General features: G+C 62.5%; 417 protein-coding genes, 11 tRNA genes, 3 rRNA genes, 1 other RNA gene, 2 pseudogenes and 1 riboswitch (2 of these 435 cut by a window edge). Of the genes and pseudogenes, 239 read left to right on the top strand and 195 right to left on the bottom strand.

Features of this window, described 5'->3' with window-relative positions:
* On the top strand, positions 1–371 hold the 3' end of the coding sequence (locus AOT96_RS30175) for an alpha/beta fold hydrolase (protein WP_047270171.1). The gene continues 475 nt to the left of window position 1, outside the view; only the last 371 of its 846 coding nucleotides appear in the window; its start codon lies beyond the left edge, outside the window; it ends in the stop codon at positions 369–371.
* 73 nt (positions 372–444) lie between these two features.
* Here the strand turns inward: AOT96_RS30175 and AOT96_RS30170 are convergent, their stop codons facing one another.
* From AOT96_RS30170 to AOT96_RS30160, 3 genes are read right to left on the bottom strand one after another with little or no spacing between them, the layout of a single operon-like run.
* Complete coding sequence (locus tag AOT96_RS30170; protein WP_020908307.1) at positions 445–1,584, bottom strand: sulfotransferase family protein; 1,140 nt, start codon at positions 1,582–1,584, stop codon at positions 445–447.
* Between the two features lie 7 nt (positions 1,585–1,591).
* The gene (locus AOT96_RS30165; RefSeq protein WP_007726165.1) at positions 1,592–2,374 is read right to left on the bottom strand and encodes an SDR family oxidoreductase; all 783 of its coding nucleotides are present in this window, start codon (positions 2,372–2,374) and stop codon (positions 1,592–1,594) included.
* A gap of 2 nt (positions 2,375–2,376) precedes the next feature.
* The gene (locus AOT96_RS30160; RefSeq protein ID WP_065352720.1) at positions 2,377–3,543 is read right to left on the bottom strand and encodes a hypothetical protein; all 1,167 of its coding nucleotides are present in this window, start codon (positions 3,541–3,543) and stop codon (positions 2,377–2,379) included.
* A 116-nt stretch (positions 3,544–3,659) separates the two neighbouring features.
* Between AOT96_RS30160 and AOT96_RS30155 the strand changes: the two genes are divergently transcribed.
* From AOT96_RS30155 to AOT96_RS30135, 5 genes are all read left to right on the top strand, one after another.
* Positions 3,660–4,595: a helix-turn-helix domain-containing protein gene (locus AOT96_RS30155; RefSeq protein ID WP_065352719.1), complete on the top strand. Its 936-nt coding sequence runs from the start codon at positions 3,660–3,662 to the stop codon at positions 4,593–4,595.
* A 143-nt stretch (positions 4,596–4,738) separates the two neighbouring features.
* On the top strand, positions 4,739–5,665 hold the full coding sequence (gene cysD / locus AOT96_RS30150) for a sulfate adenylyltransferase subunit CysD (RefSeq protein ID WP_065352718.1): 927 nt from the start codon (positions 4,739–4,741) through the stop codon (positions 5,663–5,665).
* Positions 5,665–7,509, top strand: a complete 1,845-nt coding sequence (cysC, locus tag AOT96_RS30145) for an adenylyl-sulfate kinase (RefSeq protein ID WP_065352717.1) — start codon at positions 5,665–5,667, stop codon at positions 7,507–7,509. The genes cysD (AOT96_RS30150) and cysC overlap by 1 nt, the downstream gene beginning before the upstream one ends.
* Complete coding sequence (locus tag AOT96_RS30140) at positions 7,506–8,660, top strand: 3'(2'),5'-bisphosphate nucleotidase CysQ (RefSeq protein ID WP_042445533.1); 1,155 nt, start codon at positions 7,506–7,508, stop codon at positions 8,658–8,660. Before cysC ends, AOT96_RS30140 begins: the two co-directional genes overlap by 4 nt.
* Positions 8,657–9,028: a limonene-1,2-epoxide hydrolase family protein gene (locus tag AOT96_RS30135; RefSeq protein WP_065352716.1), complete on the top strand. Its 372-nt coding sequence runs from the start codon at positions 8,657–8,659 to the stop codon at positions 9,026–9,028. The genes AOT96_RS30140 and AOT96_RS30135 overlap by 4 nt, the downstream gene beginning before the upstream one ends.
* Positions 9,029–9,037: 9 nt before the next feature.
* Here the strand turns inward: AOT96_RS30135 and AOT96_RS30130 are convergent, their stop codons facing one another.
* Both AOT96_RS30130 and AOT96_RS30125 read right to left on the bottom strand, forming a co-directional pair.
* A complete protein-coding gene (locus AOT96_RS30130; RefSeq protein WP_042445537.1) occupies positions 9,038–10,189 on the bottom strand; it encodes a N(5)-(carboxyethyl)ornithine synthase in 1,152 nt (383 codons plus the stop codon).
* Between the two features lie 233 nt (positions 10,190–10,422).
* On the bottom strand, positions 10,423–10,800 hold the full coding sequence (locus AOT96_RS30125) for a MarR family winged helix-turn-helix transcriptional regulator (protein WP_003941367.1): 378 nt from the start codon (positions 10,798–10,800) through the stop codon (positions 10,423–10,425).
* 85 nt (positions 10,801–10,885) lie between these two features.
* Between AOT96_RS30125 and AOT96_RS30120 the strand changes: the two genes are divergently transcribed.
* On the top strand, positions 10,886–12,415 hold the full coding sequence (locus AOT96_RS30120; protein ID WP_065352715.1) for an MFS transporter: 1,530 nt from the start codon (positions 10,886–10,888) through the stop codon (positions 12,413–12,415).
* Between the two features lie 73 nt (positions 12,416–12,488).
* Here the strand turns inward: AOT96_RS30120 and AOT96_RS30115 are convergent, their stop codons facing one another.
* The 4 genes from AOT96_RS30115 to AOT96_RS30100 all read right to left on the bottom strand — a co-directional run bounded on the left by AOT96_RS30115 (position 12,489) and on the right by AOT96_RS30100 (position 16,917).
* The gene (locus AOT96_RS30115) at positions 12,489–14,366 is read right to left on the bottom strand and encodes an FAD-dependent monooxygenase (protein ID WP_065352977.1); all 1,878 of its coding nucleotides are present in this window, start codon (positions 14,364–14,366) and stop codon (positions 12,489–12,491) included.
* A 2-nt stretch (positions 14,367–14,368) separates the two neighbouring features.
* Complete coding sequence (locus AOT96_RS30110) at positions 14,369–15,697, bottom strand: MFS transporter (RefSeq protein WP_065352714.1); 1,329 nt, start codon at positions 15,695–15,697, stop codon at positions 14,369–14,371.
* Positions 15,698–15,825: 128 nt separating this feature from the next.
* On the bottom strand, positions 15,826–16,752 hold the full coding sequence (locus AOT96_RS30105) for a LysR substrate-binding domain-containing protein (RefSeq protein WP_030537328.1): 927 nt from the start codon (positions 16,750–16,752) through the stop codon (positions 15,826–15,828).
* 89 nt (positions 16,753–16,841) lie between these two features.
* A tRNA-Arg gene (locus AOT96_RS30100) sits at positions 16,842–16,917 on the bottom strand.
* Positions 16,918–17,160: 243 nt separating this feature from the next.
* Here AOT96_RS30100 and AOT96_RS30095 point away from each other — a divergent pair.
* Entirely contained in the window at positions 17,161–19,530 is a 2,370-nt protein-coding gene (locus tag AOT96_RS30095) for a phosphoketolase family protein (RefSeq protein ID WP_065352713.1), read from the top strand.
* A 55-nt stretch (positions 19,531–19,585) separates the two neighbouring features.
* On the opposite strand, the gene AOT96_RS30090 is transcribed toward AOT96_RS30095, so the two are convergent.
* Entirely contained in the window at positions 19,586–20,305 is a 720-nt protein-coding gene (locus AOT96_RS30090) for a DUF305 domain-containing protein (RefSeq protein WP_047270160.1), read from the bottom strand.
* Positions 20,298–21,125 carry a DUF3105 domain-containing protein gene (locus tag AOT96_RS30085; RefSeq protein WP_065352712.1) on the bottom strand — a complete coding sequence of 276 codons (828 nt, stop codon included), beginning with the start codon at positions 21,123–21,125 and terminating at the stop codon, positions 20,298–20,300. The genes AOT96_RS30090 and AOT96_RS30085 overlap by 8 nt, the downstream gene beginning before the upstream one ends.
* Before the next feature lie 216 nt (positions 21,126–21,341).
* Between AOT96_RS30085 and argS the strand changes: the two genes are divergently transcribed.
* The 22 genes from argS to AOT96_RS29975 all read left to right on the top strand — a co-directional run bounded on the left by argS (position 21,342) and on the right by AOT96_RS29975 (position 44,677).
* The gene (gene argS / locus AOT96_RS30080) at positions 21,342–22,994 is read left to right on the top strand and encodes an arginine--tRNA ligase (RefSeq protein WP_003941360.1); all 1,653 of its coding nucleotides are present in this window, start codon (positions 21,342–21,344) and stop codon (positions 22,992–22,994) included.
* Positions 22,991–24,412 (top strand): diaminopimelate decarboxylase, encoded by a 1,422-nt coding sequence (gene lysA / locus AOT96_RS30075; protein ID WP_003941384.1) that lies wholly within the window; start codon positions 22,991–22,993, stop codon positions 24,410–24,412. The genes argS and lysA (AOT96_RS30075) overlap by 4 nt, the downstream gene beginning before the upstream one ends.
* Positions 24,409–25,722, top strand: a complete 1,314-nt coding sequence (locus AOT96_RS30070; RefSeq protein ID WP_007726192.1) for a homoserine dehydrogenase — start codon at positions 24,409–24,411, stop codon at positions 25,720–25,722. The genes lysA (AOT96_RS30075) and AOT96_RS30070 overlap by 4 nt, the downstream gene beginning before the upstream one ends.
* Complete coding sequence (thrC, locus tag AOT96_RS30065; RefSeq protein WP_003941280.1) at positions 25,719–26,801, top strand: threonine synthase; 1,083 nt, start codon at positions 25,719–25,721, stop codon at positions 26,799–26,801. The genes AOT96_RS30070 and thrC overlap by 4 nt, the downstream gene beginning before the upstream one ends.
* Positions 26,802–26,845: 44 nt before the next feature.
* Positions 26,846–27,790, top strand: coding sequence for a homoserine kinase (gene thrB / locus AOT96_RS30060; protein WP_007726194.1), 945 nt, complete (start codon positions 26,846–26,848; stop codon positions 27,788–27,790).
* 503 nt (positions 27,791–28,293) lie between these two features.
* A complete protein-coding gene (rho, locus tag AOT96_RS30055) occupies positions 28,294–30,432 on the top strand; it encodes a transcription termination factor Rho (protein WP_065352711.1) in 2,139 nt (712 codons plus the stop codon).
* A gap of 226 nt (positions 30,433–30,658) precedes the next feature.
* The gene (gene rpmE / locus AOT96_RS30050; protein WP_003941310.1) at positions 30,659–30,895 is read left to right on the top strand and encodes a 50S ribosomal protein L31; all 237 of its coding nucleotides are present in this window, start codon (positions 30,659–30,661) and stop codon (positions 30,893–30,895) included.
* Positions 30,896–31,041: 146 nt separating this feature from the next.
* Positions 31,042–32,121, top strand: a complete 1,080-nt coding sequence (gene prfA, locus AOT96_RS30045; protein WP_003941341.1) for a peptide chain release factor 1 — start codon at positions 31,042–31,044, stop codon at positions 32,119–32,121.
* Between the two features lie 77 nt (positions 32,122–32,198).
* A complete protein-coding gene (gene prmC, locus AOT96_RS30040) occupies positions 32,199–33,131 on the top strand; it encodes a peptide chain release factor N(5)-glutamine methyltransferase (RefSeq protein ID WP_030537333.1) in 933 nt (310 codons plus the stop codon).
* Entirely contained in the window at positions 33,128–33,790 is a 663-nt protein-coding gene (locus AOT96_RS30035; protein WP_003941345.1) for an L-threonylcarbamoyladenylate synthase, read from the top strand. The genes prmC and AOT96_RS30035 overlap by 4 nt, the downstream gene beginning before the upstream one ends.
* A 2-nt stretch (positions 33,791–33,792) precedes the next feature.
* Positions 33,793–35,118 carry a serine hydroxymethyltransferase gene (gene glyA / locus AOT96_RS30030; RefSeq protein ID WP_065352710.1) on the top strand — a complete coding sequence of 442 codons (1,326 nt, stop codon included), beginning with the start codon at positions 33,793–33,795 and terminating at the stop codon, positions 35,116–35,118.
* Positions 35,115–36,302, top strand: coding sequence for a glycosyltransferase family 4 protein (locus AOT96_RS30025; protein ID WP_080726516.1), 1,188 nt, complete (start codon positions 35,115–35,117; stop codon positions 36,300–36,302). Before glyA ends, AOT96_RS30025 begins: the two co-directional genes overlap by 4 nt.
* Before the next feature lie 32 nt (positions 36,303–36,334).
* On the top strand, positions 36,335–36,805 hold the full coding sequence (locus AOT96_RS30020; RefSeq protein ID WP_019749175.1) for a glycine zipper family protein: 471 nt from the start codon (positions 36,335–36,337) through the stop codon (positions 36,803–36,805).
* 280 nt (positions 36,806–37,085) lie between these two features.
* Entirely contained in the window at positions 37,086–37,913 is an 828-nt protein-coding gene (gene atpB / locus AOT96_RS30015; RefSeq protein WP_003941403.1) for a F0F1 ATP synthase subunit A, read from the top strand.
* A gap of 83 nt (positions 37,914–37,996) precedes the next feature.
* The gene (locus tag AOT96_RS30010; RefSeq protein WP_003941327.1) at positions 37,997–38,239 is read left to right on the top strand and encodes an ATP synthase F0 subunit C; all 243 of its coding nucleotides are present in this window, start codon (positions 37,997–37,999) and stop codon (positions 38,237–38,239) included.
* A gap of 7 nt (positions 38,240–38,246) precedes the next feature.
* Positions 38,247–38,807 (top strand): F0F1 ATP synthase subunit B, encoded by a 561-nt coding sequence (locus AOT96_RS30005; protein ID WP_003941337.1) that lies wholly within the window; start codon positions 38,247–38,249, stop codon positions 38,805–38,807.
* Between the two features lie 5 nt (positions 38,808–38,812).
* Positions 38,813–39,637: a F0F1 ATP synthase subunit delta gene (locus tag AOT96_RS30000; protein WP_003941304.1), complete on the top strand. Its 825-nt coding sequence runs from the start codon at positions 38,813–38,815 to the stop codon at positions 39,635–39,637.
* Positions 39,638–39,699: 62 nt separating this feature from the next.
* On the top strand, positions 39,700–41,343 hold the full coding sequence (gene atpA, locus AOT96_RS29995; RefSeq protein WP_007726218.1) for a F0F1 ATP synthase subunit alpha: 1,644 nt from the start codon (positions 39,700–39,702) through the stop codon (positions 41,341–41,343).
* Between the two features lie 48 nt (positions 41,344–41,391).
* Positions 41,392–42,375 carry a F0F1 ATP synthase subunit gamma gene (locus AOT96_RS29990; protein WP_003941320.1) on the top strand — a complete coding sequence of 328 codons (984 nt, stop codon included), beginning with the start codon at positions 41,392–41,394 and terminating at the stop codon, positions 42,373–42,375.
* A 3-nt stretch (positions 42,376–42,378) separates the two neighbouring features.
* A complete protein-coding gene (gene atpD, locus AOT96_RS29985) occupies positions 42,379–43,830 on the top strand; it encodes a F0F1 ATP synthase subunit beta (protein ID WP_003941349.1) in 1,452 nt (483 codons plus the stop codon).
* A 6-nt stretch (positions 43,831–43,836) separates the two neighbouring features.
* Positions 43,837–44,205 carry a F0F1 ATP synthase subunit epsilon gene (locus tag AOT96_RS29980; RefSeq protein WP_003941287.1) on the top strand — a complete coding sequence of 123 codons (369 nt, stop codon included), beginning with the start codon at positions 43,837–43,839 and terminating at the stop codon, positions 44,203–44,205.
* 49 nt (positions 44,206–44,254) lie between these two features.
* A complete protein-coding gene (locus AOT96_RS29975) occupies positions 44,255–44,677 on the top strand; it encodes a DUF2550 domain-containing protein (RefSeq protein ID WP_029255703.1) in 423 nt (140 codons plus the stop codon).
* Between the two features lie 10 nt (positions 44,678–44,687).
* Here AOT96_RS29975 and AOT96_RS29970 read toward each other — a convergent pair whose 3' ends face one another.
* Positions 44,688–45,260 (bottom strand): cob(I)yrinic acid a,c-diamide adenosyltransferase, encoded by a 573-nt coding sequence (locus tag AOT96_RS29970; RefSeq protein ID WP_003941362.1) that lies wholly within the window; start codon positions 45,258–45,260, stop codon positions 44,688–44,690.
* A 54-nt stretch (positions 45,261–45,314) separates the two neighbouring features.
* Here AOT96_RS29970 and murA point away from each other — a divergent pair, with 54 nt between their 5' ends.
* The 4 genes from murA (at position 45,315) to rrf (ending at position 52,464) form a co-directional block, all read left to right on the top strand.
* A complete protein-coding gene (gene murA, locus AOT96_RS29965) occupies positions 45,315–46,574 on the top strand; it encodes a UDP-N-acetylglucosamine 1-carboxyvinyltransferase (protein ID WP_007726224.1) in 1,260 nt (419 codons plus the stop codon).
* A 623-nt stretch (positions 46,575–47,197) separates the two neighbouring features.
* A 16S ribosomal RNA gene (locus tag AOT96_RS29960) occupies positions 47,198–48,715 on the top strand.
* Positions 48,716–49,061: 346 nt separating this feature from the next.
* Positions 49,062–52,196: ribosomal RNA gene (locus AOT96_RS29955) — 23S ribosomal RNA — on the top strand.
* A gap of 151 nt (positions 52,197–52,347) precedes the next feature.
* Positions 52,348–52,464 (top strand): 5S ribosomal RNA (gene rrf, locus AOT96_RS29950).
* The 16S, 23S and 5S rRNA genes sit together here, the layout of an rRNA operon.
* A gap of 259 nt (positions 52,465–52,723) precedes the next feature.
* Here the strand turns inward: rrf and AOT96_RS29945 are convergent.
* Complete coding sequence (locus tag AOT96_RS29945; protein ID WP_065352709.1) at positions 52,724–53,350, bottom strand: dihydrofolate reductase family protein; 627 nt, start codon at positions 53,348–53,350, stop codon at positions 52,724–52,726.
* Between the two features lie 142 nt (positions 53,351–53,492).
* Positions 53,493–55,085 carry an adenylate/guanylate cyclase domain-containing protein gene (locus AOT96_RS29940; protein WP_065352708.1) on the bottom strand — a complete coding sequence of 531 codons (1,593 nt, stop codon included), beginning with the start codon at positions 55,083–55,085 and terminating at the stop codon, positions 53,493–53,495.
* A 42-nt stretch (positions 55,086–55,127) separates the two neighbouring features.
* Between AOT96_RS29940 and nucS the strand changes: the two genes are divergently transcribed.
* Positions 55,128–55,802, top strand: a complete 675-nt coding sequence (nucS, locus tag AOT96_RS29935) for an endonuclease NucS (protein WP_007733244.1) — start codon at positions 55,128–55,130, stop codon at positions 55,800–55,802.
* A 19-nt stretch (positions 55,803–55,821) separates the two neighbouring features.
* Positions 55,822–56,166, top strand: a complete 345-nt coding sequence (locus AOT96_RS29930) for a hypothetical protein (protein WP_054828484.1) — start codon at positions 55,822–55,824, stop codon at positions 56,164–56,166.
* Positions 56,167–56,173: 7 nt separating this feature from the next.
* Here the strand turns inward: AOT96_RS29930 and AOT96_RS29925 are convergent, their stop codons facing one another.
* Both AOT96_RS29925 and mce read right to left on the bottom strand, forming a co-directional pair.
* Positions 56,174–57,232: a hypothetical protein gene (locus tag AOT96_RS29925; protein WP_042452411.1), complete on the bottom strand. Its 1,059-nt coding sequence runs from the start codon at positions 57,230–57,232 to the stop codon at positions 56,174–56,176.
* 40 nt (positions 57,233–57,272) lie between these two features.
* On the bottom strand, positions 57,273–57,746 hold the full coding sequence (gene mce, locus AOT96_RS29920; protein ID WP_007733251.1) for a methylmalonyl-CoA epimerase: 474 nt from the start codon (positions 57,744–57,746) through the stop codon (positions 57,273–57,275).
* 107 nt (positions 57,747–57,853) lie between these two features.
* Between mce and AOT96_RS29915 the strand changes: the two genes are divergently transcribed.
* The 3 genes from AOT96_RS29915 to AOT96_RS29905 all read left to right on the top strand — a co-directional run bounded on the left by AOT96_RS29915 (position 57,854) and on the right by AOT96_RS29905 (position 60,512).
* Positions 57,854–59,047, top strand: a complete 1,194-nt coding sequence (locus AOT96_RS29915) for an acetyl-CoA C-acetyltransferase (protein ID WP_065352707.1) — start codon at positions 57,854–57,856, stop codon at positions 59,045–59,047.
* A gap of 100 nt (positions 59,048–59,147) precedes the next feature.
* Positions 59,148–59,510, top strand: coding sequence for a DUF3817 domain-containing protein (locus tag AOT96_RS29910; RefSeq protein WP_003945330.1), 363 nt, complete (start codon positions 59,148–59,150; stop codon positions 59,508–59,510).
* 105 nt (positions 59,511–59,615) lie between these two features.
* Positions 59,616–60,512 carry a co-chaperone YbbN gene (locus AOT96_RS29905; RefSeq protein WP_065352706.1) on the top strand — a complete coding sequence of 299 codons (897 nt, stop codon included), beginning with the start codon at positions 59,616–59,618 and terminating at the stop codon, positions 60,510–60,512.
* Between the two features lie 18 nt (positions 60,513–60,530).
* On the opposite strand, the gene AOT96_RS29900 is transcribed toward AOT96_RS29905, so the two are convergent.
* The 3 genes from AOT96_RS29900 to AOT96_RS29890 are packed head-to-tail and all read right to left on the bottom strand — an operon-like array spanning position 60,531 to position 66,204.
* Complete coding sequence (locus AOT96_RS29900) at positions 60,531–61,979, bottom strand: neutral zinc metallopeptidase (protein WP_003945377.1); 1,449 nt, start codon at positions 61,977–61,979, stop codon at positions 60,531–60,533.
* Positions 61,979–64,180 carry a 1,4-alpha-glucan branching protein GlgB gene (gene glgB / locus AOT96_RS29895; RefSeq protein ID WP_003945366.1) on the bottom strand — a complete coding sequence of 734 codons (2,202 nt, stop codon included), beginning with the start codon at positions 64,178–64,180 and terminating at the stop codon, positions 61,979–61,981. The genes AOT96_RS29900 and glgB overlap by 1 nt, the downstream gene beginning before the upstream one ends.
* Positions 64,180–66,204: an alpha-1,4-glucan--maltose-1-phosphate maltosyltransferase gene (locus tag AOT96_RS29890; protein ID WP_030537901.1), complete on the bottom strand. Its 2,025-nt coding sequence runs from the start codon at positions 66,202–66,204 to the stop codon at positions 64,180–64,182. Before AOT96_RS29890 ends, glgB begins: the two co-directional genes overlap by 1 nt.
* Before the next feature lie 176 nt (positions 66,205–66,380).
* Here AOT96_RS29890 and glgP point away from each other — a divergent pair, with 176 nt between their 5' ends.
* On the top strand, positions 66,381–68,981 hold the full coding sequence (glgP, locus tag AOT96_RS29885; RefSeq protein WP_065352705.1) for an alpha-glucan family phosphorylase: 2,601 nt from the start codon (positions 66,381–66,383) through the stop codon (positions 68,979–68,981).
* A 68-nt stretch (positions 68,982–69,049) separates the two neighbouring features.
* On the opposite strand, the gene AOT96_RS29880 is transcribed toward glgP, so the two are convergent.
* Genes AOT96_RS29880 through AOT96_RS29870 form a run of 3 tightly spaced genes read right to left on the bottom strand, consistent with a single transcriptional unit; the run spans position 69,050 to position 73,017 of the window.
* Positions 69,050–71,098 carry an ATP-dependent DNA helicase gene (locus AOT96_RS29880; RefSeq protein ID WP_058038870.1) on the bottom strand — a complete coding sequence of 683 codons (2,049 nt, stop codon included), beginning with the start codon at positions 71,096–71,098 and terminating at the stop codon, positions 69,050–69,052.
* A 9-nt stretch (positions 71,099–71,107) separates the two neighbouring features.
* A complete protein-coding gene (locus tag AOT96_RS29875) occupies positions 71,108–71,755 on the bottom strand; it encodes a nicotinamidase (protein ID WP_042446164.1) in 648 nt (215 codons plus the stop codon).
* Positions 71,752–73,017 (bottom strand): nicotinate phosphoribosyltransferase, encoded by a 1,266-nt coding sequence (locus AOT96_RS29870; protein ID WP_371736655.1) that lies wholly within the window; start codon positions 73,015–73,017, stop codon positions 71,752–71,754. The genes AOT96_RS29875 and AOT96_RS29870 overlap by 4 nt, the downstream gene beginning before the upstream one ends.
* A gap of 196 nt (positions 73,018–73,213) precedes the next feature.
* Between AOT96_RS29870 and clpS the strand changes: the two genes are divergently transcribed.
* The 7 genes from clpS to rdgB all read left to right on the top strand — a co-directional run bounded on the left by clpS (position 73,214) and on the right by rdgB (position 78,294).
* Positions 73,214–73,525, top strand: a complete 312-nt coding sequence (clpS, locus tag AOT96_RS35455; RefSeq protein WP_037132099.1) for an ATP-dependent Clp protease adapter ClpS — start codon at positions 73,214–73,216, stop codon at positions 73,523–73,525.
* A gap of 56 nt (positions 73,526–73,581) precedes the next feature.
* Positions 73,582–74,172, top strand: a complete 591-nt coding sequence (aosR, locus tag AOT96_RS29860) for an oxidative stress transcriptional regulator AosR (protein ID WP_003945318.1) — start codon at positions 73,582–73,584, stop codon at positions 74,170–74,172.
* Entirely contained in the window at positions 74,169–75,236 is a 1,068-nt protein-coding gene (locus AOT96_RS29855; RefSeq protein WP_007733272.1) for a P1 family peptidase, read from the top strand. Before aosR ends, AOT96_RS29855 begins: the two co-directional genes overlap by 4 nt.
* Positions 75,237–75,328: 92 nt before the next feature.
* A complete protein-coding gene (locus tag AOT96_RS29850; protein WP_007733273.1) occupies positions 75,329–75,988 on the top strand; it encodes a rhomboid family intramembrane serine protease in 660 nt (219 codons plus the stop codon).
* Between the two features lie 97 nt (positions 75,989–76,085).
* Positions 76,086–76,844 carry a cyclic nucleotide-degrading phosphodiesterase gene (locus tag AOT96_RS29845; RefSeq protein ID WP_007733274.1) on the top strand — a complete coding sequence of 253 codons (759 nt, stop codon included), beginning with the start codon at positions 76,086–76,088 and terminating at the stop codon, positions 76,842–76,844.
* 52 nt (positions 76,845–76,896) lie between these two features.
* Positions 76,897–77,682, top strand: a complete 786-nt coding sequence (gene rph, locus AOT96_RS29840) for a ribonuclease PH (protein WP_003945332.1) — start codon at positions 76,897–76,899, stop codon at positions 77,680–77,682.
* 3 nt (positions 77,683–77,685) lie between these two features.
* Positions 77,686–78,294 carry an RdgB/HAM1 family non-canonical purine NTP pyrophosphatase gene (gene rdgB / locus AOT96_RS29835; protein ID WP_019749148.1) on the top strand — a complete coding sequence of 203 codons (609 nt, stop codon included), beginning with the start codon at positions 77,686–77,688 and terminating at the stop codon, positions 78,292–78,294.
* Between the two features lie 62 nt (positions 78,295–78,356).
* Here rdgB and AOT96_RS29830 read toward each other — a convergent pair whose 3' ends face one another.
* Positions 78,357–78,737, bottom strand: a complete 381-nt coding sequence (locus AOT96_RS29830) for a DUF3817 domain-containing protein (protein ID WP_003945334.1) — start codon at positions 78,735–78,737, stop codon at positions 78,357–78,359.
* Positions 78,734–79,141, bottom strand: coding sequence for a hypothetical protein (locus AOT96_RS29825; RefSeq protein ID WP_020970031.1), 408 nt, complete (start codon positions 79,139–79,141; stop codon positions 78,734–78,736). Before AOT96_RS29825 ends, AOT96_RS29830 begins: the two co-directional genes overlap by 4 nt.
* A 258-nt stretch (positions 79,142–79,399) precedes the next feature.
* Here AOT96_RS29825 and AOT96_RS29820 point away from each other — a divergent pair, with 258 nt between their 5' ends.
* Positions 79,400–80,119, top strand: coding sequence for an aspartate/glutamate racemase family protein (locus AOT96_RS29820; RefSeq protein WP_065352704.1), 720 nt, complete (start codon positions 79,400–79,402; stop codon positions 80,117–80,119).
* A gap of 59 nt (positions 80,120–80,178) precedes the next feature.
* On the opposite strand, the gene AOT96_RS29815 is transcribed toward AOT96_RS29820, so the two are convergent.
* Together AOT96_RS29815 and AOT96_RS29810 are read right to left on the bottom strand one after the other, a co-directional pair.
* A tRNA-Leu gene (locus tag AOT96_RS29815) sits at positions 80,179–80,260 on the bottom strand.
* A 73-nt stretch (positions 80,261–80,333) separates the two neighbouring features.
* On the bottom strand, positions 80,334–81,050 hold the full coding sequence (locus AOT96_RS29810) for a hypothetical protein (RefSeq protein WP_065352976.1): 717 nt from the start codon (positions 81,048–81,050) through the stop codon (positions 80,334–80,336).
* 420 nt (positions 81,051–81,470) lie between these two features.
* Between AOT96_RS29810 and AOT96_RS29805 the strand changes: the two genes are divergently transcribed.
* Complete coding sequence (locus AOT96_RS29805) at positions 81,471–90,782, top strand: type I polyketide synthase (RefSeq protein ID WP_065352703.1); 9,312 nt, start codon at positions 81,471–81,473, stop codon at positions 90,780–90,782.
* 10 nt (positions 90,783–90,792) lie between these two features.
* Positions 90,793–91,191, top strand: a complete 399-nt coding sequence (gene acpS / locus AOT96_RS29800) for a holo-ACP synthase AcpS (RefSeq protein WP_003945362.1) — start codon at positions 90,793–90,795, stop codon at positions 91,189–91,191.
* 58 nt (positions 91,192–91,249) lie between these two features.
* On the opposite strand, the gene AOT96_RS29795 is transcribed toward acpS, so the two are convergent.
* Complete coding sequence (locus AOT96_RS29795; protein ID WP_003945379.1) at positions 91,250–91,951, bottom strand: TetR family transcriptional regulator; 702 nt, start codon at positions 91,949–91,951, stop codon at positions 91,250–91,252.
* A 290-nt stretch (positions 91,952–92,241) separates the two neighbouring features.
* On the opposite strand from AOT96_RS29795, the gene AOT96_RS29790 reads away from it, so the two are divergent.
* Complete coding sequence (locus AOT96_RS29790) at positions 92,242–93,591, top strand: dipeptidase (RefSeq protein ID WP_047270271.1); 1,350 nt, start codon at positions 92,242–92,244, stop codon at positions 93,589–93,591.
* Here AOT96_RS29790 and bcp read toward each other — a convergent pair.
* A complete protein-coding gene (gene bcp, locus AOT96_RS29785; RefSeq protein WP_065352702.1) occupies positions 93,588–94,061 on the bottom strand; it encodes a thioredoxin-dependent thiol peroxidase in 474 nt (157 codons plus the stop codon). The genes AOT96_RS29790 and bcp overlap by 4 nt on opposite strands.
* A gap of 145 nt (positions 94,062–94,206) precedes the next feature.
* On the opposite strand from bcp, the gene AOT96_RS29780 reads away from it, so the two are divergent.
* Positions 94,207–94,428 carry a DUF3618 domain-containing protein gene (locus tag AOT96_RS29780; protein ID WP_007733292.1) on the top strand — a complete coding sequence of 74 codons (222 nt, stop codon included), beginning with the start codon at positions 94,207–94,209 and terminating at the stop codon, positions 94,426–94,428.
* Positions 94,429–94,494: 66 nt separating this feature from the next.
* Here AOT96_RS29780 and AOT96_RS29775 read toward each other — a convergent pair.
* The 3 genes from AOT96_RS29775 to AOT96_RS29765 all read right to left on the bottom strand — a co-directional run bounded on the left by AOT96_RS29775 (position 94,495) and on the right by AOT96_RS29765 (position 96,275).
* Positions 94,495–94,567, bottom strand: a tRNA-Lys gene (locus AOT96_RS29775).
* Positions 94,568–94,660: 93 nt separating this feature from the next.
* Positions 94,661–96,091, bottom strand: a complete 1,431-nt coding sequence (locus tag AOT96_RS29770; protein ID WP_065352701.1) for an amidase — start codon at positions 96,089–96,091, stop codon at positions 94,661–94,663.
* A 111-nt stretch (positions 96,092–96,202) separates the two neighbouring features.
* A tRNA-Lys gene (locus tag AOT96_RS29765) sits at positions 96,203–96,275 on the bottom strand.
* Positions 96,276–96,643: 368 nt separating this feature from the next.
* On the opposite strand from AOT96_RS29765, the gene AOT96_RS29760 reads away from it, so the two are divergent.
* The gene (locus tag AOT96_RS29760) at positions 96,644–97,813 is read left to right on the top strand and encodes a L,D-transpeptidase (RefSeq protein WP_125052658.1); all 1,170 of its coding nucleotides are present in this window, start codon (positions 96,644–96,646) and stop codon (positions 97,811–97,813) included.
* A 133-nt stretch (positions 97,814–97,946) separates the two neighbouring features.
* On the opposite strand, the gene AOT96_RS29755 is transcribed toward AOT96_RS29760, so the two are convergent.
* A complete protein-coding gene (locus tag AOT96_RS29755) occupies positions 97,947–98,909 on the bottom strand; it encodes an oxidoreductase (RefSeq protein ID WP_039973324.1) in 963 nt (320 codons plus the stop codon).
* Positions 98,910–98,964: 55 nt separating this feature from the next.
* On the opposite strand from AOT96_RS29755, the gene AOT96_RS29750 reads away from it, so the two are divergent.
* Positions 98,965–99,375, top strand: a complete 411-nt coding sequence (locus AOT96_RS29750) for a MerR family transcriptional regulator (protein WP_065352700.1) — start codon at positions 98,965–98,967, stop codon at positions 99,373–99,375.
* Positions 99,376–99,667: 292 nt separating this feature from the next.
* On the opposite strand, the gene AOT96_RS29745 is transcribed toward AOT96_RS29750, so the two are convergent.
* Positions 99,668–99,740: transfer RNA gene (locus AOT96_RS29745), tRNA-His, on the bottom strand.
* Between the two features lie 84 nt (positions 99,741–99,824).
* Complete coding sequence (gene orn, locus AOT96_RS29740; protein WP_024487359.1) at positions 99,825–100,424, bottom strand: oligoribonuclease; 600 nt, start codon at positions 100,422–100,424, stop codon at positions 99,825–99,827.
* A gap of 120 nt (positions 100,425–100,544) precedes the next feature.
* Here orn and AOT96_RS29735 point away from each other — a divergent pair, with 120 nt between their 5' ends.
* Positions 100,545–102,284, top strand: a complete 1,740-nt coding sequence (locus AOT96_RS29735) for a helicase HerA-like domain-containing protein (protein ID WP_058227152.1) — start codon at positions 100,545–100,547, stop codon at positions 102,282–102,284.
* A 19-nt stretch (positions 102,285–102,303) separates the two neighbouring features.
* Here AOT96_RS29735 and lysA (AOT96_RS29730) read toward each other — a convergent pair whose 3' ends face one another.
* The 5 genes from lysA (AOT96_RS29730) to AOT96_RS29710 form a co-directional block, all read right to left on the bottom strand.
* Positions 102,304–103,647: a diaminopimelate decarboxylase gene (gene lysA / locus AOT96_RS29730; RefSeq protein WP_047270266.1), complete on the bottom strand. Its 1,344-nt coding sequence runs from the start codon at positions 103,645–103,647 to the stop codon at positions 102,304–102,306.
* A 135-nt stretch (positions 103,648–103,782) separates the two neighbouring features.
* Positions 103,783–104,220, bottom strand: coding sequence for a hypothetical protein (locus AOT96_RS29725; RefSeq protein ID WP_007733324.1), 438 nt, complete (start codon positions 104,218–104,220; stop codon positions 103,783–103,785).
* A 172-nt stretch (positions 104,221–104,392) separates the two neighbouring features.
* Entirely contained in the window at positions 104,393–105,196 is an 804-nt protein-coding gene (cmrA, locus tag AOT96_RS29720; protein WP_007733327.1) for a mycolate reductase, read from the bottom strand.
* A gap of 19 nt (positions 105,197–105,215) precedes the next feature.
* On the bottom strand, positions 105,216–107,246 hold the full coding sequence (locus AOT96_RS29715) for an NADPH-dependent 2,4-dienoyl-CoA reductase (protein ID WP_007733329.1): 2,031 nt from the start codon (positions 107,244–107,246) through the stop codon (positions 105,216–105,218).
* Positions 107,243–107,857: a PadR family transcriptional regulator gene (locus AOT96_RS29710; RefSeq protein WP_042923881.1), complete on the bottom strand. Its 615-nt coding sequence runs from the start codon at positions 107,855–107,857 to the stop codon at positions 107,243–107,245. Before AOT96_RS29710 ends, AOT96_RS29715 begins: the two co-directional genes overlap by 4 nt.
* A gap of 128 nt (positions 107,858–107,985) precedes the next feature.
* Here AOT96_RS29710 and AOT96_RS29705 point away from each other — a divergent pair, with 128 nt between their 5' ends.
* Complete coding sequence (locus tag AOT96_RS29705) at positions 107,986–109,347, top strand: MFS transporter (protein ID WP_007733331.1); 1,362 nt, start codon at positions 107,986–107,988, stop codon at positions 109,345–109,347.
* On the opposite strand, the gene AOT96_RS29700 is transcribed toward AOT96_RS29705, so the two are convergent.
* From AOT96_RS29700 to AOT96_RS29690, 3 genes are all read right to left on the bottom strand, one after another.
* A complete protein-coding gene (locus tag AOT96_RS29700) occupies positions 109,337–110,158 on the bottom strand; it encodes an acyl-CoA thioesterase (protein ID WP_065352699.1) in 822 nt (273 codons plus the stop codon). The genes AOT96_RS29705 and AOT96_RS29700 overlap by 11 nt on opposite strands.
* A gap of 75 nt (positions 110,159–110,233) precedes the next feature.
* Positions 110,234–111,073 carry an alpha/beta fold hydrolase gene (locus AOT96_RS29695; protein ID WP_003945355.1) on the bottom strand — a complete coding sequence of 280 codons (840 nt, stop codon included), beginning with the start codon at positions 111,071–111,073 and terminating at the stop codon, positions 110,234–110,236.
* A gap of 35 nt (positions 111,074–111,108) precedes the next feature.
* Complete coding sequence (locus AOT96_RS29690; RefSeq protein ID WP_007733333.1) at positions 111,109–111,804, bottom strand: TetR family transcriptional regulator; 696 nt, start codon at positions 111,802–111,804, stop codon at positions 111,109–111,111.
* Positions 111,805–111,972: 168 nt separating this feature from the next.
* Between AOT96_RS29690 and AOT96_RS29685 the strand changes: the two genes are divergently transcribed.
* Genes AOT96_RS29685 through AOT96_RS29675 form a run of 3 tightly spaced genes read left to right on the top strand, consistent with a single transcriptional unit; the run spans position 111,973 to position 114,573 of the window.
* Positions 111,973–113,106 carry a ferredoxin reductase gene (locus AOT96_RS29685; RefSeq protein WP_050656813.1) on the top strand — a complete coding sequence of 378 codons (1,134 nt, stop codon included), beginning with the start codon at positions 111,973–111,975 and terminating at the stop codon, positions 113,104–113,106.
* A 35-nt stretch (positions 113,107–113,141) separates the two neighbouring features.
* The gene (locus AOT96_RS29680) at positions 113,142–114,314 is read left to right on the top strand and encodes a fatty acid desaturase family protein (protein WP_003945297.1); all 1,173 of its coding nucleotides are present in this window, start codon (positions 113,142–113,144) and stop codon (positions 114,312–114,314) included.
* A 13-nt stretch (positions 114,315–114,327) separates the two neighbouring features.
* Positions 114,328–114,573, top strand: coding sequence for a hypothetical protein (locus tag AOT96_RS29675; RefSeq protein ID WP_003945295.1), 246 nt, complete (start codon positions 114,328–114,330; stop codon positions 114,571–114,573).
* 154 nt (positions 114,574–114,727) lie between these two features.
* On the opposite strand, the gene AOT96_RS35865 is transcribed toward AOT96_RS29675, so the two are convergent.
* The 4 genes from AOT96_RS35865 to gdhA all read right to left on the bottom strand — a co-directional run bounded on the left by AOT96_RS35865 (position 114,728) and on the right by gdhA (position 118,724).
* Entirely contained in the window at positions 114,728–114,895 is a 168-nt protein-coding gene (locus AOT96_RS35865) for a hypothetical protein (protein ID WP_003945367.1), read from the bottom strand.
* A gap of 243 nt (positions 114,896–115,138) precedes the next feature.
* Positions 115,139–115,282 (bottom strand): hypothetical protein, encoded by a 144-nt coding sequence (locus AOT96_RS35860; protein WP_003945326.1) that lies wholly within the window; start codon positions 115,280–115,282, stop codon positions 115,139–115,141.
* A 354-nt stretch (positions 115,283–115,636) separates the two neighbouring features.
* The gene (locus AOT96_RS29670; RefSeq protein ID WP_003945374.1) at positions 115,637–116,896 is read right to left on the bottom strand and encodes a PucR family transcriptional regulator; all 1,260 of its coding nucleotides are present in this window, start codon (positions 116,894–116,896) and stop codon (positions 115,637–115,639) included.
* Positions 116,897–117,380: 484 nt separating this feature from the next.
* On the bottom strand, positions 117,381–118,724 hold the full coding sequence (gdhA, locus tag AOT96_RS29665) for an NADP-specific glutamate dehydrogenase (RefSeq protein WP_003945368.1): 1,344 nt from the start codon (positions 118,722–118,724) through the stop codon (positions 117,381–117,383).
* Positions 118,725–118,992: 268 nt separating this feature from the next.
* On the opposite strand from gdhA, the gene AOT96_RS29660 reads away from it, so the two are divergent.
* Positions 118,993–120,327 (top strand): DUF4185 domain-containing protein, encoded by a 1,335-nt coding sequence (locus tag AOT96_RS29660; protein WP_065352698.1) that lies wholly within the window; start codon positions 118,993–118,995, stop codon positions 120,325–120,327.
* An 83-nt stretch (positions 120,328–120,410) separates the two neighbouring features.
* On the opposite strand, the gene AOT96_RS29655 is transcribed toward AOT96_RS29660, so the two are convergent.
* Positions 120,411–122,588 (bottom strand): glutamine synthetase III family protein, encoded by a 2,178-nt coding sequence (locus AOT96_RS29655; RefSeq protein ID WP_003945365.1) that lies wholly within the window; start codon positions 122,586–122,588, stop codon positions 120,411–120,413.
* A gap of 225 nt (positions 122,589–122,813) precedes the next feature.
* Between AOT96_RS29655 and AOT96_RS29650 the strand changes: the two genes are divergently transcribed.
* Entirely contained in the window at positions 122,814–123,083 is a 270-nt protein-coding gene (locus AOT96_RS29650) for a putative quinol monooxygenase (protein WP_231917368.1), read from the top strand.
* 211 nt (positions 123,084–123,294) lie between these two features.
* On the opposite strand, the gene AOT96_RS35855 is transcribed toward AOT96_RS29650, so the two are convergent.
* From AOT96_RS35855 to AOT96_RS29625, 6 genes are all read right to left on the bottom strand, one after another.
* The gene (locus tag AOT96_RS35855) at positions 123,295–123,447 is read right to left on the bottom strand and encodes a hypothetical protein (protein ID WP_003945315.1); all 153 of its coding nucleotides are present in this window, start codon (positions 123,445–123,447) and stop codon (positions 123,295–123,297) included.
* On the bottom strand, positions 123,448–124,263 hold the full coding sequence (locus AOT96_RS29645) for a class E sortase (RefSeq protein ID WP_042923869.1): 816 nt from the start codon (positions 124,261–124,263) through the stop codon (positions 123,448–123,450). It lies immediately after the preceding gene.
* Between the two features lie 66 nt (positions 124,264–124,329).
* Positions 124,330–124,473: a hypothetical protein gene (locus tag AOT96_RS35850; RefSeq protein WP_003945342.1), complete on the bottom strand. Its 144-nt coding sequence runs from the start codon at positions 124,471–124,473 to the stop codon at positions 124,330–124,332.
* Positions 124,474–124,600: 127 nt separating this feature from the next.
* Positions 124,601–129,205 carry a DUF5979 domain-containing protein gene (locus tag AOT96_RS29640; RefSeq protein WP_065352697.1) on the bottom strand — a complete coding sequence of 1,535 codons (4,605 nt, stop codon included), beginning with the start codon at positions 129,203–129,205 and terminating at the stop codon, positions 124,601–124,603.
* A gap of 1,725 nt (positions 129,206–130,930) precedes the next feature.
* A complete protein-coding gene (locus tag AOT96_RS35845) occupies positions 130,931–131,089 on the bottom strand; it encodes a hypothetical protein (RefSeq protein WP_003945304.1) in 159 nt (52 codons plus the stop codon).
* A gap of 118 nt (positions 131,090–131,207) precedes the next feature.
* Positions 131,208–131,283: transfer RNA gene (locus AOT96_RS29625), tRNA-Arg, on the bottom strand.
* 97 nt (positions 131,284–131,380) lie between these two features.
* Between AOT96_RS29625 and AOT96_RS29620 the strand changes: the two genes are divergently transcribed.
* A complete protein-coding gene (locus AOT96_RS29620) occupies positions 131,381–133,516 on the top strand; it encodes a cytochrome c oxidase assembly protein (RefSeq protein ID WP_065352696.1) in 2,136 nt (711 codons plus the stop codon).
* 182 nt (positions 133,517–133,698) lie between these two features.
* Positions 133,699–134,112 (top strand): single-stranded DNA-binding protein, encoded by a 414-nt coding sequence (ssb, locus tag AOT96_RS29615; protein ID WP_007733347.1) that lies wholly within the window; start codon positions 133,699–133,701, stop codon positions 134,110–134,112.
* Positions 134,113–134,116: 4 nt separating this feature from the next.
* On the opposite strand, the gene AOT96_RS29610 is transcribed toward ssb, so the two are convergent.
* Entirely contained in the window at positions 134,117–134,575 is a 459-nt protein-coding gene (locus AOT96_RS29610; RefSeq protein WP_054781492.1) for a MarR family winged helix-turn-helix transcriptional regulator, read from the bottom strand.
* Positions 134,576–134,681: 106 nt separating this feature from the next.
* Between AOT96_RS29610 and AOT96_RS29605 the strand changes: the two genes are divergently transcribed.
* On the top strand, positions 134,682–136,499 hold the full coding sequence (locus tag AOT96_RS29605) for an ABC transporter ATP-binding protein (RefSeq protein ID WP_007733348.1): 1,818 nt from the start codon (positions 134,682–134,684) through the stop codon (positions 136,497–136,499).
* A 118-nt stretch (positions 136,500–136,617) separates the two neighbouring features.
* Here the strand turns inward: AOT96_RS29605 and AOT96_RS29600 are convergent, their stop codons facing one another.
* The 10 genes from AOT96_RS29600 to AOT96_RS29555 all read right to left on the bottom strand — a co-directional run bounded on the left by AOT96_RS29600 (position 136,618) and on the right by AOT96_RS29555 (position 145,952).
* Entirely contained in the window at positions 136,618–138,306 is a 1,689-nt protein-coding gene (locus tag AOT96_RS29600; protein WP_042446106.1) for an FAD-dependent oxidoreductase, read from the bottom strand.
* A 147-nt stretch (positions 138,307–138,453) separates the two neighbouring features.
* A complete protein-coding gene (locus tag AOT96_RS29595; protein WP_065352695.1) occupies positions 138,454–139,653 on the bottom strand; it encodes an acyl-CoA dehydrogenase family protein in 1,200 nt (399 codons plus the stop codon).
* A gap of 25 nt (positions 139,654–139,678) precedes the next feature.
* Positions 139,679–140,659, bottom strand: a complete 981-nt coding sequence (locus tag AOT96_RS29590) for an NADPH:quinone oxidoreductase family protein (protein WP_065352975.1) — start codon at positions 140,657–140,659, stop codon at positions 139,679–139,681.
* Complete coding sequence (locus AOT96_RS29585; protein ID WP_030537578.1) at positions 140,656–141,078, bottom strand: MaoC/PaaZ C-terminal domain-containing protein; 423 nt, start codon at positions 141,076–141,078, stop codon at positions 140,656–140,658. The genes AOT96_RS29590 and AOT96_RS29585 overlap by 4 nt, the downstream gene beginning before the upstream one ends.
* Complete coding sequence (locus AOT96_RS29580) at positions 141,075–141,524, bottom strand: FAS1-like dehydratase domain-containing protein (protein WP_003945322.1); 450 nt, start codon at positions 141,522–141,524, stop codon at positions 141,075–141,077. Before AOT96_RS29580 ends, AOT96_RS29585 begins: the two co-directional genes overlap by 4 nt.
* Positions 141,525–141,551: 27 nt before the next feature.
* The gene (locus AOT96_RS29575; RefSeq protein ID WP_202426741.1) at positions 141,552–142,337 is read right to left on the bottom strand and encodes an SDR family oxidoreductase; all 786 of its coding nucleotides are present in this window, start codon (positions 142,335–142,337) and stop codon (positions 141,552–141,554) included.
* Complete coding sequence (locus AOT96_RS29570) at positions 142,330–143,205, bottom strand: SDR family NAD(P)-dependent oxidoreductase (RefSeq protein ID WP_047270853.1); 876 nt, start codon at positions 143,203–143,205, stop codon at positions 142,330–142,332. Before AOT96_RS29570 ends, AOT96_RS29575 begins: the two co-directional genes overlap by 8 nt.
* Before the next feature lies 1 nt (position 143,206).
* Complete coding sequence (locus AOT96_RS29565; protein ID WP_047270852.1) at positions 143,207–144,337, bottom strand: NAD(P)H-dependent flavin oxidoreductase; 1,131 nt, start codon at positions 144,335–144,337, stop codon at positions 143,207–143,209.
* Positions 144,334–145,092 carry a CoA-transferase subunit beta gene (locus tag AOT96_RS29560; protein ID WP_030537574.1) on the bottom strand — a complete coding sequence of 253 codons (759 nt, stop codon included), beginning with the start codon at positions 145,090–145,092 and terminating at the stop codon, positions 144,334–144,336. Before AOT96_RS29560 ends, AOT96_RS29565 begins: the two co-directional genes overlap by 4 nt.
* Positions 145,089–145,952 carry a CoA transferase subunit A gene (locus AOT96_RS29555; RefSeq protein ID WP_007733364.1) on the bottom strand — a complete coding sequence of 288 codons (864 nt, stop codon included), beginning with the start codon at positions 145,950–145,952 and terminating at the stop codon, positions 145,089–145,091. The genes AOT96_RS29560 and AOT96_RS29555 overlap by 4 nt, the downstream gene beginning before the upstream one ends.
* A 160-nt stretch (positions 145,953–146,112) precedes the next feature.
* Here AOT96_RS29555 and AOT96_RS29550 point away from each other — a divergent pair, with 160 nt between their 5' ends.
* The 11 genes from AOT96_RS29550 to AOT96_RS29505 all read left to right on the top strand — a co-directional run bounded on the left by AOT96_RS29550 (position 146,113) and on the right by AOT96_RS29505 (position 159,381).
* Positions 146,113–146,745 (top strand): TetR/AcrR family transcriptional regulator, encoded by a 633-nt coding sequence (locus AOT96_RS29550; RefSeq protein WP_030537573.1) that lies wholly within the window; start codon positions 146,113–146,115, stop codon positions 146,743–146,745.
* The gene (locus AOT96_RS29545; RefSeq protein WP_007733366.1) at positions 146,742–147,788 is read left to right on the top strand and encodes a phosphotransferase family protein; all 1,047 of its coding nucleotides are present in this window, start codon (positions 146,742–146,744) and stop codon (positions 147,786–147,788) included. Before AOT96_RS29550 ends, AOT96_RS29545 begins: the two co-directional genes overlap by 4 nt.
* A gap of 317 nt (positions 147,789–148,105) precedes the next feature.
* A complete protein-coding gene (locus AOT96_RS29540) occupies positions 148,106–148,900 on the top strand; it encodes an IclR family transcriptional regulator (protein ID WP_065352694.1) in 795 nt (264 codons plus the stop codon).
* Between the two features lie 6 nt (positions 148,901–148,906).
* Positions 148,907–149,311 carry a TetR family transcriptional regulator gene (locus AOT96_RS36470; RefSeq protein WP_230691720.1) on the top strand — a complete coding sequence of 135 codons (405 nt, stop codon included), beginning with the start codon at positions 148,907–148,909 and terminating at the stop codon, positions 149,309–149,311.
* The gene (locus tag AOT96_RS36135) at positions 149,308–149,763 is read left to right on the top strand and encodes a hypothetical protein (protein WP_231917366.1); all 456 of its coding nucleotides are present in this window, start codon (positions 149,308–149,310) and stop codon (positions 149,761–149,763) included. The genes AOT96_RS36470 and AOT96_RS36135 overlap by 4 nt, the downstream gene beginning before the upstream one ends.
* Positions 149,764–149,890: 127 nt before the next feature.
* Entirely contained in the window at positions 149,891–151,069 is a 1,179-nt protein-coding gene (locus AOT96_RS29530; RefSeq protein WP_065352693.1) for an acyl-CoA dehydrogenase family protein, read from the top strand.
* A gap of 166 nt (positions 151,070–151,235) precedes the next feature.
* Positions 151,236–152,915, top strand: a complete 1,680-nt coding sequence (ettA, locus tag AOT96_RS29525; protein WP_007730925.1) for an energy-dependent translational throttle protein EttA — start codon at positions 151,236–151,238, stop codon at positions 152,913–152,915.
* 4 nt (positions 152,916–152,919) lie between these two features.
* Entirely contained in the window at positions 152,920–153,339 is a 420-nt protein-coding gene (locus AOT96_RS29520; RefSeq protein WP_003944475.1) for an acyl-CoA thioesterase, read from the top strand.
* A gap of 99 nt (positions 153,340–153,438) precedes the next feature.
* Positions 153,439–158,286, top strand: a complete 4,848-nt coding sequence (locus tag AOT96_RS29515) for an NAD-glutamate dehydrogenase (protein ID WP_065352692.1) — start codon at positions 153,439–153,441, stop codon at positions 158,284–158,286.
* Between the two features lie 41 nt (positions 158,287–158,327).
* Entirely contained in the window at positions 158,328–158,702 is a 375-nt protein-coding gene (locus tag AOT96_RS29510) for an acyl-CoA thioesterase (RefSeq protein WP_042450296.1), read from the top strand.
* On the top strand, positions 158,695–159,381 hold the full coding sequence (locus AOT96_RS29505; RefSeq protein WP_030536651.1) for a hypothetical protein: 687 nt from the start codon (positions 158,695–158,697) through the stop codon (positions 159,379–159,381). The genes AOT96_RS29510 and AOT96_RS29505 overlap by 8 nt, the downstream gene beginning before the upstream one ends.
* 29 nt (positions 159,382–159,410) lie before the next feature.
* On the opposite strand, the gene AOT96_RS29500 is transcribed toward AOT96_RS29505, so the two are convergent.
* Complete coding sequence (locus AOT96_RS29500; RefSeq protein WP_065352691.1) at positions 159,411–161,009, bottom strand: glycoside hydrolase family 13 protein; 1,599 nt, start codon at positions 161,007–161,009, stop codon at positions 159,411–159,413.
* A 170-nt stretch (positions 161,010–161,179) separates the two neighbouring features.
* On the opposite strand from AOT96_RS29500, the gene AOT96_RS29495 reads away from it, so the two are divergent.
* On the top strand, positions 161,180–161,608 hold the full coding sequence (locus AOT96_RS29495) for a cupin domain-containing protein (protein ID WP_228401110.1): 429 nt from the start codon (positions 161,180–161,182) through the stop codon (positions 161,606–161,608).
* A gap of 4 nt (positions 161,609–161,612) precedes the next feature.
* Here AOT96_RS29495 and AOT96_RS29490 read toward each other — a convergent pair whose 3' ends face one another.
* Positions 161,613–162,020, bottom strand: a complete 408-nt coding sequence (locus AOT96_RS29490; RefSeq protein ID WP_003944464.1) for a globin — start codon at positions 162,018–162,020, stop codon at positions 161,613–161,615.
* A gap of 182 nt (positions 162,021–162,202) precedes the next feature.
* Between AOT96_RS29490 and AOT96_RS29485 the strand changes: the two genes are divergently transcribed.
* The 3 genes from AOT96_RS29485 (at position 162,203) to AOT96_RS29475 (ending at position 163,749) form a co-directional block, all read left to right on the top strand.
* Positions 162,203–162,901 carry an HNH endonuclease gene (locus tag AOT96_RS29485; RefSeq protein ID WP_003944465.1) on the top strand — a complete coding sequence of 233 codons (699 nt, stop codon included), beginning with the start codon at positions 162,203–162,205 and terminating at the stop codon, positions 162,899–162,901.
* A 118-nt stretch (positions 162,902–163,019) separates the two neighbouring features.
* Positions 163,020–163,283, top strand: a complete 264-nt coding sequence (gene ctaJ, locus AOT96_RS29480; protein ID WP_007730943.1) for an aa3-type cytochrome oxidase subunit CtaJ — start codon at positions 163,020–163,022, stop codon at positions 163,281–163,283.
* On the top strand, positions 163,270–163,749 hold the full coding sequence (locus AOT96_RS29475) for a DUF5130 domain-containing protein (RefSeq protein WP_003944512.1): 480 nt from the start codon (positions 163,270–163,272) through the stop codon (positions 163,747–163,749). The genes ctaJ and AOT96_RS29475 overlap by 14 nt, the downstream gene beginning before the upstream one ends.
* Before the next feature lie 68 nt (positions 163,750–163,817).
* On the opposite strand, the gene pepN is transcribed toward AOT96_RS29475, so the two are convergent.
* Complete coding sequence (gene pepN, locus AOT96_RS29470) at positions 163,818–166,397, bottom strand: aminopeptidase N (protein WP_065352690.1); 2,580 nt, start codon at positions 166,395–166,397, stop codon at positions 163,818–163,820.
* Positions 166,398–166,462: 65 nt separating this feature from the next.
* The gene (locus tag AOT96_RS29465; RefSeq protein WP_065352689.1) at positions 166,463–167,698 is read right to left on the bottom strand and encodes an NAD(P)/FAD-dependent oxidoreductase; all 1,236 of its coding nucleotides are present in this window, start codon (positions 167,696–167,698) and stop codon (positions 166,463–166,465) included.
* A 166-nt stretch (positions 167,699–167,864) separates the two neighbouring features.
* Here AOT96_RS29465 and AOT96_RS29460 point away from each other — a divergent pair, with 166 nt between their 5' ends.
* On the top strand, positions 167,865–168,488 hold the full coding sequence (locus AOT96_RS29460; protein WP_042923843.1) for a mycothiol-dependent nitroreductase Rv2466c family protein: 624 nt from the start codon (positions 167,865–167,867) through the stop codon (positions 168,486–168,488).
* On the opposite strand, the gene AOT96_RS29455 is transcribed toward AOT96_RS29460, so the two are convergent.
* On the bottom strand, positions 168,476–169,354 hold the full coding sequence (locus AOT96_RS29455) for a M48 family metallopeptidase (protein WP_065352688.1): 879 nt from the start codon (positions 169,352–169,354) through the stop codon (positions 168,476–168,478). The genes AOT96_RS29460 and AOT96_RS29455 overlap by 13 nt on opposite strands.
* 100 nt (positions 169,355–169,454) lie before the next feature.
* Between AOT96_RS29455 and AOT96_RS29450 the strand changes: the two genes are divergently transcribed.
* Both AOT96_RS29450 and AOT96_RS29445 read left to right on the top strand, forming a co-directional pair.
* Positions 169,455–169,928, top strand: coding sequence for a ribose-5-phosphate isomerase (locus tag AOT96_RS29450; protein WP_003944571.1), 474 nt, complete (start codon positions 169,455–169,457; stop codon positions 169,926–169,928).
* Between the two features lie 15 nt (positions 169,929–169,943).
* On the top strand, positions 169,944–170,741 hold the full coding sequence (locus tag AOT96_RS29445) for an Fpg/Nei family DNA glycosylase (protein ID WP_003944531.1): 798 nt from the start codon (positions 169,944–169,946) through the stop codon (positions 170,739–170,741).
* On the opposite strand, the gene AOT96_RS29440 is transcribed toward AOT96_RS29445, so the two are convergent.
* Entirely contained in the window at positions 170,738–171,508 is a 771-nt protein-coding gene (locus tag AOT96_RS29440; RefSeq protein ID WP_065352974.1) for a hypothetical protein, read from the bottom strand. The two genes, AOT96_RS29445 and AOT96_RS29440, sit on opposite strands and share 4 nt — an antisense overlap.
* Positions 171,509–171,700: 192 nt before the next feature.
* A tRNA-Gly gene (locus AOT96_RS29435) sits at positions 171,701–171,774 on the bottom strand.
* A 396-nt stretch (positions 171,775–172,170) separates the two neighbouring features.
* On the opposite strand from AOT96_RS29435, the gene AOT96_RS29430 reads away from it, so the two are divergent.
* The 5 genes from AOT96_RS29430 (at position 172,171) to clpX (ending at position 176,861) form a co-directional block, all read left to right on the top strand.
* Positions 172,171–172,244 (top strand) — tRNA-Pro (locus AOT96_RS29430).
* A gap of 115 nt (positions 172,245–172,359) precedes the next feature.
* The gene (gene tig / locus AOT96_RS29425) at positions 172,360–173,733 is read left to right on the top strand and encodes a trigger factor (RefSeq protein WP_007730958.1); all 1,374 of its coding nucleotides are present in this window, start codon (positions 172,360–172,362) and stop codon (positions 173,731–173,733) included.
* 216 nt (positions 173,734–173,949) lie between these two features.
* Positions 173,950–174,537 carry an ATP-dependent Clp protease proteolytic subunit gene (locus AOT96_RS29420; protein WP_007730960.1) on the top strand — a complete coding sequence of 196 codons (588 nt, stop codon included), beginning with the start codon at positions 173,950–173,952 and terminating at the stop codon, positions 174,535–174,537.
* 48 nt (positions 174,538–174,585) lie between these two features.
* Complete coding sequence (locus tag AOT96_RS29415) at positions 174,586–175,248, top strand: ATP-dependent Clp protease proteolytic subunit (RefSeq protein WP_003944539.1); 663 nt, start codon at positions 174,586–174,588, stop codon at positions 175,246–175,248.
* Positions 175,249–175,580: 332 nt separating this feature from the next.
* Positions 175,581–176,861 (top strand): ATP-dependent Clp protease ATP-binding subunit ClpX, encoded by a 1,281-nt coding sequence (clpX, locus tag AOT96_RS29410; protein ID WP_003944582.1) that lies wholly within the window; start codon positions 175,581–175,583, stop codon positions 176,859–176,861.
* Positions 176,862–176,961: 100 nt separating this feature from the next.
* Here the strand turns inward: clpX and AOT96_RS29405 are convergent, their stop codons facing one another.
* The 3 genes from AOT96_RS29405 to AOT96_RS29395 form a co-directional block, all read right to left on the bottom strand.
* Positions 176,962–178,299: an MFS transporter gene (locus tag AOT96_RS29405; RefSeq protein ID WP_003944496.1), complete on the bottom strand. Its 1,338-nt coding sequence runs from the start codon at positions 178,297–178,299 to the stop codon at positions 176,962–176,964.
* A gap of 190 nt (positions 178,300–178,489) precedes the next feature.
* Entirely contained in the window at positions 178,490–180,712 is a 2,223-nt protein-coding gene (locus AOT96_RS29400; RefSeq protein WP_065352973.1) for a glycoside hydrolase family 3 C-terminal domain-containing protein, read from the bottom strand.
* A 71-nt stretch (positions 180,713–180,783) separates the two neighbouring features.
* Positions 180,784–181,458 carry a TetR family transcriptional regulator gene (locus tag AOT96_RS29395; RefSeq protein ID WP_019749082.1) on the bottom strand — a complete coding sequence of 225 codons (675 nt, stop codon included), beginning with the start codon at positions 181,456–181,458 and terminating at the stop codon, positions 180,784–180,786.
* Positions 181,459–181,585: 127 nt separating this feature from the next.
* Here AOT96_RS29395 and aroQ point away from each other — a divergent pair, with 127 nt between their 5' ends.
* The 3 genes from aroQ to AOT96_RS29380 are packed head-to-tail and all read left to right on the top strand — an operon-like array spanning position 181,586 to position 184,823.
* Complete coding sequence (aroQ, locus tag AOT96_RS29390; RefSeq protein ID WP_065352687.1) at positions 181,586–182,035, top strand: type II 3-dehydroquinate dehydratase; 450 nt, start codon at positions 181,586–181,588, stop codon at positions 182,033–182,035.
* Positions 182,035–182,913 (top strand): shikimate dehydrogenase, encoded by an 879-nt coding sequence (locus AOT96_RS29385; RefSeq protein WP_065352686.1) that lies wholly within the window; start codon positions 182,035–182,037, stop codon positions 182,911–182,913. The genes aroQ and AOT96_RS29385 overlap by 1 nt, the downstream gene beginning before the upstream one ends.
* Positions 182,910–184,823, top strand: coding sequence for a sugar phosphate isomerase/epimerase and 4-hydroxyphenylpyruvate domain-containing protein (locus tag AOT96_RS29380; protein ID WP_065352685.1), 1,914 nt, complete (start codon positions 182,910–182,912; stop codon positions 184,821–184,823). The genes AOT96_RS29385 and AOT96_RS29380 overlap by 4 nt, the downstream gene beginning before the upstream one ends.
* Here AOT96_RS29380 and fdhD read toward each other — a convergent pair.
* Complete coding sequence (gene fdhD / locus AOT96_RS29375) at positions 184,774–185,643, bottom strand: formate dehydrogenase accessory sulfurtransferase FdhD (RefSeq protein ID WP_003944453.1); 870 nt, start codon at positions 185,641–185,643, stop codon at positions 184,774–184,776. The two genes, AOT96_RS29380 and fdhD, sit on opposite strands and share 50 nt — an antisense overlap.
* Before the next feature lies 1 nt (position 185,644).
* Positions 185,645–187,954, bottom strand: coding sequence for an FdhF/YdeP family oxidoreductase (locus AOT96_RS29370; RefSeq protein WP_197523622.1), 2,310 nt, complete (start codon positions 187,952–187,954; stop codon positions 185,645–185,647).
* Between the two features lie 121 nt (positions 187,955–188,075).
* Between AOT96_RS29370 and AOT96_RS29365 the strand changes: the two genes are divergently transcribed.
* The 3 genes from AOT96_RS29365 to AOT96_RS29355 all read left to right on the top strand — a co-directional run bounded on the left by AOT96_RS29365 (position 188,076) and on the right by AOT96_RS29355 (position 191,807).
* Entirely contained in the window at positions 188,076–189,083 is a 1,008-nt protein-coding gene (locus AOT96_RS29365) for an iron-siderophore ABC transporter substrate-binding protein (protein WP_030536639.1), read from the top strand.
* Between the two features lie 63 nt (positions 189,084–189,146).
* Positions 189,147–189,761, top strand: a complete 615-nt coding sequence (locus tag AOT96_RS29360; RefSeq protein ID WP_030536638.1) for a GNAT family N-acetyltransferase — start codon at positions 189,147–189,149, stop codon at positions 189,759–189,761.
* 12 nt (positions 189,762–189,773) lie between these two features.
* Positions 189,774–191,807: a S9 family peptidase gene (locus AOT96_RS29355; protein WP_030536637.1), complete on the top strand. Its 2,034-nt coding sequence runs from the start codon at positions 189,774–189,776 to the stop codon at positions 191,805–191,807.
* Between the two features lie 71 nt (positions 191,808–191,878).
* Here AOT96_RS29355 and AOT96_RS29350 read toward each other — a convergent pair whose 3' ends face one another.
* Positions 191,879–192,580, bottom strand: a complete 702-nt coding sequence (locus AOT96_RS29350) for a hypothetical protein (RefSeq protein ID WP_019749074.1) — start codon at positions 192,578–192,580, stop codon at positions 191,879–191,881.
* A gap of 172 nt (positions 192,581–192,752) precedes the next feature.
* On the opposite strand from AOT96_RS29350, the gene AOT96_RS29345 reads away from it, so the two are divergent.
* From AOT96_RS29345 to proB, 9 genes are all read left to right on the top strand, one after another.
* Positions 192,753–195,434: a valine--tRNA ligase gene (locus AOT96_RS29345; RefSeq protein ID WP_064074827.1), complete on the top strand. Its 2,682-nt coding sequence runs from the start codon at positions 192,753–192,755 to the stop codon at positions 195,432–195,434.
* Positions 195,431–196,870, top strand: coding sequence for a bifunctional tetrahydrofolate synthase/dihydrofolate synthase (gene folC, locus AOT96_RS29340; RefSeq protein ID WP_065352683.1), 1,440 nt, complete (start codon positions 195,431–195,433; stop codon positions 196,868–196,870). Before AOT96_RS29345 ends, folC begins: the two co-directional genes overlap by 4 nt.
* Entirely contained in the window at positions 196,867–197,307 is a 441-nt protein-coding gene (locus AOT96_RS29335; RefSeq protein WP_003944448.1) for a DUF4233 domain-containing protein, read from the top strand. Before folC ends, AOT96_RS29335 begins: the two co-directional genes overlap by 4 nt.
* An 18-nt stretch (positions 197,308–197,325) precedes the next feature.
* A complete protein-coding gene (ndk, locus tag AOT96_RS29330) occupies positions 197,326–197,745 on the top strand; it encodes a nucleoside-diphosphate kinase (RefSeq protein ID WP_003944527.1) in 420 nt (139 codons plus the stop codon).
* 448 nt (positions 197,746–198,193) lie between these two features.
* A complete protein-coding gene (locus tag AOT96_RS29325) occupies positions 198,194–201,439 on the top strand; it encodes a translation initiation factor IF-2 N-terminal domain-containing protein (protein WP_065352682.1) in 3,246 nt (1,081 codons plus the stop codon).
* A gap of 319 nt (positions 201,440–201,758) precedes the next feature.
* Positions 201,759–202,070, top strand: a complete 312-nt coding sequence (rplU, locus tag AOT96_RS29320) for a 50S ribosomal protein L21 (RefSeq protein ID WP_003944533.1) — start codon at positions 201,759–201,761, stop codon at positions 202,068–202,070.
* A gap of 42 nt (positions 202,071–202,112) precedes the next feature.
* Positions 202,113–202,382 carry a 50S ribosomal protein L27 gene (gene rpmA / locus AOT96_RS29315; RefSeq protein WP_003944532.1) on the top strand — a complete coding sequence of 90 codons (270 nt, stop codon included), beginning with the start codon at positions 202,113–202,115 and terminating at the stop codon, positions 202,380–202,382.
* 230 nt (positions 202,383–202,612) lie between these two features.
* Positions 202,613–204,064: a GTPase ObgE gene (gene obgE / locus AOT96_RS29310; protein WP_003944579.1), complete on the top strand. Its 1,452-nt coding sequence runs from the start codon at positions 202,613–202,615 to the stop codon at positions 204,062–204,064.
* A 44-nt stretch (positions 204,065–204,108) separates the two neighbouring features.
* Entirely contained in the window at positions 204,109–205,212 is a 1,104-nt protein-coding gene (gene proB, locus AOT96_RS29305) for a glutamate 5-kinase (protein WP_003944552.1), read from the top strand.
* On the opposite strand, the gene AOT96_RS29300 is transcribed toward proB, so the two are convergent.
* A complete protein-coding gene (locus AOT96_RS29300) occupies positions 205,185–206,042 on the bottom strand; it encodes an NAD-dependent protein deacetylase (protein WP_042450219.1) in 858 nt (285 codons plus the stop codon). The genes proB and AOT96_RS29300 overlap by 28 nt on opposite strands.
* Positions 206,043–206,092: 50 nt before the next feature.
* On the opposite strand from AOT96_RS29300, the gene AOT96_RS29295 reads away from it, so the two are divergent.
* The gene (locus AOT96_RS29295; RefSeq protein ID WP_081305478.1) at positions 206,093–206,614 is read left to right on the top strand and encodes a VOC family protein; all 522 of its coding nucleotides are present in this window, start codon (positions 206,093–206,095) and stop codon (positions 206,612–206,614) included.
* Between the two features lie 44 nt (positions 206,615–206,658).
* On the opposite strand, the gene AOT96_RS29290 is transcribed toward AOT96_RS29295, so the two are convergent.
* The 9 genes from AOT96_RS29290 to AOT96_RS29250 all read right to left on the bottom strand — a co-directional run bounded on the left by AOT96_RS29290 (position 206,659) and on the right by AOT96_RS29250 (position 216,683).
* Positions 206,659–207,591, bottom strand: coding sequence for a D-isomer specific 2-hydroxyacid dehydrogenase family protein (locus AOT96_RS29290; RefSeq protein WP_050654639.1), 933 nt, complete (start codon positions 207,589–207,591; stop codon positions 206,659–206,661).
* A gap of 9 nt (positions 207,592–207,600) precedes the next feature.
* Positions 207,601–207,999, bottom strand: coding sequence for an ectoine synthase (locus tag AOT96_RS29285; protein ID WP_003944463.1), 399 nt, complete (start codon positions 207,997–207,999; stop codon positions 207,601–207,603).
* A gap of 15 nt (positions 208,000–208,014) precedes the next feature.
* Positions 208,015–209,277 carry a diaminobutyrate--2-oxoglutarate transaminase gene (ectB, locus tag AOT96_RS29280; RefSeq protein WP_007731008.1) on the bottom strand — a complete coding sequence of 421 codons (1,263 nt, stop codon included), beginning with the start codon at positions 209,275–209,277 and terminating at the stop codon, positions 208,015–208,017.
* A 48-nt stretch (positions 209,278–209,325) separates the two neighbouring features.
* Complete coding sequence (gene ectA / locus AOT96_RS29275; RefSeq protein WP_003944572.1) at positions 209,326–209,841, bottom strand: diaminobutyrate acetyltransferase; 516 nt, start codon at positions 209,839–209,841, stop codon at positions 209,326–209,328.
* A gap of 160 nt (positions 209,842–210,001) precedes the next feature.
* Positions 210,002–212,101: a RecQ family ATP-dependent DNA helicase gene (locus tag AOT96_RS29270; protein WP_030536630.1), complete on the bottom strand. Its 2,100-nt coding sequence runs from the start codon at positions 212,099–212,101 to the stop codon at positions 210,002–210,004.
* A 39-nt stretch (positions 212,102–212,140) separates the two neighbouring features.
* Positions 212,141–212,962, bottom strand: a complete 822-nt coding sequence (locus tag AOT96_RS29265; RefSeq protein WP_050654640.1) for a MerR family transcriptional regulator — start codon at positions 212,960–212,962, stop codon at positions 212,141–212,143.
* 53 nt (positions 212,963–213,015) lie between these two features.
* The gene (locus AOT96_RS29260) at positions 213,016–213,897 is read right to left on the bottom strand and encodes a ribokinase (RefSeq protein WP_042450215.1); all 882 of its coding nucleotides are present in this window, start codon (positions 213,895–213,897) and stop codon (positions 213,016–213,018) included.
* Positions 213,894–215,336: an MFS transporter gene (locus AOT96_RS29255; protein WP_003944479.1), complete on the bottom strand. Its 1,443-nt coding sequence runs from the start codon at positions 215,334–215,336 to the stop codon at positions 213,894–213,896. Before AOT96_RS29255 ends, AOT96_RS29260 begins: the two co-directional genes overlap by 4 nt.
* Before the next feature lie 243 nt (positions 215,337–215,579).
* Positions 215,580–216,683: an NADH:flavin oxidoreductase/NADH oxidase gene (locus AOT96_RS29250; RefSeq protein WP_042924054.1), complete on the bottom strand. Its 1,104-nt coding sequence runs from the start codon at positions 216,681–216,683 to the stop codon at positions 215,580–215,582.
* 218 nt (positions 216,684–216,901) lie between these two features.
* Here AOT96_RS29250 and AOT96_RS29245 point away from each other — a divergent pair, with 218 nt between their 5' ends.
* From AOT96_RS29245 to AOT96_RS29195, 11 genes are all read left to right on the top strand, one after another.
* A complete protein-coding gene (locus tag AOT96_RS29245) occupies positions 216,902–218,188 on the top strand; it encodes a glutamate-5-semialdehyde dehydrogenase (protein ID WP_007731018.1) in 1,287 nt (428 codons plus the stop codon).
* Positions 218,189–218,228: 40 nt separating this feature from the next.
* Entirely contained in the window at positions 218,229–219,140 is a 912-nt protein-coding gene (locus AOT96_RS29240; protein ID WP_065352681.1) for an AAA family ATPase, read from the top strand.
* Between the two features lie 8 nt (positions 219,141–219,148).
* Entirely contained in the window at positions 219,149–220,612 is a 1,464-nt protein-coding gene (locus tag AOT96_RS29235) for a vWA domain-containing protein (RefSeq protein WP_065352680.1), read from the top strand.
* A 63-nt stretch (positions 220,613–220,675) separates the two neighbouring features.
* Entirely contained in the window at positions 220,676–221,347 is a 672-nt protein-coding gene (nadD, locus tag AOT96_RS29230) for a nicotinate-nucleotide adenylyltransferase (RefSeq protein WP_007731022.1), read from the top strand.
* A 46-nt stretch (positions 221,348–221,393) separates the two neighbouring features.
* On the top strand, positions 221,394–221,840 hold the full coding sequence (gene rsfS / locus AOT96_RS29225) for a ribosome silencing factor (RefSeq protein WP_003944502.1): 447 nt from the start codon (positions 221,394–221,396) through the stop codon (positions 221,838–221,840).
* Entirely contained in the window at positions 221,837–222,511 is a 675-nt protein-coding gene (locus AOT96_RS29220; protein ID WP_050654641.1) for a histidine phosphatase family protein, read from the top strand. Before rsfS ends, AOT96_RS29220 begins: the two co-directional genes overlap by 4 nt.
* Entirely contained in the window at positions 222,498–223,280 is a 783-nt protein-coding gene (gene octT, locus AOT96_RS29215) for a diglucosylglycerate octanoyltransferase (RefSeq protein WP_050654642.1), read from the top strand. The genes AOT96_RS29220 and octT overlap by 14 nt, the downstream gene beginning before the upstream one ends.
* Positions 223,281–223,284: 4 nt before the next feature.
* A complete protein-coding gene (locus tag AOT96_RS29210) occupies positions 223,285–224,127 on the top strand; it encodes a DegV family protein (protein ID WP_050654643.1) in 843 nt (280 codons plus the stop codon).
* A gap of 81 nt (positions 224,128–224,208) precedes the next feature.
* On the top strand, positions 224,209–225,087 hold the full coding sequence (locus AOT96_RS29205; RefSeq protein ID WP_050654644.1) for a ComEA family DNA-binding protein: 879 nt from the start codon (positions 224,209–224,211) through the stop codon (positions 225,085–225,087).
* Positions 225,084–225,878, top strand: coding sequence for a ComEC/Rec2 family competence protein (locus AOT96_RS29200; RefSeq protein WP_065352679.1), 795 nt, complete (start codon positions 225,084–225,086; stop codon positions 225,876–225,878). Before AOT96_RS29205 ends, AOT96_RS29200 begins: the two co-directional genes overlap by 4 nt.
* Positions 225,871–227,433 (top strand): recombinase family protein, encoded by a 1,563-nt coding sequence (locus AOT96_RS29195; protein ID WP_197523621.1) that lies wholly within the window; start codon positions 225,871–225,873, stop codon positions 227,431–227,433. The genes AOT96_RS29200 and AOT96_RS29195 overlap by 8 nt, the downstream gene beginning before the upstream one ends.
* Positions 227,434–228,116: 683 nt before the next feature.
* Here the strand turns inward: AOT96_RS29195 and AOT96_RS29185 are convergent.
* A complete protein-coding gene (locus AOT96_RS29185) occupies positions 228,117–228,932 on the bottom strand; it encodes a hypothetical protein (RefSeq protein ID WP_065352676.1) in 816 nt (271 codons plus the stop codon).
* A 226-nt stretch (positions 228,933–229,158) separates the two neighbouring features.
* Here AOT96_RS29185 and AOT96_RS29180 point away from each other — a divergent pair.
* Positions 229,159–230,323, top strand: a pseudogene (locus AOT96_RS29180) (IS30 family transposase).
* A gap of 51 nt (positions 230,324–230,374) precedes the next feature.
* On the opposite strand, the gene AOT96_RS29175 reads toward AOT96_RS29180, so the two are convergent.
* Positions 230,375–230,695, bottom strand: a complete 321-nt coding sequence (locus AOT96_RS29175; protein ID WP_065352675.1) for a hypothetical protein — start codon at positions 230,693–230,695, stop codon at positions 230,375–230,377.
* A 571-nt stretch (positions 230,696–231,266) separates the two neighbouring features.
* Positions 231,267–231,785, bottom strand: a complete 519-nt coding sequence (locus tag AOT96_RS29170) for a hypothetical protein (RefSeq protein ID WP_156778997.1) — start codon at positions 231,783–231,785, stop codon at positions 231,267–231,269.
* Between the two features lie 852 nt (positions 231,786–232,637).
* Between AOT96_RS29170 and AOT96_RS29160 the strand changes: the two genes are divergently transcribed.
* The gene (locus AOT96_RS29160) at positions 232,638–234,065 is read left to right on the top strand and encodes a pentapeptide repeat-containing protein (RefSeq protein WP_065352672.1); all 1,428 of its coding nucleotides are present in this window, start codon (positions 232,638–232,640) and stop codon (positions 234,063–234,065) included.
* Positions 234,066–234,590: 525 nt separating this feature from the next.
* Here the strand turns inward: AOT96_RS29160 and AOT96_RS29155 are convergent.
* From AOT96_RS29155 to AOT96_RS29145, 3 genes are read right to left on the bottom strand one after another with little or no spacing between them, the layout of a single operon-like run.
* Complete coding sequence (locus AOT96_RS29155) at positions 234,591–237,725, bottom strand: type I restriction endonuclease subunit R (protein WP_065352671.1); 3,135 nt, start codon at positions 237,723–237,725, stop codon at positions 234,591–234,593.
* A complete protein-coding gene (locus tag AOT96_RS29150; RefSeq protein ID WP_065352670.1) occupies positions 237,725–239,008 on the bottom strand; it encodes a restriction endonuclease subunit S in 1,284 nt (427 codons plus the stop codon). The genes AOT96_RS29155 and AOT96_RS29150 overlap by 1 nt, the downstream gene beginning before the upstream one ends.
* On the bottom strand, positions 239,005–240,750 hold the full coding sequence (locus AOT96_RS29145) for a type I restriction-modification system subunit M (RefSeq protein WP_065352669.1): 1,746 nt from the start codon (positions 240,748–240,750) through the stop codon (positions 239,005–239,007). The genes AOT96_RS29150 and AOT96_RS29145 overlap by 4 nt, the downstream gene beginning before the upstream one ends.
* A gap of 421 nt (positions 240,751–241,171) precedes the next feature.
* Between AOT96_RS29145 and AOT96_RS35445 the strand changes: the two genes are divergently transcribed.
* Positions 241,172–241,318 (top strand): hypothetical protein, encoded by a 147-nt coding sequence (locus AOT96_RS35445; protein ID WP_156778996.1) that lies wholly within the window; start codon positions 241,172–241,174, stop codon positions 241,316–241,318.
* Between the two features lie 61 nt (positions 241,319–241,379).
* Here AOT96_RS35445 and AOT96_RS29140 read toward each other — a convergent pair whose 3' ends face one another.
* Positions 241,380–242,192, bottom strand: coding sequence for a TIGR02391 family protein (locus AOT96_RS29140; protein ID WP_065352668.1), 813 nt, complete (start codon positions 242,190–242,192; stop codon positions 241,380–241,382).
* Positions 242,193–242,631: 439 nt separating this feature from the next.
* Here AOT96_RS29140 and AOT96_RS29135 point away from each other — a divergent pair, with 439 nt between their 5' ends.
* The 3 genes from AOT96_RS29135 to AOT96_RS29125 all read left to right on the top strand — a co-directional run bounded on the left by AOT96_RS29135 (position 242,632) and on the right by AOT96_RS29125 (position 245,122).
* On the top strand, positions 242,632–243,159 hold the full coding sequence (locus AOT96_RS29135; RefSeq protein ID WP_083197688.1) for a DUF6932 family protein: 528 nt from the start codon (positions 242,632–242,634) through the stop codon (positions 243,157–243,159).
* A complete protein-coding gene (locus AOT96_RS29130) occupies positions 243,146–244,138 on the top strand; it encodes a hypothetical protein (protein ID WP_065352667.1) in 993 nt (330 codons plus the stop codon). Before AOT96_RS29135 ends, AOT96_RS29130 begins: the two co-directional genes overlap by 14 nt.
* A 297-nt stretch (positions 244,139–244,435) precedes the next feature.
* A complete protein-coding gene (locus tag AOT96_RS29125) occupies positions 244,436–245,122 on the top strand; it encodes a recombinase family protein (protein WP_083197687.1) in 687 nt (228 codons plus the stop codon).
* Positions 245,123–245,537: 415 nt separating this feature from the next.
* Here AOT96_RS29125 and AOT96_RS29120 read toward each other — a convergent pair whose 3' ends face one another.
* The 6 genes from AOT96_RS29120 to AOT96_RS29095 form a co-directional block, all read right to left on the bottom strand.
* Positions 245,538–245,897: a hypothetical protein gene (locus AOT96_RS29120; RefSeq protein WP_065352666.1), complete on the bottom strand. Its 360-nt coding sequence runs from the start codon at positions 245,895–245,897 to the stop codon at positions 245,538–245,540.
* 83 nt (positions 245,898–245,980) lie between these two features.
* Positions 245,981–246,805, bottom strand: a complete 825-nt coding sequence (locus AOT96_RS29115; RefSeq protein WP_065352665.1) for a hypothetical protein — start codon at positions 246,803–246,805, stop codon at positions 245,981–245,983.
* Positions 246,798–247,457, bottom strand: a complete 660-nt coding sequence (locus AOT96_RS29110) for a hypothetical protein (protein ID WP_083197686.1) — start codon at positions 247,455–247,457, stop codon at positions 246,798–246,800. Before AOT96_RS29110 ends, AOT96_RS29115 begins: the two co-directional genes overlap by 8 nt.
* Positions 247,454–248,164 (bottom strand): hypothetical protein, encoded by a 711-nt coding sequence (locus AOT96_RS29105; RefSeq protein ID WP_065352664.1) that lies wholly within the window; start codon positions 248,162–248,164, stop codon positions 247,454–247,456. Before AOT96_RS29105 ends, AOT96_RS29110 begins: the two co-directional genes overlap by 4 nt.
* Positions 248,164–248,343 carry a hypothetical protein gene (locus AOT96_RS29100; protein WP_065352663.1) on the bottom strand — a complete coding sequence of 60 codons (180 nt, stop codon included), beginning with the start codon at positions 248,341–248,343 and terminating at the stop codon, positions 248,164–248,166. The genes AOT96_RS29105 and AOT96_RS29100 overlap by 1 nt, the downstream gene beginning before the upstream one ends.
* A complete protein-coding gene (locus AOT96_RS29095) occupies positions 248,340–248,504 on the bottom strand; it encodes a hypothetical protein (protein ID WP_156778995.1) in 165 nt (54 codons plus the stop codon). Before AOT96_RS29095 ends, AOT96_RS29100 begins: the two co-directional genes overlap by 4 nt.
* Positions 248,505–248,774: 270 nt before the next feature.
* Between AOT96_RS29095 and AOT96_RS29090 the strand changes: the two genes are divergently transcribed.
* Positions 248,775–250,598: a TraM recognition domain-containing protein gene (locus tag AOT96_RS29090; protein WP_065352661.1), complete on the top strand. Its 1,824-nt coding sequence runs from the start codon at positions 248,775–248,777 to the stop codon at positions 250,596–250,598.
* A 56-nt stretch (positions 250,599–250,654) separates the two neighbouring features.
* Here the strand turns inward: AOT96_RS29090 and AOT96_RS29085 are convergent, their stop codons facing one another.
* From AOT96_RS29085 to AOT96_RS29050, 7 genes are all read right to left on the bottom strand, one after another.
* Positions 250,655–251,158: a hypothetical protein gene (locus AOT96_RS29085; protein WP_065352660.1), complete on the bottom strand. Its 504-nt coding sequence runs from the start codon at positions 251,156–251,158 to the stop codon at positions 250,655–250,657.
* A gap of 27 nt (positions 251,159–251,185) precedes the next feature.
* Complete coding sequence (locus AOT96_RS29080; RefSeq protein ID WP_156778994.1) at positions 251,186–251,335, bottom strand: hypothetical protein; 150 nt, start codon at positions 251,333–251,335, stop codon at positions 251,186–251,188.
* Positions 251,336–251,405: 70 nt separating this feature from the next.
* A complete protein-coding gene (locus tag AOT96_RS29075) occupies positions 251,406–251,816 on the bottom strand; it encodes a hypothetical protein (RefSeq protein WP_065352658.1) in 411 nt (136 codons plus the stop codon).
* Entirely contained in the window at positions 251,800–253,566 is a 1,767-nt protein-coding gene (locus AOT96_RS29070) for a hypothetical protein (protein ID WP_156778993.1), read from the bottom strand. Before AOT96_RS29070 ends, AOT96_RS29075 begins: the two co-directional genes overlap by 17 nt.
* A gap of 14 nt (positions 253,567–253,580) precedes the next feature.
* The gene (locus AOT96_RS29065; protein ID WP_156778992.1) at positions 253,581–254,198 is read right to left on the bottom strand and encodes a hypothetical protein; all 618 of its coding nucleotides are present in this window, start codon (positions 254,196–254,198) and stop codon (positions 253,581–253,583) included.
* A 1,869-nt stretch (positions 254,199–256,067) separates the two neighbouring features.
* Positions 256,068–257,192 (bottom strand): hypothetical protein, encoded by a 1,125-nt coding sequence (locus AOT96_RS29055; protein WP_335739925.1) that lies wholly within the window; start codon positions 257,190–257,192, stop codon positions 256,068–256,070.
* A 202-nt stretch (positions 257,193–257,394) separates the two neighbouring features.
* Complete coding sequence (locus AOT96_RS29050; protein ID WP_065352654.1) at positions 257,395–257,949, bottom strand: hypothetical protein; 555 nt, start codon at positions 257,947–257,949, stop codon at positions 257,395–257,397.
* A gap of 516 nt (positions 257,950–258,465) precedes the next feature.
* Here AOT96_RS29050 and AOT96_RS29045 point away from each other — a divergent pair.
* Positions 258,466–258,774 (top strand): hypothetical protein, encoded by a 309-nt coding sequence (locus AOT96_RS29045; RefSeq protein ID WP_065352653.1) that lies wholly within the window; start codon positions 258,466–258,468, stop codon positions 258,772–258,774.
* A gap of 277 nt (positions 258,775–259,051) precedes the next feature.
* Here the strand turns inward: AOT96_RS29045 and AOT96_RS34925 are convergent, their stop codons facing one another.
* Positions 259,052–259,249, bottom strand: coding sequence for a hypothetical protein (locus AOT96_RS34925; RefSeq protein ID WP_197523619.1), 198 nt, complete (start codon positions 259,247–259,249; stop codon positions 259,052–259,054).
* A 65-nt stretch (positions 259,250–259,314) separates the two neighbouring features.
* Here AOT96_RS34925 and AOT96_RS36290 point away from each other — a divergent pair, with 65 nt between their 5' ends.
* Together AOT96_RS36290 and AOT96_RS36285 are read left to right on the top strand one after the other, a co-directional pair.
* Positions 259,315–259,707 (top strand): DUF6461 domain-containing protein, encoded by a 393-nt coding sequence (locus AOT96_RS36290; RefSeq protein WP_156778991.1) that lies wholly within the window; start codon positions 259,315–259,317, stop codon positions 259,705–259,707.
* Positions 259,644–259,877, top strand: coding sequence for a DUF6461 domain-containing protein (locus AOT96_RS36285; RefSeq protein ID WP_250637213.1), 234 nt, complete (start codon positions 259,644–259,646; stop codon positions 259,875–259,877). Before AOT96_RS36290 ends, AOT96_RS36285 begins: the two co-directional genes overlap by 64 nt.
* A gap of 48 nt (positions 259,878–259,925) precedes the next feature.
* Here AOT96_RS36285 and AOT96_RS29025 read toward each other — a convergent pair whose 3' ends face one another.
* The 7 genes from AOT96_RS29025 to AOT96_RS29000 all read right to left on the bottom strand — a co-directional run bounded on the left by AOT96_RS29025 (position 259,926) and on the right by AOT96_RS29000 (position 266,729).
* Complete coding sequence (locus tag AOT96_RS29025; protein ID WP_231917365.1) at positions 259,926–260,663, bottom strand: Fic family protein; 738 nt, start codon at positions 260,661–260,663, stop codon at positions 259,926–259,928.
* Between the two features lie 29 nt (positions 260,664–260,692).
* Complete coding sequence (locus AOT96_RS29020; protein WP_065352650.1) at positions 260,693–261,094, bottom strand: XRE family transcriptional regulator; 402 nt, start codon at positions 261,092–261,094, stop codon at positions 260,693–260,695.
* A 28-nt stretch (positions 261,095–261,122) separates the two neighbouring features.
* Positions 261,123–261,389 carry a hypothetical protein gene (locus AOT96_RS29015; RefSeq protein WP_065352649.1) on the bottom strand — a complete coding sequence of 89 codons (267 nt, stop codon included), beginning with the start codon at positions 261,387–261,389 and terminating at the stop codon, positions 261,123–261,125.
* A 357-nt stretch (positions 261,390–261,746) separates the two neighbouring features.
* Positions 261,747–261,851: a hypothetical protein gene (locus AOT96_RS36125; RefSeq protein WP_335739924.1), complete on the bottom strand. Its 105-nt coding sequence runs from the start codon at positions 261,849–261,851 to the stop codon at positions 261,747–261,749.
* A gap of 104 nt (positions 261,852–261,955) precedes the next feature.
* Positions 261,956–262,384 (bottom strand): ParB family protein, encoded by a 429-nt coding sequence (locus tag AOT96_RS29010; RefSeq protein ID WP_442978595.1) that lies wholly within the window; start codon positions 262,382–262,384, stop codon positions 261,956–261,958.
* The gene (locus tag AOT96_RS29005) at positions 262,384–264,207 is read right to left on the bottom strand and encodes a DNA polymerase (protein ID WP_065352648.1); all 1,824 of its coding nucleotides are present in this window, start codon (positions 264,205–264,207) and stop codon (positions 262,384–262,386) included. The genes AOT96_RS29010 and AOT96_RS29005 overlap by 1 nt, the downstream gene beginning before the upstream one ends.
* A complete protein-coding gene (locus AOT96_RS29000; protein WP_065352647.1) occupies positions 264,207–266,729 on the bottom strand; it encodes a hypothetical protein in 2,523 nt (840 codons plus the stop codon). Before AOT96_RS29000 ends, AOT96_RS29005 begins: the two co-directional genes overlap by 1 nt.
* A 1,582-nt stretch (positions 266,730–268,311) precedes the next feature.
* On the opposite strand from AOT96_RS29000, the gene AOT96_RS28990 reads away from it, so the two are divergent.
* From AOT96_RS28990 to holA, 9 genes and pseudogenes are all read left to right on the top strand, one after another.
* Positions 268,312–268,734 (top strand): hypothetical protein, encoded by a 423-nt coding sequence (locus AOT96_RS28990; protein WP_065352645.1) that lies wholly within the window; start codon positions 268,312–268,314, stop codon positions 268,732–268,734.
* A 4-nt stretch (positions 268,735–268,738) separates the two neighbouring features.
* The gene (locus AOT96_RS28985) at positions 268,739–269,407 is read left to right on the top strand and encodes an HsdM family class I SAM-dependent methyltransferase (RefSeq protein ID WP_197523618.1); all 669 of its coding nucleotides are present in this window, start codon (positions 268,739–268,741) and stop codon (positions 269,405–269,407) included.
* Between the two features lie 263 nt (positions 269,408–269,670).
* Positions 269,671–271,272, top strand: a complete 1,602-nt coding sequence (locus tag AOT96_RS28980) for a hypothetical protein (protein WP_231917364.1) — start codon at positions 269,671–269,673, stop codon at positions 271,270–271,272.
* Between the two features lie 149 nt (positions 271,273–271,421).
* Positions 271,422–272,285 carry a hypothetical protein gene (locus AOT96_RS28975; protein WP_065352643.1) on the top strand — a complete coding sequence of 288 codons (864 nt, stop codon included), beginning with the start codon at positions 271,422–271,424 and terminating at the stop codon, positions 272,283–272,285.
* A gap of 674 nt (positions 272,286–272,959) precedes the next feature.
* On the top strand, positions 272,960–273,085 hold the full coding sequence (locus AOT96_RS36390) for a hypothetical protein (RefSeq protein ID WP_257784560.1): 126 nt from the start codon (positions 272,960–272,962) through the stop codon (positions 273,083–273,085).
* A 109-nt stretch (positions 273,086–273,194) separates the two neighbouring features.
* A complete protein-coding gene (locus AOT96_RS28970; protein ID WP_065352642.1) occupies positions 273,195–275,036 on the top strand; it encodes an AAA family ATPase in 1,842 nt (613 codons plus the stop codon).
* A gap of 2 nt (positions 275,037–275,038) precedes the next feature.
* A complete protein-coding gene (locus tag AOT96_RS28965; protein WP_065352641.1) occupies positions 275,039–276,343 on the top strand; it encodes a 5-methylcytosine restriction system specificity protein McrC in 1,305 nt (434 codons plus the stop codon).
* 457 nt (positions 276,344–276,800) lie between these two features.
* Positions 276,801–278,399 (top strand): annotated as a pseudogene (locus AOT96_RS28960) (ComEC/Rec2 family competence protein); the annotation flags it as partial.
* The gene (gene holA / locus AOT96_RS28955; protein ID WP_065352640.1) at positions 278,396–279,373 is read left to right on the top strand and encodes a DNA polymerase III subunit delta; all 978 of its coding nucleotides are present in this window, start codon (positions 278,396–278,398) and stop codon (positions 279,371–279,373) included. The pseudogene AOT96_RS28960 and the gene holA, both read left to right, overlap by 4 nt.
* A gap of 672 nt (positions 279,374–280,045) precedes the next feature.
* Here holA and rpsT read toward each other — a convergent pair.
* Positions 280,046–280,306, bottom strand: a complete 261-nt coding sequence (gene rpsT, locus AOT96_RS28950; RefSeq protein ID WP_003944567.1) for a 30S ribosomal protein S20 — start codon at positions 280,304–280,306, stop codon at positions 280,046–280,048.
* 197 nt (positions 280,307–280,503) lie between these two features.
* Between rpsT and AOT96_RS28945 the strand changes: the two genes are divergently transcribed.
* From AOT96_RS28945 to AOT96_RS28930, 4 genes are read left to right on the top strand one after another with little or no spacing between them, the layout of a single operon-like run.
* Positions 280,504–282,129, top strand: a complete 1,626-nt coding sequence (locus tag AOT96_RS28945) for a circularly permuted type 2 ATP-grasp protein (RefSeq protein WP_003944471.1) — start codon at positions 280,504–280,506, stop codon at positions 282,127–282,129.
* A gap of 56 nt (positions 282,130–282,185) precedes the next feature.
* Positions 282,186–283,157 (top strand): alpha-E domain-containing protein, encoded by a 972-nt coding sequence (locus tag AOT96_RS28940; protein WP_003944483.1) that lies wholly within the window; start codon positions 282,186–282,188, stop codon positions 283,155–283,157.
* A gap of 8 nt (positions 283,158–283,165) precedes the next feature.
* Positions 283,166–283,996, top strand: a complete 831-nt coding sequence (locus AOT96_RS28935; RefSeq protein ID WP_007731033.1) for a transglutaminase family protein — start codon at positions 283,166–283,168, stop codon at positions 283,994–283,996.
* Positions 283,997–284,055: 59 nt separating this feature from the next.
* On the top strand, positions 284,056–284,829 hold the full coding sequence (locus AOT96_RS28930) for an aquaporin (RefSeq protein WP_003944482.1): 774 nt from the start codon (positions 284,056–284,058) through the stop codon (positions 284,827–284,829).
* Between the two features lie 30 nt (positions 284,830–284,859).
* On the opposite strand, the gene AOT96_RS28925 is transcribed toward AOT96_RS28930, so the two are convergent.
* Complete coding sequence (locus tag AOT96_RS28925) at positions 284,860–285,393, bottom strand: type II toxin-antitoxin system PemK/MazF family toxin (RefSeq protein WP_050654647.1); 534 nt, start codon at positions 285,391–285,393, stop codon at positions 284,860–284,862.
* Positions 285,394–285,465: 72 nt separating this feature from the next.
* Between AOT96_RS28925 and lepA the strand changes: the two genes are divergently transcribed.
* The 3 genes from lepA (at position 285,466) to AOT96_RS28910 (ending at position 289,355) form a co-directional block, all read left to right on the top strand.
* Positions 285,466–287,358 carry a translation elongation factor 4 gene (gene lepA / locus AOT96_RS28920; protein WP_003944564.1) on the top strand — a complete coding sequence of 631 codons (1,893 nt, stop codon included), beginning with the start codon at positions 285,466–285,468 and terminating at the stop codon, positions 287,356–287,358.
* A gap of 6 nt (positions 287,359–287,364) precedes the next feature.
* The gene (locus AOT96_RS28915) at positions 287,365–288,294 is read left to right on the top strand and encodes an NAD(P)H-dependent flavin oxidoreductase (RefSeq protein ID WP_030536619.1); all 930 of its coding nucleotides are present in this window, start codon (positions 287,365–287,367) and stop codon (positions 288,292–288,294) included.
* Between the two features lie 80 nt (positions 288,295–288,374).
* On the top strand, positions 288,375–289,355 hold the full coding sequence (locus tag AOT96_RS28910; RefSeq protein WP_231917467.1) for an ABC transporter substrate-binding protein: 981 nt from the start codon (positions 288,375–288,377) through the stop codon (positions 289,353–289,355).
* Between the two features lie 57 nt (positions 289,356–289,412).
* Here the strand turns inward: AOT96_RS28910 and AOT96_RS28905 are convergent, their stop codons facing one another.
* A complete protein-coding gene (locus AOT96_RS28905; protein WP_003944557.1) occupies positions 289,413–291,371 on the bottom strand; it encodes a glycoside hydrolase family 15 protein in 1,959 nt (652 codons plus the stop codon).
* Positions 291,372–291,453: 82 nt separating this feature from the next.
* Between AOT96_RS28905 and AOT96_RS28900 the strand changes: the two genes are divergently transcribed.
* The 6 genes from AOT96_RS28900 (at position 291,454) to AOT96_RS28880 (ending at position 295,806) form a co-directional block, all read left to right on the top strand.
* Entirely contained in the window at positions 291,454–291,660 is a 207-nt protein-coding gene (locus tag AOT96_RS28900; protein WP_003944489.1) for a hypothetical protein, read from the top strand.
* A gap of 123 nt (positions 291,661–291,783) precedes the next feature.
* Positions 291,784–291,873 (top strand): Ms4533A family Cys-rich leader peptide, encoded by a 90-nt coding sequence (locus tag AOT96_RS36465; RefSeq protein WP_309599318.1) that lies wholly within the window; start codon positions 291,784–291,786, stop codon positions 291,871–291,873.
* A gap of 196 nt (positions 291,874–292,069) precedes the next feature.
* A complete protein-coding gene (locus tag AOT96_RS28895) occupies positions 292,070–293,101 on the top strand; it encodes a sulfate ABC transporter substrate-binding protein (protein WP_003944569.1) in 1,032 nt (343 codons plus the stop codon).
* Between the two features lie 7 nt (positions 293,102–293,108).
* Positions 293,109–293,957 (top strand): sulfate ABC transporter permease subunit CysT, encoded by an 849-nt coding sequence (cysT, locus tag AOT96_RS28890; protein ID WP_030536617.1) that lies wholly within the window; start codon positions 293,109–293,111, stop codon positions 293,955–293,957.
* A complete protein-coding gene (gene cysW, locus AOT96_RS28885) occupies positions 293,954–294,760 on the top strand; it encodes a sulfate ABC transporter permease subunit CysW (protein ID WP_003944503.1) in 807 nt (268 codons plus the stop codon). Before cysT ends, cysW begins: the two co-directional genes overlap by 4 nt.
* On the top strand, positions 294,757–295,806 hold the full coding sequence (locus AOT96_RS28880) for a sulfate/molybdate ABC transporter ATP-binding protein (RefSeq protein WP_065352638.1): 1,050 nt from the start codon (positions 294,757–294,759) through the stop codon (positions 295,804–295,806). Before cysW ends, AOT96_RS28880 begins: the two co-directional genes overlap by 4 nt.
* A gap of 125 nt (positions 295,807–295,931) precedes the next feature.
* On the opposite strand, the gene AOT96_RS28875 is transcribed toward AOT96_RS28880, so the two are convergent.
* The 7 genes from AOT96_RS28875 to AOT96_RS28845 all read right to left on the bottom strand — a co-directional run bounded on the left by AOT96_RS28875 (position 295,932) and on the right by AOT96_RS28845 (position 303,170).
* Entirely contained in the window at positions 295,932–296,828 is an 897-nt protein-coding gene (locus AOT96_RS28875; protein ID WP_003944544.1) for a universal stress protein, read from the bottom strand.
* 55 nt (positions 296,829–296,883) lie between these two features.
* Complete coding sequence (locus tag AOT96_RS28870; protein ID WP_042450193.1) at positions 296,884–297,660, bottom strand: DUF998 domain-containing protein; 777 nt, start codon at positions 297,658–297,660, stop codon at positions 296,884–296,886.
* Positions 297,661–297,754: 94 nt separating this feature from the next.
* On the bottom strand, positions 297,755–298,510 hold the full coding sequence (locus AOT96_RS28865) for a sirohydrochlorin chelatase (RefSeq protein ID WP_007731050.1): 756 nt from the start codon (positions 298,508–298,510) through the stop codon (positions 297,755–297,757).
* A 4-nt stretch (positions 298,511–298,514) separates the two neighbouring features.
* Positions 298,515–299,801, bottom strand: coding sequence for a sulfate adenylyltransferase subunit 1 (locus tag AOT96_RS28860; RefSeq protein ID WP_020969973.1), 1,287 nt, complete (start codon positions 299,799–299,801; stop codon positions 298,515–298,517).
* A complete protein-coding gene (gene cysD / locus AOT96_RS28855; protein WP_007731054.1) occupies positions 299,801–300,736 on the bottom strand; it encodes a sulfate adenylyltransferase subunit CysD in 936 nt (311 codons plus the stop codon). Before cysD (AOT96_RS28855) ends, AOT96_RS28860 begins: the two co-directional genes overlap by 1 nt.
* Complete coding sequence (locus AOT96_RS28850) at positions 300,733–301,446, bottom strand: phosphoadenylyl-sulfate reductase (protein WP_003944488.1); 714 nt, start codon at positions 301,444–301,446, stop codon at positions 300,733–300,735. Before AOT96_RS28850 ends, cysD (AOT96_RS28855) begins: the two co-directional genes overlap by 4 nt.
* A complete protein-coding gene (locus AOT96_RS28845) occupies positions 301,443–303,170 on the bottom strand; it encodes a nitrite/sulfite reductase (protein ID WP_063316224.1) in 1,728 nt (575 codons plus the stop codon). Before AOT96_RS28845 ends, AOT96_RS28850 begins: the two co-directional genes overlap by 4 nt.
* A gap of 502 nt (positions 303,171–303,672) precedes the next feature.
* Between AOT96_RS28845 and hemW the strand changes: the two genes are divergently transcribed.
* Together hemW and AOT96_RS28830 are read left to right on the top strand one after the other, a co-directional pair.
* Positions 303,673–304,899 (top strand): radical SAM family heme chaperone HemW, encoded by a 1,227-nt coding sequence (gene hemW, locus AOT96_RS28835; RefSeq protein ID WP_042450186.1) that lies wholly within the window; start codon positions 303,673–303,675, stop codon positions 304,897–304,899.
* A gap of 35 nt (positions 304,900–304,934) precedes the next feature.
* Positions 304,935–305,555 (top strand): CG0192-related protein, encoded by a 621-nt coding sequence (locus tag AOT96_RS28830; RefSeq protein ID WP_065352966.1) that lies wholly within the window; start codon positions 304,935–304,937, stop codon positions 305,553–305,555.
* Positions 305,556–305,558: 3 nt separating this feature from the next.
* Here the strand turns inward: AOT96_RS28830 and AOT96_RS28825 are convergent, their stop codons facing one another.
* Complete coding sequence (locus AOT96_RS28825; RefSeq protein ID WP_003944521.1) at positions 305,559–305,882, bottom strand: type II toxin-antitoxin system VapB family antitoxin; 324 nt, start codon at positions 305,880–305,882, stop codon at positions 305,559–305,561.
* 157 nt (positions 305,883–306,039) lie between these two features.
* Here AOT96_RS28825 and hrcA point away from each other — a divergent pair, with 157 nt between their 5' ends.
* The 5 genes from hrcA to AOT96_RS28800 all read left to right on the top strand — a co-directional run bounded on the left by hrcA (position 306,040) and on the right by AOT96_RS28800 (position 311,232).
* Positions 306,040–307,083: a heat-inducible transcriptional repressor HrcA gene (gene hrcA / locus AOT96_RS28820; RefSeq protein ID WP_003944583.1), complete on the top strand. Its 1,044-nt coding sequence runs from the start codon at positions 306,040–306,042 to the stop codon at positions 307,081–307,083.
* Positions 307,084–307,163: 80 nt separating this feature from the next.
* Positions 307,164–308,315, top strand: coding sequence for a molecular chaperone DnaJ (gene dnaJ / locus AOT96_RS28815; protein WP_003944460.1), 1,152 nt, complete (start codon positions 307,164–307,166; stop codon positions 308,313–308,315).
* Positions 308,316–308,317: 2 nt separating this feature from the next.
* Positions 308,318–309,079 (top strand): 16S rRNA (uracil(1498)-N(3))-methyltransferase, encoded by a 762-nt coding sequence (locus AOT96_RS28810; protein WP_003944495.1) that lies wholly within the window; start codon positions 308,318–308,320, stop codon positions 309,077–309,079.
* Positions 309,080–309,202: 123 nt separating this feature from the next.
* The gene (locus AOT96_RS28805; RefSeq protein ID WP_003944568.1) at positions 309,203–310,441 is read left to right on the top strand and encodes a L,D-transpeptidase; all 1,239 of its coding nucleotides are present in this window, start codon (positions 309,203–309,205) and stop codon (positions 310,439–310,441) included.
* A gap of 14 nt (positions 310,442–310,455) precedes the next feature.
* Complete coding sequence (locus AOT96_RS28800) at positions 310,456–311,232, top strand: alpha/beta hydrolase family protein (protein WP_065352637.1); 777 nt, start codon at positions 310,456–310,458, stop codon at positions 311,230–311,232.
* Here AOT96_RS28800 and AOT96_RS28795 read toward each other — a convergent pair.
* Positions 311,224–312,828, bottom strand: a complete 1,605-nt coding sequence (locus AOT96_RS28795) for an MFS transporter (protein WP_065352636.1) — start codon at positions 312,826–312,828, stop codon at positions 311,224–311,226. The two genes, AOT96_RS28800 and AOT96_RS28795, sit on opposite strands and share 9 nt — an antisense overlap.
* 128 nt (positions 312,829–312,956) lie before the next feature.
* Between AOT96_RS28795 and AOT96_RS28790 the strand changes: the two genes are divergently transcribed.
* From AOT96_RS28790 to era, 5 genes are all read left to right on the top strand, one after another.
* Positions 312,957–313,652: a TetR/AcrR family transcriptional regulator gene (locus AOT96_RS28790; RefSeq protein ID WP_007731067.1), complete on the top strand. Its 696-nt coding sequence runs from the start codon at positions 312,957–312,959 to the stop codon at positions 313,650–313,652.
* Positions 313,653–313,764: 112 nt separating this feature from the next.
* The gene (locus tag AOT96_RS28785) at positions 313,765–314,853 is read left to right on the top strand and encodes a PhoH family protein (RefSeq protein WP_054826182.1); all 1,089 of its coding nucleotides are present in this window, start codon (positions 313,765–313,767) and stop codon (positions 314,851–314,853) included.
* A gap of 48 nt (positions 314,854–314,901) precedes the next feature.
* The gene (gene ybeY, locus AOT96_RS28780) at positions 314,902–315,444 is read left to right on the top strand and encodes an rRNA maturation RNase YbeY (RefSeq protein ID WP_003944525.1); all 543 of its coding nucleotides are present in this window, start codon (positions 314,902–314,904) and stop codon (positions 315,442–315,444) included.
* 21 nt (positions 315,445–315,465) lie between these two features.
* Positions 315,466–316,770 carry a hemolysin family protein gene (locus AOT96_RS28775; protein WP_003944509.1) on the top strand — a complete coding sequence of 435 codons (1,305 nt, stop codon included), beginning with the start codon at positions 315,466–315,468 and terminating at the stop codon, positions 316,768–316,770.
* Between the two features lie 24 nt (positions 316,771–316,794).
* Positions 316,795–317,712 carry a GTPase Era gene (gene era / locus AOT96_RS28770; protein WP_003944451.1) on the top strand — a complete coding sequence of 306 codons (918 nt, stop codon included), beginning with the start codon at positions 316,795–316,797 and terminating at the stop codon, positions 317,710–317,712.
* Here era and AOT96_RS28765 read toward each other — a convergent pair.
* Together AOT96_RS28765 and AOT96_RS28760 are read right to left on the bottom strand one after the other, a co-directional pair.
* Positions 317,709–318,260 carry a TetR/AcrR family transcriptional regulator gene (locus AOT96_RS28765; RefSeq protein WP_030536607.1) on the bottom strand — a complete coding sequence of 184 codons (552 nt, stop codon included), beginning with the start codon at positions 318,258–318,260 and terminating at the stop codon, positions 317,709–317,711. The genes era and AOT96_RS28765 overlap by 4 nt on opposite strands.
* A gap of 4 nt (positions 318,261–318,264) precedes the next feature.
* Complete coding sequence (locus AOT96_RS28760; protein WP_065352635.1) at positions 318,265–319,683, bottom strand: amidase; 1,419 nt, start codon at positions 319,681–319,683, stop codon at positions 318,265–318,267.
* A gap of 329 nt (positions 319,684–320,012) precedes the next feature.
* Between AOT96_RS28760 and kdpF the strand changes: the two genes are divergently transcribed.
* Genes kdpF through AOT96_RS28730 form a run of 6 tightly spaced genes read left to right on the top strand, consistent with a single transcriptional unit; the run spans position 320,013 to position 327,780 of the window.
* A complete protein-coding gene (gene kdpF, locus AOT96_RS28755; protein ID WP_007731078.1) occupies positions 320,013–320,111 on the top strand; it encodes a K(+)-transporting ATPase subunit F in 99 nt (32 codons plus the stop codon).
* Positions 320,111–321,796 carry a potassium-transporting ATPase subunit KdpA gene (gene kdpA / locus AOT96_RS28750; RefSeq protein WP_003944472.1) on the top strand — a complete coding sequence of 562 codons (1,686 nt, stop codon included), beginning with the start codon at positions 320,111–320,113 and terminating at the stop codon, positions 321,794–321,796. Before kdpF ends, kdpA begins: the two co-directional genes overlap by 1 nt.
* On the top strand, positions 321,793–323,898 hold the full coding sequence (gene kdpB, locus AOT96_RS28745) for a potassium-transporting ATPase subunit KdpB (protein WP_065352634.1): 2,106 nt from the start codon (positions 321,793–321,795) through the stop codon (positions 323,896–323,898). Before kdpA ends, kdpB begins: the two co-directional genes overlap by 4 nt.
* Before the next feature lie 6 nt (positions 323,899–323,904).
* Entirely contained in the window at positions 323,905–324,555 is a 651-nt protein-coding gene (locus AOT96_RS28740) for a potassium-transporting ATPase subunit C (RefSeq protein WP_065352633.1), read from the top strand.
* Between the two features lie 7 nt (positions 324,556–324,562).
* A complete protein-coding gene (locus AOT96_RS28735) occupies positions 324,563–327,103 on the top strand; it encodes a sensor histidine kinase (RefSeq protein ID WP_058039501.1) in 2,541 nt (846 codons plus the stop codon).
* Entirely contained in the window at positions 327,100–327,780 is a 681-nt protein-coding gene (locus AOT96_RS28730) for a response regulator (protein ID WP_003944545.1), read from the top strand. The genes AOT96_RS28735 and AOT96_RS28730 overlap by 4 nt, the downstream gene beginning before the upstream one ends.
* A gap of 9 nt (positions 327,781–327,789) precedes the next feature.
* On the opposite strand, the gene AOT96_RS28725 is transcribed toward AOT96_RS28730, so the two are convergent.
* Both AOT96_RS28725 and AOT96_RS28720 read right to left on the bottom strand, forming a co-directional pair.
* Positions 327,790–328,770, bottom strand: a complete 981-nt coding sequence (locus tag AOT96_RS28725) for a zinc-binding alcohol dehydrogenase family protein (RefSeq protein ID WP_065352632.1) — start codon at positions 328,768–328,770, stop codon at positions 327,790–327,792.
* On the bottom strand, positions 328,767–329,228 hold the full coding sequence (locus AOT96_RS28720) for a MarR family winged helix-turn-helix transcriptional regulator (RefSeq protein WP_030536603.1): 462 nt from the start codon (positions 329,226–329,228) through the stop codon (positions 328,767–328,769). The genes AOT96_RS28725 and AOT96_RS28720 overlap by 4 nt, the downstream gene beginning before the upstream one ends.
* Before the next feature lie 121 nt (positions 329,229–329,349).
* Between AOT96_RS28720 and dinB the strand changes: the two genes are divergently transcribed.
* A complete protein-coding gene (dinB, locus tag AOT96_RS28715; RefSeq protein ID WP_083197682.1) occupies positions 329,350–330,648 on the top strand; it encodes a DNA polymerase IV in 1,299 nt (432 codons plus the stop codon).
* Here dinB and AOT96_RS28710 read toward each other — a convergent pair.
* Together AOT96_RS28710 and AOT96_RS28705 are read right to left on the bottom strand one after the other, a co-directional pair.
* Positions 330,645–331,925 (bottom strand): LLM class flavin-dependent oxidoreductase, encoded by a 1,281-nt coding sequence (locus AOT96_RS28710; RefSeq protein ID WP_007731085.1) that lies wholly within the window; start codon positions 331,923–331,925, stop codon positions 330,645–330,647. The genes dinB and AOT96_RS28710 overlap by 4 nt on opposite strands.
* Positions 331,925–332,689 (bottom strand): 3-oxoacyl-ACP reductase, encoded by a 765-nt coding sequence (locus tag AOT96_RS28705; protein WP_046379952.1) that lies wholly within the window; start codon positions 332,687–332,689, stop codon positions 331,925–331,927. Before AOT96_RS28705 ends, AOT96_RS28710 begins: the two co-directional genes overlap by 1 nt.
* Before the next feature lie 17 nt (positions 332,690–332,706).
* Positions 332,707–332,800: riboswitch (TPP riboswitch) on the bottom strand.
* A 138-nt stretch (positions 332,801–332,938) separates the two neighbouring features.
* Here AOT96_RS28705 and AOT96_RS28700 point away from each other — a divergent pair.
* On the top strand, positions 332,939–333,379 hold the full coding sequence (locus tag AOT96_RS28700; RefSeq protein ID WP_003944516.1) for a DoxX family protein: 441 nt from the start codon (positions 332,939–332,941) through the stop codon (positions 333,377–333,379).
* A 103-nt stretch (positions 333,380–333,482) separates the two neighbouring features.
* Entirely contained in the window at positions 333,483–334,472 is a 990-nt protein-coding gene (locus tag AOT96_RS28695) for an AurF N-oxygenase family protein (protein WP_050654659.1), read from the top strand.
* Here the strand turns inward: AOT96_RS28695 and AOT96_RS28690 are convergent.
* A complete protein-coding gene (locus AOT96_RS28690) occupies positions 334,469–335,218 on the bottom strand; it encodes a TetR/AcrR family transcriptional regulator (protein WP_065352631.1) in 750 nt (249 codons plus the stop codon). The genes AOT96_RS28695 and AOT96_RS28690 overlap by 4 nt on opposite strands.
* 96 nt (positions 335,219–335,314) lie before the next feature.
* On the opposite strand from AOT96_RS28690, the gene recO reads away from it, so the two are divergent.
* From recO to AOT96_RS28675, 3 genes are read left to right on the top strand one after another with little or no spacing between them, the layout of a single operon-like run.
* Entirely contained in the window at positions 335,315–336,130 is an 816-nt protein-coding gene (recO, locus tag AOT96_RS28685; RefSeq protein WP_029255636.1) for a DNA repair protein RecO, read from the top strand.
* The gene (locus tag AOT96_RS28680) at positions 336,087–336,905 is read left to right on the top strand and encodes an isoprenyl transferase (RefSeq protein ID WP_003944543.1); all 819 of its coding nucleotides are present in this window, start codon (positions 336,087–336,089) and stop codon (positions 336,903–336,905) included. The genes recO and AOT96_RS28680 overlap by 44 nt, the downstream gene beginning before the upstream one ends.
* Positions 336,902–337,324, top strand: coding sequence for a YbjN domain-containing protein (locus tag AOT96_RS28675; RefSeq protein ID WP_019749000.1), 423 nt, complete (start codon positions 336,902–336,904; stop codon positions 337,322–337,324). The genes AOT96_RS28680 and AOT96_RS28675 overlap by 4 nt, the downstream gene beginning before the upstream one ends.
* A gap of 5 nt (positions 337,325–337,329) precedes the next feature.
* Here AOT96_RS28675 and AOT96_RS28670 read toward each other — a convergent pair whose 3' ends face one another.
* Positions 337,330–337,761 (bottom strand): Fur family transcriptional regulator, encoded by a 432-nt coding sequence (locus AOT96_RS28670; protein WP_003944514.1) that lies wholly within the window; start codon positions 337,759–337,761, stop codon positions 337,330–337,332.
* An 11-nt stretch (positions 337,762–337,772) separates the two neighbouring features.
* Positions 337,773–338,156: an ArsR/SmtB family transcription factor gene (locus tag AOT96_RS28665; protein ID WP_003944457.1), complete on the bottom strand. Its 384-nt coding sequence runs from the start codon at positions 338,154–338,156 to the stop codon at positions 337,773–337,775.
* A 198-nt stretch (positions 338,157–338,354) separates the two neighbouring features.
* Here AOT96_RS28665 and AOT96_RS28660 point away from each other — a divergent pair, with 198 nt between their 5' ends.
* Together AOT96_RS28660 and AOT96_RS28655 are read left to right on the top strand one after the other, a co-directional pair.
* Positions 338,355–339,746, top strand: a complete 1,392-nt coding sequence (locus AOT96_RS28660) for a glycine--tRNA ligase (protein ID WP_003944491.1) — start codon at positions 338,355–338,357, stop codon at positions 339,744–339,746.
* Between the two features lie 94 nt (positions 339,747–339,840).
* Entirely contained in the window at positions 339,841–340,422 is a 582-nt protein-coding gene (locus tag AOT96_RS28655) for a dihydrofolate reductase family protein (protein WP_007731101.1), read from the top strand.
* Here AOT96_RS28655 and AOT96_RS28650 read toward each other — a convergent pair.
* A complete protein-coding gene (locus AOT96_RS28650; RefSeq protein WP_007731102.1) occupies positions 340,397–340,888 on the bottom strand; it encodes a MepB family protein in 492 nt (163 codons plus the stop codon). The two genes, AOT96_RS28655 and AOT96_RS28650, sit on opposite strands and share 26 nt — an antisense overlap.
* Before the next feature lie 48 nt (positions 340,889–340,936).
* Entirely contained in the window at positions 340,937–341,302 is a 366-nt protein-coding gene (locus AOT96_RS28645) for a nuclear transport factor 2 family protein (RefSeq protein WP_054781579.1), read from the bottom strand.
* Positions 341,303–341,440: 138 nt separating this feature from the next.
* On the opposite strand from AOT96_RS28645, the gene AOT96_RS28640 reads away from it, so the two are divergent.
* A complete protein-coding gene (locus AOT96_RS28640) occupies positions 341,441–342,247 on the top strand; it encodes a helix-turn-helix domain-containing protein (RefSeq protein WP_047270801.1) in 807 nt (268 codons plus the stop codon).
* Here the strand turns inward: AOT96_RS28640 and AOT96_RS28635 are convergent.
* Positions 342,222–342,959, bottom strand: a complete 738-nt coding sequence (locus tag AOT96_RS28635; protein ID WP_003944487.1) for a polyprenol monophosphomannose synthase — start codon at positions 342,957–342,959, stop codon at positions 342,222–342,224. The two genes, AOT96_RS28640 and AOT96_RS28635, sit on opposite strands and share 26 nt — an antisense overlap.
* A gap of 99 nt (positions 342,960–343,058) precedes the next feature.
* Positions 343,059–345,125 (bottom strand): TPM domain-containing protein, encoded by a 2,067-nt coding sequence (locus tag AOT96_RS28630; protein ID WP_065352630.1) that lies wholly within the window; start codon positions 345,123–345,125, stop codon positions 343,059–343,061.
* Between the two features lie 69 nt (positions 345,126–345,194).
* Between AOT96_RS28630 and AOT96_RS28625 the strand changes: the two genes are divergently transcribed.
* Together AOT96_RS28625 and AOT96_RS28620 are read left to right on the top strand one after the other, a co-directional pair.
* On the top strand, positions 345,195–345,884 hold the full coding sequence (locus AOT96_RS28625; protein ID WP_007731109.1) for a YdcF family protein: 690 nt from the start codon (positions 345,195–345,197) through the stop codon (positions 345,882–345,884).
* Positions 345,885–345,889: 5 nt separating this feature from the next.
* A complete protein-coding gene (locus tag AOT96_RS28620; protein WP_007731110.1) occupies positions 345,890–347,188 on the top strand; it encodes a deoxyguanosinetriphosphate triphosphohydrolase in 1,299 nt (432 codons plus the stop codon).
* 13 nt (positions 347,189–347,201) lie between these two features.
* On the opposite strand, the gene AOT96_RS28615 is transcribed toward AOT96_RS28620, so the two are convergent.
* Positions 347,202–348,752, bottom strand: coding sequence for a serine/threonine-protein kinase (locus AOT96_RS28615; protein WP_030536591.1), 1,551 nt, complete (start codon positions 348,750–348,752; stop codon positions 347,202–347,204).
* Between the two features lie 72 nt (positions 348,753–348,824).
* On the opposite strand from AOT96_RS28615, the gene dnaG reads away from it, so the two are divergent.
* Positions 348,825–350,744: a DNA primase gene (gene dnaG, locus AOT96_RS28610; protein WP_030536590.1), complete on the top strand. Its 1,920-nt coding sequence runs from the start codon at positions 348,825–348,827 to the stop codon at positions 350,742–350,744.
* Position 350,745: 1 nt separating this feature from the next.
* Here the strand turns inward: dnaG and AOT96_RS28605 are convergent, their stop codons facing one another.
* Positions 350,746–350,997 carry a hypothetical protein gene (locus AOT96_RS28605; RefSeq protein WP_003941570.1) on the bottom strand — a complete coding sequence of 84 codons (252 nt, stop codon included), beginning with the start codon at positions 350,995–350,997 and terminating at the stop codon, positions 350,746–350,748.
* Between the two features lie 136 nt (positions 350,998–351,133).
* On the opposite strand from AOT96_RS28605, the gene AOT96_RS28600 reads away from it, so the two are divergent.
* Positions 351,134–351,206, top strand: a tRNA-Asn gene (locus tag AOT96_RS28600).
* Positions 351,207–351,278: 72 nt separating this feature from the next.
* Here AOT96_RS28600 and AOT96_RS28595 read toward each other — a convergent pair.
* The gene (locus AOT96_RS28595) at positions 351,279–351,902 is read right to left on the bottom strand and encodes an HAD-IA family hydrolase (RefSeq protein WP_223304513.1); all 624 of its coding nucleotides are present in this window, start codon (positions 351,900–351,902) and stop codon (positions 351,279–351,281) included.
* A gap of 131 nt (positions 351,903–352,033) precedes the next feature.
* Entirely contained in the window at positions 352,034–352,231 is a 198-nt protein-coding gene (locus tag AOT96_RS36115; RefSeq protein WP_003941659.1) for a hypothetical protein, read from the bottom strand.
* A 177-nt stretch (positions 352,232–352,408) separates the two neighbouring features.
* Between AOT96_RS36115 and AOT96_RS28585 the strand changes: the two genes are divergently transcribed.
* Positions 352,409–352,482, top strand: a tRNA-Ile gene (locus AOT96_RS28585).
* A gap of 44 nt (positions 352,483–352,526) precedes the next feature.
* On the opposite strand, the gene AOT96_RS28580 is transcribed toward AOT96_RS28585, so the two are convergent.
* Together AOT96_RS28580 and AOT96_RS28575 are read right to left on the bottom strand one after the other, a co-directional pair.
* A complete protein-coding gene (locus AOT96_RS28580; protein ID WP_065352629.1) occupies positions 352,527–353,699 on the bottom strand; it encodes a site-specific integrase in 1,173 nt (390 codons plus the stop codon).
* Complete coding sequence (locus tag AOT96_RS28575; protein WP_065352628.1) at positions 353,689–354,435, bottom strand: helix-turn-helix domain-containing protein; 747 nt, start codon at positions 354,433–354,435, stop codon at positions 353,689–353,691. The genes AOT96_RS28580 and AOT96_RS28575 overlap by 11 nt, the downstream gene beginning before the upstream one ends.
* 119 nt (positions 354,436–354,554) lie before the next feature.
* Between AOT96_RS28575 and AOT96_RS28570 the strand changes: the two genes are divergently transcribed.
* The 11 genes from AOT96_RS28570 to AOT96_RS35430 all read left to right on the top strand — a co-directional run bounded on the left by AOT96_RS28570 (position 354,555) and on the right by AOT96_RS35430 (position 361,559).
* A complete protein-coding gene (locus tag AOT96_RS28570; RefSeq protein ID WP_065352964.1) occupies positions 354,555–354,755 on the top strand; it encodes a helix-turn-helix transcriptional regulator in 201 nt (66 codons plus the stop codon).
* A 99-nt stretch (positions 354,756–354,854) separates the two neighbouring features.
* Positions 354,855–355,376: a hypothetical protein gene (locus AOT96_RS28565; RefSeq protein ID WP_156778990.1), complete on the top strand. Its 522-nt coding sequence runs from the start codon at positions 354,855–354,857 to the stop codon at positions 355,374–355,376.
* Positions 355,377–355,472: 96 nt separating this feature from the next.
* Positions 355,473–356,213 carry a bifunctional DNA primase/polymerase gene (locus AOT96_RS28560; protein WP_083197680.1) on the top strand — a complete coding sequence of 247 codons (741 nt, stop codon included), beginning with the start codon at positions 355,473–355,475 and terminating at the stop codon, positions 356,211–356,213.
* Complete coding sequence (locus tag AOT96_RS28555) at positions 356,210–358,006, top strand: DUF3631 domain-containing protein (RefSeq protein ID WP_197523617.1); 1,797 nt, start codon at positions 356,210–356,212, stop codon at positions 358,004–358,006. The genes AOT96_RS28560 and AOT96_RS28555 overlap by 4 nt, the downstream gene beginning before the upstream one ends.
* A complete protein-coding gene (locus AOT96_RS35440) occupies positions 358,003–358,215 on the top strand; it encodes a hypothetical protein (protein ID WP_156778989.1) in 213 nt (70 codons plus the stop codon). Before AOT96_RS28555 ends, AOT96_RS35440 begins: the two co-directional genes overlap by 4 nt.
* Positions 358,216–358,240: 25 nt before the next feature.
* Positions 358,241–358,570 (top strand): hypothetical protein, encoded by a 330-nt coding sequence (locus AOT96_RS28550; protein ID WP_065352625.1) that lies wholly within the window; start codon positions 358,241–358,243, stop codon positions 358,568–358,570.
* A 46-nt stretch (positions 358,571–358,616) separates the two neighbouring features.
* Positions 358,617–359,111 carry a hypothetical protein gene (locus tag AOT96_RS28545; protein ID WP_156778988.1) on the top strand — a complete coding sequence of 165 codons (495 nt, stop codon included), beginning with the start codon at positions 358,617–358,619 and terminating at the stop codon, positions 359,109–359,111.
* Positions 359,112–359,114: 3 nt separating this feature from the next.
* Positions 359,115–359,402, top strand: coding sequence for a hypothetical protein (locus AOT96_RS28540; protein ID WP_065352623.1), 288 nt, complete (start codon positions 359,115–359,117; stop codon positions 359,400–359,402).
* Positions 359,403–359,442: 40 nt separating this feature from the next.
* Complete coding sequence (locus AOT96_RS35435; RefSeq protein ID WP_156778987.1) at positions 359,443–359,988, top strand: hypothetical protein; 546 nt, start codon at positions 359,443–359,445, stop codon at positions 359,986–359,988.
* Positions 359,989–360,134: 146 nt separating this feature from the next.
* The gene (locus tag AOT96_RS28530) at positions 360,135–360,974 is read left to right on the top strand and encodes a phage major capsid protein (protein ID WP_065352621.1); all 840 of its coding nucleotides are present in this window, start codon (positions 360,135–360,137) and stop codon (positions 360,972–360,974) included.
* 321 nt (positions 360,975–361,295) lie between these two features.
* Positions 361,296–361,559 (top strand): hypothetical protein, encoded by a 264-nt coding sequence (locus AOT96_RS35430; RefSeq protein WP_156778986.1) that lies wholly within the window; start codon positions 361,296–361,298, stop codon positions 361,557–361,559.
* Positions 361,560–362,323: 764 nt separating this feature from the next.
* On the opposite strand, the gene AOT96_RS28525 is transcribed toward AOT96_RS35430, so the two are convergent.
* Both AOT96_RS28525 and AOT96_RS35840 read right to left on the bottom strand, forming a co-directional pair.
* Positions 362,324–363,286, bottom strand: coding sequence for an HTTM domain-containing protein (locus AOT96_RS28525; protein WP_065352620.1), 963 nt, complete (start codon positions 363,284–363,286; stop codon positions 362,324–362,326).
* Positions 363,283–363,774, bottom strand: coding sequence for a hypothetical protein (locus AOT96_RS35840; RefSeq protein WP_020969946.1), 492 nt, complete (start codon positions 363,772–363,774; stop codon positions 363,283–363,285). Before AOT96_RS35840 ends, AOT96_RS28525 begins: the two co-directional genes overlap by 4 nt.
* Positions 363,775–364,140: 366 nt before the next feature.
* Here AOT96_RS35840 and AOT96_RS35835 point away from each other — a divergent pair, with 366 nt between their 5' ends.
* The 3 genes from AOT96_RS35835 (at position 364,141) to AOT96_RS28500 (ending at position 367,059) form a co-directional block, all read left to right on the top strand.
* Positions 364,141–364,857 (top strand): SGNH/GDSL hydrolase family protein, encoded by a 717-nt coding sequence (locus AOT96_RS35835; RefSeq protein WP_024487644.1) that lies wholly within the window; start codon positions 364,141–364,143, stop codon positions 364,855–364,857.
* A 158-nt stretch (positions 364,858–365,015) separates the two neighbouring features.
* On the top strand, positions 365,016–365,168 hold the full coding sequence (locus AOT96_RS35425; protein WP_155277928.1) for a hypothetical protein: 153 nt from the start codon (positions 365,016–365,018) through the stop codon (positions 365,166–365,168).
* Between the two features lie 1,372 nt (positions 365,169–366,540).
* Positions 366,541–367,059, top strand: a complete 519-nt coding sequence (locus tag AOT96_RS28500; RefSeq protein ID WP_030536585.1) for a DinB family protein — start codon at positions 366,541–366,543, stop codon at positions 367,057–367,059.
* Here the strand turns inward: AOT96_RS28500 and AOT96_RS28495 are convergent, their stop codons facing one another.
* Positions 367,060–368,532, bottom strand: a complete 1,473-nt coding sequence (locus AOT96_RS28495) for a mannitol dehydrogenase family protein (RefSeq protein ID WP_065352619.1) — start codon at positions 368,530–368,532, stop codon at positions 367,060–367,062.
* A 7-nt stretch (positions 368,533–368,539) separates the two neighbouring features.
* Positions 368,540–369,550 carry an NAD(P)-dependent alcohol dehydrogenase gene (locus AOT96_RS28490; RefSeq protein WP_065352962.1) on the bottom strand — a complete coding sequence of 337 codons (1,011 nt, stop codon included), beginning with the start codon at positions 369,548–369,550 and terminating at the stop codon, positions 368,540–368,542.
* Positions 369,551–369,689: 139 nt separating this feature from the next.
* Here AOT96_RS28490 and AOT96_RS28485 point away from each other — a divergent pair, with 139 nt between their 5' ends.
* The 13 genes from AOT96_RS28485 (at position 369,690) to AOT96_RS28425 (ending at position 384,566) form a co-directional block, all read left to right on the top strand.
* Positions 369,690–370,688: a sugar-binding transcriptional regulator gene (locus AOT96_RS28485; protein WP_054827191.1), complete on the top strand. Its 999-nt coding sequence runs from the start codon at positions 369,690–369,692 to the stop codon at positions 370,686–370,688.
* Between the two features lie 63 nt (positions 370,689–370,751).
* Complete coding sequence (locus AOT96_RS28480; protein WP_030536581.1) at positions 370,752–372,104, top strand: ABC transporter substrate-binding protein; 1,353 nt, start codon at positions 370,752–370,754, stop codon at positions 372,102–372,104.
* On the top strand, positions 372,101–373,051 hold the full coding sequence (locus tag AOT96_RS28475) for a carbohydrate ABC transporter permease (RefSeq protein WP_019748978.1): 951 nt from the start codon (positions 372,101–372,103) through the stop codon (positions 373,049–373,051). Before AOT96_RS28480 ends, AOT96_RS28475 begins: the two co-directional genes overlap by 4 nt.
* Positions 373,051–373,917, top strand: a complete 867-nt coding sequence (locus tag AOT96_RS28470; RefSeq protein WP_065352961.1) for a carbohydrate ABC transporter permease — start codon at positions 373,051–373,053, stop codon at positions 373,915–373,917. The genes AOT96_RS28475 and AOT96_RS28470 overlap by 1 nt, the downstream gene beginning before the upstream one ends.
* Before the next feature lie 27 nt (positions 373,918–373,944).
* The gene (locus AOT96_RS28465; protein WP_065352618.1) at positions 373,945–375,039 is read left to right on the top strand and encodes an ABC transporter ATP-binding protein; all 1,095 of its coding nucleotides are present in this window, start codon (positions 373,945–373,947) and stop codon (positions 375,037–375,039) included.
* Between the two features lie 95 nt (positions 375,040–375,134).
* On the top strand, positions 375,135–376,052 hold the full coding sequence (locus AOT96_RS28460; RefSeq protein ID WP_065352617.1) for a carbohydrate kinase family protein: 918 nt from the start codon (positions 375,135–375,137) through the stop codon (positions 376,050–376,052).
* A gap of 95 nt (positions 376,053–376,147) precedes the next feature.
* Complete coding sequence (locus AOT96_RS28455) at positions 376,148–378,364, top strand: MMPL family transporter (RefSeq protein ID WP_065352616.1); 2,217 nt, start codon at positions 376,148–376,150, stop codon at positions 378,362–378,364.
* Between the two features lie 18 nt (positions 378,365–378,382).
* Positions 378,383–379,585 carry a sensor histidine kinase gene (locus tag AOT96_RS28450; protein ID WP_065352615.1) on the top strand — a complete coding sequence of 401 codons (1,203 nt, stop codon included), beginning with the start codon at positions 378,383–378,385 and terminating at the stop codon, positions 379,583–379,585.
* On the top strand, positions 379,582–380,256 hold the full coding sequence (locus AOT96_RS28445; RefSeq protein ID WP_042450142.1) for a response regulator transcription factor: 675 nt from the start codon (positions 379,582–379,584) through the stop codon (positions 380,254–380,256). The genes AOT96_RS28450 and AOT96_RS28445 overlap by 4 nt, the downstream gene beginning before the upstream one ends.
* Before the next feature lie 63 nt (positions 380,257–380,319).
* Complete coding sequence (locus AOT96_RS28440; protein WP_065352614.1) at positions 380,320–381,618, top strand: HNH endonuclease signature motif containing protein; 1,299 nt, start codon at positions 380,320–380,322, stop codon at positions 381,616–381,618.
* 306 nt (positions 381,619–381,924) lie between these two features.
* Entirely contained in the window at positions 381,925–383,052 is a 1,128-nt protein-coding gene (locus tag AOT96_RS28435) for an NDMA-dependent alcohol dehydrogenase (protein ID WP_003941638.1), read from the top strand.
* A 36-nt stretch (positions 383,053–383,088) separates the two neighbouring features.
* On the top strand, positions 383,089–383,928 hold the full coding sequence (locus AOT96_RS28430; RefSeq protein WP_065352613.1) for a serine hydrolase domain-containing protein: 840 nt from the start codon (positions 383,089–383,091) through the stop codon (positions 383,926–383,928).
* A 128-nt stretch (positions 383,929–384,056) separates the two neighbouring features.
* Positions 384,057–384,566, top strand: coding sequence for a DUF3145 domain-containing protein (locus tag AOT96_RS28425; RefSeq protein WP_042445731.1), 510 nt, complete (start codon positions 384,057–384,059; stop codon positions 384,564–384,566).
* Positions 384,567–384,676: 110 nt separating this feature from the next.
* On the opposite strand, the gene AOT96_RS28420 is transcribed toward AOT96_RS28425, so the two are convergent.
* The 6 genes from AOT96_RS28420 to aceE all read right to left on the bottom strand — a co-directional run bounded on the left by AOT96_RS28420 (position 384,677) and on the right by aceE (position 393,156).
* Entirely contained in the window at positions 384,677–386,110 is a 1,434-nt protein-coding gene (locus AOT96_RS28420) for an acyl-CoA carboxylase subunit beta (protein WP_003941597.1), read from the bottom strand.
* A 108-nt stretch (positions 386,111–386,218) separates the two neighbouring features.
* Positions 386,219–387,469, bottom strand: coding sequence for a KasA/KasB family beta-ketoacyl-ACP synthase (locus AOT96_RS28415; RefSeq protein WP_003941591.1), 1,251 nt, complete (start codon positions 387,467–387,469; stop codon positions 386,219–386,221).
* 7 nt (positions 387,470–387,476) lie between these two features.
* Complete coding sequence (gene acpM / locus AOT96_RS28410) at positions 387,477–387,752, bottom strand: meromycolate extension acyl carrier protein AcpM (protein ID WP_003941649.1); 276 nt, start codon at positions 387,750–387,752, stop codon at positions 387,477–387,479.
* 84 nt (positions 387,753–387,836) lie between these two features.
* Positions 387,837–388,745 (bottom strand): ACP S-malonyltransferase, encoded by a 909-nt coding sequence (locus AOT96_RS28405; protein WP_007735477.1) that lies wholly within the window; start codon positions 388,743–388,745, stop codon positions 387,837–387,839.
* Positions 388,746–388,872: 127 nt separating this feature from the next.
* On the bottom strand, positions 388,873–390,201 hold the full coding sequence (locus AOT96_RS28400; protein WP_003941635.1) for a PucR family transcriptional regulator: 1,329 nt from the start codon (positions 390,199–390,201) through the stop codon (positions 388,873–388,875).
* 99 nt (positions 390,202–390,300) lie between these two features.
* Positions 390,301–393,156, bottom strand: a complete 2,856-nt coding sequence (aceE, locus tag AOT96_RS28395; RefSeq protein WP_042445740.1) for a pyruvate dehydrogenase (acetyl-transferring), homodimeric type — start codon at positions 393,154–393,156, stop codon at positions 390,301–390,303.
* Positions 393,157–393,536: 380 nt separating this feature from the next.
* Here aceE and AOT96_RS28385 point away from each other — a divergent pair, with 380 nt between their 5' ends.
* The 6 genes from AOT96_RS28385 to AOT96_RS28360 all read left to right on the top strand — a co-directional run bounded on the left by AOT96_RS28385 (position 393,537) and on the right by AOT96_RS28360 (position 396,559).
* Positions 393,537–393,950: a hypothetical protein gene (locus AOT96_RS28385; RefSeq protein ID WP_230793127.1), complete on the top strand. Its 414-nt coding sequence runs from the start codon at positions 393,537–393,539 to the stop codon at positions 393,948–393,950.
* 177 nt (positions 393,951–394,127) lie between these two features.
* Positions 394,128–394,553: a DUF3052 domain-containing protein gene (locus AOT96_RS28380; protein WP_003941575.1), complete on the top strand. Its 426-nt coding sequence runs from the start codon at positions 394,128–394,130 to the stop codon at positions 394,551–394,553.
* 35 nt (positions 394,554–394,588) lie between these two features.
* Positions 394,589–395,053, top strand: coding sequence for a peroxiredoxin (locus AOT96_RS28375; protein ID WP_003941619.1), 465 nt, complete (start codon positions 394,589–394,591; stop codon positions 395,051–395,053).
* A gap of 32 nt (positions 395,054–395,085) precedes the next feature.
* Positions 395,086–395,157: transfer RNA gene (locus tag AOT96_RS28370), tRNA-Val, on the top strand.
* A gap of 92 nt (positions 395,158–395,249) precedes the next feature.
* Complete coding sequence (locus tag AOT96_RS28365) at positions 395,250–395,474, top strand: hypothetical protein (protein ID WP_050656439.1); 225 nt, start codon at positions 395,250–395,252, stop codon at positions 395,472–395,474.
* 65 nt (positions 395,475–395,539) lie between these two features.
* Complete coding sequence (locus AOT96_RS28360) at positions 395,540–396,559, top strand: cobalamin biosynthesis protein (protein ID WP_065352960.1); 1,020 nt, start codon at positions 395,540–395,542, stop codon at positions 396,557–396,559.
* Here AOT96_RS28360 and AOT96_RS28355 read toward each other — a convergent pair.
* Genes AOT96_RS28355 through AOT96_RS28345 form a run of 3 tightly spaced genes read right to left on the bottom strand, consistent with a single transcriptional unit; the run spans position 396,500 to position 398,660 of the window.
* The gene (locus AOT96_RS28355) at positions 396,500–397,438 is read right to left on the bottom strand and encodes an SURF1 family cytochrome oxidase biogenesis protein (protein WP_064113239.1); all 939 of its coding nucleotides are present in this window, start codon (positions 397,436–397,438) and stop codon (positions 396,500–396,502) included. The genes AOT96_RS28360 and AOT96_RS28355 overlap by 60 nt on opposite strands.
* A gap of 48 nt (positions 397,439–397,486) precedes the next feature.
* A complete protein-coding gene (locus AOT96_RS28350) occupies positions 397,487–397,978 on the bottom strand; it encodes a low molecular weight protein-tyrosine-phosphatase (RefSeq protein ID WP_007735468.1) in 492 nt (163 codons plus the stop codon).
* A complete protein-coding gene (locus AOT96_RS28345) occupies positions 397,965–398,660 on the bottom strand; it encodes an HAD hydrolase-like protein (RefSeq protein ID WP_007735467.1) in 696 nt (231 codons plus the stop codon). The genes AOT96_RS28350 and AOT96_RS28345 overlap by 14 nt, the downstream gene beginning before the upstream one ends.
* A 56-nt stretch (positions 398,661–398,716) precedes the next feature.
* Between AOT96_RS28345 and cobC the strand changes: the two genes are divergently transcribed.
* From cobC to AOT96_RS28325, 4 genes are all read left to right on the top strand, one after another.
* Positions 398,717–399,751, top strand: a complete 1,035-nt coding sequence (cobC, locus tag AOT96_RS28340) for an Rv2231c family pyridoxal phosphate-dependent protein CobC (RefSeq protein WP_065352612.1) — start codon at positions 398,717–398,719, stop codon at positions 399,749–399,751.
* Positions 399,748–400,881 carry a Nif3-like dinuclear metal center hexameric protein gene (locus tag AOT96_RS28335; RefSeq protein WP_007735465.1) on the top strand — a complete coding sequence of 378 codons (1,134 nt, stop codon included), beginning with the start codon at positions 399,748–399,750 and terminating at the stop codon, positions 400,879–400,881. Before cobC ends, AOT96_RS28335 begins: the two co-directional genes overlap by 4 nt.
* Before the next feature lie 108 nt (positions 400,882–400,989).
* Positions 400,990–401,727 (top strand): zinc ribbon domain-containing protein, encoded by a 738-nt coding sequence (locus tag AOT96_RS28330; protein ID WP_007735462.1) that lies wholly within the window; start codon positions 400,990–400,992, stop codon positions 401,725–401,727.
* A complete protein-coding gene (locus AOT96_RS28325) occupies positions 401,724–402,839 on the top strand; it encodes a bifunctional RNase H/acid phosphatase (RefSeq protein ID WP_007735460.1) in 1,116 nt (371 codons plus the stop codon). Before AOT96_RS28330 ends, AOT96_RS28325 begins: the two co-directional genes overlap by 4 nt.
* 29 nt (positions 402,840–402,868) lie before the next feature.
* Here the strand turns inward: AOT96_RS28325 and AOT96_RS28320 are convergent, their stop codons facing one another.
* Both AOT96_RS28320 and AOT96_RS28315 read right to left on the bottom strand, forming a co-directional pair.
* On the bottom strand, positions 402,869–404,104 hold the full coding sequence (locus tag AOT96_RS28320) for an SLC13 family permease (RefSeq protein ID WP_007735459.1): 1,236 nt from the start codon (positions 404,102–404,104) through the stop codon (positions 402,869–402,871).
* Between the two features lie 28 nt (positions 404,105–404,132).
* Entirely contained in the window at positions 404,133–404,660 is a 528-nt protein-coding gene (locus AOT96_RS28315) for a DUF1697 domain-containing protein (protein ID WP_007735458.1), read from the bottom strand.
* Between the two features lie 54 nt (positions 404,661–404,714).
* Between AOT96_RS28315 and rnpB the strand changes: the two genes are divergently transcribed.
* The 3 genes from rnpB to AOT96_RS28300 all read left to right on the top strand — a co-directional run bounded on the left by rnpB (position 404,715) and on the right by AOT96_RS28300 (position 407,153).
* An RNA gene (rnpB, locus tag AOT96_RS28310) (RNase P RNA component class A) lies at positions 404,715–405,129 on the top strand.
* Positions 405,130–405,449: 320 nt separating this feature from the next.
* Entirely contained in the window at positions 405,450–405,635 is a 186-nt protein-coding gene (locus AOT96_RS28305; RefSeq protein ID WP_007735457.1) for a hypothetical protein, read from the top strand.
* Between the two features lie 108 nt (positions 405,636–405,743).
* Positions 405,744–407,153 carry an RNB domain-containing ribonuclease gene (locus tag AOT96_RS28300; RefSeq protein WP_007735456.1) on the top strand — a complete coding sequence of 470 codons (1,410 nt, stop codon included), beginning with the start codon at positions 405,744–405,746 and terminating at the stop codon, positions 407,151–407,153.
* 4 nt (positions 407,154–407,157) lie between these two features.
* On the opposite strand, the gene pip is transcribed toward AOT96_RS28300, so the two are convergent.
* From pip to panB, 3 genes are read right to left on the bottom strand one after another with little or no spacing between them, the layout of a single operon-like run.
* A complete protein-coding gene (gene pip / locus AOT96_RS28295) occupies positions 407,158–408,141 on the bottom strand; it encodes a prolyl aminopeptidase (RefSeq protein WP_047270817.1) in 984 nt (327 codons plus the stop codon).
* Entirely contained in the window at positions 408,141–408,578 is a 438-nt protein-coding gene (locus AOT96_RS28290) for a hypothetical protein (protein WP_065352959.1), read from the bottom strand. Before AOT96_RS28290 ends, pip begins: the two co-directional genes overlap by 1 nt.
* Before the next feature lie 51 nt (positions 408,579–408,629).
* Positions 408,630–409,481 (bottom strand): 3-methyl-2-oxobutanoate hydroxymethyltransferase, encoded by an 852-nt coding sequence (gene panB, locus AOT96_RS28285; RefSeq protein ID WP_003941624.1) that lies wholly within the window; start codon positions 409,479–409,481, stop codon positions 408,630–408,632.
* Positions 409,482–409,688: 207 nt separating this feature from the next.
* On the opposite strand from panB, the gene AOT96_RS28280 reads away from it, so the two are divergent.
* From AOT96_RS28280 to AOT96_RS28270, 3 genes are all read left to right on the top strand, one after another.
* Entirely contained in the window at positions 409,689–411,260 is a 1,572-nt protein-coding gene (locus AOT96_RS28280) for an alpha/beta hydrolase (protein WP_065352611.1), read from the top strand.
* A gap of 107 nt (positions 411,261–411,367) precedes the next feature.
* Complete coding sequence (locus tag AOT96_RS28275) at positions 411,368–412,708, top strand: glutamine synthetase family protein (RefSeq protein WP_003941637.1); 1,341 nt, start codon at positions 411,368–411,370, stop codon at positions 412,706–412,708.
* The gene (locus tag AOT96_RS28270; RefSeq protein ID WP_065352610.1) at positions 412,705–415,719 is read left to right on the top strand and encodes a bifunctional [glutamine synthetase] adenylyltransferase/[glutamine synthetase]-adenylyl-L-tyrosine phosphorylase; all 3,015 of its coding nucleotides are present in this window, start codon (positions 412,705–412,707) and stop codon (positions 415,717–415,719) included. The genes AOT96_RS28275 and AOT96_RS28270 overlap by 4 nt, the downstream gene beginning before the upstream one ends.
* 9 nt (positions 415,720–415,728) lie before the next feature.
* On the opposite strand, the gene AOT96_RS28265 is transcribed toward AOT96_RS28270, so the two are convergent.
* A complete protein-coding gene (locus AOT96_RS28265; RefSeq protein ID WP_065352609.1) occupies positions 415,729–416,589 on the bottom strand; it encodes a spermidine synthase in 861 nt (286 codons plus the stop codon).
* A 166-nt stretch (positions 416,590–416,755) separates the two neighbouring features.
* Between AOT96_RS28265 and AOT96_RS28260 the strand changes: the two genes are divergently transcribed.
* From AOT96_RS28260 to AOT96_RS28245, 4 genes are all read left to right on the top strand, one after another.
* Positions 416,756–417,883, top strand: a complete 1,128-nt coding sequence (locus tag AOT96_RS28260) for an NDMA-dependent alcohol dehydrogenase (RefSeq protein WP_003941634.1) — start codon at positions 416,756–416,758, stop codon at positions 417,881–417,883.
* 188 nt (positions 417,884–418,071) lie between these two features.
* Positions 418,072–418,893: an alpha/beta fold hydrolase gene (locus AOT96_RS28255; RefSeq protein ID WP_065352608.1), complete on the top strand. Its 822-nt coding sequence runs from the start codon at positions 418,072–418,074 to the stop codon at positions 418,891–418,893.
* A gap of 59 nt (positions 418,894–418,952) precedes the next feature.
* The gene (locus AOT96_RS28250; protein ID WP_065352607.1) at positions 418,953–419,984 is read left to right on the top strand and encodes a cupin domain-containing protein; all 1,032 of its coding nucleotides are present in this window, start codon (positions 418,953–418,955) and stop codon (positions 419,982–419,984) included.
* 18 nt (positions 419,985–420,002) lie between these two features.
* On the top strand, positions 420,003–420,524 hold the full coding sequence (locus tag AOT96_RS28245) for a hypothetical protein (protein ID WP_065352606.1): 522 nt from the start codon (positions 420,003–420,005) through the stop codon (positions 420,522–420,524).
* Positions 420,525–420,572: 48 nt separating this feature from the next.
* Here the strand turns inward: AOT96_RS28245 and AOT96_RS28240 are convergent, their stop codons facing one another.
* A complete protein-coding gene (locus tag AOT96_RS28240) occupies positions 420,573–421,259 on the bottom strand; it encodes a GntR family transcriptional regulator (RefSeq protein ID WP_003941581.1) in 687 nt (228 codons plus the stop codon).
* 128 nt (positions 421,260–421,387) lie between these two features.
* Between AOT96_RS28240 and AOT96_RS28235 the strand changes: the two genes are divergently transcribed.
* The 3 genes from AOT96_RS28235 to AOT96_RS28225 are packed head-to-tail and all read left to right on the top strand — an operon-like array spanning position 421,388 to position 424,306.
* A complete protein-coding gene (locus AOT96_RS28235; protein ID WP_081305479.1) occupies positions 421,388–422,308 on the top strand; it encodes a sulfurtransferase in 921 nt (306 codons plus the stop codon).
* A gap of 43 nt (positions 422,309–422,351) precedes the next feature.
* On the top strand, positions 422,352–423,197 hold the full coding sequence (gene thiM, locus AOT96_RS28230; protein WP_042445779.1) for a hydroxyethylthiazole kinase: 846 nt from the start codon (positions 422,352–422,354) through the stop codon (positions 423,195–423,197).
* A complete protein-coding gene (locus AOT96_RS28225; RefSeq protein ID WP_042445783.1) occupies positions 423,197–424,306 on the top strand; it encodes an LLM class flavin-dependent oxidoreductase in 1,110 nt (369 codons plus the stop codon). The genes thiM and AOT96_RS28225 overlap by 1 nt, the downstream gene beginning before the upstream one ends.
* On the opposite strand, the gene AOT96_RS28220 is transcribed toward AOT96_RS28225, so the two are convergent.
* Complete coding sequence (locus AOT96_RS28220) at positions 424,299–424,649, bottom strand: inorganic pyrophosphatase (RefSeq protein WP_042445785.1); 351 nt, start codon at positions 424,647–424,649, stop codon at positions 424,299–424,301. The genes AOT96_RS28225 and AOT96_RS28220 overlap by 8 nt on opposite strands.
* Positions 424,650–424,651: 2 nt before the next feature.
* Positions 424,652–425,431, bottom strand: coding sequence for a helix-turn-helix domain-containing protein (locus AOT96_RS28215; RefSeq protein ID WP_223304497.1), 780 nt, complete (start codon positions 425,429–425,431; stop codon positions 424,652–424,654).
* A 56-nt stretch (positions 425,432–425,487) separates the two neighbouring features.
* On the opposite strand from AOT96_RS28215, the gene AOT96_RS28210 reads away from it, so the two are divergent.
* Positions 425,488–425,880, top strand: a complete 393-nt coding sequence (locus AOT96_RS28210) for a VOC family protein (protein ID WP_003941628.1) — start codon at positions 425,488–425,490, stop codon at positions 425,878–425,880.
* Positions 425,881–425,952: 72 nt separating this feature from the next.
* On the opposite strand, the gene AOT96_RS28205 is transcribed toward AOT96_RS28210, so the two are convergent.
* From AOT96_RS28205 to AOT96_RS28185, 5 genes are all read right to left on the bottom strand, one after another.
* Positions 425,953–426,996 carry an alpha/beta hydrolase gene (locus AOT96_RS28205; protein WP_172827113.1) on the bottom strand — a complete coding sequence of 348 codons (1,044 nt, stop codon included), beginning with the start codon at positions 426,994–426,996 and terminating at the stop codon, positions 425,953–425,955.
* Positions 426,997–427,147: 151 nt separating this feature from the next.
* The gene (locus AOT96_RS28200) at positions 427,148–427,486 is read right to left on the bottom strand and encodes a DUF3349 domain-containing protein (protein WP_042445790.1); all 339 of its coding nucleotides are present in this window, start codon (positions 427,484–427,486) and stop codon (positions 427,148–427,150) included.
* Between the two features lie 11 nt (positions 427,487–427,497).
* Positions 427,498–427,824: a DUF3349 domain-containing protein gene (locus AOT96_RS28195; protein WP_003941653.1), complete on the bottom strand. Its 327-nt coding sequence runs from the start codon at positions 427,822–427,824 to the stop codon at positions 427,498–427,500.
* A gap of 34 nt (positions 427,825–427,858) precedes the next feature.
* Entirely contained in the window at positions 427,859–428,140 is a 282-nt protein-coding gene (locus tag AOT96_RS28190) for a hypothetical protein (RefSeq protein WP_003941641.1), read from the bottom strand.
* Between the two features lie 14 nt (positions 428,141–428,154).
* Positions 428,155–429,342, bottom strand: coding sequence for an inorganic phosphate transporter (locus tag AOT96_RS28185; protein WP_003941590.1), 1,188 nt, complete (start codon positions 429,340–429,342; stop codon positions 428,155–428,157).
* Between the two features lie 187 nt (positions 429,343–429,529).
* Here AOT96_RS28185 and AOT96_RS28180 point away from each other — a divergent pair, with 187 nt between their 5' ends.
* Positions 429,530–429,925 (top strand): PPOX class F420-dependent oxidoreductase, encoded by a 396-nt coding sequence (locus tag AOT96_RS28180; protein WP_042445944.1) that lies wholly within the window; start codon positions 429,530–429,532, stop codon positions 429,923–429,925.
* A 96-nt stretch (positions 429,926–430,021) separates the two neighbouring features.
* Positions 430,022–430,480, top strand: coding sequence for a DUF5994 family protein (locus AOT96_RS28175; protein ID WP_003941615.1), 459 nt, complete (start codon positions 430,022–430,024; stop codon positions 430,478–430,480).
* A 680-nt stretch (positions 430,481–431,160) separates the two neighbouring features.
* Here AOT96_RS28175 and AOT96_RS28165 read toward each other — a convergent pair.
* Positions 431,161–432,102: an alpha/beta fold hydrolase gene (locus AOT96_RS28165; RefSeq protein ID WP_042445952.1), complete on the bottom strand. Its 942-nt coding sequence runs from the start codon at positions 432,100–432,102 to the stop codon at positions 431,161–431,163.
* A gap of 110 nt (positions 432,103–432,212) precedes the next feature.
* Here AOT96_RS28165 and AOT96_RS28160 point away from each other — a divergent pair, with 110 nt between their 5' ends.
* Complete coding sequence (locus AOT96_RS28160; protein ID WP_007735427.1) at positions 432,213–433,178, top strand: helix-turn-helix transcriptional regulator; 966 nt, start codon at positions 432,213–432,215, stop codon at positions 433,176–433,178.
* Positions 433,179–433,299: 121 nt separating this feature from the next.
* Entirely contained in the window at positions 433,300–433,920 is a 621-nt protein-coding gene (locus tag AOT96_RS28155) for a YdeI/OmpD-associated family protein (RefSeq protein WP_042445829.1), read from the top strand.
* Between the two features lie 414 nt (positions 433,921–434,334).
* Here the strand turns inward: AOT96_RS28155 and AOT96_RS28150 are convergent, their stop codons facing one another.
* The 11 genes from AOT96_RS28150 to AOT96_RS36110 form a co-directional block, all read right to left on the bottom strand.
* A complete protein-coding gene (locus tag AOT96_RS28150) occupies positions 434,335–434,529 on the bottom strand; it encodes a hypothetical protein (RefSeq protein ID WP_065352605.1) in 195 nt (64 codons plus the stop codon).
* Positions 434,526–434,717, bottom strand: a complete 192-nt coding sequence (locus tag AOT96_RS34900; RefSeq protein ID WP_083197677.1) for a hypothetical protein — start codon at positions 434,715–434,717, stop codon at positions 434,526–434,528. Before AOT96_RS34900 ends, AOT96_RS28150 begins: the two co-directional genes overlap by 4 nt.
* A 52-nt stretch (positions 434,718–434,769) precedes the next feature.
* Positions 434,770–434,961: a helix-turn-helix domain-containing protein gene (locus AOT96_RS34895; RefSeq protein WP_054187651.1), complete on the bottom strand. Its 192-nt coding sequence runs from the start codon at positions 434,959–434,961 to the stop codon at positions 434,770–434,772.
* Between the two features lie 375 nt (positions 434,962–435,336).
* Positions 435,337–436,212, bottom strand: coding sequence for a hypothetical protein (locus AOT96_RS28140; protein ID WP_065352603.1), 876 nt, complete (start codon positions 436,210–436,212; stop codon positions 435,337–435,339).
* Positions 436,213–436,357: 145 nt separating this feature from the next.
* Positions 436,358–436,519 (bottom strand): hypothetical protein, encoded by a 162-nt coding sequence (locus AOT96_RS35420; protein WP_156778985.1) that lies wholly within the window; start codon positions 436,517–436,519, stop codon positions 436,358–436,360.
* A 20-nt stretch (positions 436,520–436,539) separates the two neighbouring features.
* Positions 436,540–441,330 (bottom strand): transglycosylase SLT domain-containing protein, encoded by a 4,791-nt coding sequence (locus tag AOT96_RS28135; RefSeq protein ID WP_065352602.1) that lies wholly within the window; start codon positions 441,328–441,330, stop codon positions 436,540–436,542.
* Positions 441,331–441,737: 407 nt separating this feature from the next.
* Positions 441,738–442,022, bottom strand: a complete 285-nt coding sequence (locus AOT96_RS28125) for a hypothetical protein (RefSeq protein WP_065352600.1) — start codon at positions 442,020–442,022, stop codon at positions 441,738–441,740.
* Positions 442,023–442,302: 280 nt separating this feature from the next.
* Entirely contained in the window at positions 442,303–443,661 is a 1,359-nt protein-coding gene (locus tag AOT96_RS28120; protein ID WP_156778984.1) for a DUF3631 domain-containing protein, read from the bottom strand.
* Positions 443,658–443,948, bottom strand: a complete 291-nt coding sequence (locus tag AOT96_RS28115) for a hypothetical protein (RefSeq protein WP_065352598.1) — start codon at positions 443,946–443,948, stop codon at positions 443,658–443,660. Before AOT96_RS28115 ends, AOT96_RS28120 begins: the two co-directional genes overlap by 4 nt.
* A 143-nt stretch (positions 443,949–444,091) precedes the next feature.
* Positions 444,092–444,604: a hypothetical protein gene (locus tag AOT96_RS28110; RefSeq protein WP_156778983.1), complete on the bottom strand. Its 513-nt coding sequence runs from the start codon at positions 444,602–444,604 to the stop codon at positions 444,092–444,094.
* A 107-nt stretch (positions 444,605–444,711) separates the two neighbouring features.
* Complete coding sequence (locus tag AOT96_RS36110) at positions 444,712–444,939, bottom strand: helix-turn-helix transcriptional regulator (protein WP_231917363.1); 228 nt, start codon at positions 444,937–444,939, stop codon at positions 444,712–444,714.
* 88 nt (positions 444,940–445,027) lie between these two features.
* Here AOT96_RS36110 and AOT96_RS28100 point away from each other — a divergent pair, with 88 nt between their 5' ends.
* Together AOT96_RS28100 and AOT96_RS28095 are read left to right on the top strand one after the other, a co-directional pair.
* On the top strand, positions 445,028–445,639 hold the full coding sequence (locus AOT96_RS28100; protein ID WP_065352595.1) for a helix-turn-helix domain-containing protein: 612 nt from the start codon (positions 445,028–445,030) through the stop codon (positions 445,637–445,639).
* Positions 445,626–446,801 (top strand): tyrosine-type recombinase/integrase, encoded by a 1,176-nt coding sequence (locus AOT96_RS28095; RefSeq protein ID WP_065352594.1) that lies wholly within the window; start codon positions 445,626–445,628, stop codon positions 446,799–446,801. The genes AOT96_RS28100 and AOT96_RS28095 overlap by 14 nt, the downstream gene beginning before the upstream one ends.
* Positions 446,802–446,839: 38 nt before the next feature.
* On the opposite strand, the gene glnA is transcribed toward AOT96_RS28095, so the two are convergent.
* Entirely contained in the window at positions 446,840–448,276 is a 1,437-nt protein-coding gene (gene glnA / locus AOT96_RS28090) for a type I glutamate--ammonia ligase (RefSeq protein WP_065352593.1), read from the bottom strand.
* 213 nt (positions 448,277–448,489) lie between these two features.
* Between glnA and AOT96_RS28085 the strand changes: the two genes are divergently transcribed.
* Positions 448,490–448,963, top strand: a complete 474-nt coding sequence (locus AOT96_RS28085) for an RDD family protein (RefSeq protein ID WP_003941579.1) — start codon at positions 448,490–448,492, stop codon at positions 448,961–448,963.
* A 73-nt stretch (positions 448,964–449,036) separates the two neighbouring features.
* On the opposite strand, the gene AOT96_RS28080 is transcribed toward AOT96_RS28085, so the two are convergent.
* The 5 genes from AOT96_RS28080 to sucB all read right to left on the bottom strand — a co-directional run bounded on the left by AOT96_RS28080 (position 449,037) and on the right by sucB (position 454,493).
* Complete coding sequence (locus AOT96_RS28080; RefSeq protein ID WP_003941625.1) at positions 449,037–449,792, bottom strand: DUF4191 domain-containing protein; 756 nt, start codon at positions 449,790–449,792, stop codon at positions 449,037–449,039.
* Between the two features lie 76 nt (positions 449,793–449,868).
* Positions 449,869–450,879, bottom strand: a complete 1,011-nt coding sequence (lipA, locus tag AOT96_RS28075) for a lipoyl synthase (RefSeq protein WP_065352592.1) — start codon at positions 450,877–450,879, stop codon at positions 449,869–449,871.
* A gap of 51 nt (positions 450,880–450,930) precedes the next feature.
* Positions 450,931–451,692 (bottom strand): lipoyl(octanoyl) transferase LipB, encoded by a 762-nt coding sequence (gene lipB / locus AOT96_RS28070; RefSeq protein WP_003941602.1) that lies wholly within the window; start codon positions 451,690–451,692, stop codon positions 450,931–450,933.
* A 29-nt stretch (positions 451,693–451,721) separates the two neighbouring features.
* Entirely contained in the window at positions 451,722–452,609 is an 888-nt protein-coding gene (locus AOT96_RS28065) for a TIGR01777 family oxidoreductase (protein ID WP_007730042.1), read from the bottom strand.
* A gap of 120 nt (positions 452,610–452,729) precedes the next feature.
* Positions 452,730–454,493 carry a 2-oxoglutarate dehydrogenase, E2 component, dihydrolipoamide succinyltransferase gene (gene sucB, locus AOT96_RS28060; protein ID WP_065352957.1) on the bottom strand — a complete coding sequence of 588 codons (1,764 nt, stop codon included), beginning with the start codon at positions 454,491–454,493 and terminating at the stop codon, positions 452,730–452,732.
* A gap of 364 nt (positions 454,494–454,857) precedes the next feature.
* Here sucB and AOT96_RS28055 point away from each other — a divergent pair, with 364 nt between their 5' ends.
* Positions 454,858–455,208 (top strand): hypothetical protein, encoded by a 351-nt coding sequence (locus AOT96_RS28055; protein WP_003941713.1) that lies wholly within the window; start codon positions 454,858–454,860, stop codon positions 455,206–455,208.
* A gap of 55 nt (positions 455,209–455,263) precedes the next feature.
* Here the strand turns inward: AOT96_RS28055 and AOT96_RS28050 are convergent, their stop codons facing one another.
* Positions 455,264–456,781 carry a leucyl aminopeptidase gene (locus AOT96_RS28050; RefSeq protein ID WP_019748919.1) on the bottom strand — a complete coding sequence of 506 codons (1,518 nt, stop codon included), beginning with the start codon at positions 456,779–456,781 and terminating at the stop codon, positions 455,264–455,266.
* 158 nt (positions 456,782–456,939) lie between these two features.
* On the opposite strand from AOT96_RS28050, the gene gcvT reads away from it, so the two are divergent.
* Positions 456,940–458,040 (top strand): glycine cleavage system aminomethyltransferase GcvT, encoded by a 1,101-nt coding sequence (gcvT, locus tag AOT96_RS28045; protein WP_003941726.1) that lies wholly within the window; start codon positions 456,940–456,942, stop codon positions 458,038–458,040.
* Between the two features lie 32 nt (positions 458,041–458,072).
* Entirely contained in the window at positions 458,073–459,176 is a 1,104-nt protein-coding gene (locus tag AOT96_RS28040) for a branched-chain amino acid aminotransferase (protein WP_003941766.1), read from the top strand.
* Here the strand turns inward: AOT96_RS28040 and AOT96_RS28035 are convergent.
* The 3 genes from AOT96_RS28035 to AOT96_RS28025 all read right to left on the bottom strand — a co-directional run.
* On the bottom strand, positions 459,170–459,991 hold the full coding sequence (locus AOT96_RS28035) for a dienelactone hydrolase family protein (RefSeq protein WP_082661511.1): 822 nt from the start codon (positions 459,989–459,991) through the stop codon (positions 459,170–459,172). The genes AOT96_RS28040 and AOT96_RS28035 overlap by 7 nt on opposite strands.
* Before the next feature lie 123 nt (positions 459,992–460,114).
* Positions 460,115–461,089: a GlxA family transcriptional regulator gene (locus AOT96_RS28030; protein WP_064113258.1), complete on the bottom strand. Its 975-nt coding sequence runs from the start codon at positions 461,087–461,089 to the stop codon at positions 460,115–460,117.
* A gap of 9 nt (positions 461,090–461,098) precedes the next feature.
* On the bottom strand, positions 461,099–461,373 hold the 3' portion of the coding sequence (locus AOT96_RS28025; protein WP_083197676.1) for an adenosylcobinamide-GDP ribazoletransferase. 493 nt of this gene lie beyond the right edge of the window; the window shows 275 of its 768 coding nt (coding positions 494–768); the start codon falls outside the window, past its right edge; the stop codon is at positions 461,099–461,101.

Genomic DNA, 461,373 nt, shown 5'->3' with positions numbered 1-461,373 from the left:
TCGTTCCCGAGAAAGTTCTGTCCTCCACGTCGGCGGGTGAGAAGTTCCTGATCTCGAGCGGACAGACGCCGGAGAACGCACGGCGCGATCTGAATGCCATGCTGGCTCCCGGCCGCCTGCGCGGTGGTCTGAACTGGTATCGCGCGATGTGGATGACCAAGCCGAACCCCGCAACTGCCAGGGTCACCGTGCCGACCCTGCACGTCTGGAGTGACGGCGACGCCGCCATCGGGCCCAAGGGTTCTGCGCTCACCCCCGCGTTTGTCGACGGTCCGTACCGGTTCGAAGTTCTCAGCGGCGTGAGCCACTGGATTCCGGACGAGGCGCCGGTCGAGTTGGACCGACTGCTGGGTGAGCATCTCAGCAGCTGACCGCGTTTTGATCACTGAAGCCCCGCCGATCGGCGGGGCTTCAGTTGTCAGCAAGGTCGTCGGCCAGCGGTGGTCAGCGAGTTCCGAATCGCTCTTCCACCTGCTCCTTCGTCAGGCCGAATTCCTCGAGCGTGTACTTGTGCGACGGTTTGCGAGCACCCGAACGGCTTTCCTCGTGCATGGCCTCCATCGACTGCTGCGCAGTAGATGTCAACGGGATGTCGAAGTGCGTGTAGATGTTCTCGACGGTTCCCAGCGGATCGGTGACGAAGTCCTGATAGTCGACGTCGATGAACTGTGCGGGATTGTGGTGTGCGCGTGCACTGTCGAACTGCTCGAGCCCCCTGGCCCACAATTCGAGCTGACTTTCGCCGATCACCTTGTCGGTGAACGTGTTCGACCAACCCTCTGTCGCCTGGGCGGCCAGGCTGCACACCGACGGAATGATCGTCGTAGGGGAGCGGTGAGTCTGAATGACGAGAGCGTCGGGGTACGCCTCCATCAATTCGTCGAGCGCGAACAGGTGGCTCGGGTTCTTGAGGACCCACCGTCGATCCTGATCGGGCAGACCTATCAGCTGCAGGTTCTTCTTGTGTCGTGCATAGGCGTTCGACCACTCCTGGTCCTTCAGCCATGCGGAGTACGTGGGTAGATTCGCCAGGCACTCGTACGACACGGACTTGAACGTCTGACGCAAGAGTTGCCAACATTCTTCGACTTCGCTGGCCGACATGTAGTGCACGCCCATGAATTCGGGATGCTCGACGTGGTGTTGACCGAATGTCTCCTCGATCTTGGCGAAGACCGGGTTCGATTCCCACGTATCGCGAGGCGGGCGAGGCTGAGGGAACTCGGTCAGCCACATCTCGAGGCCCTGGTGAGCCGGGTCGACCGTGAGGAGGCGGTGCAGGGCAGTGGTGCCGGTGCGCGGCAATCCGGTGACGAAGATCGGCCGCTCGATCTTGACGTCGGCGTGCTCCGGATGCTCCTTCCATGCGGATTCACTGAGCAGACGTGCCACCAGGGCGCCGCGAAGGAATACCCGAGAGATCTTGCTGCCGAACGGCGTCAGATCCTCGTCGCGGTCGTAGGACTCGAGCAGGACCGACAGAGCTTCGGTGTAATCGTCGACGCCGAAGTCCGTCAGTCCGGTCATCCGCGTCGCCGAGGCGTGGAGATCCTCGACGGTGCCGACGTGAGTGCGTTCAGTCATGGTGCTCCTAGTGATGGAATTCGCCGCAGTTGACGTCGATGCATTGGCCGGTGATCGCGCTGGCCATCGGAGACGCCAGGAAGATCGCCGCGTCGGATACTTCATCCGTCGTCGGCAGGCGCTTGAGGTCGGTGTTCGACGCAGTGTGCTCGTAGATCTGCTCGACGGTCATGCCGAACTTCTCCGCCTGGTGCGCGAAGTATCCCTTGAGGGTGTCTCCCCAGATATAGCCGGGTGCAATCGAATTGACACGAATTCCCTGCGGGCCGAGTTCGGTGGCCAGGGACTGCGACATGGCGAGCAGGGCCGACTTCGCCATCTTGTAGCTGCCGTAACGCTCTTGCGAATGCCGCAACACCATCGAATTGATGTTCACCACGGAGCCGTCCGACTCGGCAAGTGCCGGCGTGAACAGCTGAGTCAGGCGCAACGCACCCAGTACGGTCAGTTCGATGCTGTCGCGGATGTGCTGGTAATCGGTGCGAGCCAACGGTTTCATCGACGGAATCGAGAATGCATTGTTGATCAGAGTGTCCACTTTGCCGTAGGCGGCAATGGACTCGGCCACCAGATTCTCGGCGGAAGCCTGGTCGGTGATGTCGGTGGCAACGGTGACGGCGCGCCCACCGGCATCGACTATTTCCTTCGCAACGTCGTCGAGTCGCGATTGCGTACGTGCTGCGAGAACAAGACTCGCGCCGGCCGACGCACATCGAAGGGCCAGAGCGCGGCCGAGTGCCGGGCCGACTCCGGAGATGACTACTACACGGTCTTCGAGCAAGGCGGTCATGATTACCCCAGCATTCGGTTGTCGATGGCGGCCTGGCGCTGGGCAATGCGCGCTGCCCAGTCCTCGGCGGTGATGGCGTTGGTGTCGAAATGCGGCAGGTGCTTCGCAATATCTGCGACGGCGACGATTTCGACGGTGGGACCGTCCTGCGGCGTCAGCTCGCGGGACACGCGCTGCCAACGGAACTGCAGAATGCCGCGCGGATGTCCGACGGTTTCGATCCAGTTGGTGACACCGGGGTTCTTCTCGCTGATCACCATTCGGACCATCCCGTCCGGATCGACCTGTGCCTGGCCGTTGTTGAGGGAGGTCTGATGATTGACGTAGTCCAGTGAGATGTACCAGAGGCTCCCGAGTTGGAAGCCGAGATACGGTGCGTCGGAGGCGGGAACGGTGATGATCATCGCCTGCTCGTCGGTGAGTTCGTAATGTCCCACCGACGAGTACTGCGTTGCCAGCCCGCCCGGTGTCAGGCGTGGTTCGGTCATGGTGTTGACCGTGAGCTTGAGGTAGAACCACTCCGGGAACTGGAGCCACGTCTTGACCCGCGTGACCAGTGCCTTCCCAGCCCGGGCGTAACGCTTCTCGGTCTCTTCGGCGGTGAGAGGTGGCGGCGCTATCCCGATCGAATCGGTGCGCTCGATGCGGATCACACCGCGCTGCTGACTCCAGTCGCTGTAGACCTCGCGAACGACCAGCTGCGAGGATCCGGGCGCCAGGGTGTAGTAGTTGGCTCGGCCGTCGGCAGGGCCGGGGCCGAACCAAGCGACGAAGTTACCGTCGTCGTCTATCTCCAGCTCGCGGTCGTCGAAGGCGATTTCGCTGCCGGGAACGTTCGAGTTGGTGTAGTTCCCACTCAACACCTGGAAGCTGAGATCGGCTGTGGTGCCGCGCTTTCCGGTGACCTTGTATTCCTTGTCGTCGTTGATTCGGGCGCCGAAGTACAGAGTGTCGGGGTTGTCGAGGCCCATCTTGGTGAATGGTCCGGTGCCCTGGATGAAACTCGGATGGGTCTTTTCGCCGGCCCAGGCGGCATGCGTCGTCGCGATGATTCCGCCGGCCAGATATTGGTATCCCTCCAGTAGATCCTGTTCGGATCTGATGTGCGGCGCAGTCTCGATCAATTTCTCGGCTTCGGCGATCGCCTCGGCAAACGGGTCCGTCAGCACGCTGGCTCCTCACAGTTCCGACTATGTCGCCGGTCCAGAGCGTCGTGGTACAAATATGTACCTATTTGGTAGATGTTGGGTATTTCGACAATAGAACGCGTTCTAGGGAGTGGTCAATGGGTGGACCGGAGAAGATGCCTGAAGAGGGACGCCCGAGGGGGAGACAATCGCCTCCCACCGAACGGGTGGTTCAGGTACTCGACTACCTCGTCGGTCGCCCTGATCAGCGGTTCGGGCTGTCGGAACTGGCCCGCGCGCTCGAGATCAGCAAGCCCACCTGCTTGGGAATCCTCACGGCGCTGGCTGATCGTGGATACCTGACTCGGGACGAGGTGTCGAAGACCTATGGGCTCGGTCCGGCCTTGATCGCAGCCGGACGTGCAGCTCAGCGGGGATTTGCCGTCGGACCCATTGCCCGCACCCATCTGGAGAAAGTGAGCACGGAGTTCGGGACGACGTGCACGGCATCCGGTGTGATCGGTGATCAGATCAGCGTTCTCGAAGTGACCGGACCGATCGGCGCGCGTCGCGCTGCCAAGGTCGGTCAGGTGTACCCGTTCGCTCCGCCGGTCGGGCTGATGTACGTCCTCTGGGGTTCGGATCACGACATGGATAGTTGGCTGGGCAAGGAACCCAGTTTGCCGGTGCGCTTGGATCGCGAGCGTCTGTGGAACGTGGTCCGGGAGTGTCGCGCCGCGGGGTACCTGGTCGAGAGTCTGGATCCGGTCGGGCAGCGCCTCCACACGCTGATGGCGGGCGTTGCGACGCACGATCTTCCGCCGGAGGTGCGTGAACTGCTCGGTGAGATGGTGTCGAGCCTGGGCGAGAGGGTGTATCTCGGGCGCGACATCAGCTCTGACGACGAGCATCCCGTCAGTCTCATCGCGGCCCCGACCTACGACGCCGAGGGGCATCAGGCCCTTGTGCTGACACTTTATGTGGGTGGGGCGATCACGGGCGCCGAGATCGAGCGCCGCGCCGCGGTGCTGGTTGCGGCGGCGGATGCGGTGACGGCGGAAGTTGGTGGCAGGAGTCCGGTTCGCGGTCTGTGACGTCTTATTGCCGGTCATTGACCTTTGGGTAGAACGAGTTCTATTCTGTGATTGCGTTCAATTTAGAACCAGTCCGGTACATAAATGTACCGATGCGGAAATGGTGTTCCGCACGGAGTACGTGATGCTCAGGAGCGAAAGACATGGCAACACTCCAGACCCCGCCCGCCTACGAGTTGTCGCATCTGCGAGCACTCGAAGCGGAGGCGGTCCATATTTTCCGCGAAGTCGCAGCGACTTTCGAAAAGCCGGTCCTCCTGTTCTCCGGAGGTAAGGATTCCGTCGTGATGCTGCACGTAGCGGCCAAGGCATTCTGGCCTGCCCCACTGCCGTTCGCTGTGATGCACGTCGACACCGGTCACAATTTCGACGAGGTGATCGAATTCCGCGACCAGACGGTCGATCGCTTCAACCTGCGTCTTGTCGTCTCCAGCGTGCAGGACGACATCGACGCCGGACGCGTCATCGAGGACACCGGAGTCGGTTCCAGTCGCAATCGCCTGCAGACGCACGCGTTGCTGCGCGGAATTCGCGACAACAAGTTCGACGCCGTGTTCGGTGGTGCTCGCCGAGACGAGGAGAAGGCGCGCGCCAAAGAGAGGGTGTTCAGCTTCCGGGACGAGTTCGGGCAATGGGATCCGAAGGTGCAGCGACCTGAACTGTGGAACCTGTACAACGGCAAACACCGTAAGGGCGAACATATTCGGATCTTCCCGCTCTCCAACTGGACAGAGCTCGACATCTGGCAGTACATCGAGAGCGAGCAGATCGACCTCCCCGGCGTCTACTACGCCCATCGTCGCGAGGTGGTTCCACGCGACGGAATGTTGTTGGCACGCACCCGTTTCCTCGAGCTTCGCGCCGGCGAAGAGTCCTACGAGGCGTTGGTGCGCTTCCGTACGGTCGGCGACGCAACGTGTACCGGATGTGTCGAATCGTCGGCCGAAACAACGGGCGCTGTCGTGGAAGAAGTTGCGGCGAGCCGTATCACGGAGCGTGGCGCAACCAGGGCTGATGACCGGATTTCCGAAGCTGGCATGGAAGATCGTAAGAAAGAGGGGTACTTCTGATGCCGCAACTGCTGAGAGTCGCTACAGCGGGCAGTGTCGACGACGGAAAATCGACACTCATCGGCCGGTTGCTCTACGACTCCAAGTCGATCTTCGAGGACCAACTCGAGGCCGTGGAACGGAGCAGTCGAGAACGCGGCGACGAGTACGCCAACCTCGCGCTACTGACCGACGGATTGCGCGCCGAGCGTGAACAGGGCATCACGATCGACGTGGCCCACCGGTATTTCGCGACCCCTCATCGGAAGTTCATCATTGCGGACACTCCCGGGCACGAGCAGTACACCCGCAACATGGTGACCGGCGCGTCGACGGCCGATCTTGCCCTGATCCTGGTGGATGCTCGCAAAGGGGTGCTCGAACAGACGCGGCGGCACGCCTTCTTGTCCACTCTCCTGGGGATACCGCACCTCGTGCTGTGTGTGAACAAAATGGACCTCGTGGGCTGGTCTCAGGAACGGTTCGAGGAGATCAAGGAAGAATTCCGACAGTTCGCGATCAAACTGGACGTCCACGACCTGACGTTCATTCCGGTCTCGGCGCTGTTGGGGGACAACATCGTTGCCCGGACCGAGAACATGTCCTGGTACGACGGGCCTTCTCTGCTGCACCATCTCGAGCAGGTGCACATCGCGTCGGACCGCAACTTGATCGACGCTCGGTTTCCGGTGCAGTACGTGATCCGTCCGCAGAAGCAGACCGACGCCGACCTCCACGATTTCCGTGGATACGCCGGAACGGTGGCCAGTGGCGTCTTCAAGCCCGGCGACGAAATCGTGGCTTTGCCTTCAGGATTCACCTCGAAGGTGAAGGCAGTCCACGGGCCGGGCGGTGACGTGATCGACGAAGCGTTTGCGCCCTCGGCCGTATGCATCGAGCTGACCGACGATCTCGACGTCAGCCGCGGGGACCAATTGTGTCGACTCAACAACCGGCCGCAGGTCGGGCAGGAAATCGATGCGATGGTCTGTTGGTTGACCGAACAGACAACTCTGTCGGAGAACAATCGCTACTCGTTGCTGCACACCACGCGCTCCACGAAAGCGCAGATCGTCAAGCTCGACTACCGGCTGGACGTCAATTCGCTGCACCGCGACGAGAAGGCAGAATCTCTGTCCCTCAACGAGATCGGCCGCATCTCGATCAAGACGCAGCAGCCGTTGATGTTCGATCCCTACCGCCGCAACCGCGTGACGGGCAGCTTCATTCTCGTGGACGAGACCACGGGCAATACCGTCGCCGCCGGAATGATCAATGGTCCGACACTCAAGGAATCGCGCGTCGTCTGGCACAGTTCGGAGGTTTCTCGCGAGGAACGTGCGACTGCCGGCGCCACCGTCTGGCTCACCGGTCTCTCGGCCTCGGGTAAGTCGACGATCGCGGTGGAACTGGAGCGGCGGTTGGTGGCCGCGGGTATCCCGGCGTACCGCCTCGACGGCGACAACCTCCGGCACGGATTGAACGCGGATCTGGGATTCAGTGCCGATGACCGCGCCGAGAACGTCCGCCGAGTCGGCTCGGTGGCGCAGTTGTTCGCTGATTCAGGTGCAGTGGCAGTGGCCTGCCTGATAAGCCCGTACCGCGAAGATCGTGATCGAGTGCGGGCGGCGCACGAGGCCGCCGGGCTGAAGTTCGTCGAGGTCTACGTCGACACCCCGATCGAGCAATGTGAAGCCCGAGACCCCAAGGGCATGTACGCCAAGGCCAGGGCCGGGGAAATCACGGGATTCACCGGAGTCGACGATCCCTACGAAGCTCCGAAAAGTCCCGAGCTGGTGATCAGACCCGAAGACGGAACGCCTACCGAACTTGCGCTGCGAATTATGGAAGTGTTGGACCGGTGAGCGAATCCACACACAGCAGAATCGCCGACGAGGCACTCGCGGCGGAATTGGCGCAGGCCGCCGGTGCGATCCTCCTGGGGATCCGAGCCGAGGGTCTGGGTGTCGACGACGGTCGTGAACTGGGTCGCCGGGGCGACAAGGCCGCCGATTCCTACATCCTCGACCGGTTGGCTGCCGAGCGGCCGGGCGATGCCGTGCTCTCTGAGGAATCTGCCGACGATCGCAGTCGTCTGGATGCAGCTCGGGTCTGGATCATCGATCCGCTGGACGGCTCCAAGGAATACGGCTTGCCGAATCATGCGGATTGGGCAGTGCACGTGGCGCTTTGGGAGCGCGGTAGCGGAATTACCGCAGCCGCGGTTGCTCAGCCGGCGCTCGGAGCGGTGTACTCCAGTGGCGACGAGGCAGCTTCGGTTGCCGCCAACTCGCCGCTCCGCGTAGTAGTCAGCGGATCGCGACCACCCGCATTCACCGAAGCGGTGGCAGCCGAACTCGGCGCCGACGTGGTGCACATGGGATCGGCCGGCGCCAAGGCGATGGCGGTGGTGCGCGGCGAGGTCGACGCGTACCTGCACGCCGGTGGGCAGTGGGAATGGGATTCGGCTGCACCCGTCGGCGTCGCACAGGCGGCGGGACTGCATTGCAGCCGCATCGACGGTTCGCCGCTGCTCTACAACGAATCTCATCCGTACCTGCCGGATCTCGTGATCTGCCGACCTGAGTTGTCGGAGTCGATCCTGGGCGCAATTGCCAAGCACTCCACGGAGTCTGCGGTCAGCGGACGCGTCGCCATGGCGCGTGAATACGTGAACGCATTGCTCACTCATGACGCAACGAAGGTCCGCTTCGCCGCCGACGCCTGGCGGGTCGAGAACGGTCAGCGAACCGGTGACAGCGGCGCATTCATCAGCAACGAGCTCGAACAAGGCCAGCAATATCGCGGAATCGTGGCGATACGTGAACTCGCGCTGCGTGAGTGGGGCGAGAGCGTCGTAGCCCGGTATCTGCTCGACCTCGGAACACCTGGCCAGGCACCGGCCGTCACGGTTTTCGTGACCGAGTACTTCGGGATACCGGCAGGTGAGATCGAAAGCATCATGGCAATCATCGAACCCCACGGAGACGATTCGAAAGAGGCTGGCACACAATGACACCGGACAAGCTGGTCACCGAATTCTGCGCACTGTGGGCAAATGCCGATGTCGCGAAAATCGTCGAGTACTTCACCGATGACGTCGTTTATCACAACATCCCGCTGGAGCCCGTGGTCGGTCGCGAGGCCGTCCGGGCGTTCATCGAGCAGTTTGTCGGTGCCTTCGGTAACATCGACTTTCAGATCAAGCGTCAGGTCGCGGACGGCAACACCGTCATGAACGAGCGCGTCGACGTCTTCACCATCAACGGCGCCGACGTAGCGCTCCCGGTCATGGGGGTGTTCGAAGTCGAGGACGGAAAGATCAAAGCCTGGCGCGACTATTTCGACATGGCACCGATCAATGCGGCAGCCGGCCAGGCCTGATCGGGGCGCCTACTCCGCGATGAAAGCGTGCGGGTAGTCCGACGAGCGGTGCTGGAAACGTGTGATGGCGGGATTCACGATGACGCCGTCTCGGATTTCGATGGCCCGATCGACTGTCTCGTCTGCCTTCCAGGCCGTCTCTCCTGCCATCACAGTGGGCAGGTAGGGAAGAAGTGATTCGCTGATCTCCCACGACGCGGAGTTCCACAGGTACGACGGGCTGTGATCGACGCCGTAGTAAGTGATGTTGTCGCCGACGATGAAGGTCGGATCCGCGAACGAGGTGGGACGCGCCCAGCTGAACCCCATGCCTTCGTCGCACGAGACGTCGACGATGAGGCTGCCGGGTTGGAAGTCCATGAGATCTTCCTCGGTCAGGAACGTCAGTGGGGCGTCCGTGTTCTGCAGTACGCAGTTGACGACGATGTCGTGCTCGGCCAAGAAACCGGGCACCGGCACGCTGTGGTTGTCGAGCATGACGTGGCTGCCACGGACGTCACCGTTGTTGTTGTCGAACGAGACCATGCGCGCCGAGTGGATGGGGGAGCTGACGGCGGTGACTCCACGCTGGGTGAGGACGTCCACTTCGTGGATACCGTGCGCCTTGAGTGCTGTGACCGCGCCGCGTGCAGTGGCTCCGAAACCGATCACGGCAGCGGTGAGACGCCGGCCGTAGTCACCGGTGGAACCGATCAACTGCAGGGCGTGCAGTACCGAGCAATAACCGGCGAGCTCGTTGTTCTTGTGGAACACATGCAGATTGAACGATCCGTCGCTGTGCCAGAAGTTCATGGCCTCGAAGGCGATGAGAGTCAGTTTCTTGTCGATCGCGATCTGTGTCAGTTCGGTGTCCTGGACACAGTGCGGCCAGCCCCAGAGAACCTGACCTGACCGTAGTTCGGCGAGGTCACGCACCAACGGCTTCGGTAGCAGAACCACATCGGTTTCCGCCAAAATCTGCTTGCGCGTGCGGATTCCGGCAACGAGGCGCGAGAGGTAGTCGTCGGAGTAGCCGAAGGGGTGACCGTAGCCTTCTTCGAGGTAGATCCGAGAACGTAGTTCGGCATCGATGCGATCGAAATGCGCAGGATGGATCGGCAACCGGCGTTCTGCCGGTTTGCTCGACTGTCCGATGACTCCAAGGGTGCGTGCGTTGTTCAATTGTGTATCTCTCGATAGGAGCAGGTAGAGATGTCAGGCAGGAGCCTGAGGGACTAGCAGAAGCCGCAGGAACGCTGGCAGATTGCCTCGGCCAGGACCGCGTGAAAGCGTGCTGGCTGCGCTGCTGTCGATCGCCGACGGCAACAGAAAGGCGCGTCGGTATGTGCTCAGTCTAGTCCGGAACGGCCCTCACCCGGTGGCCGGGCGCTGTGTTGTGCTCCGCTGACGTGTGGCTACTGCTCGCGCAGGCGTGAATCCAGTACGGCCAGTTGAATTTTGCTGGCGTCCGCGTGTACCTGACGTCCTTTGTCGGTGACGTCGACGAAGACTCCGCGCCGGTCGGCCTCGCACAGTGCTCGCTGAACCAGTCCGGCCTTCTCGAGACGGGCCACGCTACGGGAGAGCGCGCTGGGACTCAGGTACATCTCCGAGGCAAGCTCCTGCATGCGTGGACGTTCGCACGTGGCGTCCATGAGTCGGTCGAGAGCCTCGAAGTCGCTCATGCTCAGCCCATGCGCCGACTGCATCTGGCGATCGAGTTCGCACGCGATGTCGTTGTAGCTGGTCGACAGCGAGCGCCAGGTGTTGCGCAATTCGGATTCCGACGTCACGACCGCATTCTAGTTGAAGACTCGATTACGTGCAATTGCATTAAATGCTTGTGCATTATGTGCATGTGCATCTATTCTCGCTGACGTGACTTGCACAGACTCGACACTCAAACCATTCGATTCGCCGGACGCCCCGGTTTCTACGGAATCCTCGGATCCGGCCACAGGGGAGGGCTGGTCCCTCAAGCTGTGGGGCATCCTCGCGGTGCTCTGCCTCGTGTTGTTCCTCGACGGTCTCGATGTGTCGATGGTGGGCGTCGCGCTTCCGTCCATCGGCAATGAACTGGGCCTGTCCACTACCTCGCTGCAGTGGATCATCAACGGCTACGTCCTCGGATTCGGCGGCCTGTTGCTACTCGGTGGACGTACCGCCGATCTTCTCGGGCGCAGGAAGGTCTTCCTGATCGCACTGACCGTGTTCGCAATCGCCTCGCTGGTCGGTGGCCTTGTCGACAACGGAACACTGCTGATCGCATCACGATTCGTGAAGGGATTGGCTGCGGCCTTCACCGCTCCGACCGCAATGTCCATTCTCACCACGACGTTCAAGGAAGGTCCGGCCCGTAACCGTGCGCTGTCGGTGTTCTCCGTGTTCGGCGCCAGTGGTTACTCGTCCGGTCTGATCCTCGGTGGGCTGTTGACCAGTGCCGGTTGGCGATTCACGTTCCTGATGCCGGTTCCGTTTGCCGTCCTCGCGCTGATCGGTGGGTACTTCCTCATTCCGCGGGACCGTCCCGCAGATACCGGGGGACACGACCTCGTCGGCGCCGTCACCCTGGTGACGGGAATGCTTCTCACGGTGTACACGATGGTTTCGGCTCCGACCCGTGGATGGGCACACCCGATGACGCTGGGTTCGTTCGCTGTCGCAGCCGTGCTTCTGGCGACGTTCTTCTTCGTGGAGAAGAAGGTGGCGCATCCGCTTGTGCGACTTGGGCTTCTGCGCGTCGGCACCATCGTTCGTGCAAATCTGGCCATCATCGCGCTCTTCGGTTCCTACCTGAGCTTCCAGTTCATGATGACGATCTTCCTGCAGTCGGCCCTCGGCTGGTCGCCCCTGAAGATGGCGATGGCACTGCTGCCCGCGGGCATCATCGTCGCATTCGGATCGCCGTTCGTCGGACGGCTGGTCGACCTGTACGGCAGTGCCAAGCTCATCATCGCGGCACTGACCTCGCTCAGCGTCGGGTACCTCTGGTTCCTCTTCGCGGGCAGCGATTCACCGTCGTACGTCGTGGCGATTCTGCCGAGCGTCATCCTGCTCGGACTCGGATTCGCGCTGGGGTACACCTCGATCATGGCCCAGGCCACCTCGGGTGTCGACGACTCGGAGCAGGGTTTGGCGTCCGGGCTGGTGAACACCTCCGCTCAGGTCGGTGCGGCGCTCGTGCTCGCTCTGACCACTGCCCTCGTGACCGCTGGATCGCACACCGCGTCCGGCGCCGGTACCGCCGGATTCGAGCAGTTCCATCCCGGACTGATCCTGGTTACCGGAGTCGCGCTGGTGGGGTTGGCGATCACCGTCTCGCCGCTGTTACGTGGAAGGTCGCAGCGGGGAAGATCCGTGCGTGAAAGGCGCGCTGAGGAAGAAAAGGAATTGGCCGAGGTCAACTGAATACTTGCTTCATCCGCGAATGCGCTCGGCCGCGTAGGAGACAATCCTGCGCGGCCGAGTTGCTGTGTCTGAACTATCGGGTGGCAGATTTCAGGGCAGCGTCTTTCAGTGCTACGTCGAAGCTCGTCGACGTAGCTTGCGAACCGAGAATCAAGGCAAGGCGCACCAACATGGCTTCGCGGTCGGACGGATCAGCCTGATCGAGTGCGTTCGACAGTGCCAACCAGACGTGCTCGCGATGGCCCTCGTCGTCGACCACCGCAGTTGTCGCCGACTGTGCCGTATCGAAGTGCGTCGGCGCAGTGCCGGCGGTGAGGTGTTTGGCCACGTCGTTCAATTGCGTGGGATCGCTGATGCGGCACAGCGCCAGTCCGTCGGGCCGAATCACGAAGATCTCGCCGACACGTGCGCCGAGGGCAGATGCGAGATTGCCTTCGGCATCGGGAACCGTGGAGTCGGTAGTTCCCACGGTGATCACGCGTACGGTTTCCGGTGCAAGGGCCTGAGCAAGGATTTCGGCTTGCGTGTCGAGTTCGGATACCAGCTCAGCTGACAGTCCGAAAGCCAGCAGGCCGAATCCAGTACCGCGCAGACTGTTCAAGGAGGTAGATGAACCGTCCGCCGAGACCTGGACGACCCTGTCTTCCAACGGATCGCCGGGTAGTACGCCCTCGGCGCCCGCAGCTGTGGGCCACGTCAGCGGGGAGAGCCGGGCGTGCGTCGCACTCGACTGGCGCGGGTTGATGAGGTGCGCGAATTCGCTTCGCTTGGTGGCGATTTCGAGTACGGCATCGCGGGTGGTCCGGTAGCCGTGACTTCCCGGCGACATGATGAGCGTCGACTTGCCTGCGTTGTCGACGTTCTGCTGCCACGCGCTGCGACGTTCCTTCGAATACGCGTCGAGGATGGTGGAATCGGCAGCTCCGTTGATGACGGCGGCTAGTTGCCACACCAAGGTCTCGGCGTCTTCCATGCCCGAGTTCAGGCCGCGAACACCGAAGATCGGAACGAGATGCGCGGCGTCGCCGGCAAAAAGCACACGGCCGTGAGTGAAATCTTCCAGAGCGAGTGCGTGGGCGCGGTAGAAGCCGAACCATTCCAGGGTCCAGGGGATGTCGCTCTGGAGCCATTCGAGGTGACGCGTGATGCGGTCACGGATGCGATCTTCTTGCATCTCCGCTTCCGGATCGTCCGAGGCGTCGAGCTGGTAGTCGATGCGCCAGATGTCCCGTGGTTGGCGATGCATGATGATCGTGGACCCCGGGTTGCTGGGTGCGTCGAACCACACCAGACGCTCGGCCGGGAGTTCCGATTCCCAATGAATGTCGGCAATGACGTAGTTGCCCTCGTAGCTGTTGCCCTGCAAGCGGATTCCGCTGAGTTCGCGCATCTTGCTGCGTCCACCATCGGCGGCAACGACCCACGCCGCGCGCAGTTCGCGGGTTCCGAACGCGGTGTCGACGGTCAGAGTCACCTCGTCGTCACCGACGGAGATGCCGGCGATCGACGACGACCAGTGGAAGTTCACCAGTGGGTAAGCGAGCAGCTTGTCGGTCATGATCTGCTCGAACTCGGATTGCGAGACGTTGACCATGGGTCCACGCGCGTCGTGCTCGGCGGATGCCATGCGGAACTGCAGTACTTCCTGATCGCGGTAGTAACTCCGACCACCCACCCACGGCAGAACGATGTCTTCGAGCTCGGCACCGAAGCCGAGGCGTTCGGCAACTTCGAGGCTGTGGCGTGACACGCAGATCGCGCGACTGCCGAACGAGACCTGATCGGCTGCTTCGAGAATCGTGACGGCAATGCCGCGCTGCGCCAAGCCCATGGCTACGCCCATGCCGACGGGGCCGGCTCCGACGATCACGACGGGAAGTGCGTCGGCCGAAGGCGCCAGGGAGGCGAAGTCCTCGGGTGCGTACTTCTTCGGATGAAAGTAGGTCGACATGGTCACGAGGCTTTCTGTGCGGCAGTGTTTTTCGGGATCAATTGAGGTTCCGGGAGCAGCAGGATGGAAACCAGGCTGATCACGGCAATGATCACGAAGTAGGCGGTGATGGCGAACGAGGTATCGAAGGCGGCGTAGAGCGCGGTGGCGATCATCGGGGCCAGACCGCCGCCGAGGATTGCGCCGATCTGGTAGCCGAGTGACGCTCCGCTGTAGCGGATGTGTGCGGGAAACAATTCGGCGAACAGTGCCGCTTGTGGGCCGGCGCAGCAGCCGAGCGTGAAGCCGAGGGCGATCATCGATACGAGCATCACCGGAACGATCGCTGTGTCGATCAGCGGAAAGAACACCGCTGCCGCCACTACCAGGGTGATCGAACTGCGGATGTAGACGGTCCGGCGTCTGAGAGTGTCCGACTTGTGAGCGCTGAAAGCCATTCCCGCCATCCAGAACGGGCAGGATGCGATGAGAAGAAAGAGCATCGTGGTCTTGCTGAAGCCAAGTTCGGTCTCGCCGTACTTGAGGACGTAAACCATGTACGCGTACGCGATTCCGTTGGTGGCGATGAAGGTGCCACCGGCGAGGAGCACAGTCTTCCAGTGTCTGGTGAGAACCTCGAGAATCGGCATGGACTCCGCCGGTGCCTCGGACTTCGAAGCGGTGAACTCGTCACTTTCCTCGAGGCCGAGACGGATCCACATCGCAACGCCCACCAGAACTGCGCTGAGCAGGAACGGGATTCGCCATCCCCAGGAGTTGAATGCATCGTCGTCCATGAAGGCGGCGAGGGGGAGATAGACGAGATTGGCCACCAGTACGCCTGCGGGAACACCGATTTGTGGTGCGCTGCCGTACAGCCCCTTCCTGCCCTCCGGTGCGTTTTCGGTGGCGACCAGAACTGCGCCGCCCCACTCGCCGCCGACACCGAGTCCCTGAACGAATCGCAAGGTCACCAGGAGTATGGGGGCAAAGACGCCGATAGCGGCGTAGTTGGGTAGCAGCCCGATGGCAACGGTGGCGCAGCCCATCAGCATCAACGAGGTGACCAACATGGATTTGCGTCCGATGCGGTCGCCGAAGTGGCCCATCACGATTCCGCCGATGGGACGCGCGACGAATCCGACGGCGAGGGTGGCGAAGGCGGCGAGGGTGCCGGCCAGATCGGACGTGCCGGGGAAGAACTGCTTGCCGAGCACGAGTGCGGCGGCGGTGCCGTAGATGAAGAAGTCGTACCACTCGATGGCGGTGCCGACAAAGCTGCCGAGGGCGGCCTTACGCGCCTTGACCGTCGCGGCGGCGCGCGTTGCGGTCGGTGAGGCGATGGAGGTCATGAAGTGCCTTTCGAGATGAATGTGGCTTGAAGAAACAATGACGTGCGCCACAACAATTGAAAAGCGAAAGAATTGGAGGTTCTTGCACGGAAAATACGTGGAACCAGCTCCGCTGCCTGGTAGCGGGACTATTGGGCAGGTTCTGAGGGTGAAACGAATTCTATGAAAGCGCGTGCGACGCGGCTGAGGCGAGTGTTCTGGTGCCAAGCGAGAACTACGTGCACCGACGGCACGGCGGGGGAAGCGATGGTCTTGACGACCACCTCGAGCCCCTCGTACGTGACGTCGATCTTGGGCCGCTGGAGTAGCAGCGTCCAGCCGAGGCCACGGCCGACAAATGCTCGCGCCGTCTCGAAGTTCGCAGTTCTGTAGGCAACCTTCGGGGCGAATCCGCCTGCGCGACAGACGTCGAGCGCGTGTTTGGTGCTCGGCGGCGCGTCGAGGAGAACCATCGGGTGTTCCGCGAGGTCCGGAAGATGGATCGGTCGCTCGGACCGCGCGAGTGGGTGTTCTGCACCCAGGACGATCAAGGGTTCGCGGATGGCCAACGGAACTGTGCGCAATTGTGGAGACAGGTCCAGGTCGTAAGCGATTGCGAGGTCCAACTCGCCGTTCTCGAGATGTGTCTGGAGCCGATTCTGAGTGTCCTCGCGGAACTCCACCTGCGCGTCAGGATTCTCACGGGTGAACCCGGCGATCATCGACGGCAATACCGTCGGCCCCAGAGCGGGATAACAGCCGATCGCGATGGGCCCCGACACGCTTCCGCCGGTTCCGAGCGCATCGGATTCGAGTTCCCCGGCTTGCTGAAGTAGCGCCCGGGCGCGCACCAGAACGGATTCGCCGGTGCGGGTCAGTTGAATGCCGAATGAGCGACGGCGAACGCACAGTTGAACTTTGAGCGCGCGTTCGAGTTCGGTGAGCGCCGCGGACAGGGCGGAAGGAGAGAGGTGCAGGCGCTCGGCCGCGGCACTGATCGTTCCGGTCTCGGCTACCGCGACAAACGCGGCCAGCTGACGCATCGTGTACGTGGGAGCAGGATCGATGCGAGGCATGAGATCGACAGTAGTCGGGTAGATTGCCCTGAATATTTTGGTGTGGCACCGTGAAGAGGTCGACGATCAATCGCTGACCTGCGTCTTCGTGGTGCCCCCGGCAGGATTCGAACCTGCGACCTTTCGCTCCGGAGGCGAACGCTCTATCCCCTGAGCTACGGGGGCGCACCGAACTTTCGGTGTGCCGATTGGGCTGCGTTAGCGTAGCGCATCACGGGGGGACAAGACCAAACCGGCACCCGTCTCGGCATGGCGTCCTCGCGGGAGGTAGTCGAGGATGCGGCCGGGGACCATGGTCGTCGAATCATCTGTACCGACTGACTCGGATGCTTTTTACGCCTAGGCTCGGCTCTGAGCACAGGCTCGGGCGGACTGCTCGGGCACCCTCGTGAGGTACGGGAGTCGTTGATGACCGATCACCACTATTCCGAAGACCAGCTCGCGCTCGACCTGAAGTGGTGGGCAGCGGCCAACTACCTGACCGTCGCGCAGATCTATCTGAAGGACAACACGCTTCTGCGGGAACCGTTGCGTGCCGAGCACATCAAGCCCCGACTGCTCGGGCACTGGGGGACCAGCCCCGGCTTGTCGATGATCTACACGCTCCTCAATCGGCACATCGTCGCCACCGGCGCAGACTGGCTTTACGTGACCGGTCCCGGGCACGGCGGTCCGGCGCTGGTCGCGTCGACGTATCTCGAGGGAACGTACTCGGAGATCTATCCGGAAGTCTCGGACGACGCCGAGGGCATCCACCGGATGTGTCGGCGATTCTCCGCTCCCGGCGGAGTGCCCAGCCATGTGAGTGTGCAGACACCCGGAAGCATCCACGAAGGCGGCGAGCTCGGCTACGCCCTTGCCCATGCGGCCGGCGCTGCCTTCGATCATCCGAACCTCGTGGTGGCCTGTGTGATCGGCGACGGCGAAGCGGAGACCGGGCCGTTGTCCGGTTCGTGGAAGCTCCCGGCGTTCCTGAATCCACGACGCGACGGCGCGGTACTGCCGATCCTGCACGTGAACGGTGCCAAGATCGCCGGGCCGACGGTCTACGGACGCAGCAGCGACGAAGACATCCAGGCCTATCTTGGTGGACAGGGGTGGGCGCCGATCGTCGTCTCCGGTGACGACCCCGACGCGGTGTTTCCTCAGCTGTATCAAGCGATCTCGCAGGCGCACGAGAAGATCCGCGAGATGCAGGGTGCCGCACGCCGCGGAGAGGAGTGGACGGGTTCGTGGCCGGCAATCGTGTTGCGGACGCCGAAAGGATGGACCGGTCCACACACCGTCGACGGAATCTTGGTCGAGGGCACACATCGTGCGCACCAGGTGCCGTTGTCCGGCGTGCGAAGCAACGAATCACATCTGCGGCAACTCGAAGAGTGGATGCGGTCGTACCGTCCGGACGAGTTGTTCGACGCCAACGGATCACTCGTCGCGGAACTGGCGGCGCTGTCGCCGACGGGGGACAAGCGCATGGGGAGCACTCCCTACGCGAACGGTGGACGACTTCGCGTCGATCTCCCGATGCCGCCGCTCGAAAAGTACGCGCTTCCCATCCAATCCCCGGGTTCGACCTTCCACGAGACGACGCGAGTGCTCGGCGAGCTTCTGCGCGACATCTACGCCGCCACGGAAACCGAGGACAGCGGCGGGATCTTCCGACTCTTCTGTCCGGACGAGACGTCGAGCAATCGCCTCGGCGCCGTATTCGAGACAACCGATCGCTGCTGGCAACTGCCGATCACCGACTACGACGACGGGCTGTCCGCGGACGGTCGTGTCATGGAGGTCCTCAGCGAGCACCTCTGCGAGGGATGGCTCGAGGGCTATCTGCTGTCGGGCCGACACGGGATGTTCGCGAGCTACGAAGCATTTGCGATGGTGAGCGTGTCGATGCTCATCCAGCACGCCAAGTGGCTCCAACATGCCGTCGACCTGCCGTGGCGGGCGTCCGTCGCTTCGCTCAACGTGCTGTTGACCAGTACGTGCTGGCGCAACGACCACAACGGATTCAGTCATCAGGGCCCCGGCATGATCGACGCCGTTATTCCCTTGGCACCCAGTGTGATCCGCGTGTGGCTGCCACCGGATTCCAACACCTTGCTCTCGATCTCGGACCACTGCCTGCGTAGTACCGACCACGTCAACCTGATAGTCGTGGACAAGCAACCGCACCTGCAGTATCTCACGCTCGAGCAAGCGCACGAGCACTGCGCGGCGGGCGCTTCGGTCTGGGAATGGGCCGGAACCGAGGCTCGCGGACAGGAACCGGACGTGGTCCTGGCCGCCGCGGGAGATGTGCCGACGCAGGAGATCCTGGCTGCTGCACAGTTGCTGCGCGATCACACACCCGAACTGATCACCCGCGTCGTCAACGTCGTCGATCTGATGGCCTTGCTGACGCCAACCGAGCATCCCCACGGATTCGGGGAGCGGGTCTTCCTCGATCTGTTCACCGCGCAGACCGACGTCGTGTTCGCATTCCACGGATACTCGCGTGCCGTGCACGAACTGATTCACGGGCGTCCGAGTCCCGAGCGCTTCCACGTTCGCGGATTCAGTGAACAGGGAACAACCACAACACCGTTCAACATGGTTGTCCTCAACAAGATGAGCCGCTACCACCTGGTGATCGAGGCGCTACGACGCTCCAAGCGTCGGCCGGCCGGGGCGTCCGAGTTGGCGGAGTTCTGCCGCACACAACTCGAAAAGCACTCGCGTTACATCGTCGAGCACCTCGAAGACATGCCGGAAGTAGAAAACTGGACCTGGTCCTGAAATTCAGGACCAGGCCCAGTTGGGTCTGAACATTCTCGGCTCAGTTCAGTTCTGCTCAGTTCATGGGCAGTGGCATTGCGCCGCGAGCTGCCAACATGTCGGTCATCAGCTTGGACTCGCTCTGCTGCGTGTTGACCATCGTCTGCGCCAGGCTGCGCACCGGCCCCTCGGTGGCGTCGGCTGCTGCGTACTCCATCATCGGAAGCCCACCTTCGTGGTGACGAAGCATCAGCTGCAGGAACAAGGTGTCGAGTTGCAGACCTTCCGCTGCGCGGAGAGCCGCAAGGTCCTCGGGGGACGCCATGCCGGGCATGGTGTCGACCGGCCCGGAATGACTCATGTCCATCGTGGCCGAAGTCCCGTGCGATCCATGGCCGGAGCCCGAATCCGACGACATCCACTCCATGTACGGGCCCACCTTGGACAGCGGCTGATCCCACATGGTCAGCCACGCCTGCATCTGACCGAGCTGGTTCTGCTGCGTGGTCAAGATGTCGAACGCCAGCGTGCGTACGTCGTTGTCCGTGGACTTCGTCAGGGCGATGGACGCCATGTCGACGGCCTGGCTGTGATGCACGCTCATGTCCTGCGCGAAGCCCACGTCCACCGAATCCGAAGCCGGAACGGTCAGTGACGACTTCGCATCGGGTCCGAGGAGGTTGGTCAGTGCGCCGAGCGCAAAACCGACGGCGATCGCGCCGATCAGACCGATGATCAGCAGTGCGGTGCGCTGACTCGGCTTCGAAGACTGATCGGTGTTCGTCGAACTATCCACCGGCGGGAATCTGTTCGTCGGTGGCCGGGGTAGCGCCCGTGCCGTCCATCTGGATGGCGTCGGCGCCCGGAGGTGTCGGATCGAACGGCGACGTCGACGGAGTGAACAGCGGGTTGGTGCAGCTCGCGCCGACCTCGGGGTAGACGTTCGGGTTCTGGTTCAGCGCAGTGATGAACTGATCGATGCGATCGTCGTCGGCCTTGTCGATCTCGAGGCGATGGCCCCACGACTGCAGAGAAATGGGGCTGCTCTGACCGGGGTACGGCGACATCAGCATGTAGGACTTGCCGTTCACGCGTCCGGCGAGACTGTCGATCTGGTCCTGGTCGACGAGATCGGGGTTGTACGTGATCCAGATGGCGCCGTGCTCGAGCGAGTGGACGGCGTTCTCGGTGCGAATCGGGTCGGCGTACACGGTTCCGGTGCAGTTAGCCCAGGTGGCGTCGTGCGGGCCACCGAACGGCGGGGTCTGGTCGTACGCCACGCGCTGAGTGGAATCGACGTGCTGGCCGGCCAGGTACTCGATCTTGAGGACGCCGTCGATCTTGTCGGACGGATCCTTGTTCTCGGAGCTGTACTTGTACGGCTCGAGGGCCTGCCGCTCCTCGACCTTGGGCCACAGATTGATACCGAGCACGGCGATGAGTGCGAGCACAGCCACACCGGCGCCGATCGACAGCCAGGGGATCTGGCGGGGAGCGGGGACGCCGCCCTTGCCCTTCTTGGCCGGCCGACTGTTCTTGTTGGCGGCCTTGATGGCCTTGGCTGATTTGGCCCCGGAGTTCTTGTTGGGACCGCGACTATCGGAACCGCTTGGCATCGATTGGGCTCTTTCGGTGTGTGGGCTTGAGGTGTGGCGCGCCCGCGCATGAAGGTACGCGGTGGTAGCTCGGGCATTACCACTGTACTTTCCGAGTCTGAGGGCAAACTTTGAGAGTGGCGTGCGACACGCCACAGCGGCCCCGCGCACGTTCACGGAGAGCGAGGCATGAGGCGAGTCTCCACTTCCGGTGTGCAGGCAATAGGATGAATACCTGTGACTCCAGCTGACCTTGCCGAACTGCTCCGCGGAACCGCAGCGAGCGTCCTTGCCGATCGTGGCCTCGACGTATCCGTGCTACCCGAAACCCTCACCGTCGAGCGACCACGCAACCCCGAGCACGGCGATTACGCCACCAACATTGCCATGCAGGTAGCCAAGAAGGTCGGCACGAATCCCCGCGAGCTGGCGGGCTGGATCGCCGAAGCCCTCACCGCTGCCGACGGAATCGAATCCGCCGAGATCGCCGGGCCCGGCTTCCTCAACATTCGGTTGGACAAGGACGCCCAGGGCGCGATCGTCGTGTCGGTTCTCGAAGCCGGTGCGTCGTACGGCTCGGGTGACTCCCTCGCCGGCAAGAAGATCAACCTCGAATTCGTCTCCGCCAACCCCACCGGACCGATTCACCTCGGTGGAACCCGTTGGGCCGCAGTCGGAGACGCGCTCGGACGCATTCTGTCCGCGCAGGGTGGTTTGGTAACACGTGAGTACTACTTCAACGATCACGGTGCCCAGATCGACCGCTTCTCGCGTTCGCTGATCGCTGCAGCGAAGGGTGAACCTGCTCCCGAAGACGGTTACGCCGGTGCATACATCGCCGACATCGCCGCCTCGGTTCTGAAGCAGCGTCCCGACGTCATGGATCTGCCTGCCGACGAGCAGCAGGAAACCTTCCGCGCCATCGGCGTCGAATTGATGTTCACGCACATCAAGCAGACCCTGCACGACTTCGGCGTCGACTTCGACGTCTACTTCCACGAGAACTCGCTCTTCGAATCCGGTGCGGTCGAGAAGGCCGTCGAATCCCTCAAGGGTTCGGGCAACCTCTTCCACGAAGACGGTGCGTGGTGGCTCAAGAGCACCGACTACGGCGACGACAAGGACCGCGTCGTCATCAAGAGCGATGGCAACGCCGCCTACATCGCCGGTGACATCGCCTACTTCCAGAACAAGCGCGCACGTGGGTTCGACCTCTGTATCTACATGCTCGGCGCCGACCATCACGGTTATATCGGCCGTCTCAAGGCTGCCGCTGCCGCATTCGGCGACGATCCGGACACCGTCGAGGTGCTGATCGGCCAGATGGTCAACCTCGTCAAGGACGGCACTGCCGTCAAGATGAGCAAGCGTGCAGGCACCGTCATCACCCTCGACGACCTGGTCGAGGCAATCGGCGTCGACGCCTCGCGTTACGTCATGATCCGCTCGTCGGTCGACTCGAGCATCGACATCGACCTCGACCTGTGGACCAAGACCAGCAGCGAGAACCCCGTCTACTACGTGCAGTACGCGCACGCACGCCTCTCGGCGATCGCTCGCAACGCCGCAGACCTCGGTCTGTCCGCCGACGCGAGCAACCTCGCCCTGCTCACCGTCGAGCAGGAGGGTGACCTCATCCGCACGATCGGCGAGTACCCACGCGTCGTGTCGAGCGCTGCGAATCTGCGTGAGCCGCACCGTATTGCCCGCTACCTCGAAGAACTCGCGGGTGCGTACCACCGCTTCTACGGCGCGTGCCGCATCCTTCCGCAAGGCGACGAAGACGCCACCGACGTGCACCGCGCGCGTCTGGCTCTCTGCGCCGCCACCCGACAGGTCCTGGCCAACGGTCTCGAACTGCTCGGCGTCACCGCACCGGAGCAAATGTGAACGCGCACCCCGCCGGCCCCAAGCATGCCGAGCAGTTGCAGGCCCCCGGCTTGCCCGACCGTCCGACCAGCCCCGAAGCCTTCGGCGAACTCTCACCGCAGGTGTGGCCGCGCAACGCTTCTCGCGGCGACGACGGTGAAGTGACCCTCGCGGGTGTCAAGGTCGGTGAACTTGCCGAGAAGTACGGCACTCCGTTGTTCGTCATCGACGAGGACGACTTCCGTTCACGCTGCCGTGACATGGCCCGCGCCTTCGGCCCGGATGCCAAGGTGCACTACGCATCCAAGGCATTCCTCTGTGGCGAGATCGCACGCTGGGTCGCCGACGAAGGCCTCTCGCTCGACGTCTGCTCCGGCGGCGAACTGGCGATCGCGTTGCACGCGGACTTCCCGGCCGAGCGAATTGCCATGCACGGCAACAACAAGTCAGTCGCCGAACTGGCCGCTGGCGTCGCCGCGGGCGTCGGACACGTCGTGCTCGACTCGTCGATCGAGATCGACCGACTCGATCGTGTCGCCGGTGAGGCCGGTGTCGTTCAGGACGTGTTGATCCGACTGACCGTCGGCGTCGAAGCGCATACCCATGAATTCATCTCCACCGCACACGAGGACCAGAAGTTCGGTTTCTCGCTGGCCGGGGGAGCGGCAATCGACGCGGTCCGTCGCGTCTTCGCTGCCGACAACTTGCGCCTGGTCGGCCTGCACAGCCACATCGGTTCGCAGATCTTCGACGTCGACGGTTTCGAGGTGGCAGCGCACCGCGTGATCGGTTTGCTCCGCGACGTCGTCACCGAGTTCGGCGTCGAGAAGACCAAGCAGATTTCGATCATCGACCTCGGCGGCGGAATGGGGATCTCGTACATTCCGTCCGACGACCCGCCGCCCGTCGACGAACTGGCAGCAAAGCTCGGCCACATCGTGCGCAACGAGTCCGCACTGGCCGGATTGCCGGAGCCGACGCTTGCCGTCGAACCCGGCCGCGCCATCGCCGGACCTGGCACGGTGACGCTCTACGAGGTCGGCACCATCAAGGACGTCACGGTGGGTAGCTCGCTGACACGCCGCTACATCAGCGTCGACGGCGGGATGAGCGACAACATCCGCACGTCCCTCTACGGTGCGGAGTACGAAGCCAAGTTGGTTTCGCGAACTTCCGAGGCTGATCCCGTCGTTGCACGTATCGTCGGTAAGCACTGCGAGTCCGGTGACGTGGTCATTCGGGACACCTGGATGCCCGAGGACGTCGGGCCCGGTGATTTACTAGCGGTAGCAGCGACCGGTGCATACTGCTATTCGATGTCGAGCAGGTACAACCTGCTCACCCGCCCAGCCGTGGTGGCGGTGCGTGACGGAGTCTCACGCGTGATTCTGCGGAGGGAAACAGTGGAAGATCTGCTCAGCTTGGAGGTATCGCAGTGACGAGCGAATCGGCGCATCGCGCTATCGGTGTGGCCGTTCTCGGCCTCGGCAACGTCGGGAGCGAGGTCGTCCGGATCATTCGTGAGCAGGCCGAGGAACTCGAAGCTCGCGTCGGCGCCCCGTTGGAACTGCGGGGGGTTGCCGTCCGCCGTATCGGCTCGGACCGCGGAATTCCCGAGGAACTGCAGACGACGGACGCCGAGTCCCTGGTCGGTCGTGACGACGTCGACATCGTGGTCGAGGTGATCGGTGGAATCGAGCTCCCTCGCAAGCTGATTCTCTCTTCCCTCAACTCCGGCAAGTCGGTCGTAACCGCCAACAAGGCGCTGCTCGCGGACCACACCGGTGAATTGGCGGAGGCTGCAGAGGCCAACTCTGTCGACCTGTACTTCGAGGCCGCTGTTGCCGGTGCGATCCCCGTGATCCGCCCGCTCACACAGTCGTTGGCCGGAGACCGTGTCAACAAGGTCGCCGGAATCGTGAACGGCACCACCAACTTCATCCTTTCGGCGATGGACGAGACCGGCGCCGACTACGAAGAGACCTTGGCCGAAGCCGGACGACTCGGATACGCGGAAGCCGACCCGACCGCGGACGTCGAAGGCTACGACGCCGCGGCGAAGGCAGCGATCCTCGCGTCGATCGCGTTCCACACCCGCGTCACTGCCGCGGACGTGTACCGCGAAGGAATCTCCACGATCACCTCCGCCGACCTGGCTTCGGCGAAGGCACTCGACTGCACGATCAAGTTGCTCTCGATCTGCGAGCGCATCGTCACGCCCAAGGGCAAGGAGCGGATTTCCGCTCGCGTGTACCCGGCGCTGGTTCCGCTCAGCCATCCGCTGGCCTCGGTCAACGGCGCGTTCAACGCCGTTGTCGTGGAAGCAGAGAACGCCGGCCGGCTCATGTTCTACGGCCAGGGCGCAGGCGGCGCCCCCACCGCTTCCGCGGTGATGGGTGACCTGGTGATGGCTGCGCGCAACAAGGTTCACGGCGGCCGCGGCCCCCGCGAGTCCAAGTACGCCAAGCTCAAGGTCGCCCCGATGGGCGACATCCTCACGCGCTACTACGTGAACATGGAGGTCGCGGACAAGGAAGGTGTGCTGTCCGCAGTCGCCGCCGAGTTCGCCAAGCACGGCGTGAGCATCTCCGTCGTCCGCCAGGAGGGCGCCGGCGCCGGCGCGCGTCTGGTGGTCGTCACTCATGTAGCAACCGACGCGGCTCTCTCCGAGACCGTGGCGGCCCTCAACGAACTCGAATTCGTCACCGCTGTGACCAGCGTGCTGCGACTGGAAGGCACTGAACAATGACCGGCATCGTCAACCCCGTCCACAAGGCATGGCCGGGTCTCATCGAGGCATACCGGGACCGTCTCGCGATCGGTGACAACTGGAAGACCGTCACTCTGCGCGAAGGCGGCACCCCGCTCCTGCCGGCCGGCCACCTCTCCGAGATCACCGGCTGCGACGTCTACCTCAAGGTCGAGGGTCTCAACCCCACCGGTTCCTTCAAGGACCGCGGCATGACGATGGCCGTCACCGACGCCTTGGCCCGTGGCCAGCGTGCAGTTCTGTGCGCGTCCACCGGCAACACCTCCGCCTCGGCCGCTGCGTATGCAGCCAAGGCCGGCATGACCTGCGCCGTGCTCATCCCGCAGGGCAAGATCGCCATGGGCAAGCTTGCGCAGGCAGTCATGCACGGCGCCAAGATCATTCAGGTCCAGGGCAACTTCGACGACTGCCTCGAGCTGGCACGCAAGACCACGGCCGAATTCCCCACCATCGGTCTCGTCAACTCGGTTAACCCGGTGCGCATCGAAGGCCAGAAGACCGCGGCATTCGAGATCATGGATGTCCTGGGCAAGGCTCCCGACGTGCACGCACTCCCGGTCGGAAACGCCGGTAACATCACCGCGTACTGGCGCGGATACTCCGAGTACTACGCGGACGGTCTGACCACGGTCAAGCCCCGCATGCTCGGTGTCCAGGCAGCCGGAGCGGCTCCGCTGGTCAACGGTGCACCCGTCAAGGATCCCGAAACCATCGCCACCGCAATCCGAATCGGTTCTCCCGCGTCCTGGAACGGCGCTGTCGCCGCGAAGGAAGAGTCGAACGGTGCATTCCGTGCCGCCACCGACGAGAAGATCCTCGAGGCTTACCGTCTGATCGCCGCCACCGAGGGCGTCTTCGTCGAACCGGCGTCGGCAGCCAGCGTCGCCGGCCTGCTCGCCGCACGTGCAGAGGGCTGGCTCGAGCCGGGCCTGACCGTCGTGTGCACGGTGACCGGTAACGGTCTCAAGGATCCTGACACGGCTTTGAAGGGTATGCCGAACGTCGAGCCGATCGGTGTCGATCCCGTTGCCGTCGCGGCTGCCCTCGAGCTTGCATAGTGTCCGTGGATTCATCGACCACTCCGCGGAATCCGGTGTCTGACATGACTATAACCCTGCCTATCGGCCTTTCGGTGACTGCTCGCGTCCCGGCCTCGAGTGCGAACTTGGGGCCGGGGTTCGACACCCTCGGCCTGGCGTTGGGGTTGTACGACGAAATCGTGGTCACCACAACGGATTCAGGCCTTCAGATTCGCGTCGAAGGTGAAGGCGCTGCCGACGTGCCCTGGGGTCCTTCGCATCTCGTGGTCCGCGCCATCGAGCGTGGTCTCGAGGCGGCCGGAGTGTGGGCCAGTGGCCTGGACGTGTTGTGCCGCAACGCGATTCCACATTCGCGCGGGTTGGGATCCTCGGCTTCCGCGGCTGTCGGTGGATTGGCAGCAGCCAACGGTCTGGCGCGCGCTCTCGATGCCGAGATCGGCTTGACGGAAGAGCAGTTGGTTCAACTCTCGTCCGAGTTCGAAGGTCACCCGGACAACGCGTCTGCCAGTGTTCTCGGTGGCGCAGTCGTCTCGTGGAGTTGCCCACCGGCCGTCGAAGGCGACGAGCCGATCTACTCCGCGGCCAAACTCGACGTCCATCCCGACATCCGTGCTGTGGCACTGGTTCCCGAGGAGCGGTCGTCCACCGCACACACTCGCGGGCTCCTGCCCGAATTGGTTCCGCACCAGGATGCCTCGTTCAACGCGAGCCGCAGCGCGCTCGCCGTCGTTGCGCTCACTGCTCGGCCCGATCTGTTGATGGCGGCCACCGAGGATCGCCTGCATCAGGCACAGCGCGCACCCGCGCTTCCGCTCACGACGCGATGGATCGGGATCCTGCGCGAGGCGGGTATTGCTGCGACCGTTTCGGGAGCCGGCCCCACCGTGTTGGCGCTCAGCACAGAACCTTTCCCCGTCGAACTCGCGGAAGCGGCGCGGGCAGACGGACTACGTGTGCTCGAATTGGACATCGCCGACGGCGTCGAAGTATCCACGACGACGGTCTGATCCCTGCCTTGGTCCTGGTGATCGCCCACTACCGATCGGTAGTGAACTGACACACCCAGTCGTCCAAATTCTTGCCGGACTCAGGTTTGGGCGCTATCCTGGGCTATGTCCGTACATCGTGCGCGTCAGTCGCCGGTGCATCACCAGGGGGCAAAACTCCTTCCCAATCGGGGTCCACAGTCCTTGGCATGATTCTCGCAGGCATGATCCTCACGCTTGTACCTTCTCCGAAGGTTTGAATCCTCCGCGGATCGAACACTCAGAGGTTCCATCACTCTGGGGTTCAACACACGGGGGAGTGAATCGTCGACGAAGGCGCGTTGGGCAGGTTTGCGAGCGCATGAAAAGTTTGAGGCGAGAGTTTCCGACAATCATGTGACGGCGGACAAGCCGGCAGTTCTGGACAGCAACCACGTACGGCACCACCGAGTTCGGTATTCAATCGAACTGCGGGACGAACCCTCGACTTTGCGCAGTGCGAGTGAGGGAAGGAAAGGACCTCCGTGACCGATACGGACCTCATCGCCACTTCTGCACCCGCCGGGTCGGAATCAGGCGACAATTCTCAGGCGTCATCTTCAGCATCGAACGGTGCGGTGGCGACCTCCACGAAGCGTGCCGAAACGCGCCGTGGTGCCGGACTCTCCGGCATGGTGCTCACCGAACTCCGCACTCTTGCGGGTGAACTGGGCATCAAAGGCACTTCCGGCATGCGCAAGGGTGACCTGATCGCAGCCATCAAGGAGCGCCAGGGCGGCAGCGCGAAGGCTGCACCCGCACAGAGTGAACTCACTCTCGACGACGCATCCGTTGCGCGCACTCGTGCCAAGAGCACTCGCGCCGCACGCACCGAAACCCCCGCAGCCGAAACAGCTCCGGCAGCCGAGTCGGCTCCTGCCGAGGCCGCGCCTGCGCGTACGGAATCCGCCGAGGATTCCGATCAGAGCGCACCCCGTCGCGGACGTCAGCGTCGTGGCGCCGCTCGTCGTGCAGGTTCACCCGACCAGGGCGAACTGAGCATCGAGCAGGAAGCGCCTTCGGCGAAGTCCGACGCGGACACCGCGAAGGCCGCCGATTCTTCGAAGGTCGCCGAGACCGCCAAGGCCGAGGCTCCGGCCGAGCGTCCTGCGCGCACCGAGGGCAAGTCCGACGCTGATCAGGCTCCCGCCGAGCAGGGCAACGAGCGTCCCCGCCGCGAGCGCAACCGCGACAACCAGGGCCAGCGCGACAACCAGGGCCAGCGCGAGAACCAGGGCAACCGGGGCAACCAGGATCGCCAGGACCGCCAGGACCGCCAGGACCGCGGCAATCAGAACAACGCCGGCCAGAACAACGCCGGTCCTCGCACGGACAACCGCAACAACGGGCCGGACGACGACGAAGAGGGTGGACGCGGACGCCGCGGACGCCGTTTCCGCGAGCGCCGTGGCCGTGGTCGTGACCGCGGTGAGGGTGGCGCACCCAACGATTCACGCGAGACCGAGATTCGTGAGGACGACGTCCTTCAGCCGGTCGCCGGCATCCTCGACGTCCTCGACAATTACGCCTTCGTGCGTACGTCCGGGTACCTCGCCGGTCCCAACGACGTCTACGTCTCCATGAACCTGATCCGCAAGAACGGCCTTCGCCGTGGCGACGCCATCACCGGTGCCGTCCGCGTCTCGCGTGACGGTGAGCAGGGCAGCCAGCGCCAGAAGTTCAACCCGCTGGTTCGCATCGACACGGTCAACGGCGGCGACGTCGAGGCCGCGAAGAAGCGCCCCGAGTTCAACAAGCTCACGCCGCTGTACCCGAACCAGCGTCTGCGCCTCGAGACCGAGCAGCACATTCTCACCACGCGTGTCATCGACCTGGTGATGCCCATCGGTAAGGGCCAGCGCGCCCTCATCGTGAGCCCGCCCAAGGCAGGTAAGACCAGCGTGTTGCAGGCGATCGCGAATGCCGTCGCCACCAACAATCCTGAGTGCTACCTGATGGTCATCCTCGTGGACGAGCGTCCCGAGGAAGTGACCGACATGCAGCGCAGCGTGAAGGGTGAGGTCATTTCCTCCACCTTCGACCGCCCGCCGGGAGATCACACCGCAGTTGCCGAGCTGGCAATCGAGCGTGCGAAGCGCCTGGTCGAGATGGGTAAGGACGTCGTCGTACTGCTCGACTCCATCACGCGTCTGGGTCGTGCGTACAACAACTCCTCGCCGGCGTCGGGACGCATCCTCTCCGGTGGTGTCGACTCGACGGCGCTCTACCCGCCGAAGCGTTTCCTCGGTGCTGCCCGCAACATCGAGAACGGTGGATCGCTCACCATCATCGCTACCGCAATGGTCGAGACCGGATCCACCGGCGACACCGTGATCTTCGAAGAGTTCAAGGGCACCGGCAACGCCGAGCTCAAGCTCGATCGCAAGATCGCCGAACGCCGCGTGTTCCCGGCCGTGGACGTCAACCCGTCCAGCACGCGTAAGGACGAGTTGCTCCTGAGCCCGGACGAAGCTGCGGTGCTGCACAAGCTCCGTCGCGTCCTGTCCGGTCTGGACTCGCATCAGGCCATCGATCTGCTGATCGATCGACTGAAGAAGAGCAAGAACAACCTCGAGTTCCTGATGCAGGTTTCCAAGACCGCACCGGGTGCGATCGACGACTGATCGATTCGACGTCAAAAGGCCCACAACCAGCTGGTTGTGGGCCTTTTGCGTGGGCGGAACAAAACCGAGCGACAGTGCGTTGACAACTTCGTACAGCCACCCCGAGGCGTGCGAGACGCGGATTATCCGGTGAGGTACCGCATCTGGCATACTGAACGGCCGAGTCCGGTTCCGGTTCACGATGTCGATTGGCGACGTCGACCCGGCGACCATTGAAAGGGACACCATGAAGGCAGGAATCCACCCAACCTACGTAGCGACCACCGTCGTCTGCGGTTGCGGTAACACGTTCGAGACCCACAGCACCAAGGAGTCCGGACGCATCAACGTCGAGGTTTGCTCGCAGTGCCACCCGTTCTACACGGGCAAGCAGAAGATTCTCGACACCGGTGGACGCGTCGCTCGCTTCGAGGCTCGCTACGGCAAGCGCGCAGACAGCAAGGTCCCGGCCACCGAGTCCTAGCTGTTCCGCCGACGCCCGATCTGCCATGCGCAGATCGGGCGTCGGCTTTTTTGTGCCTGCACTCGGTTTGCGCGTTTCCCGGGTCCCGGCGTCGAAATACCTTCAAGCGCGCACCGTAGGAATCGAAACTCAGAGCGGAGCGAACCATGGCAGGCGCAACCCAGCCCTCGGCCATCGACGACATCTTGGCGGAGCACGCCGGTCTCGAAGCACAGATGTCCGATCCGGCGCTGCACAACGACCCTGCCGCTGCCAGGCGCGTCGGTAAGCGGTTCTCCGAGCTCTCGCCGATCATGTCGACGTACAACAAGCTCACCGCTGCGCAGGACGATCTGGAAGCCGCGCGCGAACTAGCCGCCGACGATTCCAGCTTCGCCGCCGAGATCCCCGATCTCGAAGCCGAGGTCGCGCAGCTCGAGCAGACGCTTACCGATCAGTTGGCGCCGCGTGATCCGCATGACGGCGACGACATCGTCCTCGAAGTGAAGTCCGGTGAGGGCGGCGAAGAATCCGCGCTCTTCGCCTCGGACCTGGCCCGCATGTACGTCCGCTACGCGGAACGGCATGGCTGGCGCGTCGAGATTCTCGACGCGACGGTCTCCGATCTCGGCGGATACAAGGAAGCCACGCTGTCGATCAAGAGCAAGTCGGACACCCCGGACGGAGTGTGGGCGCGGCTGAAGTTCGAGGGCGGCGTTCACCGCGTCCAGCGAGTGCCTGTCACCGAATCCCAGGGACGCGTTCACACTTCGGCTGCCGGCGTTCTGGTCTACCCGGAGCCCGAAGAGGTCGAGCAGGTCCAGATCGACGAAAGTGACCTGCGTATCGACGTCTACCGTTCGTCCGGCAAGGGCGGTCAGGGCGTCAACACGACCGACTCTGCTGTCCGAATCACGCACCTTCCGACCGGCATCGTCGTCACCTGCCAGAACGAGCGTTCGCAGCTCCAGAACAAGGCGCGCGCCATGCAGGTCCTTGCAGCCCGTTTGCAGGTAGTCGCCGAGGAAGCCGCGGACGCTGAAGCGTCGGCAGGTCGCCAGAGTCAGGTTCGGACGGTGGACCGTTCGGAGCGCATCCGCACCTACAACTTCCCCGAGAACCGCATCACCGATCACCGCATCGGATTCAAGTCGCACAACCTCGACGCGGTGCTCGACGGTGAGCTCGACGCACTTCTCGATGCATTGGGCAAGGCGGACCGAGAGGCGCGTCTCGCGGCCGAGTAGATGCAGACCATGACTGACCTCCATCCCGCCGGGAACTCGGTGAACCGCGTGTCGGTCGAGCGTGGCAGGCTGTACCCGTGAGTCGACTTCCACTTCGTTTGGCGCTGATCGAAGCTGCAAAACAGCTCGACGCCGCAGGTGTGCCCAGCCCACGCACCGACGCCGAGTTGTTGGCATCCCACCTGCTCGGGGTCGAACGCACGCGTCTCGGACTGATTCCGTTGGTCGATCCCGAGGTCATCGCGGCGTTCGACGAGTTGGTTGCCCAACGGGTGAAGCGGATTCCGTTGCAGCACATCATCGGAGTCGCGTCGATGGGCAACATCGACGTCGCTGTCGGGCCGGGTGTCTTCATTCCGCGGCCGGAAACCGAACTGCTCATGGGTTGGGCACTCTCGTTTCTCGAAGGTTGCGGAAGCAAGCCGCCGGTAGTTCTGGACCTGTGTACGGGATCGGGTGTACTCGCGCTGTCCATCGCCGAGGCCCGTCCGGACGCCGTCGTTCACGCCGTGGAGAAGGAGCCCGCCGCCCTGGCGTGGGCGCGTCGTAATGCTGCCGACCGCGAGGCCGCCGGTGATACACCGATCCATCTGCATCAGGGTGATGTCACCGATCGGAACCTGTTGCCAGGGCTCGAGGGCGGCGTCGATCTGGTCGTGTCCAATCCGCCGTACATCCCCGAAGGCGCGCAATTGCAGCCTGAGGTCATGGATTACGACCCACACACCGCACTGTTCGGCGGTACCGACGGTCTGTCCGTCATCAAACCCATGATCAGCAACATCGCACGGTGGCTTCGAATCGGCGGCGCGGCAGGCATCGAGCACGACGACACCAACGGGGACGGCGTCGCTGCGCTGTTCTCGGCGCGCCGGGTATTCGGCGAGGTCGCGCAGCATCCAGATCTTGCCGGTCGTCCGCGATTCGTCGTCGCCAGACGTGTCGCCACCGACGTCGAAGCACAGCGGAATCGAACGCCCGAAGCGCAGAGTGAAAGGATGGCTGAGTGAGCACCGTGTACGACTGCAGTCAGACAGATTCCCGAACCGCAGGCTTGGCCGCCGCGAAGAACGCGCTCAAGGCCGGCCGACTCGTAGTTCTCCCTACCGACACCCTTTACGGACTCGCCGCCGACGCGTTCGACAGCGAAGCTGTCACGAGTCTGTTGCGCGCCAAGGGACGCGGGCGAGACATGCCCGTCCCGGTTCTGGTCGGATCGTGGAACACCATCGACGGGCTCGTCTACAGCGTGCGCCCGCAGGCACGGGATCTGATCCGCGCATTCTGGCCCGGCGGACTGAGCCTGGTCGTCGAGCAGGCGCCTTCACTTGCCTGGGACCTCGGTGATACCCGCGGAACCGTCATGCTCCGCATGCCCTTGCATCCGGTTGCCCTCGAACTGTTGCGCGATGTCGGACCGCTTGCCGTCTCGAGCGCCAACATTTCGGGGCGTCCGCCGGCAACTACCGTCGAGGAAGCCCGAGATCAGCTCGGCGGATCTGCCAGCGTGTATCTCGACGGGGGCAAGGCCGAACACGCCGTTGCTTCCACGATCGTCGACCTGACCGGCAATTCACCGCGTATCTTGCGAGTGGGTGCCGTCTCGGCAGAATCCATCGCCGAGGTATTGGGCACCAGTCCGGAAAGTCTCGTAGAGGGAGTTTCGTAACGATGGTCGGCGCCGGCGGCGAGCGCGCGGGGGAATCCACGTATTGGGGACCGGATTTCGGTGAGCTTGCCACGGCAGACCCCGAGATCGCGGCTGTTGCGCTGGCCGAACTCGAGCGTCAGCGCGACGGACTTCAACTCATCGCGAGCGAGAACTTCACCAGCCCCTCGGTACTGGCTGCCTTGGGTTCGACCCTGAGCAACAAGTACGCCGAGGGCTATCCGGGTCGGCGTTACTACGGCGGGTGCGAGTACGTCGACGTAGCCGAGAATCTGGCGATCGATCGGGCAAAGGCGCTGTTCGGCGCCGAGCACGTCAACGTCCAACCGCATTCGGGGGCCACTGCGAATCTCGCGGTGTACGCCGCATTCGCCAAGCCCGGCGACACCGTATTGGCGATGAGTCTGCCGCACGGTGGGCATCTGACTCACGGGTCTCGCGTCAGCTTTTCTGGGCAGTGGTTCACCACCGTTCCCTATCACGTCGATTCGGCCACCGAATTGATCGACTACGACGAGGTTCGCACCCTGGCTCTGGCGCACAAGCCGAAAATCATCGTCGCCGGCGCGACCGCGTACTCCCGCACCATCGACTTCGCAGCCTTCCGCTCGATCGCAGACGAGGTCGGTGCGATCCTGTGGGTCGACGCCGCCCACTTCATCGGACTCGTGGCAGGCCGGGCGATACCGTCGTGCGTTCCGTACGCCGACGTCGTCTCCGCGACGACGCACAAAGTCCTCAGAGGCCCGCGCGGCGGAATGATCCTGTGCCGCAGCGAGCACGCCTCGGCCGTAGATCGCGCGGTGTTCCCTTTCATTCAAGGCGGCCCGATGATGCATGCGATCGCTGCGAAGGCGGTTGCCTTCAAGGAAGCGTCGACGCCGGAATATCGTTGGTATGCACAGGAAGTGGTTGCCAACGCATCGGCACTCGCGCTGTCGTTGGAAGCTCGCGGTCTGCGCACCGTGTCCGGTGGAACCGACACACATCTGGCGCTTCTCGACCTGCGCGCAAGCGGCGTCGCCGGAGTCGACGCCGAGCGTAGGTGCGGACTGGCTTCGATCACGCTCAACAAGAACACGATTCCGTTCGATCCGCAGTCGCCCGCCGTCACGTCCGGAATCCGCGTCGGGTCCGCGGCCGTGACGACACAGGGATTCAACAGGTCCGACATGAGCGTCGTGGGGGAGTTGATCGCACGAGCAGTTGTCGCGGATCCAGCCACCACGGCAGGGGAGGCCGAGTTGGCATCAGTTGCCGACGGCGTTCGCGAACTGGTCCGGGCAAAGCCTGCCTATGCCCGCCAGACGGGTGATCTCGAGCAGTGATCACTTCCTACGAGGCGACCACGTATCTGGCACAGGGCGGCGGGGGAGCGGGTGTTCCCATCCGTGAACTTTTGCTCGTGCTGTGTACGGCGGCAGTGGTGACCTACCTGGCGACTGGCGCTGTCCGGTTGTTGGCGCTGCGGTTCGGCGCTGTCGCGATTCCTCGTGATCGGGACGTTCACGTCGAGCCGATTCCGCGCCTCGGTGGCGTCGGAATGTATATCGGCATGGCTGTCGGTCTGCTGTTTGCGCAGCAATTACCCGCGCTCACAAGAGGTTTCGGCTTCGGCAGTCCTGACGTACACGCTGCGCTCGTAGCTGGCGCCGTCATCGTCCTCGTGGGTGTGATCGACGACAGGTGGGGCCTCGACGCCCTCACCAAATTTGTCGGTCAGGTGACTGCTGCCGGCGTTCTCGTGGTGATGGGCGTCAGCTGGTTCATCATCTACAACCCGTTCGGCGGTGACGGTGGGTCCACCATCATCCTCGATCAGATTCAATCCGGACTGTTCACCGTTGCTGTTGCCGTCGCGACCATCAACGCCATGAATTTTGTCGACGGTCTCGACGGATTGGCCGCCGGGTTGGGTCTGATTGCGGCGCTCGCCATCCTCATCTTCTCGATCGGTCTTCTCCACGATCAGGGCGGCGACGCGAGTGTCTACCCGCCGGCGATGATCGCGGCGGCGTTGGCAGGCGCTTGTCTCGGTTTTCTTCCACACAACTTCAATCCAGCGCGCATTTTCATGGGCGATTCCGGGTCGATGTTGATCGGTCTCATGCTGGCCGCGATCTCCACCAGTGCATCCGGTCGTATTCCGCTCACTGCCTACGGAACCCGCGACCTCGTCGGCCTCCTCGCGCCGTTGTTGCTGGTCGGGGCTGTGATGTTCATCCCGATGCTGGACATGCTCCTGGCCGTGATCCGCCGGACGAAAGCGGGCGTCAGTCCGTTCAGTCCGGACAAGATGCACCTGCATCATCGCCTCTTGCAGATCGGACACACGCACCGACGAGTTGTGCTGGTCATCTACCTGTGGGTCAGCGTCCTGGCGTTCGGTGCCGTCGGATCCTCGCTGCTCAATCGTCAGCTGGTTGTTGTACTCGTCGCGGCCGGTTTGGTTCTTGCGTTGTTCTTCACTGCGGTGCCTTCCCTGATCGATCGCAAGCAGCAGCGTCGCTAGCCAAGTTTTCCGATCCATTACCCTTGGGCATCGTGACGAACACGCCGCAGCCTGTACCTGCCTCGCAACCCATCCCTGATTCGACCGCCGCCATGAAGTCGGCCGTGAAGTGGGGTGTGATGGGGCTGATCGCGCTGGCCGTGGTCGGCGCGCTCCTGGGCGGGCTCTTCGCCGGTAAGGAAGGCGTCTACGGCGCTCTGATCGGCGCAGCCGTCGGCGGCGGGTTCATCTTGTTCACGGCGTTGGGCGTGCTGCTCACAGCGAAGCTGCCTGCGCTCACGGCCGGTGCCGTTCTGCTCGGTACCTGGCTGCTGAAGATGATTCTCGCGATGGTGGTTCTCTTTGTCCTCTCGGACATGGATTTCTACAACAAGACCGCCCTCGTCCTGGTCATCATCATGTCGCTGGTCGTGGTGCTCGGTGCGGAGACTTACGGCGTCCTGGGAACCAAAACTCCGTACGTCGATCCCACTCCCAGCAGCAACGTCGACGACGACGAGTAGTACTACAAGAGGTAACTAATCGGACTTCCAGGTACCCCATCTACACAATGTCGTAGATGACTTGATAAGGTTCGGTTCAAGCGAGAGCAATGGTGGGCCGAGTAACACTCAGCCGACGATGCCATGTGCTCGCAGGTGGTCGAAATTCTGACCACTGAGTCGACGAGAGTCGCCGACACCGACAGACGCCAGGCCCCTCTAGGGTTCTCCAGCTGCTGACGAATGCGCGAGTCGAACTTGTCGACTTGTAGATCGTCAATGTCCGATCGAACCGCAGTCAATGATGGCTGCGGACCGACTACGGGAGAGAACGCTGAGCGTCACCACCCTGGCCGCGGATGAATTCCATGCGCCGTCACTAGACGATTTTTTCCCGCCCTCCGTGTTGATTCACGCGGGCCCCTTCGAGCTCGACCGTCTGATGCTGATTCGTCTGCTGATGTCGGTGCTGGTCGCAGCCTTCTTCGTGATCGCAATGCGCAGCCCTCGACTGGTTCCCCGTGGACTGCAGAACGCAGCTGAGCTTGCGCTCGACTTCGTTCGTATCAACATCGCCGAGGAGATCCTGGGCAAGGAACAGGGCAAGCGCTTCCTGCCGGTCATCACGACGATCTTCTTCATCGTGGTCGCCAGCAACCTGGCCAGCGTCATTCCCTTCCTGAACATCTCGCCGAACGCACGAATCGGTATGCCGCTGGTACTCGCAGCGCTCGCCTACATCGTGTTCAACTACGTGGGAATCAAGAAGTACGGCTTCTTCAAGTACGTCAAGAGCAGCATCGTCGTTCCCGGCGTCCCGCTGCCCCTGCACTTCCTGTTGGTGCCCATCGAGTTCATCTCGACCTTCATCCTGCGCCCGTTCACGCTGATGGTTCGTCTCATGGCCAACATGTTGGCCGGCCACATCCTGCTGGTGCTGTTCTTCAGCGCGACGAACTACTTCTTCTTCGTGTCCGGCGGATTCCAGGCGATCTTCGGTGTTCCGTCGATCATTGCCGGTATCGCATTCACGTTCTTCGAGCTGCTGGTCATCTTCCTGCAGGCTTACGTGTTCGCGCTGCTGACCGCGGTGTACATCGATCTGGCGCTCCACGCCGACGAGCACTGACCTTTTACCTCCTCACCAGCTACACCAAGAACTGAGCCTCTTGCCGAATCCGGCGGAGGTCAACAGAAAGGGAATGGAACACCATGAGCATCGCTTACCTCGCTCAGGAAGTTGTCGAGACCAAGTCGCGCGGCTACGGAGCCATCGGCTACGGCCTCGCAGCAATCGGCCCCGGCATCGGCGTGGGCATCGTTGTGGGCAAGGCAATCGAAGGCATGGTCCGCCAGCCCGAGATGGCCGGCCAGGTTCGTACCACCATGTTCCTCGGTATTGCATTCACCGAGGCCCTCGCGCTGATCGGCCTCGTCGCCGGCTTCATCTTCTAAGACCGACATGGCAGCCACCATCGCAATTCTCGCGGCGGAGGGGACGACTGAACACAATCCCCTCATCCCCGAGACATACGACATCGTGTGGTCCGCGGTCGCGCTCGTAGTAGTTGGTTTCGTCTTCTGGAAGCTCGTTCTTCCGAAGTTCCAGAAGGTCTTGGCCGAACGCACCGAGCAGATCGAGGGCGGCATCAAGAAAGCCGAAGACGCACAGGCGGAGGCAGCAGCAGCGCTCGAGCAGTACCGCGCGCAGCTCGCCGAAGCTCGTACCGAGGCAGCGCAGATCCGTGAGGAAGCGCGTACCCAGGGTCAGCAGATCATCGCTGACATGAAGGTTCAGGCGCAGGACGAGAGCGACCGCATCGTGGCCGCAGGCCACAGCCAGCTCGTCGCCCAGCGTCAGCAGATTGTCGCTGAGCTCCGCTCGGATCTCGGCAAGACCGCTGTAGACCTGGCCGAGAAGGTCATCGGGGAGTCCCTCGCCGACGACGTGAAGCGCGCCGGAACGGTTGATCGTTTCCTCAACGAGCTCGACACCGTCAGCGCTGATTCAGCCAGGAAGTGAGCAACATGTACGCAGCGAGCCGTGAAGCCTTGGCGCAGACTCGTTCTGCGCTGAGCAGTGCCCTGGGCGCCGTCTCTGCAGGAGCCGCAACTGCTGCTTCTGCTCAGGCTGGGTCCGAGCTCTTCTCGGTGGTCGAGGTACTCGACGGCCAGCGCGCTCTTCGCAGCGCGCTGGCTGACGCTTCGGCACCGGCCGCTGGTCGCCAGGCTTTGGCAGAGCAGTTGTTCTCCGGAAAGGTCGGCGCCGAGGCGCTCGCCACCGTGAAGGCAGCTGCAGGCCAGGACTGGTCTGCGGCCCGCGACTTGGTCAACTCGCTCGAACTGCTCGGACGCGAAGCTCTGCTCCGCGCCGCAGCCGATCAGAGCCAGTTGGACACCGTTGAGGACGAGCTCTTCCGTCTCGGTCGCATCGTGGCAGGGGATCCCAGCCTGGAGCAGACGCTCTCGGATCTGTCGGTTCCCGCAGCCCGCAAGCGTGAGTTCCTCTCCCGCTTGCTCTACGGCAAGGTCACCGCGGTCACCGAGGCACTCGCCGGACAGGCCGTCGGCCGGTTGAAGTCTGCACCCGCAGACACTTTCGATCAGCTGTCGAATCTTGCCGCAGCGCAGCGCGATACCACCGTTGCTCACGTTCGCAGCGCCTCGGCGTTGAGCTCGGAGCAGTCGGATCGCTTGGCGAGCACTCTTACCCGCACCTACGGGAAGCCGGTAGCAGTGCACGTCGAGGTCGATCCAGAACTCCTCAGCGGCTTGGTCGTCCGGGTGGGCGACGAGGTTATCGACGGCAGCGCAGCGGGTCGACTCGCAGCACTGCGGAAGAACCTCAAGTAGTCCTTCAGCCGAACACATACTCCAGATCTTTTCGAAGACCAGACACCGAGAGCAGGAAAAACATGGCGGAGCTGACGATCTCCTCCGACGAGATCCGTAGCGCGATCGACAACTACACCGCGAGCTACTCCCCGGAGGCCTCCCGTGAGGAGGTCGGCACAGTGACCGACACCAGTGACGGCATTGCGCACGTCTCTGGCCTGCCTTCGGCTATGTCCAACGAGCTGTTGGAGTTCCCCGGTGGAATCGTCGGCGTCGCGCTCAACCTGGATGCCACCGAAATCGGTGCCGTCATCCTTGGCGATTACCAGAACATTCAAGAAGGCCAGGAAGTAAAGCGCACGGGCGACGTTCTGTCGGTTCCCGTCGGCGATGCTTTCCTCGGCCGCGTCATCGACCCGCTGGGTGCGCCCATCGACGGCCTCGGCGAGATCGAGAGCACCGAGAACCGTGCACTCGAGCTCCAGGCCGCTTCGGTGCTCGAGCGCCAGCCGGTCGAAGAGCCGCTCCAGACCGGTATCAAGGCTATCGACGCCATGACCCCGATCGGCCGCGGCCAGCGCCAGCTCATCATCGGCGACCGCAAGACCGGCAAGACCGCGGTCTGCATCGACGCCATCCTGAACCAGAAGGCCAACTGGGATTCCGGCGATGTCAACAAGCAGGTGCGCTGCATCTACGTTGCCATCGGTCAGAAGGGTTCCACCATCGCGGGCGTCAAGGCTGCCCTCGAGGAGAAGGGCGCGATGGAATACACCACCATCGTTGCTGCTCCGGCATCTGATTCCGCAGGCTTCAAGTGGCTCGCACCGTACACCGGCTCGGCCATCGGCCAGCACTGGATGTACCAGGGCAAGCACGTTCTGGTCGTGTTCGACGACCTGACCAAGCAGGCAGAGGCGTACCGCGCCATCTCGCTGCTGCTGCGTCGCCCGCCGGGACGCGAGGCTTACCCCGGTGACGTCTTCTACTTGCACTCCCGTCTGCTGGAGCGTTCGGCGAAGCTGTCCGACGCACTCGGCGGTGGCTCGCTGACGGCTCTGCCGATCATCGAGACCAAGGCGAACGACGTCTCGGCTTACATCCCGACCAACGTCATCTCCATCACCGACGGTCAGGTGTTCCTCGAGTCCGACCTGTTCAACAAGGGCGTTCGCCCCGCGATCAACGTCGGTATCTCGGTCTCCCGCGTCGGTGGCGCTGCACAGACCAAGGGCATGAAGAAGGTTTCCGGTTCGCTGCGTCTGGAACTGGCTCAGTTCCGTGAGCTCGAAGCGTTCTCCGCCTTCGCTTCCGACCTCGACGCTGCCTCCAAGGCTCAGCTCGAGCGCGGCGCCCGTCTGGTCGAGCTGCTCAAGCAGGATCAGTACAGCCCGATCCCCGTCGAGGACCAGATCGTCTCGATCTACCTGGCCGGCGAAGGCATCTTCGACAGCGTTCCGATCGGCGACGTCCGTCGCTTCGAGAAGGAACTGCTCGAAGACCTCAAGCACTCGGCTGCTGGCGTCTACTCCAGCATCAACGGCGGTAAGGCACTCGATGCCGACAACGCTGCTGAGCTGATCGCCGCGACGAACAAGTTCAAGGAAGGCTTCATCGCATCCGACGGAAGCCGGGTCGTGAACGAAGCCGAGGCTGACGCTTTGGGCGCCGACGAGGTCGCGAACGAGCAGATCAACGTCAAGCGCAAGACCGTCAGCAAGTGACGTACGCGCCCATGACACTGCGAATTCCGAAGGGAGAGTGATTGATCGATGGCGAGCATTCTCGAATTGCGGTCTCGTATCAAGTCGGTCAACTCGACCAAGAAGATCACCAAGGCACAGGAACTGATCGCGACTTCGCGTATCACCAAGGCTCAGATTCGCGTCGCCGCGTCCAAGCCGTATGCCGAGGAGATCACGAAGGTACTCACCGAATTGGCGAGTGCGTCTGCTTCGCTCGATCACCCGTTGCTCAACGAGCGTCCGGAGCCCAAGCGGGCAGCGGTCCTCGTTGTCACCAGTGACCGCGGCATGTGTGGTGGCTACAACTCCAACGTCCTCAAGCAGGCAGAAGAGCTCATGGCTCTCCTCCGCAGCGAGGGCAAGGAGCCGGTCGTGTACGTGCTCGGTTCCAAGGGGCTCGGCTACTACACGTTCCGCGGCCGCGACATCGGTGCTGCGTGGACGGGCTTCTCGCAGGATCCGGGTTACTCGGATGCAGCGAAGGCCAGCCGCCACCTGGTGGAGCTGTTCATGGCTGGTTCGGGTAACCAGGTTGCCGCTCCGAACGGTGAAGGCACGATCGAGGGCGTCGACGAACTCCATATCGTCTACACCCGCTTCGTGTCGATGCTGACGCAGACTCCCGAGGTTCGCCGTATGGCTCCTCTCGAGGTCTTCGTGTCGGAAGAGCGCATCGAACTCGGTGACGACATGCTGACCAACGGCCACGACGACGACCATGACAATGGCCCCGTCGCGGACTTCAGCTTCGAGCCCGAGCCCGAGAAGCTTCTCGGCGCTCTTCTCCCGAAGTACGTCAGCACTCGTATCTTCTCGTCGCTTCTCGATGCTGCGGCATCGGAGTCGGCAGCCCGTCGTACTGCCATGAAGGCCGCGACGGACAACGCAAACGAACTGGTGAACACGTTGAGCCGTCAGGCCAACCAGGCTCGCCAGGCCCAGATCACCCAGGAAATCAGCGAGATCGTCGGCGGCGCCAACGCGCTCGCCTCGAGCGCAGGAAGTGACTAGCACATGACCGCAGCAGTAACCGAAAACAACGGGGCAGGTTCGGCTTCGGCCGTAGCCGGCCGCGTCGTGCGGGTCATCGGTCCCGTCGTGGACGTTGAATTCCCGCGTGGCGCTGTTCCTGAACTGTTCAACGCCCTGAACGCCGAGATCACGCTTCCCTCGGTCGCCAAGACGCTGACGCTCGAGGTTGCACAGCACCTCGGTGACAACCTGGTCCGCACCGTCTCCATGCAGCCCACCGACGGCCTCGTCCGCGGCACTGCAGTGACCGACTCGGGCAAGCCGATCTCGGTTCCCGTCGGTGACGTCGTCAAGGGCCACGTGTTCAACGCCCTGGGCGATTGCCTCGACACCCCCGGCCTCGGCCGCGACGGCGAGCAGTGGGGCATCCACCGCAAGCCACCAGCCTTCGATCAGCTCGAAGGTAAGACCGAGATCCTCGAGACCGGCATCAAGGTCATCGACCTTCTCACCCCGTACGTCAAGGGTGGAAAGATCGGCCTGTTCGGTGGCGCCGGCGTCGGCAAGACCGTTCTGATCCAGGAAATGATCACGCGTATCGCTCGCGAGTTCTCGGGCACCTCGGTGTTCGCAGGCGTCGGTGAGCGTACCCGTGAGGGCACCGACCTCCACCTGGAAATGGAAGAGATGGGCGTCCTCCAGGACACCGCCCTTGTCTTCGGCCAGATGGACGAGCCGCCCGGAACGCGTATGCGCGTCGCCCTGTCCGCACTGACGATGGCGGAGTACTTCCGCGACGTCCAGGGCCAGGACGTTCTGCTGTTCATCGACAACATCTTCCGCTTCACGCAGGCAGGCTCCGAGGTTTCCACCCTCCTCGGCCGTATGCCTTCGGCAGTGGGCTACCAGCCCACGCTGGCGGACGAGATGGGTGAGCTCCAGGAGCGCATCACCTCGACTCGCGGTCGCTCGATCACCTCGCTGCAGGCTATTTACGTGCCCGCCGACGACTACACCGACCCCGCGCCGGCTACGACGTTCGCGCACCTCGATGCCACCACCGAGCTTTCGCGCCCGATTTCGCAGATGGGTATCTACCCCGCTGTGGATCCGCTGAGCTCGACCTCCCGCATCCTGGAGCCCGGCATCGTCGGTGCCGAGCACTTCCGCGTTGCCAACGAGGTCAAGCGCATCCTGCAGAAGTACAAGGAACTGCAGGACATCATCGCCATCCTCGGTATGGACGAGCTTCAGGAAGAGGACAAGGTCCTCGTCGGCCGTGCCCGTCGTATCCAGAAGTTCCTCGGCCAGAACTTCATCGTTGCCGAGAAGTTCACCGGTGAGCCCGGCTCCGTCGTGCCGCTCCGCGACACGATCGAAGCCTTCGACCGCGTCTGCAAGGGCGAGTTCGATCACCTGCCCGAGCAGGCATTCAACAGCTGCGGTGGACTCGACGACGTCGAGGCTGCAGCCAAGAAGATGGCCGGGAAGTAGTCCACGATGGCTGAGATGACCGTAGAACTCGTTGCCGTCGAGCAGCGCTTGTGGTCTGGTTCGGCGACGCTGGTCAGCGCTCAGACCACCGAGGGTGAAATCGGAATCATGCCTGGGCATGAGCCGGTCCTCGGCCAGCTGATCGAGGGCGGAACCGTGTCGATCACCTCGGTCGACGGCGAGCGTATCGTTGCTGCGGTACACGGAGGATTTCTCTCCGTCACTGCGACGACGGTGACGATCCTTGCCGAGTCCGCGGACATGGCACAGGACATCGACGTCGAGGCAGCCAAGGCTGTCTTGGCCGAGAACTCGGGCGACCTCGAAGCGATTGCGGTCGCCAAGGGTCAGCTCCGGGCCGTCGAGCGCGCGTAAGTTACTCGAGTAAAGCCGCGACGGGAGCCGACGAACAGTGACATTCGGAATGACTGTGTTGATCATTCTGGTTGTGCTGCTCGCGGTTCTCGTCGCGGCTTTTCTGTATCGTCTGCTGGTTCTGCGTCGCGGCGGTACCGCTGCACTGCTTCGTGTTCTGCCATCCCCGGGGGACAGCGGGTGGCGTCACGGAATCATTCGCTACGGCGAAAGCACCTTTGTCTTTTTCAAACTGTCGAGTCTGCGGCCGGGCCCGGACTCCAGGATTGATCGTCAAGGAATCGAGGTCGAGAGCCGTCGCTCTCCCTCGGGTACCGAATTCGACATCATGAGCGACGACATCGTCGTGGTCAAGGTCAACGACGGCTCGTCGGCCTACGAAATCGCTTTGGATAGTGGAGCATTGACAGCGTTCCTGTCCTGGGTGGAATCGCGGCCGGACGGGCGCGCCCGTAGGCGACGCACCGCCTGACCTGTTCCGCTCAAGCCCCGGCGCCGGGCTTCCAGAGCACATCGCCTTCAGGATTTGCCACTCTTCCCATGATGAAGAGCAGATCCGACAATCTGTTGAGGTATTTCGCGGGGAGCACGCTCGTGTCCTCCGGGTTCGCATCGATGGCGGACCAAGCCGCACGCTCCGCACGCCGCGAGACGGTTCTTGCTACGTGAAGCAGGGCTCCCAAGGCGGTTCCGCCCGGCAGAATGAACGAATTCAACGGTGCCAGTTGCTCATTGAGTTCATCGCACCATCCTTCGAGTCGATCGATGTAGGACTGAGTCACTCGTAGCGGCGGGTACTTCGGGTTCTCGACCACGGGGGTGGACAAGTCGGCCCCTGCGTCGAAAAGGTCGTTCTGGATCTGGCGCAGCATTGCGAGGAGATTCTCCGGGGGAGTGCCGAGGGCAACGGCCACACCGATCGCTGCATTGGTCTCGTCGCAATCTGCGTAGGCGATCAGACGCGGATCGTTCTTGGACACGCGGGAAAAATCGCTGAGGCCCGTGGTCCCGTCGTCGCCGGTCCGGGTGTAGATCTTCGTCAGGTGAACAGACATAGGGCTACGGTACCGGCGCGGTGCCGACGAGGTTGTGGCTCTAGGCTGTGAACCGTGAGTGAGCACTTTCTTGTGACCGGGGGTAACCGCCTCGAAGGTGAAGTACTGGTGGGAGGGGCCAAGAACAGTGTGCTGAAGCTGATGGCCGCGGCGCTGTTGGCCGAAGGCACCACTGTCGTGACCAACTGCCCGGACATTCTCGACGTACCGCTGATGGCGGACGTTCTGCGAGGTCTGGGCTGCGAAGTCGAACTCGAAGATTCCGAAGTGCGGATCACGACGCCGGCCGAGCCGAAGTATCACGCTGACTTCGATGCGGTGAAACAGTTCCGAGCGTCAGTGTGTGTTCTCGGTCCGCTGGTCGCGCGTTGTAGACGCGCTGTTGTTGCCTTGCCTGGCGGTGACGCCATCGGTTCGAGGCCCCTCGACATGCACCAATCCGGGCTCCGCCTGTTGGGTGCGCGCAGCGAGATCGAACACGGATGTGTAGTGGCCGAGGCAGACGACCTGCATGGAGCGAACATCCGCCTGGTCTTCCCGTCTGTGGGTGCAACCGAGAACATCTTGATGGCAGCGGTCCTCGCCCGTGGTGAGACAGTGATCGACAACGCTGCACGTGAGCCCGAGATCGTGGATCTGTGCAACATGCTCAACGAGATGGGCGCCAAGGTATCTGGCGGCGGAAGTTCGACGCTCACCATTCAAGGCGTCCGCAAGTTGGAACCGACTACGCACCGTGTCATCGGCGATCGGATCGTCGCTGCAACGTGGGGTGTCGCGGCATCCATGACCAGGGGTGACGTCCGCGTTCGTGGGGTGAACCACAAGCATCTCGGACTGGTCCTCGACAAGCTTCGGACGGCCGGCGCGGAGGTGACTCCCGAGGTTGACGGTTTCCGCGTCATTCAGCGTGAACGGCCTAAAGCGGTCAATTTCGCAACATTGCCGTACCCCGGATTCCCGACCGACCTGCAGCCGATGGCAATCGGTTTGGCTGCGGTTGCCGAAGGCACGTCGATGATCACCGAGAACGTATTCGAATCGCGTTTCCGATTTGTCGAGGAAATGATCCGACTCGGCGCCGACGCTCGTACTGACGGTCACCATGCGGTGATCCGCGGAGTTCCGGTGTTGTCGAGTGCACCGGTGTGGTCTTCGGACATTCGGGCAGGCGCCGGGCTCGTGCTTGCGGGGTTGGTTGCGGACGGAACCACCGAAGTTCACGACATCTTCCACATCGACCGTGGGTACCCGCGATTCGTCGAGAATCTCCGTGGACTCGGGGGAGTGATCGAGCGGGTGGGCTCCGACTAGGTATCGGTGCTCGGCGTCACACTCGGGTCTATTCGCGATTGGCAGATAGGCGCAACAGTCTGACCTGGCCTTAGCCGGCCAATCGCTGTAGTGACCAGGCGATTTGTGAATTGATTGAAGGTTCGCGTAACTTATTCCAAGTCAGAGCGACACGGACACCGACTCCCGCCTTTACGGCGAGTGACACGAGGTTGTACGAAGTGCCTGACCAAAATCTGAAGTAGTTTCCATCGTGTATGGTTGTGCTTCACCTCCAGTTCTTCCCCGAATGTTCAGCGGTTTGCGCCGATGATCATGATGGGATAGGCTGGAAAAGTTGCCCCGGAGCGGCGGCCATAGGGTCGTGGTGATGGTGTGTGCGTGTTCTTTGAGAACTCAACAGTGTGTCGATGAATGTCAGTGCCAAAATTTTTTTTGGTACTTCACATCCGCGAATGGTCAACCGCCTCTTGGGGTTTGGTTGGTTTGTGTGTGGTGTGAGTATTTTTCGTCGGTGATTGTTCATTCTTCTGTCTGAATGGTTGCCGACACATTTTTTGCTAGTTGAGTTTTTTTGCTAGTGGTTTGACTCTTTTTGTCTATGACTGATTAGCCGGCCTTCGGGTTGGTGATATCTAGAGTCTTCAACGGAGAGTTTGATCCTGGCTCAGGACGAACGCTGGCGGCGTGCTTAACACATGCAAGTCGAGCGGTAAGGCCTTTCGGGGTACACGAGCGGCGAACGGGTGAGTAACACGTGGGTGATCTGCCCTGCACTTCGGGATAAGCCTGGGAAACTGGGTCTAATACCGGATATGACCTCCTATCGCATGGTGGGTGGTGGAAAGATTTATCGGTGCAGGATGGGCCCGCGGCCTATCAGCTTGTTGGTGGGGTAATGGCCTACCAAGGCGACGACGGGTAGCCGACCTGAGAGGGTGACCGGCCACACTGGGACTGAGACACGGCCCAGACTCCTACGGGAGGCAGCAGTGGGGAATATTGCACAATGGGCGAAAGCCTGATGCAGCGACGCCGCGTGAGGGATGACGGCCTTCGGGTTGTAAACCTCTTTCAGCAGGGACGAAGCGCAAGTGACGGTACCTGCAGAAGAAGCACCGGCTAACTACGTGCCAGCAGCCGCGGTAATACGTAGGGTGCAAGCGTTGTCCGGAATTACTGGGCGTAAAGAGTTCGTAGGCGGTTTGTCGCGTCGTTTGTGAAAACCAGCAGCTCAACTGCTGGCTTGCAGGCGATACGGGCAGACTTGAGTACTGCAGGGGAGACTGGAATTCCTGGTGTAGCGGTGAAATGCGCAGATATCAGGAGGAACACCGGTGGCGAAGGCGGGTCTCTGGGCAGTAACTGACGCTGAGGAACGAAAGCGTGGGTAGCGAACAGGATTAGATACCCTGGTAGTCCACGCCGTAAACGGTGGGCGCTAGGTGTGGGTTCCTTCCACGGAATCCGTGCCGTAGCTAACGCATTAAGCGCCCCGCCTGGGGAGTACGGCCGCAAGGCTAAAACTCAAAGGAATTGACGGGGGCCCGCACAAGCGGCGGAGCATGTGGATTAATTCGATGCAACGCGAAGAACCTTACCTGGGTTTGACATATACCGGAAAGCTGCAGAGATGTGGCCCCCCTTGTGGTCGGTATACAGGTGGTGCATGGCTGTCGTCAGCTCGTGTCGTGAGATGTTGGGTTAAGTCCCGCAACGAGCGCAACCCCTATCTTATGTTGCCAGCACGTTATGGTGGGGACTCGTAAGAGACTGCCGGGGTCAACTCGGAGGAAGGTGGGGACGACGTCAAGTCATCATGCCCCTTATGTCCAGGGCTTCACACATGCTACAATGGCCAGTACAGAGGGCTGCGAGACCGTGAGGTGGAGCGAATCCCTTAAAGCTGGTCTCAGTTCGGATCGGGGTCTGCAACTCGACCCCGTGAAGTCGGAGTCGCTAGTAATCGCAGATCAGCAACGCTGCGGTGAATACGTTCCCGGGCCTTGTACACACCGCCCGTCACGTCATGAAAGTCGGTAACACCCGAAGCCGGTGGCTTAACCCCTTGTGGGAGGGAGCCGTCGAAGGTGGGATCGGCGATTGGGACGAAGTCGTAACAAGGTAGCCGTACCGGAAGGTGCGGCTGGATCACCTCCTTTCTAAGGAGCTTCTCCAATGTCAGGGTTCACACAGGTGAATTACTGGTTGGCAGAGACCGTTTCGGACACGATGTTGTCCGGCGGTTGCTCATGGGTGGATCGCTGACAAACTTGATCGTCGTACGGTTTCTCCTCTGTGGGAAACCGACGAACAATATATCGGCATACTGTTGGGTCCTGAGAGAACACGCGAGTGTTTCCTCGAAGGAAGTAACGACAACACTGGAATGTGGGTCATACCGCGGAGTTGCATTGATTTCGGTCAGTGTTTTCTTCGGCTGGTGCTCACGGGAGTTCTGGGGTTGTGTGTTGTTTGAGAACTGCACAGTGGACGCGAGCATCTTTGTTGTAAGTAATGAAGAGCGTACGGTGGATGCCTTGGCACCAGGAGCCGATGAAGGACGTAGGAGGCTGCGATAAGCCTCGGGGAGCTGTCAACCGAGCTGTGATCCGAGGATGTCCGAATGGGGAAACCCAGCACGAGTGATGTCGTGTTACCCGCGCCTGAATATATAGGGCGTGTGGAGGGAACGTGGGGAAGTGAAACATCTCAGTACCCACAGGAAGAGAAAACAACCGTGATTCCGTGAGTAGTGGCGAGCGAAAGCGGAAGAGGCTAAACCATGGGTGTGTGATAGCCGGCAGGCGTTGCATTCGTGGGGTTGTGGGGTTCATTTTGTCTGTTCTGCCGAGCAGGCCAACAGTAAGAAATCACAGGGTTAGTGGAAGTGGTCTGGAACGGCCTGTCGTAGAGGGTGAGAATCCCGTACACGAAAACTTTGTGACTGTTGTAATGGAAACCCAAGTAGCACCGGGCCCGTGAAATCTGGTGTGAATCTGTCGGGACCACCCGATAAGCCTGAATACTCCCTGGTGACCGATAGCGGACTAGTACCGTGAGGGAAAGGTGAAAAGTACCCCGGGAGGGGAGTGAAATAGTACCTGAAACCGTGCGCTTACAATCCGTCAGAGCCTTCGAGCAGTTTACTGCTGGGGGTGATGGCGTGCCTTTTGAAGAATGAGCCTGCGAGTTAGTGGCATGTCGCGAGGTTAACCCGTGTGGGGTAGCCGTAGCGAAAGCGAGTCCGAATAGGGCGATCGTAGTGGCATGCTCTAGACCCGAAGCGGAGTGATCTACCCATGGCCAGGTTGAAGCGACGGTAAGACGTCGTGGAGGACCGAACCCACTTAGGTTGAAAACTGAGGGGATGAGTTGTGGGTAGGGGTGAAAGGCCAATCAAACTCCGTGATAGCTGGTTCTCCCCGAAATGCATTTAGGTGCAGCGTCGCGTGTTTCTCACCGGAGGTAGAGCTACTGGATGGTCTAGGGGGCCCACAAGCTTACCGAAATCAGCCAAACTCCGAATGCCGGTGAGTGAGAGCGCGGCAGTGAGACTGCGGGCGATAAGGTTCGTAGTCGAGAGGGAAACAGCCCAGATCGCCAGCTAAGGTCCCTAAGCGTGTACTAAGTGGAAAAGGATGTGGGGTCGCGAAGACAACCAGGAGGTTGGCTTAGAAGCAGCCACCCTTGAAAGAGTGCGTAATAGCTCACTGGTCAAGTGATCCTGCGCCGACAATGTAGCGGGGCTCAAGTACACCACCGAAGCTGCGGCATTCACGCAATAGCCCCCAGTTGATCCAAGGATTTTCTGGCAGGTGTGTGGATGGGTAGGGGAGCGTCGTGTGGCCATGGAAGCGGCAGGGTGACCTAGCCGTGGAGGCCACACGAGTGAGAATGCAGGCATGAGTAGCGAAAGACGAGTGAGAAACTCGTCCGCCGAATGACCAAGGGTTCCTGGGCCAGGTTAATCCGCCCAGGGTGAGTCGGGACCTAAGACGAGGCCGACAGGCGTAGCCGATGGACAACGGGTTGATATTCCCGTACCCGTGTGAACGCGCCCATGGTGAATCAGTGATACTAACCATCCTGAAGCCACGAGAAGACCTTCGGGTCTCGAGTTGGTGGATGCATGGGACCTGATCTGGTAGTAGCCAAGCGATGGGGTGACGCAGGAAGGTAGCTGAGCCAGTCAGTGGTAATACTGGTGTAAGCGTGTAGGGCGTGACCTAGGCAAATCCGGGTCGCACATAGCCTGAGACGTGATGCGTAGCCGATTGAGGCGAATTCAGTGATCCTATGCTGCCGAGAAAAGCCTCTAGCGAGCTTTCACACGGCCCGTACCCCAAACCGACACAGGTGGTCAGGTAGAGAATACTAAGGCGATCGAGATAACTATGGTTAAGGAACTCGGCAAAATGCCCCCGTAACTTCGGGAGAAGGGGGGCCCTGTCTGGTGACGACATTTACTGTCTGAGCTGGGTGGGGCCGCAGAGACCAGTGAGAAGCGACTGTTTACTAAAAACACAGGTCCGTGCGAAGTCGTAAGACGATGTATACGGACTGACGCCTGCCCGGTGCTGGAAGGTTAAGAGGACCGGTTAGTTCCTTCGGGAGCGAAGCTGAGAATTTAAGCCCCAGTAAACGGCGGTGGTAACTATAACCATCCTAAGGTAGCGAAATTCCTTGTCGGGTAAGTTCCGACCTGCACGAATGGCGTAACGACTTCTCAGCTGTCTCAACCGTAGACTCGGCGAAATTGCATTACGAGTAAAGATGCTCGTTACGCGCGGCAGGACGAAAAGACCCCGGGACCTTCACTACAGCTTGGTATTGGTGTTCGGTTCGGTTTGTGTAGGATAGGTGGGAGACTGTGAAACGGTGACGCCAGTTATCGTGGAGTCGTTGTTGAAATACCACTCTGATCGAATTGGACCTCTAACCTCGGACCATGATCTGGTTCAGGGACAGTGCCTGGTGGGTAGTTTAACTGGGGCGGTTGCCTCCCAAAATGTAACGGAGGCGCCCAAAGGTTCCCTCAGCCTGGTTGGCAATCAGGTGTCGAGTGCAAGTGCACAAGGGAGCTTGACTGTGAGACTGACAGGTCGAGCAGGGACGAAAGTCGGGACTAGTGATCCGGCACCGGCAAGTGGAAGCGGTGTCGCTCAACGGATAAAAGGTACCCCGGGGATAACAGGCTGATCTTCCCCAAGAGTCCATATCGACGGGATGGTTTGGCACCTCGATGTCGGCTCGTCGCATCCTGGGGCTGGAGTAGGTCCCAAGGGTTGGGCTGTTCGCCCATTAAAGCGGCACGCGAGCTGGGTTTAGAACGTCGTGAGACAGTTCGGTCTCTATCCGCCGCGCGCGTTAGAAACTTGAGGAAGGCTGTCCCTAGTACGAGAGGACCGGGACGGACGAACCTCTGGTGTGCCAGTTGTTCCGCCAGGAGCACCGCTGGTTAGCTACGTTCGGAAGGGATAACCGCTGAAAGCATCTAAGCGGGAAGCCTGTTCCAAGATGAGGTTTCTCACCCCCTCGAGGGGGTAAGGCCCCCGGCAGACCACCGGGTTGATAGGCCAGAACTGGAAGTGCAGTAATGCATGCAGGTGACTGGTACTAATAGGCCGAGGACTTACCACAAAGAAGCTACGCGTCCACTGTGCGGTATCTGAAACAACACACAGATACTGATGAGAACATGTTTTCTCCATCCCCCAACACCAGAAACTGGTGTTGACGGGTGGTGAAACCAGGTGATCAGAAGAAGGTTACTGTGACAGTTTCATAGAGTTACGGCGGTCATAGCGAAGGGGAAACGCCCGGTCCCATTCCGAACCCGGAAGCTAAGCCCTTCAGCGCCGATGGTACTGCACTCGACAGGGTGTGGGAGAGTAGGACACCGCCGAACACACATTAGAGAAGCCCCCCAACCAGTACTGGTTGGGGGGCTTTCTCGTACCCAAAACACCCCCGACTTCGAGCGAACGGTACGTTCGTCGCCTCAGATCGACCGAACGCACCGTTCGCACCATCAAGGGGCGGGAGCACCCCCGCCGGCACCCCCGCATCGAGTGAACGACACTCTCACCCTCTTCAACGAGATGAACGGTACGTTCACACCATCAGGGGCGGGAACACGACTGAGGACGACAGGCGCTTTGCCCGGATCAGTCGATGCCGTCGGCGGTGGCAGTCGCATACTTCGGCCGGCCAGCCGGCAGATACCTCTGAATCGTCACGCCCTTTGATGTGGCTCGCGATTCGGCCAGCTGGAGTGCGATGTCCGGTCCGGTGTCGGGAAACAGTCGCGTGCCCTGGCCTACCACCACCGGAACGATCAGCAGGATCATCTCGTCGACAAGATCGTTCGCGAAAAGCCAGCGGCACAGGGCGCCACTGCCGTGCACCTGAAGCTCACCGCCGGGTCTGGCTGTCAGTTCGCCGAGAGCGATGGCGGTGTCACCTGAAAGGGCTGTCGTGTTCTTCCATTCCGGATCGGTGAGCGTCGTCGACGCAAGGTACTTGGGCCGCGAATTCAGTGCGCTTGCAATGGGGTTGACGTCGGGATTCTCGAACGCGCCCCAATAGCCGGCGAAGATCTCGTACGTGTGTCGCCCGAACAGGAACGCGTCAGCTCGCTGGTAGACCTGGACGAGATAGTCCATGGCTTCGGTGTCCACCAATGGCGCGGACCAGCCGCCCCGCTCGAATCCGCCACGGCGATCTTCGTCCGGCCCACCGAGTCCTTGCATCACCCCGTCGAGAGTGACGATGGTAAAGGTCGTCAGTTTCATAGTCGTACCCATCTCCCAGGCGTCGTCGGATTTTCGCTGTGCCGATATAGACCGTCGAGAAGCGGGAAAGTCATCGAGCGAACGTGGCGTTGATCGCCTTGGATCGACCGAACGTGCCGTTCGCTCAGGGGGGGAGGTGGGGTCAGGGCTGAACGGGCACGGAGTCTGACGGGCTGGTCTCGGACTCCAGGGCGTCGCACGGAATCGCGAGCTCGGTCTGTTCGAGGCGGCCGCGAAGGGTGATGCTCTCGGTGATCGACCACTGTGCAGCCTCGGCACTGTCAGCGGCAGCCACAGCCCGACCGGATGCGGCGACGTTACCCGGAACCGTCTTGGCGACCTCGGACAGTCGCGCCGCTTCGTTGACGGGATCACCGATGACGGTGTACTCGAATCTCTCTCGCGCACCGACGTTCCCGGCTACGGCAACACCTGCGGCGACGCCGATTCCCGCGCTCACTTCCGGTACCTCGGCACGCAGGCGCTGCTGAATCTTGCGGGCAGCGGCGAGTGCGCTGCCGGCGTGATCGTCGAGTGTCGTCGGCGCTCCGAAGATCGCCAGCGCTGCGTCGCCCTCGAACTTGTTCACGAATCCGCCGTGCGCGTCGACCTCGTCGACTATGACGTCGAAGAAACGGTTGAGTAGAGCGACCACCGCCGTAGGGGAGTTGGTGGCCGCGATGGTGGTCGATCCGATGACGTCGACGAAGAGTACGGCAACGTCACGTTCTTCACCGCCGAGTTCCGGGTTTCGGCGAACCGCGTTTGCGGCAACCTCGTGTCCGACGTGACGCCCGAAGAGGTCGCGTATTCGCTCTCGCTCGCGCAGACCCTCGGCCATGCGATTGAAGCCGGCCTGCAGTAGTCCCAGTTCCGTTCCGTCGTACACGACGACGGACGCGGTGAGGTCGCCACGGGTGACTTGTTCCATTCCTCGTCGCACGGACCGAATGGGGGCCGCGGCGGACCGAATGTTGATGTATGTCAGCCCGAGTCCGACGCACAGAGTGATCCCGCCGATGACGAGGATGGCGATCGCGAGGGCTTGCCACGATGCAGGCCGGATGAAGCTGAAGACCGCCACGAGCATCAAGCCGGTGACGGGGACTCCGCTTCCGAGCAGCCAGACGAGGATTGTCCGGCCGGTCAGTCCGAGAACGGCAGCCTTGCGGGGTGCTCCGGATTCGAGTGCACGCGCAGCAATCGGGCGGAGTGCGAACTCGCTGAGCAGGTAGCAGAAAGCGCACGTGGTGATACCGCTGAAAGCCACGGTGAACAGAACTTTCGGAATAGTGTCGGGGTCGACGATTCCGTACATGGTCGTGAAGGTGATGAGCGCGGCCGTCCACAGGACGGCTTGCACTCGGGTCAGTCGCCACGGCCCGCGCAGCGCCGCGCGTTGATTCTGCTCTGTCGGTGGGTGATCCTCGGTGGCCCATCGAAGATCCCGCATCAGCCGTTTGGTGCCCCACAGAAGTCCGATGAGAAAGACACACCCGATGAAGACGGGCACGGCAATGAAGTTGATCCATGCGAATTCGGGGTGGATGATCTCGGGTCCGGGAACCACGAATCCGATGAGCACGATCGCCAGTACCGCTCCGATCAGGTTTGTGACCAGGAGGGGCGCGGTGAGTAGTGCCTGGACGCGGATTCGGCGGCGCCTGGGGCTTTCGTCGGTGGATCCGAGCAGCCACGACCCCAGGGGCGCACTCGGGACACGGCTTCGCTGCATAGTGTGTCGAGAGTAGTCGTAATGATCGCTTAGGGTGGTCCGGTGCGCCTAGTTATTGCTCGTTGCCGTGTCGACTATGTGGGACGCCTGACCTCCCACCTCCCTACCGCAAGACGACTGCTGTTGGTCAAAGCCGACGGCTCGGTCAGTATCCATGCCGACGATCGGGCGTACAAGCCGCTCAACTGGATGAGTCCGCCGTGCTGGTTGGTCGAGACCACCGGGGACGGCGACGACATCCTGTGGGTCGTCACCAACAAGGCGGGCGAGGAACTGCGGATCACTCTCGAAGAGGTCGAGCACGATTCGTCGTATGAACTTGGTCTCGATCCGGGATTGATCAAGGACGGTGTCGAGGCACACCTTCAAGAACTTCTGGCGGAGCATGTCGAGACACTCGGCCCCGGCTACACGTTGGTGCGGCGTGAGTACATGACGGCCATCGGGCCGGTCGATCTTCTGGTCCGAGACGCGGACGGTGCATCGGTGGCGGTGGAGATCAAGCGTCGCGGTGAGATCGACGGCGTCGAGCAGTTGACGCGCTACCTCGAATTGCTCAACCGCGATCCGCTGCTCGCGCCGGTCACGGGAGTTTTTGCAGCGCAACAGATCAAGCCGCAGGCAAAGACTTTGGCCAACGACCGTGGGATCCGTTGCCTGGTCCTTGACTACGAGGCCTTGCGGGGCACCGAAAGCACCGAGTTCCGCCTCTTCTGACGCTGTTTAGACTCGAACCATGCCGCGCCGCAAACCTTCGCCGAAGCAAACCCGTCGAACGGATACTCGGCGTGCTCGGGATTCGAGCGCGGAGTCGGCGTCACCAAGCGGCGTGTTGTTCGGCGGAGCGCTGGTCCGGGAGGAACCCGGGCCGGGCGGTGAAATGTACATGGTCAGGCCGATACCCGGCTCCAACGCGACGAAGTTCTATCGATGCCCCGGTTGTGATCACGACATCAGACCCGGCGTCGCTCACGTGGTGACGTGGCCTTCGGAACCGGGCGGCGCGAACGAGCGTCGACACTGGCACACCGGATGCTGGTCAGGCCGCGGTACGCGCAGCCTGACCAGACGGTGGTCCTGAGCGTCGATCAGTTCCTGGACTGGGCTCGCTGCTCGACGGCGCGGGTGTCGATCTCGGCGGTGTTCGTCTCGTCCGAGTCCTCGAGAACGTCGTCTTCGTCGATACTCGGTTCTGATTTGACCTTATCTGAGTCGACCGGATCTGCGTCGGCCTTCTTGTCTTCGATCTCGAGATCTTCCTCGGCTTCGACGATGACCGGAGCGGGCGGTGCATCGAGGAGTTCGCTCTCCCGGTTGACCGATGCGAGCATAGCCGGAACCGAATCGAGTTGTCCGCGAATACCCAAGAGCTGAGCCAGGATTCGGCCTCGGAGAACGCGCAGTTCTTCGGTGAGTTCCTTCGCGTGAGCGATCTTGCGCTCTGACTGATCAGTGGCGGCCTGCAGCCTGCGCTGGGCCTCGTGCGACGCATCGGCGAGTCGACGCTCGGCCTCTGCTTTGCTCGACGACTCCAGCTCGTTGACGGCGGCGACGACCTTGGCGCGGCGCTCCGACATCGAGATGTCGAAGTCTTCGCGGATCTGAGTGCGCTTGGCCTCGGACTCGGCAGCCAGTCGATCCCGCTCGGCCTGCGCGGCTTCGACGATCCGGGCGGCTTCGGTACGGGCCTGCGCCATGGTCTGCTCGTGCATGGTTTCCATCGCGTTGCGACGGTCCTCGAGTTCGGCGATCAGCGACTCGTAGTGACCACGAAGGCGGGCGCCGTCCTGTTCGGCGATGGAGGTCATCTCGGCTGCGTCGGCCTCGGCCTTCGCGCGCACCTCCGAGGCCTCGTCGGAGGCAAGGCGCAGCATGCGGCTGATGCGATCGCTCATGCCCTCCGCAGTGGTGGGCGGTACCGAGAGGCGGTCGACGTCCTTGCGGAGGTCGTCGATGTCGTCGCGTGCATCGTCGAGCTGCTTGGCGAGGTCACGGGCCTGCGCAGCGGCAGCATCACGATCAGCCGCGGTAACTCGCAGCTCCGCGTCGAATCGCTCGAAGTAGTTGCGTACCTCGTCGCGGTCGTATCCCTTCCGTGCGATCTGGAACGGAAGTTGGATCGAACCGCGGTCCTGCTCGTATGCCATGGCGACAATCTACCTGGCATACGAGCTGGAGTCGGGTCTGCTAGTGGCTCGCGTCGGGTTCGACCAGTTCCACCAGGACGCCGCCGGCGTCCTTCGGGTGGATGAAGTTGATGCGCGAGTTGGCCGTACCGCGTCGGGGAGCGTCGTACAGCAACCGAACCCCGCGGTCGCGAAGCTCGGCGGAGATGGCGTCGATGTCGGTGACCCGGTAGGCGAGCTGCTGGAGGCCGGGGCCGCTTCGGTCGATGAACTTGGCGATGGTCGAGTTCTCGTCCAGAGGCGCGAGCAGCTGAACGGCAGTGGATCCGGCGGGGGAGCCGACGACGGAGAGCATGGCCTCACGCACGCCCTGCGATTCGTTGATTTCCTCGTGGGTCGACACCATGCCCAGGTGCTGCGTGTACCACTCGATTGCCACGTCGAGATCGGGCACCGCGATTCCGACGTGATCGATCGCGACGACGAGGTCGGACGACAAAGGTGCGAGTGCAGAACTGGGGGAGGTCTGTGTCATACCTTTCACGGTAGCGCTACCGTTTGAGGAGTACACGTCGGGATGTGACTTGGCTCTTAGGCCGCACGGAACCGACGACTATCTCTCTTTTGCAGCCGGAGGAAATCGTGACCAGTTCTGTGATTGTTGCGGGAGCTCGTACCCCGATGGGTCGACTCCTCGGATCGTTGAAAGACCTCTCCGGGTCCGACCTCGGCGGCATCGCCATCAAAGGCGCCCTCGACAAGTCCTCAGTCGCACCCGAACAGGTCGACTACGTCATCATGGGACAGGTCCTCACCGCCGGCGCCGGCCAGATGCCCGCCCGCCAAGCCGCCGTCGCCGCCGGCATCCCCATGAACGTCCCCGCCCTGAGCATCAACAAAGTGTGCCTCTCCGGCATCGACGCCATCGCCCTCGCCGACCAACTCATCCGCGCCGGCGAATTCGACATCGTCGTCGCCGGCGGGCAGGAATCGATGTCCCGCGCACCCCACATGCTCGAAAAAAGCCGCGAAGGCTTCAAATACGGCGACGTCACCCTCCGCGACCACATGGCCTACGACGGCCTCCACGACATCTTCACCGACCAGGCCATGGGCCTGCTCACCGAACAAGTCAACCAACAAGAAACCACCCACATCACCCGCGCCGAGCAGGACGCCTTCGCCGCCGCCTCACACCAGAACGCGGCCCGCGCCTGGAAAGACGGCCTCTTCGACAACGAAGTCGTCCCCGTCTCCATCCCCCAACGCAAGGGCGAGCCCATCGTCTTCGCCCAGGACGAAGGCATCCGCGCCGACACCACCACCGAATCCCTCGGCAAACTGCGTCCCGCGTTCAGCAAGGACGGCACCATCACCGCCGGCTCCGCCTCCCCGATCTCCGACGGCGCCGCCGCCGTGATCGTGATGAGCAAAACCAAAGCCGAAGAACTCGGCCTGACCTGGATCGCGGAAATCGGCGCCCACGGCGTCGTCGCCGGACCCGACTCCACCCTCCAGTCCCAACCCGCCCGGGCCATCGCCAAAGCCTGCGCGAAGGAAGGCATCGACCCCACCGACCTCGACCTCGTCGAAATCAACGAAGCATTCGCCGCCGTCGGGATCGCCTCCACCCGCGAACTCGGCCTCGACCCCGCCAAGGTCAACGTCAACGGCGGCGCCATCGCCGTCGGCCACCCCCTCGGCATGTCCGGCGCCCGCATCGCCCTGCACCTCGCCCTCGAACTGCAACGCCGCGGCGGCGGCATCGGCGCAGCCGCACTCTGCGGCGGCGGCGGACAAGGCGACGCACTCATCATCCGCGTCCCCAAGGCCTGAGTGTCTAAATACACCTGAACCAGCGCTCTCGCTCTGCGACGCCCCGTGGTTTTCCTCACACAACTACGGGGCGTCGTAGTTGTTCGGGCACAATGGCCTCATGGCGAACATCTTTGACGTATCCACTCCCGCGAAACGCTTCCGTCTGGTGGCGTGGTGGGAAGCTGTGACCTGGGCGGCCTTGCTGGTTGCCATGTTCTTCAAGTGGGTCCTCGGACACGAAGAAGCGATTCGCATCCCCGGAATGGTCCACGGAACCGCCGGCTTCCTGGTGTTCATCGTTGTTGCACTCCTGACCGCGTGGTCGCTCAAGTGGGACGTCAAGACCACGATCCTTGCGCTGATCTCGAGCGTTCCGCCCTTCGGCACCGTCATCTTCGAACGCTGGGCAGTGCGAAACGGCAAGCTCGGTGAGCTGTCCACGGAGTTCGAGGCGTCCAAGGGCAACGCGGCGCTCGTCTGAGTGCTGCATCCCTCTACGTAGCTTCTCGCAACTCGTGACAAACTGGGAGCCGTGACTCGACCAGGTTCCAGGCCCCCCGCGCGTTCGTCCGCAGTTGCTGCCGCCATGAGCGGCGCAGTCGACTTGTCCGCCTTCAAAGAGCGGGCCACGGCCCCACCACCGCCGCGTAACACCAGCGGCGACGGGGCCGTTTCTGCTGTCTCCGGGGCAGTGATCGAGGTGACCGAGGAGAACTTCGAAAGCGAAGTCCTGCTGAAGTCGAGCCAGGTGCCGGTGATCGTCAACATCGGTGGCCGCGCATACGAGCCCTCGGTCGTATTCACCGAAGTTCTCGAATCATTTGCAGCGCGAGCCGGCGGCAAGTGGATTCTTGCCAACGTCGACGTCGACGTGAGCCCTCGTATCGCGCAGGCATTCGGTGTCCAGTCGGTTCCGACGGTTGTTGCTGTCGCGGCTGGTCAGCCGTTGGCCGATTTTCAGGGCGCTCAGCCAGAGGCGCAGCTCAGCCAGTGGTTCGACGCAGTCCTCCAAGCTGTCGAGGGCAAGTTGAGTGGGCCGGTCTCCGACGCGGACGAACCGGTGGAGGCGGTCGAGGATCCTCGCTTCGTGGCCGCTGAAACCGCGCTGGACGAGGGCGATCTCGACGCCGCCATCGCTGCGTACCAGGAAATTCTCGACGCCGAACCCAACAATGCGGAGGCCAAGAGCGCTGTCCGCCAGGTGAAGTTCATGGCTCGGGTTCAGGGTGTCGATCCCGAGTCGATTGCGGCCGCGGATGCTGATCCGTCCGATCTCGAACTGCAGTTCGCTGCGGCCGACCTGGAAATGTTCGCCCAGCAACCCGAGGCGTCGTTCGCCCGCTTGATCTCGGTGGTCTCGCGAACTGCCGGCGACGACAAGGCAGCCGCTCGGACGCGCCTGCTCGAACTGTTCGAACTGTTCGACCCGGCAGAACCGATCGTCATCGCGGCCCGTCGTAAGTTGGCTTCCGCTCTCTACTGACGTGTGGACCGGCAGTCGCTACTCCGTGTAGCGGCTGTCGCACACTTCCCGGCCACCGAGAACGCCGGTCCGGAACGCGTCGACACGTGCGAACCCGCTCGGGACCGTCTCACCGTTGACGTCACTGGCAGCCAGGCCGTCGGTCAGCAGCCCCGATACGGCTTCGTCGAGGTCGCCGGGGGAGAGTGTGACCTGTGCTCCGGACGCCGCGGCGTTGGTGGGACTGAGCGCTGCGGTGATGACGCCGGACAGGCAGGCGGCGCGCAGGGCAGTCTGCGGAGTGTCGAGCGATTGGCCGTTCTCCTTCTGCATCGCGAGGGTGTACCTCGACGCGAGCAGGACATAGGCGTTGTAGTCACCGGTGATGTTGGTCTGGATCAACTCGCGTCGCCCGACGCGACCCGGCGTGCCGCGCTCGGCAAGGTCGTCGACGCTGATTCCGATGGTGTTCGTCGACGGGCAGTACGAGACGGGTTCGGTCGCAACGGCATCGCTGCACCCGGTGTCTGCGCCGGTGAACACGACCTTCGGTGGCTGCGGTAGATCGAAGATCGCTTGGAAGGTCTTCACGAACTCGTCGAGAGTTGCCTCGGTGACGGGCAGTTCTCCGGAATCGTTGCCCTCGGCGAACTGCTGCGGGAGGTCTGCACGTCGTGACTCGATTTCGTCGGCGTCCATCTTCGCGCACGCACCGGCGCCGTCGGTGAAGCCGATCTGAGTGGCGGTGACGCGCTCGAACGCCGAACCATGGTGGCTCTCAGGATCATTAGGGTCTTCGTCGCGGATGGCGACCGCCGACGCCAACACCTTGTTGAGTCCGTCGGAGGTGTTCATCGTGAAGTGCGCGGCCTTGTCCTCGGCGACGTGCCGCAAGAAGGCGCCACCGAAACAGTCGGCTTGCTGTTCGCGCACCAGGGCTGCGTCTCGTTTACCGCCGACGATCCCGGCCTTGCGTTGAACGGCATGGCCGTACTCGTGCGCAAAGATGAACGCGACGGCCACTTCACCGAACTTCTCCCGCACCTCGGGCAGCAGCAATTCACGATCCCAACCGATGGTGTGATCGATGCTGCAGTACCCGGCGTTGATGAGTTCTTCGGTGGTCTCCTCACAGAAGTCCGGGCCGTTCGATTCGGTGGGGTCCCACGAGATCAGCTCGTCGACCGGTTCGAAGGGCTTGTCGAACAGAGCCGGGTACTCGGCGGCCCAGTAGGTTTCGATGTCTGTGATGGCGTTGGCTGCCAGCGCGTCGATGTCCCCGCCGTCGGTGCCGGTGATTGCTCGGTCGGCGTTGGGGGCTCCCGGACGCAACCCACTTGGTCCTGCCGTTGCGTCGAGTCCGGCGACGCGGAAGGGATCGTGATAAATCGAGACGGCGTGGCCACTCGTTCCCTGGGCACAACCGGCGAGCAGTGCGGCCACTGCCAACAGTGACGACGTGACAATGACTACTCGCCGGCCGACCATCAACGCTCCAGACTTATCCAAATCGCTCCAGCAGCTGGCAGCGCCACCTGTGCGGAGGCTGGCCGACCGTGCCACGAATGCGACGTTGCTGTGACCGCTCCGAGGTTCCCGACTCCGGAGCCGCCGTACACCTCGGCATCGGTGTTGAGAATTTCCACCCATCGGCCGGGCTCTGGTAGCCCGACGCGGTAGCTCGAGTGCTCACTGCCCGAGAAGTTGAACAGGCAGGCGACAATCGAACCGTCAGTACCGTAACGCAGAAAACTGAGGACGTTGTTCTCGGTGTCGTTGGCGTCGATCCAGGAGTATCCACCGGGCGAGGTGTCGAGGGTCCACATGGCCGGATGACGTCGGTACGCGGAGTTGAGATCGCCGACCAGTCGCTGGACGCCGCGATGGAGAGTGCCGGTGTACTGATCGTCGAGCTGCCACCAGTCGAGGCCGCGTTCTTCCGACCATTCCGCACTCTGACCGAATTCCTGTCCCATGAACAGCAGTTGCTTGCCTGGATGCGCCCACATGTATGCAAGCAGTGAGCGCAGGCCGGACGCCTTGGCGAAGTCGTTCCCGGGCATCCGGGTCCACAGAGTTCCTTTGCCGTGCACCACTTCGTCATGGCTGATCGGTAGCAGGTAGTTCTCACTCCACGCGTACATCAGTGAGAACGTGATCTCGTGATGGTGGTAGGTCCGGTGTACCGGGTCGTGACCGAGGAACCCGAGGGTGTCGTGCATCCACCCCATGTTCCACTTCATGTTGAATCCGAGGCCGCCGACATTGGTCGCCCGAGTGACTCCGGGCCACGCCGTCGACTCCTCGGCGACGGTGACGACTCCTCGATGGTTCTTGTGGACGGTGGCGTTCATCTCCTGCAGGAACGCAACGGCTTCGAGATTCTCGCGGCCGCCGTGAATGTTGGGAGTCCATCCACCTTCCGGGCGTGAGTAATCCAGGTACAGCATCGATGCGACGGCGTCGACGCGCAGTCCGTCGATGTGGAACTCCTCGAGCCAGAAGAGCGCGTTGGCGACGAGGAAGTTCCGCACCTCGCGGCGACCGAAGTCGAATACGTATGTGCCCCAGTCCAACTGCTCGCCGCGACGCGGATCGGCGTGCTCGTACAGGGGAGTTCCGTCGAAACGAGCCAGGGCCCACTCGTCTTTGGGGAAGTGTGCAGGCACCCAGTCGACGATGACACCTATCCCTGCGGCGTGCAGGTGGTCGACGAACCAGCGGAAGTCGTCCGGGGTGCCGAAGCGGGAGGTCGGTGCGTAGTACGAGGTGACCTGGTATCCCCACGATCCACCGAACGGATGCTCGGAGACGGGCAGCAGTTCGACGTGGGTGAATCCGGTTTCGGTGACGTAGACGGCGAGTTGCTCGGCCATCTGCCGGTAGTCGAGTCCCGGACGCCACGATCCGAGGTGCACCTCGTACACGCTCATCGGGGACTGCGAAGGATCGACACCGGCGCGGGTTTCGAGCCAGGCCGCGTCGTTCCACTCATGCGAACTGGTGGTCACTCGCGACGCCGTCGCCGGCGGGACCTCGGTACCGAATGCCATGGGATCGGCCTTGTCGCGAACGGAGCCGTCGTGGCCGTGGACCCGGAACTTGTACAGCGAACCGACTGCGATGTCGGGCAGGAAGAGTTCCCAGACCCCAGTGGATCCGAGGACTCGCATGGGGGCGAATTGCCCACTCCACCCGTCGAAGTCGCCGACGACGGTCACGCCGCGGGCGGCCGGAGCCCAGACGGCGAACGAGGTGCCGTCGACGGGGCCGTCCGGTGTCTCGTACGAACGCGGATGTGCACCGAGGATGTCCCACAGTCGTTCGTGCCGACCTTCGCCGAACAGGTGTAGGTCGAGTTCACCGAGAGTAGGCAGGAACCGGTAAGGGTCGGCTGCGAGAACCGTGTGTCCACCCGGGTACGTCACGGAATAGCGATAGTCGATCAGGTCGGGGTAGGGGACCAGAGCCGCGAAGATTCCGTTCGAAACATGTTCGAGAGGAAAGTTTTTGCCGCCGATGACGGCACTGACGGACTCGGCGTTGGGACGCAACGCTCGCAGAACGGTGCCGTCGGCGTGGGGATGGGCGCCGAGGACACTGTGCGGATCGTGATGTTCACCGCGCGCCAACAGCTCCAGATCGTGATTGTCCGGTGCGATACCCGAAGGGAACTTCTCGGTTGACATCACTTGCCTCCACCTGCGCGGTGCGCATTGCGTGCTTGGTAGGCCAGAGAGATCCGGGCCGGATACGGAACGGGTGGGAGCGCGAGGATGTGCGCCACCGAACGCCAGGGCTCGAGGCGGACGAAATTGGCTTGGCCCCAATTGAACTGCTCACCGGTTACCTCGTCGAGCACGGTCATGTGGTCGTGCCATTCGCGTCCGAGCGCCGGCATGTCCAACCAGACGGTGCCCTCTTCTGCAGCGAACGGGTTGAGGTTGATCACCGTCAGGACGGCGTCACCGGTCGAGGCGTCGAACTTCGAGTAGGCGATCAACGCGTCGTTGTCGATGTGGTGAAAGTGCAGGTTCCGCAACTGTTGCAGGGCCGGATGTGCACGCCGGATGCGGTTGAGCGCGGTGATCCACGGCTCGAGAGACTCGCCTCGCGCTGCTGCTTCGGCGAAACGGCGCGGCCGAAGTTCGTACTTCTCGGAGTCGAGGTATTCCTCGCTGCCGGGGCGAACGGCTTGGTGTTCGTAGAGTTCGTAACCGGAGTAGACGCCCCACGTCGGCGCCAGGGTGGCGGCGAGAGCTGCTCGCAGTGCAAACATTCCGGGCCCACCGTGCTGGAGGGACTCGTGCAGGATGTCCGGCGTGTTCACGAAGAGGTTCGGTCGGGCTTCGTCGGCCTTCGCCGCCAGCTCGTTACCGAATTCGGTGAGCTCCCACTTCGCAACTCGCCAGGTGAAGTACGTGTACGACTGTGTGAACCCGCGCCGGGCAAGGCCGTACATGCGCGCCGGACGAGTGAAAGCCTCGGCGAGGAACAAGACGTCGGGGTCAGTTTTCTTGACCTCCGAGATGAGTGTCTCCCAGAAGTTGGGCGGCTTGGTGTGCGGGTTGTCGACACGAAAGATCTTGACGCCGGCACTGATCCAGTGTCGGACGACTCGCAAGATTTCCTTGTCCAGACCGCGAGGATCGGTGTCGAAGTTGATCGGGTAGATGTCCTGATACTTCTTGGGCGGGTTCTCGGCGTAGGCGATGGTGCCGTCGGGAAGGACGTTGAACCACTCCGGATGCTTCTTGGCCCATGGATGATCCGGGGCACACTGCAGCGCGAGATCCAGTGCCACTTCGAGATCGAGCTTGCGGGCCGCAGCGACGAAGGCCTTGAAGTCCTTGAGCGTGCCGAGTTGCGGGTGAACAGCGTCGTGCCCGCCGTCGACCGAGCCGATGGCCCACGGCGAGCCGACGTCACCGGGTTCGGGAGTGAGAGTGTTGTTGCGTCCCTTCCGGTTGATCTCGCCGATGGGATGGATCGGCGGAAGGTAGACGACGTCGAAACCCATTGCGGCGATGCGGGGTAGGTCTTCGGCCGAGGTTCGGAAAGTGCCGTGTTGCGGCACCCCGTTCTCGTCCCAACCGCCCGTCGAGCGGGGGAAGAACTCGTACCACGATCCGAACAGTGCACGGTTGCGATCGACGACGACGGGGTGGGACTCGCCCTTGGTGACCAGTTCACGGAGCGGAGTGGCGCGGAGCAGTTCGGCGACGTCGGAGGCGAAGGCCGGCGCGACGCGAGCAGTCAGCGCCTGATCGCTGCGCAGCGACGCCGTGACGGCCTCGAGCCTGGACCTGTTGCCCCGCGGTACCTCGTGCGCGGCCTGTTCGAACAGGCGCGCACCGATTTCCAGGTCGTTGGCCAACTCGGCCGCCCCCTGCCCGACGGCGAGCTTTGCTTCCACGGCGTGCTTCCAGGTGGCGATGGGATCGCTCCACGCCTCAATCCGAAATGACCACATGCCTTCGGCGGACGGTGTGAACACCGCGTCGACGGTGTCCGGTTCGGTGCCGGGGTCCATCGGAATGCGCAGCGGCTTGGTACCGCGCGGACCACGCACGACCAAAGTGGCGGAAATGGCGTCGTGGCCTTCTCGCCACACGGTTGCGTGCACTGGGAAGACTTCACCGACCACGGCCTTTGCCGGATAGTTACCCGAGATCTCGGGTACCACGTCGTCGATACCGAGGCGTCCTGACACGGGAAGCTCCATTTCTGATGATGGATCGCGGTAAAACGTTCTTTCGCCGGGTTCAACCGTAGTGGGTGCGGCGCCGGAGTGCTGATAACGACGAATTCGGGTCTGTCGGTGGTCAGGTCGGCTCGGCGTTCGGTTCCACCGGACAGAGTGCAAGGAACTCGACTAGGGTTCGCGGGGTGAAAGCCTTGCGTCGGTTCACTGTCCGAGCCCACCTTCCGGAGCGCCTCGCCGCGCTCGGCCCCCTGTCCACCAACCTTCGGTGGTCGTGGCATCCCGAGACACAGGATCTGTTCTCGCGACTCGACCCCGAACTCTGGCAAGCAGTCCAGTTCGATCCGGTCCGCATGCTCGGGGAAGTCGACCCCACCCGTCTCGACGAACTCAGCAGTGACGAGGCATTTCTCGGTGACCTCGACACTGCAGCAGCTGATCTCGACGCTTATCTGAGCACCCCGCGTTGGTATCAGTCCCAGCAGGCCAAGGGCGCATCGTCAGCCGGCGGAATTGCGTACTTCTCCATGGAGTTCGGAGTCAGCGAAGTTCTGCCCAACTACTCCGGTGGATTGGGCATCCTGGCGGGCGATCACCTCAAGGCCGCGTCCGACCTCGGGCTGCCGCTCATCGGCGTCGGACTGCTCTACCGATCCGGCTACTTCCGCCAGTCGCTGACCGCCGACGGTTGGCAGGCCGAGCACTACCCGCCGCACGACCCTCAAGGGTTGCCTCTTCGTTTGCTGACGGACGCAGGCCCGGCTTCCGAAGACGGATCGCCGGTCGTCATTCACGTCGCCATGCCCGGTGGCCGGGTGCTGCGTGCGCGAGTGTGGATCGCTCAGGTCGGACGAGTGCCGTTGCTGCTGCTCGATTCCGACATCGCCGAGAACGACGCGGATCTGCGCGGCGTCACGGACCGTCTCTACGGCGGGGACCAGGATCACCGCATCAAGCAGGAGATCCTCGCGGGTATCGGCGGCGTCCGCGCGGTGCGCGCCTACACCGCGGCGTACGGATTGCCCGATCCCGAGGTGTTCCACATGAACGAGGGGCATGCCGGATTCCTCGGCATCGAACGGATTCGGGAACTTGTCACCACCAGCGGTCTGGACTTCGATTCGGCTCTGGCCGCGGTCCGTGCCGGAACGGTCTTCACGACGCACACTCCGGTTCCCGCCGGAATCGACCGCTTCCCGGCGGATCTGGTCCGTCACTACTTCGGCGGAGCGAACGGCGAGAACGAATCGAGTTTGCTTCCCGGCCTGACCGTCGACCGCATCGTCGGGATGGGGCGTGAAGCCGATCCGTCGATCTTCAACATGGCGCACATGGGTCTTCGCCTGGGCCAGCGAGCCAACGGCGTCTCGAAGTTGCACGGCATCGTCAGCCGCGACATGTTCAACGGTCTCTGGCCGGGCTTCGACGCCGACGAGGTGCCGATCGGTTCGGTCACCAACGGTGTTCACGCGCCGACGTGGGCGGCGCCGGAGTGGATGGACGTGGCCAGGCGGATCGTCGGTCAGGAGCAACTCGAAGAAGCACGCGGGTGGGAGCGCCTGCACGAGTTGTCGGCAACCGAACTGTGGGAAACACGTAATGCGTTGCGCGGCAAGTTGGTCGACGAAGTTCGTCGTCGCGTCCGAGCGTCCTGGCTCGAACGCGGCGCGACCGAGGCCGAACTCGGCTGGACCACTGGAGTATTCGATCCCAACGTCTTGACAGTCGGGTTCGCGAGGCGCGTTCCGACGTACAAGCGGTTGACGCTGATGCTGCGTGATCCCGAGCGTCTGCGTGCGATGTTGCTCGACGAGAAACGTCCGGTGCAGTTGGTTGTGGCCGGCAAGTCGCACCCCGCCGACGACGGCGGTAAGGCACTCATCCAGCAGGTCGTGCGGTTCGCCGACGAAGCGGATGTGCGTCACCGCATCGTCTTCCTGCCTGATTACGACATGTCGATGGCCCGCTACTTGTACTGGGGCTGCGACGTGTGGCTCAACAACCCGCTTCGCCCACTCGAGGCGTGCGGTACTTCCGGCATGAAATCCGCGCTCAACGGCGGCCTCAACCTCTCCATTCGCGACGGATGGTGGGACGAGATGTACGACGGCGAGAACGGGTGGGCCATTCCGACGGCCGACGGTGTTCTCGACGACGTGCGGCGTGACGATCTGGAAGCCAGCGCCCTCTACGAACTTCTCGAGCACGCGGTACTGCCGACGTTCTACGACCGTGATGCAGCCGATCTGCCGACGCGCTGGGTCGAGAGGGTTCGCCACACCCTCGAGAATCTGGGCCCGAAGGTGTTGGCATCACGCATGGTTCGTGACTACGCCGTCGACTACTACGCCCCTTCGGCGGAATCAGCTCGAGCGGTAGTGGCGGATGATTTTGCCGGCGCGCGTGAGGTGGCCGAGTTCCGTCGCCGTATCGAGTCGCAGTGGCCGTCGGTCGCCGTCGAGCAGGTGGACGGTTCCGGCCTGCCGGACACTCCGGAGATCGGTGCGACCATCTCTTTGAAAGCCAAGGTCCGCCTCGGCGGCTTGTCGGTCTCGGATGTGGAGGTTCAGGCAGTCCTGGGACGCGTCAGCCCAGGCGAGGAACTCACCGACGTGGTGACGTTCCCGATGACACATTTCGGAACCGAGGACGGAGCCGAGATCTTCGAAGCCGAGGTTGCGCTTCCGGTCTCCGGCTCCGTGGGTTACACCGTGCGGGTGTTGCCGCATCACCGGTTGTTGGTCGATGCGTCCGAACTCGGGTTGGTGACCACTCCGAGCGTCTGACGTAATACATTCTGCCCCGGTCCGTTCGGTCGGTACCGGGGCAGAATTGTGCCCGCGTGAGAACTGGGTCAGGGACGTGAGTCGCGGATGCGGGTGAGCGCCTTGCGGACGACTTCGGGGTTGGTCGTCTCCCAGAACGGCGGCAGTGATGCGCGAAGGTAACCCGCGTATCTCGCCGTGGCCAGACGCGGATCGAGCACGGCCACCACACCTTTGTCGTCGGTGCTACGAAGCAGGCGACCCACGCCCTGTGCCAGGAGCAGCGCCGCGTGATTGGCCGAGACGCTGAGAAAGCCGTTACCGCCATGGGATTCGATGGCTTGTTGGCGAGCCATCAACAGTGGGTCGTCCGGGCGTGGGAACGGAATCCGGTCCAAGATGACGAGGCTCAGCGATGGGCCAGGGACATCGACGCCCTGCCACAGGGACAACGTGCCGAACAGTGACGTGGGTTCGTCCTTGGCGAAGGCCTTGACGAGGGTGCCGGTGGCGTCGTCGCCCTGGCACAGGATGGGGGTGTCGAGGCGTTCGCGCATCGCCTCCGACGCGGCTTTGGCGGCGCGCATCGAGGAGAACAAGCCGAGGGTGCGTCCGCCGGCGGCCTCGACGAGTTCGGCGATCTCGTCGAGATAGACAGGGGAGAGGCCGTCGCGGCCGGGCGTGGGCAGGTGGCGGGCAATGTAGATGATGCCGGCCTTTGCATGGTCGAAGGGCGACCCGACGTCGAGTGAGTTCCAGCGGAAAGCCGAAGCGTCAGAGGGTGCTTCGGTGCCGATGGCGGTACCCGAGTCGGGGCGCGCGGACGATTCCGCAGGAAGACCCCAGTTGACGGCGAGACCGTCGAACGATCCGCCGACGGTCAGTGTCGCGGAAGTGAGAACGACGGTGGATTCGGCGAACAGTCGCGAGCGCAGCAATCCGCCGACCGAGAGCGGAGCCATCCGGACGGAGCGCCGCACCGATCCGCGGAACTCGTCCGAGGACAGCCAGACGACGTCCTTGCGCTTGGCCGGGTCGGGTTCGTCGAAAGCGGTGAGAATACGCACTGCACTGTCGTGGACGTCGTCGACGGACGAGAGTGCGGCGTTGCGGGCCGCAGCGGCTTCGGGATCTGCAGCAGCCATACCCGGTTTGGCCGGACCGATAGCGGTGCGCAGCGACCAGGCCGCGTCGCGGATCGCAGCCAGTGCGGGTGCCGCCCCGTCCGGGAGGCCTTCCCAGCGACCTGGGCGCAATTCCTCGAGGAGTCCAGCCCACCCCTCGCCGGCAGCTTCGAGGCGATCGGCATCCTGCTCTTCGGCGATCTTGCCGCAACGCCGGGCCGCGGCACTGATCGACGCGGCAGTGAGATCGGCCGTGGCGACGCCGGTGACGCGGTCGACCAACTCGTGGGCCTCGTCGATCACCACGACGTCGTGGTCAGGCAGGATCTGGATGCCGGTGATGGCGTCGATCGCGAGCAGTGCGTGGTTGGTGACCACTACGTCGGCCTTCGACGCCTCGACTCGGGCGCGCTCGGCGAAGCAGTCCTCACCGACCGGGCACTGGTTCTTACCGATGCATTCGCGGGAGGTGACACTGACCTGCCGCCACGCCTGATCGGATACGCCCGGCACCAATTCGTCCCGATCACCGGTTTCGGTGTCGGAGGACCATTCGGTGAGGCGGACGACCTCCCGGCCGAGACGCGAGACCGTGAACGGATCGAACAACTCGTCCTCGGGTGGCTGCTCGGACGCGCCGGTATGGATCTTGTTCATGCACAGATAGTTGTTGCGGCCCTTGAGGATTGCGAACTCTGCGCGTCGGCCGAGTGGCTTCTTCAGGGCATCGGCGAGTCGAGGCAGATCTCGGTCGACGAGCTGACGCTGCAGCGCGATGGTGGCGGTGGACACGACCACGGTGCGTCCCGATTCGACCGCGTGGCGCAGGCTCGGAACGAGGTAGGCGAGCGACTTACCGGTACCGGTGCCGGCCTGGACGGCCAGATGCTCGCCGGTGTCGATCGAGTGCGCCACGGCGGACGCCATCGTCAGCTGACTGGTTCGTTCGGCACCGCCGAGCGACCGCACCGCTGTCTGGAGCAGTTCGGGAACGTTCGGGAGTTGATCGGCCACCCACGAAGGTTAATGGATCCCTACGTCAGAAACGTCCACGGATGATTCCCGGGGTGGTTCCCCGGCATTCGAGTCTTCTTGCGACGAGGCCTCGTCTCGCCCGATCAGCTGCACTCCCGCCTCCCGCATCTGCACCAATGCCGACTCGATCGTGGCGGTCGACACACCAGCGGTGAAGGGGAGAAGGACAGTCGTGGCGAACCCCGCGCGCGCGGCATCGACGGCCGTGGCCTTGACACAGTGATCCGTGGCAATTCCGATCACGTCGACGTCGGTGATCTCGTGGGCGCGGAGCCAGTCCTCGAGCGTCGTGCCGTCCTCGGCTGCTCCTTCGAAACCGGAGTAGGCCGCGCTGTAGGCGCCCTTGGAGAAGATCGCCGACCCGGCGACGGAAGCGTCGAACGCCGGATGGAACTCGGCGCCGGCTGTCCCGACGACGCAGTGAACCGGCCAGCTGTCGATGAAGTCGGGATTCTCGGAGAAGTGCGCCCCAGGGTCGATGTGGAAATCGCGAGTCGCGACTACGGCGTCGTACTCGTGGGAGTTGACGAAATCGTTGACGGCTCCCGCAACCGCAGCACCGCCGTCGACTGCAAGAGCTCCACCTTCACAGAAATCGTTCTGAACGTCGACAATTATCAGTGCTTTTGCACTCACTGGTGCTCACCTCCGGTGAATCGAACGGGCACAGCCGAGTCTCCGCGCGAGAGCTTGAGGCCTTCCCACGGCAGGCTCACGAGCCCTGCCTTCAGAACTGCTCTGCTCTCTTCGAGCGTCGGCGCGCTGTCGACGACCTTGCCTTCGCGAACCAGCGGGATCAGCAGTTCGGTCGCGCCGTCCGCCTCGGAGACAGGTGACGGTGATCCGGCGGGGTAGATGACTTCTTCGACGATCGTTCCGGTCGGACGCACTACGCGCAGTGCCTTCTTTGCGCCGCCGCGAGATGCCTTGTTGGTGCTTCTCTTCTCGACCGCGATTCCGTCGACCTCGACAAGTTTGTAGACCATGCCGGCGGTGGGGGCGCCTGATCCGGTGACCAGGGAAGTGCCGACGCCGTACGAGTCGACGGGTTCGGCGCGCAGAGCCGCGATCGCGTACTCGTCCAGGTCGCCGGAGACGACGATGCGTGTTTTGGTAGCACCGAGATCGTCGAGTTGTTGGCGTACCTGACGAGCAAGAACGCCGAGATCGCCGGAGTCGATGCGAACCCCGCCCAGCTCGGGACCGGCAACGGCGACAGCCGTTTTCACACCCTCGGTGATGTCGTAGGTATCGACGAGCAACGTGGTGGATACGCCGAGTGCCGCGACCTGACCGCGGAATGCTGCTGCCTCGTCCGGACCGTCTTCGGTGGTGTGCAGGAGCGTGAAGGCGTGCGCGCTGGTACCTGCGCTGGGTACGTCGTGACGCCGCGCGGCTTCGAGGTTGGAGGTGGCGTCGAAGCCGGCGAGATAGGCGGCACGTGAAGCGGCGACGGCGGCCTGTTCGTGTGTACGACGCGAGCCCATCTCGATCATCCGTCGACCGCCCGCTGCGCTCACCATGCGGGCTGCGGCCGAAGCGATCGCGCTGTCGTGGTTGAGGATCGAGAGAATCAAGGTTTCGAGGATGACGCACTCGGCGAACGTTCCGCGGACCGAGAGGATCGGTGATCCGGGGAAGTAGAAATCTCCCTCGCGGTAGCCGTCGATGTCACCGGAGAATCGATAGTTGCGCAGCCACTCGACGGTCGTGTCGTCGAGAAATTTTGCAACGATCGCCAGTTCAGGTTCACCGAACCGGAACTGCTCGAGTGCGTCGAGAAGGCGCTCGGTACCGGCGACGACGCCGTAGCGACGGCCGTCTGGCAGCCGCCGTGCAAATACCTCGAAACTGCAGTTGCGGAAGGCAGATCCGTCGGCGAGAGCCGCCGAGAGCATGGTCAGTTCGTACTGATCGGTGAGCAGTGCGGTGCTGGCACCGGCGTCGCGGATGTCGGAAATTTGCGTAGGCACGCACACAACTCTATGCGCGAGACGACGTGGGTGGGTGTTGTCGCCTCTCGTCGCGCCGTACCCTGGATACATGGTTTTCGGCGGCGCGACCGTGTCCGGCACTTACTCGGCGAACGTAACGATGAGAGGCGCTACGGCTTCCTCTCCTCAAGCCACGCCCGAGCAGTCGGAGGCTGTTTCGACCATCGAAGCCGCAGATCGGCCCTGGGTGACCATCGTCTGGGACGACCCGGTCAATCTCATGCATTACGTGACTTACGTGTTCCAGAAGTTGTTCGGCTACAGCAAAGCCAAGGCCACCGACCTGATGATGCAGGTCCATTCGGAAGGCAAGGCCGTGGTCTCGAGCGGTTCGCGCGACAAGATGGAGGCCGATGTTCGTCGCCTCCACGCTGCCGGTCTCTGGGCCACGATGCAACGCGACGACACCTGAGAAAAGCACTTTTTCGACCGATTTGTTCGCCTAACTCGTAGACGGGAGTCCGACGCGTGCGGACGTGGAGTAGGAAGAGTTCACTCGGCGGAGTGAAGTTCAAGTCCGAGATGGACGGCCACGAGGCGGCGGTTCTGCGCTCGCTCGTGGAGTCGGTGACCGGGCTTCTCGACGAGCGTGCGTCTTCGGCGCCGCAAGACGAGCTCGCCGCGCTGACGGGCCTTCGTACCGGAAATTCGGAGACGCCCGACAATCCGGTATTGGCGCGTTTGCTGCCCGACTTCCAGCGCACCGATCCGGACAAGGTCGCTCCGGACAGTGACGATCTCGACGACGCCGGTGCCAATGTCAACGGCGCGCTGCGCAGTTTGCACGAGCCCGAGATCATCGATGCCAAGCGTGAGTCCGCTCGCATGTTGTTGGCTTCGCTTCCGGAGGCCGGCGGCAAGGTTGTTCTCACGCAGGAACAGGCCGATGCGTGGCTGTCCTCGCTCAACGACGTCCGTCTCGCGCTCGGAACCAATCTCGGCATCGACGCCGACACACCGGAGAGCCTCGAACCCGACGACCCGCGAGCCCCGCATCTCGACGTCTATCACTGGTTGACGTGGATGCAGGACTCCCTCGTCCAGGCGCTCATGCCATGACCACAACGCGGACCGGGCCCACTGATTCACTGACAGATGTCGCCGGCCTCGCCGTCGGTCATCACCACAAGCTCGACGAGGGAGCCACTCTCGGAAGCGGCGCAGCCACCGGCTGCACGGTCGTGCTCGCGTCGGCCGGTGTGGTCGCCGGAGTCGACGTCCGGGGCGGCGGTCCGGGTACCCGCGAGACCGATCTGCTCGACCCGAGCCATTCGGTCCAGCAGGTCAATGCCGTGCTGTTGACCGGCGGTAGTGCCTACGGACTTGCCGCGGCCGACGGAGTGATGCGCTGGCTCGAGGAACACGATCACGGGATCGCGATGGGCGCTCCCGGCCAGGTGGTACCGATCGTGCCCGGCGCCGTGATCTTCGATCTGCCGGTGGGGGACTGGACCGTTCGTCCGACCGGCGATTTCGGATTCCTCGCTGCCGACACTGCTTCGCGCGAATTCGCCACGGGCACGGTCGGCGCGGGGGTAGGTGCCAGAGCCGGAGCGCTCAAGGGTGGGGTGGGAACGGCCAGCGTCGTGATCGCCGACGGCCCCGCCGAGGGGACGACGGTCTCCGCCTTGATCGTGGCGAATCCGGTGGGTTCGGTCTTCGACCCCAGAACAGGCCTGCCGTGGGGCGTCGGCTCGGACGGCGCGGAGTCGTTCGGCCTCAGGCTCCCCGACGCGTCCGAACTCGCGTCGGCCAACGCCGTTGCAGCCAAGGGAACCGTCCTCAACACCACGATCGGTGTGGTCGCCACTGACGCCGCCTTGACGAAAGCCGGGTGCCGACGCGTCGCCGTCGCAGGTCATGACGGCCTGGCCCGAGCGATTCGGCCCGCACATTCGCCGCTCGACGGCGACACGATCTTTGCGCTCGCCACCGGTGATCACACTCCGAATTCGGAGATCACGGTTCCGGACGCTTTCCCGAACGATCTGCCGATACTCGACGCGGTGTGCGCGGCTTCGGCCCAGGTGGTCGAACGTGCGATCGTCACAGCGATTCTCGACGCCACGTCGGTAGCCGGAATCCCGAGCTACCGCGAACTCTTCCCGTCCGCATTTCTCTAGGCAGCACTCCTGGAATCGGCGGTAATCTCGAATTGAGCCTGGTCGCGAGTGACCGGATCAGAAGACCGGATCGACGGTGGAGGACGCACACGATGACGATGGATTTCAACAGTCCGGACTTCGGCACCCGGACGCCGGCACCGAAATCCGGTCCGCCCTCGGTGTGGAAGCAGTCGGCCGTGTTGGTGGGCGGCTTCGCGATCCTGCTCTACGTGATCGAGATCGTGGATGTCATCTCCGGTCAGAATGTCCAGAACGCCGGCGTCACCCCGCGCACGCTCGACGGCCTGTGGGGAATCCTGTTCGCCCCGGTGCTGCACGACGACTGGGGTCATCTGATCGCCAACACCATTCCGGTGCTGATCCTCGGATACCTCGTGCTGGTGTCGGGAATTGCGCGAGGACTCGCGGCGACCGGCATCATCTGGGTGATCGGCGGCGTCGGGACCTGGTTGTTCGCCGGCTCGAACTCGAATCACGTCGGTGCGTCCGTGCTGATCTTCGGCTGGGTCACCTACCTGTTGGTGCGCGGGTTCTTCACGCGGAGCTTCACACAGATCCTGATCGGCGTTGCCGTCTTCGTCGTGTACGGCGGAGTGCTGTGGGGCGTTCTGCCGAGCGATCCACGGGTTTCCTGGCAAGGACATCTGTTCGGAGCGATCGGCGGCGTGGTGGCCGCCTGGGCGCTCACGTCGGGGGAGAGGGCCAAGCGCGCCGGGTCGGCGCCGGCCGTTCGACCACCGAGTTTCTGAACGGACGTGGGTCACACCCTCACTGCGGTGTGACTTCGACGCGCCAAAACCACCAAGAGCTTTTTCCCAGACGGGTAGACGTGGCAGCATGACCGGTATGCGCATGACCGTCCTGGGGTGTTCCGGCAGCGTCACGGGTCCGGATTCACCGGCTTCGGGATACCTGCTCACGGCACCGGGAACTCCGCCGCTCGTGATCGACTTCGGCCCGGGAGTTCTTGGGGCGTTGCAGCGATACGCCGATCCGGGCGAGGTGACGATCCTGCTTTCGCACCTTCATGCGGACCACTGTCTCGACATGCCCGGCCTGCTCGTCTGGCGTCGCTATCACCCAAACCCGCCGGTCGGCCGGGCTCTGGTTTACGGCCCCACCGACACCGCGTGCCGCATCGGAGTGTCCTCCGCCGAGTGCGCCGGCGAGATGGACGACATCTCCGACACCATCGACGTCCGGCTCTGGGCCGAGAACGAGCCGGTGACGTTCGGTGAACTGAGCGTCGTCGCCCGCCGGATGAATCATCCACCCGAGGCTTACGGTTTCCGGATCACCGGCGCCGACGGCCGCGTCCTCGTCTATACAGGCGACACCGGTATGTGCGACAACGTCGTCGAACTCGCGCGTGGTGCAGACGTGTTGCTCTCCGAAGCGTCGTGGACCGACAGTCCGGATCGCCCCGAGGGAGTTCACCTCTCCGGTAAGGAAGCCGGCCGTGTGGCTGCCCTCGCCGGCGTCAAGGAACTTCTCCTCACGCACATCCCGCCGTGGACGTCGCGTGAAGACGTGATCGCCGAAGCGAAATCCGAATTCTCCGGACCGGTCCATGCCGTCTCCGCCGGAAGTGTCTACGACATCTGATTCCCCTCACATTCGGTGCAGCGCTCACCGGGCGACCGCTAGGCTCACGAAGGTGACTACACGAGAAGACGGTAGGGCGGACGACGAGCTCCGCACGGTCAAGATCACCCGCGGGTTCACCAGTCATCCGGCCGGCTCCGTTCTGGTCGAGTTCGGGAACACTCGCGTCATGTGCACGGCCAGCGTCGAAGAGGGTGTACCCCGCTGGCGCAAGGGCTCCGGCTTGGGTTGGCTGACAGCCGAATACGCGATGCTTCCCGCCGCCACGCACACACGCAGTGGCCGCGAATCGGTCAAGGGCAAGGTCGGCGGCCGCACGCAGGAGATCAGTCGACTCATCGGCCGATCACTTCGAGCGTGCATCGATCTCGCGGCGATCGGTGAGAACACCATCGCCCTCGACTGTGATGTCCTCCAAGCCGACGGTGGCACTCGCACCGCGGCAGTGACGGGGGCATACGTGGCCCTGGTCGACGCCGTGACGTACCTGCGCGCAGCCGACCTGCTCTCCGACCCACAGCCCATCTCGTGTGGCATAGCGGCCGTCAGCGTCGGCGTCGTGGACGGACGAGTGCGTCTCGACCTTCCGTACGAAGAGGATTCGCGTGCCGAGGTCGACATGAATGTCGTGGCCACCGACACCGGCACGCTGGTGGAAATTCAGGGAACCGGTGAGGGCGCCACCTTCCCACGCTCGACGCTGGACAAGCTGCTCGACTCCGCTCTGGCTGGTTGTGAGCAACTTTTCGAGATCCAGCGTCAGGCGTTGGCCGAGCCGTATCCCGGGGTGCTACCCGAACCGAAGAATCCGGAACCCAAGAAGAAGTTCGGTGCATGAGCTGTGAGCGTACGAGTACTGGTTGCCAGCCGAAATGCCAAGAAACTGAAGGAACTTCACCGGGTGCTCGACGCAGCTGGAGTGAACGGAATCGAACTGGTCGGGCTCGACGAGGTCCCGCCGTTCCCCGAAGCCCCCGAGACCGGAGCGACGTTCGAGGAGAATGCGCTCGCCAAAGCGCGTGACGGAGCAGCTGCAACCGGAATGCCTTGCATCGCAGACGATTCCGGTGTTGAGATCGACGCACTCAACGGTATGCCGGGTGTGCTGTCCGCGCGGTGGTCGGGTACTCACGGAAACGACGGCGCCAACACGGCTCTGGTCCTGGCTCAGCTGGGAGACGTGCCGGACGAGCGTCGAGGCGCGGCATTCGTCTCCGCCTGTGCACTGGTGATCCCTGGCGGCGACGAGACCGTCGTGCGCGGCGAATGGCGCGGGGTGATCGGCCGCGAACCAGCCGGCGACGGCGGCTTCGGATACGACCCCATCTTCCGTCCGGACGGCGACACCCGCTCGGCCGCAGAACTCACCCCGGCCGAGAAGGATGCGGCGTCACATCGAGGGCGCGCGCTCGTGCAGCTCGTTCCGGCTCTGGCGGCGCTGGCCGGCTGAACCGAATCCGAAAAGTAGAGCCCTGAACGCGTCTGCGTTCAGGGCTCTACTTTTTGGAACTCTCAGAGCTGATAAGCCTGCTTCACCTGGGCAGTCCGCTTGTGCTCGAACACGAACGACAGGAACGGGATCGTGCCGGCGAGCGCGGTGGCAACCGTCGTACCGGGCTTCCACCGGGCCTTGATCGCCAAGTCGATCGTGAACACGAGATAGAGCATGTAGAACAGGCCGTGGATCTGGCCGATGTAGAACAACCACGACGGTGCGTCCGCCGAATTGTCGAGAATCAGGTACTTGTAGACCATCTCACCGGTCAGGAACAGCAGCCAGAGGCCGGTGATCCAGGCGAGAACGCGGTATCGGACCAGCGCCGACGCAACCTTCTTCTGCTTTTCTGCGTTGACTGCGGGGGTAGCGATGCTCGCTTCCGAACCGGTACTCACGTCGTGCTCCTATCGGACTCGCGAGCGGCGAGCTGCGCAAGGTAGTCGTTGTATTCCAGCATTTGGCGGGCTTCAGGGTCGTCGACGTCGAGGTTCACATCGTCGAACTCGGCCCGCGGGCGTTGCGGCAAGAGGTCGGCGGGAATCTCACGCGGCTCCGCGGCGGCTTCCTCGGCTTCGGCCTCTTCGGGGTCCACGTCTTCGAGCTGAACGAACTTGCGATACGCGTACACGACAAACGCCGCGAACAGCGGCCACTGAAACGCGTACCCGAGATTCTGTCCCGAGCCTCCGACGGCTTCGAAGCGCTCCCACTGCCACCAGCCGAGCGCGAGGCAGCCGGCAGCTGACACGATGACCAGCAGAATCAGCGCAGGTCGGCGTTTAGTAGCGTTCTTGGACACACTAAGACGGTACCTGAGAGCTATAGTGCCTCGCCCTGCGATCTCCGACACGGTGTCGTAGAAGCCGTGCCACGGCGTGTCGTAGGAGCCGTGCCACGGCGTGTCGTAGGAGCCGTGCCACGGCGTGTCGTAGAGGCCGTCCCGCAGCACCTGTGCGCTATGCCCATCCTCACCCGCAACGCCAGGGCACTGAACACATTCTCCCGGCTGTGCTGCATCGATAACCTCGGCGCGTATCCGAAAGCAGGGGAGTGTTTCATGCACATCAGAGTGATTCGCCCGGTCATCGACACCACACTGACTCCGGCGGTGACAGCCGAGGTGGAGCACTGGGCGGCGCCCGGCACGACGGTCGACGTCGTTTCGCTGCCTACCGGTACGGTGAGCATCGAGTCCGAGTACGACGAGGCACTTGCCGGCCCCGGGATCGTGCAGCGGGTCGAGGAAGCGGCAGTCGACGGCGTCGACGGTGTGTTCATCACGTGTTTCGCCGATCCCGGAGTGCATGCCGCCCGAGAGGTCATCGACGCTCCGGTGGTCGGCGGCTTCGAGCCGTCATTTCTGACAGCGATGAGTCTGGGCGATCGCGTCGGTGTCGTGACCATCCTGCCGAACGTCGTGCCGATGCTCCGATCGCTCACTCGGCGGTATGGGCTGGACAATCGGCTGGGCAGTATTCGAGTCGTGGACATGCCGGTGCTGGGCCTCACCGATCGGGAGGAACTGATCGATCGACTGGCCGCTCAGGCGTCTGCGGCAGTGGAGAACGGCGAGGCCGACACCGTCGTTCTCGGTTGCACCGGGATGCTCGGTGTGACCAGTGCGGTCCGAGACAGGCTGCATGGCAAAGGGATTCACGTTCCGGTTGTGGATCCGACGGCCTCGGCGATCACCTGGTTGGAGAGCTCGGTCCGTCTGGGGCTGACACCGAGTCGGACGACGTACATGACTCCACCGGTCAAGGATCGAAAGCGCTGACCTTGCTCACGAGAACCGAAAAAGCCCCGCCGGATCAGATCCGGCGGGGCTCTTCGTTGTGCGCGAGGGGGGACTTGAACCCCCACGTCCTGAGACACTGGAACCTAAATCCAGCGCGTCTGCCAATTCCGCCACTCGCGCGCGGAATTCAAAGGATACGCGAGTGGAATCGCTCGCGGGCACACCACCCTGGTCGGGATGCGCCCGCCCGCTCTCAGGCCGTTTCGGCGAGTGGGCCCGCTGCGGGCGGCATGGTGGATTTCTTCGACCGGCGAGGTTGCTCGGCCGTGCGTTGATATCGCCACGCAGCGTGGGTGAGCGTTTGAACATCGACATCGAGATGTTCGGCAACCGCAACGAGCAACTCGGCTGCGTCGGTGCTCGACAACAATTCCTCACCACTGCTTGCTTCGGTGGCGAACCGTGCAAGTAGATCTATCGAAGTTACCGTCAACTTCCCGGACAGGAACACCAGCGTCTCGAAGGTCCTGGGGCCGAGCCCCGGAACGTAGACAACTGCCGAACGGAGGCTTTCGGTGTCCTCGACGTCGGCACTGGACCGGCAACCGGATTCGACGAGCGCCTTGGCCGCGCGAGCCGCACCCTCGGCTTTGGTGAAGTAGTTGCCCGGCACGCGCTGGCGATTGCCGAGAATCGTTGCGAGCTCGTCGCCACGGTCGGTGAAGGCGGCGAGAGCGGGCAAGCTGTCGAGGCGATCGTCGGCGGCTACCGAGCGGTGTGTGCGCCAACGGTCGACGACGGCGCGGACTCCGGTCTTCGGTGTTCCATAGGCGGCGCGCGACGAGAAGATCGCATCGAGAAGGGCGGCTTCGGACTCGCGCGGCCATCCCTGATTCCAATGCGGCCACGCCTCGCGCGGAAGCTCGGCGCCGATGAATTCGGCCGCTCTGACTACGTCTGTGTCTTTCATGATTTCTCCCCCCGAGAAGTTGTCCGGTGTGGACGCGCTGAACGTAGCGAGGGAGTCCGACAAATTTGTGGCCCGGAACGCACGGGATCGACCGTCCGTCAAGGAGGTCACGAATTGGTAACAATAAATATGAGGGGTTCCTCAGGTTTCTGAAAATCCCGGTAACAGTCCCAGGCAGGGCGTTCGCGACCTACTCGCGAGTCACTTTCTCGAAGTCTCGTGAGGAAGATCACGGCCCCGAAAGTCCAGATTTCCAGGGTGCCGACAAACGTGAGGAAATCCTCATGATTCTGTGTAAACCTTGTCTTGCACGAACGCCCTGACTCCGTCGATTCTCTCGACGAATTCGCGAGCACTTCAGCCGGGCAGCACACCGCAAATCCCACCTCGCCGCAGAGGTGACCAGGAGAGGACGTACGCGTGACGATCGATGACACGACACCTACAGGAAACGGACGCGACTCGAAGGGTGGGCGCCGTTTCGGCGTCGATGGGGGACAGTCCCGCACGACCAGCAAAGGTGCCCTCGTCGATTCGCTGAACAACGGCGTTTCCTACGCAATCGCTTTCGGTGGACAGGGCGCTCCCTGGCTCACCTCGCTCGAGGAGCTCAGCCGTGACAACGGCCTGGAGCCCGTTCTGACCGATCTGGTCAATGACGCAGCCGCACGCCTCGCGCCCGTCGCACAGGATCTCCTCGTGGTTCGCCCGGTCGGATTCGATCCGATCGCGTGGATGCTCGAAGCCGAGATCGTCGACGAAGAAGAAGGTGAGAAGTCGGCCGGGCCTTCCGCTGCCGCGCTCACCGCAGCTCCGGTGTCACTCCCCGGCGTCTTCCTCACGCAGCTTGCGGCGTTGCGTGCACTCTCCGCTCAGGGTCTGGATGTAGCCGGTAATCCGCCGGCTGCCGTCATCGGCCACTCGCAGGGCCTTCTGGCCACGGCTGCCGTAGCCGCGCAGGGCAACGACGACGGTGAACTCCTCGCCGTCGCACAGCTCGTCGGTGCTGCTGCCAGCTTGGTCGGCCGTCGCCGCGGCGTCATCGCCGGCGCCTCCGCGAAGCCGATGGTTGCGGTCTCGGGCGTCGATCCCGAGCGTCTCGCCGCCGTCGTCGCCGAGCTTGCCGAGGGTGTGGCGCCTGAGCGCGCGGCTGTCCTCGCTATCCGCAACGGCCGTCGCCGCGTCGTTCTCGCCGGGCCGCCCGCTCAGCTGGCACGCGTGCAAGAGCGTTGTGAACAGATCGAAGCCGAGGAAGCCCGCGAGCGTGAGGGTAAGAAGCGTGGCGGTTCCGTCTTCGCGCCGTCCTTCGATCCGCTCGACACCGAAATCGGCTTCCATCACCCCGCATTGACCGAGGCCGTCGAACTCGTCGGCAGCTGGGCGACCCGTTGCGGTCTCGACGCGGACCGTGCGCGCGAACTTGCGCAGGGTGTCCTCGTCGATCCGGTCGACTGGGTCGAGGCTGTCGACGGCGCAATCTCCGCCGGCGCCAAGTGGATTCTCGATCTCGGACCCAGCGATCAGCTGACCCGAATGACGTCCTCTTCGCTGCGTGGGCAGGGCATCGGCATCATCGCGGCCGCCACCCGCGGCGGACACCGCAATCTGCTCACCCCCGGTGCAGCACCTGAGGTCTCACGTTCGTGGTCCGAGTTCGCGCCGAAGCCCGTTGCGCTTCCCGGCGGCCGTATCGGCGTCGAGACCGCGTTCACGAAGCTGACCGGTCGTTCACCCATCCTGCTCGCAGGTATGACGCCGACGACGGTCGACGCCAAGATCGTTGCCGCGGCAGCCAATGCCGGTCACTGGGCCGAGCTTGCCGGTGGCGGGCAGGTCACCGAAGAAATCTTCGAAGACCGTGTCGCAGAGCTGAAGATGCTGCTCGAGCCGGGCCGCGCGGTCCAGTTCAACTCCCTGTTCCTCGACCCGTACCTGTGGAAGCTGCAACTCGGTGGCAAGCGCCTCGTGCAGCGTGCCCGTACCGCCGGTGCTCCCATCGACGGCGTCATCGTCACCGCCGGTATCCCGGAACTCGAAGAGGCTGTTGCTCTCATCGACGAGTTGTCCGAGATCGGCATCACCAACATTGCATTCAAGCCCGGCACCGTGGCGCAGATCCGCTCCGTGATCCGCATCGCCAACGAGGTTCCGAACTTCCCGGTCATCGTCCACATCGAAGGCGGCCGCGCCGGCGGACACCACTCGTGGGAAGACCTCGACGACCTGCTCCTCGACACGTACGCCGAGCTGCGTACACGCCCGAACCTGGTCATCTGCGTCGGTGGCGGCATCGGAACACCCGAGCGCGCAGCCGATTACCTGACCGGTCGCTGGTCTGCCGCAGCCGGTTTCCCGGCCATGCCCGTCGACGGCATCCTGGTCGGCACCGCAGCCATGGCGACTCTCGAGGCCACCACCTCTCCCGAGGTCAAGCAGCTCCTCGTCGACACACCCGGTACGCCGGACTGGGTCGGTGCAGGTACCGCTGAAGGCGGAATGGCCTCCGGCCGTAGCCAGCTCGGTGCCGACATCCACGAGATCGACAACGCGGCTTCGCGTACCGGGCGCCTCCTCGACGAGGTTGCCGGCGATTCCGAGGCAGTGGCCGAGCGCCGCGACGAGATCATCGCCGCCCTCGACGTCACCGCCAAGCCGTACTTCGGCGACGTCGAGACCATGACGTACGCACAGTGGCTGCGCCGCTACCTCGAGCTGACCGTCGGCATCGACGCGGCGAAGGAATTCGACTGCGGCGCCGATCTTCAGGACGCCATCGTCGAGGCGACGTCTAGCCCGTGGCTCGACATCACCTGGCGTGCTCGCTTCGGCGAGATGCTCCAGCGCACCGAGGCGCGTCTGCACCCGGTCGACCGCGGCCCGATCCCCACGCTGTTCGCTGACGCCGAGACCCTCGAGCGCCCCGAGGCTGCAATCTGCGCACTGCAGGCGTCGTACCCGGACTACTCGACCACCGTTCTGCATCCCGCAGACGTCTCGTTCTTCATCTCGTTGTGCAAGACGCCGGGCAAGCCGGTCAACTTCGTTCCCGTCGTCGACGGTGACGTGCGTCGTTGGTGGCGCAGCGACTCCCTGTGGCAGGCACACGACCCCCGCTACACCGCCGATCAGGTTTGCGTCATCCCCGGCACCGTTGCCGTCGCCGGCATCACCCGTGTCGACGAGCCGGTCGGTGACCTGCTCGATCGCTTCGAGAAGGCGACCTACGACGAATTGGTTGCTGCCGGAACCACTCCGGTTGCACTCGCGAGCCGTCGCCACCAGGATTCCGCACCCGGACTTCTCGACGCCGTTCTCTCGGCTCCTGACCTCCAGTGGGCCGGCCGCCTGACCCAGAACCCCGTCCGTCGTCTCGGCGACCTCGACGAGTGGAGTGCAGAGTCTGCCGACAAGGCAGTTCACGGCACCACCGGTTCCAGTCTGACCGTCGTCGATTCCTCGCACGTGCTGCTTTCGGTTCCGTTGGTGGCAGGCAAGTCCGTCGACATCACGATCACGATCCCCGAGTCCGTCGTCGACGGCGGCGCTCCGGTTGTCACCGAAGCCGATGCCGAAGGTGCGATGTCCGCGCTCCTGGCAGTTGCTGCCGGACAGGAACTTCCGACAGTCAAGAACGGCAAGGCTCGCCTCAACGTCGCGTGGGTTCCCGATCGCATCGCCGATCACGCCGGTGTCACCGGTTCGGGTCTGCCCACCACGCTCAGTGTCAGCGGCAAGGCTGTTCCGGACGTCGTCGTCGGAGCATGCTGGCCTGCAGTGTTCGCAGTCCTCGGCGCAGCCAAGCTCGACAGTCTTTCCGTTATCGAAGGCATGCTCGACCTGGTCCACCTCGACCACACCGTCGACTTCGTCGGTGAACTTCCCTCCGAGACAAGCATTCTCGTGGTCAATGCCGAGGTCGCCTCGGTTCTCGACACCGACCTCGGTCGTGTCGTCGAGGTCAAGGTCGAGGTCGGTGCCATGCTCGGCGAGGGCCTCGACGCCCCCGCAGTCGTCACCATGACCGAGCGTTTCGCGATCCGCGGACGCACCGGTGCAGGCGAACTCGCCGACCCGGCTCGCGCCGGTGGATCGATCAGCGATGCGGCTGTCGACACCTCGCGGCGTCGTCGCCGTGACGCGAAGATCCTCGCGCCGGTCAGCATGGGCGCGTTCGCTCAGGTTTCCGGTGACCACAACCCGATTCACACCTCCGACAACGCCGCTCTGCTGGCCGGCCTCGGAACCCCGATCGTGCACGGCATGTGGCTCTCCGCCGCAGCGCAGCAGGTAGTCACCGCAGTCGACCCGGCCGAGACCCGCGTCCCGCCGCGCCGCCTGACCGCCTGGACCGCTCGCTTCCTCGGGATGGTTCGACCCGGCGCCGAGATCGACGTCCGTGTCGATCGTGTCGGTATCGACCAGGGCGCGGAAATCGTCGAGGTCGGCTGCCGCATCGACGGTGAACTGGTCATGGTCGCCACCGGCCGCACCGCCGCGCCGAAGACCGTCTACGCCTTCCCCGGCCAGGGCATTCAGCGCCCGGGCATGGGCCTCGACGCTCGCGCACGCTCCAAGGCCGCCCGCGACGTCTGGGAGCGCGCGGACAAGCACACTCGTAAGGCACTCGGATTCTCGATTCTCGCTGTCGTGCGCGACAACCCGGTGACCATCAAGGCCCGTGGTGTCGAGCACAGGCATCCCGACGGTGTCCTGCACCTGACTCAGTTCACCCAGGTGGCCATGGCCGTTCTCGGTGTTGCCCAGGTTGCCGAGCTGCGCGAATCCGGAACCTTCATCGAGGATTCCCTTCTGGCCGGTCACTCGGTCGGTGAGTACAACGCACTCGCTGCTGTCGCCGAGGTTTTCCCGCTCGAAGCACTTCTCGAGGTCGTCTTCCAGCGTGGCTCCGCCATGCACCAGCTCGTTCCCCGTGACGAAGCCGGACGCTCCGACTACCGCATGGCCGCTATTCGCCCGTCGCAGATCGGTGTTTCCGACGACGACGTGCAGGGCTTCGTCGCCGGTGTCGCCGAGACCTCCGGAGAGTTCCTCGAAATCGTCAACCTGAACCTGCGCGGCAGCCAGTACGCCATTGCCGGTTCGGTAGCCGGTCTCGACGCACTCGAGGTCGAAATCGATCGTCGCCGAGCAGAATTCGGTGGCAAGCGGGCATACATCCAGGTTCCCGGCATCGACGTGCCGTTCCACTCCACCGTCCTTCGCGGTGGCGTGGCGGACTTCCGCGTGTGCCTGCAGGACTTGCTCCCGCACGACATCGATCCGGACATCCTGATCGGCCGCTACATCCCGAACCTGGTTCCGAAGCCGTTCTCGCTGCGTCGTGACTTCGTTCAGGAAATCGCCGACCTGGTGCCGTCCGAGCCGCTGCAGGAAGTCCTCGCAGACTTCGACAGCTACGCAACGCGCACTCACGCGTTGTCCCGCATCATCCTGATCGAGCTGCTGGCTTGGCAGTTCGCCAGCCCGGTCCGTTGGATCGAGACGCAGGACCTGCTCTTCGGTGACGAGTCCGAAGGTGGACTCGGGGTCGAACGCTTCGTCGAGATCGGTCTCGGCGCTGCCCCGACCGTTGCAAACCTCGCGTCGCAGACCCTCAAGCTGCCGGGCCGCTTCGGCTACCCGGTCGAGGTTCTCAACGTCGAGCGCGAAGCCGCGATCGTCTACGGCACCGACGTCGACCCCGCTGTCGATGACGACGACGAGATCGAAGCGCCTGCCGCGCAGGCTGCTCCGGCCGCCGCGGCCGCTGCTCCGGTTGCCGCTGCCGCGCCGGCTGCACCTTCGGGTGGACCGCGTCCGGACGACCTCACCTTCAAGGCGCCCGACGCCACGAAGGTCCTGATCAGCCTGTGGACCAAGCTCCGTCCCGATCAGGTCGGCCCCGCGGACACGATCGAGGCACTGTGCGACGGCGTTTCCTCGCGTCGCAACCAGCTTCTGGTCGACCTCGGCTCCGAGCTCTCCCTCGGTGCCATCGACGGGGCCGCAGACGCCGACATGGGCTCCCTGGGGGCAACCGTCGACAAGCTCGCCCGTACGTACAAGCCGTTCGGACCGGTGCTCTCCGATTCGATCAACGATCACCTGCGCAAGGTCTTCGGCCCCTCGGGCAAGCGTCCCGGCTACATCGCCGACCGCGTCAAGAAGGTCTGGGAGCTGGGCGACGGCTGGGCACACCACGTCACCGCAGCAGTGGCTCTCGGTACCCGTGACGGCGCCAGCATCCGCGGCGGCGACCTCGGTGGCCTGAGCTCCGGCGCACTGGCCGACGCTGCAGCAGTGGACGCAGTCATCGACAGCGCAGTTGCCTCGGTCGGGTCTGCTCGCGGAGTCAGCGTCTCGTTGCCGGCTACCGGCGGCGGAAGCGGCGGAACCGTCGACGCAGCCGCTCTGGGTGAGTTCACCGAGAACATCACCGGTCGCAACGGCGTTCTGGCCTCGGCCGCACGCCTGGTACTCGAGCAGCTCGGACTGAACGAAGAAACGGCAGTCGCGACGGTCGAGGACACCGAACTGGTCGACCTGGTCTCGGCTGAACTCGGCTCCGACTGGCCGCGTCTGGTTGCTCCGGCATTCGACGCGCAGAAGGCCGTTCTGCTCGACGACCGCTGGGCAAGTGCGCGTGAGGATCTCGCTCGCATTTGGCTCGGTGACACCGCGTTGTCGGTCGAGAACTTCATCGGTGCCGGCTCCACCGTCGCCGCACAGGCGAAGTGGTGGGCCACCCGTGCAACCGACGAAGGCCGCACCGCACTCGCCGAGGTCTACACCCGCATCGCTGATGCGGCTGCTGCGGCAGAATCCGACGCACCCGAGTGGGCAGGCGAGGTCGCAGTAGTGACGGGCGCCAGCAAGGGTTCCATCGCGGCAGCGGTCACGGGCAAGCTCCTTGCCGGTGGCGCAACGGTATTCGTGACCACCTCGCGACTCGACGGTCAGCGTCTCGGCTTCTACCGCGACCTGTACCGCGAGAATGCTCGCGCCGGTGCCGCCCTCTGGGTGGTTCCCGCGAACATGGCGTCGTACACCGACGTCGACGCACTGATCGACTGGATCGGCAACGAGGCCACCGAGAACGCAGGCGGCGCAAAGAAGCTCATCAAGCCGGCCATGACGCCGACGATGCTCTTCCCCTTCGCAGCTCCCCGTGTCGGCGGCGAACTCTCCGACGCCGGCGCTCGCGCCGAAATGGAAATGCGCGTGCTGCTCTGGTCGGTGGAGCGCCTCATCGGCGGTCTGTCGAAGATCGGTTACGACAGCGACGTCGACACGCACCTGCACGTGGTGCTGCCCGGTTCGCCGAACCGCGGAACGTTCGGCGGCGACGGTGCTTACGGCGAGGCCAAGGCTTCGCTGATCGCCGTGGTCAATCGCTGGAAGGCCGAGCGCAACTGGGCCGAGCGGGTCACGTTGGCACATGCGGTCATCGGTTGGGTTCGCGGAACCGGACTCATGGGTCACAACGATCCGATCGTCGACGCAGTCGAAGCTGCGGGCGTCCGCACCTGGTCCACCCAGGAGATGGCGACCGAACTGCTGAAGACGGCAACCCGCGAGTCGCGGCGCGCTGCTGCCGAGGCTCCGCTCGAGGTCGACCTGACCGGTGGGCTCGCCGAGGCGAACCTCGACCTCGCCGCACTGGCTAAGGAAGCTGCCGAGGTGGCCGAGATCGCCGAGGCTGTCGACGAAGCAGTGGACGAGTCCAGCATCCTGGCGCTGCCCGCGCCGGCTCGCATCGACGACTCGGTCAAGGCTCCGAGCTGGCCCGAACTGGACGTCACCCCCGCGGACCTCGTGGTCATCGTGGGTGCCGGAGAGCTCGGACCCTACGGTTCCTCGCGTACCCGCTTCGAGATGGAGGTCGACGAGCAGCTCTCTGCCGCAGGCGTTCTCGAATTGGCGTGGAACACCGGACTCATCGTCTGGGAGAACGACCCCAAGCCGGGCTGGTACGACGTCGAATCCGGTGACCTGGTACCCGAGGCGGAAATCGCCGACAAGTACCACGACGCAGTCGTCGAGCGTTGCGGCATCCGTCGTTACGTCGACGAGGGCGCGATGATCGACAACACCGCTCCGCTGCTCACCTCCGTGTTCCTGGACAAGGATCTGAGCTTCGTGGTCGGCAGTGAGGCAGAGGCTCAGGCCTTCGTCGAATCCGATCCGGAGAACACGACGGCGACGGTTTCCGCCGAGTCCGGCGACTGGACGGTCACCCGCCGCGCAGGCACCGAGATCCGCGTCCCGCGCAAGATGAAGCTGACTCGTAGTGTGGGCGGTCAGATTCCGACCAACTTCGACGTCACCAAGTGGGGCATCCCCGCCGACATGGCAGATTCGGTCGACCGCGTCGGCCTCTGGAACATCGTCGCAACGGTGGACGCCTTCCTCACCGGCGGCTTCACTCCGAGCGAACTGCTCCGCTGGGTACACCCGAGCCTGGTCGCCAACACGCAGGGCACCGGCATGGGCGGCATGACCTCCATGAGGAGCCTGTACATCGACACGCTGCTCGGCGAGAACCGTCCGAACGACATCCTGCAGGAAGCGCTGCCGAATGTCATTGCAGCGCACGTCGTTCAGTCGTACGTCGGCGGTTACGGCGCGATGGTTCACCCCGTCGCCGCCTGCGCCACGGCAGCGGTATCCGTCGAAGAAGGCGTCGACAAGATCCGACTCGGCAAGGCGCAGTTGGTTGTTGCCGGCGGGTTCGACGATCTGAGCACGGAAGGCATCATCGGCTTCGGCGACATGTCGGCCACTGCCAAGACCGAGGACATGCATGCCAAGGGCATCGAGGATCGCCGCTTCTCGCGGGCCAACGATCGTCGCCGCGGCGGATTCGTCGAGTCGGCCGGTGGCGGAACGATTCTCCTCGCTCGCGGTGACCTGGCACTCGAGATGGGTCTTCCCGTCCTCGGTGTGGTCGCCTGGGCCGGATCGTTCGCCGACGGTGTCCACACCTCGATCCCGGCACCGGGACTCGGAGCACTGGGCGCCGGACGTGGGGGAGCGGATTCGCAGCTCGCACTCTCGCTCAACGCACTCGGCGTGAGCGCCGACGACATCGCCGTGATCTCCAAGCACGACACCTCCACTGCCGCCAATGATCCCAACGAGGCAGAGCTGCACGAGCGCCTCGCCGGGGCATTGGGACGCAGTGAAGGCGCGCCGATGTTCGTGGTCTCGCAGAAGAGCCTGACCGGTCACGCCAAGGGTGGTGCCGCAGCCTTCCAGCTGATCGGGCTCTGCCAGGTACTGAGCCAGGGCATCGTCCCGCCGAACCGCAGCCTCGACTGCGTCGACGACAAGATGGCCGAATTCGAGCACCTCGTGTGGGCACGTCAGCCGCTCAAGTTCGGTGAGCATCTTCCGCTGCGCGCGGGCCTGCTGACCAGCCTCGGCTTCGGTCACGTCTCCGGACTGATCGCAGTCGTGCACCCGCAGGCATTCGTCGAGTCGGTTCCGGCCGACAAGCGTGACGCCTATGTTGCTGCGGCCCAGCAGCGGACGATCGACGGTCAGCGTCGCCTCGCGAAGGCGATGTGCGGTGGCGACAGCCTCTACGAGCGCCCGGCGGATCGTCGCCTCGGTGCCGACGGAACGCCGGCCAAGGCGTCGCGTCAGCTCGAAGCGGACATGCTGCTGAGCGAGGACGCACGACTCGGCGCAGACCAGGTGTACCGCTCGAATCTGCCCGGCTGCAAGTAGTAGTCACGGTATGGGAGTTCTGGGTATCGGTTTCGACCTCGTGACGGTGTCGGAGTTCGCCGAGCAATTGAACAGGCCGGGAACGGCAATGCTCGACAACTTCACACCGGGCGAGCGTCGAGACGCCGCTACCCGGAGCTCCGAACCGGCACGACATTTCGCCGCCCGGTGGGCTGCGAAGGAAGCAGTGATCAAGGCATGGTCAACTGCTCTCTTCGCCGGCCCACCGGTGCTGGGGGAAATGATCCACAATCAGATCGAGGTCGTCTCGGACGCCTGGGGGCGCCCCGGCATCCGGCTTCGCGGTGACGTGGCCAAACACCTGACCGGAGTGAAGATTCATATTTCGCTCACGCACGACGGGGACATGGCGGGCGCTTTCGCGGTCATCGAATCCGACCCGGAGTAGCACTGCCGGACACGAAAGAGCCGGTCTCCCAAGGGGAGACCGGCTCTTTGTCGTTCGACTAGTCCTTCGTGCGGGATTCCTTCTCGGCGACGAGGAGATACGCGATCATCAACCTTTTCAGTTCGGCGACGGCGTCGGCATGCGACTGACCGTCCTGAACCGAGAAATTGAGCATCGAATACACCACGTGGACAAGAACTTCCGCCATCATCAGGCGACGATCTCGCCGCGTACGAGGCGTCAACGGGCCGAGCATTTTCGCTACGGTCTCGGCGAACTGCTTTTCGTGAATGACTCCGGTTGCCCGCGTGGACGGCGTCGACTGCATCGCCAGCCAGACCTCGCGGCGCGACGGATCAGACGTCCACAGCCCGGCCATGTGATCGACGAAACTGTTCAGGAACCGCAACCAGTCGAGCGAGGGTACTTCGCCGCCGAACTGAGCAAGCTCGTGCTGGACCCCGACGAGGTCCTGGCGGTTCAATTCGCACACGATGACGTACTTGTTCGCGAAGAACTGGTAAAGCGTCCCAATCGGGACGTCAGCACGTGCCGCGACTTCTTCACAGGTGAACGATTCGAAACCGACATCGGTGAGGAGTTCCCGTGACGCAGCCAGGAGTGCGTCGAATTTACGCTGGCTGCGCTCTTGCGTCGGACGCTTGCGCGGCAGCAGTTCCTGCGGTTCTTCGAGGCTCTGGGGATTCTCCAGTGCTGGGTCGACTCGTCGCCGCGCGCGGTGACGAGTCGTGGGCTGCACGTCTTCCAGGCTATCGGTGTTTTCTGTCGAATTTGGGACTTGTGCATTATCCGGTGTCATCGGCCACCTACTTCGGCGGTCGTGATCGGTCGAAACGCACCGCGCAGGTGCACGCACACGAGTCCCGATGCTGTTGCCACACCTCGATACTAGGTGACCAACTGTCCAGTAGCCGAAGAGGTTGCTGCGCGGTGTGGCGCAACGGCGATCCTGGCGCCTGCCTACGTCCGATTCGGGCAGACTGAGATTCTTCGGGCACACCGAGATTCGATGCCGAGGAGAGGGAGACGATGACGGAAGAACTGCGAACCGCGGTAGGTGAACTCATGCCGCGTGCCCGTGAGGATCTGAGTGCACTTGTGGCGATGAAGTCCGTCGCCGATGCACGGCAGTACCCGCCGGAAGAATGCGCGGCCGCTGCGCATTGGGTCCTGGAGGCATTCCGGGCTCAGGGTTTCGCCGATATCGAGGCGATCGAGACCTCCGACGGTTCGGCCGCGGTTGTCGGGCGTCGACCAGGCCCGGGCGGTGCTCCGACCGTTCTGCTGTACTGCCACTACGACGTTCAGCCGCCCGGAAACGAAGAGCTTTGGGGCTCCCCGCCTTTCACGCTCACCGAGCGCGACGGACGGTGGTACGGACGGGGCGCTTCCGACTGCAAGGGCAACGTCGTCATGCATCTGACAGCTCTGCGAGCGCTCGCCGCAGCCGGTGTGGATCCGAGCGCCCACCTGACGATCGTCGCCGAGGGATCCGAGGAGATGGGCACTGGCGGTCTCGAGGATCTGGTGCGAGAGCGCCCCGAACTTTTTGCAGCCGACATGATCCTGATCGCCGATACCGGCAACACCGAAGTCGGGGAGCCGACGATCACGACGTCATTGCGCGGGATCGCGAACGTTGTGGTCCACGTGTCGACGCTCGAGGGTGAGATTCACTCCGGTGTCTTCGGTGGACCGGCGCCCGATGCGATCACCGCGCTGGTGCACATACTCTCGACGCTGCACGACAGCGCCGGAAACACCACTGTCGAAGGCTTGACCAACGATCAGGAGTGGGCGGGTGTCAGTTATGACGGCGATCAGTTCCGCTCCGACGCCGGGGTGCTCGAAGGGGTGCAGTTGACTGGTTCCGGTTCGGTCGCCGAGCAGGTGTGGGCTCGTCCGGCGCTGACCATCCTGGGTATCGACTGCCCGCCGGTCGTGGGTTCGGCGGCGGCGATCACGCCCCGCGCGTCGGCGCGCCTGAATCTTCGTGTCCCGCCTGGCACGGATCCGGCGCAGGCACAGAAGTTGTTGACGGACCACCTCCGCGCGGCGGCGCCGTGGGGCGTCCACATCGAGGTCGTTCCGGAATCGACGGGATCGCCGTTCTCGTCCTCGACGGAGGGTGCAGGTTTCGCGCAGCTGAAGTCCGCGCTCACCGATGCCTACGGCCGCGAAGTCGGATTTGCCGGCCAAGGGGGATCGATACCGCTGTGCAGTGCACTGGCCGAGCAGTTCCCCGACGCGGAGATCGCGTTGATCGGCGTCGAGGAACCGCAATGCCGCATTCATGCGCCCGACGAAAGCGTCGACCCGTCGGAGATCGAGAACCTCGCTTTCGCGGAGGCTCTGTTCTTGAGCCGGTACGGGAGTTAGACCGACAGATCGCGTCGTAGCTTGGCGACGTGGCCGGTGGCCCGGACGTTGTACTGGGCCACCTCGATCTTGCCTTCCTCGTCGACGAGGAACGTCGAGCGGATGACGCCCTGGACGGTCTTGCCGTACATCTTCTTCTCACCGAACGCGCCCCAGGCTTCGAGCGTCGCCTTCTCGGGATCGGAGAGCAGCGGGAAGGTCAACTCTTCGGTATCGCGGAACTTCGCGAGTTTTGCGGGCTTGTCCGGCGAGATTCCGATGACTTCGAGGCCGGCGCCGTTCAGCTCGGCGAGGCTGTCACGGAAGTCGCAGGCCTGCTTGGTGCACCCCGGGGTGCTGGCCGCCGGGTAGAAGTACACGATGACCTTGGGGCCGCGGTAATCGTGAAGGGAAACCTCGTTGCCATCGGCGTCTGGGAGCGTGAAATCCGGCGCGACGTCGCCGGCGGACAATCTACTGTTCTCGGTCACGGGAATCGAGGTTAGTCGAGAAATTGCGCGGCAGGTGGGCGCGAGGGCATTCTGCTCCTCTACGGTAGAGCGAAGTGTCGGCGCGCTGCGTCCGCACAGCAGACCCGCACACAGAGCAGCAGAACACAGACAAGTTGGAGGACACGTGCCCAGGGACACCGAGAGCATCGAACGCGAGATCGAGAAGGCGCGTAACCAGCTCGCGAGCACACTCGACGAACTGACGGTCCGCACCAACCCGAAGCGGCTGGTCGAGAACACCAAGAAGACGGTGCTCGCCAAGCTCAACGAGCCGGCAGTGAAGTACGCGCTGATCGCAGTCGGTTCAGTGGTGGGAATACTCGTGGTCCGGAAGATCATTCGCTGACCCGAGTTGTCGAAGACAGAACATGAAGAAGGCCCCCACCTGGTGAGGTGGGGGCCTTCTTGCAAGTGCGCCCACAGGGACTCGAACCCCGGACCCAGTGATTAAGAGTCACTTGCTCTACCAACTGAGCTATAGGCGCTCGCTCTTGCGAGACAGAACATTAGCCGACAGGCTCAGGAGTTTGCAAAACGCGTGTTCATCGTGGTGACGATGGTTACATCGCTTCCGGAATTCACGAGTGTGGAGGGTGCGAATCCGGCCAGCGGACGGTGCTTTCCAACTGCTGTGCGACGGCGAGAATGGTCGGTTCACCACCGCTGCGCCCGACCAGTTGGACGCTCAGGGGGAGTCCGCGTTCGGAGAACCCGGCGGGCACAGCGGCCGCCGGGTTGCCGCAGACATTCCAGATCGAACAGTAGGCGGCGATCGGCAACGCCTTGCGGACTGCTGACAGAAGGCCGGTTCCTTCGAGTTGTCCGATCGGGCGTGGCAGCGCGGGCGTGGTCGGCATCAGGACCAGGTCGAAGGTGTCGAAGACCTGGTTGACCGTCGCTGCGATTCGCTCACCTTTGCGGTAAGCGAATTTCCCGACGCGCGCGGGAGCGGCTATCCGGCCGATCGACGCGAGTGCTCGTGTGCGCTTCTCGAGTAACGCTGGATGATCGACGCGCAGTGCTTCGTCGCGGACGCCGCCGAGCACCTGGGGGAGAAATGCTGCAGTTGCGTCCGGGTACTCGGGATCGTGCTCTTCGACGTGATGTCCCAACGCGCTCAACATCTCTGCGATCGAATGCACCGCGGCAACGACCTCCGGGGACGGGCGGACGCCCCGGACCGGACTCCGGGTGGACACTGCAATGCGAAGCGGCCCGGGCGCCGACGCGGCTGACTCGGCAAAGCTGGTGCGGAGCGTTTCGGTTGTGTAGTCGTCGATCCCGGTGATACCGGTTATCACGTCGTACACGAGCGCGCTGTCCTCGACGGAACGAGTGAGAGGGCCTAGCGTGCCGAGTCCGCGCCAGAGGTTGCGGTTCGGCGCGGTGCTCACCCGACCGCGCTGCGGTTTGAGTCCGAACAACCCGCAGAACGCCGAAGGCAGTCGGATGGAACCGCCGCCGTCGCCGCCGATTGCCGCTGCGACCATGCCTGACGCGACGGCCGACGCAGATCCTCCGCTCGATCCGCCCGTGGATACGCCGGTGTCCCAAGGGTTTCTGGTGTAGCCGTTTGCAGCAGTCTCCGTGAAGGGCCAGATGCCGAACTCGGGCATCGTCGTCTTGCCGACGATCACCGCGCCGGCGTCGCGCAACCGCCGGACGACCTCCGAGTCAGCAGAGGCGATGCGGGTTGCCGCCGCACCGCCGTACGTCGTCGGCGTTCCGGCGACGTCGTTCTCGTCTTTGATCGCGATCGGAACTCCGTGCAGTGGGCCCAGGCTGTGGCCGTCGGCCTGGCGCTGATCGAGACGTGTCGCTTCGTCGAGCGCTTCGTCTGCGAGAACTCGCACAAAAGCATTGAGCGTCGAATCGAGGCGTTCGATACGGCGAAGTGTGTTCTCGGTGAGCTCGCGGGCCGATATTTCTCCGGACCGGATCAGAGCGGCCTGACCCGCAACCCCGGCAAATGCCAGCTCGCTGCCCGGTGTGGTTTCGCGCTCGGTCATCAATCCTCCAGGCCGTGGTTCCGATAACTGTGAAGTCTATTCACCACAACCTGTCCACCACGACACAAAGAAAAATCCCCACCTTCCGAAGAAGGTGGGGACCTTTGCAAGTGCGCCCACAGGGACTCGAACCCCGGACCCAGTGATTAAGAGTCACTTGCTCTACCAACTGAGCTATAGGCGCTCGCTCTTGCGAGACAGAACATTAGCCGAATCGCCGGTTCGGGAGCAAATCGCCAGGTGGAGGCGTCACCGCTGTAGTCCGATCGGAGGAAATCCGCTGAAAGCGGTAACAAAACGGACGGTTCGGAGCGATTGATACTTGAACGTTACTGACGGCGTGGGCTTTCATGACCGTTGGTAACGAGCGCGCCTGGCATCATTGGTGCAGCGCAGTCATACCGCAAGTCCCACTTGCCTTCCGGTAAGTGGGATTCGCATGTGACGCGGAAGTTAGTCGGAGAAATTGTGAAGCGGAGTCGAACGATGAGTCGTCAAAGGTGGGGTCTGTCCGTGCGCGGGGGGAACGGTCGAGCGTCGAAGGGCGCGGCGATGATCGCGGCGTCTCTCGGTGCTCTCGTTCTGATGACCGCGTGTACGTCGGGCGGCAAGGACGTCAGCACTGAAGGGTCGGCGCCGATCGATTCCAATCCGCTCACCGAACTCATCAAGCCGAAGCTCACCTCGACCGCTGCCGACGGCGCTGTCGGCTTCTCGCCGGGCGACCCGGTCAAGATCAACGTCGCTGACGGCGCTCTGTCCGACGTGACGATGGTCAATCAGGACGGCAAGGCAGTTGCCGGCGCGATTGCTGCCGACGGTGCGTCCTGGACCACCACCGAACCGCTCGGCTACAACCGCAAGTACAAAATCGAGGCCCGCGCATTCGGATTGGGTGGCGCAAGTACGACGGTCACGTCCTTCACCACCAGCGCACCCGGCAACGTCACCAAGCCGTACGTCTTGCCCAACGAGGGCGACGTGGTCGGCATCGGTCAGCCCATCGCGGTGCAGTTCGACGAGAACATCCCAGATCGCAAGGCTGCCGAAGCCGCGATCACCGTCACCACGACTCCGGCCGTCGAAGGTGCGTTCTACTGGGTCAACAATCGTGAGGTCCGTTGGCGTCCGGAGAACTACTGGGCACCGGGCACCAAGGTCGACGTGAGCGTCAACGTGTACGGGCGAAATCTCGGCAAGGGAGTCTTCGGGCAGGAAGACGCGAAGAGTTCCTTCACCATCGGTGATGCCGTCATCGCCACGGCGGACGACAACACCAAGCAGGTCACTTTCCAGGTCAACGGTGAGACCGTCATGACCATGCCCACCTCCATGGGCAAGGACAGCACTCCCACCGACAACGGCGTCTACATCATCGGTGACCGCTTCGCGAACATGATCATGGACTCGTCCACGTACGGCGTCCCGGTCACCTCGGCGCAGGGTTACAAGACCCCCGTCGACTGGGCGACCCGAATGTCCTACAGCGGCATCTTCTTCCACTCGGCGCCGTGGTCGGTCGGGCAGCAGGGCTACTCCAACACCAGTCACGGCTGCCTCAACCTGAGCCCGTCCAACGCCAAGTGGGTCTACGACAACACCAAGCGTGGGGACATCGTCGTCGTCAAGAACACCGTCGGCGGCACTCTCTCCGGTACCGACGGCCTCGGTGACTGGAACATCCCCTGGAGCGTCTGGAAGACCGGCAACGCGGACGTCTGAGTGCGTCCCTGAAGCCTTGAACGGCAGAATGCCCCCGACCGTCCGGTTGGGGGCATTCTGCATCTGTACACCTTTTGTGAGCGAAAGTGCCTCTCGGTCTATCTGAGGCGACGGGAGGTACGTTCGCTCGGTGTCAGCGTCGACCGAACGCGTCCACTCCGGTCATCTCAGCGGACAGTGCCCACAATCTGCGTGCGTCGGCGGGATCGGTAGCCCAAGGTTTCACTCCGCCGACGCTCATGTCATCGGTCTGCGCGACGTCCGCGATGTTGCAGTCCTGGAGATACGCGCCGGAGTGATCGGCGAGTATCGGTGCCGTCGCTGCCCACACCGTTGTAGCGGCGCCCTGGGAGGGAGTCTTGAACCCCGGCACGGCGTCGCCATTCGACGTCGTCCATCCGAGATCGTGTTTCTCCAATGTGGAGAAGTGACGTTGAAGCGGAGTGAGGATGCTCCCGGGATGGACGGAGAACGCACTGATACCGCGTGAAGCACCGGAGCTCGCCAGCTGTACAGCGAATAGAGCATTTGCAGTCTTGGCTTGACCGTACGCAAGCCAGCGGTCGTAACCGTTGCGGAAATGTATGTCATTCCAACGCACTCCCGACAGAAAATGTCCCGCCGACGAGACAGCGACTACGCGAGAACCGTTTGCGGGCATGGCTGGCACAAGCAGGTTCACCAGTACAAAGTGCCCGAGGTGATTGATCGCGAATTGTGATTCCCATCCGGAGCCGACACGGAGTTCCGGGCAGGCCATGACCCCCGCATTGCAGATGATGATGTCCGGAGTGATCCGGGATTCGAGAATTTCTCGCGCACACGATCTGACACTGCTCGGGTCCGACAGGTCGCACGCTCGCACTTCGATACCCGGAAGGTCGGCCACCGCCCTCCGTGCCTGTTCTGGTCGGCGGGCAAGAACTACAACTCGCGCGCCGACCGAAGAAAGTGACTGCGAAACCTCATATCCCAGTCCGGAGTACCCGCCGGTGACCAAAACCGTAGTGCCTGTTAAATCTTGTCCGGCAAGTACGTCGTCGGCAGTGGAGACTCGGGAGTATCCGGTGTTGATTTTGCGCTGGATGGAATTCATGGCTGCGACCGTAAAATCTGGAGTGCACTCCAGGTCAAGGAAAGGTCGCCAGGCAATGCGCGAACTGTCAATCGGTGACGTCGCTGTCCAGACCGGAATCAGTATCGATTCCCTTCGATACTTCGAACGTGAGGAATTGCTCGTTCACGAGGTGGCGCGCTCGGCAGGTGGGCGTCGGGTCTACTCCGAAAGCGATGTCTCTTGGTTGAAGCTGTGCAATCGCTTCCGAGACTCGGGTATGCCGATCGCCACGATCCGCGAATTCGCCGCTCTCGTCAGGTCAGGGCCGGGAAACGAGAAGGAGCGGCTTTCAGTTTTACAGTCGCATGAGGAGTTGATTCGATCCAGGATCGCTGCGATGCAGGAAAACCTGAACGTCATCCACGACAAGGTTTCGGTGTACGAGCGACATGTTCGCGAGGGGACCGTCGTAGGTGTCTGGGAGCCGCAACCGTCGCCCGAGTGATCGACGGCTGGGCCATTTGCGGCGAATTCCAGCTACCCCGATGTAAGCGAAAGTGGCTTTCGGTCTATCTGAGGCGACGAGAGGTACGTTCGCTCAGCTCGGGCACGGGTTGCTCGGGAGCGCGCGATTTGTCGCGGTCGCCACCCCACCCACTTCGGGTGAACGTATCGCTGCCCCTGTCAGAGAAGGGGAGCGATACGTTCACCCGGCTGTGGAAGGGGAGATTGGGGCTGGCGCACAAACCAAAAGAACCCCCGAAAATGTCTTTCGACATCTTCGGGGGTTCCGCTTGGGTGAGCGACGGGACTCGAACCCGCGACAGCCAGGATCACAACCTGGTGCTCTACCAACTGAACTACGCCCACCATTGCCTCGGCCACCGGTTTGACCCGGCTGCTTTGACGAAAGAGATACTAGCGCGAAAGTCGGTCAGGAAGCCAATCGGCAGGTCAGGCGGGACCCAAGCCCTCTACGACGGCTGCAATCTCCGCGCTCGACGGTCCGGGCGCCGCGACGAATGCAGTGCCGCGGTAGTACTTGAGTTCGCGGATGGATTCCTTGATGTCGGCGAGTGCCCGGTGGGCGAGACCTTTTTCGGGCTGGCCGAAGTAGATTCGCGGGTACCAGCGGCGGGAGAGTTCTTTGATGGAGCTGACGTCGATCATCCGGTAGTGCAGGTATGTGTCCAGCGCCGTCATGTCCCGCGAGATGAATCCGCGGTCGGTGGCGATTGAATTACCCGCCAAGGGAGCCGTACCGGCGACGGGAACGTGCTTGCGGATGTACGCGAGCACCTCTTTCTCCGCCTCGGCGAGGGTGACCGTCGACTTACGAACCTCTTCGGTCAGTCCCGACTTTGCGTGCATCTTCTTCACGACGTCGGGCATTGCAGCCAACGCGTCGTCGTCGGCGTGGATGACGATGTCCACACCTTCGCCCAAGATGTTCAAGTCGCTGTCGGTCACCAGAGCCGCAATCTCGATGAGTTTGTCCGACTCGAGTCGCAGCCCGGTCATTTCACAATCGATCCATACCAATTTGTCCTGCACCAGGAACACAGTAGTGCGCGCGGGCGCGGGATAAGGTCTGCGGTGGAAACTCGACGTGTGTGAGACGGCGTTCGGGTGATGACAAGAACTTCGCCGCATTGCAACGAGGAGGGCTTTTCGATGACCGTGGATCCGAAGGACGGAGCCGCGCCGCTGACGCCGGCGGAGAAGGCGAAAGCTGCCAAGGCTGCCGCTGCCGAAGCCGCTCGGATTGCAGCTGAAGCCGCTGCAGCAGCTGAGGAAGCAGAGAAGGAAGCGGCTGCCGCCGAGGCCGAAGCATCGGCCGGAGCCACCCCCGCTGCTCAGGTGCCCTCGGGTGCTGCCGCTGAAATCGCGGCGGGCTATTCATCCGAGGGGCGGGCACTCGAGCTCGGCTCGGTGGTGATCGACGGTGTGGCAGATCCCACCGCACGGGTGCGGATTCCGTTGGCGACGATCAACCGTCACGGTCTGATCGCCGGTGCGACGGGTACCGGCAAGACCAAGACGTTGCAGGGCATCGCCGAGCAGCTGTCCGCCGCGGGTGTGCCGGTTGTGATGGCCGACGTCAAGGGCGATCTCTCGGGTCTGTCGAAGGCGGGGGATCCGAGCGAGAAGATGAAGGCTCGCGCAGTCGAGACGGGCGACGATTCGTGGACTCCCGCTGGGATGCCAGTCGAGTTCTTGTCGTTGGGAACGGACGGAATCGGTATCCCGGTGCGCGCGACCATCACCAGTTTCGGGCCGATCCTGCTCAGTAAAGTGTTGGGCCTCAACGAGACCCAGGAGTCGACTCTAGGGCTGATCTTCCACTGGGCCGACACTCAGGGCCTGGCCCTGCTGGACCTCAAGGATCTGCGTTCGGTCATCGCGCACCTGACGAGCGCTGAGGGCAAGGCCGATCTGAAGGGTATCGGCGGAGTTTCCTCGGCGACGGCGGGAGTGATTCTGCGCGCGTTGGTCAACCTCGAAGCAGATGGTGGTGACACCTTCTTCGGTGAACCGGAACTCGAAACCGAGGATCTGCTGCGTGTCGTCGGCGGTGCCGGTGTGATCACGCTGTTCGAACTCGGTGCCCAGGCGGCGCGCCCGGCAATGTTCTCCACCTTCCTGATGTGGGTGCTCGCGGACCTGTTCCAGACGCTGCCCGAAGAGGGAGATCTGGACAAGCCGAAGCTCGTGTTCATCTTCGACGAGGCGCACCTTCTGTTCGCGGACGCGTCGAAGGCCTTCCTTCAGCAGGTGGAACAGACGGTCAAGCTCATTCGTTCCAAGGGCGTCGGTGTGTTCTTCTGCACGCAACTTCCGACCGACATTCCGAATTCGGTGCTGTCACAGTTGGGTGCGCGGGTTCAGCACGCCCTGCGTGCCTTCACGCCCGACGATCAGAAAGCCCTCAACAAGACCGTCCGCACGTACCCGAAAACCGAGCACTACGACCTGGAAAAGGCACTGACTTCACTCGGCATCGGTGAAGCCATCGTGACCGTACTCTCGGAAAAGGGTGCGCCGACGCCGGTGGCCTGGACCAAGATTCGTCCTCCGAGGTCGCTGATGGACACCATCGGCAACGACGCGATCAAGGCGGCCGCGTCGTCGAGTCCGCTGAATCAGAAGTACGGCCAGACCATCGACCGCGAGTCGGCGTACGAGAAGCTGACGGCCAAGGTGGCCGGTGCTCCGACGGCGGATCAGTCCCTGGATCTTCCGTCGCTGCCCGATCTGCCGCCACCGCCGCCGGCCGAGCCGGAGGGCCCCAACATCGCCGAGCAGATCTTGGGCAACTCGGCTGTCAAGAGTTTCCTGCGCTCGGCGGCTTCGGCTGCGGGACGCGAGATTTCGCGAAACATCTTCGGCACCGGTAGTCGCCGCAGGCGCTGAGGCTCAGGCGCCCGCGAGGTCAGATGCCGACCTCGCGGGCCAGCAGGTCGTTGATCGATTCGCGCCTGATCAACGGCCGCGCAATCCCGCCCAGCACGGCGACGACCGGCGGCCGGCCGACGCTGTTGTAGGTGGAGGCCATGCTGTGGTGGTATGCGCCCGTACACGGCACTGCCAACAGGTCACCTTCATGTAGGTCGGCGGGAAGCCTTGCTCCGACGGCAATTTCGTCGCCCGATTCGCAGTGTCGCCCGGCGACGGTTACTTCCTGGAGCGGTGCGCGCGAATGTCGGTTCACCAGTTCGACGTCGTAGTGGCTGTCGTACAACGACACCCGAGGGTTGTCGCTCATCCCGCCGTCGACGGAGACGAAGGTTCGTCCCCCGCTGATCGACTTGATGTTCTGTACGCGATAGAGCGTGACTCCGGCCCGCGCAGCGATCGCTCGGCCAGGCTCGAGCACGATTTCGGGGCGAGGGAAGCGGTTTCGGGTGCACGCGTCGTCGAGAGTTTCGTCGATGACGTGAGCGAGGCGGGTCAGATCCAATTGGGCATCTCCCGGCACGTAGGCGATCCCATGGCCACCGCCGAGATCGAGTTCGGTGAGGATGATTCGATGCGTGCGTCGTATGTCGTCCATCTGTGCGATCATCGTCTCGATCGCGGGGCGGAAGAGTTCGGGATCGGTGATCTGGGAGCCGAGATGGCAATGCAGGCCGATGAGCTGCAGGTGCGTCGCGTTGGCGACGACGGATACCGTATGTTCCAGTTCTTCGGAAAACGCTGGTAGGCCGAACTTTTGGTCCACGATGCCCGTGGACACTGCCTTGTGTCCGTGTATGTCGATGCCGGGTGTGACTCTGACCAACACCTTCTGTCGGTGGGTGCACACCGACGCGAGCCGTACCGCTTCGCTGGGGGAGTCGAGGACGATCCGGCCGACACCCGCGTTGACCGCCGCCCTCAGTTCGGAAACCGATTTGGCATTGCCGTGCAGGATGATTCGGTTGGGGTCCACGCCCGCGGCAAGCGCGACGGCGAGTTCACCGGCGGAACAGACATCCACCCCGAGTCCCTCGTCGGAGACCCAGGTAGCCATCGCTCGAATCATCAGTGCCTTGCCGGCGTACACGATCTCCGAGTCGGGGAAGATCTCTCGATACGTGCGGCAGCGGTGCCGCACGTCCGCCTCGTCGACGACGTACGTCGGTGTGCCGTACTGGTCCGCGATCTCTTCGAGGGAGACGTCGCCGATGCAGACACGCCCGCTGTGGTCGTGGCGAGTACTGATGGGCCACAACGCAGGATCCATACGCGGTGTCATTGCGCCGCGTAGGGAGGGGAAGATTTCGAGTAGCGTCACGTCGATCTCCTGAAGGTGACCCGCCGTGTTGCGGGCTACCTTCAGATCTACTCCCGAAGATCACCGGTGGGGCGGATCTTGACGCTTACTTGACGCGCCGCCGAACGAGGTTGACGCGGCCCTGACGTCCTCGACTTACTGTGCTCGCCGGCGCTTCCATCCGAACCAACCGAGCACCGCGAGCAATGCCACCGCGGCGCCTCCGCCGATGACCGTCGATCGGTCGGCGGACACACCAACGGACGGAGTTCCGCCGGCACTCGGGGCGTAACCGGCGCCGTACACGGACTCGACCGCCGCTTGGATGTCGAACCCGGTTTCGGTAGCCGGCCCGCAGCGGTGCCCCTCGTGCTCGGCGTCGACGTCGTACGGCGCAGAAACGAACATCAGCTGCTCGGTGCCGAGCACGTAGCTTGTGCCACAACCGTTCCCGTTCGCGAGTGTCCCCACCGACGTCACCGATGCCAGATCGCCTTTGTAGACCCGGCTGACGTCGAACAGGTAGGTGTCCTCGAATCCGTCCGAAGTTTTCTCCGTCGGAGTTCCGAGGAAAACGGTGCTGGAGACGCTCACGGCTTCTTCCGGGGTAGCCGATGATGCGCACGAACATGCATTCGCTGCCGTGGGCAGCAGTAAGGGCAACCCTCCGGTCAAAAGAAGGATTGCCCCGACTGCCAGTGTTCTTCGCATCGCCATTAACCGACTATATGGTCTGCTATGGCCTGCTCTGAGAAGTTTGAGTGAATCAGCCGCCGAGCTTCTTGTAGAACGTGCCCACGATGGGCGCAACGACGGCACGCGGGCTGTAACCGCCCGCGACGGACATCGCCTTGCTCAAGATGCCCGGTACGACGCGCATCTTGTTCTCGGCCAGGCCGTCGAGCGAGACCTTGGCGGTGTACTCGCTCGAGATCCAGAAGAAGTCCGGGACGAGCTTGTCGACGATCGACGCTTCGGCCGGGTCCGGGGTTTCGGTGCGTACGGGGCCTGGGGCGAGCAGGGTGACGTTCACTCCGGTGCCCTTGAGTTCACCTCGCAACGATTCCGCAAAGGTGTTCACGAACGCCTTGGTGGCGGCGTACGTCGCGTTGTTGGGGATCGGCATGTTGCCGGCCGCGGACCCGACCATCAGGATGGCTCCGGACTTGCGCGCGAGCATGCCGGGCAGCACGGCCAGCGTGAGATCGTGCACTGCAACGGCGTTGAGCTCGACCTGGTCGCGCTCGTAGGCCGGGTCCAGCTCGGCGATCGGCCCGAAGGTGGCGATACCGGCGTTGTTGCACAGGATGCTGATGTCGCGGCCACCGAGTTCCTCGACCAGAACGGCACGCGCCGCGCTGTCGGAGAGGTCCGATGCACGGACCTCCACCTCGACGCCGTGCGCGGCGCGAAGCTTCTCGGCGAGGGCCTCCATGACCTCGCCACGACGGGCAACGAGGATCAGGGAGTGTCCGCGTGATGCCAGATCAGCGGCCAGTGCCTCTCCGATGCCGGAGGAGGCGCCGGTCACTACGGCGCGGGCTGTGGTTGTGGGTGTCGGCAGGCTCACGATCAGTCAGCGTAGCCGGTCAGATCTTCGCGGCCAGTCGTGTGCCCTGTTCGATGGCACGCTTGGCGTCGAGTTCGCCAGCGACATCCGCGCCGCCGATGATGTGGGTCACCACACCCGCGACGGTCAATTCGTCCACGAGATCGCGAACCGACTCCTGCCCGGCGCAGATGACGATGGTGTCGACCTCGAGAAGTCGGGGCTTCTCGTGCTTCTCACCGAAGGTGATATGCAGGCCGGCGTCGTCGATGCGCTCGTAGTTGACGCCCGAGAGCTCGTGGACGCCCTTGTTCTTGAGGGCCGCCCGGTGGACCCAGCCGGTGGTCTTCGCGAGGCCGGCGCCGATGCGTCCTGGCTTGCGTTGGAGGAGGTAGACCTCCCGCTCGGAGAGTTCTGGTACCGGAGTGGTGAGAGCGCCCGGGGCCATTTCGGGTTCGGTGACGCCCCATTCCTGCTTCCACTCCTTGAGATGAAGAGTGGGGGAAGTGGGGTGCGTGAGGAATTCGCTCACATCGACGCCGATGCCGCCGGCGCCGATGACGGCGACGGACTTGCCGACGGGCTTGCCCTCTCGGACGACCTCGGCGTAGGTCAGCACCTTCGGGTTCTCGATGCCGGGGATCTTGGGAACCCGCGGCGTCACGCCGGTGGCAACCACGACTTCGTCGAAGGAGCCGATGAGATCTGCCGGTGCGACGCGGGTTTCGAGCTTGACCGTCACTCCAGCCACGTCCAGCATGCGGGTGTAGTAGCGAATGGTCTCGGCGAACTCTTCCTTACCCGGAATGAGCTGTGCGATCCCGAATTGCCCGCCGATCTTGTCCGAGGCCTCGAACAACGTGACCGAATGACCACGCTGAGCAAGGTTGAGTGCTGCGGAAAGTCCGGCGGGGCCGGCACCGACGACGGCGAGGTTCTTGGTCCGCCGGGTGGGGGAGAGGATCAACGTGGTCTCACGGCCCGCGCGCGGATTGAGCAGGCAGGAGACCTGCTTGTGAACGAAGGCGTGGTCGAGGCAGGCTTGGTTACAGGCAATGCACGTGTTGATCTCGTCGGACGCTCCGCGTTCTGCCTTGTTCACCCAGTCGGGATCGGCGAGCATCGGCCTGGCCATCGAAATCAACTGCGCGTCACCGCGGTTGAGGATCTCTTCGGCAGTCTCGGGCATGTTGATCCGATTCGAGGCGGCTACCGGAATGTCGACGTGCTTCTCGAGCTTGCTCGTGATGTCCACGAAGGCTGCTCGGGGAACCGAGGTGACGATGGTGGGCACCCGTGACTCGTGCCATCCGATGTCGGTGTTGATGATCGTGGCGCCGGCAGCTTCGACTTCCTTTGCCAACGAGACGATTTCATCCCAGGTCTGACCGCCCTCGACCAGGTCTGCCATCGACAACCGGAACACGATGATGAAGTTCGGGCCGACGGCCTTGCGTGTGCGTCGCACGATTTCGACTGCCATGCGTCGACGGTTCTCGGAACTGCCGCCCCACTGGTCGGTGCGCTTGTTCGTGCGCTCGCAGAGGAACTGGTTGATGAAGTAGCCCTCACCGCCCATGATTTCGACGCCGTCGTAACCCGCGGACTTGGCCAGACGCGCGCAGCGAACATAGTTCCGGATCTGCCAACGCACCCCACGGCCGGTCAGCTTGCGCGGACGGAACGGATTGATAGGCGCCTTGATCGACGACGCGGAGACACTGAACGGCTGGTAGCTGTAGCGGCCGGCGTGCAGGATCTGCATGGCGATCTTTCCACCCGCGTCGTGAACCGCCTTGGTGATCCGGCGGTGACGGCGCGCTTCGATGCGGTTGGTCAGCTTGGCACCGAAGGGTAAGAGCCAACCGGTGCGGTTGGGCGCGTAGCCGCCGGTGATGATCAAGCCGACTCCGCCACGGGCACGTTCGGCGAAGTACTCGGCCAAGCGGTCGGTGTCCTTCGCGCGATCTTCGAGGCCGGTGTGGATCGATCCCATGACGACGCGGTTCTTCAGCGTCGTGAATCCGAGGTCGAGCGGTTCGAGCAGGCGGGGGAACTGTGTATCCGTCATGACTGAAGATGTCCTTCCGTGGCGTACTCGCCAGTGTCTTCGGTGGCGTACTCGCCGGTGTCTTCGGTGGCGTACTCGCCAGTGGGCAATGCGTCCAGAACTTCCTGGCACCAGTCGGTGAATCCTTCTTCGACGCGGATGCCGCCGCGAAGTACGAGGTACTGGTGCAGTGAAGAGCCGGAAAGCGCTGCTGGATTGGGGAAGTCACGCTTTTCGATGAGTCGGTAGACGTCGAGGCGGGCGGCGTGGCCGTCGCGGTGGCGAGCGACTTCGCGTCGTAGAGCGGGGAGATCGGCGTGCGCAGCGGCCCTGATCTTGATGGCCAACTCGTTGCGCAGGTGGTTCGGTTCGGACGGCTCTGCGATCCATCGGGTCAGTTCGGCGCGGCCGGCATCGCTGACGCGGTACATCTTCTTGTCCGGTCGGCCGTCCTGCGCGATGGCCTCCACCTCCACCCAGCCTGCCTCGTCCATTCGCTTGAGGACTCGGTAGATCTGCTGGTGCGTCGCGCTGTGGAAGAAGCCGATCGACTTGTCGAACCGGCGTGTGAGGTCGTATCCCGACGCATCCTGTTCGGAAAGGGAGACGAGCAACGCATGTTCGAGTGCCATGGAAAAAGTATCTATGCACTCAGGTGCGTATGCAACTAAGTGCGTACTAACTCGGGTGCATAGAGCGTCGTGTATGTCGACTTCGGAGAGAGGCGCCGAGTCGCCCGCGCGCAGTTAGGCTTCGCCGTATGAGCGCCGAGTCCACGAGCACGCAGGCAGAGCCACCCGCAGGCATCGGCGGTGCGGCCACGAAGAGTCAAGTGTTCGCATGGGGGCTGTGGGATTGGGGATCGGCCGCATTCAACGCAGTGATCCTCACGTTCGTCTTCTCGGTTTATCTCACCGACGCGGTCGGTGACGACCTTCCCGGCACGATTTCGGCAACTACGTGGCTCAGCTGGGCACTCGGAATCGCCGGCTTCTTCATCGCGATTCTCGCTCCGATCACCGGACAACGTTTCGATGCGTCGGGTAAACGTAAACTCTCGCTCGCGATACTGACCGGCATCACCGTGCTCTCGATGGCGGGCCTCTACTTCGTCGAAGACAACTACCGCTATCTGTGGCTCGGATTGGTTCTGCTCGCAATCGGTTCGGTGATCTTCGAGCTTGCCGGCGTTCCCTACAACGCCATGATGCGGCAGGTGTCGACACCGGAGAATCTGGGTAGAGTCTCCGGCTTCGGCTGGGCCATGGGATATTTCGGCGGAATCGTGCTGCTGTTGCTGTGCTACTTCGGGTTCATCGTCGGCGACGGTGACACTCGGGGATTCCTGGGATTGACCACCGACGGCGGCATGAACATCCGGATGGTGGCACTGCTGGCTGCAGTGTGGTTCGCGGTCTTCGCAATTCCGGTGTTCTTCAAGGTTCCAGAGTTGCCCAGCCCCGCGGTCGATCCGGGAGCGTCCAAGGCCGGGTTCCTCGACTCCTATCGGGTGTTGTGGCGCGATCTGCGCGAACTCTGGAACGTCGACAGGCGCACGATCTGGTACCTGATCGCGAGCGCACTCTTTCGTGACGGTCTGGCGGGCGTGTTCACCTTCGGGGCCGTGCTGGCTGTCAACGTCTACGGAATCAGCGCTGCCGACGTCCTACTGTTCGGTGTCGCGGCCAACGTGATTTCCGCAATCGGTGCATTGGTGGCCGGACGCTTCGACGATCGGATCGGACCGAAACAGGTCATCACCGTCTCGCTGGCGTCGATGATCGTGGTCGGCGCGATCCTGATCGCGGTGTCAGGGCCGGTGATGTTCTGGATCTTCGGTCTCGCGCTCTGCCTCTTCGTCGGGCCCGCTCAGTCGTCGGCACGAACCTTCTTGGCGCGCATCACCCCGCCTGGGCGTGAAGGTCAGATGTTCGGCCTGTATGCGACCACAGGCCGAGCAGTGTCGTTTTTGGCACCGACACTGTTCGGCCTGTTCGCTTGGCTCTTCGGTGCAGACCGTGCCGGCATCATCGGACTGCTGGTGGTTCTCGGCGTCGGTCTTGCCGCATTGTCGATGGTGAAGGCGCCGGAAGGGGACAGTGCGCTTCCCGTCAATCCTTGAAGTAGACCAACTGGTGTGTCGTAGCGAGCAATGCGCCGTCACTGCCCCAAATTTCGGCCGACTGATCGAAGTATCCGTTTCCGAACCGTTGGGTCCGCGCCGTTCCCAGGACGGAATTGTCTGCCTGTTCGGTCAGCGTCTGAGCGTCGGCGTGGAAGTAGATGGTCATCGAGACCGTTCCAGCCGGAGCCATCTTGCCTCGGCGCAAGAAGACTCGTGGGAAGAAGACATCGCACAGTGCGGTCAGCGACGTGAAGTCGAGAGCGCGTGCCGGTTGATCGCGCACCCAGAGTGTCGTGGTCGAGTCGGGATGCTCACCCGACTCCAGGTCGGGGATCGCACCTTCGACAAAGCGCATCTCGTAGTTCTGTGCCCAGGCGATGAACTCGGGGAACGGCAGCAGCGTAACGTCTTCGGCCGACGGAACTTCCGGCATCGTGATTTCGGTCGACGACCAGGTTTCACGCCTGGTGCCGAACACTGCCGTCGCGGTAGTGGCGACGGTTCCGTCCTGAGACAGTTCGATGGACCAGTGCTGCGTCGAGCGGTTGGTGCGCACCGGCCGGGCGGAGATCTCGAAGGCGCCCTCGGTGATCGGACCGGCAAAGTTGACGGTCAACGACAGCGGATCGCCGAGGCGTTCGGGGTGCTTCAGTACAGATTCGAGCAACGTGGCAGCGGTGACGCCGCCGAACGGCCCGACCATGTTGTTGTACGCCGGATTGGTCTCGCCGGTCGACAAGCCGGCGGTGAGTGGCGTCAATCCGACAGCAGCGTCGAAAGGATGGGGTGATGCAACGGTCTCGGTCATCGCAGAACTCCTGGTGATGGAATCAATTCGGCTCTATGTATGACAACATACATAGAGCCGAATTCGTCGCGGCGATCAGGATCCTGCACGTGCGAGGATCGCCTCGGCCAACTCTTCGGCTCGCTCTTCCGGAATCCAGTGACTTCCGCCGTCGAGCACGACGAACTCGTAGGGGGCGTCCACGAATTCACCACAGCGTTCTGCGCCTGCGCGGCCGAGCGCTGTGTCGCCGGTGCTCCAGACATACGTGGTCGGCACGGTGGTGCGATCGATGTCGCCGAAGTCGCGGGTCATCGCGCGGTACCAGTTCAAGGCGCCGGTCAGCGCGCCCTCCCCGCTCAGGACACGAATGTGCTCGTCGGCGAATTCAGGATCGATCTGGCCGTCGAACATGGCGCGCAGCCGGCGAAAGTTGTCCTCCGACAACACTTCCTCGGCTTTGCCCTCCTGTCGGAGAAGTCCGATGTACGACGAGCGTTGTTTTTGGTCCTCGTCCTCGCGGAGTGCCCAGCCGAAGGCGGTGGGGTGCGGGACCGAGATCGCGGTCAGACTGCGGATCCGGTTCGGATGGCGACCGGCGACCTGCCAGGCGACCGCCGAACCCCAGTCGTGGCCGACCAGATGCGCGTCGGACAGGCCGAGTGCGTCGAGCAATCCGACGACGTCGGCTACCAGGTGCTCGATCTTGTAGGCATCCACCCCTTCGGGGCGTGCGCCGGCGGAGTAACCGCGCTGATTCGGTGCGATAACGCGGTAGCCCGCTGCGGTGAGCAGTGGTGTGACCTTGCCCCAGGATGCGGCGCTCTCCGGGAAGCCGTGCAGCGCTACCAGCGGAATGCCGTCGTCCGGGCCCGAGATCAGTACGTCGAAGGTGAGGTCGCCAACGGGGATTTCGTATGTACTCGTGGAAGACATGACTCTCACCGTACGTCGAAAAGGTGAACCCGAGGTCAGTTTCGAGGTGGATTCCAGGTGGCCATTCCGAGCATGATGACTCGCAGTTGCTTCTCGGCTCGTGTGATGACGGCGGCTTCGTCGCGATACCCGGCCGTCCCGGCGTCCAGCAGTTCGACGACAGCGCTGAACATCGTCGAGACGATCAGGTCGGCAGCCATTTCCAGATCGTCCGTCGACCAGCTTTCCAGTCCGGCAATTCTGGAGAGGTCGATGGTCAGTTCGCTGACGAACAACCGCATTTCGGTGGCTATCGCACGTCGTACCTCACTGACGCCGCTGTAGCGTTCGCGGCAGAGGAAGCGAAACTGTCGCTCGTGTGTATGCACTTGTCGCACAAGGATGCCCAGTGACGTAGCGGCGTCCTTGGTGCTGGGATTACGCCTTGCGTCGCGCAGCATCTGGCGCAACATGCGCATGCTCTCTTCGACGAGGACGACACCGACGTCCTCCAGTGAAGCGAAGTGGCGGTAGAACGCCGTCGGAACGATCCCGGCTTCCCTGGCTACCTCTCGCAGGCTGATTCCGGCGAAGCCGCGATCGGCCGAGAGGTCCATGGCAGTGTCCAGGAGTGCTTGGCGTGTGCGTTCCTTCTTTGCGGCACGACTTTCCGGCTCCCTGTTGTCGGGTTCCCTGCGCTCTGGGTTCACCGGTCCGGCCTTCGTCACGACGTCGAGTGTAGGTACAGGCATTCCGGCTCCTTTCGGCAACTCGTGTAACTCGGATCACATTCTTGTTGACATGTACTTGTGTGCACCTGTCACACTATCTTCGGTGAACATTTGTACACTGAATTCACGCAGTCGGGGGAAGCTAGCCCAGCAATCGATACACCCGGCAATCGAAGTACGAGGAGGGTCATGACAATCGCATCTGCTCCTGAGAACACGACACCGAAGTCCACACCTCGGCGCGGGCTGTCCTTGGTGGGACTGATCGAAGCCATGGCCGCTCCACATCAGATCGATCGGTACCTCGAGTTGGTCAACCCGATGGCGACCGTTCGTGACATCCGCGCGCAGGTTGTCGCCGTCGACCATCCGACGGCTGACTCCGTCACTCTCACGCTGCGCCCGACTCGCCAGTGGCGCGGTTTTCAGGCGGGCCAGTTCGTGCAGTTGGGCGTGGTGATCGACGGTGTTCGTCACACTCGCTGCTACTCGCCGGCCGGGGGCGCGTCTACGCGCAGCGGGCTGATCGAGCTCACCGTCAAAGCGCATCCGGGTGGCTTGGTGTCGCAGTATCTGTACGCCAACGCAGCGCCCGGGCTCGTTGTCAGCCTCTCGCAGGCAGACGGGGTGTTCTCCCTTCCCGTCGACCGCCCGCGTCGGGTGTTGTTGATCAGTGGCGGCAGTGGAATCACCCCGGTCATGTCGATGCTTCGGACGCTGGTGGAGGAGCAGCACTCGGGCGAGATCGTGTTCGTGCATTACGCGAACACCGATGCCGACGTGGCGTACACGCGCGCGCTGAAGACCATCGCCGAGCAGAACCCGAACGTGAAACTGGTACTCGTGTACACCGAAAGCGGTGGAGGTGACCTCGAAGGTTTCTTCGATCGCGGGCACCTCGACGCGGTGGCTCCTTGGATCGCCGATCCGGACACGATCGACGCTCAGGCTTATCTCTGCGGACCTCCCGGACTGATGCGGGGAGTGCGTGAGGTGTTCCGTGAGGTCGACGTCGAGCACTTGCTCAACACCGAGGAGTTCGCGCCGGCGGTGGCCGAGCCGGGGGAGGCCGGCGGCGAGGTGTCATTCACCAAAAGTGGGGTGGCGGCCGAGAACTCCGGCGAAACACTTCTCGAACAAGCAGAAGCTGCGGGCCTCAATCCCGAGTACGGATGCCGGATGGGAATCTGCTTCTCCTGCACCTCCGTCAAGAAGGCGGGCCGTACCCGAAACGTGCGCACCGGTGAGACAGACGACGAGCCGGACAAGAAGATCCAGCTGTGCGTCAGTGCTCCCGTCGGCGACGTCACCGTCGACATCTGAAGTCCCATTTTCCACACGACTGTCTGGAGACCGACATGTTTGGACTTTCACTTCCCACCCTCCCGTTCCTCGGCAACGGTTCCGATGCGAAGGACGACGCTCCCGTCGTCCTGACGTACGAGCAGGTCGAGGAGATCGGCCGCGAGTTGGACGCATTGCGCGATCGCACCGTCGCCTCGCTCGGGGCGGAGGATCGGGAGTACATCTACAAGATCATCAAGGCTCAGCGCGGGTTCGAGGTCGCAGGTCGCGGCTTGATGTACCTCGGCTTCCTGCCTCCGGTGTGGCTCGCGGCAGTCGGTGCATTGAGCGTGTCCAAGATCCTCGACAACATGGAGATCGGCCACAACGTCATGCACGGTCAGTACGACTGGATGCGTGAACCAGGGCTCAATTCCGAAGTCTTCGAATGGGATACGGTGTGCCCGGCCGACCAGTGGCGTCACTCGCACAACTACATGCATCACACGTACACCAATATTCTCGGCAAAGACCGTGACATCGGATACGGCATCCTGCGTATCGACGACGCGCAGAAGTGGAACCCCTATTACCTCGGTAATCCGGTCTGGGCCTTCGCCTTGATGGTGCTCTTCGAGTGGGGCGTGATGATGCACGATCTCGAGATCGAGAACGTCATCCAGGGCAAACGCAAGTGGCACGACGTCAAGCCGCTCCTGAAGGGCTGGTGGAACAAGGCGGGCAAGCAGGTCCTCAAGGACTACGTCATCTTCCCGGTTCTCACGGGGCCGCTGTTCGTGACCACTCTCGCGGGGAATGTCACCGCCAACCTGGTCCGGAACGTGTGGACGTACTCGATCATCTTCTGTGGCCATTTCCCCACCGGTGTCCAGAGTTTCACCGAGGACGAGACGGCCGACGAGACTCGCGGGCAGTGGTACGTGCGTCAGATGCTCGGCAGCGCCAACATCGAGGGAAGCCCGCTCTTCCACATCATGTCCGGCAACCTCTCGCACCAGATCGAGCACCACCTGTTCCCGGACCTGCCTGCGCATCGTTATCCGGAACTCGCTCCCCAGGTGAAAGAATTGTGTGGGAAGTACGGTTTGCCGTACAACACTGGTGGGTTCTTCAAGCAGATCGGTTCGGTATGGGGCAAGATCTTCAAGCTCGCTCTTCCGCCCGGTTTGGTCAAGTCGACGACCCCTCCCGGTGTTATCGTCGAGCGCCAGCGAACTGCAGCCTGAGAGGCACACACTGATGGTCGGGAAATTCGAACGCCGCAAGGACACGGTCCAGGAACTGACCGAAAGTGCAGCCAACCACGTGGGCTCGATCGCGATGATCATCGCCGGGGCCGTTCGAGACGTGACGCGCGAGATCGGCGACTGGGTGTCCGACGGAATCGAGATGCGTGAAGCAGCGAAAAAGGCTGCAGCTGACGATCGTTCGGAGTCCGTGACCATCGAGCACGACGACAGCGATCCACCTGAAGACTGGCGTTGATTCACCGCGGCGGACGGCCTGATCGCGCAACCGCGAGCCGTCTCGCCTGAACGACCACGTTGCCCTCCGTCACAGATGACGGAGGGCAACGCGGGTTTCGTGGACTGCCTCGGCGGCCGAAGACGCGGATCGAACGCCGATCACAAGTGAGGTCCTAAGCAGCGCTGCCGAGGCTCGCCGAGTCGAAGCTGCCGAGCCCGGTGCTACCGAGACCGCTGCTACCGACTCCGCCCAGTGCGAGTGCATTGCTGCTGCCCGCGCTCAGTAGCTGGACGATGATGTTGATGACGATGGGGTCGCCGGTGAGCGGAATTGTAGGCACAGGGGGACCTGCTTTCTGTTTCGAGATGTGGTGAGAAGGTGAGCGGCGACGGGATCGTCGACGTGGTCAGGCGGGCTGTTTCAGCCACTTCCGGTGCTGCCGAGCGACACGATGGAGCCGTTGCCGAAGCCGAGTGCTCGGGAGAGTGAGCCGAAGTCGATGACCAGGCTGCCCAGGGTGTGCTGGTTTATCACGGTGGTTCCTGTCTGTGCCGCGACTGTGTGATGCGAGCGGGTAAGTCGATCAGGGAGCAGGCGTCGTGGGAGTTTCGCCGCCGCCGCCAATCGGAGAGTTGTCGGTGTAGAGGAAACTGCTGCCGGCGTTGAACATCTGTAGGACGGTGTTCAAAACGACGGCCAAAGCGCCTGTGGTTGGTGCGGCGATCATGTGCTTGCTCCTGGTTTCAGCGGTGGCGACGTGGTGGTCACCGCCATCACAGTGTCAGGCGGCTTGGAGCGGGCCCTGTGCGAGAGATTCTCTCGCACAGGGCCCGAGATTCGTCCTAGGAGACGCCGCCGCCATCCGTCGAGCCCGTGCCGGTGCTGCCCGCGTTGAAGAGCTGCAGGATGGTGTCGAAGAAGGCACCGAGGAGAGCGTTATCCTGGCCGTTGATCATGTGTTTCCCCTTAATTGTTACTGGTTTGCGCGGTGATTCGCACCACACTTTTATAGCCCGGTTCGGAGCGGAAAAGTGGGGTCCAGGCGCCACACGTGGACAGCTAATAGCGAGGATGTGAGTGTTCACATTTTCGCTGGACGATTGTCCACATCAGTGCTTGCGAAGGTCAGCGAGATCATGGCAGCGCGCAGTTTGAGCAGTTCAGAGGGCAGGGCCGGATCCAATCCGGTCAGGGTTGCGATGCGCTTGATTCGATTGTCGACGGTGTTGGTGTGCAGGCCGAGCGCCGACGCGGTGCGCTGACGATGCTGGCCGTTGGCGAGATGTATGGACAATGTCTGCAGCAGTTCCGGATTGCCGTCGAGTGGCTTGAGAAGATTGATCAAGCTGTCGCGGCCTGCGCCACCCCGAGTGAGTTGATACTCAAGCGCGAGGTCTTCCATTCGGTAGGACCGCGCCGGCAGTCTCAGGCGCCGCACGAGTTGCGCCAATTCGTGAGTGGTTGCTTGGGCGGCGGCGATATCTCGTACCGCGGCGTTCTCGGCGATTGCTGTGATCTCCACCCCGACCGTCGCGCGTGCGCGTTGGATGACCTCGCACACTGTTCCCCAGTCGGGCGTGCCCTCGATCAGCACCAGACCACGTTGCGGTGCAGGAGCTTCGAGCAGTGCCGACCCGAAGTGGGCCGCGATTTTCGATTGAGCGACGGAGAGGTCACGGTAGGCCTGTATGCGCTGGTGGTTGCCGTTGCGTGCTCCCGGGCGGATGGGCGGCAGGTTCACCAGGAGCCGCAGGACGAGATAGCGGGGTGCGAGTTCAACGCCCATCTGCAACGCAAGCTGGGTGGGATCGTCGCCGTCCAGCATGGCCTTCACGAGGGCGCCGGCGGAGTATTCCCCGAGTTGGGAACCGGCTGGAAGAGCCGAGAGATAGCTGATCGAGATGAACGAGTGAAGCCGCTGCGCAAGTGCGAACAAGAACTCGTTGAGATCCCCGAGATTGGCGGAGTCCTCGGCGTCGGCCCGGCTGAGGATGAGGGTGCGAAAAGTGCTGATGCCCTCGTTGGTCAAGTTGAGGATCGCGCTGAGTGGCACGCCTTTCAATGCTTGTTGGACGGTCATCGTGTGAATGCCGTCCAACTCTTGGTCGGTGGGAAGTTTGCGGTGATCCAATAGCTGGATCCCCACTTGGAGCCCCTGCACGATCACCGCAATCAGTTCCCGACGTACTGCCTCCGTTTGGAGGGAAGTCAACGTCGGGTTGGCACGGGACAGGTGATCTACGAGATCGCTTGCCAGTGGGATGACGTCGTTGACCGCTGTGGAGGCGGGCTTGCCTCCCAACATGAGCGGTCCCGGGTTGTTCAGCAGCGCTGGGGACATGGGTGGCCTCCTCTAGACAGGTGCGTCGCCTGGCACAGGCACCCGGAGGCTCGGCGCGTTACGAAGCGGGGTACACGCTGAGGCCTTGTTCGGGGGCATACTCGCCGCTGAAATTTGCGGATCGAATTGCGCCAGGCGTTGTGATTTCTACCACATGAACGATCGTCCAACTGTGAAATGGACAAATGTGAAGATAAGTCCATATGCCCCACGCGCTGCGGACCTAAACAATCGTCCACTTACGGTGTTTTTCGACGTCAGAGCGGAAAACGGTTTCGGAGGACACCACGAGTTCCGTCTGGGATCATTGCCGCGCCTACGGTGCTCGTCGCGGGCGATTTGCTCGGAGCAAGCTCGAGGGCCCTGGGTCCTCGCGGACCCAGGGCCCTCGAGGCCTAGGTATTGATTCGACCAGTCCGATGTACGGGAACCGGTCCAGGGTGAAATCACCCTTTTTGTACTGCTGTCTGTGGTGCGGAAATCTCTAGATGACGCCCAGTGAAATCATGGCGTCGGCCACCTTCACGAAGCCGGCAATGTTCGCGCCGTGCACGTAGTCGCCGGGCTTTCCGTACTCGGCAGCGGTGTTGATGGTGCGCTTGTGGATGCCGCGCATGATTCCGGCGAGACGCTCGTCGGTGTACTCGAAGCTCCAGGAATCACGCGAAGCATTCTGCTGCATTTCGAGAGCGGAGGTTGCAACGCCACCGGCGTTGGCCGCCTTGCCGGGTGCGAAGGCTACGTTCGCGTCACGGAAGAGCTGGATGCCACCGGGGGTGGTGGGCATGTTCGCGCCTTCGGCAACGGCCTGAACGCCGTTGGCGATCAAGGTCTTTGCGGCATCTTCGTCGAGCTCGTTCTGAGTCGCGCAGGGGAGTGCGACGTCGCACGGCACGTCCCAGATGGAACCGTCGGCGATGAACTCGGCATGCGGAACTGCGTCGGCGTACTCGCTGATGCGGCCGCGGCGAACTTCCTTGATCTCCTTGAGGAGGTCGAGATCGATGCCCTTCTTGTCCACGATGTATCCCGAGGAATCCGAGCAGGCGATCGCGACGCCGCCGAGCTGGTGGATCTTCTGGATTGCGTAGATGGCGACATTGCCGGATCCGGAGATCACGACGTTCTTGCCTTCGAGGCCTTCACCCTTCGCCTTGAGCATTTCGGCGACGAAGTACGCGACGCCGTAGCCGGTGGCCTCGGTGCGAACCTGCGATCCGCCCCAGGTGATGCCCTTGCCGGTGAGGACGCCCGACTCGTACGTGTTGGTCAGCCGCTTGTACTGACCGAACAGGTAGCCGATCTCGCGACCGCCGACGCCGATGTCGCCGGCCGGAACGTCGGTGTATTCACCGATGTGACGCTGCAGTTCGGTCATGAAGGACTGACAGAAGCGCATGACCTCTGCGTCGGAGCGGCCCTTGGGATCGAAGTCCGAGCCACCCTTGCCGCCGCCGATGGGCAGGCCGGTGAGTGAGTTCTTGAAGATCTGCTCGAAGCCGAGGAACTTCACGATGCCCAGGTTGACGCTGGGGTGGAAGCGCAGGCCGCCCTTGTAGGGGCCGAGTGCACTGTTGTACTGCACGCGGAAGCCACGGTTGACGTGAACGTTGCCCTGGTCGTCGGTCCACGGCACGCGGAAGATGATCTGGCGTTCCGGCTCGCAGAGCCGCTCGATGAGTCCGGCGTCGGCGTAGCGGGGGTGGCGTTCGAGCACTACGTGAAGAGACTCGAAGACCTCTGCGGCGGCCTGATGGAACTCGGGCTCTCCTGCATTGCGAACCAAAACCTGATCGTAAATCTGCGCTACGCGGTCACGTACGGACACCGCTCACCTACCTCGTTGTGAGAACTCTTTTACATTTCCGTTACATACTAGGCGCCTTTATTGCTGTATCGGACAACTGTCCTGTGAAGGTGAAATCGGACACAGCTGTCACTTGTGTCAGTTGAACGGGCGATTTATAACAATTTGCTCAGCTTTCACTCTCTTAACACATTCCAAATGGTTTGCTTCTGCGGTCGGGGATCACTGTGCCTGTGGTCCGAACGAGTCGAAATGATCAGAGGGGCTGCACGTGCGTAATAAACACTCCATGTCGGCGATGTTGTCGATAGGCGTCGTCACGATTGCCGCGACGATTGCCGCAGCACCGTCTGCGTCGGCGATCGGTGGACCGTGCGGTTCGGGAGGAAGTGGTTCCGCCGGATCGATGACGGGTTCGCTCGGCTCGCTGACCGGATCGCTCGGCAGTGGATCCGCCGGTACCGGCTCCCTCGCCAACGCGCTGCCTTGGATCACCGGCGCCCCCAACGGTGCTCTGCCGGTGCTGACCGGCCGGACCAAGGCGATCGAAATGGTCACTGGCCCAGGCAGTCCCAACAACACCATCGAGCGGTTCAACGTGTCGGGTACCGACCTCGGAATCATGTGGGACAACGGTCTTTCGGGGCCGGATCACGACGTGCTGATGGCATTCGGCGACACGGTGGGCGACTGCGACACCCCGGGTGACGACTGGCGCAGCAACGTATTGTTCCGCAGCAACGACACCGCCATTGCCGACGGGATGAAGATCGACAGTTCTCCTTTGGACGGCCCCAATCATTCCAAGGAGATCATTCCGGGATTCGGCATTCCGGGTGAGTTCACCACCATCCCGACCGCTGGAATCTCTTACGGTGGTGTGCAGTACATCAGATTCATGTCCGTTCGGTCGTGGGACGAACCTGGAGCCTGGACCACCAACTACTCGGCTCTGGCCTTCTCCACGGACAACGGTGAGAACTGGGAACTCGATCCGGCGACAGTTCGCGCCAATACCGAAGGACTTGGCATTCCGGGGATTCCGGCAGTATCGCCGATCAATTCCAACTTCCAGCAGAGCGCCTTCCTCGACGGTCGGGACGGCTACATTTACGAATACGGAACTCCCTCAGGTCGTTTCGGTAAGGCGATCCTGGCGCGAGTGGCCGGCGCCGACATCAGAAATCTCGGCGCCTACGAATACTGGGACGGCTCCGGTTGGAGTCCGCGAGATACCGATGCCGTTCAGGTCATCAAGGCACCGGTCAGTGAACTCGCAGTGCAGTGGAACGACTACCTGAACAAGTACGTTGCCATGTACACCAGTGCCGAGGGCAACCTGGTGATCCGTCAGGCCGACCAACCGCAAGGCCCGTGGAGTGGTACGCAGACCCTGTTGAGTGGAATCACGTTGCCCGCGTTGTACGGCGGATTCATGCACCCGTGGGCGAGCGGACAGTTCCTCGAATTCGTCGCCACCACGTGGGACCGTTACAACGTCATCTACATGCGGTCTGATTTGAACGGACTCCAGATGGCGTCGTCGGATTCGCGCGATCGTCCTGACCCCGCGACCACCGGTGAGGCTCGCGTACTCGAAGTCACGATGCCGGAAGACCGCTAGCCGAGCAAGATTCGACAACTATGGCCTGCAACTCGATCGAGTTGCAGGCCATAGTTCTGTGGGTAGTGATATTCGGGTGATACTCAGAGAATGAAGAGCATTTCCTGATACGTCGGGAGTGGCCAGTGATCGTCGGCGACGATGGTTTCGAGGAAGTCGGCCGCTGCACGTACCTCTGCCATGGCGGGCAGGAGTGCGTCCTGTGCGTGCTTGGCCTGATCGAATGGCGACTCGCCGGCGTCGGTGTCGATTGCTGCGCGCAGGGCCGCGAGCGCTGTGCGCAGAGCCGCAACGGGCGCCGACACTTCTTCGAGCGGTGCTGAATCCGGTTCGAGGCCGGCAGACTTCAGTGCGACGAAGTTCTGCGCAACTTCCGTCTGGTGGCGCACTGCGGCCGGAAGAATCAGCGTCGTACCGATTTCGGCGGCCAGGCGTGCCTCGACGCCGATGCTCAGTGCGTACTGTTCGAGTCCGACCTCGTAGCGACTGTGCATCTCTCGGTGGTTGAAGACCTTGTACTTCTCGAAGAGTTCCATCGAGGATTCGGTGATCAGTTCAGGAAGGGCGTCCAGCGTCGTGCGAAGGTTCGGCAGGCCGCGAGACTCGGCCTCGATCTGCCAGTTCTCCGAGTAACCGTCGCCGTTGAAGACAACCGCACCGTGGTTGGTGATGATCTCGGTGAGCAGATTCTGGACGGCGGTGTCGAAATCGGCGCCGTCGGCGACCGCGGCCTCAAGTTCGGTGGCCATGTAGTCCAAGGCCTCGGCCATGATCGTGTTGATGGTGACCATCGGGCCGTTGACTGTTTGCAGCGATCCTGGCGCGCGGAACTCGAAACGGTTGCCGGTGAAGGCAAATGGGCTCGTACGGTTGCGATCGCCCGGGTCGGTCGGTAGGACGGGAAGGGTATCGGCGCCGATCATCATGGTGCCCTTGTCCTTCGACGATGTCGCGGCGCCCTTGGCGATCTGCTCGAAGACGTCGGCCAGTTGATCGCCGAGGAAGATCGAAATGATGGCCGGGGGAGCCTCGTTGGCGCCGAGGCGGTGATCGTTGGTTGCCGATGCGACCGACGCGCGCAGGAGGCCCGCGTATTTGTGGACGGCCCGGATGACTGCGGCGCAGAATACGAGGAACTGGGCATTGTCATGCGGATTGTCGCCGGGGACAAGCAAACTGCCGAGTTCGGAGTTGCCCAGCGAGAAGTTGACGTGCTTGCCGGAGCCGTTGACACCGTCGAACGGCTTCTCGTGGAACAGACATTCCATGCCGTGCTTCTTGGCGATTGTCTTGAAAGTGGTCATCAGCAACTGCTGGTGGTCCGCGGCGATGTTGCCTCGCTCGAACATCGGCGCGATTTCGAACTGGCCGGGCGCAACCTCGTTGTGCCGCGTCTTGGCGGGGATACCGAGTTTGAAAAGTTCCCGCTCGGTGTCCATCATGAATCCGAGCACACGTTCCGGGATCGCCCCGAAGTAGTGGTCGTCGAACTCCTGGCCCTTGGGCGGCTTTGCGCCGAAGAGTGTTCGGCCGGCGTTGAGGAGGTCGGGGCGGGCGAGGAAGAAGTGTCGATCGATCAGGAAGTACTCCTGCTCGGGTCCGCAGAACGACACGATGTGCTCGGGATCGGTATGGCCGAACAACTTAAGGATTCGTTCGGCATGGAAACCCATCGCCTGTTGTGAACGCAGCAGGGGAGTCTTGTGGTCGAGCGCTTCGCCGGTCATCGAAACGAACACGGTCGGGATACACAGTGTGTTGCCGTTGGGGTTTTCGAGAACGTAGGCCGGGCTCGTGACATCCCAGCCGGTGTATCCGCGAGCCTCGAACGTGTTGCGCAGCCCGCCGTTCGGGAAACTCGAAGCGTCGGGTTCACCTTGGATCAAGGTCTTGCCGGCGAACTCCGCCAGTGCACTGCCGTCGCCGACCGGCTCGAGGAAGCTGTCGTGCTTCTCGGCGGTCAACCCGGTAAGCGGATAGAAGACGTGGGCGTAGTGGGTTGCGCCCTTCTCCAACGCCCAGTCCTTCATCGCGGATGCGACCGCGTCGGCGACCATGGGATCGAGCGGTTTGCCTTGCTCGATCGTCGCCATCACCGATTTGTAGACAAGCTTGGGCAGTCGCTTCTGCATGACCACCTTGTTGAAGACGTTGGCTCCGAACACCTCTCCGGGTGTCTCGTCGGTCGTGAAGCTGACCACCGGAGGTGTATAGGCCTCGACGTCCTTGATCGCTTGCAAGCGAACTGCATTTCCACTCATGTGCTTACCCCTCGCCCGGGCCCAGGGCTGCGCTGCTGATTGCGAGCCCGACTTCGGCAAACCCTACGAACCTCCGGTATCGGGGGTGTTTCGTAGATATTGCGCCTGTCCGCAAACTTCGAGTCACAACGGAAATGTCGATCTGTCGGAGGTCTACGGCAGAATTCGAGCGGAGGGGTCAACGCGGGTCAGACGAATCGGAGAGTCTTTGTGATCAGGGTTTTGGTGCCAACCACAGTGGAGCAGGGCGATCTCGCGGAAGTGCTTCGGTTGTACGACGAACTTGTCACCGAGACCCGAAAAGAGGTCGGCTGCATCAACTACGAGTTACTGCAGCGCACCGACAATCCCTGCGAGCTCGTGTTGGCGGAAGAATGGGAATCGCAGGAGCACCTCGACGCTCATACCCATACCGAGCACTTCGTCAGGTTGGTTGAGGCGCTGGCCAAGCTCGAGACGGCAGCGCCGGCGCAGATCTTCACGAAGGTTCTGTAGCGGCGGAGTCAGGTTTCAGTGCTCGCTCAGGCGTCGAACAACCATTCCGGAGAGCCCCGAGCGTCAACTAGGCGACCCGTTCCGACACACGCGGAAACTGGTTTGCATCGACACGCCAGAATCATCGTAGATCCGTCGAGTCCGATGTAGGACAGCACCTTCGGGCTCCAGCCGGGCTTTGTGCAGGTGTCGGCCGACCTGCACGGGCGCTCTATACGGTGACGTCGGAGTAGGGCATATGCTCTGACACCCAAGGAAATACGAATTCCATGAGTAGCAGCACCACCGCGACCACGAGAACGATCGCCAGCAGGGCCTTCACTGGTCGGGGGCCGGGGAGCGCTCCCCAGAGGTATCCGTACATTCATTGCTCCTGGAATGCCGCGGGAATGGTGCCCGAAGTCTTCGAGATTGTTTCGACGAGAACCGCGTGGACGATCAAGCGTTCGCTGTTCGAGTAGAGCGGATGGCACGTGGTCAGTGTCAACATACTTTCCAGCGTGGCGTCGGGCTCGGCCCAAGGGCTTCCGGGCAGCGGGTTGACGACCGCAACATCCCCGGGCACGGTGATGCGCCGCCCGAGGAGATGGACGTAGTCGCCTTCGGAAACACGATCGGCTTGCTCGGGATTCAAGCAGGCTTTCGCCGCAGCGCGACGTTCGGGCGAGGCCTGGTCGAGTGGGAGCAACCGGTACGTCATCCATTGGAACTCGGTCTCCACGACGACGGCATCGCATGCATCGAGTCGATCCAGGTGTTGGAAGACTGCGCCGGAACCATTGCGGTGCCCGGCGAGCGCGAAGTTTCCGGCTTCGCCGGGCATCTGCGAGTCCGGGTAGTGGCCGGGGCCGGCCCGCAGGTCCTCGTTGCGTGTGCCCTCGACGATTGCGTACGCGGCGCCGAGTGTGGGGAAATGCACGCGCGCGAATCCCTCGCCGAGCACAGGGATCAGCGGGGACACCGGCTGACCATCGATCGCTCCTGAGGCTTCGGGGACTTCGGCCCAGGATTCCTCCAGACTGTTGTTGAGCTCGTCCTGCAGCCGCCCTGAGACGATATTGGTCCAGAACGCCTCATAGATGACGAACAGCAGGATGACGACCCCGGCCGTGAGGAGCAGTTCGCCGATTACCTGGCCTGCGCCCGGCCGACGACGCCCTGGAACTTCGGTATCGCTCACGGACCGGGGTCTCCTCTTCACAGATCTACCGAGCTAGCTGATGGGTCGAATTGGTGCCGTATCGAACTAGCTGCCCGCGTTGATCGTGGCGCTTCCGGTACCGCCGAGGAGATCGTAAAGGAGTACGGACAGGCGACCGAGGCCGTCGATCGCGGCAGAACCAGTGGTCTCGATGCCTTCGATGACGATCGGGAACGGGAGGAATGACATGGTGTTTCTCCTTCGAGGGGTGGGCCGCGGCGGCGGCCGCGAGATAGATACGTCGTGACGGTGAAACAGGGCGGGTGCGACCAGGTGTATGTCGCACCCGCCCTGTTTCGGTATTTCTGGTTGGGAGTTACTCCTGGCCGGGTGCACGCTTGCGGTTACGCAGGGTGAGCCATGCGCCACCGCCGATCAGTGCCAGCGCTAGACCGGCGAGCCAGATGACGTTCGCGCCGGTTACCGGCAGGGACGATGACTGGTCCGGTTTGGCCTGAGCAGGATTTCCCGGAGCAGGTGTGCCCGGAGCACCGTTGTGTCCACCACCGTTATTGCCGGGAGCGTTGTTGCCGGGAGTCGACACGTCAGTGCCTGATCCTCCGGGTACTTCAGAGCCCGGCCATGTCGGGATTTCCCACGGCGGCAGCGGGATCGGGATCGGGATGATGATCAGCCCATTGCTGCTGGTTTTGTTCTCGAGTCCCAGGACCACCGACTTGTTTGCTTCGCCGGTGAGCTTGACGGAAGTTGCGGTCGGTTCGCCGTCGATCTTCGAGACATCCGCCTTGCCTTCCTTGACGCCCCAGATCACGTCACCCCACTTGACGTTGGTGACGTCGGTGTGAGCACCGGTTTCTGTGAAAGTGATGTCGGTGTTCAGCGGGAACTGGACCCGGCCGTCGATGACGGCTGCGTCGCACTGGGCGGTCGGAGTGACCGAAGCGCCCGGCTTGACATCGAGAACACAAGACCGCGCCTCATTGTCGATGTCCGTCCACGTAGCCGTGACCTGGAAGATCGTGGATCCGTCCTTGGCCACCTGGCTGCCCTTGGGGCCGGTCACGATCTTGTCGATATCCACCTCGGTGGTCGGGATCGGGCGGTTGTGGATCTCCACCACAGCCTTCTCACCGGCCACCGCCTTGACGGTGTCGCGGTAATCGGCGTCACCGGCATCCGCGGAGACGTAGTAGTACGGCCGCGCCCAGTCGATACCGGCCAGTGGCTTGGGGTCGACCTCGGAGAAGGTGATCACGGTGTTCCGCGGCACAACCTCGTCGGACGTCCAGCTCCAGTCGTTTGCGGCATCGAGGGTGATGGTCTGGCCCACTGCCGGGAAATCAGTTCCAGCGGGGAGTGCCGGATCGATCCCGTCGATACGGACCTCGAACGTCGCGCTGTCAGGCAGGTCGGCCTCGGGTGCGCGGACGGGGTTGCCGTCAGCGTCGAGGATGAACTTCGTGAATTCGACCGATCCGAATTTCCACAGCGCCTCGTTCGACAGCGTGATCAGTCGACCGTTGGTCGGGTCGTCGGAGACTATGCCCGTCGCGGTGCCGTCGAGGTTCGAATGCAGCCACGATTCGCCTTCCGGGCTGGTGCCCCAGGAGATCGTGCCCCACTCGACTCCGTCGACATCGGGACGGCCGGTCTCAGTGAAGGTCACCTCGGTGCCGACAGGGAGGTCGACGCCGAGCGGTGTGGTCTGTCCCTGCTTGACGCTCAGCACCTGGGTGCGGTACTCCACACCGTCGCGCCAACGCGCCTCGACCGTGAACTCCACGTCGTCGCCGACGGCCTCGGCGGCCTCACCGCCGACCTGCTTTGCGATGCGCAGAGTGCCGTCGTTGACGTCGACGAAGTTCGACACCTCGATCTTGCGCAGATCCTTGCCGATGGTCACCACGGCTGCGTTGTCCGGACTGATCCTGACATTCCCGGAGTATGCGGGCACGCCATAGGCGAGACCGTCACCGTTTGCCGGAACCAGCTCTGTCAGTGTGACTTCGGTGCCGCCCGGCAGGTTCTCGCCGAACGGAACCGGGGTGCCGTCGGACGGAAGAGACAGCGTCTTGCTCTGCGGGTTGTCGTCCGTATCGAGCCAGGTGGCAATCACGTCGAAGCTCGCCGGTACGGCCTTGTCGGACGCCTTCGGGCCCGTGAGCTTTTTGCTCACTTCGAAGGTGCCTTGCGTGATCGTGGCCTCGTTGGTGACGGAGACCGTGTTCGCCGACGCGTCGGTGCCGATGGTGAGCGTCTTCGGGCTGATCACCGGCAGCGACCACGTCACAAGGTCGGTGTTCGTCGGTTGGACCTCGGTGAAGGTGACTTTCGCTCCGATGGGCAATTTGCCCAGGTCGTAGTGCTGACCGTCCTTCAGGGTGAATTGACGCAGCTCGTTGCCGGCGGCGTCGTCACCGAAGGCGATCTCTGCGTTGACGACGAAAGCCTCGAGCCCCGTGCGCACTCCGTCACCGATGACGGATTTGGTGATCCTCGCCGATCCCAGGCTCGCTTTGTTGAGCAGTGTGACACCGACATTGCTCTTCGGCGTGATGGTCACCAGCGCCTCGGTGCGGTCCCCGTTGAGCGTCACGCCCTCTGACGGGCGGAACGTTCCTCGCTCGAAGTACACGCCGTCAACGGTGGGGAGGTTGATCTCGGACAGGCGGATCTGCCAGCCGGTTCCGCGGGGGTTGATCCCACTGACGGGTGTCCCGTCAGCCTTCACCTTGATCTCGTAGGAGCTCACCGGGGCGTCGGTCGCTGGATCTTGCCCGGGGGCGAACTCCTCGACTTTCACAGTGAACTCGGTGTCTTGGGGGAATTTCTCGGAGAAGGGAGCGATCTCCTTCAGAAGCGAGAACGAGCCCCGTGACACACCTTGGCCGGTGCCGCCGCCGCCCCATTCCTGCTTGACGCTCTTCGACAGCGTCTGCTTGCCGGCATAGGTGAGGGTGTTGGAGTATTCCGTGTCGCGCTGGTCCAGTCCGCCGCTGCTGGTGCACAGGGTGTAGCTGACGAGGTACTTCGTCTGACGGCTGTAACCGTCCGCGTCCAGAGGGAGGGTGAGATCGAAACCGCCGTCGGCGCGCGCCACCGAGGTGGCGTCGGTTATATCGCGTTTCTTGTTGCCGTCGAAGAAGTCTTGCGCGACGACCTTGAGATTGAGGTTGCTCTTGAGATCGCCGCCGATTTCACACACCGTCATGTTCGGTGAGAACCTGTCGTTGATGACCGCCGGTTCCGTAAGGCCCTCGAGATCGTGTCCTGAGATTTCCACGGTCCAATTGAGGGTGGTGCCTGCCGGCTGCTCAACGCCGCCGATCGTCTGCGACGTGGTGTTGATCGCGCCGTTCTTGCCGCTCGTGAACCCAGGCCCCTCAGTCTTTCCCGTGATCGACGTCTTGTTGACGACCGCCGAGTTGGTGAGATGGTCCTCGGAGTCTGGCACCTCGGTGGTGGTCAGGCAGGTCCGGTACGTGAGGTAGTAATACTGTTCTTCGTTGAATGTGTCCGGGTTATCCACAGTGATCGCCGCGGTGAAGGTACTCGCGCCGGCTACTGCGCCGATGGGAGCAATGGTGAATCCTGCGGCAGGAGTGCGGTAGTTGGGTTCGTTCTCCCGCCCTGGGAGGTAGTCAGACTTCTCGATGACTACCTGCACGCCCGAGGCACAGACCGCATGGGGGCCGCCGAAGGTGTCGGTGATGTCGATCTTGTGGTTGTTGGCGGCAATGTCGGTGCCCGGGACCACAATCGTCCAGACGGCTTCCATATTGCGCTTGCCGCCGTCGAGGTAGCCGCCCTTCCAGGGCTCGGTCTGCGGCGCGTAGTCCTGTCCCACGCCATCCGAAGCGACCGTGGTGTCACCGATCGTCACGGAGTTGGTGTACTGAGTCCCCTTGAGATCCACCACGCCGCTGGTCGTGCATGAGGTGTACTCGATGCGGTAGAGCTTGTTGCCCTCGAAGGGCGCGCCGTTGTTGATGTTGATGGTGACCTGATCACCCGCGTCGGGTTGGGTGACGGTGACGCCGCCGGGGGTCTCTTTGAGATCGCCCGGGCGCCCGGACCACAGCTTCGCGTTGAGCAGGCTGCCCGCACACACCTTCATGTTGTCGGAGAGCTCGTCGCTCAGGGTCACCGAACCGGTGTTGCCTGTGTCCAACTTGGCCAGATCTGCGCCGGGGATGTCGATGGTCCACCGCACTGACTGCTTGTTGTCCTGGAGTTTGCCGGACTTCGTCGACTCGCCGATTACGCGGCCGTCGGTGATGCCGCCCGTGCCGGGCAGGTCGACCTGCGTGACCTTGTTGTTGATCGTGAAATCCACAGTCTCTGACGTGGTGTACTCGACTGCCTTCGTGTAGACGAAGAAATCGCCCTTCACCTCGTCCGGCCGATCCGCCACAGCGTCGGAGAGCACGCAGGTCATGAGATTGGTGGAAGCAGCCAGATCGCATGTGCCCCAAACCGTCCCATCGTCGCCCTCCAGCGCGATCGTCGGGTTGGACTGAAGCTTCAGCTCGCCAGGGAATTCAATGGTGAACTGGTCGCCCGGCTGCGGACTCGCGCTTGACGCGTCCCAAATGCCCTTCACCGTGACGGAGTCCCCGACCGTGATCTGCTGGTCGTTCTTTCCTTCGACCTGGACGTCGGTGATTTTCACATCGATGCCGGGATTGACTCCGCGTGCGGCCAGTCGCTGCGCCGCCACAGAAGTCGTCGACGAGGACGCCGTCGTGATCGGCGGTTTCGCAGAAGTGGGTGACTCCGACGTGGAAGTAGGCGGTGCCGTCGTCTTCAGTGGCGCCTCCGTCGTAGTCGCGGGCGGCTTCGGTGTGGTCGGAACTATTGTGGTCGGAACTATGGTGGTCGAGGTCCCGACGTCATCGGCCGAGGCAACCTGGACGAAAGAGAACGACGATACGACCAGCGCCAGGACCGCAACGATCATCCCCAAAGCTGCCCACCGAGACACCACCCCCTCCCCGGCACGGCGTGGGAAGACACGGTTACGCATGACGAACACCTTTCGTTCAGAACACATGATTTAGGCCCCGTTTCCGGGGCCGTCGAATAGGGAAACGGGACCTTTGAGCCGCTCTGGAGCCTGGTTGCGAGCGTTGGTGATTCTCAGGCGACCTATTGCGGAGCCGAACAGTTGGTAGTCGGACCTGGTTGGCGCCAGCGCAGACCGACGGCCGGCTCTGGGTAGGCCAGGAAATTCCAAGAAAAATCGACCGCCGGTATTACCTAACGCGACGACCTACGAGGTACTAAAGGCTGCGGCCGAGGATCTTTCCTGCGCGATTCATTGCAGTTCGAGCATGAGCACCATCCCGGATAGCAAAAGCAACAGTGCGATGGCTCCGAGGGGGAGTCTTCGTGTTACGTGCTTCGCTGCCGTGACGGTTTTCATGAAATTCCTTTCTCTGGCACAACGTAAAGAAATGTGCGCGGGGCCGTTCGCGAGAAGATGCAAATTCCGCGCAAACAACGCAGAAGGCGCAAACCGGGCGATGCGCAATCAGGAATCTAACACGAGCAAATCGCATAGCTGGAAACACCATGGACGTGCGTCCATGCAAGAAAAACTGCGCTTACCTGGGTATATCTATCTTCCGTTGATTTCTTTCAAGTTAACTGGCTGGTTCATCACAATTCGATCTCGACCATCGTTTGCATGCCTGCCTTTGCCCTTGTCGACAATCGGTGAGCGGCCGAGCCGAGTCGGCGCTGCTGTACCGAATGAGCCTTTATGCAGTTCACTGCCCCTTATTTGCTGTCGGAACGACAAGGTGTGGAGCGAATTATCTGTGCGCACACGCTCGACATAAATGCAAATCATTTTTCTGTGTATAGGAGGAGGGTGAATTAGGGGGTGAATTCAGTCGCGGGTCATCGAAACCCCTGTTCTGAAATGATCCAGAGATAGGGGTCACATTAGATTCGTTTTTCTTAGCAGATTGAATTCCGGCCTGAGTTAACTGTCGATAATGCTTCGGGGGCCGACATGGCATTTCGAGACAAAGAATCGCCCAGCTTTTCGTAGAAAGCCTTCGGTACGGTTACGTCAGTCCAGCTGATCGCGCGCCGCAGCGACTTTTGGCGACGCTCTTGTGCGCACGGATGAGGCACTGCCTGGGATGTGTGTGGATCTCGGAAAATGCCACGTCGGAGGCTTCTTCGAAGATCGCGAGACCCCACAGGTTCACGTCGTCCTCGCGCGCCTCGGCACGATGAACTGGCTTACTTTTCAAGCGCTTTCGATGCCCGGAGTCAAATGGTGACGGTCGTTGCGTAGTTGCTGACGGTGGATGCGACCGGTTCGATCGGCGTGCAGTCGCCACATCCGAGCAACCGCACCGAGTGGCCGCGAGGTCCCTCAGCCGGTACTTTTCGCAGCTCTCTGGACACTTCGCGAAATCGGACCTTCGAATCGAGTTCTCGCGCAACCATTCTGACGCAGCTTGTGTCAATGGCGCTACACCCGCGGCTGCCCGCAAGGTTTGACTGCCCCGGCTGCTGTGACGCCTTGGGATCCGGAGCGCAGAGATTCTGTGACAGTCGCGGCCGCTCCGCGCAGCGTGTTGCATGCGACTCAGCCGCCATTGGTGGACTCTTGCCTACCGACTCGTCGTCGTAGAACTTCGTGAGACGACCTTGTCGCAGGGAAGGGCTACAACGATTGGTCGGGCCCGGTCAACGAGGCGGGACCGGTAGTCGGTTGGTGTGCGCCGGTGAACCGCTCGACGACGGATACAACGACGATCGCGAGTGCCAGGATTCCAACGGTCCGGGCGAGTGACTTCAGTGTCTTCGGAAGTGCCTTCTTCATGCGAGGCAGATTACTGCGGACGGCACGCAATTTGTGGGCTAGGTTTCGATCCGAATCGGACTGTTCTGCCCAGTGGCCGCTCGTCCACGCAGTGTGACTATCCGTGAATCAAATCTTGTGGTGCCCCCGGCAGGATTCGAACCTGCGACCAAGAGATTAGAAGGCTCTTGCTCTATCCCCTGAGCTACGGAGGCGCGTGGAACATCATACTCGAGGGTTCGGGATGTGACGCGCGCCGCCCAACTCCGACGCGTTGTCGTAGTCGGTTCGCGAAGGTCCTACCCTTGAGGTATGGCTACACCCGACCTCGCGCCGACAGATTCCCCACCGGAGTCCACACAGCACAGCGGTGCACCCGCTTCTTCGACCGCGATATTCGTGGTCAGTGGACTCATCGCAGGGCTCACCGCAGCCATCGTGGTGGGATTCTCCGCGTCGCAGGCACTGACTCTTCTGGGCATCCCGGATCCAGGTCCGATCACCACATACGGCCTCCCCGCGATGCGTGCACTGGGGGAGATCGCCGCGGTCATCGCGATCGGGTCACTGCTGCTGGCCGCGTTCTTCGTGCCGCCGCAGAAGTCGGGCGTCCTCGACGTCGACGGCTATCGGGCAGTCCGAACTGCATCGCACGCCGCGATTGTGTGGGCGATCTGTTCGTTCACGATGGTGCCTCTGACGCTCTCCGACACGTCGGGTCAGCCGTTTGCCGAAGCGATCAAACCGGCGAACCTGTGGTCGGGACTCGATCAGGTCGAGATCGCCGGCGCTTGGCGTTGGACGGCGATCATCGCGGTTGTTCTGGCGATCCTGGCCCGACTGACACTGCGCTGGTGGTGGACTCCGCTCCTGCTGCTGATCGGTCTCCTCGGACTGATGCCGCTCGCTCTCACCGGTCACTCGTCTTCCGGCGGGTCGCATGACATCGCCACCAACAGCCTGATCCTGCACCTCGTGGCTGCTTCGCTCTGGGCCGGCGGGTTGTTCGCGCTACTGGCACACGCGCGCCGTGGCGGCGATTACACCGACGTAGCAGCCCGACGCTTTTCGACGGTCGCATCCATCTGCTTCGTCGTCATGGGATTCAGCGGCGTCATCAACGCGATTGTCCGTCTGCCACTCGACGACGTATTCACCACGACGTATGGACGATTGATCGTCGCGAAAACAGTTGCACTGATCATCCTCGGGTTCTTCGGTTGGGCTCAGCGGAGTCGGGCGCTACCGGCGCTGGCGGAGAATCCGAAGAGTCGCTCTGCCCTGATTCGATTTGCCGGCGCTGAAGGCATCGTGATGGCGGCGACCATCGGTCTCGCGATCGGCCTTGGTCGTACCCCTCCGCCCCCGCCTTTGTCGATTCCTTCGATTCCCGAGGTCGAACTCGGTTACAACCTTCCGGACCCGCCGTCGTTCATGGCCTTCGTGACGGACTGGCGATTCGACCTCATGTTCGGCACCGCCGCCGTTGCTGCGGCGATTCTGTACGGAATCGGTCTGCGCAAGCTGGCCAAGCGTGGGGATTCCTGGCCTGTCGGCCGAACCATCGCCTGGATGAGCGGTTGTGCGGTGCTCCTGATCGCCACGTCTTCGGGCGTCGGCAAGTACGCGCCGGCAGTATTCAGCGTTCACATGGGTGCGCACATGGCGCTGTCGATGTTGGGCCCAGTCCTGCTGGTTCTGGGTGCGCCGATCACTTTGGCTCTGCGGGCCCTGGATCCGGCAGGCAAGGACGGCGTGCCCGGCATTCGCGAGTGGATTCTGACCGCTCTGCACAGCCCGTTCTCGCGATTCATCACCCACCCGATCGTGGCAGCAGTTCTCTTCGTCGGCGGTTTCTACGCGCTGTATCTCGGCGGAATCTACGGTGCGACGGTCGACTCGCACAGCGCTCACCTGCTGATGAACCTGCACTTCATCCTCAGCGGCTATCTCTTCTATTGGGTGGCGATCGGAATCGACCCGTCACCACGTCAATTGCAGCCAGTGACCAAGCTGGCAATGGTCTTCGGCTCACTTCCGTTCCACGCCTTCTTCGGCGTGGCATTGATGAGCACCACCGCCGTCATGGGCGGCGCGTACTTCCGTTCGCTCGGCCTCGGCTGGAACAACGACCTGATCGGCGATCAGCAGCTGGGCGGCAGCATCGCGTGGGCGACCGGCGAGATCCCGCTCATGGTGGTCATGCTCGCGCTACTGGTTCAGTGGTCGCGCAGCGATGGCAGGACAGCGCGCCGAACCGACCGTGCGGCCGAGCGCGACCACGACGCCGACCTCGCCGCGCACAACGCGATGTTCGCCGAATTGGCCAGGCGAGACCGCGAAGGGTGGAAACCCCGTGAGGCTGCTGACGCGGAGACTGCAAGCGAGGACTCTGCGGACGAGACACCCAGCGAGAAGAAATCCGACGAATCCTCCACTAGCACTTAGCTCCGACACTGCCCGGGCCGTTTGGCTCGGGCAGTGCTGTTTCTCCACAGCTGTTCCACCGATGCACAGGTGGAAATCGAAGATCCCGAGCCACGCGTTTGTCGTTCCACAATCGAAACTGCCGACGCAATGATCGGCCCCGCGGCAGTTGGCGGGTTCTGGAGTTCGAAGGGGGATCGGACATGTACGAAACGCATGCAACGGTTGTCGGAACCGTCATCACCAATCCGGTGAAGCGGCAGACCACCAATGGCGAAGAGGTGCTGAGCTTTCGGATGGCGAGCAACACGCGTCGCAAAGACGCGGTGACCGGAGAGTGGACGGACGGAGCGACCCTCTATCTCACGGTGAGTTGCTGGCGGCGGTTGGTCACCGGCGTCGGCGCATCCATCATGAAGGGTGATCCGGTCATGGTGGCGGGGGAGTTGCGCACCAACGAGTACACGACCAAAGAGGGTGTGCCTCGTTCCGATCTCGAGCTACGGGCGACTGCGGTAGGCGCGGACCTTGCTCGTTGCATCTCGAAGATCGAGCGTCAGAGTAAGCCGACGTCGGCGGAGAATGTCGAGGATGCAGTCGACACCGTCGCTGCGTGAGGACTCAGACCGAAGGTTTCGGGCAGTCGCGGGGCCGCGAGTCGTGCCCCGCGTCCACTCGCTCGAGAAGTTCGGTGAGAGTTGCTCGCTCCGATTCGTCGAGGTCGTCGAACACATCCGAAGATTCGCGTCGTTGAGCTTTTGCGACGTCGGCAGCGAGGGTAGCGCCGGCGTCGGTGAGCTCGAGTAACACGGCTCGCCGATCGTTCGGATCGGGAGTGCGGCGCACCCATCCGGCGTCTTCGAGGGAATCCACGACGTCGGTCGCCGACCGCGGAACGATGCGCAATCGCTCGGCAAGAAACCCGAGTCGAACCGGCTCGCCCACTCGGGTCAGTACTCGCAGCGCTCGGCTTTGCGACGGCGAGAGACCGAATGGTTCCAGCGCTGCCACCTGACGTCGGCGGATGAGCCGTGCCACGGACATCACGACGTCGGTGAGTTCGCGCTCTCGGGAATGCATGGCGTCAGTCTAGCGTTGTTGGTGTCAGCCTCATAGTGAGGTAACCTCATCAATATGAAACTAGGGTGAGAAAGCCTCCAGGAGGTAGAACGTGAAACCAGATCACATGCGAAACATCGAACGATCCGCTGTCGAGATCACTCCGGCGGAATCCGTACCGGCAAAACGCGTACTCGGACTGTTTGCGCCGTATCGAACTCAGATCGCCATCGTCACCGCGGTCATCACACTCAGCGCGATCGTGGCGCTGGGCAGCCCGCTGCTCCTACGCGAAATGCTCGACAAGGCGATCCCGGACAAGAACCTCGGACTCGTGAGCGTTCTGGCCATCGGCATGATCGCCATTGCCGTGATCACGAGCTGTCTCGGCGTGGCACAGACCTGGATGTCCAACAGCATCGGCCAGAAACTGATGCACCAACTGCGCGTGCGGGTCTACTCGCATCTGCAGAATCAGTCGCTCGGATTCTTCGCTCGAACCCGAACCGGAGAAGTTCAGTCGCGTATTGCCAACGACATCGGCGGTATGCAGTCGGTGGTCACCAACACGGCAACATCCATCGCGCAGAATGCAACGACCGTGGCAGCCACCATTGTTGCTCTGTTCCTTCTGGATTGGCGGCTTGCCATCTTCTCGCTGGCGATCTTGCCGGTGTTCATCCGTATCGCACGCAAGATCGGTGACGAGCGCCGCAAGATCTCTGGTAAGCGGCAGAAGCTACTCAGTGATCTGTCGGTCCAGGTGGAGGAATCTCTCTCCGTCAGTGGCATTCTCCTCGGCAAGACGACCGGCGCGAAGTCGGCTCTGACGGATCGATTCACCGAGCGTTCAGCGGAAGTCGCAGACGTCGAACTCCGAGCCATGATGGCCGGCAAGTGGCGCATGGCGACCATGTCGATCACCTTCGCAGCCATGCCTGCACTGGTCTACTGGTTTGCCGGTTTCACTCTCGATCACGGCAACACCATCACCGTCGGCACCCTCGTCGCATTCACCACGCTGCAAACACAATTGTTCCGCCCCACCATGATGCTGCTCAACACGGGCGTCGAGGTGCAGAGCTCGATGGCACTGTTCAGTCGCGTGTTCGAGTACCTGGATCTGCCGATCGACATCGCGGATCCGGAAGAGTCGAAGAGCTTCGACCGCACCAAGATGTCCGGCGAACTTCGGTTCGACCACGTCGACTTCTCGTATCCAGGAACCGACAGCAAGACCCTCGACAACATCGACCTCACGGTCCCGGCCGGCGGAACCTTGGCGCTTGTCGGCTCCACGGGTTCGGGCAAGACCACTCTCGGATACTTGGCCGCACGTCTGTACGACCCGACTGCGGGATCGGTGAGAATCGACGACGTCGATCTGCGGGACCTCGATCTGGCGACGGTCTCCGACCTGGTAGGTGTGGTGTCGCAGGAGACGTATCTCTTCCACACGACGATTCGTGAGAACCTTCGGTTCGCGAAACCCGACGCCACGGACGCCGAGATCGAGCAGGCAGCGCGCATCGCGCAGATCCACGAGTTCATTTCCGGTCTCGACGACGGGTACGACACCATGGTCGGCGAGCGCGGCTACCGATTCTCCGGCGGTGAGAAACAGCGCATAGCGATCGCGCGCACAGTCCTGCGGAATCCGCCGATCCTCGTCCTCGACGAGGCGACGAGCGCCTTGGACAATCGCACTGAACGTGCGTTGCAGGACGCGCTCGACGAGCTGATGGTCGGACGCACCACTCTTGTTGTGGCGCACCGACTCTCCACGGTTCGAGATGCGGATCTCATCGCGGTCCTCGACCAGGGCGTGGTTGTGGAAAAGGGCACCCACGACGAACTGGTGAAGCAAGGCGGGCGGTACGCGCAGCTGCTTGCGGCTTCGGGTAGCGACGCGGTCGAACTGCCTGCGGAATTGCAGACTGTGTGACAGTGCATCCATCGCGTTGGCGAGTCACCGAGCACCGACCAGAGGTGGCATGGATGTTCGTCCAGGCCACCTCCGCGTGGTTGTACGTCGTGCCGACGGGAACGGGAACGACTCCGATCTATCGCGGGTCCTGTCGGCGGTCAGCTGCGTGGCGCGCCGCGATGTATCCGAAAACCATCGCCGGCCCGATGGTCGCGCCTGCCCCGGCGTAGTCGTTGCCCATGACCGCGGACGAGGTGTTGCCCGTCGCGTAGAGACCTGCAATCGGTTCACCGGAACTGTGCATGACCTGTGCATGTTTGTTGTAGACGAGCCCGCCTTTCGTTCCCAGATCGCCGGTTCGTAGTCGAATCGCGTAGTACGGGCCTTCGTCGATCATGTCCATCGAGGGGACTGGCAATGTCGGGTCCCCGTAGTAGTTGTCGTACGCACTTTTTCCACGCTCGAAGTCTTCGTCTACACCGTTGTGCGCAAACCTGTTGTATCGATGCACAGTGAGAGCTAATTGTTTCTTCGGAAGTCCGAGGCGGCCGGCCAACTCGTCGAGCGTGTCGCCGGTGTAGAGGAGTTCGTTGTCGAACCAGGATTTCGGGAACTTCTGCCCCGGCATGATCGCTCCGATCTGATAGCGACTTTTGGCCTTTGCGTCGAAGATGAACCACGCTGGGTCGTGACCCCCGGCAATCTGGTTGTGGACGAATGTCACGTAGGGAGCGGATTCATTGGTGAACCGAACTCCGTTCTGGTTCACGATGATCGATCGGGGAACCGACCGTTCGGAGACCAATCCGTGCATGATCCCGTCAGGTCTCTTGAACGAGGGCATCCACCACGCGTCATCCATCAGGTCAACTGCGGCACCGATTTGTTGTCCCGCGCGGATGCCGTCTCCAGTGTTGTCGACCGAACCGAGGCTGTAGTTGGCGCTGGCGTTTTCCGGGAGATACTGCCGACGCATCTCGTCGCTCTGTTCGAAACCGCCGCAGGCGAGCAGTACGCCTTTGGAAGCTCGGATTCTGACAGTGCGGCCGTTGCGCTCGGCCACCACACCCACCACGCAATCATCGTCGTCGGTGATCAGCGATTCCATCGCAGTGTTCAGCCAAAGCGGAACGCCGGCTTGTTTGATCGCCAGGCGCAGACGGCCGACCAGGGCCTGCCCGAGTGTCTCCATGTGCCTTCTGGTCAGAACACTCTTCGCTGCACGCCACCCGGTTGCCAGCGCGGCACGTCGCCCTGCCCAGGTACGCATGACCATGTTCAGTTTCACGAACTCTTTGGATGTGATGTACAGACCGGCGGGAGTCGGAAGTGCGCCGGGGCGCAGACCGGACTCGTCGGTGCCGAGCATTTTCAGGTCGAAAGGAAGCGGTTCGATAGTACGTCCACGTGGGCGACCGCCCGGCTTCTCCGGGTGATAGTCCGAATAGCCCGTACACCATTGGAATCGCATGAGCGGGCTGGTCTTCTCGAGGAACTCGAACACGCGTGGACCTTCGTCGACGAACGCGTCGATGTTGTCCTCGGGAACTCCATCACCAACGACAGCTCGCATGTACGCCCGGACGTCGTCACGGCTGTCCGAGAGCCCTTCACGGATGAGAGTTGGATTGTTGGGCACCCAGATGTTGCCGCCCGACAGCGCGGTGGTGCCGCCATAAACGTCTGCTTTTTCGATGACGAGGGTGTTCAGACCATTGGCGGCGGCTGCCAACGCCGCGGTCAACCCACCGGCACCGCTGCCGACAACGAGGAAGTCCACTTCGTGATCGAAGGACACTTCCCTTGATTTTGACGCGCGAGGCATTTGCCTCTCCTATTCAATTGGTTGAGGTTTTCTCTTCACGGGCCGCAGCCCGAAGGGGTTGACCGAGGTCAACCATGCGCTCGAGTGGACGAAGGCTGATGATTCAGCAATACAACGGCTTTCGCGGGCCTCGAACACCGATCGCCGTCAGCGGTGCTTGCGCAACTCGTGGCGTGCGACGCTCCTGATATGCACTTCGTCTGGTCCATCGGCGATACCGAGGATCCGGGCACTCGCCCACATTCTCGCGATCGGGAAGTCGTCGGTGACACCGCCACCCCCGTGGCACTGGATCGATCGATTCAGGACGTTGCGCGCCACACGAGGACCGATGACTTTGACTGCCGCGATCTCGATCTGAGCGCCCTTGGCTCCGACCTGGTCGATGAGCCATGCTGTCTTCAGCACCAGAAGGCGGGCCTGCTCGATTTCCATTCGCGATTCGGCGATCCAGGTCCGGACAACTCCCTGATCCGAGATCGGCCCGCCAAAAGCGTTACGAGACTGGGCACGTCGAACCATCAAGTCCAATCCGCGCTCCGCCATGCCGATACAGCGCATGGCGTGGTGAATTCTGCCCGGACCCAGGCGCGCCTGTGCGATGGCGAACCCGTCTCCTTCGGACGCAAGCATATTTGTTGCCGGTACTCGAACGTTATCGAACCGAATTTCACAGTGGCCGTGTTGGTCGTGGTATCCGAATATCGGTAAACTGCGCACGATTTCGACTCCAGCGGTGGCGACGGGCACCAAGATCATCGATTGCTGCTTGTGGGGCTCTGCCTCGGCATTCGTCTTCCCCATGACTACCAGAATTTCGCACCGTGGGTCTGCTGCACCGGTCGTCCACCATTTTCGACCGTTCACGATGTATTCGTCGCCGTCCCGAACAATCGACGTCATGATGTTTCGGGCATCGGAGGACGCAACATCGGGTTCAGTCATGGAGAAGCCCGATCGCATTGTGCCGTCGAGCAGTGGTTGAAGCCATCGCTCCTTCTGCTCGCGGGTTCCCACCAAGTGCAGGATCTCCATGTTTCCGGTATCGGGCGCCGCGCAGTTGAGGGCTTCGGGGGCAATGTAGGGCGAGCGTCCCGTCACCTCGGCGATGTGGGCGTAGTCGAGGTGAGACAGTCGTGAGAGCGCCGGCATGAACAGATTCCACATGCCCTGGCGTCTCGCTTCCAACTTCAGCGACTCGACTACGGGTGGCAAGACGTGACTGCGAGGTCCTGCGGCCTCGAGTTGTTCGGAGTAAACCGACTCAGCTGGGTAGACGTGTTCGTCCATGAATGCTTCTAGACGCGCGATGATTTCGCGCGCAGCGGGGCTCGGAGCTAAGTCCATTGACGGCACCTTTTGTCGTGAATTGTCATTCGGGGTTGGTTGAGAGGATGACTTTGCCCAGCGCTCGTCGACTCATGACTTCCTCGAGTGCGGTAGGAGCATTGATCAGCGGGTGGATGCTGTTCACATGAGGAGACAGAGCGCCACCGTCGTACATGTCGAAGAGCGCTCGCATGTTGTCCGCGTTGCACTCCGGATTACGCTTCGCCCATGCGCCCCAGAGAACTCCATGTAGCGCCCCGCCAACGACGAGGAGGCGATTCATGCCGATCTTCGGAATCTGCCCCGAAGCGTAGCCAACCGTCAAATATCTTCCTGCGGTGGATAATGCGCGCACCGCTGTAGCGGCGTGATCTCCACCGACCGGGTCGTACACCACGTCTACACCGGACGGTGCGACCTGTGCGACTCGTTCGCGAAGGTTGCCCGTTGTGTAGTTGATCAACTCGTCTGCTCCATGTTGCTTACAGACCTCGAGTTTCGCCTCGGAGGACGCCGCCGCCACCACGCGTGCACCCAATGCTTTGCCGATCTCGATTGCGGTGAGCCCGACGCCCCCGGAGGCACCCAGGACGAGCAATGTCTCTCCTGGTCGGATCGCAGCTCGGTCGACGAGTGCGTGGTAGGACGTTCCGTAGGTAACCACGAATCCGGCAGCGTCGGAGAAACTCATGGAATCAGGGATGACAAAGACCTTGTCGCTGGTGACCGCCACGAGTTCCGCGTATCCGCCCATGCCGCAGAAGGCCATGACTCGCATCCCCGGGGTGACCCCTTGGACGTCCGAGCCGACACTGTGCACTACACCCGCGACTTCCGACCCTGGAATGAAGGGGAGTGGGGGTTTAGTTTGATACGTTCCGGCGACGATCAACCCGTCGGGAAAATTGACACCCGCCGCCTTGACCGAGACGAGAACTTGGTTCGGTGTCGGCGTGGGATCGTCAATTTCTGTGAACTGCAGTTGATTCGGCAAACCCAGCTGGGTACATACGTGCGCCTTCACGGCCGCTCCGAAGGTACGAGGGGCGTCCGCACGAAGGTTGCCCACGCCTTGACCGCCAATCCGCCGGTCTGCCGCGTGCAGGCGAGTTCGACGTCGATCTTGTCACCTTCGTCGTCCGCATAGGTTCGTTCGACAAGCGCTGAGCATGTCAGAGTGTCTTCGGGCCAAACCTGTTCGAGGAACCGAACTCGTATCGCTCGGATGTTCTCTGCACCCAGCCAATCGGTGGCGAAGGTGGCCAGGAGCCCAGCTTGGAACATCCCGACCGAAAACGGACTCGGGTACCCCGCCGCCTCGGCGAAAACCTGGTCGTGATGAATCGGATTCATGTCTCCCGACGCACCTTGGTACCTGACGAAATCGGTGCGGGATACCGGACCGACAACCCACGGGGTCGGGACTGACACTGTGTTGATCAAGATTCCTCCACAGTCGGTCGAGCAGTTTCCACTCCGGTCATAGTTGCCCGAGCAATGAGATTTCCCTGTTCGTCTTCGAAATCCGTTGTCATCACGGCAAAAGTCATCTCGCCGCCCTTCCGTCCCTGCTTCGTGTAGATGTCGACGATCCGCGAAGTGCAGTTCAGACGAGTACCTGCGCGGGGAGGTGGACCGAAGAACTCGTACTTCTGTTCGGCATGGAGTCCGCGTTTGCCGTCGAGCTCTACCTTCCGCCACGGATCCGAGCCCTCTGTCTGCCAGAGGAGGGTCGTGGTGAGAAACGTCGGGGGCACTACCGGGAACTCGTCTTCGACATAGTTCCGATTGCTCGAATACGTGGCAACGGCGAACTCACGAATCTTGCCGCGCTCGATGTCCATACGGAACGGGGTGCCCGTGATACCTAGTGACTCTTTGTCGACCACAGCTTCTCCTTCAGACCCCATGGGTGGCTATGCATGTTGGCTACTTACCGAAACGACTTCGCCCGTCATGTACGACGAGTAGTCGCTTGCAAGAAAGACCATGACGTTGGCGACCTCCCACGGCTGTGCCGCACGACCGAAAGCCTCACTCTTGCTGAGCTGTTCGAGCAGTTCGTCGCTGGTCACCTTGGCAAGGTGAGGATGCATCGCGATGCTCGGTGCAACCGCGTTGACCCGGATTCCGTGCGGTGCCACGTCGAGTGCAGAGCATCGTGTGAGCGCCATGACGCCGGCTTTCGCTGCGGCGTAGTGCGACTGCCCTTCCTGCGCACGCCAGCCGATGACCGACGCGTTGTTGACGATCACCCCCGACCCTCGTGGAATCATGACTCTCAACACTGATCGTGTGGTGCGGAAAGTGCTCGTCAGGGTCACATCGAGTACCGAACACCACTGCTCGTCGGTCATACTTTGAATGCTCGCCGTCCCGCCGAGGCCTGCGTTGTTGATGAGGACGTCGATGGATCCATACTCGGCAACCACCCGATCGACCATTGCGTCGATCTGCTGATTGTCCGTGACATCGCAAGGAACAGTGAGTGGGCGGGTGCCGAACTCGGACTCGATGCGGTCGGCGGCCGCGATCAATCTGCGCTCATGCCGGTCACTGATCGCCAGTCGGGCACCTTCGGCAGCAAAGCGTTGTGCCGCTGCGAATCCGATTCCAGTTCCCGCTGCTGCTGTCACCAGAACGGATTTGCCTTCAGCAAGGCCGTGTCCCGGACCAGGGATCGGCGCAGTCGTCTCAGACAATTTCACTCATCGCCTCTGTCAACTCTTCCACCGTCCATCGGGAGTCTCTGGCGATGGTCTTTCCGTACTGCCACCCGAGAAACTGGCGGACTTCGCCGCCTTTGGCGTAAAACACCTGACCAGTGGCGGGGCACTTCTCGGTGAGCAGATAGGCCACAACTGGCGAGACGTTGCCTGGATGATAGGTGTCGAATGTACTCGGATCGTCAGGTGCTGCAACAAGTTCCTTGATACCGGGAACGTTCTCGGTCATCCGTGTCCTGGCCACAGGCGTAATTGCGTTGACTCGCACACCGTATCGGGCGACCTCCTGTGCGAGGATCGTTGTCAACGCTGCGATCCCGGCCTTCGCGGCGCCGTAGTTGCTCTGACCGACGGCACCGAGCAGCCCGGAGGTGCTCGATACGTTCACGATCGACGCCGCGACGGTTTGGCCCGACTTCGAACGCTCGCGCCAGTAGTTGCCGAATACAGTGCAGGGCGCGAATGTAGCGCGTAGTTGTCCCGAGATCACGTCGTCCCAATCTGCCTCGGGCATGTTCAGAAACATTCGATCACGCAGGATGCCGGCATTGTTGACCAGGCCGTCGACCGAGCCGAATGCCTCGAGGGCCAGGTCCAGGAGTTCGCTCGCGCCGTCGATCGTCGTGACGTCCGCGACACTGGCAACTGCGATTCCTCCGGCCGCGACGATTTCGTCGACGACCGATGCCGCAATACTGATGTCGTTTCCGTGCCCGTCCGGTCCGGCGCCGGTGTCGTCGACAACCACTTTTGCGCCTTCGGCCGCAAGTAGCAGGGCGTGCTCCCGGCCCAAACCACGACCGGCGCCGGTTACTATGATTACTCGATCTTTCAGCTGATTCATTTCAGTTCGTTGTTCCTTTCACGTTTTCAGTTGACAAGACTCGACTGTCCAATTCGGGTGCGGGTGTGAGTCGAGCAAGGACGGCCTCCGCGTCCTGCATGATGCGTTCGACGAGTTCTGCGCTACTGGGGATGTCGTCGATCAGTCCGACGACCTGCCCGGTCGCCATGACTCCGATATCCGTGCGGCCGTCGAGGAGTGCGGATCGGTACAGCATCGGTGCGTTGGCGGCCATCACAACTTGCCGCCAGCCGAGTTCGTGGCTCTTCCGCATTTCCAGGCCTTCACGTATCAACTTCGACCAGGGTGTTCCCGAGAGACGTTGGAAAGCAACAGCATTGCGGGCAGCACGTAACATGCGCGTCGGTCCGTGGCTTGATTCGAGTTGATCGATCGTTCCTGCGCGCAGCACACGCTGAGGAACCCCGTCGATCTCGAGTGTGACCACGGTGTCGTTGACCGACTTCGAGAGATAGACATCTTTGACTGCCTGAGACACCGGTGAATCGCTGGTGAGCATGAAGCGAGTCCCCATCGCGATTCCGTCTGCACCGTAGGCGAGTGCTGAGACGAGACCTCGGCCGTCGAAATATCCGCCTGCCGCGATAACGGGGATGTCGACGGCGTCGACTACCTGTGGCAGAAGCAAACTCGTGGGGACTGCGCCTGTGTGTCCGCCGCCCTCGCCGCCTTGAACGACAACTGCGTCAACTCCCCACGCTGCAACTTTCTCGGCATGTCTGCGAGCTCCGATCGACGGCACGACAACAAGGCCTGCATCTTTGAGTCGGCCGATCAGCGCCTGGTTCGGTGCGAGCGCAAAGGAGGCGATCTTGACCCCCGATCGAATGAGAAGTTTGATTCTGCGATCGATGTCGTCCTGGTTGGCTCGCAAGTTCACGCCGAATGGTTGGTCGGTGCGGTCTTTGACGTAATCGATGGCGCTGCCGAGTTCGTCGTAGGTCAGCATCGCCCCGGCGATGATTCCCAAACCGCCGGCTTTGGTTGTGGCCGCCGTAAGTCGGGCGTCCGAGACGTACCCCATGCCGGTCTGCACAATCGGATACTTCACACCGAAGAGTTCGCAGATACGGGTGTGCAGTGGCCCGGTACCTGAGTTCAGCACGGTCATGCCGGTACTTCCTTGTCACGTAGGTTCCGTGGATCGATGACGTTGCGAATCAGGTCGAGTTCCTCGCTTGTGGGGGTTCGAGTAGTGGGTACGGCTTTGGGCAGGTGGAGTTCGAACCCGGTTGCGGCTACTACTTCCTCGACGGTTACGCCGGGGTGAGTCGACACCAGACGCAACTGTCCGCTATCCGGCTCGAAGTCCAGAACTGCGAGATTTGTGACAACTCGTCGTAACTCGTGGTATCGGCTGGCCGACGGTCCGGCCTTGCGTGCATTGTCGTTTCCGACACCGGAAACCATGTCGACCTGTGAAGTGAGAACGCGTGCACTGTGTTTCGGCACCCAGTAACTTGTCGGGTGATGCACGGTATTGCTCGGCGCTCCGCGGACTCCCAAGAGTTGCACTGTCGGCCGCGAATGATCACCTATCGCGGAGATGTTGCAGTTCCCATAGGAATCGAGCTGCGTGGGAATCATCATGATGTGCCGTTTGCCATTCCAGACGAGATTGAAGATCTGGTTGAAGGGCAACCACGATTCGACCTCGCCTGCCGGAGTTCGGTCGACGGCCCACGTGCCGCGCACGGCTGACGCTTCTCCGTCGGACAACACGAGATCGGGTTCGAAAGTGTGACGCGCCAATCGCACACCGATTGCAGGTATCACGCCGAATGCGCTCGCGATCACTTCACCGTTGCCTCGGTACGCCTCGGCGCACGCGATCGCGCAGACCTCTGCCCGAGTGGCGTCACTCATGCCGGCACTCCTTCGAATTCCGCAGCGACGAGTCTCTGGTAGTCGGCCTCGGAGCCGGACAGATATCGGTCGACGAAGCGTTGCCAAGCTTCTGGATCTTTTGCTGCAGTGGCATATTCGAGTTGGAAAGCCTCGTCACGATCGTAGTCGGGTACGCAGGATGTGAAATGCGCACCACCTGGAGCGTGAACGACTCCCGATACAAGCAACCGGGGAATTCGAATCGTCGACGGATGTGCATCCGCGGTCAACTCCGCAGTGGGAACCACTTGTTCGCAAGAGACATAGACCGATTCGGCAGCTAGGCAGAACAGGTCGTCGAAGTACAGGTCCGGCCCGAGGTATTGGGCATTGCCATGCATGTCCGCGCGGTTCATATGTACCAGCGCGGCATCGAGGGGGAGCGCCGGCATCGCAACCAATGATTCGCCCGCATAAGGATCGACGATCGTCTGCAGTTCCGGATTCACACGGAGGACGTCGGAACCGAGTCCCGCGCGAGTCGGCAGGTAGGGCATACGGATCCCGGCCGCGTACAGGCCCCATTGGAGCATGCCCTCGTCGTATTCGCTGACCTCGATACGACCAGCCTGTCGGGCTGCTCTGAAGTGAGGGTCCAGGGGGATCGAGTCCAGCGAGACGAAACCGAACACAACCTTTCGAACCTTTTCGGCTGCGCACAACAACCCCACATCAGCTCCGCCGTACGACACAACGGTCAGATCGGTCAGTTCTGACTTGAGGATCTCTCGGATGAGTGACATCGGCTTCCGGCGCGAACCCCACCCGCCGATTCCGATTGTCATTCCCGATCTCAGTCGACTTACGACATCTGCTTCCGACATTGTCTTGTCCGACACGCGTCCGTCCTCTCCTGGTATTTCACGAGCGCTCAAAGTCTCGTATCAAACGTTTGCTACGCGGTACGGAGCGACTGTAGCAAACGTTTGATTCGCGGTATAGAGTCAAAATTGCAACCTCGTCAGAGGTGACACGTGAAGACTCGTCAGGAGGACTTGAATGGAATGGTCGGATCGTCACGACTTGATACTCGAACAGGCTGCAGAACTGTTCGCCACCAAGGGGATCGCGGGCACCAAAGTTCGCGATATCGCTGATGCGGTGGGAATTCTGTCCGGAAGCCTTTATCACTACTTCCCATCGAAGGATGCAATCGCGAATACGATTGTCACACAATATCTTCAGGCGCTCACGAGCGCATACGGGTCGATCCTGGAATCTGCCGGTGACCCACGTACTCGCCTCGGTTCGCTGGTTCGAGCTTCGTTTCAGGTCAGTCAGGCGCACCCACACGCCTCCGAGATCTATCAGAACAACAGCACCTATCTCCGGAAACTTGACTCCTATCACGACATCCGTGAGGCCGCCCGTAGCACCAAGGACGCCTGGATTGCTGTTATCGAATCCGGAATGAGCGCAGGCGAGTTTCGATCGGACCTGCCGGCGGAGATTCTCTACGGACTGATTCGCGACGCTGTGTGGTTGTCGCTCCGATGGTTCAGCCCCACAGAGGAGTTCGGTCTTTCAGAGCTCGCCGATGCCGTCGTTTCGGTGTTTCTCGACGGCATCGATGCGCCGCTGAAATCAGCATCTGTCGGAAGTGGTCCCGCGTGTGAGGGTGTGAGGTCGTGAACCCGGCACCGCAGGGCGACAACGGTTTGTGTGAGCCCCTGGTGGCGGCGTGGTTCCGTGAGTATCTGCCCGATGCCACGCAAGGATTGCTCGAATTCGAACGGATCGCCGGTGGACGCTCGAACCTGACTTACTCGGTGAGCGACGAGGCAGGTTCTCGATGGGTGCTACGTCGACCCCCGCTCGGAATCAGGCATGCATCCGCCCATGATGTAATTCGCGAAGCTGACATTCTCGAGCGACTGCAGAACGTGCCGGTTCCGTCACCGATCGTTGTAGGCAAGTGCATTGACGAATCTGTGACTGGTGCTCCGTTCTTTGTCATGGACTTCATCGACGGCGCAGTCCTGCGTGATCCGGAGGTAGTACGCGCGAAAATCCCGTACGAAACGCGAGCCGGATTGGCCGCGGAACTGGTTCGCAATCTTGCCGCCCTGCACTCGGTCGACCCTCGTGAGATCGGATGGAATGCTCTGGCCGATCGGACGGACTACATCGATCGTCAGTTGAATCGGTGGTTGCGGAACTGGAAGGGTGATCGTGTGCGAGATAGCCTCGACCTCGAACGCACACATGCCAAGTTGTCTCGAAATATTCCCCCTCAGTGCAGTAGCAGCGTCGTGCACGGTGACTTTCGCCTTGACAACTGCATTGTCGGCGCCGACGGCGTGATCGCCGGAATACTGGATTGGGAACTGGCCACGGTGGGTGACCCCTTGGCAGACCTGGGTCAACTGTTGGTCTATTGGGCCGAACCCGATGACGATGTTTGTGCATTGGAGAATGCTCCGACTCGAATCGAAGGGTTCCCGTCGCGCGATGAGCTGTTGGACGTCTATATCTCTGCGGCCCAACAAGATGCGGACTTCAATATCGACTTCTACATTGCGTTCAACTGGTGGAAGATCGCATGCATTGTCGAGGGTGTGTACAGCCGCACGCTACGTGGCGCGATGGGCGAAATCGAGCGGTCGGCGGAATCGTTCGGCGCCCAGGCGGACAGGCTTGCGGCACAAGCGTGGCGAATGGCCCAACGGATTTGACGGAAATCTTCCGTGCGACTTTCTGGTCTAGTGGAATATGCCTCCGGGGCAACGTATTTCGCCCTTCTCTGTTCATGTTGCGGCGTTAACGTCCACCGTGATCCTTCTGTGAATGCTCCTGAGGTTTTTCTCTTCACACCCGATGTCAACATGGCACAATTTGTCACACTGAGATCGTTCGAACATCCGACGGTGACGGACGGCCTGGTGTCGCGGTGCTGTTGCAGCGGGCCGTAACCAGTAAGCCCGGTAGCGCTTTTCGGCTCCACGTGCCCCACATGCACCATAAATTGTGGGAATGACTTCAAGGAATTCGCATGCAAGCTTCCGCTCGTGCAGACGCTACGACCCCGGCGGGGTTCCTGGATCGACTGGCGTCGGTCATGGATGCTTTCGAAGTGTCCGGACAGCTCACTCTCAGTCAAGTTTCGCGAATTACCGGCTTGCCTCGTTCGTCGGTGCATCGCATGCTTGAGCAGCTCGTCGCCAAGAAGTGGCTCCGGCGGGATGGCACTGATTACTGCCTTGGAATCAGATTGATGGAGCTGGGAAGCCTTGCAATACAACAGGATCGATTGTATTCGGTCGCTTTGCCCTTCCTCCGCGAGTTGCATCGAGTGACCGGACTGGTAGTGCAGTTCGGAGTGCTGGACGCGCCGGATGTCGTTTACCTCGACAAGATCGGCGGAATGCTGTCCGGTGTAGTTCCTACTCGTGTCGGCGAATGTTCTTCGGCCGACAGGTCGGCTCTTGGACGTGCGCTCCTTGCGTTCGGAGGCTCCCCTGTGGGCGCTGAAGCGCCGATGACTCTAAGGCAGGAACTCAGTCGAATACGTGATACCGGCGTAGCGTACGGCGCGGGGCTGTTGAGTCCCGGCCTCAATTGCGTTGCTGCACCGGTTGGGCCGCAAGGAAACGCGATTGCTGCCGTTGCTGTTTCCGGTCCGTCCGCGATGCTCAAACTCGACTACCGAAGTGCGGTACCTGTCCGCCTTGTAGCGTCATCGATTTGGGGGGCGGTTGGCCAAACTGCGACACATTTCGATGTTCAACGCACCATGCGTAAACTGCGAGCGTTGCCGTCGGCGGGGCCCAGGCGTATGCGTTCGTGAACGTCGATGATCCGTAGACTTGGTCCTGCGCTGCCGCCTCGAATCGCGGCAAATGGCGATGGGGGTGAGACGAGGCTGGCCTGGCGTCTCGATGTCCAGTCGGTGGCGGAACTGATCGAAGGCGAAGTGGACGGTTCATGGCTTCCGCAGCCGATGCCAGGGTTCTTCCTGTTCGACTCCGAAGCACGGTGGCGCACCGTGCGATACTGGCATGAGCATGGTTCAGTGTCTAACTCCCCGTCGCTCACCCAACGGCGGAAGGAGCAGGCAAAGTTGGAGATATCACGTTGTGCTGCAGAGCTTTTTGTCCTTCGCGGCGAGAATCCGGTGACTGCCGAGGGCATTGCACGCGCAGCTGGAATCGGACTTCGCACGTTCTATCGATACTTCGGACGAAGGAAGATGCGGTGAGGCCGATACTCGCCGACGGGATCGACGAATGGCTCGGGTATATCGCGTCCAGTTCGCCGGGTACGCCTGTTGTTCAGGTGCTGGCATCCGCCGCCCGCGTCGCACTGAATTCACCTGCTGCAACACCCGATGCGATTGCGTTGATTCGCCGACTTCAAAGGACTGTTCCTGGCGATCCGGCGATCCGGCGATCCGGCGCTTCGGAACGCGTGGTGAGCTTGGTCAACGACACCGAGACTGCATTGGTGCTCGTACTGCGTGATTTGATGGGACCCGGCGCAGACCCACTGGAAGTGCGTTTGCTTGCAATTGCAGCGAACACGGCCCAGCGGATGGCCGTTGTCGCGTGGGTTGACGGGGACTCCCCGGCGTATGGCGACGGCTCGCCTGCGGAAGTTGCGATGAGGTGTATTCGCATTCTGACCGCGGGACTGGGGCACGTGTCGACCTGAACGCCACTGGCCTTGTCGCATTCGTATTGATCGGCGCTGAACGAACTGGCCGTTCTACTTCCGCATTTTTCTAGAACGTGTTCTACTTTATTGAAGGTTGGCGGGCTATCAATGGAGGCGGAAGATCATGGGTCAGGTTCTGGACAACATCTCACAGTTCGCCGACGAGATCCGCGCCGACGGGGTCGAGGGCGACAAGCTGATGCGCTTGACGGACGGCAGCGCGAAGCGCTTGCGCGACTCCGGCGTCATCCGGATGTTCCAGCCGAAGGAGTTCGGTGGCCTCGAGGCGCATCCGCGTGAATTCGCCGAGACGGCAATGGCTATCGGCGCGATGGACGGTGCCACGGGCTGGGTCAGCGGCATCGTCGGTGTGCATCCGTGGGAGCTTGCGTTCTTCGACCGCAAGGCTCAGGAAGAGGTGTGGGGAACCGATCCTGATACGTGGATGGCGTCGCCGTATGCGCCGATGGGTGTGGCGAGGCCGGTCGAGGGTGGGTACATCCTCAACGGTCGTTGGTCGTTCTCGTCCGGTACCGATCATTGTGACTGGATCATGATCGGCGCGATGGTCGGTGACGAGTCCGGCAAGCCGTTGATGCCGCCGAAGCACCTGCACGTACTGCTGCCGCGCTCCGATTACGACATCGACCAGGACAGCTGGAATGTCGTGGGCCTGCGCGGAACCGGGTCGAAGGATCTGATCGTCAAGGACGCATTCCTGCCGACTTACCGCACGATCGACGCCGGAAAGGTGTACGACGGGACGGCGTGGAAGGAAGCGGGTCGTACGGAGACGTTGTACAAGTTCCCGTTCTCGTGCATTTTCCCGTTGGGGATCACCTCGTCGTTGATCGGTATCGCCGAAGGTGCGTTGGCGTGCAACATGGCTGCGCAGCGTGAGCGTGTGACGGTCAGTGGTGTTCCGATCAAGGAAGATCCGTACGTGCTGTTCGCGATCGGTGAGGCGGCGGCTGAGATCGCTGCTTCTCGGGCTGCGATCTTGGAGACGGTGGATCGTTTCTGGGACATGACGGAGAAGGGGCAGGAAGTTTCGTTCGAGCTTCGTGCGATCGGTCGGCGTACGCAGACTGCTGCGGCGTGGCGGGCGGTGCGGGCGGTGGACGAGATCTTTGCTCGTTCCGGTGGTGGGGCTTTGCAGTTGAACACGCCGATGCAGCGGTTCTGGCGTGACGCTCATGCCGGTCTCGCGCATGCGATTCATGTGCCTGGCTCCATTTTCCATGCGTCGACGCTCTCGCAGCTCGGCGGCGAACCGCAGGGCATCCACAGGGCAATGATCTGAGCCGTCCTGGGGACACCCGGAGGTGTCCCCATCGCGGTTTTCGTGGGGGTCGATGAGCATGTCGGTGAATCTGGTCGATGACCTCGGACTGTCCGCAGAACCCGCATCGGAGTGACGGCCAACGCGCAATGTGGGTTATAGGGCAAACACCGATAGGCTGGCGGTCATGGCTGAGTTCATTTACACGATGAAGAAGGTGCGCAAGGCGCACGGTGACAAGGTCATCCTCGATGACGTCACGATGAGCTTTTACCCCGGCGCGAAGATCGGTGTCGTCGGACCGAACGGCGCTGGTAAATCCAGCATCCTCAAGATCATGGCCGGACTGGACCAGCCGGGCAACGGCGAGGCATTCCTGGCTCCGGGCGCGACCGTCGGCATCCTCATGCAGGAGCCGGAGCTCGACGAGACCAAGACTGTTCGCGAGAACGTCGAGGACGGTCTCGGAGAGACGATGGTCCAGCTCAAGCGGTACAACGAGATCGCCGAGCTGATGGCTACGGATTACTCCGACGAGCTCATGGAAGAGATGGGCGAGCTGCAGGAGAAGCTCGATCACGCAGATGCGTGGGAGATCGACTCGCAGCTCGAGCAGGCTATGGACGCCCTGCGCTGCCCCCCGCCGGAAGAGATGGTCACTCACCTCTCCGGTGGTGAGAAGCGACGCGTTGCGCTCTGCAAGCTGCTGCTGAGCAAGCCCGACCTCCTGCTCCTCGATGAGCCCACCAACCACCTCGACGCCGAATCTGTCCTGTGGCTCGAGCAGCACCTCGCTGCTTACCCCGGCGCAATCCTCGCCGTGACTCACGATCGTTACTTCCTCGATCACGTCGCGCAGTGGATCTGTGAAGTCGACCGCGGACGCCTGTACCCGTACGAGGGCAACTACTCCACCTACCTGGAGCAGAAGGCTGCACGCCTCGAAGTTGCCGGCAAGAAGGATCAGAAGCTGCAGAAGCGCCTCAAGGACGAGCTCGCATGGGTTCGTTCCGGCGCCAAGGCCCGCCAGGCCAAGAACAAGGCTCGTCTCGATCGCTACGAGGAAATGGCGAACGAAGCAGAGAAGACGCGCAAGCTCGACTTCGACGAGATCCAGATCCCGGCACCGCCGCGCCTGGGTGACGTGGTCGTGGAGGTCTCGAACCTCGACAAGGGCTTCGACGGTCGCGTTCTGATCAAGGATCTCTCGTTCACGTTGCCGCGCAACGGAATTGTCGGCGTCATCGGCCCCAACGGTGTCGGTAAGACGACGCTGTTCAAGACCATCGTCGGTCTCGAGGAGCCTGACGCCGGTGAGGTCAAGATCGGTCAGACGGTCAAGCTGAGCTACGTCGACCAGAACCGTTCCGGAATCGACCCCAAGAAGACGGTCTGGGAGACCGTGTCGGACGGGCTCGATTTCATCGTCGTCGGCCAGACCGAGTTTCCCTCGCGTGCGTACATCAGCTCGTTCGGTTTCAAGGGTCACGATCAGCAGAAGCCGGCCGGCGTCCTCTCCGGTGGTGAGCGCAACCGCCTGAACCTGGCGATGACGCTCAAGCAGGGCGGCAACCTGATCCTGCTCGATGAGCCCACCAACGACCTCGACGTCGAAACCCTCGGCTCGCTGGAGAACGCTCTCGAAGAGTTCCCCGGCTGCGCCGTCGTGATCTCGCACGATCGCTGGTTCCTGGACCGGACCTGTACCCACATCCTTGCGTGGGAAGGTGGCTTCGGCGACAACGAGGCAGCCTGGTACTGGTACGAGGGCAACTTCGAGGGCTACGAGGCGAACAAGGTCGAGCGACTCGGCCCCGACGCCGCACGCCCGCACCGCGTGACTCACCGCAAGCTCACCAGGGACTGATCCGGTGTCCGACGTATACACGGCGCAGATCCAGGTCCGGTGGGGCGATTCCGACCGGTTGGGTCACGTCAACAACACGCGTTACGTCGAGTACATGCAGGAAGCGCGCATCCAGTTCCTGGAAGCGAAACTGGCGCCGCTCGGCGGCCGGCCGGGATACCTCGTGGTTCGAAAGATGACCGTCGAGTTCCTCAAGCCGGTCACCGATCGGTCCGGTCCCTTGAATGTGGAGATCTTCACGACTCACGTCGGGACTTCCTCGTTCACGGTTCGGCACGTCATCCGTGACAACGCGGGTGTCGAATGCGCTTTCGGCGACGCGTTGATGGTCGGATTCGACACGGTGTCCGAAAAGTCCAGACCGCTGGCGGACAGCGAACGCGCGGTGCTCGAAGCATCGCTTGTTCAGATGACGACATCGTAGATTTCGTTTCTCAGTTCACCCTAGGTACTGGTTGCCGCGGCTAGTCTCGAGTCAGAGATTGGTCGCGGCGATCAGAACCCACAAGGATGTGAGCCAGGAATGACAGACCGTGTACGGCAGCAGGGCACAGGCCTCGACGAAGCGACGTTGTTGACGCGTCTTCGCGAGGCCTTTTTCACGCATATCGACGAGGGTGACAGCGACGACGTCATCAACGGTCGATCGGATCGAGTCCTGCTCGCGCATCTTGCGCTCGGGAGGCAGCGGACCCCGGGCACGGCCGTATGGCGTGTGTACCGCCCGTCAGGATCCGAGGGTCTCGGCGCTGCCGTCCAGATCGTCACCGACGACATGTCGTTGCTCGTCGAGTCCGTTACCGCGATGCTCAACCGACAAGGTGTGGGAATCAGTCAATTCGCCCATCCGATCCTGACGGTTGAACGCGATGACTCGGGCAATCTGATGTCCTTGGGCGACAGCGGTATCCAAGAATCCTGGATGCACGTCCAGTTGGACTCCGAAGTCGAGGATTCCGCTCTCGACGCGATCGAAGCACACCTCGGCAAGGTGCTCGCGGACGTCCGCCAGGTGGTTGGTGACACCCCGGACATGAAGGCATTGCAACTGCGCGTTGCCGACGAGTTGGAGAGTGCTGCAGAAACTGCCTCCGGGAGGATCACCCCCGAAGAATTCTCCGATACCGCTCGGCTGCTGCGGTGGATGGCGGACGGAAACTATGCCGTGCTCGGATACCGGCGATTCGAGGGTACGAAGGACGGTTCACGCACGGTCGCCGGCAGCGGGCTCGGCGTGCTGCGCTCCGACGCGGTCACCGAAGGCCCGATGAGTTTGCCTCCCGTCGCAGATCTCCCGGATCGACCGCTTCTGGTCCTGACGCAGGGATCGTTCCCCGCCACGGTGCACCGCGCTGTCTACCCGTACTTCGTGGGTGTCTCGATCCTCGACGACGAGGGAAACATCGTGGGGGAGCACAGATTCCTGGGTGTGTTCACCGTGGTCGCACTCCACGAGAACGTCCTCGCGATTCCTCTGATCGAGCGCCGCGTTCGCGAAGTCATCGCGCGTGCCGGTGTCGACCTGCATTCGTACTCCGGTCAGGCGATGCTCGAGGTCATCCAGTCGTTCCCACGCACCGAGTTGTTCTCGAGCGACGCCGAGACCTTGTTCGAGACCGTCCACGCCGTGCACAGCATCGGGCTGCGTCGACAGGTGCGACTCTTTGTCCGCGAGGACACGTTCGGACGCTTCGTGTCCTGCTTGGTGTACCTACCCCGCGACCGGTACACGACGCGGGTGCGACTGGCGATGCAAAACCTGCTGTGGCGCGAATTCGGACCAGGCACAGTCGATTACACCGCCCGGGTTACCGAGAACGATCTTGCGCTGTTGCACGTGACGATCCGGCGCGATCCGGACAGTGAGCCGGTTCATCTGGATGTCTCCGAGGCCAACCGCGAGCGAGTTCAGGCTCTGTTGACCGAAGTCAGTCGTAGCTGGGACGACCGCATCAACGACCTTGTTCGTGAAAGTCCGGGTGTGGATCCGGAACTGGTGCAGCGGTATTCGCGGGTGCTTCCCGATGGATACAAGGAGGACTTCGAACCGTCACGCGCGTTGGCCGACATCGCCCGACTCGAGGCGTTGGCGCCAGGCGCGATCGACGTACTGCTCTATCGTGCTGTGGACTCCGCGCCCGGTGCCTGGCGCTTCACGCTCTTCGTCGGCGGCGACGGTATCTCGTTGAGCCAGGTGCTACCGGTGCTGCAGTCACTCGGCGTCGAAGTTCTCGACGAGCGGCCGCACGTCGTGCAGCGACTCGACGGCGTTCAGTGCTGGATCTACGATTTCGGATTGTCGGTACCGGCGGATCTTCGGGCGTCGGTCGAGATCGACCTCGATGCGCAGGTGCCGCTCGAGACCAGTACCGCCCCGCTGACCGAGGTCCAGAAGCGATTCACGGCTGCATTCGGTGCAGTCTGGTTCGGCCGGGCCGAAGCTGACCGATTCAACGAGTTGGTGCTGCGCGCCGGAATGTCCTGGCGGCAAGCCGTGGTGCTGCGTGCTTACGCAAAGTATCTGCGCCAGGCCACATTTCCGTACAGTCAGTTCCACATCGAAGGAATCGCGCTTACACACCCGCAGACCGCGTTTGCATTGGTGCAGTTGTTCGAGGCGATGTTCGACCCCGAGAAGCAGGACGACATTCGCGTCGCCGAATTGGACGAGCAGTTGCGTGCGTCCATCGACGAGGTACTCAGCTTGGATGCCGATCGCATTCTGCGTGGAATGTTCTCCTTGGTGAAGGCGACCTTGCGTACCAATTTCTACGTCGTCGACGCCGATGGCCGCTCTCGCGACTACCTGTCGGTCAAGCTCGATCCCTCACGGATCAGCGAGTTGCCCAAGCCGCGGCCGGCTTTCGAGATCTACGTGTACTCACCCGAGGTCGAAGGCGTCCACCTGCGATTCGGCGCAGTCGCGCGCGGCGGGCTCCGCTGGTCCGACCGGCGCGAGGATTTCCGCACCGAGGTGCTCGGCTTGGTGAAGGCTCAGGCCGTCAAGAACGCGGTGATCGTGCCGGTCGGCGCCAAGGGCGGCTTCGTCGTGAAGAATCCGCCTCTGCCGACGGGTGATCCGGCCGTTGATCGAATGGCGACGCTGGAAACCGGCAAGGCCTGCTACACCACGTTCATCTCCGGATTGCTCGACATCACCGACAACGTGCATGCGGCTACCGGCGAAGTTGTGACGCCGGATCGAGTGGTGCGCAAGGACGACCAGGATCGCTACCTGGTGGTCGCCGCGGACAAGGGCACGGCGACGTTCTCGGATCTCGCCAATTCGGTTGCCGCCAAGTACGACTTCTGGCTCGGCGACGCGTTTGCCTCCGGTGGCTCCGTGGGATACGACCACAAGGGCATGGGTATCACCGCTCGCGGCGCCTGGGAAAGCGTCAAGCGGCACTTCCGCGAACTCGGGGTCGACACGCAGACGCAGGATTTCACGACGGTAGGCGTCGGCGACATGAGCGGAGACGTGTTCGGCAACGGAATGCTCCTCAGTCGGCACATCCGTCTGGTGGGCGCGTTCGACCATCGACACATCTTCCTCGATCCGAACCCGGATGCAGCGAGCTCGTTCGTCGAACGTCAACGACTTTTCGAGTTGCCACGGTCGTCGTGGGCCGACTACGACAAGAGCCTGATCAGTGAAGGTGGCGGCGTCTGGGACCGCACGGTCAAGTCGGTTCCGATCGCCGAAAGCGTCCGGATCGCACTGGGTCTGGCCGAGGGGGTCACGAAGCTCTCGCCGCCGGAATTGATGCAGGCGATTCTGTCGGCACCGGTGGATCTGCTGTGGAACGGCGGAATCGGTACATACGTCAAAGCGTCGACCGAGACCAATGCGCAGGTTGGCGACAAGAGCAACGACGCCGTGCGTGTCGACGGTCAAGATCTGCGGGTCAAGGTGATCGGGGAGGGCGGCAACCTCGGCGTCACTGCTCTGGGAAGAATCGAGTTCAGCGCCAGCGGCGGTCACATCAACACCGACGCCATCGACAACTCGGCCGGCGTCGACTGCTCCGATCACGAAGTGAACATCAAGATTCTTCTCGATTCGCTCGTGCGTTCGCAGTTACTGCCCACGCAGGAACGGAATCCGTTGCTGGCGTCGATGACCGACGACGTGGCGGCGCTGGTGTTGGCGGACAACATTGCTCAGAACGCGCTGCTCGGAATCTCCCGCGTGACCGCTTCTCAGATGCTCGGTGTTCACCGCCGTCAGTTGACGGATCTGACCAAGGCACGTGGCCTTGACCGCAAGCTCGAGGCGTTGCCGACCGACAAGGAGATCGAGCGTCGACTCGAGGCCGGTATGGGTCTGACGTCGCCGGAATTGGCGACGCTGACGGCGCACGTGAAGCTTTCACTCAAGGACGATCTGCTCGCAACCGAGTTGCCGGACAACGATTTCTTCGCCCAGCAGATCCCGCAGTACTTCCCGACCGCTGTTCGCGATCGGTTCGAAACGGAGATCAAGGCACACCCGTTGCGGCGGCAGATCGTCGCGACGATGCTCGTGAACGAAGTGATCGACAACGGCGGAATCACGTACGCCTACCGCTTGGCCGAGGAGACCGGAGCGAGCAGTACGGACTCGATCCGTGCCTACGCCGCTGTGCGAGAGGTGTTTGCGCTCGACGAGGTGTGGTCGCGAATCCGCTCGGCGGGCGTCAGTGCAGAGATCGAAAACGAGTTGATCGTTGAGTCGTGCCGCTTGCTCGACCGCGCGTCGCGGTGGTTCCTGGCCAATCGGCCCCAGCCGATCGCCGTCGGCGCCGAGGTTGCGCGTTACTCGGCGGCGTATCGGGCTACGGCACCTCTGGTCCCGGGGCTGCTTGCGGGCCATCAACTCGACGATCTGCTGGTGCGGGCTCAATCGGTGATCGATCGCGGGGCTCCGGAAGCGTTGGCGCTGGACGTGTTCCGACTGCTGGATGTCTACTGCCTGCTCGACATCGCGGATATCGCCGACATCGCAGATCACGACATCACCGAAGTCGCGGAGCTGTATTACGCCTTGGACGCGCATCTGGGAATCGACTGGTTGCTGAGCGCGGTCTCGGGACTCGAGCGCGGCGATCGTTGGCACTCGCTCGCTCGGCTCGCGTTGCGAGACGACCTCTACAGTTCGCTGCGGCAGTTGACGATGGAGGTTCTGGCCGGCGGCGAGCCGGGGGAGTCGCCGCAGGAGAAGATCGACGAATGGGAGTCGACCAACGCCTCGCGGCTGAGCCGGGCGAGGGCAGCTCTCGTCGAGATCTTCGAGTCTGGGACGCTTGACCTCGCGACGCTCTCGGTGGCGGCGCGTCAGGTTCGTAGCATGGTGCGCAGCATGGGCACCCGATCGGAGGTAGGACGTTGAGCGAAGGATTCCACGCCGAAGTTGTGGTTCGGTGGTCCGACATGGATGCCTTCCAGCACATCAACCACGCACGGATGGTGACGTTGCTCGAAGAGGCGCGGATTCCTTGGTTGTTCGAAGACTCGCGCCCGACGGTCACCCTGCGTGACGGGGCCGTGATTGCCGATCTCCATGTGCGGTACCGCGGCCAACTGCGGCACGACGATTCGCCGCTCGACGTCTTCATGTGGGTGGAAAAGGTGCGCGCGGTGGACTTCACCATCGCGTACGAGGTTCGCCCCCGCGGTGCGGATCTCAGTGTCCCGCCGTCCATCGTGGCGTCGACTCAGATCGCGGCCTTCGATATCGACACTCAACGTTTGCGTCGCCTCAGCGGGCCCGAGCGCGAGTACTTGGAGAGCTGGCAACGTGCATGAACGTGTACTGACCGTGCCCGAGGAGGCCGAGCGAAAGAACTTGGCCGGCTTCATCGGTCATGCCTTGCGTTTGGACGAGTCCACGGTCATCCGGATGCGTCGACGCGGAGATGCTCACCTGAGCGTTTGGGCGTCAACGGGTTTCGACGCTCTCGCTACGCGAACCGTGGCGGGCACCATCAACCCTGACGACACCTCGGCTGCCGGCGATCAGTTGCTCTCGGCGGTGGAGCAGGCGACAAGTGAGCTGATCGATCCGGGGTTCGCCATGGATTCGGCGTGGCGTGGGGCGTTGCCGCCGATGGACGGCTTCGAGCACCTGGACGACGTACCCGCCCGGGTGCTGATCGAACTGGCGCAGCGGGGCAACGCCTTGGCACTGGAGCATGGAAGTAGTCACGGTCCGCCGGCGTCGTTGCTCGATCAGGACGTGCTCGAGGTCAGTGGTCCGTCCGGCACGGTCGGGATCTCGATGCGGGTTGTTTTTGCCTTGACCGCAATGGGATTCGTTCCGCACGCCGGGTCCGAGGCGATGACCGCCGACATCGACCTCGAGCAGATCGACGCCTCGGAACTGGTTCGGGTGCGGGCGAGCAAATCCTGGGTGCGGCTCGATGCACGGTTCGGTTCGATCTACCGTCACCGCGGTGGTTCGATACCGCTGATGGTCGCACGATAGGAGTTACAGGTGGCGGGTGCGGTGTTCTCTCAGATCAGCCACGCCGCAGCGTTGACGGGTAGTTGACCGTCGACGAGTGGCGCGCTGCTCAACAGCAGCTGCCCGTTCGGCAGTGCGATCGGCACCTCCGTGGTGTTGAGAGCACAGATCAGACCACCGCGTCGACGGAAAGCGAGGCAGCCGGGGGGACTGCCGTACCAATCGATGTCGGCGCCGGAGAACTCCGGCCTGGCGCTACGGAGTTCGAGGGCGGCGCGATAAAGCGAGAGCATCGAGTCGACGTCCTCGATCTGCGCCTCCACCGTGAGTGTCGACCACTCGCGTGGCATCGGCAACCAGGTGCTCGCACCGGTGGTGAATCCGAACGGGGGTTCGCTTCCTTCCCACGGAAGGGGCACTCGGCAGCCGTCGCGTCCTCGCTCGGCATGTCCGGATCGTTCCCAGACCGGGTCCTGTAGTGCCTCGTCGGGCAGGTCGACGTTCGGCAGGCCGAGTTCGGCTCCGTTGTAGATGAAGCTCGCGCCCGGAAGCGCCAGTTCGACGAGGATCATCGCCCGTGCGCGTTGGGTTCCGATCTCACCCCCGCCGTAGCGCGTGACTTCACGTTCGACGTCGTGATTCGACAGCGTCCACGTGGGCACACCCCCGACCTCGGCGACGGCCGCAAGAGAGTTCTCCACGGCCTCCCGGACGGACTCGGCGGAGAATTCGGTTTCTGCAAGTCGGAAGTTGAATCCGAGATGCAGTTCGTCTGGACGGATGTATTCGCCGAACTTCTGGTTGTCCTTCACCCAGATCTCGCCGACGGTCATCGCCTCCGGGAACTCGTCCATGACCTTGCGGATGCCGCGGTGGATTTCGTGAACTGCCGGGTTGTTGAACCGCGGGTCGTCGTCGGAATTGCGCATGAGCTCGTTGAGCTCCCAGTCGTGGTCCGGCAAACCGTCGGGCTTGGCCATTCCGTGGGCCACGTCGATGCGGAATCCGTCGATTCCGCGCTCGAGCCAGAAGCGCAGAGTCTTGGCGAGGTCGTCGAAGACCTCGGGGTTGTCCCAGTTCAGGTCGGGCTGTTCCTTGGCGAAGATGTGCAGGTACCACTGGCCGGGTGTTCCGTCGGCTTCGGTGACACGGGTCCACGCCGGGCCGCCGAAGATGCTCGGCCAGTTGTTCGGCGGTTCGTTGCCGTTCTCACCTTTGCCGTCTCGGAAGATGTAACGGGATCGCTCCGCAGAACCGGGCGCCGACGCCAGGGCTGCCTTGAACCACTCGTGCTGATCACTCGTGTGGTTCGGGACCAGGTCCATCGTGACCTTGATTCCGCGCTCGTGGGCTGACGTGATCAGCGAATCCATCGTCGCCAGATCGCCGAACAGGGGATCGATGTCGCGAGGATCCGAGACGTCGTAGCCGTGGTCTGCCATCGGTGACTTCATCACCGGGCTCAACCAGATTGCATCGATGCCGAGCAGTTCGAGGTAGCCGAGTTTCTCGTCGACTCCGCCGAGGTCGCCGATACCGTCACTGCCCGAATCGGCAAAGGAACGCGGATAGATCTGATAGAAGACCGCCTCGTTCCACCACGGGGCTTCGGGCCGGCTTACAGAGGACGAATCCGCGGGGGTGCTCACAGCAGTTCATAGTGCCAAACGTCTGGCACTCTCACGACTTGGACACGGCAAAAGCGTGACTCTTTACCTAGCCTTGGTGTACTTTGCATTCACGCGGTGACACCATGTGGCAACTTTGGTGTTACTGCCGGGGGAGAAGTATTCGGGAATTCAACCAAGGGGGCTTGGCCTTGACTTTGTCGGCAATCGAAGCGGTCAGTTTGGATCATGTACTGCTCGAAGATGATCCCATCAACCGCGACTGGATAATCTTCGGCACACCGGTTGCACGGTCGGCGCAATGGTCGGCGAGTAAAGACGGGACCACGACTACACACGTCTGGGATTGCACGAAGGGGCGCTTCCGCTGGTACTTCCACGCGGACGAAATCGTGCACATCATCGAAGGGTCGGTCACCGTTCAGGCCGACGGAATCGCCGAGCGAACCCTGAGTGTCGGCGATGCCGCACTCTTCCGTGCGGGCAGTTGGTCGGAGTGGGAGGTCGAAGAGTACGTGCGCAAGCATGCAATCTTGAGTTCGCCCCTGCATCCCACGGTGTCGTTCGGGGTACGAGCAGTCCGCCGGGTCGCGCGCGTGTTCAGGCCGAAGGCTAGGTAGACGGTCAGATAGCGGAGTTCACCATGGACGCGGCAGCCATCTCCATGTAGTCGATCAACTGCTTGCGGTGCACCGGGCTCAGAGTCTTCTCGTCGATGGACGCGATGGCGACGTGCATGCACCGCAGCCACGCATCACGCTCGATCGGGCCGATCACGAATGGATTGTGGCGCATCCGCAGACGCGGGTGTCCACGCTCCTCCGAGTACGTGTGCGGTCCGCCCCAGTACTGCTCGAGGAACATCCGCATCCGCCGCTCGGCCGGGCCGAGATCGGCCTCGGGGTAGAGCGGGCGCACAACCTCGTCCTTCGCGACCTCTTCGTAAAATCGCGCGGTGAGCTTGTGAAACGTCTCGGCTCCGCCGACGGCGTCGTAGAAGGTCTGCTGCACGTCGTGCTGTACGTCATTCATGGCAAGTTCCATTGTGCCTGACGGCCGTAGTGGTCGGTTTCCGGGTCGACGACGGTTGTATCGAGTCGGAGTGCGTACCCATTCACCGGAAATTCACCGGCCGTCCTGGCAATTTTGTTCGAAATGAGAGTGCGTAACGCGATCATCCGTGGTCAACTTGGGGGCAGTCTCCCGGAGGTCGTATGAAGAACCGACATGCTGCACGCAATCACCGACAACTCCAGCCCACTAGCGCGCGGAACGACCACGCGTTAGGGGCTGTTCTGGAAGTTGTTCCTGACGGGTTCGCGCACACTGCCGACCCACTCTTTTCCGACGAGCATTCTCACCTCGAGATGTTCCCTCCCGATCGCGTAGTCCCCGAGTGGGTGAAACGTCGGGTGCTACTGCTCAACGTCACGTACGAGCCGCTGACCGCCCTTCCTGCCAGGCGCGCGGTCGTACTGATGGCCTGCGGCAAGGCCGATACCGTCCACGAGGACGAACAGGGCCCGGTAGTCCATTCCGCGGACTGGTCGGTGCAGGTTCCCTCGGTCATTCGATTGCGCACCTACGTGCGCGTTCCGTATCGCGCCCGCATCCCCATGACTCGTGCCGCGCTGATGCATCGTGACCACTTCCGATGTGCGTACTGCGGAGCCAAAGCCGAAACCATCGACCACGTCGTTCCTCGCAGCAGAGGTGGCGGGCATTCGTGGGAGAACTGCGTCGCGTGCTGTGCCCCCTGCAATCACCGCAAGGCAGACAAGATGCTCAGCGAACTCGGATGGACCCTCCGTGCGGAATTGGTCCCGCCGTCCGGACCTCACTGGCGTCTGCTCGCGGCGACCAAGGAATTGCATCCGGCGTGGATGCCGTATCTCGGCGTGGGCGCAGCCTGAGCTATGTGTCGGCGTGGGCGCAGCCTGAATTGAGTTCTAGCGTCACCGAAACGAAATTGCCCGAGAATTTGTGGCCCTGACGCTTTCCTTCCTGGCGTTCTGGGCTACGTTATCTGGTGTGAGCATTCTCGAGGTAGTACTGATATACGTTGGGATTCCGGCCTTGATCACCGCGTTCTTCGCGGCTGCGTCCTTCCTCGGGAAGAAGACGCCGGGACCGGTTCCGCCGGCGTTCCATCTCGGTGAGTCGTGGGATCACGCTCCCGTGCTGTGGAGTGCTGTCGACGAGGTCACCGTTCGCGGTGGCCATCACGGCAGTGCACACGCAATCGAAGCCGGTTCGGCTGATCTGATCGGAGGGTCCGCAAGTGGCAAGTGGTGATCATTCGACCGCGCTCGCAGTAGCGCCCGAGGACCTGCCCGTCGGCAGCGTCGTCACGTCCAGTGGACGCGTATCCGGTGTGCATCGCATCGGCGAGCCGTTCACCGATGATCTTCCGTTCGAGACCATGGATTTGGTCGCGCTCGACGTCGCGATGACCGAAGCGACGCGGGCCACCAAGGTGCGGTTCAACGCGTACGTCGGTGATCTCGGTTCTGATCCGGCAGCGGGTGCCGACGCATTGTTCCCGACCACGCCCGAAGCCGAGCGTTCCGTCTTGATCGCCGTTTCGCCCAACCAGCGCACCGTCGAGGTTCGCAGCGGTCGGGCAATCGCCGATCGGGTCACCGATCGTGTTACCCAGCTCGGAGCAACGGCAGCTGTTGCATCCTTCAGTGAAGGCAACCTGATCGACGGACTGATCAGCGCTATCCGCGTTATGGCAGCCGCGATTTCAGCGCCCTGACTTGTAAGACACTGGCCGGTGCTCGCTTCGATTCGTGAGAATCGAAGCGAGCACCGGCCTTTCCCATGTCAGCTCGCGTCGAACTTTCGTGCTGCGAGTGAACGAACCACGCCGGCCTGACCTTCGACGACCAGGCGACGCAACGCGGGAGGGATGTCGCCTTCGAGGAACCGGTCTGCTGCCGCTACGGATTCGTCCGAGATCGACCACGACGGGTAGAGCCCGATGACGACGGTCTGTGCCACTTCGCTCGAGCGTCGTTCCCACACCGCCGCGATATCGGCGAAGTAGCGGGAGACGAAGGGCTCGAGCAATTCGTCCTGGCCTTCGCGAGCGAACCCGCCGATGATCGATCGCGCGGTGATGTTGGGCACGGAGTCGTCGCCGATGACCTTCGCCCAGACCTCTTCCTTGACAGCGGCCTGCGGACGTCCGGCCGCGGCCGCCGCGGCTTGACGAGCGCCCGCAGCGGTCGGGTCACGCTGAGCTTCGGCGTCGATGAACGGAGTTGTGGTTCCTTCGGCGTCGATCTCACCGGCGGCCGCGAGTGCCCCGACGATGCGCCAGCGCAGGTCCGTGTCGACGATCAGGCCGTCGAGCCCAACGGTGGAGGGATCGGCGTCGAGCAATTCGCGCAGTACCTCGGTGTGCCACGGGGAGAGTGCTGCGCCGGTGAGTGCGTTGACGAATGCCAGCTGGTGGTCGGACCCGGCCTCTGCCTCACGTGCGAGTTCGAGCAACCGATTGGCGAAGCTTGCCGCGCCTTCGGCCTCGGCCCAGGCCGGATCTGCGTAGGAGCCGATGGCGGTTTGGGCTTGGAGCAAGAGACGTTGCACCACACCGACTTCGGTCTCCGAACTGATGCCGCGCTCGACCAGCGCGACGAAGTCGCGTGCCTTCAGTTCGGCTTGACGGGTCATTTCCCACGCCGCCGACCAGACCAGGGTGCGGGGGAGTGAGTCGGTGATGTCGCCGACCCGCTCGATCGCCGTCGCCAACGATTCGGGATCGAGTCGCACGGAGCCGTAGGTGAGATCGTCGTCGTTGACCAACACGAGTGCACCGCGGGCGACGCCGACAAGTTCGGGGACATCCGTGCTTTCCGCGGCATCGAGGTCGAGTTCGACGCGATGGCTTCGCACCAACTTGCCGTCGACGTCGTCGTAGATTCCGATGGCGATCCGGTGGATTCGACGCTCCCCGGCGCCTGGTGCAGCACCGTCCTGCAGGACGGCGAAGCGGGTGAACTTTCCGTCTGCGTCGACATCGAAGTCGGGGCGCAGGATGTTCAAACCGGTGGTCTTGAGCCACTGCCGACCCCAGTCGGAAAGGTCACGGCCCGAGGACTTTTCGAGTGAGCCCAGTAGATCGTCGAAGGTTGCGTTTCCGAATGCGTGCTCACGGAAGTACTCACGCAGTCCGGCGAGGAACGGCTCGAGTCCGACGTATGCCACCAACTGCTTGAGGACGCTGGCGCCCTTCGCGTACGTGATGCCGTCGAAGTTCACCTCGACGGCGGCCAGGTCCGGAATGTCCGCGGCAATCGGGTGCGTCGACGGCAACTGGTCCTGGCGGTACGCCCACGACTTCTCGACGTTGGCGAACGTCGTCCAGGCGTTCGTGTACTCCGTGGCCTCGGTCTGGCACAGGACCGAAGCGAAGGTCGCGAACGACTCGTTGAGCCACAGGTCGTCCCACCACGCCATCGTGACGAGGTCGCCGAACCACATGTGCGCCATTTCGTGCAGGACCGTTTCGGCGCGACGTTCGTACGAGTAGCGGGTCACCTTGGAGCGGAAGACGTAGTCCTCGAGGAATGTCACGGCGCCGGCATTCTCCATCGCGCCGGCATTGAATTCGGGGACGAAGAGCTGGTCGTACTTGCCGAAAGCATAGGGAACACCGAAGTTGCGGTGATAGAAGTCGAATCCCTGCTTGGTCTCGGTGAACAGTCGCTCCTCGTCCATGAACTCGGCCAGCGAAGCGCGGCAGAAGATTCCGAGCGGGATGTCGCCGTGCTCGTCGGAGTAGTTGTCGGTCCACTGCGCGTAGGGACCGGCGATGAGCGCCACCAGGTACGTGCTCATCTTCGGGGTGGTCCTGAAGACGTGCTTGCCGGGATCGGCGGCAAGGGTCTCGACGACCGCGGAGTTGGAGATGACCTTCCACGACGTGGGAGCGGTGACGCGGACGTCGAACGTGGCCTTGAGATCAGGCTGATCGAAGCACGCGAACATGCGCTTGGCGTCGGCCGTCTCGAACTGTGAATAGAGGTAGACGGAGTCATCGGTCGGGTCGACGAATCGGTGCAGTCCCTCGCCGGTGTGGGAGTAGATGCAATCGGCCTCGATGACCAACTCGTTGTCGGTAGCGAGATCAGGCAGGCTGATGCCCGTCGACTCGTCGTAGCCGGAGACGTCGAGCGCGGTGCCGTTGAGGACCGCGGAATGGACTCTGGCCGCGACGATGTCGATGAAGCTGCTTGCTCCGGCCGTGGCGGTGAACGTGACGGTGGTCTTCGAGGAGAACGTCTCCTCGCCGGGTGCGTCTTTGCCGTCGGTGAGATCGAGTTCGATCAGGTAGTTCTCGACGGTCAGGATTGCTGACCGTTGCGCTGCGGTTTCGCGTGTCAGGTTCGGTGCGACCACAAAGATCTCCTCGTAGATGGTGCGGATCTATTACGTCCATCCCATCACGAAGAGAACGACTTCACTCAAGCGGACACTTCTGCCAGCGGAATCTCCGGATCGGCCAACCGCTCCGGATCGACGGGACGCGAAGACGCGACCAATTCCTTGATGGCGTCACCGGCATCCCAGATGTTCACGTTCATGCCGGCGAGCACCTTGTTCGCGGAATCGAGCCAGAATGCCAGGAACTCGCGCTTGTCGACGTCGCCGCGAGTGACGACACGGGAGTAGCCGCCGTGCGGTGCGTGACCTACGTATTCCATTCCGAGGTCGTACTGATCGGTGAAGAAATACGGCATGCGTACGTACTCGGCGGGCCGTCCCAACATGGTCTCTGCGGCCGTCTCGGGTTGGTTGAGTGCGTTTGCCCAGTGCTCCACCCGAATTCGTGCATTCAGAATCGGATGCTGTGCGGCCGCGATGTCACCCACTGCGACCACGTCGGGGTCGCTGCTCTGCAGACCGGCGTCGACGAGAACCCCGTTCTCGACGTCGATACCCGGCTCCGATGCCAACTCGGTGTTCGGCAATGCGCCGACAGCGATCAACACGGCGTCGGCCGGAATCACGGTTCCATCGATCAAAGTGACGCCCGAGGCGTGACCGCCGTCGACAGAGATTGCGGTGACGTCCGTGCCGGTGCGTAAGTCCACCCCGTTCTGGCGGTGCAGTGCGGCGAAGACCTCACCCATTTCCGGGCCGAGGGTCGATTCGAGCGGAAGTCCGGCATGCTCGAGCACGGTGACGTCGACGTCGAAACCGCGAGCCGACGCGGCAATTTCGAGGCCGATCCAGCCGGCACCGATCACGACGAGCTTCTTGTCGGCGGCCAGGGTGCGCAGCAGCGCGGCGGACTGATCGACTGTTCGCACGTAGTGAACGCCCTCGGCGTCGGATCCCGGGATGTCGAGGCGCCGCGACCGCGAACCGGTGGCCAAGGCGAGCTTGTCGTAGCTGATCGTGGAACCGTCCGGAAGTGACACGGTGTGCGCAGCGGGGTCGATGGTCGTTGCCGTCGTTCCCGGGCGAAGATCGACATGATGGTCGCGGAACCACTCGCCGTCGTGGACGGTGAATTCGGGGAGCGTCTTCTTGCCGGCGAAGAACTCTTTCGACAGCGGCGGACGCTCGTACGGGAGGTGGTCTTCTTCACTCAATACGGTGATCTCACCGTCGAAATCTCTGTCACGCAGGGCTTCTGCGATCTTTGCGCCCGCGAGCCCGCCGCCGACGATCACGAATCTCCGGTTGGTGCTCATTACTGAACCACTCCTTCGTACTCGTTTCTTTTCGACACTACTGCGATCGGGAGGTGGTTCGGGGGAAAGCGCGGGAAGGATTGCGGGTTCATGATTGTTGGCAGAACGGGAGTATGTCCCCGAACTGATATGACCTGACCGACATGAACTGATAGGGAGTTTCTTCGTGAGCGCAACCTCGAGCAAGACCACGGACACTGCTGACTTCTGGTTCGATCCGCTCTGCCCGTGGTGCTGGATCACCTCACGCTGGATTCTCGAGGCCCAGCAGGTACGCGACATCGAGGCCAAGTTCCACGTGATGAGCCTTGCGGTTCTCAACGAGGGCCGTGACCTTCCCGACGAGTACCGGGAGATGATGGCCAAGGCCTGGGGCCCGGTCCGTGTCGCCATCGCTGCAGCGCAGCTGAAGGGCGACGATATCCTCTTGCCGCTGTACACGGCGATGGGGACGAAGATTCACAACGAGGGAAACAAGGACTTCGCCGACGTCATCAAGTCGTCCCTTGCCGAGGTCGGCCTGCCACCTGAACTGGCCGAGGCCGCCGACACCGACAAGTACGACGAGGCTCTGCGCGAGAGCCACCACAAGGGCATGGACGCCGTCGGACCCGACGTCGGAACCCCGACGATCCATGTCAACGGTGTGGCGTTCTTCGGCCCCGTGCTCTCACGCATCCCGCGCGGCGAGGACGCAGGCAAGGTGTGGGACGGCGCAGTCGCGCTGGCCGGCTACCCCCATTTCTTCGAGCTCAAGCGGACCCGCAACGAGGATCCTCAGTTCGACTGAGCGGCAGTGAGCGCCGGATTTCGGTAGAGCTGACCCGGCCGGAAGAACAGATGCCCTGAGTGCGTGCGGTTGCGAAGCGCAGCCGCACGCCAGGTCAGCACCGGATGCGACGACAAGATGTTGACGAACCACGGGAAGAACCCGGATTCGAGTGTCGCCCGATCGGCCAGTTCGTCGAACCCGACCAGACCCACCAGATACTTTCCCGCGCCGAGGACGCCCATCGCGCCCGGTGCGCCCTGAGGGCGCATGTGAAAGCCGAAGTTGTCCGCCGTGTACTCCATGGAACGCGACAGCGAAGATCCGATCACCGGAATGTAGTTCGACGCGAACTGTCCCCACTGGCGCCAGTACGACGCATGCCCGGCAGCGATGTGGCCGACCTCGTGGCCGATGATGAATGCGAGCGCATCGGGCTCGCGTGCCTGCCCACCGACTTCGAACAGGTCGCTGTAGACGACGACGAAACGGCGAAATCCGTGCCCCGACGCAAACGCGTTGATCCGTCCGTTCCCCAGCACGACGTAGGCATCCGGCGGAGTTTTCATGCCGAACCTTGCCGCAGCCTCGGCAACCAGCTGATACCCCTCCGGAAACTGTGAAGGCGTCATCTTGATTCCGTTGACCTGTTGCGATCCGTACAGCTGACCTCGCGTGAGGAACAGCAGGATCGGAGCCGCGAGCACCACGAGGATCCACGTCGACAGATCACCCGCAGCGATCAGAACGATCGCCACCACATAAGTGACGACCGTCGTCAGCACCGCGAGCACGAGTAGCGGGATTTCCCACGGGTGGCGAACGGCGTCACTGCCCGGTGACACACGAACGGCGGGTGCAGCGGCCTGGCCGTTGACGGGGTACATGGGCACCACGATAGGTGTGCTCGCGCGGCGATGCGTGTTCCTGAAAGTGTGACGTCGACCCGGGTGCGCCCGGCTGGTCGGGCCTGAGAGAATTGTCGCCATGCGCGTATACCTGGGTGCCGACCATGCCGGATTCGAACGTAAGAACGAGATCATCGAACACCTGAAAGCGAACGGCCACGAGGCCATCGACTGTGGTGCTCACGAGTACGACGCCGTGGATGACTACCCGGCTTTCTGCATCGAAGCCGCAAAGCGCGTCGTCGCCGACGAGGGCAGCCTGGGAATCGTCCTGGGTGGCAGTGGCAACGGCGAGCAGATCGCCGCGAACAAGGTTCCCGGCGCACGGTGCGCCCTCGCTTGGAGCGTCGAAACGGCGAAGCTGGCACGTGAGCACAACAACGCTCAGCTGATCGGCATCGGCGGACGTATGCATTCCCTCGAGGAATCGCTTGCCATCGTCGACGCTTTCCTCGCCACCGCATGGTCGGGTGAAGAGCGCCACCAGCGTCGTATTGACATCCTGTCCGAGTACGAGAAGACCGGCGTCGCACCGGCTCTGCCGCAAGCCTGATCCGAAAGTTGTTCCGTGCCTGAAGGTCATACCCTGCACCGGCTGGCACGGTTGCATGCCCGCAAGTTCGTCGGTTCACCGGTCCGCGTCCTCAGTCCGCAAGGCAGATTCGCCGAGGACGCGCGCCTGGTGGACGGACACGTACTCACGTCCTCGGATGCCTGGGGAAAGCACCTCTGGCACACGTACGACAACGGTCTGACAGTTCACGTACACCTCGGGTTGTACGGAAAGTTCACCGACGCCGCCCTGCCGATGGAAGAACCGGTAGGCCAGGTCCGGATGCGAATGGTCGGTGCCGACTTCGGCACCGACCTTCGTGGTCCCACCGCCTGCGAAGTCCTGCTACCTCCTCAGGTCGCCGCGATCGAGGCCAGACTCGGGCCGGACCCACTGCGCCGCGACGCGGATCCAGAGAAGGCCTGGTTGCGAATCTCCAAGTCCAAGACGGCAATCGGCGCCCTGCTGATGGACCAGGCGGTCCTGGCGGGTGTCGGCAACGTCTATCGCGCCGAACTTCTCTTTCGTCACGGAATCAACCCTGAACGACCGGGGAATCTCGTCTCTCACGGCGAGTGGACCGCCATGTGGGCAGACCTAGTCGAATTGATGAAAGTCGGCGTCAGGCGGGGGAAGATGCACGTCGTTCGCGCCGAGCACGACAACGGAGATCCGGCGTACGCGAAGGATCGTCCGCGTACCTATGTCTACAGAAGAGCAGGATCGCCGTGCCGCGTGTGCGGCACACCGATCCTGCATTCCGTCATGAAGGCGCGAAACCTGTTCTGGTGCCCGGTGTGTCAGTCGGCTTAGAAGTCGAAGCCGCCGAAGTCCCCACCACCACCGAAGTCCCCGAAGTCGCTGCCCTCACCGTCGTAGCCGCCGTCTGCGGTGTAATCCGTGTTGTCCATACTTCCTTGGTCCGCACCGGAATCACCGGCGTCCATGCCCTGATCGCCGGAGTCGCCGGCTCCCGTATCGGCGCCGGGATCGCCACCCTGGGCGAAAGCTTCTGCGCCGTAAGGAACCCCGGCCATGCCGGAGAACATGGTCGAGAACAGCATCATCGAACCCAGACCCCAGGCGCCGGCGACGAGGGCAGGCTTCCACCAGGGTTCGGAGTACCAGCCGGCCGGGACCGGGCGTCCGGCGACTCGGCCACCGGGGTAGTAGTTGGGTGTGTGCGACGACGGATTGGGTGATGCGGCGACCTTGCGGCCCTCGAATTCGACCTCACGGTCTTCGGTGACCGAACCGGCAGCCTTCTGTCCGTCGATGGAAGGAACTTCCGGTCCCGGATCCATGCCCATCGCCACCCGTGCCGCGCGGATGTAGTAAAGCCCTTCCAGTGCAGTCTGTTTCGCGAGACGTGCTTGGACCGGCGTTGCGGCCTGATCGATCTGCGAGCCTGCGGCGTTGTACCGTTCGGCCGCGTCGGCGAGGGCTTGGCGCGACGCGTCGTCACTGCCGGTCAGGTTGTAGACCTGACCGCCGAGGCGTTCGATCGACTGCCGGGCATCGGCTTTCGCATCGTCGAGTTGTGTTGCGCTGTGGCCGGAACCGCGTTGCTGGCTTTTCATGACCAGGAATACGACTACGGCCAGAACGACGAGTATGAGAAGAATCGTGGTCACGTGGCCTCCCGAGCAGAATCGATCCGGACAACTCCAGGATACGTACCGCAGGGGAGTGGTCTGAGTGGACAAAGTCGGAATACAAAAGATCCGCACCGGCTGGGCCGATGCGGATCTTTTGTGGAGTTTCCCTCCTGATGGAGGGGATGACGGGAATCGAACCCGCGTGATCAGTTTGGAAGACTGAGGCTCTACCATTGAGCTACATCCCCGTGCATACGACAACTCGGGATCGCCGTGTTCGTCGTCTGCGATACGAAACTGTACCCAATGCCCCACCGGATTTCATAATCGGGGGGTCAGAGAAGTTCGAGACCGTCGTTCACCTGGGGAATTGGCGAATTGCTCGGCGAGTCGGGGTGTCTCGGCCGCAGGCGCGACTTCTGATTCCGGCTCTGAATGGCAGTTGAGGCAAGGCTGTATGTGGCTGCCGTCGGATGACATACTGACGGGGTCGACAGCCGGGCCGTGTACAAATGGCGGTCGGGTTCGTGAGAGAGTAGTGAGCGCGATAGGGTTGTGCGCGGTCACCGATGGTGGCTGCCCTTGGTGGCCCGCTGTCTTAGTGGCCTCGGATGGCCGTATCGTGTGTTTCATGTGATCGGAAACGGGATGTAGCGCAGCTTGGTAGCGCATCCGCTTTGGGAGCGGAGGGTCGCAGGTTCAAATCCTGTCATCCCGACAAGTACGTACATGGCACTTCACCTCCAGTAAGTCCGGGAGTGAAGTGCCGCGCCAGACAGCAGTACCGATTCAACACAAGTTGTGAGCAAGACCAGACGAAGGAGCGAAGTTTCGTGAAGAGCACCGTCGAGCAGCTCAGCCCGACGCGAGTCCGTATCAATGTTGAGGTGCCCTTCGCGGAACTCAAGTCTGATTTCGACAAGGCCTACAAGGCCCTCGCGCAGCAGATTCGTCTCCCCGGCTTCCGTCCCGGCAAGGCTCCGGCCCGCCTCCTCGAAGCGCGTGTCGGTCGCGGCGCTGTGCTCGAGCAGGTCGTCAACGACGCTCTGCCGTCGCGTTACTCCGAGGCTGTCACCAGCGCCGGCGTGAAGGCCATCGGCCAGCCCGAGATCGAGGTCACCAAGATCGAAGACGGCGAGCTCCTCGAGTTCACCGCCGAGGTCGACGTGCGCCCCGAGATCGAGCTCCCTGACTTCAGCTCCATCAACGTCGAGGTCGATCCGATCGAGATCACCGACGAAGCCATCGAAGAGCAGCTGCTTTCGCTGCGTCAGCGTTTCGGCACCCTCACCGGCGTCGACCGCGCAGTCGAGGACGGCGACTTCGTCTCCATCGATCTGTCGGCCACCGTCGACGGCGAGAACGTTGCCGAGGCAACCGCGAGCGGACTGTCGCACGAGGTCGGTTCGGGCCAGCTCATCGAGGGCCTCGACGAAGCCATCATCGGCCTCAAGGCGGGGGAGTCCAAGGACTTCACGTCGACGCTGGTCGCCGGCGAGTACGCAGGCAAGGAAGCTGTTGTCACCGTGACCGTGCAGACGGTCAAGGAGCGCGAGCTTCCGGCTGAGGACGACGAGTTCGCTCAGCTCGCCAGCGAGTTCGACACCCTGGAAGAACTGAAGGCTGACCTCCGTGAGCGCGTCGCACGCGTCCGCAAGGTCGAGCAGGCCGGTCAGATCCGCGACAAGGTTCTCGAGCAGCTGCTCGAGACCGTCGAGGTTCCGTTGCCGGAGGCTGTCGTCAAGGCTGAGGTCGACGCTGCACTGCACGACGCCGTTCACGGTCTCGATCACGACGAAGAGGCACTGAACAAGCTCCTCGAAGAGCAGGGCAGCAGCCGCGAAGAGTTCGACAAGGATGCACAGGAAGCCGCTGAGCGCTCCGTCAAGACGCAGCTCTTGCTCGACTCGATTGCCGATGCGGGCAACGTCACCGTCGGTCAGGACGAGCTCACCGAGCGCATCCTGTTCCAGGCGCAGCGTTACGGTATGGCTCCTGAGCAGTTCATCCAGCAGATCCAGCAGGCCAACCAGCTCGGCGCCGTCTTCGCAGACGTCCGTCGTGGCAAGGCTCTCGCGTCCGTCGTCGAGTCGGCCGGTGTCAAGGACACCTCCGGCGCAGTTGTCGACACCGCAGAGCTGTTCGGCAGCAGTGAGGCCGAAACCGAAGCGGACGAGTCTGATTCCGCCGAGAGCGAAGACAAGTAAAAACGCAGGCGGACGGGTGTTTTCACCACGATCGACTGCACTGAGTTTTCCGCTTTGAGCGAAGTAGGGCGGCACCGGGACTCCGGTGCCGCCCTACTTCGTTACTGTCTGTGTCAGTAGAAGTGTTTCGCATAGACGATCCACCGCACAAGTAGATCCACATAGAAGGCAGGTACCGTGACTTCCAATCACCTGGAGACTTTGCAGAGTCCCGCCATGACTTCAGCGACCGCTGGGTTGAACCTCAGCGACTCGGTGTACGAGCGCTTGCTGCGAGAGCGCATCATTTTCCTCGGTACCCAGGTCGACGACGACATCGCCAACAAGCTGTGCGCACAGATCCTGCTGCTCTCGGCCGAGGACCCGACGCGAGACATCTCGCTCTACATCAACTCGCCCGGTGGATCCGTGACCGCAGGTATGGCGATCTTCGACACGATGCAGTTCGCCGAGTGCGACATCGCCACCTTCGGCATGGGCCTTGCGGCGTCGATGGGTCAGTTCCTGCTCTCGGCAGGCACCAAGGGCAAGCGCTACGCGCTTCCTCACGCCCGCATCATGATGCACCAGCCGTCCGCCGGCATCGGTGGTTCCGCCAGTGACATCGCGATCATGGCCGAGCAGTTCAAGCACACCAAGCGCGAAATGGCCGAGCTGATTGCTCAGCACACCGGCCAGACGGTCGAGCAGATCACCGCGGACTCCGATCGTGACCGTTGGTTCACGGCGAAGGAAGCTCTCGAGTACGGCTTCGTCGACCACGTCGTCTCCCGTGCGAATCAGGCCGGCGGCACCGGCAACTGAGCCGGTACGCCCATCCTTTCGCTGCCCAATTCATACTTTGGAGAACTGATGACCAATCTTTTCGGAGCTAACTCGCTGGGCGGCCAGGCGCCGTCGGGCCCCCAATCGCGTTACATCCTGCCCCAGTTCACGGAGCAGACCAGCTACGGCGTCAAGACGTCCGACCCGTACAACAAGCTGTTCGAGGAGCGCATCATCTTCCTCGGCTCGCAGGTCGACGACGTGTCCGCCAACGACCTCATGGCGCAGTTGCTGGTTCTCGAATCGCAGGATCCGGACCGCGACATCACCATGTACATCAACTCGCCCGGTGGTTCTTTCACCGCGCTGATGGCGATCTACGACACGATGCAGTACGTCCGTGCCGACATTTCCACCGTCTGCCTCGGTCAGGCTGCTTCGGCAGCTGCCGTGCTTCTGGCCGGCGGTACGCCGGGCAAGCGCTTCGCGCTCCCCAACTCGCGCATTCTGATCCACCAGCCGGCTACGGGCGGCATCCAGGGTCAGGTTTCCGATCTGGAGATCCAGGCTGCGGAGATCGAGCGTATGCGTCGGCTCATGGAGAGCACGCTGTCGCTGCACACGGGCAAGGATCCGGAGACCATCCGCGTCGACACCGATCGCGACAAGATCCTCACGGCCGAGCAGGCCAAGGAGTACGGCATCATCGACGACGTGCTGGCTTACCGGAAGCTCAGCGCACAGAAGTAGTCGATTTCCGCCTCGTGTCGAGGATCTGTATCCCGATTCCCGACACGAGGCGGACACGTCGAGAAGTGCCTGGTGGAGCGCTCGCCAGGCTGAAATCTCGACTCTTTTCTTTTTTATCCGCAGGCGAAACGCCGAGAACAGGTCGACCCCGTTCGGGATCTGCGGGTACCGTCACTTCACGGGCTGGTTCTCGACCGGCGTTCTGCGATTGTTCGACCAGATTTGTTCGATCAGTTTGTCTGATCTGACAACTACCGAAGTACTGCGGAGCGTCTCGACCGATCGAGTGGCGGCGAGTGCACGTACATGATGGAAAGTAGGGACCTCACGAGATGGCACGCATCGGCGACGGCGGGGATCTGCTCAAGTGCTCTTTCTGCGGTAAGAGTCAGAAGCAGGTCAAAAAGCTCATTGCAGGACCCGGGGTGTACATCTGCGACGAGTGCATCGACCTCTGCAACGAGATCATCGAAGAGGAATTGGCCGAATCGAGCGAGGTCAAGCTCGACGAGCTTCCCAAGCCTGCGGAGATCCGAGAATTCCTCGAGAACTACGTCATCGGTCAGGACTCCGCCAAGCGGACGTTGGCCGTGGCCGTCTACAACCACTACAAGCGCATTCAGGCCGGCGACAAGGGCCGTGACGCGCGGGGTGAGACGGTTGAGCTCGCGAAATCCAACATCTTGATGCTCGGCCCCACCGGCTGTGGCAAGACGTATCTCGCTCAGACTCTCGCGAAGATGCTCAACGTCCCGTTCGCCATCGCTGACGCGACGGCGTTGACCGAGGCCGGTTACGTCGGTGAGGACGTCGAGAACATTCTGCTCAAGCTGATTCAGGCTGCCGACTACGACGTCAAGCGCGCCGAGACCGGAATCATCTACATCGACGAGGTCGACAAGATCGCCCGTAAGAGCGAGAACCCGTCGATCACGCGTGACGTGTCCGGCGAAGGTGTTCAGCAGGCGTTGCTGAAGATCCTCGAAGGTACGCAGGCGAGCGTCCCGCCGCAGGGTGGCCGTAAGCATCCGCACCAGGAATTCATTCAGATCGACACCACGAACGTGCTGTTCATCGTCGCGGGCGCTTTCGCAGGTCTCGAGCGGATCGTCTCCGATCGTGTCGGCAAGCGCGGTATCGGATTCGGTGCCGAGGTTCGGTCGAAGGCCGAACTGGATACGGTCGATCGTTTCGCCGAGGTCATGCCGGAGGATTTGATCAAGTTCGGTCTGATTCCGGAGTTCATCGGCCGACTGCCGATGATCGCGTCGGTGACCAACCTCGACAAGGAATCGCTCGTTCAGATCTTGTCGGAGCCCAAGAACGCTCTCGTCAAGCAGTATCGTCGCCTGTTCGACATGGACGGCGTCGAACTCGAGTTCACCGAAGAAGCGCTCGACGCTATCGCCGATCAGGCGATCTTGCGTGGAACCGGCGCTCGTGGCCTGCGCGCCATCATGGAAGAGGTTCTTCTTCCGGTGATGTACGACATCCCCAGCCGTGACGACGTCGAAAAGGTGGTCGTCACCGCGGAGACCGTCAACGACAACGTACTTCCGACCATCGTTCCGCGTAAGCCGGAACGTGGCGAGCGTCGCGACAAGACGGCGTAGAACTTCAAAACGACTGTGGCCCGGTATCTCTCGCGAGATGCCGGGCCACAGTGGTTCGTGCAACACAGTGGTTCGTGCAGGGTGTCTGTGGGGTGGTCGGCTAGATCGGGTTGCCGAGCTCCTTGAGGGGGGTGCGGAACGTCTCCTTGGCGGTGAACGCCGAGATCGCGCAGATGACGCAGGCCACCGAAGTCAGAATGGCAACGGGCATCCAGTGTGTCTTGTCGCCGCCCATGAGGGCGTTGCCGATGGCGGGGGCAAAGCCTGCGAGGGCGAAGCCGACCTGGGTGCCGATCGCAATGCCCGAGTAGCGGACCTTGGTGTTGAACATCTCGGAGTAGAACGACGGCCAGATGGCATTCGGGGCAGCGTAGAAGACGGACATCAATCCGATTGCGGCGAGGAAGATCAGGGGAACGTTGCCGCTGGCGATTGCGCCGAAGTACACGTAGATGAACACCGCGCTACCGAGGGCGCCACCGATGAACAACGGCCTGCGACCGATCCGGTCGGAGAGCATCGCCCAGGCGGGCTGACTGAGCAGGGCTACGGCGTTGGCTGCGATGGCAACCCAGAGCATGGTCGACTTCGGAATCCCCACTTCTTCGGTGGTGGCGAAAGCGAGACCGAAGACGGAGAAGATGGTCGAGACGACGGCGATGAAAGCGCAGCAGATCACGCGAATCAGATTTGCGCTGTGGGTGCGAAGAAGATCGGCAACAGGCAATTTGGCGACGGTCTTGGATTCCTGCTGCTCGGTGAACTCTTCGGGCTCTTCGAGCTTGAGACGCATGATGTATGCCGCGACCAGAACGATCAGGCTGCCCCAGAACGGGATTCGCCAGCCCCACGTGTAGAGGATGTCGTCGGGGAGCGCGGCGATGGGCAGGAATACGAGGCTGGCGAGGATGAAGCCGGCCTGGGTGCCGTTGAGGGTCCAACTGCAGAAGAACGCGCGTCGGCCTTCGGGGGCGTGTTCGAGCGTCAGTGAGCTGGCACCGCTCTGTTCACCGGCAGCGGAGATGCCCTGGGCGATTCTCATCAGGACGAGAAGGATCGGTGCAAGAACTCCGATCGAATCGGCGCTGGGAATACATCCGATGAGGAAGGTGGCTGCGCCCATCAGAATGAGCGTGAGCAGCATGATCTTCTTGCGGCCGACGCGGTCACCGAAATGGCCGAGGACTACAGCGCCGAGGGGACGCGCGACGTACGCGACACCGAAGGTGGCCAGCGAAAGTAGAGCCGCATGCCCGCTGTCCGGGAAGAACACCGTGGGGAAGATGAGCGCAGCGGCGGAGGCGTAGATGTAGAAGTCGTAGTACTCGAGCATGCTGCCGAGAAACGACGACGTTGCGGCGCGCTTGACCTTGGTCGTATCCGGCCTTGCCAAGGATCCCGCCTCGGGCCCGGACGGTGTAACCGTGCTAGCTGACATGCTCATCTCCTGGGTGGAAGCGTCGTGGAGGCTCTACATCCGCCGATTGTGTTCGTATCAAGAACGTCTGTGCGGAGAGCGATACAAGGAATGTAACCGACGCCACAGCAACTACACAAGATTATTAACCAAATAGTTCATAAAAATCTACTGGCGGTCACGCTGCTCGTCGAAACCGCAGTTCAGAGAGTTAGGAGGCCGGCTGTGCTGCGGCCGCCACCAACTGCTCCACCTGTTCCTCGGTGATCCCGAGGCCGAAGGTGGCGAGTTTTCCGAGCGGCATCGAGCCTGCGAGTGCCATCATCTCGGGGCTGACCGCCTGTGCACCGTCGCCCGCTGCGGCAGCCATGGCGGCGCCGAGAACTGCGCTGCCGACGGGATGGGCGAGCCATTCGCCGATGGTCGACATGGCGTCGAGCGTGCCGACGCCGACGTTCCCGGCCAGGGTGATCGTGTCGGTGGTTGCGATGTCCCGAGACGAGAAGCCGACGCGGATCTCGTAGTCGCCGGCCTCGATCGCCCAGTCCTTTTCCGTGACAGACCAATAGGCAAATGCCCTGCTGTCGAGCGTGATGGTCACAGTCGCGGATTCGTCGGGGTCGAGGTGGACCTTGGCGAAGCCCTTCAATTCCTGCGCGGGTCGATCGATGCTTGCCGAGGCGTCGTGGACGTAGACCTGAACGACGGTGCTGCCCGATCGGTCGCCGCTGTTGCGCACGGTGACGGTCACTTCGGCGGAGTTCTCACCGGCCTCGACGGAGGTATCGGTGATGTCGAAGGTGGTGTAGCTCAGCCCGAACCCGAACGGGTACGCCACTTCGCGCAGCGCGGAGTCGTAGTAGCGGTATCCCACGTACAGGCCTTCGCCGTAGCGGACGTGCTGCTGTGATCCCGGGAAATGCAGATACGACGGATTGTCTTGGAGGCGAAGCGGAATGGTCTCCGTCAGGCGGCCGGACGGATTCGTGATGCCGAACAGAAGATCGGCAATCGCCGAGCCGCCCGCCTGGCCGAGTAGCCAGCCCTCGAGGATTGCGGCGGCATGATCCTTCCAAGGCTCGATCGCAACCACACCGCCGTTGGCGAGCACGACGACCGTGTTCGGGTTCGCGCCGTGGACCGCTTCCAGCAGGGCGATCTGGTCAGCCGGCAGTTCGATGTCGGTTCGGTCGAATCCTTCGGATTCCGTGGCGGACGGTAGTCCGAGGAACAGCACCGCGACGTCGGCGCGGCGTGCGGCGTCGACAGCCTCGGTGACCATGTCGTCGTCCGGAGTGCCGTCGAAGGTGAAGCCCGGTGCGAAAGTGACGCGGTCGGCGCCTTCGAGGTCGAGGATCGCGTCCAAGGCATTGTCGAGCTTGGTCGGGACCACCTGTGAACTGCCGGCTCCCTGGTACCGCGGGCTGCACGCGAATTCGCCGATCACCGCGACGGTTTGCCCGCCGGGGGTCAGCGGCAGTAGTTCTCCGTCGTTGGCCAGCAAGACAGCGGACTCCGCTGCAGCGGTCCGTGCCAGTTCGTGGTGACGCTCGACGTCGTACGTGTGGCCTTCGGTGCGCGCGGCGGCGGTGCGTGCCACCAGCGTCGCCAGGCGCTCGGCGGCAGTGGCGAGCACTGATTCGTCCAGGTCGCCGCCGCGCACGGCGTCGACGATCTGGGTATCGGTTCCGGTCGGCGGCATTTCCAGGTCGAGGCCCGCGGCGAGTGCCGCCACGCGGTCGTTGACCGCTCCCCAGTCCGAAACGACGAGGCCGTCGAAGCCCCACTGTTCGCGGAGTACCTCGGTGAGCAGCCAATGGTTCTGGCTCGAGTACACACCGTTGATCTTGTTGTACGAGCACATGACCGTCGTCGGGGCCGCGGTCTTGACGGCGTATTCGAAGCCGGCCAGATAGATTTCGCGCAGCGTCCGTTCGTCGACGTCGGCACTGACTCTCATCCGGTCGTGTTCTTGGTTGTTGACAGCGAAGTGCTTGAGCGAGGTTCCGACGCCGCGAGACTGGATGCCGGTGATCAGGGCTGCCGCGACGCGGCCGGAGAGGAATGGGTCCTCGGAGACGTATTCGAAGTTCCTGCCACACAAGGGTGATCGTTTGATGTTGATGCCTGGGCCGAGGAGGACCGAGACCTGTTCGGCTTTGGCCTCGTCGCCCAGAGCCTCACCGACCTGGCGGATGAGGTCGAGGTTCCACGACGAGCCCAACCCGACCGCCGGTGGGAAACACGTCGCGGGAATGCTGTGGCCGAGTCCGAGTGCGTCGCCGCCCTCGGGTTGTTTCCGGACTCCGTGCGGACCGTCGGTAAGGAGTATCGATTCGATGCCGGCAACGGACTGGCTGTGCCAGAAATCCGAGCCGGACGTCAACGACGCCTTCTCGTCGAGTGAAAGCCCGTCTACGTAATTCTCGGTCACGTCATTCCTCCCGGTGGCAGCTGTGAGTTCCACTCACCACCGTAGGGGGATTTTTCGGACTTCGGGGTGGGTCAGGACGGCGCCTTCGAGGTCAAGAACGCAACAACCATGTCGCCGAGCATTGTTCGAAGATGCTCACGATGCGTCGAGTCGGTCAGATCGCGGTCGAAGAGCGCTTTGAAGGTGTAACGATTGGCGATACGAAAGACGCAGTAACTGCTGATCAACATGTGAATATCGAGAGCATCTACGTCGGAGCGGAATGCCCCAGACTGCTGTCCGTCGTGGAGGATCTGCGAGACCAGGTCGGCGGCGGGGGCGCCGAGGCCGCTGAGTAGCTCGGATTTCTCGATGTGCTCGCCGCGGAGCATGTTCTCGTTGGCCACGAGCCGAATGAAATTCGGGTGTTGTTCGTGGTGGTCGAAGGTGAGTTCGGCCAAGGCGCGGACCGCTGCGGTGGGGTTCAACCCCTCGAGGTCGAGTTCGCGTTCCTGCGCACGAATGACGCTGTACGCATGCTCGAGGACGGACTTGTACAGCCCTTCCTTGTCGGTGAAGTAGTAGTAGATCATGCGCTTGGTGGTGTGAGTCTTGGTTGCGATCTCGTCCACTCGGGCGCCGGCAAAGCCTTTGTCGGCAAACTCCTCGGTGGCGACGGCGATGATGTTCACCCTGGTGAGATCGCTGTTTCGGCGTCGTTTCTCCGGCTTCGACACCACGGAGTTCACTGACTGCTCGGAAACCATGTGCTCACTCTATCTGTCAGCAGTTTGTCGACTTTGCTTGTCGAGTCCGCGTCGGGGGAGTAACGTCCAGTGAACTAACTCACTAGTTCGTACATTAGTTTCGAGCGTCAACCCCGAGGTGCCCCTGATGACTTCATCTCTACCGGTCCTGGTCCTCAACGGGCCCAACTTGAATTTGTTGGGCCAGCGCCAACCGGAGTTCTACGGGAGAGACACGCTGGACGACGTAGTTTCCCGCTGTGTAGCGGCGGCCGAGAAGTTCGGGGCGATGGTCGAGGCAAGGCAGTCGAACCACGAGGGCCAACTGATCGATTGGATTCACGAGGCCAGGGGAAACGTTGCGGGCATCGTCATCAATCCCGGTGGGTACTCGCATACCTCCGTTGCGTTGCGTGACGCTCTGGTCACACTCGATGCCCCCGTCGTGGAGGTGCACATCAGCAACATCCACAGTCGCGAAGAATTCCGTCACCACTCGTATGTCTCCGGGATCGCCGACGCCGTCATCTGTGGATTGGGAATCGACGGATACAGCGCCGCAGTCGAATTCGTCTGCATCCGAGAAGGGAAGAACTGATGAGCGATTCGATGCTCTGCGGTCTGATCGGCACCGGAATCGGAGCCTCTTTGACTCCGATCATGCACGAGGAAGAAGGGCGCAGGCAGGGTCTTCCGTACGTCTACCGCATCCTCGATCTCGACGTGATGGGCATGGCGCCGTCGGACATCGGTGAACTTCTCACCTATGCACGACGTTTCGGGTTCCGCGGCCTCAACATCACTCACCCGTGCAAGCAGTTGGTGATCGAGCACCTCGACGAGCTCTCGCCCGATGCGAGCCGGCTCGGCGCGGTGAACACGGTCCTCTTCGACTCCGGCAAGGCGATCGGACACAACACCGATTGGTCGGGCTTCGGCCGAAATTTCGACGACGGACTTCCCGGAGCACAGCTCGATCGTGTCGTGCAACTCGGTGCCGGCGGAGCCGGTGCGGCGGTTGCCTATGCCGCGCTCACCCGTGGCGTCGGGACACTGACGTTGGTCGATTCGAGCCTGCCTCGCGCGCAGGAACTTGCACAAACCTTCGCGCAGCAGTTTCCGGCGCAGGTTGTCGAGGCGCGGCATACGAGCGACCTCGCCGAAGTGCTCGGCAAGGCAAACGGATTGATCCACGCGACGCCGATGGGAATGGCGGCTCATCCCGGAATGGCGTTCTCGCCAGATCTGCTTCGCCCTGATCTGTGGGTGGCCGAAATCGTCTACCGTCCACTCGAAACCGAACTGTTGCGTCAGGCAAGGTTGATCGGAGCCCCGACGCTCAGCGGAGGCGGAATGACTGTCTTCCAGGCCGTCGACGCGTTCCGGATCTTCACGGGCATCGAGCCCGACAGTAGGCGGATGCTCGCGCACATGACGGAACTTGTACACGGCGAACAGACTGCGGCAGCGCTGTGAGTGCCCCGGTCCGGACGTCGATCGCGACGGTATCGCTCAGTGGCACTCTCGAGGAGAAGCTCGACGCCATCGCTGCTGCCGGCTTCGACGGCTTCGAGGTGTTCGAGCCGGATTTTGTTGCTTCGCCGTGGTCCCCGAAGGAATTACGAACGAGGGCTGCGGATCTGGGCTTGACCCTCGATCTGTATCAGCCGTTCCGTGACTTCGACACGGTGGACGAGGCCCAATTTGCTCGGAATCTTGTTCGAGTGCAACGCAAATTCGAGCTCATGGATCAACTGGGGTGCGAGACGCTCCTGGTGTGCTCCTCGCCCCTGCCGACCGCAAGTCACGATGACGGTCAGTTGACAGAGCAATTCGGAGCTCTCGCCGAACTGGCGTCCGAGCACGGCAAGAAGGTTGCCTATGAGGCGCTCGCGTGGGGTGCCCACGTCAACACGTACGGCCATGCGTGGCAGATCGTCGAGGGCGTCGACCATCCTTCGCTCGGTACCTGTCTGGACAGCTTTCACATCCTCTCGCGCGGTGACGATCCCGCCGGAATTCGCGAGATTCCCGGCGAGAAGATCTTCTTCCTCCAGTTGGCGGACGCTCCGTTCTTGGCGATGGACATCCTCCAGTGGAGCCGGCATCACCGAAACTTCCCGGGGCAGGGCAGCTTCGATCTCAGTGCGTTCGCTCAGCATGTCTACGCCACCGGTTACGCCGGACCGTGGTCGCTCGAGATCTTCAACGACGTATTCCGCCGCGCGGACACCCAGCGGACGGCAATCGACGCTCATCGTTCGCTCCTGCATCTGGAAGAACAGGTCGCCGCCGCGAACCCTGCCGCCGGTGGACCCACGCTGTTCACCGCCCCGGAGCGCACGCCGCTCGAAGGAATCGTGTCTCTGCGAATCGCGGCGGGTCCGGCGAAACAGGACCAGGTGCACTCGATGCTCTCCCGCGTCGGTTTTCATCTTGTCGGACGGCACCACGATCACGATTTGCAGTTGTGGCGGCACGGACCGCTCACCGTTGCCGTGGATGCGACTGCGGGCACGGTGTGGACGGCGCCCGGGCTGCCTGCGGATCTACCGGTTCTCACTCAGATCGGCATCCGGGCAACCGAACCCGAGGTGTGGGGAGAGCGCGCTCTGGCTCTCGAAGTGCCGGCGACGCGCGTGCAGTTGCCGGGGTCGAGCGACGAGAACTCCGAGGTACCGGACGTCGTACGCCTGAAGGTCACCGATGCGACATCGATCGACCTTCGTGGCCCCGGCAGCGCTGCAGCGTGGGAATCGGCATTCGAGATCTACCCGCTGCCCGCCGAGCGCAATCGTGAACAGGGCGCAGTGTTCACCGGGATCGACCACGTGGCACTGGCGGTTCCGGCCGAGAGTTGGGACGGCATCATGCTGCTCCTGCGGTCCGTGTTCGAGATGCAACCACACGAGGGGCAGGACGTCACCGATTCTGTCGGCCTCATGCGAAGCCAGGCGCTCACGCTCGTTCAAGGCGGTGACGGACATACCCTGCGCATCTCGCTGAACATGGTGGAGGGAAGTCGAAGTGGGCTGCCGACGGTCCGTCGCGGCGGCGTCAGCCACGTCGCCTTCGCGTGTGAGAACATCTTCGGTGCCGCTGCGTCCATGCAGGACTGGGGATTTGCTCCGCTACCCATTTCCCCGAACTACTACGACGATCTGGACGCGCGTTTCGGACTGAATCCGGAACTGCTCGACCGGATGCGCAGCACCGGAATTCTTTACGACGCGGACGCTCACGGCGAGTTCTTCCACCTGTTCACCCCGACCGTCGGGGGAGACCTGTTCTTCGAGGTCGTGCAGCGGGTGGGTGGATACGAGGGCTACGGGGAAGTCAACTCCGCTGTGCGACTGTCGGCTCAGTTGCGTGCGAGTTCGACGTGACCTCGACTCGGTGCGGGTGCGAGTAGACGTTCATCGAATCGCCGCGGATGAAACCGGCGAGAGTCAGCCCGGACTCCTGCGCTAGTTCCACGGCCAGCGACGACGGCGCGGAGACAGCACCGAGGATCGGAATGCCGGCCATGACGGCCTTCTGGACGAGTTCGAACGACGCCCGACCGCTGACGATCAAGATCGTGTCGTAGAGGGGCACTCGGCCGTCGGTGATGGCCCAACCGATCACCTTGTCGACGGCGTTGTGACGGCCGACATCCTCGCGCAGTGCCAGGAGTTCGCCGGTGGCGGTGAACAATCCGGCCGCGTGCAGGCCACCGGTGCGCTCGAAGATCCGTTGGCTCTCCCGCAGTGTGACCGGCATGGCCGACAGGATGGTCGAGGTGACGGAAGTCGTGTCACCGACCAGCGGATGTCGCGTCGTGGTTCGGACGGCGTCGAGCGAGGTCTTGCCGCACACTCCGCACGCGGAACTGACGACGGTGTTGCGGTCGGTGGTGTGGTCGGGCAACGGCACTCCGGGAGCGAGAGCGATGTCGAGGACGTTGTACGTGTTCGCACCGGATTCGTCGACGCCGTCGCAGTAGCGGACGACGCTCACGTCGTCGCGGGTGGCGATGACACCTTCGCTGAGAAGGAATCCGTGCACGAGATCGACGTCGTTGCCGGGGGTCCGCATCGTCACTGCCAGCACCTGACCGCCAACTCTCATTTCGAGTGGTTCCTCGACGGCCAGCGTGTCGGGGCGCGTGACGACCCGATCACCCGAGATTCGAACGACCGGTGTTCGTGCGGTGACTCGTCCCATCTCAGGCGCCCGATGCTTCGAGTCGAACGGTGACGGCCTTCGACACCGGCGTGTTCGACTTGGCTGCAACGTGTTCGAGGGGAACGAGCGGATTTGTCTCGGGGTAGTACGCCGCAGCATTGCCGCGCGGGGTGTCGTAGGAGACGATGCGGAATTCCGTGACCCGACGCTCTTCGAGTGTGCCGTCGGGTGTTGTCCACTCGGACACGATGTCGACGAGATCGCCGTCACGGAATCCGAGCGCGGTGATGTCTTCGGCGTTGACGAGGATGACTTTGCGTCCGCCCTTGATGCCGCGGTATCTGTCGTCGAGGCCGTAGATCGTGGTGTTGTACTGGTCGTGGCTGCGCATCGTCTGCAGAATCAGGCGCCCACTCGGAGTGGGTATCCAGTGCAGGTCGTTCACGCCGAAGTTGGCTTTGCCGGTGTGCGTGCGGAACTCACGCGAGTCACGCGGCGGGTGGGGGAGTTGGAATCCGTCTGGCTCTCGAACGCGGGAGTTGTAGTTTTCGCAGCCTGGCACTACCCGTGAGATGGAATCGCGGATCAGATCGTAGTTGCCCTCGAAGGCCGACCAGCGGACGGAGTGATCGTTGCCGAGTAGTTCGCGGGCGAGTTGGCAGATGATGGCGACTTCGCTACGCAGGTAGGGGCTGACCGGTGTGAGGCGTCCGCGCGACAGGTGCACCATGGACATCGAATCCTCCACGGAGACAAGCTGCTTTCCGCCGGCTTGGACGTCGAGGTCGGTGCGTCCGAGGGTGGGGAGGATGATCGCGGTCTGCCCGTGGACCACGTGACTGCGGTTCAGCTTGGTGGACACCTGCACGGTGAGTTCGCATTGACGCAACGCTGTTTCAGTCGCTGCGGTGTCCGGGCTTGCCTGGATGAAGTTGCCGCCCATCGCCATGAAGAAGCTTGCCTTGCCTGCGTTCATGGCGCGGATCGCGTCGACGGTGTCCCATCCGTGCTTGCGGGGACTCGAGATCGAGAACTCGGTATCGAGCGCGGCCAGGAACTCTTCCGGCATCTTTTCCCAGATGCCCATCGTGCGGTCACCCTGGACATTGGAGTGTCCTCGCACCGGACAAACGCCGGCACCGGGTTTGCCCATCATTCCACGCATGAGCAGCAGGTTGACTGCTTCTTCGATGGTGGCGACTCCGTGTGTGTGCTGAGTGATCCCCATGGCCCAGCAGGTGACGGTTCGCTCGGATCGGGCAAGTGCGGCAGCCGTTTCCTCGAGCTGTGCCATCGACAGACCCGTTGCCTCGAGTACCGTGTCGAGATCGACCGCGCGGATGTGCTTCTCGTATTCGTCCCAACCGGCGCAGTACCGGTCGACGAAAGCGCGGTCGACGACCGTCCCGGGAGCGCGATCTTCCTGCTCGAGCAGCAGCTTCCCCACGCCTTGGAACAGCGCCATGTCGCCGCCCAGCCGGATCTGCAGGAACTCGTCCGCGATGTCGACTCCGTGCCCGATCACGCCGGACACCTTCTGTGGATCCTTGAACCTGCGCAATCCCGCCTCGGGCAGAGGATTGATGGCAATGATCTTGGCGCCGTTGCTCTTTGCCTTCTCCAGCGTCGAGAGCATTCGAGGGTGGTTGGTGCCGGGGTTCTGTCCGGCGATGAGAATGAGATCGGCGTTCTCGAGGTCGGGAACCGTCACCGAGCCTTTGCCGATGCCGATGGATTCGGTCAGTGCGCTTCCGGACGACTCGTGACACATGTTGGAACAGTCGGGCATGTTGTTGGTGCCGTAGCTGCGAATCATCAACTGGTAGAGAAACGCGGCTTCGTTGGACGTGCGACCGGAGGTGTAGAACACCGCTTCGTCCGGCGATGCGAGGCCGTTCAGATGTTCGGCGATCAGTGCGTACGCGCCGTCCCAGTCGATCGGCCGGTAATGGGTTGCTCCCGGCGTCAGGACCATCGGGTGCGTCAGTCGCCCCTGCTGTCCGAGCCAGTAGTCGGTCTTGCCTTCGAGATCGGCGATCGAGTGCTCCGCGAAGAATTCGGGTGTGACGGTGCGAAGCGTTGCTTCCTCGGCAACAGCCTTCGCTCCGTTCTCGCAGAATTCGGCGGGCTTGCGATGTCCGGGAGTCTCCGGCCACGCACACCCCGGGCAGTCGAAGCCGTGTCGCTGGTTGAGTCTGGTGAGCGTTCGGGCGGTCCGCAAGGCTCCCATCTGCTCGATTCCTCGTTGCAGCGACACCAGAACGGCCGGAACTCCGGCGGCGTAGTCCTTGGGGTGCGTGACTTCGAGATCCGATTCGTCGATGTCCTTCGAGGGGCCCTGGCGCGTCATGTCTCCATAGTGGCCCGAACGGCGCGGTACTGCCATCGAATGGACCGGTCGAACTAGCCGGAATGAAGCTTTCATCGGCTAGCCTTACCTACCGAACCAGCAGACTTTAAGGGGTAGGAACATGGATCGAACGGACGCAGGTCGGCTGACCCGGCGCGGATTTCTGATCGGCACGTCGGGAGCGTTGCTGGCATTCGCCGCAGCCTGCTCCAGTTCGAACGACGAGGACACACCTCCCAGCGGTGACTCTGCGGAATCGATCACCCACAAGTTCGGGGCTACGGAGTTGCCCAAGGATCCGCAGCGGATCGTCAGTGTCGGATACAACGATCAAGATGCGATCCTGGCGCTCGGTGGGACCTTGGTCGGAACCTTCGACTGGTACGGCGATTACCCCTACGGAGTGTGGCCCTGGGCGCAGCCGCTGCTGAACGGGGCGACTCCCGAGATCATCGGAACTGCGGGCACCACCATTCAGATGGAGAAGGTCGCTGCCACGACACCCGACCTCATTGTCGGCACCTACTCCGGGCTCACTCAGGCGCAATACGACAAACTCAGTGCCATTGCGCCGACGGTGGCGCAGCCCAAGGAGTTCGCGGATTACGGAATCCCCTGGCAGAACCAGACGACCATCATCGGCGAAGCGTTGGGGCAGCAGGGTAAGGCCACCGAGCTGATCGCCGGCGTCGACCAGAAGTTCGCCGACGTGAAGACGGCCAATCCGGCGTTTGCCGGCAAGACCGTTCTGGTCGGCGCGTTGAAGGGGCCGGGGCAGTTCGGGGTCTACGGACCGGAAGACCCGAAGGTGCGGTTCTTCACCGAACTCGGATTCGTGAATCCGCCTGTCACCGATCAGATCACGGGTAACTTCGCCGAGATCAGCACCGAGCAACTCTCGCTCGCGGACGTCGACGTACTCGTCTGGTACGCCGGTGGCGGCTACGGCGACAAGCTTCGCGCGGAGCTGGACAAGACCCCGATCTACCAGGAACTCGACGTCGTGAAGGACGGCCGCGCGATCATTCTGGAAGACGCTGCTGCCGAAGCCATGACGTGGAGCACCGTACTGAGCTTGCCGTACGCGCTCGAACAGATTCCGCCGCGGATTGCGGGCTTGCTCGTCTGATCGGTTCAAGGACAGCGCTGTTCAAAGTCCAGTGATTCGGACAGTCGGCGGTACTCTCGCCTCATGGGTGTACACGTACGGCCGGCTGTCCGATCCGATATTCCGGCACTGTCGGCAGTGTTGGCCGAGGCGTTCGAAGATGATCCCTTGATGGCGTGGATGTTGCCGGACGAGGCCACCAGGGCTGATCGCCTGACGAAACTGTTTGCCGCAGAAGCTCGTTACCACCACCTCGCCGGGGGCGGCGTCGAGGTGGCCACCGACGACAACGGCCTGATCGGCGGGGCAACTCTGTGGGATCCGCCGGGGCGGTGGAAGCAGTCGTGGATTTCCGGGCTCGTGAGCCTGCCCGCAATGGTGCGTGTCTTCGGCAGGGGGCTTCGACACGCGGCCGAGGTCAGCTCCGTTCTCGAAGGAGCACACCCGAATTCGCCGCACTGGTATCTCGCGACCGTCGGGACCGGCAGCGCGGCGCGCGGTGGGGGATACGGCAAAGCGCTGCTGAACTCTCGGTTGGAGCGTTGTGACCGTGAACATGTCGACGCTTACCTCGAGAGCAGCAAGGAATCGAACATCCCGTACTACAACCGCTTCGGTTTCGAAGTGACCCGTGACATCGTCATGCCAGGCGGCGGGCCGACGATCTACGCAATGATGCGTCAACCGCGGGGCGCGTGATACGAACTAGTGGTGACCCAGATTCCCGAGCTCCACGCAGGCACACCGTTCGACGAACTCGACGACTACATCGCTCTGGCCAGGTTGTCCGGCCTGGTGTTGTCACCTGACGGCTCGCTGCTGATCTGCGCGCGCGCCGTTCTCGACGACAAGAGCGCCGAATACGTGTCCTCGTTGTGGGAGATCGACCCGGAAGGCCGGCGTCCTGCGCGTCGGTTGACCTGGGGTTCGACCAGCGAGTCCGGTGCTGCCTTCGCGTTCGACGGCGACGTGCTCTTCACTGCCACGCGAGCCGTGCCGGGCGAGAGTGATCCGCAACCAGCACTCTGGCGCCTACCAGCGGCGGGCGGAGAAGCTCAGCTGCTGATCTCGCGTCCCGGTGGTGTCTCGTCGGTATCAGCGGCGAAGGCGGCGCCGACGTTCGTGGCCCAGACGTCGGTCATGGCTTCGGCGATCAGCCTCGACCAGGACGATCAGGTGCGATCGGCGCGCAAGGACAAGAAAGTCACGGCGATGCTGCACACCGGTTATCCGGTGCGCCACTGGGACCACGACCTGGGCCCCGATCATCCGCATCTGGTTGTGGCCGAGACGGATTCGAAGGAATCCGTCGAGTTGCGGGACATCACACCGACGGCAGGCGCAGCGCTGCGGGAGACGTCGACCACGATTTCCGACGACGGTCTCTTCGTCGTGACCACGTGGACTGTCGGCGATGCGAGTGCCGCCCGCCGATCGACGTTGGTTCGGATCGACACGGTGACCGGTGACCGAGTCACGCTTGTCGACGAGGCCGACGCGGACGTCTACAACCCGGTGCTCTCGCCGGACGGAACCAAGCTCGCGTTCATCCGGGAGACACTCACCACACCGGAGTCCGCACCACGAATGACTCTGCAGCTCTACGACTTCGGATCCGGTGCCGTGACCGGCGTCGCCGACGGCTGGGATCGCTGGCCTACCTCACTTGCCTGGCTACCCGACGGATCCGGGCTGGTCGTCACCGCTGACGACGGCGGCCGCGGTCCGATCTTCACCATCGACCTGTGGGGCCAACCAGTGCGCCTGACAGCCGACGACGCGGCGTACACCGACGTTCGAGTGGCGCCGGACGGTGAGTCGATCTACGCGTTGCGAGCCTCGTACGAAGCGCCCCCGCACGTGGTGCGGGTCGATCTGCGATCAGGTGAGATCACCGCACTTCGTGGGCCCGACACTTTGCCGGAGCTGCCGGGAACATTGACCGAGATCACCGCGCGTGCCGAGGACGGTTCGACGGTGCGTAGCTGGTTGGCGCTGCCGACGGGCGCCGCGCCGCATGCACCGGTGCCATTGCTTCTCTGGGTCCACGGCGGCCCACTCGGTTCGTGGAACACCTGGTCCTGGCGGTGGAATCCGTGGCTGCTCGTCGCCAAGGGCTATGCAGTACTGCTACCAGATCCCGCGCTCTCGACCGGATACGGCCAGGACTTCGTCCAGCGGGGGTGGGGTCAGTGGGGCAAGGCGCCCTTCACCGATCTGATGGCGATCACCGATGCTGCTGTCGCCCAGCCCGAGATCGACCCCAAGCGAACCGGCGCGATGGGTGGTTCGTTCGGTGGTTACATGGCCAACTGGATTGCCGGACATACCAACCGTTTCGACGCCATCGTCACCCACGCGAGTCTGTGGGCACTCGATCAATTCGGCCCGACGACGGACGCTGCCTGGTACTGGCAGCGCGAGATGTCGCCTGAGATGGCCGTCGAGAATTCGCCGCATCTGTACGTCGCGGACATCACGACTCCGATGCTGGTCATCCATGGCGACAAGGACTACCGGGTTCCGATCGGTGAGGGCTTGCGACTCTGGTACGAACTGCTTGCCGAGTCAGGTCTGCCCGCCGACGACGACGGGAAAACGGACCATCGCTTCCTCTACTTCCCCGACGAGAATCATTGGGTGCTCAAGCCGCAGCACACCAAGATCTGGTACGAGGTGGTCACCGCGTTCCTCTCCGAGCACGTTCTCGGCGAAGATGTCGCGCTACCGGAGATTCTGGGCTGAACCCGCGCGTGCCTCGTTCGGATGAAACACCGAACGAGGCACGAGCGTCTTCGCGTGGATCCGGACCGGAATCAGGCGCCGGGGCAACGAACGGTGTACGACCACTCGGTGTGGTCAGGGCCCGTGACGCGAACCAGAACGGACGACGCCCCACCGGCGGGCACGTTGACGACAGCTGAACCAGTTCCCTCGTTGATGTTGTCGCCGATGTATCCGGTGCTGTGGATCAACCGACCTTCGTAGTACACCTCGATCAGGTCCGGGACGTTTTCGGTCTCGTAGCCGAGCACGAACGAGGTCGGGCCACCGCGGCCGAGTTCGTGCTTGGTGCTGGTGATTCCTGCGCCGCCCGAGACGGTCGAGGCGTCGCAGCGCTGCGTGGGCGCAAACGATCCGCCGCCGCCGCTGCCGCTGGCCAGGCCACTGAGAATGTCCCTGACGTTGCCACTGGCCAGGCCGTTGACGATGTCCGTCGCGCTGGTCGAGCCGGCGTTCAGGCCGCCGAGGACGTCGTTGAGGTTCCCGGTGGCGATCCCGCCGACGATGTCACCCACGCTGCCGCTGGCGATGCCGTTTGCGATGTCGTTCCCGATATCGCCGACGCTTCCGTTGATCGTGGCGCTGCCACTGTCGATGCTTCCTTGCACACTTTCTTCGATGCCGGGGGCAGCGGACGCAGTCGCCGGAAGCACGAGGGCAACCGCCGCTCCGATCGTCGCGGCCGCCGCCAAGGTTCGAACGCCGGGACGGCGAGAACTCCAGTTGTTCAACATATTTGCTCCACGGGTAGTTGGTCGGTCGTCCTTCAGAGCGATCCTGTCAGCCGAGCGGATCGGTGAATATCGTTTGTTCGGCTGACCCCGGACCGCGGGGCAGTCGTTCGTGTGCGCCGCGGCGGCCGACGGGCGAATTCGTTCACGACGGGGGAGTCATTAGGATCAAGTGGTGACCAGTGCAGCTCCAGAGAACCCCCAGACCCCCGCCGACGCCCTACCCAAGAGCTGGGACCCCAGCGCGGTAGAGGCCGATCTGTATCAAGGCTGGGTAGACGCCGGGTACTTCCAGGCCGACGCGACCAGCGACAAGCCCGGCTACTCCATCGTGCTGCCGCCCCCGAACGTCACCGGCAGCCTGCACATGGGCCATGCCCTGGATCACACCCTCATGGACGTGCTCAGCCGTCGCAAGCGGATGCAGGGCTACGAGGTGCTGTGGCTGCCAGGCATGGACCACGCCGGTATCGCCACGCAGTCCGTCGTCGAGAAGCAACTCGCTGCCGACGGAAAGACCAAGGAAGATTTCGGCCGCGAGCTGTTCATCGACAAGGTCTGGGACTGGAAGCGCGAATCCGGTGGAACCATCGGTGGCCAGATGCGGCGCATCGGTGACGGCGTCGACTGGAGTCGTGATCGTTTCACGATGGACGAGGGCCTCTCCCGCGCCGTCCAGACCGTCTTCAAGCGCATGTTCGACGAGGGCCTGATCTACCGCGCCGAGCGTCTCGTGAACTGGTCGCCGGTGCTGCAGACCGCGATCTCCGACATCGAGGTGAAGTTCGAGGACGTCGAGGGTGAGCTGGTTTCCCTGCGCTACGGCTCGCTCGACGACAACGAGCCGCACGTCATCGTCGCGACCACTCGCGTCGAGACGATGCTCGGTGACACCGCAGTAGCGGTCCATCCCGAGGACGAGCGCTACAAGCACCTCATCGGCACCACTCTCGATCATCCGTTCACCGGGCGTCAGATCCCGATCATCGCCGACGACTACGTCGACCCCGAGTTCGGAACCGGCGCTGTGAAGATCACGCCGGCTCACGATCCCAACGACTTCGAGATGGGCCTGCGGCACAACCTGCCGATGCCCACAATCATGGACAAGACCGGCAAGATTGCCGACACCGGAACCGAATTCGACGGAATGGACCGCTTCGAGGCTCGCGTCAAGGTTCGCGAAGCTCTCGCCGAGCAGGGACGCGTCGTCGCCGAGAAGCGCCCGTACCTGCACAGCGTCGGGCACTCCGAGCGCAGTGGCGAGGCCATCGAGCCTCGTCTCTCGTTGCAGTGGTGGGTCAAGGTCGAGACGCTCGCCAAGGCTGCGGGTGACGCGGTTCGCAACGGGGACACCGTCATTCACCCGGCGAGCCAGGAGCCACGCTGGTTCGACTGGGTCGACAACATGCATGACTGGTGCATTTCCCGTCAACTCTGGTGGGGTCACCGCATTCCGGTCTGGTACGGCCCCGAGGGTGAAGTTGCGTGCTTCGGTCCTGACGAAACGGCGCCGGAAGGCTGGGTCCAGGATCCCGACGTCCTCGATACCTGGTTCTCCTCCGGACTGTGGCCCTTCTCGACGATGGGCTGGCCGGACAACACGCCCGAACTCGAAAAGTTCTATCCCACCAGTGTTCTCGTCACCGGCTACGACATCCTGTTCTTCTGGGTCGCCCGCATGATGATGTTCGGCACTTACGTGTCCGAGGACGAGTCGATCACCGCCGGTCCGGGTAAGTCCGGCGCGCAGATGCCGTTCAAGGACGTGTTCCTGCACGGACTGGTCCGCGATCAGTACGGCAAGAAGATGTCGAAGTCTCGCGGCAACGGTATCGACCCACTCGACTGGGTCGATCGTTTCGGCGCCGACGCCCTGCGATTCACACTTGCACGCGGCGCCAACCCGGGCAGCGACCTGTCCGTCGGTGAGGATTCGGCGCAGTCCTCGCGCAACTTCGCGACCAAGTTGTTCAACGCGACCAAGTTCGCTCTGATGAACGGCGCTGCTCCCGCGCCGCTGCCCGCTCGAAGCGAACTGACCGACGCCGATCGTTGGATCCTCGACCGTCTCGACACGGTCCAGGCCGAGGCGGACGCCGCATTCGATCGCTACGAGTTCAGCAAGGCGTGCGAAGGCCTGTTCCACTTCGCGTGGGACGAGGTCTGTGACTGGTACCTCGAACTCGCCAAGGTGCAGTTCGCCGCCGACGAGGCCGTCGCCGCGAACACCCGCGCCGTGCTCGGCAACGTTCTCGATGCACTGCTCCGCCTCCTGCACCCGGTCATTCCGTTCGTGACCGAAACCCTGTGGAAGGTGCTCACCGGCGGCGAGTCCGTGGTCGTCGCCGAATGGCCCGTGTTGTCCGGTGAGGCAGTCGACGCCCAGGCCGCAACCAGGATCGAAGACACGCAGAAGCTGATCACCGAGGTGCGACGATTCCGAAACGATCAGGGACTCAAGCCTTCCCAGAAGGTCCCGGCTCGTGCGTCCGGGCTCTCGGAGGCCGGCATGGACGGCCAGTTCGCCTACGTGGCGGCGCTGGCCAAGCTGACCGAACCCGAAGAGGGATTCACCGCGTCGATCTCCGTCGAGGTGCGCCTGAGCCAGGGCACCGTCACTGTCGACATCGACACCTCGGGCACCATCGACCTCGGCGCGGAGAAGAAGCGGCTCGAAAAGGACCTCGCGGCAGCGCAGAAGGAGCTCGTCACCGCTGACAACAAGCTGGCGAACGAGGCCTTCCTGGCGAAGGCGCCCGACGCCGTCGTCGACAAGATCAAGACACGTCGCCAGATCGCCGTCGAAGAGATCGAGCGCATCACGGGACGTCTGAAGGAGTTGGCCGACAAGTGAGTTCGTACGAGCCGTCCCAATTCGACGCTCAGAGTTCGGTTCCGACTCCGGTCGACATCGCCGAACTGGCGCTGGTGGAAGCAGAACTCGACAAGCGTTGGCCCGAGACCAAGATCGAGCCGTCACTGACTCGTATCGAGGCGCTCATGGATGTCCTGGGCTCGCCTCAGCGCAACTATCCGTCGGTGCACGTCACGGGAACCAACGGTAAGACGTCGGTGACGCGCATGATCGATTCGTTGATGACTGCTCTGCATCGTCGCACCGGGCGAACCACCAGCCCTCATCTGCAGATCGCGACCGAGCGGATCAGCATCGACGGTCATCCGATCTCGCCGCGGCTCTACGTGGACACGTTCCGCGAGATCGAGCCGTACGTGCAGATGATCGACGCACAGTCGGAGGAAGCCGGGGGACCGGCGATGAGCAAGTTCGAAGTGCTCACCGCCATGGCCTATGCGGCCTTCGCGGAGGCGCCGGTCGACGTCGCCGTGGTCGAGGTCGGCCTCGGCGGACGCTGGGACGCCACCAACGTGATCGACGGGCAGGTTGCGGTGATCACCCCGATCAGCCTCGATCACGCCGAGTACTTGGGCACCGACCTGGCCGGGATCGCGGAGGAGAAGGCCGGGATCATCAAGAAGGGCCGCGAGGACCTGGTTCCGGTGGACACCGTCGCGATCATCGCCGAGCAGACTCCCGAAGTCATGGAGGTATTGCTGCGGCGTGCTGTCGAGGTGGAGGCCGCGGTCGCTCGTGAAGGCTCGGAGTTCAAGGTGCTTGCTCGCCAGATCGCGGTGGGCGGACAGCAGCTCGAACTTCAAGGCTTGAGCGGTGTGTACACCGACATCTTCCTCCCCCTTCACGGTGAGCATCAGGCGCGCAACGCCGCGCTCGCGCTCGCTGCCGTAGAAGCGTTCTTCGGTGCCGGTCCGGATCGACAACTGGATCAGGATGCAATCCGCAACGGGTTCGCCTCGGTCGTCAATCCCGGTCGCCTCGAACGTGTTCGGAGTGCGCCGACGGTCTTTCTCGACGCCGCCCACAATCCAGACGGTGCTCGCGCTCTCGCGGCCGCACTGGCCGCCGAGTTCGACTTCCGCAAGCTCGTGGGAGTGGTCAGCGTCATGGCGGACAAGGACGTCGACGCCATCTTGACTGCATTCGAATCCGTCTTCGACGAGATCGTCGTCACCCACAACGGGTCACCCCGGGCGATGGACGTCGAAGAACTGGCGAACATCGCCGTCGCGAAGTTCGGCGACGAGCGCGTCGTCGTTGCGCCGGTGCTTGCCGACGCCTTGGAAGTCGCGATCGAAATCGCCGAGCAGGTCGCCGAACCCGGTGAGGCCGTATCAGGGGCGGGTGTGGTGGTGACGGGATCCGTCGTGACCGCAGGCGCCGCCCGCACGCTGTTCGGAAAGGACCCCGCATGAGTACCCCGTCAGATGCCAATCCCGAGTCCGGAGACCACGAGCCCGGAGACACTGCCGGCGAATTCGGGCCGCCGACCAAGGACCCGTGGAAAAGCTTCCGCGGAGTGATGGCCGGAACCCTGATCCTCGAGGCGATCGTCGTGCTGCTGGCTTTGCCGGTTGTCGCGGTCGTCGGCGGAGGCCTCACCGCGGCCTCCGCGGGATTCATCATCGGGTTGGCGGTACTGATGATTCTGGGTGCGGGCATCCAGGGCAAGCCGTGGGCGATGGGGTTCAACGTCGCGCTGCAGGTGATCCTTCTGTTCGGTTTCTTCGTCCACCCGTCGATCGCCGGTGTGGCGATCACCTTCGGGATCGTCTGGGGATACCTCGTCTACCTGCAGAGAGACATCAAGCGCCGGATGGACAAGGGCCTGCTTCCCGGTCAGCGGGACTGACCATTTAGGCTGTCCGCTGTGACTGAGCGCACCCTCGTACTGATCAAGCCCGACGCCGTTGCCCGTGGATACGTAGGAGAAATCCTCAGCCGTATCGAGCGCAAAGGCCTGACAATTGCAGCACTCGACCTCCGCGTAGCTTCCGAAGAGGTGGCTGGTAGCCACTACGCAGAACACGCCGAGCGTCCGTTCTACCCGAGCTTGTTGGAGTTCATCACCTCCGGTCCGCTGGTGGCCGCAGTGCTCGAAGGCCCCCGAGCCATCGCTGCTTTCCGTCAGTTGGCCGGCGGAACCGACCCGGTCGACAAGGCTCTTCCGGGTACGATCCGCGGCGACTTCGGACTCGAAGCGCAGCAGAACCTCGTTCACGGCAGCGACTCCGTGGAGTCGGCAGAGCGTGAAATCGCTCTGTGGTTCCCCGCGCTGTCGTCCATCTGAATCTCCGATCAGGCCTCTGGCCCACATGAACGGGCCTTCGGCCCACATCTCCACAGCGAATTCTCGGCACGTATCCCACATCGGTGCGCCCTTTGCAGTTGCAGGCGCGTTGGTGTGGGATACTGCTTTCAGTTGAACCGCAATTTGTTTTACGCACGTTCAACCGGATGACACCTAGGTTCGATGCCCTTTCATCGCTGCTCCAGGTCAACAGGAAATCCCTGGACCTCTGCACGCTGGATGATCAGGCGCTCGCGCCCAGGACAACGGCCATCCAGCCAGGCACTTCATGTGCTCGCAGTGAATAACGGGCATTGCGGACCATGCGGAGCGAGACCTTACAATCTCGTACTCACTTCTGAGTGCGAGTACACACAGCACGCTCCCGCGTGGCCGCGTGACAACTCGACTTCTGGGTTGGACGCGCCCGGGGGCTGAGGAGACTTACGTGGCCGATCAATCCCCAACCGAATCAGATTCCAGCACCACCCCGGAATTTCCCGACAAGATGCGCGTACACGCGCTGGCGAAGCTGCTCGGCGTCACCAGCAAGCAGGTCCTTGCCGAAGCCGCAGCGCTCGGTACCGAATTGCGCAGCGCGCAGTCGAGTCTCCACCGTGACGTCGCTCAGCGGATTCATGCCTCGTTGACTTCCGCGGCCGAGGCCATCGAGCCCGTCGTCGCCGAGCTCGACACCCTCATCGACCCGGTTGTCGAGGCGCCGGTTGCCGACGAGCCTGCTGCAGAAGCTCCCGTGGAGGCTCCTGTTGCAGAGGCTCCGGCCGAGAAGCCTGTCAGGGCTCGTCGCACTCGCAAAAAGGTCGTCGTCGAAGAACCTGCAGCAGAAGAAACAGTGGATCCGGCTGTCGCCGAGATCAGCGCTGGACTCGACGCCGCAGCTGCGCTGCAGAGCAAGGAAGCCGAGCAGTCCGATCTGTTCACTTCCTTCGAGGCACCGCAGACCCATCAGCCCGAGGTGGCTCCCGCCGCGCCGCAGGTCCCGCTGTTCCTGCAGCCGGATCTCGAAGCCGCCGAGGTAGCTCCGCGTCGCCGTCGCGCACGCCGCGAGCCTGCTGCACCGGCGGTCGTCGAAGAGAAGCAGACAACCGCGGAAGCCGAAACCGTCGTTCCCGAGGCAGCGCCGGTTGCAGTTCCTGCCGTCGAAGAGCCGGCTGTGACCGCACCGCAAACCGAGGGCGAGAGCGCCGAGTCCGAGGACGAGGACGACGATCAGCCGCGTCGCCGTCGTCGTGGACGCCGTGGACGTGGACGTGGTCGCGGTGAACAGGGTGGCGAGCAGGGTTCGGACGAAGAGTCGGATACCGCTACCGAATCGGAGCAGGAATCTGCCCCTGCGGCAGTCGAGAAGCAAACCGACGACGCTGCCGGCGAAGAATCCGGTGATAAGTCCGAGTCCACCGCTGATGCGGATTCCGAGAATGCCGACGATTCCGATCTCGATGCCGACGGATCGAGCCGCCGTCGCCGTCGTCGTCGTCGTCGCAAGACCGGCACCGACGGCGCCACCGACGCGACTGCGACGTCCGAGGACGATCCGCCGAACACCGTCGTTCACGAGCGCGAGCCGCGCAACAAGACCCGCGTCAAGGACGAGGTCCAGGGCATCAGTGGTTCGACACGTCTGGAAGCGAAGCGTCAGCGTCGCCGCGACGGTCGTGACGCCGGTCGTCGTCGTCCGCCGATTCTGACCGAGTCGGAGTTCCTCGCGCGTCGTGAGGCCGTCGATCGCGTCATGGTCGTGCGCGATCGGGCAGACAGCGGTCAGCCGCATGCGACTACACAGGTAGCAGTCCTCGAAGACGGAGTGCTGGTCGAGCACTTCGTCACCAACTCGGCGTCCGCGTCGATGGTCGGCAACGTGTACCTCGGACGTGTCCAGAACGTGCTCCCCAGCATGGAAGCTGCGTTCATCGACATCGGACGTGGCCGCAACGGTGTTCTCTACGCCGGTGAGGTCAACTGGGAGGCTGCCGGTCTCGGTGGCAACTCGCGCAAGATCGAGCAGGCTCTCAAGCCTGGCGATCAGGTGCTCGTTCAGGTCAGCAAGGATCCGGTCGGCCACAAGGGTGCTCGACTGACGACACAGATTTCGCTTGCCGGTCGTTTCCTCGTCTACGTGCCTGGTGGTACGTCCACGGGTATCAGCCGCAAGCTTCCGGACACCGAGCGCAAGCGTCTCAAGGAAATCTTGCGCGACATCGTGCCCGCCGACGCGGGCGTGATCATTCGCACGGCGTCCGAGGGGGTCAGCGAAGAAGAGTTGGCGCGCGACGTGACTCGTCTGCAGGCTCAGTGGGCCGGCATCGAGGAGCAGGCCGCGGCTGCGGACACCGGCAAGTCCGGCAACCCGCAGGCGTTGTACGAAGAGCCTGACATGCTGGTCAAGGTCATTCGTGATCTGTTCAACGAGGACTTCTCCAAGCTGGTCATCGAGGGCGAGAAGGCGCACACGACGGTCGAGAACTACATCAACTCCGTTGCGCCCGACCTGCTTCCGCGGCTCGAGAAGTACACGCCGAACAACGGTATCGACGTCTTCGCGGCTCGCCGTATCGACGAGCAGTTGGCCAAGGCACTCGATCGCAAGGTGTGGCTGCCGTCCGGCGGCACCCTGGTGATCGACCGCACCGAGGCCATGACCGTCGTCGACGTCAACACCGGCAAGTTCACCGGAGCCGGCGGAAACCTCGAAGAGACCGTCACCCGTAACAACCTCGAAGCGGCCGAGGAGATCGTTCGCCAGATGCGCCTGCGGGACATCGGCGGAATGATCGTCGTCGACTTCATCGACATGGTTCTCGAATCGAACCGGGACCTGGTCCTGCGTCGGCTCACCGAATGCCTGGGTCGCGATCGCACGCGCCATCAGGTGTCGGAGGTCACGTCACTCGGGCTCGTGCAGATGACGCGCAAGAAGTTGGGCACCGGATTGGTCGAGGCCTTCTCGACCACCTGTGAGCACTGCCACGGCCGCGGCATCATCGTCCATTCCGAGCCCGTCGAGGTGAAGTCCTCGGACGACGGAGGATCGCGTTCGGGCTCGCAGCGCAGTGATTCCGGTACCTCGCGCAAGAACAAGCGTGGCCGCGGAGACAAGTCGGCTTCGACCGAGTCCAACAGACAGGAAGCTCCGGCGCCGGAGGTTCCGGCCGTCGACGCGACGGTCAAGCGGGCTCATCCGGTGGCATTGGCGATGGCCTCGCATCACCACGACGACGACGAGACCGTCGCGGCCGACTCGACCGAGTCTGATTCCGCCGGTGTGTCTTCGGGGGACGATGCATCCAAAAGTGCCGATCGGCAACAAGATCGGCCGATCGATACTCCTGCTGCTGCTGAGCACCATGACGTTCCTGTTGTGGACTCTGCTGCGGAAGAAGTATCCGCAGTGGACAACGAGTCGGCCGCAGCTTCGACCGAAGCAGCTCCGCGCGGTCGTCGGCGTAGTCGCCGGGCGTCGCGGGCAGCGTCGGCACCGGTTGCCGAGGCAGCTCCCGAGGTGGGCACGGTCTTCGTGATTCCGACTCCGGAACCCGTGGTGGACGCGGTCGCGGAAAACGTTCCGGCTCCGGCCACCGAAGTTCCGGCCGAGGAAGAAGTTGTCGTCGTCAAGAGACCCCGTCGCAGGCGTGCAGCAGCACGGCCCGCAGGTCCTCCGGTAGACGGAGAGTAAGAACTACTGGCTTTCGGTCGGTTGGATGACTTCGCGATGAGCGAGGACATCCAACCGCTATCCGAAGTTTCAGCTGGTAGAAGCAGTACAGAGTAGTAAGCACCACCCCTCGGCGGGGCGGTTTGACCCTGACGGTTGCTTTCCCGTAACCTTGGAGGGTCGCCACCCGGCGGTAGAGATTCCGTGTGCCTAGAGTGCGCGTGAATGTCCCGGTACGTCAGTGCCGAGCCGAGGTGACATAAACCAGACCAGTCGCGATGCATTTGAAGCCTCAGGCAGCAGCGCGAGCAAGTTCGAAGAAGCAAGGGGTAGCCCTCCGATGGCAACGTACGCGATCGTCAAGACCGGCGGAAAGCAGTACAAGGTCGCTGTTGGTGACCTCGTCAAGGTCGAGAAGATCGAGGGTGAGCCCGGCACTGCTGTCTCGCTTGCTCCCGTTCTCGTGGTCGACGGATCTGACCTGACCACCGACGCGGCCAAGCTGGCCAAGGTCGCAGTCACCAGTGAGATCGTCGAGCACACCAAGGGCCCGAAGATCCGCATCCACAAGTTCAAGAACAAGACCGGTTACCACAAGCGTCAGGGCCACAGGCAGCCGATCACGGTGCTCAAGGTCACGGGCATCAAGTAACCAGTTCTTTCTAGCTAATTTCACCCGAGGAGGGTCAATAGCATGGCACATAAGAAGGGTGCATCCAGCTCCCGTAACGGTCGCGATTCAAACGCCCAGCGCCTCGGCGTGAAGCGCTTCGGCGGCCAGTCGGTCAGCGCAGGCGAAATCCTGGTTCGCCAGCGCGGCACGCACTTCCACCCCGGCGTCAACGTCGGCCGTGGCGGCGACGACACCCTGTTCGCTCTCGCTGCCGGTGCAGTCGAGTTCGGCCAGAAGCGTGGACGCAAGACCGTGAACATCGTTCCGGCCGTCGTTGCGGCTGAGGTCTAGTCTTTCTCGCTAGTTGTGCGTCATCGGTTCTACTTCGGTAAGCCGGTTCTGCTTTCGGTAAGAGAGTGACGCGTTCCAAGCTCCCGATAGGGGCGGACCAGGGTTGAAATAACCCGGTCCGCCCCTATCGTTTGTTTAGCAGTACCCGTTTTGCCCCGAGCAACCCTGCTCACCAGAAGTTCAGCTCATCGCGTGAGACCCGCAATTGACTGAGGAAGGATCCGGCAGTCATGTCCCGATTCATTGACCGTGTTGTGCTGCACGTCAGCGCTGGAAAAGGCGGCAATGGTTGCGCCTCCGTACACCGCGAGAAGTTCAAACCGCTCGGCGGTCCGGACGGTGCCAACGGAGGTCGCGGTGGCGACGTCATCCTCGTGGTCGACGAGAACATCCACACCCTCCTCGACTTTCACTTCCATCCCAACGCGAAGGCGACCAACGGCAAGCAGGGCGCCGGCAGCAACCGCGAGGGTGCAAACGGTGAAGACCTCATCCTCAAGGTTCCGGATGGAACTGTGGTTCTCGATACCGACGGCAACGTGCTTGCCGACCTCGTGGGAGTCGGTTCGCGCTTCGACGCCGCTCAGGGCGGCCGCGGCGGACTCGGCAACGCAGCGCTGGCGTCGAAAGCCCGCAAGGCTCCCGGTTTCGCACTCCTCGGTGAGGACGGTGTCGAGCGTGACCTGGTTCTCGAACTCAAGTCGGTAGCCGACGTCGGTCTGCTCGGATTTCCCTCTGCCGGTAAGTCTTCGCTGGTGTCCGTTCTCTCTGCGGCCAAGCCGAAGATCGCCGACTACCCCTTCACCACTCTGGTCCCCAACCTCGGCGTCGTCTCGAGCGGTGACACCACCTTCACCGTCGCCGACGTGCCCGGGCTGATCCCCGGTGCAAGCGAAGGCCGCGGTTTGGGCCTGGACTTCCTGCGCCACATCGAACGCTGCGCCGTATTGGCGCACGTGATCGACTGCGCCACCCTCGATCCGGGACGTGACCCGATATCCGACATCGACGCCCTGGAAGCAGAGCTGGCCGCGTACACGCCCGCGCTCTCCGGCGACTCGGGACTCGGTGACCTCGACAAGCGCCCGCGCGTCGTCATCCTCAACAAGACCGACGTTCCCGAGGCCGCCGAATTGGCCGAAATGGTCACGCCTGAGATCGAAGCTCGCGGATGGCCGGTCTTTACCATCTCAGCGGTGAGCCGAGAAGGATTGCGACCGTTGACATTCGCGCTGGCGAAGATGGTCCGCGACTACCGCGAAGCTCATCCGAAGCCCGAGCCGAAGCGCCAGGTCATTCGCCCGGTCAAGGTCAAGGATTCCAGCTTCACCATCGAGAAGGATCCCGATATTCCCGGTGGGTTCGTCGTCCGAGGCACCCGCCCGGAGCGGTGGATTCGTCAGACCGCCTTCGACAACGACGAGGCCGTTGGTTACCTCGCCGACCGTCTTGCTCGATTGGGCGTCGAGGACGCATTGGTCAAGAAGGGCGCTCAGCCAGGAGCTTCCGTCACCATCGGTGACGTCAGCTTCGAGTGGGAGCCGATGACGCCGGCCGGTATCGATCTGACCCGCACGGGCCGTGGAACCGACCCGCGTCTCGATCAGGTGGAGCGCATCGGCGCCGACGAGCGCAAGCACGCGCGTCGTGTCCGCCGCGGCTTGCTCGACGAAGACGCCTGACCCACGCGATTTCAGGACGAAAACCGAAGAGAGGGAACGGGACTGTGCTCGGGTCCACCAGGGAGTCGATAGCGTCGGCTCACAGTATCGTCGTGAAGATCGGGTCGTCTGCGCTCACCAGTCTGGTGGCGGGACTCGATACTCACCGACTCGATCTGTTGGCCGATGCCATCGAGGCTCGCATGCGTGCGGGTTCCGATGTCGTCGTTGTCTCGTCCGGTGCCGTCGGCGCCGGACTGGCGCCGCTGGGACTGACCAAGCGACCGCGGGATCTCGCGACCAAGCAGGCTGCGGCCAGCGTCGGTCAGTTGGCTCTGGCTCACGCCTGGGGTACGTCGTTCGCCCGTTACGGGCGTACCGTCGGGCAGGTTCTACTCACGGCTGACGACATCGCTCGACGGACGCAGCACCGCAACGCCCAACGGACACTCGATCGTCTACGGGCATTGCACGCGGTGGCGATCGTGAACGAGAACGACACCGTTGCCACCACCGAACTTCGATTCGGTGACAACGATCGGCTGGCTGCACTGGTTGCTCATCTGGTCGGCGCCGACGCGTTGATCCTGTTGTCGGATGTGGACGGACTGTACGACGGGGATCCCCGAAAGGGCGATGCCACACTGATTCCCGAGGTCAACAGTCCCGAGGATCTCGACGGTGTGGTTGCCGGTTCGGGTGGCGCCCTCGGTACCGGAGGCATGGCGTCGAAGCTCTCAGCAGCACGCCTGGCCGCTGATTCCGGCGTGCCGGTTCTGCTCGCGGCAGCATCGGACGCTGCGCAGGCACTCAGTGGTGCCGATGTCGGAACGGCATTTGCGCCCCGGCCGACGCGATTGTCGGCCCGCCGATTCTGGGTTCGTCACGCCGCTGACACATCGGGTGACCTCCACCTCGACGAAGGCGCCGTCCGCGCGGTCGTGTCCAAGCGTCGAAGCCTGCTGTCCGCTGGCATCGTCGGTGTATCCGGTGACTTCCACGCCGGCGACGTCGTGTCCCTGATGGGGCCGGGGGAGAAGCCCGTCGCCCGGGGTGTCGTTGCGTTCGACGCTGCGGAGATCGAGGAGATCCTGGGGCGCTCCACCACCGATCTACCGGCCGACATGCAGCGTCCTGTGGTTCACGCGGACGACTTGGTGGCGCTGTAGCTTTCGTGCTCGACGAGGGCGGAAAGTGCTTCAGCGCAACCGACTTCGAGCTTGAGGTCGGCGAATTCGTCGCCGCGAGTCGTGCCTCGATTGACGATGGCGATCGGCTTCCCGGTCTTGGCGGCATGCCGGACGAAACGTAGGCCGGACATCACGGTCAACGACGACCCGGCTACCAACAGTGCGTCGGATTGGTCGACGAGGCTGTACGCACGGGCGACGCGTTCCTTGGGGACGGATTCGCCGAAGTAGACGATGTCCGGTTTGAGTAAGCCACCGCACACGGCGCAATCCACGACGCGAAAGTGTGCGGTGGATTCGATCACGGCATCTGCGTCGGGTGCGATTTCGACTCCTGTTGCAGCAGCGACTGTTTCGGCGAATCCAGGATTGGCTTCTTCCAGTCTCTCCGCGAGAGTGGTACGGGAGATCAGCCGCTGGCAGCTCAGGCATCGAACCTGCGCGTAGGTGCCGTGGAGGTCGATGACGTTTCGCGCGCCGGCCTTGGTGTGCAGGAGGTCGACGTTCTGGGTGATCACGCCGACGGCTCGCCCTGTTCGTTCCAGTGCCGCGACGGCCCGGTGGCCCTGGTTGGGGCGGGAGCTGTCCATGTATCGCCAGCCGATGTGGTTGCGCGCCCAGTAGTGCCGCCGAAACGCCGGATCGCCGATGAACTGCTGGAACGTCATCGGATTGCGCGGTGGCGAATCAGGGCCGCGGTAGTCCGGGATTCCGGAGTCTGTCGAGATGCCGGCGCCTGTCAGAACTGCCAGGCGACGGCCGGCCAGGAGCTCGGGGAGGGCGTCGAGGCGGCTGTTGTCGGTAGGCACCGTTCCAGGATAGGCGCGTGTGCGAGACGGAGGCGCGGAGGAAGTCCGAAATGTTCAATAGAACACGTGTGCGATCGCCAATACTCGTACACATGAACACAGTGAACCCGATCCCTGCTGGTTACCGCACGATCACTCCCTACCTTGCGGTGCCGGACGGCCATGCCGCACTCGACTACTACAAACGAGCACTTGGAGCTGAGATAGTCGATGCGATGAACGCACCTGACGGCTCCCTCATGCATGCGGAGATCCGGATCGGCGATTCGATGCTGCAGCTTTCGCAGGAGATGCCGGACTTCGGTCTCAAATCACCGCAGGACGGCTGGGTGCATTCGTCGATCGTCGTCTACACCGAGGACACGGACGAGTTTGTCGCTCGGGCAGTCGCCGAGGGAGGCACGCTGGTCACGGCTGTGGCCGATACATTTTCGGGCGACCGGCATGGAGTGTTTCTCGATCCGTTCGGCCACAGGTGGGCAGTATGCACGAAGGTCGAGGATGTACCTGCCGAAGAGGTCGCTCGCCGGGCGCGGGCGCTTTTCTTTCCGGAGACGCAGTCGTCACAGTAATTTGTGGCAACCGTCGTCCGAGCATTCGAGCTTCGGCGGCGTGCTCAGTATCCGGCTACGGGGTCCACGAGGGCAGCCAGCGCCTCACCCTTCGCGAAGCGGGTCACGTTCTTGGAGACGTGATCCGCGAACGCGGCGGGGCGAACGCCTGGCGGATTGGAATCGTGGGGTGTGATGATCGCATTCGTCAGATCCCACAGTGGGTGACCGTCCGGGAGGGGTTCGGGATCGGTGACGTCGAGACCGGCGCCGCCGATCTGTTCCGACTCGATGGCCTCGACCAGTGCGTCGGTGTCGACCAGTGATCCGCGCGCGACATTGATCACCCAGGAATGGGGTTGCATCGCCGCCAACTGCGCACGGCCCACGAGGTGACGGGTGGCCGGGGTGGCGGGCGCAGCAATCACGAAGTGATCTGCGCGAGAATAGATTTCATCCATCCTGGATGCGGGGTGCGTCGAGATCGCCCCGGGGACCGGGCTACCGGAACGATTGACTGCGATGCTGTCCGCCCCCTGCGCGGCCAGCATCGGAATCAGCGCGCGGCCGATACCGCCTGCGCCGATGATCGCAACCGTCGAGCCACGAAGGGTGCCGATCTTGGGAAAGAACTCGAACTGACGCCACGTTCGAGCCTCGATGTGTGCAGGCAAGTGGCGAACTCCGGCCAAGAGAAGCATGAGTGCATGCTCGGCCACCGACGCCGAAAACGCACCGGCCGCCGAGGTCCACGTGATTTCTGTGTCCCTCGGAATCACACCGGAGTCGAACCAATCCTCGATTCCCGCCGACGGAAGCTGCACCCACCTGACCGACGCCGGTAACTCCGACGGAAAGGTCTCGGGTGAGCCCGCCCAGATCAGGGCGTCCGCAGTGTCGATCGGACTGATCAGACCACCGCCCCGAAGCACCGCGCTGTCGAGCAGTGCATCGGGGACGGGGCCGATCGCTACGCGTGGAGAGGTGTCAGTCGCCATGACTAGACGCTACGCGGGGACCTCCACCAGTGGGTAGACACCGTTCTCGTCGTGCACCTCACGCCCGGTGACCGGCGGATTGAACACGCACAGCATGCGCATCTGCGTGTCCGGCTCGACGCGGTGACGCTCGTGGCCGTTGAGCAGGTACATCGACCCCGGTGCGAGATCGTATTCCTTGTTGTTGTCGAGGTCGATCAGCTTGCCGGTGCCCTCGACGAGCCAGACAGCCTCGACGTGGTTGGCGTAATGGAACTCGTTGACCGAACCCGCCTTGATGGTGGTCTCGTGGAACGAGAACCCGACGCGGTCGCCGCCGAGGACGATGCGCTTGCTGCGCCAGTTTCCGTCCTCACTCGTGATGTCGCGGTCGGTGTCGGTGATCTCGGTGGTGGTGCGAACGATCATGGGAGAGTCCTTCCTCTAGCTGCAGACCTTGAGTGTCGCCTCGGCCAGGATGGAGAGGCCGTGCTCGAGCTCGTCGTCGGTAATCGTCAGTGCGGGAAGCAGTTTCACAACCTGGTCGGAGGGTCCGGAGGTCTCGGCGAGCAATCCCTCGTCGAATGCCAACTGGCAGACCTTGCCGGCGCGCTCGGGCTGTTCGAACACGAGGCCCTGAACCAAGCCACGCCCGCGGTGCGAGACCTCGCCGGGGAACTGATCGGAGAGGTTGGCGAAGCATTCGCTGATGCGTGCGCCCTTCTTCAACGTCGTCTTGGTGAGTGCGTCGTCGGACCAGTAGTGGTCGAGTGCCACCTTGGAGGTGACGAACGCCGGGTTGTTGCCGCGGAAGGTGCCGTTGTGCTCGCCCGGTCCCCAGACGTCGAGTTCACGCTTGAACAGCGTGAGCGCCATCGGCATTCCGTAGCCGCTGATCGACTTGGACAACGTGACGATGTCGGGAACGATTCCGGCCTCTTCGAAGGAGAAGAACGGGCCGGTACGGCCGCAACCCATCTGGACGTCGTCGACGATCAACAGGATTCCGCGATCCGAGCACAGTGTTGCCAGCGCCCGAAGCCATTCGGGGCGAGCGACATTGACGCCACCTTCACCCTGCACGGTTTCGACGATCACTGCCGCGGGGCGGTTGATTCCACTGCCGGAATCATCGAGAACGCGGGAGAACCACTGGAAGTCTTCGGTGACGCCGTCGAAGTAGTTGTCGAAGGGCATCGGTGTCGTGTGCACGAGGGGGACACCGGCGCCCGCGCGCTTCATCGAGTTGCCGGTCACGGAGAGTGCACCAAGTGTCATCCCGTGAAATGCGTTGGTGAAGTTGATGACTGCCGAACGTCCGGTGACCTTGCGGGCCAGCTTCAGTGCAGCCTCGACGGTGTTCGATCCGGTCGGGCCGGGGAACTGGACCTTGTAGTCCAGGCCGCGCGGCTCGAGGATGTTGCGCTGAAAGGTCTCGAGGAACTCACGCTTGGCGACTGTCGACATGTCGAGACCGTGCGTGATGCCGTCGCTCATGATGTAGTCGACCAGTGCGGACTTGAGCACCGGGTTGTTGTGGCCGTAGTTGAGGGCGCCGGCACCGGCGAAGAAATCGAGGTAGTCGCGCCCGTTCTCGTCACGAATCCAGGATCCGGATGCGCTGGTGAACACTGCGGGCCAGTCACGGCAGTAGCTGCGAACCTCGGACTCGAGGGTTTCAAAAATGCTTGCTTCGTTGATATTCATATCTTCTTTGTTCCTCCGGGGCATGCTGTATGCCGAGCGCGAAGTGCGCTAGGCGCCGATCGTGTAAAGATCTTCGGCTTCGTGTCCATCGGGAAAATCGTTGGGCGAGAACAAGGTCTGCCTGGTTATCGGTACTTCGCGCCGACGTGCGAGCGCGGTGAAGAGTGCGATCGAAGCCTCGTTGTCGGGGCTGATCGTGGTCTCCAGATGTGTAACACCCAGTGGGGCAGTGCGATCCATCAAGTCGGACAGCATGCGGGCAGCAATTGCCTTGCCGCGCTGGTCTTCGTCGACCGCAACTTGCCACACGAACAGGGTTTCCTGCGCGCTGGGACGGGTATAACCGGAAACGAATCCGACTACGCGGCCGTCTACCTCCGCGACGATGGACGTCGCGCTGAAATCCCTGCACCACAACAGGTATGCATAACTCGAATTGAGGTCGAGCACCTTCGAATCACGTGCGATCTCCCAGAGCCGGACTCCGTCATCGATCTGTGGGCTTCTGAACAACACCGCGTCCGGCGCGGTGGTCGGGATAGCTCTCGTATCAACAGGCTTCATCGGTCATCTGAACGTAACAATCATTGCTGTCGAAGTCATGCAGATGTCCGTTTCGGGCCGTGTGGAACCCGTTGCGCCCCAGGTGAGGACATGAATGTGATGGTGCTCACATTATGTAACTTTTGCCGTTGTCGGAGCGACTATTTCGGGCAAAAACTCGCTATTTCGGGCTTGCGAGCGCCAACGGAAGTACAGAGTGAGCACCAGCCTGTCGAAGTGCGCGCGCGGCCATCGTGAAAGTCCAACCGGTATCGGCGATTGCGTCGACAAGAAGTATTGGTCCCTGATGGATACTCATGTCCGGGACTTCCCAAACATCGACCAGTCCGGACACGCGGTAGGCGGAGTTCGCTGCCGACACCGGAGGGTGGTCGGGTCGCAAGCGAAGGGTGCCCAGGTCGGTCAATCGCCCGACCTCGGCCAACTTGGCAGCCAGGCTCGACACCAACAAAGGATGCGTCGTGGATTCGAGGGCCATGACGCCGGTGGGTCGCTCGGCCCAATTCCAGGCGGCCAGAACGCTGATACACGCGCTGACCACCGCATCGGGTACCTCGGCGTCGGGACCGTCGAAAAGCGCGCGGAGACGTTGACCCCAGCCCAGGTCCGACATCCGTCCGAGAATGCGCCCGGTTTCGGGCCCCTCGGTGATCTTCCCGGACAGCTTGACGCCCAGCTTGCTCAGGCCGGTCGGCCACATCTTGCGCGGCTCCAGGTCGAATCCGGGGCGCTGCAAGCGCGCCCGAGTCTCGTCGAGGGCGGCGGTGTCGACAGTGGTGTCGTAGCGATTGCCTGTGCAGTTGTCACAGCGACCGCACTGTGAGTTCTCCGAGGTCAGACCAGGATCGTCGAGTTGTTCACGCAGGAAGGTCATTCGACACGTCGTGATGCTCTGGTACTCGACCATTGCGGCCTGCTCGGCCTGGCGAGCGTCGTCGAGTCGGCCGTAGCGCTCGGCGTCGTACACCCAGGGTTCGCCGGTGCTGATCCACCCGCCCTTGACGCGTTTGACCGCGCCGTCGACGTCGAGGACTTTGAGGACCATCTCGAGACGCGTGCGATTGAGCTCCACCAGAGGTTCGAGTGCCGGTGTCGACGTGGCCTTTTCGGTGTCGAGGTGTTCGATGACGCTGCGGACCAGGTGCTCGCGGGGGAAGGCGACCGAGGCGAAGTAACTCCAGATCTGCTTGTCCTCGGCGCCAGGCAGGAGGATCACGTCTGCCCTGTCGGTGGAACGACCGGCGCGGCCCACCTGCTGGTAGTACGAGATCGGCGACGACGGTGCGCCGAGGTGGACGACGAACCCGAGATCAGGCTTGTCGAAGCCCATCCCGAGTGCCGAGGTGGCCACCAGAGCCTTGACGCGATTACCCAACAAGTCCTGCTCGAGAGATTCACGTTCAGTGGGATCGGTCTGGCCCGTGTAGGCGGCGACGGTATGGCCGCGCTCGGAGAGCAGGCTTGCGAGGTCGCGCGCGGCCGAAACCGTCAGCGTGTAGATGATGCCCGAACCCGGCAGCGTCTCGAGCATGTCGGCAAGCCAGGCAGCGCGCGCCGTCGCCTCCGGAATGTGGACTACAGAGAGGTGAAGCGATTCGCGTTCGAGCCCGCCGCGAAGGACGAGGGTTTCCTCACCGCCGACGCCGAGTTGGGCGGACACGTCCTCGACGACGCGGTTGTTGGCCGTCGCCGTGGTTGCGAGGACGGGAATGCCCTCGCCGAGTTCGGCGATCAAGGTCCTGATGCGGCGGTAGTCGGGACGGAAGTCGTGGCCCCAGTCGGAAACGCAGTGAGCCTCGTCGACTACGACCAGGCCGGCATCAGCTGCCAGGGCCGGGAGCACCTGATCGCGGAAGTCAGGGTTGTTCAGGCGCTCGGGGCTGACCAGAAGGACGTCGAGATCATTGGCTGCGACGCGGGCATGGATGTCGTCCCATTCGGTGACGTTGCCCGAATTGATGGTTGCGGCGCGCACTCCGGCACGTTCGGCAGAACTGACCTGGTTTCGCATCAGGGCCAACAACGGAGAGACGATGACGGTGGGGCCGTGGCCCGTTGCCCGGAGCAGCTTCGCCGAGATGAAGTAGACCGCAGATTTGCCCCAGCCGGTCCGCTGTACGACGAGCGCGCGTTTGCGCTGCACCACCAGCGCCTCGATGGCCGTCCACTGGTCCTCGCGTAGGCGGGCATCCGGCCCCGCGAGTTCGCGGAGCAGCCGCTCGGCTTCGTCGCGCATGGCTGGGGCAGTGGCGGTGGTCATGGACCCCATGGTGCACGACCCTGCCGACACGTGCGGGCTTCAGGCCTTGGCAACAGGTTCCTGCAGTTCGGTGACCCAGAAGTCGACATCCTCCGGGCACGCCAGCGTCACCTCACGGCTGGGGCCGGCATTGCGGTATCCCGCTGCGTCGATCCATTGGGCCAACGCCTGATAAGCGGGCAGGCAGTTGTCCATCGAACCCTTGTGCAGCAGCGAGGCCACGTGCTCTTCGGCCCGCAGGTCCACCACAGCGAACTCGTAGTCGCCATCGGGATTCGCGTCTACCGGTAGCGCCGCATGGACGACGACGTTCTCGTCGTCACCGGCATCCTCGTAGTAAGCGACAGCGGGTCCGATCGCGGCGATACCGGCACGATCCAAACCGGTACAAAGGCGCTCGTACAACCCGCGAACCACCGGGCCGATCGACGACGGATCCATCGTCTTGGCGGTACCGGTCAACTCCGCGACCCGCAGCGCCGGAACTGACTTGATCACAACCTCGTATGCGGACATCTGTCCCTCACTTTCGATGATCCGTAGGCGCGCCTGTACATGCGCCAGTCGCGCGGTGTCTTCCTGGATTCGGGTTTCGAGTTCTGCTCGGCGAAGCGTGAGCATCCCGCGGATCTCGTCGACGGTGACCGCCGACTCCACCACTTGCTGGACCTGGGCCAGAGTCAGGCCCAACTCCTTGAGAGCGACGATGCGGTTGAGCAGCGCCAACTGGCCCGCGGTGTACGAGCGATACCCGGTGGATGCGTCGACCCTCGCGGGTCTGAGCAGACCGATGGCGTCGTAGTGGCGGAGCATGCGCACCGACACACGACCTGCTCTCGCGAAGTCTCCGATGCTCAACATCCTTGCTCGCCCCGTTTCTCTCTCACAAACCCGATACCTACAGGTTTACGACCTCACACGGTGTCAGAGTCAAGCTGTCGGTTCAGGACTTTTTCGATCGCAGCGCGAGTGGGTGACGACACCGACGCGCCGCGGACCGTCGTCGCCAGACTTCCCGCCGTGGCAGCGAACTGCAGGGCGCGGTCCTGGCCCTGCACCCACTCCACGGCGAAGGCGCCGGTGAAAGCATCGCCTGCGCCAGTTGTATCCACGGGTGTCACGGCCGGGGAGTCGGCGTGGATTGTCTCCTCGCCCGACCGGAGATCCGCGCCGCCGGCCCCGAGCGTCGTGACGAGGTATCGGACGCGACCGGTGACCGCGGCCAACTGCTCCGACTCGGTCTGGTTGACGATCAGGATGTCGACAGACTCGATCAGGGCGCCCGGAAGGTCTTGTACCGGCGAAGGATTGAGGATGACAGTTGTTCCGTTGGCACGCGCGTGCCGGGCCGCTGCGGTGACCGTGTCGAGGGGTATTTCGAGTTGGCACAGTAGAACGTCGGCGTGTGCGATCGCGTCGAGGTCTGCTTCTGACAACGAGGTGACCGAGGAATTGGCGCCCGGGACGACGATGATGTTGTTCTCCGCGTCCTCGCTCACGGTGATGGCGGCAACGCCGCTCGGGCCGTCGACACTACGAAGCAACGCGGTGTCGACCCCGGCGTCTTGCAGGGTCTCGCGCAATTGGGTGCCGAAACCGTCGTCGCCGACCGCGCCGACGAACGACACGTCCCCACCGGCTTTCGCGGCGGCGATGGCCTGGTTGCTGCCTTTGCCTCCCGCCGCGGTGGCAAAGGCAGTGCCGAGCAGCGTTTCTCCCGGAGCTGGGAATCTGGATACTGACGTGGTCAGATCCATGTTGATACTGCCGACGACGACGATTCGAGGCGTGCTCATACCTCGAGGTTATCGGCCTTCATTCTCTTTCGACGAACCTTGCGGATGATCCGACGTGCTTCCTCGTCGGTGGCGACGGAGGGCGGAGAGCCGTCGAGTGGCTTGCGTGCGGTCTCGGGGATCATCAGGACTGCGATACCGCCGATCACGGCGGCGATCATCATGTACATCGGTGCGACCAAGTTGCTGCCCGTTGCACTTTCGAGGGCGGTGAGCACCAGGGGAGTGGTCCCGCCGAAGATGGAGACCGCGAGGTTGTATCCGATTGCCAAGCCGCCGTACCTGATTCCGGTCGGAAAGAGTGCGGGAAGCACGGACGGGAACACACCGACGAACAGCAGGAGCAAGCCGCCGAGAATTGCGAGTCCCAGGAAGACCGTCACGTAGTTGCCGACGCCGATCAGAAGGTAGGCAGGCAGGGACAGGACGAAGAATCCGATGAAACCGCTGAGCAGCAAGGGTTTACGCCCGACGCGGTCCGAGAACTTTCCGACGTAGCTGATTCCCATCATCATCACGATCATGACGATGATCATCAGAACGAGTCCGTGGGATTCGTCGTAACCCAACGTGTTGGTCAGATACGTCGGCATGTAGCTGAGCAGTCCGTAGTGAGCGATGTTGTACGTGGCCACCAGGACGATGCACAGAACAAGCGGACGCCAGTTGTCGACGAGAGTTTCGCGTAGTTTCTTGCCTGTGGATTCATCTGCGAGGGAGCGCTCTTCGGCCTGCTCCATCATCTGGAATGCGGGGGTTTCCTCCAAACGCAGACGGAGGTACAGGCCGATGAGACCCAGAGGTCCGGCAATGAGGAAGGGGATGCGCCAGCCCCACTGGAGTAGGTCCTCGGCACTGACGACGGTCTGGATGATCGTCACGATGCCCGCTGCCGCCACATATCCTGCCAGAGTCCCGAATTCGAGGAAGCTGGCGAAGAAACCGCGGCGCTTGTCCGGTGCGTATTCGGCGACGAACGTACTGGCTCCGCCGTATTCGCCGCCGGTGGAAAAGCCCTGCAGTAGGCGTAGGAGTACCAGCAGGATCGGGGCGGCGATACCGATGGATTCGTAGCTCGGGATGAGGCCGATGGCGAAGGTGCTGCCCGCCATCAGAATGATGGTGGTGGCCAGGACTTTCTTGCGTCCGATGCGGTCACCGAGTGGACCGAAGAACAATCCGCCGAGTGGGCGGACGATGAAGGCTGCCGCAAAAATTGCAAAGGTAGAGAGGAGTTGAGCGCTGCCGCTCGCGTCCGGGAAGAACACTTTTCCTATAGTGGTAGCTAGATATGCGTAAACGCCGAAATCGAACCACTCCATGGCATTTCCGAGCATCGTTGCCTTGACAGCGCGCTTGACGGACGCATTGTCGGTGACGCAGACATCGGGTGATTCGGCCACTTCGAGAGCGCTTATCGAGTTCTCTGGTGTAGTCATGACATGCGCTCCCCAGCGCAATCATCGAACCGAGCGGGGCACGTACCTGATGCACGCATCTTTTCGTTGCCCACTCGCCGATGAGCCGGTCGGGAAATCGAGCGTCCGCGTGCCCTGTGGCTCGTTGCGACCCCCGTCGCACGGCTCTGGCCCGCGGCAGTGTCCGGAGCCCACAGGGCTCCGGACTACCGGCAAGTAAGACGCTTACGCTATCAAAGTTGTGCGCGGGAGCCGATTTTCGGGCTAGAAGGCGCGGGCGTACTGCGACGGGATATGCGGTCCTACCTCGGCGTTCAGTTCACGGGCCGCCCGGCGCGCCCAGTAGGGATCACGCAACAGTTCGCGGCCGAGGAGCACCGCCACTGCGCTTCCGTCTTCGACGATCTTCTCGGCCTGTTCGGGTTCGGTGATGAGGCCGACGGCGGCGGCCGGTAGCAGGCTCTCGTTCTGCAGGCGACGGGCGAACGGAACCTGGTATCCCGGCTCCACCGGAATCTTGGCCGCCGGTGAATTACCGCCGGTGGACACGTCGACGAGATCGACGCCGTAGTCGGAGAGGATGTTGGCGAGGGCAACGGTCTGATCCGCGGTCCAGCTGTCGACCTCGAGCCCACGCTCTTCCGTCAGCCAATCGGTCGCCGAGACCCGGACGAAGAGCGGTAGCTCGGCCGGCCACACCTCGCGGACTGCGCTCAGGATTTCGAGGAGCAATCGGATGCGGTTCTCGAAGCTGCCTCCGTAGCGGTCCGTTCGCTTGTTGCTCTCGGGGGAGAGGAACTGATGGATCAGGTATCCGTGGGCCGCGTGAATTTCCACGACCTTGAATTCGGCCTTCAATGCGCGGGTAGCCGCCGCTGCGAAGTCCGCGACGACCTTCTCGATGCCCTCCGTGGTGAGCTCGACCGGATCGGCAAGGTGACCGAACGGAACCGCGCTCGGGGCAACCGTCTGCCACGAGAGTCGGTCGTCGGCGGGCAGACTCTTGCCGCCGCGCCACGGAACCTGCGTCGACGCTTTGCGTCCGGCGTGGGCCAGCTGAATTCCGGGCACTGCGCCGAAGTACGCGAGTTGCGCGTTGATCTCGGCGAAGGCTTGCGCCTGCGTGTCGTTCCAGATCCCCAGATCAGCTGCCGATATGCGGCCTTCGGGATTGACGGCCGTCGCCTCGGTGAGAATCAGGCCGGTGCCGCCGATTGCACGGCTCACCAGATGCGTGCGATGCCACTCGTTGGGCACTCCGACCTGGTCGCCGATGACGTCAGCGGAGTACTGGCACATCGGTGCCATCCAGACGCGGTTCGGGATGGTGACGCCGCGCAGGGTCAAAGGCTCGAACAACACACTCACGGATGGCTCCTGACTCGAAGAAGAAGGTCGGTGGGTGCAACAGTGTCGCGCGCCGGAATTGTTCCCAGGCGGTCCGCCTAAATGTTCGCAGGCGGTCCGCCGAAATGTTCGCAGGCGGTCCGCCTAAATGTTCGCAGGCGGTCCGCCGGAATGGTCCCGGGTGGTCACAGCCTCGTTCCGCCGAGCAGGCCGTCACGGTGGGTGGTTAATGTGTATTCATGACCGCTGTGACTTCCAACGCAGAAACCGTCGACTCGAACGCGTCCGACACCAAGTCCGTCGTGCACGACGCCGCACGCCGAGCCCGTAAGGCTTCGCGCGTCCTGGCTCTGCTGACCACCGCGCAGAAGGATGCTGCGCTCAACGCCGCAGCCGACGCGGTACTCGCGGCAAGTGATCGGATTCTCGCGGCCAACGCTCTCGATATCGACACCGCGAAGGCGGGCGGCACCGAGGAATCGCTGCTCGACCGTCTTCGTCTGACCGCTGACCGGATCGAGGGCATCGCGTCGGGTTTGCGTCAGGTTGCCGGACTACCCGATCCGATCGGTGAAGTGCTTCGTGGATCCACTCTGCCGAACGGTTTGGAACTACGTCAGCAGCGCGTTCCGCTCGGTGTCGTCGGCATGGTCTACGAGGCTCGCCCCAATGTTACCGTCGACGCTTTCGGGCTGACTCTCAAGTCGGGAAATGCTGCGCTGCTTCGTGGTTCGTCCTCGGCAGTCAAGTCCAACGAAGCGTTGGTGGAGGCGCTACGCGCGTCGTTGGTTGCTCAGGGGCTCCCCGAGGACTCCGTTCAACTTCTGCCGAGTGCGGATCGTTCGACGGTCACGCACCTCATCCAGGCCCGCGGCCTCGTCGACGTCGTCATCCCGCGCGGCGGTGCCGGCTTGATCAGCGCCGTCGTGCGTGATGCCACCGTGCCCACCATCGAGACCGGTGTCGGTAACTGCCACGTCTATGTTCACTCGGCCGCCGATCTACTGATGGCCGAGAAGATTCTTCTCAACTCCAAAACCCGTCGGCCCAGTGTCTGCAATACAGCCGAAACCGTCCTGGTCGACGCTGCGATCGCCGAGACTGCCGTGCCGAAGCTGCTCCAAGCGCTCCAGATGCACGACGTCGTCGTGCACGGTGATCTGCCGGGACTGGTTCCCGCGACCGAGGACGACTGGTCGAAGGAATACCTCACCCTCGACGTCGCCCTCAAGGTCGTCAAGGACCTGGACGCTGCCGTCGAGCACATCGACCAGTACGGGACCGGCCACACCGAAGCCATCGTGACGTCCGATCTCTCGGCTGCCCGCGAGTTCACCGCTCGAGTCGACGCTGCGGCAGTGATGGTCAATGCGTCGACTGCCTTCACCGACGGTGAGCAGTTCGGGTTCGGCGCCGAGATCGGCATCTCCACCCAGAAACTGCACGCGCGTGGCCCCATGGGGCTACCGGAACTGACGTCCACCAAGTGGATCGTCTGGGGCGACGGGCATACCCGACCCGCCTGAAAAGTTCACCAGACTTGCCCCACCTCTCAAGGAGTTAACCGTGGACCGAGCACTTCCCGACACGACGCCGTTCTTCTCGACCGTCGACGACGTGATCGAACGGCTGGCCGAAACTGGCTATCTGTCCGACAAGGCCACCGCGACGGCAGTCTTCCTGGCCGATCGTCTGGGCAAGCCGCTGCTCATCGAGGGCCCGGCCGGTGTCGGAAAGACGGAACTCGCCCGCGCAGTCGCCCAGACCACGGGCGCAGAACTGGTGCGTCTGCAGTGCTACGAGGGCGTCGACGAGGCTCGTGCGCTGTACGAGTGGAACCACGCGAAGCAGATTCTTCGGATTCAGTCGGGCGGGGCGAGCGGAGCGAGGGGTGATGTCGCGGTCGACCACAGCTGGGATTCGACGAAGGCGGATGTGTTCTCGGAGGAGTTCCTGCTCGCTCGTCCACTGCTCAAGGCCATTCGCCGCGAGGACCCGACGGTGCTGTTGATCGACGAGACGGACAAGGCCGACGTCGAGATCGAAGGTCTGCTCCTCGAAGTGCTCAGCGACTTCGCGGTCACGATCCCCGAGCTCGGAACCATTACCGCCACCCGCAAGCCGTTCACGGTGTTGACCTCGAATACCACTCGCGAACTCTCGGAGGCTCTGAAGCGTCGTTGCCTCTTCCTGCATCTCGACTTCCCGGACGCCGACCTCGAGCGTCGCATCCTCGCAAGCCGCGTGCCGGAGCTTCCTGAAGCGATTGCCGAGCAGCTGGTCAACACCATTCGTGTTCTTCGCGGAATGCAGCTCAAGAAGGTCCCTTCGGTATCCGAGACCATCGACTGGGGACGCACCCTTCTTGCTCTGGGCATGGACACTCTCGACGACGATGCCGTTCGCGCCACGCTCGGCGTGATCCTCAAGCACCAGTCGGACCAGGTGCGTGCCGCCGCTGAACTTCGGCTGAACTGAGGTCTGACATGGCTCCCGCAGCATCGACGTCGCCGCTCTCACCTGGCGGCCTGGCAGCGCCGCACGGGATTCCCGGTCACCTCGTCGATTTTGTCGAGGCTTTGCGACGACGCGGAATCATGGTCGGCCCGTCCGAGACAGTCGACGCCGGTCAGGTCATGTCTGTTCTCGACCTGCTCGATCGTGAAGCGCTTCGTGAAGGGCTGGCATGCTCGCTCCTGCGCAGGCCGACCCACCGGGCGACGTTCGACGCCGTCTTCGACCTGTGGTTCCCCAAGGCGATCGGTGACCGTGCGGTCGGCGACGTCGACGTCACACTGCCGCGCAAGCCAGACGGCTCGATCGACCTGCAGGCATTGCGTGAGCTGATCGCCGAACTGCTGACAGACGGCAGTGACGAGGCGATGGAGATGACCGAACTCCTGACCGCCGCGATGGTCGAGGAACTCGGGCAGTACCAGTCGAGCAACGGCCCGTCGTTCTCCGCCTATCAGGCGCTGCGTGACGTCGCCCCGGAGACGTTGCTCAACAAGATCCTGCAGGGCCTGCTCGGCAACCACGAGGGTTCCGGGTCAGAGGGCAAGGACAACTCCGACTACCAGTCCGAGGTCGCCAAGCGCACGGCAGCGCAGCGCATCGCGGACTTCCGCAAGATGGTCGAGAAGGAAACGCGTCGACGCACAGCCGAGAATTTGGGCAAGGAGCGGGTCGCCACGTACGGCGTTCCGAAACTCGCCGAGGAAGTCGACTTCTTGCGAGCGTCCGATGCCGAACTCACCACGCTGAAGAAGAACGTCGCACCCCTGGCTCGCTTGTTGGCCAGTCGTCTCGCCGTGCGTCGTAGCCGATCTCGCGCGGGTTCGATCGACCTACGTCGTACGTTGCGCAAGTCCATGTCGACGGGCGGAGTGCCGATCGATCTGGTGCAGCGCAAGCCGAAGCGGGCGCGGCCCGAACTTGTGGTGATGTGCGACGTGTCCGGCTCGGTGGCGGGGTTCAGCCATTTCACTCTGCTGCTCGTGAACGCTTTGCGTGAGCAGTTCTCGCGCGTGCGGGTGTTCGCGTTCATCGACACGACCGACGAGGTCACGCGGTTCTTCGACTCGAACGCAGACCTCGGATCAGCGATGTCACGGATGGTGCGTGAGGCCGAACTGATCACCTACGACGGCCACTCAGACTACGGACACGCCTTCGGAGTGTTCCAGGAGAAGTTCGCGCAGTCGATCACCAGTCGCACGTCGCTACTGGTACTCGGCGACGGTCGCAACAACTACCGCGATCCCAACCTTCAGTCGCTGTCGCAGATGGTGGCAGTAGCCAAGCACGCGCACTGGCTCAACCCCGAGCCGAAGGGGCAATGGGGAACGGGTGACTCCGCGGCGAAGGTCTACAACGAGGTCATCAGCATGCACGAGTGCCGCTCGGCCCAGCAGCTTGCCGACGTCGTGTCCCGTCTGCTGCCGGTCTGACCCGTAAGCTCGACACTCGTGCAGAAGGGACTATCGGTGGAACGTGCTCGACGCCTAGGAGTGATGGGTGGCACCTTCGACCCCATTCACCATGGCCACCTCGTTGCGGCCAGTGAGGTCGCCGACCGGTTCGGACTCGACGAAGTGATCTTCGTCCCCACCGGGCGGCCCTGGCAGAAGCAGGGGAAGGGCGTCAGTCCTGCCGAGGACCGGTACCTCATGACGGTCATCGCCACCGCCTCCAACCCGCGGTTTTCCGTCTCTCGGGTCGACGTCGACCGTGAAAAAGTGACGTACACCGTGGACACGCTGCGAGACCTCCGGGCCTACCACCCTGACGCCGAACTCTTCTTCATCACCGGTGCCGATGCGCTGGCCAGCATCCTTTCCTGGCAAGATTGGGAAGAGTTGTTCGCATTGGCGAAGTTCGTCGGGGTATCGCGACCGGGTTTCGATCTCAATGCAGAGCACCTGGCCGGTCACCTCGACACCATGCCCGCCGACGCGGTCACGTTGATAGAGATTCCGGCACTTGCCATTTCGTCGACCGAATGTCGGCGTCGGGCAAGTGAAGACCGCCCCGTCTGGTACCTGGTGCCGGACGGAGTGGTGCAGTACATCTCGAAGCGGAACCTGTATCGACCTGTCGACGCGGAGCGCCGCGACGGAGCTACAACGATGTCGGAGCCCGCACCGGGGAAGTCGGAAGCCGTCCCGGGCGCCGAATCGAGCTAGCCGAGAACAACAAGTACTTTCTGAAGACGAAACTGGAGAACATCGAGTGAGCGCAAACACCGAAGCCATCGACATGGCACGCATCGCGGCCTTGGCAGCCGACGAGAAGCTGGCCACCGAAGTGGTGGTGCTCGATGTGTCCGAACAGCTGGTCATCACGGACTGCTTCGTCATCGCATCTGCGACGAACGAGCGTCAGGTCAACTCGATTGTCGAGAACATCGAAGACCGTCTCCGCGAAGCGGGACACAAGCCGGTCCGCCGTGAAGGCACCCGCGAGGGCCGCTGGGCACTGCTCGACTACGCCGACATCGTCGTCCACGTCCAGCATGACGAGGAGCGCAACTTCTACGCTCTCGATCGTCTGTGGAAGGACTGCCCGACGGTCGAGGTCGAAGGCCTCGGACAGAACCGTCCCGGCCCCGCCGACGCCAACACGGTGTTCGAGACCGACACGGTTTCCGAGCCGGACGCGCAGGATCCCTCGCTGTGACTTCGTCGGCGCCCAGTGCGGCGTCGAACCCTGTCCGCCGGCTCATCCTGCTGCGTCACGGACAGACCGAATACAACGCCGACTCTCGGATGCAGGGGCAACTCGACACCGACCTGTCGGAGTTGGGACGCACGCAGGCCAAGAGTGCAGGTCCGGTGATCGCCGATCGCAGGCCGTTGACGATCGTGTCCTCGGATCTGCGTCGGGCGTACTTCACGGCCGTCGCAGTCGGTGATGCCGCCGGACTTCCGGTACTCACCGACACGCGTCTGCGTGAGACACACCTGGGCGAATGGCAAGGCCTGACTCATCACGACGTCGACGAGCGCACTCCCGGTGTGCGATCTGCCTGGCGGGCGGATGCCACGTTGGCGCCGCCCGGCGGCGAAAGCCGAATCGACGTCGCGAATCGCAGCCTCCCCGTAGTTCACGAATTGCTCGAGACGCACCCGGACTGGGCCGAACGGCCCGTGGTTCTGGTGGCGCACGGAGGCTTGATCGCGGCACTGACAGCGGCATTGCTCGACCTACCCGTCGATCGCTGGGCCGTCCTCGGCGGATTGGGAAACACCAGTTGGGTGCAACTCAGCGGACACGGGGACGTCAAGTCGATCGAGTGGCGACTCGACGTATGGAATGCTTCTGCGAGTGTCGCAAATGACGTCCTCTGAAAGTGCCGACGGGCAGCGCCCCGTCCTCCTCGTACTCGCGGATTCGCTGTCGTATTACGGCCCCAAAGGCGGCCTCGCGGCAGACCACCCACGGATCTGGCCCAACATCGTGGCCGACGAACTCGGCTGGGACGTCGAGTTGGTCGCCCGTATCGGCTGGACGTGCCGCGATGCGTGGTGGGCACTGACTCAGGATCCTCGTGTGTGGGCGGCGGTGCCGCGGGCAGGCGCCGTCGTGTTCGCGGTCGGCGGGATGGACTCGCTGCCGTCCCCATTGCCTACCGCGCTCCGCGAGACCATCCGCTACGTTCGGCCACCCGCGCTTCGACGCGTGGTGCGCGAGGGTTATCAGTGGCTGCAGCCGCGGCTTGCACCTCTGGGCCGCCCGGTCGCACTTCCGCCCAAGCTGAGCGTCGAGTATCTGGAAAGCTCGCGAAATGCGTTGGAGTACATGCGGCCCGAACTGCCGATGATCGCGACCCTGCCGTCGGTGCACCGCAGTGATGCCTACGCCAGCGTGCATGCCGGACGACCTGCCGCGGTGTCCGCGATCACCGAGTGGGCTACGGAGAAAGACGTTCCCGTAGTCGACCTTGCAGATGCAGTGCGTGACAACGTCTTTTCCGAGAACGGCAATCCTGACGGCATTCACTGGGGTTGGGACGGTCACCTCGGCGTAGCCCGCGCGATGATCGCTGCGATTCGCGGGGTCGAGGCGCAGAAAGTGGTTTCGCCGGAACTGGTAGCACCGCCGAGCGAAGTCGGGTAGCAGAATGCCGGTCGTCGTCGTCACGGATTCCTCCGCCTGCATCCCGCAGGAGTCGGCCGACGCATGTGGCATTCAGGTTGTTCCGCTCCACGTGCTCCGTGACGGCTGCGACTTGCGAGAGGGCGTCGACGCAATGCCGAGCGACCTGTCGGGAGTGACAACGGCCGGAGCGTCGCCCGCCGAGTTGTCCGAAGCGTATGCACGCGCCCTGGACATGAGCGACGGTGACGGCGTTCTCGCCGTTCACATTTCACGTCAACTGTCGGGAACGTGGGAAGCCGGACGAGTCGCAGCCCAGGAATTCGGTGGCGCCGTCCGGATCGTCGATTCACAGTCCGCCGGTATGGGTTTGGGCTATCCGGCTCTCGAAGCTGCACGCTTGGCCGAGAAGGGCGCTTCACTCGAAGAGGCGTACGGCCGGGCGGTCGACGTCGCCAGCCGTGGGCGCTGCTACATCGTCGTCGACAAACTTGATCAATTGCGTCGGGGCGGACGAATCGGAACCGCCGCTGCGTTGCTGGGTACTGCATTGGCGATGAAGCCGATCCTGCATCTGGTGGACGGCAAACTCGTGCTCGGCGAAAAAACGCGCACCACCACCAAAGCGCTTGCACGCTTGGTTGATTCGGCAGTCGAGCGCGCCGGTCTCGGCCGCGTGGCGATAGCCGTGCATCACATGCGAGCACGAGAGCGTGCCGACGGGATAGCGGAACAGTTGGCCGAGCGCATTCCCGATGTAGCGGAATCCGTGGTTACCGACTTCAGCGCGGTTATCGGAGCGCACGTCGGTGTCGGCGCGATCGGTGTTGTGGTGTGCCCGTTGCCGGAGATCGACGCGAACACCTGATCGTTTCTCCACAATCCCCGAGTTCTCCACAGGTCGAAATTCATCGTCTTCGGTGGCGAGGTCTCTCGTTAGCGTCCAGTCATGAGGATCAGCGAGGAGCGCGAGCGGGCGCGTGATCGCCTCGCGGCGATGGACGGAAACTACCGGCAGCGACCGGCCGTCGACGAATTCGAGGATTCAGGGTCTTTCGAGAGGTCCCCCGAGTGGCTTCGGGACTTCGACGAGGACGACTACGACGCTCAGCCCGACTCGTCACGGTTCGACCGATTGCCCGAACATTGGCGCGGTACACGTTGGCGCCCGAGTCGGTCGGCGACCTGGGTGTTGGCGATCGTTGCAGTTCTGGCCACGGGAATCGGCTTGTTCGCCGTGTGGTGGGATTCTCCGAGCATGCAGGCGGTCCCAACGTTGCCCTCGCCCCAGAATGTCACGGAGAAGAATGTGACTGCCGGCGATGGTGAATCAGCCAGTCCTGTACCGACCGGCGTCGTGGCAGAGCAGCCGCCCGAGGCTGTGGTGGTCAGTGTCGTCGGGCTCGTGCGCACGCCTGGGCTTGTCAATCTTCATTCGGGCTCGCGCATCGCCGACGCGCTTGCTGCGGCAGGTGGCGTGCTCGACGGAGCGGAGACGGTGGGCCTGAATCTGGCTCAGAAACTTGTCGACGGCGATCAGATCGTGGTTGGTGCGGCCGATCAGTCCGGTGGTGTTTCTTCGAGTACCACTGCAGGAGGGACCAGCCCCGCAGCTACGGGGGAATCCGGCGGGGCTGGGCTGGTGAACCTCAATACCGCCACCGAGGCCGAACTGGACGAGCTTCCCGGGGTAGGGCCGGTAACGGCTGCGGCGATCATCTCCTGGCGCACATCCAACGGAAAATTCACGGACATAGAACAATTGGGGGAAGTCGACGGGATCGGCCCGGCAAGGTTGGCCAAATTGCGAGTGCTGGTGTCGGTGTGAACGAACCGGAAGCCTCGCCGGTCCTCGACGCTCGACTGCTTCCGTCTGCCGTCGCGGTGTGGGGGAGCAGTGCGGTGGGGATCTTGTACGGTGCGACCACTGCGTGGGTGCTGGCGGCGTGTGCGGTTCCAGCGGCGATCGTGGCTGTCGTAATTGTGCGCCGCACATCTGCGGGGTGGGCACGAATCATGTTGGTTGCATTGCTGTTCGGTGCCGGGTGTAGTGCCGTCGGCGGGTGGCGGGCGTCCGAGGCGGAGAGGCACCCACTGACCCGAGCTTCTCTCGAGGGAGCTTGGGTGAGTGTCGAAGTGGAACCCACTGAGGATCCGCACGCGGTCTCCGGCGCGGTGGGTCAAGGTCAGGTCGTCTTCAGGGCAACCGTCAATTCGGTGACTGCCCAGAACCGCAGGTACTCCGGAGGCGGCTTGGTCACCATCCGGGCGCCCAGTTCGTCGTGGCTCGAAGTTGTTCCAGGGCAGAGCCTCACGGTTCGTGGCCGGGCGAGTCAGCCATGGCGTAGCGATTCCACGCTCGCCGTGATCACGTCCGAAGGGCCTCCCGTCGCGGTGGGAGAAGTGCCCTGGTATCAGCGATGGGCGAGTGTGGTGCGCATTCGTTTCGCGGCTGCGTGCTCGGCTGCACTCCCGCCGGATCAGGCGGGTCTGCTGCCTGGCCTCGTCGTCGGAGACACGTCGGCGCTGTCGCCGGTGGTGAAGGACAACTTCACCGTTGCCGGACTTTCCCATCTCACCGCGGTGTCCGGCGCCAATGTTAATGTGGGGTATGGGTGAATCTCTGAACGTTCGCGAATACCTCCGGGTCTCGAAAGACAGCTCCGGGATGGGTAAAAGCCCTGATCAGCAGCATGATGAGAACATTCGTGCCATCGAGGGCCAGGGTTGGCAGCTCCACTCGACTCCGCCTTACCGGGACACAGACCGCAGCGCTTCGCGGTATGCCAAGCGGGAACGCGAGGATTTCGTACGCCTGATCGCAGACCTTGAAGCCGACGCCTTTGACGCCGACGTCCTCGCTCTCTGGGAGTCGTCCCGTGGCTCGCGACGGGTTGGGGAGTGGGTGAAACTTGTCGAGCTGTGCGCCGAGCGTCAGGTACGCATTTGGGTCACCACTCACGGCCGTCTCTATGACCCAGTAAACGCACGTGACCGGCGTTCCCTGCTCGAAGACGCGGTCGATGCGGAATACGAGGCCGCCAAGACTGCCGAGCGCATTCAACGCGACGTGCGCGCCTCTGCTGCCGCGGGAAAGCCGCACGGTAAGAACCTCTATGGGTATATGCGGACGTACAAGCAGGGCCCGCGAGGGCCGATGCTTGACGAAATCCTCCCGCACCCGGAGCAAGCGCCCGTCGTCCAAGAGGCCGCGAGTCGTGTCATGAATGGCGATACCTTCTATGCCATCGCGAAGGACTTCAACAAGCGCGAAATCCTGCCCCGCAGGCCGTCTTTCAAGGCGCACCGGGCGCACCTCGGCTGGACCGGTGCAGCCGTGAAGCAGATGCTCACCGTGCCCGCCTACGCGGGAAAACGGGTGCACTTGGGGGAAATCGTCGCCGACGCCGTGTGGCCTCCGCTCATAGACTTTGCCATCTGGCAGAAGCTCCAACCTGTGATCTCACCATCGGAACGCAAGCGCACCAATGACTGGCCGGCGGTGCACCTGCTCAGCGGTATAGCCACCTGCGCGGTCTGCGGGTCCGGTCTGCGAGTCGGCAAGCAGAATCTTGGCCGACGCAAGGACAAAGACGGTAACGCGCTGCCAAAACCGGTGGACGAGCACGGCTCCGAACTGCCGTACCCCACTTATCGCACGTACGTTTGCTCGGGTACGCCTGGCAAGACCGGATTTCACGTCGCTATGAAAGAGAGCACCCTCGACCAACTGGTGACCGAGGTGGTCTTGGCCCGCCTGGAGCGACCTGACTTCCTGGCCGTCGTCGGCGCAAAGCAGGACGGTGGCGACGGCATACGCCAGGCGCTCCTTGACGAGATCGAGGGTCACCAGGACTACCTCGATGACGTTCGCGCGAAGGCTGCTGAGCTGCAGCGCTTTGATTTACTGCTCGACCAGGAGAAGCGTATTCAGCCGAAAATCCAAGCGGCCCAGGCGAAGCTGGAGCAGCTTGCACGCCTTGACCCGGCGGTAGTGTTGTTGGTGACTGGTGGTGCGATCCGCGAGGCTTGGGCAGGGCTCGACCTACCAGGTCGTCGCCGAATCATCCGTGCCGTTGTGACGCCGGCGATCAAACGCGTGGGCCAAGGCAAACAGTCGCGAGCCGAGGAGGTGTCACGCAATTTCGGGCGGATCGAATGGGCCTGGCGCTAACGCCATACGGCGGAGCTACTGACCCGGGTCCGGTTTCGGTGTGAGGGGTGGCCAGTGCGGTGTACTGAGCGTTCACTGACTGACTCCCGCAGTGGCGATGTGTTGGCCGAAAAGGAAAGCGCCTTCGTGGCCGAATTCTCGGTTTTCTTGCCGGCAGACTGATTTCAACTGCCGACGTCAGTTTCAGAAGACGACTGCACGCCCGGGCTGGCTTGTCCGATATTTGGTTGTGTGGCGAGCCTTTCCACCGCTCGTGTGCGGTTTGACGGGCATTCTGTTTCGTGATTTCGAACAAGAGCGAACGGTCCCGATTGTGAGGGCGAGGTGCCCGACCTGGTGCAGGTCGGGCACCCTTCACCATGGGGACCGTCACCTATCTGGGAACGCCCACTCTGGCAACGCAACTACTAGAACGCCCAGACGAGTCCGACAGCAACGATCGAACCGCCCGCCAACAGAACATGCCTGCCTTCCCTGCGCCTTCGCTCCTCTCGACGACAACACTGAACGCCGCCACCGCGACACCGAGAATGAACAAAAGAACCGCATACCAATTCATGCCGCGAATGAAAGCATAAATCGCCTCGCCACCACGACGGGGTGTGTGCACAGAACCCGTAGTTCAGTGGTGCGCGCGAATGCCGGCGGGGGTGACCGCAGATGTTGGCGCGGGAATCCTGAACTTATGAATTCGCAGAGCCTTCATCGCCAGTGCTTTCAACGAGATTCAAGGCCATGGAATGTGGTCGAGCGGTGGTTCGAATCTGGTACAAGACGGCGGCATATTGCACTGCACGACGGGCAGTTCGAAGCATTGTCAGAAAGAGATCCAAATCCGGTTCGCACGCGACGAGTCGGCCGTGTTCATACAGTTCGGTGCTCTCGACCTGAACTATCACGGTGTTCAGCGCCCATGTCTTTGCATGGCTGACTCCAGAACAGAGTTGCCAAGCAGTGAGGAGTGATTCCGGGCGCCCGGGCAGGTCGTCGATCGATTCGATCAGTTTCTCATATCCCCTGGGGTTCCCTTGTGACAGATTAATCTGCAATCGGGCAGCGACATCAGTTGCCCATCGCTGCCGTTCCTCGTGCTCACCGCCGTCGTCGAGCGGAGTACCGGAATACGCTTTTGATGAATACTTCCAAGATTCGCGGTGTTGGTAAATCAGTCTGGCGAGTCTGGTGTCGGTGTCCTCCGGTACGAGAAGCCACACCGTGGCACCGGCCGACTCGTAAGCTGCCCGTAAGAGCGCATATTGCGGGTAAGACCAAACGCCATTGAGCATGAGAGCTCCCGCCGCTTCGATGCATTCACAAGCGTGGGCCAGGCCCCGCTGAGCAAGCGATGTTGCCCAGATTTCCGGGAACCGCTCCTCATCCGCAGCTAGATCGCCTCCCTCCTCGGCCCGCTGACCAGCTTTTTTCTCAAATTCCTCGCGGATACGTTGCACGGATTCCAGCTCGGTGTAAATCGCACGCTTAAAGGTTGCATCATCCATATCGTCAGGGGTATCAGCTCTTTATAGAATTTGTCGAGGATTCGGCTTTCGGTGAACCATCGCCGGCCCGCCGCTGAGAACTGCAGGTTGAGATCTCGTCAGCGGCCGTCGGTCGGATTCTGATCATGTGAACCAGGGCCGAAGTGGTGTGTCCATCAATCGGTGTTGCTCTCAACAGGTCAACGCATCACTACTGGTGAGATGATGCGTGACCGTGGAGGCGTGGATGGGCAGCAAGGCATTGGGATTCACTGTGGAGCAGGAGAACCTGATCTGGGATCTCCACCGCCGTGGAGAATCACTAGGAGAAATCGAGCGGATCCTCGGAGTAACGATGCCCCGAATTCGTCGTTTCCTACGTGAGTCCGGCGGTATCCGACCGGTCCCACGAGCACGAAGACGCGGCCACATCACCGCAGGCGAACGAGAAGAGATTTCCCGCGGAATCGCCGCCGGCGACAGTGCTCGGACGATCGCCAAAAAAACTCGGAAGGTCCCCGTCGACGATTGCACGTGAAATCAACCGCAACGGCGGCCGCGTCGATTACCGGGCGGTCGAGGCGGACGCAGCGGCGTATGTCCGCGCCCGCCGACCCAAAATGCCGACGCTGTCTATGCGGCCAATTCTGCGGGAAACCGTCACCGCGAAACTCCACGAGCAGTGGTCGCCGCAGCAGATCTCCGTCTGGCTCCGGCGCGAGCACCCGGACGATCCGCAGATGTGGGTCTCGCACGAGACGATCTACCGATGCCTCTACACACCGTCGCGGAAAGCATTCGACAGCAATGTATTTCATGAACTACGTACTGATCGGCCGATTCGTCGACCTCGTGGGAAGAAACGCTCCCACGGCCGAGGGCGGATACGAAACATGGTTTCGATCGATCTTCGAGGAGCTGCGGCCAACGATCGTAGCGAGCCCGGACATCTGGAAGGCGATCTCGTGTTCGGCACCCGCCCGTCAGCAGTCGCGACGCTGGTAGATCGGCAATCACGCGCCACCCATGTGGTGGCATTGCCGGACGGGTACCGGGCCGAGACGGTCGCGAACGCGCTGATCACCTACCTGAACTCGCTACCTGCCCATCTGCGTAGGTCCCTGACCTGGGATCGAGGACGGGAAATGGCCGAACACGAGCGCATTACAGCTGCCCTCGACATGCCCGTCTACTTTTGCGCGCCGCATCATCCGTGGCAACGCGGGACGAACGAAAATACGAACGGGTTGCTGCGGCAGTACCTGCGCAAGAACGCTGACCTGCGCAGTTTCACCCAGGATGACCTGGATGCGATCGCGGCGAGACTCAATGAACGGCCTCGGCGTGTGCTCGACTGGGATAGCCCACGCCAGCGAGAAGACCGCGCCCTCAACTATCGGGCGACCGCATAAATTCGGCTGCCACGGACGGTTTGCGCGATGGCAATTTGGGCGCTGACGACGTCAGGCCCGTATATGCGTTCTATTGCGCAGCGCAGCAACCACCAGACTCGGAAGACCATTGACCATGCTGAGCACAACAACTGCCAGACCTCCAGCCAACAACGGCTCTGTACCCCAATAGAAGCCGAAAATGCGAACCGTGCCAACGATACTCAGCACCCAACCGGCAGTCTGGGCACGACGAACACGCTGTGCGGGGCGCGCCGAGGACGCGCCGGAAACGGTGGGCAGTCTCCGACCGTAACCTTCACCGGCCGCGATATAAGCACCTAAGACGTGGAAAGCGATGGCGAGCACCAATGCTCCCAACCCGATCAGCATGTATGCCCTCCAATCCGTTCATCGACTGTAACGCTATTTGGTCGCGGCAAAGACGAAGTGGTGATGCTCAACTGAAAGTAGGCACGCTCTCTGGGAGGTGGCCTCCAGGGGATCGTCGGAACGCTACCGATACCGAGGCACCCATCAACTGAAGTTGGAAGTGCCGATCTAGCGCAGATCGACACTCGGCCAGCACGTTCTGGACTTGCTCGATCACATCGACAGCAGTGAGAACCCGATTCTCTGGGGTTGATCCGTTATCGTCGATGAAGCGTTGACCTGTTGAGACCAAGGTCGTTTGTCGGATACGAATCAGCTGTGTCTCGAGGCCGGGTGACAACCGTGCCCGCAGCCTGCGTTCATGGGCGTGATTCCGAATCCAACGGGCCGAATCAGATCGAAACAGATGAGCGCGTTCTGGGGGGCGGCCGATACCCAGAAAACGTTGTTGGTCAATCAGTTCAGACATATGTCGCATACAGGGCTAAGGGCGCCGTCGACTTGTTCGGTACCCGGAGGACCGATGTCCCCAGTCGAACTCTGTTTGCCTCTCAGTTGATTTTAATGCGAGTCATTGCTCGAAGAATGAGCAGAGTGTGGAGGTCGCGGCGGCGTCGATGATCTCCAGTCCTCCTGGCCCTTCCATCAGGCTCCCGATTTCGTTTCCGAATTCGGGGTTTGTCGTGTGTTGGAGGCAGTAGTCGTAGCCTGTAGCAACCAATTTGGATGTTTGGTCTGCGGCCGGCGTTGAGCTGGGCTGTGGGAATAGGTCGAATACAGGGAGCGAGCACACCCGTTCGAAGTAGATGCGTTCACCGTCCTGGACGTCGGTTCGTGGGATGGTCAGGAATCCGCTCAGCGTCTGCTCGAGGGTCGTGGGCTCGAACCCTAGCGAACACCCGTTGCCGCCGTAGTCGGTGCCGGGCACGAAGGTCACAGGCGCCGGCCCGGTGGGGATCGATATTTCGACCCTGGCCTCCTGTGAACTGGCCGACGGTTCCGAAGGGTTCGTCGGTTCTGCTGGGTTTGCGCATCCGCCCGCAGTAATGCAGGCCGCGATTGCGAAGACGATGACAGAAGGTGCCCGCATCACTTCAGTGTTGCACTCGGCGTACGAGGACGGAACACGCAGCAGCCTAAGTGCTCGCCACACTGAGGGCGAGTGGGGTTGGTAGGGCTCTCTCATTTGAGAGTCGCGCGCGTGAGACCCGTTATGTCACCGAGGTTTAACTCGTTTAGTCCCTTTTGTACTAATCGTCTGGAATAGGGCATTCGGGACGAATGGAATCAAACAAACCAGAGGGTTCCCTTGTTGCTGATCCAGTCATAAGGTGCGAGTGCATCACTGGAACCTCACAGGAATGAGATGGTATATGCCGTCACGTTGGGATGTGTTGGGGCCGAGACGAAAACTGCGCCGTAACGACTGAACCAATCGAGCCCGGGGATTGATCGGGTGTTCCTATCGAAGCTGTTGCGTCTATCAATCGTTCTTTGCCGGACACTGACGGGTGAGTTCACCGCCGCACTGATTTGTCGTAGCGCTATACGTTCGCCTCAGCATTGAAGAGGGGGAAGGTTAGTAAATCGTGCACAGCACTTCTGAACACTGAATGTCAGAAGACGACTGCACACGCAACTGAAACCGCAGGACACCGTGCAGTTGTCTGCTGTATGTGACATGCGGGTTTGGGTGTGCGGTTTGACATCGACAAACAGATTCATCCGAGGGCGGTGGCCGCCGGCCTCCAGTGCAACCACCAATTGTCCATCAGGAATCCTCCCCACCTGCACCGTTGCACTGACTCAGTGACGACCGGCAGGTTCACTTCATCGGCCGATTTGTCGATACGAATACCTTTGAATGCTGCCTGGAAGTGATCCGCCGATTCGGTGCTCAGTCAGGGCAATTCTGGCCGACTCTTAGTAGAGAATCGACGGCATGAGTACGACAGACGAAACGCACCGGCCTGACCAGCAGTCGGAATCGCAACCGGCTACAGATCAAGATGCCCCTGCGAAGCAACCGGACCCGACTCCTCCCAGTGCTCCAGCCAAGTCGCCGGCTCTTCCTCCGACGGGTGAGTCCGGCTCGGATACTGCGGCTTCAAAGCTATCGTGGGTCGCGATTTTCGCTGTCATATTGAGCTCCATCGCGATTTTGGCGTCGTTGAGTGCATTCGTACTTTCGGTGGATATCCTGCCCGGCCAGGGAGCCGTGCTTGGTGGTGCTGCAGTGCTCGTTGGTGGTGGGCTAACTTACCTCGCGAGTCATCAGAAACGAGCAAGCGATGAACGCATCGAGGCCCGCAAGTACGGACAGACTGCTCGACAGATCAGCCTTGCTGAGGGGGAAGCTGGGCGAGCACGAGCAGAATTTGAGAAAACGCTACAGACCCAGTTGGACGCCCAGAACGCTGCCGCGGCGCGCGAACAGAATCGCGAGTTACGTGCTCGATTTGCGACTGCTACCGGTCTCTTGAGTTCTGGGGCCTATGCAGCGCAGCTGACTGGAGTTCACGAACTCGCGGCACTCGCCGATGACTGGGCGGAGTTCGGTAAGCCGTGGGAGCGTCAAGTCTGCATCGATCTCTTGTGCGCCCAGTTGCGAACGCCCCGAGTATCAAAAGCTGATGATCGGGCACGTATTGAGGATGATCAGTTCCGTACTGGGATCATCCGAGTGATTAAGGGTCGGACGGCGATGCACCCGGATACTGGGGATGGTCCATGGCAGGACTGCAATTTTGACCTTTCGGATGCAGAGCTACCAAAAATCGAGCTACAGAATTGCAGGTTCCGAGGAGAACTGGATTTCCGAGGGACCACCTTTACTGACCGGGCAGACTTTTCAAGCTCTCGTTTGTGGAACACCAGATTCGATAATGCAACATTCGCAGGTTCAGCGATTTTTCGGAGCACGACGTTCGGAAATCGAGTCAGTTTCGAATATGCTGCGTTCGCTACCAGAGCTAATTTCACGCTTTCTAAATTCATAGGCAACACGGATTTCAGTCACGCAATCGTAGAGGATGCGACTCTAAATTTTACGAATGCCCGGTTCAAGCCTGGCAGTAGAACTTCCATGCGTCATATGGAACTCAAGGGTCATTCGGGACTCAATTTTTCAACGGCATGGTTCTCTGGCGGTGAAGTAGAGCTACGTTACATAGATTTCGACCAATTCGGTCATTTCAATTTCCTTCACCCTCAGGAACTTAAGTCCGTGCCGCGTACCGACTGGGAGGAATCGGCAGCTGATCTTCCGCCTGGGCTCGAACCACGGGAGTGGCCGCCGACGTTGTTTGTGCACCCTCCGTACCAGGCAGATGAACCAGATCCAGCAGAGCAGGGATCTGAAACTAGCTAGCATCTCGACCTCACTCCCCACACTCATCGGCATGGCGGCGTCAGTGTCAGTTTCAGAAGACGACTGCACACGCCACTGAAACCGCAGGACACTGTGCAGTTGTCTTCTGAATGTGACACCCGCACCGTGATCCGGTGCGGGCCTTCCGTTATGGACTGCGTTGAGCGACGCTTTGCTGATCAGTCGATCCGTAGGTCCTCAAGGAACCGATGGTTGTGACGGGCATGAAACCCAGTGTCGAAAACGACCTAATTTTAGCGCTGGGGTCTAACCTTCGGGTCCGATAGCCGCCCTTATGTCCGGTGGACCGCTGGTCTTGCGGGCGCCGAAGATCCAGATTCCGGATAGCAACACGGACCGGTTCGTAGTGGCCCGGTGTACCGAACATCGCTGTCCGCCAAGGTCACTCAACAGCATGGCGGATCGCAGCAACCGCCGACCGAACCTGCCGTAGTCGCGGGCATAAGTGCGCCGGTCGAGCACCCCCGAACGTCCGCCCGAATGCCCCCTTCCGGAGTCGGGCACTCAGACGGCCGTCTTCTGGTCGATTGCTGACTCGTAGAAGGCGTCCGCGAGCGCAATGATGACACCGTTGATGCCGGACCCGTCGGTGAAGAAGTAGTCGGCCATGGTGTTGTGAGCCTCCTGATTGTCGATGACTGCCTCAGTGACCGCCGATTGGAAGTCCTGCGATTCCATGAACTGCTTCTTCGAGTTGACCTTGGTCTGGTTGACCAGGTCCGGATAGGCGAGGAGTCGCTGTACCAGGCCTTGCACGAACTCGCGGATCTGGGACTCTGTGAACGCTTCGGCGCCGAAGAGGTCGTTCATCTTGTCGATGACGACCTGTATGGCGACGTACTTCGGTTCCTTCCGGGCGCCGGTGCCGGCGGCGCTGATGCCCTTGAGTTGGCCGTCACCGGCCAGCGAGATGTCGACCGCAGCTGCCTTGTTGTGTTTGACCCCGACCAGGACCACGTCGGAAAGGTCGATCTCTGCGGCCCAAGACGAGTCTGCGATTACCTTGTCCAGGAGCCGCAGGAAGATCGACAGCATCTCCATGTATGGGTCGCCGTAGTCGACGATCTGGCTCATGAAGTCGTAGAGCCGGACGTAGGTGGAGACGTCCTTGCGGAACAGGTCGAGGGTGTTGAGGGTGACTTTGTCGTCGGCCTCGATCGCCGCCGCGTAGCGGCGCGCGAAGTCGTGCTTGGCCGGGCTGATCGCGGCCGAGAGCGCGTTGTTGCCCTTGCGGGTAACCCATAGTTCGGCGACCTCGCGCACCTGCTCTGGTGTGTAGATCCCGGCCTGGGCAAGCTTGGTGGCGAGGTGGACGACGACGTACGGGTCGGTCTCGGTCTCGAGGGTAGCGCCGGTGAAGTACGGCTCGAACGCAGCCCGAATGTCCTCGGGTTTGTTCACGAAGTCGATGACGAACGTCTTGCGCTTCTGCTCCCCGCTCGCGGTGCGATGAGTGCGGTTGAGCCGGGAGAGCGTCTGCACGGCAGTGACCCCGGAAAGTTTCTTGTCGACGTACATTGCCGAGAGCAGTGGCTGGTCGAAACCTGTCTGGAACTTGTTGGCGACCAGCATGATCTTGTACGTCGCGCCCTTGAACGCGGCGGCCAAGTCCGAGCTGGCACCGGGGTTCAGGTTGGCCTCGGTGAACTCGTCGTCCTTGCTCGGCTGCGGCCCCCACTCCGATACCCACTGCTCGTCCTCGTCCATCGTCACCGAGCCGGAGAACGCGACCAGCGTGCGGTAGTTGTACGAGGCATCCAAGGCGGCCCGCTTGGTGATGTAGGCGTCGATCGCCTTCTTGTACTTCACCGCGGCCTTGCGCGAGTCGGTCACGACCATCGCCTTCGCCTTGCCCTCAAGCAGGTGGGCGACGTTGGTGTGGAAATGCTCGACGATGATCTGCACCTTCTGGCTGATGTTGGTCGGGTGCAGTTTCACCCACCGCATCAGCCCTTTACGCGCTGCGGCCTCCTCCACCTCATCGCTGTCGCCGCTCTCGGCCTTGCCGGCGATCTTCAACGCGGTGTCGTAGGTTTGGTAGCCCTTTAGCACGTCGAGGATGTAGCCCTCCTCGATCGCTTGGCGCATCGAGTAGAGGTGGAACTCGACAGGCTTGCCGTCGGGGCCCTTACGGCCGAAGAGCTCGAGGGTCTTGTTCTTCGGTGTCGCGGTGAAGGCGAGGTAGGAGATGTTCTGCGACTCGGCCCGCTCGTTCATCTCCGAAGCCAGGATCGCCTCGACGTCGACCTCACCACCCTCCTCGATCTCCTTGACCTCCTCCGCGGTCAGCACAGCTTTGAGCTTGGAGGAGATCTTGCCGGACTGCGAGGAATGCGCCTCGTCTGCGATCACCGCGAACCGCCGGCCCTTGAGCGAGGAGTCCTTGCTGATCTCCTCAAGAGCAAACGGGAAGGTCTGCACCGTCACCGCGATGATCAGCTCCCCGTGCTTCAACGCGGTCGCCAGCAGCCCGGATTTCGACTTCGCCCCCGCCTTGCGGACATCCTCCGGGCTGATCGTGGCCACGATCTTCCCCGACCCGTCGATCTGCCGGATCGCGTCCTGAAGCTGCCCGTCGAGCACGGTACGGTCCACGACCACGATCACCGAGTCGAAGACCTTCTTGTCGTCCACGTGCAGCCGTGCGAGCCGGTGTGCGGTCCAGGCGATGGTGTTCGTCTTCCCCGACCCTGCCGAGTGTTCGATCAGATAGCGCTGCCCCACCCCCTCCTTGCGCAACGCGGCCAGGATGTTCGTCACGGCTTCCCACTGGTGGAACCGAGGGAACAGCATGCTCGTGCGCGACACCGACGTCCCGGTCGCGACATCCCATTCCTGCTTTGTCTCGACGATCATCAGCCGGCCGATGATGGTGAGCCAGGCGTCCTTGTCCCAGACTCGCTCCCACAGGTACGCCGTAGCCGACTGCCCGCCCTCGGCCGGCGGGTTCCCCGCGCCACCCTTGTGCCCCATGTTGAACGGCAGGAAGTGTGTTTTCTCGCCCTCGAGCCGGGTGGTCATCGCGGCCAGGTCGTTGGAGACCGCGAAGTGGACTAGTGCACGGTGCCCGAACGACAGCAGCGGCTCCGTGCGCCCGTTGGTCAGCGGATTCCGGTCCTTGCGGTACTGGTTGATCGCCTCGCCAACAGACTGGGTGAAGTCGGTCTTCAGCTCCACAGTGGCGACCGGGATTCCGTTTACGAAGAAGACCAGGTCGATGCTGCGTTGGTCGGCGGTGGAGAAATGCACCTGCCGCATCACCCGCACCCGCATCGCCGCGTACTGCGCGTTGGTGGTTGCGTTCAGGCTGGTCTCGGGGCGGAACTGCGCCATCTTCAACCGACCACCGCCGATGTAGGGCACCCCGTTTCGCAGGATGTTCAGCGTCCCGCCACCATGTTCGAGAGGCTTGTCGAGCGCCGCGACCAGCACGTCGAGGAACTTCGCCTCCGACCCTGCCGCCTTCAACGATTTCTCGTACGCCGTCTGCTGAGTCTCCTGCAGCCAGGCGAACAGGTCCTCAGGGAAGAGCGCCCGCGCCCGGTCGTAGCCGGTGTCGTTCGCCGAGTACAGCCACTCGTGGTTGGACAGGTACTCACAGATCTCAGACTCGAAGACGATTTCGTTGTGATCGGCCATTACTTCATCTCCCGTATGTCGATCTGCCCCGTCACCGCTGCCGTGATCAGCGCAGACCGACGCTCGCGGGCGAGCTCGATGAACCGCTCCGCCTCAGCGATCAGCGTGTCTATCTTTGGGGTCTCCTCGTCTAGGTACTCGACAATTCGCCGCTGCTCGTCGATAGGCGGGAGCGGGATGCGAAAAGCCTTGAGGTCCCCCATGCCGATCGTGCGGATCGTCGACCCGTTCTGGAACGAATCGAAGAACGGTTGCATCGCATTCGCGAACAATGCCCAGAGATACTCTGGGTTAAGGAGTGGCCCACATACCCACGCGGCGAAGTGTTGCGACGTCGCCATCGGAACGCCCATGATCGCCGTCCTTCCCACAGTCGCGTCGCGGGAGAGTACGACCGTGCGCGCAGGGAGCAGGCGTGCGGAACTGTTGGCGATTCCGGCGTCGCTGATGCGCTGCGCCGTATCTTGGAGGTACTTGGGGCCACGCATCGTGCCAACATCATGGAGGCTAACCCACGGGATGTAGCAGTCTGTCCACCAGTCCTCTCGTGATCGGCTTGGCGTGTGACCGCTTTCGAGTTGAGCGACCGAGGTAAGCGGGACTACGCGCCAACTCGCAGGGAGTTTGCTCGCCCACGGCAAGGGGCTCTGAACCTCCGACACCTGCGTAGTTCCGTGCAGGGCGACGTGCGTGCGGACTGCGTGTCGTCGTTCACGAAGCAGCTCGATCAAGCGCTGCTGCTCCTCGACGAGCATGTCGATGCGCGCAGTCTCGCGGTCGAGGTAATCGGCGATGGTGTGCTGCTCCGAGTGCGGCGGACAGGGCAACTGAACTTTGGCGAAGTCGGCGAACTTGATCGACTGTCCGTCGCGAAGCTGGTTTGTAGTTGTACGCAACTCCTGGATATATCCGTTGGACTTCAGCAGCCATCGAAAGTAGCTGGGAACCACACGGTCGCTCGGCCTCAGCACTGTGTATGCCGTGCTTACTTTGCCTGAGTACGTGGATCTCTCTATCCCGCCCTGGAACGAGCGGAGATGGATGATGAAGTCATCCGGCTCAACGTGCTTCATGTTGTCCTGACCCTGAATGTTCTGGACAACAGATTTGCCTGTCTTTGCCATGTACTCAGCCTGAGACAACACGCCATGAATCTGAGACGGCGTGAGATGCACATCATCAGGCCAGTTCGCTTCGCGACGCTCCGTAAACGCGGCCTTCGCTGGAACGAGATACCAGCCTTTGGGCACGACATCGATCCACCCCAGTGCAGCTGAGGTCATCCCTCGACCTCCCGCAGTAGTTCGAGGATCATGGCGACCTGTTTCTCAAGGTCGGCGTCGATCTCGGCGAGAGGACGAGGCGGGACGTACTTGTAGAAGTGGCGGGTGAAGGGGATCTCGTAGCCGGTCTTGACCTTGGCCCAGTCGATCCAGGCGTCGGGTACGTGCGGCTTCACCTCGGCGTCGAAGTAGGCGGCGATGACCTCAACCTTTCCTGCCGCGCCGGCAGTGGAACCGCCGTAGGTGATCGGGACGTTCTCGGTGTTTCGCTTCTTCATATCCGGCTTGGGCTTGCCCTTGCGGTCGACGACCGGCTGGCCGGACTCGTCCAGGAGGGGGCGTTCAACGGTGATGGTCCAGTAGCCGAACTCGTCCTTGCATAGCACCTTGGAGTAGTCCGGTTCGGCGGCGGTGAAGTCTGCGTACAACCGAACGATCTTGGCGCGGTCCTCCTCGCCAAGCTCACGGTTCTTGGAGCCAAGGCTCTTGCGCATCTTGGTCCAGAACGAGGTGCCGTCGATGAGCTGGACCAAGCCTTTGCGGTCGGGATGCTTGGTGTTGTCGAGGATCCAGATGTAGGTGGCGATGCCGGTATTGAAGAACATGTTGGTCGGCAGCGCAACGATCGCCTCGACCAGGTCGTTCTCCAAAAGCCACTTGCGGATGTTCGAAGGGCCGGACTCGGCGGCGCCGTTGAAGAGCGGCGAGCCGTTCATGACGATGCCGGTCCGTCCGCCGCCATCCTCGGGGGCGCGCATCTTGTGGGCCAGGTGGAGCAGGAAGAGCATCTGCCCATCCGAAGTCGCCGGGAGACCGGGGGCGAACCGGCCGTAAGGGCCCGCTTCGTCGCGCTCTTCCGTGACCGCCTTGGCGTACTGCTTCCAGTCGACGCCATACGGCGGGTTGGACATGCAGAAGTCGAACTTTCTATCCTTGAACGCGTCGGCGGTGAGGGTGTTGCCGAAGGCGATGTTGGTCGCGTCGTGGCCCTTGGCGAGAAGGTCGGACTTGCAGATCGCGTACGACTGCCCGTTGTACTCCTGCCCGTACAGGCTCAGCTTCGCGTCGGGGTTCTGTTCGAGGAGGTGTTCCTCGGCCAGGGCGAGCATGCCGCCGGTTCCTGCGGTGGGGTCGTACAGAGTGCGGATGATGCCGGCTTCGGTCAGGTCGGCATCCTTCTCGGCGAAGAGCAGATCGACCAGGAGTCGGATCGCGTCCCGCGGGGTGTAGTGGTCACCGGAGGTCTCGTTCGCGGCCTCGTTGAACTTGCGGATGATGTACTCGAACGCATCGCCCATGTCAGCGTTGGAAACGACGTCGGGATGCAGGTCGACGGCCTTGAAGGACGTGATGACCTCGCGCAGCAACTCCGCCTTCTCCAGAGCGAGGATTTCCTTCTTGAAGTCGAAGTACTCGAACACGTCGACATCGGGCGAGAACCGGTCGATGTAGTCGGCCAGGTTGTCCGCCAGCCCGTCGGCGTCCTTGAGGAGGTTGCCGAACGAGTAGTTCGAGGTGTTATAGAACGACCGCCCAGTGGCCTTCTTGACCTCGACCTTGAGTCTGTTGGGATTGTCGTACTTCGCCGCCAGCGCGCGTACCGCCTCCCTGTCGGGCTCAATGATGTAGTCGAGGCGGCGCAAGATCGTGAGCGGGAGGATCACGTTGCCGTACTGGTTGGGACGGTAGGGACCCCGAAGTTGGTCGGCAATCGACCAGATGAAATTACCGAGGGTGCTCACAAGGCTCCTTTACGGGGCTCACTCGACAACGAATGTTGGACGCTCGCGTGCGTGCGTGCGGTCCGAGCGGGCGGCGCATGGTTTGGGGCTAGTCGGTACGTCATAACAGCATCATCGCGTATCACGACACCCTCGTATCACGACACCCTCGTATCACGACACCCTCGTATCACGACACCCTCGTATCACGAGGTTCGCTGGCACGACCGGCGCAGCGAGCGCGGTCGGCTTCCTCGCCGTGAACGTCTCCTGCACCGCGGTCCGGATATTCGGAGAAGTGTGTCTCATTTTCTTGGAATTGAGACACCCACTCGTTTGTGTGGGGGTCGAGTATCACCCCAACTCGTCGTGTCTCAGAAGTACGTACCGAAACTGCCGTCTCATCGCTATTCAATTCGTCGACTTGTGAGACGGTCCTGGCATGGGCACGGTGACCCGCAACGGACACCTCGTCGGATACGCCCGCGTCGGCACAGGACACCAGACACTCGACGGACAACACGACACACTCGAAACCGGATTTCCCGAGCCACTTTCTATCAAGTGCTCGCAGGGCGATTGGGGCTGACAGTTCGTCATTCCCCTACTCGCCCGCATCGCCCATTCCCCTTCACCACGTCAGCGTGAGGCTATTGATGCAGCTCACATTGGTCGACCCACCGGGCAAGAAGGCTGAGAGTAGCGAGACGTTCGATCGCTTCCTGCTCGCTCATCTCATCAACTCCGTGAGCCGCGCTATTCCGAATCGTCATCTGCGCACCTGAACTGAAGAACCTCATGCCTACGTTCATCGTCTTCACGTACCTGGCATTCGGGTCACCAGGCCAACGTAATCGTGGCTTTCCTGGGAGTGGCGCACCCTCAGCGAACGTCTCCTGCCAGATAGCCGTTTCGGAGACATCATTTCGACCTGTCAGCGTCTTGATGTGGGACGCTAGCGCCTCCGCGGCATTCGTGACCGCCTGCCTGTAGTGCTCGCCACGCCACAGCCTTTCCGCTGCACTCCACACCAGTGGATGCATCGATGCGGCGCTGACCTGCGGCAGAACATATATTTCCGCTTGAAGAATCATCTGCTCCAATTTTCCTCGGATCTGATTGGAACCGGTGAATACGTCGTCGGATCCGAGCATCGGCTGGGGTTGCCTAATAGTTCCCCACGCAGTAATCGGGTCTACCTGGCCAAATCCTGGAACCTCGATCTTCATCTCCGCCAACGACGATGCTTCTTGCGCTCTTCCCGCAGCTAGGTCCACGGCATGCGCCATCGTGTCGCACTGTCCTGCGGACACGGCTGCCTTGGGTATGACAGCTGGACCGAAGCCGTGCTGCCTAATGTTGACAGAATCATGAAAGGCCATGAAGACACGAAAAGCTGAGATGAAGCCGTCTACAGCTTCTGCAACCAATCGAAGGTGGGCTGGTGTTTGACGCTTATCCATGACGTAGGGAATCGCAGGTAGTTGGTGGACACCGTCAGAGCCTCGACTGAGATTGTCATTCTCGTTGACTGGAGGGACATTTCACCCCGACCTTGACGGACCCTGCCGCCATCCTTTGATGCTCCGGAGATGCCGCAGCGAATCCCGCACGGCGCAAACGGAAATGAACGACTAAGGCACTGCCGTTGTCGAGGCTTTACAGTTCTCCGACCGGAAAGTCGGTTCCGATGATGCCTCCGGTTCGCGGCGTGCGATGATTCCCGGATTGCAAAGATCAGCTCCGGCAGATGCGGCAAACATCTCCGAGGCCCGGCCGACAGGATTGTGTCGACATGAACAACGGCACCCGGATGTTGCGGTGGCATCACGCTTCAAAGCTTTTCAAAACCGCGACTGGGACGATCGAAGAATCGTGCTCCTCGGCCCTGGGGTACCAGAAGTGACGCATACGGAGACGGGAGACCTGCTGCTCACTCCCGGGCGTGTGCGCATGCCGATCGAGCAGGTCTGTGATGTATGGGGATTTAACGAACACCGTCGAGAACTGTTCAAGGAGTTGGAGACATATCTTCGCCTCATCAGCAAAATCATCACGATCGAGGCGTACTGGCTGTCGGGCACACTTCTCACCGACAAAGAGTTTCCAAGTGATGTCGACGTCGTGCTGGTGATCAACGACGAGTTGATCGAGAACCTTGCGGGAGGTGCCAAGTTGCTGGTTACCGCCGAAGGGCTGCAAGAACTTGCAGATCGGAGGAGACTTCGTATAGACGGGTACATCTTGCCCTGGATGGTTCGGCCATCCGTGGCTTACCAGGCCAAGGACGAGAAGTACCTGCTCGCCCGCGGATACTGGGACGACTTTTGGATGCGGCTACGGTCAGTGCCGAAAGGTGAGACACCAGTGCGAACTTGCGCACTCCCTCGCAGAGGATATGTGGAGGTGATCGTCAATGGGTACCGATGACCTCGATGACGCTGCCTGGATGGCTGATTTCCTGGCCGACTTGTCCGAATCGCCTTCCGAGAAGTTTCCTGATTGGAGCGACGCAGAGGACCTCGGTCGGCTGCACATGCAGTCCTTCGCGAAGGTTTCGGCAGGCGGCTTTGAGGACACTCAATCTCGCGGCTCCATTCGACTTACTGGCAACGGTGTACGCGGTCATTCACTCAACCTTGACGACGCCGGTCACGTGCTGACGAATTTTCAGCGTCTCGTGACTTGCGCAGGGGCGTCTGTGCGTGGTTTCACAAGTTCGCACGGGCGAATTGCGGGTGAGATCGAGGAACTGACGCAACTAGCACTTACCTCTTCGCCAGGACGCGGATCCGTAGTGCTCGAGTTTGAGCCCGTGGCGGTCGAATCAGCTGAAAGGTACCCCGGAGGGGAGATATCGATACTTGGTGAGAACACGCCGCTAATCGAAGAAAGCCTGGACGTTGCATTCGGAGTTCTCAGCACAGCAGCGGACATTGATCAAAAGCTGGAATCGATCGACAAACTCTTCCTAGGCCTCGGGGTGCGCGTGGCCTCAGCGGCGCTCGCACTTGCTGACACCATTTCGTCTGCCTCACTTAACCTTGATCTTTCGTGGCAGAGACCCGGCTTCGGGCGCCGCAAACTAATGGTGTCTGCGGCGCAGTGCGCAACCTTTGCCGCGGTGCTCAAGGGCCAAGGATTGGACTCCGACATCGAGCCGATCGCTGGCGTTCTGCGGACGATTAGTGACCGACGAAAGATCGATCTTGAGATACCAGATCCCGAGAATGAGGGCGAATATATCGTTCTACCAATAAGTAGAGGTGACGTTGACTTGACGCCTTTTCGGCTCGGTCAACAAGTCAAGATCAATGCACAGTGTCGGATTGTGATCAAGCCCGGCGGTGGCGAACGGCGTTCATATACTGCGTTGGCGATCATGGCTGCCTCCGAAGGCGAAGCCTAACGGTTGAATCTAACAAAACTCCTATCTCTCGAAGTGCTCGGTGTCTCGGAGAGCTGTAGTTTTCCGAGACATCCGCCAGTCCCGATCCAGGATCGTACGTGGCCATGTAGCTCTGCGAAAAGATCGCCACTTAACGATGCGATTCACACCCCATCGTTCAACAAACGGTCGTTGACTGAACAGGCGGAACGCTGCTCAGATCGAGCCCGAATTACTGTCGTCGATGTTCAAAAACCCGTTCAACAATTGGTACCATTGACCACACAAGATGAACACCTTTTCTGAACGGAGATCGCCGTGACGCTCGTCGGACTGGTGCGCGTGAGCACCGACAAACAGGAGACACAGCGCCAGCGCGATGCACTCGATCCGATTTGCGTCAAAGTGTTCGAGGAGAAAGTCTCGGGCACACTCAGCGTCGACCAGCGTCCCGGACTGCAGGCCGCCCTCGATTACCTCCGTCCCGATGATCTGCTCACTGTCCAGGAGGTCGACCGTCTCGGCCGCAACCTCCTCGAGGGGCTGCTGGTCTTGACGGACCTGTTCGAGCGCGGCATCGGGGTAAAGGTGCTCGACGGCATCGCGGTCGGCGAGCACACCGAGCGGTCGCTGGTCCTTGACCTCGCACTGGCTTTGGCCGAGGACCGGCGCCGCGACATCGTGCGCAAGACCCGCAACGGCCTCGAGGCCGCCCGCAAACGCGGCAAAGTCGGTGGACGCCCCACGGTCGTCGATGGCGACAAGCGCGCGGCCATCCTCGCTCGCCGCGATCGCGACGAGTCCATTCGCGAGATCGCTGCCGGTGTCGGCGTCTCGGTAGGTACGGTCCACCGGGTTCTTGCTGGGCATGTCACTGACGCGCAGATCAATGCGGCACGGGCCAAGTTGATCATCGACAAGAAGTTGCAGAGGACGTCGAAGCCTCACATCGAGAAGCTCGCCGAGCTCAAAACCGCCAGTGAACATCGACCGGTGGCGAGCTGAATCGCACCGGCGGGGGCCGCTGGCACGGACTGTGTGGGTACCGCATCCAGGTACGCGGCGAAGCTGAGCCGGTTGTGCGCGAGGGGGGGCGCCCGCGCTGAGGCCAGCCGAAAAAGCGTTGGCGGCCCCAGTGCGGCTCGAATGATGTCGTCGTGCCGCCACGGTCGACAGCAGTGTGGCAGCAAGTTGGGGTTCCGGTAGCAGTCCAGTGACAGTTGACTGCGCGTGATAGCTATCGCATCCACGCCACTAGATGACGCACGCGGCCGGGTCTACGTCCTCGTGCTTGGCTCATTCAAGCTGTGGGTCGGCGAGCTGGACGCCAGCGCCGAGTCGCCGTTGCAGCCTGCCCAATGCCGCCGAGCCCAGCGCCAATTCCGTTGCGGATCTATATTTCTCGGCTTTTGTGATGTGGTCAGCGAGCGTCGAGTTGGCCCAGTGTCACCCCTGCCTCGGTGCTGATCACGTAGATCACATAGCTGGCCTGACCGTCGACGTTCCTCAGTGCGATCCGCTGACCTGCGATAGTCGCAAAGCCGCCATCGGGCGTAGGGGTGATCTGACCGGTCAGACCGGCGATGGTGAGGGTGTCACCGTGGACGCTGGCCTCTGCAGTGAGCGGCGGCAGGAACAGTGCGGGGGCCAACACAAAATACTTCGCAGTGTACGGACCCTCGGCAACTTCGGCCGACGCGGTACCGGCCAGGGCCGCAGCCGCGAAGCCGGCAGTGACCGTTGCGAGGGCAATCTTTGCGGCGATGTTCTTGGTAATCATGTTGTACTCCTTGTATTGTGGCGTGTTTGGTGTTTATCGGTGGAGTTTGACGTGAGTGGGATAGGCGCTGTTCTGGCTGTCGATCACCCTTCGTCGTCAGGTGTGTGTTCCAAGGTCGTTTTGAGCAGTCGGTCGCCTGCGACCGCCCACACAGTGGTCGGTTCGGCACCGTCACCCTTGAGGGCACTGACATTCACCAGATCGGCTTGCATTTCCTGTGTGCTGGGAGGGATACCTTCTCCCACAACGCGATAGACGCCACCTATCACGGTTTTGCAGGCGGTGGCCGCGTCGGTTTCGCCGCCCGGACCTTCGGCCTCGCCGGTCACGGCAAGTTCCGGAGCTGTGGTTACCGCGACCTTCCACCAGCGCCCGGCGCCCAATTCGGCGTCCGCATTCTCCTCGTAGACACCCAGACTGCGGTCTCCGAACTGGAGAATTGCCGTGTCCGCGAGCGGATTGTTCGAAACCCTCGTCCGATCGGCGAACCCGGCCGGAAGCGGGACGGATTTCACCACCGTCAGCTGCAGCGACGGTGTGCCCTCTCCTCGCTCCCAGCCGGCCTTCTTGAGGGCCGATCCGTCGCATGCGTCCAGGGGAGGGCGTGCCCCTGTAACGACTTCCCGCCGTGCGGTCTCGGCCGACGATTTCACGTCATCGACTGTGTTTTTGTTGCCGACCTGCGAGAAAGCGAATGCTGCGCCGCCGCCGACCAGGAGCACTGCGGCCAGTGCGCCGACGATGATTCCTTTCGAGCTCTTCGAGATAGTCGCCGCTTCGGGAGCGTCGGGGCCAGTCGACGGCGTCTGCGGAGCTGGTTCGTCGATTACTTCGTAGTCGAGACCTTCGAGTTCGCTGGGATCGATGGGGTTTCCGTCTTCATCGACATATTCGAATTGCTCAGGCATGGGTGTCACCTTCGGTGGTCTTCTTGCGCACGACGACGCGTTTGACGGTGGCTGGTGCTGGTGTGGGAGCTGAAATGGTGGGTACGGGTGTTGTTGGTGGCTGCGGTGCAGCTACGGGGGCTGCGGGCTGCGCGCCTCGAACAACGCCCTTGGCCTTGAGAGTCCCGATGACGTTGGGGAGCAGCTTCGGCATTACGACGATCGAGCCGAGGATCGCTGCCGCACCACCGGCAATGATGATGTTCTGAAAGATGCTCAGTGCGTTGATCATTCCGGCGCGAAGAATCAGGAACGCCACGGCGTACATGAATCCGATCGCGACCATGCGGGGCGCGGGTGAATCGGCTTGGTACTTCATGAGGACGCGGTAATTCGCGGCGACGAAGCTTCGGATGGACTTGATGTCGGAGTCTTCGGATTCGCTGCTGGTGGGACTCTTGACCGGTAGGCCGATCAACCCGTTGACCCACATCATTTTGATGACCTGGACCGTCATCACGGTCAGGCCCGTGCCTGCGAGTTCGGCGTATCCGTTTTGGGCCACGGCCCACGCGAGTGCACCGGCACCGCCGAACATCAAAAGCGTTGCAGCGATACGAATCACTTCGCCCGCGCCGCTCTGGACATTCACGTGAATTGGCTGATTTGTCACTGGTCGATTCCTTCGGTCCGGACGATGATCGGGATCGGTGCGGGGGTTGGTGTCGTAGGCGTGACCTTGCGGCGGATCACAACTCGTTTCGTGGGTTGCGCTGACGGCGTTGTGGGCAGTGGCGATTCGGTGCCGGTCATGATCCGGATCGGAGCGACGCGGGGACCCGATGCTGCGCGTTCCATCGGGCCTACGGCCTCCCAGCCGTAGGCCCGGATCAGCCAGGACAGGCGGGCCGTCACGATGATGAGCTGCGCCATTGCGTACCAGCCCAGCAGCGGCACACCGCAGTCCCTCCAGGCCACCGCCACGAGGATGACCAGCAGGACCGGCACGGCCCCGGCAGCGGCGAACGCGACCGGTTTCCACCGCAGCGGACCCCAGGCGGAGACCTGGCGCCACCACAGTAAATATGCGCCCCACGCTGCGGCGATGCCTGGACCGGCGACAAGTGCCCGGCCCACCTCGCGGACACCGGCCCAGATCGTCCGCGCGATCTTGTGATCGTCAGCCTTGTAGATGCGGCGGTGGAGGCGGTTCGGCGTCACGACTTCGCCGACAGCGGCATCACCGACGCCCGCTTCGTACCGCGTTGCCCGGCGTGCCCTCGAGGCGAGTTGCTCACCGCGTCGTCGGGCGGCCGGATTTCGGCCGGCATGCGCGAGCACCCACGCCGCTCTTTCCGGCGTCCAGTGAGGATCCGACATCAAGTCACCTGAACAATTGCGGACGCTGCTGTGCTCACTGCTGCGCCGCAATGTTCCTCGGCGTGAGTGAGCTTGGCACCCGCGCCGACTGCGACGCCGCTGAGGAAGATCGCCAGAACGGCGACGATCAGCCATATCCAGCGCCGGGCGAGGAGCGGCGACGAATTGGATTTGCTCATCTCTGCTGTTCCCACTCCATAAGCTCGACGGCCAGATCCGGTCGGTCGACGTAGAGCGCGAGGACATCCGAAACCATCTGACTGAGAGACGTCGCCGCCCCCGAGTGGCGTCGACGATCCTCGAGGATCGCGTATACCGCGTCGGGAACCCGGCTAGTCACCCTGGTCCTCGACCCCTTACTTGCCATGCCCACCTTCGACCCCTTTCGATTGTTGACGCAGGATCAGCATGGCACACGAAAAATGTTTCGGCACAATTGATTACGACCAAATTGGGTGGTGACGTCACCTAAAACAGGATCGGAACTGCGGCTTTGGTGAGGGTGACGTCACGAGATCAGATATACGAATAATGCTGCCGCACAGTGCGTTCAAGGTGTGGCACGATGAATGGGCGAAGCGCAACCGCCCGGTCGACGAAGAGAGTCTGAATGAGCCTGTACCGCAAGTCTTCCGGCAAGTACAAGCCGAAGCCGACGCCGTTCGGTGGATTCATCGATGGGGACCCTGCTGTGTCCGGTCCACATTTGCTGGTCAGTGGTCCCTCAGGCGTCGGTAAGGCCTTGGCTCTGTCCACGCCGATCCCGACACCCGCCGGGTTCGTCCGCATGGGGGACATCGCCGTCGGCGACCTCGTGTACGGCCGCGACGGTGCGCCCTGCACCGTCACCGACGTCTGGGACGTGATCGAGCACCCGGATCTACACCGGGTCGAGTTCTCCGACGGGCACCGGCTGCTCGCCGATGCGGACCACCAGTGGGTGGTCCGTGATCCCGACCGCAACGGCGCCGAGCGCGTCGTCACCACATCGCACATGGTGGCCGACCTCGATGCCGACTGGGCGATTCGCTGCCCGGTGCTGCCGGGCAGTACGACGCCGGCCGCGGGCGTCATCTGCATCGAGAACATCGAGGCAGTACCGCCCGGGCACCCTGATTACGAGCCCGCCCGGTGCATCGCAGTGGACGCCGCCGACGAGGTGTTCCTGGCCGGTGAGGGGTTCATCCCGACCCACAACAGCCGCCGGGTTTTGGGACCGGGAATTTTGATGTGGCAAGGGCCGGTTGTGGCGATTTCGTCCAAGCCCGATCTGATCGACTTGACCCTCGAGCAGCGTCTGGAGTGGGGCGGTCATGGTTGCACTTACGTTCTCGATCTGTCGGGCGAGGTGCCCGACGACGTCCTTCCCGACGGCGTCGAGAAGGTCGTCATCGACCCGGTCGCGCTCATCAACAGCGACGACGAGGCACTGGACCTCACGTCCGTTCTGATGAAGGCCGGATCGGCCGGCTCTTCCAGCTCGGCAAGTGGGCAGTCCGGTGACCCTTTCTGGGAAACGCTGGCCACGGCTCCACTAGCAGGCATTTTGCGTGCCGCAGGTGACGATGGCATCGCCTGGGCGCAGGCTGCGGTGAGCCGGGTGAAGCCCGACGACGCCGATCCCGACGACAAGGACCAGCCGTGTTGGGCGAACGCGGCCGACCGCCTCGAGGAGATGGGCGCTCTGATGCTCGCGGAGGAGCTGGTCAGCGCGGGGAGGCTGGAAGACAAGATGCGGGACAGTGTCGGCATCACGATGAAAAGTGCCCTTGCGCCCTGGTGGCGCAGCACCGTCGCCGGTGGTCGCGGCGAGCGTTCGTTCACCCCGGCAATGCTTGAGGATCCCCGCAGCACCCTGTTTGTCGTCGCCCCCGCGACCGGTGTCGCCGCTGGTGCGGCGGTGGCTTGTGTCGATGCGATCAGTGCACATTGGAGGGCAGGGCAGACGCGGCCAGAACCATTGGCGCACTTACTGATTGCCTGCGACGAATTTTGCAACACTCTGCCCTGGTCGAAGGCGCCCACCGTCATCACGGAAGCCCGCGCAATGGGTATTGCGCTCCTGGTCGCGGTGCAGGCCACGTCGCAGTTTGCACGCAGGTACGGCCGCGACGGTATGGACGAGCTGCGTGATGTTTTTCCGGCGATCCTGGTTTTGACCGGTGCTCCGGAGAAAGAGATCCTCGAGAAGGCGGCTTGGGCGCACGGTCGCAGCGAGCGCCACAAGATCAGCACCGATCACAATGGCAACCCGTCGCAGTCGTCGGAGCTGGTGGAGACTTTCCACGGCAGTGATCTGCTTCCCAAAGACATCGATCATGGGCGCTTACTCAGGGGTGCCCGGCCTGCCGACGCGGCCAATCCTGCTGTTCGCGAAGCCGGTTTAGAGGTCACTCTCGTCGACATCAGCGAACTGCGGTTCACCGTCGCCTGACCCATTCAGGCAAGAACCCCGGCAGCCACTGGCTGTCGGGGTTCTTGTTGTTTCGGTCATCGACCGCGTGAGGGTGTCTCGCGGTCGCGGTTCTGTTGGCGCTGGAGCTCGTGTTCGATCATCTGTTGACGTAGTGGGATCCGGGACCGCTGTTTGGCCTGCGCGGTCTGCTTGCCGCCCTCGGCCACCGTGTCGGTGGCCGCGCGTTCTGCCAGTTCGCGTTCGTGTCGGCGGATCGCGGCCCGTTGGGTTTTCGCCTTCGCGGCTTCGGGAGTGCCGAGCGCGGATTCGCCGAACTTCTTCGTGACGGCCTTGTCGCCGCCCTCGGCGAGGAGGCTCTTGATTTCGCCGACCCGCTGGCGGTCGAGGTCCTTGTCTGGAGTGGCGTTCTCGTTCTCGGTCAGCGCCCGCGTGGCCTCGGCGAATTCTTTCTCCGCTCTCTCCGCGTTGTCCTGTGCCCAGTCTTCGGCTTCCTTCCGGCTTCGGGCGTCGTCGGCGGCCTTGGCCAGTTCGTCAGATTTCGCTCGTGAGGCCCCTGTTTTCTCTCGATCTTGGTCCATCGCCTTGCTCCTTGTCGTAGGGATCGATCAGTCGTCCAACCATTTGACGTCGATGACATTGCTGATCGAGTGCAGATGGTCGATGGCGTCTACTGCGTGATCGAGGCAGGTGTGCTGCTCTGCCCAGGTGCTTCGGTGGCCGGCCTTTTGGGTGTAGGTGATTTTCGCGGCACTCACCGCGCCACATCTTTTGCACTTCGGTTTCGCTGCCTCCACTTGCGCCGTGAAATCGTCAAGAAATCCCATGTCAGCGCCAGTCTCGGTAGAAGCCCGCAAGTTTCTTGCCTCCCCGGTAGATCCCGTATCCCAGTGCGGCCACAACTGCGAGGGTCGCGGCGAGGATTCCGAGACGACCCCACGCGGTCTCGGCGGTTTCGAAGCTCGTCCAGGCCCAGCGGCTCAGCGGCCCGACCCCGAAGACCTCCGCTATCGGGATCACCAGCAGCCACACCAGTACCGCGACGACGGTGTACGGGACAGCCACCAGGGCCAGCCGACTCCACGCGGTGCGGTTGAGAGAGCTGGTGAGCTTGTCAGCGGTGACCATCGCTTCGCGGAGGTCTTCGGTGATCGCGAATTCTTTGGCTGCGGTAGCGGTGGTGGTCGGCTGCATCCGGGCTGCAGCTCGGCTCATCGCCGCGTCAACGGCCGAAGTCACGGCCTCGGTCAGGGCGGGCGGGGTTGCCGAGAGGTCGGGGTCTGCGTGGTGTGGTGGACGGCTTGCCAGTGTCTTGACTGCGGCGGTCAGGGTCTCGTGGTTGCTTGCCAGCGTCTTGACTGCGGCGGTCAGGGTCTCGATCTGGCTGCTGTTGTCCGGTGGTAGGGGTGTCTCCACCAGGACGCCCACGCCTTCGGCGATGCTCTTCTGCACGCTGCTCAGTTGCGCGACGGAGGACCTCTGCTCGCTGCTCAGCCGCTCGACTGTTGTTGCTAGCTCGTCGATCTTCAATTGCAGCGCTGCTGATTCGGCCGTGCTCGGTGGGTCGTTGCTCTGCAGCGACGCCAATCTCGCGCTCCGATCCTCGGTTGCGGTCATCGGTCCTGTTCCTCTCGATACGAATTTGTTCGTCCAATGCCCGCCCCGTCCAGGCTGCACCCAACCGCTCCGTTTCCATGGTCAACCGACCACGCCCGTCGAGGGCTGCGATGCTCACGGTCGGTTCACCGGTCCGGCCCTCGACAGTGACGCCGTAGTTGAGTGAAGCTGCGATGAGCCGGTCCCGGTCGGTCACCCAGGGATCGGCGATTGTTTTGCGGAGGGCTTGGCGTGCTCGTTCCTCGCACGTTTCGCCCGCCTGCCGAACCTTCGCGGTGTACGCCTCGAATTCCAGGTCCCACGGTGGCCGGCCGTCCGCTGTCAGGTAGATCGGCGCCGGTCGATCGGTGGCGGGCGGCGACGGTGGCGCCATGATCAGCTCGGGAGCCGCAGGTTCGATGCCCTTCACACGTTCGGCTGCATTCAGTTCGCATTGCTTCTCGACGCTCGCTTTCGTGTAGTCGGATCCCACGCCGGTCTTTCCGCGTGCACGAGATTTCATCTCGGCGCCGTCCGCCCCGATCCAGGCGTAGGACACCCCGGAGGTGCCAGTGACCCTGGTTTGCACGCCGCTGGCCTGGAGCCGGTCGGTGTAGTCATCCCAGTCGTTCGCGAGGGCGCGTGCGGCACGCAGTTTGGAGCGAACCGCGTCGTGGGTGGAATAGCCGGGACCGTCCGGATCTGCCCGAAGCGCGTAGTCCTTGCGCGTCACGTTCTCACCGATGTGTGTCACAGGTCGGCCGTCGCGGGCCGCTGCCGAGTGTCGACGGCAAGCCTCGACGTAGGCAGCGTTGTCATAGCCCAGTTCGCGGAGGATCACCCGGTTGTTTGTTCGGCGGAGGTGGTGGATGTCTTTCATGTGTCCGTCGATTGCGCGACCGGCTGCGTAGTGGAGTCGGGTCTGTGCGCCGTCGGCCCCGATCCGGACCAAGGTCGCTGCTCGCTCGGACACCGACGCCACCTGAACGTGGGTGTGCCATTTGCCCGGCACCCAGACGGTGCCGTCCTCGGTGTCCTCGAAACGGCCGTTGTCGCGTTGCGTAGTGAGCTTCGCTTGGTGACCGGGGAACGCTTCGGCGACGAATACCCGCATCATCTGGTGCTGACGAAAACCGGCTTGTGTATCGATGGGGTTGGCCTCTTCATGCGTTTGGCTGACGATCACGTGATAGCTCTCGACTTTGAGCGACTGCTTGCCGAAGGTCTCACGAGTGCGCCGCATGTCCGCGATGAAGGTTTCCGTCGAGCAGTCGCCCAGTGTCGATTCGAACTCGAACCGTCGTTTGAAGCCCTCCGGGGCGTGGAGGTCATGGGCGGGGGAGCTACTGAGATACAGATCCAGCGCGGTTGCATTTCCGGCTGGACTGATCATCGTGGTAGCCATAGCTATCTGTCAGCGACTAACGAGTCGAGAGCGGCGCGAATAGCGCGCAGCTCGGCCAAGACTGCTTCGTGGCGGCTGTTGAGCACGGCCAGCTCCTCGCCGTAGACAGGTGGAAGTTCGCGGTAGGTGTTCAGGAACCGCGCCTGTTGATTGAGGTTATTGCCGATGGCCGATTCTTGTGTGGCGATCGCTGCGAGTTGATCACCGATAGGGGCCAGTTCAGCCGCGAGAGCGGCGCGCAGTTTCGGGTCCACTTCTCGGGCCTTGCGGCCGAGGTAGGCGTCGACTGCGGCGGCGACCACCACTGATAGCGACTGGTCTCCGGCGAGTTTTTCGAGCTGTGCGCGAGTGCCGGGGCGCGGCCGGAAGGCGATCGGCCCTTCTTTCGTCGTCGGCCGACCTGCTCGGGGCTTGCGCCCCGCGCGGTGGGTCGGCTGCGGACCCTGTGGGTCCTTCGCCGCCCCGATGACGGGGATGGGCAGCGAGCCGGAATCGAGAGCCTTCGGCTCCGATCCGCCGCCGCTGCCCATCCCCGTCATCGTGTCCCCACTCCCGACAGGTGCGGTCCGCTCCGCCGTGATCGAGAGCCTTCGGCTCCGATCCGGCGTTGCTTCCCGCACCCGTCGTCCATGTTCATGTGACGATGGTACATGGCTGGGTTCTCAGACGGGCGAGTATCCCGGATGTAAACACGAACGCTTCGCGTCCTTGTTTTCATCCGTGCTCGCCAAGGAGGGCTTCGCCCGTCCCTGGACCCTCCCGAGGCACCGGCTGGCGGCGGTTGTCGCCGCCGCCAGCCGCGTTGCGGCGCGGGGCGCGTGACAGGGCCGCTTTGCGGCACTGTCACCCGGAACCGGCTCGCTGGCGCGACTGTTTCCGTTTGGTTATCCGGGGTGAGCTTCGCCCGCCCGGTCTTCCCCGGAAGAGACGCGCTGATGCTCGCCTCGCCCGCTTGGTGTGGCGACGCGGCGGGTGGTCGGCATGCGGAGTGCCCGGCCGGTCTCGTCACGCGTCGCGGTGCTCTCGGCGGAGGTGCCGGCCGTCCGCTCACCGATCGCCGCCCGGCTCGCGGGCTATGGCCGGCCCGCCGCGTCCGGATCGGGGAGGGAGGTGGCGGCGGGGAGTCTGCACCGGCCCGGAACCTGGGCCGTAAAAACGAGTCGCGGCCCACCTGTCGGGTCGGTCAAGGCGAGTGCGAGGCGAGCGTTCTCGGTCCTCTGGTCATCGGTGGACCGCGTGGTGTGTGGGGCTGGCCGGGGACACAACCACGAGAGTCCGGTCGAGGGACCTAATCGAGTATCTGCGGACAATTGCCGCAACTATCTTCGAGAGTTATTCGAGAGTTATTCGGAAACCAACGGAAGTTCCCCAGCATTGCGCTCGCCGTCTTGTCTGACTGCCCGCAGATCCCGAGCCGACCTCCAATTCGCTGTAACACTGAAACACTGTCATATGGCATATGGTGCGTCCCGGACGTCGGTCTACGGACACAACTGCGGTCACTCAAGAGCCACTTATGCGGTCACGTAGGAGCCGGTATAAATGCGCCGTCGGTCTACGGACACAACTGCGGTCACTTAGGAGCCACTTATGCGGTCACGTAGGAGCCGGTATAAATGCGCCGTCGGCCTACGGACACAACTGCGGTCACTCAAGAGCCACTTATGGGGCGGTATAAATGCGCCGTTGCGTCTACGGACAGCACTACTGTCACTTAAGAGCCACGTTGGTGACGGTATAGATGCACCGCCGCGCGTCGATGGCAGCACTACGGCCATTGAAGAGTCAGTTGTGCGGATGTACTGAGGTAACCGAAAGCTGATTCCCAGGCAATGGACGCTTGCAACAGTTGGCGTACTTCTGCGGCAGTGGTCTTGCCTGAAGCATTAGCTGATGGATGCGGTTCGTGTAGGAGGTCTCCGGGGCGGCAGTACCCCTGTAGGCAGCTCTGAAGGATGGTTTCCAGCCTTGCGCGCCCACTACGACTGATCCCGGCCTCGGTAACGAGACCGGGATCTCGTCGTTAGAGATACTCCACAGTCGCTCTTGAAGGATCCTCCGCGTCCCCACGCCAGGCGTGAACGCCCGGGATCCACAGCAACGAATTCCTGACCTTCGCGGACATCCGTTAGGCAGGCAACCTGACCCAGACCGAAGTCGGGAAGATCCTCGAGACCGATCAGGTCACGGTGTCGAGGATCGAGAATCGGGACGATCTGCTGCTCTCGACCTGCGCCAGCAACCAGCCGCGACTGGCGCGGTGCACGCGAAGATCGTGCTGGGAAATGAGGGTGTCGAGATCGCTATCGACCCCGACAGGTTCGCCTCGTCGACACTGGAGTGACCACGGATTCTTCATTGCAAGCTCAGTCGTTCACCTGATCGCGCAGCCCGAGATCGAAAAGCGCGGGTCGGCAGTGGCAGCGAAAATCCAAGAACCCGCATCTGCCGGGAAGGCAGAGTGCGGGTTCTGTAGTTGCGAGCTTCGATCAGCCTTCGACCCAGGCAGGCTGTTCTCGGCTGTTGTCGAGCACCCAGGTACAGGATTCGTCGCCGATGTGGTCGGGGTCGGTGAGCCAGTACGTTGCGTCGGGCGCCCATCCGGCGATGACGCTGGCCGTCTCGTCGTCGACCTCGATCGCGGTTCCCGCTGCGGCCAGGTATCCCATAACGGTGAGATGTACGCCTGTGTAGCTCTCGGCGACGAGTTGCCAGTTGGGGATGACCCATCGCCCTGATCGTCCGGTTGTCCGGTACCAGTCGTGTCGTTTCTCTGCGGTGACTTCGAGGGGGAACCGTCTGCAGAGTTCCACCCACGCCTGTGCGCCGTCGATCTCGTAGATGCGAGCACCGGCGGGTGCGCCGACGTGTCGCACGGTGATGCGTTTCCAGCCCATGCTGTCTTCGACGAACCACAATTCTGCCGGGGTGCAGTCGAACAGTGTCCGTGTCGAACACCGAACAGACGGATTCGACCACCAGTAACCGGACCAGTTCGCGGTGGGATCGGTTGGTCGGTCAGCGGCTCGCGCTTCTGCTGCGAGGGTGTCCTCGTGCCAGGCGCTCAGTAGTTCTGCAGCCGCCGGCTCGAAGGTATCGGGGCTGTCGTCGTCCCGGCTCACTATCGCCCATTGGTCGGTCTCGGCGAGGGCGGTCGTCCACCACTGGGCGTGTGGGGATCGTGCGATGTCCTCGGCGACTCGTCGAAGCTCACGCCGCACCGGCTCGGTTGCGGCGAGGACGTCTTCACCGTCGGGGTCCTGCCAGTAGCGCGCTGAGTCCGTCGCGGCGGCAAGGGCCGAACGGAGTGCAACCTCGGTCACCTCGGGAAGCGGCACCTGGGACAGGCGGTGTGCCACATCGTCGGCAGTGACAACGGCACGTAGGGGCTCTTCAGGAGGCTCTTCAGTGCCGGACTCGTACGCGCGTGAGTACGTCACGCTTGAGTCTCGCTCGGGGTCGAGGTGATGCGACGCCAGGAAAATCGCGGAACGGAACGAGTCGCCATGCGGCTCGGGTCGCCGGATCCGTTCGGCATCCACCACATAGTCGAGCAGCAGGCGGCGGCCGCGCGGGCCGGCCAACAACGCATCCGCAGTACTGATTGTGCTCACTGGCTCGGGCTCTTCGATTTCCGTCATGACTGTGTCTACCAGCGTGGCGACTCGAGGGCCGAGGCTCGGCGTGGCAGCGTTCGACGCACCGCGCCGCTACCCGTGCATGTAAGCGCCGTGCGGTGTAGACCTGCACTGACTTTGAAGTGATGAGAGGCTCCGGCAATGCGCCGGAGCCTCTCATCTCGTCCCTCGACTTAGGTCAGGAAGTCAGCCTGCGGCGGATCGCGGTGATGCTGCGGGAGCTCATCCCGAAATCTGCATTCGGCGAGGTGCCGCTGCCTTTGCGGCAGGGGTATCCGACGATGAGTGCCGCTGCAATCAGCTCTCCATTGGCGACGTATATCCCGAGGTCCTTCTCGGCGAGGTGCTTGAGGGTGTAGCTGTTGGCTTGTTCGTTGATGGTCTTGCGGGGCTCGAAATTGTCCTCTAGCCACCTGCAGAGCATCTCCACGCTTTCGGAGCTGCTGCGCAGCTCGCTGCGCCACTGCCTGAACTGCTCTCGTCGTTTCTGCAGGCTCGCCGTGTAGGCCCCTGGGCCGAAGCCGTTAAGGTTCAGGGACGGCTCGCTGACCATGAGCGCAGCGAGTCGCCGATCTGACTCGTCGGCAGCGAGGAGCTCTCTCCACGAACGGTAGCCGGCGTCACCGGCGACCTGGTGTTGGACCTGCTGCAGTCCGAGCGAGGAGTCGAGTCCGGCTCGGAGCTCTCTTAGCTGTGCTTTCGCGTGGTCCTTGAAGTATCGGACAGTATCCATATTGTTTCACTCTTCTGGCTCGTTCCCGTGCTCGCATGACGGTTGAGCCGGTCTGGTGAACCAAACGGATCTTCCGGATGTACTTGCTTGGAATGGCGAAGCCTTCGCGCGAGCTGCGGGCATTTCCAGATGCCCGCGCCCATCCTATCCGAACCGCGTCGTCCCTGACGAAGAGATGATCGTTCCGACATCCTGCACAAAACTGGCATGGGGCTGGAATGGGGTTACGGCTGCCCGAGTGAAACGTATTTACGCCGGTAGATTGGAAGCGGAGGGGACGCGTTAGCGTTTCGCTTCGACGTCTGTGCGACCCTGGCAGACGTCGTCTACCAGCGTGCCGACCTTGCGGTGTGGATGCTGGGCGCACTTCAGCAACATCGACGGGCCCGGATACCGGGCTTTGACTGTGGATGAGACAGTCGACCTCGGCTGGGAACAGACAGAACAGGCTGGCTACGCGTTCCGGGCAATCCTGGTAAAGCAGCACGGCGCGTACGGGTCGCGAAGCTGCGGGCGATGAATCTGACGGAAATGATTCTCAGTGAGATGCACGCTGTCGAGGACTGGGTTTCCATCGCTGACGTACTCAAGGTGATGGGGACGACGTCGTTCGTGGCCGATCGAGGCGATGTTCAGCGCGTTCTGGATTGTGTCGATACCAGCAATCAACTGCGGTTGGGACGTGCGGGCAATCAATTCGTCGAGATCGCGAAGCCTCTACCTGTCACGGAACTAATGGACCGCATCTTCAGCGAGGACGGCCCCGCCGACAGGTCAGCGGCCATGATGGAGCTGTTCATCGACCAAATCCGCCCGGTGGGCTAAAGGAGCAACCCGCATGAGCAAAGTGACAGGTTCGGTCAGGGTTTGGTACGCCGAGCAAGGATGGGGTGTATTCGACTCCGCGGAGACTCCCGGCGGATGTTGGGCCGACGCCAACGAAGTGATGCCGATGGAGCAACCCCTCGATCTGTACCCCGGCTCGCCAGTCAGGTTCGACTGGACGGACATCAGCCCGTTGCTTGTCGAAGGTTTCCGCTACCGCGCGTACTCCTTCTATCCGATCGACAAATCACTGGACCTCGACGACGAGGATTACGAACTACTCGATCTCGAAGACGCGATCATCCTCGATGACGATGACGATGACGATGACGATGACGATGACGATGACGATGACGATGACGATGACGATGACGATGACGATGACGATGACGATGACGATGACGATGACGATGACGATGACGAACCACCCAGGTCCGCGGAAGACTACGTTCAGGACTCGGAGATCGGGGTCCAACCGACATGAACGGTGCACCGAACGGGCCTGAATCAGGCAGGAAGACCTACCGAGACTTCGAGTGGGTGACCCGCGACTACCAGTGGATCATGAACGGGCTTTTCGTGACGTATGTGAAGGACTCAGATCCTGCAACCGTGATCGAAGCAATGACTGTGGAGGCCCTGGGGGCGGAGAGCGGCCTGACCGGTGTCAACGAGCGCGGATGGGAGGAGTCCGCCATCATCGGGGCCGCCTCCGTGGAGGACTGGACGATTGCGATCGCACCTGCGGCGATCGCAGGCGCATCCGATGAGTTGATGCGACCACTCTCCCTCGGGCGCGAGGTGGTGACCCACTATCGCGACGTCAACGGGGGGCCGGGTTCTATGTCTGGAATGACGGGGAACGCACGGTGTACTTCGATCCGCTGTTGCATTGCGGCGCCGGGCTGGACCCTATGCCCGCGCAGTGGGTGACCCATCTGGAGGAAGTCGGTGTCAATCCCGATGGCGAGGAGCCCATGACGGAGGACGGAGGCTTCCCGGTGATCGAGGCATCGTTGGCGCTGGCGGCGAACTACACCGGTGCGCGGATTACGTCCGAGTTCTTGTCGAGCGCAACCTTCATTGTGGGCAGCGCCGACTGATCAGGGCGGCGAAAAAGGAGAACCCGCACTCTGCCGGCTTCACCCTATTCAGCGCGGTAGGTCAACGATTCCGTGGTTGCGCAGCAGATCCTTGACCGCGTCGTGCTCGTCGCGGATGTATGCCTTGGCGAGTAAGTCGTTGAAGGTGTCGGACAGCTGCGGAGCGTTCTCGTCGACGGGAACAACCAGCATCCGACCGCCGCCGATGAGCAGACTGTTCGCGGCGAACAACGCTGTGCGCTTGTTTCCGTCTTCGAACAGTTGAGCTTTGGCGAGCTCCACGAACAGATCCAATGCTTGCTCTGTGACATCCTCGCAGGTCAGTGAGGTGATTAGCTGTTGTAGGCCGTCGTCGGTCAACGGGGGAGGTGTGTGCCGCCCGTATCGGGTTCTGACGCCGATCTGCTGGTCTTCGGTTCGAAGCTGTCCTGGGTGCAGTGCGCCAGACCTGGTGATCTGAGCGTTGATCGCACGGACGTAGACGGCGTCGATCGGCTGAGCATGATGATCGATGATGAACTGCGCGACGTCCCGAAGGTCTTCGAGCAACGCAAGGTCTGCGCGGGAGAAGATTCCAGCCAGACTTCTTGAGCGCAGGAAGTTCTCGGTGCCCCGGCGGCTGGTAGCGAGGCCGTCGAACACTTTTCCGGAGGAGTAGATAACGCCGGCCAGGTCGATAACGTTGATCGCGGACAACTCCTGCATAGCCTTCCGGACATTGCTGACGGCCTTCTCGTCGAGCCGCGGAGCAGCCTCCGCCCGCACTTCACGCCAATTTCGAGCCATGTCTCACACCTCCCAAGTTCATCGCGGTATCACGGTAGCTCGTTCGGCGCCCACCGCTGCGCGTCGGCGCGGGCAAGTTTCAGGGCTGTGTCGACGGGGTGGCCGGCGATGATCCAGTCGGCGGCGCTGCGGTCGCCGAGTTCCTCCTGCGGACTGCGCAGCCATATCGCGCAGGTCCACGGGTCGGCGCTCTCGCGAAGCGTCTGCCACAGCGTGATCAGGTGCGGATGCACTGTTTGGGAGTCCGTGAACTGCCAGGTGGGGTACACCCACTGTTCGCCGTCGAGCTGGCAGGCGATGACGGTGCCGGCAGAGACGGCCTTGTTGATGGCTTGGCGGCTCACGCCTCGCCACTGGGTGAGGCCGGCGGTGTCGTAGAACGGGCCGACGAGCTGGTTGTAGACGTGGCTGGCAGGTAGTGCTGCGGTCATGGAGCGACCCTCCTAGGTGACGATGCAGTCAGCGCGGCAGGTTGCGAACAGAGCGAACCGTGCGGGCCAGCCCCAGCGCCTCGACTTCGTCGATGTCGCATGCTTCAGAGTCGCGGTTGAACTTGTGGATACGCACGGCTCCAGGGTCCGACCCCCCGCCAAAGAACAGGTCAGCCTCGATGAAGATGGGGACGGCCGAGTCGAGTGCCCAGACAAGGTTTCCGGCGTCATTGACCCCATCGCATTCAGGTAGCTCGAACAAGGCGTTCATGTTCGGGTGGGCTTCGTTATCCATGAGGCGTCTCCGAAGGAAGTTAGTGCGGTGACAGGGTACGGTTGCTTGTTGTAAGCCCCTAGTCAGCTAGCACCCAGTGCCGAGTCGCTAGGGGCAACTGCTTTATATGGGCATGTCTCCCGTTCCATATTCCCTGGAAAATGGCTGATTTCGGCTCCGCGCAAGAAGAAAGTATCGCGATAGCGCTACGGCGGTAGTGCAGATCTCGGCGCCCCAGGATGCACGTACGTCTCGGTTTCTGAGAAGTTACGAAGTTAACCGATGGGTTGTCGGGCGAACTGGGGTCAGGTAGTCAACCTCCAGAACGGGGCTGCCGCGCCACCGCTTCGCGCTGCCTTGCCAACGAACAGATCTAGTTCAGCTTGCTCGTTCGGTAGTGCTTCGCTCGTCATGTTTCTTGGCGTCATGCAATAGCCCGCCGACGGTGCCGGTTGAGATTCCCATTTCCTCGGCAATCGCCATGCACTTAAGCCCTTGCTCCCGAAGTTCAACCGCCCGCTGACGCCGAGCTTTGGCCCGGTCAAGAAAATCGTCTCACGGTTCAGCGAACAGCCTTTGAATCGTACTCAGTGGTCGGACAGGGGGCGGCCTGGGGAGAGTGGTGAATCGACCCCTTCGAAGTCCTCTCCGCAGTTGTGAAGTTCCGCCCGGCGCCGGATTTCTCCTGCAACGGCTTTCTCCACGAAGTGGGACCAGTTGCGGTCGGTTTCGGCTGTGCGTGTGGCGTTGAAGGCAAGACGGGCCTGGGTGTACACCTCCTGCGAGATGTACACCGTTACAGGCTTGTTGCTCTGCTTTGTTTCTGCCGGCTGCTCGGTCTGTTGTTGCGGGGGCGGCGCAACAGCCGTGTCGACGACTTGGCGGCTCACACCCCACCACAGTGTCAGGCCGGTGGTGTCGTAGAACGGGCCGATGAGCTGGTCGCAGACGTGGTTGGTGGGCGGCGCTGCGGCCATCGAGCGGGCGATCGACTCGTCATCCTTCGATGTACTCACTAGATCTCTCCTTCTTCGTTGTTGATGTAGGTGTGCCACGTGCATTGCTCGTCGGCACAGGTAGATAGATCGCGGTGAGCGCGGGCCACCTCGGGCCAGGTTGTTTTCTCAGTCCGGTAGCAATCTGCCCAGTCCAGGCCCCGGTCGCCGGACGCAGCCAAGACCGGCACCGGCGAGGCGTCCGGGGTTGGCCGTAGTGAGAACTGTAGGGCGGCAAGCACCGCGGTCTCGGCTTCTTCGGCCCTAGCCGTAGGCACGCTCAGTACAATTTCGTCGTGCACGACGGCTCGCAGACAGGGCACGAGCCACGCTGGAAGGCGCAAGATGCCCTCGGTCAAGATGTCGCGGGCAGTACCCTGCCCCAGGCTCGCCGGGGCCGTGGTGTATTCCCGACCAAGCTCGATGCGCATCGGCCGACCCCATGCCGAGTAGACGAAGCCCTCGACCTCTGCCGTCCGACGTACATCACGCTTCCATCGCGCTAGACCGGGGAACCGCACGTCGAGCGTGCGCATCAGAGCCTTAGCCTCCTGCAGCGGGATGCCCGCTGATGTGGCCAAGCCCTTCGCGCCCATGCCATATGTCGTGGCGTGTGTGACCGGCTTGGCGTCCGATCGGCGGGCCGGATCACCGAAAAGCGCCACCGCCATCTCGGTGTGAAAGTCCTTGCCCGGTGCGAAAGCGTCGATGTAGGCAGGGTCCTGACAGTGTGCTGCCACGGCGCGAGCGTCTACCTGGCAGAGATCCACCGGCAGTAGCACATGACCTGGGTCGGGGAGCAGTAGCGAACGCTCCAGAACGTTCACGCGATCACGCTTACCCATAACGGTTAAACCGGGTTTAGTTACCGAAATCCGGCCGGTGGACTGGCCTGCATCGATGCGCGGATGCACCCTGCCATCAGCGCAGGTGTGGTCAAGGATCGTCCGGGCAGTTGACCGCTCGCCGTTGAGCGCCAGCAAGGTCTCGCACAGTTTCCGTAGCGCGACATTCTCGGGATGCTCGGCCAGCAGGTCAATGATCGCCTCCTTCCCCGTTGCGAGAACCCCCTTCGCGGTACGGGGTGGTTCCACACCGCAGTCGGCGAAAGCTTGCTCCAGAGCAGCCATCCCGGCTGTCGACCGGTGTGGGGCCTTGCCGGTTGTCGGCAGGCCGTACCGAGCCGCTAGATCGGCCCGGAGTCCAGCGGCCCGGAGCTCCTGCTCCGCGACCCGACGCTCAGCCTCGGCGACATCGACGCGGAACCCGATGCGGCTGATCTGACTCAGACGGTGCATCACTCGGTGCTCCCTGAGCCCGTAGGCATCACAGGCCAGGAACTGCGACACCCCCCGCAACAGTTCTACGTCCCGCACGAGGTACTGCCTGTAAGTCGGGTCGTCGACTGGAATTCGGTCGTAGCCACCGTGCAGGTCGGCGAGAGTCCTGAGCGCGGACTGACCGTCGGCATCGCCGAGCTTGCCGTCGCCGAGGAGGCGACGGCCGAGCGCGTCGAGGTTGTAACGCCTGGAATCGGCTTTACCTGGCAATGGCGGGTCACAGAGCCGGGCCAGGATCAGCGTGTCACGCACCCGACCCTCCTCGACCAGCGCAGCCACATCGAGACCGTGCCAGTGCTCCAGTGCGGCCAGATCGAAGCCGAGTGCGTTGTGTGCGTAGATTCGGTCTGCCGAGCGCAGGACATCACACAACTCATCCATGTCGGTCGTCAGCACCACCTGACCGTCGTCGCCAGCGTAGCCAGCCAATCGGCAGAAGCCGGTCCCATACGTGTAAAGCTCATCAGCAGAGCCCGTTTCGATGTCGAGATACACCCGGTGCATCACGCCACCTCGTCGCTTGCGTCGAGGTCTGTGATGACAGGCATCGGCCGGCCAGGTTCAGCGGGCATACGCCGAGCTAGGGCCGGGGCCGCAGGCGGCGTCGGAGGTGTAGGCGCGGTTCCCCCAGTGGTGGTGGCCGTGTACTGCTCGATCAACCACTTCACCCGGCCACCCTGACCTGTGCCGACCTTGACGATACGGAGGTTCTCGCGCCATCGGTCGGCCTGCTTCGCCCAGGCCTTGCCCAACGCGCGAGGATCAGCCCTGTCCGCCAGCGACTCCAAGCCAGGCGGAGTATCGGCATCACTGCCGATGCAGATCGAGTCCGCAGCCTCTTTCGCAGTGAAAGCCTTCCTGACCCCGAATGTTTCAGCCAACCAACCGAGGTGGTCGACCCAGCACTGGCCGTCGAAGTCGGCGGCCAGACGCTGCTCGGCCATGCCATCGAGGAACCCGCCGACGCCCGCCACCATCAAGATTCCGCCGACCATGTCCTGCCAACGCTCGAAAGTGCCCATTCGGAAAGCGTGCTCAGGGACCGGCTGACCGCGGACGAACCACGCTCGGCAGAGAATTAGCAGCGCGCGCAGCAGATCAGACCGATTCTCGGCCACCCACGCCTTGAGGTCTGAGTGCCGAAAATCCATACGGTTCTGCGGATTTGGCGCATCAGTGTGCAATCGGATCTGTACAACACGCCGCGCCATGTCGCCAGCGATGACCATTTGATTTCCGGCGAAGAAGAAGACAACTTTGTTCGGCATCGAGATTCGCTCAGTGACACCGAGTCGCCGATCAGACCAGCTTTCTGCAGTGATGCAGCCACTGAGAACGGCCGACTGCAGCTCAGCGGTTTCGTCGAAAAACACGGCCGTCTGCCCCGAGTGCAAATACGCGGTCAGCGTCTTGCGTACCTCATCCTCAGTGCCGGGCAGCATCGCCAGTTCGGGCTTGCTTCCAGCCACGATCGTGGAGACGACGTCAAGGAGGAGACCTTTGCCGATGCCGGCTTGCAGGCCGTTCACAGCGAGCCCGGGCGATGTCGGCAGTAGTGGTCGTAGAACCGGGGTCACCAGTGCCGCCACGGCGTGCGCCAGGTCAGACTGCGCCTTGAACGCGAAATCGCCGAGCAAATCATCGACCAACAGCGTTCGAGCCGCGGCGATCTCGTCGTCGGTTGGGCTGTCAGGCACAGTCAGCCCGGTCAGGTCGTCAGCCAGATGAACGTAGTGCCGGGTCGCGGCGTCGTACCCCGACGCCGTCACGATTGAGCCATCAGGCCGCACCACAGGTACCGCACTCACACCGTCGAGCGGATTGTAGCTGCGATAGCGCGATTCGATCGCGGACAGCGTGTTCCGGTCCGGCCACGCGTGTGCGTGTGAGCATCCCGATTCGTCGTCGCGTGCAGCACCCTCAACGGTGATCGCTGCCTGCGACACGAGGTCAGGGAATGCGCCGGAGCTCACCGGCGAGACGACCGGGCCGCGATCCTCGACGACAAGCTGGCCCAGGGCGTCGCCGTGGCGGAAAAGTTGAGTGCCGTCGAAGCGTACGCGCAGAACGGCGTCCAGCTTGTCGATGACGATCTTGCGATCCTCGCCGACATGGATCACAGGACGCGCATCACCCTCACGCGCCTTGGCCAGCCGGATGGACCGATGTTCGGCGTCCGCGGCTTTGCGAGAAGCCGCGGTTGCCTTCCTTGGTGCGGCCTTGGCCGGTTTGTCGGCGGCGGTGGACAGCCAATCCTCGAACTGCTCGCGGCGCTCGTCATCGTCGGCACAATTGCCGAGAGCGTCATCGACTCCGGTCGAACCGAATCCGGCCACGCGGACGAACGCGACCGACTTCGCGCGACGCCCTTCACACGCCTCACCAAGGGTGACGGCACCGTCGTACACCTGCCGCTTAGTGGCGGAGTCGGCATCCGGCACGATCACCACATCCAAGCCACGCACTACGCGAAGGTGCTTGGTGGGAATACCATTTCGGCTCCACCCCGTGATACCGCAGATGCGGTAGATAGCCCAGTCCTCCGGAGCCCAGGCGTTACTTGCCAGGGCCTGCTTGACGCCCTCGACGATGAGCACGCCCCGGGGGTCGTCAACCTCGCGGACAACCGGGAGTTGCGGACTCGCCGCACCGGCGGGGGAGACGTACTTCATCTCGTTACCGTCGGCGTCGACTACGGAGCCCGGCGCAGGCTTCACCTGACCGGTCTCAGAGCCATCGGGCTCGGTCATCGGGTACACGAGGGCCGGAAAGACACTGTCGCCGTGGCGAAGCGGTAGCCACTGAGCCCATTCCGGCAGTTCGTCACCGGTCTGTGCGGTATAGACACCGGCGGCGGCGGTGACTTCCGGTGGGATCGCGGAGGCGATCAGCTCGTCAATGTGGTCGTCGCTGAGACGGACATAGCCGGACCGAGGTCCGGGGGTAGAATTGAGATCAGAAGCTGTATCCTCAGCAGTTTTATCAAAAGCCTCGCCCTGGCCGGCGGGGCTTTTCTTTTCCCTCATCGGGACACCGCCCCCCGCAGGAGCCGGGCGATCTGTGCAGCGGTGGGCTGAGCAAAAGGTGGCGCAGTTGCAGCGACAGCTTTTGACAACAGGCGAACTTCGATCGGGATTTCAGACAATGATCGGGAAGTCGAGGAGATCGACATAGGAGGTCCTTGCAGGCGGGATCCTCCGGGAGGAGTGCGTCACCGGCTGCTTTCCCCGGTTCACGTATAGCTACACCGGGACCTCGTCGGTAGCGCTCGGCGCTACCGCTAAAACACCTATCAGAGGCTCGCGCGGGATGTCTGGGCGGATGATCGGGCACCTGGCCGAGTCCGTAATCCAGACGGCGCAAAGTGCGAGCGAGGCCGACGGGTGTCTGAAACTTAGCAGACCTCCCGACTGGGTGGACGTGGGGCGGTTGAGTCGGTTGCTTGCGGCTCCCACCTATACGGAAAATAATTGAGCGGGTGAAGTGAGGCACCAGAGGAGAAAAATTTCGCACACACGTGCAGTGAACTCAACCGACTCAACCGACTATTGAGCCATCCCCTGACAGGGCTACCGAAGTTGACAAAATTGAGGGCCGCATCCGAGTTCCCTGTCAACCCCGGTCGCCTCTGCGCCTGCTGCAGCGGCGGTATGGACCCTCGTTCCTGCTCTGTGTAGCACTCTGTGGCTGCTAAAACGGCTGTGGCACAAAATGTTTAGTGATGGTCTGTGATTTGCTGACGAGGTTCGGCGTGACATACCCTTATCGGCGGTATCTGGCGAGACTCCGAGCCTTCCGCTACTGAGGTGAAACGGTGCCAGAATCACGCGTTTCCGCTGTTCAGAGTTGGTAAGCGACCCACTTTGAAAGTCTGCACTGAACCCACCTTCTTTGGTCGTTGTTGTGCCCCCGATCCAAGGCTCGACGACGAGACTGGCGGGTGATCCGATGCCGCGTCGGCTGCAGGCTGTCTTGTCGCCACTTTCACACGAGATCGACTCTGCGTGCGTTGATCCCAGGCTGCCCTCGTTCTTCGGGTGGGACCGGGTTGATCCGAGGGAGAACGAGCAACCGGATGATGTGCCGACGCTCGACAAGTGACATGCGGTTCCAGGCCCTTTGAACCGAGGACGAATCCCTCAGCTGACACGCCAGGGGGTCGAGTTCCTCCAGCTCCTCGATTCTCATCAGAGCCGCTCGGATCTTCGGGAAGACGACTCCACTCGTAAAGCCGGTAACGGAGGGGCTGAGTCTGCCCCTCGGAAGAGCGTTGGTGATGACGACGCTCTGCACCTCATCATTCGCCCGAGGCATCGCTCTGGGAGTCGCGCCACTGCTCTTCGCTCAACCAGGTGTGACACCCCCCGCGAACGCGGCGCTACTCAATCCACGCGGCGGCGTAGCTCTCCAGCGGTGAGTTCGCCCCTGCGAAATGCCCGAGATCGCCGACTCCTTTGATCCCGCGGCCCCATCTTGCAATTCACCGCACCGGCTCGCCAGGACGGGCGGGCGCACAGATAAGGTTCGTTGCAGATGCTCCAAGGCTGGCCATGTCGCCATCCTCGCGGGCACGTCTAGCGCTGTCCGAGATCCGGAGGAACACCGATCGTGTCAGGAATCACCGGAGGCGGGTCGGGAATCTCACGCCAGGACCCGCAGCAGGAGCTGTTGTCTGAGATCGTCGCGGGAATCAACGCGCTGTTCGTTGCAGAGTTCGCCGACCCTCAGATCGAGGGCTTCGTCATCGCGGCAACCGGCATGGCCAAGGAAAATCGGCGGATCGCCGACCAGATCGATCACAATGCGCTCGATCAGTTCATAGCCTCACCCGAGCTGCGGGAAACCCTGACCGATGCGGCAGTCCTGAACGAGGGGACATTCGGCAAGCTCACCGGCGCTCTTACCGGGGAGAGTGAGCGAGCAGACCAGTTCATCCGCCTCATCGGCGCGTACTTGTACCAGTCGCGCCGACTTCGGGCGGTCGATGTGGCTGATGCCGGGGACGTCGATGCGTCGGATGGGGTGCGGTGAGTCGATGTCAGTGAAGAGGAGCGCTCAGCACCCGGCAATCGAATATCTGTTCGCGAAGGCGGACGACGGTGTGCACGCAGAAAGGGATACCAACCGGTACTCCGGGGAGCACACGACGAGCGTCTCCCTCGCTCATGCCCTCGCCGTCGGCTGCCTCAGCCGCCTGGACCCGAGTCAGTCATCCGTCGACATCTGGGATCCGGCCGTCGGCTCTGGCTTCGCCGGATCCCTAGTTCTTGAGGCGCTGCAATCAGCAGGCGTGCAGGCGCGCTACCGCGGCCAGGACATCAACGAGAGCGCAGTCGAGGAGAGCAGGCGACGCTTTGAAGGGGTTGCCGATGTAGAGATCGCCCAAGGCAACACATTGGCCAAGGACGCCTTCGAGCACTTCATGGCCGATCTAGTGATCGTGGACCCTCCCTGGGGCGTGAGCTGGGCGGGCTCGGCTTCGGCTGTGGAGGCTCGACAACAACGAGGCGAGTTCAGCTACGGCCTTCCGCAAAAGTCCGACAGCACGTGGCTCTTCATCTCGCTCGCATTCGAGAAGCTGCGCCCCACCGAGGAAGGTGGTGGACGGATCGCGGCTCTGGTCAACCCAAGCGCACTGTGGGCAGGTGGGGCAAGCGGGGCTGTGAGGCGGAGGATCGTGGAAGCCGGCTGCTCGAGTCGGTAACCCGGCTGCCCGATGGTCTGGCACCGAACACCTCGCTTCCTCTGTATCTGGCAACGTTCACCAATAGGTCAAACGAAGTCATGCGAGGCAAGGCGATGATTGCCGATCTTCGGACACAGTTCACGACCGAGCGCCGGCACCGCTCAATGTCGATCGCTGCATTTCGCGAGCTCGAATCAGGGCTGAGGACGGGCAAGCCCGGGCCCCGAAACCGGACTATCGCCATACGGCAGTTCACCCGAAGGGAGGCTCGGCTGGCTCGAGTGTCCAGTGAAGGGCGGGAGCTCTCGTGGCGTTTGACGACGTACAACGACACAAGTATCGACAGCCAGTTCTTAGATTCCCGCTACGGTCCGGACTCCGGTGTTTTGATCGCCGAGGAGCCACGCGAGGTCATCGATCTCGACCCGAGCCGGATCTTCGGGGATGACGCGCGAGAGATTCTTAAGGACATCGAGACTCACGGGTGGGCCGGGCGACGCCTGAGCAGCCTTCTTGCTCGTGAGCCTGAGTCGCTCACGAGCGCGATCGATGCACCGTCGGAGCGTCGGCTCTTCGTCCCGACCACGCGTGAGGGCAGGGTTGCCGCAGAGAGCGGTGATACGGGTTCTGACGGTCGAATCCTCTCGATCCAGCTTGACGGCGACCAGGTTGAACCGACCTTTCTGGCAGCCTGGCTCAACTCGGAGCAGGGCGTTTCCAGTCGGCGTCGGGCGGTCGAGGCCAGCAGTTCAGGCGTGTTTCAAGCCCTGAGATCAGACACTGCCGCCTTGATGCGTTGGGCGGATGAGCTCGTTCTCCCCGTGCCAGACCGAAGCACCCAGCTCGCGCTGGCTTCGGCAGACGAGCAGCTGGGCTCGTTCCAAGCGATGCTGAGCGGTCAACGGGAGAACATCTGGTCGGCTCCGGAGAGCGCGGAGGATGTTGTGAACGCAATGGCGCATGCGTTTGACGACTCGGTGAGCGCATGGCTCGACCAGTTGCCGTTCCCCATCGCTTCAGCCTTATGGACCGCTGAGACCGCGGCTTCGCTTGGCGCGCAGCAGCGCGCCTATATCCACGCCTGGGAAGCGATCGTGACCTTCCACGCTACCGTCCTGCTCTCTGCGAGTCGAAGCGATCCGGGGAGTAGTAGCGAGGTCGAAGCGGCAATTCGCCAGACGCTGCAGGACCAGAACTTGGGTATCGAACGGGCCTCCTTTGGGACTTGGGTGATCATCATCGAGAGGACGTCCAGCGGCCTCCGTCGTGCGCTCGAGAAGGGCGGCGCTGACGAAGTGGCTCGGATCCGCCGAGCCTTCGGCGACCTCACCCAGACCGGTGTCGAGAGACTGATCTCGAAGAGCATTGTCAACAAGTTCAAAGAAGTGAACGTCAAGCGGAACCGGTGGCTCGGTCACACGGGCTTCACGTCCGACGAGGCGTGGACAACACAGGTTGCCTCGTTAGTGTCAGACCTCAGAGACCTGCGGCAACTGCTCGGAAACGTCTGGGCGCAGCTCGTTCTCGTTCGTGCGGGCAGCGCCAAGCGCGCGCGTGGAGGGTTCGTGCAGTCTGCGGAAGTTGCGGTCGGGACCCGATCTCCTTTCGCTACAAGGGGCTTCAGCGTCGGAGACATGATGATGGACGGCGAGTTGTACTTGGTGAAGGACGGCTCGCAGTCACCGCTGCGCCTCGGACACTTCGTTCAACTTCGCGCTGCGCCGCCCAACGCTCAGTACACGACCTACTTTTATAACCGTACCGATGGGGCCAACGTCCACATGGTCAGTTACCAGTACGGGTCGGATGACCTGCAGGACAACTTAGATAACTTCTCTGAGGAGTTCGGTGCCTTGCGTCTCGGAAGCAGCAGAGCTGAATGACATGTGACTGGGGGAATGATCGACAGGAGGGCATCGCTCTGCTTGTCCGCGAGCACGGCGTAGTCCGCCAGACCGTCTACTGTTATCCGCGGGCAAGTGCCGCTCCGGACTGAGGCCAAACAGGACCGCCAACTAGGAGGACAAACAAATTGGAGCCCTACAAGTTCCCGACCCCTCCCACCTATCAGGACTTCGAGACGCTTATCGAACGCCTCACCAAGGACCGGCATCCGGATGCGACGGTGCAGCGCTTCGGCCGAAGCGGACAGGTTCAGGACGGAGTCGACGTTCTCATCACGAGGAGGGATGGAACCGCCGACGGGTACCAGTGCAAGCACGTGAAGTCGCTTGGCGAGGCCACGGTCCTATCCGAGGCGCAAAAAGCGAGCAAGTTCCCCGGCGGACTGAGTCGCTTCATTATTTACTCGACGACACCTCGGGACACCGAGGACCAGATCGCCGCGCGAAAGGCGAGCAAGAAGCACCCATTCTTAGTAGTCGTGAGCTCGTGGGATGACATCGCTGTTGATATGATGAACAACCTGGAGGCTTCGCAGCAATACATGTCGCAACTTCCGCTGCACAGCCTCTCCGACTCATATATGGAGCAGTTGAGGGTCGCCTTCGACAGGCCCGCCTTCGTACACTCGGCAGCTCACGAACTGTCCGTTCAGGAGCAGCTCCAAGCGATCAAAGACGTCCAAGAGTTCCTCTCGACGGGGCAACTAAACACCCGCGACGCGCGATTCGTGCTCCGCAGCCTACCGGCATCCTCGGTACCGGGTCTCCGGTTGCAGATGGCCGAGATTCGCAAACTTCTACGCGTCCTGAGGAACGAGGTCACCGCTGCGGCAAAGGCTGAGCGAACCGCTCATCGACAACGAGACGTCAATTTCGCTGGCGGGCAGTTCGACGACGGGATCGATACGGCACGCGTCGCTTTGATGCGTTACACAAGCGCCGTTCTGGCCAATCACGGTGTAGCGCCTATCTATTTTGACGCACCCCAATAACTGCTCATCCACCCGCTAGCTCATCTATTTTGGGATCAAATGCCAGAGCGGCACACGCCGATGAGGCTCCGGTAGCGCAGCGTCTTCAGGCCTACCGCCTACGATGCACACGACCGCACACTCAAGTGGTTCGCTTGCAACGACGACCACCAACGGAGTTGGACCCGATCCCTGCGAGATTTGTGTGCCCGAATGGGGTGGCGGCGGGTTCACGAATTGCATTCGCGCCCCTAGTCAGCGTGAAACTGTGTCGGGTCGACGGTGCTCCGCCCTGGTGACGGTGCCAACGTGGCACAATCCGTCATCCCGGGCACGAGGCAGTCCGCTTGTATCTAGATTGGAATATCGTGGAGGGGGAGTTGTGGACGACCCTGGACAGCCGATGCGGCCTTCCGCCCCCCAACGAACTCGGTGTGCCGAAGGTAGCGCTACCCAAGTGCATGAGCACCACGAATCCCTATAACGAGCGCGTTTCGGGGGTGTTGTTGTTCAGGTGCACGGGCAGCCATGCTTCGCCGCAGCTCGGTACCTCAGCGGTGAGATGCCCGCGGCGAACCACATACCCACCCCGTCAATCATCTATATCTGCCCTCAAGTGCCGAAAGGTTTGAAGGGCAGGGTTCGACATGGGCACGTGATGGAACCGCGCCCATGTTGCGCACGTCCAAGGATGTATGAACGACGAGCGCGACCGCCTCACCGAGACCCTCGACCTGCTCACGTGGGACAGGTCCACGTGGGACATCGACCCTCCGCCCGGCTGGTCGGCAGAGCTACAGCGGTTCACGACCGACGACTGAGATGGGTCCAAGCGAGACGGCTCATAGAAGGGTCGCAGACGTCGGGGACACGCCTTCTTTGTCACTCCTCAGCGAGATAGTCCCAGCGCCTGGGGTGAGAAGATGAGTCATGGCTGTCTACTCTGCACGTTCTCGCCGGTCAATCGACGAGCTGTGTGTCCAATGGCGTGAGGCTTCCCTGATTGGGGATACTTCCTTGCTGCGTCCGAATGAGTTTCCGGACTCTTGGTCTGAACGCGGGCTCGACGAGCTGAACAAGAGGTTTTGGGGCAACCTCCTAGAGGGCGAGGAGGGCGGCGGAAGCTTCGAGAGCAAGTGGGAGCTGCAACTCGAGGGTGCCGGCGCCGAGGTCAGACTGCTTGCCGCCGAGTGCTTGTTGGTCTACTACCTGGTTACTGAGGCAGTCGGCCCTGCCCGAAAGACCGAGATGATCAACAAGACCATCGGGCCTGATAATCCAGAGCTACAAGTGAGTACCGACAGCCGGGCGTACCAGGCGCTGCAGAGCTCGATCGCCAATCCGGGTCAGTACTACAACACCCGTCAGGACATCCATGTCGGCTACCTGATGGATCTAGCTTTGCGGCTGAAGCAGAAGTCGCCCGAGGGGAGGGCCGCACTGCTGCACGATAACCCCTGGGGGTTCGCACAGTTCGCCGACGCAGGGGAGCGCCAGAGCGATTCGATGCGCCACATCGTGTGCCACCTGCTGTATCCCGAGCATTTCGAGCGAATTGCCTCGAACCAGCACAAGGAACTCGTGCTGAAGGCGTTCGGCGAACTCGACACTAGTGACCCAGATGCCAGCCAGGACGAAAAGCTGTATTCAATCCGGCAGACGTTGAAGAGACATCTGCCCGACTGGGATGAGGACCGCCGCGACTATTACAGCTCCGATCTCGAGCCAATCTGGCGGCCTGTGACGAAATCCGGGGACAATGAGGCACTGAACCCGGAGTTCGCTCTGGAGTTCAAGAAGCAGATCGTCTTCTACGGGCCCCCCGGTACCGGCAAAACTTATCGTGCGGGGAAGCTCGCTGAGACTTTGATACGAACCGCGGCCTTGCAACGGTGGGGTGTGGGTGACTACTTCACCAACCCTGACAAAGTCGATCAGGCAGTCGTCGACAACGTAACGCGCCTACAGATGCACCCATCTTACGGTTACGCAGAATTCATGGTCGGGCTTCGCCTCGACGCCGACGGCGGGACCACCCACCAGCTCGGCGCACTGCCGCGGCTGGTGGAGCGGATGCGTACCGAGCGCGAGGGTCTGGGGGAACGTGCACTGCCGCACGTACTGATCCTCGACGAGATAAACCGCACCGACCTGAGCACAATGTTCGGCGAGGCGTTCAGCGCGATGGAACGCGACAAGCGCGATACCGAATTCGAGCTGTTCGCTGAGGGTGACGACGGTGTGCCGATCCGCTTCACGATCCCTGGTGACCTCTACATCATCGGCACGATGAACGAGATCGACCAGTCGGTCGAGGCTTTGGACTTCGCGCTGCGTCGCCGCTTCTTCTGGTTCGCCACGCCGTACGACGAAGAGGACCTGTATTCGATATGGGTGGCGCAGTGGAGCGAGCAGTCCGTGGTGGTGGAATGGAGCAAGGCTTTGGCCCAGCTCGAAATGCTCGCCGGTTGCGTCACCCGGCTGAACGCACGGATCGGCCAACTGCCCGAGCTAGGGCAGGAATACGAACTCGGAGCGGCTGTGTTCGGAGACTTGCCGTATTTCCTTGGGCGTGAGTGGCGCAATAAGCGCCATGGCCGTAACGGCGGCAAGTATCTGTGGGACGCCAATGGCAAGCCGCTTGCGCCGCTGCGCTCATTGTGGGCCTTGTCGATCCAACCCGTACTGGCGCAGTACCTGGCTGGCTCGGACCGGCGGGCGGAACAGCTCGCTGAGCTTGAACAGCTCCTGCTGGCCCGGCCGACAAGCTGACCGTGTCTGACAAGAAGGGCAGGACCGAGGCAGAAGTGGTCTCCGAGGGTCGGTTGGTGATCAACGACTTGACCTCGGAGGCACACTGGGATCGCAGACCGACTGATCAAGAACAACGCTGGCTGGCCGAAATCGCCGAGCTTTCGCCGGAGCCGTTCGTCCTGAACGCGCAGCTGCGGGGAGACCACGAGCCGACGATCGAGCCAATTCTGGCCAGGGATGCCGACGGTTGGCGAGCCAACCGCTACATCGGCGAGATCCGCCACAAGGGAAGGACTTTGGAGATCAGGCCTCGCCTGGGCATCGAGACGATCACCGGATGGATTAGCACGATCCTCAACGTCCAGGTGCTCCCACACACGGCCGCACACTCCAGTGAGGCGAGCAATGTAATCACGCAACTCCTGGCTGCATTGTGGCGCGCTTCTGTGCTCACGGCAGGCCAGCACGCCTTGCCGAGGGCAGGGGCAAAAGTTAGCTCGTTCGGCCTGTCTGTTCACGGGCGTCTCGACGTGGCGGCCACCGCCCGTCGGCGGGCAGCTGGGTACCACGGCTTGGTGTCAACCCGGGTGGTACGTAGCTACGACAACGCGCCGGCGAGTGCGGTAGTCCTGGCGGACCGATACTTCGACCAGCGACTGGCCGGAGATCGCTGGCGCGGGGCTCGCCTCCACGACCAGATAGCTATGCTGCGTGCCGCCACCGGAGCTCGGCCAAAGATGCCGACGCTGCACGAGATCCGGACGGCTCGCTACAGCCCGATCACTATCAAATGGCGGCGGGCAGCTGAGCTGTCGTGGGGAATTCTCAACGAGGACCCGCTAGGTGTCGCTGCCGCCGACGAGTCGACTCACGGAGTGCTGATTGACGTCGCCGAGCTGTGGGAGCTGTTCGTCCTGCACTGCGTTGGTCTGGCCACCGAACAGCCCGTAATGCACGGAACAACCGAACAGGTCTCGGGCCACCTCGCACGCTCCACAGTCGATCCTGATCGCACAATCGGCAAGCTTTATCCCGATGTCTTCGTAGGGGAAGACCCGATTGCGGCGCTACTGGATGCAAAGTACAAGAGACTTGGCGGCAGGCGCGGGGTCGATCGCGAGGACCTCTACCAGCTACATGCGTACTCCTCGACGTTCAAGGCGCCGATCGCAGCGCTGGCCTACCCATCGACCAGTGTCGAACTGCCAACAGCTGAGCGAAACAGCCCCTGGCAGACGAATGACAGCACGCTTTCGTTCCTAACTCTGCCGACAGAGAAGGATCGATGTGTCGCAAAGCTGACGCAATGGTTCGGCGGTCATTAATACCTGTGGTAAACACACCTGGTTGGCCGGTCTCGACTCTGGGGCGTTAGCAGTCATCAGAGCGAGGGACAAACGGTGTGAAGTATCCCAAGCGTTGTGGCGGGTTGGCATCACGAGAGCCACTTGTTCGTGCAGCAGTAGCACTGTCTCAGGCCGTCCCTTAACCCACCTTCACGGCAGCAATCCTGATCGAGAGTGGACGAAGAGGCTGTGGACGCCTGACTCGAGCGGCCGGTAAGGTTGACACCTGTAAAAGCGTTGTGAGGCTAGATAATTCAGTGGATGATCGAGAAAGGATCATCCCTCTCCTCGCCGCTCCGCTTCCGTCTTCCACGACAGACGAGCGCTTGCACGAGATTTCTCCTGTAGGCGTTGGTCGCACCACTTGCTCGATCAGGCCTATATATCGGTACACCTTGGGGATCGGAAAGTGCGTTACGCATACCCCTAAAGAACTATCTCTGGCGCCAACATCAGCATTCTGCTCGGGGCCGTTCTGCTGTTGGTCAGAGCCGCGGCGCTCAGTCCGCGGGTCGGCGCCGCTTTGGCGGCGGTAGCCCTCGTTGCCTTTGTTGTCGTCGCGAGGCCGTCGCCGAGTGTTCTGCGCGCCTCGGTGATGGGCTTGGTAGGCCTGCTCAGTCTGGTCACTGGTCGGCGCAAACAGGCGCTGCCTGCTCTTGCTGCCGCCGTCATCGTTCTGGTTGTCGTGATGCCCGAGCTGGCCGTCGACTGGGGGTTTGCGCTGTCGACTACTGCGACGGGCGCGCTGGTGATCATTGCGCCGGTGTGGGTGGACGTGCTTCGCCGAAGAGGCTGGCCCCGTTGGTTTTCGGAGATGACAGCTGTCTCGGGTGCTGCGTTTGTCGTGACTGCACCGTTGGTGGGCGCCATGGCGGGAACCTTCAGCGTAGTCACGATTGCCGCGAACATGGCGGTGGCGCCCGTGATCGGAATCATCACGGTGTTCGGTGCGGTGATTGCCTTGTGTGCGCTGATCTGTCCACCGATCGCGGTGTTCGTCGCGCCATTGGTGCGGCCGCCGATGGGGTGGCTGCTGTGCGTGTCCGAACGGGCGGCGGCGCTTCCCGGAGCGTCGGTGGTAGTGCCGTCAGGACTCATCGGTGCCCTCGTCGTCGTGGGAGTCCTACTGGCCGCGGCCCTGACGCTGTGGAATCGGATTTCGAGATGGGTGCTCGGCGTTCTTGTTCTGGGAGTTGTTCTGGCCCTGATCTTTCAACACGTGTTCGGGGGTGGCCGTTTTGCTCCGGGGTGGGCGCTGGTGATGTGCGACGTCGGTCAGGGGGACGGTCTTGTGCTCTCGACTGGAGACGGCAGGGTAATCGTGATCGATGTCGGTCCTGATCCCACGTCGATGGATCGTTGCCTGAACATGTTGGACGTCAACGACATCGCGTTGCTGATGATCAGTCATTTTCATGCCGATCACATCGGTGGATTGGAAGCAGTCCTGAGTGGGCGTTCGGTCGCTGCGATCGGAGTCGGGTCGATGTTGTTGCCGGAGTCAGGTTTTCGAGCGGTGAAGGATGCCGCCGACTCGCAGGCCGTTCCGGTTGTCTCGTTGCTCGCAGGTATGGAGTTGACGCTGGGATCGGTGAACGTGGAGGTTCTCGGTCCGTTGGTTCCAGCTCCCCGCGATTCCGTCGATGCCGCAGATGCAGCCAACGATCAGTCGCTGGTGGTGATGGCGCACACGGGCGCGGGTCGAATTCTGTTGACGGGCGACGCCGAAGTTGCGGGGGAGGAGGCCATCCTCCGATCGGGAACGGACGTGAAGGCCGATGTGTTGAAGCTGCCCCATCACGGTTCTCGGACCACGTCGTCGGCATTTCTGGAAGCGGTGCGTCCGAGGTTGACGATGATCAGCGTCGGCGTCGGCAACAGTTTCGGGCACCCGAATGCGGAGGTTCTCGATGAACTGGATTCATTGGGCGGGGCGGTGGTTCGGACCGACGTCGACGGCACCGTCGCTGTGTACGGCGGGGGCGGCGGGTCTGTGTCGATCGTGTCGGTTCCTCGTGGGACCATCTTCGGGTGAGTAATCCGTCTGGAGTCGATCCGCTGCATCTTGTTCTCGGGGACGACGAGTTCCTGATCGACCGCACGGTATCGCAGCTCATCAGAGCCGTCCGCGGTGACCGCGGCCAGGGTATTTCGGATCTCCCGGTGACCAAGATGCGCGCGGGCGACACCAATGCTCCCGAGTTGGCCGAGTTGCTCAGCCCTTCTCTTTTTGCCGAAGACCGTGTGATCGTCTTGGAAGCGGCTGCAGAAGCAGGCAAAGATGCCGTAGCGCTTGTCCTGGAGGCTGCACGCGAGCCGGCAGAAGGTGTGGTTCTGATCGTCGTGCACTCGGGCGGCGGTCGCGCGAAAGCGTTGGCGCCGGCCCTCGAGAAGCTCGGCGCGACGGTTCACAACTGCGGAAAACTGAACAAGAGTCAGCTTGTCGACTTCGTCCGGGGTGAGTTTCGGACCGCAGACGTCAGGGTTGCGCCAGATGCGATCGCCGCGATGATCGAAAGCGTCGGCTCCAACCTCCGCGAACTAGCGTCGGCCTGCTCGCAATTGGCGGCAGATACGGGCGGCAAGATCGACGTCGATGCGGTCCACAAGTATTACTCGGGCAAGGCCGAGGTTTCCGGATTCGACGTGGCCGACAAAGTCATCGTCGGCGATACCCGGGGTGCGCTCGAGGCGCTCCGATGGGCAGATCAGATCGGAACAGCCCATGTTCTGCTCGCGGATGCCCTCGCTGACGCAGTCCACACCATCGCGAAGGTCGGCCCGTTTGCACGGGGCGGTGACCCGTTCCGGTTGGCGTCGGATCTCGGAATGCCGCCGTGGAAGGTCAAGAAGGCGATCAAGGAGGTCGGCGGCTGGGATCCCACGTCGATCGGCGCTGCGATGCAGATCGTCGCCGCCCTCAATGCCGACGTGAAGGGTGCCGCAGTCGACTCGTCCTTCGCCCTGGAGATGGCAGTGCGGAAAGTGTGCGCGTTGCGGAAGAACTGAGTACAACGTGGCCTACTGCGCGTCCGGCCAGAAGTAGTCCGACGACAGTGGCGGCCGTGGCCTCACCCGCCCGGTAGTCGAGGCGTTTCACGCAGGCTTGCTCCAACTGAGTATGCGGAATGGCCTGAGGCTGTGTCGTTGGTTCACCTGTTCTGATGTCGGTCACCCGTAGTGAGTCGTGCGACACCGGATTCACCACACTGCCGCAGGCAATGGTTTCTTGGCCGATTGTGTCCACCGGCACCTTCACGGTGGTGAGTACCGCTCGTCCAACGGCGAGAAACGCCAGAATCGCAACGAGTGAACACATCACGCCGAAGAAGATCCGGAATTCGCTACGTTGCCTGCGCCTACACCATCCGTAGCTTGCGGCACCTCCCACGACTGCAACCGTCAATGATTCCCACCAACGAGGGATTCCCAGGGCGGCCACTACGCCGAAAGCGACGACCGCCCAGAAGACAGTCGGGAACAACCAGCTGCGAGGGCGCTTCCCGTGCCCGTTGATCGCCATCATCAGACGGTTGCAGCCCGCTCCACATATTCGCTGCAAGACATGGATGGCGGGTCTTCGCACTGACCCGATTGAATACGCAAAATAGCCGCCTGGTCTTTCGACCTGGCGGCTATCGAGACGAACCAGTGTGACGGCGAACCGTCACAGTGGAAACGTCAGAGCTTGTTGGCAGCCTGCGAGAGTGCAGACTTCTTGTTGGCAGCCTGGTTGGCGTGAATGACGCCCTTGCTGGCTGCCTTGTCGAGCTTGCGGCTGGTGGAGACGAGGAGCTCGTTGGCCTTGTCCTTGTCACCGGCTGCCGCAGCCTCGCGGAATGAACGGATCGCGGTACGCAGCGAGGACTTCACCGACTGGTTACGGAGTCGGGCCGCCTCGTTGGTACGGATTCGCTTCACCTGGGACTTGATGTTGGCCACGCGTAAAATCCTTGTCGTCTTTAGCTGGTTACGGTCGAGAAAGCTGTGGGCGCACTGATGCACCGACTGGCAAGATTACCAGCCGAGGGCCCAAGAACCCAAACCGTCGCACGTTGCGTCTGTCGAGAAGGGTACACCGAGCGCCCGATTTCTCGCCGCGCTGCCGAATAGCCCCACTTGTAGCAGCATGTTGCCCTATGACGCCGCCGCCTTCGAAAAGTTCGAGTAAAACAGGTTCGACCACCACCCGAGCGCGTCCTGCCGCAGTGTTCGACGGATATTCAGACATCGGTCGCTACGAGTTGGCTTTCGACGAGATGTTCGAGCCCGACGGCTCGGTGCGTGGTCCGTACAAGGGTGTGTACAAAGCCCTGGCGCCGACGAGCAGCGCCGACCTTGCCGCGCGTGCCGACGCACTCGGACGCGCATTCATCGACCAGGGCGTGACGTTCTCGCTGTCCGGGCAGGAGCGACCGTTTCCGTTGGATCTGGTGCCGCGCGTCATCGCCGCGCAGGAGTGGTCGCGGCTTGAAAAGGGCATCAAGCAGCGAGTGAAGGCGCTCGAGTTGTTCCTCGCGGACATTTACGGCGAGCAGCGAATCCTGCGCGATCACGTGTTGCCGCGCCGCTTGGTGACCTCGTGCGAGCACTTCCACCGTGAAGCAGCCGGCATCGTGCCGCCCAACGGTGTGCGAATTCACGTCGCGGGTATCGACCTGGTCCGAGACGAGGCGGGAGAGTTCCGAGTCCTCGAGGACAATCTGCGATCTCCGTCCGGTGTCTCCTATGTGATGGAAAACCGTCGCACCATGACTCGGGTGTTCCCGGATCTGTTCATGTCCCACAAGGTGCGGGCGGTCGGTGATTACGCAACACACCTGCTGAGGGCGCTGCGTGCGGGTGCTGCACTCAACGAAGCGGACCCGACAGTGGTTGTTCTCACACCGGGTATCGCCAATTCCGCCTATTTCGAGCATTCGTTGCTCGCTCGTCAGATGGGTGTGGAACTCGTCGAAGGTCGCGACCTGTTCTGCCGCGACAACATGGTGTACATGCGCACTACGGAAGGCGAGCGCCAGGTCGATGTCATCTATCGCCGCATCGACGACGAGTATCTCGACCCGATGCACTTCCGTCCGGATTCGATTCTCGGCGTCGCAGGCCTACTGAATGCGGCGCGGGCGGGTAACGTGGTGATCTCGAGCGCCGTCGGCAACGGAGTCGGTGACGACAAACTCGTCTATACCTACGTTCCGCAGATCATCGACTACTACCTCGGTGAGAAGCCGCTCTTGCAGAACGTCGACACGTTCCGCTGTTGGTTGGACGAGGAGTGCGAGCAAGTCCTCGACCGCGTCGCCGAACTGGTCATCAAGCCGGTGGAAGGGTCCGGTGGCTACGGAATCGTCTTCGGACCCGACGCGAGCCCCAAGGAACTGGCCGCGATCACCCGCAAGATCAAGGCAGACCCGCGCGGGTGGATTGCGCAGCCACTCGTGCAGTTGTCCACGGTGCCGACCAAGATCGACGATGTTCTCTCGCCGCGCCACGTGGACTTGCGGCCCTTTGCCGTCAACGACGGTGAGGACGTGTGGGTGTTGCCCGGCGGCCTGACCCGGGTGGCACTTCCGGAAGGTTCGCTGGTGGTCAACTCCAGCCAGGGCGGCGGAAGCAAGGACACGTGGGTGCTTGCGAGTCGCACCTCTGACGAAGACCCAGAGTTGTCAGGCGAGGAACTGGTGTCCGAGCCCCCGGAATCCGCGGAGCCGGTGCAGGGTCCCGAACTGAGCACCTCGCAGCAACAACAGCAGCAGCAACAGTGAACACCTCGGAAGTGCCCAGCTACCAAGAACTATCAGTGAACGGAGCGTGGTGACCGATGCTTGCTCGCAACGCAGAGTCCCTCTACTGGATCGGCCGCTACGTCGAGCGCGCCGACGACACTGCTCGGATCCTCGACGTCGCCGTCCATCAATTGCTCGACGACGCCACCGTCGACCCGGACCGCACGTCGCGTCTGCTCCTGCGTGTCCTCGGCATCGAGGCGCCGGAGGGCAAGCTCGACGTGCGCTCGCTCACCGATCTGGTTGCGTTCAGCCGCAACCAGGTTGGTTCGATCGTGGACTCGCTGGCAAGTGCTCGTGAGAATGCTCGCGGGGCGCGTGAGGTCACGTCGAGTGAGATGTGGGAGTGCCTGAACACCACGTACAACGGACTGGCCGAGCGTGAACGTGCCTCACGCAGGCTGGGGCCACACGAGTTCTTCCGCTATGTGGAGGAACGCGCAGCGATGTTCGCGGGCCTGGCGGATTCCACGCTCAGTCGCGACGACGGCTATCGGTTCCTTCTGCTGGGCAGGTCGATCGAACGTGTCGACATGATCGTGCGGATGCTTCTGGCGCGCGCCGGTGACCGCCCGTCGTCGCCGGCATGGGTCAGCGTTCTTCGCTCGGCGGGCGCACATGACACGTATCTGCGTACGTATCGCGGAGCGCTCGACGCCAATCGCGTCGTCGAGTTCATCTTGTTGGACAGGCTCTTTCCGCGCTCGGTGTTCCACTCGATCAGGCAGGCCGAGAAGTGCCTGCAGGAGCTCGACCCGCAGCCGGGCAGTCGCGTCGGAATCCGGGCGGAGGCGCCGCGGCTTCTGGGCCGCGCACGCAGCGAACTCGAGTTCCTGCCGCAGGGCGTGTTGCTCGAGGATCTGCAGGGACGGTTGCTCGGTTGGCAGGAGACCTGCCGCGAACTGGGTGAGGCAATTGCATTGCAGTACTTCCACGCTGCGCCGTGGGTCGCGTGGACGGATGCCGGCGCCGCGTATGCGGAGTCGACGGTGGAGGGAGAGCTGTGAGCTGGCGGATGAGGGTCGTGCACACCACGGGATATGCGTACGACGCCCCGGTGACGTCGTCGTACAACGAAGCGCGATTGACACCTCGCGGCGACACCAGGCAGACGGTGATACTCACGCGCGTCGAAACCCAGCCGGCAACGCGTTCCTACCGATACACCGATTACTGGGGCACCGCGGTGACCGCCTTCGACTTGCACGCCCCGCATACGGAACTCGAAGTGACCGGGCTGTCGGTGGTGGAGACGGAACCGTTCGTTCAGCCCGAGGAAACCGTCGACTGGGATGAATTGTCGGGAAACGCGATTAAAGATCGATTCAACGAACAACTGAGTTTCACGAGATATGTTCCGCGTGATCGTAAGCTGGCGACAATTGCCAAGGAATTGCGCAAAGATAAATCACCTGAAGATGCAGTAGTGGCTGCGTCGCAATGGGTTTACGGCGAAATGTCATATGTTCCCGGTACGACCGGAGTGCATACGTCGGCGGTCGAGGCGTGGTCGGCACGGAAAGGCGTCTGCCAGGACTATGCGCATCTGACCTTGGTATTGCTTCGAACGATGGGGATACCGTGTCGATACGTTTCCGGCTATCTCCACCCCAAACGTGATGCGGCAGTCGGGGACACGGTGGTCGGCGAATCGCACGCGTGGATCGAGGCGTGGACCGGCGCGTGGTGGGGATACGACCCGACCAATGCGATAGCTGTGAATGAACAGCATGTCTCGGTCGGAATAGGAAGGGACTATTCGGATGTGCCGCCTTTGAAGGGAATCTTTTCCGGTGGACGTTCCACAGATCTCGAAGTTGTTGTGGAGATCACCAGGCTTGCGTAAAGTCCGGCAAATCTAGGCGCGTGAGCATTACTACCGTTCGATGAGAAGAAGGTGGGAATATGTCTCCAACTGCACAGGAATTGACTGAGATCGAACCGATCTCGGATGTGAAGAAGTATGCGGCCGAAGCGGTGGGAACATTTGTGCTCGTGTTCTCCGCAGTCGGAACTGCCGTCTTTGCAGGTGCGAAAGTCGGCAACCTCGGAGTTGCCTTCGCATTCGGCCTGACCCTGCTGTTCCTCGTATATGCGATCGGCCCGATTTCCGGTTGCCACGTCAACCCAGCCGTGACTCTCGGCCAATTCGTGATCGGGCGAATCTCAGCCGTCAATGCGGCGATTTACGTTGTCGCGCAAGTGATCGGCGGCTTGGTCGCAGGCGTCGTGATCTACACGGTGGCCAACAGTCTCCCGGCGTACAACCGTGCTGCTGACGGTTTGGGTGCAAACGGTTGGGGCGCACACAGTCCGTCTGCCGAGAAGAATCTTCTCGGAAATGTGGTTTCCGACGGCTACGGCATCGGTGCCGCCATGATCATCGAGATCCTGCTGACAGCACTGCTGGTATTCGTCGTTCTCGCGTCGACCGACCAGATCTCCGACGTGCCTCTCGCCGGGGTGTCCATCGGCTTCACCCTGGCCGTCATTCACCTGATCTCGATCCCGATCGACAACACCTCCGTCAACCCCGCTCGAAGCCTCGCTGTCGCGCCGTTCCAGGACGGTGCACTCGGTCAGGTGTGGTTGTTCATCGTGTTCCCGCTCATCGGCGGTGCGCTCGGTGCACTCATCTATCGAGCACTCTTCGGACGGTTCAACCGTATGGACAGCTGATCGACACTGTTTCCATCGTCCGGGTCGGCTTCAGCTCCAGCTGAAGTCGGCCCGAAGTTTTGCCGCGACCGCGTCGAACTTCTTGTGATCCATGATGGCGCCCTCGCGCCGGATCCCGCTCTCGGGAACGTCGAGCACCCGGTCGAGCCGGACCCAGCTGGGCCTTCCCTCGCCGTCCCATGGACCCGAACCGATTGCGAGCCAATCACGCTCGCCTTCGCGTTTGCTCTGCGAGGACAGCATCAAACCGAGCAGCGTGTTGCCGTCGCGGCCGACAACCAGCACCGGGCGGTCTTTGCCCTGGGTCGGATCCTCCTCGTAGGCAACCCAGGTCCAGACGATTTCGCCCGGATCGGCCTTGCCGTCGAGGTCGGGGGAGTACTCGACCTTGCGGGCGCGATGTGCGGTCGGAGACGTCCGCGCGGCGATCGGGCGGCCGGACGGACCCGGCTTCGAGGCAGACGACTGGGACGTGGACGACTGCAGCTGGCGCAGCAACGCAGGGCCCTTCTCCACCGCGAGGGCGCCGAGGGTTCTGCCGATCTGCTTCCACATGCTTGCCATAGCGTTCGAGCATAATCACCCGCCCGTGGGAACCCCTGGTACGGCGGCGCCGAGACTTGGATATCCTGAGGGTTGACAGTGGCCCGGATCCGGGCCGGTGCCGGTCCGACTAAGGGGTCTCCCATCAGCAGCTTCGCCGACAAGACGTTCACGGATCCTGCGCAGATCCGGAACTTCTGCATCATCGCGCACATCGACCACGGTAAGTCGACGCTGGCAGATCGCATGCTTCAGCTCACCGGTGTGGTCGAAGAGCGGGCGATGCGTGCGCAGTACCTGGACCGTATGGACATCGAGCGTGAACGCGGCATCACCATCAAGGCTCAGAACGTTCGTCTGCCCTGGACCGTCGACGGCGAAGAGTTCGTCCTCCACCTCATCGACACTCCCGGCCACGTCGACTTCACGTACGAGGTCTCCCGTGCGCTCGAAGCATGCGAGGGCGCAATTCTGCTGGTCGACGCTGCTCAGGGCATCGAAGCTCAGACGCTGGCGAACCTCTACCTGGCGATGGAGAAGGATCTCAAGATCATTCCCGTCCTCAACAAGATCGACCTCCCGGCCGCGGATCCCGACCGCTATGCCGAAGAGATCGCGCACATCACGGGCTGCGAGCCCGGTGATGTCCTGCGCGTCTCGGGTAAGACCGGTATGGGCGTCAAGGAACTGCTCGACGAGGTGATCAAGCAGGTACCTGCGCCTGTCGGCGATGCAGACGGCCCCGCCCGCGCGATGATCTTCGACTCCGTTTACGACGCGTACCGCGGCGTGGTCACCTACGTGCGTGTGGTCGACGGTCGGATCCGTCCCCGCGAGAAGATCACGATGATGTCCACGGGCACCACACACGAACTGCTCGAGGTCGGCATCATTTCCCCCGAGCCGAAGGCCAGTATCGGTCTGGGCGTCGGCGAGGTGGGCTACCTCATCACCGGTGTGAAGGACGTCCGTCAGTCGCGCGTCGGTGACACCGTCACCACCACCCGCAACGGCGCGACCGAACCGCTGGTCGGCTACCGCGATCCCAAGCCGATGGTCTACTCGGGCCTCTACCCGATGGACGGCTCGGACTACCCCGTGCTGCGCGATGCCCTCGACAAGCTCCGTCTCAACGACGCGGCCCTGGCGTATGAACCCGAGACGTCGGTTGCCCTCGGATTCGGCTTCCGCTGCGGCTTCCTCGGCCTGCTCCACATGGAGATCACCCGCGACCGCCTCGAGCGTGAGTTCGGCCTCGAACTGATTTCCACCGCGCCCAACGTCGTCTACCGCGTCGTGATGGAGGACGGGGCCGAGGTCATCGTCACCAACCCGTCGTACTGGCCGGAAGGCAAGGTTCGCGAGGTCTACGAGCCCGTCGCCAAGTGCACCGTCATCGCCCCGAGTGAGTACGTCGGCGCCATCATGGAGCTGTGCCAGTCCCGTCGCGGTGAGCTCGGCGGCATGGACTACCTCTCCGAGACTCGCGTCGAACTGCGCTACGAACTGCCCATGGGCGAGATCATGTTCGACTTCTTCGACGCCCTCAAGTCCCGCACCAAGGGTTATGCCAGCCTCGATTACGAGGAGGCCGGTGAGCAGCAGGCCGATCTGGTGAAGGTCGACATCCTGCTGCAGGGCGAGGCCGTCGACGCGTTCTCCTCGATCGTGCACCGTTCCAACGCCGGCGCTTACGGCGGACGCATGACGTCGAAGCTTCGTGAGCTGATTCCTCGCCAGCAGTTCGAGGTTCCGATCCAGGCCGCGATCGGCGCGAAGATCATCTCGCGCGAGAACATTCGCGCAATCCGCAAGGACGTTCTCGCCAAGTGCTACGGCGGCGACATCAGCCGTAAGCGCAAGCTGCTCGAGAAGCAGAAGGAAGGCAAGAAGCGCATGAAGACCATCGGTCGCGTCGAGGTGCCGCAGGAAGCATTCGTGGCGGCCTTGACGTCGGAATCGGTCGGCGAGAAGCCCAAGAAGTAGGAGCGCATGGTCACCACCTGGTTGTCCCGAGAGTTCGGAATCGAAATCCCGGTTCTCGGGGCGCCCATGGGTGGTCGCGCGGGCGGCGCGCTCGCCGGAGCTGTATCGGCGGCCGGCGGGTTGGGGCTGCTCGGCGCGGCTCGGTACAACACACCGGAGTGGATCGAGGCCGAAGCCGAAGTGGCCCGCTCGATCGGCGGAAAGTTCGGCGTCGGCCTGATGACGTGGTCGCTGCCCGAGAACGAGTTGATGCTCGACGCCGCGATTGCCGTCGAGCCGACCATGATCACCTTGTCGTTCGGTGATCCCGCCTCGTATGTCGGACGAATCCACGATGCGGGCATTCCCGTTGTGTCACAGATCAATACGCTCGAAGACCTTCGCATTGTCGAGGCCGCGGGTGTCGACGGCGTGATCGCGCAAGGCGGTGAGGCAGGCGGTCACACGGGCCGAATCGGAACCTTGCCGCTGCTGCAGGAGATCCTCGAAACGACATCACTTCCAGTACTGGCGGCCGGCGGAATCGGGACCGGCCGCGGTTTGGCCGCAGTCCTGGCAGCCGGCGGGGAAGGCGTGATGATCGGAACGGCGCTGCTCGCCAGCCCGGAGACGGTCGGGCCGGACTATGCCCGCGACCGCGTCGTCGAAGCCGGAAGTGCCGACACGATTTACACCTCGGTGTTCGACCGAGCGCGCAGTCAACCGTGGCCGCAGCGGTGGGGTGGCCGCGCGGTGGCCAACGAGTTCACTGCCGCCTGGCACGGAGTCGACGCCGATGAGGAAATGCTGGCAAAGGCGTACGACCCGTCGGATCCGCACAGCGGAGTCGTCTACGCCGGAGAAGCTGTCGGACTCGTACACGGAACCCATCCGGCCGGCGACGTGGTTCGACGCATCGGCGCCGATGCGGAGCGTCTGCTCTCTCGTTTCGCCTGAAAGCAAGGTCGGACACAGCCGGGTCCCATATGAGAAGGTAAGCCTCTGCTAACTAGTGGAGGAGTATTTTCGTGCGTGCGATGAAGTTTTCGGCGGTGGCTCTCTTGGGAGCGCTGGTCGTAGGTATCAGCGGATGTTCGTCCTCGGACGCCGACGAGATCGCGGACGGTCGGGTGACCACGATCGACCATAAGTTCGGCGCCACCACGATCACCGGGACGCCGACGCGCATCGTCGCGGCCGACACCCAGTGGCTCGACGCTCTGCTCGAACTCGGAATCCAGCCGGTGGGGTACCTGGCTGCCGGCCCGATGGGCGACGAGCGTGGTCTGTTCCCGTGGGAGAGTGGCGTGGACGCGTCGGCGAAGGAACTCGATCGCTCGGCGATCCAGCAGTTCGGTGTCCCGCTCAAAGCTGAAGAAATTGCAGCCTTGGATCCCGATCTGATTCTCGGCGGGTTCTCCGTCGCCGATCAGAACGATTTCGACCAGTTGAGCAAGATCGCTCCGACAATTGCCGGTCTGTCCGACGTCCAGGTCGATCCGTGGCAGGACCAGGTGGAGATTCTCGGCCGGGTTCTCGACAAGGAGTCGCGAGCCGACGAGATCGTCGAGGCGACAAACGGGCAGATCGATGCGCTCGCACAGCGGTTGCCGGGGCTGAAGGGTAAGACCGCTCTTTTGTCGCAGTACGTCTTCCCGACGTCGCAGTTGGTGATCGTCGCTGATCCCAAGGACGGTGCTTCGGGACTGTTCACGCGTCTGGGAATGTCGTTGCCGCCCAAGCTGGTCGACGAGGCCGGTGTGACCGGTGGCCGGCTGATACTCAGCCCGGAACGGGTCGACGCTCTCAGCGCCGACGTCGTGGTGCTGCTGCCCAACGGCGGGTCGCTCGACGACATGATGAAGCTGCCGGGGTTTGCCGACCTGCCTGCAGTCAAGGGTGGCGGATTGGCCATCGTCGACTATCCGACTGTCGCCGGGTTGAACACTCCGTCGTCGCTGTCGCTGAAGCACTCGCTCGAATCGATCACGCCGCAGCTCGAAGCGGTGGCCGGCTAGACCTGCTGTGCGCCTTTATTAACCGCGGGCGGTTAATAAAGGCGCACAGCAGGGGGTCTAGGTTGCGTTGTGCGCGGGCTGGAAAGCTCCGGCTTCGGCAGCTTCCTCGGCGCGGATCACGTGGACCACGGCGTTGATCAGCGCCAGGTGTGTGAACGCCTGCGGGAAGTTACCCAGATGGCGACCGGTGTGCGCGTCGATCTCCTCCGCGTACAGCTTGAGCGGGCTCGCGAACCCGAGCAGGCGCTCACAGAGATGCTTTGCGCGATCCAGTTCGCCGATCTCGACGAGGGCGGACACCAACCAGAAGGAACAGATGGTGAACGTGCCCTCCTCTCCGCTCAATCCGTCGTCGGTGGTGTCGACGCGATAGCGCAGGACCAACCCCTCTTCGGTGAGCTCGTCGGCGATCGCCAGCACCGTCGCCCGGATGCGCGGATCGTCGGCCGGCAGGAAGCGCAGCAGCGGTGCCAACAAGAGCGACGCGTCGAGTGAATCGTGGCCGTACCGCTGTGTCAGAACTCCGCGCGAGTCGACACCGTGCGCGAGGATGTCGGCCTTGATCTCGTCCGCGATGGCCGTCCATTGCTGCGCAAAGCTCTTCTCGCCCTGCATCTCTGCCAGCTTGGCGCCGCGATCGAGTGCGACCCAGCACATGATCTTCGACGACGTGAAATGCTGCGGTTCACCGCGCACCTCCCAGATCCCGCGGTCGGGTTGACGCCAGTGCTTGATCGCTTCCTCGACCTGCTTCTTGAGCAGCGGCCACAGCGCTTCGGGGACACGCTCGCGGGTACGGATGTGGAGGTACACCGAGTCGAGCATGGTGCCCCAGATGTCGTGCTGCTGTTGATCGAACGCCCCGTTGCCGATACGCACCGGACGGGCGCCGTCGTAGCCGGACAGATGGTTGAGTTCGGATTCCTCGAGTGTGCGCTCGCCGCCGATGCCGTACATCACCTGCAAGGGATGCGGCTGACCGTTGTCCGAACTCGACACGTCGTAGATGAAGTTGAAGAAGTCGTTGGCCTCACGGTCCAACCCGAGCGTGTAAAGGCCCCACAGTGCGAAGGTGGAATCGCGAACCCACGCGTAGCGGTAGTCCCAGTTGCGTTCTCCGCCTGGTGTTTCCGGTAGCGAGGTCGTCGAAGCCGCAAGCAGGGCTCCGGTCGGTGCGTAGGTGAGCCCCTTGAGTGTGAGCGCACTGCGCTGTAGGTATCCGCGCCACGGGTGATCGGGGAACTTGCCGATCGTCACCCACTCACGCCAGGACTTGGACGTCTGCCACATCTTGTCGGCGGCCTCGTCGAACGTCTGCGGCGCGGGAAGATCCGACCACGAGAGCGCGACGTACACGTTGTCGCCTTCGACCAGTCGCGTCCGGGCCCGTGCCTCACGACCTTCCAGACCCAGTCGGAGATCGGTGGTCAAGCGCAGAGTGGGATGGTCGCCGGGCTTGGCGGAGCGACACGTTGCCGTTGCTTCCTCGTAGACCTTTCCGGTGTACTCCCAATTCGCCGTGCCACGGTGATAGTCGAACGCGGGCTCACAGCTCATCTCGAGTTCGACGGTGCCGCTGACGCATTTGACCGTACGGAGAAGGGTGTGTTCGGCATCCCAGTCGGTCGGTGTGCGCTTGTGCGTGTTCGATCGCTTGTCGACGTTGTGCCAGGGGCCGAGAACCAGGGCGTCGCGGACGACGAGCCAGCCGGTCTCGGTCTGCCAGGTCGTTTCGAGAATGAGTCCACCCGGCAGATAGCGCCGAGCGGCCGGCACGTTCTGGCCGTAGGGGCCGATACGGAAATGGCCCGCACTGCGGTCGAGGATGGCACCGAACACGCTGGGGGAGTCCGGGCGGGGAACGCACATCCACTCGACAGATCCGTTACGGGCAATCAGGCACGAGGTTTCGCAATCGGAAAGAAACGCATAGTCGTCGATCGGGGGAAAGTTGCTTCGATGGTGACCCGTGGAGGCGGGAGGAATCGTCTGCACCACTTCGTCGTCAGCACTCATTCGGCCATCATCCGGCCAGAATCGGCACACGTCCAATCCACACGCTGTCGGGACCGTATCGTCCGAAGGATAGGGTGTTGGCGTGGATCGGATAGCGGATTGGTGGGACAGCTTCGAGCTGTGGATGGCGGGGCTCCCGTTCATCCCGCAGGTCGCGTTGGTCCTGATCGTCGTCGTTCCGCTGTGCCGCCTGGTGGCCATCGGTCTGGATCGCGCGTTGGCCGCCGTTCTCGCTCTGCCGCTCTTCGGCTGGTTGCGTAGGAATTCTCGAGAAGTAGAGGAAAGCTGATGCCCCGCTCACGGGTCACTCTCGCCCTGATAGCCCTGATTCTCCTCGTGATCGTCGCGTGGCTTCTCACCCGTTAGTTCTCCCGATTAGAGCGGGCGCCGGTGCTCTGCTAAAGTCCACCGCGTGTCCGAAGCAACAGCTCCCGTAATCCGCCACCAGTTGGCGTTGATTGCTGTCGGCATGCTCGACGTCGCTGACGTCGCCTGTTGTTGATTTCCTGAGTTCGACCTCTCCGGTGGTGCTGCGCACCCCACTCGAACTTCTCTGCGCGTAACTCGCGCCCCCGATTCAGGGCTCATCGCCCGTCGGCTCTCCATGTCTGAACATCCCGATGGAATCAGCCCCAGAGGTCTCGGACTTGTCGTTTGACCAACCCTCGTTTGTCAGTCCTTTCAGGAAGGTATCTGCAATGAAACGCCGTTCCCGCACACTTCTCACTGCTATCGCGACCATGGGGGCCGTGGTACTCACAGCGTGCAGTGGTGGCTCGAGCGACACCGTGGGTGGTGACAGCGCCGCCAGCGACGGTAGCGCCGGCACGATCAACCTGTTCGCCTACGCCGTGCCGAAGCCTGGCTTCGACAAGCTCACCGCAGCCTTCCAGGCGACCGACGAGGGCAAGAACGTCAACTTCAATCCTTCCTACGGCGCCTCGGGCGACCAGTCGCGCAAGGTGAAGGACGGCGCCGAGGCAGACTTCGTCAACTTCTCCGTCGAGCCCGACATCACCCGCCTGGTCGATGCCGGTCTGGTCGATCAGAACTGGAACCAGGACGCCTACAACGGAATTCCGTTCGGATCGGTAGTCACCATCGTGACGCGTCCGGGGAACCCGAAGGGCATCAAGGACTGGGACGACCTGCTTCAGCCCGGCCTCGAGGTCGTCACGCCGAACCCGTTCAGCTCCGGCTCGGCCAAGTGGAACCTCTTGGCGCCGTACGCCGCCAAGAGCGACGGTGGCAAGAACCCGCAGGCGGGGCTCGACTACGTCACCGCCTTGGTCAACGATCACGTCAAGATCCAGCCCAAGTCGGGACGCGAGGCTTCGGAAGCCTTCCTGCAGGGCAGCGGTGACGTTCTGATCAGCTACGAGAATGAAGCACTGTTCATCGAAGGCAACGGCGACCCGGTCGAGCACGTCACCCCGCCCACGACCTTCAAGATCGAGAACCCCGTTGCCGTGATCTCGAACAGCAAGGTCCTCGACAAGGCGACCGCGTTCAAGGACTACCTGTACACGACCGAGGGTCAGACGCTCTGGGCCGAAGCAGGATTCCGTCCCGTTGATCCCGCCGTCGCTGCCAAGTTCACCGACAAGTTCCCCGAGCCGACCAAGCTGTGGACCATTGCAGACCTCGGCGGCTGGAAGGCCGTGGACAGTGCTCTGTTCACCAAGGACACCGGTTCGATCGCAGTGATCTACGACAACGCGACCAAGTAAGACTGACGTGACTGACACTATTGACCCCACCCCCGTGGCTCGTCGGCGAAAACTCGCGCGGGTCACGGGGAGTGTGGGGCCGCTCGGAATCGGAGTGGCCACCCTGTGGCTCTCCGTCATCGTTCTGCTTCCGCTCGCCGCGTTGACCGCCACCGCGTTCGACGAGGGGATCTCCGGATTCTGGGACGCCGTCACCGCACCCGTCGCCTTGGCGTCGTTGCGCGTGACGTTGTTGGTCTCGGTGATCGTGGCATTGATCAACGTCGTAATGGGCACGATCATCGCGTGGGTGCTGGTCCGGGACGACTTCCCGGGCAAGCGCATCGTCAACTCGATGATCGATCTGCCGTTCGCGCTACCGACCATCGTGGCATCGATCGTGCTGCTGTCCCTCTACGGCCCGCAGTCACCGATCGACATCCATCTCAATGCAACTCAGCCCGGACTGATCGTGGCATTGGCCTTCGTGACCTTGCCGTTCGTCGTCCGTTCCGTGCAGCCGGTGCTGATGGAGGTCGACCGCGAAGTCGAGGAAGCCGCTGCGTCGTTGGGAGCTTCCAACTGGACGATCTTTCGCTCGGTTGTTCTCCCGACGTTGGCGCCTGCCGTCATCTCCGGTGCGGGCCTCGCGTTCGCCAGAGCGATCGGTGAATACGGCTCGGTCGTTCTGATCGGCGGCAACATCCCACGCGTGACACAGATGACGTCGCAGTACATTCAGCAGCAGATCGAGATCGATCGTCCGACCAACGCCGCTGCCGTCTCGGTAGCGTTGCTGGCCATCGCATTCGTGACGCTGTTCGTCCTGCGAATCTTCGCATCGCGGGGACAGCGACGTGAGGAGAGTTCCCGATGAACGTGTCCAGAGGATCGAAGATCGGTCTGCGGACCATCGCTCTCGTCTACCTGTTCGTGTTGCTGGTCGTGCCGATCGGTGTGATCCTGACGCGAACGTTCGAGAACGGAATCGGCCCGTTTCTCGAATCGATCACGACACCGGCAGCGATCTCCGCGTTGAATCTTTCGCTGATCATCGTGGCGATCGTGGTCCCGATCAACGTCGTGTTCGGTGTGGTCACCGCTCTGGCACTCGTGCGTGGTCGGTTCCCGGGCCGCGGAGTTCTGCAGTCGGTGGTCGACCTGCCCTTCGCAGTCTCGCCCGTCGTCGTCGGTGTGTCGTTGATTCTCCTGTGGGGTGCCAACGGTTGGTTCGGCGGCATCGAATCGTTGGGGTTCAAAGTCATCTTCGGGTTGCCAGGCATGGTGATCGCGACGATTTTCGTGACGCTGCCCTTCGTCGTCCGGGAAGTCGAACCCGTACTTCACGAGATCGGCGACGAGCAAGAACAAGCGGCCGCGACGCTCGGTGCCTCTGGTTGGCAGACGTTCTGGCGGATCACCTTGCCCGCGATCCGTTGGGGCTTGACATACGGAATCGTGTTGACGGTGGCGCGTTCGCTCGGTGAATTCGGCGCAGTCATCATGGTCTCTTCCGGCTTCCCGGGGGTATCCCAGACACTGACGTTGCTGGTGCACTCGCGATACATCGACGACCACAACACCTTTGGTGCGTATTCGGCGGCAACGCTGCTGATGGGCATCGCCATCATTGTCCTGTTGCTGATGACGCTGCTGGACCGTAAGAGGAGCACCACATGATCACAGTGACCGGGGCCCGCAAGAACTACGGTGATTTCGCGGCGCTCGACGACGTGACGGTCAACATTCCCTCGGGTTCGTTGACGGCATTGCTCGGGCCCAGTGGCTCGGGAAAGTCGACGTTGCTGCGTTCGATCGCAGGGCTCGAAGAACTCGATTCGGGAACCATCACCATCGCAGGCAAGGACGTCACCGGCGTGTCGCCGCAGAAGCGTGACATCGGTTTCGTGTTCCAGCACTATGCGGCGTTCAAGCACATGACGGTGCGAGACAACGTGGCGTTCGGGCTCAAGATCCGCAAGCGCCCGAAGCCGGAGATCGAGAAGAAGGTCAACGAACTACTGGGGATCGTCGGCCTCGACGGCTTTCAGCATCGGTACCCCGCGCAGCTGTCCGGTGGTCAACGCCAGCGCATGGCGTTGGCGCGCGCTCTGGCGGTGGATCCGCAGGTGCTCCTGCTCGACGAGCCCTTCGGCGCCCTCGACGCGAAGGTCCGTGCCGACCTGCGCACGTGGTTGCGTCGCCTGCATGACGAGGTGCACGTCACCACCGTCCTGGTCACACACGACCAGGAAGAGGCTCTCGACGTCGCCGACCGCATCGCGGTGCTGAACAAGGGGCGGATCGAGCAGATCGGTGAACCTGCCGACCTGTACGACCGCCCGTCCAACGACTTCGTGATGTCCTTCCTCGGATCCGTCGCGAAGCTCAACGGGCAGTTGGTCCGTCCGCACGACATCCGCCTCGGCCGCGATCCGAGCATGGCTCTCGCGCAGGAATCCGGAACGGCCGAGTCGCTCGGCGTCACACGCGCAACAGTCGAGCGCGTCGTGTACCTCGGCTTCGAGGTTCGAGTGGACCTGCGCGACGAGGCAACCGGCGAGCTCTTCTCGGCTCAGGTCACGCGCGGTGACAGTGCAGCGCTGCACCTCGAGGCGGGGGAGACGGTCTACGCCCGGGCTACCCGGGTGCCGGATCTGCCGGAGACTCCGGTGGTGACGCCGGAGCAGGAGCCGGTGACGGTGAGCGTCGTCGGCCAGGTATGACCCGCTAGCCCTGTTCGACCTGTTGTACCCCTACTCCTGTTTGAGCGAACGGCACTTTCGGCCTCCTGATGGCGCCGAAAGTGCCGTTCGCTCAGAGTTGGGGGTCGGGCAACAGCGAGACGAGTTCAGCCCTCTCGGCAGACGAGGACCGGGCACTGGGCGTGGTGGATGAGGCTCTGACTGGTCGATCCGACTATCGACGCCATGAACGGGCTGCGGCCGTGGCTACCGACGACTACGAGTTGCGCTTCCGCCGAGTGCTCGAGCAGTGCCTTCATCGGTCCGCTGCGCTGGACACTCCGGGTGACTTCGACATCGGGGTACTTCTCCGTCCAGCCGGCGAGGCACTCGGACAGCAGGGCATGCTCATGCTGTTCGTACGGTCCCCAGTCGACGAAGCGCCTGGCTTCGGAATACCCGCCCAGCGAGGCGTGCTCGTTCCACGTGTGGACCGCAACCAAAGGTGCGCCGAGGAACGCGGCAAATTCGAAGGCATGCGCGACGGCGAGTTCGCTGAGCTTGCTCCCGTCGACGCCGACGACGATGGGCCTGGTGTCGGCCATCGCGTGATCACCCGTACCGCGGAATACGGCCACGGGACAGTGCGCGCGGTTGACCACCCGAATGGTGTCGGATCCGAGAAACACGGACTGCATTTCGCTGGTGCCGGCCTGACCCAGTGCAACGATGCGAGCCGACTTCGAGAGTTCGACGAGTGTGGTTGCGGGAGTACCGGTCACGAGGCCACGTTCGACGGTGACGTCGGTGTGATCATCGCGGATGGCGTCCTCGGCCTCGTCGAGCAGTTTTGCACCCTCGACGCGAAGGTGGTGGTCGAACATCTCTTCGTCGGTGACGTTGGTACCGCCACCGGACTCGGGTTGTCCTGGCAGCACGTGGGTCAGGCGAAGTGGTTCGTCGAATCTCTTTGCAGCCGAAGCTGCCCACCTCGCGGCGTTGACCGCGCTTGCCGAGCCGTCGATACCGGCCACGATTCCGTGTCGAACAGATGCACTGGTCATGGAAGTCTCCTCGCGTCGCCTCCCTACCAGTGTGTCCCTGGTCACCCCGGGTTCGCTACAAACTCGTCAGCTTCCGCGGTGCGAGAACGTCGGTAGGCACAGCCGCGCGAGATCGACGCGGGCGCAACGACAACAGAGCGGTGATGAATCCGTTACCGGACAGTGTCAGTTCCACGTTCTTCAACACGGTTCGGCGCATCAACGCAAGCAGGGCTGCGACGCCGGTGACGGCCATCCACATAGGCAGCGGGTACAGCGTCAGGCGTTCACCAAGGCCGAAAGTGAGGGTTCGTCCGAGAAGCAGTACGGCACCGACGATTCCGGTAGCCGCGCACAGCCCTGACCACACTGCGATCCATTTGCTGTGCTTCCAGAATTGAATTGCCATGAGGACGAGAACGGCATGACGTGCGACGAAGCCGGGAAGTACGGCGGTCCAATGAACGAAGGTCCCGTCGTTCGCCGGGAAGAGGCCGGTGGCCGCGGTGCTCAATGCAACGACGACGGCAAGACCGAGAATCCACTTCTTCGCACGACCGTCCGGAATGTACTTGTGCAGCAAGGCTGCACCGAGGATGGTGAGCGCACCGAGGATCATGAAGGCCGCGTTCATCACGTCGTGCATCGGCGAACACGAATCCACGCTGCATGTCGTCACGCCCAGCGAACTGATGGAGTCGCGCGCGAAGCTGTACGGCGTCTTCCATGCTCCGGCTGTGAAGATTTCGACAAGCAGGTAGAGCACCGACAGGACCCATGCGATGCCGGCTGTGCCGAGGCGAAGATTGTGAGTGATGGTGTTCCCTCTCGCGGCGCTCTGAGGGGATTGCACCCAAAGATCTGTTTCGCAGGCGAAGGAGGTACCTTCGCGAGCTGGACAGATCCAACACTACGGTAACAATCTGATAACGGCCTGTGAAACCGGATCAGGCGGAGCGGACCAGACGGTCGGGTAGTGCATCAGCGACTTGTCGGTAACGGTCGATCATCGTTTCGATCAGTAGAGAGTGCCCACCGATCGTGTCGGCGAAACGCGCGCGCGGACATGCAGTTGCTGCGGCAGCGCTGAGTCGATCGGTCAGTAGGCCGGGAGCCAAGAACCACGGTGCGACGACAACACGTTCGGCGCCGTCCTGCTCGAGTGCGGAGATCGCCTGGGCAACTGTCGGTTCCGCGGATGTCGCGAAACAGATTCGAACGCCCGACCAGTTGGTTCCGCCGAGGAGAGTGGACGCCAATTCTGCGGTCGCGGCATTGGCGCGCGCGTCGGACGAGCCGACTGCCGCAAGAGCGACACCGACCGACGGATCGTCCGGGCGGGCACCCGCTTCGAGAATTCGCTCGCGTACTGCCTCGATCAGCCGAGCATCGCGACCCAGCACGTCTGCTTGGAACACGGTCAACTGGGGGTGGCGTGTCGCGGCAGCGGCCAAGAGTCCGGGCAGATCTACCCGGGCGTGGAAGGCATTGCCCAGCAGCATCGGAACAACAACGGCGTGAGTGTGGCCGTCGTGTGCAACTCCGTCCAGGACCTGATCGATGGACGGTGCATTGAGGTCGAGGAACGCCAGCCGGACATCGAGGTCTGGCCGGACTTCACGAAGAGCTGCCACAGCAGCCGCGATCACCCGAGCAGAACGGGGGTCACGGCTGCCGTGCGCAACAGCGATGAGCGGAACCATCGACTTAGACGCGCTCGCCCAATTCGACAGCGGAAATGACGTCGCCCACCAGGCCGGCTGCGAGAGTGTTTCCACCAGCGGGATCGATCAGCAGGAAGCTGCCGGTGTGGCGGTTGACGGCGTAGTCGTCAGCCACGATCGGCTCGGCCACCCGGATGGAGATCTTGCCGATCTCGTTGAGCTCGAGAGTGTCCGGGCCCTGATCCGTGGTGAGGTCCTGCTCGTTGAAGCGTTCCACCAAGCTGCCCACGATGGCCTGCGTCGTTCGCGTGCCGTGCTTGAGCAGCAGACGTGCACCGGGGCGCAGCGACTTCTCGGCCAGCCAGCAGACAGTGGCGTCGAATTCGCCGATCGGCTCGGGTGCGTCGGACGGCGATGCGATGGTGTCGCCGCGAGAGACGTCGACGTCGTCGGCCAGGATCAGCGTGACGCTGCGTCCGGCGTGGGCGACGTCCAGTTCGCCGTCGGCCGTGTCGATACGTGTGACGGTGGTGCGCGTACCCGAGGGCAGGATCACCACTTCGTCGCCGGGCACGACGGAACCGGCAGCGACCTGACCGGCGTAGCCGCGGTAGTCGAGGAACTCTGCGGTGCGGGGGCGGATCACGTACTGCACCGGGAAACGCAGACCGACGCGATGTGGCTCGGCGTCGACCGGAATCGACTCGAGGTGCTCGATCAGTGTGGGGCCGGTGTAGTACGGGGTCTTGTCGGAGCGGATGGCGACGTTGTCACCGTGCAGTGCCGACACCGGGATCTCGACGACGTCTTCGCTTGCCCAGCCAAGTGAGCTGGTGAGTTCGTTGAACTCGGCGGAGATCGAGGTGAAGACCTCTTCGGGGTTCTCGACGAGGTCGATCTTGTTCACGGCGAGAACGAGCTTCGGGACACCGAGCAACGCGAGAACCGCTGCGTGCCTGCGAGTCTGCGCGATGACGCCCTTGCGAGCATCGACCAGCAGGATCACGAGCTGAGCCGTCGAGGCACCGGAGACCGTGTTGCGGGTGTACTGCACGTGGCCCGGTGTATCGGCGAGCACGAAGGTGCGCTTGGGGGTCGCGAAGTAGCGGTACGCCACGTCGATGGTGATGCCCTGCTCACGCTCGGCGCGCAGTCCGTCCACCAGGAGCGAGAGGTCAGGGGTGTCGAGACCGCGGTCCACCGACGCACGGGTCACGGCGTCGATCTGGTCGGCGAGAACGGATTTCGTGTCGTACAACAGACGGCCCACGAGGGTGGACTTTCCGTCGTCGACGCTGCCGGCAGTTGCCAGTCTGAGCAGATCGCTCATCAGAAGTAGCCCTCTCGCTTGCGGTCTTCCATGGCCGCTTCGGAAACTCGGTCGTCGCCACGGGTCGCGCCGCGCTCGGTCAAACGTGATGCCGCAACCTCGGCCAGGATGGCCTCGTTGTCAGCGGCATCGGAGAGGACTGCGCCGGTGGTCGAACCGTCGCCGACGGTGCGGTAACGCACCGAAAGGGTCTGCAGCTCTTCGCCGTCAGCCGGTCCACCCCAGACGCCGGGCGTCATCCACATGCCGTCGCGCTGGTACACCGGACGCTGGTGGGCGTAGTAGATGCTGGCGAGTTCGACGTTGTCGCGGGCGATGTAACGCCAGATGTCCAGCTCGGTGAAGTTGCTGAGCGGGAAGACGCGCACCTGCTCGCCGGGGGAGTGGCGACCGTTGTAGAGGTTCCACAGTTCCGGGCGCTGCTTCTTGGGGTCCCACTGACCGAAAGCGTTGCGCAGCGAGAAGATCCGCTCCTTGGCGCGGGCCCGCTCCTCGTCGCGGCGAGCGCCACCGAATACGGCGTCGAAGCGGTTCTCGGAGATCGCGTCCAGCAACGGCACGGTCTGCAGCGGGTTGCGGATACCGTCGGGGCGCTCGGTGAGGCGACCGTCCGCGATGTACTCCTCGACGCTGGCCACGTGCAGGCGCAGGTTGTACTTGGCCACCACGTGGTCGCGGAAGTCGAGGACTTCCTGCAGGTTGTGGCCGGTGTCGACATGCAGCAGGGTGAACGGCAACGGCGCAGGCCAGAAGGCCTTGATCGCCAGGTGCAGCAGCACGGTGGAGTCCTTACCGCCCGAGAAGAGAATGACCGGGCGTTCGAATTCGCCGGCCACCTCTCGGAAGATGTGGATCGCTTCGGACTCGAGGGCGTCGAGAGTATCGAACTGTGTGCCGTCGAGCTGAGGCCGTGAAGGTGTCAAGTCAACTGTCATGATGCGTGCAACCCGCATTCTGTCTTGGAGGCACCGGCCCAACGACCGCTACGCGGATCGCTGCCGGGGGCTGGCTTGCTGGTGCAGGGTGCGCAGCCGATGGACGGATATCCCTCGTCGACAAGGGGATTGACGAGGATGGAATTGGTGTCGATGTAGTTCTGCATCTCCTCGTCCGACCAGGGAGCGATCGGGTTGATCTTCACGAGTCCGAAGGCTTCGTCGAAGGAGATCAGGGGAGCGTTGGCGCGGGTGGGCGCTTCGACGCGGCGGATGCCGGTCACCCACGCGCTGTACCCGGACAGTGTCTGCTTGAGCGGCGCGACTTTGCGTAGTGCGCAGCAGCGGTTGGGATCACGGGCGAACAGATCCTTGCCCTCGGCGACATCCTGCTCGGCGACGCTTGCCAGCGCACGAGCGTTGATGACGTTGACGCCGTACACCTGCTCGACCGCGTCACGCGTGCCGATGGTTTCGGGGAAGTGGTAGCCGGTGTCGAGGAAGAGTACGTCGACGCCCGGATGCACCTGTGCGGCAAGGTGAACCAACACCCCGTCCTGCATGTTCGACGCCACGATGTACGAGTCACCGAACGTGTCCTCGGTCCACTGCAACAGTTCCTGCGCGCCGGCTCCGTCGAGTTCTACTGCACCGCGTTCGGCGATGGACCGAAGCTCGTCGGCAGTTGCTCGCGAAATGTCCACTGTCATCGCAAATCTCCTTCGTCTGCGCGCACTGCCCATTCGGCGAACCGTTCACCTTCGTTGCGGTTCTTGACGAACTGACGTACGACGCGGTCGATGTAGTCACCCATCTCGACGCTGGTGACCTTGTGCTGGCGCAGCTTGCGTCCGAAGGCGCTGTCGAATCCGAGGCTGCCTCCCAGATGAACCTGGAAACCCTCGACTTGATTCCCCTCACCGTCGTCGACGAGTTGGCCCTTGAAGCCGATGTCGGCGATCTGCGAGCGAGCGCAGGAGTTGGGGCAACCGTTGATGTTGATGGTGATCGGCACGTCGAGCTGGCTGTTGATGTCGGCAAGACGCTGTTCGAGTTCGGGCACGAGCACCTGCGAACGCTTGCGGGTCTCGGCGAACGAGAGCTTGCAGAACTCGATGCCGGAGCAGGCCATCAGGTTCTTGCGCCAGTGCGACGGACGGGCGGGAAGACCCAGCGCGTCGAGATCGGCGATGAGCGGCTCGAGCGTCTCGTCGGCGACGTCGAGGATGATCAGCTTCTGGTACGGAGTGAAGCGGATCCGGTCGCTGCCTGCCTTCTCGGCGGCGTCGGCGACCTGAGCCAGGATGTCTCCCGAGACGCGGCCGGCGATCGGAGCGAAACCGACTGCGTTGTGGCCGTTGCGGGTCTTCTGGATACCGACGTGATCGATCGGGCGCTTGGGCTTCTCGGGCGCGGGGCCGTCGATGAGCGGACGCTTCAGGTACTCGGTCTCGAGAACCTCGCGGAACTTCTCGATACCCCAGTCCTTGACGAGGAACTTGAGCCTGGCCTTCGCGCGCAGACGGCGGTAGCCGTAGTCACGGAAGATCGAGACGACGCCCTCCCAGACATCGGGGACCTCGTCGAGCGGAATCCAGGCGCCGACGCGCTGCGCCAGCATCGGGTTGGTGGACAGTCCGCCGCCGACCCAGAGGTCGAGGCCCGGGCCGTGCTCGGGGTGGTTCACGCCGATGAAGGCGATGTCGTTGATCTCGTGAACAACATCCTGCTGACCGGAGATAGCGGTCTTGAACTTGCGCGGCAGGTTGGAGTACTTGGGGTCGCCGATGTAGCGGCGCACGATCTCGTCGATCGCCGGGGTGGGATCGAGGACCTCGTCGAGCGATTCGCCGGCCAGGGGAGAACCGAGGACGACGCGGGGGCAGTCACCGCACGCTTCGGTGGTCTTGAGTCCGACGGCTTCGAGGCGCTTCCAGATCTCCGGAACGTTCTCGACCTCGATCCAGTGGAACTGGACGTTTTCGCGGTCGGACAGGTCGGCGGTGTTCCGGCCGAATTCCTTCGAGATGCCGGCGATGGTGCGCAGCTGCTCGACGTTGAGAGCGCCGGCGTCGCAACGCACGCGCATCATGAAGTACTTGGCCTCGAGCAGGTCGATGTTCTCGTCGCCGGTGAAGGTGCCGTCGTAGCCTTCTTCGCGCTGGGTGTAGAGACCCCACCAGCGGAAGCGGCCGCGAAGGTCGCCCTTGTCGATGCTGTCGAAGCCCTGCTTGGAGTAGATGTTCTCGATGCGGGCCCGAACATTGAGCGGGTTGTCGTCCTTCTTGGCCTGCTCGTTGGCGTTGAGAGGCTCGCGGTAACCGAGGGCCCACTGACCTTCGGCGCGACGCTTGGCGGGACGCGCAGCGCGTGCAGGCCGGGCTTCGGCAGCTGCCGAATCGGCGGGTGTGGCGGCGTCGGTGGTCGACGTCATCGATGAACTCCTGGATCTGGGCGGTTGATCGGCACGCGGCACGCACTATCGATGAACTGTGGCGGTGTCTGATCGGGACGCACCGGTCCGTGTCGGAAATCGAGGGGGCTGTCCTCGGTCTCGGAAAGCTCGCGGCCGGCAGGTGTGCTCACGAAAACGAACAGCTGGAGAAGCTGCGTCCCTGAAAAGGCATTTCTCTGCAGAGAGTGTTTCGGTGAAGCAGATGGAGATGAGCGGGAAAGGCTGGAAGATCAGTGAAAGATCAACAGCTACACAGGTGCAGACACGACGAGCTGCACACACGCTTGAAGTCGACATGGCGACGCGCCACAAGTCGCACTCCGAGTCCGGTCATGCGGACCATTGTGCCACGTCAACTCGATAATTCCGACTCGGGTGCGTATTTCCACGAAAAACGGGGGAAATATCGAGTTCAAGCCGTACGCCGACCTGCATCGCAGGCTGAATAGGTGTGCGTTCCGGATGCTGGGACACTGGAGGCGTGAATGCCACCAGCACGACTCCCACTCGACAGAGCGAGGCGACGCCCTTCGCCTTGCCCGCGCGATCGCTCGAGGGTGTCGGGAAACGGCCGTTCGGGATCTACATCCACGTCCCGTTCTGTGCCACCAGGTGTGGGTACTGCGATTTCAACACCTACACGGCCGGAGAGCTCGGAACTTCCGCCTCGCCGCAATCGTGGTTGGAAGGTCTGCGGCGCGAACTCGATCTCGCGGCCGAGATGACGGGCGCCCCGGCGGCGGAGACCGTGTTCGTGGGCGGTGGAACGCCGTCGCTGCTCGGTGGTGACGGATTGTCCGACGTGCTGTCGGCGGTGCGGAGCAGCTTCGGCCTGGCGTCCGGCGCCGAAGTGACCACGGAATCGAACCCCGAATCGACGTCGCCGGAGTTCTTCGGTGCTCTCCGCAGCGCTGGATTCACCCGGATTTCCCTCGGCATGCAGTCGGCCGCCCAGCACGTTCTGAAGATCCTCGACCGCACGCACACCCCCGGTCGCGCCGTCGCTGCCGCGAAAGAGGCTCGCGCAGCTGGTTTTTCGCACGTGAATCTCGATTTGATCTATGGAACCCCGGGGGAGCGCGATCAAGACCTGGACGCCTCACTCGATGCGGTCCTTTCCGCCGATGTCGATCACGTCTCGGCCTACGCGTTGATCGTCGAGGACGGCACCGCCATGGCTCGCAAGGTCAGGCGCGGCGAGCTGCCCGCCCCGGACGACGACGTGCTGGCCTCGCGGTACGAACGAATCGATTCACGCCTGTCCGAGGCAGGCTTGCGGTGGTACGAGGTCTCCAACTGGGCAAAGGCGGAAACCGCGGACTCCGGTGACACCCGGTGTCGTCACAACCTCGGCTACTGGGACGGCGGTGACTGGTGGGGTGCCGGTCCGGGCGCGCACAGCCACGTCGGCGGAGTGCGGTGGTGGAACGTCAAGCACCCGGCGCGGTACGCGGAACAGTTGGCGCTCGGCGAACTTCCCGTCGGCGGCAGCGAAGAACTGACCGCCGAGGACGAACACATGGAGCGAGTCATGCTGACCGCACGGTTGCGTACGGGACTTCCGTTGTCGGAACTGTCTGCATCCGAACGTCTTTCGGCCGAACAGGTGGTAGTCGACGGGTTGGCCGTGATCGAGAACGATCACGTGGTTCTCACCGACCGTGGTCGCCTGCTCGCCGATGCGGTGATTCGCACGATCCTGACCTGACGCGCAACCATCCTTCGCCGCGTAATGTGGCCGTGGTGGCCATCATTCATCGTGCGCAGCTGAATCCGTCCAAGAACGACCTGCTCCGAGCGTGGGTGCCCAAGCAGCCGTGGCTCGGGTCGGTCGACTGTTCGACGCTCGAACGCGTCGACGCCTATCGTTTCGACGACCCGGACGGTGAGGTCGGAATCGAGACGCACCTGATGCGCTCTGCCGACGGTCGAATTCTTCAGGTCCCGCTCACTTATCGTGGTGCTCCGCTGGACGGGGCGGAGACCGCGCTGATCGCGACCATGGATCATTCGGTACTCGGCGAACGGTGGGTGTACGACGCATGCTGTGATCCGGTCTACGTCAGCGCGGTGGCGACCGCGATTCTGACGGGTGGGGCCGGAGTCGAACTGGTCTTCGCGGACACCGCCGATCGCATCCCCGTGACGGCTCACGTAGTAGGCAGCGGTACGGCCGACGCTTCCGTACCGGCAGTGGAATCCGTGACCTGCTCGACAGTCGGCACCGACACGATCATCCGCGCGGGAAGCCTGGAACTGACTGTGGCGAGAGTGATCGACGCAGATCGAGTCTCGGACTCGGAGACGCTCACCGGAACCTGGCCGGGGCAAACGACACCTGCGTTGCTCGTGACTATCGCCTGAGCGTCAGCGGACTCCCTCGATGACACCGGGCATCGCGTCGAAGTCGAAGACACGCGCGTGCAGCACGACGCGGTTTCGCAGGGCCGAACGAACCGCTCGGTGCAGACCGTCCTCGAGGTAGAGAGTGCCGCGCCACTGCACTGCGTGCGGGAACAGATCGCCGTAGAAGGTCGAGTCCTCCGACAGCAGGCGATCGAGTTCGAGGACCTTCGTGGTGGTCACGATCTCGTCGAGTCGAACCTGACGTGGAGGGAACTTCGACCAGTCGCGTAGAGACAGTCCGTGATCGGGATACGGTTTGCCGTCCATCACGCCTTTGAAGATCATGTGCCGCCTTGTCCATGGTTGTGCGATCGACCTTTCGCCGATCTCACTCCACAGTAAGGGCAACAGCCGTCTCTGGCGCTCGGGCGATTAGACTGCCAGTGGAAACCGATGTGTAAATGTCGGCGTTCGTTCTTTTCAGGAAACGGAGGTGGCAACGATGTCGAGTACCGACGACAGGCGTTTCGAGGTCTTACGTGCAATCGTGGCCGATTACGTCTCCACCCAGGACCCGGTGGGATCCAAGGCACTGGTCGAGCGTCACAACCTCGGAGTGTCGAGCGCCACTGTGCGCAACGACATGGCATTCCTCGAGGCCGAGGGCTACATCGCCCAACCGCACACCAGTTCCGGCCGCGTCCCCACCGACAAGGGATACCGCGAATTCGTCGATCGCATCGCCGACGTCAAGCCCATGTCCGGGCCCGAGCGTCGAGCGATCCTCGAGTTCTTGGAGTCGGGTGTCGACCTCGACGACGTTCTGCGCCGCGGTGTGCGACTGCTCGCGCAACTGACCCGTCAGGTCGCGGTTGTCCAGTACCCGTCGCTGTCCGCGTCGTCGGTTCGCCACCTCGAGGTGGTCGCTTTGACGCCGGCGCGCCTGCTTCTCGTTCTCATCACCGATTCCGGCCGCGTCGATCAGCGAATCGTCGAACTCGGAGACGTCCTCGAAGACGAAGACCTTTCCCGGTTGCGCACGCTTCTCGGCGGAGCACTGGAAGGCAAGCGCCTGGCCGCCGCGTCGATTGCCGTGGCGGAACTGGCCGACGAGTCTCCGGCCGACCTTCGCGACGCCGTGATCCGCTCGGCAACGGTGCTGGTCGAGACCCTGGTCGAACATCCGGAAGATCGCCTCGTTCTGGGCGGAACCTCGAATCTCACGCGCAACGCCGCCGATTTCTCCGGTCTGGCCGGCTTCCCCGGTTCGCTGCGCGCAGTGCTCGAAGCACTGGAAGAGCAGGTAGTGGTCCTCAAACTGCTCGCTGCGACGCAGAACTCCGGCACGGTCACCGTTCAGATCGGTGAAGAGACGCAGGTCGAACAGATGCGCGGAACCTCCGTGATTTCGACTGGCTACGGCGCGGCCGGTACCGTTTTCGGTGGTGTCGGTGTGCTCGGACCCACTCGGATGGACTATCCGGGAACAATTGCATCGGTTGCCGCCGTTGCCAGATACATCGGCGAAGTTCTCTCCGAGCGATGACGGACGTCGACATTCGTCGGCACGCCTCCTCGCGAGGACTGAGGAAAACCTAGAAGTAAGAGAAGGACGAGAGACTCAACGTGGCACGGGATTACTACGGATTGCTCGGCGTCGACAAGAACGCGACAGACCAGGAGCTCAAGCGCGCTTACCGCAAGCTGGCACGCGAACTGCACCCGGACGTCAACCCTGACGAGGCGGCGCAGGCCAAGTTCAAGGAGATCTCGACGGCCTACGAGGTCCTGACCGACCCGGAGAAGCGTCGCATCGTCGATCTCGGCGGAGACCCACTCGAGTCCGGTGGTGGCGGCGGTGGTGGCTTCGGCGGCGGCTTCGGTGGCGGTGGCCTCGGCGACGTCTTCGAAGCATTCTTCGGCGGCGGTGGCGGCGCAGGTCGTGGGCCGCGCGGTCGCGTTCAGCCCGGAGCCGACTCGTTGCTTCGCACCAAGCTGACCCTCGCAGAATGTGCGACGGGAGTCAGCAAGCACGTGACCGTCGAGACGGCCATTCTGTGCGACAGCTGCACCGGAGCCGGAACCAACGGCGACTCCAAGCCTGTCCGCTGTGAGACCTGCAACGGTGCCGGCGAAGTTCAGTCCATCCAGCGCTCGTTCCTCGGTCAGGTCATGACCTCGCGTCCCTGCCCGACGTGCCGCGGTGCCGGTGAGACCATCCCGGATCCCTGCCACAAGTGTGGCGGCGACGGCCGAGTTCGGGCCAAGCGTGACATCACCGTGAAGGTTCCCGCGGGTGTCGCCGGTGGCATGCGTATCCGTTTGACCGCGCAGGGTGAAGTGGGCCCAGGCGGCGGACACCCCGGCGACCTCTACGTCGAGATCGTCGAGCAGCAGCACGACGTCTTCGTTCGAGACGGTGAAGACCTGCACTGCACGATCCGCGTTCCGATGGTCGACGCAGCGCTCGGTACGACTGTCACCGTCGACACCATCATCGACGGCCCCAAGGAAATCACCATCGAGCCAGGCACCCAGCCCGGACACGTTGCTGTTCTTCGCGGTCATGGCATGCCGAAACTGCGGTCGGGAGTGCGCGGCGACGTGCACGCTCACCTCGAGGTGGTCATCCCGAGCCGTCTCGATCACAAGCAGTCCAAGCTGCTCAAGGAATTCAAGCTGCTCCGCGATCGTGACGAGGCCGAGGTTGTCTCGACGGCCTCGCAGAACAGCGGTGGATTGTTCTCGCGTCTTCGCGAAGCATTCAGCGGCCGCTGACGGTGGCCGCAACGGTCTTCTTTCTCGACCCGGTTCCCGGCGTCGGTGAAATCGCAGTTCTGGACGGACAGGAGGGTCGCCACGCGGCCACTGTCCGCCGGATCGGCGTCGGTGAGCGATTGGTGTTGGCCGACGGCCGTGGCCGGGTGGCCGACGCCGAGGTGACGAGCGTCGGCAAGGACCGCCTGGAACTGTTGGTCAGTGACGTTCAGGTTCTCGAGCAGCCCAAGCCGTTGGTGACCCTCGTTCAGGCACTTCCCAAGGCCGAGCGTTCCGAGTTGGCCGTCGAACTGGCGACCGAGGCGGGGATCGACGCGGTGATCCCGTGGCAGTCCTTGCGTTGTGTCGCCAAGTGGGAGGGCCCCAAGCTCGCCAAGGGCGTCGCACGCTGGCGAAGTGCGGCAGTGTCTGCGGCAAAGCAGTCCAGACGCGCGTTCGTCCCGGAAATTGCGGAACTGCACAAGACGCCGGCGGTGATCGCGTTGGTTCGTGACGCCGTTGCCCGTGGCGCTGTGGTTGCGGTGCTTCACGAATCGGCGACGACGCCGTTGGCCGGTTTGCCGCTGGCGAGCGCGGACGAGGTATTTCTGGTTGTCGGTCCCGAAGGTGGGCTCGACGATTCGGAGATCAGCGCGTTGTCGGAGGCCGGGGCCACTCCGGTGCTTCTCGGCCCGACGGTCCTGCGCACGTCGACCGCCGGGGCTGTTGCTCTGGGCGCGATCGGAGTGCTGACCGATCGCTGGGGACCACGGCCACTGCACTGATCTTGTTGTGATCCCGAGCTGAATCGGATCCGGCGCTCAGCGAAGTGTCAGATTTGCGCACTATCGTAAGGACGTCGGGGGTCGCCTTCGGCGTGAGTTGGTTCGGGGATTTCAGGAGGCCAGATGTTGTCACGTGCGCATATGCGAATCGTTGGAGCGGTGTGTGCCGCGGCGGCGTTGATGCTCGTCGCGGGGTGCACGGTCTCCACCGGAGACAACACGGGTTCCTCCAGCAGCGCAGTCACCACTACCCCGACCAGCGAGGCTCTAGTCACCGTCACCCCGGCGGACGGCGGAACTCCGGTGAGTCCACTCGACCCCATCGAGGTCCAGGTCGCGAAGGGAACACTGACGACCGTCGCGCTGACCAATCCCGAGGGTAAGGAAGTCGCCGGTATCACCACGCCGGACAAGACGTCCTGGAAACCGAGCGAACCACTCGGATACGGCAAGACCTACAAGTTGGTCGTCGACGCCGTCGACGCGAATGGTGTTGCCACGACCAAGAACACGACGCTGACCACCGTCGCGCCGAGTAACCAGACCCGGGCGTACATCAACACCACCGGTGGCGCCTCGATATCGGACGGTGGCACGTACGGTGTCGGCACCGTCGTCGCCGTTCATTTCGACGAGTTGATCGGTGACAAGGCCGCGGCCGAGAAGTCTCTGCTGGTCACAACCAATCCGCCCGTACAGGGTTCGTGGTACTGGGTCGACGGTCAGAACGTTCACTGGCGACCGCAGAACTACTACGCACCAGGCACGACGGTCTCGGTGAACGCGAACATCTACGGCAAGCAACTCGGCAACGGACTGTACGGCCAGCAGGACGACACCGTGTCCTTCAAGATCGGCGACTCCCACGTCTCGGTCGCCGACGACAACACCAAGATGGTGACCGTCTACGAAAACGGTCAGGTGATCAAGGAAATGCCGACCTCGATGGGAATGGGCGGCACCGAGACGATCGGCGGCACGACGCTCTCGTTCTGGACCCAGCCCGGCACGTACACCGTGATGGACAAGGCCAACCCCGTCATCATGGATTCGTCGACCTACGGTCTGCCGATCAACTCGCGCCTCGGCTACAAGGAATCCATCAACTGGGCCACCCGCATCAGCACCGACGGTATCTATCTTCACGAGTTGGAGAGCACCGTCTGGGCGCAGGGAAACACCGACACCTCGCACGGTTGCCTCAATCTCAGTGCGGCCAATGCCAAATGGTTCTTCGATTTCTCGCAGCCGGGAGATGTCGTCGAGATCAAGAACACCGGCGGCGCTCCGCTGGAGGTGTGGCAGAACGGCGACTGGACCCTTTCCTGGGCAGACTGGGCCGCAGGCAGCGCCCTCGCCTGAGATAGATTTCCTCGGTGCCTCGATTCAAGATTCCGTACGGCCGACACGAGCAGCAGTTCGGGCATCTCTACGTTCCCGACGGAGTCGCTGACGGCCCGATCCCGGTCGTCATGCAGATCCACGGCGGCTTCTGGAGCGGGCAGTACGGATTGACTCTGGGCACCGCATTTGCCGTCGAACTCGCGCGGCACGGCGTCGCGGTGTGGAACATCGAATACCGCCGTCTCGGGGCGGGCGGTGGTTGGCCGGAGATGTCCGCCGACGTGAAAACGGCGTACGACGAAATCCCCGGACTGGTTGCCGGGAAGTCCTCGGCCGAATTGGATCTGAATCAGATTCGCTTGCTCGGGCATTCGGCCGGAGGACATCTTGCAGTGTGGCTGGCGGGGGAGAAGGACACGTTCACCCGGCCTGAACGGGTCATCGCACAGGCGGCCGCACTCGATCTGGCGTCGGCAGGCGAGCGTGGACGACGGATCAGCTTCATCGAGGATCTGTTCGGCGTTCCGTTCGACGCGGACCCGGATCTGTATCGCAGTGCGTCGCCGCAGCATCGATTGCCGATCGGCGTCCCCGTTGTGTGCGTCACGGGTGCGGACGATCTGCAGGTGCCGGCCAAGGTGAGCTCCCGGTACGCGAAAGCCGCGGAAGCGGCTGGTGATCCCGTGGCACTGCGTGTGATCGAGGGCGAAGGACACGACGCGTTTCTCTCACCCTCGACCGAGTCGTGGCGGGTCTCCCGCGAGTTGGTTCTCGCCGAAGACCCGCTGGCTCCGTGCACGTCAGACTGACGCGGGGTCTACTTCCACAGGGGCCTTCTTGCCCGGCAGGATGAACGCCACGACAACTGCCCCCACGAACAGTGCAAGACCGCCCGCCCAACTGGCCGCCGAAATCGCGTCGGCGTAGGCACTGCCTGCGGCGTCGAGCAACGGCCCTGCCTGAGCTGCAGCCAACGGGTTGCCTGCCATCTCTTCGGCGACCAACGAAGCGCCGCCGACGGATTCGCCCGACACCTCCATCGCGTACGCGGCCTGTTGCGCAAGTTCGCCCGTCAACTGCGGAACCTGCATTCCATTGATGAATCCGGCAATCGAATCCTTGTAGCTCGCAGCGAGGATCGAGCCGAGGATCGCGATACCCAGCGAGCCGCCGAGTTCGATGGCGGTGTCGTTGAGGCCACCCGCAGCACCGAGATCGTCCTCGGAGAAGTTGTCCATGATGGCGTCGGTGGCCGGCGGTTCGCTGAGACCGATGCCCAGGCCGAGCAGGATCAGTGGGACTGCGAACATCCAGTAGCCCGAATCGCCGTCGACCTGCGTGAGAATCAGAACGCCGATCGCGGCGACCACCATGCCGCCGACGATGGATGCCCGGACGCCGATCAGCGGAGTGATCCGCCCACTGACAACGGCGCCGATCGAAACGGCAATTGCCAAGGGCAGCAGACGAACACCGGTTTCGAGTGCGCCGTAGCCGAGGATGAACTGGAACTGCTGTGAGATGAAGTAGATGGCGCCGAAGGCGGCCAGGAACAGCAGAAGTACGGCGAGCGTCGCGCCGCCGACCATGCGCTGGCCGAGCTTACGGACGTCGAGCAGTGGCTGCGGGTGACGCAGTTCCCAGACGACGAACGAGACGAGGCCGATCGCAGCGAGTACGGCGGCACCGATGGGTCCGCCGGTCCACCCGAAGTGGAATCCGTTGATGATCGAGTACACGAGCGAGCCAATGGTGACCACCGAGAGTGCGCCGCCGATCCAGTCGATCCGGCCCAGGTGCTCGGCCTTGCTCGGCGGCACCAGAAATACGGCGGCGACGGCAGCGACTGCGGCGATCGGGACGTTGATCAGGAAAGTGATGCTCCAGGAATGACTGTCGAGAATCCATCCGGCCAACAGCGGACCGAGTGCAATCGCGAGACCCGATGTCGCCGCCCACGCCGCGATGGCGCGTGATCGCTCCGCTTTGGGAAAGGTAGCGACCAGAAGCGAAAGCGTCGCGGGCATGATGATCGCGGCGCCGACGCCCATGATCATTCGTGCCGCGATGACGGCGTTGGTGGTGTCCGCGATGCTGCCGAAGACGGCGCCGCCGGCGAACACGGCCAGTCCGGCGAGAAGTGCGCCGCGGCGACTGTACTTGTCACCGATCACGCCGAACAGCAGCATCAATGCGGCGTAGGGAACGGTGTAGCCGTCGATGACCCATTGAAGTTGCGTGCTGGTGAGGCCGAGGTCTCTGGTCATGTCCGGCGCCGCGACGATCAGCGCGGTATTCGCCATCACGACGATCAGCAGACTCAGGCACAACACCCCGAGCGCGGCCCACCGCCGTGAGTACGGCTGGTCCATCTCCGAGACAGGTTTGCTCATGAGTGTCGTCATGACGCGACTCCGTTCCTGATGATCGAAGACACTCCTCGATCTATTTGCACACTGATGTGTAAGTTAATAACTTGCACACCGATGTGCAACTATGATTGACCTAGATCACAGTTGGGCAGTCGAAAGAGGTGGAACGCGCGTTGACGCATTCGGGCACAGTCGTTTCGGGAACTGCCGAATCGGGCGGACGGCAGCGTCGTAGTCAGGCCGCGGCCAATCGCAATCGCATCATCGAGGCGGCGATCACGGCGTTCGCTGCTGATCCGGATGCGAGCATGGACGACGTCGCAAAGGCCGCCGGTGTGGTCAGGCGAACCGTGTACGCGCACTTCGACAGCCGAGAGGCGCTGATCAACGGCATCGTGGACGAGGCGTCGACCGATCTCGTAGCTGCGCTGAGCCAAGCCGGCGAGCCGCCCGAGCGCCCGGATCTGGCGACTGCCGTACTGGCATTGCTGTCATGGCCGGTCGGTGATCGCTTCCGGATGCTGCTCAGCTTTGCTCGCAAAGAGTTGGGGGAGCAGCGGATTCTCGATCTGATGGAGCCCGCGCGTGCCGTGAGTATCAGCGTCGTCGAGCGCGGTCAGCGTGACGGAACCTTCTCGAAATACCTGCCGGCCGAGACTCTGGTAGCGATGACCGAGGCGATCACGATCACTTTGTTCGATCAGGCCAACAGTGGGCTCATCACGGACTCGGGCGAATCCTTTGCCGCCGTGTGCCTGGTCATCGCGGGTATCAGTCCGGACAGAAGCTCCGAGATCGTCGCCGAAGCGTCGGAGTGGATCCGCGAATCGCTGCCGTCCGGTCGCCGCGAGGATTAGGCCGGGACGATTAACAAGTGGGCCGTGTCCGACTCTGGCGCTAGACTTCGAAGTATCGAGGCTCACGAGTCGAGTGGGCTGATCGGACCAGAAAGCAGGCCATATTCACCACGTGAGTGAACACAGTGAACTCGACGGGAACCGTGTAACCACCATCACCGAGCGCGCTCTGCCCGCAGAGCGCACCGTCCGTTCGAGTATGGATCTGGCGCCGGAGACCGTGCGTCAAGTCCTGGGGGCGACGGACGAGAATCTCACCGCGATCGAACGTGAGCTTCGTGCCGACATTCATGTACGTGGCGGAACCATCTCCTTGTCGGGGACGGCTGCAGACGTGGCGCTGGCAGAACGTGTGTTCAGTGAATTGGCGTCGCTGGCCGGTCGAGGGCAGCCCATTGCCCCGGACGCTGTTCGACGAACCATCGGCATGCTCACCAACGAGGTCGGCGAGTCTCCGGCCGAGGTGCTCTCCCTCGACATTCTTTCGCGTCGGGGCAAGACGATTCGGCCGAAGACCCTCAACCAGAAACGCTACGTCGACGCCATCGACGAGAACACCATCGTGTTCGGAGTCGGCCCGGCCGGTACCGGCAAGACCTACCTCGCCATGGCCAAGGCCGTTCAGGCGTTGCAGGCCAAGCAGGTCTCTCGGATCATCTTGACCAGGCCGGCAGTCGAGGCCGGGGAGCGACTGGGCTTTCTGCCCGGCACGCTGCACGAGAAGATCGATCCGTATCTCCGCCCGCTGCACGACGCATTGCACGACATGATGGATCCCGAGGCGATTCCGAAGTTGATGCAGGCCGGAGTCATCGAGGTCGCTCCGCTCGCCTACATGCGTGGCCGGACGCTCAACGACGCCTTCATCATCTTGGACGAAGCGCAGAACACCACGGCCGAGCAGATGAAGATGTTCCTGACCCGCCTCGGGTTCGGTTCCAAGATCGTGGTCACCGGAGACGTGACCCAGGTCGATCTGCCGGGCGGGGCCCGTTCGGGTCTGCGCGCGGCATCCGAAATCCTCACCGGGATCGACGATATTCATTTCGCCACTCTGGACAGCAGCGACGTCGTACGTCATCGGCTGGTCTCTCACATCGTCGACGCTTACGAGCGTCACGAATCGGATCGGTCCGGCGAGTTGGCGGTCGGAAACCGGGCGCAGCGCCGCGCTGCACATGCTCATTCACCGCGACGGTAGGCTGAGCGACGCATCAACCCCTACTTTTCCCAGGAAAGAGCGTCGCACATGAGCATCGAGGTCTCGAACGAATCGGGCATGGACATCTCCGAACCGGAGTTGATCAGCGTTGCCCGTTTCGTGATCGCTCGGATGGATGTCCATCCGGCGGCCGAGCTGTCGATGGTTCTCGTCGACTCCGCGACGATGGCGGATCTGCACGTTCGCTGGATGGACCTGCCGGGCCCGACCGACGTCATGTCGTTCCCGATGGACGAACTCGAGCCGGGTGGCCGTCCCGATTCCCCCGAGCCGGGGCCGTCGATGCTCGGCGACATCGTGCTGTGTCCGTCTTTCGCCGCGGATCAGGCTGACAAGGCCGGGCATTCACTGGCTCACGAACTTGCCCTCCTGACCGTCCACGGTGTGTTGCACCTTCTCGGCTACGACCATGCGGAGCCGGAAGAGGAGAAGGAGATGTTCGGCTTGCAGAACAGCCTCCTCGAAGAGTGGTACGAAGACCTTCGCCGTATCGACCGCGAAGCAGCACTGGCCGAACGCGATCAGAAGCTGCTCGGTAAGACCGGTTTCGTCGACGGAGTGGACCGATAACAGTTATCCGGGGGTTCTGTAGTGAGTAGCGCCATAGCGCTCTTTGTTCTGGCGATTGCTCTTGTCCCGGTCGGTGGTGTGTTCGCGGCCGTCGACTCGGCGCTCAACACCATTTCGTCGGCGCGGATCGACGAGATGGCAAAGGAAGAGCGAGCCGGCGCCGCGCGAGTGCAACGCATCCTGACCGATCGTCCGCGATACGTGAATCTGATGGTCCTGCTTCGCATTTTGTGCGAGATCACGGCCACCGTCGTACTCGTGGGCGGCCTGATCGACGTCCTCTCGCTGGGCTGGGCACTGACCGTCACCGCGGTGATCATGGTTCTCGTCTCGTACGTGGTCATCGGCGTCGGACCGAGAACGCTTGGGCGCCAACATGCGTACTCCATCGCGATGGCCGCGTCGCTGCCACTGCTGTGGATCGGGGTTCTGCTCGGGCCGATCAGTCGCGTCCTGATCCTCGTGGGTAACGCATTGACCCCGGGTAAGGGCTTCCGCAACGGCCCGTTCGCGTCGGAAATCGAGTTGCGTGAACTCGTGGACATGGCGCAGGAACGTGGCGTCGTGGCCGACGAAGAACGCCGAATGATCCAGTCCGTCTTCGAGCTCGGAGACACGTCGGCACGCGAGGTGATGGTGCCGCGCACCGACATGGTGTGGATCGAGAACGACAAGAATGCCGGGCAGGCAACGTCGTTGGCCGTGCGCAGTGGTCACTCGCGCCTGCCGGTCATCGGGGAGAACGTCGACGACGTGCTCGGTGTCGTCTACCTCAAGGATCTGGTCAAGCAGACCTACCACCTGCCCGACGGCGGCCGGAACGTCAACGTCTGCGACGTCATGCGGCCCGCCGTCTTCGTTCCCGACTCGAAGCCGCTCGACAGCTTGCTGGCCGAGATGCAGCGCGACCGCAACCACATGGCGATACTCGTCGACGAGTACGGCGGAATCGCCGGGCTCGTCACGATCGAGGACGTCATCGAAGAGATCGTCGGTGAGATCGCCGACGAATACGACGAGGACGAGACGCCGCCCATCGAGGATCTCGGTGACGGAATGTTCCGCGTATCCGCGAGACTTCCCATCGAAGACCTCGGTGAATTGTTCGATCTCGAACTCGAACTCGACGAGGTGGAGACCGTCGGCGGGCTGATCGGATACGTACTCGGCCGAGTGCCACTTCCCGGTTCCGAAGTGGAGTACGACGGTTTGATCCTGCGCGGCGAGGGAACCAATACGGGCCGAGGCCGGGTACGCATCAGCACGGTGTTCGTGCAGCGCATCCCGCCGTCCGAAGACGAAGAGACAGAAGACACCGATGACTGAGCGAGAGTTCAGCGAGGAGCAGTTATGAGCAAGAACGAATTCCGGTCAGGCTTCGTGTGTTTCGTGGGTCGACCCAATACGGGCAAGTCCACGCTGACCAACGCGTTGGTCGGCAGCAAGATCGCGATCACGTCCTCGCGCCCGCAGACGACGCGCCACACGATTCGCGGCATCGTTCACCGCGAGCATGCGCAGCTGATCCTGGTCGACACCCCTGGACTGCACAAGCCCCGCACTTTGCTCGGGCAGCGCCTCAATGACCTGGTTCGCGACACGTACTCCGAGGTCGACGTCATCTGCCTGTGCATCCCGGCCGACGAGGCCATCGGGCCCGGAGACCGCTGGATCGTGCAGCAGGTCCGTCAGATGGCGCCCAAGACCAAGCTTGTCGGCATCGTGACCAAGATCGACAAGGTCAGCCGCGACGCCGTCGGAAAGCAGTTGCTCGCGCTGTCCACCCTGCTCGGTCCCGAATCCGAGGTCGTTCCGGTGTCCGCGAAGTCGGGTGAACAGGTCGAGATCCTGGTCGACGTCCTCGCCGGTCTGATGGACGAGGGCCCGGCCTTCTACCCGGACGGGGAACTGACGGACGAGCCCGAAGAGGTGCTCATGGCCGAACTGATCCGTGAGGCTGCGCTCGAGGGGCTCGGCGAAGAATTGCCGCACTCCCTGGCTGTGGTGATCGAGGAGGTCATCCCGCGCGAGGGACGCACCGAGAAGCAGGGCGAGATGCTCGACGTGCATGCACTGCTCTACGTCGAGCGGCCCAGTCAGAAGGGCATCGTCATCGGTAAGGGCGGAGCGCGTCTGCGGGAAGTCGGTACCAGTGCGCGCCTGCAGATCGAGAAGCTGCTCGGTGTGCGGATCTTCCTGGAGCTGCACGTCAAGGTCGCCAAGGACTGGCAGCGCGACCCGAAGCAGCTCGGCCGGCTGGGCTTCTAGGGCCGGAGGACCCTGAGGATCGCCGCGCCGATGTCCTGCTCGTCGACGCCGGTGGCCAGGCGTCGGAGTTGGAGGCCGGTGATGACGGCGACGAGCGTCGATGCAATCGACTCCGGATCAGGTACACCGAGTGCCGTCAGAATCGTGACGGTCAAATCGTCGTAGGCGGCGAAGCATTCGACGGCGACTTCGTGGAGTTCGTGGTCGCGCCCGGCGGCGATGTACATCTCGAACGGCGCGATCCGCTCGGCCGAGAACGAAAGATCTCGCGTCACCTTTTCGGCTATTGCCGCGGCGTCCTCGACGCTCAGACCTTTGTCGCGGTACTCCTCGGCCAAGGCGCGCAGGCGCGTCGTCTCGTCGGTCACGAAACGAGACAGAGCAGCGCGGAGCATGTCCGACTGGCTGGCGAAGTGATACGTGATCGATCCGAGTGAGACGCCGGCCTGCGCGGCGATGCGCCGGTTGCTCACACCCGGGATGCCGTCGGTACCGACGACGTGCAGAACGGCGTCGAGTATTCGCTCGCGAACGTCCCGGTTACTCATCGGGTCACCACCACGGCTCGGGTCGGACCTGATCCCAACGCAGGACCGATTCCAACTGTGAAGCGAGGGAGACCAACAGAGGTTCGGTGTTCTCGTTGCCCATCAACTGCGCACCGATGGGCAGGCCGGCCTTGCTGAATCCGGCCGGCACGTTGACCGAGGGCCAGCCGAGGACGTTCCACGGCCACGCGTAGGGGCAGGCGCCGGTCATGACCTTGTCGGTGTCCCAGCCACCGATGCCGTCGATCGCGGTCGCCATGATCGGTGGGGTTGCCGTCGTGGGTGCCAGGACGACGTCGTAGGTGTCGAAGATCGCTCCGATCCGCTTTCGCATCCGCGGCTCGGCCGCGCGGGCCGCGCGCAGAGGTGCGCCGCGAAGTAGCTTGCCGTTCTGGGCATTTCCACGTGTTCTGGCATCGACCAGTTTCGGGTCGGGAACGCGTCCGAGCCAGTCGTGGACCCCGACGAGCGAGCGGGGCAGAAAGTTCAGGCCGAAGATCAGGCCGTATGCGGGATCGTCGACGACGACATGGTGTCCGAGTTCCCGCAGCGTGTCGGCGATCGAATGCACGGCCAGGCGCACTTCCGGGTCCAGCTTCACGGGAGTGGCGGTGAACGGATTGCGAAGGGAAAGCGCGATTTTCAGTTTTCCGGGGTCGCGTACCACCGCGTCGCTGACGGTGACCGGTGTCGGCTTGTGGAGATCGCCGTCATGGTTGCCGGCAGCGACGTCGAGCAGCAGTGCCGCGTCGGCGACGGTGCGAGCGAGAGGTCCGTTGACCGTCAGGCCGTAGAACGCTTCGGCGTCGGGCCAGGTTGAGATGCGCCCGCGCTGCGGTTTGATTCCGACGAGGTTGGTCCAGGCCGCAGGGATTCGGATGGAACCGGCACCGTCGGAACCGATTCCGGCGCTGACCAATCCGGCGGCGACGGCCGCGGCGGTGCCGCCCGACGATCCGCCTGGAGTGTGGTGACGCGACCACGGATTGCGCGTGTAACCGAAGGCTGAACCGCTCGTGAGCGGCCACTGACCCAATTCCGGGCTGTTGGTCTTGCCCACGATCACTGCGCCGGCGTCGCGGAGGCGTCGAATCATCTCCGAGTCCTCGGTCTTGGCCGGGAAATCGCCAGGGCAACCGAAGGCCGTGGGTTCGCCGGTGATGTCGACGTCGTCCTTCACTGCGATCGGCACACCGAGCAGCGGCAGACGCTCGCCGCGTGCGAGACGTCTGTCGGCCTCGGCAGCTTCCTCGAGTGCCTTCTCTCGCCGCACGATCTTGAACGCATTGAGGTGAGGCTGAGTGGCCTCGATCCGGCTCAGCGTTGCCTCGGTGGCCGCGACGGACGAGGTGGCGCCCGAGGCCAGACTCGCAACCTGGTCGACAAGACCGGGGGCGAGATCGTGGTCGGTTCGAGAAGTCATCAGGTTCCCTTCGCAAAACTGTTCGTTCGAACGAACAGTAACTTGTTTCAGTATTAGTGAACTTCGGTTTCGCGTCAAGATCGCGTCAAGACGCCAGGTCAGTGCGTAAGCGGATCGTCAGAGACGCGGAATCGGCCTTTCCGGAGGTCGAAGCTGAGAGAGCGCATCCGGTCGAGGGCGACCGCGCGTCATGGCTGCGATGCACAGCAGCACGGCAAAAGATTTCGAAGAGGGAAGCTCATGGCCGATCTGGCCTACGTTGCTCTGATTCTCGGCGGTTTTCTCGTGTGCGCGCTGGTACTGCGCGCCCTACAGGCGAGCGCTCCCAAATGACGGTTGCCGGTGTGGTCAGCGTGGTTCTGATCGCCGTCGCCGCGGCATTGGTCATTTACCTGCTCGTTGCACTCGTAGATCCTGAGAGGTTCTGATGTCGCCCGCTCTTGCAGCCGGCCTGCAGATCGCTTTTGTCCTCGTCGTTCTGGCAATCGCCTACGTCCCGGTGGGCGACTACATGGCGCGTGTTTACTCGTCGACGCGAGATCTTCGGGTCGAGAGTGTGATCTACCGCGTCGGTCGGATCGACTCCAGGGCCGAGCAGACGTGGTACGGCTACGCCGCAAGCGTTCTCGGATTCTCGCTGGCCAGCGCATTGTTCCTGTACTTCCTGCAACGGATTCAGGGAGTACTGCCGCTGAGTGACGGTCTGTCCGGGGTCAGTCCTGCCGTAGCGTTCAACACCGCGATTTCGTTTGTGGCGAACACCAACTGGCAGTCGTACACGCCGGAAACGACGATGAGCAACTTCGTTCAGCCCGTCGGTCTGGCGGTGCAGAACTTCGTCTCGGCAGCGGTCGGCATGGCGGTGGCCATCGCATTGGTTCGTGGCTTCATTCGGGTGGCCAGGGGCGGCGAGATCGGCAACTTCTGGGTCGATCTGACGCGTGGTTCTCTGCGCATCCTCCTCCCGTTCTCCTTCGTGATCGCCCTGATCCTGTTGAGCCAGGGAGTGATCCAGTCGTTCCACAGCGGTTTCGCCTCCACCGGCCTCGACGGCAATGCGGTGACCAATGCACTGGCCCCCGTCGCGTCCCAGGAAGCGATCAAGGAACTCGGCACCAACGGTGGCGGGATATTGGCTGCCAACTCGGCGCACCCGTTCGAGAACCCCACCCCGTTGAGCAATGTCGTCGAGATCCTGGCGATCCTGTTGATTCCGGTCTGCCTCACCCGAACGTTCGGAACTCTAGTCGGGGATCGTAGGCAAGGCCTCACCCTGCTGGCAGTGATGGGAATCCTGTGGAGCGGGCTGCTCGCAGTCACGCTCGCTGCCGAATCCGGCGCACGCGGTGTTGCCGCCACAGCAGCTGGTTCGATGATGGAGGGCAAGGAAGTTCGCTTCGGAATCCCCGGATCGGCGTTGTTCGCGGTGGCGACCACGGGAACGTCGACGGGCGCGGTGAACTCGGCCCACGACAGCATGTCGCCCCTCGGTGGCGGCGCGGTCCTGCTCAACATGTTGCTCGGCGAAATTGCGCCAGGTGGAGTCGGAACCGGCCTCTACGGGATTCTTGTGCTGGCATTGATCGCAGTGTTCGTCGGCGGACTGCTGGTCGGTCGCACGCCCGAATATCTCGGCAAGAAGTTGGGTCGACGCGAGATCACCCTTGCGGCGCTGTCGATTCTGGTCATGCCCGCGCTGGTCTTGATCGGTACCGCCATCACCGTCATCCTCGGTTCGACCACCGGTTATCAAGGCAACGGGGGAGATCCGGGCACGCCGGGATCGATCCACGGGTTCAGTGAGGTGCTTTACGCCTTCGCCTCCGCCTCGAACAACAACGGCAGCGCCTTCGGCGGTCTGACGGTCACCAGCGACTGGTTCCAGTCGTCTCTCGGAATCTGCATGCTTCTCGGCCGATTCCTGCCGATCATCTTCGTTCTCGCCTTGGCCGGTGCTCTTGCCTCGCAGAAGAAGGTGGCGCCGACGGCCGGCACCCTCCCGACGTCCGGACCGATGTTCACCGGTTTGTTGACCGGCACCGTCGTTCTTGTTGCTGCACTTACATTCTTCCCGGCCCTCGCGCTGGGCCCGCTAGCGGAGGCTCTTCAATGACCGTGCGTATCAGTGAGAAACCCGTGGTAGCGCAAGACGCTGCCGACAAGGTTGATCCAGGGCAGTCCCGTGAAGTACACGCAGGCGTTTTCAACCCGCGGCAGATGATCACCGCGTTGCCGGGGGCCGTGCGCAAACTCGACCCACGCCACCTCGCCCGCAACCCGGTCATGTTCGTGGTGTTCGTCGGTTCCGTCATCACCACTGTCATGGCGATCGCCGATCCCTCGGTGTTCTCCTGGGTGATCACCCTGTGGCTCTGGTTCACGGTGATCTTCGCGAACCTCGCCGAATCCGTGGCCGAAGGGCGCGGCAAGGCGCAGGCGGCGAGCCTGCGAAAGGTGAAGCAGGACACCACAGCACATCGGATCACGATGAGCGGTGCGATCGAATCGGTTTCCGGCACCGAACTGGTGGTCGGCGATCGGGTGATAGTGGTTGCCGGCGAGGTCATCCCCGGCGACGGCGACGTGGTCGAAGGTATTGCCTCCGTAGACGAATCGGCGATCACCGGTGAATCCGCGCCGGTGGTCCGTGAATCCGGTGGTGACCGGTGCGCCGTCACCGGTGGTACGACGGTTCTCTCGGACCGCATCGTCGTGGAAATCACCGCAGCACCGGGCAGTTCGTTCGTGGACCGGATGATCGCGCTCGTCGAGGGTGCTTCACGTCAGAAGACACCCAACGAGATTGCGCTCAACATCCTGCTCGCGTCGTTGACCGTCATCTTCCTCCTCGCCGTCGTAGCCATCGGCCCGATGGGCTTGTACGCGGGGCACGAGCAGGATCCGATCAAGCTGATCGCACTTCTCGTCTGCCTGATCCCGACGACCATCGGAGCGCTGCTCTCGGCGATCGGTATCGCGGGCATGGACCGCCTCGTCCAGCGCAACGTTCTCGCGATGTCGGGGCGCGCGGTGGAAGCTGCGGGCGACATCGACACCCTGTTGATGGACAAGACCGGAACCATCACTTTCGGTAACCGCCGGGCCACCGCACTCCATCCGGCGCCCGGTGTATCCGCCGACGATCTTGCTGCGGCAGCACGCTTGTCGAGCCTTGCCGACGGAACTCCCGAGGGACGGAGCATCGTCGAGCTGTGCGCAGCGGAGTTCGGTCTCGCTGCCGAGCCGACGCTGGACGAGGAACGCGCCGAGTTCGTTCCGTTCACGGCACAAACCCGGATGAGCGGACTCGACCACTCCGGATGCCAAATCCGAAAGGGTGCAGCAGATGCGGTGATGAACTGGGTCGTCAGTGGCGGTGGACACGCGGAGAGCGCGGTGACCGACACCGTGGGCGACATCGCCCAAGCCGGCGGAACGCCGCTGGTAGTTGCCGTCAAGCATGGTGAGAGTACCTCGATCCTCGGCGTGATCGCGTTGTCCGACGTCGTCAAGCCGGGAATGGCTGACAGGTTCGCCGAACTCCGGGCGATGGGTATTCGCACGATCATGATCACCGGCGACAATCCGTTGACCGCGAAGGCGATTGCCGACGAGGCGGGCGTCGACGACTTCATGGCGGAGGCCACCCCGGAAGACAAACTGGCCCTGATCCGGAAGGAACAGGAAGGCGGACGTCTCGTCGCGATGACCGGTGACGGGACCAATGATGCTCCCGCCCTTGCCCAGGCGGATGTCGGGGTCGCGATGAACACGGGAACCTCGGCAGCCAAAGAGGCCGGAAACATGGTCGATCTCGACTCCGATCCCACCAAGCTGATCGAGGTGGTGGAAATCGGCAAGCAATTGCTGATCACCCGCGGCGCGTTGACCACATTCTCGTTGGCGAACGACCTGGCGAAGTATTTCGCAATCCTGCCGGCCTTGTTCAGCGGCATCTACCCGCAGCTGGACGCGTTGAACATCATGCGTCTCGCCACCCCCGAATCGGCGATCGTCTCGGCCGTGATCTTCAACGCCTTGGTGATCATCGGTTTGATTCCGTTGGCACTCAAGGGTGTTCGATACCGACCGTCGACGGCATCGCAGTTGCTCGGACGTAACCTGCTCGTCTACGGTCTCGGCGGTGTGATCACACCGTTCGTCGGTATCTGGTTGATCGATCTCGTCGTACGTTTGATTCCTGGAATTGGGTGACCTGACATGCGTTTCACTATCGGTTTTGCCAAACAGGTGTGGGCGGGTTTGCTCGTATTGCTCGCGCTCACCGTCGTTCTCGGTGTGGTCTATCCCGCCGCGGTGTGGGGTGTCAGCCGGATCAGCTCCGGATCTGCCGAAGGCTCACCGGTCACCGATGCCGCCGGTTGCGTGGTCGGCAGTGCCTGGGTGGGTGTCGATCCGCAGGTCGCCGAAGGGCAGCAGGACCCGTTCTTTCACAATCGTGTTGTCGGATCCGTTTCGGACGAGGATCCGTTTGCCACCGGTGATCCCGCTGCGGCACTGCCGTCCAACCAGGGGCCGAGCAGCGAGATTCTGGCCGGATTCGTCATCGATCGCCGGGCAGCCATCGCGGCACGTGAGGGTGTCGACCCGGCATCGGTTCCCGTCGACGCAGTCACCGGTTCGGGCTCGGGTATCGATCCCCACATCAGTCCGGCGTACGCCGAACTGCAGGTCGCGAGGGTGGCGGCGAACAACGGCATCTCGGAAGACCAGGTGCGGGACTTGGTGGCCGAGCACACCGACGGTCGGCAACTCGGATTTCTCGGAGCCGAGCGAGTCAACGTACTGGAATTGAACCTGGCACTCGGATTGACGGCACCTACGTGTGCTGCACCGACGACTGGTGGATGATTGTCACGTGAGTTCTTCGGAGAAGGTCGGTCAATCTTTCGGTAGGGCACGCAAACGTGGTGAATTGCGTATCTACCTCGGCGCTGCGCCTGGCGTCGGAAAGACCTTCGCGATGCTCGGTGAGGCTCATCGGCGTCGAGATCGTGGCTGTGACGTGGTCGCGGCCGTCGTGGAGACACACGGCCGCGCCCGCACCGCGGCGCAGATCGGAGACCTCGAAATAGTGCCGCCCAAGCTGGTGGATTATCGCGGAACACGGATGCCGGAACTGGACGTCGAGGCCGTGTTGGCTCGGCGTCCGGCCCTTGTCCTGGTGGACGAGTTGGCACATACCAACACGCCAGGGAGCAAGAATCACAAGCGCTGGCAGGACGTACAGGAACTGCTCGAAGCCGGGATCGACGTTCTGTCCACGGTCAACGTGCAACACCTCGAAAGCCTCAACGACGTTGTCGCGCACATCACCGGCGTGGTTCAGCAGGAGACGGTTCCGGACGCGGTAGTGCGTAGTGCGGCGCAGGTCGAGCTGGTCGACATCACCCCGGAGGCGCTGCGCCGCAGACTTTCTCACGGAAACGTGTATTCACCGGAACGGGTCGATGCGGCCTTGGGCAATTACTTCAGACGCGGAAACCTCACGGCGCTACGCGAACTGGCTCTGCTGTGGGTGGCCGATCAGGTGGACGCCGCACTGGCGAAATACCGGGCCGAGAACAAGATCACCGATACCTGGGAAGCGCGCGAGCGTGTCGTCGTTGCCGTGACCGGGGGACCGGAGTCGGAAACCCTGGTACGACGCGCATCTCGAATCGCGTCGAAGTCGAGCGCCGAGCTGATGGTGGTCCACGTCGTACGCGGTGACGGACTCACCGGTGTCTCGGCCCCCGAGATGGGCAAGGTGCGCGCGTTGGCTGTCGGAGTCGGCGCCACGCTTCACACCGTTGTCGGTGACGACGTACCGTCGACGCTCCTCGAGTTCGCGCGTGAGGAGAACGCCACACAGTTGGTGCTGGGAACGTCGCGGCGTTCCCGCCTGGCTCGCATCCTCGACGAGGGGATCGGCGCTGCTGTGGTTCAGCAGTCCGGTGGTATCGACGTTCACATGGTCACGCACGAGGAAGCGACGGCGCGACGACGCATTTCGGTGCTGGGGCGCTCGGAGCGCCGGGTCCTGTCGTGGATTGCGGCGATCGTCGTGCCTTCGCTCGCGGCCGCGATCATGGGTCTCGTCGACCGAATCTCCGGGGTCAACGGCGAGAACGCGCTGTTCTTCGTCGTGGTCGTTCTGGTTGCCCTCCTCGGCGGCGTCGGCCCGGCGATATTGTCGGCACTGATCTCGGGACTGCTGCTCAATTACTTCTTCACCGATCCGCGGTACAGCTTCACCATCGCCGAACCTGACAACTTCATCACCACTGTCGTGCTGTTGATCGTGGCTGTGGCAGTTGCCGTTCTGGTCGACGCCGCAGCAAAGCGCGCCCGCGAGGCGAAGCGCGCATCCGAGGAAGCCGAACTGCTCACACTGTTCGCGGGATCAGTTCTCCGCGGAGCGGATCTGTCGACACTTCTGGCGAAGGCACTCGAAATCTATCGCCAGCGAGGGGTTTCCGTCATTCATCACGACGACGGAGTCATCGCTGCCGTCGGTACGCAGCCGCCGACCACGGACGACGAAGCGGATACGGTCTGTGAGGTCAACGACGGGGAATACGCGCTGTTGTTGGCTGGGCCCGACCTGAGTGCGCGGGACCGACGAGTGCTGACGGTGGTCGCTCACCAAGCAGTTGGGATGATCCGCCAGGAGAAACTGACAGTCGAGGCGAGCAAGGCTGCCGCGCTCACCGAGGCTGATCAACTGCGTCGAGCCTTGCTGTCAGCGGTAAGCCATGACCTGCGAACGCCTCTCGCCGGAGTGAAGGCGGCGGTGTCCAGTCTGCGCAGCGACGACATCGAGTTCTCGCCCGAAGACACCGCTGAATTGTTGGCAACCATCGAGGAGTCGGCGGATCAGTTGACGGCACTGGTCGGGAACTTGCTCGACTCGTCCCGCCTTGCCGCCGGGGTGGTGAAACCCACGCTCCGGCCGGTGTATCTGGACGAGGTGGTTCACCGCGCGTTGCTGGGCCTCGGCATCGGTGGACGCTCGGATTCGCGGGCTCGAAGTGTAGTCGTCGACGTGGGTACCGTTGCAGTGCAAGCAGATCAAGGTCTGCTAGAGCGGGTGATTGCGAACATCGTCGACAACGCTCTGCGCTACGGGGGAGAAACCCCGGTGCGCGTCGGGGCGGCGCAACTCGGTGATCGTGTGGTGATCAGTGTTGCCGATACGGGCCCAGGTGTTCCGCGAGGTGAGGCCGAAACGATGTTCCAGCCGTTCCAACGGATGGGAGATCGCGACAACACCGGCGGAGTGGGCCTCGGACTTTCCGTGGTGCGCGGATTTGTCGATGCGATGGGCGGAACAGTCAGCGCCACAGACACACCTGGTGGGGGATTGACGATGATCGTGGAGTTGGCTGCGGCCGGTACGAATGGGAATGGATCATGAGTCGAATCCTGGTAGTGGACGACGAACCGCAGATTCTGCGAGCTCTGCGTATCAATCTTTCGGTGCGCGGGTACGAGGTGGTGACCGCGTCTACGGGCGCGGGTGCCTTGCGGGCTGCTGCCGAGCGTCCACCGGACGTCGTGGTACTCGATCTCGGACTGCCCGACATGGACGGCACCGAAGTGCTTGCCGGCCTGCGTGGCTGGTGCACGGCGCCGGTCATCGTGCTGTCGGCGCGCACGGATTCCGCGGACAAGGTCGAGGCTCTCGACGCCGGTGCGGACGACTACGTCACCAAGCCCTTCGGGATGGACGAGTTTCTGGCCCGCGTGCGCGCTGCGGCGAGGCGGGGAACCTCCGCGGCGGACACTTCGGAACCGTCGGTCGAGACCGCGTCCTTCACGGTGGACTTGGCTGCGAAAACAGTGAGTCGGCGCGGTGAACAGGTGCACCTGACTCCGACCGAGTGGGGCATGCTCGAGATGCTTGTGCGCAACCGCGGAAAGCTGGTCGGGCAGAAGGAGTTGCTTCGGGAAGTGTGGGGACCGGCGTACGACACCGAGACCCACTATCTACGTGTCTACCTGGCTCAACTTCGTCGGAAGCTCGAGGATGACCCGGCGAACCCCAAGCATCTGATCACCGAGGCAGGAATGGGTTATCGATTCGTGGTGTGAGAAGCCAGGTCAGAGCACAACTACCAATTTGCCACGTGCCGTACCGGCTTCCATCTTGGCATGTGCTCGCGCGATGTCCTCGAACGCGAACACCTCGTCGATCGGTACCACCGCCTCGCCTGACGCCACAGCGGAGAGGAAGTCTTGCAGTACGTCGGCAGGCAGGTCGGACGCGTCCCCACCGTACGAGGTCAATCGCACTCCGCGTGGAATGTAGTCGATCGGATAAAAGTCTTTGACTGTCCACTCGTTGGACAGCATTCCCGTGAAACACACGGTGCCGTGAACGCGGGTCGCGCGCAACGTGTCGGGAAGTGTTGGTGTTCCGACCAATTCGAGGGCCAGATCAACACCGCCCGGGAGGATGTCTCGAACCTGGCCGGCCACAGCACCGTCGTCGACGATAACGTGGTCAACCCCGATCGCGGTCAACGACGACGCTTTGTTCGCATCTCGGGTGGTCGCAAGGACAGTGAGCCCCCACTGCTTCGCCAGGACTGCGGTTGCCATGCCGACCGAGGAGGTTCCTCCCCGGATCAACAGGGATTGACCGGATTTCGTGTCCAGTCCTACCGTCAGCGAGCCGTAGGACGTCTGCAGCATCTCGGGAACAGCTCCCACTGTCGACCAGTCCAGTTCGCTCGAGAAGGGAACGACCTGACTGACGGGAACGCACGTGTACTCGGCATAACCGCCGTCGAACGTCCTCCCCATCCCACCCATCATGGCGGCGACTTGCCGGCCTTCGGTGAGCTCCCCGCCGGGGCAGTTCACCACTTCGCCGACGGCCTCGATGCCCAGCACCCTCGGGAATGTCACGCCTTCGGCGAGGCCGAGGCGGGTGTGAAGTTCGGATCGATTGAGGCCGAAAGCCTTCACCCGGACCAGTACCCAGCCCGCAATCGGCACGGGTATCGGAATCACTTTGATAGTCAATGCTTCTGGCGGGCCGGGGGCGTCGAGTACGATTGCGCGCATTGTGCCGGTCATGCTTTTTCCTTCGTGGTCGGTGTCAGGTTTCGATTGGCTTCACGCAGCGTGGCCAGTGTGGCGCCGAATCGATCGAGAGCGTCGGGCGTCAGCACGGAACCGAGACGGCGCTCCAATTCGTCGTCGAACGTTGCCTTCGCCCGCCGCAACAGCTCATTGCCCTCGGGAGTCAACTCGATGAGTGAGGATCGTTTGTCGGTGGGATTGGATTTTCGACGGCAGTGTCCAGCCGCTTCGATTCGATCCACCAGCTTGCTCGTGCCACCGACGGTGATCGCGAGGGCCTCGGCGATGTCGAAGACCCGACAGGAGCCGAGCCTGTCGATGATCTGCATCGGCTCGAATCGACTCAGTGGCAGGTCGTGCTCGATTCGGAGTCGCTGGTCGACGGCCGTCCACAGTTCGGTTTCGAAGCGGACGAGGTTGTCGAAGTGCCTGCTCAGGGCTGATCTGGTCACGAGCAGACTCCGAACCGATATGCATTCCGTGGAATCATTCTTTCACCGTACGCCCGATTCGTGATTAATTCCATGGAATCTATTTGCGGCCTTTCATTGTGTCGGTGGCGCATGGGAACATATGTTCGTGTCGCATGAACCGCTGGATCAAGAAACGCCAGGTAATCACGCTGGCGGTGCTCGTTCCGGCGGTAATCATTCTGGCGATAGTCGGTCCACAGGTGACGCAACAATCCTGCATGCGGACCTCGATTCGTTCTACGCATCAGTCGAGCAACGCGACGACCCGACTCTGGCCGGCAGGCCGGTCATCGTCGGTGGTGGGGTGGTCTTGGCGGCAAGCTACGAGGCCAAGGCGTTCGGGGTTCGCACAGCCATGAGCGGTGGTCAGGCCCGATCACTGTGTCCTCAGGCGATAGTCGTCCCTCCGCGAATGTCGGCGTACTCGCAGGCGAGCAAAGACGTGTTCGACGTCTTTCACGACACGTCGCCGCTGGTCGAAGGAATCTCCATAGACGAGGCCTTTCTCGAGGTCGGCGGGCTCGCCAAGATCGTGGGAAACCCGCTGCAGATCGGAGCCAACCTCAGACGCGATGTGGCCGAGCAGGTCGGACTACCGATCACGGTCGGAATCGCACGCACCAAGTTCCTGGCCAAGGTCGCCAGTGCATTCGCGAAACCCGACGGATTGCTGCGAGTGCCGCCGGAGGGCGAGACCGAGTTCCTGCATCCCTTGCCGGTCGAGAAGCTGTGGGGCGTCGGCAAGATCACGGCCCAGAAGCTGCGAAACTTCGACATCGTGACGGTGGGTGACATCGCTCGGCACGACGAATCCTCGATCGTCTCGATTCTCGGGGGCGGCGCCGGTCGCCATCTCTACGCACTCTCACACAATCGAGATCCGCGCCCCGTCCGCGCCTATCGTGGCCGCAGTTCGATGGGTGCTCAGCATGCGCTGGGTCGCGGATCCCATCCCCGCGCAGAACTCGATGCGTCGTTGATGTCCCTTGTCGACCGTGTCAGTCGACGCATGCGTTCGGCGCAGCGGACGGGGCGCACGGTCACGCTCCGGCGCCGCTTCGCGGATTTCACGCGGGCAACTCGATCTCACACGCTGCGCCGGTCCACCGCCGACACAGCGGAATTGCTGAACGCCTCGATGGTGCTGCTGGACGAAGCGATACCGATGATCGCGGACAAGGGCATCACGTTGATCGGTGTCGCTGTCTCCAACCTGGATAGGGACGGCGCCGAACAACTCGAATTGCCCTTCGACGGTCCAGGATTCGCGGGTCCGGACACTGCCGCCCTCGACTCGGCAATGGACAGTGTCCGGAAGAAGTTCGGCTCCGCGGCCCTCACGAGGGGAGTGCTCCTGGGACGCGATCCGGACCTGTCGGTGCCGCTACTGCCGGACTAGGTGAGGTTTTCTCGCAGAGTCGCTCCCTCGTATTCGCGACGGAACAACCCACGCGCCTGCAGCACTGGAATCACGTGATCGACAAAATCTTCCAGACCCTGCGGATAGGTCGGCGGCATCAGATTGAAACCGTCGGCACCGCGGCCGTTCAACCAGGATCCCATCTCGTCGGCAATCGACTCCGGTGTTCCGATCATCGTTGCGTGACCACCACCCGCAGCGAGCGTCCCGAGGAGCTCCCGCACAGTCGGTGCGTCCTTCTCGACGATCCGCAAAATAGTGGCGTAGCGTCCCTGCGGCCCGGTGAACGCTTCGAGTGGAGGCAACGGGGGCACGGGCCCGTCGAGATCCCAGTTCTCGCAATCCTGTCCGGTGAACAACGAGAGTTGGCGTATCGACTGTTCGGTGGGCAGCAGGAGATCGAGTTCGGCCTTCTTCGCCCTGGCCTCGGCGACGGTGCTGCCGACGTAGGTGACCAGTCCCGGCATCACGGCGACAGAGTTCGAATCCCGGCCGGCTCGCTCGATTCTCGATTTCACGTCCGCGTAGTAGGCCTGTGCGCTGGGTAAGTCGTAGGCAACCGAATAGATTGCCTCGGCGCGACGCGCCGCCAGATCGCGGCCCTGCTCGGACGCCCCGGCCTGGAACAACACCGGCCGGCCTTGCGGGGAGCGCGGAACCGTCAACGGCCCGTCCACCCGAAAATGTTTGCCGTCGTGATCGATTCGAGAAATCCTGTTTGCGTCGGCAAAACGCCCCGACCGGTCGAGAATCAGCGCGTCTTCCGACCATGAATCCCACAATGCGAGGGCCACTTCGACAAATTCGTCGGCTCGTTCGTATCGGGATGCGTGATCGGGCATCGCCTCGAGTCCGTGGTTGCGCGCCTCCTGGTCGAACATCGAGGTCACGACGTTCCAGCCGGCCCGTCCGCCGCTGATGTGGTCGAGCGAGGCCAACAGTCGCGCCGCGTGAAACGGCGTGTAGAAAGTGGTGGAAATGGTGGTCACCAGGCCGATGTCCGCTGTCGCTCGTGCCATGGCAGTCAATGCGGTGATCGGCTCGAGAAACCACGACGCACCCGACTCGGGTTCGCGAACACTGTGACCGTCAGCGAAGAAGACGGCGTCCAGCTTGCCGCGTTCGGCGATCTGGGCGAGCGACTCGTAATACGTTATGTCGCCGAGACTTTCGACCGGTGAGTCGCGATGACGCCATGCCGCACTGTGATGTCCGCAACCGAGCAGGAACGCACCTATCCGCAGCTGTGCGCCCATCAGTTCTTGACGAGTCCGCCGTCGACAACCAGGTTCTGGCCGGTCACGGCCCGCGACCATGGGGAGGCGAAAAAGAGTGCAGCGTCGGCAAATTCGTCCGGCGTGGTGACTCGGCGCAGGGGAGTGCTTGCCGCGATCATGTCGAACACGGCTTCCGGTGTTGCGGCGCTCGCATCGGTGGTGCGGAGCAAGCCGCCCGAGACCATGTTGACTGTGATCCCGTCCGGACCGAGGTCGGCGGACAGCGTCCGTGTCAGTGCCAACAGTGCGGCCTTGGCAGCGGTGTAGTCGTGGTACGGAACTACCGGATTCTGGACCAGATTGGTTCCGACAGTGATGATTCGGCCGAAGCCGAGTTCGCGCATGCCTGGTAGCGCTGCCTGGGTGGTATTGAGTGTTCCGGCAACAGCTCCGCGTAGTTGAGAGTCGAAGTCGGCCCAGGTGATCGTGTCCGCGTTCGGCCGTGCATCGCCGTTGAACGAGAAGTCGACCAGTGCATTGTCGACCACGGTCGAGATCGGTGCGTCGAATCTCTCGCGTGCAGCGGAGAACAACTGGTCGACGGAACTGCGGTCCGTCACGTCCGCCTGGACTGCGAAGGTGCGATCCTCACCCAGTTCGGCGACCAGGGCCTCGGCGGCATCGCGGCTCTTGTTGTAGTTCACGATTACGCGGGCGCCCGAGCGGGAGAATGCTCGGCTCAGTGCGGCGCCTAGCCCGCGGGCGCCACCGGTGATCAGAACGATCTGCTCGTCGAGGTTCAATGCGCGCTGAAATTGCTGTTCGGTCACGTCGACATCCCTCCGCCAGTGCTAACTGGTCAGGTTCATCGGGTCTGATCTCAGCCGACTTTTTCGGCACCCCGTGTCACCGTCCATCAGACCACGTGAGGTGAATCGTCCTGAACGCCGGGTGCGTTGTAACGGCCGGCGCGATGAGTTTTCGATCGCGCGGGAGTCGTAATTGCAAGCGAAGTGGCAACCGGCCGCTCGCCTTCGCCCCAGGAGATTCCGATGACCACCCAGCCCGTCCACAACGAAACTGTTTCCGGTAACGCCACGACGACGACACCTTCGGCCACGGCTCGCAAGCTCGGATACGTCCTGAGTGGGCTGTTCGTCGTTTTCATGCTCTTCGACGGCATCATCCACATTCTCAACCTTCAGACAGTCAAGGATGCGTCGGCTGAACTTGGGTTGCCGGACTCGCTGGCATTGACGGCTGGGGTGGTGCAACTGATCTGCCTTGCGCTGTACGTGATTCCGCGAACGTCGATACTCGGCGCGATTCTGCTCACCGGTTACCTGGGGGGAGCGGTGTTGACCAACCTTCGAGCTGAACAGCCTCTGCTGAGCACGACCCTGTTTGCCGTCTACACCGGAATCGTCATGTGGGCGGGACTGTATCTCCGGGACGAGAAGGTTCGCGAGATCATCCCGCTGCGTCGGGCCTGAAATAGGCCCCCGAGGGGGTTGCGTGGGACGCGGTGTCCCATTATGTTTGACCTCATTCAAGTCCGTCGACTGCAATCGACGGACTGGCCGTGAGGAGACACCGATGGCTCGGTCAGCGTCGATCGAAGTGGAAAAGCCGTACCACCAGGTACTGCAGACTTTGTCCGAGGGCTCAGTTGCCCGCAGTTTCGATCCCTATCTCGACATCGACTGGGATTCACCAGAGTTCGCGATCGATCCGCATGATCCGAGATGGGTGCTCTCGTCCGTGTCGGACCCCCTCGGGGCGACGCAGTGGTACCAGGATCAGTCGTTGGAGCGTCGAATCGCCATGGGAATGTGGCGTCAGGCGAACGTGACCAAGGTGGGTTCGGCCTTCGAGAGCATCTTGATCCGGGGAATGCTGCAATACATCATGGCGCTACCCAACCAGTCGCCTGAGTTCCGGTACTGCCTGCACGAGATGACCGAAGAGTGCAATCACATCCAGATGTTCCAGGAACTCGTCAATCGCATGGACATCGACGTGCCGGGTATGCGTCCGATGTTCCGGCGACTGTCGCCGATCATCGGAGTGCTGGGAGCAAAGTTCCCGGTCATCTTCTTCATCGGCATTCTGGCTGGTGAAGAACCGATCGACCACTTCCAGAAGGATCTCATCCGTGAGGGTAAGGACACGCCGCCGGCGATGCTCCGCACCATGGAGATCCACATCGCCGAAGAAGCGAGACACATCTCGTTTGCTCACGAGTTCCTGCGCAATCACGTACCCAGACTCAGTCGTACGAGTCGAGCCATCACATCGGTCGCCTTCCCCGGCGCGATGCGTTGGCTTGCGGGTGAAATCATGTCACCGCCAAAGGAATTCGCCGAAGAATTCGGAATCCCGGACGAGGTGATGAAGAGCGCCTTCTGGGGGAGCCCGCATTCACGCCGCATCCTGGGTAACTACTTCGGTGAAATGCGAGCCCTGGCAGACGAACTCGGATTGATGAATCCGGTGTCGAAGCGTGTGTGGCGAAAGCTGCGCATCGACGGCGACTACGCCCGCTACCGCGGCGAGCCGAAGCGTTCCGACAAGACCCGGATCTAGTCCGGCCGCGAAGTTCCTCCGTCGGAGGACATCAGCTCGGCTATGAGCGTGGACAATTCGACATGGGGATCGATCTGTAGTCCGCTCGAGCGGGCAACGCCGTCGAACATGTACCAGGTGTATTTCGCGAGGTCGGCGACGATCTCTTCGCGGCTCGGTTTCGGATCGGTGCTTCGGACCCAGTGGGTGAGCGTGCCCTCGACCATTGTCACCACTGCGAACGGTAGTGAATCGAAGGGCGAGGAGTCGATCCCCACGGATCGACCGACTTCGGTGATAGTGGTGCGGGCGGAGTCGGCGATTGTGGCCTTCAGACTGCTGATCGCGTCGATGCTCTCGTCGTCGTAGTCGGTGGGGCCGGTGCCCATGAACTCGTGAATCCGCGGATGCTCGGTGATCCACTCGGCGACGGCGCTGATGGTTCGGGTCAGGATCTGGTCGAGAGTGCCTACCGAAATGCTCATCGAAGCATCCAGGGCCGCCGCAAATTGGCCGAGCACGAACGCTCGCACTCGTCGATCGAGGTCGTCTCGGCCGCTGAATTGGCGGTACACCACCGACTTGGCGAGGCCGGCACGATCGGCGATCTGCTGGACGGACACCTCGGCACCTGCCGCACGCTCTTCGATCAGTTCGACCGCCGAGGTGAGTATCCGTTTCTGACGCTCGGAGTTGTGTCGCTCCCACCGCGCTTCGCGACCGGTCAACTCTGCAGTGACAGGTTGCACAATTGCGTCGCTCGGCATCGCGCCAGTCTATCCGGACGGACCTGCCGTGTTTCCGACTTGTCATCGGGCGCGGCATCGGGATCGGTCGTCGGTACAACGTGGGACACTGGTCGAGTGAGGTTGTATCGAGACACGGCGGTGGTGCTGCGCCTGCACAAACTGGGCGAAGCCGACCACATCGTCACGTTGCTCACCCGTCAGTTCGGGTTGGTACGTGCCGTGGCCAAAGGTGTCCGCCGAACCACCTCCAAATTCGGTGCCAGACTCGAACCGTTTGCTCACATCGACGTGCAACTACTTCCGGGCAAGAATCTCGACATCATCACTCAGGTGCAGACGGTCGACGCATTCGCCACCGACATCGTCGACGACTACAGCCGGTACACCACGGCCTGCGCCGTACTCGAAACTGCCGAGCGGTTGGCCGGCGAGGAACGCGCGCCGGCCCCGCAGCTTCAGCGATTGACGGTGGGAGCACTGCGTGCGATCGCCGAGCAGGCACGACCGGTCGAGTTCGTGCTCGACGCGTTCTTGTTGAGAGCCATGGGCTATGCGGGTTGGGCGCCTGCCCTCGAAGAGTGCGCCCGCTGCAGTGCTCCTGGCCCGCACCGGGCCTTTCATGTCGCCGCAGGCGGAGCCGTGTGTACCTATTGCCGCCCGGCGGGTGCTGCGACGCCGTCGCCCGGAGTGCTCGACTTGATGGAAGCCCTGCTCCGAGGGGAGTGGGAGGGTACCGATTCGGCGCCCGCGACGCTGCGGACGCAAGCCAGCGGACTGGTCGCGGCACACCTGCAGTGGCATCTCGAGCGCCAATTGCGGACGTTGCCGCTGATCGAGCGTTCGAGGCCGCATGCAGCCGTCGAGGTCGACTTGCCCGTGAGGCAGGATGGAACACGTGATTCGACGACGCGAACCGCGAACTCCGCTTGATTCTGCTGCTGACCGGGTGATCCGACCACCGGACCCACATCCGTCCGGGGCGACCCCGCCGATCCTGCAGACCGAACTGATCCCGCGCCACGTCGCTTTGGTGATGGACGGCAACGGACGATGGGCGCAGGAGCGCGGTCTGCCCCGAACCGCCGGGCACGAACGCGGCGAAGCTGTCCTGATGGACACCGTCTGCGGGTGCATCGAGATGGGTGTCGAGTGGCTCTCCGCTTACGCCTTCTCCACCGAGAACTGGAAGCGCAGTCCCGACGAGGTTCGATTCCTGATGGGCTTCAACCGTGATGTCATCCGCCGTCGACGCGACGAGATGAACGAAATGGGTGTGCGTGTTCGCTGGGCCGGTCGTAAGCCACGCCTGTGGGCCAGCGTGATCAAGGAACTCGAGATCGCCGAAGAACTGACCAAGAACAACACCGTCATGAACTTGACCATGTGTGTGAACTACGGCGGCCGGGCCGAAATTGCCGATGCGGTAAAGGAAATCGCGAAGCGTGTCGCGGCCGGTGAGATCAATCCGGACAAGATCACCGAGGCGACGGTTGCCAAGTACCTCGACGAACCCGACATGCCCGACGTCGATCTCTTCCTGCGTCCGTCGGGGGAACAGCGGACGTCCAATTTCTTGATCTGGCAATCTGCCTACGCCGAAATGGTGTACCAGGAGAAGCTGTTTCCCGATTTCGACCGCCGCGACCTTTGGGCCGCCTGCGTCGAGTACGCCTCACGTGACCGTAGATTCGGTGGCGTCAAATGACAGGGGAGAACATGACCGACACCACCGACGAAGCAGCCCGCCTACAAGAACGCGCGGCCGCCTCGCTGGCGCATTTCGTGACGGTCGATGTGGCTGCCGACGGATCACTGGGTTTCCAGTACTCCGGCGCGCTGTGTTCCATCCAGGCGATGAATCTGTCCGAGGGTCTGGACGTGCTGTCCATGACGTGTGTTCTCGCATGGGACCGACCGGTGAGCGCGGCACTGCATCGCAAGGTGGCCGAGCGGAATCGCACCATCCAATTCGGCTCCATCGCGGTGTTCGGCCACGGCAGTCTGGCGGACGTCATCCTGCGTTACACGTTCCCTGCCGCCGGACTGGACGACGAGGCACTGACCACGATGTTGCTACTGGCGCTCACCGGTGCCGATACCGCCCGGCAGGGTTTGATTCCCTGACGCTCTCAGGCGGCGGCGCAGTCGCGGCAGGTGCCGAAGATCTCGACGGTGTGACTCACTTCGGTGAAACCGTTGTCCTCGGCGATGGTCTGTGACCACTGCTCGACCGTCGGGCCCTCGACTTCGACGGTGAATCCGCAGTTGCGGCACACCAGGTGATGGTGGTGCCCGGAGGAGCAGCGTCGGTAGACGGACTCACCTGTGTCGGTGCGTAGGACGTCGATGGTTCCGGCGTCGGAGAGTGCCTGCAGCGTGCGGTAGACGGTGGTCAGGCCGATGCCTTCACCTCGCTTGCGCAGTTCGTCGTGCAATTCCTGTGCCGACTTGAATTCGTCGATGTCGTCGAGCAGGGCGGAGATGGCGCTGCGCTGTTTCGTGGAACGAACGCCGACTGTGGCCGGTCCACGTTTCGAGGTCGTACTGCCCGGGGTGTTCATGCGGTGGAATCTCATCCTTCTTCGGCGTGGGCGACAGCGTCGACGACGATGTGTGCAAGGTGATCGTCGACGAGTCGATAGAGAACTTCTCGTCCGTTGCGTTCGCCGCGGACGACGCCCGCTGCTTTGAGTACGCGCAGATGCTGGCTGATGAGTGGCTGAGTGACACCGAGAGCTCCGACGAGTTCGTGAACGCAACGCTCCGACTCGTGCAACTGAAGCACGATCGCGATCCGAACGGGTGCAGCGAGCGCCCGCAGAATTTCGCCGGCTGCCGCCAGGGTTTCCTTGGGCGGCACGGGCGCGGGCGGTGCGGCTTCGAACGGGTCGTGCGTGTGTCCGAGGTCGGAATGATCATGGCTTTTGTGGAGATCGCCGGTATCCGCAATGCTCACAGCGAGGCTCCTTCGAGGGGTAGATCATGATGTCCGGGCATAGCCATCTCACCACATTATTGCAAATCACTTTCATTTTGATATGCACAAGTATGCATGTCAACCTTGGACGGAAGTGCGTGGCAGCCGCCAGATAGGCTGATGGTGCGAAAAGCGCACGAAAATCATGCATCTATTACCCAGATGGAGAGCAATCGAGTGGCACCCAAGTCCAAGATCGAAGCCGTTGTCAATCTCGCCAAGCGGCGAGGCCTGGTCTACCCGTGCGGTGAGATCTACGGCGGTACCAAGTCCGCATGGGACTACGGCCCATTGGGTGTCGAGCTCAAGGAGAACATCAAGCGCCAGTGGTGGCGCAACATGGTCACCAGCCGCGAGGACGTCGTCGGCCTCGACTCGTCGGTGATTCTGCCCCGCGAGGTGTGGGTCGCGTCCGGTCACGTCGGTGTCTTCAACGACCCGCTCGTCGAGTGCCTCAACTGTCACAAGCGTCACCGTCAGGATCACCTGCAGGAGGCGTACGCGGAGAAGAAGAAGCTCGACAACCCGGACGACGTCTCGATGGATGTCATCGGTTGCCCCGATTGCGGCACCGTCGGCCAGTGGACCGAGCCGCGCGACTTCAACATGATGCTCAAGACGTACCTCGGCCCCGTCGAGAGCGAAGAGGGCATGCACTACCTTCGCCCCGAGACCGCACAGGGCATCTTCGTGAACTTCGCCAACGTGCTGACCACCTCGCGTAAGAAGCCGCCGTTCGGCATCGGCCAGATCGGCAAGAGCTTCCGCAACGAGATCACCCCCGGCAACTTCATCTTCCGCACCCGTGAGTTCGAGCAGATGGAGATGGAATTCTTCGTCAAGCCGGGCGAGGACGAGCAGTGGCATCAGTACTGGATCGACTACCGCCTTGACTGGTACACCGGCCTCGGTATCAACAAGGACAACCTGCGTCTGTACGAGCATGCGCCGGAAAAGCTTTCGCACTACTCGAAGGGCACGACCGACATCGAGTACCGCTTCCACTTCCAGGGCAGCGAATGGGGCGAGCTCGAAGGTATCGCGAACCGTACCGACTTCGATCTCTCGACGCACTCCAAGCACTCGGGCACCGAGCTGAACTACTACGACCAGACGACGGGCGAGCGGTACACGCCGTACGTCATCGAGCCGGCGGCCGGTCTCACGCGTTCGCTGATGGCCTTCCTGGTCGACGCCTACACCGAGGACGAGGCGCCCAACTCCAAGGGCGGCGTCGACAAGCGCACAGTGCTCCGCCTGGATCGTCGACTCGCTCCCGTCAAGGCTGCCGTTCTGCCGCTCTCGCGTAACGCGGACCTGACGCCGAAGGCCAAAGATCTTGCAGCGCAGCTGCGTCAGAATTGGAACGTCGAGTTCGACGACGCCGGCGCCATCGGTCGTCGTTACCGTCGCCAGGACGAGATCGGCACACCGTTCTGCATCACGGTCGACTTCGACACTCTCGAAGACCAGGCTGTGACGGTGCGTGAGCGTGACTCCATGGCGCAGGAACGCGTCGCCCTCGATCAGGTGGAAAGCTACCTGGCCGCACGGCTGATCGGCTCCTGATTCTCGTTCGAAGCTGACGGGCGGTCCTTCTCAATCGAGAAGGACCGCCCGTTTTCTCTTTCCCCGATGGTCCTTCAGGCGCAGGATCGAAGTTATGAGAAAACTCAGCGTGACCAACAGCGTGACTCTCGACGGTGTCATGCAGGCACCTGGTGGGCCGGACGAGGACCGTCGTGGCGGATTCGAGCACGGTGGGTGGGCAGCACCCTTCAACGATTCCGTCATGGCGCAGAAGATGGGGGAGGGGATGGCGAAGAAATCGGAGTTGCTGTTGGGCCGCAGAACGTACGAAAACTTCGCCTCGTACTGGCCGTTTCAGACCGACAATCCGTTCACCGAGGTGCTCGACAACACGCAGAAATACGTAGTTTCAAGAACTTTGGGCGTACAGCTCCCGTGGAAGAACTCGACCTTGTTGAAAGGTGATGCCGCCGACGCGGTCGCCACGCTCAAGGAAAGTGAGGGCCCGGATCTGGTGATTCTGGGCAGTGGCGACTTGATCACGTCCTTGGCCGATCGGCGTCTCGTCGACACCTACACTCTGCTGATACATCCGCTGGTTCTCGGAACTGGGCGCAGATTATTCCCCGACGGAGCTGCGCTCGCTCAGTTCACCCTCACCGACAGCGTCCCTACGACAACAGGCGTCATCATCGCGACGTATCAGTTGAGCTGAACGCAGTTGAGCTGAACACAGTCGAGCTGAGTACATCAGGGAACTCGCCGAAATGCCGAATCTGCCAGCGCTGAGTTCTGACTGCTTGCGCGCTGGTCGGCGTAACCCAGGGCGCATAGACCCGGACAGCGCGCTTACCGCCGGAGAAGTTCGTCGAGACGATCTCGTGTTCGACGAGGGTTTCGACGGGAAAGACGAAGTGCCCCGAATGCTCTTCGTCGTATACCTTCACCACAAACAGCGCGACGCCGTCGCTGGTGTCGAATGGGCGGATGGGCCCGGCCTCGGAACGGCGCCACAGCGTGACGAACTGACCGAGCTTGGTCGGCGTCGTCTTGGCGGTTCGATAGACGGAGGCAAGGCCGTTGACGGTCAACGTGTGAGCGTCGTACTCAGCACCCTCGGACTCGGGAATCGGTGTGGACCAGGTAAATCCGTCGGCGTTCATCGGCACCGATGATGCCACGAACCACCGACAACCTTCGTGACGAACGCTGTCGGTGGTAGTCCCGATTCAGGCCGAAGGCACCTTGTCGAGAAACCCGAGGACAAGCGTCACCCGGCCGTCGTCGTCGCGTTCGAGTACGTCGAATCCGTCGATCAGTGACTCGGCCCCCGACGGGCCGAGAGCCCAACCGAATCGGGCCTGTCGGTGATGCGCGTCCACAGGTCCGACGAGGGTGAAGTGCATGCCCGGAAATTGTTGCTGCACAGCGTTGATCATCGCGTCGATCTGATCGTGTCCGGTGACGTCCGCGAGCGGATCGGTGTAGCGACCGCCGGGTGCGAACAATTGCTCGACCCGTGCTTTACGGGCGGTGGTATCGGTTTCGTTCCACATGTCGATGTAGGCGTCGGCGATTGCGTCGAAGTCGCTCATGGTCGCTCCCTTGATCAGTTTCCGGTGGTGAATGTCCGGCGGCCTCGCCGGCTGAGACCACTGTTCCTCCGAAACTGCGTCGGGTCGATTACCTCTGAGGTCATGGCCTCGGCTACCTCGGGTCGCTAACTTGAAAGAATGACCTTCGAGACGATGGACGTGGGCTCCGAACTCAAGCGGTGGCGGGAGCGGCGAAGGCTCACTCAGTTGGGACTCTCGGCGGCGGCAGGAGTGTCGACCAGGCATCTGAGCTTCATCGAAACCGGCCGCTCCAAGCCGAGCCGGGACATGATTCTTCACCTGTCCGAATGTCTGGATGTTCCTCTACGACAACAGAACACGCTTCTGCTGGCAAGTGGCCACGCGCCGGAGTACTCGCAGAAGTCGTTGGCAGAAGCGCCGATGTCAGCGGTGAGTGAGGCCATCGATCGCATCATCGACGCGCATGACCCGTATCCGGCCGTGGTGGTCGATCAGCAGTGGGAGATGGTCGCCGGGAACCAGGCCGTGGGAATTTTGACCGCGGGCGCCGCTGATTTCCTCCTGGAACCACCGGTGAACGTATTGCGTCTGAGCTTGCATCCCGAGGGCATGGCGCCGCGGATCGTGAACCTCGCGCAGTGGCGGGCCCACCTGCTCACAAGGCTGGCTCGGGAAGTGGAGGTCAGTGCGGATGTGCAGCTGTCGTCGTTGCTCGACGAGCTGCGCGCCTATCCGAGCGGCGGAGACTGGCACGACGACCGCGCGAATTCCCTGCTGGTTCCGTTGCGTGTACGCGTCGGCGATACCGAACTGGCGATGTTCAGCACCACCACCGTGTTCGGTACGCCGCGCGACGTCACGCTCGCAGAGATTGCGATCGAATCGTTCTACCCGTCGGACACGCAGACGGCCGACTACTTTCGATCGGCCGCCGAGGTCACAGGGACTTCTTGCCGAACTTGAGCTTCCACGGCACCAGTGCAGACTCCAACTGAACCGAGAGACTCATCTTGGAGACGCCTTCGGTGCGCTCCTCGAAGCGGATGGGCGTTTCGGCGATCTTCATGCCGCGCTGAACAACTCGGTAGTTCATCTCGACCTGGAACGCGTAGCCGTTGCTCTGCACCGATTCGACGTCGATGTCGCGCAAGGTCTTTGCATGCCACGCCTTGAAGCCGGCGGTCGCATCCTTGACGTGCAGTCGCAGAATAGCGTTGACGTAGAAGTTCGCCCAGGCGGACAAGGCCTTGCGGTGCCACGGCCAGTCGCCGGCGACTGCGCCGCCTTCGACGTAGCGGGAGCCGAGAACGACTGCCGCGTCGGTAGTGGTGAGGATCTCGATCATGGCGGGGATCGCTTCGGACGGGTGCGAGAGATCTGCGTCCATCTGAATGACGATGTCTGCGTTCTCTGCCAGAGCCCGGCTCATGCCCGCGACGTAAGCACGGCCGAGTCCGTCCTTGACCGTGCGGTGAAGCACTCCGACCGGGATGGGACCGTCGATACCCAACTTGTCCGCAACCTCGCCCGTTCCGTCGGGGGAGTTGTCATCCACCACGAGGACGTGCAGGTTCGGGATCTTCAACGCGGCGAGGCGATCGACGAGCTTTGGCAGGTTCTCACGCTCGTTGTATGTAGGTACAACGACGGTTATCTGCGGGGCGACGCTTTCCATAACACCTTCGTATGATCTGTGATCCCGACTTGCCGGATGAAGCGTACGACGAGTGCGGTCGTGAACAAAGTAGGGATTTTACTACCTCGACGGGATCCGTCAGAACCGGCCGCCGCCGCCTCGACTGGTTCGGCCGCCGCCCCCGCCGCCGAAACCACCGCCGCCGCCACCGCGACCGGAGCGTCCGCTGCTGCTCGGTCCGCCGTACGAGCGGGGCCCTCCGCCACCTCGCAGAATGCTGTTGATCAGGATGCCGCCGAGGATCGCTCCCGTCGCATCGCCGCCGCCACCGCGGGGTCGTTGGTTTGCTTCCCAGGTGTTGACGTCGTTCTGCGCGGCGCGAAGTGAGTGCGTCGCCAAGGTGGTCGCGGCCTGGGCGTGTTGCAGCGCCTTCGACGGATCCGAGGCCTGCAATTGCTGGGCCGCCTGCAGGTGCCGCTGAGCCTCGGCGTAGCGAGTGCGCGCCTCCGCTCCGATCGCGCCGCGCCTGGTTCCGAGGAAGTCGCCTGCAGCGGTCACCTGAGCCTGTGCGGCCAGAATGTCCTGGGCGAGGCGCTGCTGTGCACGTTCGAGCTGCTGCTTCTGCTCCTGAGCGTCGGCAAGAAGCGCGTCGAGTTGGGCGTCGGCTGCGACGATCTGGTTGAAGGCTGTCAGCGGATCGCTGTCCTTCGACTTCTGAGCATTCGCCAACGCTGCCTGGGCTGCGGCCTTCGCGTCCGCCAACTTCTGCCCGCCTTGCGCCAGGTAAGCGTCCGCAGCGGTGATGCCCTGCTGGACGTCGTCCATCGCGGACGGAAGTGTCGCGATGGCGTTTCGGATGTCGTCGGCGGCGTGATCGACGCCGTCGAGTAGCTTGCGTGCCTGATCGAGGGCGGCTTCGGCCGTGCGAATCGCAGTGACGGCAGCGCCTTGCTTACCGGCCGGCAGTGCCGTCGCGTCTCGTCCTTCCTCGATCGACTTCTCGGCGAGCGTCAGGCGCTCACTCGCCATCGTGACGTTGTTCACGACCGATGCCAGCGTCGGCGCGGGGAATTGATCCTTCAATTTGGTCAGAATCGCCTCGGATTCGGGCAAGCGCACGCTGAGAGAAACAACACTCTGCGTCAACGCATCGAGACGGGCGGGGGCGTTGATGAGAAGGTCGCGAAGCCCGTCGAACTCCTCGACGCGAGCTTCGAGTTCTTGGTCGGCTCGACCGCACGAGGAAATGATGTCGATCAGCATCTGGCGGCGTTGATCGGGAGTTTCCGGGATGGCGTCGTCGAGTCGCTGCCTGATCGCGAAGGCTTCGGCGAGGGTGGCCTTGGCCTTGTCGAATGCTGCCGAGAAGGGTGCGACGGCGGAATCTCCGAACTCGCTGCGGGCCAGATCGAGTTCCTCCTGGCTGCCGGCGATCGCGTTGTCCGTCTCGACGAGGATCTCCTTCGCGCGTTCGTCGAGCGTTGGCAGCGGGAGTGCATTGAGGCTGGCGATGTCGTCGGGGGAGATGTTCTTCGCGGCTTCGACGCTTGCCTTGTTCTTGTCGTTCTTGCGCTTGCGTGAGTACAGGACCACGCCGCCCGTCCCGACCACCACAGCGCCGCCCGCGATGAGGAGTGTTCCGACTCCCATTCCGCCGCTCGTGTTGTTCGCGTCGCCGAGTGCGCCGGCCGCGGCAATCGCCGCGCCGGTCCAATCATCCTCGGCGAGAGCCGGTTCCACCGCGTCGGTATTGATCGATTCGATGTCGGAATCCGTGATGTTGCTCAGCTCAGCGGGCACATCGAGGTAGTAAGCACGCTCCGCCGTGGCAACTGCAAGCAGGACGGACTTGGTACTCAGCGTCGACTTCGTGGCTGTCTGCTGCGCCCACGCCTGGCCACCCAGGTTGTTGAAATCGGGGACGAACGCGACCCACAGATCGATCTGGTGGTCCTCGCCGAGTTGATCGATCGCGGCTTGTATGTCGCTGCGTTGCCCGGCGTCGAGAACCCCGGAGGTGTCGGTGATGTGATTCGGCAACACCATCGGGGCGTCCGCCGAGGCGAGCGCAGGACTGAAGACGAGCGCCAGCAGAGCGAAAATCGCAGCGACGGCGGCGGCGCTTCCCCGACGGCGAACGGGTCGGGTGATTGTCCGACTCTGCTCTACCGAGGACAACTGCGAGAAGTGTGGTGCGAGGGCCATGACGCAAATCTATCCGTTGTGGCGCGTCGGCATCGGAGGTGATCGCCGCGAACTGGCAGAATTGCGGGAGTGAAACCTGCTTTCGGTAACCGCCCCCACGACCCATCACCCTCACGGGCGGGCGGCTTCGGGGCAGGATTGGCTCGCTGGACGCGCCGACTGATCGCCGGTGCCGTGTTGATGGCCGTGGTTCTGGTCGGGGGTACTGCGTTCCGGGTGTGGCAGGTGGCGCGCATCGACGACACGCGGCCGGCCGACGCGATAGTCGTTCTGGGCGCGGCTCAGTATTCCGGCACTCCGTCGTCCGTCTTCGAGGCCCGACTCGAGCAGGCGTACAAGCTGTACAAGCGCGGAGTGGCGCCGCAGATCATCACTGTCGGCGGCAAACAAGAAGGTGACGAGTACACCGAAGCGGCGTCGGGAAAGATGTATCTGACCGATCGCGGAATTCCTTCGAGTGCGATCACCGCGGTGGAGACCGGTTCGGACACACTGCTCAGTATCGACGCGGTGAGCGCCGAGATGTCCTCGCAGGGAATCAATTCCGCTGTCCTGGTCAGTGACCCGTGGCACTCCTTGCGAACGCGGACGATGGCCCGCGACACAGGACTCCAGGCGTGGACCGCACCTACTCGTCAGGGCCCGGCTGTCTTCACCCGCGAATCCCAGTTGCACGGAATCGCTCGCGAAACCGGCGCGCTGCTCTGGTATCAGCTCACGCACTTCTCGGCAGACTTCCCCTACACGGCAGGGCAATAGAGACCATGACAGCTCACACCACCTACGGAGGCGGCACCTACTCCGAACACGACCTCGAACGTCGTGTCGTCGAGGCGCCGAAGCGAGCGGGGTTGCCGGGTTCGCAGATCGCAGCGGCGCAGCATCGTTCGGACTTCTCGCGAGATCGGGCGCGTGTCCAACACTCCGCGGCTTTGCGGCGCTTGGCCGACAAGACCCAGGTTGTCGGCCCGCGCGACGGTGACACACCTCGCACGCGGTTGACGCACTCGATGGAGGTCGCACAGATCGGGCGAGGGATCGCCGACGGACTCGGTTGCGATCCGGACCTGGTGGACCTCGCCGGTCTCGCGCACGACATCGGGCACCCACCGTACGGTCACAACGGCGAGAAGGCCCTCGACGAAGTCGCCAAGGACTGCGGAGGTTTCGAGGGCAATGCGCAGAATCTGCGGATCTTGACCAGCCTCGAACCCAAGATCCTGCGCCCCGACGGTCTGAGCGCAGGCCTCAATCTCACCAGGGCGTCACTCGACGCAGCCATCAAGTATCCCTGGACCCGCCCTGAGCCCGGCGCGAAGTTCGGGGCATACGACGACGACGCAGAGGTGCTCGCCTGGGTTCGCGAGGGAGCGCCCGAGCGTCGGCAATGCCTGGAAGCTCAGGTCATGGACTGGGCCGACGACATCGCGTACTCCGTGCACGACGTGGAGGACGGGGTGATCGCAGGCCGTATCGACCTTCGCTCGCTTGCTGATCCGTCCGAGCAGCGCGCACTGGCAGAACTGGGGGCCTCCGAGTTTCGGGGGTTGGTAGTCGACGATCTGATCGACGCCGCTCAACGGTTGTCCGAACTCCCCGTCGTACGCGGGGTCGGAAGTTTCGACGGAACACTCGGAAGTTCCGTCGCGTTGAAGAATCTCACGAGTGAATTGGTGGGTCGCTTCGCCACCGCGGCGATCGCCAGCACCCGGCTGACACACGGTGACCGACCCCTCTCGCGCTATCAAGCCGACCTCGACATACCCGAGGCCGTCGCATCCGAGGTGGCGTTGCTCAAGACCGTGGCGCTGTACTACGTGATGTCCGACGCCGGACACAAAGCGCGTCAGGATCGGCAGCGTGATCGTGTTCATCGCGTCGCGGAATGGCTGCTGGCAACTGCGCCGGCCGGGCTCGATCCGATCCTGCTGCCCGCGTGGGAACGCGCCGCGGACGACGGTGCTCGGGTCCGGGTAGTGGTGGATCAGATCGCGTCGTACACGGAGAGTCGGCTCGAACGGGTGGACAAAGCGAGCCTGGGCGCGCAGGCCAGCTGGGGCTGAGCCACTTACGCCCTCAGCAAGTCATCCGCGTCGACGGGTCGGTAGTGGTATCGAGCCACTTGCCGTAAGCGTCGCCACCTGCTGCGCGAACGTCCTTGCAGATCTTCGACTCGGTGTTCCCGGATTCGCGATACACCGTGTAGATCGCCGTCCCCGAATCGGAGACTTGACGCAGTGACGGGCAGGACTGGTCTGTGCGTAGGTATTTCGAGCCGGGGAACGCGTCGAGGTAGTTCTGGATCTCGCTGGCGTACGTTGCCGGATCGGTGGCATTGGCCAACACCACGATTCCGGTTCCTTTGCATGAGGGGACGGTGATCGGCTTGCTCACCCCGAGATCGCCGTTCTTCGTGGCGGGGTTCGGCGCCCGCGTGGTCGTGGTTGCCTGCTGTCCGGCGGTGGGTAGCGGCTCGAGCTTCGGCGTTCTGACCGGATCCTGAATGGGTGCCGGTGCCGACGTGGCGGTGGAAGCTGCTACAGCGGTTGGTGATTCGGGGCCCGAATTCCCCAGCGTCACCCAGGCCGCCGTGCCTCCTGCGGCCAGAACGAGTGCAATTCCAGCCGCACCGATCGCGATCGGTGCTCGGTTTCGCTTGGTCTTTGTCACGATGTGCGTGTAGTTCCCGTGAGCGGGATTCGCCGTGGTGTAGGTGGGCTGCCCGACGATCGTGGGTTGCAATCCGCCGGCGGCACCGGGGGTGTGGGTCGTCGAGAGGGCCTGCCGCGCTTGGAGTGCGAGCGCTCCCGTAGTCGGATAGCGGTGTGCGGGATCCTTTGCCATGCCGCGAGCCACGATGGCGTCAAGGCCTTGCGGGAGCGACGGAACCGCCAGTGTAGGGCGTGGCGGCGGAGCGTTCAGGTGCGAATTGACCAGATGCTCGATGCTTGTGGTGTTGAAAGGTGTTGTTCCGGTGAGTGATTGGTAGAGGACACAAGCCAGGGAATAGACATCCGCTGCGGCCGTCGGCGTTTCGATTCCGAACCGCTCCGGCGCCATGTATGCATACGAACCGACTGCGCTTCCCTCGGTGGTGATCTTCGTGTCCGTCTGTGAGTAGGCGATTCCGAAGTCGACGAGGTAGGCGAAGCCGTTGTTCGTGAGAATGATGTTGTCTGGTTTGACGTCACGATGGATGAGCCCGCGGGCATGGGCGGCGTCCAACGCCGACGCGATTTGCGAGACGATGTCGACGGCTCGTACAGGCGTGAGTCGGCCGAATTCGGTCAACTCGGCTCGCAACGTATGACCTTCGACCAATCGCATGTCGATGAAGAGAACTCCGTCGATCTCGCCCCAGTCGTGCACCGGGATCACGTGCGGTTCGTTCAGGGCGGCGGTGGTGCGAGATTCTCGGCGGAAACGAGCTTGGAATGACGGGTCGGCCGCAAGCTCTCGATGGAGCAACTTGAGAGCGACCAGGCGATCCTTCGAGGTGTCGTACGCCTCGTACACTTCACCCATTCCGCCTCGGCCGAGGAGGCTACGCAACTCGTACACGCCGAATCGGGTTCCTGATCGCCCTTCGTGCGAGCTCGAGGCGTTTTCAGTCATCGTCGGTCCCATCGCTGCGGTGCAGAGTCGGCCATCAACATATCGTTGTCAGGAGGTGCCGGGGGACCGCCTAGACTGATGTACGTGGCGGGCCGAATTTCTGACAGAGACATCGCGGCCATTCGCGAACGCACTCGCATCGAGGACATCGTCGGTGAATACGTTTCACTCAAGCGTGCCGGTGGCGATTCGATCAAAGGTCTGTGTCCCTTTCACGACGAGAAGTCGCCGTCGTTCCATGTGCGACCCAACCACGGCCTCTACCACTGCTTCGGCTGCGGTGAGGGTGGTGATGTGTACTCGTTCCTGCAGAAGATGGATCACATCAGCTTCGTAGAGGCCGTCGAGCAGTTGGCGGATCGACTCAGCTACACGATTTCGTATGAGGGCGGCGGACCGTCCGTTCAGCGCGATCGCGGCACCCGTGCACGCTTGATCGCAGCAAACGCGGCGGCTCAGGAGTTCTACGCCGCTCGTCTGCGCGAACCCGATGCCCAGGCGGCTCGCGACTACCTCACCGAGCGAAACTTCGACGGTGCAGCGGCCTTGCAGTTCGGGTGTGGATACGCGCCAGAAGGTTGGGACACTCTCACAAAACACTTGATGTCCAAAGGTTTCGAGTTCAAAGAACTCGAAGCAGCCGGGCTGTCCAAAGAAGGCCGGCGAGGTCCGATCGACCGGTTCCATCGCCGACTTCTGTGGCCGATCCGCAGCGTCGCCGGTGACGTCATCGGCTTCGGTGCCCGCAAGCTCTTCGACGACGACACCATGCCGGGTAAGTACGTCAACACGCCGGAAACGATTCTCTACAAGAAGTCTCAGGTCCTGTTCGGCTTGGACCTCGCCAAGCGCGACATCGCCAAGGGGCACCAGGCGGTAGTCGTCGAGGGTTACACCGACGTCATGGCGATGCACTTGGCCGGCGTCAAGACCGCCGTCGCTTCGTGCGGAACCGCCTTCGGTGAGGAGCACCTTGCGATGCTCCGTCGACTCCTGATGGACGACAGCTACTTTCGCGGTGAAATCATCTACACCTTCGACGGTGATGCCGCGGGGCAGGCCGCTGCGATGAAGGCGTTCGAGGGTGATCAGAAGATGGCCGGGCAGACGTTCGTCGCCGTCGCGCCCGACGGAATGGACCCGTGCGATCTGCGACTGAAGTCTGGTGACGCCGCCGTTCGCGACCTCGTGGCACGGCGCACTCCGATGTTCGAGTTCGTGGTGAAGTCCATCCTCACCGAACACGATCTGGAGACCGCTGAAGGTCGTGTCGAGGCACTGCGTCGTACCGTGCCCGTCGTTGCGCAGATCAAGGAATCAACTCTGCGCGACAGCTACGCGAATCTGTTGTGCGGATGGGTCGGTTGGGACGATCTTCCGTCGGTTCGACGACGCGTGCGTGACGAAGCTCGCAAACGGGCGTCGACGCGCGGATCGTCACCGGCGCCCAAGCGTCGTCAGGTTGTCGACCAACCTGCTGCCGATGCGCTTGCGCTGCCGATCGGAATCTCCAGGCCCCGGCCCAACGATCCCGCGCTCTCGACGCAGCGAGCTGTCCTCAAGGCCGCATTGCAGCACCCTGGCATCGCCGGCAGTGTCTTCGACTCGTTGCCGCCCGAGACGTTCACCCACCCCGCCTACGTTGTCATCAGACAGGCAATGGCTGACGCCGGTGGAACGAGCAAGGGACTCGGCGGCGCCGAGTGGATCGAAGTCGTCACCAAGGGCGTCGAAGACATGACGGTGGCCTCGGTTGTATCTGAGCTGGCCGTCGAACCGATGCCGTGTGACGAAGACACGGTTCCGCGCTACATCAACGGAGTGCTCGCACGACTGCAGGAAGCGTGGGTGGGCGAGCAGGTTGCCGACCTCAAATCCAAGCTTCAGCGCGTTTCACCTGCTGCAGCCCCCGAGGAGTACAACTCACTGTTCGGCGACCTCGTGGCGCTGGAGCAGTATCGCCGACAGCTGCGTGAGCAGGCTGTCGGCGACCAAAGCGTCTGACCTAGCGGTTTTTCTTCAACTGGTCGTGGGGGACCAGAATCGTAGTCTCCTCGTTGATCGGCTTCATCGGCTCGAGCTTGGGCTGAGTACTCAGTGAGTCGGCCAGCTTCTGCCGTGACGCGTCCAACACCTTCTTGGTGGCCGGACTGGTGGCCACCGCCTTCGCGGCCCGGCTGATCTGCTCGTATCGTGCGCGGCCCGCTTTGGTTCCCAGGACGTACCCAGCTGCAACACCGATCAACAAACGCATCATTCCTGCTTCCCTCCAGCACCGATCGTCCTGACTCCATCCTGCCTGATGACTCGCTGGGCAGGCGATTTGGTACTTCGGTGAAGGATTCGCTACAGTTTCTCAGGCAACGCCGGAACGGGCGAAGCGAGCAAGACAATCCCCTGTAGCTCAATTGGCAGAGCTTCCGACTGTTAATCGGACGGTTGCTGGTTCGAGTCCAGCCGGGGGAGCAGCAAAGCCCCTCACCTGAGAAATCGGGTGGGGGGCTTTCTTGTTGTGGTCTGACCTTGTTTTTGTCTGACCTAGTGCGCTCGCAGCAGACCCACCGATCGAAGTGCCGATTCGACGTCTGCCGCCTTGTTTGCTTGTTCGCCGCGAATTCCCAGCCGTCGAGCGCTGAGGACGTTCACCGGGTTGTCGTCGACGAAGAAGGTCTGCTGTGGACGCGCATCGAGCAACTCCAGCGCAGCCAGGAAGGCCGCAGGTTCGGGTTTGGTAGCTCCGAGCATGCAGGAGAAAACATGCTCGTCGATTGCCGATGGAGTTACGACACTCTCGATGGCGGCCAAGAGAACAGGTCCGTTGTCGGAGAGCGTGGCGACCACGACCCCCTCGCTTCGAAGCGCGATTGCGAGATCGATGACCGCGCGGTCCGGGATGAAGGCCTTGGCCCAGGCTCGGCGTAGCTCGTCGCGGTCACCAGGAAACCCGAGTCGTCGAAAGCGTTCCAGGATCGCGGTTTCGGAGTGAATGCCGAGATCGCATTCCTGGTCGAACCCGGACGCGAACACGAGGGCATGAATCTCGTCTTCCGTGACGCCGATGGCCGCAGCCAGTTCTGCGGCGCGACGGTCAGGCTCGAATCGACACAGCACACCGCCCAAGTCGAACAACACGAGTTCAGGTGGTCCGCTGTCGTTCGCCATGTCGGAGAGGATAGGCGGCATCAGCACCCGTGAACGCGACGCGAAGATATTGGCGACAGATACACCAAAGCCCGACGCAAGTGTCTGCGTCGGGCTTTCGGTGGAACCGTCGAACTGTTTGACCGGTGCGCCTACTTCGCTGCGCGATCCGACGGCTCGAACAGCCGGATGATGTGGCTGGGGTTGATGTAGTAGACACCATTCGGAGAATTGAGAACGAGAGTGTCTTCGGTGAAATCGGTGACGGTGCCGTTCAGTTTCGCGCCGTCGGACATAATGATCCGGATCGTGGCCTTCGAGTTCTTGAATTCGGTCAGTGCAAGCTTCATGTGGTGATCCTGTTCCGTGGGGTGTGCACTCCCACGGTATCGGCTCATCGCGCCTGTGCCGACCAACCTTGGAAGACTCGACTCGAAAGAGTGCAACGCGTCACCGCCTGCCCGATTGTGATCCGCGTCGGATGTGCCGGTAACATTCGGATTCGCCGCGATGCATCGCATCCGGATGGGGCGGTAGCTCAGTCGGTTAGAGCCGTGGACTCATAATCCATTGGTCGCGGGTTCGAGCCCCGCCCGCCCCACGTCAGAGGCCCTTTTCTGAAACTCGGGAGAGGGCATCCATCGTTTATTCATCCTTTATGGCAACCGCTTTGTCCAGCAGTTTCGCAACCTCTGAGTGCTGACGCCCACGTGTCATGTACTTGTCCTGAGTCATCGAGATGTTTCGGTGCCCGAGGTGGTCAGCCCCTACGCGTGCGGACAGGCCCTCGTCGTCGATGAGCGTGGCCACCGACTTGCGGAATGTGTGAGACGTACTGTCGGCGACCCCGAGTTCATCGCGAACCTTGCGCCATTGCTTGCCGAAGTTGTTCGGATCTCGCAACGTGCCGACAGCCGAAGGGAAAATGACATCGAGTGTGCCGGAACGCGGTTGCTTTGCTCGCTTCTTCAGTATCTCGAGAGCGAACTGGGGGAGCGGGATGGTGCGTAGTCCGGCGGCGGTCTTCGTCTCGTCGACACGCTTCAGACCCACCCCCTTCTCTCTGACGACTTTGCCGGTAATGGCTACGGTGCCGGAGTCCAGGTCGATGTCCTGACGACGAATCGCCAGCAGCTCGGAACGCCGTACCCCCGTGGCAATCAAGAGGGTGATCGGGTCTACGAGGTCGTTCGCTTGGCAGTAGTCCGACTCTCCGAGTGCGACCAGGAGAGTTCCCAGTTGGTCGCCTGTAAGTGCTTTCGCGCCCGCCGGCGGATTCTTGGCCCGGATCCTCGACACGTCATTGACCGGATTCGAACTCAACGCCCCGACGAGGACTGCCATTGCCAACGCACCGCGGAGGATGGTCTTCGCTTGGCGCGCCATAGTTGGTCCGTGCTGCTTCGACATCGCCCGCAGCGCTGTGTCGATCCGGCCGGCGGATGCCTCACTCAGGCGGAGGCCACCGATTTTCAGGTTGAGCTTGCCGAGCGCGAACTCGTAAGTGGACATCGTGTTGGCGGCGCGACCCTCTTCTTGGAGTCTTGCAAGGTAAGTCGCACAGAGCGCGGAAACCAATGTGTCGGAGTCGATTTCATCCTCGGAAGGCGCTCGACGCGCCGCTAGTGCGTCCAGTAACTCTTCTTCGGCGATTTTGCCGTGCTGGTCCCTAACATCGACCGGTGTGCGCCGCTCGACAATGCGCACAATGCCGTCATCGTCGCGGTAGCGGCAGCGGGCTAGGTACGCGTCACCGCCGAGTGGGATGCGAGCGATCTTGCCGTGTTGGCCGATTCGCAGGGGCGGTCTACCGGCCATCGAATCTGTCCTTCCAACTTCGGGGCGGCGTGTCCAGGTACGTAGAAAGTCCAGGGATTGCGTTTTGGGGTTCCTCTACGAAATCGGTTAGCCCTATCACTCGGAATTTAGTTTCATACCCACCGAACTGAAGGCTGGGGTAGTGCTCGCTAAATAGACGCTTGACCTCGGCTGCCCGAGCTTCTTCTATTACGTCGGCGATCTCCTCGTCTGCACCGACTGTGGGCGTTGGGTCTCCTTCGTAACTCAGTCCAATCCAGTCGAGCCCACGGACGAAGTTGGTCGAATAGGACGTGCCACTACCCCCTGGAATCCACGCAGACAACAGTTCGACGAACTGCAGTGGTGACCCCTGAACAGTGAACTCGGCATGTCCTTGGCTCAATTCTTGGGCTAGAGACAATGCGGCGAGGGCGTTGTTCACTTCCAAAAGCATGGAACGAGAAGCGCCGATGGTGGAGATGTGACGCTTTTGGTCATCGATCAATTTCTGAATCTGATAGTGCAAATTGGAACTTGCCGGACTCAATTCATCTGCACCAACCCCAAGGGCGTCCGCGATCGCGAACCCCTCGGTTAGCTTGAGTGGACGCTTGCCGCTTTCGACGCGAGACAAAACTGTCTGAGTCCATGAAACATTTTGTGTTTCAAGCAGTTTGAGAAAATCTTCCTGTCTGAGCCCCTTCCGTTTTCTGAGTTCGGCAAGCTTCTGTCCCACTATCCGGTCTGCGTCCATACCTTTGAGGGTAGACGACTTCCCAATATGCCACTTGCGTTCTCGGTAGGAACGGTGCATGCTGAGTCTTGCCCGACTGAAAACGCAACCGGCATATGCGACAAGACGCGAAGGGAATTATGTACACCTCAGATGATTACTGGCTCACTCGGCCAGACGTCGCCACCCGACTGAAGATTCCGATCAAGACCTTGGCTAAGTGGGGAAGCGAGGGGGTTGGTCCCCCCTACGCGAAAATGGGCCGATTCTGCCGCTACAAACTGAGCGATGTCATCGCCTGGGAAGAAGCGCAGTACGCAACTGTGGCGAGTAACGACTGATGCGCGAGTGCAAAACGGCGCCGATCACTGCGGCTGCAACCGCACGTGTGACCAGCGCCGGAAATCCCCAACAACCGTCACGAAGCTAGGAGATCTTTCATGCCTACTGTAAAGCACGACACCGGCAAAGCGGAAGACGCCAGTCGGACGCCGTTCAAAAACTGCCGAGACTTCAACGCTGAAATGCTCCCCAAGATCGAGATCTCAGGCAAGGATCCCAATCCGTGGCTGGCAGACGACGCACCGCGGTGGTCGAGCCCAGATCACGATGTTCTCAACAACCCGGGTAGTGACGTCTGCCAGCCTGATCATGCCGAGTGGCGATCCACTCCTTTGCGCATGCCGCATACGACCAAGTACGCCGTCGTCGACGTGGACGGGAACTGGACCACCGCAACGATCTGCGCCAACATCAGCCAGAAGGTCGGGGACCGCTACCCCCGCATCAATTTCGAGAGCCATGGATTCAATGCCAAGGGTGACCCGGTAGGCGAGGACACACCGCTCAACAAGTACTCCCTGACGCTCGAGGACGCCGGCTATCTCGCTCGGGCCCTCCTCCTCTTGATTGACCTTGCGACGGGCATGACAGACGACCTCGGCGAAGTGGATCACAAGTGACCACAACAACTTTCGCGCTCACCTTCCTGCTGATCGTGGAGAACATCACGATCATCTGCCTGGGCGCCTTCCACCTCTACGAAACGGGGCAACGACATGGTTCATCCGGAAACGCAACGCATGCGCGACCTCGGGTTCGCACTCGGTCCGCTCGACGGGAAGAAGGCATTTTTGGCCGGCGGGTTCCACAACTTCACCACCAACCCGGACGTGCATACCCGCCAGGCGCACAAGTACCCGCAATGCAATTGGGGCGGAACTCGTTCGGGCACGATGGCAGTTGACATCGATCCAAAAAATGGCGGCTCGCTCGAGTTTCTGATGAAATCCCTAGGTTTGCCGAACCTTCTTGACACCTTGGCTGTTCGAACAGGATCCGGTGGCTGGCACATCTACTTTCTTCACGACGGAAAGATCCGGGGCAAGCTCGACGGCTACGACGGGATCGACCTCAAGACCTGGCGCACGGGCTACACGGTGATGCCCGGCTCGGTTCACCCGGATACCGGAAAGCTGTACCGGATCGAACGTGACCTTCCGATCGCACCGTTGCCACAAGAGCTGCTCCCTCTTGTGACCCCGCCCGTCTACAAGCCGTCACCGGTCACCGTGAATCCGGAACGGCGCTCGGATGGCTTGGTGCGCAAGGTTGCCGAGGCTGTCGGTGGTGGCAGAAATCAAATTACGTTCTGGGCTTTGTGCCGTGCTCTCGAACGTGGGAGCAGTTCGGTTGTGCCTGAGATCCGCGATGCAGCACTGTCCACAGGTTTGACCGAGGGAGAGTTCGAAACATGCCTGAGATCGGCTCAGCGAACCGCTGGAAGGAGGGTCGGATGACCACCGACGAGGTGAGTGTGCTCCTCGAAGCGCTCGAGACGTTCTACCGCAAATACGCGGTCCACCCCACCGAGCACCACTACGTAGTCCTAGTCCTGTGGACCGCACACAGTTACGTGTACGAGGAGTTCGACACCTCCCCTCGACTGTTTTTCGATTCGGCAGTTCCGGCGTGCGGCAAGACCCGCAACCTGGAGCTGCTCGACGAGACCGCCCGCAGTCCGCTGATGGCATTCTCGGCGTCACCAGCCGCGTTGATTCGGACCATCGACAAGGGTGGCCGCACGATTCTCATGGACGAAATCGACACCCTCTACAACAAGAACGGTGGTGCTGGTTCGGAGGATGTCACCGCCGTGGTCAACGCAGGCTACAAAAACGGTGCCAGAGTGCCGAGATGTGTCGGTCAGGGCATGGACATCGATGTCGTGGAACTCGACGCGTACGCGCCGATGGCGTTGGCGGGTCTGCATTCGAATGTTCCCGAAGCGGTGCGGTCGCGGTCGATTCACTTCCGCATGAAGAAGCGCAAGCCGTCTGAAGTGGTGTCCCCGTTCTATCGCCGGGATGTCTCCGAGGAGGCGCAACCGCTTCGGGAAGGTCTCGCGGAATGGCTCGAGCCTCTCCGTGAAGAGGTGCGCGCGGCGCGGCCGAGGATGCCTAAGGGTGTCGAAGATCGGGCAGCGGAGGTCTGGGAGCCACTGCTGGTGATCGCGGACCTCGCAGACGGGCAGTGGCCGAAGCGGGCGCGGGAGGCATGCAAGCACTTCGTGTTCGCCAAGTCCGGGTATGCCCGCCCGATCGGTATCGACCTTCTCGCCGACATTCAGTTGGTGTTCAAGGGTGCCGAGAGGATGGCGTCCGCCGATTTGGTAGCCGCGCTCGTGACAATCCCGGACGCGCCGTGGAAAGACATCCGAGGGTCGTTCTTGAATCAGGCAACACTGGCTAATTTTCTGCGACCCTTCGATGTGCGGCCGAAGGATCTGAAATTCCCGGGCAACAAGGTCGTTAAGGGATATCGAGTAGGCGGGGAAGGTGGTCTTGCCGAGGCGTGGGAGCGGAACCTCGCCGCAGGAACGGATGATGTCGACGATGATCAGAATGAGTCCATACCCGCCCTCATACCTCCAGAAGCCGCTACCGCCGCTACCGGCGCTACCGCCCTGGTCACAGCCCCGGAAGTGGTAGCGCCTCCGGTAGCGGGTAGCGGAGGCGCTACCTATCCCGCTACCAATCCCAAGCCTCTGACCAGCAAGGTAGCGGGGGTAGCGGGGGTAGCGCCCCCTCAGGGTATGGGCGGGGAGAATGTAGCCACGGCAGCGAACGCCAAGACTCCTTTGCATGCGGTTTCCGACCCGACATGTCGGGAATGGTTTGAACGACACATCCGAGGACTCATCGAAAACGGACACACGACCGTCGACAGCGACGCGGTATACACAGCCGGTCAGGATGCCGGATGGAACCTCCAAAATCTGCGCAAGGTCGCCAGCAAGTCCACCCTCGTAGGCACCGCCGAGAAACGGGCAGACGGTACCGCACTGTGGAACATCGGTGAGGAAGCCACGGACACGTGGATATCCGCCCCACAGTGGCTCCTGGACTTTTTGCGAGCACACGGTGGATGGGTCCGCGCGAGCGAGGTCCATGCCGCAGCACAGGCCGACCCGAACGGGCCTGAGCGCACCTCTCTCAAGTCGGCAGCCCGCGCCGCGTACGTCCAGAAGCGAGGCAACTCCATCGCCACCGAATGGTGTCTCGACCCGTCCCATGAACAGGAGTCGGCATGACTGAAACCAAGATATTGAAATTCGGTCTCGCCGCCGTCTACATCCCAAGGACCGGGCCGCAGTGCGGTAGAAGCGCCCCAGTCACGACTGCGCCGGCACCACCGAAGCCGTACTGCGGTGCCCCCACCAAAACCGGAGACGAGTGCCGTAACCGCGTGTCCGCATGGGGTGTCGTGTGCGCCGTGCACGAGCCGGACTACCAGTGGTGACCACTGTCGTCGAGAGGGGTGCTTGATGGCAGAGCAAGGTTCAGTCTCCGAAGCAACGCCGAGACGCCGGTCCGGTTCACGGAAGGAACCCGGAACCCTGTCTCTACTCGCGGAGATTCTCGACAATCGGCCCAACCTTCCCGAGGCGAAGTGCCGAACACGCTGGGATCTGTTCGATGACATCGCAGACGGCAGGGCGACCGACGAAGACAAGAACTATGCACACGGGCGGTGCGGTCGCTGCCCGCATCTGACCGAGTGCCCTGATGCACTCACCGCACCCCACCGAAAGGCCGCATCATGGCCAACTACACACGTCCAATCCAGTGCACTCACCCCGAATGCCCGCACCTGACGCACCATCCGAGCGCCCGGTGCCCAGCCCACAGAAAGGACAGCTGATGAGAATCCAGCCCACCCCGGTTGGTGCCCCACGAGTGCGGGCCTACGTGAAAAGGTCCCGCATAGACATCGACATGGGCGGGGTCACCTACCAGCTCAGCAAAACCGAAGCGCTCGGACTCGCTGACGTACTAGTCGACGTCGTTGAATCACTACCCCAACTAAAGGAGAACATCATGCACGACAGCGAAGATTCCACCTACCCTTCCGAGTGGTTCGATCTGCCCGAGAAGCCCGAACTGCTCGACAAGTACCTGCCGAACGACCTCGAAATGGCCAAGCTCGCAGAATGGCTCGCCGACTACTACGCCGAGGATGCCCACGCCCGCCCCGGCTGGCTCGAACTGTCCGACAATCCCGAGCGGTATCAGAACTTCCTCATTGGGGCCGCGGAACTCCTCAAGCCCTATCTTCGGCACCCACTGACCTCGGCACGGCTGCGAGGCCAAGCGATCGCGCACAAGCAGATCGCCATCGAGAAGAACCTCGGCTGAGCTATGAGCGAGAACATCGGAAACCAACTCCCGCAGCCGGACCCACGAGGGCTACTCACATTCGACCACCTGCCTCGCGGCCTCCGCATTGCCGAGGACGCCACCCAAGCAGGTGACCATGAAACCTCGAAAACGATGAGCGGTGGGTCGCCGTGGACGAGGCCGGCGACGCCAGCAGAACGAACCCTGTTGACCCACCTGGGATACGAACTACCCGACGAACTCGACACCACCGTCCGGTACGTCACCAGCGGCGTACGGGAACGCACTTGGCCGACCCTCGACAACTGACCCCTCCCTACGGACTCACTGACACAGGAGCACCCGAAACATGACTACACCTGCAGCACCAGAACCGCAGACCACCACACCCGCAGACCTAGCCGATCCACCAGTCACAGAGACGCCGGACAACGAGGTCGAACGTGAAGAAAGCGGCGCCGACCTCGCGCACGTCCGCAAGCTCCGCTCCGAGAACAAAAACCTCCGCGAACGCGCCAAAACCGCCGAGGATCAACTCGGCACCCTGAACACTCAAGTCGAATCCTTCCGTCGCAACGAAATCGAAAGAATCGCAGCGACTGTCCTCGCCGACCCGAAAGACCTCTGGCTTGGAGAAGTGACACCGAACGACTTCCTCGGAGAGAATGGCAACATCGACCACGAGCGAGTCAGTGCGCACGTCAATGACATTGCGCAGCAACGCCCACACTGGACTCTCGGTAATCAACAGGCCGCGTCCCCGCCGAGCAATCGCCCAGTGGAGACATTGAGGCCCGGAGCAACGCCCACGAACTATCCACGCGAAGCGCCACCCACGTGGAGCAGTGTTCTCAATGCCGGCAAGATTCACTCGAAAGACATCCAGGACAGGTAATTACTCCAGGCAAGCGGTAAGATGAAGGGGAGCAGTGATATTCACTGCTCCCCTTCTGGCCTCGGAGCCGATTCGGTCGCGAGATTCCCTGGTGGAACCGACCAAAACACATCCTCTGTTTTGTCATTCCACGAATAGGAATCACCATGCTTACTTCAACCGCTGGCGTTACATCTATCCTCACCCCCGATCAGGTGAACGCACTACTCATTCAGCCTCTGCAGAATCTCGCAATCGCAACCCGCGTCTCGACCGTCGTCAACGTCGGCACACACGGACTCCGTCTGCCTTCCGTGCTCGAAGACCCGTCTGCCGGCTGGGTAGCCGAAGGCGCCGAGATCCCGGTCAGCGAGTCCGACCTCGGCGAGATCGAAGTCGTCCCCAGCAAGCTCGCCGGCCTCGTTGTCATCTCCAACGAGCTCGCTGCAGACTCTTCCCCCGCCGCGCTCCAGGTAGTCGGCGACGGATTGGTTCGAGACATCCAAACGAAGCTCGACACCGCATACTTCGGGAACCTCGCAGCGCCCGCAGCCAAGGGTCTGGCATCGATCACCACAACCACTATCAATGCTGGCGCAGCCTGGACCAACACCGATCCCTTTGCTGAAGCCATCGCAGCCGCGGAGACAAAAGGCGTGGTGATCACGAACTTCGTCGCCAACCCTGCCGATGCACTACTCCTCGCGAAGGTGAAGAAGCAGACCGGAAGCAACGAGCCTCTGCTTGGGCTCGACGCCACCGCTCCGACCGCACGAACAATCCTCGGTGTACCGCTGCTCGTCTCACCCGCAGTACCTGCCGGCACCGTCTGGGCGATCCCGCAGTCCCGCAGCTTCGTCGCCATCCGCAACGACACCTCGGTGACAACGGACGCCAGCGCGTTCTACACCAGCGACCGCACCGCCATCCGAGCAACGATGCGTGTCGGATTCGGGTTCCCCCAGCCCCTCGGAATCGTGAGGATCAACATCACCGCCGGCGGCTAAACAACCACCAACGAGAGCCCCGACCCAATCCCAGGGTCGGGGCTCTTTCGTGCCTACAAGGACAACCCAGGGGTGTCTATGATCCACCCCTGCCCATACCCCCTCGATCGATCCACACGGAAGGGCGCTTTGCATTACGCCGCTGACCGGGTACGGGATACAGGGTCGGTTCAAGTCCCGGCTCCTGGGCTTTTACCGAGTTCCGGACCAAAAAGTGCGTGGAGAGAGAAGAGTTACTTTGCGGAGCGGGTGGCAGCAGGATCGATCGAGGTTGCATAGGGAGGGTCTAAAAATTTGACCCCTCAGCCATAGGGTCAGGACATGAGCGAGAACATCGAAACCCCATGGATGAACGTCTCCGAGGCCGCGGCTTACATGCGCCGGCAAGAAGTTCCCAGTAACGTCGACCGCATGAGCTATGAGACCGAGTTCACGAAGCTGCCTGGGCGTGTTTGTGCCGAATGCGATGCAGATCTCGTGGTCGAGCGCCGGAGGTTCTCACGTGGCTGGAATCAGCGAGGGACACCGGACTTAGTACGTGAAGTCGCCGCCAGATGTCCGAATGAATGCGAACAATCGTCATAGGGAGTCATCGTTTATTCATGGTTTATGAGTGAGATACGACGCGATCTAACGAGAGTTGACGAGTGATCGGTTTCAACCAATCCAACTGGCGGAGTAGGACTATCGCGATCGATTGAGAGTCGATGCGACCAATGTATCGAGAATCCATTGGTCGCGGGTTCGAGCCCCGCCCGCCCCACGTTCAGTTGCCGTGAGCCCGCGGGTCAGCCCCAATGACTTTTGTCGAAGATCATGCTCCAGACGATCGCCAGGGTGACAAGTGCACAGAGTGCAATCACCAAGACATTCGCCCACACATTGTTGGGATTGAATCGCCTGGCAATGCGCCTGCGGTTGCGTCTGAGTCGAGCGTTCGTGGTCACACAAGGAATCGTCGCATCATGATCGTCGATCGCAGATGAGGTGAAAGTCTCGAATCCAGATGACCAATTTCCCGACAGTGTCGAATGTGCAACGCTTCTGGGCGTGACCGAGCAGACAGCTGGCAAGAAACCATTTTCGCCTGGTGTTAGTGCAGGCAGTCGAGCCGGCCCCCGCGGCTCGACTGCCCCCAACACGCGACGTGGGGTCCGAATGGCGGCGCCGAATTGGCGATTAGGGCGCCCGTCTGCGAACCAAATGTCAGCGAAAGTAGAAGTTCTCGGAATTTCATTGGGAGACAGTAGGTTTCTTTGATCCCCAGGTTGAGGGAGCCTGGGGATCGCCTACCTGTGATTGGGGCACTCCCGAACTGTGACGGAAAGGTCCGCTCCCGGATATTAGATTTACGGTGCGTCCGAATTGGCCGGAGATACTTGACGTGGAGTTTCCGGCGCCGACGTTCTACCGATATCGGGCCTTCTGCCCAGGGCTCGCTCGGTGACCCATACGGCAGGTGCCGACAGGAACGGCAGATACACGAAGATATAGCTGTCGAACTCGATGCCCAACGCGAGATAAACCCCAAGGTGAAACCCGAGTAAGACGACGATCCCGATTCTGAACAAGACAGGGAAGAGCACGGCAACGATCAACCAGCCTTCAGCAAAGACAGTGGCGTAGTCGAGTGCCTTCCATAGCCACTCCGAATGGATATCGAATAGTTCGTGGGTCAGCGGACCGAGCTTGGTGGGGTCAGCGACGTCTCGCGCAACGTAGCCCCGGGTTGCCTGCAATTCGGGGTTCAGCCAGCCCGACGCAGCTTTGGGTAGTGCCGCTGTAAACAGGGCGTAGGCGACCGTCACTGCCCAGATGAGCATGGGCAGTCCGCGGGTTTGAAGTGCTTTGCGTTGTGTGCGTGAACGTCGTGCGTCGAGGGACCATGCGGCGCCCCATCCAGCGGCTGCCATGGCCACCGGCAAGATTTCGAAAAGAATGAAGTGGTCGACCTTGCCGAAGGAATTGACCAACCCGCTGCCGGTCATGAGCGTGAGGGTCATTGCGATGGACGCGACCGTCGTTCGATATCCGACCAAGATGGCGATCGCCAGGATGAATCGGGCGACTTCGAGTCCGACGAGGAAGTTCTCGGAGGGTGGTGACGACAGCAGGGAGAACGGACCGGATTGCGGATGAAACAGAATCGAGGGAACCTCGCCCGCCCACGTGTAGTCGATGGGAAACGCGATCACATATAGCGCGAAGAGGATTCGAATGACAGCGAGGAACCTCGCATCCCCGCGGTACGCCTCGCACAACTGATCGATGTGGTCGCGCAGGAACAACAGAGTTCCCGCACGGGCACTCATAGATCAACCCTTGTCGTTTCGCACGGGTCAGTTGACGCATCGGTTCCGTCGGTGATGTCGATAATTGTTTTGCGCCAGCAGAACTCGATACTGTCCGGGATGGCACCACTTCCGACTTCGACGCTGCGGTTTCGGAGCCATTCGACCAATTCAGGGTCCGCGGTTCGGGTGTTGCGGTCGCCTGCCCCGCTGGGGCGGAACGCATAATCGAGTGATGCTCTCGCGGATGAGTAGCGAATATCGCCGGCGAGATCCACTGGGTTGGGACTGATCGTGGATCCGTCGGTGTAATGGAGAGTGATATCCAAGCCACTCCCACTGAACTCGCCGTCTGCATTGGGCACGCCACCGAAGCTGGGCATGCGAATTGTCGGGTATGGCTCAGGGCGGACACCGAACGAGTAGGCGCCTTGCACGAGGAGTACGACTGCGAGTGCTGCGATCGCGATCAGTCGCCGATTGCTGCGCTTTGCTTCTGTTTCCGGCATGTCGACGTTCTTCCTGGCACCTGGTGCCGGTTTCTTCGAATGAGAAAAATAGAGGGGATTGCCGAGCGAGGGGACTGGGTGTTGTCGCGCGTCCGTGCAGATGTGCCGAAAGTAGTTGAAGTGTCGACGAAATATAGCTGCGCGATTGCCGCTTGTCGCAGTGTTGATTTGAAAATGGACTTTGGTCCGTCGAATGGGGGACAGTGTGCCCTGAATGCTTTGCCGCGCCTTAACTTCCAGCAAGCTTCGCCCCAGTCTGCTGTGAGAGCGGGATTTCACTCCTTCGTTGATGGCCGATTCAAGCGGAACGACAGATGCTTGACACTCGCTCAGAGGCAACATGATTCGACCCCGTATGTTTACGGGGTGACCAAACCCAACAAGCGAACTGTCGCCGTCATCGGTGCCATGGTTTTCACCGTCGTAGCGGTGATCGTAGGATTTGCGTACGAGCAATCCCGAGACAGTCGGGCAACTGCCTCTGTATCGCAGCCTGACAGTTCGGCGCCGGCGCTGAATGCCCCTACCGACGACTTCGACACGGTCGCAATTTTGGGGGACTCGTACTCGATTCCGAACACGACGGGAGATCATTGGCCGGCGCTGCTCGCCTTCGATCGTCGCTGGTACCTGGCAGATTTTGCGAGCGGTGGCACCGGCTACGTCCAGGGAAACGAGGAAAAAGGCAAGCTACCGTTCGGTGCGAAAATTGATCAGGTCGTTGCGGTGAATCCCGAGGTCGTCATCATCGCCGGCGGTCGGAACGATGTTTCGTACCCGCTCGAGGTGCGAGATGCGACTCGGGAGTTGTATGCGCAGCTACGAGATCGGCTTCCTCACGCCAAGGTTGTCGTCATCGGCCCCATCATGGACAACCGGCCTCCATCCGAGACCGCTGTCAATGTCAACGATCGAATCCGTTCCGCCGCTGAGCAGTACAAGCTGCCTTTCATTGATGCGCTCGCCGAGAACTGGCTGTCTGACCCGACGTTACTCAAGGAAGACGGCATGCATCCCACGCCGGCAGGTCAAAGGCTCATGTTCGAGAAGATCAGCGAGCACCTTCACTCGCTCGGTCTCTAGCTCTGAAGGAAAGCGAAGAGGACCCCGCAGGCGCGGGGTCCTCTTTTTCGTGAAAAGTATTGTCGGACTTAGGTCATCAGTAGCGAGGACTTTGGGCGCAGTCTTGGCTGGCCGGCTGCCTCACACGGTGATGGAGAAGTTCGGGTAAGAAAGCTCTCGTGGACTGTGTCGCCGCCCCTATCCGCGTTGCGGCTTTCGTGCATCGCAGTTCACCGCAGGTGATGCACGCGCGGCGATACCTACGCTGGGAGCTCGTCGGCGGAATGTCGTTCTTGTCCCTTGCCGGTGGCTCGACCATCACTGCAGCCTGAACGGAGATGGCAGGGACGGCGTAGATCATGTCGACAAGTTGGCCACCCCTGATGTTCTGCGCTACCCGTGATCAAACCGGGCAATCGGAACAAAGTGCTTGTCGAAGAGTTACAGTTGATGTTAATATGTAACGATAGGTCGCAAATGAACAGCTGCTTCGAGGTCGCGCTACCGGAAGCCGATGGGCGCCGGGGGAGATTCGTCTGCTGTCGATGGACGCGACGCCGTTGGGCCGCACGGATAAAGGCTCTGCGAATTGCGCCGGGTCGCACCCCTGATCAACCCGACAGACCAACGTAACGGAGAACATACTGTGACAATCAAGAACTCGATCGGGCCTGGTGTCGAAGCCGATCATGGAAACAGGCTGTTCGGCAACACTATTCGATCAGCTGAAGGTGAGGAACTGGTCCAGCGGCTGAATGCCATGTTCGAGCGAGCGAACAGCGCAGGTCAGGTGGTGAATCAACGAGAACTCTCGACCGTGCTTTCTGTGCGGAGATCCGAGGGTTCGCCGGGCGACCGGTCGATTCCGGCGCCTGACAGGCTGATGCATGCGATCGAGGGACTCTCGTACGAATCCCTTTCCCTGTTGATTTGTGCGGCCGAGCATTTACTGCGTTCGGAAGGGGTACATGTCGACTCGACGCCCTTCACGTGAGGGGCGACGAGACCCGTCGAGGAAATCGAAGTGATCGGTCCGTCGCCGACGAACGAGTATTTTGTCACGAACGGAATGACGTAGTTACGTCGTCGTTTGTAATTCTGTTGTGCGACCGGCGAATCAGGCCTCCGGCGTTGCTCAGTCGCACGATCCCGATTCCGCTGCTTCGAAGGCTTCTTGGTGCGCTCACGCGCCTCAGCGTCGAATCCTCTCCAGTCGTCGTGCGGTCCGCTCATGTCATCGCGGATTCGATCGATCGGCGACGTGGAATCAGTCGGAGTATGTCCAGTTCTTCGGCCGATCCGAGTATCGACCGGCAAATCTTGTCGACGGAGTCAGATGCCGGATACCGGCACCGAAATACGGATCAACATTCACCTCGGGAAGCCGCATGAAGTGAATTGACTATCGCAGTCTGCTGTTGTGGTGTGAACGCTGCCCAGGCGCTGGCGGAACCCACGAGTTCAGGGACATCGTTCCATCCAGGGCTCTGTAGCCGGGCCAACGCCGCCTCGACCGTCCCGAAAACTTCGAGGTACGCATGTGCGTCGTCGCATGTGAAGGCGAGTTCGTGGGGTTCCGCGTCGCCCACGTCCCCGCCACACGAAGTAAGCATCAGCACGAATGGAGTCGCAATAGCGATCATGATTCGCTTCATCGGCCAATCGAAGCAGACTGACCCCGCCCTGGCGGACTATTCTCGATCCATGCCGATCACCCCGGATACAAAGAACTGGACCTGGGTCCTCGAACGCCCATGCGCCGAGTGCGGGTTTGATTCGTCCGCTGTGGCGTTCGCGGATGTTCCAGATCTTGTGCGTAGCAATGCCGTCTCGTGGGCCGAGGTACTGGAGCGCGAGAATGTGACGGAGCGGCCGGACAGCGAAACATGGTCAGCGCTGGAGTATTCCGCCCACGTACGCGACGTGTTCCGGATCTTCAAGGTGCGGTTGGAACAGATGCTCGAATTCGACGATCCGCGATTCGAGAACTGGGATCAGGACGCAACAGCCGAGGCCGAGCGGTACAACGACCAAGATCCGGCAAAGGTGGCATCGGAATTGTCCGACGCCGCGGCGGAGGTCGCGAATGCCTTCGAAACCGTGCCAGAGGGTAGCCGCCAACGACGGGGTCTCCGCAGTGACGGATCGGCGTTCACCGTCGAATCGTTGGCGGCCTACTTCATTCACGATCCGATCCATCACCTGCACGACGTCTCGGTGTAGTCAGAGCCCGCGCACCTCCTCGAGGGTTCTTCTGGCTCCGACGGAGTGCAATGAGTCGAGGGTCTTTCGGAAGCTAGCGACAAATCGGCGATCGTCCACGAGATCGCCGAACACTTGGCGGTACCCGATGAAGGCCAACGGGTCGCTCGACTGTTTCTGGGCGAGCGGCACCAGAGTGTCCGACAGCTGATCGACGACGGTGATGGGATCTCCGTTCTCGTCTGTGCCCTCGGCGTAGCGGGCCCAGCTAGCGACAATTGCGGTGGACAGGTTGATCGACCCACCGGTGTCGAGTTGGTTCCGGATGACGGGCAACAGCCACTTGGGAATTCGATCGGACGACTCGGCACACAGACGTGCAATCGTGTCGCGGATCTGGGGGTTCGAGAATCTTTCGATGAGGGTCTTCTTGTACTGATCGAGGTCGACGCCGGGTACCGGGTCAAGGGTCGGCGTCGCTTCGAGATTCATGTAGTCGAGCAGGAACCCCGACAAGAGTTCGTCCTGGCATGCCTCGTGGACCAGGCGGTATCCGGCAAGGTAGCCGAAGTACGCGATGCCTTGATGGCCGGCATTGAGAAGGCGCAGTTTCATCAGTTCGTACGGGCGAACATCCGGCACGAGATTGACGCCGGCATTCTCCAGAGGTGGCCTGCCTGAGGTGAACTCGTCCTCGAGGAACCACGCGGTGAACGGCTCAGCCGCGACCGGCCACTGATCTTCCACGCCAAACGTCTCGGCGATCTCGGTGGTCACCTCGGCTGTCGTGACGGGTGTGATCCGGTCGACCATGGAGTTGGGGAAGGCGCCGTTCTCGTCGATCCACTCCGCAAGTTCGGGATCCTTCAGGGCGGCGAACGCTCCGACTGCCGTCCTGGCGACCGATCCGTTGCCTTCGATGTTGTCGCAACTCATGATCGTGAACGGGGCGAGGCCCCGGTCGCGACGGAGTGCGAGTGCCGCACAAATCAGACCGAAGGTGGTGTGGGGGAGTGTTCCCGGCTCGAGATCGTGCATTACAGCGGGATCGGACGCGTCGAACTCACCCGTAGTGTGCGAGATGTTGTATCCGCCCTCGGTGATGGTGAGAGATACGATTCTCGTCGATTCGGATGCCATCTTTTCGATCACCGCCTCCGGATCCTCCGGAGCGAACAGGTACTCGACGATCGACCCGATGACCCGGGCCTCGAGGGTTCCGTCAGAATGCTTGAGCGCCAGCGTGTAGAGGCAGTCCTGCGCGCGGAGAGCGTCTTTCATCCGCTTGTCCGACGGCATCACTCCCACTCCGCAGATTCCCCAGTCGAAGCCCTCACCGCGTCGCAGGAGATCATCGATGTACATGGCCTGGTGTGCACGGTGAAAGCCTCCGACACCGAAATGCACTATGCCAGTAGTGACTTTGCTCCGGTCGTAGTTCGGCACTTCGAGTGCAGCATCGAAGTCGAACAGGGTCTTCGTATTGAGTTCCATGAAAGTACTAGTCTCCTTCGGCGACGATGACTACGGCTTTGATGCTGCCGAGAATGCAATCGGCCACCAGGGCCTCTTGCGACTGTTCGAGTGAAAAGCGTGCTGTGACCATCGAGTCCAGATCGACGCGCCCGGCAGCGACCAATGCGGCGGCGATCGGCCACGTGTTGGCGTACCGGAACACTCCGGTCAGCATCAGTTCGCGATTCTGAATGATCGGGACCGGCAACGGTATCTCGTCGGCACCCATTCCGACCAGAACGACGGTCCCAGCGGGCCGAACTGCGTGAATCCCGTCGATCACCGCGGCCGTGGCACCCGAGGCGTCGATGAATGCGTCGACGGCCAGCGAGCGTACGTCGCCCTCACGTGGATCAACGACGGTTGTTGCGCCGAATTTCAGTGCCACATCACGCCGGGCCGCGTCGATGTCCGAGACGATGACTTCCGTCGCGCCGAATGCCTTGGCCACCTGCGTCGTCACGATTCCTACCGGGCCGGCGCCGGCGATCAACACCCGAGAGCCGGCAGTGATCCCCGCCTTCTGGGCTGAGGCGATCCCTACGGAGAGTGGCTCGAACAGCGCAGCTGCCTCGTAGGACACGGAATCTGCGATGGGATGGGCGAAGTCGGCACCGATCGTGACGTAGTCGGTCAGCGCACCGTCGATCGGCGGCGTCGCGAAGAACTCCATATGAGGGCAGAGGTTGTATCTGCCTGCCTTGGATTCGGGACTTGTCGGATCGGGCTTCTGAGGCTCGATGGAGACACGCTGCCCGATGCGTGTTGGGTCGACGCCGTCACCGACCGCGGCGATGCGTCCCGATGCTTCGTGTCCGAGAACGAGCGGTGAGTTGACTACGTAAGGGCCGATGCGACCTTCGTGAAAGTAGTGCGCGTCCGACCCGCACACGCCCACGGCATGGATGCGAACGAGGACCTCACCCGCCTTCGGGGACGGTCGTGGTCTCTCGACCATCTGCATCTTTCCGGTCTCGACGAGGACATTTGCCCGAATTGTCGCAGGTAGATCGACGGATTCTCCGGAAACTGTTGTGTGGGTCACAACGTAGATGTTAGCTTAATGAGCATAAGAACATCTAGTGAGCATTTGCTCACGATCGAGAAACTTTGAACCTGATGCACAAGGAGACCGTGTGAACCAGTCGGCTCAGCCCACAGGACTCAAGACGTCGAAGTTGCCCGCTTCCGAAGATGTGCGGCTCGCCTTGCGGGCAGCGACCATGTATCACCTCGAAGGTGCCACTCAGGCGGAGATTGCAGCGAAGTTGGGCGTCTCGCGGCCGACAGCCGGGCGACTGTTGGCCAGGGCGCGGACGCAAGGTTTGGTCAGGGTCGAGATTTTGGTACCGCCGGAGCTCGAAGGTTCGGTGAACACGGAGTTGGAATCGAAGCTGGAGAAGCACTTCGGGTTGGCCGAAGTGTTGATCGTCCCCGAAGCGATTTCGGATGCGGACGACCCGGACTTCGACGCACTCGGTCGACGAGCAGCGGAAGTTCTGGTTCGTCGTCTGCAGCCGTCGAGCGTTCTCGGGTTTACCTGGGGTCCGGAAACCGTTGCGGTAGCAGGGTCTTTGCCAGACAAGGCCGCGAAGTGCTCGGCTGTGGTACAACTTGACGGCTCCATGACGGTGACCGACTACCAAACCGGTGTCGACTTCACCATCGGCCGATGTGCACAACAGTTGCAGGCCAATCCTATTCGTCTCAACGCTCCGCTGTATGCCGACCCGGCGACTGTGGAGTCGATGCGAAACGACTCGGTGATCTCGAAGGCGCTGCAAGCCGGAACTGATTCCGACATCATGGTTTTCGGAGTCGGTGCCGTCTCGACCGCGACGACCTTGTTTGCCGGTAGCTTCGTCGACTCGACCATGCTGGACGAGTTGGAAAGTCGAGGCGCTGTCGGTGAAATCGGCGGCCGTTTCTACACGATCGACGGCAATCCAGTGGAGGGGCCACTGCCTGAGCGAACGGTCTCCGTCTCGCTCGACGCAGTGAAATCCTGCGATCAGACGATTCTGATTTCGGGGGGAACACACAAACGCCAGGCCGTTCTGGGCGCATTGCGCGGAGGTTTGGCAAACGTACTCGTCACCGACGTCGAGTGCGCCCAGTGGCTGCTCGAAGGCTAGCGATCTCACGAGTTTCGCTGTCCGAGCGCGCGACTGACACGCAAGTGTGAAGGAAGGTAATCCGTGAAAACAGGAAGACGAGTGTGGGGCGCTGCCGCGGCGGCGCTCTGCCTCCTGGTGTCGGGATGTGCGGGCGCTGGTGCGCTCGGTGGTTCCGGCGAACGAACAGTCACCATTGCGATGGTGTCGAACTCGCAGATGCAGGACGCCATCAAGCTGGCGCCGGCTTTCGAAGCCGAGAACCCTGGCATCGACCTCAAATTCGTCAGCCTTTCCGAGAACCAGGCGCGCGCCAAGATCACAGCGTCGACGGCAACCGGCGGCGGTGAGTTCGACGTCGTGATGATCAGCAACTACGAGACACCTCAGTGGGCTGCAAACGGTTGGCTCACGAACCTGTCCGACTATGCAGACACGACGCCCGGTTACGACGAGGACGACTTCGTACCGTCGATCAAGACTTCTCTGTCGTACGAGGACAGTATGTACGCGGTCCCCTTCTACGGGGAGTCGTCGTTCCTGATGTACCGCAAGGATCTGTTCGATCAGGCGGGGATTACAGTTCCCGAAGACCCGACGTGGCAAGAAGTTGCAGGTTGGGCAGCACAGTTCGACAACCCGGACGCCAAGATGGCGGGAATCTGCTTGCGCGGAAAGCCTGGCTGGGGTGAGGTGCTCGCACCGCTGAACACCGTGATCAACACCTTCGGTGGACGCTGGTACGACGAGAATTGGAATGCGCAGCTGACCAGTCCGCAGGTCGAGGATGCGGTTCAGTTCTACGTGGACACGGTCAAGGAGCACGGTCAGCCGGGTCCTGCCACAAGCGGATTCGGTGAATGTGCAACACAATTCGCGCAAGGCAATACGGCGATGTGGTACGACGCGACGTCGGCTGTGTCGGTTCTCGAGGACCCTGCGTCGTCGAAGGTAGTCGGCAACATCGGATATGCGAAGGCCCCGAAGGTCGAGAAGTCCGATCCTGGTTGGCTCTACACGTGGGCGCTCGGAATCCCGGAGTCGGCAAAGAACAAAGATGATGCCTGGAAGTTCATTTCCTGGATGACGAACAAGGACTACATCCAGAAGGTCGGAACCGAACTCGGCTGGTCGAGAGTTCCTCCGGGAAGTCGCCTATCGACCTACGAGATTCCGGAATATCAAGAGGCCGCACAGGCATTCGGTCCGATCACCCTCGAATCGATCAACAATGCAGATCCGAAAAACCCTACAGTGCAACCGGTTCCGTACACCGGCGTCCAGTTCCTAACCATCCCTGAGTTTCAGGACCTGGGCACTCGCGTCAGCCAGCAGATCAGTGCGGCCATCGCGGGTCAGAAGAGCGTGAAAGAAGCACTCGAACAATCCCAGCAGTATGCCGAGGTGGTCGGCAAGACCTATCAGGAGAACCGATGACTACGGTTGCCGAGCCCAGAACTACGGTGGACGACGCGCCACCGGTCCGTGTCGAAAAGAAGATCTCCCGCGCCGAGGGTTGGCGTCGTAGAGGTCCCCTGTTGCCGGCGTTGATCTTCTCGATCGTCGTCACCCAGATTCCGTTTCTGTTCACCCTCTACTACTCGACGCAGTCGTGGAACCTTGTCCGGCCGGGATCGCGGCACTTCAACGGGTTCGACAACTACATCGAGGTTTTCAAGGACAGTCAGTTTCGGGAAGTCGCGGTCAACACGGTCATCATGATCGTGGGGACGGTCATCGTTTCGGTGATCCTCGGACTCGCGTTGGCACTGCTACTCGACAGAGCCTTCCTCGGTCGCGGGATCGTGCGGACACTGCTGATCACGCCGTTTCTCATCACCCCCGTCGCTGGCGCATTGCTCTGGAAGACAACAATGTTCGACCCGGTGTTCGGTATCGTGAACTTTGTCCTCCAGCCTTTCGGTGTCGGCCAGGTCGACTGGGTCAGCAAGTTTCCGCTCGCCGCCGTCATGATCAATCTGATCTGGCAATGGACGCCTTTCATGATGCTGCTCATTCTGGCCGGCTTGCAGTCCATGCCCCGAGACATCCTCGAAGCCGCACGGGTGGACGGAGCCAAGCCGTTTGCGATGTTCCGCGAACTGACACTGCCGCACCTGCGCCGTTTCATCGAACTCGGTGCAGTTCTGGGTGCGATCTACCTCGTGAACACCTTTGACGCGGTGTACATGATGACGTCGGGCGGGCCAGGCGTGGCCAGTTCGAACCTGCCGTTCTACATCTACCAGCGCGCGTTCCTCGGCTTCGACGTAGGTCAAGCTGCGGCGATGGGTGTCGTGACAGTGATCGCGACCATCATCGTGTCGACACTTGCGCTCCGATTGATCTTCAAGAGCTTCACCGGCAACGAGGAGGCGGCGTGATGACTGCCGTAGAGACGACAAGCGTGACGACCGACAAACCCGTCGTCAAGAAAAAGAAGGGCAGTAAGTTCAGTCCGTGGTCGGTCGTGGCGTGGATCGCCGCTCTGGGATTCTTCTTCCCGGTCTTCTGGATGGTCCTGACCGCATTCAAGACCGAGGCAGACGCCTACACGGATCCGCCGAAGTTGTTCTTCACCCCGACGCTCGAGCAGTTTCGTGCCGTTCTCGATTCCGGTCTCGGCACGACGCTGGCGAACTCGGCATTTGCCACAGGAATGTCGACGATTCTTGTTCTGCTACTGGGTGTTCCGGCGGCTTTTGCGCTCTCGCTTCGCCCGGTGAAGAAGACTCAGGATGTGCTGTTCTTCTTCATCAGTACCAAGATGCTCCCAGTCGTCGCTGCAATCGTGCCGCTGTACGTGATCGTCAACGACATCGGATTGCTCGACAATATCTGGGCGCTGGTCATCTTGTACACATCGATGAATCTGCCGATCGCAGTGTGGATGATGCGTTCGTTCTTTCTCGAAGTCCCCGGCGAACTTCTCGAAGCTGCCAGCATGGACGGCGCGAGTTTGTGGACCTCGGTTCGCGAGGTGATCCTCCCGCTGATCTCGCCCGGAATTGCTGCGACTGCGCTGATCTGCGTGATCTTCTCGTGGAACGAATTCTTCTTCGCAGTCAACCTGACAGCTGTTCAAGCGCAGACGATTCCGGTCTTCCTGGTCGGGTTCATCACCGGCGAGGGACTGTACTGGGCTCGGCTCTCCGCGGCAGCGACCATGGCGGCATTGCCCGTCATCCTGGCCGGTTGGTTCGCCCAGAACAAACTGGTGCGCGGCCTGTCCTTCGGTGCAATCAAATAATTCTCCTCACCCTCTCAGGAGTTCGTCATGGCTGAAATCTCTTACCAGAAAGCGTCTTGCATCTACGAAGGTGCTGGGACCCTCGCTGTAGATTCACTCGATCTTGACATCAAGGACGGGGAGTTCATCGTGCTCGTCGGTCCGTCAGGTTCCGGAAAGTCCACGGCCCTGCGCATGTTGGCAGGGCTCGAGGACATCGATTCCGGTGCGATCACCATCAACGGCAAGGACATGACCGATGTCCCGTCGAAGGATCGCGACATCGCAATGGTCTTCCAGAATTACGCGCTGTACCCCAACAAAACCGTCGGGGAAAATATGGGGTTCGCGTTGAAGATGCGCGGTGTGCCCGTCGAGGAGCGTAAGAAGAAAGTGGCCGAAGCGGCCAAACTGCTTGACCTGACTGACTATCTCGACCGCAAACCGGCCAAGCTTTCCGGTGGTCAACGGCAGCGAGTTGCCATGGGCCGAGCTATCGTTCGTGAACCGCAAGTGTTCTGCATGGACGAGCCGCTCTCCAACCTCGACGCAAAGCTACGCGTCCAGACCCGCACGCAGATCGCGGCGTTGCAGCGTCGTCTCGGAACCACCACCGTCTACGTCACGCACGATCAGGTGGAAGCGATGACGATGGGTGATCGCGTGGCAGTGCTCAAGGGCGGCAAGTTGCAACAATTCGCTTCTCCGACCGAACTTTACGATCGGCCGGCCAATGCGTTTGTTGCCGGTTTCATCGGATCTCCAGGTATGAACTTGGTAACGGCGCCGGTCAGTTCGGGTGGGGTGCGTTTCGGTGACGTCGAGGTTCCGCTGGACCGCGAGCAGATGGCGGCAATCGCCGCGGCCGGTCTGGCTTCGGTCACAGTGGGAATTCGGCCCGAGCAATTCCAGGTGGTTGCTGCCGGAGACGGAATCGCAGCTCAGATCGACCTGGTAGAGGAACTGGGCAACGAGTCGTACATCTACGCGCACGTACCTGGCACGGAATCCGATCCGATTTCGCTCGTCGCACGCACCGGCGGGCGATCGAAGCTGCAGTACGGCCAGACGCTGGGCTTCGAGCGGGTGGACGGCCTCATTCACCTCTTCGACCCGGCTACGGGCGAGCGTGTGGGTAGCTGAATCCCATCGCATTCGTGACCTGCTCGGCACCCGAACTCGTTCGTGCCGAGCAGGTCACATCCATCTTCGACTGGTGAGAAGGTTAGGGTCTACCGATGAGTGATACACGCGAACGATCCGTCGTGGTGTGTGGTGAGGGACTGGTTGATCTGGTTCCGGTGGGGGAGAACTTCTCGCCCAAGTTGGGCGGTGGACCGTTCAACGTTGCGGTTGCATTGGGCCGACTCGGATCCGACGTGGGATTCGTCTCTCGCTTGTCCACCGACGCCTTCGGAGATCGGATGATCGACTCGCTGGCCGCGTCCAATGTCGACACAACCGGAGTCGAACGTGGGCCCGAGCCGACAACTCTGGCCGTCGTGAACCTTGCAGCGGACGGTGGTGCGCGGTATTCCTTCTACCTCGAGGGAACGGCAGATCGACAGTTCGCGCTGCCGAAACTTCCCTCTGCCCGGGCATTCTCGTTCGGAACGCTGTCGCTGGTGCTCGAGCCCGGGGCCTCGGCCTACGAAGCTTTGCTGCACGAAGCCCACGCCCGCGGTCGACTCACCATGGTCGACCCCAACATTCGTCCGGCGGTGATCTCCGACCCGGACGCGTATCGACGACGGTTTCGTTCGTGGTTGCCCGCCATCGACATTCTCAAAGTGAGCGACGACGACGCGAAGTGGTTGGGTTCGGTCGACGGCGCCGAGTGGCTCGACGAAGGCGTCGGAGCCGTCCTGCTCACCCGTGGAGGTGACGGGTTGCGGTTGATCACCGAGCAACTCGATGTTTCGGTGCCCGCGCCCGCGGTCGACGTCGCGGACACGATCGGTGCGGGCGATACCGTTCACGGAGCCCTGTTGGCCTACCTTGATCGTCACGACGCACTCGACGTCGCAGTTGTGCGCGGGTTCTCCGAGGCAGATTGGTCGGCCGCGTTGACCTTTGCCGCACGCGCGGCAGCCGTCACCGTGTCACGTCCCGGGGCGGATCCGCCGTGGTCAAGGGAGTTGGGCCGGCCCGTCTAGCACTGGGGACCACCGCCCTACTGCGAGCGCAGTACGTCGAACTGCCTACCTGTGCACGATGTGCGACGGGGTCGTGTATCGGCACAGTGACACGCATGTCGATATTCCTGTACAAACTCTCGCGACTCGCGTTTCGGCGCCGTTGGGCAATGGTGGGCTTCTGGGTCGTCCTGCTGGTGGCGGGCGGAGTAGGCGCAGCAACGCTGTCCGGTCCGACCGTCAATACATTGTCGATCCCGGGCACAGAATCGCAAGCGGCACAGGACCTTCTTTCTGAACGGTTCCCGGAATCGTCCACCGGCGGAGCCAGTGCTCGCATCGTCTTCGAATCTCCGGCGGGCACGACGCTCACCGATCCGGCGATTCGACGATCCGTCAGTGACTTGGTCTCTGCGCTCGGGAAGGACCCCGAGGTTGCAGCGGTATCGGATCCATATGCCTCCGGCGGAGTGTCGCCGACCGGGACGATCGGATACATGCAGGTCTCCTATACCGCCGACTCGATCGAGTTGCCGGACAGCTCGAAAGAACTGCTCGAGTCCGCCGTCCACGACGCCGCGGATTCAGGGCTGGCAGTCGATGTTGCCGGCAACGTGCTGATGGAAAGCAGTGCCGAATCGATGGGCGAAGTGATCGGCGTCGCGATCGCCGCTGTGGTCCTGACGGTCACTTTCGGTTCGTTGGTGGCAGCAGGGCTTCCCTTGATCAGCGCGTTGATCGGCATCGGCATCGCGATCTGCACGATCACTATCGCAACTGGTTTCATCGAATTGGGTTCGAGCACAACGGTCCTGGCAATGATGCTTGGGCTCGCCGTGGCGATCGACTATTCGCTCTTCATCGTCTCGCGCTACCGCTCCGAACTACGTGACGGACATGATCCGGAAATTGCTGCGGGCAGAGCAGCGGGGACGGCGGGCTCGGCCGTAGTGTTCGCGGGGTTGACGGTGCTCATCGCATTGGCAGGACTGTTCGTCGTGAACATCCCGTTCCTGACGAGCATGGGTCTGGCTGCGGCGTTTGCAGTTGCTGTTGCAGTGGTGATTTCACTGACCCTGCTGCCCGCCACGCTGGGATTTGCTGGATCGCGCGTTCTGAGCCGATCCGATCGTCGCCTGCTTGCGTCCGGTGGTCAGTTGACGCATCGCAAGACGAAGGAAGGCGCAGGCTCGCGATGGGCCAAGTTCGTGATCCGGCGTCGAGTTCCGGTTTTGCTCGCGTCTGTCCTCGGGCTGGGATTGCTGGCGATCCCCACCTTCGGAATCAACCTGAGTTTGGCGAGCCCACCAGTGCCCGACACAACTGCCGCCAGGGCTACCGACCGACTCTCCGAGGGGTTCGGTGCCGGGTTCAGCGGTCCGCTCATGGTGGTCGTCGACGTTGCCGACGCCGCAGATCCGGCAGCGGCATTGAGCGGCGCCCAGGAAAAGCTCGGTGCTCTGCCCGACGTAGCGGCAGTGACGCCGCCAGCACTCAATCAGGCCGGCGATACAGCAGTCATCACGGTGGTTCCCTCGAGTGGCCCGGAAACCGAGGCAACAAAGGCGCTCGTCGCAGATATACGTGAGGTCGCCGGATCACTGACCGACGAGACCGGGGCCACGATGTCGGTCACCGGTCAGACAGCGTTGACGATCGACGTCTCGGACCGCCTGGCTGATGCCCTCGTTCCCTACCTCGCATTGGTCGTCGGCCTCGCCTTCATTCTTTTGATGCTGGTGTTCCGCTCGATCTTGGTACCGCTCAAGGCAACTCTCGGATTTCTGCTCTCGATCGGCGCGACGTTCGGTGTGCTGGTCGCGATCTTCCAGTGGGGTTGGTTCGCCGGCATTCTCGGAATCGAAGGCCAAACCGGATCAGTTGTGGCGATGTTGCCCATCTTCATGATCGGCATCGTCTTCGGGTTGGCGATGGACTACCAGGTGTTCCTGGTGACCAGAATGCGTGAAGCGTTCGTCCACGGTGACGGACCGGATGAAGCAGTCGTGAAGGGCTTCGACCAGGGCGCGCGAGTCGTCACGGCCGCGGCGCTGATCATGATCGCCGTTTTCGCGGGCTTCATCTTCGGCGGCGACGCCTTCATCATGCAGATCGGACTCGGACTCTCGTTCGCGGTTCTGTTCGACGCCTTCGTGATTCGTATGACCGTCGTACCGGCCGTCATGTCCCTGTTGGGCTCGAAGGCATGGTGGTTCCCCTCATGGCTGGACCGGTTGGTCCCGAACGTCGATGTCGAGGGGGAGCAGTTGACTGCGCTGCTCGCAGATTCGAAGGAATCCAGTGAACCCACGAGCGACAAGTTGTCGGTGTGACCCGGATACGGTAGATCGATGACTTCGACATCGACGTGGGGTCGATGGTGTGCGGAACACCCGCGCACCATCGACCTGGCACTGGCGATTCTCGTGCTCCTTGCCACGTGGACGGCGCACCGCATCGCGCTCGACGGCAATGACACCCGCGAGGTCACGGTTGTGGGAGTGCTTGTAACAGCGATCGCAGCGGCAACCATCGTGTTCCGAAGGCGCTATCCGTTCTCGGCACTGGCGGTGGCAGTACTGCTCGGCGTATTGATGATTGCACTGTCAGCGCCGCCGAATGCCGGCACAGGTTCCGCAGCGATGGTGTGCCTCTATTACGTTGCCAGCACGAGTGACCGCCGGAGGACCTTCTTCGCAGCGGCGAGCACAGTCAGCTCGCTGATGCTCGTCACGATCTTTTTGGGAGTGGGGAACAATCTCCTGCAGGAGGCACTGGGGTTGTTGTCGTGGTTGCTGATGGCAAGTTTTGCCGGCGCCGAGGTCCGTTCTCGCCGGGCCTATCTGGAGTCCGTCGAGGCGCGCGCGGTGCAAGCGGAAAGAATGCGCGAGGACGAGGCCCGACACCGCGTCGTCGAAGAAAGGATGCGGATTGCGCGAGACTTGCACGACGTTGTCGCGCACCACATTGCCTTGGTCAACCTGCAAGTCGGGGTCGCGTCGCACTTGATCGGGAAAGACCCGGAGAAGGCGACGACTGCACTACGCGGAGTGGAGGAAACGTCCAAGGCGGCACTCGATGAAATTCGGGCCACGGTCGGAGTTCTCCGTGATGCTCAGGACGGTGATCGCTCGATGAAGCCGGCTCCGGGGCTTTCGGATCTACCGGCACTGGTGGATCAATTCGTCAGTGCAGGAATGGAAATCGATGTGCGCGCTGCGGGTTCGCTGCGCCCACTCGGGCCCGCAGTAGATCTCACAGCGTACCGAATTATCCAGGAGGCACTCGTGAATGCGAGCAAGCATGCGCTGCCAGGAGCCGTCACCGTGTCGTTGTCATACGAAGCCGAGGTTCTGATGCTGTCGGTCGAAAACGCCGGAACGGCAGTGCCTTCGACGTCACCACCCGGGTACGGACTGCTGGGAATGAAGGAGAGGGCACAGGCGATGGGAGGCGAGGTCTCAGCAGGATTCCGCGCCGACGGGGGATTTCGTGTGGACGCCCAACTACCGCTTGTCTCGGTGTCCAGGGGTTCGGAGCGTGAGGAGTCGTGAGTATTCGGGTGGTAGTGGCAGACGATCAGGCGCTCTTCCGTCAAACGCTTGCGCTGCTGATCGGTTCGGAAGAGGACATGGAGGTGGTCGCCGAGGCGGCAGACGGAGAGCAGGCATTCCAGGCGGCGCTCGAGCATCGACCCGACGTTGTATTGATGGACATTCGAATGCCAGGCACCAGCGGAGTCGAAGCGACCGCCATGATTGCCGATCATCCGGATTTGACCGACGTGCACGTGTTGATTCTTACCACCTTCGAAGTGGATGAGCATGTGGCACAGGCGATCCGGGCGGGAGCCAGCGGCTTCATCGGCAAAGGAATCCGAGCCGAGGATCTACTCGATGCTGTTCGGACGGTCGCAGGTGGGAACTCTTTGCTGTCGCCGATTGCGACCAGCGCGTTGATTTCTCGGTTCCTTTCCACTCCGTCGCGGGCCGACTCGACTTCTGGGATTTTCGGTCAGTTGACCCCACGCGAACTCGAAGTGGTAACCCTCGTTGCCCTCGGGATGTCCAACGACGAAATCGCTGCGGAATTGGTGATCAGCGCGGTCACGGCAAAAACGCACGTGAACCGGGCGATGACAAAACTGGATGTCCGCGACCGCGCGCAACTGGTGGTTCTCGCCTATCAATGCGGTGTGGTGATTCCGGGACGCTCGGTGGATTGACTCGAGAAACTCTTGACTCGAACGGGTGTTCGAGTATTGTTTGGGGAGGGGATCGGGGGGTCAATGAGTGTCTTGTTGTCGGATGTGGTGTCGGGTTCTGCGGTGGGGTTGCGCGGACGGTTGTGGCAGTTGACTGCTGCCGAGTTGCGTGCTGCTGCTGTCGAGGCGAGTGCGGAGATTCTGCGCCTGGAAGCCGTTCGAGTGGCTGTGGTCGACGAACTCTCGTTGCGGCCGGATGATCAGGTGATTGCCAGTCGCGGGGTGGGTGCGTGGTTGGCGGCTAACACGATGCTGCAGGTCCGGGACGGGAAGAAGATCGCCGCCCTGGGTGCAGCTTTGCGGCCGCTTCCGGCGGTGGCTGCTCGGTTCGATTGCGGGGGTTGCTCGTTCGATCATGCCGTGTTGATCGTGGCGTTCTGTGAGTCACCGCCGAAGGGGATGCCGGAGGAGGCGCTCCCGAAGTGCATCGATTTGTTGTTGGCTGCTGCGTCGGGTGTGGAGGCGACGACGACGAAGGTGCGGAACGTGATCGCGACCTTGGAGCGGTTGTTCGAATCGGATGAGATTCCGCCCGCCGAGGATGTCGATCTCAATGAGTTGCGGATCGCGTCGACGTTGAACGGTCGGGTGGTGGTGCGTGGGGATTTCGACGCCCTGACCGGTGAAATGTTGTTGTCGGCGTTGTCGAATCTGACGATGCCGACCCCGGCACCGGACGGAACCCCCGACGCCCGGTCGGCTGCAAAACGAACCGCGGACGGGTTCACCGAACTGATCCGGCGCTATCTGGATTGCGCCAAAACCGGAACCGACGGCGGTCAACGCCCGCACGTGAACGTGCACATCAACGCCCGCGATCTGGCCGAGCATCGGGACTGCGCCGCCGCGCCCTCCGATGGTGAAGAGTCTCCGTCTGATCTTGATGTCGGGCATATGCCCTGGCTGGGACCGCTGTCGGTGTCGCAGAGCAGGCTTCTCGGGTGTGATTGTTTCCTCTCCACGGTCCTGCTCGACGATCACGGCGCGCCGCTCGATGCGAAACCAGGGAAGAGGTTGGTCACCGCCGAACAGCGAGTGGCGTTGATTGCCCGAGACAGAGGCTGTGCGTTCCCGGGTTGCACATGTGTACCGGCGTGGACCGATGCGCACCATATCCGGCACTGGGCGAACGGTGGCCCGACGGTGATGAACAACCTGGTCCTGCTGTGCCGTTCACATCATCGGTTGATGCACCGCAAATCCGGGTTCGTCGGGAAATGGGTGATCCGCATCGGTGTCGACAACAAACCGTGGTTCATCCCGCCACCCTCGATCGACCCGGGTCAGCAACCGCGGCCGGCGAACACCACCTTCAAAACCTGAGGACGAACCTCAGATGCACCAGAACATGCCCAGGTCTGTTTCAGACCCGCTGCTCTGTGTCCGACCGATTGGTGGGGTGGAGTCGAATGGTTGCGTGCTTTCGGGGCGGCTCTACTTTCGGGTGCCCGTGTGGCCTGTCCCACTCAGTGGGTCATTATTCCGTTGTTGCCGCGCCGGTTGTGCCAGGTCATTTGGACGTCTGACCTGCAGTGCAAAATCTTTCGTTAGAACACGTTCCAATTTCGCAGATTTGTGGCTATGGTCACAGAGATAGATGCGGGTGTGCGAATGAAAGGGTGAAGTGACGTGAAGACCAAGGGTGCAATCCTGTGGGGCCTCAATGAAAAGTGGTCCGTCGAGGAGATCGAGATCGGTGAGCCGGTAGCCGGCGAAGTTCAGATTCGCATGGAAGCGGCCGGAATGTGCCACTCCGATCACCACATCGTCACCGGCGCGACCCCGATGCCGTCGTTCCCCGTCATGGGTGGGCACGAGGGTTCGGGCGTCATCACCAAGCTCGGCCCGGAGGTCAAGGGTCTGGAGGTCGGCGACCACGTCGTTCTGTCCTTCATTCCGGCTTGTGGAACCTGTCCGGCGTGCTCGGCCGGCCATCAGAACCTGTGTGACCTCGGGATGGGCCTCCTCAGCGGCCAGGCCATCAGTGACGGTACCTACCGAATCCAGGCTCGCGGCGAAAACGTGATCCCGATGTGCCTGCTAGGGACGTTCTCGCCCTACATGGTCGTGAACCAGTCGTCAGTGGTGAAGATCGACAAGGATATTCCGTTCGAGGTTGCCGCACTCGTCGGTTGCGGCGTCCCGACCGGTTGGGGATCGGCAACCCACATCGCCGATGTGAAGCCCGGCGAAGACGTTGTGATCATGGGTGTCGGCGGCGTCGGTATCAGTGCGCTACAGGGTGCAGTTGCATCGGGCGCCCGGTACATCTTTGCCATCGACCCCGTGCCGTGGAAGCGTGAGCAGGCTCTGAAGTTCGGCGCAACGCACGCTTTCGAAAGCGCTGCCGCTGCCATTCAGCCGATCATCGACGCTACGTATGGCCGCATGGCGCAGAAGACGATCATCACCGTCGGCGAAATGAAGGGTGAGTACGTCGAAGAAGCGATGATTCTGACGGCAAAGGCCGGCCGTTGTGTCGTCACCGCAATGGGGCACCTGACGGACATGGATGTGAAGCTGAACCTGTTCCTGATGGCGATGCTTCAGAAGGACCTTCAGGGCAACATTTTCGGCGGTGGCAACGCTCGCCAGGACGTGCCGAACCTCCTCGCGATGTACAAGGCAGGCAAGCTGAACCTCGACGACATGGTCACTCGGACCTACACGCTCGAAGGCGTGAACGACGGCTACCAGGACATGTTGGATGGCAAGAACATCCGCGGCGTCATCCGCTACACCGAAGCTGACTGGTGATCGGAAGCGCAACCCTTGTGCCAGTAGTCTGATCGGGTGCCCAGTACTCACAGTCTCGACGTAATCCAGCAGTGGCCGGTCGACAATGCGGCAGCGGTCGTCCTCTCCGGAAAGAATCCCGGTGAGGGCGACCGCATTCGTGGTTTCAGTGGCGACCAGGCGCATGTTTTCCCCCTGGCTTCGGTGACAAAACTGTTGTGCGCCTACGCGATTCTCGTGGCAGTGGAGGAGGGGGCGGTCGAGTTGGATGGGCCGGCCGGGCCTGAGGGGTCGACCGTTCGTCATCTCCTCGCACATGCTTCGGGATTGGCATTCGCCGAACGTGTTGTTCAGGCTCCGGTGGCGTCGAAGCGGATCTACTCGAGTGCGGGGTTCGAGGTGCTTGCCGAGTTGGTTTCCCGGGAGACCGAGATCGAATTTGCCGACTATCTGGCCGAGGCGGTGTTCGCGCCATTGGCGATGACCAGCGCGGCTCTTGTCGGTCCGGCCGGTCACGGTGCGCAGGCATCGGCAGACGACTTGGCCAAGTTCGCGGCTGAACTGCTCTCGCCGACTCTGGTCTCGGCGCAGACGTTCGCAGAGGCGACAACTGTGCAGTTCCCGGGGCTCAACGGAATTCTTCCGGGCTATGGCTCTCAGCGCCCCAACGACTGGGGCCTCGGATTCGAAATTCGGGGCGACAAGCGTCCGCATTGGACGGGTCTCGAGAACTCGGCCGCTACCTTCGGTCATTTCGGCCAGTCCGGGACGTTTCTGTGGGTCGATCCCACGATCGGTACTGCGTGCGTCGTGCTTACCGATCGCGATTTCGGTGATTGGGCCAAGCCTTTGTGGACCGAATTGTCGGATGGCGTGGTCGGTGAAGTTTCGCGGTAGAGCACAAATTTCTCTCCTTCCACTGGCGCAACACGGGTAACACAAGGCACACTGTTCAATCGAGCGTGCTGCACGAACTCGACAGAGGTCGTTGGGGAAGACGTCCCTCGTCGAAGCAGGAGGCTCGAGTGCGCGAAATGAATCAATTCGCGGACGTGACGACTGGTGTGGTTTACATCCACTCGTCGCCCGCGGCGCTGTGCCCGCACGTGGATTGGGCTCTGTCCGCCACGTTGGACAGCCCTGCCAAGCTCAGATGGACCTCACAGCCTGCCTACGACGGGCTTCTGCGTGCGACGACGGACTGGACGGGTCCCGTCGGAACCTGTGCCCGCCTGGTCGACTCGCTACGCGCGTGGCCGATGTTGCGGTTCGAGGTCACCGAGGACCCGAGTCATGGCGTCGACGGCGAACGGTACAGCCATGTGCCCGGTCTGGGCCTGTGGCGCGGATCCACCAGTGCGAACGGTGATGTCGTCGTAGGGGAGATGAAACTGCGGTCCATCATGAATTCCGGTGGAGACATCGCCGCGGAAATCGATCGGGCGATAGGTACACCGTGGGACGAGGAACTCGAACCCTTCCGGAGTTCAGGCGAAGGTGCCGAAGTGACATGGCTGCGAAGGCGTGTCAGCTGACCGAGGTCCATCCTGAACCCGGAGTGCTCTCGCGGCTTGAACGACAAAGACTTGAATGACAAAGGTGGGCCCCGCCGTATCGGCGAGGCCCACCTTGCTGTCCAGGGTTGTCAGAGCGGAATGTTCTTGTGCCGCGCGCGGACAGATGGTGCAGACGCGAGGGCAGCGGTCACGATGCTGCGAGTCTTCGCCGGGTCGATTTCCTCGTCGACGACGCCGATTTCGACCGCGCGGTCGACGCCGCCCGCGATTGCCTCGTGCTCGGCAGCGAGTCGGTCGTGCAATGCTTCACGCTCGTCGTCCGGTGCAGCTGCGAGGGCCCGCTTGTGCAGGATGCCGACAGCAGCCTTCGCACCCATCACGGCTACTTCGGAGTTGGGCCAAGCGAATACGGCCGTGGCTCCCAGTGCTCGCGAGTTCATCGCGATGTAGGCGCCGCCGTAGATCTTTCGAGTGACGACGGTGACGCGGGGGACCGTTGCCTCGGCGAAGGCGTGAAGTAACTTCGCTCCGCGTCGGACAACGCCTTCCCACTCCATCGAGACGCCCGGCAAATACCCGGGAACATCGACGACGACCACGAGCGGCACGCCAAATGCGTTGCACAGTCGCACGAATCGAGCGGCCTTCTCTGCACTTTCGGAGTTCAGGCACCCCCCGAGTCGCAGTGGGTTGTTCGCAATGACGCCAACGGTGCGTCCGGCCATCCGGCCGAAACCGGTGACGATGCTCCGAGCGTAATTGCCTTGCAGTTCTTCGAAACTCGACTCGCCTTCGACGTTGTCGAGCATTTCGTGAACGATCGGACGAACGTCGTACGCGCGTTTCGCGGAGGCGGGCATCATGGCGCGCAGATCGCTGTCGCCGAGTTCCGCTGCCCGCTGATCGAATTCGCCCTGCTCGCACATCATCGAGACCAGGCGGCGCGCGCGGTGCAATGCGTCGGCCTCGTCGTGTGCGGCGATGTGCGCGACACCCGACTTCTTGGTGTGTGTGTCCGGACCGCCGAGTGACACCATGTCGACCTGTTCGCCGGTGACACTACGAACTACGTCTGGCCCGGTGACGAACACTCGGCCTTCCGGCGCCATGATCACGACATCGGTGAGGGCTGGACCATACGCGGCTCCGCCAGCGGCAAAGCCGAGCACGACGGAAATTTGAGGTATGAGACCCGACGCGCGGACCATGGCCTCGAAGACCAGTCCGACGGCGTGGAGCGCCTCGACGCCTTCAGCCAGACGCGCGCCACCGGAGTGCCAGAGGCCCACGATGGGGGACTCTTCCTCGATAGCGGTATCGATGGCTTTGACGAGGTGTTTGCAACCGTCGACGCCCATGGCGCCACCCATGACAGTGGCGTCGGAGCAGTATGCGATGGTGCGGACGCCGTCGATGTTTCCGGACGCAGCGAGCACACCGGACTTGTCACGGGCGTGGAGCGGCACTGTTGTGCCGGGGTCGAACAGATTTTCCAGGCGCGCAAGAGGATCGCGCGGGTCTGTCGATGATTCGGACTTTGTCACGGGGGCCAGGATGGTCATCGCGTCCTCCTTCAGTACGAGCCTTGGGTGGAACGAAAGGTCGGTGTTGTCCGCGGGTGACGTTGTGTTGCAACGACACCCGCGGACAGGTGCAAACCGCGGTTCGGGCTAGGCCCGACCGAAGGCGAGCGCGACATTGTGCCCACCGAAACCGAACGAGTTGTTCAGTGCGAAATCGAAAGAGCCGGTTCGGGGTTCACCCTTGACGACATCGAGATCGATTTCTGGATCCTGGCTGTCAACATTGAGCGTGGGCGGGATGATCCCGTCACGCACTGCCAGAACCGTGAGGACTGATTCGAGGGCGCCGACAGCGCCGATCGAGTGTCCCAGCGCGGATTTCGGGCCGTACACCGCAGCGTGATTGCCGACCGCTGCGTTGATTGCCTTTGCCTCTGCGATGTCACCGATCGGCGTCGCAGTGGCATGGGCGTTGATGTGCTTGATGTCGGACTTCGTCAGTCCGGCCATCTCGATTGCTCGGGTCATGGCTCGCGCCGCGCCCAGGCCTTCCGGATGCGGTGCCACGATGTGGTACCCGTCCGAAGTGATTCCGGAACCAAGCAGGCGGGCGTGAATCGTTGCCCCGCGTGCCTTTGCGTGCTCCTCGGTTTCGAGGATCATCAAGGCGCCGGCTTCGCCGAAGACAAATCCGTCGCGGTCCTTGTCAAAAGGACGTGAAGCTGCGGCCGGATTGTCGTTGTTGGTGCTCATCGCACGCATCATGGCGAAGCTCGCGATCGGAACGGCGTCGATGAAGCTCTCGACTCCACCAGCCACAACCATGTCCGCGTCACCCATGACAAGCATGCGGTGAGCGTGAGCAATTGCCTCGGAACCTGATGAACATGCCGACACCGGAGTGATGACGCCACCGCGGGCCCCGAGTTCGAGTCCGACCGTTGCGGCCGGTCCGTTGGGCATGACCATCTGCACCGAGAACGGGGACACCTTGCGGTATCCGCCGCCACGGAGCTTGTCGACGGCGTCGATGAGCGTGTCGCCGCCGCCGAGTCCGGTGCCGATGACAACGGCCAGGCGGTCCTGATCGACTTCAGGGCTGCCGGCGTTGCTCCAGACCGTGCGACTCAACGTGAGGGCAAGGCGTTCCACCCAGCTCATCCGTCGAATTTCGACGCGGGACAAGCCCTCGTCCGGTGAAACCTTCAGGTGCCCGCCGATGCGAATGGGAAGGTCGAACTCGTCGATGAACGGGTCATCGAGGATTCCGATGCCGCTTTCGCCGGCGAGTAGCGCCTTCCACGTGCCATCCACATCACCAGCCACCGAGGTCGACGTCGCGAGGCTCGTGACGACGATGTCGGGGAATTTCCCTTTGCGGGTAGAAGCGGAAGTCACGGTCGGCTCACTCTGCGTTCTTGGCTTCGGCGCCTTCGGCTTCGAGCTTCTGGATGTACGCGACGATGTCGCCGACGGTGCGCAGACCTGCAAGATCCTCGTCGGGGACCTTCACGCCGTACTTGTCTTCGGTCTGAACGGCGATCTCGACCATGGACAGGGAGTCGATATCGAGGTCGTCCACGAAGGACTTGTCGACGGTGACCTCGGAAGGCTCGATACCGGTGACCTCCTCCACGATCTGGCCGAGTTCCGCGATGATTTCTTCCTGAGTGTGGGCCACTGGTGTGGCTCCCTTCTTGATCGATTGAGGTGGGGTGAAACGTCCGGCCGCCGTTCGGGCTGATCGGCCGGGTGGGCGTCCGAGCTAGGTCAGCTCGGACAGTGCGGAGATATCCTCCGGGTTCTTGAGGGCCACCGTCGGTGTGCCACGCATTTCACGCTTGGCAATTCCGACGAGGGTTCCGGCCGGCGGGAGTTCCACGATCGCGCTGACTTCTGCTGTCCGCAACGACGCGGAGCAGAGGTCCCAACGAACGGGGCGGGTTACCTGCGCGGCAAGCTTGGTGAGGGCGTCGGCGCCCGAGGAGACGGGTGTGCCATCCGAGTTGGAAAGCAGCGTGCGCGTCGGATCGGAAGGGGTGATCTTGGCGGCAGCAGCTGCGACGGCGTCCTGCGCAGGCGCCATGAAGCGGGTGTGGAAAGCTCCGGCGACGGGTAGTGCGCGGACTCGGGCCTTTTCGGGTGCGTTTGCTGCGAGTTCTTCGAGCGCGGTGAGCAGTCCGGCCGCCACGATCTGGCCGGCCGCATTGCGGTTGGCTGCTTCCAGCCCGAGTTCTTCGATTCGTGCGAGCACTTCGGCTTCGTCTCCACCGAGAACGGCTGACATGCCCGTGGGCTCGAGCGCACAAGCCTTGGCCATCTCGGCGCCACGGAGGGCGGCAAGCGCGACCGCGTCGTCAGCAGAGATAACACCGGCGACCGCAGCAGCGGCAAGCTCACCCACCGAATGGCCGGCAGCGATGACGTCGGCGCCGAGGAGCCCACGTGATTCGATTTCCTCGTATGCCAGCAGAGCAGCGGCAACGACGAGGGGCTGGGTTACCGAGGTGTCGGTGATTTCTTCGGCGGTCGCGGTCGTGCCGAGTCGGACGAGGTCCAGGCCGGCTGCCTTCGACCACACTTCGAGGCGGTCTTGTGCTCCGGGCAGTGCCAGCCAGGGGCTGAGCATGCCGGGTGTCTGAGAGCCCTGTCCCGGGGCGAGCAACGAAATCACTTATTAAGAGAACACCGCCGCGAGCGACCTGCGAGATGTCGGTCGCGATGAACTCTGGCGAAGTGTTTTGTAGGGTTCCCACAAAATCCCACGTCGCGCTCGGCCATCGAAATTGGACGCTCAGGGGTTACAGGTTTGTTTGTCCGGATGTTAAAGATGTGACTGAAGTAACCGAATTGTTCGATTTGAGATCGATTTGTGTCAATCGGCCCACGGTAGCGGCGATCCGTAGTACATACGCGTCGCGTGGATTCGTTGGATCCCGGCCGGTAACTTCGGCGATTCGCTTCAAGCGGTACCGAACGGTATTTGGATGAACAAACAGAAGACGTGCACAAGTCTCAACCGCACCTCCACAGTCGAGATAACTGTCTAAAGTATCGGTCAAGACTGTGCCGGATTCAGCTAAAGGTGCGACGAGGAAATCGCGAAGAGCCTTCACGGCAGCGGCGTCTCCCAGTAGTGCCCGTTCCGGGAGCAGTTCAGTCGCGAAAACGGGACGAGGTGCGCCGCGCCACCCGGCAACAGCCTTGATTCCCGCCAGAGCTTCGGACGCACTGAAGTGCGCTGCGCTCAACGAGGGTGTCGTCGGGCCGATCACCACCGGCTCGTCGGCGAAACTCATGAGCAGGTCTTGAAGGAATTGGCTGCCTTCCGTCTTACTGCTCAGCTCGCCGCTGACGATCATCACCAGTCGCGGACCCTGCACCACGGCGAGAACAGCGCGCCCGTGCGCGGCGGCAGTCGCGTGGACGGTGCCGGCAACCGAGACCCGCTCGTCCGGCGGGGGAGACCCGACGATGACGGTGGCCGGAGCCGTGGCATCCCAGTTCAAGGTGGCGGCGCGAGAGAGCATGTCCGAGCCGGTGTCTCCCTGCACGACGGCGTCGACGACGAGCGCTTCCAGTCGCGTGTCCAGGGCACCCCGCGACTCGGCAGCGCTTGCGTACACCGTCGCTGCTGCGAAACCGAGTTCACGCCCGTAGCGCAGGACGGCTTCTGTCAGCGCGATCAGCTGCTGATCGTTGCGGGCGAGAGCCGGCAGCCATTTCTCGAAGAACTCCATCGCCACCCGGACCATGTCGACGGTCTGGCGCAGCGTGAGCTGTCGAGCAAGATCCTGAGGGATGACCGGAAACGACTCGTATCCGAAGCTGATCTCCGAGTCGAGTTGCCGCAGCCATTCCAGGAAATTCACCACCGACGTCTGCACCAACAGTTGAACGTCGGCGCGTTGCGAAGCGTCGAGACTGTCGAAGAACGGAAGCTGCTCCTCCATCACGGTCACGGCCTCGGTGGAGAGCCGGCCGGAGAACTGTTTGACGCGGCGGAGCAAGGCTTCTGGAAGTGGATCGCGAACCTGACGACGGCGGGCGAGTACAGCCTGCAACCCGGACGACTGTGGTCGAGTGCGGCGTACGCCCTCTTCGGGTTTCTCGGGATCAGGTTCGGGCATGAGAAAAACCTACGCCCATCGCCGCAGCGGATGTCGAGATGACACCCGCGGCGATGGGCGTAGGTCTGTTTTCGATCGCTGGGACTGTTGCCCTACGACTTAGGCGCTACCGGTGTCCCCGGTCTGCTCGGGAGCAGCATTCACGTCGTCGATGCGGTATCGGCTCGCTGCTTCGACGGCCTTCGACCGCTCGATCGATCCTTCCTTCGCCAAACCGATCAGCACGGCAACGACGATGGATTCGGCATCGACGTTGAAGTAGCGACGCGCAGCGGTGCGGGTGTCGGAGAACCCGAACCCGTCCGTGCCGAGCGTGGTGTAGTCGCCGGGAACCCACTGACGGATCTGGTCCGAGACCGCCCGCATCCAGTCCGAAGCCGCGACGACGGGGCCTTGGGCCGACGACAACGCCGTGGTGACGAAGGGAACCGGAGCATCCTCGGACGGATTGAGCAGCGCCTGACGTTCGCATTCGACGCCTTCGCGGCGCAGCTCACCCCAGGAGGTGACCGACCAGACGTCGGCCGAGACGCCCCATTCGTCGGCGAGCAGCTTCTGCGCGCGCAGCCCCTCGGGCATCGCGACACCGGAGACGAGGATCTGTGCCTTCGGGCCCGATGCTTCGGACGTCTTGTAGAGGTAGATGCCCTTGAGCAAGCCCTCGACGTCGAGACCTTCGGGCTCGGCCGGCTGAACGTACGGCTCGTTGTAGATGGTCAGGTAGTAGAAGATGTTCTCGCCACCGAAACCGTCGACGCCCTCGGTGCCGCCGTACATGCGGCGCAAGCCGTCCTTGACGATGTGCGCCAACTCGTACGAGAACGCGGCGTCGTACGTGACAGCTGCGGGGTTGGTGGATGCCAGGAGCAGCGAGTGTCCGTCGGCGTGCTGGAGACCTTCACCGGTCAGAGTTGTACGACCGGCGGTGGCGCCGAGAACGAATCCCCGAGCCATCTGGTCGGCAGCCGCCCACAGGCCGTCGCCGGTGCGCTGGAAACCGAACATCGAGTAGAAGATGTACAGCGGAATCATCGGTTCACCGTGGGTGGCGTACGACGTGCCGACTGCGGTGAACGATGCCGTCGAGCCGGCCTCGTTGATGCCCTCGTGCAGGATCTGGCCGATCGGGCTCTCCTTGTAGGCGAGCATGAGTTCGGCGTCGACGGAGGTGTAGAGCTGCCCGTTGCGGTTGTAGATCTTCAGCGACGGGAACCACGAGTCCATACCGAACGTGCGAGCCTCGTCCGGGATGATCGGCACGATGCGCTTGCCGATTTCCTTGTCGCGCAACAGTTCCTTGAGGATGCGCACGATCGCCATGGTGGTGGCGACTTCCTGCTTGCCCGAACCCTTGCGGATGACGTCGTACGTCTTGTCCTCGGGGAGCTTGAGCGGCGCCGCATCGGTGTTGCGGGAAGGCAGGAACCCGCCGAGTGCTTTACGACGGTCGAGCATGTACTTGATCTCGGGAGCGTCCGCGCCCGGGTGGTAGTACGGAGGCAGGTACGGATCCTTCTCGAGCTCGGCGTCCGAGATCGGGATGTGCTGCATGTCGCGGAACGCCTTGAGATCGTCCAGCGTCAGCTTCTTCATCTGGTGTGTGGCGTTGCGGCCCTCGAAGTGCTTACCGAGGGTGTAGCCCTTGATGGTGTGCGCCAGGATGACCGTCGGCTGGCCCTTGTGTGCCATGGCCGCTGCGTAGGCGGCGTGGACCTTGCGGTAGTCGTGGCCACCGCGCTTGAGGTTCCAGATTTCCTGGTCTGTGAGGTCCTTGACCAGTTCCTTGGTGCGGGGGTCACGTCCGAAGAAGTGATCGCGTACGAACGCGCCGTCGTTGGCCTTGTACGTCTGGTAGTCACCGTCCGGCGTCACGTTCATGAGGTTGACCAGTGCGCCGTCGCGATCGGCGTGCAGCAGCGCATCCCACTCGCGACCCCAGACGACCTTGATGACGTTCCAGCCGGCACCGCGGAAGAACGATTCCAGTTCCTGGATGATCTTTCCGTTGCCGCGGACCGGGCCGTCGAGGCGTTGGAGGTTGCAGTTCACGACGAACGTGAGGTTGTCGAGGCCTTCGGTTGCCGCGACGTGAGCGAGGCCGCGTGACTCGGGCTCGTCCATTTCGCCGTCGCCGAGGAACGCCCACACGTGCTGATCGGTGGTGTCCTTGATGCCGCGGTCGTTGAGGTAGTGGTTGAACCGGGCCTGGTAGATGGCGTTCATCGGGCCGAGGCCCATCGAGACCGTCGGGAACTCCCAGAAGTCGGGAAGCAGCCGTGGGTGCGGGTAGGACGGCAGTGCGCCGCCGAAGTCGGCGTGGGACTTCTCCTGGCGGAATCCGTCGAGCTGTTCCGCGGGGATCCGGCCCTCGAGGAAGGCGCGCGCGTAGATGCCGGGGGAGGCGTGACCCTGGATGAAGATGTGGTCGCCGCCGCCGGGATGGTCCTTGCCGCGGAAGAAGTGGTTGAAGCCGACCTCGTACAACGCTGCCGAGGATGCATAGGTCGAGATGTGACCGCCGACGCCGACGCCCGGTCGCTGAGCGCGGTGGACCATGATCGCGGCGTTCCAACGGATCCAGGCGCGATAGCGGCGCTCGACCTCTTCGTCGCCGGGGAACCACGGCTCGTTTTCGGTCGGAATCGTGTTGACGTAGTCGGTCGAAGTGAGCGCGGGGAGTGCGACGTGCTTCTCGCCGGCGCGTTCGAGCATGCGGAGCATGAGGTAGCGGGCACGCGTGGGTCCGGATCGATCCAGAAGTCCGTCGAATGATTCGAGCCATTCGGTGGTCTCGTCCGGATCGATGTCCGGCAGGTACGACGCAACACCTTCGCGAATGACGCGAACGCGACCGTCGGTTCCCCCCGGCGTATTCGACGCGGGCGAACCCGACTCGCCGGCGGCGCCGGAATCGGCGTTCTGCCCGGACGCGGGACCCTGGATCAGGTCAGACAACGTGTGCTCCTCATTGGTTTGGGGACGCGTGGTGGGGCGTCCTTACATAGGTGATCGAGGCCTTGTTAGGTCCGACGCACTTCCATCGTGAATATGGCGCGTACCTCATCTTTCACCATCCCGGTCGGTCCGGCACACCTCGCCTCTGGTTACTCTCGGGTAGCGTTTTTCGGCGTGACGCAGGGGTGTGATGGTTCCCCGTAGTCACAGGCTTGGGGGATCGATCGGAACGTATGAAGGGGTGGGAAAAAATAAACAAAGAAATCAATTACGGCAGGGTCGGGGCGTGGGTCTCGGTCGGATCGATCGCAGTGGGACTGTCGGTGATCGTGGGATGTTCGGCGGCGGTGACCGGATCGGCAGTACCCAATGAAGCGCACGTGGCTGCATACCAATCCGAGGTGAGTATTTCGATGGCCGCCGCGTCCTCGTCGAAAGCGGCGGCAGATGCGGCAGAGGCAGCGTTCGCGATCTGTGAGGAAGCGGTCTCTCGATCGAAAAACGACGTGGTTGCGTTCAATGCCTACGTCGACGCCGGAAATCATGGTGAGACGGACCTGAGAGCCGAAGCAAGCGCCGCTGCTTCGTCGGCCAGGGACACCGCCTCGTGGTTCGACTCGGTCGCGAGTGAACTTCCGGCGCAACTTTCCGGACTGTTCGCCGAATTGGCCGCGAACCTACGTTCATCTGCTGTCGTGATCGAGAGTGATCATTCGGCGGATGAAATCAATTCGATCAGCGATGCGAGCAATTCGATTCGCAAGTCGATCTTCGATGAATGTGGATCCCTGTGACCTGCGGTAATCCGCAGGCGTAAGGTTCGCCGTGTGTCAGAAGACGATCTTTGGTGAAAGTTTTCGGCGTGGTCGGCTTGCGCTAACGCCTCAGACCATGTTCGCTTTCCCTAATTGATCGTCAAACGGTAGGTGTGCGGGGTCGCCACACACCATCAACAAAAGGAGGACCCCACCGTGGTCGCCGCGGCGGATGCCCAGAACTACGCTCAGAAACTCGGGATTACCACTGACATGGTGGTGCAGGAACTGGGCTGGGATGAGGATACCGACGACGGCATTCGTGCCGCGGTTGAGGAAACCATCGGCGGGGAAATGCTCGACGAGGATTCCGACGAGGTCATCGACGTCGTGCTGCTGTGGTGGCGCGACGAGGACGGTGACCTGGTGGACGCCCTCATGGATGCCATCGGGCCCCTCGCCGACGAAGGCTTCGTGTGGGTTCTCACTCCCAAGACCGGTCTCGACGGACACGTCGAGCCCAGCGAGATCGCCGAATCGGCGCCGACTGCCGGCCTGACGCAGACATCGGCAGCCAACCTTGGTGACTGGTCGGGAAGTCGACTGGTTCAGCCGAAGGCTCGTCCGGCCAACAAGCGCTGACCCGGTCCTTTCCGCACTTTCCCAAGGAATCGCACATGCCTCTCGAAGTTGGTGCCCAGGCACCGGATTTCACCTTGAAGGACCAGAACAACCAGGAAGTTTCGCTCGCAGATTTCCGCGGTAAGAAGAACGTTCTGCTGGTCTTCTATCCGTTGGCCTTCACCGGGACTTGTCAGGGGGAACTCTGCAAGGTCCGTGACGAGCTTCCGAAGTTCGAGAACGACGACACCGCCATTCTCGCGATTTCTGTCGGTGCTTCGCCGACTCACAAGATCTGGTCGGCCGAGCAGGGATACACATTTCCCTTGCTGTCGGACTTCTGGCCGCACGGTGAGGTCGCTCAGAAGTACGAGGTGTTCAACGACAAGTTGGGCTTCGCGAATCGTGGCACCTTTGTCATCGACAAAGACGGAATCATTCGTTTTGCCGAGATGAACGGTCCCGGAGAAGCCCGTGACCACGGACTTTGGGCAAATGCGCTTGCCGCGCTAGAGTCTTAGAGCACTCCCGGTGAGGGTCTCACCGGGAGTTCGGGCGTGTAGCTCAGTGGTAGAGCTCTGGTTTTACACACCAGCGGTCGGGGGTTCGAAACCCTCCGCGCCCACCGAAGAATTCAAACCCCGATCTGCATGTCGATGCAGATCGGGGTTTTTCGTTTTCGGCAACGAATTGTCCGCAATACGCCATTCTGGACGCATGTCCAGTTCTGTGATCGAAGTAGCCGTCGACCCGACGCGCGTGCATCCCACCCGTCCGCACATACACATCGCCGAGATGCCCAGTCTCAGTGTTGCGTTGTTCGCGGGGCAGACGATCCGGGTTCGTTCCCAGAGCGACGCACTCGCGACCGGGATTGCCCGTGTCTGGGAAATCAACCGAATGCACCGCTTGATCTACCTGACGATCGACTGGGACGGGTAGAGATCGGCTCGTGCAGACACGTGACGGTTGGCCAGAGAACGAGCGTCGCTGCTACAACTACGCTCGTGCAGATTTCGGTTCGTTCGTCCCAGTCTCGATTCAATGCGCGAGCTGCCGGGCTTCTCCTCGGCTTCGTCGCGGATCGGGTCTTCGCCGATCCGGGGCGGTTCCATCCGGTTGCCGGCTTCGGAACCGCGGCCATCGCGCTGCAGAAGATGTCCTACCGGGACTCGCGCGCGGCCGGAACACTTCATGTCGCCGTGCTCTTGGCCGGCACCGCAGGACTTGGGCTCGCAGCCGAAACAGCGTCGCGCCGGGCCGGTTGGGTGGCCGTCACGGGTACGACAGCGATGGCTACCTGGGCTGTGCTCGGCGGGACGTCGCTTGCACGCACCGGCATCGACATGGCCGCTCGATTGGAGGCGTCACAGGTCGATCGCGACCTGACGAAAGCGCGTGAGCTACTTCCTTCACTCTGTGGACGCGATCCATCGGTGCTGGGCGAGGAGGGCCTCACGCGTGCAGCGCTGGAGTCGGTCGCCGAAAACACCTCGGATGCAAGCGTCGGTGCAATGTTCTGGGGTGCAATTGCGGGCGTGCCGGGTCTGTTCGTCTACCGCGCTGCCAACACACTCGACGCGATGATCGGCTACCGCTCCGAGAAATACCTCAGATTCGGGTGGGCTGCGGCGAGGTTCGACGACCTGGTCAACATCGTCCCCGCTCGGCTGACCGGTGCGCTGACGGCTGCGTGTGCACCGGTGGTGGGCGGCTCGGTTCAGGAATCACTGGCAGCGTGGAAACGCGACGCAGCGGCTCATCCAAGCCCCAATGCGGGCGTCGCGGAAGCGTCGGCGGCAGGGGCGTTGGGCATTTCGTTGGGTGGTCGGACCGAGTACGCGCACGGGGTGGAGATGCGTCCCGTCCTCGGCCGCGGGCCTGTGCCGACGCCGAACGATCTGCGCCGCGCGGCGAGGCTTTCGTCGGCGGTGCAGATCAGTGCAGTTGTGGTGTCAGCGGGTATTTCAGCGGGTATTGCCGTATCGATCGGCAAGTTTGGCTTCCTGCGCCGTCAGCGGCACTGATTCCGGCTCCGGCTTCTTGCGACGGCTGAAGGTACGAGCCGGTTCGGCGGGGTGTGAGGCAGGCGCGGACACCGGCGCTTCCGGGGTCGTCTCGGTAGCGGCGTCGTCCGCTGCGAAGCCGTCGACAGCTGCTTGAGCTGCCTTCTCCTTGCGACGTTCGCGCCACTCCGCGCGAATGAAGTAGGCCAGTCCGAGCGGCGCCATGATGCCGAACGCCAGCCATTGGAACCCGTACGAGAGATAGGGGCCTGCATCGAGTTGGGGGAGAGGGATCGTCCCCAGGCCGCCGGGCTGGTCGGGTTCGAGTTGGATGTACGCGTCGATCAGGTCCGTTCCGATGAACTCGCCGATAGGTTGTGCGTCGATCGAGTAGACCTGTTTCGCGCCGTCCTCGAACATCGGAACTCGGCCGGGCGCGGTGCCTTCCGACAGACGCACGCGACCGTTGAGAGTGACCGGATCGGTCGGCGGCGCGGCGATGGGCGGTGCCTCGGCGCCGTTGATCGGCCGAACGTATCCGCGATTGACGAGGATCGTGCGGCCGTCGTCGAGAAGGAAAGGCGTCAGGATCTCGTACGACGGTGCGCCCTCGATGGACTGCAGTCGAACGAGGATGTCGGCGTCGGGCAGATAGGTGCCTGCCGCGGTGATGTTTCGCCATTCGTCGTCCGGTGCGATCGTCGAATCGGCGATGACGTCACCGATCGGCACGGTCTCCGCGTTGATCGAGTTCGAGATCAGATCATTGCGGTGCTCGGTCTTTGTGTTCTTGCCGAGTTGCCATGGGGCGAGCACGGTGAAGCACAGGTAGGCGAAGAGCCCGACCACAGCTGCCAGTACCAACCAACCGGGCCGCAACAGGAATTTCAGTCTTCGCACACGTCCACGGTATCCGTTGCCCGAACGGGAGTGAATTTTGCTCCGGGTTCAGGCCCGCTCGCGGATCCAGTCGAGTATGTCGGGAATGGCTGCTTCGATCTGGTCTCGCACCAGTTCGAAGTCCTCCTGATCCCCGTAGTACGGGTCCGGAACCGATTCTCCGTCAGCCTCGGGGTCGAACGATCGCAGTAGGCGCCGACGCTCGGTGGGCACGCCGAGATGAGCAAGCTCACGTTCATGGCCGGTGTCGAGGGCGACGACCAGATCGGCCGCGAGATGATCTGCATTGACCTGCGCGGCACTGTGGCCCGTCGGATATCCGGCCGCTCGGAGCACGACGTTGGTCCGCTCGTCGGCCTCGCTACCGGTGTGAAACCCCTCGGTACCTGCACTGCTGACACGGACTCGGTCGGCGAGGCCTTCACGGTCCAGATGCGCGAGCAAGATCTTTTCGGCCATCGGTGACCGGCAGATATTGCCGGTGCACACAAACGTCACATGGAGTGGTTCAGTCACGTGGAGTGGTTCAGTGGCGGCCATCGAGAAGTCCTCCCAGTTCGGATGCCGACGATACGGAGCGAAACGCTTGCCGCGCTTCCTCGGCGGAACCGTAGCCCCATTCGACGACGACGGTGGGGATGCCGTACTTCGCGGCGCCGAGCACGTCGTGATCACGGTCGCCGATCATGAGAACGTCGGGGGTTCCGCCGTCGGATGCGAGGACGGGAGTGATCCCGAGCGAGGTCAGCGAATGCGCGATCACATCGGGTTTAGCCCGACGAGTTCCGTCGTCACTCGCGCCGCCGATGAACTCGAAGTGCTCGGCCAGGCCGAAATGCTCGAGGATTCGAATGGCGAATCGCTCCGACTTGGAGGTGGCGACGGCCAGTCGGGTGCCGCTCGCGCGAGCCTTACCCAGGACGACGTCCATGCCTTCGTACACCGAGTTCTCCTGCCACCCGGTCGCGTCGTAACGCTCGAGGTACGCGGCGATCGCCCGATCCACGTCCGCCGGGGCCATACCGAGTGACCTGAAGGTATCGACCATCGGCGGGCCGATCACCGATGCCAACATCGCTTCCGTCGGCTCCGGATGGCCGACAGTTGCCAACGCGTGTCGGAAGCCGCCGTGAATGCCGGGAGCGGAATCGGTGATGGTGCCGTCCAGATCGAACAGAACTACGGGAAAGCGGTCGAGCGGTGGTGTCGTCACGGCACTCATTGTCCCGGACGGCAGGGGTGATGTCCGCGCACGGTGCTCGACCGTAGGCTGACCGGGTGAGTACCGGAACGGTTGACCTGGAGAGCTTGCGACATCACGGCGATGTCGAAGTGGAGCCCGGGTTACTCGATTTTGCCGTCAACGTTCAAGGCTCCGGCCCGCCGAAGTGGTTGCGGGATCGGCTGGCCGCAGGGCTGGCGACGCTTGGTTCGTACCCGTCGGCCGCAGCGGAACTGAAGGCTCGCGAAACGGTCGCGCAGCGGCACGGGCGCCGGCCCGAAGAGGTGTTGTTGCTCTCGGGCGGTGCCGAGGGATTCGCGATGCTGCCGCGCCTGGGCGCTCGTTCGGCAGCGCTGATCCATCCGTCGTTCACCGAGCCGGAACTGGCACTGCGAGAGGCCGGTGTGCCGGTGACTCAAGTGATTCTGGAGCCGCCTTTCGAGCTTCGGACCGCGCAGGTACCCGAATCCGCGGACCTTGTCGTTCTGGGCAATCCGACCAACCCGACGTCCGTGCTTCACCCCAAGGCCGATGTGTTGGCATTGCGTCAGCCGGGCCGGATCCTGGTGGTGGACGAGGCCTTCGGCGACGCGGTCCCCGGCGAAACGGAGAGCATCGCCGGTGTCGAGTCGGCGGATGTACTGGTCCTTCGGAGCCTGACCAAGACGTGGGCGCTCGCCGGATTGCGGTGTGGATACGCGATCGGCTCTCCCGATCTTCTGGCTCGACTCAGTCACGGCCGAGCCCACTGGCCATTGGGCAGTCTGCAGATCGAGGCCATCACGGCGTGCTGCGAACCGTTTGCCGTCGAGCAGTCGAGGATCAAAGCCGACGTGATTTCCGTGGACCGCCGAGACATGTCGCGGCGACTGACCGAGATCGGGATTGCCGTGCACGAACCCGCTGCGGGGCCGTTCGTGCTCATCGATGTCCGTGACGGCGCCACGATGCGAGAGCACCTGCGTGCCCGCGGAATCGCCGTCCGCAGGTGCGACACCTTTCCCGGACTCGGCCCGGATCGGCTGCGCGTGGCCGTCCGTCCAGCCGAGCAGGTTGCGGTACTGATCGAAGCGATGAAGGAGATCTTGTGAGTGGCCCAACCCTTGCGGACGTCATAGCCGTGCTGGAATCCGCTTATCCGCCGGCCCTGGCGGAATCGTGGGACTCGGTCGGCCTGGTCTGCGGCGATCCGGCCGACGCTGTGACGAGAGTGGTTTTCGCGGTGGATCCGACCGAGGCAGTGGTCGACGACGCCATCGCCTCCGGTGCCGACCTTCTGGTCGTTCACCATCCACTTCTGCTGCGTGGGGTGGACACCGTCGGTGCTCACACACCCAAAGGTGCGTTGGTTCACAAGCTCATCAAGGCGGGGTGCGCGCTGTTCTCGGCGCACACCAATGCGGACTCGGCCGACCCCGGAGTGTCCGACGCGTTGGCGCAGGCTCTGGGCCTGACCGTGCTGCGCCCGATCGAACCCAAGCCGACGCAGCCGCTCGACAAGTGGGTCGTCATGGTTCCGGTGGAGAATGCATCGGCCGTGCAGGATGCACTTTTCGAGGCCGGGGCTGGGCGGATCGGTGACTACAGCCAGTGCAGTTGGACCGTCACCGGTACGGGTCAGTTCCTGCCCGCCGACGGAGCGAATCCGACGATCGGGACCGTCGGCGCTGTGGAGCAGGTTCGCGAGAATCGTGTGGAAGTGATTGCCCCTCGCGGAAAGCGAAGCGCAGTGCTGGGCGCATTGCGTGCCTCCCATCCGTACGAGGAACCGGCCTTCGATGTCTTCGAACTCGCAGCGTTCCCCAGTTCACTCGGACTGGGGCGGTTGGGTGAGCTCGACCACCCCGAAACCTTGCGGGAATTCACCGCGCGAGTGGCGCGCTCACTGCCCTCGACCGAGTGGGGTGTTCGCGCGGCCGGAGATCCAGAAGCGACCGTTCGTACCGTGGCGGTGTGCGGCGGTTCCGGCGACTCGTATCTCGACGTGGTGGCGGCACTGGGCGCCGACGTCTACGTCACTGCGGACCTGCGGCATCATCCCGCGGACGAGCATCTACGCGCCGGTGGCCCGGCTCTGGTCGACGTCGCGCACTGGGCGAGTGAATACCCGTGGTGCGCACAGGCGAAATCGGTGCTCGACGCCGCGTTTGCCGACAATCCGGAGTGGGAAAGCCGGGTTTCGACAATTCGCACCGATCCGTGGTGTTTGAGTGCGCATTAGTGCAGCGCTCTGCAAGGTACGGTTGCACGAACAATTCAAGAGCAGTTCTTCGAGAGCCGTCCTTCGCGAGCACTGCCGACATCGGACTTACAGCAGGAGTTATACAGCGTGAACGTCGAACCACAGGTGCAATCCAAGCTTCTCGACCTCGCCGGGGTGGATGCTGAGCTCACTCGGATCACCCACCGACGCGGAGCGCTTCCCGAGCAGCAGGAAGTCGAACGTCTCGAGGCCGAGCGAATCAGCCGTAAAGACGCGTCCGTAGCCGTCGAAATCCAGATCGACGACATCGATCGCGACATTCGCAAGCTCGAAGGCGAGGTCGACGCGGTTCGTCAGCGCGAGGATCGTGACCGCACACTCTTGCAGAGCGGGTCGGTCGGGGCGAAGCAGCTCACCGAACTCGAACACGAACTCGGCAGCCTGGTCCGGCGTCAGGGGCTCCTCGAAGACGAGTTGCTCGAAGTGATGGAGCAGCGTGAGGCGTTGCAGGCCGATCACGATCACGCCGGTGCCCAGCTGTCCCAGGCCGAAGAAGAGCTGATCGACGCCAAGCGTCGCCGCGACGATGCCGTCGCTGATCTGGACAAGGCGCAGGAGCGTTGCGCCGCCGATCGTGAACGACTCGTCGGTGAATTCCCCGCCGATTTCCTTGCTGTCTACGAGAAGCAGCGCAGCCTGGGCGGACCGGGCGCGGCGCTTCTGCAGGCACGCCGATGCGGCGCTTGCCGGATCGAGATCGACCGCGGCGAGATCTCCCGAATCGCCGCGTCGCCGGCCGACGTCGTAGTTCGTTGCCCAGAGTGCAATGCAATCATGGTGCGTACCAAGGAGTCCGGTCTGTGACTCTCTCGCAGGTCATCGTCGAGGCCGACGGTGGATCGCGGGGCAATCCCGGTCCGGCCGGCTACGGAGCGGTGGTGTTCGACGCCTCGCGCTCGGTGTTGGCCGAACGCAAGGAAAGCATCGGTATCGCGACCAACAACGTCGCCGAGTACCGCGGACTGATCGCCGGGTTGACCGCTGCCGGTGAACTCGGCGCGTCGACGGTCGACGTCCGCATGGATTCCAAGTTGGTCGTCGAGCAGATGTCCGGGCGCTGGAAGGTCAAGCACCCGGACATGATTCCGCTGCAACGGCGCGCTGCCGAGCTGGCGACGCAGTTCTCGCGAGTGACCTACACGTGGATTCCTCGCGGCGAGAACTCTCATGCCGATCGTCTTGCCAACGAGGCGATGGACGCGGCTGCCGGCATCGAAACCGCAGCCCCCGCACCCGCCGCGCCGTCCGAAGAGACGTCGGAGCCGCAGATCGCCGGCTCTCCGGGATGGATCGCCACCACCGGCAAGCCGACACGAATGTTGTTGCTACGTCACGGACAGACAGCGATGTCGGTCGATCGCCGGTACTCCGGACGCGGGAATCCGGAGCTCACGGAACTGGGCCGCGCGCAGGCTGCCGGCGCAGCCGGACGCTTCGGGAACCGAGGCGGTATCGACGCCATCGTCTGCTCACCCCTCGGCAGAACCCGTGAGACGGCAGAGGCATCGGCCCGCGTGCTCGGTTTACCCGTCGTCGAGCACAAGGGTTTGATCGAAACCGATTTCGGCGACTGGGACGGACTCACGTTCCGCGAGGCAGCCGAGCGTGACCCGGACCTGCATCGCGAATGGCTCTCGGACACTTCGGTGCGTCCACCGGGCGGCGAGAGTTTCGACGAGGTACGCGAACGAGTCGTCGCCGCGCGTGACGACCTGATCTCGACCTACGGCGGCGCGACGCTGTTGGTCGTCTCTCACGTCACCCCGATCAAGACTTTGGTGCAGCTGGCCCTCGATGCCGGGCCGTCGTTGCTGTACCGGTTGCATCTGGATCTGGCGTCGCTGAGTATCACCGAGTTCTATCCCGACGGGGGAGCCTCGGTCCGGTTGGTCAACGACACGTCACACCTTCGCTGAAAGAGCCCCGACGGCTGATCAGCCTCTGATCAGATCACCAACCACAGGGCACTCACGGCGGCGAGCAATGTCAGTGGCGTCGTGATGACCCCGAGCAGAGTGAATGTCGCCAGCGTGGGCGGTGCGCCCGCGCTGGTGGCGACTCGTCGCCAGAGCATCGTTGCCAGTGAGCCCACGTAGGTGAGGTTGGGGCCGAGGTTGACGCCGATCAACATCGCAAGCACCAGCGCTGGAGGTGCCGCCGTTCCGAGCGCTGCGATCATCAGCAAGGTTGCCGGCAGGTTGTTGACGAGATTGGACGCAACCGCCGCTACCGCGGCGACAAAGAGCAGTGAGCCGTAGCTGGTGTCGCCTGGCAGGATCTGCGCAATCCATTCGCCCACCGGCCCGTTCGCGACTCCGGCGACGATGATTCCGAGAACCAGGACGAACGCGCAGAACCAGAGGTCGGCAGCGTAGAGCATCTTGGCGGCGGTCGTACGGTGCCGAGCCAGAGCGATCGCTCCCAGGACACTCGCACCCACCACCGCGATCCAGGCGGGCTCGATCCCGAAGAAGCCCGAAACCGCGAAACCGAGCAGCGTCATTCCGATCACCGTCAGCGGCAGAATCGGCGCAGGCGCAGATCTGGCTGCCACCGGCGGTTCGGCGCTGTCGCCCCGCGCGAGTTCCGAACGGAAGAACAGTCGAAAAATCAGGTACTCGACAGCGATCGTCACAACCCACGGCAACGCCATCAACGCGGTGAAGTGCAAGAACGTCAAACCTGTTGCAGCAAACGCGATGAGGTTGGTCAGATTGGACACCGGCAGCAGGGTCGACGCCGAATTCGACAGGTGCGCACTGGCATAGGAATGCGGCCGGGGACTTGCTCCGATGGATCGTGCGGCCGCGATCACCGCGGGTGTCAGCAGCACGACGGTGGCGTCGAGGCTCAGGACCGCCGTGGTCAGGGCGGCGGCGCCGAACACATAGATCAGCAACCGGTGTGGATCGGCGAGGGATTTTTGCTGCAGGATCTGGCTGACCCAGCGAAAGACGCCGAGAGCATCGGCGGCATGAGCGAGAACCAGCACGGCAACCAGGAAGACGACGGTGGGTGCCATGCTCGCCAGTTCGTCGCGGGCTTCGTCGAGAGTTACGACGCCGGTCAGGAGAACGACGACAGCTGCCGGCCCGGCGATGACGATCTCGGGAAGCCCGCGTGGACGCACTATCGCGAAGACGAGGACGAGGGCGACGAGCAGGATCGGTAGAAGAGTCACGCGATGGTGCTCCGCGTCGGGGCGAGCGTCATTTGAGCAGTTTGTAGAGCGTGTTCAGGTTTCGGGTTGTGGTGAACGCCTTGAACTTCGGTTTTCCGGTGTTCCTGCCGAACGCGCTCTTGACGGTCTGCCCCTTCTCGACCTCCCAGTACAGGACTCCGTCGCCTGCCGCCACACGCTCGACCGAGGCATCGAGTTGCGCTGCTGCAGTGCTCAATTCCTCCAGGATTTCCGGCTCGGAGGCAACCATCGCATAAGCATGCCAACCCTCGCGTTCGCGCTCGAACGGGTAGTTGTCCACGATCGCCTGCAGTGTCGGAAGGTCGAGGACGAACACCCAAGCCTCGTAGCCGAACTCGCGGGCAAGGGCGGATTCGATCTGTTTCTTCAGCGTCGGGATGTCGGTGCTCGGACTGTCGAACAGAACGTTGCCTGAGGCCAACACGGTTTTCACCCCTTGGAATCCGAGGTCACCGAAGACTCTCGCCAGGTCCGCCATCTTGATGTTGATGCCGCCCACGTTGATGCCGCGTAGCAGGGCCACGTACCGAGTCATACGGTGACCATAGTGCCGGCCACCGACAGGCGCCCGGTAGCATACGGGGGCGGACGAGTTGGCCGGGCGGCCGCGGCTTCTGGAACCAGCGCGTATCGCGCACAGGCCTGGGGCCGAGGAAAGTCCGGACTCCACAGAGCAGGGCGGTTGTTAACGGCAACCCGAGGCAACTCGCGGGACAGTGCCACAGAAAACAGACCGCCTGCCTTTCGAGGCAGGTAAGGGTGAAACGGTGCGGTAAGAGCGCACCAGCACCTCGGGTGACCGGGGTGGCTAGGTAAACCCCGCCCGGAGCAAGGTTGAAGGTCGCATCGCTCGCGGTGCGGCTGCGCAGGTGTTCGAGGGCTGCTCGCCCGAGCCTGCGGGTGAACCGCTCGAGGCACCCGGCGACGGTGTGCCCAGATGGATGGTCGCCACTCGGCACTTCGGTGCCGCAGGACAGGATCCGGCTTACACGCCGACTCGTCCGCCCGCGATCTGCAAGAGAGCACAAAGAAGACCCCCACCGGATCGGTGGGGGTCTTCTCTATGGTCGAAAGCTGTCAGACAGGCTTGATGACCAGCAGCGTAGCCCAGTACGTTGCCGCGTCATGGCCCATGAGCGGGAGGAGGTAATCGTAAAGAATTGCGGACATGCGCACTCCATTTTCTGTTCGTAGCTTGTGTTGGGCATTCAAGCAGAACTCACCGTTCGAATGTCCGGTTCTCACCTGCCAGGCCAAGTAGAAAGAATATCAGTCTCACAGCGATCTACAAGCTTCTATCTCACTCTGATGTCACACTGTGGATATGACTGATGAAGATCGACTCTGGTACTTCGACGTGTCCGACGGTTCCGTCACGCAGGGAAAGGGTGCGTCCTCGCTGACGAGGATGGGGCCGTACCCTGATCGGGACTCTGCCGAGCATGCATTGAAGATCGCTGCCGAACGCAACAAAGCCGCCGATCGGGCAGACGAAGACTGGAACAACTGAGCCTTGGAATAACTGAGCCTTGGAACAGCCGGGACTCGAACAACTGGGACCGGTACTGCTGCTACACCGGCCCGAACCGATCATGGAGGATGCGTGCCCGCAAGTCGAATGATGGTGCAGGGAATCGACTTCGGAGTGGTTCGGGCGGAGTTCGACTTGCCAGGAGCATTCTCGGCTGCGGCGCAGGCCGAGGCCGAGAATGCCGTGGATCGTTTCGGTGCCGGGCGTGTCGACGAAACGGGTATCGCCTTCGTGACCATCGACCCTCCCGGATCGATGGACCTCGACCAGGCAGTGCACATCGAGAAGATCTCGACCGGGTACGTCGTGCACTACGCGATCGCCGACGTCGCGGCGGTGGTGACGCCGGGTGGCGCTCTCGACATCGAAACCCGCAAGCGGGGCCAAACCTTCTATCTCCCGGACGGTTCCGTCCCGCTGCATCCCCGAGCGTTGTCGGAGGGATCGGCGAGTCTGCTGCCGGACGTGGTTCGTCCCGCCGCGCTGTGGCGGATCGAACTCGACGCGCAGGCCGAGCCGACGTCGTGGCAGGTGAGACGCGCTCTGGTGAAATCGGTGGCACGTCTGGACTATTCGACCGTGCAGCGCGATGCCGACGCGGGAACCTTGCATCCGTCCATCGCCGCACTACCGGAGTTCGGACGATTGCGCAGTGTCTCGGCGGTTGCCAGGGGTGCCATCGAGCTGAAACTGCCCGAGCAGTCAGTGGTTCGGGATCAGCCGGAGGACGAGTCCTCGGCTCGCTGGCGGATCGAACTGGAGCCACGTACCGAAGCGGACGACTGGAACGCAGAAGTGTCGCTGCTGACCGGGATGTGTGCCGGCCGCATGATGATCGACGCAGGTATCGGGTTGCTTCGCACGCTGCCGCCGGCCGAGGAGTCCGCGGTTCGGACCTTGCGGAGAACTGCAGTGGCGCTGGGTATCACGTGGCCGGAGGGGCAAAGCGTCGGGCAGATTCTTGCCGGACTCGATTCCAACGAGCCGTCGACTATGGCGCTGATGTCGGTTGCACCGTCGTTGCTGCGCGGCGCAGACTACGCGGCCTTCGACGGCCGACTACCGGAGTTGACGGTGCATGCGGGGATCGGAGCGCCCTACGCTCACGTGACTGCTCCGCTGCGGCGGCTGTCCGACCGCTTCAGCACCGAGGTGTGTCTGGCGATCACAGCTGGTACGCCGGTACCGGAATGGGCGCGCACTGCACTTCCCGAGCTGCCCGACATCATGAGTGGGTCCGACTCACTGGCGAACAAGGTCGACCGTGCGTGCATCGATCTGACCGAGTCCACGCTGCTCGACGGCCGGGTCGGCGAGGTCTTCGACGCAGTGGTGATGCGCGCCAAGGACGGAAAGCGCTCGGCGGAAGTGTTTGTCCCGTCGGTCGCGGTGATTGCGAAATGCGTCGGAACGCCCGACGACGGTGAGCGCGCAAAGGTGCGACTCACCGCCGTCGACACCGTCAAACGGACGGTGGAATTCACGTTCCCGGCGTAGGGAGTTACCGGTAAGAATCGGTGGCTTCCACCAGGTGATGCATGATGCCGGGCTCCATCGCGGAGTGTCCCGCGTCGTCGACGATCACGAGCTTGGATTCGGGCCACGCCTTGTGCAGCGCCCAGGCGCTGGTGGCGGGGCAGACGACGTCGTAGCGGCCCTGGACGATCGTCCCCGGAATGCCGTGCAGTGCGGAGCTTTTGCGTAGGAGCTGACCCTCGTCGAAGAATCCGCCGTTGACGAAGTAGTGGTTCTCGATACGGGCGAAAGCCAAGGCGAATCGGGTCTCGGAGTTCTGTTCGATCTTGTCCGCCTGTGGGTACAGGTAGCTCGTCGATCCTTCCCAGGCCGACCAGGCGATCGCTGCCCGGGCTGCGACGTCGGGGTCTTCGGAATGGAGCAGTTGGTGATAGACCGCGACGAGGTCTTCGCCGCGCTGCGCCTCGGGTACCGGTTCGAGGAATTTGTCCCAGCGCTCCGGGAAGATGTTTCCCGCGCCGCCGTTGTAGTACCAGTCGATCTCGCTACGACGCAGGAGGAAGATCCCGCGCAGGACCAGCTCAGTGACGCGCGTAGGAAACGTTTCGGCGTAGGCGATGGACAGCGTGGAACCCCAGGACCCGCCGAAAACCATCCACTTGTCGATCGAAAGATGTTCACGCAGGGCTTCGATGTCGGCCAGCAGCTTGTCCGTCGTGTTCACCGACAGGTCGGCGCCGTCGGCAACGTGAGGGGTGGACCGCCCGCAGCCGCGCTGGTCGAGTAGAACGATGCGGTATGCGGCCGGATCGAAGAACTGGCGTACCGCCGGTTGCGCGCCACCGCCGGGGCCACCGTGCAGGAACACCACCGGCTTGCCGTCCGGATTTCCGCTGACTTCCCAGTACATGCTCTGGCCGTCACCGACATCGAGGAAGCCGGTGACGAAAGGCTCGATCGGGGGATACGGACTCCGGAGAGCCGACGGCTGCGCGGAAGTGTCGGTCATCAGAAGCCCACCAGGCCGGAAGCGAGATCGGGGATCTCGAGTGCGGAAATCGCGCCGCTCCGGACGTCGGGGCACGCGGCTGAGGTTGCCGCGTCGATGCTTTCGCGGTTCTGAGCGAGATCGAGCAGGTTGATGCCGTTCTGTTTCGCCCACGTGATGACGATCGTGTTCAGTCCGCCCTTGCCGAGCGTCGGGGTGACGGTCCGCCAGTTCTGCAGCTGCCCTTCCATATCCGAGCACAACTGCTGGACTTGAGCGTCGGTGAACGTCGAACCGGACGCGGTTGTTGCCGGCGCCGTCGTGGTGGAACTCGCGGGCGTAGTGCTGCTGGGCGCGGGAGAGTTGGTGGACCCTCCCGCGCATCCGCTCAGCACCGTGACGAGAGCTGCCGCGCCGACTACAGCTGCGGCAGTAGAACTTCGACGGTTACCGATCATTGAACGCACCCCTGGCTGGTTGAGAGACAGGCGGCGTTCGCCGGTCTCGGATCAGAAACTGTGTTCTGCGGCCGGGAAAGCGCCAGTGCGAACTTCTGATGCATAGGCTGCGGCTGCGGAACGCAGTTCGTCACCGACGTTACCGAAACGCTTGACGAACTTGGCTGTCTTACCACTCGTGTAACCCGCCATGTCCTGCCAGACGAGTACCTGAGCGTCGCATTCGGAACCGGCCCCGATGCCGACGGTGGGGATGGTGAGTTTGCGGCTGACCTGGCCCGCAATCTCGGCCGGAACCATTTCCATGACGACGGAGAACGCCCCGGCTTCCTGGACTGCAATGGCGTCCGCCACAAGCTGCTCGGCCGCGTCGCCGCGACCCTGGACGCGGAATCCGCCGAGCGAGTTCACGCTCTGCGGGGTGAATCCGACGTGTGCCATGACGGGGATGCCGGCCGAGGTGATTGCCGCGATCTGCTTGCTCATCCGCTCACCGCCCTCGAGTTTGACGGCGTGCGCGAGGCCTTCCTTCATGAACCGTGTGGCAGTCGCCAGGGCCTGCTCGGCGGAACCCTCGTAGGTGCCGAAGGGGAGGTCGGCGACGACGAGTGCGTGCGGCGCGCCGCGAACGACGCCACGCACGAGCGGGAGCAGTTCGTCGACGGTGATCGGCACGGTGGTGTCGTAGCCGTAGACGACGTTGGCGGCAGAGTCGCCGACGAGCAGCACCGGGATGCCTGCGTCTTCGAAGATGCGTGCCGTGGAGTAGTCGTAAGCGGTGAGCATCGACCAGCGTTCGCCGTTCTGCTTCATCTCGGCGAGGTGGTGAATGCGCGTCTTACGCTTCGGTGCATCGGTAGAGCTTGCAGTGGGTACAGAACCGTAGAGAGGTGTTTCGGACATCGTTGTCCCTTTCTGGCCTCGAGGCCCTGAGCGTTGATCGCCTTCGGGTCCCCGGGTGTGGGTGATGACGTGTTCAGTCTGCCACCGGACATCGCCGACACGAATAGTTGACGGGGTGCAATGGGTCACATCACCGCGCGCGTATCAGGTAGGTGCCGAGACGAGGCGAACCGCTGGCTATCGCGGTTTCCTGGCACCATCGATGGCATGTCGAAGTTCGTTCGCCTCTCCGGTGCCCTCGCCGGAAGCGCAGCAGTGCTCGTGTTGGTTGTCGGTTGCACCAGTTCGGAAGGCACGCCCGAATCAGTGGAACCTGCTGGTTCTGCCGCGTCCGCGGTGCCGTCCGGCCTCGAGAAATTCTACGAGCAGACGCTCGACTGGGGTTCGTGCGACCAATTTGTCGAAGAAGGAACTGCGCCGCTGGGGCGTGGGGTCGACTGCGCCGAGGTGAGCGTTCCCGTCGACTACGCGAATCCGAACGGCGACACCGCGAAGGTGGTGATCTCGCGTTCGAAGGCAACCGGCGACCGCATCGGCTCACTGTTGCTGAACCCCGGCGGGCCGGGTGGGTCCGGGCTGTCGATGGCGACCTCGGGTTCGGGCACCGAATTGCAGGAACGTTTCGACATGATCGGCTTCGATCCGCGGGGGATCGGGGCGTCGACCCCGCAGGTTCGGTGTTTGACGCCGGAGGAGACCGACGCGGAGCGTGCGGAGGTCAACGTCGACATGACGCCGGAGGGCATCGCTCTCGCCGAGGCGGACAGCAAGGACTACGCCGCCAAGTGCGCTGAGCGGACCGGTACGGAGTTCCTCGCTCATGTCGGTACCTACGAGGTGGTGCGAGATATGGACGTCATTCGGGGCGTTCTCGGCGATCCGAAGATGAACTACCTCGGGTTCTCGTACGGGACCCGGCTCGGATCCACGTACGCGGAAACCTTTCCGCAGAACGTCCGAGCGATGGTCCTCGACGGCGCGCTCGACCCCGAGCAGGATCCGGTCGACGAAGTGGTCTTGCAGGGGCAGGGCTTCCAAGGCGCGTTCGACGCCTTTGTCGCCGACTGTGTCTCGCGAACGGATTGCCCGCTGGGTGATGATCCGGCGCAGGCGCAGGCACGCTTTCAGACACTCGTCGATCCGTTGATCGAGAAGCCGGCACAGACCACCGATCCGCGCGGGCTGAGTTATTCCGACGCGATCACGGGCGTGCAGCAAGCTCTGTACTCGCCACAGTTGTGGACGCCGCTGCGTGGGGGTCTGTCGAGTCTGGCCGACGGACGCGGCGACTCGCTGCTCAATCTCGCCGACATGTACGAAGGCCGTGAGGATGACGGCAGCTACTCCAACATCAACGACGCGTTCAACGCCATTCGCTGCGTGGACGATCCGGCAACCACCGACCGCGCCGAGGCGGGCGAATCCGACACTCGGTACCGCGAGGCGGCGCCGTTCCTCGACGACGGCCGCGGGACGGGTCAAGCGCCGCTCGACCTGTGCGCGTTCTGGCCCGTTCCGGCTACCGGCAGCCCTCACGCGCTCGACCCCCAGGCACTCGCTGACGCCGGTCTGCCGCAGCTGGTCGTCGTGTCCACGACGCAGGATCCGGCGACCCCGTATCAGGCCGGAGTGGATCTCGCGAAGCAGTTGGGCGCTGCTCTGATCACGTTCGACGGAACCCAACACACGGTGGTTCTGGACGGAAACTCCTGCGTCGACGATGCCGTCGTCGACTACTTCGTTTACTTGAAGGCTCCGGAAGAGGGTCTGACATGTTAACCGGCGCGACGCCGTACGCTGCGCCTATTCGATGGTGACCAATCACTCTGTTAACCGGGACCACTGATGTAACACAGATTTAACGTGGCTTGCTTAGTCTCGCGTGCATGGATCGCCAAAAAGAATTCGTGCTTCGTACCCTGGAAGAGCGCGACATTCGGTTTGTCCGCTTGTGGTTCACCGATGTTCTCGGGTACCTCAAATCGGTGGCGATCGCCCCCGCCGAACTCGAAGGCGCCTTCGAGGAGGGAATCGGATTCGACGGTTCCGCCATCGAGGGATTCTCTCGAGTCTCCGAAGCCGACACCGTCGCTCGGCCCGACGCCTCGACATTCCAGATCCTGCCGTGGGCGCACAAGGACGGTGCGCAGCATTCCGCTCGCATGTTCTGCGACATCACGATGCCCGACGGTTCGCCGTCGTGGGCCGATCCGCGCCACGTACTGCGTCGCCAGCTGAGCAAGGCCAGCGACTTGGGCTTCAGCTGCTACGTCCACCCGGAAATCGAGTTCTTCCTTCTGGAGAACGGCCCGATCGACGGCACTCCACCGATCCCGGCCGACTCGGGCGGATACTTCGACCAGGCCGTGCACGATTCGGCTCCGAATTTCCGCCGCCACGCCATCGACGCACTCGAGTCGATGGGCATCTCGGTCGAGTTCAGCCACCACGAGGCCGCGCCGGGTCAGCAGGAGATCGATCTGCGCTACGCCGACGCACTCTCGATGGCCGACAACGTGATGACGTTCCGGTACGTCGTCAAGGAGGTCGCGATCGGTGAAGGCGTCCGGGCGAGCTTCATGCCCAAGCCGTTCAGCGATCAGGCCGGCTCCGCGATGCACACCCACATGAGCCTGTTCGAGGGCGACACCAACGCCTTCCACAATCCGGACGATCCGATGCAGCTCTCCGAGACCGGCAAGGCGTTCATCGCCGGCATCCTCGAGCACGCCAACGAGATCAGTGCGGTCACGAACCAGTGGGTCAACTCGTACAAGCGACTCGTCCACGGGGGAGAGGCACCCACTGCTGCGTCGTGGGGCCCGTCCAACCGATCGGCTCTCATTCGCGTCCCGATGTACACGCCCAACAAGGCGTCGTCACGTCGCGTCGAGATCCGTAGCCCAGACTCGGCTTGCAACCCGTACCTGACTTTCGCGGTCCTGCTTGCTGCCGGTCTTCGCGGCATCGAGAAGGGCTACACCTTGCCGCCCGAGGCAGAAGACGACGTGTGGTCGTTGACCTCCGCCGAGCGCCGCGCCATGGGTTACAAGGAACTGCCGAGCAACTTGGACAGCGCTCTGCGCGAGATGGAGAAGTCGGAGCTCGTGGCCGAAGCACTCGGCGAGCACGTCTTCGATTTCTTCCTGCGCAACAAGCGTCGTGAGTGGGAGGAATACCGCAGCCACGTGACGCCGTTCGAGCTCAAGACCTACCTCGGTCTGTGACGGTGAAACCGCCCGCTGCGAGATCAGCAGTTCCAGGACCGGGTCGACTCGGGCTGGTCGAGCCCACCGCTGCCGACGAGTTGCGTCAGCTCGGTTGGGTCGACGCCGAGAGCATCGAACTCTTGTGGTCGCTGTCGCGTGCCGCGAACGCCGACCTCGCTCTGCGCACCCTTGTGCGGATCAAGGACGGGCTCGGCGACGGGTGGCGCGAACTCGATCAGGTCCTGCGCAAGGACAAGAGCCTGCGCGGCCGTTTGTTCGCACTGGTGGGTGCGTCGTCGGCCTTCGGCGACCACCTGGCCGCGGATCCGATCGGCTGGAAACTGCTCGACGGCACCGCTCTGCCGACCAAGGACGAGGCGACTGCAGCCTTGCTGGAGGTCGTGGGTGCAACTGTCGACGAGGGTGCCACCGAAGGTTCCCTGACCTACCGCGCCACGGTGACCGGGCCGGAAGCTGTTGTTGCTCTGCGTAAGAGCTACAAGGACCAGCTGATGCTGCTGGCTGCGGCTGATCTTGCGGCGACCGTCGAGAACGAACCAGTAGTTCCGTATCAGACTGTGGGGCACCAGCTTTCCGATCTGGCCGACGCCGCGCTGACCGCTGCACTTGCGGTGGCCATCGCAACGGTGTGTCCCGAGGGCAGCTGTCCGATCCGGCTCGCCGTGATCGCCATGGGCAAATGTGGTGCGCGCGAGCTGAACTACGTCTCCGACGTCGACGTGGTGTTCGTCGCCGAACCGGCCGATGCGACGGCCAGTCGCGTTGCCGGTGAGATGATGCGTATCGGTACCTCCGCATTCTTCGAGGTCGATGCTGCGCTGCGGCCCGAAGGCAAGCGCGGAGAACTGGTTCGCTCCCTCGAATCCCACATCACGTACTACAAGCGCTGGGCCAAGACCTGGGAGTTCCAGGCACTGCTCAAGGCTCGTCCGATGGCCGGCGACATGGAGCTCGGTCGCCAGTACTCCGAGGCGATGAGCCCGATGGTGTGGATCGCCTCCGAGCGCGAGGACTTCGTCCCAGAAGTCCAGGCCATGCGTCGACGCGTCGAGGAAATGGTTCCCCCCGAACTGCGTGAGCGTGAACTCAAACTCGGCCGCGGAAGTTTGCGCGACGTCGAATTCGCCGTCCAACTCCTGCAATTGGTGCACGGGCGCGCCGACAGTTCGTTGCATGTCCAGAGCACCGTCGATGCACTGACTGCATTGGCGGCGGGTGGATACGTCGGCCGCGACGACGCCGCCAACCTGACTGCGTCGTACGAATTCCTGCGTCTGCTCGAGCACCGTCTGCAGTTACAGAAGCTCAAGCGCACACACACCCTGCCGCCGCCGGACGACGAGGAAGCGCTGCGTTGGCTGGCCCGCGCCGCGCACATGCGACCCGACGGTCGTCTGGATTCCCTGGGAGTCCTGCGCGCCGAGATCAAGCGGAATTCGCATCGGATTCGCCGCCTGCACGCCAAGTTGTTCTACCGCCCGCTTCTCGAATCGGTGGCGCGGATGGACAAGGAAGCACTGGTCCTGGGGCCAGAAGCCGCGGTTCGCCAGTTGGCCGCTCTCGGTTACACGGCACCCGAGCATGCTCTCGGGCATCTGACTGCACTGACGAGTGGCGCTTCACGCAAGGGTCGCATTCAAGCGCTCCTGTTGCCGACTCTGCTCGAATCACTCGCGGACACACCGGATCCCGATGCCGGTCTGCTCGCTTACCGCAGGCTCTCGGACGCGCTCGTCGACCAGACGTGGTTCCTGCGCCTGCTCCGCGACGAGGCTGCGGTGGCCGAGCGTCTGATGACCGTGCTGGGCTCGTCGGCGTACCTACCCGACCTGCTCATCAAGGCTCCCGACGTGATTCGCTTGTTCGCGGATTCGCCGAGTGGACCGCGCCTGGTCGAGCCGAAGCCCGAGGACGTCGCTCGCGGAATCCTCACCGCCTCCGGCCGACACAGTGATCCCAATCGTGCTGTTGCTGCGGCCCGCTCGCTGCGGCGACACGAACTTGCGCGAATCGCGTCGGCCGACATCCTCGGCATGCTCGATGTTCCTGCAGTCTGCAAGGCGCTGTCCTCGGTGTGGGCCGCGGTGCTCAATGCATCGCTCTCCGCGGTGATCAAGGCCAGCGTCACCGAACTCGGGACCGAGGCGCCGGCCAGTTTCTCCGTCATCGGCATGGGCCGACTCGGCGGCGGCGAACTCGGCTACGGATCCGATGCGGACGTTCTGTTCGTGTGCGAACCCCGCGAGGGCGTCGACGAGACCGTTGCGGTCAAGTGGGCCAACAGCATTGCCGACAAGGTGCGCAAGCTTCTCGGGGCACCGAGTACAGATCCACCGCTCGAGGTCGACACCGGACTGCGCCCGGAAGGTCGCAACGGACCGATGGTACGAACCCTGGAGTCTTACGACGCGTACTACGCGAAGTGGGCTCAGGCGTGGGAGATTCAAGCACTCCTTCGTGCGCACCCGGTGGCCGGTGATCCTGAATTGGGACTGCGGTTCCTGCACATGATCGACAAGACCCGCTACCCCGAAGGCGGCGTCAGTGACGCGGCGGTGCGCGAGATCCGGCGCATCAAGGCGCGAGTCGATTCCGAAAGGCTTCCTCGCGGAGCCGATCCGGCGACGCACACCAAACTGGGTCGCGGCGGCTTGGCCGACATCGAGTGGACTGTGCAATTGCTGCAGCTGCGCCACGCCGACAAGATCGAGTCGCTGCACAACACGTCGACGCTGGAGACTCTCGACGCCATCGGCGCCGCGGAACTGCTCAGCGAAGGTGACGTCGAACTGCTGCGTGACGCCTGGATCACCGCGACGAAGGCACGCAACTGCCTCGTTCTGGTGCGGGGGAAGCCGACCGATCAGCTTCCCGGCCCGGGCCGTGTTCTCGCGGCGGTGGCGCAGGTCGCTGGATACGGCGACGACGCAGGGGAATTCCTCGACAATTACCTGCGCATCACGCGTCGGGCAAAAGCAGTGGTGGAGAGGGTCTTCGGCGGGGAGTAGCGTTTTTGCTCAGTCTTGGCGAACCGGCGCATTCGCGGCGAACTTGCGGACTTCGGCGTCCTGCCACACGTGGGCGGGAACTCCGCCGCCGAGTAGCTCGCGCGCGAGCGCGGGTTGCCCGCCGATCGGTACGTCGCTGCCCGCGATGATCATGTTGCCGTAGCGGCGGCCCTTGAGCATCGCGGGATCGGCGATGATCGCCATGCGTTCGAACTGTGCGCCGATGGTTGCGGCCTCGCTGCGCGCGCCCTGGAGATCCGGGGTGTCGCCGCAGTTGACGATGTAGATGCCGCCCGGTGCGAGCACGCGTCGTACGTGGGTGGTGAATTGCGCCGTCGTCAGTGGTGTCGGAGTTGTGCTGCCGGCGAAGACATCTCGAATCACGATGTCCCGGGTGGACTCGGTGAGAGTTTCGGTGACGGCGCGGGCTTCTCCGACGCGGATGCGCAGAAGAGGCGCGCGCGGGAGGTCGAACCAATCGCGTACGAGTTCCGCCAGAGCACCGTCGATTTCGACCACCACTTGACGCGCGTCAGGGTAGGTGGCGGCGAAGTATCTGGCCATGGAGCAGGCGCCACCGCCGAGATGAAGCACCCGCAGGCGCTCGGCCTTGTCACGTTCGGAATCGACCAGATGCGCGATCCACCGCATGTACTCGAAATCGAGCACCGTGGGATCCGCGACGTTCACGTGGGAACTGGGCACTCCGTTGATCTGGATGATCCAACTGTCATCGGAGTACTGATCGCGGACTAGTTCGCACGTCCCGGTATCGATCGGAAAAGTGCCGGCGACGGGACCGGACTCGCCTCGCTCGGGAGTACTGCTGCGAGTTCTGGTCTTGCGAGTTCCCTTGGCCACTGTGTCCATGTTAGCCGTGCGCCTTTCTGGTAGAGGCGGCTACCAAGAAGGCACACGGACCGACGGTATTCTCGGGCTACTTCAGGCACACTCGTACATGGAGTGTGATCGGCGACACAAATGCCGGCGCGTTCTTTCGTCGTCCGTGCATCACGAAGAATTTCGAGGAGTGCAGGTGAAGGTCAAGGCAGCGGTAGTCAAGGCGCCAGGTCAGGCGTGGGAGATCGAAGAGGTCGAGCTGGGGGACCCGGTCTCGGGTGAGGTGCAGGTCCGACTCGCCGCATCGGGGCTGTGCCATTCGGACGAACATTTGCGTACGGGCGCCAGCCCGCTGCCCTTCTACCCGGCCCTGGGCGGGCACGAAGGAGCCGGAGTGGTGACGAAGGTCGGACCGGGTGTCGCGAGCGTCGAAGAAGGCGACCACGTGGTTCTCGCCTTCATCCCGGCGTGCGGACGTTGTCCGTCCTGTGCGAAGGGTCTGCAGAACATCTGCGACGAGGGCGCCGGCCTGTTGACCGGGCAGGCGATCTCCGACAAGACGTACCGCGTCACCCTCGACGACGAGCCGGTCATCCAGATGTGTCTGCTCGGAACATTCTCGCCGTACGTGACCGTCAACGAGGCGTCGGTGATCAAAATCGAGAAGGACATCCCGCTCGACAAGGCGGCCTTGCTCGGCTGCGGTGTTGCCACCGGTTGGGGATCGGCCACCGCGATCGGTGGAGCCAAGGTCGGCGACACGGTGGTGGTCGTCGGCGTCGGCGGCGTCGGAATCAACTCGGTGCAGGGTGCGGCGTCCGCCGGAGCACGATTTGTGATCGCGATCGATCCCGTCGAGTTCAAGCGCGACAAGGCAAAGGAATTCGGCGCCACACACACTTTTGCCTCCCTCGAGGAAGCGCTACCGGTGATCGGCGAGATCACCTGGGGCAAGATGGCCGACGTCACCGTGATCACCGTGGGCGAGATTCACGGCGACATCATTCAGCCCGCGCTCAGCGCGACGGGCAAGGGTGGCCAGGTCGTGGTCGTCGGAATGGGGCATTACGCAGATTCGCAGGTGACGCTCAGCCTCTTCGAGCTGACCCTTCTGCAGAAGCGTTTGCAGGGAGCCATCTTCGGCGGGGTAGGGCCACGGTCCCAGATTCCCAAGTTGCTCGATCACTACCGAAGCGGCGCACTCAAACTCGACGAGTTGGTGACCAAGACTTACAAGCTCGAGGAGATCAACGAGGGGTACGCCGACATGCTCGAAGGAAAGAATCTGCGCGGGATGATCGTCTACACGGAGGACGATTACTGATCATTTCCCTTTGACTGAAGGCTCCGGCCCGGCACCACGCTTCGTGATGTCGGGCCGGAGTCTTCTGCCCCCACGCACATTTCTGTCGATCGATGAGTCGACTGCCCCCGTAGTGGGCACTCGCAGAGTCAGGAAACCGGGCACCGTGTCCGGATCTCAGTCCACGACTCGACAGAGAAGAGCAGAGCATGCCCTACATCACCACCTCCGACGGAAGCGAGATCTACTACACCGAGCACGGCGTCGGTCGGCCGATCGTCCTCAGCCACGGGTGGCCGCTGAGTTCTGACGCGTGGCAGGTCGAGATGAAGTTGTTCGCCGACGCCGGCTACCGGACCATCGCGCACGATCGTCGAGGACACGGTCGCTCGTCGAAGACGTACACCGGCAACGACATGGATACATATGCCAAGGACCTGGCTGAGCTGATCGACACACTCGACCTGAAAGACCTGGTCCTGGTTGGCCATTCGACCGGCGGCGGGGAAGTGGTCCGGTACGCGGCGCAGCACGGCAAAGGGCGCGTGGCCAAGGTGATCACCGCCGGCGCCGTACCGCCGATCATGGTCAAGTCGGACGGCAACCCCGAAGGCACACCGATCGAGGTCTTCGACGGCATCCGTGAGGGAGTTCTGCGAGACCGATCGCAGTTCTACAAGGATCTCAGCGAGAGCTTTTACGGCGCGAACCGCGAAGGTGCCGACGTCTCGCAAGGGGCGAAGGACGACTTCTGGCGGCAAGGTATGTTGGTCAACCTCGCCGCGGCCTACGACTGCGTCAAGGCATTCTCGGAGACGGACCAGACCTCCGATCTCGAAGCCATCGACGTTCCGTTCCTCATCGCTCAGGGCGACGACGATCAGATCGTGCCGATCGGCGCAGCGGCCGAGAAGGCGATCAAGCTGGTGAAGAAGGGCACGCTGAAGGTGTATCCGGGCGCACCTCACGGCATCTACGGCTCATATCAGAAGACACTGGACCAGGACATTCTCGCGTTCATCGAGGACTGACGTCAGCGAGGCGGAAGGACCGGAGTCGAAAGGACCAGAGTGCGAAGGATAAAATTGCCATGTCTACACACGTTGCCTCACTACGCAATGGCCCCAGTGTCTTCGAGAACGAACTCGGGTCGATCTCGCAGCTCGACACGAGTTCGTTGCCGATCCTGTCCGGTCTGTCGATCAAACGAATTGTTCTCGGTCCCGGCGCGATCCGTGAACCACAATGGAACGTCAACGCGAACCAGATCGCCTACGTCACCAGCGGAACCGTGCTCGTCTCGATGTTGGGCAATGCTGACGAGTTCGCCAGCTTCGTGGTGCGAGCGGGGCAGATGTATCACGTCGAATCCGGCGCGATTTATCACATCGAGAATGTCGGAGAGGAGGAGGCGGAGATCATCGCCGCCCTGCGCACTTCTCTGCCGCAGCACTTTTCGTTGCAGAGTAGCGTCAGCGCAATGTCGAACGCGGTGCTCGGCAACACGTACGATCTCGCCGCATCGGCCTTCGACGTCTTCGGTAGAGCCGATGCGTCCCAGATAGTTCGGCGGGACGGCGCCGCCGTCGTTCCCGATACCGCCGGCCTTCCCAACGCGCATCTCTTCGATCTCGAAGGCCAGATCGCGCCTCTCGCATATCCGTACGGACAGGCGAAAGTGGCGCGCAAGCAGTATTGGGCGGCGCTGGAGGATCTTTCGATGTACTCGTTGACAATTCGCGAGAGTGGGATGCGTGAGCCACACTGGCATCCCGTCACTGCCGAAATGGGATACGTGCATCGTGGTCACGGGCGGATGACGATCCTCGATCCGGACGGTTCGCTCGACACCTACCTACTGGAGCCCGGTCAGGTGTATTTCGTTCCGCGTGCCTATCCCCATCACATCGAGGTTCTAGGTGACGAGGACATCAACTTCCTCATCTTCTTCGACCAGCCGACGCCGGGCGACATAGGCTACCGTGCAACGGCTTCCGCGTTCTCACGCGGCGTTCTCTCGGCCTCGTTCGGTGTTCCGGTACGGGATCTGCCGCACTTTCCTTTCACCCCGATCGATCCGCTCATCGTCTCGCGGATCAATCCGATCGACCGCCAGCACTGACCGGCAAGGACGCCCATCATGACCACCACGCTCACCGTGACCGATCACGGGACGACGCTCGACTTCACGTACGAGGACGCCATCCGCTATCACGGTCCGCAGGCCCCGGGCGGCGTGGTCCATGCCTACAAGGTTCTCGAGCGTGCTCTCGGTGTGTTCGGCGCGGAGGGCTCCGTCGAGCGTCGTGCCCTGGTCGTGGCCACCGCACACGGCGGACCAGGAGTGCGCGATGCGTTCGAGTTGGTCACGCGCGCGGTGACCGAAGGGCGGTACACCGTTGACAGTTCCTTGGCCAGGCGTGAACGTGGAAATACGCTCGCGCTGTATGTATTTCGGATCACCTATAGCGGCGCGAGCGTCACGCTGACTGTTCGGGAGGGGTTCGTCGTCGACGAGTTCATTACTCTGTCCCGTAAGTCCGACCGGACGGCCGAAGACGAGTCACGGCTGACAGAGCTCAAGCAGGAGATGGCGGATCGAGTGATGTCGAGCCCGGCCGAGAGCGTGTACGACGTCGACACCGGCACGCTCCCCGTCTGAGCGACGGCGGCGCAGGCGTCAGTGTGCAGAAATCTGGGCTGTCTGAAGTCAGCGGCTGGCGAACATCCTTATTCGTTGGTCGCGGCTGCGCTCGAGATGGTTGCGCATGTGACCACGTGCGGACGATTCGTCCCGGGCGCGGATGGCGTTCAGGATCTCTTGATGCTCCGAATTGAGCAGGTCAGGTTCGCCGTAGTTCGACGGCGGGCCGCTGTCGTAGATTCGCAATTGGGTGGTGAGGCGGATCAGCAATGAGGTGATCGTGGAATTGTGGGCGGCCTGCCAGAGGGCCTCGTGAAACTTGAAGTTTCCGGCACGAACCTCGGTGCCTTCTGTTGCAGTGCAGCAGAACTCGTGCAATCCGTCCAGGCGGGCAAGGTCGAGATCGCTGTGGCGGAGTGCGGCGGCGCCGGCGGCTTCCGATTCGAGGGCAACCCGCGCTGCGTAGATTTCGATGACGTCCTCGGGAGTGCCGGAACGGACACGAAAACCGCGGGCGGCTCGTTCGAGTAGACCGTCGTGCGCGAGCCAGTTGAGTGCCTCGCGGATCGGGGTACGCGATGCGCCGTACGATTCGCACAATTGAGTCTCGTGCAGCGGAGAGCCCTGGGGGAACTTGCCGGCCAGGATGTCGGCTCGCAGGCGCAGGTACTGCCGCGAGGTCTGATCGGACCGGCCCAGCGCAGCCTCCGGCACCAGCAGATCGGTGGTGCTCGTATCGGCGTCGAGATCCATGTGTCCTCATTCCTGTGCATGCAAGTAGAGCGCGTTCGATTATGCCATCGGCGAAGAGTGAGTACTTGCGTATACGCTAGTACTCATTTAGGTTCGTGCTTGTTCGTTTCCGAGGGAGAGGGTCTGAAGTGGCTGGAGAGACCGCGTCGCCGCTGGTGAGTGCTGCTGAACTCGACGCGATGCTGCGCGAGGGAGGCGTCGCTGTGCTCGACGCGACGGTTCATTTTCCTCCCGCGCGATTCGACGGCGACTATCGCCCGGAGTCCGGGTACGACGGCTGGGTTTCCTCGCACATCCCGGGTTCCCGACACGTCGACCTCATGGACGTCTTTTCCGAAAGGGAAGCGGCGCTGCATTTCACACGACCGTCAACGGAGCAGTTGATTTCCGATCTCCAATCCAGTGGTATCGAACCGGGTGCGACAATCGTGATCTACGACCAGGGTTCGACCACCTGGGCATCACGGCTCTGGTGGGTGTTTCGCAACGCCGGCATCGAAGCAAGGGTCCTCGACGGTGGCCTCGCCGAATGGACTCGGTGCGGCTTCGCCCTCGCGAGCGGCGACGACGTCACCCACACGTCGGCGTCGAAGCGTTGGAGTGTGACGGACCTTGGCCTGTGGGTCGATCTACCTCGCGTTGCCTCACTGTCCTCAGGAGAAGAAGCCGGAACGCTGGTGTGCGCGCTGGCGCCTGAGCAGTACGAGGGAACGGAGAAGACGCGATATTCGCGACGCGGACACATTCCGTCAAGTGTGAATCTGTCTGCGAAGGGTCTTCTCGACGCCGATGCCCGGATGCTTCCGGCGGACGATGTTCGGTCGAAATCTGCTGACGTTCTACCAGCCGTCGCTGAACCTGTCGTGATCTATTGCGGCGGTGGAGTTTCGGCGTGCCTGACAGCACTCGCACTGATCCGCGGCGGCTATGAGGACGTCAAGGTCTACGACGGTTCGTTGGAGGAATGGACTGCAGATCCGACTTTGCCGATGGTTGTCGGCGGTGAGCCCGGCGGCGCGCTTGCGGATGTTCGATGTCCGCGGTCCTGAATCGCCGCAGTCCTCAATTACCTCCCGTTCTGAAGGAATTCTCATGTCTGACACTGTCTCTGTCGAAACCGTCGCGTCGGCGATCGACGCACTCCGCGATCAGGTACCGCTCGTCCAGTCGCTGACCAACATCGTTTCTGCGAACTTCTTGACCAATGTTCTGCTCGCCGCCGGCGCAAGCAACGCTCACATCGACAACGTCCACGAAGCGGGTGGGTTCGCTGCCGTCGCCGGGGGAGTGCTCGTCAACCTCGGAACGCCGGACGACGGGACAGCCGAAGCTTTCCTGATAGCAGCAGAAGCGGCCCGAACTGCCGGTACGCCATGGGTTTTGGATCCCGTCGGTGTCGGCGGACTACCCTGGCGGAGCGGTATCGCTGTGGATCTGCTGCGCTTTCACCCCAGCGCCATCCGCGGGAACGCATCGGAGATCATCGCTCTGGCCGGACTCGGCGGTGACACCCGCGGCGTCGACAGTGCCTCCGATTCCGCCGACGCGGTGCCCGCCGCTCTGTCACTCTTGAAGCATGCGGATGCCGTGTCGGCATCCGGACCGGTCGACTACATCGTCGGCCGCGATGCGGGCGGTGACACCCAGGGCATCCGAGTCTCCGGTGGCAGCGCGCTGTTGCCGCGCGTGACCAGTACCGGTTGCTCTCTGGGCGGTCTTGTCGCCGCCTACCTCGCCGTCACGTCGACCGCGCTGGACGGATTGGTTGCCGCGCACACGCATGTTGCCGTGGCATCGGAGATCGCCGAGGAAAATGCCTCGGGCCCCGGTTCTTTCGCGGTCGCATACCTCGACGCGCTCTACAGCGTGAATGCGGACACCATCCGTTCGCGTGCCCGAATCGAATCGTTCGACCTGCCGGCTGGAGTGCAGAACTGATGGGCATCAAGACATTCTGGTATCTCACCCAGGCAGACGGGGACTACCCGTGGAGCCCCGGTGGGCTGTTCCCCGTGGACGGGGCCAGGCAGATCGAGCTCGCGAAGACCATCGACGACGGCGGATTCGAAGGTGCGCTTGTTGCCACCTGGCCGAACGATCCGTTCATCTCGGCGACGTGGGCGGCAGCGCACACCACGCGCATGAAGTTCCTCGTCGCCGTCTACGCGAACATGACGCCGGCGCGACTGCTGGCGGAGAAGGCATTGACTTTCGACGCCTTCAGCGGCGGCCGACTGTTGATCAACTCGGTCAACGGACGCGAGAACATCCTGACCAAGTACGACATGAACGTGCCCCACGACGAGCGTTACGAGTTGGGGGAGCAGTACTGGGCGGACTTCCGCCGCATCTACGCCGAAGGCACGGAGTCGAACTTTCCCAACACACCACTGCGTATCGATGCGCCCGCTGGGCATCAGGTTCCGCTGTGGGGTACCGGTGATTCGCCTGCAGGCCTGGCGAATTCAGGCAAGGTGCTCGACACCTACTTGGCGATGCTGCGCGAGACTTCGTTCATCGAAGACAAATTCTCTGCCGCACGGGCGGCGGCGGAGGCAGCCGGGCGCGAGTTCACCGACTTCGGTGCGCTCACCGGTGTGATCGTTCGCCCCACCAAGGCGCAGGCGCACGACCGGTTCCGTTCGTTGTTCGAGAAGACGGGCGTCGAGCAGATCGCTCATGTCTTGGACAACGCAGTGCGTCGTCGTACTCAGGGGAAGCAAGACCTCAAGACCTTCACCGCCCGCGACGCTCAGCGGCAGGGTTGGGCGGACAAGATTGCCTCCGGCCGACTTCCGGAACCGGAGGAGTTGTACGTCGGTGACGGGCTGTACGCGGGTATCACGGCGTGGTCACCCCTCGACATCTTCGGCACCGGGTCATCGGCGGTGTATTACGTCGGCGATCCGGATTCGATCACGGACTCGGTACGCACGCTTCGCGGCCGAACCGGTTTGACTGCACTGATCCTGGCAGGTTGGCCGCTGATCGAGGAAGCGAAGTGGGTTGCGGAGCATCTTGTTCCGCGATTCGACGAACTCAGCTGACGGCGCGCCGCAAGACAGTGGCACCGAGACCTAGAACGTCACGGAGAAATATTGTGGCAGTGTCGATTTCAGGCGCAGTACATTCGAGAAGGATCTTGACTTCCACGTCCTTCTTGACGATGTCGGCAACAACGGCCACGGCGACAACACCGTTGCCGACGGCCGAGCCTCGGAACAGATCGATCCCGTCGCCGTCCGCGCTGACCGTGCCGTCGAGATAGCCGTAGTCGAGCGGATAGATCGCATCGGGGTACCGCGGGTGTGCCGACCCTCGGGGGCGATCGATCACGACAGCTGACGTGGCAGCCAGGTGATCGAGGGCGGCGAACAGTTCTTCGCTCATCGTTACCGGTGCTCACGCAGTAGCTGAGTCGGTGTCAGACCTGCCAGTGCACGCGTATCGCGTGCGAGGTGGGCTTGGTCGGCGTAGCCGGCGCGACCGGCCAGCGACGACAGCGTGAGTTTTGCGCCGCGGCTGAGAGTCAACACGTCCTGCATTCGTTGCACCTTCTGAATCAGTTTGGGGGACAGCCCGACCGCTGACGTGATCGATCGTCTGAAATGACGTTCGGAAACACCGAGGTCTGCAGCAATCTCTCGTATCGGCGTGGAAGGGGAGGAGATGAGCGCGGAGTAACCACGCTCGATTCCGTGGTCGGGTTCCAGTCCGCGCCACAACTGGCCCAGTAGGTGAGCGTCGACTGCCTCGTGGCTCAGGGCGTCGGCAAGTACCCGCGCTTGTCTGGAAGTGAGGATGTCGTCGAAGGCGATCTTCGAATCCTGCACCGCGTCGGCAGCTGTGCCGAGCAGGCTCCGCAGAGCCGGTGGATTGATCCGGATGCCCCACATGGTTGTACCGGCGGCGACCGAAACCAGATCGGCACCGGTGGCAGGTCCGACGAGCCACGACTTTCCGGTGCTGTCGACGATGAAGTCGGCGCAGAGATCGGGAAGAATCCGCTTTGCTTCCGTGGGCGTATGGGCTTCGCTGGTGCTTTTCCACGTGCAACTGAAGAGGCCGGCCGAACCGGTGATCCGAGTCTCGACATAGGTGTGGCCGTTTTGTTCAAGACTCGACGCTACCGTCCGACTACCGTCGAGAGCGAGGGTGTCAGTGCCGGTCATCAGATCATCGTCACACACTCGCCGATCACTTCTCGACCCGAAACAGGAGAAATACCGTGTCCGTCTCTCCGAGACTCGATCTCGTCGGAATCGTCACCAACGATCTCGCGCGTTCCCTCGCGTTCTACCGAACCCTCGGGCTCGACATTCCGGAAACACCCGCTGACGCTCCGCATGTGGAGTTCACTTTCGACGGTGGGCTTCGGCTGGCCTGGGACGCGCTGTCCACCATCGCGAGCTTCGATCCGGACTTCGCTGTCGGGGAAGGTCGACACCCCGTCGCTTTGGCCTTCGATTTCGGGACTCCCGCCGCAGTAGACGAGGCGTATCAGCGCATGACAGCCGACTTCCCCGGGCACAAGGCGCCCTTCGACGCCGTATGGGGGCAGCGTTACGCCGTTCTTCTCGATCCCGACGGCAATACCGTGGATCTCTTTGCCGCGCTCTGAATTCGAACGACGCAGGCCCCGAACGAATATCGGTCGGGGCCTGCGGTTGTCGGTGATCGAGTCGTTGTCAGTTCACCAAGCGTTCAGGGTGTCGAGGATCTGGCCTCGGGCCTTCCACAGTTCTGCACCCCAGTACGGCCACGAATGAGTGCCGTTGGCCGGGAAGCTGTACGTTGCCGGAATTCCCAGGGAGTTCATGCGCAGTTGGAATGCCCGTGAGTTCATCAAGGCAAGGGCCTCGAGCCCGATGGCACTACCGGTATTCACGAAGTCGACGGGCCGACGCGGTTGATCGAACTGCCCGGGCAGGCCGCTCGCAGCGGATATGTACAGCGAGAGCCCAGCCAGTTCGGGTGCAAACACGAAGGGATCGTTGCGGAGCCAAGCGGGGTTCCACGGCGGTCCCCACATTGCATCGACATTGAAGGACCCGGCGCTGACCATGGCCACCCGGATCGCCTCACGCATGCCTGGAGCTGAGATGTTGAGGTATCCCGAGAGCGAACCGGCGAACTTGAACTGATCGCGGTGGTAGGCGGCTAGCGTCAGTGCCGCGCTGCCACCCATGGACAGTCCGAGCACGCCGTTGTTGGTTCGGGAGACGCCGCGCGATTCCAGATAGGCGGGAAGTTCCTGGGTGAGGAAGGTTTCCCATTTGTACGTGACCGGCTGGCGATTCAAATTGCTGTTCGCATACCAGTCGGAGTAAAAGCTGGACTGCCCGCCGACCGGCATGACCAGGGTGACGTTGTCGCCGCGATACTGCTCGAGAGCGTTGGTCTCGAAACTCCATGCGTTTCGGTCGTCGCGTGCTCGTAGGCCATCGAGAAGATAGAGCGCCGCGTTGCCGCCGCGCGAAGCCCACTGGATCTGAACCTTGATCGGTCCCATCGACGAGTCGACGAACACTTCCTCGTAGCCACCGGCCGGGGCGGTACGCGCGGGCGCTGCGGTCGCTACCGATCCGCTGATCAGGCCTGCGGTCAGGGGGAGTGCGAGTGCTGTCGCTGCGAGGCCCAGGATCCGACGCTTGATTCGTTTCGAAATACGGTTTCTCGAAAGATCCGGGTTCGAAATATCTGGGTTCTTCGCCAAATCTGTGTGAGCCTCGTGCATGTATCACTCCCGCCCCAAAGGTGCTTGCACACCGAAATCCGACCGAGCCCCCCGAGGCGCGGAATTCCTTATGACACTAAGTGGTCTGTATTGACCTCGACGGCACCGTTACCGGTTCGTTATCAAACTGGTCCGATTTACCGTAATGCCGTCAGGCGTCGTCGACCGGAGGTTGTGCCACGATTTGCCAACCTCCACGAATCAGGTGTTCACGTACCCGAGCGACGTCCGATTCGTGCGGAATATCGTCGGTGACCTTGGTGATGAGGACGCCGATGTCGATCGGATCGACCGAACCGGGAAAGTCCATCGGATCGACCGGAAGCGGAAAGCCGGCGACGAGATCGTCAGCAAGAACGGCGATCTCGTCGTCGGACAGTTGTCGCCGGAGCAGGGCCATCAAAGGGACGTAGTCCTGCTCCGGCACACCGTTCGGATACCCGGCACGCAGCCAGCCGAGTATCGAAGCCAGAAGTGGTGGAAGACTCAACGAATCGAGCTTCAGTGGTTGTCGAGATCAGCGAGGGGCCACCCGGCGGCAGCAAGGACGGAGGCAACGCGCGCGATGTCCTCGTCCGAGGGAGTCTGGCTCGTCAGATCGGCGATCTGAGCGCTGATCTCGTCGCTCGAGATCACCTGGTCGCTGTTGACGTCGCTCAGTTCTGCGAGTGCAGCGCCGATGGCAATGTCTCGAATTTGCGCGTCCGAGAGTTTGCGTCGTAGCAATGCGACCAGCGGAATGCGGTCCTTGGGCGGTATGCCTTCGGGGTAGCCGGCGCGAAGCCAGTCAAGAATGGATTGAGGAAGGGATGGAGTCGGTGCAGTCACGGTGATGTCTTTCCGCTCGTGAGGGTGCACGGGATCAGAAGATCTCGATGCCGAATGTGTGGCTGAGGAAGCCCTGCATGATGAAGAGGATTCCGGTGACGATCGCGATGAGCACGACCGCGAAGCACACCACTGCGCCTGCCACGGCCAACGGACTGCGAGCCGCGACGGCAGTGCTCCCGCCGCCACTGCCACGTTGTCCGGCGTCGAGCGACTTCAGGCCGATTGCGAAGATCGCCGGTAGTCCGGCGCCCAGCAGGAGGCCGACCAGTACGACCTGCCAGAGCGAGTCGACGGTGTTTTTCAAGATATCCATGTCGATTCCCTCTTTCAGGCTTTGACGTCGGTGGTGACGCGGGCGTCCGGACCGGGGACCTCTGCGGGTACCAGGCCGCCGTCCCACTCGGCGTTGACGTTGCTCGGATCGATGGGCTCCTTGCGGGAGCGCAGGTACATCCAGCCGGCCAACGCGATGAGCACGGCGAAGACGACCAGGACACCGGGCAGGCCGCCGACGATGTTGGCCAGTCCCCAGCACAGAGCGCCGACGATTGCAGCGGACGGAAGAGTGATCAACCAGGCGACCGCCATACGTCCGGCTACGCCCCAACGAACTTCGGCGCCCTTGCGTCCCAGACCGGTTCCCATGATGGAACCCGTCGCCACATGGGTGGTGGAGAGCGGAAGGCCGAGGTGGCTGGAGGTGAGAATGATTGCAGCAGAGGATGCTTCGGCTGCCATGCCTTGTGGTGCGGCAATCTCGACAAGTCCCTTGCCGAGAGTGCGGATGACTCGCCAACCGCCGAGGTAGGTTCCGGCAGCGATCGCGAGCGCACAGGTGAGCTTGACCCAGAACGGCATGTCCGCGTCGGCGGAAATGGTTCCGTGGGCGACCAGGGCGAGGAAGATGACGCCCATGGTCTTCTGAGCGTCGTTGGTGCCGTGTGCGAGGGAAACGAGTGAAGCCGAACCGATCTGGCCGAGTCGGAAACCTTTGTCCTTGGTTTCTTCTCCGACGTTGGAGGTGATGCGGTAGATGAGCCAGGTGCCGGCCGCGGCAACCAAGCCGGCCACGACGGGAGCGAGAACTGCGGGGATGACAACCTTGCTGAGGACGCCGCTCCAGGCGACACCGCTCATGCCGAGGGACGCGATGGCGGCGCCGATCAGGCCGCCGAACAGTGCGTGTGAGGAACTCGAGGGGATGCCGAGCAACCACGTTGCCAGGTTCCAGATGATGCCGCCGACAAGGCCGGCGAAGACGATGGTGAGCAGCGCTTGGCCACCCACATTTCCGAGGTTCACCACGCCCTTGGCCACGGTGGCAGCAACCTCTACCGAGAGGAAAGCTCCGACCAGGTTCAAGGAAGCAGACAGAGCGACTGCCACCTTGGGCTTGAGGGCGCCGGTTGCAATCGACGTGGCCATAGCGTTGCCAGTGTCATGAAAACCGTTGGTGAAGTCGAACCCCAGAGCGGTTACGACGACGACGAGGAGAACGATGAGTTCCGCATTCACGAGAAGTCATGTTCCAACACCTCCGGGCCTCAAATCGACCTCAGACGTGGTCGTTCCGCGACATTTCCACCACTCGGCACCTGTTGTTCACCTTCGTCCGGATAATTGTCCGTTTTGAAACTCCTGGGGTAGAGAAAATTCATTCGCGTGCATGGTCGTGGAGGTTGTGGAGGCATACGCTCGTTTCATGTCCCTGGGCGAAGAGAAGACGATCTCGGTCACCACATTCCGTAAGAGCGGTGACGGCGTAGCCACGCCGACGTGGGTCGTGCCTCTGCCTGACGGACGTATCGGCTTCTGGACTTCCTCGAAGTCGGGTAAGGCCAAGCGTCTGCGAAACAACCCACGCGTCACCGTAGTGCCGTGCAACAACCGCGGAAAGGTTGCCGACGGTGCGTCGCCGGTCACCGGGACCGCTCAGTTGGTGAGCGGTGGAGCTGAATTCGACGAGATCCGCAGCAAAGTCAAAGCGAAATACGGTGTGATGGTGCCTATTTCGAAATTCTTCAACACCCTCGGTCACATCGGTAATGGTCCGTTCCCGTACGGCGACACCGGCGTGATCATTTCCGTCGATGCGTAGTCGGGATTGCGTAGCGGAGTAGTCTGAAGGTATGGAACCCACGACCGGGCACCTCTGCCTGACGGTTCCACGAATCCTCCGTCAAGGAGCCTCGTCATGGCGCACATCAGCACTCTCGACTATGCAATGGAAGCGCCGCAGCGCCATGTCGGGCAACCTTTCCCGTCGCCGACTCGGACTCCGCGATTCCTGCTTCGTGGGCAAGGTGCCGTCAAGGCATCGGTTGACGGCGCGTGGTTCCCGTGGACCACGAACGTCACGGCGGAGCTTCACGATCTGATATCCGCACTTTCGCTGAGGTTGGGGCCGATCGCGCGGGTTGCGTTCGACTGGAACACGATCAGCAGCGCGCAGCGTCGTATCGACGAGGTCGACGGACTGGAAGTGCGGGGTCCGTACCCTGGCCAGCCCCACGATTTGATGTATCTCGACGACATCTATGGTCGTCAACTCGTTCTGATGATGATTCCGCCGTACACGGATCCGGACCGCGCGTACGAGATCATGCGGCGGTTGGTTGATCCTGGCCGCAGCGAAACCTATCGGGTGCAGTGAGATCTTTCTGACGTGCGGGGGTCGAATCTCGCGATTCCTGAACATGCGTCCAGTTTGTCTGGTTTGATGGTTCTCGTAACCACGATCTCAGGCGCATTCCTTCAGGTCAGCGCTTGGGCGCGGCAGCTTGACTCCCTGCCGTGTCGTCGGTCCGGCATGTCCACCACCCTCCCACTGTGCGTGAGCGCCGGACCAGAGGAAGCCCCGCCCTCCCCACGGGGGTGGGGCTTCTACTCTGTTCGGGCTGAGCGGCGTTCGCATCGCCGAATCCGCCCGCTTGTTCGGCAGTTCGGGACGCCCTGGCCCGTAGCATCGCCACCGTGAACATTTCCCTACTCGGTGCGGCTGGGCTTCAGGACTGCGCCGACAGTGGAATGGACTGCATGGACGGATTCGAAGCATTCTTTCTTCTGTACGGCGGCGGATTCATTCTCGCCTTGATTTGGCTTTCCCTGTGTCTTGTCGGAACGGCCGATGTGGTTTCTGTGTCCGGGCGAGTCGGTGTGTGGCGCGCTGTCGCCTTCTCTGTCGGGATTTGGCTTGTGCCCATCGTCGGGTTGAGTGCATGGTTTGTTTACCGCCGCTCTCGCCAAATCTCGAAGACGGTCGGTCCGGATCAAGCCCCCTACTGGACTTGAATGAGACTGACATTTTCACTGAGACCGCACCTAGCCTTGAAACTATGTGGCATCCTGCCGTTCCAGCCAGTTCAAGATCGCTTGGTTGGTCTCTTCGGGTCTTTCTTGTTGGATCCAGTGACCGCAATCGAGATTGACTACTTCCACATTGGGCACGAACTCTGTCAGGTTCTCAGCTCTCGCGATCGCGTCACGGTCGCCGTAGATCATGAGTGTGGGCTGTTGGATGATCGGGTCCACCTCCGCCAGCAGATGCCAGTTGCGGTCAAGGTTCCTGTACCAGTTCACACTGCCCGTGAATCCTGTCGATTCGAAGGCGGAGACGAAAACGGCCAATTCTCTATCGCTCATCAGGGGCTCACCGAGTGGTGTCTCTGCTTTGGCGAGATCGATCAGCGCCATACCCGGCTGAGGTTCCCTGAGGGGTTCGTTCTTCCGGTACAGGTTGCGGAGGAACCGGAAGGTGTTGTCTTCGAACACCGCGTCCGCGACGCCCGGCTGTCGATTGAAATGGACGAAGTAGAAATCACCGCCAAGCACGGCTTCCATGAACTCAATCCACGGCTGCTCTCCGCGATCCTGGTAGGGCAGGCTCAGGTTGATCACTTTGTTTACCCGGTCCGGGTGCAACAGGGTAAGGCCCCACACGACAAAGGCACCCCAATCGTGACCGACAAAGGTGGCATCGTCGTAGCCGTAGTGATCGAGAAGTGCGATGAGATCACCCGCCAAATGTTCGATGTCATAGTCCGTCACTTCGGTCGGACGTGACGAATTGCCGTAGCCGCGTTGGTTCGGGACGATGACGTGGTAGCCCGCCTCGACAAGGGCGGGCACCTGGTATCGCCAGGAATAGGCGTGCTCTGGCCATCCGTGACACAACACGATGGGTTTCCCGGCATTGTGTCGCCCTGCTTCGAAGACTTCGAGTTCCACGCCGTTCACTGGGATGAGGACGGGCCTGGGGAAGTCGGATGGATTCACGGATGCTCCTTTGAGTCGAGTACCGATCTCGTGTCTGGATCGACCGGTTGCTCCGACGATAGGGAGCATCGTGGACACATAAAGTCCTAGATCGCTGGCAATCTGAAGAAATGCGGAACGATCCCACAGGCCGAGCACTGCAACTGCTCTCGCTCCTTCAGACTCATCGCTTCTGGCACTGTGCCGAACTTGCCGCACGACTCGATGTCACGCAGCGGACGGTGCGCCGCGACATCGATCGCCTACGCGACCTCGGCTATCCGGTCGATTCCACGTCCGGAAAATACGGGGGCTACCGACTTGCAACGGGGGCGCACGTGCCGCCCCTGATCCTCGACGATGACGAGTCCGTGGCGGTAGCCGTCGGACTGCGCTACGCCGCCGAGGCCGCCATCGGAGGCATCGAAGAAACGGCGCTGCGCGCGCTGACGAAGATCGAAACACTCCTGCCCCATCGACTACGCCGACGTGTGTCGGCACTGCATTCGAGCGTCAGTTCCATGCGGCGGGCAAATGACGACATCGTCGATCCCGAAGCACTCAGTGTGCTCGCTGCGGCATGTCGCGACCACGAGCACGTTCGTTTCGACTATCGGCGAGGTGATGGCGAGAGCAGCAGACGACTCGTCGAGTCGCACCGCCTTGTCACGGCGGGGCGTCGTTGGTATCTCGTAGCATGGGACCACCATCGTTCGGATTGGCGAACATTTCGACTGGACCGGCTCTCGGAGCCCTGGCTGGCAGGCAGTCATTTCACGCCACGCGAGATCCCGGGCGGTGACGCGGCAGGCTTCGTCGCGAGATCAGTTGGCTCGCCACCCCGTCACCACGATGCAAAACTCGCCATCGAAGCTACGTTCGCCGACCTCGAGGGCGTACTCAGATGGATTGACCACACACCGATCGAGGTGGCAGCGGACCGCTGCCTTGTCGAGATCCGCAGCGAAGATCTCGGCAGGCTCGCCATGACGGTTGCGCGCATTGCGCTCACCGCCCCAGTGGTCGTCATCGAACCAACCGAGCTTGCCGACACCGTCAGTCGGCTCGCCCTTCACCTCAGGGTCTCGCCACCATGACAGTCAGAAGAGGATTGCGCGACAAGACCATTCACGTCCAAGTTGCCGCGGGGACGTGTTCCCTGCGCAGGCCCCTCGTCTATCGAGACACGTATCCGATTCCCTCTAGGCTGGAGAGTAAGTGACCGATTCGAAATCATCGCCGCCGGCTTCCGTCCACCCTCAGACGTGGAAGTTCGACTACCCGATCATCCACGCCGAGACTCGCGAACAGTGGCGAACTTGGTTGACGGACAATCACACGTCAGGCCGCGGAGTGTGGTTGTGCTCCTGGCGCACCACCACCAGCCGACCACGCTGCCCCTACCCTCAGGCCGTTGAGGAAGCGATCTGCTTTGGGTGGATCGATTCCACCAACACCGTCTTCGACGAAGAGCGCAATTTGCAACTGTTCACACCGCGGAGACGCAAGAGTTCCTGGACCCGACTCAACCGCGAACGCGCAGCTGATATGGAGGCGCGTGGCCTCATGACCGCTGCTGGTCGTGGTGCCATTGCTGCCGCGAAATCCACTGGTTGGTGGACGATTCTCGACCAAGTCGAAGACCTCGAGGAACCATCTGACTTGCAGGCGGCGCTGGACCTGGACACGCAAGCGCGAAGCAACTGGGACAGTTTTCCGCCCAGCGCCCGCAAACAGATGCTGTGGTGGATCGTCAGTGCCGCTCGAGACGCAACACGGGCAGGTCGAATCGCCCATATCGTCAACAATGCGGCCATCGGTCAACGTGCCCGCGGCTGATCCGCGATTCGACCGCGTCCGGTATGAAGGCCGGTCATCATCTGTCCGAGGGGTTTCCCTCGGACGAAACAAGTCCACCCGCCCCGCAGAAGCGGGACGGGCGGACTCGGTACTCGCAGGTCTGACTTACGTCAGGATGCGGATCACACGTCGTAGTAGAGCTCGGATTACGTTCTGCGCGTTTGTTATTGCAAGCTGCGTTGGCTTTGTTGAATTTGGCTGCGCATGATTGCTGGTTACGTTTGCAGTGGCAGGGGGTGCTAGTTCTACTGCGGACGGACTGCGGACGGAATCGCCCTTCTCCGGCATGTGGGTAAAAGGGGGCGCACTACTGCGCCCCCCCAAAGGATGGTCACTGGTGACAGCCCTACTCACTTCGCGGGATTCCATAAAGTTCGCCACCAGGCCCGCTCACTAGTGAGCTTCCCGGCGTCGAGGAGACTTTCCCTCTGCTTCGAGCGCAGCGGCTTCCGCACCGGCCGTGAAGATTCGACGCATCAAGGCGATCTGCTCGGAGTTCCAGACGGGGAACGTGGCGAACACCTTCTGAAGGTGAGCCTCATCGTCTTCAGTCCACGGGCCAACCTTGGGGAGCGATGGGGTTCTCATGCGTCGCCGTTCTGCCGCCGGTTCGCTTCTTCCCTCGCCTCGATGCGAGCCTGTGCGGCGCCGAAGCAGCGACGAGCTACGGCGATCTGTTCGGAGTTCCACGGAGGGAAGGTAGCCAGGACCTTCTGGAGATGATCCTCGTCTTCCTGTCGCCAGGGTGCTCGTTTCGGCAGGCGCGGAGTTCTCATCCGGTGAGCATGCGCCACCACTGGACCTGATGTCAGCTGAACCGAGAGCAGGTCAGCTCGACTCGCCACGGAGGAACCGATCGCAGTCGTCGCGATGGATTCGCCAGTGACCATTCGGCGCCTTGCGCTGATACCCGAGGAGGCGCTCGGACTCAAGATCCTTGCGGACGGTGACGGGATGCCGGCGCATGTACGCCGCGGCCTCGGAGACGTTCATCCATGGGGTATCGATGTTCTCGCTCATGTCCTGACCCTATGGCTGAGGGGTCAAATTTCTAGACCCTCCCGGTGCAACCTCGATCGATCCTGCTGCCACCCGCTCCGCATTGCGTCGCTTCTCTCCCCACGCACTTTTTGGTCCGGAACTCGGCAAAAGCCCAGGAAACGGGCCTCGAACCGACCCTGTATCCCGTACAGGGTCAGCGGCTCAATGCAAAGCGCCCTTCCGTGTGGATCGATCGAGGGGGTATGGCCAGGGGTGCTTCGTAAGGGCCTGTCATCGGCACTGAGCCAGCCTCTCCGGAAAGGTGCGGGTCATGAGCTGGTCATCCATCCACGCACGGCACTGCCCGTTTGATACCGCGGTGGTGAGGTTGACGCCGATGGGTTGGCCGGCCGGCTAGCTCTCGGCAGGCTCGGGCTTGCGGTACGGGTTCGGCACCGGTGCGTCCTGCACGATGCCGTTGTCCTCGGTCACTGTTCCGCGGAACGGCTGGTTCACCGTCTCGTAGTCCTGTTCGAGATATGCGCGGTGGTATTCACGCGCCTCTGCGAGAGTGTTGAGCTTGATCGATGTCATCACTCGGTACCAAGGGTTGTCGCGTCGGTCCCCGTTGCGTCCGGTGTGAGAGAACTGTGACGCTTCCATCAGCTTGCCGAGTGAGGGGTCGGTGAAGAACACAGCGAACGCTGACATGCGGAGAGTTGCCGGCGACGACTCGAAGAGGGGAAAGCTCGAGCCCGGCAGGAAGTCGTTGAGGATGCTCTCGGCCCTGTCGAGGGTCGCGATGTATCCGGGTAGTGACTGCCATGCGTCGAGCGCCTCGGCGTCAGCGTGATTGAGGAACGCTTCCAATGACTCGTCGCCGTTGATGTGCTCCTTGGCTGCGGCGATGGCTGCCATTGCCTGGTCGACCTTGGGTCGCAGTGCTTCTATGATCTCGTCTGCGATGCCGTTGTCGAGAGCGTCGTGGAAGCGACGGACGTACGACGCTTCATGGCCGGTGATCGAGCCGATGTAGTCACGGGCGGCTTGCTCGGCCGCGCCCTTGGCTGCCAGGGTGGCGAGCTGGGCGTCAGTGAGCTCGCCGCGGACGATCTTGTCCTTGATCTCGTCGGCTACTGCATCAGAGGGAGCAGCAAAGGATTTCATGCGCTGCCACGCATCGAGGGTGTCCGAGAGCGGCTTGGGTACCGGGATATCGAATGCCTTGATGCTGGAGACGAGACGCTTGCAGTGGGCAGTGGTGGTGAGCGAGCTGTAGTAGGCAGTCATTGTTCGTTCCTTCGTCCAGTGTTCCAATGGGGTGGGTAGGAGTGGTCGCGTTCAGGCGACTTGGCCGGCGACGCTCCAGGTTTGAACCCGCCGAGCCTGAGTTGCTCGAGGATGCGTTCGGAGCGTGCGTCCTCTTCCTCAGGGCTCATTGAGTCCGCCAGGAGGCCGGGTAGAGGGTCTCCTCCTGCACCGGCTCACGTGTCCTGGCAACGAGGTCTGTGAAGTCCTGCTCGGTGAGTCCGCTGAGGTATTCCTCGACGACGGCGCCGAGCGGTCGTGCGGGGTCTGTTTCGTGGGCTTCGGTCATGGTGGATTCCTTTCTTGTGGTTAGCGTCCGGTGAACGACAAGGCTTGTTGCTTCTGTCGGATGCGCTCTTTCTGAATCGCCTCGGCCATATCGGCGACGTGATAGTGGATGTGCTCCTCGATGACGCGGCCACCTTCGGCGATCGCGGACTGAATCGAGTTGGACCCGAGCTGATCTGAGACGACCGGGCCGACTGCTTGGGCTCCCATGGCAGCGGACTGGATGTCCATCGCTGCCTGCCAGTACCGGTGGTTCGGATCCAAGGGCGTGCCTTGAACTCCGAGGATCTCCGGGAGCGCCTTCTTGGCGATGTCGCCCGCTTGGGTTCCGAACTTGCTGAGTCGGCCTTCGAGGTAGAGGCGCTGTTCCTCTGGGGTGAAGACGCCACCCTCGGCGAACATTCCCATCACTCCGGCGCCCATCGCCCGCTGCACACCCTCGACGCCCTGCTTACGGGCGATCGAGTTCATGCCATCGACGAACGATGGACCCACAGCGCGAGTCCACTCAGGCCGCATGATCGACTCACCGCCGGAAACTCCGACCTGGAACTTGTCCTGGCCGGGGCTGTATCCGGGGATGATCCCGCCGAGCGCGTAGCCGTGCCCTTGGCCCCACATGGCCCCGAGGTCGTCGCCATACCGGGATCGGTAGTAGCGCAACGCCGCGGACATCGAAGCGTCGGGATCTGTGCGGTCGTTCGGAAGATCCGGATTGCGGTAGGTCGCAAAGGTTCCAGGAATGACCTGGAGTAGACCCACCGCTTCATTGCCGCCCGAGTTCACGTCCTGAACCGACTGGACGATGTTCGGGTTGCCGCCGGACTCGGACTGGATCTGCGCGAGCATCAGATTCTGATTGCGCTCGTTGGCGTCGAATCCCTCTCGCTGGAGAGCTTCGATCACCTTGGAGCGCCATTGTTCTGCGCCGGCGCCGATGTCGAACGGTGTTGATCCTGAATCATTCGGCCCGGAGGCGCCCCTAATTGCAGTGGTCATCGCATCCTTGATTGCGGTGAACGCAGCCTTGGGGAGTTGACCCATCAGCGTCGGTCCGAAATCCGGTATGCCAGCACCGATGCCCGACACCGTCTTGTCGAATGTCGAAGCTGCGACCGAGCGAGCGGAGTTGACTGCGCCGCCGAGAAGACGGCGCACACTTCCCATCAGCCCGCCGCCATCCGCGTCGGCCGGATCGCCGCCAGGGCCAACCGGTTCCGCGACTGCCCAGTGCACATGGTTGTTGTGCTCCGCCATCGTGCCCGCGCCGTAGAACCCGTAACCGTCACCGACCGGGTTACCGGCGCCGATGTTGCGATTGAACGGATCGTGAATCAACTCGATGGTTCGGCCTGCAAAGTTGTCTGCAATCCAGCCTGCGAGTTGACGCATCTCAGGGGTTGAGGAGTACCCGTTCGAGAAGTCCGCAGCCATGCCCTGCGAGTGGTAACCGTTGTCGGTGTAGCGAAGACCGGAGGTCATTTGCATTCCGGCGCCGAACTTCTCCTGTACGGCCGAAGTCATCGACTCGACGATTCCGCCGTTTGCGAAGTACTGCATTCGCTTCTTGACGCCAGCTACACCCTCGGCTCGTGCGGCGGCATTCATGCCGTTCACGTAGCCGGAACCCATGGCCTGGGTCCACTCCGGGCGCATTACCGCTTCGCCGCCCGAAAGGTGCAGTCGCCCACCGGTTGGCGATGCAAACTCATGGACATCACGGCCCGGGGTGTAGCCCGGAAGGATGCCGCCCGTTGCGTACCCGGTCTTGCCGCCATCGTTGCCGCGAGCATCGAGAACCTGCCCCGTCTCAATGCGCCCAACGCCGTCCCACTTATCCAGCCCGAAGACCGTGGCGACGGTATCCCAGGCGCTCTTCAGGGCGCCGTTGATGACGTTGTCGATGATCCAGTTGATTGGACCAGCGGCCATCTCCTTCAGTCGATCCCAGTTTCCGCCGAAGCCTTCGACGATTCCGCGACCGAATTCGAGGAGGGTTCCGAGCCCATCCTTGAAACCCGGGAAGATCGTGTCGGTGATGTTCCCTACGACCTCGCCGATCTTGGATCCGAGGTTGCCCCAGTTGATTCCGCCACTCTCGGTTGTGCCGAGAATGTTTCGTCCGAGGTCTTCGAGGCTTGACTTGAAGCCGACGAAATCGCCAGTACTGAGCGAAAGTAGCGATTGCGCGACATTCGACCCGAGGGTTCCGAAATTGCTGCTGCCAACCTGTTGTGTCTCGATTGACTTGCGCTGTAGTTCATCGAGTTGGCGGTCGAATTCTTCGACGTCGCCGAAGGTCTTCTCCCACTCCTCGCGGGTGTACTGCTTCTGTCCACCCGATCGGCCGCCGCCGGTATTCGGACCAGGAACCGTGGTGGGCAGTTGGCCATTTTCCCGCGCTTCACGCTGTTCCTTGGTCTCCCCATCTCCAGGGCCAAAGGCGCCGTTCCACCAGTCTTTGATGTTGCGCAGTGCACCGTTGTCGTTGTCGTTGCGCAGGAACCTCCATGCGCCACCGAGGTCGAGGTTGTACTGAAATCCGCCGACATGGCCAGGGTCGACGGCGCTTCCGTCAATCACTGCGCCCATTGGTGGGACAACGCCCGAGTTTCGCGTGTTTCCTTCGGGGGCGTTGGGGTCATTCGGCCCGGCGCCGGGTCCGGTTCTGCCTCCAGAGGGGAAGAGAATGTTCGCCAACTTGATGGCTTCTTTGACCAGGTTGAGAATGTCGGTAACCGTGTGACGGACGTCCTCCCAGAACGCCCTCATTTTCTCTTGACCCTCGGCCGTGCGCATCCAGTCCGCGAACTCACGCATTGTGTCCGTGAGACTTTGGACCATCGACTTGCCGGATTCATCGGAAGTGGTGAACAGTCCGCCGACGACACGTCCTACCTCGATGAAGAGATCTTTGACCTCCTTGAGGGCGTCGATCGATTTCTGCATGAAGTTCCGGATCGAGTTCTCACCCTCGTCGGACTCCGTCCATGCCCGGAATTCCTTCATTGTGTCCGCGAACGAACCGCTGAGTCCGGGTAGGAACTCAGAACCGATCGAGGCGATATTCGTCAGGCTGCCAAAGAGATCCGAGAGTCCGTCGATGACGGGCTGAATCGAGAGTCGGGTGTTCTCGAGAATGTTCGTCCAGTCGAGCTTGCTGGACTCGCTCGACAGATCAGCGAGCGCGCCCTTGAGTCCGATATTGATCTCGGTCGCGATGCCGCCGAGGCCGTTCTTGAGGATCGGAAAGTAGTTCGTCGCGAGATCGGTGATCGATCCACCGAGGCCAGCAAACAGGTTGTCCTGAACTTGAAGCCGGAGTTGGTTCCAGGCGTCGCCGAGGCTGCGGGTGTCTTCCACGAATGCGCGGGCGTTGGGCGACAGATTCGCCAGAGCTGCTGCATATTCGTCGACCGCGTCAGCACTGGCTATTGTCGCCTCAGCGGCCCGCTGCTGAGCATCGATGACGGCTTCCTGTGAATCCGCAAGGTTCTGCTGTGCGTCGAGAACTGCAGCCTGCGCGTCAGCTACGGCAAGGTGTGAATCCGCCAGAGACTTCTGTGAATCGATGACACCCTGATCTGCATCAGCGATCGCTTCTTTCGCGGAGATGACCTGCTCAGAACCTTCGACACCAGCCTGATTCGCCGCAGCAACTTCCTCGCGGAGATCGCCATTGCGTTCACGAACCTCATCGAGACGAAACTTCGCCTCGTCGACATTGAGGGTCGCCTCAGCGACGTCATCTGGGGTGACAACCTTGTTGTCTTTCCAGAGGTCTCGGAGTTGCCGCTCGGCCCGGCGGACTGCCTGTTCCGCTCCGCGCTCGTCGAGCTCAGCCCCCCTTAGGGAGAGTTTGAGATCCTCAATCTGCTCCTGGGCATCCTTGCGGGCGCGAGTCAGACTCTTCTGGGCATCCTCTGACCGCTTCTGTGCCTGGGTAACTCCACGTTCAGCGCGCTCGACATTGTCCAGTGCGGTGCCGACGCCACGCTCGGCGCGAGCCACACCGTCAGCGGCCTTCTCCACGCCACGCTCGGCGTTTGCCACAGCTTTCGCGGCCGACGCACGTTCCCGCGCCTCCGTCGCCTGCTGCTTCGCGGTCTTAGCCGCATTCTTCGCGGCTTCCTCGGCGGCCTTCGAGCCCTTCGAGAAAGCGTCGAACACTCCGGTCGAACCAATGACGATGGTTGCGATTCCTGCTGCGGCAGAGGCGGCTACGGCAGGGAGCAGTGATATAACTCCCGCAGCCTGGGCGAGTTGGCCGATCAGTGGAACGAGACTGACTGCGGCTAGTCCAACGAGGGCTGCGGTGGCCAGTCCAACGGGGTTGATAATCCCCGAGGCAGCTGTGCCAATCGAGCCGATGCCGCCGACACTGCCGATCCCTTGGGATGCGGCGCGAAGTGCTGCCAACTGCGCGAGTGCGGCAGTGATGTCGAGATCGAAGTCCGCGTGCATCGAGCGGCTGGCCTCGACTCGGAAGGCGCGGAGTTGTTCACGCGCCACCGTCAGATCGAGGCGAACTGGAATGGTGACGGCGGAATCGCCTGAGGTGGCTGCGAGATCCGCCCGAAGCTGCTGGCGAAAACCGGACAGGTCCGGGGAGACCTTCACCTTGATATTGGCGTTGAATCTCCCCAGACCCGTTTCGAGCTTCTGCCTGAAGTTGTCGAAGTTCGGTACGACGATGACCGGTGCTTCGATGCGCTCGGAGCGCAGTTGAACTTTGACTTTCCGGTGGAAGCCCGTGAGGTCGGGTCCAATGGCGATTGATGCTGTGCCTGCCTGAAACTGGACACTACTCACGGGCTACCTCCGGGTACTACGCTGCGGAGCCCCTTGCCCCGCAGTAAGCCATCACGACGTTTCGGTCGAATTCGAGAGCCCCGGCGCTCCCTTTCCGACCATCCAACGAACTTGCGATTCGTTGAACGTGGCGTCTACTGCATCCGAGGATTTCCGCGGCTTCAGTGCTGCCTATGGATAATCCTTGCGGGATAGGGGGGTTGGCGACGTCGCGTTGTCGCCGTCTGCTCAGTTCATCCTTCACTTCAAGGGCGCCGAGCCTGAGTTCTTCCTGCAGATTGAGCACATGCGGTGAGGGTCGATACCCGTCCCGCTGCAGCTGCTTGATCGCAACGGAGACGAGGTAGTACATCTCTGAGATAGCCGAACCTCGGAGCAGGATCACGCCTGCACCGAGGTGTTCGGCGTCAGCCCTCGTCATCCGGCAGGGTGATGTCGCCGTACGACGCGGCGTGCGCTGCGAGGTCGACCATCTGCTTCTCGAACTCGTCACCCATGTGCAGCTTGAAGATGTCAGCGAGGGCGAAGAGACTCGCGAATGTCAGCTCCGCCAACCGGTTGCGCTCATTGGCCTCGTCGATGACGATCTGCACCCCCTCGATGTCGCCGCGTTTGGCGTGTGCGATCGCGGCAAAGCCTCGGGAGAAGTCTTGCGGTGCGCAGATCTGGTGAACTGCTTCGGGCATGCTCATTGTGTTGCCTTTCTATTTTCAACTGCCTGAACCGGCTTGTCCGGAGGCATCGGTAATGGGATGACATTGGGGAAGTTCTCGTAGGTCGATTGCGCGAGCGACCAGCAGGGCGGGCAAGGGCATGTCGAGTAGTGATATGTCGACCGGCCGTTAACTATCGGCAACGGCTCATCCCACATTCGCAGCGCCTCGGAGCGCCTCCACTCCCAGTTGCCACCCCTGCCGAGTTGAACGATCCAACGGCACGCACAGGGCTCCAGATCGCATTTCTCGCACGCACTCATGCCGTCGCCTCCTGCTCCAGAAGCCATGCCTGCGCGGACTTCTTCCCGCCCCTGCCCTGAGAAGGCGCTACCGGCGCTACCACCGCTACCTTGCTGGTCAGTGGCCTGGCATCGGTAGCGGGCTTGGTAGCGCCCTCGCTACCCGCTACCGGAGGCGCTACCACTTTCGGGGCTGTGACCTGCGCGGTAGCGGGGGTAGCGGTGGTAGCGGCCTCTGGAGGTATGGGGGCGGGCACGGCGTCATCCTGACCCTCGTCGACCTCCTCCGTGTCGGCGGCAAGGTTCCGCTCCCACGCCTCGGCAAGTCCGCCATCACCGTCCACCCGGTAGCCCTTGACGACCTTGTTGCCGGGGTATTTCAGATCCTTCGGTCGAACATCGAAAGGTCGCAGGAAATTAGCCAGGGCGGCCTGATTCAAGAACGACCCCCGTACGTCGTTCCATCCCGCATCAGGGATGGCGACGAGTGCGGCAACGAGGTCCGCTGACGCCATCTTCTCGCTGTCCCCGAAGACCGTCTTGATGTCCGCGAGGAGGTCGATGCCGATTGGCCGCGCATATCCGGACTTGGCGAACACGAAGTGCTTGCATGCCTCCCGTGCCCGCTTGGGCCATTCCCCACCCGCGAGGTCTGCGATCGCCAGCAATGGTTCCCATACCTCCGCTGGTCGGTCTTCGACTCCCTTGGGGAGCCTGGGACGCGATGCGCGCAGGGCGTCGAACTGGGGAACGATCCACGCCTCGAATGCCTCTCGGATCGGAGCTGCCTCCTCGGCTACATCACGCCGATAGAAAGGGGACACCTTCTCCGAAGGCTTGCGCTTTTTCATCCTGAAGTGGATCGAGCGCGAGCGGACAGCCTCGGGCACATTCGAGTGCAGCCCAGCGAGCGCCATGGGTGCATAGGCGTCGAGTTCGACAACCTGGATGTCTGCACCCTGACCTACGCAGCGCGGAACCCTCGCACCGTTCTTGTAGCCGGCATTGACTACCGCCGTGATGTCCTCGCTGCCATTGCCACTGCCCTTGTTGTAGAGAGTGTCAATCTCGTCCATCAGGATGGTTCGGCCACCCTGATCGATGGTCCGGATCAGTGCGGCCGGCGACGCCGAGAAGGCCATGAGCGGGTTACATGCCGTCTCGTCGAGCAGTTCCAAGGTGCGAGTCTTTCCCGATCCAGGAACGGCGGAATCGAGGAAGAGTCGCGGAGACGTGTCGAATGCTGTTGCGGCGTAGGTATGCGCAGCCCACAGGGGCATCACCGTGTGGTGGTGGTCGGTCGGATAGATGGCATATTTCCGGTAGAACGCCTCGCAGGATCGCAAGGCGTCTACACCGGGCTGCGAGGTGCTCAAGTCGCAGCACCACCCTTGACGGCGGATTTGGATGTCCGTCGCCACACCCGCGCTGGAGAATCCCAGTCGCCGGGGATTGCACGCGGACCGTACGAGTGGAACTCGACGTAGCCCTTGCGGTTGAGCTCTCGAATCAGAGCGCCCAGACGAGCAGGCTTGTCGTCGGCATAGGGAGGGAGACGTTCCGCGAACTGCGCGGCGGTGAACTCGGTTCCTGTCGGCATGCCGTCGAGCTGCTGCATGGCGAGTGGCCACAAGTCTGGGTGAGCCCCCAACAGTGCATCCACGGGTCCACCTGGTCGGACAATCGAACTACGTTGCATCACAGGTCCTCTCGATATTTCGCAGCTTCCCGGATGTCGTCCTCATCTCGTTTCAAGTCCTCCTGTGAGAGACGTGCCGAACTCTCCAGGGCATCGATCGGCGCCATCTACGCAACCTCTCCGAGGTCGTCCGAAGTATTGAGCGCGAGATCGATCAGAAGGAGAAGGGCGCGGGCGAGGTTGCCGGCGTCCTCGATCGTCAGGGAGTACTTGTTGAGTGGCGTGTCGTCGCCTACCGGATCGCCCTCGGCATTCCATCCGTGGCTCTCGAAATTGATGTGGGGGTCGCGGTCGCCGACTTTTTGACTGATGTTTGCGTAAATCGTTGCGGTGGTCCAGTTTCCGTCCACATCCACGACTGCATACTTGGTCGTGTACGGCATGCGCAGCGGGGTGGACCGCCACTCGGCGTGATCAGGCTGGCAGACGTCGCTGCCCGGTTCGTCGAGAACATCGAGATTCGGATTCGACCACCGCGGTGCGTCTTTCAGCCAGGGGTTGGGATCCTTGCCTGAGATTTCGATCTTCGGGAGCATCTCAGCGTTGAAGTCTCGGCAGTTTTTGAACGGCGTCTGACGTAGGTCTTCCGCTTTACTGGTGTTGTGTCCTATGGTGGACATGAAAACCTCCTGCTATGTGAGAGTGGCTAGGGGATTCCTGGCGGCATCAGCTGAAATTCGCGGGACGGCAATCCCACGGCTGATGCCGTTTTTGCTGCATTGGCGCATTACGCCGACCTGCTCTCCTGCTCGGCCAGCCAACTAAGGACCACACTCTTGCGGTAGACCCTTCGTCGTCCCAACTTGAAGCTGGTAGGGCCTTCGTGGATTGAGGCCCAGTACCGAAGCGTCGACTCATTAATCGAAGTCAGTCCGCTTACCTGTTTCGTGTCGATGATCGGATCATCCTCGGCGGTGTGAGTCAGATCTGGCGGGAGGATTGTTCGAACATTCATTCGGTGCTCCATTCACATCACGGTGCGTTGATCGCATTTGCAATGTTGGTCTTGCCAGTGGTGTTTGTCAAGCACTACGGTGTGATTCATGCACCAGGGTGAACCAAGCGATCAAGAGCATGAGACCGAGGCAGGGGTCGACGCACAGTTCGGCGACATGATGAGGGAGGCTCGTCAGAAATTGAGATGGAGCCAGCGTCAGCTCGCCGAAGCTCTTCAAAAAGCCGGACTGAAGATTGACCCGTCAGCCATTACACGAATCGAGAATGGTCAGCGGGAGCCCAAACTGCGTGAGGCAGTGGCTATTTCAGACATTCTGGACTTAACGCTCGACGACCTTGTGTTTTCCGAAAGTGGAGACTTTCGACGGAGCCTGGTGGTCATCAATCACTCCCTCGTCACGTCTCGGCAACTACTTCTGCAGGGGCTCATCGCGGTCGACAAGGCTCTGAGGGGAATCACCCCGGCGGTAAACGAGGAAATGTTGGAAGTTTCGGAACATGGTGACGCAATTGGTGTTTTGCACAGACAGGTCGAGATGTTCTTTGAGATGGTCGATCAAGACCTACAAAAGGAAGGCCGAAATTACGCCTACCTCTATGGCGGAGTGGGCGACCAGGTGAAGCAGGCGATGGTAGATGCACTCACGCATAGGATCTTGAGGCCTGCACCGAAGCAGCCAAGTGATGACTCCGCCTAGGCGTAATCGCCGTTCAGGTGTTGAGGATCGTTGGACCAAGACGATCAAGGTCGGCGACGCCGAGCAGAAGGTTCCGAGCGCAAACGACGGTAAGGGGAAGCGGTGGCGTGCCCGGTACGTCGACGACCTCGGCGCCGAGCACGCGAAGGGTTTTGAGCGGAAAGCTGACGCGCAGAACTGGCTCAATGCGGCCACAACCGCGCTCGGCACGGGAACTCACGTTGCACCGAGAGACGCTCACCTGACTGTCCAAGACTGGTGTGATCAGTGGATCATTGGCTACGGAGTTCATCGTGAATCCACAGTGAGGCAAGCGCGCACTCACATTGCACAGATAACCGCCGAGTTCGGAAACGTTCGCTTGGCGTCTGTCCGCCCGTCAACAATCAAGGCTTGGACATCGAAGCTGAAGACGGACGGTTTCGCAGATTCATATATCTATGCTCTACATTCGCGCCTGTCCCAGATCCTCGGCGATGCGGTCTACGACGGCCTGCTCGGCCGCAATCCGTGCTCTCGTCGAACATCGCCGCCCATGGGGCGCGCCAAGGTCTACGTAATCACGACTGAGCAGCTTTGGGCTCTACATGACGCGATGCCTGAACATTTTCGTGTGGCGATCTTGCTCGGGGCGTTTGCCGGCCTTCGAATCGCCGAGACCTCCGCAGCGCTCGTCGACGATGTCGATTTCATCAGGGGAGTGGTTCATCCGAAGCGGCAGTGGCCAGACAAGCCATTGAAGACAGAGGGGAGTGCTGCGCCGATTCCTGTGCCGCAGTCCCTTGCTCTAATGCTGTCAGCATCAGTGAAGCAGTGGCCTCATGAACACATGGTGACAAACGGCGCCGGTAAGCCAGCAGCGCCATGGCTGATTGATCGTGCTCTGCGAGCGGTGAAGGAAACAGGAGATGTTGACCTCCCGGACGAGTTCACCTTTCATGACTTGCGGCATTATCTGGCCTCGCTACTTATTGCGTCCGGCGCAGATATCAAGACGGTTCAGGCTCGGCTGCGGCACGCGAGCGCGAAGACGACTCTAGACATCTATGGGCACCTATGGCCAGATGCAGATGAGTCCACCCGCTTAGCGATCGATGCTGTGATCACTAAACGGATGGACTCGTCTGAAAAATCTGCGGACGCCCTGCGGACGGAAGGCTAAGTTAGCTTGTTCCGATGCAGGTCAGCGACCTCTTTGGATCACACGTCGTAGTAGAGATCGAACTCGTACGGGTGCGGACGCAGGTTGACCGGAGCGATTTCCTGCTCGCGCTTGAGCGAGATCCAGGTCTCGATCAGGTCGGTGGTGAAGACGCCACCCTCGGTCAGGTACTCGTGATCGGCTTCGAGGCGGTTGATGACCGTCTCGAGGCTGGTCGGAGCCTGCGGGATGTTGCGAGCCTCCTCCGGGGGAAGCTCGTAGAGGTCCTTGTCGACCGGAGCCATCGGCTCGATCTTGTTCTTGATGCCGTCCAGGCCGGCCATCATCTGTGCAGCGAAGTTGAGGTACGGGTTACCCGAGGAGTCGGGTGCGCGGAACTCGAGACGCTTTGCCTTCGGGTTGTTGCCCGTGATCGGGATACGGACAGCTGCCGAGCGGTTGCGCTGGCTGTACACGAGGTTGATGGGGGCTTCGTAGCCCGGCACCAGACGGTGGTACGAGTTGATCGTCGGGTTGGTGAAGGCCAACAGCGACGGAGCGTGGTGCAGGATGCCGCCGATGTAGTGGCGAGCCATGTCCGAGAGGCCCGCGTAGCCGGACTCGTCGTGGAAGAGGGGCTTGCCGTCCTTCCACAGGGACTGGTGGACGTGCATGCCCGAACCGTTGTCACCGAAGAGCGGCTTCGGCATGAAGGTGGCGGACTTGCCGTGCTGCCAGCAGGTGTTCTTGACGATGTACTTGAATAGCTGCAGGTCGTCGGCCGCTGCGAGCAGCGTGTTGAACTTGTAGTTGATCTCCTGCTGTCCGCCGGTGCCGACCTCGTGGTGGCCGCGCTCGAGCTCGAAGCCTGCGTTGGTCAGGTTGGTGGAGATTTCGTCGCGCAGGTCCACGTAGTGGTCGTACGGAGCGACGGGGAAGTAGCCACCCTTGGCGCGAACCTTGTAGCCGAGGTTCGGGGAGCCGTCGGCGTTGGTCTCTGCGCCGGTGTTCCAGGAACCGGAGATGGAATCCAATTCGTAGAAAGCGGAGTTCATGCCGGAGTCGTAGCGAACCGAGTCGAAGATGTAGAACTCGGCCTCGGCGCCGAAGAATGCGGTGTCCGCGATGCCGGTGCTGACCAAGTACTCCTCGGCCTTGCGGGCAACGTTGCGCGGGTCGCGGCTGTAGGACTCACGGGTGAACGGGTCGTGCACGAAGAAGTTGATGTTGAGGGTCTTCGCCTTGCGGAAGGGGTCGATCTGCGCCGTGGTGACGTCGGGAAGCAACATCATGTCGGACTCGTGGATCGACTGGAATCCGCGGACCGAAGATCCGTCGAATGCGAGGCCGTCCTCGAACACGTCCTGGTTGAAAGCAGACGCCGGGATCGAGAAGTGCTGCTGGACGCCGGGCAGGTCGCTGAACCGAATGTCGACGTACTCGATGTTCTCGTCCGCGATGTACTTGATGACCTCTTCGGCCGTGGTGAACGCCACGCTTGTGCTCCTTAAGTCGCTTCAGCCAAGTGATGTCGGTTGAATCCGTCGAGGCAGACGGTAGGGAGCTGGTGTTGCCCGCTCGTCAACCCTTTGTTTCGGCAGTGTTACGCGTCGCAGCATCCTGGGGATTTCCGAAGTCCATGTGACCGGCCACACAGTTAAAACCCGGCAAATCTGGACTACGGTGCTGCGACGCCTATCCTGGACAGCATGGCACGTATCACCGGAACTTGGCTCTCTGGGCCGCAAGCAGCTTTGCCGAAGAGCGCGGACGGCCGTGAGCAGTCGTACCGTGGCGAGCTCCTCGGTTTCCCTCAGGAGGGTCCGGGTTCGCTGGTCGGTTCGGGCCGTCGTATCGCGGCACTGTTGGTGGATTGGGTGATGGCTGTGGGAGTGGCCTCGCTCATCACCGGCGACTTCTTCGACGGTATGACCTCGACTGTCACGCTGATGGTGTGGTTCGCCGTCGGTGTCGTCACCGTGGCTCTGTTCAACTTCACCCCGGGGCAGTTCGTCCTCGGACTTCAGGTTGCGCGTATCGAAGGCCCGATCCGAGTGGGCTTCGTGCGCGCGCTCGGACGTCAGGCACTGCTTGTGTTCGTGATTCCCGCGACCATCACCGACATCGACGGTCGCGGTATGCAGGACCGCGCGACCGGCACTTTGCTCGTGAAATCGCGCTGACACAAATTTCTCGAAGTAAAGAAAGACCCGGGTCCGTGTGGGCCCGGGTCTTTCGTTTTGCTGTGGGGGAGTGTCAGCGACGACGAATGGTTCGCTGCATTCCCTTCATCTTCGCGCCTCCGGGCATCGGGCCCTTGGGAAGCGCTGCTCCGCCGCCGCGTGCGCTCAGTGCAGCGAGGCGACCTTCGATGTTGTCCATGCGCTTGGTGTCGATGTTGCGGGGCAACTTGTTCAAGTAGCGCTGGAGCTGCGAGAGCGGAACCTGGCCCTCGTCGTTGCCGATGATGATGTCGTAGATCGGGGTGTCGCCGATGAGGCGGGCGGTCTTCTTCTTCTCCTGCGCGAGGAGGCCCTTGACGCGTTGCGGCGAACCTTCGGCGACGAGGATGACACCCGGCCGTCCGACGACGCGGTGAACGGCATCGAGTTGGGTAGTGCCGGCGACGGCATTCGTGACGCGCCACGCACCCTGCATGTTGTCGAGCGCCCACGCAGCGGCACCGGCCTGACCTTCAGCCTTCTTGTACACCGATTTCTGGACGCGACGACCGAAGATGATGAAGGCGCCGAGGAGACCGAGAACGATGCCGATCGGCAGCAGGAACCACTGAAGGCCCCAGATGAGGCCGACCAGGAAGAAGACCAGAGCCGCACCGACGAGGGTGCCGATCATCAGCGGCAGGAGGAGCTTGTCGTCCTTGCGCTGCATCTGGAATGCCTGCCAGAGCTGAGTTCTACGTTCCTTGGAAGCCTGCTTGCGGGCAGCCTTCGCTGCAGCCTTTGCCTCTTTGGTGGGTTTGCCCTTACCGGATTTGCTGCCGTTCGCCATGTACCCAGGATACGTCCATTGCTGTGCGCCTTTACTAACCGCCCGCGGTTAATAAAGGCGCACAGCAAAAAGTGGATCAGCGATTCAGGCGCGCCATGAGTGAGCTGGCTTCCTGGGAAGCGTCGCCGCCCTCGGTCAGATGACGCTGCGCCTCGGGAAGTTCGCGGCCGTGATGTGCCATGGCCTGCGCATACAGGCGGCCGGCGCGGTACGACGAGCGAACCAACGGACCGGCCATGACGCCGGCGAAGCCCATCTCTTCTGCAGCCTTCGAGTGTGCGACGAACTCCTTGGGCTTGACCCACCGCTCGACGGGGTGGTGCCGGGGCGAGGGGCGCAGGTACTGGGTGATGGTGAGGATGTCGCAACCGGCGGCGTGGAGATCTGCCATCGCCTCGGTGACCTCTTCAGGGGTTTCGCCCATGCCGAGGATCAGGTTGGACTTGGTGACCAGTCCGTAGTCGCGTGCTGCGGTGATGACGTCGAGGCTGCGCTGGTACCGGAATGCCGGACGGATCCGCTTGAAGATGCGGGGGACGGTCTCGAGGTTGTGTGCGAGTACCTCGGGGCGTGAGGCGAAGACCTCGTCGAGCAGTTCGGGCTTGCCGTTGAAGTCCGGAACCAGGTTCTCGACGCCGGTGCCCGGGTTGAGTTCGTGGATCTTGCGGACGGTCTCGGCGTAGAGCCAGGCGCCGCCGTCGGGGAGGTCGTCGCGGGCGACGCCGGTGATCGTGGAGTACCGAAGGCCCATGGCCTGAACGCTTTCCGCGACGCGACGGGGCTCGTCGCGGTCGAGGGCTTCGGGCTTGCCGGTGTCGATCTGGCAGAAGTCGCAGCGGCGTGTGCACTGCTCACCGCCGATCAGGAACGTGGCTTCGCGGTCTTCCCAGCACTCGTAGATGTTGGGGCAGCCCGCTTCCTCGCAGACGGTGTGCAAACCTTCACGCTTGACCAGGCCCTTGAGCTCCGTGTACTCGGGGCCCATCTTTGCTCGGGTCTTGATCCAGTTGGGTTTGCGTTCGATGGGCGTCTCCGCGTTTCGGATCTCGAGACGGAGCAGCTTACGTCCTTCTGGGGCGATAGTCACGACAGTGATCCTACGCCCGGTGATTACTGCAACGGGGTTCGGGCGAGCCCGTCAGCTGTACTGAACGGTAGTAAAAGTCGGAGTAGGCGAGGCGCTTTCGAAGGTGACGCGCTCTACGTTCCGTTCGGTGACGGGCATGGTTCCGTCGAGAGCAGCGATCACTGCCTCGGTCACAGCGGGAGTGACTTCGTCCACGGTGACGTCGCGACCGAGTTCATGCGACAGCGTCGTGACCCCGGCGTCACGGATGCCGCAGGGAATGATGTTGTCGAATCCGGTCAGGACCGAATTGCAGTTCAGGGAGAAGCCGTGCAGTGCCACGCCCCGTTGCACGCGCACGCCGATGGCAGAAACCTTGCGCTCGGGCTTCCATTGCCCGTTTGCGAGTTCGGCGGGCAGCCAGACGCCGGAGCGGCCGTCGATGCGCCCGCAGTTCAGGCCGAGGTCCGTGCACACCGTGATCAGTGCTTCCTCGATGCGTCGGACATACCGCACCACGTCGATGGGCTCGGCCAGTTTCACGATCGGATATCCCACCAGCTGGCCGGGGCCGTGCCAGGTGATCTTCCCGCCGCGGTCGACGTCGATGACAGGCGTGCCGTCGACGGGACGATCTTCGGGTTCCGTGCGTCGTCCTGCCGTGTACACCGGCGGGTGTTCGAGGAGCAGTAGCGTGTCCGGTCCGATGTCGTCCGCCCGCGCTGCCGCGAGCTCACGCTGGCGGTCCCACGCGGCGTTGTAGTCGATCGAACCGAGTTGCTCGACGGCGATCGGCAGTTTCGAGAACCGGGCGGAAACGGCAGCGCTGCTCATGGACGTAGAGATTACGCCCGACTTCGGAATCAACCGAGTGCGGCCGCCAGCGCTTCGCCGATCGTGTTGTGGCGGAAAGAGAATCCCGCCTTTTCCAAAGCTGCGGGAATGGCGCGCTGGCCACCGAGGATGCCGCTCTTGGCGAATTCTCCGATCAACGCTTCGAGTGCGAACCCGGGAACGATCCAGGGAGCCGGGCGGTGGACCGCACGGGACATGGCGTCATTGAACTGGGCATTGGTGACAGGGGCCGGACCGGTCAGGTTGACGGGACCGGAGAGTTCGGAATTCGTGAGCGCGAACTTGATCGCGTCGCACTCGTCCTCGAGTGAGATCCACGGAAAGTACTGGCGACCGTTGCCCAGTCGCCCGCCGAGGCCGAACGAATAAAGGCGCCGAAGCCGACCGAGCATGCCCCCATGAGGTGAAATCACGACGCCGGACCGCAGATTGACGACGCGGGCACCCGCCGCACGCGCCGGTTCGGTGGCAAGTTCCCAATCGCGACACGTCGTGGCGAGAAAGTCTGTGCCTGCCGGCGAATCCTCGTCGACGATCTTGTCGCCGGTGTCGCCGTAATAGCCGACGGCGCTCGCGTTGGCGAGGACGGGAACCTTCTCACTCGCGACCGCTTCGGCCAAGACGTCGGTCGCGACGATGCGGCTGTCACGGATCGCTTGCTTGTAGGAACCCGACCACCGTTTGTCACCGATGCCGACGCCGCAGAGGTTCACGACGGCGTCGGCGCCCTGCAGGACGGAGAGGTCCAGACGGTCGTGGTCCGGGTCCCAACGCGATTCGTCGGGGCCGGCGGTCGAGCGTCGCACCAGACGCACCACGTCGTGGTTGTCGGAGCGCAACGATGACACCAAGGCCGTTCCGATCAAACCGGACGAGCCGGCGATGACTACTCGCATTCGGAAAGCCTCCTTCGATTCAGCGTGCTTCGATATCCGAACGTATATCTCCGACCGTACTGAAAAAGCCGGGGCGCCACCTCCTGATGGAGATGACGCCCCGGCCGGCCGAGCAGTTGCTTACAGGCCCAGATCAGCTTCGAACGAGGCTTCTTCCAACCGCTGCTTAACAGTGGTGAGGAATCGGCCGGCGTCGGCGCCGTCGACCAGACGGTGATCGTAGGTCAGCGGCAAGTAGATCATCGAGCGAACGCCGATGGACTCGTTGCCGTTCTCGTCGGTGACCACCATCGGGCGCTTGACGATCGCGCCGGTTCCGAGCATGGCCGCCTGCGGCGGTACCAGGATCGGGGTGTCGAACAGCGCGCCCTGGCTGCCGATGTTGGTGATGGTGAAGGTGCCACCCGAGAGCTCGTCCGGCTTCAGGCCACCCGAGCGTGCACGCTTGGCGATGTCGGCGATGGCTCGGGCCAGGCCGGCCAGGCCGAGATCGCCGGCGTTGTGGATGACGGGGGAGAGCAAGCCCTGATCGGTGTCCACTGCGATGCCGAGGTGTTCAGCGTCGTAGTAGGTGATCTGCTTGGCAGCCTCGTCGTAGCTTGCGTTGATGTTCGGGTGCGACTTCAGCGCCTCGACGACTGCCTTGGCGAAGAACGGAAGGAACGTCAGGTTGACGCCTTCGCGCTCGATGAAGCCGGCCTTGGCACGGGCCCGCAGGGCGACGATCTTGGTGACGTCCACCTCGAAGGTCTGCGTGAGCTGAGCGGTGTTCTGCAGCGACTCACGTGTCTTGGTGGCCGTGATCTGCCGAATACGGTTGGCCTTCTGCGTGGTTCCACGCAGGTGTGCCAGTTCGGGTCGGACGCCTGCGGCTGCGGTGGCGGCCGGTGCGGCCGCGGGTGCTGCAGCAGGAGCAGCGGCGGCGGGAGCCTTCTTGGCCTCCGCAGCGGCGAGCACATCCTGCTTGCGGATGCGGCCGCCGACGCCGGTGCCGGTGACGGTCGCGAGGTCGACGCCGTTGTCCGTGGCGAGCTTGCGCACGAGCGGGGTGACGTACGGGCTGCTGTCACCGGACGCTGCGGGGGCAGCCGCCGGTGCGGGAGCCGCAGCAGGCTTCGGAGCGGGTGCGGCCGGTGCGGCGGCAGGCTTGGGTGCTTCAGCCTTGGGTGCTTCGGCCTTGGGTGCTTCGGCCTTCGGAGCTTCGGCCTTGGGGGCAGGGGGTGCTGCCGGTGCTGCGGGAGCGGCCTTGGGTGCCGGTGCCGCGGCGGGTGCGCCGGAGCCGACGACGGCCAGCTGGCCACCGATCTCGACGGTGTCGTCTTCCTGCGCATTGATCTCGAGCAGGATTCCGGCGACGGGGGACGGGATCTCTGTGTCGACCTTGTCGGTCGAGACCTCGAGCAGCGCCTCGTCGACGGCAACCTCGTCGCCGACAGCCTTGAGCCAGCGGGTGACGGTGCCTTCGGTGACGGACTCGCCGAGGGCGGGCATCGTCACGGCGGTACCTTCAGCGGAACCGCTCGAAGCAGCGGGTGCCTCGGCAGCGGGAGCTTCTTCAGCGGGAGCTTCGGCAGCCGGCGCTTCCTCGGCGGGAGCTTCCTCGGCGGCGGGGGCGGGTGCCTCTGCCGCGGGTGCTGCGGCTTCGCCGGCTTCACCGATCTGGGCGAGCTCGCCACCGATTTCCACGGTGTCGTCTTCCTGCGCGACGATCTTGGTCAGGACGCCGGCGACGGGAGACGGAATCTCGGTGTCGACCTTGTCCGTGGAGACTTCGAGCAAGGGTTCGTCGACTTCGACCGTGTCTCCTTCCTGCTTGAGCCACCGTGTGACAGTTCCCTCGGTGACGCTCTCACCTAGGGCTGGCATCTGGACGGAGAAGGCCATGTCTTTTGACTCCTCGACAGTTGTGTTCGGGTTGTTGAATTTTGTCGACTTGTGGTCGTAATGCATTGTGCTCGAGTGGCGCGCGACGTGCGGCTACTTGTAGCTATTTTGCCGATGTCGACGCGCGAGCGCGGCGTCACCGTCGTTCATCTTTCCATTGATACGCCGGGCGTGTCCGATGAGGGGGATGCCGTCCGTTTCGGGTGTGTCGGCTACTGGCGAGTAGGTATGCGTCGGGGGTCCGGCTGTAACGTCGTAAGCGGACCAAACGGTATGTCGTGCGCAGGCACAACGGACATCGCCTGGCAAACTTGACATATCGCCGGGGTGCATCCGCGGCGTCGGTACCGAGGAGGGTACGACCGTGGGACTGTTCGATCGTTTCAAGCGTCCGCCGAGTGCGGCTCAGGCCGCAGCGCAGAGTGATGCGGATCATCTGGCGAATTGGGCGCACTCGCACGAAGGCGTCGAAGCCTATGTGGAACCGCAGACGACGGTGACCGAGGTGACCGTCGTCCTGGTTGCGAAGGACGGGGAGTGGACTCGTCGTCGTGTCGGCGGCGAACGTGGTGCCCGCAAATTGGGACAGGACCTGAAGATCCCGGTCTACGACGTCCGCAAGACGGGATATCCGCAGCGTATGCGCGATCACGACGAACGTAAGCGAATCGAACGCAAGCGGGCCCGAGAGCAGGAATTGCGCGACGGCGCCTGAACTGCTGTGCGCCTTTATTAACCGCGGGGGGTTAATAAAGGCGCACAGCAAGGGGTCAGCCGTTTACCGCGATGTCCTCCAGGACCGAGATCATCGTGCGAACGGGAACGCCGGTACCGCCCTTGCCGGTGTAACCCCACGGCCCTGACGTGTTGTAGGCCGGCCCCGCGACGTCGATGTGCGCCCACTGGACACCCTCGGGAACGAATTCCTTGAGGTAGTGAGCTGCGACCAGCATGCCGCCCCAGCGGTGTGGGGTGACATTGGCCATGTCGGCGACCTTGGAGTCGAGATCTCCGCGCAATTCCTCCGGCAGCGGCATGGCCCAGCCGTTCTCGCCGACGCTCTGCGAGATGGAGGCGACGCGGTCACGGAACTCGTCGGTGCCCATGACTCCGGGGGTGCGGTTGCCGAGCGCGACCATCTGCGCACCGGTCAGGGTGGCGGTGTCGATCATGTAGTCGGGATCGTCCTCACCCGCGCGAACCATCGCGTCGGCAAGAATCAAACGGCCCTCGGCGTCGGTGTTGACGACCTCGATGGTGATTCCGCCGTACTGGGTCAGCACGTCGCCGGGACGCTGGGCGGTCGCGGACGGCATGTTCTCGGCCATCGGTACGTATGCGACGACGTTGACGGGCAGGCCGAGCTTGGCGGCAAGCACGACGGTGGAGATGACGGCTGCGGCGCCGCCCATGTCCGAGGTCATGTTCTCCATACCGGCGGCGGGCTTGATGGAGATTCCGCCGGTGTCGAAGGTGATGCCCTTACCCACCAGTGCGACCTTGCGGGCACCACGCTTCTTCGACGCGTATTCGAGGCGGACGAGACGCGGCTGGCGTGACGAGCCCTTGCCGACGCCGATGATTCCGCCGTAGCCACCCTTCTCGAGTGCCTTCTCGTCGAGAACCTGGACGGTGAGCCCGGCCTCGACGCCCAGTGCCTTCGCGCGCGCGGCGAACTCGGCGGGGTAGAGGTGGCTCGGGGGAGTGTTGACGAACTCGCGTGCGGTGGCGACGGCCTCGGCGATGGCGGCCGACCGTGCCAGCGTCGCTTTGGTCTCCTTCGTGCGCGGCGACGGCACCAGAAGTTCGACGCGGGCCAGTGGCTGCGAATCGGGACCGGGAGCCGTCATGGACGACTTGAATTCGGTGAAGCTGTACGCGCCCAACGCAAATCCCTCGGCGGCTGCACCGAGGTCGAGGATCGAGAGCGTGGTTGCGACGGTGTCGATGCCGGACAACGAGCGAGCTGCGGCGCCGGCGGACTTACGGATCTGCTCGCTGCCGAGCTTGTCGGCAGAGCCGAGTCCGACGGCGAGAACGCTGGTGACCGACAGTTCGCTCGGTGCCGGGACACGAGTGAGCTGCTCGGGCTTGCCCGTGGCGCCGACGGCGATGAGGCTGTCGAGGATCTCGGCGAGTACGTCTTCGGCGACGATGCCTTCGCTGAGTGCGATTTCGGGGCCGTCCGGACCCGACGTCAGACCGACGACCAGTATCTCTGCGCGCTTGGCGACTGTGCCGGCGAGAACGAGGTCGGGTCCCAACGATCGGGCTGTGCGAGTGCTCAAGGTGTCTCCTGTGAGGTGAGTGTGCGATGCGTCCGGTTCTGGCGGATGCCTGAGTCGATGTTAGGCCCTTTGCAGTTTGCGGACGGGCGATCGTCACGGCCGGGTGAGCTCTCGCTGCGGACATGTTTCGATCGGCGAAGTCCGATAGGTTGTGGGCCATGACCGACGAACAACTGTTGCAGGGCCCGATCCACCCCGTCCACGTCGAACTCGGCGCGACGTTCGCGCCGTTCGGGGGGTGGCAGATGCCGGTTTCGTACGCCGGCGTCGTGGCCGAACACACCTCTGTGCGTGAGAATGTCGGACTCTTCGACGTCAGTCACCTCGGCAAGGCCGTCGTGCGTGGCGCGGGCGCCGCGGAATTCGTGAACTCCGCACTGACCAACGATTTGAACAAGATCGGGCCGGGTAAGGCTCAGTACACGTTGTGCTGCAACGAGTCCGGTGGTGTCATCGACGACCTCATTGCGTACTACGTCAGCGACGACGAAATCTTCCTCGTCCCGAACGCAGCCAATACCGCGGACGTCGTTGCGGCTCTGGTCGCCCTCGCACCGGACGGAATCACCGTCGAGGATCAGCATCGTGCCTACGGTGTGCTGGCTGTGCAGGGTCCGAAATCGGTGGCGGTTCTGACCGCTCTGGGACTTCCCACCGAGATCGAGTACATGGCGTACGAAGATGCGGAATGGAACGGCGTGCCTGTTCGTGTGTGCCGCAGCGGTTACACCGGTGAGGTCGGCTACGAACTCCTGCCGCGGTGGGAGGACAGCGAGCCGTTGTTCCGCGCGCTTCTCGAGGCAGTGCGCGCCGAGGGTGGGCAGGCCGCCGGACTCGGCGCCCGTGACACTCTTCGTACCGAGATGGGGTATCCACTGCACGGGCATGAGCTTTCGCTTGAGATTTCTCCGCTCGAAGCGCGCTGCGGATGGGCGATCGGTTGGAAGAAGCCGACATTCTGGGGCAAAGAGACCTTGACCGACGAGAAGGCTGCCGGCCCGGCTCGCAAACTCTGGGGGATCAAGGCTCTCGATCGCGGCGTGCTTCGTGCCGGGCTCGGTGTTCTGCGTGACGGCGAGGCAATCGGCGAGACCACCTCGGGGACGTTTTCGCCCTCGCTCAAAGTGGGAATTGCGTTGGCGCTCCTCGATTCCGGTGCCAATGTCTCGGCCGGCGACGAGATCGAAGTCGACGTCCGTGGTCGTGCTCTTCGGTGCGTCGTGGTGTCTCCTCCGTTCGTGGAGACCAACACCAAGTAGAGAGCTTTTTCACGTTCGATAGGATTGCGCCCATGACAGGTGCCGCCGATTTCGTTCGTGTTCAGAGCTCGTCCCCGAAGTCCGACGCCGAGCGCCGTGACATTTTGGCGGCGCCCGGCTTCGGGCGGCACTTCACCGACCACATGGTCTCGATCGACTACACCGCGGGCAAGGGCTGGCACGACGCCCAGGTGTTGCCGTACGGAAACATCGAGCTCGATCCGGCCGCAATGGTTTTGCACTACGGACAGGCCATCTTCGAGGGCCTCAAGGCATACCGTCAGCCGGGTGGCGAGATCAGCTCGTTCCGCGTCGAGGCCAACGCCGAGCGTTTCGCGGCATCTGCGCGCCGTCTGGCCATGCCGGAGCTCCCGTCGCAGATGTTCATCGATTCCATCACCGAACTGATCGACGTCGATCTCGACTGGGTTCCCGCAGCCGGTGGCGAGGACGCGCTCTACCTCCGTCCGTTCATGTTCTCCACCGAAGCCGGACTCGGTGTCCGTCCCGCCGACGAGTACCGCTACCTGCTGATTGCCTCGCCTGCCGGTGCGTACTTCCCGCGCGGCGTCAAGCCGGTCAGTGTGTGGCTGTCCACCGAATACGTTCGCGCGGCCCCCGGTGGTACCGGCGCGGCCAAGTTCGCCGGCAACTACGCCGCTTCACTCCTCGCCCAGGCGCAAGCCGCCGACGAGGGGTGCGACCAGGTGGTCTGGCTCGACGCCATCGAGCGCACGTACGTCGAGGAAATGGGTGGAATGAACCTGTTCTTCGTCTTCGGCTCGGGCCCCGACGCTCGCCTCGTGACGCCGTCGCTGTCCGGTTCGTTGTTGCCAGGCATCACGCGCAACTCGTTGCTCGCCCTTGCCGCCGATTCCGGTTTCGCCGTCGAGGAGCGCAAGATCAGCACCGACGAATGGCGCACTAAGTGCAAGAGTGGTGAAATCACCGAGGTCTTCGCTTGCGGCACAGCAGCAGTCATCACCCCCGTCGGACGCGTCAAGTCCGCCGAGGGCGAGTTCACCATCGCCGACGGCGAGCCGGGTGAGGTGACGATGGCACTGCGCGACACCCTCACGGGTATCCAGCGCGGAACCTTCGCCGACACCCACGGCTGGATGACGAAACTTCACTGATCGCTGGTTCGTTCCGCGAGCAATCGCTCCCGGAAGAACTGCAGAATCTCGTCTCGTGCGACGGTGGTGGGCGATCCCGCCTCGTCGACGAGATGAGCCGTCACCACGCTGTGTGGATTGGCAATGACGTGTTCGAAGAACGGCGACGTTGTCGCGTTGGCCGCTTCGTCGGGTAGTACCTTCCCGACGAAGCGCTCGCCCAAGGCCTTCGAATAGGCGGCGAATCGTTGTGCGCGGCAGAACGAGTCACCTCGAAAGCGGTATGCAAGCACCGTGAGGTCTTCGGCCTCGAGTCTCGAGCGCACGGCTTCGAGTTCTTCGGGCCCGTTGTCGGTTTCGTCCGGTCGATCGAGCGGTAACGACGGTTGGGCGAGAACCGGCGCGATGACCGAGGGTTCGAGCATCATCGACAACGCGAAGTTACCGGTGAAGCACATTCCGATCACGCCGACGCCAGGTCCGCCGCTCTCCTCATGGGCGGAAGCGGCGAGTGAACGCAGCCAACGGACCGCCGGACTCGGTTCGTCGGCAGCGAGGGTGCGGAATTCTGCACTGACGCAGGCTCTCTTGAACACCGTCAGCCCCTCGTTCACTGTGGGGACCGCGCCGTCGCGGCCGAACAGTGACGGAACGAAGACAGTGAAACCGGCGTCGCGCACCCAGCGGGCGAATCGCGCTACATGCGGGCTGATGCCCGGCATCTCCGGCATGACGATTACTGCGGGACCGGTGCCGGCCACGTACACGGACTTCGCCACTGCGTCGATGGTGATCGTTCGACGGTCGAAGTCTTCGAGCGGATCGTCTTCGGTCATGCTCCGGTTCGGCACGGTGAGCCCTCTCAGTAGTCGAAACAATTCCTCTGCACAGTCTTTCGGCGCGGGATCGACTACAGAAGAGGGCGGTTCGCCATGTTTTCGGGCGGGCTCGCCTCGCACCTATCCGGCGCCGCCGTTGCGGAATCGCTTTCGGTAGTCGGCCGGGCTGATGCCGACGCGGTCGGTGAACAGGCGACGGAAGGTTCCAGGATCCTGATAGCCGATGTGCCCCAGGATCTTTCCGAGAGACCAGTCGGTCGATTCCAACAACCGTTTCGCTTTTCGGATCCGTGCACGCTGCAGATAACTGCGCGGCGATTCCCCGGTCTCGTCCTTGAACTTCCGAAGCATGGTTCGGGTGCTGACACGAAAAGCACCCGACAGCAGATCCAAGTCGTAAGGCTCCGCCATCCGTTCGACCAGCCACCTTCCGACGTCGTCGGCAAACTGTGTGTGTTTGGCGGGCAGCATCGAGTCGACGATGTACGGAGATTGACTGGTTCGGTTTTCCGGCGCCAGAGTAATTCTTGCAGTCCTTCGCGCAATCTTGTCGCCGAGATGCTCGCGCACGAGTGCTGTTGCGAGGTCGAGCGCGGCGGTGAACGCAGCAGTGGTGGTGACGCCGTCGTCCTGGACGATCAACGAGTCGGTTCGAACCGTCGCACCGGGGTAACGACTCGCGAGGTCCGCACCGTACAGCCACGACGTCGTACATCGGCGTCCGTCGAGCAGTCCCGCCTCGCCCAGCAGATACGCGCCGACGCAGACTGACGACACCCGAACGCCGTGCGCCTCGCACGCACGGATGAACTCGATTTCTCCCTCCCACAGCGACAAGCGCGTCGCAGGGTCTTCGGACGGCACGAGTTCGAACCCCGGCACAACCAGGTGATCGATGTCGTGATGCCCCTCCTGCACGCCGAGCGAAAATCCACCTGCCGCAACGACGGGCGTGCGGGACGCTGCGATGACCGATACCTCGAAGGGGTCGGCGGGCGCTCCATCAGCGACGCGATTGGCGATCAGGAGAAGGTCGGTGAAAACGAAGATCTCGGCCGCGAGGCAACCTTCGTACGCAAGGACACCTACTCGCACGACGTCGGATCACAGTCCGAGAGTGAGGCCGACGGCCGTAAGCGTCACAGTGAGTTCGAGTGCGAATCCGAGAACGTCTCCGTTGAGTCCGCCGAATCTACGGACGCAGTGACGCACGCACAGCACACTGATCACCAGCGCCGACGCGGTCACGAGAGGGCCGAGCCACCACCGGTCGGCGGCAAAGCCGGAAGCGGCGATCAGCGGAACCGACCACACGATTGCGGCCCACAGCGGTTGTGAATCGGCGACGAGCGCACCGAATCCGCTCGGGCTCGACGCGA

The organism is Rhodococcus sp. 008 (genome assembly GCF_001682295.1).
GTDB classification, from domain to species: domain Bacteria; phylum Actinomycetota; class Actinomycetes; order Mycobacteriales; family Mycobacteriaceae; genus Rhodococcus_F; species Rhodococcus_F qingshengii.
This window is presented reverse-complemented; position numbering and strand designations above follow the sequence as displayed.

Bases quoted from the DNA above. Each gene is read 5' to 3' on its own strand.
- AOT96_RS29265 (WP_050654640.1), bottom strand. From the start codon at position 212,962: ATGTTGAGCATCGGAGACTTCGCGAGAGCAGGTCGTGTGTCGGTGCGC.
- AOT96_RS28475 (WP_019748978.1), top strand. From the start codon at position 372,101: ATGACTACGGTTGCCGAGCCCAGAACTACGGTGGACGACGCGCCACCG.
- AOT96_RS29085 (WP_065352660.1), bottom strand. From the start codon at position 251,158: ATGGACCAAGATCGAGAGAAAACAGGGGCCTCACGAGCGAAATCTGAC.
- AOT96_RS28845 (WP_063316224.1), bottom strand. From the start codon at position 303,170: ATGACGTCGACCACCGACGCCGCCACACCCGCCGATTCGGCAGCTGCC.
- AOT96_RS29850 (WP_007733273.1), top strand. From the start codon at position 75,329: ATGACGATGGATTTCAACAGTCCGGACTTCGGCACCCGGACGCCGGCA.
- AOT96_RS29005 (WP_065352648.1), bottom strand. From the start codon at position 264,207: ATGCACCGGGTGTATCTCGACATCGAAACGGGCTCTGCTGATGAGCTT.
- atpA (WP_007726218.1), top strand. From the start codon at position 39,700: ATGGCGGAGCTGACGATCTCCTCCGACGAGATCCGTAGCGCGATCGAC.
- AOT96_RS28175 (WP_003941615.1), top strand. From the start codon at position 430,022: ATGGCGCACATCAGCACTCTCGACTATGCAATGGAAGCGCCGCAGCGC.
- AOT96_RS29115 (WP_065352665.1), bottom strand. From the start codon at position 246,805: ATGCCTGAGCAATTCGAATATGTCGATGAAGACGGAAACCCCATCGAT.
- AOT96_RS29195 (WP_197523621.1), top strand. From the start codon at position 225,871: ATGGGTGAATCTCTGAACGTTCGCGAATACCTCCGGGTCTCGAAAGAC.
- AOT96_RS29565 (WP_047270852.1), bottom strand. From the start codon at position 144,337: ATGACCGTGCTGAACTCAGGTACCGGGCCACTGCACACCCGTATCTGC.
- AOT96_RS29100 (WP_065352663.1), bottom strand. From the start codon at position 248,343: ATGAGCAAATCCAATTCGTCGCCGCTCCTCGCCCGGCGCTGGATATGG.
- AOT96_RS29735 (WP_058227152.1), top strand. From the start codon at position 100,545: ATGACCGTGGATCCGAAGGACGGAGCCGCGCCGCTGACGCCGGCGGAG.
- AOT96_RS28080 (WP_003941625.1), bottom strand. From the start codon at position 449,792: ATGGCGAACGGCAGCAAATCCGGTAAGGGCAAACCCACCAAAGAGGCA.
- AOT96_RS29210 (WP_050654643.1), top strand. From the start codon at position 223,285: ATGCCGGTCGTCGTCGTCACGGATTCCTCCGCCTGCATCCCGCAGGAG.
- AOT96_RS29560 (WP_030537574.1), bottom strand. From the start codon at position 145,092: ATGAGTGACGCCACTCGGGCAGAGGTCTGCGCGATCGCGTGCGCCGAG.
- AOT96_RS28730 (WP_003944545.1), top strand. From the start codon at position 327,100: ATGAGTCGAATCCTGGTAGTGGACGACGAACCGCAGATTCTGCGAGCT.
- AOT96_RS28460 (WP_065352617.1), top strand. From the start codon at position 375,135: ATGAGTGATACACGCGAACGATCCGTCGTGGTGTGTGGTGAGGGACTG.
- AOT96_RS28690 (WP_065352631.1), bottom strand. From the start codon at position 335,218: ATGCCGAGCGACGCAATTGTGCAACCTGTCACTGCAGAGTTGACCGGT.
- AOT96_RS36110 (WP_231917363.1), bottom strand. From the start codon at position 444,939: ATGAATGTTCGAACAATCCTCCCGCCAGATCTGACTCACACCGCCGAG.
- AOT96_RS29465 (WP_065352689.1), bottom strand. From the start codon at position 167,698: ATGAGCACCAACCGGAGATTCGTGATCGTCGGCGGCGGGCTCGCGGGC.
- AOT96_RS29540 (WP_065352694.1), top strand. From the start codon at position 148,106: ATGCAAGCTTCCGCTCGTGCAGACGCTACGACCCCGGCGGGGTTCCTG.
- AOT96_RS29360 (WP_030536638.1), top strand. From the start codon at position 189,147: ATGGGTGTACACGTACGGCCGGCTGTCCGATCCGATATTCCGGCACTG.
- AOT96_RS30085 (WP_065352712.1), bottom strand. From the start codon at position 21,125: ATGCCAAGCGGTTCCGATAGTCGCGGTCCCAACAAGAACTCCGGGGCC.
- AOT96_RS28865 (WP_007731050.1), bottom strand. From the start codon at position 298,510: ATGGTTCCGCTCATCGCTGTTGCGCACGGCAGCCGTGACCCCCGTTCT.
- AOT96_RS29395 (WP_019749082.1), bottom strand. From the start codon at position 181,458: ATGGTTTCCGAGCAGTCAGTGAACTCCGTGGTGTCGAAGCCGGAGAAA.
- AOT96_RS29295 (WP_081305478.1), top strand. From the start codon at position 206,093: ATGTTCAATAGAACACGTGTGCGATCGCCAATACTCGTACACATGAAC.
- AOT96_RS28245 (WP_065352606.1), top strand. From the start codon at position 420,003: ATGACCACCACGCTCACCGTGACCGATCACGGGACGACGCTCGACTTC.
- thrC (WP_003941280.1), top strand. From the start codon at position 25,719: ATGACCGGCATCGTCAACCCCGTCCACAAGGCATGGCCGGGTCTCATC.
- AOT96_RS28700 (WP_003944516.1), top strand. From the start codon at position 332,939: ATGACCACCCAGCCCGTCCACAACGAAACTGTTTCCGGTAACGCCACG.
- AOT96_RS28085 (WP_003941579.1), top strand. From the start codon at position 448,490: ATGGCACGTATCACCGGAACTTGGCTCTCTGGGCCGCAAGCAGCTTTG.
- AOT96_RS36470 (WP_230691720.1), top strand. From the start codon at position 148,907: ATGATCCGTAGACTTGGTCCTGCGCTGCCGCCTCGAATCGCGGCAAAT.
- AOT96_RS28255 (WP_065352608.1), top strand. From the start codon at position 418,072: ATGCCCTACATCACCACCTCCGACGGAAGCGAGATCTACTACACCGAG.
- AOT96_RS29485 (WP_003944465.1), top strand. From the start codon at position 162,203: ATGAAGAACCGACATGCTGCACGCAATCACCGACAACTCCAGCCCACT.
- AOT96_RS28795 (WP_065352636.1), bottom strand. From the start codon at position 312,828: ATGACGACACTCATGAGCAAACCTGTCTCGGAGATGGACCAGCCGTAC.
- AOT96_RS29900 (WP_003945377.1), bottom strand. From the start codon at position 61,979: ATGGTCGGCCGGCGAGTAGTCATTGTCACGTCGTCACTGTTGGCAGTG.
- AOT96_RS28500 (WP_030536585.1), top strand. From the start codon at position 366,541: ATGCCGATCACCCCGGATACAAAGAACTGGACCTGGGTCCTCGAACGC.
- AOT96_RS28860 (WP_020969973.1), bottom strand. From the start codon at position 299,801: ATGAGCGATCTGCTCAGACTGGCAACTGCCGGCAGCGTCGACGACGGA.
- AOT96_RS29670 (WP_003945374.1), bottom strand. From the start codon at position 116,896: ATGTCCCCAGCGCTGCTGAACAACCCGGGACCGCTCATGTTGGGAGGC.
- AOT96_RS28265 (WP_065352609.1), bottom strand. From the start codon at position 416,589: ATGGACACAGTGGCCAAGGGAACTCGCAAGACCAGAACTCGCAGCAGT.
- AOT96_RS35850 (WP_003945342.1), bottom strand. From the start codon at position 124,473: ATGTCATTCCTCCCGTTCCCGATCGTCATCGAAGGCATCGAGACCACT.
- AOT96_RS29140 (WP_065352668.1), bottom strand. From the start codon at position 242,192: ATGGATAAGCGTCAAACACCAGCCCACCTTCGATTGGTTGCAGAAGCT.
- AOT96_RS29365 (WP_030536639.1), top strand. From the start codon at position 188,076: ATGGATCGAACGGACGCAGGTCGGCTGACCCGGCGCGGATTTCTGATC.
- AOT96_RS29150 (WP_065352670.1), bottom strand. From the start codon at position 239,008: ATGACCTCAGCTGCACTGGGGTGGATCGATGTCGTGCCCAAAGGCTGG.
- AOT96_RS29205 (WP_050654644.1), top strand. From the start codon at position 224,209: ATGAGGATCAGCGAGGAGCGCGAGCGGGCGCGTGATCGCCTCGCGGCG.
- AOT96_RS28315 (WP_007735458.1), bottom strand. From the start codon at position 404,660: ATGACTCGGTACGTGGCCCTGCTACGCGGCATCAACGTGGGCGGCATC.
- atpD (WP_003941349.1), top strand. From the start codon at position 42,379: ATGACCGCAGCAGTAACCGAAAACAACGGGGCAGGTTCGGCTTCGGCC.
- AOT96_RS30155 (WP_065352719.1), top strand. From the start codon at position 3,660: ATGGGTGGACCGGAGAAGATGCCTGAAGAGGGACGCCCGAGGGGGAGA.
- AOT96_RS28640 (WP_047270801.1), top strand. From the start codon at position 341,441: ATGACCTTCGAGACGATGGACGTGGGCTCCGAACTCAAGCGGTGGCGG.
- AOT96_RS29610 (WP_054781492.1), bottom strand. From the start codon at position 134,575: ATGCATTCCCGAGAGCGCGAACTCACCGACGTCGTGATGTCCGTGGCA.
- AOT96_RS28710 (WP_007731085.1), bottom strand. From the start codon at position 331,925: ATGGGCGCACAGCTGCGGATAGGTGCGTTCCTGCTCGGTTGCGGACAT.
- AOT96_RS28345 (WP_007735467.1), bottom strand. From the start codon at position 398,660: ATGAGTGCCGTGACGACACCACCGCTCGACCGCTTTCCCGTAGTTCTG.
- AOT96_RS29130 (WP_065352667.1), top strand. From the start codon at position 243,146: ATGGGTACCGATGACCTCGATGACGCTGCCTGGATGGCTGATTTCCTG.
- AOT96_RS29185 (WP_065352676.1), bottom strand. From the start codon at position 228,932: ATGGATGATGCAACCTTTAAGCGTGCGATTTACACCGAGCTGGAATCC.
- AOT96_RS28595 (WP_223304513.1), bottom strand. From the start codon at position 351,902: ATGGCGAACGACAGCGGACCACCTGAACTCGTGTTGTTCGACTTGGGC.
- octT (WP_050654642.1), top strand. From the start codon at position 222,498: ATGACGTCCTCTGAAAGTGCCGACGGGCAGCGCCCCGTCCTCCTCGTA.
- cysD (WP_065352718.1), top strand. From the start codon at position 4,739: ATGGCAACACTCCAGACCCCGCCCGCCTACGAGTTGTCGCATCTGCGA.
- AOT96_RS28100 (WP_065352595.1), top strand. From the start codon at position 445,028: ATGCACCAGGGTGAACCAAGCGATCAAGAGCATGAGACCGAGGCAGGG.
- AOT96_RS29255 (WP_003944479.1), bottom strand. From the start codon at position 215,336: ATGACTACACCAGAGAACTCGATAAGCGCTCTCGAAGTGGCCGAATCA.
- prfA (WP_003941341.1), top strand. From the start codon at position 31,042: ATGGCAGGCGCAACCCAGCCCTCGGCCATCGACGACATCTTGGCGGAG.
- ybeY (WP_003944525.1), top strand. From the start codon at position 314,902: ATGAGCATCGAGGTCTCGAACGAATCGGGCATGGACATCTCCGAACCG.
- AOT96_RS28910 (WP_231917467.1), top strand. From the start codon at position 288,375: ATGAAGTTTTCGGCGGTGGCTCTCTTGGGAGCGCTGGTCGTAGGTATC.
- pip (WP_047270817.1), bottom strand. From the start codon at position 408,141: ATGACCGACACTTCCGCGCAGCCGTCGGCTCTCCGGAGTCCGTATCCC.
- AOT96_RS29550 (WP_030537573.1), top strand. From the start codon at position 146,113: ATGGAATGGTCGGATCGTCACGACTTGATACTCGAACAGGCTGCAGAA.
- AOT96_RS28350 (WP_007735468.1), bottom strand. From the start codon at position 397,978: ATGGCCGCCACTGAACCACTCCACGTGACTGAACCACTCCATGTGACG.
- AOT96_RS28850 (WP_003944488.1), bottom strand. From the start codon at position 301,446: ATGACAGTGGACATTTCGCGAGCAACTGCCGACGAGCTTCGGTCCATC.
- AOT96_RS28455 (WP_065352616.1), top strand. From the start codon at position 376,148: ATGTCGATATTCCTGTACAAACTCTCGCGACTCGCGTTTCGGCGCCGT.
- glgB (WP_003945366.1), bottom strand. From the start codon at position 64,180: ATGTCAACCGAGAAGTTCCCTTCGGGTATCGCACCGGACAATCACGAT.
- AOT96_RS29770 (WP_065352701.1), bottom strand. From the start codon at position 96,091: ATGACCGAGCGCGAAACCACACCGGGCAGCGAGCTGGCATTTGCCGGG.
- AOT96_RS29710 (WP_042923881.1), bottom strand. From the start codon at position 107,857: ATGGCACTCGAACATGCGTTGCTCGTCTCCCTTTCCGAACAGGATGCG.
- AOT96_RS29675 (WP_003945295.1), top strand. From the start codon at position 114,328: ATGGTCGGGAAATTCGAACGCCGCAAGGACACGGTCCAGGAACTGACC.
- AOT96_RS29335 (WP_003944448.1), top strand. From the start codon at position 196,867: ATGAGTACCCCGTCAGATGCCAATCCCGAGTCCGGAGACCACGAGCCC.
- AOT96_RS30105 (WP_030537328.1), bottom strand. From the start codon at position 16,752: ATGCCTCGCATCGATCCTGCTCCCACGTACACGATGCGTCAGCTGGCC.
- AOT96_RS28250 (WP_065352607.1), top strand. From the start codon at position 418,953: ATGTCTACACACGTTGCCTCACTACGCAATGGCCCCAGTGTCTTCGAG.
- AOT96_RS35440 (WP_156778989.1), top strand. From the start codon at position 358,003: ATGACTGAAACCAAGATATTGAAATTCGGTCTCGCCGCCGTCTACATC.
- clpX (WP_003944582.1), top strand. From the start codon at position 175,581: ATGGCACGCATCGGCGACGGCGGGGATCTGCTCAAGTGCTCTTTCTGC.
- AOT96_RS28945 (WP_003944471.1), top strand. From the start codon at position 280,504: ATGACGCCGCCGCCTTCGAAAAGTTCGAGTAAAACAGGTTCGACCACC.
- AOT96_RS29845 (WP_007733274.1), top strand. From the start codon at position 76,086: ATGCGCATGACCGTCCTGGGGTGTTCCGGCAGCGTCACGGGTCCGGAT.
- AOT96_RS29020 (WP_065352650.1), bottom strand. From the start codon at position 261,094: ATGACCGCAGCACTACCTGCCAGCCACGTCTACAACCAGCTCGTCGGC.
- AOT96_RS28740 (WP_065352633.1), top strand. From the start codon at position 323,905: ATGCGTTTCACTATCGGTTTTGCCAAACAGGTGTGGGCGGGTTTGCTC.
- AOT96_RS28180 (WP_042445944.1), top strand. From the start codon at position 429,530: ATGTCCCTGGGCGAAGAGAAGACGATCTCGGTCACCACATTCCGTAAG.
- AOT96_RS28275 (WP_003941637.1), top strand. From the start codon at position 411,368: ATGGATCGCCAAAAAGAATTCGTGCTTCGTACCCTGGAAGAGCGCGAC.
- AOT96_RS29290 (WP_050654639.1), bottom strand. From the start codon at position 207,591: ATGGCGACTGACACCTCTCCACGCGTAGCGATCGGCCCCGTCCCCGAT.
- AOT96_RS29440 (WP_065352974.1), bottom strand. From the start codon at position 171,508: ATGAAAAGCCAGCAACGCGGTTCCGGCCACAGCGCAACACAACTCGAC.
- AOT96_RS29640 (WP_065352697.1), bottom strand. From the start codon at position 129,205: ATGATCGTTGCGGTCCTGGCGCTGGTCGTATCGTCGTTCTCTTTCGTC.
- AOT96_RS28915 (WP_030536619.1), top strand. From the start codon at position 287,365: ATGGTCACCACCTGGTTGTCCCGAGAGTTCGGAATCGAAATCCCGGTT.
- kdpF (WP_007731078.1), top strand. From the start codon at position 320,013: ATGACGGTTGCCGGTGTGGTCAGCGTGGTTCTGATCGCCGTCGCCGCG.
- AOT96_RS29790 (WP_047270271.1), top strand. From the start codon at position 92,242: ATGACGGAAGAACTGCGAACCGCGGTAGGTGAACTCATGCCGCGTGCC.
- AOT96_RS28605 (WP_003941570.1), bottom strand. From the start codon at position 350,997: ATGATGCGTTTGTTGATCGGTGTTGCAGCTGGGTACGTCCTGGGAACC.
- AOT96_RS28635 (WP_003944487.1), bottom strand. From the start codon at position 342,959: ATGGAAAGCGTCGCCCCGCAGATAACCGTCGTTGTACCTACATACAAC.
- AOT96_RS29870 (WP_371736655.1), bottom strand. From the start codon at position 73,017: ATGCTCTCGGCGGCTCTCGCCGACGGATCTGCCTTCCGCAACTGCAGT.
- ectB (WP_007731008.1), bottom strand. From the start codon at position 209,277: ATGAATATCAACGAAGCAAGCATTTTTGAAACCCTCGAGTCCGAGGTT.
- AOT96_RS28570 (WP_065352964.1), top strand. From the start codon at position 354,555: ATGTACACCTCAGATGATTACTGGCTCACTCGGCCAGACGTCGCCACC.
- AOT96_RS29595 (WP_065352695.1), bottom strand. From the start codon at position 139,653: ATGGACTTAGCTCCGAGCCCCGCTGCGCGCGAAATCATCGCGCGTCTA.
- AOT96_RS30170 (WP_020908307.1), bottom strand. From the start codon at position 1,584: ATGACTGAACGCACTCACGTCGGCACCGTCGAGGATCTCCACGCCTCG.
- ectA (WP_003944572.1), bottom strand. From the start codon at position 209,841: ATGAAGCCTGTTGATACGAGAGCTATCCCGACCACCGCGCCGGACGCG.
- rplU (WP_003944533.1), top strand. From the start codon at position 201,759: ATGGCAACGTACGCGATCGTCAAGACCGGCGGAAAGCAGTACAAGGTC.
- AOT96_RS30005 (WP_003941337.1), top strand. From the start codon at position 38,247: ATGGCAGCCACCATCGCAATTCTCGCGGCGGAGGGGACGACTGAACAC.
- dinB (WP_083197682.1), top strand. From the start codon at position 329,350: ATGTTCGTGTCGCATGAACCGCTGGATCAAGAAACGCCAGGTAATCAC.
- AOT96_RS29700 (WP_065352699.1), bottom strand. From the start codon at position 110,158: ATGACCGAGACCGTTGCATCACCCCATCCTTTCGACGCTGCTGTCGGA.
- AOT96_RS35420 (WP_156778985.1), bottom strand. From the start codon at position 436,519: ATGACCGAAGCCCACGAAACAGACCCCGCACGACCGCTCGGCGCCGTC.
- AOT96_RS28190 (WP_003941641.1), bottom strand. From the start codon at position 428,140: ATGGATATCTTGAAAAACACCGTCGACTCGCTCTGGCAGGTCGTACTG.
- aroQ (WP_065352687.1), top strand. From the start codon at position 181,586: ATGACTTCATCTCTACCGGTCCTGGTCCTCAACGGGCCCAACTTGAAT.
- clpS (WP_037132099.1), top strand. From the start codon at position 73,214: ATGAGAGGCGCTACGGCTTCCTCTCCTCAAGCCACGCCCGAGCAGTCG.
- AOT96_RS28655 (WP_007731101.1), top strand. From the start codon at position 339,841: ATGAGAAAACTCAGCGTGACCAACAGCGTGACTCTCGACGGTGTCATG.
- AOT96_RS29405 (WP_003944496.1), bottom strand. From the start codon at position 178,299: ATGTCAGCTAGCACGGTTACACCGTCCGGGCCCGAGGCGGGATCCTTG.
- acpS (WP_003945362.1), top strand. From the start codon at position 90,793: ATGGGAGTTCTGGGTATCGGTTTCGACCTCGTGACGGTGTCGGAGTTC.
- AOT96_RS36125 (WP_335739924.1), bottom strand. From the start codon at position 261,851: ATGGCGATTGCCGAGGAAATGGGAATCTCAACCGGCACCGTCGGCGGG.
- AOT96_RS30165 (WP_007726165.1), bottom strand. From the start codon at position 2,374: ATGACCGCCTTGCTCGAAGACCGTGTAGTAGTCATCTCCGGAGTCGGC.
- kdpA (WP_003944472.1), top strand. From the start codon at position 320,111: ATGTCGCCCGCTCTTGCAGCCGGCCTGCAGATCGCTTTTGTCCTCGTC.
- AOT96_RS29810 (WP_065352976.1), bottom strand. From the start codon at position 81,050: ATGAAAGACACAGACGTAGTCAGAGCGGCCGAATTCATCGGCGCCGAG.
- AOT96_RS29945 (WP_065352709.1), bottom strand. From the start codon at position 53,350: ATGAAACTGACGACCTTTACCATCGTCACTCTCGACGGGGTGATGCAA.
- AOT96_RS29925 (WP_042452411.1), bottom strand. From the start codon at position 57,232: ATGGCATACGAGCAGGACCGCGGTTCGATCCAACTTCCGTTCCAGATC.
- AOT96_RS29285 (WP_003944463.1), bottom strand. From the start codon at position 207,999: ATGATCGTTCGCACCACCACCGAGATCACCGACACCGACCGCGACATC.
- AOT96_RS28375 (WP_003941619.1), top strand. From the start codon at position 394,589: ATGCCTCTCGAAGTTGGTGCCCAGGCACCGGATTTCACCTTGAAGGAC.
- AOT96_RS29940 (WP_065352708.1), bottom strand. From the start codon at position 55,085: ATGCAGCGAAGCCGTGTCCCGAGTGCGCCCCTGGGGTCGTGGCTGCTC.
- AOT96_RS29175 (WP_065352675.1), bottom strand. From the start codon at position 230,695: ATGCTGATCGGGTTGGGAGCATTGGTGCTCGCCATCGCTTTCCACGTC.
- AOT96_RS28905 (WP_003944557.1), bottom strand. From the start codon at position 291,371: ATGAGTGCTGACGACGAAGTGGTGCAGACGATTCCTCCCGCCTCCACG.
- AOT96_RS28880 (WP_065352638.1), top strand. From the start codon at position 294,757: ATGATCACAGTGACCGGGGCCCGCAAGAACTACGGTGATTTCGCGGCG.
- AOT96_RS30110 (WP_065352714.1), bottom strand. From the start codon at position 15,697: ATGACCTCCATCGCCTCACCGACCGCAACGCGCGCCGCCGCGACGGTC.
- AOT96_RS28680 (WP_003944543.1), top strand. From the start codon at position 336,087: ATGGAACACGTGATTCGACGACGCGAACCGCGAACTCCGCTTGATTCT.
- hrcA (WP_003944583.1), top strand. From the start codon at position 306,040: ATGTCGAGTACCGACGACAGGCGTTTCGAGGTCTTACGTGCAATCGTG.
- AOT96_RS28895 (WP_003944569.1), top strand. From the start codon at position 292,070: ATGAAACGCCGTTCCCGCACACTTCTCACTGCTATCGCGACCATGGGG.
- cysW (WP_003944503.1), top strand. From the start codon at position 293,954: ATGAACGTGTCCAGAGGATCGAAGATCGGTCTGCGGACCATCGCTCTC.
- AOT96_RS35840 (WP_020969946.1), bottom strand. From the start codon at position 363,774: ATGCCGGAAACAGAAGCAAAGCGCAGCAATCGGCGACTGATCGCGATC.
- AOT96_RS28565 (WP_156778990.1), top strand. From the start codon at position 354,855: ATGCCTACTGTAAAGCACGACACCGGCAAAGCGGAAGACGCCAGTCGG.
- AOT96_RS29695 (WP_003945355.1), bottom strand. From the start codon at position 111,073: ATGTCTTCCACGAGTACATACGAAATCCCCGTTGGCGACCTCACCTTC.
- AOT96_RS28110 (WP_156778983.1), bottom strand. From the start codon at position 444,604: ATGTCCACCATAGGACACAACACCAGTAAAGCGGAAGACCTACGTCAG.
- AOT96_RS29260 (WP_042450215.1), bottom strand. From the start codon at position 213,897: ATGAGCACGCCTCGAATCGTCGTCGTCGGCAGTATCAACATGGATCTG.
- AOT96_RS28695 (WP_050654659.1), top strand. From the start codon at position 333,483: ATGGCTCGGTCAGCGTCGATCGAAGTGGAAAAGCCGTACCACCAGGTA.
- AOT96_RS29705 (WP_007733331.1), top strand. From the start codon at position 107,986: ATGAGCGCCGAGTCCACGAGCACGCAGGCAGAGCCACCCGCAGGCATC.
- AOT96_RS28575 (WP_065352628.1), bottom strand. From the start codon at position 354,435: ATGGACGCAGACCGGATAGTGGGACAGAAGCTTGCCGAACTCAGAAAA.
- AOT96_RS28765 (WP_030536607.1), bottom strand. From the start codon at position 318,260: ATGAGTAACCGGGACGTTCGCGAGCGAATACTCGACGCCGTTCTGCAC.
- AOT96_RS29980 (WP_003941287.1), top strand. From the start codon at position 43,837: ATGGCTGAGATGACCGTAGAACTCGTTGCCGTCGAGCAGCGCTTGTGG.
- AOT96_RS28035 (WP_082661511.1), bottom strand. From the start codon at position 459,991: ATGACCGAAGACGATCCGCTCGAAGACTTCGACCGTCGAACGATCACC.
- AOT96_RS35435 (WP_156778987.1), top strand. From the start codon at position 359,443: ATGACTACACCTGCAGCACCAGAACCGCAGACCACCACACCCGCAGAC.
- AOT96_RS29820 (WP_065352704.1), top strand. From the start codon at position 79,400: ATGCACATCAGAGTGATTCGCCCGGTCATCGACACCACACTGACTCCG.
- AOT96_RS29605 (WP_007733348.1), top strand. From the start codon at position 134,682: ATGCGAAACATCGAACGATCCGCTGTCGAGATCACTCCGGCGGAATCC.
- era (WP_003944451.1), top strand. From the start codon at position 316,795: ATGAGCAAGAACGAATTCCGGTCAGGCTTCGTGTGTTTCGTGGGTCGA.
- AOT96_RS28805 (WP_003944568.1), top strand. From the start codon at position 309,203: ATGTTGTCACGTGCGCATATGCGAATCGTTGGAGCGGTGTGTGCCGCG.
- AOT96_RS29690 (WP_007733333.1), bottom strand. From the start codon at position 111,804: ATGCCTGTACCTACACTCGACGTCGTGACGAAGGCCGGACCGGTGAAC.
- AOT96_RS28620 (WP_007731110.1), top strand. From the start codon at position 345,890: ATGACAGCTCACACCACCTACGGAGGCGGCACCTACTCCGAACACGAC.
- cysD (WP_007731054.1), bottom strand. From the start codon at position 300,736: ATGACAGTTGACTTGACACCTTCACGGCCTCAGCTCGACGGCACACAG.
- AOT96_RS29370 (WP_197523622.1), bottom strand. From the start codon at position 187,954: ATGACGCGCCAGGGCCCCTCGAAGGACATCGACGAATCGGATCTCGAA.
- AOT96_RS29245 (WP_007731018.1), top strand. From the start codon at position 216,902: ATGACCGCTGTGACTTCCAACGCAGAAACCGTCGACTCGAACGCGTCC.
- AOT96_RS28760 (WP_065352635.1), bottom strand. From the start codon at position 319,683: ATGACTTCTCGAACCGACCACGATCTCGCCCCCGGTCTTGTCGACCAG.
- mce (WP_007733251.1), bottom strand. From the start codon at position 57,746: ATGACACAGACCTCCCCCAGTTCTGCACTCGCACCTTTGTCGTCCGAC.
- AOT96_RS29660 (WP_065352698.1), top strand. From the start codon at position 118,993: ATGTCGGCGATGTTGTCGATAGGCGTCGTCACGATTGCCGCGACGATT.
- glyA (WP_065352710.1), top strand. From the start codon at position 33,793: ATGGTCGGCGCCGGCGGCGAGCGCGCGGGGGAATCCACGTATTGGGGA.
- AOT96_RS30010 (WP_003941327.1), top strand. From the start codon at position 37,997: ATGAGCATCGCTTACCTCGCTCAGGAAGTTGTCGAGACCAAGTCGCGC.
- AOT96_RS35445 (WP_156778996.1), top strand. From the start codon at position 241,172: ATGGGCACGGTGACCCGCAACGGACACCTCGTCGGATACGCCCGCGTC.
- AOT96_RS28220 (WP_042445785.1), bottom strand. From the start codon at position 424,649: ATGAGCGAAGAACTGTTCGCCGCCCTCGATCACCTGGCTGCCACGTCA.
- AOT96_RS34900 (WP_083197677.1), bottom strand. From the start codon at position 434,717: ATGAGAACTCCGCGCCTGCCGAAACGAGCACCCTGGCGACAGGAAGAC.
- AOT96_RS28065 (WP_007730042.1), bottom strand. From the start codon at position 452,609: ATGCGAGTAGTCATCGCCGGCTCGTCCGGTTTGATCGGAACGGCCTTG.
- AOT96_RS28545 (WP_156778988.1), top strand. From the start codon at position 358,617: ATGAGAATCCAGCCCACCCCGGTTGGTGCCCCACGAGTGCGGGCCTAC.
- AOT96_RS28875 (WP_003944544.1), bottom strand. From the start codon at position 296,828: ATGACCAGTGCATCTGTTCGACACGGAATCGTGGCCGGTATCGACGGC.
- AOT96_RS29490 (WP_003944464.1), bottom strand. From the start codon at position 162,020: ATGAATGACGTACAGCACGACGTGCAGCAGACCTTCTACGACGCCGTC.
- AOT96_RS35855 (WP_003945315.1), bottom strand. From the start codon at position 123,447: ATGTACGGATACCTCTGGGGAGCGCTCCCCGGCCCCCGACCAGTGAAG.
- AOT96_RS29090 (WP_065352661.1), top strand. From the start codon at position 248,775: ATGAGCCTGTACCGCAAGTCTTCCGGCAAGTACAAGCCGAAGCCGACG.
- AOT96_RS29970 (WP_003941362.1), bottom strand. From the start codon at position 45,260: ATGTCTGTTCACCTGACGAAGATCTACACCCGGACCGGCGACGACGGG.
- AOT96_RS28365 (WP_050656439.1), top strand. From the start codon at position 395,250: ATGTCCAGTTCTGTGATCGAAGTAGCCGTCGACCCGACGCGCGTGCAT.
- AOT96_RS29600 (WP_042446106.1), bottom strand. From the start codon at position 138,306: ATGCCTCGCGCGTCAAAATCAAGGGAAGTGTCCTTCGATCACGAAGTG.
- AOT96_RS29420 (WP_007730960.1), top strand. From the start codon at position 173,950: ATGACTTCAGCGACCGCTGGGTTGAACCTCAGCGACTCGGTGTACGAG.
- AOT96_RS28400 (WP_003941635.1), bottom strand. From the start codon at position 390,201: ATGCCCGAACCTGATCCCGAGAAACCCGAAGAGGGCGTACGCCGCACT.
- AOT96_RS29510 (WP_042450296.1), top strand. From the start codon at position 158,328: ATGGATGCCTTCCAGCACATCAACCACGCACGGATGGTGACGTTGCTC.
- AOT96_RS35845 (WP_003945304.1), bottom strand. From the start codon at position 131,089: ATGAAGAAGGCACTTCCGAAGACACTGAAGTCACTCGCCCGGACCGTT.
- AOT96_RS28725 (WP_065352632.1), bottom strand. From the start codon at position 328,770: ATGACCGGCACAATGCGCGCAATCGTACTCGACGCCCCCGGCCCGCCA.
- rpmA (WP_003944532.1), top strand. From the start codon at position 202,113: ATGGCACATAAGAAGGGTGCATCCAGCTCCCGTAACGGTCGCGATTCA.
- AOT96_RS29530 (WP_065352693.1), top strand. From the start codon at position 149,891: ATGGGTCAGGTTCTGGACAACATCTCACAGTTCGCCGACGAGATCCGC.
- AOT96_RS29570 (WP_047270853.1), bottom strand. From the start codon at position 143,205: ATGAATCAGCTGAAAGATCGAGTAATCATAGTAACCGGCGCCGGTCGT.
- AOT96_RS28240 (WP_003941581.1), bottom strand. From the start codon at position 421,259: ATGGATCTCGACGCCGATACGAGCACCACCGATCTGCTGGTGCCGGAG.
- AOT96_RS28450 (WP_065352615.1), top strand. From the start codon at position 378,383: ATGACTTCGACATCGACGTGGGGTCGATGGTGTGCGGAACACCCGCGC.
- AOT96_RS30095 (WP_065352713.1), top strand. From the start codon at position 17,161: ATGACCGATCACCACTATTCCGAAGACCAGCTCGCGCTCGACCTGAAG.
- AOT96_RS29990 (WP_003941320.1), top strand. From the start codon at position 41,392: ATGGCGAGCATTCTCGAATTGCGGTCTCGTATCAAGTCGGTCAACTCG.
- AOT96_RS28160 (WP_007735427.1), top strand. From the start codon at position 432,213: ATGCGGAACGATCCCACAGGCCGAGCACTGCAACTGCTCTCGCTCCTT.
- AOT96_RS35430 (WP_156778986.1), top strand. From the start codon at position 361,296: ATGAGCGAGAACATCGAAACCCCATGGATGAACGTCTCCGAGGCCGCG.
- AOT96_RS28560 (WP_083197680.1), top strand. From the start codon at position 355,473: ATGGTTCATCCGGAAACGCAACGCATGCGCGACCTCGGGTTCGCACTC.
- AOT96_RS29385 (WP_065352686.1), top strand. From the start codon at position 182,035: ATGAGCGATTCGATGCTCTGCGGTCTGATCGGCACCGGAATCGGAGCC.
- AOT96_RS28530 (WP_065352621.1), top strand. From the start codon at position 360,135: ATGCTTACTTCAACCGCTGGCGTTACATCTATCCTCACCCCCGATCAG.
- AOT96_RS28205 (WP_172827113.1), bottom strand. From the start codon at position 426,996: ATGCACGAGGCTCACACAGATTTGGCGAAGAACCCAGATATTTCGAAC.
- AOT96_RS28675 (WP_019749000.1), top strand. From the start codon at position 336,902: ATGACAGGGGAGAACATGACCGACACCACCGACGAAGCAGCCCGCCTA.
- AOT96_RS28440 (WP_065352614.1), top strand. From the start codon at position 380,320: ATGAGTGTCTTGTTGTCGGATGTGGTGTCGGGTTCTGCGGTGGGGTTG.
- AOT96_RS28540 (WP_065352623.1), top strand. From the start codon at position 359,115: ATGAGCGAGAACATCGGAAACCAACTCCCGCAGCCGGACCCACGAGGG.
- cysC (WP_065352717.1), top strand. From the start codon at position 5,665: ATGCCGCAACTGCTGAGAGTCGCTACAGCGGGCAGTGTCGACGACGGA.
- AOT96_RS29910 (WP_003945330.1), top strand. From the start codon at position 59,148: ATGGCGAACATCTTTGACGTATCCACTCCCGCGAAACGCTTCCGTCTG.
- AOT96_RS28970 (WP_065352642.1), top strand. From the start codon at position 273,195: ATGGCTGTCTACTCTGCACGTTCTCGCCGGTCAATCGACGAGCTGTGT.
- nadD (WP_007731022.1), top strand. From the start codon at position 220,676: ATGGGTGGCACCTTCGACCCCATTCACCATGGCCACCTCGTTGCGGCC.
- AOT96_RS28140 (WP_065352603.1), bottom strand. From the start codon at position 436,212: ATGACTGCCTACTACAGCTCGCTCACCACCACTGCCCACTGCAAGCGT.
- AOT96_RS28555 (WP_197523617.1), top strand. From the start codon at position 356,210: ATGACCACCGACGAGGTGAGTGTGCTCCTCGAAGCGCTCGAGACGTTC.
- thrB (WP_007726194.1), top strand. From the start codon at position 26,846: ATGACTATAACCCTGCCTATCGGCCTTTCGGTGACTGCTCGCGTCCCG.
- AOT96_RS28225 (WP_042445783.1), top strand. From the start codon at position 423,197: ATGGGCATCAAGACATTCTGGTATCTCACCCAGGCAGACGGGGACTAC.
- AOT96_RS29160 (WP_065352672.1), top strand. From the start codon at position 232,638: ATGAGTACGACAGACGAAACGCACCGGCCTGACCAGCAGTCGGAATCG.
- AOT96_RS29715 (WP_007733329.1), bottom strand. From the start codon at position 107,246: ATGACGGATACACAGTTCCCCCGCCTGCTCGAACCGCTCGACCTCGGA.
- AOT96_RS29015 (WP_065352649.1), bottom strand. From the start codon at position 261,389: ATGGATAACGAAGCCCACCCGAACATGAACGCCTTGTTCGAGCTACCT.
- AOT96_RS28935 (WP_007731033.1), top strand. From the start codon at position 283,166: ATGAGGGTCGTGCACACCACGGGATATGCGTACGACGCCCCGGTGACG.
- AOT96_RS29270 (WP_030536630.1), bottom strand. From the start codon at position 212,101: ATGACCACCGCCACTGCCCCAGCCATGCGCGACGAAGCCGAGCGGCTG.
- AOT96_RS29515 (WP_065352692.1), top strand. From the start codon at position 153,439: ATGACAGACCGTGTACGGCAGCAGGGCACAGGCCTCGACGAAGCGACG.
- AOT96_RS28215 (WP_223304497.1), bottom strand. From the start codon at position 425,431: ATGACCGGCACTGACACCCTCGCTCTCGACGGTAGTCGGACGGTAGCG.
- AOT96_RS29855 (WP_007733272.1), top strand. From the start codon at position 74,169: ATGACCACAACGCGGACCGGGCCCACTGATTCACTGACAGATGTCGCC.
- AOT96_RS28580 (WP_065352629.1), bottom strand. From the start codon at position 353,699: ATGGCCGGTAGACCGCCCCTGCGAATCGGCCAACACGGCAAGATCGCT.
- AOT96_RS29930 (WP_054828484.1), top strand. From the start codon at position 55,822: ATGCCGCGCCGCAAACCTTCGCCGAAGCAAACCCGTCGAACGGATACT.
- AOT96_RS29655 (WP_003945365.1), bottom strand. From the start codon at position 122,588: ATGAGTGGAAATGCAGTTCGCTTGCAAGCGATCAAGGACGTCGAGGCC.
- AOT96_RS29045 (WP_065352653.1), top strand. From the start codon at position 258,466: ATGAATCTGACGGAAATGATTCTCAGTGAGATGCACGCTGTCGAGGAC.
- AOT96_RS29050 (WP_065352654.1), bottom strand. From the start codon at position 257,949: ATGGATACTGTCCGATACTTCAAGGACCACGCGAAAGCACAGCTAAGA.
- AOT96_RS28150 (WP_065352605.1), bottom strand. From the start codon at position 434,529: ATGAGAACCCCATCGCTCCCCAAGGTTGGCCCGTGGACTGAAGACGAT.
- AOT96_RS28940 (WP_003944483.1), top strand. From the start codon at position 282,186: ATGCTTGCTCGCAACGCAGAGTCCCTCTACTGGATCGGCCGCTACGTC.
- AOT96_RS28930 (WP_003944482.1), top strand. From the start codon at position 284,056: ATGTCTCCAACTGCACAGGAATTGACTGAGATCGAACCGATCTCGGAT.
- AOT96_RS36115 (WP_003941659.1), bottom strand. From the start codon at position 352,231: ATGAAGCTTGCACTGACCGAATTCAAGAACTCGAAGGCCACGATCCGG.
- sucB (WP_065352957.1), bottom strand. From the start codon at position 454,493: ATGGCCTTCTCCGTCCAGATGCCAGCCCTAGGTGAGAGCGTCACCGAG.
- AOT96_RS29105 (WP_065352664.1), bottom strand. From the start codon at position 248,164: ATGTCGGATCCTCACTGGACGCCGGAAAGAGCGGCGTGGGTGCTCGCG.
- atpB (WP_003941403.1), top strand. From the start codon at position 37,086: ATGATGGCTGCGGACCGACTACGGGAGAGAACGCTGAGCGTCACCACC.
- AOT96_RS28470 (WP_065352961.1), top strand. From the start codon at position 373,051: ATGACTGCCGTAGAGACGACAAGCGTGACGACCGACAAACCCGTCGTC.
- kdpB (WP_065352634.1), top strand. From the start codon at position 321,793: ATGACCGTGCGTATCAGTGAGAAACCCGTGGTAGCGCAAGACGCTGCC.
- AOT96_RS29755 (WP_039973324.1), bottom strand. From the start codon at position 98,909: ATGAATTCCATCCAGCGCAAAATCAACACCGGATACTCCCGAGTCTCC.
- AOT96_RS28615 (WP_030536591.1), bottom strand. From the start codon at position 348,752: ATGGGACCGACGATGACTGAAAACGCCTCGAGCTCGCACGAAGGGCGA.
- AOT96_RS28420 (WP_003941597.1), bottom strand. From the start codon at position 386,110: ATGACCATCCTGGCCCCCGTGACAAAGTCCGAATCATCGACAGACCCG.
- AOT96_RS28280 (WP_065352611.1), top strand. From the start codon at position 409,689: ATGTCGAAGTTCGTTCGCCTCTCCGGTGCCCTCGCCGGAAGCGCAGCA.
- AOT96_RS28645 (WP_054781579.1), bottom strand. From the start codon at position 341,302: ATGAGCGACTTCGACGCAATCGCCGACGCCTACATCGACATGTGGAAC.
- gcvT (WP_003941726.1), top strand. From the start codon at position 456,940: ATGACCGACGAACAACTGTTGCAGGGCCCGATCCACCCCGTCCACGTC.
- AOT96_RS29455 (WP_065352688.1), bottom strand. From the start codon at position 169,354: ATGTACCCCGTCAACGGCCAGGCCGCTGCACCCGCCGTTCGTGTGTCA.
- AOT96_RS29450 (WP_003944571.1), top strand. From the start codon at position 169,455: ATGCGCGTATACCTGGGTGCCGACCATGCCGGATTCGAACGTAAGAAC.
- AOT96_RS35860 (WP_003945326.1), bottom strand. From the start codon at position 115,282: ATGATCGCCGCACCAACCACAGGCGCTTTGGCCGTCGTTTTGAACACC.
- ettA (WP_007730925.1), top strand. From the start codon at position 151,236: ATGGCTGAGTTCATTTACACGATGAAGAAGGTGCGCAAGGCGCACGGT.
- AOT96_RS30000 (WP_003941304.1), top strand. From the start codon at position 38,813: ATGTACGCAGCGAGCCGTGAAGCCTTGGCGCAGACTCGTTCTGCGCTG.
- AOT96_RS29170 (WP_156778997.1), bottom strand. From the start codon at position 231,785: ATGCGGGCACCTTCTGTCATCGTCTTCGCAATCGCGGCCTGCATTACT.
- AOT96_RS28525 (WP_065352620.1), bottom strand. From the start codon at position 363,286: ATGAGTGCCCGTGCGGGAACTCTGTTGTTCCTGCGCGACCACATCGAT.
- AOT96_RS28040 (WP_003941766.1), top strand. From the start codon at position 458,073: ATGACAGGTGCCGCCGATTTCGTTCGTGTTCAGAGCTCGTCCCCGAAG.
- AOT96_RS29975 (WP_029255703.1), top strand. From the start codon at position 44,255: ATGACTGTGTTGATCATTCTGGTTGTGCTGCTCGCGGTTCTCGTCGCG.
- AOT96_RS29685 (WP_050656813.1), top strand. From the start codon at position 111,973: ATGACAATCGCATCTGCTCCTGAGAACACGACACCGAAGTCCACACCT.
- AOT96_RS28305 (WP_007735457.1), top strand. From the start codon at position 405,450: ATGACTGATGAAGATCGACTCTGGTACTTCGACGTGTCCGACGGTTCC.
- AOT96_RS29905 (WP_065352706.1), top strand. From the start codon at position 59,616: ATGAGCGGCGCAGTCGACTTGTCCGCCTTCAAAGAGCGGGCCACGGCC.
- AOT96_RS28125 (WP_065352600.1), bottom strand. From the start codon at position 442,022: ATGAGCATGCCCGAAGCAGTTCACCAGATCTGCGCACCGCAAGACTTC.
- ssb (WP_007733347.1), top strand. From the start codon at position 133,699: ATGTACGAAACGCATGCAACGGTTGTCGGAACCGTCATCACCAATCCG.
- AOT96_RS28985 (WP_197523618.1), top strand. From the start codon at position 268,739: ATGTCAGTGAAGAGGAGCGCTCAGCACCCGGCAATCGAATATCTGTTC.
- AOT96_RS29235 (WP_065352680.1), top strand. From the start codon at position 219,149: ATGGCTCCCGCAGCATCGACGTCGCCGCTCTCACCTGGCGGCCTGGCA.
- AOT96_RS28465 (WP_065352618.1), top strand. From the start codon at position 373,945: ATGGCTGAAATCTCTTACCAGAAAGCGTCTTGCATCTACGAAGGTGCT.
- panB (WP_003941624.1), bottom strand. From the start codon at position 409,481: ATGTCCGAAACACCTCTCTACGGTTCTGTACCCACTGCAAGCTCTACC.
- AOT96_RS28495 (WP_065352619.1), bottom strand. From the start codon at position 368,532: ATGGAACTCAATACGAAGACCCTGTTCGACTTCGATGCTGCACTCGAA.
- AOT96_RS29350 (WP_019749074.1), bottom strand. From the start codon at position 192,580: ATGTTGAACAACTGGAGTTCTCGCCGTCCCGGCGTTCGAACCTTGGCG.
- AOT96_RS29680 (WP_003945297.1), top strand. From the start codon at position 113,142: ATGTTTGGACTTTCACTTCCCACCCTCCCGTTCCTCGGCAACGGTTCC.
- AOT96_RS29000 (WP_065352647.1), bottom strand. From the start codon at position 266,729: ATGAGGGAAAAGAAAAGCCCCGCCGGCCAGGGCGAGGCTTTTGATAAA.
- lipB (WP_003941602.1), bottom strand. From the start codon at position 451,692: ATGAGCAGCGCTGCCGTTTCCGCCCGGTTCTCGAAACTGCCGATCGCC.
- fdhD (WP_003944453.1), bottom strand. From the start codon at position 185,643: ATGGGACGAGTCACCGCACGAACACCGGTCGTTCGAATCTCGGGTGAT.
- AOT96_RS28290 (WP_065352959.1), bottom strand. From the start codon at position 408,578: ATGATCGGTAACCGTCGAAGTTCTACTGCCGCAGCTGTAGTCGGCGCG.
- AOT96_RS28630 (WP_065352630.1), bottom strand. From the start codon at position 345,125: ATGGCCCTCGCACCACACTTCTCGCAGTTGTCCTCGGTAGAGCAGAGT.
- AOT96_RS29025 (WP_231917365.1), bottom strand. From the start codon at position 260,663: ATGGCTCGAAATTGGCGTGAAGTGCGGGCGGAGGCTGCTCCGCGGCTC.
- AOT96_RS30135 (WP_065352716.1), top strand. From the start codon at position 8,657: ATGACACCGGACAAGCTGGTCACCGAATTCTGCGCACTGTGGGCAAAT.
- AOT96_RS30115 (WP_065352977.1), bottom strand. From the start codon at position 14,366: ATGTCGACCTACTTTCATCCGAAGAAGTACGCACCCGAGGACTTCGCC.
- AOT96_RS36390 (WP_257784560.1), top strand. From the start codon at position 272,960: ATGAACGACGAGCGCGACCGCCTCACCGAGACCCTCGACCTGCTCACG.
- AOT96_RS29120 (WP_065352666.1), bottom strand. From the start codon at position 245,897: ATGATTACCAAGAACATCGCCGCAAAGATTGCCCTCGCAACGGTCACT.
- AOT96_RS28925 (WP_050654647.1), bottom strand. From the start codon at position 285,393: ATGGCAAGCATGTGGAAGCAGATCGGCAGAACCCTCGGCGCCCTCGCG.
- AOT96_RS29750 (WP_065352700.1), top strand. From the start codon at position 98,965: ATGCGCGAACTGTCAATCGGTGACGTCGCTGTCCAGACCGGAATCAGT.
- AOT96_RS29070 (WP_156778993.1), bottom strand. From the start codon at position 253,566: ATGATCAGTCCAGCCGGAAATGCAACCGCGCTGGATCTGTATCTCAGT.
- AOT96_RS28670 (WP_003944514.1), bottom strand. From the start codon at position 337,761: ATGAACACCCCGGGCAGTACGACCTCGAAACGTGGACCGGCCACAGTC.
- AOT96_RS34895 (WP_054187651.1), bottom strand. From the start codon at position 434,961: ATGAGCGAGAACATCGATACCCCATGGATGAACGTCTCCGAGGCCGCG.
- AOT96_RS29760 (WP_125052658.1), top strand. From the start codon at position 96,644: ATGATCGCGGCGTCTCTCGGTGCTCTCGTTCTGATGACCGCGTGTACG.
- AOT96_RS29620 (WP_065352696.1), top strand. From the start codon at position 131,381: ATGGCTACACCCGACCTCGCGCCGACAGATTCCCCACCGGAGTCCACA.
- AOT96_RS29415 (WP_003944539.1), top strand. From the start codon at position 174,586: ATGACCAATCTTTTCGGAGCTAACTCGCTGGGCGGCCAGGCGCCGTCG.
- AOT96_RS28825 (WP_003944521.1), bottom strand. From the start codon at position 305,882: ATGATCTTCAAAGGCGTGATGGACGGCAAACCGTATCCCGATCACGGA.
- AOT96_RS28300 (WP_007735456.1), top strand. From the start codon at position 405,744: ATGATGGTGCAGGGAATCGACTTCGGAGTGGTTCGGGCGGAGTTCGAC.
- rpmE (WP_003941310.1), top strand. From the start codon at position 30,659: ATGAAGGCAGGAATCCACCCAACCTACGTAGCGACCACCGTCGTCTGC.
- obgE (WP_003944579.1), top strand. From the start codon at position 202,613: ATGTCCCGATTCATTGACCGTGTTGTGCTGCACGTCAGCGCTGGAAAA.
- AOT96_RS28095 (WP_065352594.1), top strand. From the start codon at position 445,626: ATGACTCCGCCTAGGCGTAATCGCCGTTCAGGTGTTGAGGATCGTTGG.
- thiM (WP_042445779.1), top strand. From the start codon at position 422,352: ATGTCTGACACTGTCTCTGTCGAAACCGTCGCGTCGGCGATCGACGCA.
- AOT96_RS28550 (WP_065352625.1), top strand. From the start codon at position 358,241: ATGGCAGAGCAAGGTTCAGTCTCCGAAGCAACGCCGAGACGCCGGTCC.
- AOT96_RS29155 (WP_065352671.1), bottom strand. From the start codon at position 237,725: ATGGCCGATCACAACGAAATCGTCTTCGAGTCTGAGATCTGTGAGTAC.